This is a genomic window from Variovorax gracilis, assembly GCF_030317115.1.
GTDB lineage: Bacteria > Pseudomonadota > Gammaproteobacteria > Burkholderiales > Burkholderiaceae_C > Variovorax > Variovorax gracilis.
Map to the genome: position 1 here is coordinate 675683 of NZ_JASZYF010000001.1, position 449279 is coordinate 1124961.

Genomic DNA, 449279 nt, shown 5'->3' on the forward strand with positions numbered 1-449279 from the left:
AATGTCGTTATCTGTAGAGAAAAAGCGAAGGCGCCGGCATTTGCCGGCGCACCGCCCCATTTTCACCGACTTGCGGCTGCCTGGATCAGCGGGTGGCCAGTTTCAGTTCGGCACCTGGTTTCCAGTTGTCGCCTTCAGCCTTGGTTCGCACCGCGCCGAGGAAGAGCCGCTCGCTGGGCAGCTTCTGCTCCAGGAGGTAGTCGCGCACCGCAGCGCCACGATCCACCGCCAACTGCCGCATCGACTCCTCGTCGACGGGGATGCTGGCCAGCAACAAATCCTCCATCTCGTTCGTGGGCAAGTCCTTGGCCAAACCGACCATGTTGCGCGGCTTCTTGACCTCGGAACGCTTGTAGACGGCCGCCAGCAGCGCCGGGTATTCGGCATCGGTCAGGGGCTGCACCTCGGCAGCATCTTCGCCCGCACGGACTGAAGCCCGGCGCTTCTCCGCCTGGGCAAGCCGCCGCAGTTGCTGGCGCTGGTAGGCCTCGCGCTCCTTGTCGAGACTGGACATGCCGATCACCGTCATCCGGAGGCTGGGCCGGTCGGTGAGCGCCTTCGCGACCTTGTCGAGGTTTTCCTTGGCTTCGGACGAGAGTTCCGAGCTGCCCGGCGCGAAGCCGACCACGCTCGACTCCCCGCCACCGCCGAATCCGCCGGTCAGGAGCGCGAACGGCGCGGTGGCTGCCTTGGCAATCAGGTTGAGGATCGCCTTGAGGATCAGCGGACCGATGCTGAACTGCGGATCGTTGATCGATCCCCTGAGCGGCAGGTCGATGTCGATCACGCCGTTCCGATCCGCCAGCAGCGCCACGGCCAGGCGCACCGGCAGGCTCGCTGGAGCGCCCTCGACCTGCTCGCCGAACTGGAGCTGGTTGAGGATCACCCGGTTGGACGCCGTCAGCGTGCCGTCCGGCGCGATCTTGTAGTTGACGTCCATGCTCAGCTTGCCGCGCTCGATGCCGTGGCCGGCGAAGCGCACCGAATAGGGCGAGAGCGGCGGGAGATCCAGCTCGCGCATCTTGGCTGTGATGTCCAGTTCGAGCGGCTTGACCAGCGGGTTGAGCTTGCCGGTGATCTCGAGCGAAGCGGTCTGTTGCGCCTTGCCGCGCAGTTCAAGATCCGCCAACGCGGGCTTGTCGCCCTGCGGCTTCGACGAAAACGCGCTGAGCTTGCCGGTCAGTTCGGTCAGGTCGGCCGAATAGTTGGGCTTGATGAACAGGTCGGAGAAGTCGATCTTCCCGTTCACCAGGCTCATCGGGCCGAAATTGATGATCGGAGCCGGACCCGAGGGCTCGGTCGCTGGCGCCGCCGCGACAGGAACAGGCTTCGCAGGCTCGGCCGCGCCGCCGACCATCAGTTCGGCCGGCGGTGGCGGCGGTGCAGTTCGCGCCCCGGCAGCCGGACGCCGGCTGGCGGTCGTCGTGGTCGTGCCGCCGAGGCTGCGCTTCGTCGTGACCTCGGGCGTCGTCGCGTCGACCGCCGCGGGGGCTGCCGGCTCCCCGGGCTTCTTGACCAGATAGAGAAGATTCAATTTGCCGGTCGGATCGATGATGATGCGCGCATAGAAGTCGGTCAGCGCGGTCTCGCGCACATCCACCGCCAAGGGGGCGCCCGGTTCCAGTTTCACTTGAACACCCCGCAAGCCCAGGGTCTTCCAACTCAGCAATTGATTGTTCCGCGACAGGCCAGGCGCCTGGGTCAGCACGACGCTGTTGGCACGGAAGTCGTCCACGGCGGTGTCGCCGGCCAGCCGCACGCTCATGCCCGCGGGCAAGGTCGCGAACTTGACCGTGCCGCGATAGCTCGCAAAAGCGCGGCGAATGTCGATGTTGAGCGCATCCGCGTAATAGGCCTTGAAGGCGTGAGCCGGAATGGATGCGACCGTCAGCTTGCCTTCGGCCGAAACGGGCTTGAGCACGACGTTGCCGTCGTATTCGAATCGCCCCGGCTCGGCGCGGCCGGCGGCGATGCGCCCCGACAGCTTGAGCGGCGACACGGTGGCGGTGTTCGGGGTGATTTTCTGCGCCTTGACGTTCAGGGCGCTGAGTTCGAAGGCCACCGGCGTGGCGCTCGCGTTGTCCTCATAGGAGAGCGCGCCGTTGTCGACGGCCACCGTCCCGATGGAAAGCTCCCAGGGCTTGGTGTTTGCACCTGCGGGCGCCTGGGCGGCGTCGGGGTCCTTGGGCGCCGCGACCTTGGCGTCTGCCGTGCCGCTCTGGCTGCCGCCCGGAGGCGCCTTCAGCCAGCGCTCGAACATCCAGCGCTTTTCGTTGTCACGCTCGATCCGCACCTTCGGGTTCGTTGCCGTGAACGAGGCGATGGCGAGAGTGTGCTTCGTCATGTCCGCTTCAGCGTCGGCGATTTCGAAGCGACCGACGCTCGCCAGGGCGGTCTTGGCCTGCGTGAGCGCCAGCCCCTCCGCCACGACGCTGCGCGCCTTGAGCTTGAGGTCGGGCTTCGCCCACGCGACCTCTATCTGGCCGCTCAGCTTGCCGTCCAGCGTGGGTTCAAGGCTCTGGGCCAGGTACGGCGCAGCGAGCGACAGGGGCAGCGAAGCCACTTCGGTCTGCACCTGGGCGGCCTTGTCGGTCCCCTCCCCGCTGAACTTGACTGCCGCTCCGCCGACGGAGGTCGAGCCGTTGAACTGTGCCGGCTTGTCCATCGGCCAGGTCAGGGCGCGGACTTCGACGGCGAGGTCCTTCACGTCGATTGCCGCGGCCGGCTGGGTGGTCTGGTCTCGCCAACCGACTGCGCCACCTGTCAGCGCCACCTTGTCGACCTGGATGCGCCAAGGCTGAGGCTCCGCGGGCTTGGGCGCCGCGTCGCCATCGGGACTGGAGGCGGGAAGGGTTGCCGCCTTTTCCTGAGCACCGGTGGCCTTGTCCGTCGCCAGCAGATTGAGTCGGCCTCCCGCGTCGCGCGCAACAACCAGGTCCGGCCCGGCCAACGCCACCTCGCTGAGGTGCACGACGCGTTCCAGAGGCCTGATATCCGCCAGGACGACCTTGAGCGAATCGAAGCCAAGCAGGTCGCGCGCCTTGGAATCGACCACCTGGATGCCATGCGCGCCAATCGTGCCGGTGATCTTGAGCCCCGTCGTGGCCGCCTGCTCGAAATCGACCTTGATTTCGGCATCCAGCTTGCCCGCCTTCAACGCGACCGGCAAGCCGCCCGGGATGTAGCCCAAATAGGGCACGAGGTCGAGGTCCTGAAAGCTCAATTGGGCATCGGTCTTGCGGTTGTCAGCGAACGGCGTGGTGGACGCGGCCGAATCGAACTTGCTGCCGTTCAGGACAAAAGCCAGCCTGGGCTCGGTCTTGACCTCTCGCTGGGATGCCAGGTTGCTGAGGAAGGGGACGTTGAGGACGAAGTCGCGAAGCTCGTGCGTCCGTTTGACCGTCTGGTCCTCGAAGTTGACCGAGCCGCCCGAAATGCCGATGTTGTAGATGGCAAAGCGCGGCGGCTCGCTCTTCGGCGCGTCCGGCTTGGGCGCCAGCTTGGCGAGGATGTCGTCGATGTCGTACTTGCCGTCGGCCAGGTGCGTCAGCTGAATCGCCGGCGAATCGATGGTGACCGCATCGATCACGGGTGCCAGGCGCAGGATCGATTGCAGTTCGGCATCGACATAGATTCGACGGATCGCCACTTGCGGCTGGCTGCCGTCCGCCGTGGCGATGCGCAGGTCGTTCACCGCCAGTTCGAGCGTCCATGGCTTGAAGTCGATCTTGCCGACCGTCACTTGGCGACCGAGCTTCTCGCTGGCGATTTTCTGGATCTGGCTCTTGGCGATCGGCGGGACGGCCAGCCAGGCGATGACCCAGACGACCAGCAGGACGAGCAGCGTCACGACCCCGCGCCGCACCCATCTATTCTTTTTCAGCGAAGCAGCATTCATCGACGGGGAGTGTGCCCCAAACGCCAATGGCTTCCCAGAAGCAAGAAAGCCCGGAGACCCGACGGAAAGTCCGGTCTCCGGGCTCGATGGCGGACGCAACGCCCATGCCATCTTTTCGCTCGACCGGAAGTTCAATCGTTCCGGTCATGCTGGCAGCAAGAGATTGCCACCGTTGGGCCTCAGCCGCTGAACCGTTGGATTGCTCCTCCGGCCACTGGACCTTGGTGAAACACCTGAAATGCTCAGGCCCCCTCAGCCTAGGCGCGTGGCAAAGGGATTGCAAATGAGGTTTTCAATGGACCCTTGCGCGCCGATTCGTGAACTAATTCGAACATTTATTACATCAAAATTAGAATAACAAACCAAATTCTTATTCTTGACCGGATATTAGGGCACTTCTAGAATGCCAGCAACCCTGAGCCGCCCGACGCGGTCAGGCTCACAGATCCGCTGCCGAGTTCCACCGGCTTAGATCAGGCTGCCGCGCCCTCTCCCTCCATTGCGCGGACCTGATTCGTACCAATCCAAGCGCCGTTGCCTTCTAGCCTCGCCTCGCGGCGCTGCGATCAGGTGCCGCACAGAAAGGAAGAGCGATGAAACAGGCGTTTGATGCCACAGCCCGAGGGCTACGGACTTTCGTGTCCGACGTGGTAGACGGCTTTTTTGAAATCACCCATAACGGGTTTGCCCTGGTAGGGCTCGCGATCGTGTTCGCCGCCCTGGCCCTGGCCGCCCGCCCGGACCTCCGTCAGTCCGGAGAAGAGCAACTGTGGGGCTGGCTCCAATCGCGCAAGCCTCCTCCGGAGGTCAGTGACCTGGAGCCCACGGCCATCGAGCGCACCACGGCCGCCAGCCCGCACGTGCTGCCGAAGCCACAGGCTGCGGTTGCGTACTGGCTAAGCAAGAAATACCGCGTGGCGGTCGAGCCCTTGAGCGTGCTGGTGGCCGAAGCCTTCGATCTGGGCAAGCGCACCAAGCTCGATCCGACGTTGATCCTCGCCATCATGGCCGTCGAGTCCAGCTTCAACCCCTTCGCCCAGAGCCAGGTCGGCGCGCAGGGCCTGATGCAGGTCATGACCCGCGTCCATGGCGAAAAGTATGAACCCGCCGGCGGCGCCCTCACCGCCTTCGACCCGGTGACCAACATGCGCGTCGGCGTCAAGGTGCTGCAGGAATGCATCGCCCGAGCCGGCTCGCTTGAAGGCGGGCTTCGCTACTACGTCGGGGCGGCCAATCTCAGCGATGACGGCGGCTACGCAGTCAAGGTGCTGGCCGAGCACGAACGCCTGCGCCAGGTGGTCGGCGGCCGCTCCCCTTCGGTCAATTCGCCTTCCGTGGTCACTTCCCCCGCGCCCGCCGCGCGCACGAACCCGGGCCCGGTCGCGGCTCCCGCCAAGCCGCCGAAGTCTGACCTGCAGGAGGCGCAAGATGTGCCGCAGGAACGGCAGGCTCCCGAAGCCGCGCAGGATTCGCAGCACCTGGCGCTGCTGTCCCACTCCTAGGCTTTTCAGGACGGCGGCAATCGCCGTCGGCTACACTCGGCCAGCACGCGACTGGCGATAGGCGCAACCCTTTTCAGGTGCATTGCGCTGACGTGGACTACCACTGGGAAGCGTGCTGCCTGCGCTTGAGCAGGTGTTCAGCCGTTCGCCTGGGCAGCCCTTGTTTGGTTGAAGAACAAGGACCATCGTCTTGAAGGACTGCCATGTACCACCGCAACATCCTGGTCGAACAGACCGATCCTGAAATCTTCGCCGCCATTCAGGCCGAGAACGCGCGTCAGGAACACCACATCGAGCTTATCGCGAGCGAAAACTACGCGTCGCCAGCCGTCATGGCTGCGCAAGGCTCGCAACTGACCAACAAGTACGCCGAAGGCTATCCCGGCAAGCGCTACTACGGCGGCTGCGAACACGTCGACGTGGCCGAGCAACTGGCCATCGATCGCGTCAAGCAACTCTTCGGCGCCGATGCCGCCAACGTGCAGGCCCATTGCGGCGCTTCGGCCAACGAAGCCGTGATGCTGGCTTTCCTGAAGCCCGGCGACACCATCATGGGCATGAGCCTGGCCGAAGGCGGCCACTTGACCCACGGCATGCCGCTCAACATGAGCGGCAAGTGGTTCAACGTCGTGAGCTACGGCCTGAACGACAAGGAAGAGATCGACTACGACGCCATGGAGCGCAAGGCGCATGAATCCATGCCCAAGCTGATCATCGCTGGCGCCTCGGCCTACTCCCTGCGCATCGACTTCGAGCGCTTCGCCAAGGTTGCCAAGGACGTCGGCGCCATCTTCATGGTTGACATCGCGCACTACGCGGGTCTCGTGGCCGCGGGCGTGTATCCCAACCCGGTGCCCCATGCCGACGTGGTCACTTCCACCACCCACAAGAGCCTGCGCGGCCCACGGGGCGGCATCATCCTGATGAAGTCGCAGCACGAGAAGGCGATCAACAGCGCCATCTTCCCCGGCCTGCAGGGCGGTCCTCTGATGCACGTCATTGCCGCCAAGGCGGTCGCCTTCAAGGAAGCGCTCTCGCCGGAATTCAGGGCCTACCAGCAGCAGGTGGTCAAGAACGCCCAGATCGTGGCCGAGACGCTGACCGCGCGCGGCCTGCGCATCGTGAGCGGCCGTACCGAAAGCCACGTCATGCTGGTCGACCTGCGCGCCAAGGGCATCACGGGCAAGGAAGCCGAGGCCGTGTTGGGCGATGCCCACATGACCATCAACAAGAACGCGATCCCGAACGACCCCGAAAAGCCGATGGTGACCAGCGGTGTGCGCATCGGCACTCCGGCCATGACGACCCGCGGCTTCAAGGACGAGGAAGCCCGCGCCACGGCCAACCTGATCGCGGACGTGCTCGAGAACCCGCGCGACGCAGCCAACATCGAGGCGGTGCGCGCCAAGGTGCATGCGCTGACGAGCCGTTTCCCTGTCTACCGCTAAGCCGATGGCACGCACGCCCGCCATCGCGCATCCTCACGGCTTGGCGCCGGGCGGAGCGGCCGCATGAAGTGCCCCTTCTGCGGCCACCTCGAAACGCAGGTCGTCGAGACCCGCATTTCGGAAGACGGCGACTTCGTGCGGCGCCGGCGGCAATGCGGCGGCTGCGACAAGCGCTTCACCACCTACGAACGGCCGGACGTGAACTTTCCGGTCGTGGTCAAGAAGGATGGCAGCCGGGCTGACTTCGACGCGGGCAAGGTGCGCGCGTCGATGATGCTGGCGCTGCGCAAGCGGCCGGTCAGCATCGAGCAGATCGACAACGCCCTCTTGCGCATCGAGCAGAAGCTGTTGTCCAGCGGCTTGCGCGAGATCGACTCGACCAAGGTCGGCGAACTGGTGATGCGGGAGCTCAAGCGGCTCGACAAGGTCGCCTACGTGCGATTTGCGTCGGTCTACCGGAGCTTCGAGGATGTGGACGAGTTCAGGCAGTTGCTGCGAGACATATAGTCTGTCGCAACAGGCGTCTGACATTCTTTAATGCCAAGACACAATCGTCCAGAAGCTTCGCTGATGCCCTCGTTTCGTCCACTCATCGGGAAGCTGGCACCACAGATCGATTGAGATGTCGCCGAAGGCGGGCCGGTGCCTAGCATCCGGCCGCCATGTCAAGCCGTTCTCTCCCCTCCCCCTGGCGACCTTCGCCCCTGCCCGCCGGCTTCAGTGCCATCGAACTGATGGCCGCGATCGCCATCGCCGCGATCCTCATGGCGATGGCGATGCCGAGCTTCGGAACCCTCATCGGCCGTTATCGGCTGCGGCACGCTGCCGATGACCTGAGCGCGGCGATCTACCTCGCACGGTCCGAAGGCCTGCGGCGCGGCGGCAACGTCACGCTGGGCAGGTCCGCCGCGCAAGGGTGCTCCAGTACCGGCGGTGACAAGGACTGGAGTTGCGGATGGCTCGTGTTCGCGGACGCCGACAACGACGGCGCCTTCGACCCAGGCGAAGAGCGCATCCAGGTCTGGACGACGCCCCAAGGCGTCACTGCGACGGCCATCCTTCCCAACCAGTCGGCCCACCTGAGCGTGAATCGCTGGGGTCGCTTCCAGAACCTGAGCGCATTCCGCTTCGAGTTTGGCCTGGCGAGCGACCAGGACAAGGCCGCGGCACGCGTCTTGTGCATATCGAGCGGTGGTCGACTCCGCAACGTGGACGGCGATCGATGCTGAAGCGCAGACGCCATCGACAGCGAGGCGTGACGGTGCTGGAATCGCTCGTTTCCATCGCCATCCTGGCGGTGGCGGTGCTCGGCATGCTCGGCGCGCAGCTGCGGACATTGGCGGAAACACGAACCACCGTCCGCCGCGCGCAGGCCGTGAGACTCATCGAGGATTTCTCCGAACGCATCAAGGCCAATCCGGACGGTTTCCGCCAGCTCGCGAACTACGTGACGGACTGGAACGGCCATCCGGTAACGCCGGACTGTCGGTCATCGGCCTGCGACGCGTCCACGCTTGCCCGATGGGACATCGCGGCCTGGAAGCAGTCCGTGGCTGACGCGCTGCCATCCGGCCAGGCGAAAGTCTTCGCGTCGACTGACCTGAAGGCCCCGGCCACCGCGAGGCAACTCGCCATCGCGATCGCTTGGCGAACCACCAAGCAAAGTCCCGACGAAGGGGCCGAAGACAGCCCCTTCACCCCCTGGCCATGGGGCGCCAAAGCGCCCTGCCCGACCGGCCTGACCTGTCACTTCGCCTATGCCCAGCCCTGAATTCCGCGCGTCGGGGCGAAATCGCCAACGAGGCCTGAGCCTGGTCGAACTGCTGGTAGCCATGACGGTGGGACTGATGGTGGTCGTTGCGGCCGTCGGCGCGCTGGCGCTGTCGCGCGCGGCCTCGAGCGACGTGAGCGACCTGAGCCAGTTGCAGCAGCAGGGCTCCTACGCGCTGCATGTGATCGGAACGCAGATTCGCCACGCCGGATCGGTGGATCCGGTGCGCGACGACGCCACCGGGCTTTATGCGTTCGTCAAGTCGCCTGTGGGAGTGGGCAGCGCCAACGCCATGGTGTTCGGCGCCGATGGGAAGGGAACACAGCCCGACAGCGTTTCCGTCGCCTTCGCGCCAGCCTCGATCGGCACTTCCGACCTGGGGCCTTCAGCGCAATACGACTGCGCAGGGACTCGCGTGGATGAAGCCGATCGCGTCGTCGCGACATTCGAGGTGGCCGCTCAAGGGCAGCTGAGGTGCGCAGGCGAATCGCAGAAGCAACCGGTGATCGCGAACGTTGCAGACCTCCAGATCGACTACCGGGTCGAAACCGAGGGCGGCATCCAGACGATGGACGCCGATGAGGTCGAGGGCCGGAAGCTCTGGGGCGCAGTCACTGCCATCGAGGTCTGCCTCGATCTGCAGGGAGACGAGATAGGCGCCGATCTCGACGACCTCTACAAGGCCTGTGGCAACGCGGACAAGCCCCGGGATGGCCGCGTGCACCTGGTCTTTCGCAACGTCTTCAGCTTGCGCACGCATTGAGGCCCCCATGAACTCCCACCGTCCTGAATTGCGCCAACGGGGCATCTCACTGTTCATCGTCCTCGTGATGGTGCTTCTGAGCACGCTGCTCGTGCTGGGATCGTCGCGCACCGCCCTGATCAGCGAGATGGCAACCGGCCACGACAGCGATCATCAGCGCGCGCTCGAAGCAGCCCATGCCATGCTGCGCGACGCCGAATTCGACATCACAGGCGAGCAGCCGGACGGGTCGCGCTGCGAGGCCTCCACTTGTCGCCAGCGAGGCGTCCTGGATGCATCGGGAGGCAAGGTGTTCTTCCCGACGGACACCAGCGAGTTTCGGAATCTGCAGGCGGCCCTCGCTCCGATGAGTCCGTCGTGTTCGGCCGGCATCTGCGTGCCCGACAAGTTACAGGCGCAATTCTGGACCGACAGGAAGGCGCTGGACCTCATGAAAAAGGTAGCGGCCTCCTATGGCGCCCACACCGGCGCAGATGCAATCGACACGGGAAATCCGCTGCTGGCTTCGGGTGCCGGGCAACACGCCTGGTACTGGGTCGAACTACTGCCTTACGACACCACTGTCGCGACCGAAGGAGGCCTCGCAGAGGACCTGGCACCCGACAGCACGGCCCCCTTCGTCTATCGAATCACGGCTGTCGCGCACGGGCTGAGGGCAACGACGCAAACGGTGCTCCAGACAACCCTGGTCCGGAAAAAGCATAAATCCTGAGGGAAGGGAGATCGAAGCGATGAACTTGAAAATCGTGCTCGCAGGAGCGGCACTCCATGCAACCGTCGCAAGCAGCGCGCAGACCACGCTCCCACCGGAGATATCGCCTCAGCCGACAGCGCTCGTGACCTCGGCGGTCGCGAGTTCATCTTCGACCAACGTCGATTCCGCGCTCTACGTCGCGGCGTACAACCCCGGCGACCGGAGCGGCATGGTGACCGCGTATCGAATCCGCCGAGAGACAGCTACCGCGGACGGCGCCGGCATGTGGGGCCAGCCCACCGACTCCGCACCGAAGCGGCCGCATTCCACAGCCACGCTCATGGATGCGCACGACGGTCGATGGCCTGCAACCCGGCTCGTGCTTTCCGCCAAGTCGATGAACGACGGTTCACCTGGCACGGGCATCTCCTGGGAATGGTCCGAGTTGTCGGGGGCGCAGCAGATCGCGCTCAAGACCGTCGATGGTGTTCTGGACACGAGCCCAACGGCTGAGGCCACGGCCCAGGATCGCATGGCGTACATCCGCGGCGACCGCACCAAGGAGGATTCGGCGTCCCCTCAGGGGCCCTTCCGCGCGCGCGCCTCTCGGCATGGCGATGTCGTGAATTCGAAGATCTGGTACTTGGACGGCAGGCCATCGAGCACATCCAAACCGGAGGACCACGCCGGCTTCCGCGCCCGCGAGACATCACGCGCTCCGATGCTCTACGTCGGCGCGAACGACGGGCTGCTCCACGGCTTCGACGCCCTCTCCGGCGAAGAGAAGATCGCCTACCTGCCGGAAGGCTTGCACGACAAGCTCGACGCGCTCACGAGTCCCGCGTCCGGCCACGCGTACTTCGTCGACGGCTCTCCGCTGAGCGGCGACTTGTACCTTGGCACGCCCGGCAGCCACGACTCCGCCCGCTGGCGAACGTTTCTCGCGGGCTTTCCCGGCAAAGGTGGCAAGGGCTATTTCGTGCTCGACGTGACCGATCCGCGCAAGTTCGCGTCCGCCCATGCGGCCAGCCTGGTCGTCCTGGATCGCACCAACCCGGCACGCGTGGATCAGGACGTCGGCCACATCCTCGGAGAACCGGTGATGGAACCCGGCGATCCGCCGACCAGCCGTCAGATCACGCGAATGAACGATGGCCGCTGGGCCCTGGTCATCGGCAATGGCTACGAAAGCACGGGCGGGAAAGCCGTGCTGTTGATCCAGTACCTCGACAGGGCCAAGGAACTGGTCAAAGTCGTGGCCGACCCAACGCCAGGACAAGGCAACGGCCTGTCGGCCGCTCGTCTGATCGACCTCGACGCCAACGGCACGACCGACGTGGCATACGCAGGCGACCTTCGCGGCAACCTCTGGAAGTTCGACCTGAGCGCGGCTTCGCCAAGCGACTGGAAGGTCGCCTTCTCCGGCGCTCCGCTTTTCAGCGCACGCCTCGGAACAGGTACGCCGCAGCCGCAGCCCATCACGTCGGCGCCGGTCTGGAAAGCACACCCGGAGGGCGGCCTGATGCTCGCCTTCGGCACCGGCCGCCACCCGACGACGGCCGATCGCGCCGACGGTGCGGCGCAGACGATCTACGGCATCCACGACGACACGCCGATCATCCGTCGCAAGGGAACTCAACTCCGACTGGGCGAAGGCCGGGGGCCGGTCGCGGACGGACGGTCCCGACTGGCACGTCGGACTGCCAGCCTCGATCCACTTAATGGCCTGGGGACCTTCTCGTCCCAACCGTCTTCGCTCCCCGGAAACGAGGCGCCCAGAGGTTGGTTCCTCGACCTTCCCGTCGCGCGTGAACGTGTGGTGCAAATCGGCTGGTTCGAAGGTGACCTGATCGACGTCTGGAGCAGCGTCCCGGCTCTCGGGCAGAACGACCCGCCGGTTTCCGCTGCGCGGACGTACCGCAACACCTTGAACATCTTCAGCGGCGCAGCGCCGAAAACGCAACTCTATGCGCAAGCGCCTGCGTTGGCCGCCGAGCAACCATCCCGCGTGGAAGTGGGGCCCGGCGCGCGGATCAGAAGCAGCAGCCAGGAATTCAGCGTGTCCCCACCCGGCACGCCGACCTCACCGGCGATCAAGCGCCTCGGCACGATCACGAAGCGCGCCAGTTGGCGCCAACTGCAGTGACGCCCGCAAGCCAACGCGAGACGGGCTTCTCGCTGATGGAAATCATCATCGTGGTCGCCATCATCGCGGTTCTCGCCGCCTTGGCCCTGCCTAGCTACCATGAGCACCTCCGACGCGGAAAGCGTGCGGACGCCCGCCTCGGCCTTCTGAGGGCCGCGCATTGGCTGGAGCGTGCCGCGACCGCGGCCGGACGCTACCCGGTCGACTCAGCAGACTTTCCCGACATGCTGACGTCGGTGCCCTCCGGCCTCTACACCATTCAGTTCGCCCCCTCCGATGCGCTGGGCAGCGGCTACACTTTGACCGCAACCCCCCGAGGCGACCAGGCCGCCGACCGATGCGGCGGCTTCACGCTCGACCAGACGGGTCTTCGGGGTCTTGAATCCCCCAGCGCTTCGGACGATCTCAAGGCGGAGTGCTGGAGCCGCTGAAAGCCTGATCCTGAGTACGACCGCAACCGTGTCCCCCAGTTCGCCCATCTCTGCCGATGAGGCCATGATCCTCGCTCTGTCGCTGGCGCGCGCTGCGGGCTCCACGGCACCCCCGAACCCGGCCGTCGGCTGCGTGATCCTCGCCGCAGATGGCCGCGTCCTCGGCAGCGGCCAGACGCAACGCGCAGGCAGTCCGCATGCCGAAGTCATGGCCTTGCGCGACGCAGCGGCCCGCGGAGCGTCAGTGACGGGCGCGACAGCCTTCGTCACCCTGGAGCCCTGCTCTCACCACGGCCGGACCGGCCCCTGTTGCGACGCGCTGGTCGCGGCCGGCATCCGGAAAGTCGTGGCGTCGATCGCGGACCCCAATCCGCTGGTCGCCGGCCGGGGATTCGAGCGCCTGCGCGCGGCAGGCGTCGAAGTGGATATCGGGCCTGGCTCCGAAGAAGCCCGCCAACTCAACATCGGCTTCTTCAGCCGCATGATCCGCAAGTCGCCCTGGGTACGCCTCAAAGCAGCAGCGTCGCTGGACGGCAAGACTGCTCTGGAGAACGGTACCAGCCAATGGATCACGTCCGAGGCTGCGCGCACCGACGGACACGCCTGGCGCGCGCGCGCCGGCGCGATCCTGACCGGCGTCGGCACGGTCATCGAGGACAACCCGCGCCTCGATGTGCGGCTGGTCGAGACACTGCGTCAGCCGCCGCTGGTCATCGTCGACAGCCACCTCCAAACGCCGCCTGACGCGCGACTGTTCGAGATCGACCGAAAAGTCTGGATCTATGCCGCCGTGCGCGACGAAACAAAGGCAACTGCGCTGGAGGCACGCGGCGCCACGGTGACCTGCCTGCCCAACCCCGACCGCAAGGTCGACCTGTCCGCGCTGTTGCGGGACCTTGCCGTGCGCGAAGTGAACGATCTCCACGTCGAGGCCGGCCACAAGCTCAATGGGTCGCTGATGCGCGAGGGCCTGGTCGACGAACTTCTCCTGTATCTGGCGCCAAAGGTCATCGGCGACGGCCTCGGCATCGCGAGCCAGCCCCACGCGGGCGGCACGCTCACCGAACTGAGCGCGGCCCTGGCGCTCGAATTCCAGTCTTGCGATCCCGTCGGACCCGACCTGCGGATCGTCGCGCGGGTCTCCGGGCGCGACCGCTTCTTTTAGGGTTCGCCCGGAGGCATCGTCCCATCTCTGCGAAAATGCGGGGATGTTCACCGGAATCATCACCGGCGTGGGGCGCATCGCCGCCGTCCACGACCTCGGAAGCTCTTCATCCCACGGCAAGCGGCTCAGCATCGCAGTGCCTGACGGCTATCTCGACGACGTGGGTCTCGGTGACAGCATCGCCCTCAATGGCGCGTGCATGACCGTCACCACGCTGGATCCCGCGCAGCAGCGCTTCACCATCGACATCTCGGCCGAATCGCTCGACAAGACGGCCGGGCTGTCGGAGGAAGCGACGCGCGTCAATCTCGAGAAGGCCCTGCGCGCCAGCGACCGGTTGGGCGGGCACATCGTGTCTGGCCACGTCGATGGAATCGGCACCGTGAGCCGGTTCGAACCTGTCGGCGAAAGCTGGGAGCTGCGCGTGCTCGCGCCGCCCGCGCTCGCGCGCTTCCTGGCCTACAAGGGCTCGATCACCGTCAACGGCGTGAGCCTGACGGTCAACAGCGTGACCGACGGCCCGCAGGGCAGCGAAGTCAGCATCAACCTGATTCCCCACACCGTCGAGAACACCGCGCTCGGCAGCCTGAAGCAAGGCAGCCGGGTGAACCTCGAGATCGACACCGTTGCGCGCTACGTGGAGCGCATGCTCCAGGCCGGCGCGATTCCATTGCCACAGAAAGACAGTTCCCCATGAACGCATCCGTCACGCCGATCGGCGCCTCGCGCAACGGCCGTGCGCCGGCGCCGATTTCCCCGGTCGAAGAGATCGTGGCCGAATTGCGCGCCGGCCGCATGGTCATCCTGGTAGACGAGGAGGACCGCGAGAACGAAGGCGACATCGTCCTTGCCGCCGACCACGTCACGCCCGAAGCCATCAACTTCATGGCGCGCCACGCCCGCGGCCTGATCTGCCTCACGCTGTCGCGCGAGATGTGCGAGCGGCTGCAACTGCCGCCGATGGTGGCCCGCAACGGCGCCAAGCATTCGACCGCGTTCACTGTATCGATCGAGGCGGCCGAGGGCGTGACGACCGGCATCTCCGCCGCGGACCGCTCGCGCACCGTCCAGGCAGCGGTGGCGCCCAACGCGGTCGCAGCCGACCTGGTCCAGCCCGGCCATATCTTCCCCTTGCAGGCGGTCGACGGCGGCGTGCTCATGCGCGCCGGCCATACCGAAGCCGGCTGCGACCTGGCGGCCATGGCCGGCTGCTCGCCTTCCGCCGTGATCTGCGAGGTCATGAACGAAGACGGGACGATGGCGCGCCTTCCCGACCTGCAGGTCTTCGCTGCCGAGCACGGCATCAAGATCGGCACCATCGCCGCATTGATCGAGCACCGCAGCCGCACCGAATCGCTGATCGAGAAAGTCGGCTGCCGCGAGATCCAGACCGCGTGGGGCCCGTTCACGGCACATGCCTTCAAGGACAAGCCCAGCAACGGCGTGCACCTGGCCCTGGTGCGCGGCAAATGGAATGCGGGCGACACGGTGGACGTGCGCGTGCACGAGCCGCTGTCGGTGCTGGACGCGCTGGAACTCAACCGCTCCCTGCACTCCTGGAGCCTCGATGCCAGCCTGGCCCACCTCGCGGCCGAGGGCAAAGGCGTCGCCGTACTGCTGAACTGCGGCGAAACGGGCGCCGAGCTGCTGTCGCAGTTCGATGGCACCGCGCGCCCGGCCCAGGCCCCGGAACGCGGCCGCATGGACCTGCGCAGCTACGGCATCGGCGCGCAGATCCTGCGCGAATGCGGCGTACACAAGATGAATCTGCTGGGCACGCCGCGCCGCATGCCCAGCATGGCGGCAGGCTACGGCCTGGAAATCGCCGGCTACATCACGAAAGACGGGAACTGATGCAACACGCAAACAAGGGCAGCGACGTCGCGCTCAACGGCAAGGGCCTGCGCATCGGCATCGTCCAGGCGCGGTTCAATGAAGACATCACGGACGCGCTCGCCAAGGCCTGCCTCACCGAACTCGCAGCGCTGGGCGTGGCCGAGTCCGACATCGACCACTTGAGCGTTCCCGGCGCGCTCGAGGTGCCGGTCGCGCTGCAGGCGCTGGCCGAACGCAATCGCTATCACGCACTGGTCGCGCTGGGCTGCATCATCCGCGGCGAGACCTATCACTTCGAACTCGTGGCCAACGAATCGGGCGCGAGCGTGAGCCGCTTGGCACTGGACTACCGCATTCCGATCGCCAACGCGATCCTTACCACCGAAAACCTCGAACAGGCCATCGCGCGACAGACCGACAAGGGCCGCGATGCAGCACGTGTCGCGGTCGAGATGGCGCAACTGCTCGCCACCCTTTCATGACCGAAAACACCAAAGCACCCAACGGGAAGCCGCGCCAGTCCCGCAGCGGACTCACCAGCACGGGCGTGCGCAAGGCATCCGCCAAGTCGACGCGCAGCCGTGCGCGCGAGTTTGCCGTGCAGGCGCTCTACCAGCATCTCGTGGGCCGCAACGACGCCGAGTCGATCGACCAGTTCACACGCGATCTCGCCGGGTTCCACAAGGCCGATGCGGCGCACTACGACGCGCTGCTGCACGGCTCGATCGAGGCGGCGGACCAGCTCGACGCCTTGATCGTCCCCCTGCTCGACCGCAAGCTCGAGGAGATATCCCCGATCGAACACGCGGTGATGTGGATCGGCGTCTACGAATTCCAGAACTGCCTCGACGTGCCCTGGCGCGTGGTGCTCAACGAGTGCATCGAGCTTGCCAAGGAATTTGGCGGCACCGATGGCCACAAGTATGTGAATGCCGTGCTCAACGGTCTCGCTCCTCAGTTGCGGACGGCGGAGGTTGAAGCGGATCGCGCCAGCGGGAAGGCGAAACCATGAGGATTTCGCAGCGCGCGGAACGCATCGAGCCGTTCTATGTCATGGAGGTCGCCAAGGCGGCTTCGAAGCTCGCACGCGAGGTCGCGCACACCGATCGGCCGATGATCTTCCTCAACATCGGCGAACCCGACTTCACCGCGCCACCGCTGGTCCAGGAAGCCGCGGCACGCGCCGTGCGCTCGGGCGCGACGCAATACACGCAGGCCACGGGCCTGGACCACCTGCGCGAACGCATCAGCGGCTGGTATGCCCAGCGCTTCGGCGTCGACGTGCCGGCACGCCGCATCGTCATCACGGCCGGCGCTTCGGCCGCATTGCAGCTCGCCTGCCTGGCGCTGATCGAGGCGGGCGACGAGATGCTGCTGCCAGACCCCAGCTATCCGTGCAATCGCCATTTCGTGACCGCAGCCGACGGCCGCGCCGTGCTGGTCCCGACCACGGCCGCCGAGCGTTTCCAGCTCAGCGCCGCCAAGGTCGAAGCCGCATGGACCGACCGCACGCGCGGCGTGCTCCTGGCCTCGCCGTCCAACCCGACCGGCACTTCGATCGCACCCGGTGAACTGCGGCGCATCCACGAGGTCGTGTCACGGCGCGGCGGCATCACGATGATCGACGAGATCTACCTCGGCCTGTCCTACGACGATGCCTTCGGCCAGACCGCTCTCGCCATCGACGACCAGGTCATCAGCATCAACAGCTTCAGCAAGTACTTCAACATGACCGGCTGGCGCCTGGGCTGGCTGGTGGTGCCCGACGCGCTGGTGCCGGCGGTCGAGCGGCTGGCGCAGAACCTGTTCATCTGCGCGAGCACGGTGTCGCAATACGCCGCACTCGCCTGCTTCGAAGCCGACAGCATCACCGAGTACGAACGCCGCCGCGCCGAGTTCAAGGCGCGTCGCGACTGGTTCATTCCGCAGCTCGACGCGCTCGGCCTCCGGGTCCCGGTGATGCCCGACGGCGCTTTCTACGCCTGGGCCGACTGCAGTTCCTTCGCGGAAAAGCTCGGCATCGCCGGCAGCTGGGATTTCGCCTTCGAGGCGATGAAACAGGCGCACGTCGCCGTCACGCCGGGTCGCGACTTCGGCTCGGCCGAGACCGGGCGCTTCATCCGCTTCTCGACGGCGAGTTCGATGGCGCACCTCGAAGAATCGGTCGCACGGCTGCGTGCCTGGGCAGAAGCAGCAGTTCCCGCATGAGTTTTGCGCTGCCCATACGCGTCTACTGGGAAGACACCGATGCCGGAGGCATCGTGTTCTACGCCAACTATCTCAAGTTCATGGAGCGCGCCCGGACCGAGTGGCTGCGCTCGCTGGGGATTGCGCAAGGCAAGCTGCGCGAAGAGACGGGCGGCATCTTCGTGGTCAGCGAGACGCAGCTCAAGTACCACCGCCCCGCCCGGCTCGACGACGAACTGCTCGTTACAGCCGAGCTGCGCCAGATCGGCTCCGCGTCATTGATAATCGCGCAGCGCGTGCTATCAAAATCAGAGCAAATAACCGATAAAGGTGTTGCTGCCCCCGAAGGCAGCCTGTTGTGCGAAGGCACGATCCGCATCGGCTGGGTCAACGCCGACACACTGCGGCCTGCGCGCATTCCTGGCCAAGTTTCGGGAACCCTCGAGCGCTACGCCGGCTCCATGTCTCAACCTCTCAAGCCATGAATCAAGACCTGTCGATCATTTCCCTGCTGCTGCACGCCAGCCTCCCGGTTCAACTCGTGGTGCTGCTGCTCATCATCGTGTCCGTTGCGAGCTGGGCAGCAATTTTCCGCAAGTATTTTTCCCTCAAGCGCACGCGCTCGCTCAACGAGGACTTCGAGCGTGATTTCTGGTCAGGCACCAGCCTGAACGAGCTGTTTTCCTCCGCGGCGCAGAATGCCAAGTTCGCGGGCCCGATGGAACGCATCTTCGCCTCCGGCATGCGCGAGTACCAGAAGCTGCGCGAGCGCCATGTGTCGGACACCGGCACGCTGCTCGACGGCGCACGCCGCGCGATGCGTGCGAGCTTCCAGCGCGAGCTCGACGCGGTCGAACAGAATCTCTCGTTCCTCGCCACCGTTGGCTCTGTCTCGCCCTACGTCGGGCTCTTCGGCACGGTCTGGGGGATCATGCATGCCTTCACCGGCCTGGCGGCGCTGGCACAGGTCACGTTGTCGACCGTGGCGCCCGGCATCGCGGAAGCGCTGGTCGCTACAGCGATCGGCCTCTTCGCAGCCATTCCGGCCGTCGTCGCCTACAACCGCTTTGCCCGCGAGATCGACAAGATCGCCATTGCGCTCGAGACCTTCATCGAGGAGTTCTCGAACATCCTGCAGCGCAACCTGACGGCCCACGTCAACCCGACGTCCGTCACCCCGGCCACGGGCCGCTGAAGCGGAGCACCTCACCATGCCAGCCATGTCCTCCCGCGGCCGAGGCCGCCGAACGATCAACGAGATCAACATGGTCCCGTTCATCGACGTGATGCTGGTGCTGCTGATCATCTTCATGGTCACGGCGCCGCTGATCACGCCGAGCGTGATCAACCTGCCGAGCGTCGATCGCGCCAACAAGCAGCCCGACAAGCCGATCGAGATCGTCATCAAGAGCGACGACGAAGTGCAGATCAAGAAGGATCCGTCCTCCGGCAGCGGCGGCAGTTCGATCCCGATGACGCAGATCGGCTCTGCCGCCAAGACCGCGCAGGGCGGCGACGCGGAGCGCCCTGTGGTCATCAGCGCCGACAAATCGGTCAAGTACGAAACCGTGGTCAAGGCGATGAACCAACTCAAGCGCAGCGGCATCGAGCGCGTCGGCCTCTCGGTGCAGACGACGGGCGCAAAGTAAGGCATGTCGCTCGCCGCAGACCGTCCCGAATTCGCGCCGCCGCCGCAGCGCGGTACGCCGCGCGCCGTGCTGCTGGCGCTGATCGCCCATGCGCTGCTCATTGCCGCGCTGACCTGGGGCGTGAGCTGGCGGCGAGAAGCGGAGAACGACGCGGCCGAGGCCGAGTTGTGGTCCTCGACCGTCCAGCAAGCCGCGCCGCGCGCTGTCGCTCCGCCCGTGCCGACGCCGCCGCCCCCGGTGCCGACCCCGGCGCCGCCCCCGCCTCCTCCGCCCCCGCCGCCCCAGGCAGTGAAGCCGCCCGAGCCCACGCCGGTGCCCAAGACACCCGACATCGCACTCGAACGCGAGAAGAAGCTCAAGGAGCAGAAGGAGCGCGAGCGCGAGCTGGAGCAGCAGGCGCAGCAACAGAAGAAGCTCGAAGCGGCGAAGAAGGCCGCTCAGGAAAAGAAGGAAGCCGAGGCCAAGCAGCGCGCCGAGGACGAGGCCGAGCGCAAGAAGGCGGAGCAGCAGAAGCAGGCCGAGTTGAAGAAGCGTCAGGAGGCCGAGGCAGCCAAGCAGCAGGCGGAAGCCGCCAAGAAGAAGGAAGCCGAAGCCAAGCAGGCGGCACAAGCGGCGGCGGATCGCGCAGCCACGCTCAAACGCATGCAGGCCATGGCGGGTTCCGGTGGCGAAGGCGCGGCAGCGAAGTCATCGGGTCCCTCCGGCAGCTATGGCGGGAAGGTCGCCGCAGCCGTGCGGCCCAACGTCGTGTTCCCGGATGCGGACCTTGTCAGCGGCAATCCAGGCGCAGAGTTCGATGTTCGCCTTGCTCCCGACGGCACCATCGTCGGCACACCCGCACTTTCGAAGTCCAGCGGCCTGCCGAATTGGGACGAAGCCGCGTTGCGCGCACTTCAAAAGACCGAGAAGCTCCCGCGCGATGTCGACGGTACCGTGCCACCCCGGCTGATCGTTACGCTTCGGCCAAAGCGCTGAGAATCGCAGGCGGCCTCTCGAGTCTGCTCGACGATTCCGGCAAGTCAGGCCGAGCGCTTCCAGAACCTGGCGACCAGCGCATGCGCAGCAACCGCCGCCAGTCCTCCAAGCGCCATGCCGGCCGCGATGTCCAATGGAAAGTGCACGCCGACCACCACCCGGGCGACCCCCACGAGGACGGCAAGCACGAGCAGCGCGAACCCGACGGCCCTGCAACTCGCTGCCAGCAGGAATGAAAACGCCAGCGCCGCGTACACAGTGGCGTGGCTGCTCGGGAAAGACGGTCCAAAACTGGGATCGAGATGCTGGTAGCCCAGACCGTGTTCGACGGGTCTTGGGCGATCCCAGATCTCCCCGATGAGTTCGCAGGCCAGGCTGCCCAGCGCGATAGCCAACAGGGCAGCCAGCGTCGGCCTGAGTAGCTGCTGCCTCCAGCGATGAAGTGCCAGCCCGGCGAGAAGCAGCAGCAACAGCCAGTGCGCATGGACCGCCATGAAATGGCCCGCGTCCACCACCCAGGCGTGCGCGCCCGCATCCGCGTTCAACAGCAGGAACAGTTTCTGGTCCGCTGCAATCATGGCCAGGGCGCCTTAGTCGTAGACGATCGCGGCCTTCCCCGCATCGGCTTGTGCCATCCAGCTCGCCAGCGCCGCATCGGTCGGGAAGAATCTCGCGCGTTCGCCCAGTTGCAGTTCGACCTGCGCGCCGCTGCGGGCGATCGAAAGACGCACGCCCAGCCCCTGCTGCAGTTCACCGTGCTCGCTCTGCTCGGTGCGCGGCGGAAAGTCCTTCACCATCCTCGCAATGTCCGGCGCCTTGCCGTTGACCGCCACGCGCAGGAACTTGCCGAAGCGACAGCGCGCCGCAGCCAGGTCCCACACCTGCTGGACCTGGAAGCGCGCCTCGAAACCGCCGCGGCCGGGCTGCAGGCGCCCGCTCACGATCACCAGTTCATCGTCCTTCAATACGTTGCGATTGGCGTTGAAGAGCGCCTCGTCGGCGGTCGCATCGATCGCGCCGGATTTGTCGTCGAGCTTGAAGATGGCGAGCCGGCCACGCTGGCCGTTGATCACGCGGAAGTCGCTCACGATGCCCGCGATCACCTGCTGTTCACGCGTGTCCATCAGGTCGTCGATCTCTCGCTTGCAGAAGCGCCGCACCTCGTGCGCGACCTCGTCGAACAGGTGGCCCGACAGGTAGAAGCCGACCGCTGTCTTCTCGTAAGTCAGGCGCTCCTTCACGCCCCAGGGCGTGGCGTCGACCAGTTCGGGTTCCTGCGTGGCGGAACCGTGCTCGCAGTCGCCGAAGATGTCGACCTGCGCGGCATTGGCCTCGGTCGCGACGGCGAACTCGTAGGCGCGATCGACCGAGGCGATCAGCGACGCGCGGTTCTGCTGAAGCGAATCGAAGGCGCCGGCCTTGATCAGCGCCTCGACGGTGCGCTTGTTGATGCGCTGCCGGTCCACGCGCACGCAGAAGTCGAACAGGCTCTTGAACGGACCGTCCGCCTCGCGCGCCCGGACGACCGCCTCGACGGCGAGTTGCCCCGTGCCCTTGACCGCACCGAGCCCGTAGCGGATGACCTTGTCGGTGACCGGCTCGAAACGATAGTTGCCGCGGTTCACGTCCGGCGGCTCGAAGGTGATGCCGAAGTTCTTCTGCGCATCTTCGAACAGCACCTTGAGCTTGTCGGTGTCGTCCATTTCCACGGTCATGTTCGCGCAGAAGAACTCGGCCGTGTAGTGCACCTTGAGCCAGCCGGTGTGATAGGCCAGCAGCGAGTACGCGGCCGCGTGCGACTTGTTGAAGCCGTAGCCCGCGAACTTCTCCATCAAGTCGAAGATCTCGTCGGCCTTCTTCTGGTCGATGTCGTTCTTGGCGGCACCCTTGCGGAAGATCTCGCGGTGCTCGGCCATCTCCTCGGCCTTCTTCTTGCCCATCGCGCGACGCAGCAGGTCGGCGCCGCCGAGCGAGTAGCCGCCCAGGATCTGCGCCGTCTGCATCACCTGCTCCTGGTAGACCATGATCCCGTAGGTCTCGGAGAGCATGTCGGCCACCAACGGGTGCGGATACTCCACCGTCTCCCGTCCGTGCTTGCGCGCGACGAAACTGGGGATCAGGTCCATCGGACCCGGGCGATACAGCGCGTTCAGCGCAATCAGGTCTTCCAGCCGCGTCGGCCGCGCGTCCTTCAACATGCCCTGCATGCCGCGCGATTCGAACTGGAACACGGCCTCGGTCTTGCCCTCGGAGAACAGCTTGTAGGTCGGCACGTCGTCGAGCCGGATGTTCTCGTAGGCGAAGTTCTCCTGCCCCTTGTGGCGCTGGACGATGAACTCCTTCGCGATCTCCAGGATCGTGAGCGTCGCCAGGCCCAGAAAGTCGAACTTCACCAGGCCGACGGCTTCGACGTCGTCCTTGTCGTACTGGCTCACGGCCGAGTCGCTGCCCGGCTGCTGGTAGAGCGGGCAGAAGTCGGTGAGCTTGCCCGGCGCGATCAGCACGCCGCCGGCGTGCATGCCGATGTTGCGGGTCATGCCTTCGAGCTTCTGCGCGAGCTCGACCAGCATGCGGACTTCTTCTTCCTTCTCGATACGGCCCGCAAGCTGCGGCTCCATCTCGATGGCGTAGTTGTTCTTGTCGTTGTCGGGCTTGGGTGACGGCGGATACTGGATCGTCACCGGCTGGCCCGGCTTGTTCGGTATGAGCTTGCTGATGCCGTCGCAGAACATGTAGCTCATGTCCAGCACCCGGCCCACGTCGCGGATGGCGGCACGCGCGGCCATCGTTCCGAAAGTGGCGATCTGGCTTACGGCGTCGCGGCCGTACTTGTCCTTGACATAGTCGATCACCCGGTCCCGGTTGCCCTGGCAGAAGTCGATGTCGAAGTCGGGCATCGAGACACGCTCGGGGTTCAGGAACCGTTCGAACAGCAGCTTGTATTCGAGCGGATCGAGGTCGGTGATCTTGAGCGCGTACGCCACCAGCGAGCCCGCCCCCGAGCCCCGGCCCGGCCCCACCGGGCAGCCGTTCTTCTTGGCCCAGTTGATGAAGTCGCCCACGATCAGGAAGTAGCCCGGGAACCCCATCTTGAGGATGGTGTTGATCTCGAACTCCAGGCGCTCCACGTAGCGCGGGCGCTCGGCGTCGCGCTTCGCGACGTCGGGGTACAGGTGCGCGAGACGCTCTTCCAGCCCCTCGAACGAGGCGAGGCGGAAATAGTCCGCGATCGGCATGTTGTTGGGCGTCGGGAAGTTCGGCAGCTGCGGCTTGCCGAGCACGAGCGTGAGATTGCAGCGCTTGGCGATCTCGACCGTGTTGGCGATCGCGCTCGGCACGTCGGCGAAGAGCTTCGTCATCTCGGCGGATGACTTGAAATACTGCTCGCGCGTGAACTTGCGGACGCGGCGCGGATTGCCGAGGATTTCGCCTTCGGAGATGCAGACGCGCGCCTCGTGCGCCTCGTAGTCGTCGGCAGTGGCGAACTGCACCGGATGCGTCGCGACCACCGGCAGCTTGAGACGGGCGGCCAGTTGCACCGCGGCCACGACGTGGGGCTCGTCTTCGGGACGCCCGGCGCGCTGCAATTCGATGTAGAAGCGGTGCGGGAAGAGCCCCGCCAGTTGCAGCGCGATCTCGGCAGCGCGCTCGGCCTGGCCTTGCAGCAACGGCGCCCCGAGCGGCCCGGCCTGCGCGCCCGACAGCGCGATCAGCCCGCCCTGGAGTTCTTCCAGCCAGGCCAGCTTGCAGGCTGCTTGCGCCTGCCCGCGGCCCACGTTCTGCGTCCAGGCACGCGCGAGCAGCTCCGAAAGGTGAAGGTAGCCTTCCTTGTTCTGCACCAGCAGGACAATGCGCGTCAGCGCCCCCGGCTCCGCCCCCAGCCCCTCGACGAAGACCTCCGCGCCCAGCACCGGCTTGACGCCCTTGCCGCGCGCTTCCTTGTAGAACTTGACGGCGCCGAAGAGGTTGTTGAGATCGGTGATCGCCAGCGAAGGCTGGCCGTCGGCCGCGGCGGCCTTGACGACTTCATCGATGCGATTGGTGCCGTCGACGACGGAAAACTCGGTGTGCAGGCGCAGGTGAACGAACATCCTTGCATTGTAGGAAGCGGTGCCTCCACGATGTGATGTGGCTCTCCCTAGCTTGCGCGCCCCACCTACAATCCCGCCCCGTGCAAGAGATTCTGAATATCGCGGCTTACAAGTTCGTCCCGATCGACGACGCCGCCGAACTGCGTGAAGCGCTGCGCGCGCAAACCCATGCGCTCGCGCTCAAGGGCACGATCCTGATCGCGCCGGAAGGCATCAATCTGTTCCTGGCTGGCACGGTGGATTCCGTGCGCGCGTTCCTGGCATCGCTGCGCGCGGACGCGCGTTTCAGCGACCTGGAGGCCAAGGAAAGCTGGTCCGCCACGCAGCCCTTTCGCCGCATGCTCGTGAAGCTCAAGCGCGAGATCATCCGCATGGATCATCCCGCCATCCAGCCGGCCGCCGGCCGCGCGCCGGGCGTGGATGCGACGACGCTCAAACGGTGGCTCGACCAGGGCCACGACGATGCCGGCAAGCCGGTCGCGCTGCTCGACACGCGCAACGCCTTCGAGGTCGACTACGGCACGTTCGAAGGCGCCATCGACTGGCGCATCCACAAGTTCACCGAGTTTCCCAAAGCCCTGCAGAAACACCGTGACGACCTCGCAGGCAAGACCGTGGTCAGCTTCTGCACCGGTGGCATCCGCTGCGAAAAGGCAGCGATCCTGATGCGGGAAGTCGGCGTGGACGATGTGCTGCAGCTCGAAGGCGGCATCCTCAAGTATTTCGAGGACGTGGGCGGTGCGCACTATCAGGGCGAGTGCTTCGTGTTCGATGGCCGCGAATCGCTGTCGCCGGACCTGAAGGCGCGTGCCAGCGGCGTGAGCGCCCGGGCCGCCGAGGACCCGGACATCCTGATCAAGCGTTGAATCTCAAACCGGTGTGGTGCCCGAGTCTGCCGCCGACTGGACCTGGAAGGGATGACCCGGCAGCGGGATGAATTCCGTCTCGCCCGGCACGTGGCCCATGCGTTGAGCGGACCAGTCGGCGCCGGCTTCCAGGATGCGCTCGCGCCGGCTCGAAACGAAATTCCAGGTGATGAAGCGTGGACCGTCGAGCGGCTCGCCGCCGATCACCACGACGCGGACCGCCGCCCCTTGCGCCGTCAGCACGCCGCCCTCGCCGTCCGGCAACATCGCCATGGTGTACTGCGCCACGGGCTCACCGTCGAGCGACACACCGCCATCGACGGGGTAGATCGCCAGCTCCGGTGCCAACGCGGGAAGCTCGAAGCGAGCGCCTGCCGGCAAGGCGAGGTCGAGATAGACCGTCTTCGAGAAAGTCGTTACCGGGGAGCGCGCGCCGAAAGCCTCGCCCACCAACACGCGAACTTGCACGCCCTGCACCTCCAGCGACGGGATGTCCGCGGCAGCCGTGTGCGCAAAGCTGGGCTCGGTCTCCTCGTGAGCCTGCGGCAAGGCGGCCCAGAGTTGCAGGCCATGGTTCACGTAAGTCGCGTCGAGCAGGCGCTCGGGCTTGCGCTCAGAATGCACGATGCCCCGCCCTGCAGTCATCCAGTTGATCGCGCCGGGACGGATTTCCTGCACGCTGCCGAGGCTGTCGCGATGCATCATCGCGCCCTCGAAAAGGTAGGTCACGGTCGCGAGGCCGATATGCGGATGGGGCCGCACGTCGTGCTCCGAGCCGGGCTGCTCGGTCGCCGGCCCGAAGTGGTCGAAGAACACGAAGGGCCCCACCGAACGCCGCTTCGCTGCCGGCAGCAGGCGCCGGACCTTGAAGCCTCCGCCCAGGTCCTTGTCATGCGGTTGCAGCAGCAGTGATGCGGTCATCGTGGTTCCCAACAGAAAGTTGCGTCCAGTACTTTAGCCGCGCCGCATCGACCGTCACGGCCTGCCCCGGAAATCCCACGGAACCGGCCAGGCCGGGTCGCAGGGGTTGCGCCCCGAAAGGGGGCGTCAGAGCGACACGAAGAGGGCGAGGCTGGGAGAGAACTCACCTCTTTGCCACCTCGGCCACGCGCTCGCCGAACGCACGCGCGGTGTCGAGGTCGCCCCGCGCCATCTCTGCCGGGCTCGCGTCGGTGGGCGAAGTGGTCAGCAGGCCGTTGTAGCCGCCGACGTAGTTGATCGAATCGCGCTTCGCCGCCTTGTCGTTGCTCGGCATGATGCCGAGGCTGACCCACAGGCCGCCGTGCTGCATGGCGAGATGCCAGAGGTAAGTCAGCGTCGCGTCCTTGTCGCCGTTCATGGCCGCGCTGTTGCTGAAGCCGGCGAACAGCTTGTCCTTCCAGCCCTGCTTGAACCAGACCTTGGACGAAGCGTCCGCGAATTTCTTGAACTGCCAGCTCGCGCCGCCCATGTAGGTGGGCGAGCCAAAAATGATGGCATCCGCCGCGGCGAGCATCTCCCAGCCCTGGGCCGGCAGATTGCCATCCGCATCGATCGCCAGCAGATGCGCGCCAGCGCCTTCAGCCACCGCCTGGGCAACGCGCTGTGTGTGACCGTAGCCCGAATGAAAAACCACAACGATCTCAGTCATCGATTTTCCCTAGTGAATGAGTCGCCGCCGATCGTACGGCGTCTCAAGCCAGAAACACCACGGGCCGGCTCGGCCGGTCCGCGGGTGTTGAGAGCCCGGGGGTTACTTCTTGTCGATGCTGAACCGGCCGGCGCCGAGCGCGGCGATAGCGAGCAGACCGCCAGCGATCGCGATGTTCTTGAAGAACATCAACTGGTTGATGTACGCCTTGTCGGCCGGCATGGCCCAGTAGTTGTGGAAGAACACCGCTGTCGCGACCGTGAAGACGGCAAGGATGATCGACACGATGCGCGTCTTGTAGCCGACGAGCAGCAACAGGCCGAGGCCGAGTTCCACGACGATCGCGATGACCGCGCCGAGCTGCGGCAACGGCAGGCCGACGGCGCCGATGTAGCCGACCACGCCGGCAAAGCCGGCGATCTTGCCGAAGCCGGCGGGCACGAAGAGCAAGGCGATCAGTACGCGACCGATCAGTGCCAGCGTGTCTTGCGCGGCGCCGGCGGGTGCCGGAGCGGCAAAGGTGTTTGCAGTGGTGGACATGGGATGGACTCCTGGGTTGAAAAAATGGGTTGCGCAGCTCAGGCCGCGAGATCGAACACCAGCACCTCGGCGTTCTTGCCGGCAGCGAGCGTCAGTTGCGATTCGCCTTCGAGCAAGGCTGCATCGCCGGTAGCGAGCTTCGTGCCATTGGCCTCGAGTTCGCCGCGCACAAGATGCACGTAGCTCTTGCGCTTCGGGTCGAGCGTCAGGCTGGCTTTTTCGTCGCCGTCGAGCAGACCTGCGAACAGGCGCGCATCGGCATGCACCAGCACCGAACCGTCGACGCCGTCCGGCGAGGCGACCAGCCGCAGCTTGCCGCGCTTGTCGGCCTCGGGAAAGGTCTTTTGCTCGTAGCCCGGTGCGATGCCCCGCACGTTGGGCTCGATCCAGATCTGCAGGAAGTGCGTGTCTTCGTCGGCCTTGTGGTTGAACTCGCTGTGCATCACGCCGCGGCCGGCGCTCATGCGCTGAACGTCGCCCGGAGGAATGGATTCGACATTGCCCATGCTGTCCTTGTGAGCGAGCTCGCCGGACAGCACGTAGCTGATGATTTCCATGTCCTTGTGGCCATGGGTGCCGAAGCCGGCGCCCGCGGCGACGCGGTCTTCGTTGATCACCCGCAGGTTGCCGAACCCCATGTGGGCCGGGTCGTAGTACCCCGCAAAGGAGAAGCTGTGGAAGGAACGCAGCCAGCCGTGATCGGCATAACCGCGTTCCTGGGATTTACGGACTTGCAACATCGTTGAACTCCTGCCCTCGTCTCGAGGACTCTTCGAATGCCGCGCCCTGTGCGCAGCGGATGTGTGGAACTTTAGGGCCGGGACCCCGAGCCAAAAGCAATGGCGTTTGATGGCATCATTCAAATTTTTTGATCGATCGGACTGCCATGCCTACCGCCCGCGATGTCCTGACGCCCGATGCGCTGTCGATGCTGCAGACCGTGGCGAGCACCGGCAGCTTTGCCGCCGCGGCCCGCACCCTGAACGTGGTGCCGAGCGCCCTGAGCTACCGCGTTCGGCTGATCGAGGATGCACTGGACGTCCTGCTGTTCGACCGCAGCGGACGGCAGGCCCGGGTGACCGAAGCCGGAATGGAACTGTTGCGCGAGGCCTCGCGGTTGCTGGGCGAAATCGACGCAGTGGCCAACCGTGTCAAACGCGTGGCCACGGGTTGGGAACCGATGCTCACCATCGCGGTCGACAGCGTCATCGCGCGCGATCCGCTTCTCGACCTCGTCAACGCCTTCTACGCGCTCGAACCGCCGACACGCCTCAAGCTGCGCGACGAGACCCTGCTGGGCACCATCGAGGCGCTGACCAGCGGCGAAGCCGATCTTGCCGTCGGTGCGGTCCTCGACGCAGCCAGCCTGGCCTTCACGGCGACGGGCATCCGCAGCCGGCCGCTCGGGGAATTCGCCTTCGTCTATGCGGTCGCGCCACACCATCCGCTGGCGCGGGTCGAGGAACCGCTGAGCGACGAAGTGCTGCGCCAGCATCGCGCCGTCGCCGCCGCCGATTCGTCTCGCTCGGGCCCGAGCATGACGGTCAATCTGGTCGGCGGCCAGGACGTCCTCACGGTGCCGACCATGCAGGCCAAGCTGGCCGCGCAACTGCACGGTCTGGGCGGCGGATTTCTTCCCGAGCCTCTGGCGCGTCCGTACATCGAGGCCGGTCATCTGGTCGAACGGCGCACCGAGCGTGTCCCGCCCGTCGCCACCATGCATTGCGCCTGGCGCGTTCGCACGGCGGGGCAGCCCGGGCGAGGAATGCAGTGGTGGCTGGAACAGTTCGAACACGAAGGTACGCGTCGCGCGCTTCTCGAGCGCCACCGCGGTCGATGAGGCCGACAACCCGGTTAGAGTGCTCCGACTGCCACACCAACACGAGACTGCCATGACCCTCCGACCCATCGCCGACCGCCACCGATCCAATGCATCGCGCCACTTCGCCGTCGTCGGCGCGGGCATCGCGGGCGTCGCATGCGCCCGCACGCTGCTCCAGGCAGGGCACCGCGTCACCGTGTTCGAGCGTGAAGCCGGCGCCGGCGGCCGCATGGCGAGCGAATCGACGACCTTCGGCCGGTTCGACAGCGGTGCCCAGTACTTCACCGTGCGCGACCCCCGCTTTGCGCGCGCTCTCGAAACCGCGCCCCAGGTCTGCAAGCCCTGGAGCGCAAACCTCGTGCGCGTGCTCGACGCGCACGGCCGCGTTGCCGAAGCCGCCCTTCCCGCGCTCGAGCGACATTGGGTGGCGCAGCCCGGCATGGACGCGCTGGTCGCGCATTGGGCCGTGCCGCTGGGCGATTCGCTCGTGACGCAAACGCAAGTGACCCACATCGAACGCGACGCGCTCGACGCCAAGCGCTGGCAGTTGCGCACCGCGGGCCTCGATGATTCGACGCACGTCTATTCCGGTTTCGACACGGTGCTTCTGGCAGTGCCACCTTCCCGCACACGGGCCCTGCTCGACAACGGCAAGCTGTCGCAGGAGCTCAGCCAGAAGATCGAAACGGTCCGAATCGCACCGTGCTGGACCTTGATGATCGCCTTCCCGCAGGCCAACCAGCCGACCATGTCGCACCTCGGTCCGCAGTGGAATGCCGCGCGCAGCACGCACCATCGCGTCGCATGGCTCGCGCGCGAATCGTCCAAGCCCGGCCGCGATCGCATCGAGCGCTGGACCTTGCAGGCCAGCGCAGCGTGGTCCCAGGAGCACCTGCGCGATGACGCGCCGAGAGTGGAAGCCAAGCTGCTGCGCGCCTTCGCCGAGATCACCGGCATCCGCGCCGAGCCTTCGCACGCACAGGCGCGCTGCTGGGCGGAGGCACAGACGCAGGTTCCCGTCGGAAAGCCGCATCTGTGGGACGCCAAGACGCGCATCGGCGTCGCGGGCGACTGGTGCACGGGGCATCGGGTCGAGGACGCTTTCCTGTCCGGCCTCACGCTGGCGCTCAAAGTCGCTTGACCCGCCTCTCTCGGTGATGCTTCGGATCGGCCGGTTCGCGCCTTCGCCCACGGGGCCGCTGCACGCGGGGTCGCTGGTGGCGGCACTCGCCAGTTGGCTGGATGTGCGAGCGAGAGGTCCGCAGGCCCGCTGGCTCGTGCGCATCGAGGATGCCGACACCGAGCGTTGCCTCCCTGGCCTGGGAGAAGAAATCCTCCAACAGCTTGCCGCATGCGGATTGACGCCGGACGAAGCGCCCGTCTGGCAAACCCGGCGCACTGGCCTCTACCAACGGGCGCTCGACAAGCTCAAGGCCGCGCAGCAGGCCTACCCCTGTGGTTGTTCGCGCAAGGACATCGACGAGGCATTGGCACGCAGCGGCATCGTGCATGCGCGCCACGGCGAGCGCGTCTACCCGGGCACCTGCCGCGACGGACTGCACGGCAAGCCGGCGCGTGCATGGCGCTTTGCCGCCACCAGGTTCGAAGCCGATCGGGGGTCCTCGTCACTTCAGTGGACGGACCGCCGCCTCGGAAGCCAGGCGCAGGACGTGACTCGCGAGGTCGGCGACTTCGTGCTCAAGCGGGCCGACGGCCCCTGGGCCTATCAGCTCGCCGTCGTGGTCGACGACGCCGATCAGGGTGTGACCGATGTCGTGCGCGGCGAAGACCTGGCGGACAACACGGCGCGCCAGATCCTGCTTCAGCAAGCGCTTGGCGTGCCCACGCCGAGCTACCTGCACACCCCACTGGTGTGGGGAGCCGATGGCGACAAGCTCTCCAAGCAGAACGGGGCAACGCCGCTGAATACCGCCACACCGGCGGACGCGCTGGCGGCCCTGAACTCGGCTGCGCAGGTGCTGGGTCTGACCGCAACGAGCGCATCATCGGCAGCCGCAGCGCTCGCGGCCTGGGTGCCTCAATGGCGCGAACTCTACAATCCGCGGCCGTGATGACCAGCCCCACTACCGACCTCCCCCGCGATCCGCCGGACGACATTCCGGCCGGCGAAGAACCCACTGGCGAGGCGCATCCGCTGCATCGCCGCCTGAAAAGCTTCGTCAAGCGCGGCGGGCGCACGACCGAAGGCCAGGCTCGGGCCTACGAGCAATTCGGACCGCAGTTCCTGCTGCCCTACAGCGCCGCGCCGCTCGACTTCGACGCCGCCTTCGGCCGCAACGCGCCGACCATCCTCGAGATCGGCTTCGGCATGGGCGAGGCCACCGCGCACATCGCCGCACTGATGCCGGAGAAGAACTTCCTCTGCTGCGAAGTGCATGAGCCCGGTGTCGGTGCGCTGCTCAAGCGCATCGGCGAGCAAAACCTGCAGAACATCCGCATCTGCGCACATGACGCTGTCGATGTACTGGACCACATGCTGCTGCCGGCGACCCTGGCCGGCGTGCATGTGTTCTTTCCGGACCCGTGGCACAAGACGCGACACAACAAGCGGCGGCTGATCCAGCCACCCTTCGTTCGCAAGCTGGCGGAACACCTGGCGCCCGCCGGCTACCTGCATTGCGCCACCGACTGGCAACCCTACGCCGAGCAGATGCTCGAGGTGCTGTCGCAGGAGCCGCTTCTGCGCAACACGGCCGAAGGCTATGCGCCCAAGCCGGCCTACCGCCCGCTCACCAAGTTCGAGAACCGCGGCCTCAAGCTCGGCCACGGCGTGTGGGACGTGGTGTTCGAACGCGTCTGAGCAGCACGCTCAGTTCGCCAGGATCGGACTGCGCTTTTCGGTTTCGAGCCGCTGTTGCCCGCGCACGGCCTCGCACTGCGCGTGAGGCTTGAATGCGGGCTTCAGGCATTGAGCGGCCATGCATCGCGCAGCGGCGAAGAAGTTCAGGCCCGAGCAGGCTGCGCCCGGGTCGGCGGAATCACGCGGCGTGGGTCGGGTCGCTGCAACAGGCCTGGTGACCCTTTCCTTCTGGATGGCCGCTGCGCGAGACGGAAGGGATGGCGATGAAGCCGCCGCCGGCTCGGCCTTGTAGACCGCGCCCGGGCCCGAGAGCATCCACCCCGCCGCCGAACCCACGGTCAGCGCAACCGCCAGTGCCCTGATGGTGAACCATGCGCCCTTGTCCAGCTCATGTGCCGGTACCAACGCAGGTCTTGGCATCGTCTTCCGGGACGTCTCCGGCGGTGGTGTAAACCCCGTCCGTTCGAATCCCGGCGATGAGAGAGCTGCTGGCTGCGGGCGCGCGCACTCGATGCAGAACTTGGCAATACCGCGGTTCTCGGCGTCGCAAATCGGGCATCTCGCCTTCATCTTGGCTGGAGGTCAGTGCGTGAGGACGGGAAGGTTGTCGGCCTCGCCGGCCACAAGGCCTTGCGCCGCCAGCAGGTTTCTTTGCGCCGCCATGATGAGCGCGGCCCGGTAGGCCGAGCGGCTCGCGATCTTGGTGTGGGTGATGAGCGCCTGCCACTCGCGCTCGAGATCCTGCCGAGACCGCGCGGCAGGCTTGCTCATCAGCGCTTGGCTGACATCGACCAGTGCGGCCGCCGAACTGAGGCAGATGTTGATGGCCGACTGCGCGGCGCTGGCCCGAAAGCGCTGTTCTTCGTTCTGCGGATCGCCGCGCAGGGCTTCGAGAGGGACGTTGGCGGTGGGCCCGTGGTACGGGGCGCCTTGCAGTTCGCTGTCAGCGTGGGCGAGCACCTTTTCGATGGTGGCCAGCGCGTTTTCCAGCAGTGCGATATCGAGTGACTTTGGCTTCATTTCATCCAGCCGGATGGATTCCGGTCCGACGGGAATGGTGACAGCGGATGGCACTTTCGCACTGTGCAAAATGCCACACTGGACATACAAAAGTTTACAAATCCAGAGCCTCCTGCACCCTGTCGAAGCACCCCCTGGCCGTCAAGAGGCGACTTGCCGTGACTTACTGCCTTCTTCTAAGGCATCGAAGTTGCTACATTTTTTTGTCAATTACAACGAAAGGTGTCTGATGGATTTGTCACGCAGGACCTGGCTCGGCAAGGCTGGCGCCGCACTGTTGCTCGGCGGCGGGCTGCATGCGGACCGGACGAGCCACGCCCAGACGGCGGCACGCGCCAGTGCCTCCGCTGCGCGGACCGTGGTCCTGGGTCAATCGGTTCCCTTGACTGGCGCCGCCAGCGAAATCGGCCTGGCATTCGCCGCGGGTTGCCGGCTCTATGCGACCGAATTCAACGAAGGCAGTGCCAACAGCGGCATCCAGCTCAAGCTGGTGCAACTCGACGATGGCTACGACGCCTCGCGTGCGGCAGCGAACGCCCGCACTCTCCTAGGCACCGACAAGGCGGACATGCTCTTCGGCTTCGTCGGGACGGCCAGCAGCGAAGCCGGCGCAACCGCCGCTGCGCAACAGGGCTCGGTGCTGTTCGCGCCCTTCGCGGCTGCCGACAGCCTGCGCGCGGCGAGTCATCCCAACGTGTTCCACGTGCGCCCCAGCATGGCCGACGAAGCCTTCAAGATCGTCCGCCAGTGCACCACCGTCGGACAAACGCGCATCGCATTGGTCGGCGACGACGACGCGATGGGCCGCGCGGGTCTCGCGGCGGTGCAGCAGGCGGTGACCGAACTGAAGCTCGCACCCTTGGTCGCGTCCGCCCTGGTGCCTGCGGCGGGCGACAAGCTGGATGCTGCGCTCGCGGATGTGCAGAAGCAATCGCCCCAGGCAGTCATCCTGGTGTCTCTCTCGGGCACCACGTCCAACGTCATCCGCAAGCTGCGCAAGAGCGGCTATTCCGGAACCTTCATGGCGTTCTCGATCGTGGGCATCGATCCGCTCTACACCGCGCTCGGCAAGGACATCGGCGGCATCGTGATCTCCCAGGTGGTGCCCTCGCCGCGCCCCTCGGCGATCCCGATCGTCAAGGAATATCTCGCCGCCGTCGACAACTCCGACCAGACGCCGTCGTATGAAGGTCTCGAAGGCTTCATCGCCACCAAGGCGGCCGGTGAAGCGGTGCGCCGCGCGGGCCGCGGCTTCACGCCGGCGGCACTCCAGCGCGCCATGGCCGGCATGACGGACTACGACGTGGGCGGCTTCCGCATCAACCTGCGGCCGGGCCTGCGCGATCCGGCGCGCACCATCGACCTCATCAGCATCACCAAGGACGGGCGCGTGCTTCGTTGACGCGACGCCCTACCCGGCGCTGCCCAACTGTTGCAGTGCGTCGAGGGAAAGCAGTTCGATCCGTCCGTAGCCCAACGCGATCACGCCCTCGTGCGCCAGCGCGTTGAGCTCCTTCGACAAGGTCTGACGCGTCACGCCGAGCATCATCGCCAGCGCCTCCTGAGGCAGCGCCACGCTGCGGCGCGGCTCGGGCGATTGCGTTGCATCGCCGCGCGCCAATGCAAGCAGCCGGCGTGCCACCCGCGCGCGCAATCCGCGCAGCGTGGCATCCTCCATCAGCCCGTACAGGCCGCGCACGCGCGCTGCCAGCAATGCGGCGATCGCACGCGCAAAGGCCGCGCCCTGCATGTGCTGCGCGAAGGCCTCGAAGGGAACGGCCAGCAGGTCCAGGGCGGACAGAGCCGTCGCATCATGCGTGCGCGGGGAGCCGTCGATCAGGCTGATCTCGCCGAACCAGTTGCCGGGCTCCAGCACGGCGAGGATCGCTTCGCGGCCGTCGTGCCGCAGCGTCGAGATCTTGATCGTCCCCGCGGCCAGCCCGAAGAAGGCCGCGCCCGCCACGTGGACCGGATCGCCCTGCCTGAACACCATCGCACCGCGCCGAACGTGGATCAGTTCGGCCGAACCGAGAAGCCCTTCGCGTTGCGGGCGGGGCATGGAGGCGAACCACGGGTTGTCTTCCACCGCGGCACGATGCGCGGCGGACAGGCGTGGTCTGGGCATGAGGGCACTTCCGGGGGTTAACGAGGGCGCCCGATTGTCAAATTCCTGACAGTTCAGAGTCAAGCTCGGGTCTACAGTGGGCCGCATACCAAGGAGACACCACGATGAACGCAAGAGCGAAATTCGTCCGCATGCAGGACAGCACCCGCGAAGACTGGCAAGTGATCGGCGGCGAGTTCATGCAGTTCGCCACCGGGCTGCCCGAACGCGTGATCAAGCATCTGCAGATCCTCGAAGGCGACTACGGCGGCTTTCCGGTCGACCGCTACACGCATTCGCTGCAAACCGCCACGCGCGCGCTGCGCGACGGCCGCGACGAGGAGTACGTGGTGTGCGCGCTGCTGCACGACATCGGCGATACGCTCGGCACCTTCAATCATCCGGATATCGCCGCCGCGATCCTCAAGCCCTTCGTGAGCGAGGAGAACCACTGGATGGTGCAGCACCACGGCATCTTCCAGGGGCACTACTTCTTCCATCACATCGGCCTCGACCGCGACCTGCGCGAGAACTTTCGCAGCCACCCGAACTTCGAGCGAACCGCCGAGTTCTGCGAGCTCTACGACAACCCGGCCTTCGACGCGAAGGCCGAGACCTTGCCGATCAGCGAATTCGAGCCGATGCTTCGGCGTGTGATGGCACAGCCCCGCCAGAGCATCTACAAGTCCGCGCTCAAATCCGAACCGGCCGCGGCCTGACAACCCCATCCCACCCCAGGAGACCTCGATGAACGCCACCTCTCAAAGCGAAGTCCAGAAGCTCGTCAGCGCCGAAGAATGGCAGTTGCGCGTGGACCTCGCGGCCTGCTACCGGCTGGTCGCGCTCTACGGCTGGAGCGATCTCGTCTTCACGCACATCAGCGCACGCGTGCCGGGACCGGAGCATCACTTCCTGATCAATCCCTATGGCCTCATGTTCGACGAGATCACCGCGTCGAGCCTGATCAAGGTCGACCAGGACTGCAACAAGGTGATCGACTCGCCTTACCCGGTCAATCCGGCAGGCTTCGTGATCCACAGCGCCGTACACGCGGCCCGCGAGGACATCCAGTGCGTGCTGCACACCCACACCCGCGCCGGCATCGCTGTGAGCGCGCAGAAGAACGGCGTGCTGCCGATCAGCCAGCAATCGACCTTCGTGCTGGCGTCGCTGGCCTATCATGACTACGAGGGCGTGGCCTTCCGGGACGACGAGAAGCCTCGTCTGCAGGCCGACATGGGCAATGCCAACTTCCTCATGCTGCGCAACCACGGCCTGCTCACCGTCGGCAAGACCATCGCGGATGCGTTCCTGAGCATGTACACCTTCGAGAACACCTGCCAGATCCAGATCGCCGCGCAAGCCGGCGGCGGCGAACTGACGCAGGTCGACCCGCGCATCGTCGAAGGCGTCGGCCATGCAATGAAAGTGCAGACCGGCGGACTCGGGGGCGCCTTCGTCTGGCCGTCGCTGATTCGAAAGCTCGACCGGCTCGATCCGAACTACAAGAACTGATTCTTCAGATATCCAGGGCCGACGCGTCGGGGGCATCGTCCCCGCGCGCCTCTTCCGCCGCCCTGCAGTACTCGCGCAGCTTGAGCAGCGCGCGGTACATGGCGTCCCTCTCGTCGGGCGTCAGCACACGGATCGCAGCCGCCTGGCGACGGCGCGCGATCGGGATCGCCTCGGTGTGCAAGGCCTTGCCGGCCGGCGTCACGGTGCAATAGACCTTCTTGCGCGGCGTGTTGCCTTCGGCTTGCAACTCGACCAGGCCGCGCCCTTCCAGCAGCTTGAGCGTGCGACTGACCAGCGCCTTGTCGGAGGTCGACTGCCTCACGAGTTCGCTGAACGCAATGCGCCCGGCGTGCGCCACCAGCGACAGCACGCGCCACTCCGACACCGACAGGCCGAACTGCTCCGCGTACGGCAGCGTGATGGTGCGCCGCAGCGCGTTGCCCACCTGACTCATCATGGTCGTGATGAAGGCATCGACCGTCAGGGTCGTGCCTGCCTCGTCGAGTTCAGTCCACGGCGTGGGGAACTGCTCGCCTTCCGGCGGGGAGGAAATGCTTTTGTCTGTCATGGGGGTCGCATTGTTCCATGCGGGTGCGCGCACCCAAGACGATTCGCTTGGCCCAGGATATTTTCTCTTGTCAATAAGTGTTTTCGGCAAGTTGATGCATCAATAAGAGATTCACAATGAGCGTTCGCTAGTGAATCATTGTTTCACTAATGAATCGCTCAAGTCACTTCCCGTTGCCAGCCACCATGCATCGCCTCGCGTCCCGCATGGTCCCTTTCAGGAGCCAGAAATGTTCTCGACCCGTCGCCAAGTTCTTCTTGCGGCAACGATGGCGGCTTGCGCCATGACCGCCGGACATGCCATCGCCCAGTCGGACTACCCGTCCAAGACCATCAGCGTGATCGTTTCGTATCCGCCGGGCGGCGACACGGACGCCATCGCACGGCTCTTCGCCGACAAGCTCTCCCAGCGGCTGAAGCAGACGGTGATCGTCGACAACAAGCCCGGCGCTGGCGGGGCACTGGGCAACAACTTCGTGAGCCGGGCGCCGGCGGACGGGTACACGCTGCTGTTCACGCCCAACCCCTTCACCACCGCGCCGCTGGTGATGAAGCTGTCGCCCAGCGCCAGCTACGACGTGCTGCACGGCTTCGAGCCCGTCATCAACACGGCCACGCAGCCGCTGGTACTGGTCGCCAATCCGGGTCTCGGCGTCAAGACGCTGCCGGAGCTGATCGCGGCCGCCAAGTCCGGCAAGCCGGTGACCTATGCCAGCCCCGGCGCAGGCTCGCCGATGCACATCGTCGGCGAGTGGCTCAACCGCACGGCCGGCGTGAAGATCACGCATGTGCCCTATCGCGGGGTAGGTCCGTCGGTGACTGACGTGGTGGCCGGCCACGTCGACACGGCGTGGGTCACCTTCGGCGCGGTTCGGCAATACCTGCAGAACGGCCGGCTCATCCCGCTGGCGATCGGCGATGCACAGCGCTCCAAGCTGGCGCCCCACGTCCCGACCCTCGTCGAGTTGGGCTACAAGGACGTGGTGGTGGGCTCCTGGAACGGCTTCTTCGCGCCCAAGGGAACGCCGGCACCCGTGGTCAAACTCCTGAACGAGAACCTCAACGAGATCCTGAAGTCGCCCGAAGTGGCGGAGAAACTGGCGGTCTTTGGCGCCTTGCCCGCAGGCGGCGCACCGGATGCGCTCGGCAAGATCAACTCGAGCGACTACGCGGTCATGGGCAAGGTCATCAAGGACCTCGGGATCAGCGCTGAATGAAGCTCGTCCCCAGGTTGCGGCGCACTTCGTGTCGCCTCGCCGACCCTTTCACCAACGGGCCTCGCTGCGCCTTGCCATTGGCGCAGACAAGCTGAGACCAGTTTCAGGTTTGAACCATGAGTCATTCTTCGACTACCCAGACTTCCGGCGCATCGACGCTGGGCGCTGATATTCCCCAGGTCACTGCGCGGTCCAAGGTGCTGGGGCGTGCGATGTACGCGGGCGACATCAAGGTCGCAGGCATGCTGCATGGCAAGGTGCTGCGAAGTCCCTATCCGCATGCTCGCATCGTGTCGATCGACACTTCCGAAGCGCTGTCGCTGCCGGGGGTGAAGGCGGTGCTGACAGGTGCGGAGGCGCCGCGCGCGATGTGGGGGGTGCATCACAAGGAGCGGCGCATTCTCGCCGAGGGCGTGGTGCGCTTTGCCGGCGAGGAAGTGGCGGCCGTCGCAGCAACGACCGAAGAGATTGCGCGAGATGCGCTGGATCTGATCCGCGTCGAGTACGAGGAGCTGCCTTCGATCCTCTCGCCCGAGGAGGCGATGGACGAGGAAGCGCCGGGTGTGCATCCGGAGCGCAACAACGTCGCGCACGAGATCCGCTTCGAGCGCGGTGACGTCGACAGCGGCTTTGCCTCGGCACATGTGGTGCACGAGGCAACCTACTACGCGCACGCGCAGTACCCGGGCTATCTGGAGCCGATGGGCACCGTGGCAAGCATCGATCCGGACGGGCGGCTCGTGGTCTGGACATCGACGCAGTCGGTCACGCAGGCGCGCCTGCGACTGGCGGCGGCGCTGGAGCGTCCGATCTCCAGCATCCGCGTGATCCAGGCGACGACCGGCGGAGGCTTCGGCGGGAAGATGGTGGAAGACGCCAACAACCTCATCGCCGGGCTGCTGGCGGTGAAGACCGGGAAGCCGGTGCGGCTCGTCAACACCCGGCTCGAAGACTTTCTGGCCGCCTGCTCGAGCGTGCCCGAGCGCATCACGCTCAAGCTGGGCATGGACCGCGACGGACTGATCGTGGCCAAGGACGTTCGCATCGTCGCCGAATGCGGCGCGTACTGCGGGCTCTCGGGCGAAGTGATGCACGTCACCGCCATGCGCAGCGACAACATGCACCGCAATCCCAACGTCCGCTCGCATGCCACGCTGGTCTACACCAACAATCCGCCGCACGGCGCCTTCCGTGGGTTCGGCGGCACGCAGATGCAGTTCGCGCTGAACAGCCACATCCACACGATGGGCGAGATGCTGGGACTGGACCCGGTGCTCATCCACAAGCGCAACGCAATCCGTGTCGGGGAAGTCTCCATCCACGGATGGAAGATCGGCAGTACAGGCCTGGTGGAATGCATCGATCAGGCCATCGACGCCATCGGCTGGGAGAGCAAGCGCGCATCGCCGAAGACGCACGGCGTGAAGCGGCGCGGCGTCGGCATGGCGGCCGCGATGCACGTGAGCGGCAACCGCACCATCGGCAACTGGGACGGCTCCACGGTGATCGTGAAGATCAACGAGGACGGCCGCGTTTTCATCATGAGCGGCGAATGCGACATGGGCCAGGGCGCGATGACCATGCTCAGCCAGGTGGTTGCGCACGAGTTGGACCTGCCGCTGGCCCACATGCACGTCGTACCGCCCGACACAGACACCTCTCCCATCGCCATCGGCTCCCTCGCGTCGCGCGTGACGATGGCCGCCGGCAATGCGGCCATCGTCGCCGCGCGCATGGCACGCGACAAGCTCTTCGCGCTCGCATCGAAGCAATGGGGCGTGCCGGCCGAGCAACTGAAGATCGGCGGCGGCGGCGGCGTGTTCGTGGCCGATGCGCCCGAGCGCCGCGCCAGCATCGCCGAACTCGCCAAGCTGCACATCTGGACGCACGGCGGCGAAGGCATCCAGGTCAGCGGCACCTGGGACGCCCAGACCGTCATGCACGACGACAATGTGTACGGCAACATCGCGCCGGCCTACTCCTTCGCGGCACAGGCGGTCGAAGTCGAAGTCGACACCGAGACCGGCCAGGTCTGCGTGCTCGACAGCTACGTGGCCGACGACTGCGGCAAGGCGTTGAACCCGATCGCGATCCACGGCCAGACCAACGGTGCCACGGTGCAGGCCTTCGGCTGGACGCTGTATGAGCAGATGCAGGTCGAAGGCGGCCGGCTCATGAACGGCAACTTCGCCGACTACACGATGGCCACGGCCGACGCCGTACCCCTGCTGCGCGGCGGCTTCGTCGAATCGGACGACCCCAACGGCCCCTATGGCGCGAAGGGTGCGAGCGAAACGGCCATCCTCCCCGGCGCGCCGGCCATTGCCAACGCGGTGTACGACGCCATCGGCGTGCGCATCACGGAACTGCCGATCACGCCCGAAAAGATCCTCGCCGCACTGCGCGAGCGCAAGGAAGAGGAGACACGCCATGCGTGATTTCGACTATCTCGAACCCACGAGCATCGACGAGGCCAGCCGCATGCTGGCGGACCTGGGCGATGAATGCCGCGCCATCGCCGGTGGTACTGCACTCATGCTCGGCATGCGCCAGCGCATGCTGACGCCGACGCATCTCGTGTCGCTCGCGCGGCTGGCGCCACTGCGCGGCATCGACTTCGACGAGCGCCGCGGCCTGCGCATCGGCGCCCTCTCGCGCCACGCCGACGTGGCGAACTCGCCCATCGTGCGCGCGCACTACCCCGTACTCGCCAGCATGGCTTCGCGCGTGGCGAACCCGCAGGTGCGCAACCAGGGCACCATGGGCGGCAACCTCTGCTATGCCGATCCGTCCACCGACCCACCGGGCTGCCTGATGGCGCTCGACGCGCAGGTCGTGTTGGGCAGCCGCCGCGGCGAGCGCGTGCTGAGCATCGAGGAATTTCTCGTCGACTACTACGTCACGGCGCTGGAGCCGGACGAGATGGTCGTCGAGATCCGCGTACCGCCGCTCCTGGCCGGAACCTCGGGCGTCTACACGCGCTTTCTGCGTACCGCCGCCGAGCACCGGCCGCTTGCGAGCGTGGCGTTGATCGCGCGGCGCGATGGCGCGCTGTGCCGCGAGGCCAGGATCGCCGTCGGTGCCTCGACGCCGATCCCCACCCGGCTGCGGCGCGCAGAGGCGTTCCTTGAAGGCCGCACCGTCACGGCCGACATCGCGGCGGAAGTGGCCGACATCGTCGCCGCGGACATCGCACCGGTGTCGGACACCCGTGGTTCGGCGGATTTCCGCCGCGACATGGTGCGCATCGTCGCGCGCCGCACCATGGCCGAGTTGTTCGGCCTCGACATGAACGAAGGGGCTACGCAATGACCCAACACCGTATCGAATGCTCAGTCAACGGCGAGGCGCAGAGTGTGGACGTGCCGGCGCGCAGACTGCTCTCCGATTTCCTGCGTGATGACCTGCACCTGACAGGCACCAAGCGCGGCTGCGAAACCGGCATCTGCGGCGCTTGCTCGGTGTTGGTCGATGGCGAGGTCGTCAAGTCCTGCCTGATGCTGGCCGTGCAGGTGCAGGGCCGCGAGATCACCACCGTGGAAGGCCTCGGCCAAGGCGACGAACTGCATCCGCTGCAAGAGAGCTTCATGCAGTGCGGCGGCCTCCAGTGCGGCTACTGCACACCGGGCTTCCTCATGACCTCGTGCGCCATGCTCAAGAACAACCCCGACCCGACGGTCGATGAAGTGCGCCACGGCCTCAACGGCAATCTCTGCCGCTGCACCGGCTACACCCAGATCGTCGAATCCATCCTGACCGCCGCGGAGAAGATGCGTGGAAATTGAAAAGACATTGACAGTCGCGGCCCCGCCGCAACGCGTGTGGGCCATGCTGCTCGACCCGCAGGTGATGGGCGGCTGCGTGCCCGGCATGCAGTCCATCGAGGTCGTGAGCGACGTCGAGTACGTCGCACTCATGCACGTGAAGATCGCCTTCGTGAGCGCCAAGTTCAAGCTGCGCACCACGATCGTGGAGCAGCGCGAACCGAGCTATCTGCGTGCCGAAGGCACGGGCGAGGACGCTTCGGTGGCCAGTTCGCTGAAGCAGCAGAGCGAGATCTTCCTTGAGCCGACCGCCGAAGGCGGCACGGAGTTGCGCATCAAGGTCAAGGTCGACGTGCTTGGGCGCCTCGGCACCTTTGGCCTGAGCGTGATGAAGACCAAGGCGGATCGGATGTGGGAAGAGTTCGGCACGAACCTCGCAGGGCGAATCGATGGCGGGTTGGCATCCTCTCCTGCCAAGGCTCCCACCGCCGCAACGGCGCCGACCGCATCCAAGCCGGCGGCTGCGCCCACCAGATCCGTCGCTCCGGCTGCTCCTGCCCGACAAACGGCAGAGGCAGCGACCGCCTACGCGCCGGTTCTCTCGGACAGCGGAAAGCGCATGCCCGCAGCGAGCGCACCCGTCGCGCCCGCACCATCCATCCAGGCCAGCGGGCCGGAAACCGAACCAGGCTGGTGGTCACGCCTGCTGGGCGCCAGGAACGGCCGATCCGCGAACGTCTCGGCGTCGGGGCGATTCATCCGCATCGAAGTGCGACAGCTCGACAAGACCGTCAGCATCGACTGGCCCCTCGAAGGTGCCGATCAATGCAAGGACTGGCTGCGGGATCTGATGAAGTAGCGTTGGACAGGGATGTCAGGCCGGCGTCGCGCTGACGCCTGGCACCTGCTGCTGGCGCTCGCGCAGCCAGAGGAGGAAGCCGCAGGCAAACACCACCATCTGCGTTCCGATGAGCAACGCGAAACCGGCGAAGAAGCCCGAGGCCGCACCGCCGGATGCGCCGTGGCCGCCCGACATGAGGGTGATCACGCCACCCATCAAGGCCGGCATGAAGCCGGCGACCAGGCTTCCGGTCCCGTTGACGACGCCAAATGCGCTCGCGACGTGCTCGGGACGCGAGCAGTACTGGACCGTGCTCGGAATCGCGGGGCTCTGCAGGCCCCAGCAGAAGTTCGCCGCGATCAGCGCGTAGGCGGCCAGATAGCGGTCCTCCGTGCAGATCGCGAGCAGCACCGAGAGCGCCACGCCGGCGCTGGCCACCATGAAGATGAAGGGCACGCGCTGCCGCTCGATCCTGTCGATGATCACGCCCCCCAGCAGCACGGCGACGACCGTCGCGTACTGCGGCAAGGAGGCCAGCCAGCCCATTTCCTTGAGCGAGAAGCCGCGGGCTTCCTTCAGGTAGGTCGGCAACCAGTTGCTCCCGCCCCAGAGATAGGCCAGCGTGGCCGAAGTCAGCACCGTGATCAGCACCAGGTAGCGCGTTTGCAGCGCGCCCTTGACGATGTCACCCACGTGCGTGATCGCTTCGCCGAAGGACCTCGGCTTGCGAATGTTGGCGTACGAGGTCGGCATCCGCACGAAGGCCAGCACCAGCGGAATGCCGAGCGCAATGTTGATCAGGCCCAGTGCGTAGAACGAGATCTCCCAGTGGAAGCTGGCGAGCATGTAGCCGATGAGCGGATAGCCGAGTGCCAGGCCCAGGCCCGTGCCCATGTTGACGAAGGAATTGGGCTTGCCGTTCTCGTCGCTCTCGAAGTGCGCCTTGATATAGGAGGAAGCCAGCGAGAACAGCGGACCTTCGGAAACACCCAGCAGAACGCGGGAAGCCAGCAGCATTCCGTAGCCGTCGAACCACGGCGTGATGAACGTGACGACGCCCCACAGGCTCAACCCCACGATCAGGCTTTTTCGTACGCCGAACAGCGCAGCGCAGAACGGAGTCAGCACGAAGGCCGACACGCCGTAGCCAACCATGAACGCGGTCGCCAGGAGACCCTGGCTCACGCGGTCGTCCCGGGTGATCCCGATGTGCTGCAGGAACGCTGGATCGGTGATCAACACGGCGATGTTGATCCGGTCGACATAGGAGATGGCAACGATCACGAACAACGTGATGACGCCATACCAACGAAATGCTCTGGCTTGCATTGCATCAATCCCCTGGAGAATGCGCCGCGCTAGAAAGCGGTGCGGAACCCGAACTCGGTTCCCGTGGAAGCGCTGTTCGGCGAAGTGAGAACACCGCCCAGCGATTGCGCCGCGCCGTTGCTGTTCGAGATGCGCGCGACCGTGACATACGCGGCGCTTCGCTTCGACAGGTTGTGGACGTAGCCCAGGGCCACTTTCGCGGAAGTCGGCTTCGGCAGTCCGATGAGGGCATCGCGCTCATAGCGTGCGTACGAGAGCTTGATCTCGCCAGGACCGACCGGAAGGTTCAGGCCCACCAGCGCACCCTCGCCATCGATCGAGCCCAGCGACTCGTCGTAGTACTCGGCCATGAGCTTCAGGTTCATCAGCGACTCGACGACGTACGAGATGCCGAAGTTCGTCATGCGGAGGTCACCGGTGGCATAAGTGGTCTTGCCGGTGGCGATCGCCACGTTGAAGGGCCCGTTGAGATAGCCCACGCGGCCACCCGCGTAATTGCCATCGTCCTTGGTCGAAAGGGGAATGGGGCCCGGGAGGACGGCTCTCGAGTCGTTCTCACCCGTCGCAATCATCAGCTGCCCGTAGAAGCCGCCCAGCGAAGGAGGCAGGAAGTAACCGACACTGTTCGACGCGCGCGTCCCCGTCGGTGCAGCGAGGCCGCTCTGGCTGGCGAAGTAGACATGGTTTGCGCCGATCCCACCGCCGGTGCCGAAGGGATCGAACAGCGCCGTGTTCCAGAACGTGGGCGTGTAGTCGCGACCCAGGCGCACTTCGCCGAACGGCCCCGACAGGCTGACCGTCGAGCGGCGCGACCACGTCAAGCCACCGGAGCCTGTGGTGCCGCTGATCTGGTTGTTGGTGTTTGTGAGGTAACCGGTGCCGGCGTCGTTCTGCAGGCCGGCTTCGAGCCAGAAGCCCGCGGCGTAGCCTCCGCCCAGGTCCTCGGTCCCCCGGAAACCGAGGCGGCTGAAGGTGTTGGAGCTGTTGGTCAGTTGCCATTTGCTCGACGAGATCGGCCCGGACCCGGTGGTGTAGGCAACCGCGGCGTCCAGCACGCCGAACAAGGTCACGCTCGATTGCGCGCAGGCCATCGACGCGGCCGCGCATGCGGCCGCGGCCACAAAGGTCTTCTTCATTGGTTTTTTCTTTCGGGGAGGATTAAATGTCGAGCACGAGCGGGCCGCGTTTGCAACCCGATACGCAAATCATCATGGTCTTGTTCGACGCCCGTTCCAGCTTCGTCAGGATGCCGTCGTGGTGGTCGATCTCACCATCGAGCACCTTCGTTTCGCAGGCGCCGCAGACGCCTTCCTTGCAACTGTGGTCGGGGTTGAGGCCGGCGTCGATCAGGCTGTCGAGGATCGATTTGCCTGGCGGAACTTCGACGGTCTTGCCGCTCTTCGCGCACTCGACCATGTAGCTCTGCGTAGCACTCGGCGCCTCGACGTGAACGGCTGCGAAACGCTCGATGTGCGCATGTGGATAGGCAAGCTGCTCGCAGGTCTTCTCGAAGCCGTCGAGCATCGGCGTGGGGCCGCAGCAGTAGTAGTGGCTGTCGGCGCCCTTGCCGGCCAGCAGCTCTGCCAGATTGGGCGGTCCGCCCTTCTCTTCGTCGAAGTGCCAGGTGAGTTGCACCGACTTCTCGGCCGCCAGCGCGGTGATGGCTTCGACGAAGGCAGCTTCCTTGCGGGCACGCGCGCAGTAGAGCAGTTCGACCGGCTTGCCGATCGCCACCAGGCGCTGAAGCATGCACCAGATGGGCGTCACGCCGATGCCGCCGGCCACCAGCACCGAGCGCTCGGCGCCCTCTTCGAGCTTGAAGTTGTTGCGCGGCACCGAAATCGGGAGCGTCATGCCCACGCGCAACTGCTGGTGCACATAGCGCGATCCGCCGCGGCTCTTGCGATCGTTCAGAACGCCGACCACGTAGCGCTGGCGATCGGTCGACGGGTTGCACAGCGAGTAGCTGCGCACCAGCCCGTTGGGCAGGTGCAGGTCGATGTGGGAGCCGGCTTCGAAGGCGGGGAAATCCACTTCCGGCGTGGCCGGTCGGAACTCGACGCTGACGATGCCGTCGGCCTCGTAGCGCATCGTGTGCACCAGGGCGTTCAGCGTGGGGGATGACATGGCGGGAACCTCGAAGAAACGATTCAGTTCAATGGGCCGTGCGCAGGTCGACATCGAGCCGCGCGAAGGCGTCGATCTCGACGCGCAATTCCGGAAACACGAGCGCGCTGACCGCGACCAGCGTCGACGCCGGATACGGTGCCTGCGCAAAGAAGTCGTGCCGCGCGCGACCGACTTCGTCCTTGTCCGCGATGTCGGTCACGTACACGACGAGCTTGACGATGTTGTGAACGCCGCCGCCGGCAGCCTCCAGCAGCGCTCGAACCTTGCGCAGCACCACGAGCGTCTGCTCGTAGGCGCCGAGCGGGGCACCGGACTGCGCGGCATCGCGTGAAGCCGGATGAGCGGTCTGGCCCGAAAACACCACCTCCTGCCCGACGACCAACGCGTTGGACCAGGTGGCGCGCGCCAGATCGGGCACGGCCTCGCAGGCGACACGACGCACCGGGAGGGTCATGACGCGTTCGCGCCTTCCAGTTGCTGCTGCGCCAGGCCACGCAGGTGGCGACGCAGGCGCACGATGCCGAGGTCGTGCTGGTAGAGCTGCTCGTGCTGGTTGGCATCCGGCTCCATGTTCTCGATCAGCACGCGATCCTGTTCGAGCACGTGCCAGTGGCGCGCCTCGAGGCGATTCTTGTAAAGGAAGCGCCAGGTGTCGCGCTCCCAGCCCACCGGCAGCCTGCGCACGCGCCAGTGGAAGGCGCACGACAACGTCGGCGAGATCGGCGTGTAGCTGCCGACGATGATGAAGTTGCCGCCGGGGCCACCGGTCTTCGGGTACGGGATCTCCAGGCGCATCCAGTGCAGTCCGGTGTCGGACCATTCGGTCCAGTCGAAGTTGACGTTGCGCTGGCCTTCCTTCTCGAACACGAAGCCTGTGTCCGTCGCGCGGATGCCGAACTTGGCGGTGGAGTCGCCTTCGGCCATCGAGTGCGACTGCTTGTGCAGGAAGGTGCCGTGCATGGGGTCCATCACGTTGTCCAGCACGTAGCGGTAGTCACCCTTCCATTCCGCATAGCAGAGGAAGCTGGAGTACTGCGCGTCGTCGGTCAGTTGCTCGGGCAGCACCAGCGGCGGCGGGGTCTCGACCGACTCCTTGGAGTTGTAGAGCCACACGGCGCCGGCGCGCTCTTCGACGTGATAGAAGCGCGTGGCCTGTGAGCCTTCGAGCTTGCAACCGGGGCTGCCCGGCACGCGGGTGACGACGCCGTCACAGCGGACTTCGACACCGTGGTACGGGCAGGACAGGCGATCGCCGAGGATCACGCCCTGCGACAACGGCGCGCCACGATGCGGGCAACGGTCTTCGAGCGCATGCAGCTTGCCGGCATGGTCGCGCCAGAAGGCGAACTTGCGGCCGAGGCGGCGCAGCGAGACGGGCGATTCCTTGATGAAGCTCGTCGGGCAGATCGGATACCAGAGATCCTTCAGGCCGATTTCGAGCAGTTGGTCGACCGGGTCATCGTGGGGAGTGGTCATGATGGTTCCTCTTGAATGGGGGTAGGCGGCGTCCGAAGACTCAGGCGCCGAGAGCGGCCATCTCTTCGCGGTAGATGGCCTCGGTCCAGAGCTTTCCGCTCGGGCTGGCGAGGCCGCTCTGGTTGAGCTGCTCGACCAGGCCCGCCAGATCGTGGATGCCTGCCGCGTAGGCGCGCTCGATGGCGTCGCCGAGCAGGTCCTCGTAGGTGGTGGGAGTGCGCTGGCGCGCTTGGTGGGGATCGAGATAACGGTCGGTCATGGTTCGCTCCATCGAAAAAAAGTGGGTCATGCGGAATTGCAGCTGTCGCTCCGGAGGGCCGGTCTCACTGGCCGCCGTTGCGTACACGTTCGCGGATGTGCTCACGCACCGGAACGAAGTCGTAGGTGGGATAGCACTCGGTACTGAATACGCCCCAGGCGCGGCGCTCGAGTTCGAGATTCACGAGCGGCAGCTTCTCGGGTGCAAGCTCCAGCGTGAGGATCTGCCCGAGCCCCATGGCCACCGTCCACGACACAACGCGCGTGCCTTCCGGTGGGAACGACTCCCACCAGTCGCTGGCCTTCATGCGCGACTGCACGTCGTCCAGCGTCAGGCCGGGGTGGTGCTTCATCACGATGGTGAGCAGCATCGTCTGGGAAGCGGCGGGCGAGGAGCTCATCTGGCTCTCGCTCAGGCGGCCTCGGCCGCGACGGGCACCGCCCACGCGTCGTAGCCGTAGACCCAGTCGGCGTTGCCGCCTTCGCGCAGCCAGTTGTTGCCGCGCGAACCGAGTTGCACCTGGCTCGCGCGCTCGATGCGAGCCTGCTCGTAGCGCTGCAGCGCCGCGGCAGCATCGCTCATCGCGACGCCTTCGAGGTGGCGGGCCAGCACGACGGCGTCTTCGATCGCCATGCCAGCGCCTTGCGCCATGAAAGGCAACATCGGGTGCGCCGCATCGCCCAGCAGCGCCATGCGGCCCTTCGCCCAGGCCGGCATCGGGTCGCGCTCGTACAGCGCCGTCTTGAGCACGGTGTCGCAGGCGTCGAGCAAGGCACGTGCCTCGGGGTGGTAGGCCACGTACTGCTCGCGCAGTTCGTCGACGCTGCCAGGTGCGGTCCACGATTCGAGATGCCAGGTGTCTTGCGGCGTGGTCGCGAAGATGAAGATGTCCTTGCCCCGGTTCAGCGGGAACGTCACGATCTGGCTTTGCGGATTGGGGCCCCACCACTTGGTGAAGGCGCCGAGATTGGACACACCGGCCACGCGCTCGGCCGGCACCACGGCGCGGTACGCGACGATCCCGGTGAAGCGCGGGCTTTCGGCGCCGAACATGGCGGTGCGCACGGCCGAGTGGATGCCGTCCGCGCCGAGCAGCATGCCGACGCGGACGCTGCTGCCGTCTTCGAAATCCACGCTCACGCCGTCCTTGTCCGCGGCGATGGACTTGGCCCGCTTGCCCAGGGCGACGCACTCGGCGGGGAACATGTCTGCCAGCGCGGCCAGCAGGTCGGCTCGGTGGATCGTGAGCTGGGGCGCGCCATAGCGCTCCTCGGCCGAATCGGCCATTTCGAGCCGCGACGTTTCCTCGCCGGTGTCGTAGGTCCGGCTGATGCGGTGCGTGGGGCGCGCAGCCGTCACGCGGGCTGCTTCGCCCACACCCAGTCCGTCGAGCGCACGCACGGCATTGGGCGTCAGGTTGATGTCGGCGCCGACGCGCGCAAACTGCTTCGCCTGCTCGAACACGACCACGTCGTGCCCCGCGCGCTGCAGTGCGATGCCGGCGACCAGGCCGCCGATGCCGGCACCGACGATGCCGATGGTGGATTCGTTTGTCTTCAAGTCTGTCTCCTTCACGTCTTGCTTATTCGGCAACGATGTTGCGGGCCTTGATGATCTTGGCCCACACAGCCGTTTCGTCCCGCATCGCGGTGGCGAATTCGGCCGGCTTCATGGCAGCGCTGGTCATGCCTTGCGCCTGCAGGCGCTCGCTCACATCGGGCTGGGCCAGGATCTCTGCGGCATCTTTCGCAAGCTGCTGTGCGATGGCCGGCGGCGTGCCGGCGGGCGCGAGCAGGCCGTACCACGACGTCACATTCACGCCCTGGATACCCTGCTCCGACAGCGTCGGGATCTCGGGCGCGACGGGGCTGCGCTTGGCTTCAGTCACGCCGAGCGCGACCAGCTTTCCACTCTTGATGAAAGGCAACGTCGCCGGCAGATTGCTGAACATCAGCGGCACCACGCCGCCGAGTACATCATTGAGCGCGGGGCCCGTGCCCTTGTAGGGGACGTGCAGCAGGTCCACACCGGCCTGTTGCTTGAACAGTTCGCCCGCTAGGTGCAAGCCGCTGCCCACGCCGGGCGACGCATAGGACAAGGTGTTCGGCTTGGCCTTGGCCTGCGCCACCAGGTCCTTGGCGGTCTTGATGCCGGCGCCCGGCGACGCGACCAGCACGTTCGGTGCCTTGGCCAGCATGGTGACCGGCACGAAGTCCTTCTCGATGTTGAACGGGAAGTTCGGCATCAAGGTCGGGTTGATCGTGAGGTTGCCGGCCGGAACCACCAGCAGCGTGTGGCCATCGCCCTTGGCGCGCTTGACCTTGTCCATGCCGATGTTGCCGGCCGCACCCGCCATGTTCTCCACCACGGCCGCCTGGCCGTAGCGCTTGGCCAGGCCGTCGGACAGAACACGTGCCAGCGTATCGACCGGCCCGCCGGGCGGAAACGGCGAAATGATGGTGAAGCGCTCGCTCGACAGCTGCTTGTGCGCTTCGGTCTGTGCAAGTGCAGGTGCGCAACAAAGCGCCATCGCAAGCGTAGCGATGCCCGTTCGAAGGACACCGCAGAACCGGCTTTGCCGGGCTGCAGGTGTTGGCGTGGCGACACGAAGTGCGCGAAGACGGGGGGTGTATTTCATTTCTTTTCAGTCAGGAACTTGCCTTGCGGGCCTTCGACGTTCTTCTGGCGGCGCGTGTTGCCGTCCAGCCCGCCATCGACCGCCCATTCCGCAAACACGGTCGGACCGGGTTCGAATTCACGCGGCTGCCACTCGGCCGTGAGTTGGTCTTCGTCGGCGTAGTACTCGATCAGGCCGCCGGCCGGATTCTTGAAGTACCAGAAGTACGCAGACGACACGGGATGCCGGCCCGGCCCGAGCTGCGTTTCCCAGCCCTTGCGCGAGAAATGCAGGCCGCCGCCGAACACTTCATGGATGTCGCGCACCGTGAAAGCCACGTGGTTGAGTCCGCGCTTGCCCGAAGGGATCTGCAGCAGGAACAGGTCATGGTGGCCGCCATCCGGTGCACAGCGCATGAAGGCGCCGCGATTGGGATAGCTGTCGGACGACACGAAGCCGAAGCGATCGCGGTAGAACGCGCTGGTCGACTGAACGTCACTGACGAAGAACACCACGTGGCCCACTTCGATGGGCGTGGCACGCTCGTAGATCGGGGCCGGCTGGTTGACGCGGGGCTTGGCGACCCAGGTGTTCATCGCACCGCAGTCGATCTCCACGGCGTGCTTGCGGCTGACCTGGAGGCGCACGGCCATGCCATTCGGATCGATGCAGCCGATGCGGCGCGCGCCGTCGACGATGCTGTCGACGAAGCCGGGGTCCTTGGCGATCGCGGCGGCATAGCGGTCGAGGTCAGCATCGCTTTCGACACCCCACACCACTTCGCGCAGCGTGGGCCCCTCCTCCATCGCCGGCGGAAGGCCTGGCTTGTCCAACGCCGCGACGACGACCCGGCAGCCATTCAGGCACTCGAAGACGAGTTCGTCAGCGGCCTCGGACTTCAGGGTCAGACCCCAGTCCTGGAAAAAGCCGCGGCAGGTGGGGAGGTCGTCCGCCCCGTAGGTGATCTGGTCGATGCCCAAAACGCTCATATCAATCTCTCCATTCAAGAAATACCGCGGAACCGGCTTTGCCGGGCCGCTGGTATTGCCCCCTGAAAGGGGGTTGGCGGCCACACGAAGTGGGCAAGCCCGGGGTGTTCACGCGCTCGCCCAAGGCAGGGGCTGCTCATTGGTGCCCCAATACATGCTCTTCTGCTCCATGTACTGGAAGATGCCTTCGCGGCCCTTCTCGCGGCCAAGGCCACTGTCGCGCCAGCCTCCGAACGGGGTGGAGACCGAGAACTGCTTGTAGGTATTGACCCAGACGGTGCCGGCCTGAACCGCACGGCCCAGGCGCCAGGCGCGCTTGAAGTCGCGGCTCCACACCCCCGCGGCAAGTGCGTAGACGCTGTCGTTGGCCTGCGCGATCAACTCGTCCTCATTGTCGAAAGGCATCGCGACCAGCACCGGGCCGAAGATCTCCTCCTGGCTGATGCGCGCGCTGTTAGTCAGGCCCTCGAGGATGGTCGGCATGTAGAAGTAGCCGTTGTCGAATCCATCGCCATGCGGACGCACGCCGCCCGTGCGGATCCGGCCGCCTTCGTGCACGCCGAGTTCCACATAGCGCTCGATACCTTCGCGATGCCGCGCCGTGATCAGCGGGCCCATCTGCGTGCTTTCCGACGCCGGGTCGCCCACGCGCAGGGCGTTCGCACCCTCGGCAAGCCGGGTCAGGAACTCGTCGTAGATCGAGCGCGCGACGAACAGGCGCGAGCCTGCGATGCACGATTCGCCCGACGAACTGAAGATGCCGTAGAGCACGCCATTGACCGCATGGTCGAGGTCCGCGTCTTCGAGCACCATGGTCGGCGACTTGCCGCCCAGTTCCAGCGACACCGGCATCATCTTGTCGGCCGCGATGTGGGCGATGTGCTTGCCGGTGGTCGTGCCGCCGGTGAAGGACACGCGCTTCACCAGGGGATGCTTGGTGATCGCATCGCCGATGACCGAGCCCTTGCCCGGCAGCACGCTGACGATGCCCCTGGGTACGCCGGCTTCTTCGCAGATGCGTGCAAGCTCGAGCGCCATCAACGGCGTGACTTCGGCGGGCTTGACGACCACCGCATTGCCTGCGGCGAGCGCGGGCGCGAGCTTCTGCGCTTCGCTTGCGATCGGCGAGTTCCACGGCGTGATGGCGGCGACGACACCCATGGGCTCATGCACGCTCATCGTGACGAATGGCCCGCGCGACGGGGTGATGGTTTCTTCCAGCGTCTCCAGGGCAGCAGCAAAGAACTGGAACGTTCCGGCAGCGCTCGCCACCAGGTTGCGCGTCTCGTTGATCGGCTTGCCGTTGTCCAGCCGCTGCTTCTGGGCCAGCGTTTCACTCTGCTCGCGAATCAGGTGCGCCACGCGGTGCAGCACGGCCGCGCGCTCGTGCGGCAGCTTCTGGGCCCAGCCGCTGGTCAGGAAGGCGTGGTGCGCGCGCGTGATGGCTTCATCCACATCGGCCAGGGTCGCGGCCCGCAGGCGCGCGATCGGCTCGCCGGTCGCCGGGTAAAGGCTTTCGTAGACGTCGCCGCCGCCCAGGCGCCATTCGCCGGCGATGTTGAGAGGGAGCAGTTCGGAGGAAATCATGGTGTGTCTCGTTTCAGATCGCGAGGGCTGCCACGCGGTTGCGCAGCGCGCGCACGGCGCTGTAGACCGTGAGCGCGGACGTCTTGGGATTGGCCGCCAGCGGCTTGTTGCGCATGGTCAACTCGAAGTCGCCAAAGGCGCCTTCGGCTTCGACGGTGTGGATGTTCTCGGTGACGCCCGGATCGGCGATCAGGCGGACGAAGGTGCGGTCCAGACCCAGCCCGGCCAGCGACACGGTGGCCGCCACGTTGGCGTTCTTTGGATAGAGGGTGGCAGCCTCGCGGGCACTGCCTTCGAAGATCACGGTCTCGCGCGTCAACGCACCCAGGTCGCGGCCCTCTTCCGCCGGCGTGCCGATCCACGCGTGCGGCGGCTTGCGGCCGGTGTAGCGAACGGTTTCCAGTCCGCCGACGCGGGCAGCGGCCAGCGCATCGATGGCGCCGATGGCGCCGGCGATCAGTTGCACTTGCGTGCCACCCGTGACGGCGGCGGCTTCGAGCCGTTCAGCGAAGCCCGGGGCCGACAGCGCTCCCACGGAGGCCACGATGCAAGGCGTGCCGCGTTCCAGAGCCGGCAGCACGTGCGCCTCGATCGCAGCATGGCCTGCGGCTTCGACGACGAGGTCGATGCCTTCGGCCGGAACCGACGACACGACCTCGGCGCGCGGTGCGAGCCGCTGCGCCGTGGCCTGCGCAGAACCCAGCGCATCGGCCGGCACGACGATCGCCCTGATCTCCAGGGCGGCATCGCCCTGCAGCAGTTCCAGCACCGAGGCGCCGATGGCTCCGCAGCCGATGAGTGCAATGCGCGTGATGGAGGACATGCGTGGCGCTCCGCTCACTTGGCCGCGCCAAGCGCGGGAATCTGCGTGATCGTGTTGGTCGGCGGACCCGCGAAGGTGCTCTTGAAGCCGCCGATGGAAAGCATGTCGATTTCGAGCAGAAAGGGACCTTCGGTGGACAGCGCCTGGTCCAGACGTGCCGGCAGGTCGTCCAGGCTCTGCACGCGGGCGTGCGGCAGTGCGATCGACTTGCACAGCAGGTCGTAGTCGGGCGTGTGCAGCTCGGCGTAGCAGCGGCGGCCGCCGTACTGGACGTCCTGGATGTTCTTGATGACGCCGTAGCTCTTGTCGTTCATCAGCACGATCACCATGGGCGCCTTTTCCTGCACCATGCAGGCCAGCTCACCCAGGTTGAGGATGAAGCCGCCATCGCCGGCCAGGCAGAAGGTCTTGCGGCCCGAGCCGGTCACTGCGGCGCCGATGGCCGCGCCGATGGCCATCGGCATGCCCTGGCCGATGCCGCCACCCGTGGCGTGCACGCCGGCACTGGGTTCGAAGATGCGCAGCTCGCGGTTGCCCCAGGTGCTGTTGGAGACGGTCACGTCGCGCACCCAGTTGAAGTTGCGGCCCGCCACCGACTGGATCTGGCGAACGAGTTCGGCGTAAGGGCCCAGCCCGTCGCGCAAGGTCGCGACGGCCTGGTCGTGCGCGGCGCGCAGGTCGACCAGCAGCTTGGGATCAGCCTTGTACTTGGCGGCTTCGAGGCGATCGGCCAGGCCTTCCAGGGCAAGGGCGGAGTCGCCGCAGACGAAGGCCTCGGTGGCGTAGCAGCGGCCTTCGGCAGCGGCGTCGGCGTCGATGCGGTACAGCGGGCGCGGGAGCTTCAGTTCGTACTTGAGCGTCTCGTTGCCGCGCAGGCGCGAGCCGACCACGAGCATGGCATCGCAGGTCTGATAGAAGTTCTCGACAGGCTTCTGGATGTTGTAGGCACCGAGCGAGCCGGCGTCGTCCTCGGGCACCGTGCCACGGCCTTGCGTCGTCGTGACCACGCCGAAGCCGAGCTTCTGGAGGCGTTGGATGGCTGCGCCGGCATGGCGGGCACCGCCGCCCACCCACAGCAGCGGGCGCTTGGCCTTGGCCAGGCTCGCGGCCAAGGCATCGAGGCCGGCCTGCGAAGGCACGGCGCGTTCGATGGGCAGGGGCGAGAGGTCGTCCGGCATCGTGGTGAGCGCGGACTGGATATCGATCGGGATCTCGACGCTGACCGGGCCGGTCGGCGCGGTCATCGCCACCTGTACTGCGCGCTTGAGCGTGCCCAGCACGTTCTCGACGCTGCGCACACGGAAGGCGGCCTTGGAGATGGCCTTGAGCATCGTGAGCTGGTCCGGTGCCTCATGGATGTACGACATGCCCTTGTCGATGTAGGGCGTCTCGATCTGGCCCGTGATGTGCAGCAGCGGTGCGCCGGCGGTCAGCGCTTCGACCATGCTGCCGGCGATGTTGCCCGCGGCCGGGCCGGTGCTGGTCACGCACACGCCCAGGCTGGCGGTGGAGCGTGCGTAGGCGTCGGCCATGTTGCCCGCACCCGCCTCGCCCCGCGCCGAGATGAAGCGAATGGCGCCGCGCTGCGCGAACGCATCGAGGATCGGCATGTTGTGGATCGAGATGACGCCGAACGCAGCCTTGACGCCGCACTGTTCGAGGAAGGCCGCGACGACTGCGCCGACGGTCACGGGGGTGGTGGGGTTATGCATGGCGGGAATGGCCTCCGGAGATATCGATGTGGGCACCCGTCGTGTAGGAAGCGAGGGGCGAAGCGAGGAAGAGAATGGCGCGCGCGGCTTCGATCGGAAGTCCCAGGCGACCCAGCGGAATGTGTTTGCTTTGCGCGAGCTGGCTGCTCCATGCGGCCCAGTCGAGCTCGGTCTGCTCACGGGCTTCGAAGCGGCGACGCCATTGGCCCGACTCGACCAGGCCGATCAGGATGCCGTTGACCCGCACGCCCTGCGGGGCGAACTCGGTGGCCATCGAGCGCACCAGGTTGAGCAGGCCGGCGCGTGCCGCCGAGGTCGCGACCATGTGCGGTTCCGGTTGGCGCGCGAGCAGCGAATTGGCGCAGACGATGGCCGCATCGCCGAGCACCGCGCGCTGCGCCGCGAGCTGCGGCAGGAAGGCGCGCGTCGGGTTGATGACCGAGAAGAACTTCAGGTGCAGTTCTTCGGTCCAGGCCTTGTCTTCGGTGTTGGCGAAGGTGGAGACGCGCCCCTGGCCAGCGTTGTTGATCAGCATCGAGGCCGGACCCAGCGCCGCCTCGCTCTCCGCAGCGAAGCTTTTCACCGAGGCCGCATCGAGCACGTCGCAGGTGCGCGCGAAGAGCCGGGCCTTCGGGTGGTCTGCGCGCAGACCGGCGACGGCGCGATCGAGTCGCTCCGCGTCGCGGCCGCACAGTGCCACGGCGGCGCCGCAGTCCAGCAGCAGTTCGACCGTCGCGAGACCGATGCCGGAGGAGCCACCAGTCACGACGGCCACGCGGCCGGCCAGCGCATCGGCGGCGAAGAAGGAGGGAGAAAGGGTCGGCGTCGTCATGTTCGTGATGCTCGTGGGCTCAAGCGCGTTGGCCGCTTCGCAGCGGAACAACCTTCGCCGAGGGCGAATAGTTCAGAAGGCCCGAGATCGCATCGGCGGTGTCGCGCACGCGCTGCACCATCTCCTCCATGCGGGCTTCGTCGATATGGCCGGAGGTGATGGTGGCGCCCAGCGCGGCCACGATGTGGCCGCTGTGGTCGCGCACCGGCGCGGCGATGGTGGAGATGTTCGATTCGAAGAAGCCTTCGCCCAGTACATAGCCGCGTGTGCGGTCGGCCTGGACCATGTCGAACAGTTCGTTGACCGTCTTGGGCGTGCTCGGCGAGAAGGTTTCGAGCCTGTCTTCGGGGTAGAGCGCACGCAGTTGCGTCAGCGTCAGGTCTTCGAGCAGGATGCGGCCGAGGACCGTGGCATGCGCGGGCAGGCGCGTGCCCACGGTGACTGAACTGGCAAAGGGCGTCGGCGGTGCGACCTTTGCGACGTAGACGATCGAGCGGCCGTCGCGCACCACCAGATTGCAGGGCGTGCGCAGCTCTTCGCACAGGCGCTGCAGCAGCGGCGTGCCGAGTTGGGTGAGTTCCAGCGAGGCCAGGTATTCGAAGCCCAGGCGCAGCACCGCCAGGCCCAGGCGATAGTCCCGTCCGCCTTCGGCCTTCTCGAGGAAGCCCATGCTTTCGAGCGTCGTCAGCAGACGGAACACCGTCGAGCGCGGCAGATCGAATCGGCGCGCGAGTTCGGGCGCGGAGAGCGAGCGGTTCTCGCGGCTGAATTCGCAGAGGACACGCAGCCCGCGTTCGAGTGCGGGGACGTTGTAGCGGTCGGCACCCTCTTCCATCGCGTCATTGCCAGTGGTGTTCATGAGTCTCCGTTCGAGTGGTTCTGGATGGATGTTCAGGCGGACAGCGCGTCGCGCAGGATCGCGGCGACGGCGACGGGTTGCTCCACATAGCTCGCGTGGCCCGCGCCTTCGATCAGTTCGAGCGAAACGCCGCACTTCTGCGCGACTTCGGCACAACCGGCCGGGGGCGTGACCACGTCGAGCGCGCCGCAGGCCACGCGCACCGGCGTCGCGGGCGGCAGGTCGGCCAGCAGGTCGCCGCCGCAAAGCAGTTCGACGGCCTGGCGATAGCCGGCATCATTCAAGCGGGACATGTTCCAGCGCACCCATTGGCGTGCCAACTCGCTCGCGTTGTCGGACAGCAGCCGGCCCGAGCGCTTCGCGGCCATGCCGACGATGCCGAACTGCGCCAGCGTGTCCATCCGTTCCGTATGGACGCGCTTGCGGTCGTCGCCTCTGCCGGGTGCGCCGTAGCCGGCCGCGGGGCTGATCAGCACCAGCCGCCGAATGCGCGGGGCGAGCGGCGAGTCTGCACGAGCGGCCGAAGCAGCCGTGAGCGCACCGAGCGAATGACCGACCAGCACGCAGGATTCGATCTCCAGCGCATCGAGCAGGCCGAGCAGGCGCGCGGCGTAGTCCGCGGCGCTCGGCACCGCGGATTCGACGGGCGTGGACTCGCCGTAGCCCGGCGCGTCCCACGCGATCAGCCGCGCACGCGGTGCGAGCAGAGATGCCGTGTCGAGCCACGATGCCGCACCGGAGCCAATACCGTGCAGGCACACCAGCGCCGGTCCCTTGCCGCATTCGCGCACGGAAACCACCGCGTCCCCGCCCACCGCCACGCGACGCGCCGGAAAGCGCGCATCGAGGCGATCCAGTTCGGAAAGCGGCGGAGACAGGGCGTCGATCACGGCGGTGTCGCTCATTTCAGGGCTCAGCGCTTGATCTTGGCGAGGGGGTGATCAGCCGGGTACGTCGGCGTCACAGGCTTCTTCGCGCCGAGCATCACGCACATCAGCGCGTCTTCGTCGCCGATGTTGATTTCCTCGCGGTACACGCCGGGCGGCACCGAGATCAGGTCGCGGTCGGTCATGATGGTTTCGAAGCGCTCGCCGTCCTTCTCGAGGACGACCTTGAGCTTGCCGCGGATCAGAAAGAAAACTTCCTCCACGTCCGTGTGCAGGTGCGGCGGGCCTTCGTGGCCGGCGGGGATCACCATGGTGGAGAAGGTGAAGTTCTCTGCCGGCACGGTGTTGACGTCCTTCGCGACGCCGGTGCCGCCCGTGCCCACATAGCGCATCTGGGCGCGGCGGAACTTGGGATCGAAGTCGGCCTGGAACTTCAGGGCGTCCCAGTCGTACTTTCGGGTCGAATAGCGCGCGATGCGGGTGTTCATCCACGCTTCGAGGCTGGCGCCTTCCGGCCGCTCCCAGGAGGGGGCAGTGCTGTCGATGTTTTGTTGTTCGGACAAATCGCTCATCGGGAAACTCCTTGGTCGAGAAAATTCAGTGCATCACAAAGCCGCCGTTGACGGCGAGCAACTGGCCGGTCATGAAGCGCGACAGACCGGACAGGGCGAACAGGACCGCGCCGCAGACGTCGACCGCCTGCTGTTCGCGCGGAATGGAGCGGCCTTCCAGGTACTTCTGGTGCCGCGCCAGGGGCACGTATTCGGTGGCCTCCACCAGCGTGAGGCCGGGCGCCACGGCGTTGACCGTGATGCCGTCGCCACCCCACTCGCGCGACAGCGAACGCGTCATGGAGATGACGGCGCCCTTGCTCGATGCATAGGCCAGCAGGTTAGGCGCGCCCCACAGTGCGGTGTCGGACGCCAGATTGACGATGGCGCCGCGGCCGCTCTTCGCGAGTGCGGGCTGGCAGGCGCGGCTCATGAGCCAGGTGCCGCGCACGTTGACGTCCATCACGCGGTCCCACATGTCGATCTCGAGCGCATGCGCATCGCGACCGCCCGAGTTGGTGATGGCCGCGTTGTTGACCAGGCCGTCGAGTCCGCCGAGCAGTTCGACTGCATCGACGGCGCCCTCCGCGATCGAGGCGGGGTCGCACAGGTCGACGGTGAGGGCGTGCGCGGTGAAGCCGTCCTCGCGCAGTGCCTGCGCCTCGACCTGCGCCAGGTCGGCGAGGATGTCGGCGAGCACCACGCTGGCGCCAGCCTTTGCGATGCATTTGGCAAAGGCGAGCCCGAGCCCGCGCGCGGCGCCGGTCACGAGGACGCGGCGACCTGCCAGCAGGTTCGACGGCAACTCGGCCAGGAGGGCCTGCAGGCTGGCGGGATCGGCAGTGGTATTGACTTCGGTCATGAGATCAGTCCGCCTGAATGCCCAGGTCCTTAATGATCCGGCCGAAGCGCTCGAAGTCGGCGGCATTGGTCTTGGCGAGCGTCTCGGGGGTGCCGCCCAACGGCAGCGCGCCCAGCACGGCCATCTTCGACGCGACGTCCGGCATCTTGAGGATCTCGTTGAAGTGGCCGTTCAACGTCTTCACGACGTCGGCAGGCATGCCTTTGGGCCCGAACAGGCCGTGCCAGGCGGTGACTTCGACGTCCTTGTAGCCAAGTTCCTGGAAGGTCGGCACGTTGGGCGCGAGCAGCGAGCGCTGGTGGTCCGCCACGGCCAGCACCACCATCTTGCCGTTGGGCAGGTATGGCGAGACCGGACCCAGAGTGATGTAGGTCAGGGGCACATGGCCGCCGAGTACGTCGTTGACGGCAGGCGCCACGCCGCGATACGGCACATGGCGAATGTTCAGGCCAGCCGTCTTGTTGACCATCTCCCCGAGGATGTGCATCGGCGAGCCGCTGCCGGGGCTGGCATAGGAAAGCGGCTGTGCCTTGGCGGCAGCCGGCAGGTCCTTGAAGCTTTTGATGCCGGAGGCGGTGCTGGCGACCAGGGCCAGCGGCAGGGTGCCCGTCTGGATGATGGGCGTGAAGCCGTTCAGCACGTCGTAGCTTGCGGAGCCGTTGGTCTTCAGCACGAGCTGTGCAATGGAGAAGGTGCTGGGTGCCAGGAGCAGCGTATAGCCGTCTGCCGGCGCCTTCGCGACATAGCTGCTGCCGATCACACCGCTGGCGCCCGGCCGGTTGTCGACCACCACGGGCTGGCCGATGCGGATGGAGAGCTTTTCGGCAAAGAGGCGCGCGAGCGCATCGGTGTCGCCGCCGGCCGGATAGGCCACTACCAATGTGACGGGCTTGCTCGGAAAGCCCTGGGCCCAGACCGGAGCGGCTGCGCTTGCGGCTGCGATCGAGAGAGCGAGAGCCAGGGCCTGGCGACGTGTCTGCTTCATCATGGTCATTGCGATCCGTGGAGGTGTAATTGAAAGCCGGGTCTGCCACCTTCCGACGCCGACAGGCCGACTTGAGCCCGGGTCCGTCTGCTTCGGATGTTTCACTAATAAAACACTGGTTTATCAATGGAACGGTTGACGAAGAATAATCTGGAAAACTTCGTCATAGATAGGTAATAACCCTATCTTTTACGTTCACTTACTTGGACACGATGGCGACATGAACCGACTCGCGCCCGTCCTGGCCCTCCTCGGGTCGATCGCCTTCCCTGCTCTGCAAGCCGCCACGCTCGAGACGCGCACGTACACAGTGGAGATCACGCCCCTATGCGGCGAGCGCGTGACCGATTGCGAGCAGTTCGCCTATGCCGACACACACAAGCGAACCGGCAGCCACCTCAACATGGTTGGCAAGCCCGGACAGCGCGCGTGTCCGCCCGGCAACGCGCCCTGCAATCCGATGGGCTGGCAGTTCCATGACGGCAATGCCACCTACTTCGTCGGACAGGACGGCTGGTTGATCGTCACGCAAGGCAGCAAGACGATCCTTCGCGAACTGGGTGCGTGGCGCGAACGCTGAGCACACCTGGGCTGAGCAGCGCCTGACTTTCGGGGGCAGGACATACCCCGACCGCAATGACGGCTGTTCGACAGCTTGTCTTCCTACGATGAAGGACTGCGCCCCACGCGGCGATTCGATCCTTCAAGGAGACATCCATGAGTACCGCCACACTGGCCCCCGGCCACGCCGCGCCCCCTCGCAGCACCTCCAAGCTCGGCGCCGTGCTGCGCGTGACCAGCGGCAACTTCCTCGAGCAGTTCGACTTCTTCCTGTTCGGCTTCTACGCCACGTACATCTCCAAGGCCTTCTTTCCCGCGAGCAGCGACTTCGCTTCGCTGATGCTGACCTTCGCCGTCTTCGGCGCGGGCTTCCTGATGCGGCCTCTCGGCGCGATCATCCTCGGCGCCTACATCGACGAGGTGGGACGACGCAAGGGCTTGATCGTGACGCTGGGCATCATGGCCAGCGGTACTGTGCTCATTGCCTTCGTGCCCGGCTACGCGACGATCGGCGCGATCGCGCCGGTGCTGGTGCTTCTGGGCCGACTGCTGCAGGGCTTCTCGGCCGGCGCCGAACTGGGCGGCGTCTCCGTCTATCTGTCGGAGATGGCGACGCCCGGCCACAAGGGCTTCTACACCGCCTGGCAATCGGCCAGCCAGCAGGTCGCGATCGTGCTGGCCGCGGCGCTGGGCTTCGCGCTCAACGAGTTGATGGCGCCGGCCACGCTGGCCGACTGGGGCTGGCGGATTCCGTTCTTCGTGGGCTGCATGATCATCCCGTGCATCTTCGTCCTGCGCCGTTCGCTGCAGGAGACCGAGGCCTTTCAGGCGCGCAAGCACCATCCGAGCACGCGCGAGGTGTTCCAGTCGATGGTGCGCAACTGGCGAGTCGTGCTGGCCGGGATGCTGCTGGTCGCGATGACCACGACCACCTTCTACCTGATCACCGTCTACACGCCGACCTTCGGCAAAACTGTGCTGCACCTGAGCGCGAAGGACAGCCTGATCGTCACGCTGCTGGTCGCCGTCACTAACTTCATCTGGCTGCCGATCGGCGGCGCGCTGTCGGACCGCATTGGACGCAAGCCTCTGCTGCTGGCGGTCACGGTCTTGGCCATCTTCACTGCCTACCCCGCAATGCACTGGCTCGCCGCGGCGCCGAGTTTCGGCCGCATGCTCGACGTGCTGCTGTGGTTCTCGTTCCTTTTCGGCATGTACAACGGCGCAATGGTTGTCGCCCTCACGGAGGTGATGCGGGTGGAAGTCCGCGTCGTGGGTTTTTCGCTGGCCTACAGCCTGGCGACGGCGGTGTTCGGCGGCTTCACGCCCGCAATCTCGACCTGGCTGATCGAGTCGACCGGCGACAAGGCGGCACCCGCCTACTGGCTCAGCTTCGCCGCGATCTGCGGGCTGGGCGCAACGCTGGCGCTCTATCGCAAGGGGCGGCGCGCGGCGGTCGCGTAGCGCGGCAGAATCGAGGGATGAGCATCACCCTCCCCGCGGCCGTGGTTTCGGCCTTCACGCCTACCGGCGCGCTTCGCGCTTCCATCAATCTCGGCAACCCGATCCTCGCGAACCGGGATGCCGCCAGCGGGGAGCCAGCAGGCGTGTCGATCGATCTCGCCCGGGAGTTTGCCCGGCGGCTCGGCGTTGCCATCGAACTCGTGGTGTTCGAGAAGGCCGCCGCGTCAGTCGACGCCGTCCGCAACGATCAGGCCGACATCGGTTTCTTCGCGATCGATCCGCTGCGCAGCGAAGGCATTCAGTTCACCGCGCCCTATGTGCTGATCGAGGGCAGCTATCTCGTGCCCTCCGGCTCTCCCCTCCAGCGCAACGAAGAAGTCGACAGCGATGGGCAGCGGATCGCCGTCGGTGCCGGCAGCGCCTACGACCTCTTTCTGACTCGCGAAATCAAGCAGGCGCAGATCGTGCGCGTACAGGGTGCCAAGGGGGTGATGGAGAGCCTCCGCGCGGGCCAGGTCAACGTGGCGGCCGGCATCCGCCAGGTGCTCGAAGCCGAGGCCGGAAAGGCGTCGGGGTCGCGCCTGCTTCCGGGTCGCTTCATGGTGATCCAGCAGGCGATGGGCACGCCCTCCTCCCGCGGCAGTGAAGCGGGCACGGCGCTCGGCGCGTTCGTCGAGGAGATGAAGGCGAGCGGCTTCGTGAGCGATGCGCTCGCCCGCCATCGCGTCCAGGGTGCCAGCGTGGCGCCGGCGGGCTGAAACCCGCGTAGCGCCTGCGCGCAATCTACAAACGCGTTTCCGCCAGCAACTGCTGCGGCGTCCAACGCGTCTTGCGCTCGGGCCAGGCCTCCAGCAGTTCGACCATCTTCGCGCTGAGCGGCGCGCGCATGCCGTTCGCTTCGGCAAGCCGCACCACTTCACCGCACAGTGCATCGATCTCGGTACGCCGGCCGAGTGCCAGATCATCGGCCATGCTCGACCGCGCCTTGGCATCGATGCGCAGCATCCGCGCCGCGACCAGCCGGAACAGCGGCGTGGGCAACCGCAGGATCGCCGGCAAGCGACGTGCCGGCACGGCTGCGAGTTGGGCCGGCGCAATGCCGGCCTTGTCGAGCGCCGCCAGCGCCTCGTCCATCAGCGCCGCGAGGCAGCGGCGATAGCCACGCTGCAGCAATTCGTCGCGCAAGGGCAGCCCGGACAGCGCGTTGATCGGATTGTTGAGATTCAGCAGCAGCTTGCCCCACTGGATCGGCAAGAGATCGGGATAGAGATCGATGGGCACGCCCGCGCGCTCGAACACCGCGACCCATCGCCGCAGGGCAGGGTCGTCCTTCGCCGCCAACCGGCCGACCGTGCCGCGGTGGAAGGCTCCGGCACCGATCTCCGCGACGTTGTACGGGACCATCGCAGGAAGAATGTTCAGCTTGGGTGCGGCTTGCGATGCGACCGAGGCATTCGAGATGCCGTTCTGCAGCGAGAGCACCGGCGTGCCCGAAGGCAGCACCGCCCCCAGCTCAGCCGCCGCTTCTTCCGTCGCGCCGCTCTTGACGGTCAGCAGCACCAGCGCAGGCCGCACGCCGGCCGGCACTGCATTCGACAGCCGCAGGACACCCGGCGAAACCTGGTGGCGCGTGCCATCGAGATCGGTGAGCGTCAGGCCGTGCAGCGCAACGTCACCCAGCACACGCGGACGACCCACGAGTGCCACCCGAACACCCGCCGCCGCCAGACTTCCGCCAATGAAGCACCCGATGGTGCCAGCCCCCATCACGAGGACATCGGCGGCCAGTTCGTCGCTCATCCGTTCGATTGAAGGCGTTCCGCGACCCAGCCCTGCACCGACTTCAGCGCGGCCGGCACGCCGGCTGCATCAGTGCCGCCGGCCATCGCCATGTCGGCCTTGCCGCCGCCCTTGCCGCCGACCTGCTGGGCGACGAAGTTGACGAGGTCGCCGGCTTTCACCTTGCCCATGGTGTCGGAAGTGACGCCGGCCGCGATCTGCACCTTGGCACCGTCGATGGCCGCGAGCACTATGGCCGCGGTCTTGAGCTTGTCCTTGAGCTTGTCCATGGTCTCTCGCAGTGTCTTGGCGTCTGCGCCGTCGAGCTTGGCCGCGAGCACCTTGATGCCGCCGACGTCGACCGCCTGCGCCAACAGTTCGTCGCCCTTGGAGGACGCGAGCTTGCCCTTGAGCGAACCGACTTCGCGCTCCAGCGTGCGCACCTGGTCGAGCACCTGCGTGAGACGCGCTTGCAGTTCGGATGCCGGCGTCTTCAGCGTGGCGGCGACGCTGTGGACCGTCGCTTCGAGTTGCTGCAGATAGGCCAGCGCATTCGCGCCGGTCACCGCCTCGATGCGGCGAACGCCGGCGGCCACGCCACCTTCGCTCACGATCTTGAAGAGCCCGATGTCGCCGGTGCGGGACACGTGCGTGCCACCACACAGCTCGCGGCTGCTGCCGATGTCGAGCACGCGCACCGTATCGCCGTACTTCTCGCCGAAGAGCATCACCGCCCCGGTCTCCTGTGCCGATTCCATGTCCATCAGCCGCGCCTGCGTGGCTTCGTTGGCGAGGATTTCAGCGTTGACCCTGCGCTCGATCTCCAGGACCTGCTCGGCCGTGACGGATGCGTTGTGCGCGAAGTCGAAACGGGTCTTGTCGGCGTCGACCAGCGAGCCCTTCTGCTGCACATGCTCGCCCAGCACTTCGCGCAAGGCCTTGTGCATCAGGTGGGTGACGCTGTGGTTGCGCATGGTGGCGGCGCGGCGCGCAGTGTCGACGCGGGCCGTGATCGTATCGCCGACCTTGAGCGTGCCCTGCGTCTGAGCGCCGTGGTGGCCGAACACATCGGCCTTGATCTTCTGCGTGTCCTCGACGCCGAACTGCACGCCTTCGGCGACGAGCACGCCCTGGTCGCCGACCTGGCCGCCGCTCTCGGCATAGAAGGGCGTGGTGTCGAGTACGACGATGCCGGGCTGGCCCTCGGCCAGTTGCTGCACCGGCGAGCCCTCGAAATACAGCGCGACGACCTTGGCCTTCTCTTCGAGGTGCTCATAGCCGGTAAAGGCATTGCCGGCACCGGTGTATTCGACGGCGCGTTCCATCTTGAACTTGCCGGCCGCACGGCCCGCTGCCTTCTGCTTTTCCATGGCGGCGCCGAAACCGGCTTCATCGACCGCGACGCCGCGCTCGCGGCACACGTCCGCCGACAGGTCGAGCGGGAATCCGTAGGTGTCGTGCAACTTGAAAGCCACTTCGCCTGGCAGCACCTTGGCGCCATCGGCAAGCGCCGCGTCGAGGATTTCCATGCCATTGGCAAGGGTCTCGAAGAAGCGCTCCTCCTCGGCCTTCAGCGTGTCGGAGATGCGCTTCTCGTCCGCCCTGAGCTTGGGATAGGCGTCGCCCATCAGCGCGACCAGGTCGGGCACCAGCTTGTGGAAGAAGGGCTTCTTCTGGCCGAGCTTGTAGCCGTGGCGGATGGCGCGTCGCACGATGCGGCGCTGCACGTAGCCGCGGCCTTCGTTCGAGGGGATCACGCCGTCGGCCACCAGGAAGGCGGTGGCGCGGATGTGGTCGGCGATCACACGCAGGCTCTTGTTGCCGAGGTCCTTCTCGCCGGTCTCGCGCGAGGCGGCCTTGACGAGCGCGTCGAACAGGTCGATCTCGTAGTTGCTGTGCACGTGCTGCAGGATCGCGGCCAGGCGCTCGAGGCCCATGCCGGTGTCGACGCAGGGCGCAGGGAGCGGCTTCACGCTGCCGTCGGGCTGCATGTCGAACTGCATGAACACGTTGTTCCAGATCTCGATGTAGCGGTCGCCGTCTTCGTCCGGGCTGCCGGGCGGGCCGCCCGCGATCTCGGGGCCGTGGTCGTAGAAGATCTCGCTGCAGGGGCCGCAGGGGCCGGTGTCGGCCATCATCCAGAAGTTGTCGGACATGTAGCGACCGCCCTTGTTGTCGCCGATGCGCACGACGCGCTCGGGGGGCAGCCCGATTTCCTTCGTCCAGATGTCGTAGGCCTCGTCGTCCTCGATGTAGACGGTGGCCCAGAGCTTCTCGGCCGGCAGCTTGTAGACCTGGGTCAGCAGTTCGAAGGCCCACTTGAGCGACTCGCGCTTGAAGTAGTCGCCGAAGCTCCAGTTGCCAAGCATCTCGAAGAAGGTGTGGTGGCGCGCGGTATAGCCGACGTTCTCGAGGTCGTTGTGCTTGCCGCCGGCCCGCAGGCAGGCCTGGACGGAGGCGGCGCGCACGTAGGGGCGCTTGTCGGTGCCGAGGAACACGTCCTTGAACTGCACCATGCCGGAGTTGGTGAACATCAAGGTCGGATCGTTCGCCGGCACCAGCGAACTCGAGGGCACGACGGTGTGGCCCTTGGTCGCGAAGAAATCGAGGAACGACTTGCGGATGTCGGCGACGCTGAAGGTGGGCTGGCTCATCTTGGTTTTTGGCTTGTGGCGAAGGCGGCCGGTTGCGGGCAGCCCCTGCATCGAACCCACCTAACTGCTTGATCTGCTGAACATTCCATTATAGGTTTGGGGAAGAATCCCAGGAATGAGCAACCGTGTCCTGGCCGATGCCGTCCTGGTGCTGCACGGCCTCTTCATCCTCTTTGTCCTGACCGGCGGCGTGCTGGTCTGGCGTTGGCCGCGGCTGGCCTGGCTGCACCTGCCGGCGGTGGCATGGGCCGCCTGGGTGGCGTGGTTCGGATGGGAATGCCCGCTGACGCCGCTGGAGAACGAATTGCGGCGCGCTGCCGGCCAGGCCGGCTACGGCGGCGGATTCATCGATCACTACCTGCTCGGCGTGATCTATCCGGAGGGCCTCACCCGGGGCGCGCAGATCGCAGCGGGCACCTTCGTGGCGGTCCTCAACCTGGGTGCGTATGTGCTGCTGATTCGCGGACGGCGCCGGAAACGGGACTGATGCCGCCCGGCCCAACCGTCCGGCGGGGCGAGGCGCGGATGCGCGATGTGGTGACGCGGGGCCGCTTCAACCGATTCCGGCGTGCGACGCAGGCGCCGTTCAACCCGATCTTCGAGGCGCGCCCCGCTCGACTTGCAGGATCTCGACGGCCTGCTTGAATTGAAGCGACTGCATGGCGCGCTCCAGCGCTGCGAAGCGCTCCCCGCCGAGGGCGGTGCGAAGCGACGGACCAAGCTCGTCGAACAGCGGCATTGCTGCCATGCTTTGCTTGCGCAGCAGATCGACAAGCGAAGCCAGCGCGTCGGGGTCGACCGGCGCTGCATCTTCAGCCACAGGCCTGACGTCCGCCGCATCGAAAAAGGGCTGGGCCGCAGCTTGAAGATTGCGCAGCGCCAGGCTCAGCGCACGCAACGCACGATCGGCGCGGTGGGTGTCGCCTTCCTTCAGCGCAGCCTCACCCTCGGCCGCCCGTTGCCGCACGCCGTCGATCCCGATCACGCCGGCGCTGCCCTGCAGCTTGTGCAGTCGGGCCGCCAGGGCAATGGACGACTCGCCAGAGGGCGCATCGCCCTCGCGCGCCAGGTCACCGAACTCCTCGAGCAGACTGCGCAGGACACTCAACAGCAAATCGCTGTCGCCCATCAGTCGCTTCGATGCGCCCGGTGCGTCGATGCCCTGGATCATCGGCCAGTCGGGCGGAAGCCCAGCCACGGCCGGAGCTTCCTCGTGTGCGGTCGGCACCAGCCGGCCCCGCGCGCGCTCCACGCAACGGCGCACTGTGCGGACCATCGACTCGGCGTCGAAAGGCTTGCTGATGAAGTCGTTCATGCCGGCTTCGAACGCGCGGTCGCGCTCGGCCACCAGCGCGCTGGCCGTCAGCGCAACCACCGGCAATGCCGTGAGGCCCAATTCGCCGCGAATCAGGCGTGTGGCCTCGTTGCCGTCGAGCACCGGCATGTGGACGTCCATCAGCACCAGGTCGAAAGCCTGCGGCCTCTTGCGCAGCGCCTCGACCGCTTCGCGGCCATCCGAAGCGAGGCTGACCTGCGCTCCTTCGCGCTCGAGGATGTGCTGGCAGACCTCCAGGTTGACCTCGCTGTCGTCCACCACCAGCACGCGCATCTTCGACAGGCGCCGGTCCGCCGACACTTCGCGTGCAGGCACCGAAGGCTGCGCGGCGTCTTCGACGGCAATGTCCAGGGGCAGGATGACCCAGAACTCGCTGCCGCTGCCCGGTGTGCTGGCGACACCGAACTCGCCGCCCATCAACCCGGTGAGTTGCTTCACGATCGACAGCCCCAGTCCCGTGCCGCCGAAGCGGCGCGTGGTCGACGTGTCGGCTTGCGTGAAAGGCGTGAACAACCGGTCGAGCACATCGGCCTCGATGCCGATTCCCGTATCGACCACGGCGAAGCGCAGACGCACGCGATCCTCCAGCCTCTCCTTCACCTGCACGTTCAGGCGCACCGACCCTTGCGCGGTGAACTTGACGGCATTGCTCAGCAGGTTGACGAGGATCTGCCGGATGCGGGTGACGTCGCCGAGCAAGCGCGCCGGAAGTTCGGCATCGGCTTCCAGCACCAGCGCGATGCCCTTCTCGCCGGCGTTGACGTTCATCATGGCGACGACGCTGTCGAGCAGATCGCGCAGTCCGAACTCGGATTCGTCGAGCGCCATCTCGCCCGCCTCGATCTTGGAGATGTCGAGGATGTCGTTGATGACGCCCAGCAGCGCGTTGCTGGCGTCGTCGATCTTGCGCAGGAACTCGCGCTGCCGGTCATCCAATGAGGTTTGCCGCAACAGGTAGGCCAGCCCGATGACCGCGTTGAGCGGCGATCGGATCTCGTGGCTCATGTTGGCCAGGAACTCGCTCTTGGCCTTGCTCGCCGACTCCGCCTGCGCGCTGCGTTCGTTCAGGGCGAGGTTGAGGTCTTCGAGCTGGTCCTGCGCGCGGCGCATGTCGGTGACGTCCACCGCCACCGAGATGAAGCCCTGCACCACGCCGTAGTCGTCGAAGTCGGGGATGTAGTGCAGCCAGTAGTGCAGGGTCGATCCATCGGCCAGTGTGCGGGTGCGCATCACGCGCTGGTCGTTGCCGGCCAGCGCGGCGCGGATGTAGGGCTCGTTCTCACGGAACAGTTCAGGGCCGAGCAACTCGACCTGCGAGATCCCGATCATCTCCTCGGGCGCGCGCCCCAGCCAGCGCCGGTAAGCGCTGTTCGCGAAGGTGCAGCGCATGTCGGTCGTCCAGTAGGCAACGATGCCGGGGATGTTGTCGGTCACGATGCGCATGAAGCGTTCGTTCTTGTGCAGCCGTTCCTCGGTGGCCTTGCGCTCGGACAGGTCGGTCGCAATCGCAATGAAGCCGACGACGCTGCCGGCCGCATCGCGCAGCGGGCTCACGTTCAGGTGGACGGGGACCCGGCTGCCGTCCTTGCGCACGTAGGTCCACTCCCGGGGCCGCGCGCGGCCGGTGCCCGGCGCGGGCGCGAAGACTTCGCACACTTCGAGCGGACGTCCCAGTTCGGTGGTCAGCGCCATCGCGCGGCTGTGGACTTCGAACACGTCGTGGAAGCGGTTCATCTCCATCTGGTTCACCACCTCGGCGGCGGAGTACCCCAGCAAGGCCTCCGCGGCGGGATTGAACAGCGTCACCACGCCGTCGACTTCGGTGGCGATGATGGCGCTCGCCGCGCCGTCGAGGATGGCGCGCTCGCGCGCCGACAGTGCCACGAGTTCGGCGGTGCGTTCGGCCACCTGCTGCTCGAGGGTCGCGTTCAGTTCGAGGATCCGCGCCTTGGTTGCCCTCTCGTGCGTGATGTCGCGCAGGGTCTCGGCGGCGCCGACCACCCGCCCATCCGCCGAGCGGATGGGCGCTGCCGCCACCGAAACCGCCACTGCCGTGCCGTCGCGGTGCCGCCGGAAGGTCTCGAATGCGGCGACCGACTTGCCTTCGGCGATGTGGCGCAGCAATGTCTCTTCTTCCTGCGCATGGTCGGGCGGCAACAGCAATGCCTGCATGGTCTGACCGAGCGCCTCCTGGGCGGTGTAGCCGAAGATCTTGGCCGCAGCGTCGTTCCAGTCGGTGATCTTGCCGTCGAGCCGGCAGCCGATGATGGCGTCGTTCGAGCTGGTCACGATCGCAGCGAGCCGGGAGCGTTGCTCGCCCGCCTGTTGCTTGCGGCGCTGCGTGGTCTGCTCGATGAAAGACAGCAGGGCCAGGAGCAGCGCCAGCGTCGAGCCGATCAGCACCACGGCCCATGGGCTGCGCAGGTTCAAGCGCTTCACGAACAACGGCTGCGCGCTGACATCCACCCGCCAGATGCGGCCGTAGAGATGCAGCGGCTGCACGCTCCGGAGCGCATCGGCCTGTACGGATGCACGGCCGGGCGAGGTAAAGAACGGCTCCGGCTTGTCGGGCCGCGTCACGTCGGCCAGAGCGAGTGCGAACTCGCCATCCTGAAAATCAAAGCCCTTCAGCACCTCGTCGATGAGCAGGGGTGTGTAGATCCATCCGATTCCCTCGTCCGGCGTACCCCGCGCAGCAGCGGATCGGTGCTGGCGCTGCTGCAGGCGGCCGAGCTGCGTTTCGGGCTTGTAGACAGGCAGGAGCATCAGCACGGAGCGCTGGCTCGGCGGTGCCCTCTGCGCCTGCACCAGCGCGATCGGCGCGGTCATCGCGGCTTCGCCGGTCTGCATGGCGCGCTCGGCAGCGGCGCGCCGGTTGGGCTCCGATGCGATGTCCAGCCCGATGGCGGGGCTCGTGGAATCGGACGGCTCGAAGTACTGGATGACGAAACGATCACCCTCGTTCACGCCGATCTGGTGAATCCTGAAATCGGGCTTGCCGTCGAGTCGCGCCGCGGCGACGAAGGCGGCCTCTTGCGCGACCGGTACGCGGCGCACGAATCCGAATCCCCGCGAGCCGGGAAACTCGCGCTCCAGATCGCGTGAGGCGCTGAACTGCGCGAATCGCAGCCGCGTGATGCCCCCTTCTCCACCCGCCGCGATCACGGCACCGCGCGCTCCGCGCAAGCCGAATTCGAAAGCGTGCATGCGCGACGCCAGTTGCTCGACCGCGCGCCGGGCCAATGCGTCGAAGCGCGTTTGCGCCAGCGAGTCGTTGTAGCGCGCCTGCCACAAGCCCGCGCCCGCCGCCATGCACAGGCCGATGCCCAGCCAGATCAGCGAGCGAGCGGACTGCCGAAGCCCCACGGGGGTGGTCAATTGGCCTCGGTGTCAGGCTCCGGCGGCCGCGCCTTGGGAACCATCCTGCACGCCTGGGCTCGCCCCGCCTTGGCCGCCTCCGCGAGCGCATCACGGGCAGCGCGTTCGAGAGCCTCCACAGCATCGGCGCCCGCTTGGCTCAGCTCTTCACGCCCGGCGGCCTCGAGGCAGGCGACGCCGGCGCTGCACGTCACATGACGCGAGACAGCGGAACCCTGATGGCTGATGTCCAGCGCCTCGACGGCCCGCAGGGCGCGATTGGCCACATGCAACGCGTCGTCCGGGGAGGTGTCCGCCAGGACCAGCGCAAAGCGATCGCGATCCAGCCGGGCGACGAAATCGCCGGGCCGGCGTGCGCTGCCCCGCAGGGCCTCGGCGATGGCGGCGAGACAGACATCCGCAGCCTTCCGGTCATAGAGTGCCTCGAAGGACTGGAAGAAATCGACCTCGAGCATCACCAGCGCTACCGCCTGGCCCGACTCGGCAGCCCGAAGCGTTTCGCGCACGAGGATCTCGGCATAGGCGTGTTCGTTCGCGAGACCCGTGGGGCCATCGATCCTGGACAGGCGCCGCAGGTCGTCCGAAAGCCGCTTCAGCTTGAGCTGGGTGTTGACCCGCGCCGTCACCTGCGAGGCATTGAACGGCTTGCGGATGAAATCGACTGCGCCGAGTTCCAGTACCGCCACTTCGAGTTCGGACTCCTGGTGGCTGCTCACGAAGATGACTGGCACATCGGCCAAGGCCGGGTCGGCCTTCAGTGCTTCGCATACCTGCAGGCCGCTCATGTCTCCCATCTGGGCGTCGAGCAGGATGAGGTCGGGCGTCGCTTCCCTGCTGAGTTGCAACGCATCGGCGCCGCTGGTCGCAAAACGAACCGTCGTGTAGTCCGAAAGTATCCGACTCAATACCTGAATGATGGCGGGGTCGTCATCGACGAGAAGCAGGCTTGCTTCGACCGGAAATTTCTTCATCGGAGGGATTCTGCCGCAACCGATTGCCCTCGCTAACGACGCACGGAATGCCGCGCCAGGACCTCATAGCGGGCAGGCGGCGTCATGTGCGAACAGATCAACACGAACTCGCTGACCTGCCAGGGAATCGGCGGTGGATTGTCAGGCGGCACCGCGCCCAGGCATCTGCGCGCGATCGTGAGATGGGGGATCCAATGACCTTTCTCGGGCGTCAGCCCAGCATCGACGAGCGGCCACTTCAGGCGTTCGTGCAATGCGCGCAGCTCTTCGTGCTCGTCCGGCCGCAACACCGCGACTGGATTGCGCCAGACTTCCGGAGTTCGCAGGATCAATGTCAACGCCTGCATCGGAACTTCCGCAATCCCTTCCTGCAACGCGGCTTGCTGGGCCGCGTCAACCTCGCCGAGAAAGTGCAGCGTCATGTGGATGCGCGCAAGCGAAGTCATTCGCGCGCCGCGCGTCCACGACCAATTTCTGCGGTGCGCATCAATGGCCGCTTGTACTTCCGCATCAGGGAACAGGCCGATGAAGAGGCGCCGAGTCGGCGAAGGAGCGGGCGTCATCGAAAACTGGCGAAGATGCCTCCGAATTCACATTCGGAGCCATGACTCAGGAACGCGGTCACGAGAATCGTCCCCCGCCGCGTCTGCGAGCCAATGTGTCGGCGCAATCACCACCTTGTCGCGACGAGGATTCAACCAGGCCCCCCACCAGCTGAAGGAGGAGTTGGCCGTAATGTGATGACGGCACATCGACTGAAGCTGGATGTCCCTGAAACCTCGATCCGAGTTGTTTGTCTTGACGAATGTCATCGGTGCAGAGAAATGAAGATTTTCTTGAACCCATTCGTGATCGTCAGAAAACACGAAGATGTGAGGATTTGCCAATCTGGCTTCAAGAAGCGAAACCGCGCGCCGATAGTAGTCCAGCGGTACTATTCCATGCACACGATTGACTACTTCATTGCTCGCATAGTCGCCGCGTCGGACGTGCAGTGAAATAGAATCGGTTGATGAAATTTTGTTCGCTATTGCTGCATTTTCTGGTTCGAGAGGCAACTTTGGCGAGAGCTCCGCAAGCAATATTCTTCTGCAGTCCAAGAAATACTTTTCGCTCTGCCAGTATCCTTCAATGTGCAAAGGCAACGGCAGCTTATTGAGGCCAGGATCGAAGTACGGGCTGGATTCAACGTGAAAATGAACCGATTGCTGGTGCCGACGCAGCTTCGCCCATTGAAATCGACCGATATGACGATGCGGCGGCGTCTCCCGGAGTCGGGCTAAATCTTGCCGGCTCGCTATCTTTGCAGTGAGCGGATAGACACCCAGTTCGAAATGACGAAGTTCGTATGTATCAAAAAAACTGAGATCGAGTTGCAAACGCGCTCTGTGATGCAAGGCGAGAGCACGTCCTGTGGCGTATTGAAACAACTGATTGCCTAGACCGCCCATCAGCTTGACTGTTATCGTAGACACGTTTGGCAAACCCTCCATCTAAGTTTTGCGGAACCAGAAACATCCACAGCCGTAGGCCTGTTCCCGGAACTGGGCGTCGGAAGGATTCTCAATGATGCCGCGATCACCGGACTCTTCGATTAGCGCACGCTCGATGAGAGACACTCCGTTGAAGTAATTCGAAAAATCGATCGCATCATAGACACGGTGCGCATTGAACTGTACTTTGGGCTTGCCGACCGGGACCGCAATCAGCAGATCGCCGCGAGGCGCCAGAACGCGAAGCAACTCTCCAATGGCTTTAAGGTCTCCGTCTGGATCGAGTTTGTCGCCGTAGCGGCCAAGCCCAATGTGTTCGAGGACATGCATGCACGACAGCGACTTGATGCTCCCGTCAGCAAATGGGAGACTCAAAAGATCGGCCTCTCCGCATTCGAGGCCAGGCAGCGCTATAGGGGCTGGCCGGTAGTCGTAAAACTCGACCGGGATGAATGCCGACACCAGCGTCGCAAAGTTGATTGTGGAAGATATGTCGATGTGTTTGGCAGGTCGCGTTTGTGCGAGTACTCGGGCGGCCCATGCAGGATGGTACGTGTAGTGTCTGTCAAACGGCGTAGTTGATGCCCGATCGTCCAAACACGGGAAACGGTCTTGCCACTCGCAGGGAAGCCGAATTTTCGCATTCCGCTGCATTTCGGAATATTCATTGAACTCCTCGCGGAATTCGTTGAGTTGCTCCTGGGTTCGAGCATGTTTCGCCGTGAAGGCTTCGATGGCCTGACGAAATGGGCGTGTGCTATCGGCGAAGGCAAATTCGTTCGCGTCATTTTCAAACGGAGCAAGCCTCGCGCGGTGTTGGAGTGCCCAGGCAACGAACTTTCTCTCGCTGAGCACTGATCGAACATAAGCAGTTCGTTCTAGGAGGCGCGATGGATTCGACAGCACATCCCAAAAAGTACGTACGGATGTCATAAATTCTCTATGGTTGAGGCGCACTACGGAAAGAAACTGCCGCCTGAAAATCACCGCGATCCATTGGGCAGTGGTTCCCCGAGACTGTTTCGCTTGGCCAGGACGAATTCGACGGCGTCGTATGGCTGAGAAGCTTCGAGGGATGGCTGGCGTGCGCAAGGGCGATGGCGCGAAAACAGCGCGGCCTCCTGCGCGTGAGCTGACATGGCCTCACTTTACTGCCGCGGAGCGTCGGCGGAAGCGCGCTACGCGAAATGCCGTGCCAGATCGCCAGTCCTGAACTGGAGGACCACCATGGGTGGGTCTTCGGACAGTCGTTAGAATCCGTGCCAGTTGCGGGTGTAGTTCAATGGTAGAACGGCAGCTTCCCAAGCTTCATACGAGGGTTCGATTCCCTTCACCCGCTCCATCCCCTCGACCTCGATGCAGCCTCCTACAATCGAGCGCATGCGTCTCCCAGCCCCCACCCTCGTCCACAGCCGCGCGCGCACGCGTTCGCTCGGCAATGGCGTCGGCATGCTGGGACTGAGCCAGCCGGCCGCACACTCCTCGGCCCGGCGATCCCCTTCTTCTTTCATTTAGCGCAACCATCGATCGCCGGGCCCCAGTTCTCGCGCCTTGGCGACCGCTGAAGATGGCGGCAGGTCGCACATTTCGACAGGAGTGCTTTTTCATGCATGCAAAGAATTACGGCGATCGCACGCTCACCGAACTGGATCACGTTCGCCTCACCAAACTGGTCGACGCAAAATCCCACCCGGACCTCGAAGAGTTGCTGGACATGGTCGAAGTGTTGCCCTCGCGCGAGATCGCGCCCGACTTCGTCACGATGAACTCGCAAGTCACGATCGTCGATGCGCGTACGGGGCACCGCCAAAAGCTGACCTTGTGCTATCCCACCGCCGCCGAGCCGGCCACGGGCTTTGTCTCGGTGCTTTCGCCGGTGGGCATGAGCCTGCTCGGATTGCGCATTGGCGCGACGGCCCAGTGGCAAACGCCCGGCGGTGAGGAATTCAATGCCCAAGTGGCGGAAGTCCACTACCAGCCAGAGGCCAGCGGCCACTACACCACCTGAACGGCCCTGCCGGCGCGGCGCTACAAGACGACCGAAGCGTGTACGGCAGCCGCCGGGAGGGGCACGGGCTTGGACGCCGGCGGCATTTCGATCTGGCTCGCGTAGTCCGCCAGCAATTCGCCCGCCACCGTGTCGGGCTGGTTTTCAAGCCGCACCACCGTCTGCACGCCGACGCACAAACCTTCATAGCGGATGTAGACGCGTGAAAAGTAAGTCAGCGCCTCCGCAGCGTCTCGCAGGCAATCGGCGAACGAGGTGAGTCCCAGATCGACATAACACGCCTTGGGCGGCGCTTCGCCCGCTGAACGAGGCGCGCGGACGGTGTAGGTGTAGGAGCGCTCGCCGAGCTTGCGGATCTCCAGGACTGGTTGCATTGCGTACTCCTCTTCCATGCGCAAACGGACTTGACGCCGTTTCGATTCGGCACCCTAGTTTACGTTCTGTCGCACGTGCGACAAGGCCCCTACGACTTTTGTCCGGGGCCACGCAACATCGGCGCTGCCGTCAGCTCCCGGAAACGTCCACCTTTCGCCAGCTCGCATCCGGGTTGAACCGCGTCATGGCCCGCGCGGCGGCATCGCTACCCGAGCCGAGGTCCTTCTCGTAGACAGTGCCGTCATGGCTGACGATGAAGGTCATCACGCCCGTCTCCCCATACCGGATCGGCCATGCGACCAAGGCGAATCCGCCTCGCATTCGATTGCCGATCACGTAGTCGTAGGCCCCTCCCGGAGCGTCCTTGCCTTGGGCCTTGAGGATCTTGAAGTGATAGCCGTGGTAGCCCTCGCCACCTTTTTGCCCGGCGTACAGCGGCCCGAGCGGGCTTTGATCCTGGCCGGTCGCGTCGGGCCAGTACAACCCATCGTGCTTCCCGGGGGAACTCACGAACTTCTGTGCGTACTCCAGCACGCCGTTGCCGTCACGGTCCTTTTGCGCGTACTCCTTCTGCGCGTCGAAGTACGCCAGCGCAGCCTGCATCGCACTGAGTTCGTTGCGCCCGATACGACGGCTGCGCATGGCGTCGGCTCCCGCCCTCGGGTCGAAGCGCCAGCCGGCCGTCGTCTTCACGATGGGCACGGGCAGTGTCCAGTCCCCGGGGCCGGCGGCGAGCACGGCCCAGTCCGGCTTCTCGAGCACGACCTTGTGCTGCTTTGCCCATGCAGCGAGGAATTCGTAGACGTCTTCCTGGTCGACGGTGCCTTCCGGCACGAAGCGCCGCCATTCGGGTCCGAGCACGTTGCGCAATGCCTCGACATCGCTGCGCGACAGGGCATCGACGAACGCTTGCGCCGCGGCATCGGGTGTGGGGTAGGCCTTTTGCGCGAACGAAGCGCCCGAGGCGAGCGACAGCGCCAGGGCCACGGAAGCCGCAAGCGTATTGAAGGATATGGCGGCGAAGGACATTGTCCGGACTCCTGAGCAGGTGAATTGCGTCATGTGGGCCTCCCATTCAGCGACGACCACCCCCGCCGCGGCCTCCACCGTGCCCGCCGCCTCCGCCCATCCGGGCGCCGCCACCTCCGCCGCCCATGCGAGCCCCACCGCCGCCGCCACCCATGTGTGCTCCGGCGCCTCCACCGGAGCTCATGCGGGCGCCGCCTCCGCCACCGCCCGCGTGCGCACCCCCGCCTCCACCGCGGTTCTGCGCCATGGACTGGCGACTCGCATCGCCACGACTTGCCTGTTGACGGGTCTGCCCGCCGGCATCGCCCGCACCTCGCAGCGCGTTATCGCCGCCGCCGTGCTGCGTCCGCGCCAGTCCCTGGTCGGCCCCGCCGCGTCCGCCCGGTCCGCCACGGTCGCCCGCTCCCCCGCGGTCTCCCGCTCCCGGGCGGGCACCGGCTCGGTCACCGGCTCGGTCACCCACGCGGTCGCCGGCACGGTCACCGGCGCCAGCGCCCGCACGATCGCGGCCAGTGTCTCGCGCGGCCGCCTGCGCACGATCGCGTGTTCCGGGATCGTTTCGCAGCTGGTCGCGGCCTTGGCCCGGGTCCATGCCGCGCTGCTGCAACTGTGATTGGGCCTGCTGCCGCTGTGCGTCGCGGGTTCCCGCCTGGGCCCCATCGCGCCCGCGGAACTCGTTGCGCTGGTTCGCACCTGCAACGTCCTTGCCGAACTGCTGCCGGCTCGCTGAATCGCGGTACGGTACCCCGCGTCGGTTGGCCGCGTTGTGCTGGAAATTCGTCTGGTTCGCGGAGAGTTGCCGGTTGACGTTCACGCTGTTGTAGCGGTTCACGTTTACGTTGACGTTGCCGCCGCCCCAGTTGGTATTGCCCCAGAGCGCCGCCGTGGCGGCCACACCGACACCGAAGGCGATGCCTGTCGCCAGTGCGGCGCCGGGGTAGTAGTACGGTGCCGGCGGGTAGTAGTAAGGCGGATAGGCCGGATACGGCCACGCGCCGTACACCACGGTCGGGTTGTAGGCCGGAACATAGACCACTTGCGGATTCGCGGGCTCGATCTTGATGATCGTCTGCTGCGTCTGCGGCTCCTGCTCGACGATCACCTTCTGCTGCTCGGAGCTCTTGAGGCTGCCGGTCTTCTGCGCCTGGCTCCTGAGCCGCTGCGCCGAGTCGAGAACGTCCTTGGATGATGCGAGGAAGGCATCGCCCAGGTTCTGCACCCAATCGGGCTGTTCGCCCATCATCTGCAGAACCTGCGGGAACGCCACGAGCGACTGCACGCTCGGGTCCCAGGGCTGGTTCGCGACCATCTTCAGGGCCGCGTCGCCCTTCTGGTTCGGGTTGGCCTTCGACCATTTCGCCGCGTCCGCGACATCCGCCGGATAGGTCGCGGCCATCAGGACCTGCGAGAGCAGCGAGTCGGGATACAGCGCGATCGGGGCCATCATCTGATCGAGTTGCTCCCTGGAAAACGTTGCCTGCTGCGCGCCCGCCAGCGCCGAGAACAGCGCGGCAGCGAGCATCAGGGCTCGCGCAAATCCGATGGCTAGAGCACGCATATCGCCTCCTGTTCGGGGTAGAAGCCGACCCCGCAGCTCGACCAGCATAAGTGGCCCGCCAGCGCGCGGCTATTGCACCTAAGTGCAGCGACGGGCGCCCCCGGCAAGGAGGATCAGCCCTGGACCTCTCCGAGCAGGTCCTGGCTCTCCTCGTCGAAACCCGCCACCGGCCGGGCCTTCGCCAGGGCCATCCACACCGCAAACGGCAGGCGCGGCAGCGCGCGGTGCATGGCCGCCCGCGCCACGACGAGCCGGCCTTCCCGCGCGATCAGCACGCCGCATCCCGACGGGATCTCGTCCGGCTCCCCGATGGGCCGCCCCTTCGCATCGCAGCCCAGCACGTACCAGCATTCGCCGCCCAGATCGAGGTAGGCGGCCCGCTTGTCGGGCTTGCGCAGGTCGCTCAGCAGATCGGCGCGGTTGACCTTGACCTCGTGGACGATCGGCTGCGCGTACGCCTCGACGCTGGTGTTCCGGATGGAGAACACGTCAGGCCGTGCAATGCACCAGCGAGCCTTTCCTCCCTCTTCCACTTCAGGCAGACGCGCACGCAGACTCAGCCCGCGCCAGGCCACGCGGCCGGCGCGCGTCATCTCGCGGGCGACCTGCTCGACGAGCGCTTCATGCCTCGACATCACGGCGCGGTTGACGACCAGGCTGGTCGCGATATGCGCGATGCCGGCATCGGTCACGCGCAGCGTCTCCTGGCCGTGCACGGATCGCACGCGCTCCAGCAGCCCAGCGGCCAGCAGGTCGACCTCGATGGCATCGCAGCACGGCCAGCCGGCCGATCGATAGACCTCGCGCAGGCGTCGCGCATGCACACGGCCGAGCGCCACTGCGCCGGGAGGCGGATCGGCGACGGGCGGCGGCACGCCCGGTTCGACCAGCGGTGGGTCCGCAGGCGGCGGGTCCACTGCCGGCGCAGGTGGCGGGTTGGCGGGAGGCGGTGGGGTCGGCAGGTCGGGCGCAGGTGGCGGCGGGCCGATCGGCGCATCCGCGCCGGCGCGCAGCGAAGCAAGTGCAGTCATCGCGTCAGGTTAGCGAAAAGCGAGGCGGCGCGAAGCCCCGCGCCGTGTATCCACACGTTTTCTCACTACACTGCGCCGCATTCGAATCCAGCGATCCCATGACTTCTTCTCCCTCTGCGGTTCAAGCCGACTTTCTCATCATCGGCGGCGGCATTGCCGGCGCTTCCGTCGCGTACTGGCTGGCGCCGCATGGCCGCGTGGTCATGCTGGAGCGCGAGGCCCAACCCGGCTACCACTCCACCGGCCGCTCGGCGGCGCTCTTCATGGAGGGTTACGGCACGCCGCAGGTGCGCGCGCTCACGATGGCGAGCCGCGCGTTTCTGCAGCATCCGCCGGCGGGCTTCGCCGAACACGCCTTGCTCACGCCGCGCGGCGCGATGATGGTCGCCGGCCCGGGGCAGTCCGACCAGCTCGAAGAGCATTGGCGGATGCTGAGCGCCATGGCCCCCGACGCACGGCGGCTGAGCAGCGAAGAGGCTTGCGCCATCGTGCCCGCGCTGCGCCCCGAACGGCTACTCGGCGCCGTCTACGAACCCGATGCCGCCGACATGGACGTGCATGCCATCCACCAGGGCTATCTGCGCGGCATGCGGCAAGCGGGCGGCAAGCTGGTGTGCGACGCCGAGGTGACCACCATGGAACATGTGCAGGACCGATGGCGCGTGCATGCGGGCGACGCGGTGTATGAAGCACCCATCGTCCTCAATGCCGCCGGCGCATGGGTCGACGCCATCGCGCGGCTTGCCGGCGTGCGGCCGTTGGGCATCGAGCCGCGCCGCCGCTCCGCCTTCATCTTCGCGCCGCCCCCGAACATGGACATTGCCGGCTGGCCGCTCGTGCATGGCGCCGACGAGGACTGGTACATCAAGCCCGACGCCGGCATGCTTCTCGGTTCGCCAGCCAACGCGGATCCGGTCGAACCGCAAGACGTGCAGCCCGAGGAAATGGACATCGCGATGGCGATCCACCGCATCGAAGAGGCCACCACGCTGACGATCCGCAGGCCGACGCGGACCTGGGCGGGGCTGCGGTCCTTCGTGACCGACGGTGATCTGGTCGGCGGCTTCGACGACGGGGCGCCGGGCTTCTTCTGGATCGCCGCCCAAGGCGGCTACGGCATCCAGACATCGGCGGCAATGGGCGAAATCTGCGCCGCCCTGGCGCGCGGCCTGCCCGTACCTGCGCACCCGGCGTCCTTCGGGATCACCGCGGAGATGCTGGGGCCGGCTCGCCTCCGGTAGAGCTTGCTCAGGCCCAGGCCTCCAGCACCGCGCCGCGCACGGCATCCACCGCTGCCGCACGCCTTCCGTCGGCAGGCGCCACCCAGCACAGCCAGGTGTGGGAGCGCCACCCTTGCCAGATCGCCAGTTCCCCGTTGCGTTCGGCCTGCTCGGCCTGGTCGAGCCGCAGCAGGCCCGCGCCCAAACCACTGGCGACCATCGCGCGCATGGCACTCTCGCTGTCGGCTGTCATCGCGGGGCGATATTCGCGGCCGATGCTGTTGAACAAGCCGTCGAGATGCGAGCGCAGAACGCACGAGGGCGGCGTGCCCACCCAGGGAAGGCTGGTCAGCGTCTCGAGGCTCGGTGTGGGCTGCGACCGCGCGAGCGAGATCGGCAGCGTCACCACCAGATCGACGACACCGAGGCGCTGCACCGCGAGACCGTCGATCTCATCGCCGTCGCTCAGCGCGTAGGCGCAATCCAGATCGCCTCGTCGCACGCCCTCGAGCGTCTGGTGCGACAAGCCCTGCTGCAATTGCAGCGTCACGTGCGGATGACGCTCGGCCAGCTTGACCAGCACATCCCCGAGGCGCAACGCGACCGGATCGACCACGGTGCCGAAACGCACCACGCCCTGCGCCGTACCGCGGAACTGCTCGGCGGCTGATCGCATGCGCATCGCAGAGGCCAGCGTGCGCTCCGCTTCTTCGAGCAGGCTGAGGCCTGCTTCCGTCGGCGTCATGCCCCGAGGCGTACGTTCGAACAGCTTGACACCGAGTTCGTCTTCCAGCGCCTTGAGTTGCGCGCTCACGGCTGGCGCGCTGGTGAAGACGCGCTCGGCCGCGCGGGTGAGGCTGCCCTCGCGGGCGATCGCGACGAAGGTCTTGAGTTGGTAGAGCTCCATGCCGCGAATTGTGAGCGCGACGGTCGCATCGGGCCATTCGCAAAAGCCGAAAGCCCAGTCCAAAGAAACGAATGGTCAGCGAGCGACCCGGCGCCCATGCTTCGGACATCGATTCCACGACGCAGGTACCCCATGATCACGCACCATCCACGCTCGCTCGGCATCGCCGCGCTGCTGCTCGCCACCTCCGCATGGGGCGGCATGTTCCTGGTCAGCAAGGGAGTCCTTCACCAGATCGATCCCTTCTGGTTCACGCTGATCCGCTACAGCTTCTCGGCCGTGCTGTTCGTCGCGTTGATCGCGCCGCGCGGCATGGGACCATGGCAAAAGCTGCGCACCCACGCACTGCCCCTGGCTGTGCGAGGCGCAGCGGGATTCGGTGTCTTCAGCGTGATGCTGCTGACAGGGCTCTCGCATTCCGTGCCGTCGCACGGCGCCATCATCATGGCCACCACGCCGATGACCACGCAGTTGCTGCGCTGGGTACTCGATGGCGAGCGGCCCTCGAGGTCGACGCTGCTCACCAGCCTGTTGGCGATGACGGGCGTGGTCATCGTCTCCGGTGCACTGTCGCCGCACGCAAGTCACGACGAGGCGTCGACCGTGTTCGGCGATGCCGTGGCCTTCGCAGGCACGCTGGGTTGGGTCTGGTACACGCGCGGTGCCGCGCAGTTTGCAGACAGGCTCGACGTCATCGAATACAGCGCCTTGACTGTCATTGCATCGTGGCCCGTGCTCGCGGTCGGCGCCGCATTGGCGACCACCCTGGGAGCCGCCGCGATCCCGAGCGCTGACGGCCTGCTGCTGTCATGGCATGCGCTGCTGTATGTCGGCCTGGTCTCCTCCGCCGTCGCGGTGCTGGCTTTCAACTACGGCGTTCGTGCACTGGGCGCCATCACCGGGACTGCCTTTCTCAACTTCGTTCCAGTCTCGGCGCTCTTGATGAGCGTCGCTCTGGGCAAGCTCCCGTCCGGCAACGAGTTGCTCGGGATGTCCATGGTGGTCGGCGCGTTGCTGATTCACACATTGAGCAGCCGGACTCGGACCGCGCCACTCGTGCGTCCTGCCCCGTCGGATCGTCAACCGCAGGGCGGCGTTTGCGGCGCGACGTCCTGACTCCAGCTAGAAAAAGCCCAGGCCGGCCGCCATCATCAACGCGACGCCGGCCGAAACGCTGGCCCAGTGCGCCATGTTCGCGAAGAGATCCCAGTCGCTGTAGCGGTCCTCCGCGCCTTGCACGAAGAACTCGGCGATGGGGTCGACGCCCTCGCAGCCACCATCGATGTTCGGACCTTGAAAATTCGGAGTCATGGATGCCACCTCGTGCATCGATGCTAGGGCGAAGCCCCCGTTGATTCGATGAAAACGGCGACGGGCATTGATGCTGAGCGCACATCAATGCCCCGGATGAAATGCGCTCCATGGCCGCCGGCCGCAGTCGGTCACACGACGACGAGCACATACGGCAAGCTCAAGGCTGACGGGGAGACTTGCCCCCTTTTCCCGACAGCGGGTATTGTCTTCGCCAGGGAGCGCATCTTCGAAGCCGATCTGACGAGCTTCGTGCCGGGTTCATCCAATGCTCTCCTACATCGTCGCCAGTCTCGTTTTCGTTCTGACCCTGGGCGGGTTCTGGCTGGGCGTTCGCCTGTCGACGCTGCTTCCGGAGCACCACCTGGTGAGCGATGCACGCGATTCCGCAAAGGTCGGCATCGGAATGCTGGCCACCCTGCTGGCGTTGGTGCTGGGCCTCATGATCACGTCCGCGAAGCGATCGTTCGATGAGCGCGAGGCAGAGCTGATCCAGCTCTCCACGTCGATCGTGCTGCTGGATCGCGCGCTCGTGGGGTTCGGGGAGGAGACCCGAGCCGCTCGATACCAGTTGCATGGCATCCTGAATCGGATCGTCCAGCTTACCGAGCGACAGCGCCACAAGGATCCACGGTTGGAGGGTGTGAGGTACTCCGAAGACCTGCGCGCGATCACACGGCTTCAGCAGACGGTTCTGTCCATGTTGCCGCGCAATGAATCCCAGAAGTGGTACCAGTCACGCGCGATGCAGTTGTCCTCCGATATCGCGCAGAGCCGCGTGCTGACCGCAGAGCGCGAGGACAGTTCGGTCCCTACCGCCTTGCTGGTGATCGTATGCGGATGGGTGGTGGTCATCTACGTAGGACTGGGAGCGTTCATGGTCATCAACAGAAGCGTGAACGTTGCCCTGGCCATCTGTGCACTGGCCTTTGCGTGTTCGATCTTCATCATCCTTGAGCTGGATACGCCCTTTTCCGGAGTCGTGGGGGTATCGAACAAGTCCGTGCTTCGCGCCCAGGCGGAGCTGGCGACCAACTAGCCGGGTTCGTGCCGATCCGAAACGCCGCCGTCCATTTGGACGATGCTACAGTCCGCGCGCTTCCCTCCGCCATGGCTGTCTTCCGACAGCTCAGGCGGCATCCGAGCGTGTCGATCAGCCGGTATTCACTTCGAGCCATCAACATGTCAACTATCCCCGCCAGGGACTCGGCAAGTCCCTATGGCACGTTGCCACCCGCCTCGCCGCCGTCCCTACGCAAGCCACTGAGCCTTCCGCGCCTCGCAGACATGCACGCGCGCGGCGAGAAGATCACGATGCTGACCGCCTACGACGCGACCTTTGCCGCGATGGCGGACGCCGCAGGTGTGGAATGCCTGCTCGTGGGCGACTCGCTCGGCATGGTCTGCCAGGGACTCCACAGTACCGTCGGCGTCACGCTGGAAACCATGCGCTATCACACCGAAAGCGTGTCGCGCGGACTGCGCCGCGTACAAGGCACCGCATGGCTCATCGCCGACCTTCCCTTCGGAAGCTACCAGGAGTCGCGTGAACAGGCTTTGCGCAGCGCCACGGTGTTGATGCAGGCCGGCGCCCACATGGTGAAGCTGGAAGGGGGTGGCTGGACCGCCGACATCGTGCGCTTCCTGGTCGAGCGCGGACTTCCGGTGTGCGCGCACCTCGGCCTCACGCCCCAGACGGTGCACGCCCTGGGCGGCTACCGCGTGCAGGGCAAGGAGACCGAGGCAGCCGAATTGCTGCGCCGGCACGCGCTCGAACTGCAGGACGCAGGCGCGGCGATGCTGGTGTTGGAAATGGTGCCCGCCTCGCTCGCCGCCACGCTCACGCAAGAACTCAAGCGATGCGCAACCATCGGCATTGGCGCCGGACGCGCAACGGCGGGCCAGGTGCTCGTCTTGCACGACATGCTGGGCATCAACCTCGGCAAGATGCCGAAGTTCGTGCGCAACTTCATGGCCGAGAGCGGCGGCATCGCCCAGGCAATCCAAGCGTATGTGCGTGCCGTGAAGGACGGAAGTTTTCCGGACGACGCACTGCACGCCTGGTAGCGCGCCCTCTCCCGCTTTCCTTCGTTCCCATTCAACGATCACGGTCCATCCCATGTACATCGCACGCACCATCGCCGAGTTGCGCGAACACCTTGGCGCCTATCGCCGTCCCGCCTTCGTTCCCACCATGGGCAATCTGCACGACGGCCACCTCGACCTCGTGCGCCGCGCAAAGCCGCTGGGGGACGCCACGGTGGTCAGCATCTTCGTCAATCGGCTCCAGTTCCTGCCCCACGAGGATTTTGATACCTACCCCCGCACCTGGGACAGCGATTGCGAAAAGCTGCGCGCGACAGGCTGCGACGTGCTGTTCGCGCCCGACGAAAAGGCCCTGTACCCCGAGCCGCAAACCTGCAAGGTGCATCCCGACCCTGTGCTGGCCAACATTCTCGAAGGCCACTTCCGCCCCGGTTTTTTCATCGGGGTCTGCACGGTGGTGATGAAGCTCTTCTCGTGCGTGCAACCGGCCACGGCCCTGTTCGGCAAGAAGGACTACCAGCAACTCATGATCATCCGGCACATGGTGCGCCAGTTCGCTCTGCCGATCGAGATCGTGGGCGTCGAGACGCTGCGCGCCACAGACGGCCTCGCGCTGTCTTCGCGCAACGGCTATCTGAGCGAGACGGAGCGCGCGGAGTCGGTGCAACTCTCGAAGGCGCTGCAAGCCATGGCCGAGGCGGTTCGCTCAGGCGAGCGCGATCTCCAGGCCGTCGAGACGCGCGCGATGGAGGCCCTCGGGAAGCGCGGCTGGCAACCCGATTACCTGGTGCTTCGGCGACGTTCCGACTTGCAGGCACCTTCGCCCGGCGATCCGCTGGTCGCGCTCGCCGCAGCTCGCCTGGGCGCGACGCGGCTGATCGACAACCTCGAGATCGACACGCAGAGCTGATCGGCGTCCGGCGCGGCCTGGGTCTTCAGGCTGCGCCGATGCCCGCGACCATGGCGCCGGCCGCCCGCACGCTCTTGAGCCTCGCGGTGAAGTCGAGCATGCGATCGATCGGCACGCGTGCGCGCAGGCCCAGCGCCGGATCGACGTGGACTTCGCCGGCGCCTGTTTCCAGCACGCGCGCCACGTCCGCGAGCCCGTTCATGGCCATCCACGGACAGTGTGCGCAACTCTTGCATGTGGCACCGTTGCCCGAAGTAGGTGCGGCGATGAAGGTCTTGCCCGGATTGAGCGTGCGCAGCTTGTGCAGCATGCCGGTGTCGGTCGCGACGATGAATTCCGTCGCATCCATCCCTTGCGCAGCACTCAGGATGGCCGAGGTGGACCCCACCGCATCGGCCAGCGCGATCACGTCGGCCGGTGATTCGGGGTGCACGAGCACGCGGGCCCCGGGGTGCTCCTTCTTCAGCAATTCGAGCTCCAACGCCTTGAACTCGTCATGCACGATGCAAGCGCCCTGCCAGCTCACCATGTCGGCCCCGGTTTCGCGGCGGATGTAGTCGCCCAGGTGCTGGTCCGGCGCCCACAGGATCTTCTGTCCTTGGGCCGTCAGGGCTCGCACCACGTCGAGCGCGCAGCCCGATGTCACCAGCCAGTCGGCTCGCGCTTTCACCGCGGCGCTGGTGTTGGCGTAGACGACCACCGTGCGATCCGGATGTTGGTCGCAAAAGGCGCTGAAGGCATCGACAGGGCAGCCGAGGTCCAGCGAGCAGGTCGCGTCCAGGTCAGGCATCAGCACGCGCTTTTCGGGCGAGAGGATCTTGGCGGTCTCGCCCATGAAGCGCACGCCCGAAACGACCAGCGTCTGTGCGGCGTGGTCCCGGCCGAAGCGCGCCATTTCGAGCGAGTCGCTCACCAGGCCGCCGGTCTCTTCGGCCAGGTCCTGCAGATCGGGGTGCACGTAGTAGTGCGACACCATCACCGCATTGCGCTCGCGCAGCAGCCTGCGGATGCGATCCTTCAAGGCGCCACGTTCAGCCGCCGTGGGCTCGGCCGGCACGCGCGCCCAGGCCTGCCGGGTATCGCATGAGGAACCGCTCCCGGCGGTCGCAATGGGTTGGGCGTAATCAACGCCGATCAGTGAGTGCGCCATCGCTCAGTCCTCCAGGAAGCGCATCGAGAAATCGATGGCCTTGACGTCCTTGGTGAGGGCTCCGACCGAGATGCGGTCCACACCGGTTTCGGCCAGCGCGCGAATACTGTCCAACGTGACCCCGCCCGAGATCTCGAGCACGGCGCGCGCATCGCCCGCCGCATCGTTGCGGCGCACGGCTTCACGCAACGTGGGCAGATCCATGTTGTCCAGCAGGACCATGCGGGCGCCGTTGGCCAGCGCCTCGTCCAGTTGGGCGAGGGTTTCGACCTCGATCTCGACGAACTTCGCCTGCGCGGCGACCTCAGCTGCCGCACGCAGCGCCGCGCTCACGCCGCCGGCGGCCGCAATGTGGTTCTCCTTGATCAGGATCGCGTCATAGAGGCCGATTCGATGGTTCGTGCCACCACCAGTGCGCACGGCGTACTTCTGCGCCAGCCGCAGGCCTGGCAAAGTCTTGCGTGTGTCGACGATCCGGGCGCGCGTACCGCGCACCGCATCGACGTACGCGGCGGTGCGTGTCGCCACGGCACTGAGCAGTTGCAGGAAATTGAGCGCGGTCCGTTCGGCGCTCAGCAGGCTGCGCGCGTCACCGGCGAGTTCGAGCACGGGCTGGTCGGCGGTGCAGTGCTCGCCCTCCGCGCAGTGCCATGTCAAACGCGCTTGCGGGTCCAGTTGCCGCACAACGGCTTCGACCCAAGGGGCGCCGCACAGCACGGCCGCCTCGCGCGTGCGCACGTGCGCCGTGGCCCGCCGCTGCGGCGCCACCAATCCGGCAGTGAGATCCTGATCGCCCACATCCTCCTGCAAGGCCCGGCGCGCATCCGTGCTCGCCAGTTCGGCCACGCTGGCCCTGGAAAAATCGAAAAAGCTGGTCATGTGTCGTGAGTCGCGAAAGCCGCTCCCTTGTCTTGGTGGGCACCATTTTGACGGCACTCGAAAGTGGCGGAGCCGTGCGTTTCTGCGGCGCCGCCTCTCGCAGCGGTTCGGACAACGATCGCAAACGTGCTCTGCGCGAATGAGTTCGGCGAAGGCGTCCGGGGAAACGATGCCAGCACGGAAACGGTTTCGATTGGCGCTCAGATGGCCCGCCACGAATCCAGGCAGTGAGCCGCGAGCGCTGTGACCCAGAAGGCCTCGGCCGGATCAAAGGCCAACCCGAACAGGGGACTGACGAGAAAACCCGCCCTCTCGAACGCTGACGGATCATTCGCGCGCACGAAGGAAGAAAGTGCGGAGAACGGCACCGATACGTTGCCGATATGCACGACTGGCGCGGGCATCGTGATCTCTTCAAGCCTCCCGCAGTCCTGAAAGCGGAAGACCACCGATTCATAGTCCAGCTCGTTGAGTCCGATGCCGTTCCGGCAGGTTCTTGCGGGCACGCCTCGCATGCTCACGACCTCGTCCCTGGAGGCCGAGAACGGCGTTTCGTCGACGCGGACAAAAGGTTCGAGCTTCATGGGAGCAGCCAGTATGCCCACCCTGCCCATCCGGGCAGTAGCGCCAGCCCCTTGTGCCTCCACACAATGAAGCCATCTAAGGAGCTCCCATGGCCGACACGATGTCCTCACCTCTGGAACAACTGTCCACGGCAATGGCCGACGCGGTGGCGACCGCAGCCGGCAGCGTCGTGGCGGTGCACACCGGGCGCTCGCGCTCCAGCGGATTCGCCTGGCGCGAGGGGCTGGTCGTCACCTGCGACGAGGCGCTGCCTGACGACGCGGACGTGTCGCTCTGCCTGCCGAGCGGGGCGAGCGCCAGCGCGAAGCTCGTCGGTCGGGATGCCGGCACTGACATCGCCCTCCTGCGCATCGAAGGCCACGCGCTCTCCCCGATCGCGTTCGAAGCAGCGCCGGTGCGTGCGGGCTCCGTCGCGCTCGCGATCGGGTCGCTCGCGGGCACGCCTGTCGCGGCGGCGGGCGTGGTCTCGCTGTCGGGCCCCGCCTGGCGCAGCCTGCGCGGTGGCGAGATCGACGCGCGGATCGAACTCGGACTGACCCTGCGGCGCATCGCCGAAGGCGGACTGGCGGTGGACGCGCAGGGCCGGGCCATCGGCATGAGCGTGTTCGGGCCGCGCCGGCGTGTGCTTGTCATTCCGGGCGCGACGATCGACCGCGTCGCGGCGCACCTCGCCGCGCACGGGCGGGTACCGCGAGGCTATCTGGGCGTCGGGCTCCAGCCGGTGAAGCTCGAGCCCGAGGGCATCGGAGCGATGATCATGGCCATCGACCGCGACGGACCCGCCGCGAACGCAGGCCTGCACCAGGGTGACGTGATCGTGGCCTGGAACGGCGAGCCCGTGCGCAGCGTGCAGGCGCTGCTGCGAGCGCTGGGCCCGGCGAGCGTCGGCACCGTCGTGACGCTGTCGCTGCGGCGCGCCGGCGAGCCCGTCGAGGCGAAGATCACGATGGGTGAAAGGCCGGCCGATTGAAGAAGACGGACGCCACGGAGCCGATCGTGATCGCGGTCGATATCGCCGACGCGGAGTTGTCGGAACGCCTGCTCGCGTCGCTGTCGGACGTGCCCGGACTGCGTGTCGCGCAACGCGGCGAGCCGGCCGATGTGGTGGTGGTTCCGGCGGATGCCTTGTCCGCCGCAGACGCCGATACGGCACTGACCCGGCGCGAGCTCGAAGTCCTGGTGTTGATGGCCGAAGGCGCATCCAACAAGGCCATCGCGCGGCGGCTGGGCATTTCGGTGCACACCGCAAAGTTCCATGTCGGCTCCCTGCTCGACAAGCTGGATGCCACCGGCCGCACGGATGCGGTGGCGCAGGCGGTGCGGCAGGGTGTCATCCATCTTTGAGAAAACCATGTTCGACGATCCCGCCCCCTCTCCCTTCATCGAAGGCAGTGCGTCCGAGCAGAACCAGGACTCACTCGTCGACGCCTATTCGCACGCGGTCGCGACGGTGGCCGACAGCGTCGGACCGGCCGTGGTGCGTGTGCAGAGCGGCACGCCCGGCCGGCGCGGCGGCCTGGGCTCGGGCGTGGTCATCGCCGGCGACGGGCTGGTGCTCACCAACAGCCACGTCGTTGGCGGCGCGCGCCGCGTGCGCATCGGGCTCGCGGAGGCCGGCGACAGGGAAGCCGAGTTGCTCGGCGATGACCCCGCCACCGATCTCGCGCTGCTGCGTGTGGAGCTTCCGCGCGGCGCGGCCACCGCCACGCTCGGCGATTCGAAGATGCTCAAGCGCGGCCACCTGGTCGTGGGCATCGGCAATCCGCTCGGCTTCGAGTCGACCATCACGGCGGGCATCGTGTCGGCGCTGGGCCGATCGTTGCGATCGCAAAGCGGGCACCTGATCGACGATGTGATCCAGACCGATGCGGCACTCAACCCGGGCAACTCGGGCGGCGCGCTCGTGGCTGCGTCCGGGCAGGTGGTGGGCATCAACACGGCCATGATCGCTGGCGCGCAAGGGCTTGCGTTCGCGGTGTCGAGCAACACGGCGCGCTTCGTGATCGGCGAGTTCATCGCGCATGGCCGGGTGCGGCGCGCGCACCTGGGCATCGCGGCGCAGACGGTGCCGCTGCCACGGCGCGTGGCGCTGGCCGTTCATTCGGGCGCCAACGCCGTGCGTGTCGGCGAAGTGCAAGCGGGCGGCGCGGCGGACCTGGCGGGCCTGCGCGTGGGCGACATCCTCATTGCGCTGGACGACGTGGTCGTGGCGGGCGCGGACGACCTGCTGCGCCTGCTTGGCGCGGAGCGCATCGGTCGGCCTGTCGAGGTATCGCTGCTGCGCGATGGCCGTCTCGTCACGCGGACGGTGACGGCGCAGGAACGGCCCGCCTAGTGAAAATCCCGGCTCTTGGTGGCCTGCGCCAAGCGCCCCAGCAGCGGTGTGAGGTCCTTGAACCCGGTCGCCACCAAGTGCCGCACCTCGCCCCCGCTGTCCACATCGCGTTGCCACGTGCCCTGCACCGCCAGCAGGGTCGACTTGAGCAGCGGTTCGCGCCAGGCCTCGATCACGTGGCTCCAGACGATCACGTTGACGTTGCCGGTCTCGTCCTCGAGCGTGACGAAGATGGTGCCCTTGGCCGTCTGCGGGCGCTGGCGCCCCCTGACCATCCCGCAGGCGCGCACCGTCTGGCCGCTGGGCAGCGAGCGCAGTTGTTCCGCGCTCATCAGATTCATGCGGGCCAGCCGCGGACGCAGCAATGCGAGGGGATGGCGGCGCAACGTGAGGCCCAGCGAGACGTAGTCGCCGAGGATCTCCTCGCCCTCGGGCGCGGCGGGCAGTTGCAACGCGGGCTCGTCGATGGGCACGCCCTTGAGCAAGGCGGGCGCTCGGCGTTGGGCGGTGGCGTCCCACACCTGCTGGCGGCGATGGCCCGAGAGCGACATCAGCGCATCGGCGGCGGCCAGCGCGGCCATGTCCTTGGCGTCGAGTTCGGCGCGCAGTGCGAGGTCTTCGGTGCTGGTGAAGGGCGCCTGCGTGCGTGCCGCAAGAAGACGGTTGGCGCCGGCCTCGCTGAGGCTTGACACCAGCCTCAGGCCGAGCCGCACGGCGGGCGGGTCCGGATTGCCCAGACGCCCGGCATGGCGCGCATCGGTGCCAGGCGGCATGCGCATCGCATCGGGCGCACGGGCTTCGAGGCTGCTGTCGAATTCGCTCGCAGTGACGTCGACCGGCCGCACCTCGACGCCATGGCGCCGCGCGTCCTGCACGAGTTGCGAAGGGCTGTAGAAACCCATCGGCTGCGAATCGAGCAGCGCCGCCAGGAAGCAGGCAGGCTCGTGGCGCTTGAGCCAACTGCTGACGCAAACCAGCAGCGCGAAGCTCGCGGCATGGCTCTCGGGGAAGCCGTAGTCGCCGAAGCCCATCACCTGCTTGAAGATCGCTTCGGCAAAGGCGGGCTTGTACCCTTTGCGAACCATGCCGTTCACAAGCTTGTCATGGAACTTCCCGAGACCACCCTTGCGTTTCCATGCGGCCATCGCGCGGCGCAATTGATCGGCTTCGTCGGCGGTGAAATCGGCCGCGACCATGGCAATCTGCATCACCTGCTCCTGGAAGATCGGCACACCCAGGGTGCGCTCCAGCGCGGGTCGCAGTTCGTCCTTCTCGTAGTGGATGGAGAGCCCCTTGCGCACCCGCTCGCGCTGCTTGAGGTAGGGGTGCACCATGCCGCCCTGGATCGGCCCTGGACGCACGATCGCCACCTCGATCACCAGGTCTTCGTAAGTGCGCGGCTTCAGGCGCGGCAGCATCGACATCTGCGCCCTGCTCTCGATCTGGAACACGCCAACGGTGTCGGCGTCGCAGATCATGTCGAACACTTCCCCGTCGTCGTTGGGAATCTGATGCATCTGCAGGGTGGTTCCCCGCCAGCGGTTCATGAGTTCGAGCCCTCGGCGGATGGCACTGAGCATGCCGAGCGCGAGCACGTCGACCTTGAGCATGCCCATGGCTTCGAGGTCGTCTTTTTCCCATTGGATGACGGAGCGGTCCTTCATCGACGCCTTTTCCACCGGCACCAGGCGCGTGAGCCGCGTATGGGTGAGCACGAAGCCGCCGACGTGCTGGCTCAGGTGGCGCGGAAACCCCTTGAGCTCGCATGTGAGGTCGATCCACTGCTGCAGCTTGAGCGGGTCCTCGTTCACCTCCGCGCGCGCGGCCGCTGCGTTCAGTTGCTCGCCGAGCACGGTCTCGTCGAACCAGTAGTGGTCCTTGGCGAATTCGTCGATCAGCCGCGCGTCGATGCCGAGCGCCTTGCCCACGTCGCGCAGTGCGCTGCGCGATCGGTAGCAGATCACGACCGCTGCGATGGCGGCCCGCTCGCGGCCGTATTTCTCGTAGATGTACTGGATGACCTCTTCGCGCCGCTGGTGCTCGAAGTCGACGTCGATGTCGGGTGGCTCTTGGCGGTGGCGACTCAGGAAACGCTCGAACAGCAGGTGGCCCTTGTCGGGCGCGATCGCGGTGATGCCCAGGCAATAGCAGACCGCCGAGTTGGCCGAGGAGCCGCGGCCCTGGCAAAGGATCTTTTGCTTGCGGGCGAAGCGCACGATGTCCTCGACCGTGAGGAAGAACATCTCGTACTCGAGTTCGAGGATCAACTGAAGCTCGCGCTGCACCTGGCGGCAGACCTTCTCGGGGATGCCCGACGCATACCGTTCGAGCGGGTAGCGCTGGAGTGCACCCTCCCAGGTCTTGCGCACCAGCGTCTGCGCAGGCGTCTCCCCGTTTCCCACGCTTTCGAGCGGGTATTTGTAGTTGTCCCGGATCACCTCGGGATCGAAGCGGCAGCGCTCCGCCACGCGGAGCGTGTTCGCGAGCATCTCGTCGGTGTAGAGCCCGGCCAGCCGAACGCGCTGCCGCAGGTGCCGCTCGGCGTTGGACTGCAGCGCGAAGCCGCACTCGGCCACTGTCCTGCCTTCACGCACGGCGGTGAGCACGTCCTGCAACGGCTTGCGCGCGCGTGCATGCATGTGCACATCGCCGGCTGCCACGAGCGGCACGCAGGCCCGTTCGCCCGCCTCGACCAGCGTGACGAACCAGAGGTCGTCGTCGAGTTCGTTGAGCATCTCGACAGCCAGCCAGAGGTTGCCGCCGAACAGCGTCCTGGCCGCGACCAGGTCTTCGTGCAGCGTGGCTGCATCGACCGCACTGCCGATCGATCGGTCAGGCACGAACAGGATCTGGCAATGCTGCAGCGAGGCCACGTCGCTGTCTTCCCAGCTCACGCGGTATTCGCCCTTGGGCAGTTCGGTATTGCGCGCGGCGGTGATGAACTCGCACAGGTTGCCCCAGCCTTCGGTGTCGTCAGCGATGACGACGAGCCTGAAGCGCTCGAAGCGGAACTCGCTGCCGAACAGCAGGCGGAAGTCCGGATGGCGCGGGATCGGCGGCTCGTCAGGGTGCTCGCGCTCGTGGACATCGAGCTTCGCGGGCAGTTCACGCAGGCCGACATGCGCGCGCACCACGCCGGCCACGGAGCATTCGTCGGTGATCGCGAGGGCCGCATAACCGAGGTGGTAGGCGCGCTCCACCAGTTCCTCGGGCGCGGACGCGCCGCGCTGGAAACTGAAGTTCGTGAGGCAATGGAGTTCCGCATAACCGGGGAGGCCGGGCACGGGCGTCGCTTGCCGCTTCGGCAACGCGTGCATCGCGGCGAGCGTGAGCGCTCGGATCTTCTTGTCGCTGAGTTCAGGCATAGAGACCTTGCAGGTACCAGCGCACTTCATCCGAAGCAAAGGAGGTCGCCGGGCGCTCGCGGAAGATCCACACCAGGCCGGCTTCGGGACTCTCCGCGACGTAGTAGTCGCGCACGGCGGGCCGGCCGCCGTCTACCACCCCACCCCACCAGCCGGCCTCGATCCGCTGCGGACCGATCAATCGGCGCAGCGGCCCTCGGTAGCAGGGACGCTCCCCATCCATATCGAGCCGCAAAGGCTCGGGCAGGAGCCACGCAGGGTAGATGGCATCAGGCTGCGACGGCGATGCGGCAACCGGCTTGTCTGTCTTCACCCGGCCTTTGCTCTGCAAGGCGGGTTGCCACGCCTGCGTGCGCTCCGGCCGGTGATCGGCTTGCGCCACGGGCACGAGCACTTGCTGCGGACCGAGCCGCGCGCTGAGCCGCTCGACCATTTCATGGAGCCTGTCGCCCTTGCGGTTGTCCTCGGGCAGGAAGCTCGCACTGGCACCAGTCCAGGGATCGGTTTCGAGCGAACGCAGCCGCAACCAGCTTGCGGGTGCGGCGAGCGTGGTGAGCGCCAGTTTCTCGGATATCAGGCGGCGCAGGTGCGCCATGTCCTGCGTGGCCTCGGCAGTGCGCACGGTGATGTGCTGGTGCGGCGGCAGGTTCACACCGTTGAGGCGCTTCAAATCGAGCGTCCATTGCAGTTCGAGCGCGCGCGCTCCGCGCTGCCGGACGCGCAGCCAGATCTGCAGCGCCGACAGCAGGCGATTGGCCGACCACATGAGCTCGGGTGCGCCTTCGGCCAGTGCTGGCAGTTCGAGCTTCTGCTCGAACACGTCGGGCAACGTGAGCCAGCGATGGCTTTCAGGCCTGAGGCCGTAGGCTGCATCGAGCGCCGTGCGCAGTTCCTTTCCGAAGCGCCGCGTGAGACCGCCGCGCGGCAGGGCAGCCACATCGCCCCAGGTACGACAGCCGAGATGCGCCAGCACGTCGAGGTGATCGCGCGCGGCACTCAGCGTGTCGAGCGGCAGGTTGGACGGCACATCGGGCGGGGGCTGTTCGCCACGCGCGAACATCCGCAGCCGCGCAAGCGCGATCAGGCACGTTGCGCCCTGCGCCTGCTGCACGCGCACAGGTGCGGGATTGAGGCTCGCGATCTGCCGCATCAGGCCCAGCCGCCCGCCCCACAGCCGCTCGCAGGCCGACACCTCGAGCAGCAGGGCCTCATCGACCCAGGCGACGCGCGGAGTGAACTGGAGGGCCCACCACCCCAGCGCCTCGTCGGAAGGCATCGGCGGCATGGGCATATCCGTCGCCTCAGGCGGCAGCCAGCGCAACGCGATCCAGTGCATGTCGTTTTCCTTGGTGGAGATCGAGGCGCACTACCGTGGCTGTGTGGTTGCTGGCCTGCGGCACGCCTTCCTGCCGATGGCGCAACTTGCGCCGGAGCCGGCTTGCCGCCAACAGCGCGGCCATGCGTTCGCTGCATGCCGGCAGTTGGATGGGCGAGGCCAAGGGCGGGCCACGGCGCTTGAGGATGTGGACGTCGAGCTGTGACCTGTCTTCCTCGCAGAGCGCCACCTGCAGGCGCAAGCGGGCCGGCGATGTGGAAGACGCCGACGCCGCGGGCCGGAGCACGAACAGCAGGGAGTCGTGCTGCGCCGCCGCGAGTTGCAGCCGCCGCAGATCGCCCACGCGCGCCTGCGGCAGCCATGCCAGCACGGCGGCCACGTCGGCACAACGCAGCGCCTGTTCGCACGCCCAGAGCCGTGCGGCGGCAGCCTCGCTGCGAATCCACAGCAAGGACTCGACCGGCAGCCCGTGCGCCGCCAGCGAGGGGCCGAAGGGTTCGTGGGGCGCACCGATCAGCGCCACCGGCCCCGTACCGCCCCGCACCGCTTGCGCCAGGGCCGGCAACAGCAGTTGCCACGAATGCGCGTCGGGTTCGGACTGCAGCAGCTCGGTCATCGCCCCGACCGGCCAGCCGCCACCGGGCAGTTGCGCGTCGAGCGCGGCGTGGCCGCTCCCGATGATCTGCGCATCGGCCATGCCCAGCGCATCCCCGCGCCAGACCTTGTGCCGCGCGGAGGGTGAAAAGGAGTCGAAGGAAGGGAGGCCCATAGTGATCGGATAACTGTATTTTTATACAGTATTTTGGGCCGGCGGCAGCGAATTTTCTTACCCCTTCGTTGCGTGTGCCTTGCAGGCAGCTTGCTCTTGTCCGAGCGAACTCCCTCAGAATTCATCAAGGACCACTCATGACCCTCGCCGCGCCCCCTTACGCCAACGCCTGGGATGCGATCTCCGAGACTGATCTGCTGCGAGGCCGCGTGTCGCGCTTCTCGCTTGACGCGCTGGTCAATATCGCGACCGCCATCGGCCAACGCGTCCAGGTCGAACTCACCACCGCCTGATCATGCGGAGCGACCGCGCATCGCATGAAGGCCCGACCCGCAGCCAATTGCTGCGCCTGAGCGCAGCGCTTTCGCTCTCCGCCGCCTGGCCTTTCCGCGCATCCGCCCAGAATCCGGGAGCCGTCCGCATGAACACCCGCCCCATCCCCTCCACCCGCGAAGCCCTGCCTGTGGTCGGTTGCGGCACCTGGATCGGCTTCGACGTCGCGGCTGGCAGCGCGGAGTACCAGCGACTGCCGGGCGTGCTCGACGCGCTGTTCGCCTCCGGCGGCACGGTGATCGACAGCTCGCCGATGTACGGCCGCGCCGAAGCCGTGACCGGAGATCTCCTGGCGGCATCGAACCAGCGGGCCAAGGCCTTCCTCGCCACCAAGGTGTGGACCAGCGGCCGCGATGCCGGCATCGCGCAGATGGAACAGTCCTTCGCGCGCCTGCGAACCGACAGGATCGAGCTGATGCAGGTGCACAACCTCGTCGACTGGCGTACGCACCTCAAGACCTTGCGCGGCTGGAAGGACAAGGGCCGCGTGCGCTACGTCGGCATCACGCACTACACCGCCTCCGCATATGCCGAGGTCGAGGCGGCGCTGCGCGCGGAGAAGCTCGACTTCCTGCAGATCAACTACTCGTTCGACGAGCGCGAAGCGGCGCAGCGCCTGCTGCCGCTGGCGGCCGAACGCGGTGTCGCGGTCATCGTCAACATGCCCTTCGGCGGCGGCGGGCTGCTGCGCCGGCTGCGCGACAAGCCCCTGCCCGCCTGGGCCGGCGAGATCGGCTGCACGAGTTGGGCGCAGGTGCTGATCAAGTTCGTGCTCAGCCATCCCGCCGTGACTTGCACGATTCCCGGCACGAGCCGGCCCGAGCACATGGCGGACAACGCCGCGGCCGGCGCCGGCCCCGTGCCGGAGGCCGCCTTCTGGCGCCGCAAGGACGTTTCGCTGCCGCTCTAGCGTCGAGTCAGGAGAGAAAGCGCAGCAGGTGCGCGTTGACTTCATCCGCGCGCTCGAACTGCACCCAGTGCCCGGCACCGTCGATCACCACGCCCTGGCGCCGCGGATGGCCGGCGGCGAGTTGCGCGACCAGCGGGCGCGAATCGGCCGTGACGTCGTGCTCGCCCCAGAGCAGGAGCTGCGGCCCACCGATGGCATCCAGCGCCACTTGCAGGCCGCCCGCAAGCGAGATCTCCTTGCTGCGAAAGCGCGTGCCATGGCAGGAGATGTCGTGGATCGCAAAGGCCAGCGCGTCGATGGCCGCCCTGTCATGCAACATCAGCGCAGCGAGGTTGTGCAGCAGTGCCGCGCGCTCCTGGTCGCGGTCCTCGGCGGCACGCCAGTTGATCATCTCCACCGTCATGCGGCGCAAGGTCCCGTGGCCGCCGCTGCCCATCAAGGCCAGCCGGCGGATACTGCCGCGTCGCGCGCCGAACTTGGCAGCCACCAGGCCGCCGAACGAGAAGCCGCCGAGATCGATCTCGGTCCGGGCGCCGATCAGGCCGTCCAGCGTTCCGGCCAGCGCGTCGAGCAAAGGGTCCACCGCCGCCCGGTCGGACGCCGGCTTCGGCGGCGTATCGGAATCGTGGAAGCCCGGCATGTCGGGCAGCCACAGCGTGTGCGTGGCCGACAGCGCCTCGACGTTGCGCAACCAGTGCATCCAACTGCCGTGACCGCCGTGCAGCAACACCAGTGGCGGGTGCGAATCGTCGTTGCCGAAGCGGCGCCAACGGATGCGTACGCCGCCATGCTCGGCGTCGTGATGGGTGGACAGCGCATCGATGCGCGCGATCAGGCGGAGCGCGTCGGCTTCCGCCTGGGGATCGAAGGTCGAGAAATAGGGCACCGGCACATTGTGCCGCGCACCGACGCTTCAGGCCCCCGCCGCGGCGCCGAAGCGGAAGCTCGACACGGCGATGCCGCCCATGAAGGCCTGCTCGTGGTAAATGCGCTTCCCGGCCTCGCCTTCGGCCGCACCCACCGCGACCATCAGCGGAATCAGGTGCTCTTCGCGCGGATGCGCGATGCGGGCCGCCGGCGCCGTCGACCACTCCAGCAATCGTTCGACCCGCTGTGCCGGGGTGGCGCCGACCACCGCGTCGTCGAGCCAGTCGTCGAACGCCTTCGATACGTCGCGCGCCTGCGGGCCGAATGCGCGCAGATTGTGATAGCTCAGGCCGCTGCCGACGATCAGCACGTTCTCGTCGCGCAAGGGCGCGATGGCCCGACCCAGCGCGATGTGTTCGGCAGGATCGAGTCCGCGCCGCAGCGAGAGTTGCACGACCGGCACGTCGGCCTTCGGATAGATCGCGGCCATCGGCGAGAAGGTGCCGTGGTCGAATCCACGCTCGGCATCCAACTGCGCGGGCAGGCCCGCGGCCTCGATCAGCATCTGCACCCGTCGCGCGAGTTCGGGCGAACCGGGCGCGTCGTAGCGCACGCGGTAGGTGTGCTCGGGAAAGCCGCCGTAGTCATAGATCATCGGCGGGCGCGGGTTGCCCATCACCGTGAAGGCGGACTCCTCCCAGTGCGCCGAGATCATCAGGATCGCAGCCGGTGTACGGCCGATCTGGCGCGGCATGTCGGCCAGCGAGGCTTCGAGCTGGTCGTAGGCGTGGCCCATCTCCTTTTTCATCCAGGGCCAGGGGCCGCCGCCATGGGAAATGAAATAGGTCGGAAGGGTCGCAAGTTGTGTGCTCATGGAATGCTCTTTGGCCTTCAGTCTAGAGATTTCCACTGAAGAAATCGATACGCTAGGATTCATCGATTCATTTCTCCACAGGAAACCATGCATGGACCGCCTGACCAGTCTTCGCGTGTTCAGGGAAGTGGTGGAAGCCGGCAGCTTCGTCGCGGCATCCGAGCGCCTCGGAATCTCGGCGCCCATGGCCAGCAAGCATGTGGCGCAACTCGAGAAATCGCTGGGTGCTCGTCTGCTGCATCGCTCGAGCCGGCATCTGAGCCTCACGGAAGCCGGCCAGGCCTGGTACGAACAAAGCCGCCGCGCGCTCGATCTGCTCGATGCGGCCGAGGCCGCCATCGGCCAGAGGAACGAGACGCCGCGCGGCCAACTCAAGATCAGCGCGCCCGTGTGGTGTGCCACGCCGCGCTTCGCCCGCGTGCTGGCCGGCTACCGAGAGCGTTGCCCCGAAGTGCTGGTCGACATGCACCTGGAGAACCGGAAGGTCGACCTTGCCGCCGATGGCTACGACCTGGCGCTGCGCGCGACGCAGGAGCCCTCTCCCGCGCTGATCGCGCGGCCGCTTTGCCGGCTCCAGTTTCATCTCGTGGCGGCGGCGGACTACGTCGCGCAGGCCGGCGTGCCCGCATTGCCCGCGGACCTCACCAAGCTCGGCGCCATCGTGCCGAGCTACGTGACGCTTGAAGGCCTTGCGCTGAAAGGACCCGACGGGCGCCAGGCGCCGCTGCGTCTGCAGCCCGTGATGAAGTCCGACGACACCACCCTCACCTTGCATGCAGTGCGGGCGGGCATCGGCATGTCCTTCCTTCCCGAATGGCTGGTCGACGATGATCTGGCGCAGGGGCGGCTGGTGCGCCTGGTGCCCGAGTACGCAGCGCCGCCGGTGACGCTGTTCGCGGTCTACACCAGCCGGCAATACATGGCGCCGAAGTTGCGCAGCTTCATCGACTTTCTCGGCGAGCAATTGGGTGGAAGCAGGCCGGCCCGTCCATAACCTTTTCTGCGCGGATCGCCCCGCCCGCCGGTACAGTGGCGCCTCACTGGAGACAGCCCGCCTTGTTCCGTTTCTTCGAAAAACTGCTTCACCCGTATCCGCCCGTCGAGCCCACGCCGCCGCCGCACGGGCTCTTCGCATTTCTCTGGGCCTGCACCCGCGGGCTGCGGGCCACGATCGCGGCGATGGCCTTGCTCACGGCCGCGATGTCGGCCTTCGAGGCGCTGCTGTTCGCCATGCTGGGACGCATCGTCGACTGGCTCGGCGGCCAGGAGCCGTCGCACTTGTGGGAGGACCGCGGAACCACGCTGATGTGGCTCGGGTTCGCCCTGCTCGCGAGCATCGGCGTGGTGGCATTGCAGACGATCGTCAAGCACCAGACGCTGGCCGCGAACCTGCCGATGCGGCTGCGCTGGAACTTCCACCGGCTCATGCTGGGCCAGAGCATGGCCTTCTACCAGGACGAGTTCGCGGGTCGCATCACCGCCAAGGTCATGCAGACCGCCCTGGCGGTGCGCGACACGATTTTCGTGCTGGCCGATGTGCTGGTGGCGATGGGCGTCTACGTCGCCACCATGATCGTGCTCGCCGGCGTCCTCGACAAGCAACTCATGCTGCCTTTCCTCGTCTGGATGGCGCTCTACATCGCCTCGCTGATCTTCTTCGTGCCGCGTCTCGGCAAGGTCGGCAAGGCCCAGGCCGACGCCCGCGCGCTGATGACCGGCCGCGTGACCGACGCCTACACCAACATCGCGACCGTCAAGCTCTTCTCGCACACGCAGCGCGAGGCAGGCTTCGCGCGCGCGGCGATGAAGGAATTCATGCAGACCGGCTACGGCCAGATGCGGCTGGTGAGCGCCTTCGAGATCGTGAACCACACGCTGAGCATGGGCCTGACCGCCGGCATGGCGGGCATGGCGCTATGGCTCTGGTCGCAGGGCTCGGTCGGCGTCGGCGCGGTGGCCGCGGCCACCGCCATGGCACTCCGACTGCAAGGCATGTCGCACTGGATCATGTGGGAGATGACCAGCCTGTTCGAGAACATCGGCACGGTGCAGGACGGCATGAAGACACTGTCGCGCCCACGCACGGTGCTCGACGCGCCGGACGCGGCCACGCTCTCGGTGCCGCGCGGCGAGGTGCGCTTCGAGCGCGCGAGCTTCCGCTACGGCGACGGGGCACGGCGCGTGATCGACGACCTGACGCTCACCGTCGCGCCCGGCGAGAAGATCGGCCTGGTGGGCCGCTCCGGCGCAGGCAAGTCGACGCTGGTGAACCTGCTGCTGCGCTTTCATGACCTGGACAGCGGCCGCATCCTCGTCGACGGCCAGGACATCGCTCACGTCACGCAGGACAGCCTGCGCGCCCACATCGGCATGGTCACGCAGGACACCTCGCTCATGCACCGCTCGGTCGCCGACAACATCGCCTACGGCAAGCCCGACGCGAGCGACGTGGCCATCCGCGCCGCGGCCGCGCGCGCCGAAGCACACGATTTCATCGAGACACTCGGCGACCCGAACGGACGCCGCGGCTACCAGGCGCACGTGGGCGAGCGCGGCGTCAAGCTCTCCGGCGGGCAACGCCAGCGCGTGGCCATCGCGCGGGTGATGCTGAAGGACGCGCCGATCCTGCTGCTCGACGAGGCGACGAGCGCGCTCGACTCCGAGGTCGAGGCCGCGATCCAGGCCAGCCTCTACCGCCTGATGGAAGGCAAGACGGTGATCGCGATTGCGCACCGTCTGTCGACGATCGCGGCCATGGACCGGCTGATCGTGCTTGACGAAGGCCGCGTGGTCGAGGAAGGCGATCACAAGACGTTGTTGGCGAAGGGCGGGCTGTACGCACGGCTGTGGGCCCACCAGAGCGGCGGCTTCCTGGGGGACGGCAGCGACGCGGAAGACGACGCGGTGGCGGAGGCGTCTACTGTCTGACTTGCGAGTCCTACAGTGCGCGGTGACACCCGCCGACATCGTAGGCCCTGCCGGACGGGCATTCTGGATTCGTCTTCAACAAAGAGGAGTTTCCACCGTGAATTCCATCATTTATATCGTCGGTCTGGTCGTGGTCGTTGTCGCCGTCCTCTCGTTCTTCGGTCTTCGCTGAGAACACCCCTTCCTCTTTCCTATCCCCGGCCACGGGGTTGACGGGGCCGCTGAGCGGCCCCGTTTTTCATGGGTGATCGGCCAACTTGGCACGGGCATAATTTCGCGCTCCCCTCCGGTGCGCCGGCATGTCTCCGTGTTGTAAAGGAAGCCGTTGAACCCCGTGGCGCACCCCTCTCCGTTCCAGGACGCGACGATCACCGAGGCGGTGCAACTGGTCGAGGAAACCGGCCCGCTCGACGACACGCAAGCCATGCGAGAGGCGATGAGCCTTCAGCAGGACCCGGTCCGGCGCATCGTCGAACGTGCGCGGGTTCTCGGGCAGCGCATCGGCCTGGAGAGCGAATGGGCACGGGCACGCTCATGGTCTCCGTGGGTCTTGCTTGGCCTGGTGGCAGTCATCGTCATCGCGGGCCTCACACTCGCCGGCAATGTCCTTGGCGGAAGCGACCGCCAGATCAATGTCGTGGTCGCGCTGGCGAGCCTCCTGGGTCTGCACCTGATCACGCTGGCCTTGTGGCTGGGCGGGCTGTTCGTTTCGCCGGGATCGGTCAATGCCTCCTTCGGCTGGCTCTGGTTGACGCTCACGGCGCGCGTGGCGGGCGGGCGGCGTGGACAGGCGCCGGTGCTGCTTCGCGCCGTGACCCGGTTGCTGAACCGCGCGCGATTGCTGCCCTGGGCGCTGGGCTTCGTGAGCCATGCGATCTGGACGCTGTCGTTTGCGGTGGTACTCGCGGCCATGCTCTTCGCACTCGCCTTCCGCAACTACACGTTGAGCTGGGAGACCACGATCCTCGAGCCCGACTTCTTCGTGCGCAGCGTGCAGCTTCTCGGGCGCGCGCCCGCGTGCCTGGGTTTCCCGGTTCCCGATGCGCAGGCGGTGCTATCGCCATTGGCCGCCGCGCCGAGCCAGCGTGCCTGGGCGTTGTGGCTCACGGGCTGCATCGTGGTCTATGGCTTGCTGCCGCGCGTGGCCTTCGTCCTGCTCTGCGCGGCGGTCTGGCAAATGCGCAAGAAGGCCTTGCGGCCCGACCTGTCGCAGCCCTACTTCCGCAAGTTGCTCGCGCGCTTCGATGCGCTCGCGCCACCGCACATCGTCGACGCGGATCCCGGCCACCTGCCGCACCTTGCGCCTCACCGACTGGCAGCAGGCGACACCACCGACTCGCTGATGGCCGTCGGATTCGAGCTGCCCGATGAACTCCCCTGGCCGCCGGCTGCGCTCGACATGCTCGGCGCGCAGGCGGTGCGCATAGACGGCTCCGCCAGCGCCCGGCGCGGACTGCTCGACACGCTGGCCCGCGTGCGCCCCCGCCGCGTGCTGGTCGGCTGCCACGCGGCATCCAGCCCGGACCGCGGTACCGAACGCTTTCTGCGCGAGGTCATGGCCCTGAGCGGCGAGTGCCGACTGTGGCTGTTCGGCACGGCCGCCGACGACACCGCGCGCCAGCGCTGGCACGCCTGGCTTGGCGAAGCCGGACTCGACGGGCTGCAAGCCGGCGATGCGCTGGAACCCATGCTGCACGGCTGGACCTGAGCATGAGCAAGCCCGCCAACCCCATCCGCATCGCCGTGGTCGGCCACACCAACGCCGGCAAGACCTCGCTGCTTCGCACGCTCACGCGGCGCGTGAATTTCGGCGAGGTGTCGGAACGCCCCGGCACCACGCGCCATGTCGAGTCGGTCGACCTCCTGGTTGATGGTGCGACGGCCGTGCGCTTCTTCGACACACCCGGCCTGGAAGATGCCGTCGCGCTGCGCGAGCATCTCGAAGCCTTCGACAGGAATCTGACGCCGCCCGACCGCATCCGCAAGTTCCTGCAAGGCCCCGAAGCGCACGGCGCTTTCGAGCAGGAAGCCAAGGTGCTCCGCGCCCTGCTCGATGTCGATGCCGCGTTTCTCGTCATCGATGCGCGCGAACCGGTGCTGCCCAAGTTCCGCGCGGAGATCGAACTGCTGAGCGCCTGTGCGCGCCCGGTGCTGCCGGTGCTGAATTTCGTTGGCCGTCCCGCGAGTCGCGAGGCCGCGTGGAAGGAACTTCTCTCGGCCTATGGGTTGCACGTCGTGGTGCGCTTCGATGCCGCGGCGCCTTTTGTCGGCGCCGAGCGCGATCTCTACCGCGATCTTTCCACGCTGCTGCGCGACCGGCGTGCGGCGCTGGATGGCGTGGCGGCCTTCCTGGACGCCGAGTTCAGGCAGCGTCGGCAGGCTGCAAGCACGCGCATCGCGGAACTGCTGGTCGATGCGACATCGATGCGGCGCACGGCCTCGTCTACGGAATTTGCCGACGACGAAGGGCGCCGGCGCCTGGTCGGCGCATTGCAGAAATCCCTGTTCGACAGGGCGCAGCGTTGCGCCGATGACCTGCTCGCGCTCTACGGTTTTCGCGAAGGCGATGCGGATGAAGCCGCGCTGCCGTTGGTGGAAGGTCGATGGACCATGGACTTTTTCCATCCGGAGGCCTTGAAGGACGCGGGAATCCTGCTCGGCAAGGGCGTCGCGGTCGGCGCGGCAGTTGGCGTCGTCGCCGACCTCGCGCTCGCCGGGCTTTCGCTCGGCGCCGGTGCGGCACTGGGCGGCGCCATTGGCGGCGCAGTCTCTCAAGGCTGGGGGCCGCTCGGTCGCAAGCTCGCCAACAAGCTGCGCGACGTGCATGAGCTCACCGTGGAAGACCGCGTGCTGTTCGTGCTCCTGAGCTGGCAACTCCGCCTGCTGCGGGCGCTGGAGCAGCGCGGCCATGCGGCGGTCGACCGCATCGACGCCGGGGCCGGCGCCACGAGCTCGACGGACGCGGCGCACCGGACGATCGCCGATGTGATTCGAGCCGCGCAGCCTGCGCGCAGCCACGCTGACTGGGAGTCCGGCACCCGCTTGCGCTGGCGCGAGACGCCTCAACGGCAGGATCTCGTGGCGCACGTGACGCAGCGTATCGCAGGCGCGATCGAGATCGTGGAGCAGCATGACCCCGCATGAGTGCGGCATGATCACGCGCATGGAAGATATCTCCCCTCGTCCCCTCGCCATCATCAAGCTCGGCGAGACCTTCGACACGCTGCGCGAGCGCCGCGGCGACTTCGAGCACTGGATGGCGGCTGGTCTCGGCAACACCCGCCTGCCGGTCGTGGTGCTCGACCCGCGACGCGGCGATACCCTGCCTCGGCCTGCGGAAATTTCCGGCGCCATCGTGAGCGGCTCCCACGCGATGGTTTCGCACCGCGAGCCCTGGAGCGAGGCCACCGGCGCGTGGCTCGCGCAACTCGTTGCCAGCCGCACGCCCGTACTCGGCATCTGTTTCGGTCATCAGTTGCTGGCGCATGCGCTCGGCGGGGAAGCCGGGGACCATCCGGGGGGTATGGAAATCGGCACCGTCGAGGTCGAGCTCACGCCCGAGGCGGCGGCCGATCCGCTGATGCACGACCTGCCGCCGCGCTTCGATGCGCACGTGGTCCACCGACAAAGCGCGCTGCGGCTTCCCGCGGGTGCCGTGCGCCTCGCGGGCAACGACTTCGAGCGCACGCAAGCCTTCCGCATCGGCGAGAACGCATGGGGCGTGCAATTCCACCCCGAGTTCGACGCCGACATCATGCGCGGCTACGTAGACCACCTCGCGGAACCCCTGCGCGCCGAAGGCGTGGACCCCGCCGCGCTGCGCGACCGGGTGGCAGGCACGGCGACCGCGGCCCGGCTGCTGGGACGCTTCGCGCACATCGCCGAAGAACACGACGCCGCGGCGCACCCCGGCAGGTCCTGAGCCACGCGCGGCGCGCGCGACATCAGAATGCGACTACACCGCACACGACGCGCTTGCGCTAATGTGTTTCGCAACTTTCCCAACGAAAGCACCCATGCCCCCTTCATCCCCCGCATCGGCCCCTGTCCGAAAGCACTTCTCGATGATCCGCGGCTTCCACCTGGCCGACGTGTTCACCCTGGGCAACGCGGCATGCGGCGTCGGCGCTGTCTTCCTTGCAATGGCGTACGTGGCCAGCCAGTCTCTCAGCCACTTCCTCTGGGCCGCCGCGCTGGCGCCTGCGGCATTCATCTTCGACGTGTTCGATGGCCGCATTGCCCGCTGGCGTCAGACTCATTCGGCTCTGGGGCGCGAGCTCGACTCGCTCGCCGACGTCATCTCCTTCGGCGTCATGCCGGCGTCCCTCGCTTTTGCCGCCGGCCTCGACGGGGGATGGGACTGCGTGCTGCTCATCTATTTCGTGTGCTGCGGCGTGAGCCGGCTCGCACGCTACAACGTCACGGCCGAAGCGCTTTCCGAAGGCGCCGACAAGGTCAAGTACTTCGAGGGCACGCCCATCCCGACCAGTGTCGTGCTCGTGGGCGTGCTCGCACTCGCCGCATGGCAGGGCCGCATCGGCGATGCCATCTGGGGCGGCGAATGGCTGCTCGGGCCGTGGGTGCTTCATCCGCTGTCCCTGCTCTTTGCGCTGTCTGGCACGCTGATGATCAGCAAGACCTTGCGCATTCCCAAGCTGTAGCAAAGGACCTCTCCCATGGCCATGAAGCTCTACTACAACCCGCACAGTCGCGCGGTCGTCGCCAAGTGGATGCTGGACGAGGCCGGCGCCGACTACGAGATCGTGCCGATCAGCCTCGAGAAGCGCGAGCACAAGTCGCCTGAATTCCTGCAGGTCAACCCAGCCGGCAAGCTTCCGGCACTTGTCGATGGACGTGCACGGCTCTTCGAGAACCCGGCAATCTGCATGTACGTCGCGGAGAAGTACCCGCAGGCCAGGCTGGCCCCGGCGGTCGGATCGCCCGAGCGCGGCCGCTACCTCTCGCTGATGGTGTATTCGACGGCGCAGATCGAGCCCTCCATGGGCGACGACATCTTCAAGGTGCCCACGCCCCCCGGACGCGGTTGGAACAATGTCGAGACGGTGAAGGACGTGATCGAGCAGGAACTCGGCTTCGGCCCCTACCTCTTCGGCGCGGACTTCACCGCGGCCGACGTGATGGTCGGCTCGATGTTCGTGTGGCAACGGCTGATCGGCGGGCGCTCGGGCCGGGCCAAGATCGACAGCTACATCGATCGACTCCTCGAGCGCCCCATGGCTCCCAAGTTGTCCTGAAACCAGAGGGCATGCCTAGAATGGGCACGTAGTCATCGCCGAGTCAGGCCCGATCCATGATTCCATCGCGTGCACTGGTTGCCTTCCTTCTTGGGCTGTTGATCTCGGGCTGTGCCAGCTTGCCCGGGCACGTCGAGCGCATCGAGTCCACCGCGCTCTCGAACACCGACGAGACCCGGCTGGCCAAGGCGGTCCGACCCGGCACATCGGCCCATCCGGGAAAGTCCGGCATCCATCCGCTCCCCGTCGCCGAAGACGCCTTCGCGGCCCGGATCGTCCTCACGCAACTCGCCGACCGGAGCCTCGACCTCCAGTACTACATCTGGCACGGCGACACGACCGGGCAGTTGTTGTGGGAAGCCATCTGGAAGGCAGCAGAGCGCGGCGTGCGCGTGCGCCTGCTGCTCGACGATGCGAACACCGGCGGGCTCGACCCGACCCTTGCGGCACTGGACGCACATCCCAACATCGAGATTCGCCTGTTCAATCCCTTCGCGAACCGCGGCTTCAGGGCGGGCGACTTCGCGACGGATTTCGCGCGAGTCAACCGGCGCATGCACAACAAGTCCTTCACCGCGGACAACCAGGTATCCATCGTGGGCGGACGCAATGTCGGCGACGAGTACTACGGCGCGAACATGGAGGTCGGCTTCCAGGATCTCGACGTGATGGCGATCGGGCCCGTCGTGCGCGAAGTGTCCAGGGAATTCGACCTGTTCTGGAACAGCGCCTCCGCCTATCCCGCCGCGAGCATGTTGCCCCCAGCTGATTCCGACAGCGCGGCGCGCCTTCGCGAGAAATGGGACCAGGTCCACAAGAGCCCGGAGGCCCAGCGCTACATCGAGGCGGTGCGGCAGACCCCGCTCTTGCGTCAGCTGGCCGGCAACCAGGTCGACTTCGAATGGACGACGGCGCGCGTGATCCACGACAACCCGGCCAAGGTGCTCGACAGGACCGACCGCAAGGATCTGCAGATGCTGCCCTTGCTGACAGAAGCCCTCGGCAAGCCGCAGAACGAACTCGACCTGGTGTCACCCTACTTCGTACCCGGGCAGGGCGGCACGAAGACCTTGACCACGCTGGCGCGGAACGGCATCAAGGTGCGCGTGCTGACCAACTCGATGTCGGCGACCGATGTCAGCCCGGTCCACGCCGGCTACTCGAAGTACCGCAAGGAACTGCTGCAGTCGGGTGTCACCCTCTACGAACTGAAGCCCGGCATTGCCGTGCCGCCGCCCGACAGGGACGATGACAAGTCCCGAGGTCTTCCCGGCAGCGGAAGCCGCGCCAGCTCGGCTGCGAGCCTGCATGCCAAGACCTTCGCGGTGGACCGCAACCGGATCTTCGTCGGTTCGTTCAACCTGGACCCGCGCTCGGCGCACCTCAATACGGAAATGGGCGTGATCATCGACAGCCCTGCGCTCGCGGGCCGTCTTGCGCAGCAGCTCGACATGGCCATCCCCAAGGCGGCCTACCAGGTCCGGCTCAAGCCGGATGGCGGCATGGAATGGATCGACCGCACGCCGCAAGGCGAGACGATCCACACGACCGAACCCGGCTCGGGCGCGCTCAAGCGCGGCTGGATCAATTTCCTGGAGATCCTGCCGATCGAATGGATGCTGTAGGGTGGATGCCCCACACGCCTCACTTGCTGATTGATCCGATGAACGACGGCCTCCGACAACTCGTCAAGCTGGCAGCCGCACAGCCGCTGACACCCACTTGCGATCACTTCTACTTCCTGCGCCACGGACAGACCGAGTGCAATGCACGCCGGATCTTCCAGGCCATCGACGAGCCCTTGAGCGCGCTGGGCCTTGAGCAAGCGGCTCGCGCGGCCGAACTGCTGGCTGGCGAGCCGATCCGCAGCATCGTGAGCAGCAGCGTAAATCGTGCGCTGACCACGGCACATACGGTGTCGGCTCCGCATCGCATGGCGCCTGTGGTGTTCGAAGGCCTGCGCGAGCGCAACTTCGGCGCGCTGATCGGCACCTCGTCCGCCCACATCGATTGGGCCTGCGAGCCCGCAGGTGGCGAAACGCTTCCCGAGTTCGTCTCACGCAAGCGCGTCGCGCTCGGACAGGCCCTGGCGCACCCGGCGCCGGTGCTGATCGTGGCGCACGGCGGATCGCTCTACGTGCTTGCGGCGCTCCTCGGCGTGCCGATCGACATGAGCGTGCTCGGCAACGCACAGCCCTTGCGCTTCGAGCGAAGCGGCCCTGCATGGCGCGTGATGTCGCTTTTGCAGGCCGTGGACGGCGGAGCCGCCGTGGCATAGCCAGCCCTCCACACGGATTCAACAGCATGGACTTCAAGGACTACTACAAGATCCTCGGACTCGAACGCGGCGCGACCGAAGACGAGGTGCGCAAGGCATACCGCAAGCTGGCGCGCAAGTACCACCCGGACGTCAGCAAGGAGCACGACGCGGAATCGCGCATGCGTGACGTCAACGAAGCGAACGACGTGTTGCGCGACAAGGAAAAGCGCGCTGCTTATGACCAACTCGCCGATCACGTCGCGCGCGGCGGCAGCCCGGACGGCGGCTTCCAGCCGCCGCCGGGATGGGACGAGGGCTTCGAGTTCCATCGCGGCCCGCACGCCGGGCCGGCCGACCATGCGGAGTTCAGCGAGTTCTTCTCTTCGCTGTTCGGCGCCGCCGAGCGACGCGGTGCCGAGCGCCGGAACTACCGCGCCCGCGGCGAGGACCACCATGCCGCGATCGAGATCGCGCTGGAAGACGCGCTCAAGGGCGCCGAGCGCGAGATCACGCTGCGATCACAGGAGATCGACGCACAGGGCCAGCCCGAGTGGAAGACCCGCACGCTGAGCGTGAAGATTCCGCCCGGAGTGCATCCAGGCCAATACATCCGCCTCGCCGGGCAAGGCATGCCGGGCCACGGCGGCGAGCCCGCTGGCGACCTCTACCTCGAAGTGCGCATCGCGCCGCACAAGCTGTACCGCGTCGAGGATCGCGACCTCTACATGACGCTGCCGATCACGCCGACCGAAGGCGCGCTGGGCGCCCAGGTGCAAGTGCCGACGCCTGGCGGCGGTGTGGTCGAGGTCACGGTGCCGCCCAATGCGCGCAATGGGCTCAAGCTGCGACTCAAGGAGCGTGGATTGCCGGGCAAGCCGCCGGGCCACCTCTATCTGCTGCTGGAAATCGCACTGCCACCCGCCGACACCGAGGCCGTGCGCAAGGCGTACGAACAACTCGCCCAGGCGGCGCCCTTCAATCCACGCCGCCACCTTGGAGTGTGATGACCATGGCTACTGTTTCCGTCACGAGCACCACCTTGAGCGCCTCGCACCCGCTCGCCGCCCGCGAACTCGCCCATGCCTGCGGGGCGGAGATCGAATGGGTGGTGCAGTTGGTCGAGATCGGCATCATCGAGTCGCGTACGCAGGCCGAGCGGCCCGACGACTGGCGCTTTCACAGCAGCGACCTGCAATGCGCGCTCGATGCGCGGCGGCTGGAGCGCGACTTCGGCGTCGGCCTCGAGGCCGCCGCGCTGATCCTCGATCTGGAGCATGAAGTGCGACGCCTGAAGGCCGTCCTGCGCGCACAGGGGCTGGACAGGGAAATCTGAGCGAAGCCGGTGCCTCGCCGTGCGCTACCGCACCAGGTAGTAGGCCGAGAACTCGCCTGTCCCGTAGCTGCAGCGCTGGAATCCCATCCGCAGGAGCCTGCTCTCGAACCGGGGGCTCGCGATGTTCTCCAGATACAGCACTCGCGCCTGCAAGCCATCACCTCCATGGGTGAAGCGCTCGACGAACCTCGCGAAGTAGCCTTGGCCCCTGGCGCTGTCGGCCACTGTGACGTTGGCCAGGCACAGGGCGGGCTCTCCCGGCGTGGAGGGCTTGAACCACGAGTAGCGCGTGTAGGCCTGGAGCACCGTGCTCGTGTACCAGTTCGAGACGATGTTGTGCGCGCGGGGAATACTGGCTTCGAACTGGGCGAGCCAAGCGAAATAGAGGTCCAGTTCGGCCTCGAGACGGGTCGTGCAGTCCATGAGCCATGGTAGCCCGCGAGCACGATGTACTTTTGCATCCTCGCAACACTTGCGTCGCGAGAAGGACGGATTTTTGCAGGGAATTTCCCGAAGAAAAAATAGCCGAAAAGGTAAGTTTGGCCAAGGCTCGGGCGGATGGCCGATTGACGCCACACAGGTCCGGAATGAGACTGGCATTCTCCGCAGCGAGCGTCAACCTGTTCCGAGTCATGGAGAACCTGGCCGATCAGCACTCGTCTTCCCCGGTGTCCTGCAGGCATTGTGCTGCGCAGTTGCAGGAAGGGGACCGTTATTGCCGGTTCTGCGGCACCGATCAAACCGTCACGACCTCAACTGCTGGAGCCAAATCGGCCAGGGGCAAGGCTCTGGCGCCCATCGAGGTGGACTTCGCGGACACCGTGCAGCCAGAGGAAGAAAGCGTGGGCAGCCTCATCGTGACCCGCGCAACCAATGACGAGATGAACCCCGAGATCGGGATGGTCCGGCCCGGCGTCGTCTGGCAGCAGGACGTGGTGGGAGGGCGCGGGCCCAGGCAGTGGGCCAGCAACTCCGTCGTGTCGATCCGCCTCGTGATCGCGATCGCGGCGACCTTGGCGGTTCTCGTGCTCGCGCTGATGTTCGATCACTTCTATCTCGACAAGGAAAGCGACGCCGGCAGGCAGCGTGAGTTCAAGGCGAACATCGCACGGGTGCAGAGCGCCTTGAGCCGCGGCGACCTGGCTGCAGCGGAGCGCGTGCTCGATGCCTTGGACGTGGACCATGCGGATGACCCCGGCGTGCTGGAGCTTCGGGAGACCTTCGATCAGCGGGTGCAGACACAAGCCGACCGCCGCGACCAGCTTCGAAACGCCGCAGTCAAGGCGTCCAATGCGATCGGACTGGCGGAATCGAGTTCTCCTGCTGCCCCTGCGGCCGCGGAAGCGCCGAAGCCCGCCGTCACTGCACCCGCAATTGGCGTAGCGGAGCCGAAGGAAAAGGAGTGCAATGAAGCGCTTGCGGCGCTGGCCTTGTGCCAGAAGTGATCAGAACCAGAAGCGATATTCGGAAGCGGGAGACAGCGAGCAGCAATCACGGAAGCCGGGCGTCGTCCGGCGTGCTTACCAACCTTCGATGGAGCCAGCATGCGAATCACAACCATACTGACCGGGCTGATGTGGATGGTCTTCCTGTCCTCTGCGGCCGCTGCGCCGAGGGCGGAGTACAAGATCGTCACCGCGTCGAAAACCGGCACCTATATCCAGATCGGAAACGACCTCGCCAAGTGGGTCGCCGACCCTGCGGGCATTGACCTGGAAGTCCTGGAGTCGAAAGGCTCGGCAGAGAACGTCCAGCGCATGCGCTTCGAACCGGGGGTGAAACTGGCCCTGGTGCAGTCCGACGTGTACCAGGCATTCCTGGACGAAGCGAAGGCGGGCAACGCCGATGCCGGCAACATCATTCGACCCTTGCGCCTCATCATGCCGCTCTATGACGAGGAGATCTACTTTGTCGCCCGCGCCGACTCGCCACTGAACTCGATCCACGAGATCAAGAACAAGAAGATCAGCGTCGGCCCGTTGGGCAGCGGCACGGCGCTCACGGCGAGAACGCTCTACCAGTTGATGTTCGAGGAGCCCATATCGGCAGCGAACGCCCAGTACCTGAGCAACGAGGATGCACTGGTCAAGCTCACCGTCGACAAGACGATCGACGTCGCCATCATCGTGGCCGGGCAGCCGGCGAAGCTGTTCTCGGACATGAAGCCCGAGGCGCGCAAGTTCATCAAGATCCTGAAGCTGGACGAATCGGTGCCCGAGACCGCGCGTGCGAAGAAGACCTACTTTCCCGCGGCGATCCGTGTCTCGAGCTACCCCTCGTGGCTTACGGCCGACACCCCCACTCTCACCGTCAAGGCCTACCTGGTCACCTATGACTATGGCCTGCAGTCGACCGTCGGGAATCTTGCCCGCTTTGCCGAGTCGCTTTGCACCAACTTCGACAAGCTCCAGGCCAACGGACATCCCAAGTGGAAGCAGGTGCGCCTCGAACTGCCCGCCCTCAGCCAGGGCTGGCGCTACTACGGCCCCATGGAAAAGCGCCTGCGCGCCTGCATTGCCGGCCAGAGCGGCTACGGCACGCCGACCCCGACCAAGGCGCAGGCACCCGCGCGCGCCTGCACTGAGCAGGAGCTGGTGCTCGGCATCTGCAGACGGTAACAAGTCGGGCGGCGGGCCGGGCAGTGTAGACTGCCGGGTTTCTCCAATTTGGCAGCATGGTGCAAGTGTCACGGCGCACAGGTTTCACCGGCTCGGCGCTCATTCGCTTGCTCGCTCGGCTGACCGACATCGGCGTCCCCGAATCCAAACAGGCTTTCGCGGATCGATTGAGTCAGTGGGTCAGCTGGACCGACGCCATCTCCCTGGCCGGGGCGTTGGATGGCAGTCCCGCGACGGCGACTTCCGGCGCACGAGTTCCCCTTGGCGCCGAAGAAGGCGAATGCGCCCGCGCGCGGGCCACGCTGGTGCACGCCATCGGCGCTCCGATGGACGCGGCGGCGGAGTTCTCGCCGTACCGCCAGCGCTACATCTCCCGGCAACAGGCGATGGAGGCGAGCGTTGGTCCCCTGCGCGAGCGGCTGCGGGCCAGGCTGGCGGCCGGATCGCCCGCCATGGCCCGTCTGGCTGCCGTGGATGCCGTCATGGAGCAGGCGCTGGGTGTGCACGAGCACCGCTTGCTATCGACCTTGCCTTCGCTGCTCGAAAAGCACTTCAAGCGCTTGCGCAAGGCCGACGAGACGGCGCAGGCCGCGGCAGAGGCGACCGCCGGGATCGTCGGCGGCGTCCAGCAGGAAGCGTGGCTGGACGTGTTCCGCAAGGACATGCAAGGCGTATTGCTCGCCGAATTGGATATTCGATTTCAACCGGTCGAAGGGCTGCTCGAAGCCCTTCGCGTGAGTTAACCAGGCCTTCATGACAAGACTTCTTCACTTCACCGCCTTCTTCGTCGGCCTGGCCGCCGTCTGCTGGGTCGGCGTCGGGTACATCGGCACGAACCCGCTGGCTTTGGCGATCACGGTGTTGATCGGCGCGTTCTACCTGATGGGCGCGCTGGAGTTGCATCGCTTCCACCAGGCCACCTCCGGCCTGACGAATGCCGTCGCGGACTTGACTGTTTCCCCAACGAGCCTGGGCCCATGGCTCGACAGTTTGCATCCCTCCTTGCGAAACGCCGTGCGGCTTCGCGTCGAAGGCGAGCGCGTCGGACTTCCCGGTCCGGCCCTCACACCTTATCTCGCGGGGCTGCTGGTGCTGCTCGGGATGCTGGGCACCTTCCTCGGCATGGTCGTCACGCTGAACGGCACCGGGACGGCACTCGAAAACGCATCGGATCTGCAAGGCATGCGCGCCTCCCTGGCGGCTCCCGTCAAGGGCTTGGGCGTGGCATTCGGCACCTCGTTGGCCGGCGTGGCCGCGTCGGCGATGCTGGGCCTGGTCTCGGCCCTGTGCCGGCGCGACCGGATCCAGACCGCGCAATTGCTCGATACGCGTATCGCGACCACCTTGCGTGTCTTCTCGCAGGCCTACCAGCGCGAGGAGTCCTTCAAGCTGCTGCAGCAACAGGGCCAGTTGATGCCTGCACTCGTCGACCGGCTACAGGCCATGATGGCGACGATGGAGCGCCAGAGCCAGGCGTTGAACGAACGCCTGATCGCCAACCAGGACACTTTCCACGGCAAGGCCGAGGCTGCTTATGCCACCCTCGCCTCCTCCGTCGACCGCTCGCTGAAGGAAAGCCTCACCGAAAGCGCCCGTGCCGCGAGCGCGACGATCCAGCCGGTCGTCGAAGCCACGATGGCCAGCATCGCGCGCGAGGCCAGCTCCCTGCACCATACTGTCGAGCACAGCGTGCAACGGCAACTCGATGGGCTTACGGGCCGCTTCGAGGCCAGCACGTCCGGGATCGCGGATCTCTGGAAGACGGCGCTCGCCGGGCACCAGAGCGCGAGCGAAGCGCTCTCCAGGGACCTGCGCACCTCGCTCGACCAGTTCGCCCAGACTTTCGAGCAGCGCTCGGCATCGCTGGTGGACGGCGTCTCCGCCCGACTGGAAACCGCGGTAGGCAAGGTATCGGACACCTGGGGCCATGCACTGGCGCAGCAGGAGCGCGTGAGCGAAAACCTGTCGAAGGGCACCCAGGTCGCCTTGGCAGCGGCTGCGGCAACCTTCGAGCAGCATTCGAGTTCGCTTCTGCGCACGGTCGACGAAGCGCACGCAAGCCTGCAGACAGAGATGGCGTCGCGCGACGAGCAACGGCTCGGCGCCTGGACCCGGGCGCTCGAAACCATGGCCGCATCGCTCCAGCAAGAATGGCAGCAGGCGGGCGCGCGCACCGAAGGCCAGCAGCAGGATATCTGCAGGACGCTGGCCGAGACCGCCCGCGATATTTCCACGCAATCCGAAGCGCATGCGAAAAACACGATCGCCGAGATCGCGCAGCTCATGCAAGCCGCCTCGGAAGCGCCTCGCGCCGCGGCCGAAGTCATCTCCGAGTTGCGCCAGAAGCTGTCCGACAGCATGGCGCGCGACAACGCGATGCTGGAGGAGCGCAGCCGAATTCTCGAAACGCTGGAGACCCTGCTCAGCGCCGTGAACCATGCCTCCACCGAGCAACGCTCGGCCATCGATGCGCTCGTCGCCGCGTCGGCCGACTTGATGGATCGCGTCGGGACGCGCTTCAACGACAAGGTCGAGGCGGAAACCGAGAAGATGGCCGAGGTCGCCGCACAGATCACCGGCAGCGCCGTCGAGGTGGCGAGCCTGGGCGAGGCCTTTGGATTCGGCGTGCAGTTGTTCAGCGATTCGAACGACAAGCTGGTGGCGCACCTGCAGCGCATCGAAGGGGCGCTCAGCAAGTCCATCACACGCAGCGACGAGCAACTGGATTACTACGTGGCCCAGGCACGGGAAGTCATCGACCTGAGCATCATGTCGCAGAAGCAGATCGTCGACGACCTTCAGCAGCTCGCCAACAACCGTGCAACGGCGGGCAGCGAAGCGTGATGACGGAGGAACTCGACGCCGGCGTGGAGCCGACGGTTCCCGTATGGGCCGTGTTTGGCGACCTGATGTCGGGGCTGCTGGGGGCCTTCGTACTGATCCTGGTGTGCGTGGTCGGCATGCAGCTCGATCTCTCGACCCAACTGGAGGCGGAGGTCAAGCAGCGGCGAGAGGCGGCGCTGCGCCTGCAGACGCTTGAGAAGGCACTGGCCGGTCCTTTGGCGGCGGGCCGTGTGACGCTGAACAACGGGCGCATCGGCATCAGCGGCAGCGTGCTGTTCGCGGTCAACTCCGCAGAACTGCAGCCCGAAGGGCGTCAACTGCTGAAGACCCTGACCGCCCCGCTGGGCGCGTATCTCCAGGCCCGCGACGAGATCCTGATGGTGAGCGGGTTTACCGACGACCGGCAAGTGCGCGGAGGCAACCGCCAGTTCGCCGACAACTGGGAGCTGTCCGCTCAGCGTGCCTTGACGGTAACGCGGTCGCTGATCGAGGAAGGCATCCCATCATCATCGGTCTTTGCCGCGGCCTTCGGTTCGGAGCAGGCGGTGGCGTCGAATGCCGATGCCGAAGGTCGGTCGAAGAATCGGCGAGTCGAAATGGCACCCACGCCGAGGCCTTCCAACACCAACCTGAAGTCCCGTGAGTAGCGAGGAAGCCATCGACACCGTCGCGATGATCGAGTCGCGGCGCCGCCGTGGCGACCATCGCCTCGACCCTGTCCGCTTTCGCTTCATCGAGGCATTGGCCAAGCGGTCGGCCACTTACGGTGGTGACGCGCGGCGCATCCTCGACGACAGGGTCGCCCAGTTGCTCGCAGCGTATGCCGAGGATCTGGAGAAGACCCCGTGTGCCGACGGCAGCATCATGAAGCACAGCGGAAAGGTGCCGCGCCATCGCGGCGCGCTCGGAGCGCTCGTCGATCAAATGGGCCAGCATGCGTCACCCTTGGGCGACGCGCCGGGCGCCAGGGATGAACTGAAGACGCTCACGCAGTTCAGAAGCACCTGGTCGCGGCTCAGCGCCGATCGAAGGCTGACGCAGTCGGAGGCGACGGTGCCGCAGAATGCCGGCCCCCTCAACTCGCACCATCTCGTGCATCGATCGCTCCGGCTGATGCGCGACGTTTCGCCTGAATACCTCAGCCGGTTCATGTCGTATGTCGATGCCTTGCTGGGGCTCAACCAGTTGCACAGCGGCGGTGGCTCGGGCGGCGCGAACGCACCGCGCGTCGAGAAAAAAGCCGCCCGCGGCAAATCGGCCTGACCCCGTCTATTGCATCTTCTTCAGATTGCCGATGCGCACCAGCATCTCGGTGAACATCTGCATGTCCGCGTCGAGGTCGGCGATCTCCTTGAATTCCTTGGCGTTGTGCGCCGTGTACTTCTTGCCGGGCATGGCCGGCCCGAAGTTGATGGCGTTCGGCATCAGCTTGGCGGTGGTGCTGCCGGCGGTCGGTACGGGCTGGGCCTCGAGGCCGGTGGTGTCGCCGAAGATGTTGAGCAGGGTCGACAGCCAAGCGCCTTTGGGATCGCGCGCCATCCAGTCGCCCTGCTGGTAGTCGATCTCGACCTTGGCCTGGTTCGCAGCGGCCCAGGCATTGATCTTCTCGTTGATGGCCTGCGTCAGCTTCTCCGGCGTGTTGCCACGGGGCATGCGCACATTCGCGGTGACCTCGAGCCTGCCATCCTTCTCGCGAATGAGGTTGGGCGACATCGTCAGCGGTCCCATGAAAGCGTCGCCGTAGCCCACGCCCATCTTTTCGCCGAGGTAGCCGGTGCCGTAGAGATCGTTCAGATACTTGATGGCCTTGGTGTACTGATTGCCGCCCGTCACCATGGCGGACTCCTGAAGGAAGAGCGCGAGACGCGGCAGGGGGTTGACGCCCTCCTCCGGCCGCGAACCATGCGCTGACACGCCTGTGACCTTCACTTCCACGCTGTCGGGTTGCTTGAGGATGTCGATGCCGAACTTGCCGCCTTGGCCTTCGTACTTCTGGACGAAAGGCATCTTTGCGAACTCCAGCCGAGCGGCGACCTGTGTCAGGTCACCGCCTCTCAGCGTGGCCGTGGCCGTCTGCGGGACGGCGTTGGCCGCGGCCGAGCCGGTCATGGCGGTAACGAAGGTGCGAGCGGCATTGCTGCCATCGGCTTCGTCGACCGGGAAGAAGACCTTCAACGCGCCCGAGCCCTTTTCCGCGACGACAGCCGGGTACTTGCTGTCGAGCACGATGTTGTAGTCGGGCAATGGCGTCTTTGCCCGGTAGTACTTCATGCCATCGCCGCCCGTTTCCTCGGTGGTCTCGATCATGAGGCGGATGGTGCGGTCGAGCGGCAGGCCGCTTTCCTTCACGGCCTTCATCGCGTACATCACTGCTGCGATGGAGCCCTTGTCGTCGATGGTGCCGCGGCCGTAGAGATAGTCGCCCACGCGGGTCATCTTGAAGGGGTCGAGCCGTGTGCCATCGTCGAGCACCCATTCGTCCGCAATGACGGGCACGACGTCGGCATGGGTCAGGATGCCGAACTCCTCCTGGCCGCGACCCGGCAGCTTGACCTCGAAGATCCGGTTGTCGACGTTGCGGTACTGCAGGCCGAAGTCCCCGGCCATCTTCTCGATGAGCTGGCCGAACTCGACGATGGGCTTGCTCTCGTGCGGCGGCACCTTCTCCTCGCGCACCGTCGGCAGCGCCACCATGGCCTCGATGGAAGAAATCACCGCCTTCTGGTCGTGCAGGCGGTTGTAGAGGCCGAGCAGCCGGCCGATGTTGGTCAGGTCGTCGCCTGCGAGCGGCGCCTTCTTCTGGTACGCGGCGATGCTGGCCTTGAGCCTCGGGTCCGCCTTTGCGGCTTGCGCGAGGAATGCCCTGAAGCTGGATGAAGGCGTGGCCTGCTGGATCGCGGCCAGCTTGTCGAGTTCAGGCTTCTTGAGCGTGTCGGCGAGCGATGGCTGGGCCAACGCAAGGGCGAGCACCGCCGACAGGACGGAGGGGAACGATCGATTCATGACGGGGTCCGGATTCGGAGAATGTGCGTAGGCGTGCGAGTCTACGCACCCGTCGAGCTGGCCCCCTCTGCTTTCCCATGACGCCGGAAGAGTTGCGTACACGGGCTGCGCTGCAGCCAGGTCCGGAGCTATCCGGGTCCAGAGCGATTGCGTCGCCCGCTTTGCCGTTCTCGTTGACGACGAATGCTGTCTTTTTTCTAGCCACAAAACTCCCCTGTTAATTCAAAAACAACGATGACACCGGACGGCTTCCAGGAAATGAATCCCGCAACCCGGCGAAAACTCAAGATGATTTGCCGGAATGCATCCGCATCCGCAGGCTGCAACGCTGAGGGCGTACACGGCATCGACCGAAGAAACTCGCCATGCCGGCCAACCGGCCCCGCTCTGATGGCATTGCAGTGACGTACCAGCCAGGACGCTTGGCGAACTCGGCACGCCTACCCACTACGGGCGCCGGCCACTTTATGGAGCGGCGCACAAGCTAAAAATAAGAAAAGTCCGATCTCCCGAAAACAAGAGAAGACTTCGATATTTGGAGAAATTTCTTGGGAACTTTCGGCGGGATATCGGTCAGCCGAGTTCAGCTCGGAAAAGGGTCCTGGCGACACTTCAGTTGTCGTCGGCATTGATTTTTTTCGGCCTCTGCAAAGTCGATCGCGCCTTGAAAATTCACTCGATCAAGGACGCTTCGAACCGATCCCGATGTGCAGGAACGTCCGACCGAAGACGCGGAGTCGGCAAGTTGACCGTCGCCACTGGCAAAAAGTAGGCGCCCGCTGGCAGACATCTCGCCGCCGCAATGCGCATATTCGAAAGATTGCGTTTTCACGCCTCTGGAGAGCAACGAATGCCGGTGATTTGCGCTGTCTGCAATACCGAGAACCGCGACGCCGCGATGTTCTGTCATGGCTGCGCGCGCAAGTTGCCCGCCTTCGCGGCGACCGGACCTTCGCTGCTGGATGCGATGAAGCCGATGTCGGGCGTCGCGTCGCCCTTCGCGTCCCGCGCAACGGACGAGCCGGGCCACGTGACGATCTCTGCTGAAATGCGCAGGTTCTGGATTCGCATTGGCCTGCTCGTCATCGCCGCTGCGCTGGGCTTCTTCGGCTGGTTTGCCTACGTGACGCGCAAGATTCCCCTGCGCCCCCCGGAAACGGCGAAGGTGCTCCCTGCAGCGCCTGCTGCCCCATCCAGCCCGCCAGTGGCGACCGTCACGGCGGCTCCGAAATCGAAACCGCCGGAATCCCCAAGGCCCGCGGAGCCGGTGCCGCTCGGCAACTCACTGGGCGCAGGAGAGGTCGAAGTTTCCTCGGGTCCGGCCACGGCGCCGGTGCAGCCGCCCGTCACCTTCGCACCCTCCCCTCCGCCCGAGCGCAGGCAGCCGCCGCGCGCAGCCCCCCCTCCTCGCGCGGTCGCGCTCGATCCCAGGAGCGGCTGCGAGACGCTCAATTTCATCTTCGCCGCCCGTTGCGAAGCCGCTCATTGCGACAAGCCGGAATACACCCGGCACCCGCGCTGCGACCTTGTGCGCGAGGAGCGCCGACGAGACGAGGCCCGGCGCAATCCGACACTGGGCTTCTGAACAGCCGCTGCAGGCGGCATCAACCACGGGCCGGCAACCAACTCCCATGAAAGCCGGATGGCACCCGGTGTGAAAGCTGAACGGCGGCGATCGGGCCACCGGCCAGGGACTGCGCATCGAACACCGCCAGATCGCTGCGGCATTCGGCTGCGCGGTAGACGGTCGCCAGCAGCCAGCCCTCGCCCTCCTGCGCATCCGGCGCACGCGGGACGAATACAGGCTCGGACACGCGATCGCCCGGCGGCAGGTAATGCAGCGTGCGATGGCCCGTCACGGCGTCGTAGTGCGCCAGGCCTTCGTTGCCCGCGCCGTGGCGAGCTTCGCGCTGGCAGGCATACCAGCCATGTCGGTACGGCAATCCAGCGCGGCGCTCGTCGATGCGCGGAAACTCGCCGGGGAGGTCGTCCAGCGGTTGCTGCTCGAAGCGGTTGCCGGGTGCCGCGAGATCGAAAGTCCAACGGCACAGGCGCGCCACGCTGCGCAGCGGATCGGTCGGCCGTCCATCGGGATACGGGAACAGCGGCGGCTCGTCATAGCGCATCACGTCGGCCACGATGCGCAGACCGCCGCACTCGTCCCGCTCCTCCCATGCATTCATCACATGGAAGACATAGCCTGCATCGCCTTCGAACCAGCGGATGTCCTCGACGCGGCCGTCGCGCGGCATCACGCCGACCCGGGCGCCGAGTTCCGGCTCCCACGCGAAGGGTGGCAGCCCTCGCTGCGCGCGGGGCATGCTGGCCGACAGCGGCAGCACGGGAAACAGCACATGCCTCTCGGTCACGGCGAAGTCGTGCACCATGCTCGCGTAGGGCGCCTCGAAGCGATCGAATCGCGTCACGCGGCCTGACTTGTCGATCGCGCCATAGGTCATGCCGCTGGACAACGGCCCAGTGGTGCCGTAGCCGAAAAAGAGCATCTCGCCGGTCAACGGATCGGTCTTGGGATGCGCGGTGAAGGGGCCGTTCAAGGCACCGCCGAAGTCGAAGGGCCCGCGCGTGGCAAGCGTGACTGGATCGATCTCGATCGGCAGATGCGCTTCCTCCAATGCGAGCAGCCGGCCTGCATGCCATGCGACGTGGGTGTTGGCGACCCCCTCATCCGCAACGTCGGCAGCGGCGCCATCGCCCTCCTTGGGCCGACCGAAGCCGTCGAACAGACGGCGACCGGCCTCGTGCTCGGCCTTCCAGTGGGCGGTCCGGACCCAGCGATTGCGGTAGCTCGCGCGGCCATTGGCCAGCTCGAATGCGTGCAACATGCCGTCGCCGCCAAACAGGTGCGCGTCGGCACTCGGGAACTGTGGATTCGGGCCGTTGCGATACAGCGTGCCGTTCAGGCCGGCAGGCAGTTCGCCCACGATCGGCAAGAAGGCGGCTTCAGCCTCGAAGGTGATCGGAGCGCCGTTCACGCGCCGAGGGGGTGCTTCCTGGGTCATGGCGAATTCCTCGAAGTTGATATTGACGCTGTCAATACCCAGATTGGAAAACGGTCGCGAAGCAAAGTCAAGTAAAATTGACGGCGTCAATATCAATGCGCGCCGCCACCCGCTTCCGCTCGCCATGCCAGTTCCGCCCAAGAAGATCCAGCGCGAAAGCACACCTGCCCCACGCACGCGGCGCAAAGCCCCCGCTGCGCCCTATCACCACGGGGCGCTGCATGCTGCCTTGCTTGCAGCGGCACAGGATCTCCTCGAGAGTCAGGGCCTCGAGGGCCTGACCTTGCGCGCCGCCGCACGAGCGGCGGGCGTCTCGCACGCGGCCCCGAAGAATCACTTCGGTGACCTGACCGGCCTGCTGAGCGAATTGGCGGCGGTGGGCTTCCGCCAGTTCGCCGATGCGCTGCGGGTTGCGGCCGCTGACCATGCTGCCTCTTCACCTGCGCGCTTCGAAGCCATCGGCCACGCCTATGTCGCCTTCGCGCGCGAGCACCCCGCGATGTTCCTGCTGATGTTTCGCGGCGAGCGGCTCGACATGGAACGGCCCGCCTTGCGGGAGGCGATCGAGTTGGCCCGTCAGGCGCTGGCCGGCGCCGCTGCGGAGCGCCTTGGGCTGGCGCAGGAAACAGGGGCACCCGTCACTCCCGATCAAAGCGCAACCATGGTCGCGGCGTGGTCGCTGGTGCACGGCTTCGCCATGCTGTTGATCGACGGTCGTTTGAATCCGGTGCTGTCTCGCTGGCCCGAAGGCACCGATTGGCAGACCTTGCTTGCCGCCGTGTTCAATTCGCGACGCGCGCGATGACGCCTCGCATCGTCGTCACGGGGCGCGAAGCCCGACCCTGATGTCTCTTCGCGCTTCAGGCGGGCTTGGACTGCACCAGCTTGATGACGCTCGAGAAATCGAGAGCGCCATGCCCGGCCAGGCTGTGCGCCGCATAGAGATTGCGCGCCAGTCCGCCTAGCGGCGTGGCGGCGCGCACTGCGGCAGCGTTCTCCTGCGCAAGGCCGAGATCCTTGAGCATCAGGTCGGTGCCGAAGCCGCCCGCATAGCCCTTGGAGGCTGGTGCGGTCTCCATCACGCCGGGGAGCGGGTTGTACTTTTCAAGGGCCCAGTTGCCGCCCGAGCTCCGTCGCATGATCTCGGACAGCACCTTCGGATCGAGCCCGTTGGCAACACCGAGCGCGATCGCTTCGGACGTGCCGATCATGAGGATGCCCAGCAGCATGTTGTTGCAGATCTTCGCGGTCTGGCCCGCGCCGGCGCCGCCGGCGTGGAAGATGTTGGCTCCCATCTTCTCGAGCACGGGCCGCGCCCGTTCGAGGTCGGCTTCCGAGCCGCCGACCATGAAGGTCAACGTGCCGGCGATGGCACCGCCCGTGCCACCCGACACGGGCGCATCGATCACGGCCACGCCGCGCTTCCCACCTGCCTCGGCCACCTTGCGCGAGGTCGCGGCGGCAATGGTGCTGCTGTCGATCACCAGCGTGCCCACGGGAATGTGTTCAAGCAGCCCGGGCTTGCCGTCGCTGCCGAGATAGAGCGCCTCGACGTGCTGGCTCGCCGGCAGCATGCTGATCACCACTTCGGCGCCGGCCAGCGTTTCAGCAGCGGACTTGGCGATGGACACGCCCTCGGCGCCAAGCTTCTTGCAAGCGTCAGTCGACAGGTCGAAGGCACTGACCGCATGTCCGGCCTTGTGCAGGTTCAATGCCATCGGGCCGCCCATGTTGCCCAGGCCGATGAATGCGATCTTCATGTGATGTGTCTCCGTTGGTTCTGTGAGGTCGGGCTCAGACGAGCGCGGCGAGCGGATGCGGGCCTTCGGTGCGCACACGCAAGTGGTCTTCGACGAATTCGGGCGTGATCTCTTCGAGCGTCGCCGGGCTCCAGCGCGGATTGCGGTCCTTGTCGATCAGCACCGCGCGAATGCCCTCCGCGAAGTCCTTGTGGGCGCAGAAACCGAGCGAAGCCCAGTATTCCAGCCGGAACACCTCCGCCAGCGACATGCGCGGCACGCGCTGCCAGAGTTCGAAGGACAAGGCGGCCGAACTGGGCGCCCCCTTGGCGAAAGTCTTGGCGGCCGACTGCAGCCAGGGGTCATCGGATGACAGCTCGCGCAGGCGCTTCGCGATATCGAGCAGGTCGTCGCCAGCCATGAGTTGATTGATGGCGTCGAAATGCTCGCGCACCTTGGATGGCTGCTTCTCCGCGCCTTCGCCGGCCTGCGCGAGAAGGCGCGACAGCGAGGCACGATCGGCCTTGGCCTCGCCCGTCCACGCGTGGGTCGAGATGGCTTCCAGCAACTGTGCCTTGCGCTCCTGCGGCACCACGATGTCGGCCAGGCCGCAGAAGATCGCATCCGCCGCATTGAGCGGCGCCGCAGTCAGCGCGAGGAACAGCCCGATCCGGCCTGGCGTGCGGCGAAGGAACCAGCTGCCGCCGACATCGGGGTAGAGGCCGATGCTGATCTCGGGCATCGCAATGCGGCTCTGCAAGGTGACGACGCGGTGCGACGCGCCCGCCATGAGACCCACGCCGCCGCCCATCACGATGCCGTGGCCCCAGCACAGGAATGGCTTCGCAAAGGTGTGGATCAGGTGGTCGAGTTCGTACTCCTCGCTGAAGAAGCTCTCGGCGTAGGTGTTGCGCGCAGGCCCGCATTCAAGCAGCGTCTGGTAGAGCTGACGCAGGTCGCCGCCTGCGCAGAAGGCTTTCTCGCCGCTGGCGTCCAGCAGCACGCCGACGATGCCGTCGTCCCGAGCCCATTCGCGCAGTTGGGGAATGAGCAGACGCACCATGTCCACCGACAGCGCATTGAGCGAAGCAGGTGCGTTGAGAGTGGCGACGCCGAAGCGCTTGCCGTTGGATGCCTTGATTTCCTTGAAGAGGACGACGGGTTCAGTCATGTTCGCTTAAGAGATTCATCGGATGTCGCTGTCGCCCTCGAGAAGCTTGCGAGCGACGATGACGCGCATGATTTCGTTGGTGCCTTCGAGGATCTGGTGCACGCGCGCGTCGCGCACCAGCCGCTCCAGCGGGAATTCGCTCAGGTAGCCATAGCCGCCGTGCAGTTGCAGCGCGTCGTTGCACACGTTGAAACCGGCGTCGGTGGCGAAGCGCTTGGCCATCGCGCAGTAGGTGCTGGCATCGGCATGGCCCGCGTCGAGCTTGCTCGCGGCGAGACGCACCATCTGGCGCGCAGCCACAAGTTCAGTCGCCATGTCGGCGAGCTTGAACTGCAGCGCCTGGAAGCTCGCAAGGGGCTTGCCGAATTGCTGGCGCTCGTGCAGATACCTGCGAGCCGCATCGAGCGCCCCCTGCGCGGCACCCACCGAACAAGTCGCAATGTTGATGCGTCCGCCGTCGAGCCCCTTCATCGCGATACGGAAGCCCTCGCCCTCGCTGCCGAGCAGGTTTTCGGCCGGCACGCGGACGTTGTCGAAATTGATGGTGCGCGTGGGCTGGCTGTTCCAGCCCATCTTGTGTTCCTTCTTGCCGTAGCTGATGCCCGGCGCATCGGCCGGCACCGCGAAGGCGGAGATGCCGTTCGCGCCGCCGCCACCGGTACGCGCCATGAGCACCAGCGCGTCGGTCGAGCCGGCGCCCGAGATGAAGGCCTTTCCACCGTTGATGACGTATTCGTTGCCTCGCAACTCGGCGCGCGTCTTGAGCGAGCCGGCATCCGACCCGGCACCGGGCTCGGTGAGGCAGTACGAGGCCAGCTTGCGGCCGCTGGTCAGTTCCGCCCCCCACCGCTCTCGCACCGCAGGACCGCCCCAGCTGCCGAGCATCCAGGTGGCCATGTTGTGGATCGTGATGAAGGCCGTCGTCGAAGGGTCGACCGCGGCCATTTCCTCGAAGACCAGCGTCGCATCGAGTCGAGGCAGAGCCAGGCCGTCAATGCTTTCGGGCGCGTAGAGCCCGCAGAAACCGAGCTCGCCGGCCTTGGCAATCGCTTCCTTCGGGAAGATCGCTTCCGCGTCCCACTGGGCGGCATGCGGCGCGAATTCGGCCTGTGCGAATTCGCGCGCCGTGTGTGCAAAGGCCCGCTGCTCCTCGGAGAGTTCGAAGTCCATGCGCCCGAGACTACTTCAGGCTGATGGTGGTGTTGACACCATGCGAAACGGTGCTGTCGTCGAACCAGCGCTCCGTCACCGTCTTCGTCTGCGTGTAGAACATGATGACCTGCTTGCCGTACGGCCCGAGGTCCCCGAGCTTCGAAGCGCGCGAACCCGTGAAGGAGAACATCGGCACCGGCACCGGGATCGGCACATTGATGCCGACCTGCCCCACGTCGATGTCTTCCTGGAAGCGCCGCGCCGCCGCACCCGACTGCGTGAAGATCGCGGTGCCGTTGCCGTTCGGATTGGCGTTGATGAGCTCGATGGCCTCGTCGATGTCCGCTGCGTTGGCCAGGCACAGCACGGGGCCGAAGATTTCCTGGTCGTAGATGCTCATGCCGGGCTTGACGTCGGCGAACACCGTCGGGCCGACGAAGTTGCCCTTCTCGTACCCGGGCACCGTGGGCTTGCGTCCGTCGAGCGCCAGCGTTGCGCCATCGGCCACGCCGCGTTCGATGAGGCCGGTGACGCGCTCGTACGCCGCGCAGGACACCAGCGGCCCGACGTCCACGCCTTTCTCGGTGCCGGCGCCGACCTTCAGCGTCTTGGCCTTCTCGACCAGATCGGGCACCCACTTCTGCGCATCGCCCACCAGCACCGCGACCGACACGGCCATGCAGCGCTGCCCCGCGGCACCGAAGCTCGCGCCGGCCAGCGCGTTGAGCGTCTGCTCCTTGTTGGCGTCGGGCATCACGATGGCGTGGTTCTTCGCGCCCATCATGCATTGCACGCGCTTGCCGGCGAGCGTGGCGCGGTTGTAGACGTGCGTCCCGACCTTGGTCGACCCGACGAAGGAGATCGCCTTGATGTCCTTGTGATCGCAGATTGCGTTGACCACTGCCTCGCCGCCGTGCACGACGTTGAGCACGCCAGCCGGGATGCCGGCATCAAGCGCGAGTTCGCACAGCCGCATGGTGACCATCGGATCCTGCTCGGAGGGCTTGAGCACGAAGGTGTTGCCCGTGACGATCGCCATCGGGAACATCCACAGCGGGATCATCGCGGGGAAGTTGAAGGGCGTGATGCCGGCGCAGACGCCCAGGGGTTGCAGCACCGTGTATGTGTCGACGCCGTTGGCGACGTTGTTGGCCAGTTCGCCGAGTTGCAGGTTGCCGATCGCCGCTGCGTGCTCGACGACTTCAAGGCCGCGGAACACGTCGCCTTCGGCATCGGGCAAGGTCTTGCCCTGTTCGGCGGTGAGGATCGCGGCCAGTTCGGCCATGTTCTCGCGGATGAGTTGCTGGTACTTCAGGAAGATGCGGGCGCGCGCGCCGATGGGGGTCTTGCGCCAGGTCTTGAAGGCTTCCTTGGCGGAGTCCACGGCCGCATCGACTTCGGCCTGCGTGGCGAAGGGCACCTTGGCAAGCACTTCCTGCGTGGCCGGATTGACGATGTCGCGCCACTCGGTGGTCTTCGATTCGACGAACTTGCCGCCGATGAGCAGCTTGACGGTGGCGATTTTCGTCGCGGGCGTGGTGGTGGCGTCCATGTACTTTGTCTCCTGATTGGGGGGTGCAGGAGGGGGATGCTAGCTTTGCACTTTTGCCGTGGCAATAGACAATTACGCACCAGTGATCTGCATAATTGCACATCATGGATTGGGACAACCTCCGCTTCTTCCTGGAGCTCGCCCGGTCAGGCACGCTGGTCGGTGCAGCGCGGCGCCTCGCGGTCGACCACACGACGGTGGCGCGGCGCATCCAGGCGCTGGAGAAGCAGGTGGGCACGGCCCTCTTCTCGCGCGAGGCCGACGGGCACCGGCTGACGGAGGCGGGGCGTCGGTTGCAGCCTCAGGTGGAGGCGATGGAGAGCGCCTTCCTCACCGTCGAAAGCGCGACGGCCGCCTCGCACGAAGGGCTTTCGGGGCTGGTGCGCATCGGCGCGACGGAGGGCTTCGGCACGATCGTGCTGGCGCCGCAGCTCGCGCTGTTCGCGCAGCAGCATCCCAAGCTGGTGATCGACCTGCTGGCGATGCCGCGGCTCGTGCATCTGTCGCGCCGGGAGGCCGACATCGTGATCTCGCTCGAACGGCCGGCACGCGGTCCGGTGGTGGTGACCAAGTTGACTGACTATGTCCTGCGCCTGTACGCGTCGAAGCCCTATCTGGCAAAGCACGGCGAAATCCGCACGCGGGAAGACTTGCGCGGCCACACCTTCATCAGCTACGTGGACGACCTGCTGTTCAGCAAGGAGCTGCAGTACCTGGACGAGTTGTACCGGCCGGATTCCTTTGCGCTGCGCAGCACCAGCATCCTGGCGCAGCACCAGGCCACGGTGGCGGGCGCGGGCATCGCGGTGCTGCCGGCGTTCATCGCGGAACGCGACAAGTCGTTGCGCCGGGTGTTGCCGGGCGAGGCCAACTTCACGCGGACGTTCTGGATGTCGGTGCCGGCAGAGACTCGGCACCTTGCGCGCATGAAGGCGACTTGGGATTTCTTGCGGGAGACGGTGGAGGGACAGCGATCGCTGTTGCTGCCTGAGGGGTAGCGGAGCGTTCTCGCCCCTATGCCCAAACCGGCAAATGCCTCCCAGGCGGCATCGATGCCCGCGACCACACGGCAGGCGTACGCAGAAGCTGCGCGCTATGGCGCACCCCACACAGCGCCCCAAACCCCGACGCCGACGTTTCCAGGTACGGCGACCTGTCAGGCCTTTCGATCCGAAGCCCATCGGCCACCCGCCCCAATCCGCGAAGCCAATGCCCCGTCTGGGCCAGCGAGACCTGCACATGCCAGCTGCCGCCCTCGCGCTGCTGACGCCACAGCGCTGCAGACGCGCCCATGGCGATGAGGTAGCCCGTCGCCTCGTCGAGGATCTGCATCGGCAGCGGCCTTGGCTTTCCATCCCCGGCAGCCTCACCCTCCGCATGGTTGAAACCCATCGCGGACTGGACCAGCGAATCGAAGCCGCGGCGCTCCGCCCAAGGGCCTTGCGTTCCGTAGGCCGAGAGTGAGACATAGACGATTCCCGGCCGCATCTCCGCCGCCTGATGGGCACCGAAGCCCAACGCCGCGATGCCGCCGGGCCGGTAACCCTGGATCATGACGTGTGCGTCTTGCAGCAAGGCCGTCAATGCGTTGCGCCCGGCTTCCGTTTGCAGATCGACATGGGCCGACAGCTTCCCGCGGCTGGTGTCCGCGATCGCTTCGATGTTGGGCAGGTTCGGTGAATTGATCAGCATCACGTCGGCGCCATATGCCGCGAGCGCGCGACCGCCCACAGGGCCGGCGAGGATGCGCGTCAGGTCCAGCACACGCACGCCCGACAAAGGCCTCGCCTCTGCAGAAAGCGGTGGCAGGTCGCGCGCCGGTGCATCGCCGATTCGCTCGAAGGTGAACAACGGCTGCAACGCCAAGGCGGCGCCCTGCGGCGTGACGTCCCACTCGTCGAAATGCCGCAACGCCGTCGCGACCAGCCCTTTGGCCGCCGCGACAGACTCGAACTCCACCGCCTTCCACGAGTGCATTGCTGCTTCGGCATCCGCGCGCTGCGCGGTCTGCGGATTCAGGCCCAGCAGCGGCAGCGCCCCGTCCCGGTGGTGCGCGAAATTCGCATGGACGCGCACCCAACCGTCAGACGCCCGGTACAACCCGGAAAACGCGTCCCACAACTCCGGCACCCTTCCATCCACGCTGAACCAGCCCGTGCATTCGAGCGCCGCGTGCACCATCTCGACATGGACCTCCTGCCGCGGCGTGCCCCGTGCGTGACCCAGTTCGCAGGCCGCGAGCGCGGCAGCGGCGATGGTGCTCTGCGCTGCAGTCCCTACGGCGAACGACGACGGCAACACCGGGTCTGTGCCATCAAGGCGCGCATAGGCCAACGCTTCAGGCGGCAAGCCCGCAAGCCGCCAGATCCGGCTCAGTTCCTCGGTCGCGTTCATGTCCTGCTCTCCAAACAAAAAAGGCAGGGCGCGTTCACACGGCCCTGCCCTTTGCGCCAAGCGCCGGATGCCTCACCGGATCAGCTTGGTTCCGGTCTTGGCCTGCAGCGTCTCGAAGCTCACGCCCGGCGCCAACTCGACGACCTTCAGGCCCTGCGGCACCACGTCCATCACGGCAAGGTCCGTGATGATGCGATCCACAACCCCCACGCCCGTCAGCGGCAGCGTGCACTTCTCGAGGATCTTGAGATCCTCGGTGCCATCCTTCTTCCTGGCCACGTGTTCCATCAGCACGATCACACGCTTCACGCCCGCCACGAGGTCCATCGCGCCACCCATGCCCTTGACCATCTTGCCGGGGATCATCCAGTTGGCGAGGTCGCCCTTCTCGCTCACCTGCATGGCGCCGAGGATTGACAGGTTGATCTTGCCGCCGCGGATCATCGCGAAGCTGTCGTGGCTGCCGAAGATGGCGCTGCCGGGCAAGGTCGTCACGGTCTGCTTGCCGGCGTTGATCAGGTCGGCGTCGACCTGGTCCTCCGTCGGGAACGGCCCGATCCCGAGCATGCCGTTCTCGCTCTGCAGCCAGACTTCCTTGTCACCGACGAAGTTGGCGACCAGCGTCGGGATGCCGATGCCCAGGTTGACGTAGAAGCCGTCTTCGAGTTCTTGCGCCGCACGTGCGGCCATCTGGTCTTGGGTCCAGGGCATCTCAGGCTCCTTTGCTGTTCTTGATGGGGGCCGGGACTTCGCTGCCGGCCGCGGCTTGCGCGATGGCGGCCTGCGCCTCGACCTTGGCGGCCACTGCGTCGACCGGTGCGGCGGCGCTCACCGTCCGCTTCTCGATGCGCTTCTCGGGGTTGCTGTTGAGCACGATGCGGTGCACATAGATGCCTGGCAGGTGGATGTCGTCCGGCGCCAGTTCGCCGACTTCGACGATCTTCTCGACCTCGACGATGCAGATCTTGCCGGCCATTGCCGCGGCGGGATTGAAGTTGCGCGCCGTCAGGCGGAAGCGCAGGTTGCCGGACTTGTCGGCCACGTCGGCCTTGACCAGCGCGACATCGGGAACGAGCGAGCGTTCCATGACGTAGGTCTCGCCGTCGAATTCGCGCAATTCCTTGCCTTCGGCGACCTGGGTGCCCACACCTGTCTTGGTGAAGAAGGCCGGGATGCCGGCGCCGCCGGCGCGCAGCTTCTCGGCCAAAGTGCCCTGCGGCGTGAATTCGAGCTGGAGTTCGCCCGCGAGGTACTGGCGCTCGAACTCCTTGTTCTCGCCCACGTAGCTCGCGATCATTTTCTTGATCTGGCGGGTTTCGAGCAGCTTGCCTAGGCCGAAGCCGTCGACACCCGCGTTGTTGGAGATGCAGGTCAGGTTCTTCACGCCCGAATCGTGCAGCGCGTCGATCAGCGCCTCGGGGATGCCGCACAGGCCGAAGCCGCCGACGGCGAGCGTCTGGCCATCGGCCACGACACCCTTGAGCGCCGCGTCGGCGGAGGGGTAGATCTTGTTCGCCATGATTCCTCGCTGGGTGATGGTTGATTCAGAGTCTCAGACGATACTACGTACAGACATACGTAGTATTTCGTAATGGAGACACCCGACACCGATCTGACCGCCATCGACTACCGGCTCGCCTTCGAGCAGTCGCCGGTGGGCATGGTGCTGTCGCGCCATCGCATCATCGTGGATTGCAACGCGCGGCTGTGCGAAATGTTCGGCGCCACGCGCAATGCGCTGGTCGGCCAGTCGTTCCAGGTGCTGTACCCGAGCGTCGCCGAATTCGAGCGTATCGGCAAGCGCATGGAGCCGATCCTGAACGCCAGCGGCCGCTATGCCGACAACCGCATGATGAAAAGGCTGGGCGATCTGCATGGCGCCTTCGCCGGCGACACCTTCTGGTGCCATGTAAGCGGCCAGGCGCTCAACCGCGCCGCGCCGCACGAGGCCGGCATCTGGACCTTCGAGGATCTGGGTTCGCGCCGCTCCGTCAAGGCCGAACTCACGCCGCGCGAGCGCGAGGTGGCGGCGCAGGTCATGCAGGGGCGCACCTCCAAGGAGATCGGCAAGGCCCTCGCCATCAGCCACCGCACCGTGGAAATCCATCGCGCACGGCTGATGCGCAAGTATGCCGCGGCGACCACCGCCGAACTGGTGCAAAAGCTGATCGCCGGATAGATTGCGGCGAAGCATGAACTCCTATCACGACCCCGAGAAGCCGCATCACCGCGTCCGCGGCTTCCAGAACAACTACGTGGAGTACCAGCCGAAGAGCCTCTCGGAGCTGCTGCGCTGGCGCAGGGACGCCTTCCGCGATCACCTGCCGCCGCCGCCGCTGGCACCTACGCCGAGGGTGGCGCCCGACTTGGCCTGGCTGCACGCCAACGCGCTTGCCGGCGTGCGGATGGCACCGGCCATCACCTACGTCGGCCATGCCACCGTCATGGTCCAGATGGGCGGGCTCACATTGCTGACCGATCCGATGTTCTCGCAGCGTGCCTCACCCCTGCGGCTCGTGGGCCCGAAGCGCCACACCGCGCCCGGCATCGCCTTGGCGGAACTGCCGCACGTCGACCTGGTGCTGGTGTCGCACAACCACTACGACCATCTGGATGCGGCGTCCGTGCTGGCACTCAACCGGCAGGCCGGCGGCCCGCCCTTGTTCATCGTGCCCCTGGGCCTGAAGCCGTGGCTGGCCGCGCGCGGCATCCGCAACGCAGCCGAGCTCGACTGGTGGGACAGCCACCGCGTGCCGTCGCCACGCGGCGATGTCGACGTGACCCTGGTTCCGGCGCAGCACTGGTCCTCACGCAGCCCCGGCGACGCGATGGCGACCCTCTGGGGCGGCTTCGCGGTCCTCGCGCCGGATTGCCATCTCCTGTTCACCGGCGACACGGGCTACTCGCGCGACTTCACCGACATCCGCCGCCACTTCCAGGATCGCCAGGCGCCCGGGCACGGCGGCGGATTCGACATTGCGCTTATTCCCATCGGGGCCTACGCACCGCGCTGGTTCATGAGCAAGCAGCACGTCGATGTCGAGGAAGCGCTGAAGATCCACAGTGACGTGGGCGCCAAGCGCTCGCTCGGCATCCACTGGGGTGTCTTCACGCTGACCGACGAGGCGCTGGACGAACCGCCCAGGAAGCTTGCGGAGCTTCGCAGCGCACTGGGCGTGCCGGACGACGAGTTCTTCGTGACCGCGGTCGGCGAGACGCGAAAGCTCGCACCTCGCATCGTGGTCACCGCGCGCGAAGTCTGAATGACCGCCATTGTTTCTCGCAAGCGAACACTGCAGTTCGTTTTGCCCTGATCCTGCGCGGACGAATGGCCTCAGACTCAGGTCTCACAGAGGCAGCAAATGAACACGACATGGAACTTCATCTTGGCCGGCGCGGTGACCCTGGCGTCCGCGGCGGGAATCGTAGGCGGTGAGGCCGCGAAGGGCGAGTTGCGCCTCGCCGAGGCGGCCACCTCGTTGAGCGCGAGTCCGGCAGCGCTCGCCTGGTTGACCGGGGACACGACGGCGGTGGCGACCGCCCAGTAAGAGACAGGCTGCGCGACGCGCCGATCTGCAGGAACCGGCGCTTTCAGAATTCGAGCCGGATGCCGCTCTGGCGGACGAACTCGGTCCAGAAGGGAAGCTCCGAATGGATCAGCGCTCCGAAGGCGTCCGACGGCAAGGGCATCGGCTCCAACTGCTGGCTCGCAAGTTGCGATCTCACCTCCGGCGATGCAAGCGCCTTCATCACGGCATCGGACAGCAGCGCGACGATGGCAGGCGACGTGGCCGCCGGTGCCGCCAACCCCCACCAGGCCGAGAGCGCCAATTGCGGCATGCCCGCTTCGGCCGCGGTAGGCACACTCGACAACGTGTCCAGGCGTTCCTGCGCGGTAACGAACAGCGCGCGCAGCCTGGCGGCGCGGATCAGCGGAAGCGCCGCGACCACGGTGTCGCAGCCGAAGAGCAGTTGCCCTCCGGCAACGTCGGTCAGCGCCGCGCCGCTGCCGCGATAAGGCACGTGGACCGCCCTGCGCCCGGACCGGCTCAGGAAGTATTCGGCCGCGAGGTGCCCGATGGTGCCGACGCCAGGCGAGCCAAAGGAACCGCCCATCCGGGCCAAGCGCTCATTCAGCTCTGCAAGGCTGCGCGGCGCCTCGGGGGTGTCGGCCACCACGAGCACGAAGGCAGTGCGCGAAAGACCCGCGACCGGCACGAAATCGCGCTCGGCGCGGTAGCGCGCCTTGGGATTCAGCGCGGGATGGGTCAGCAGCGTGCTGGTGGTCGCGAGCGTCAGGGTGTAACCATCGGCCGGCGCCCGGGCGCCCTGCTCGGTGCCGGTCGCGCCGCCGGCGCCCGCGCGGTTGTCGACGATCAGCGGCTGCCCGAGCAGCGGCGCCATCGCAGTCGCCACGATCCGCGCCAGCGCATCGCTGCCGGTGCCTGGCGCGAAGGCGACGATCAGCTTGATCGGACGGGACGGGAAGCGCTCGCCCGGCTGCGCCAGCGCTGCGGGCAGCCAAGCCCCCGGAATGGTCGAAGCCAGCGCGGCGCGCAACAGCAGGCGTCGCTGCGGTGCGACGTGCTCGTGCGGAGGCGGGTTGCAGGCGATGGCCGGGTCCTTGTCGAGCAGGCGTTCGAACAGATAGCCGGCATTGTTCAGCACGAAGACGATCGGCTCCAAGCCGAGACCCCGAGCAGCGACTCGGCGTGGATGGGAATGCGCAGGCCCTCGATCGCCGATTGCTGCTGCGCACCGAACACATCCCGTTCGTCAGGCGATGCGGAAATGTTCGGCCGGTCGATCGAGATCTTGATCGCATTGCAGGTATCGACGAAAAAACTGCCGACGACACGCTCCGGGGCCACCTGGAGAACTCCCGCGATGCTGTCCTTGTGGAACAAATTCGAGCGCAACGCCGTCTCGTAGTCGCCGACCGAATTGAAGACGATGTCGAAGGTCAGCCGGTTGATGCCGGCGTCCTTGCTGCGGATCACCACCGCCATGTCGAGAAGAGGCCGGCTCCCATGCGGCTGGCCGCGCGGCGGCGCATCCGCGATCAGCGACAGCGTGCGGTCGTCCAGGTTGCCTTCGTAGCCTGTGACGCCGATATCGAAGTAGCGCGGTCGCTCGCTGCCCTCCTTGACCCATGAAGCGCCCTCGGCACGGTAGTAGCTGATCGGGAACATCCGCTGCTTGATCACCTCTTCGTTCTGCAGCAAGTGGTAGAGCGACCATTCGTAGGCATCGGCGGCGTCGAGGTTCAGGCGCGAGCCCGACTTGGGCGGCGCAAGCCTCGCGATGGCCTCGACCTCGGCCGCATGGCGCTCGGCCAGCCGGGCGGGATCGTCGTCGATGGTTCGCAGCAGCACGGCGGGATGCTCGGCATCGGCATCGATCAGCCGGTATTGCGCCTGCGCCAGCGCATCCGGGAACTGTGCCTCGATCAGCCCAATCACCGCTGCCTTGACCTTGTCGTAGTTCGCGAAGAACACCGGATCGCGGGTGCCGCTCGGCACGATGGCGCCATAGAGCCCGTCCTCGCGGCGGAAGCTCACGAGGTTGGGCGACAGCGGATAGGCGATGTTGCCGGCGGTCGCCTTGCGGCCCGGGTAGCCGTAGTGGATCAGGTAGTGCGTCAGCAGGCTGGCCAGTGTCTCGGCCGCCTCCGGCGTCTTCGCGGTCGTCTCGACAATGATGCCGAGTTCGCGCTCCTCGCCTTCCACCGCGCGAGCCTGCACACCGTTGCGGCCGTACACCAGCACCTCGGGCGGGATGTTCGGCAGGTCCGCCGGGTCGATGTGGATCAGCGAAACCTTGCGTCCGCCGAGACGGCGCGAACCCTCCAGCTTGATGCTCCAAGGCCAGGGCCTGGACGCGCGTACGAACCGGCTGTTGCGGATGCCAGTGGTGCGCACGTCCGGCACGAAGAATTCCGTCTTTTCCATCACCAGGATGCCCTCGGGATAGAACTGCAGTTGAGGGTGGCTTTCCTCGTAAAGCGAGTGGGCGGCGATCGAGTACGGCGTGCAGCGGCGGTTCGCGTCCGGGGCCACGAAGACGGCCGAACCGTCGTCGTACAGCTCGGCCACCAGGCAGTCGGACGGCGTCCCCGGATCACAGGCCAGTGCGCCGCATTCGAGCACATGACCCACGTGATAGGCGATGCCGGGGTCGATGCCTCGGCGGATCATGTCGGAGGCGAACAGCGCGATGTCGCAGGAACGCCCCGCGAAGACGTATTGGGCGCCGCTTTCGAGCGCGGTGATCAACGGATGGATGCCCATCTGGCCAACGATGACGCTCTGGCGCAACGCCGCTTCGTCGAGTTCGGGCCCGACGCCGGTCGGGAGCAAGTTGCCCTGGCGCAGTTCGCCGATGACCACTTCAGGGTCCAGCTCGGCGTTGATGACCGCAACCTTGGCGTCCTTGACGCCGAGCTCGGCGAACACTTCCTTGGCCACATCGAGCATCCAGTCCAGGTTGCGATCTGCGCCGGCCATACCGCAGCTTCCGAGGATCACCGGGCTGCCGGTTTGCAGACCGGCCTCGACCATGTGGCGGTAGTCGGCCTTGACCGCCTCGCGCTCGAAATACTGCTTGCCGGTGCCCAGGTAGTAGGGACCGGCATCCATCGAGCCCGCATCCGAGACGATGGCGTCGATGCGCCCCCTGAGCGCCTCCTGCAACGATGCTCTCGGAAACCCATAACCCAGGGCCCCGCAAGCGGAAACCACACGATAGACAAGCCTGGCCATGACCGTACTCCTGGATGTCCGGAGGCAGCGGGACGCTGCGCTCTCGTTCGACATGGAGGCGGACTGTGCTTGGATCGACGACCGTTGGGAAATACGGTCTCGTTATGCAGCTATAGGTGGCGGATATGGGCTTCGAAGCTACCCCTCGATGCACTCCATCCCCAACGGCGACTGCTCGCCGAGGAAGCTGTGCACGAAGGGCCCCAGCATGTCGCGCACCGCCTCCCCCGCACGGGTCAGCGACACACCGTCGGAGGACACCACGTGTGCGGTCTGGTGGATGGCGGGCTCGATCGGTGTCGCGACGAGCCCCGCCTGGCCAGTGCCTGCCTTGAAGTCGCCCATCGGGATGACGGTCGCGCCGACGCCGGACTGCACCGCCGACAGCATGCCGTGCAGCATGTTGGCCTCGGCAACGACCGTGGGTGCGAGCCCTGCCGCCGCGAAATGTTCGTCGAGCAGGCTGCGCATGGCATTGGGGTGGCTCGGCAACACCAGCGGCCGGGCGGCCACCTGCGACAGCGAAATCGACTTGGCGCCGCCGCGCACCCCTTGCTTGCGGTCGACGAAGTACAACCGCTGGCGAAGCAGCGGATGCCGTACGAGCCCCGGGGTGGGCGCCTCCTCGAACACGATCGCGAGGTCCAGCGTCCGGGCCGCGATGCGCGACTTGAGAGACAGGCTGTCCTCGGTGACAAAACTCAGGTTCACCATCGGCAGCGCGGTCCTGCAGGCCTTCATGAAGCCCCCGGCGAAAAGGGACGCGAGGGTCGACGACATCCCGAGGCTCACGGAGCCCGCCACCTCGCCGCCGCTGAAGCGCACGATCTCCGGGAGCTTCTCGACCTGCCGCAGGATCGACACTGCCTCGCGATAGAGGGCATCGCCCGCCGCCGTGGGCCGGACGCCGCGTGCGCTGCGGTGGAGCAGCACCACGCCGAGTTCTTCCTCGAGTTCTGCCATCTGCTGGCTGAGGGCGGGCTGCGCAATGAAGATCATCGTGGCGGCGCGCGAAAAGCTGCCCGCCTCCACGATCTTCACGAAGTAGCGCAGATGGCGGAGCTGGATGTGGTTCTCCTGCCCGGAGGATGGTTGGATCGAATCGGAGCCTGCCGGGTCGCAGACGCCGGATTGCCGGGATTGTTCCGCAAGCACCGGGAAAAGTCATCCGCAGCGCGAAGGCGCGCTCAGGCGGCCTTGCGAAAGGTGAGGTTGATGCGGCAGTCGCCCATGAACGGATGTGAACCCTCCTTCAACGGCAGCACACCATGGTGATGCAGACGTGCCGGTCCACCCCAGACAACGACGTCGCCATGGGCGAGCGGTATGCGCCGGGCCTTGTCTGTCCTCTTCGCTCCACCCAATAGGAACACGGCCGGCAAGCCCAGCGACACGGAAACGATGGGCTGGGCATGGTCGCGCTCGTCGCGATCCTGATGCAAGGACAGCCGTGTGCCCGCTTCGTAGCGATTGACCAGGCAGGCATCCGGCACGAAGCGATCGAAGCCGGCCTGCGCGGCCGCCTCACCCGCAAGCCGCGAGAACACGGCAGGCATGCGCGGCCAAGGCCGGCTCGCCTCGGGATCGATCGCGTCGTAGCGGTAGCCCGTACGATCCGTGACCCAACCCAGCTCGCCGCAATTGGTCATCGCAACCGACATGCGAAAGCCGCCGGGCGTCACCATGTGGCGAAGTGGTGCATCGTCGATCACGTGCCGCACTGCATCCAGGAGTTCTTCCTCGTACGGCCGCGCGAACTGGCGCAGCACGACGGCGCCCGGTTCGAGTGGCTCCAGCCAGGGCGCCACAGGCTCCGAGACGGTTTCGAACAGATCTGGCGTCATGCCGCGTCGTGAAAGATGATGCCCGCCGTGTGCCGATTCCCCGACAAAACCCGGCTCACTCCGTGCCGCAGGTTGACCCGGTAGACGCCGCGCGTCCCCTGCACAGGCCGGTGATGCACCGCGATCACCGCCGCATCGCCCTGGCGCAGTGGCAGCACCATCGGCCGCGACTGCATGCGCGGGCGCTGCTCGGTCATCACGAACTCGCCGCCCGTGAAGTCGCGGCCCGGCTCGGACAACAGGATGACGACTTGCAGCGGAAAGACGTGCTCGCCGTACAGGTCCTGGTGCAGGCAGTTGTAGTCCTCGGCGCGGTACTGCAACAGCAGAGGCGTCGGCTTCGTCTGCCCTGCCGCGTGGCATCGGGCGATGAAGTCGGCATGCCGGGACGGGAAGCGCACGTCGATCCCCATGACCTCGTTCCAGCGGTTCGCGATCGGCGCGAGATGCGGATACGCCACCTCCCGCAAGCCCGCGACCAGATCGGGCAACGGATACGCGAAGTACTTGTACTCCCCGCGGCCGAAGCCATGCCGTTCCATCACGACGCGGCTGCGAAACGAAGCCTCCGACGCGTACATCGCGGCGAGCCTCTCGCACTCGGCCCGCGTGAGCAGGCCGGGAATCACCGCACTCCCCTGCTCATCGAGATCGCTGCTCGCCTGCGCCCAGTCAATCGCAGCAACCCGCGCAACCGGGGCATTCATGTCCCGTGCGTTCATGCCCGCTTCGCCTCCCGCCGCAGCAGCGCGCTCTTGCGCTCCACGCCCCAGCGATAGCCCGACAGGCTGCCGTCGCTGCGCACCACTCGATGGCACGGAATCGCCACCGCCAGCGTGTTGGCGCCGCAGGCCTGGGCCACCGCACGCATCGATTTCGGTGCGCCGATGCGCTTCGCGATGTCGCTGTAGCTCGCGGTCGCGCCGATCGGAATCTCGCGCAAGGCCTGCCACACACGCTGCTGGAAAGCCGTGCCGCGCACGTCGAGCGGCAAGTCGAGGCCCAGTCCCGGTGCCTCGACGAAGCCGACCACCTTCGCCACCAGTTCCTCGAAGCCGGCATCGCCGCCGATCAGCCGCGCCTGCGGAAACTGGTCCTGCAGGTCGCGCGCCAGTGCATCGGGGTCGTCACCCAGTGCGATCGCACAGACACCGCGTTCGCTCTGCGCGACCAGGATGGCACCCAGCGCGCATTCGCCGATCGCGAAGCGGATGTCGGTATTGGCACCACCGGCACGCCATGCAGTGGGCGTCATGCCCAGCATCTCGTTCGAGCGCTCGTAGAAGCGGCCGTTCGAGTTGTAGCCGGCGTCGTAGATGGCATCCGTCACCGTGTCGCTGCGAGCCAGTTCCTGCCGCACCCGACTTGCGCGATGTGCCGTTGCATAGGCCTTGGGCGTGACGCCGGTGACCTCCTTGAAGAGCCGGTGCAGGTGCCACGTGCTCCACCCGGCGCGCCCGGCAAGGTCGTCCAGCGTGGGCGCCTGCTCCGAACGCTCGATGAAGCGGCAGAGGTCGGCGATGGCAGCCGCGTGCTGCTCGGCCCGTGCGGGCTGGTCGGGCTTGCAGCGCTTGCAAGGGCGAAAGCCCGCGCGCTCGGCGTCCGCAGTCGTGGCGTGGAATTCCACGTTCTCCGGGCGCGCAGAGCGTGCCGCGCAGGAGGGCCTGCAATACACACCCGTGGTCCTGACCGAGTAGAAGAATCGCCCGTCCGCCGCCGCGTCGCGGGCGAGCACGGAAGCCCAGCGCGGATCGCTGACGGTCGCGAGGGCCCGCATTTCGTTGGGATTGCTCATGTTCATATGCATCCTTCGATCTGGTGGTTGTTCGATGGCTTCACTGTAGGGATCGACGGCCGGAGGCGCACTCCGGGTCTTGCTTTCGAATCCGATCGTAGGACAGCACCGTCAAGCCCGGATTTTTCTTCAGCCCTTGGCCTACGGGTGGGCGCGCCAGGCCTCGTTACCATTTGGTCCACATGATCGATCGCCGTTCCCTCCTCACCGCCGGCGGCGCCTCATTGGCGCTTGCCGCTCTCGGACTGCCTGCCGACGCCCTTGCGGCCGGTGGACTCACGCTCAGCCCGCCCCGGCCCTTCTCCTTCGAACGTCTTGTTGCATTGGCGAAATCGCTGGGTGCCAAGCCCTACGTCGCCGACACCTCCCTGCCGGCCAGCGTGCTCGAGCGCATCGACTACGACGCCCACGGCAAGATCAAGTTCAACACCGACAACGCCCTGTTCAAGGACGGGCCCGGCCAGTTTCCGGTGACCTTTTTCCACCTCGGGCGCTATTTCCAGACGCCGGTGCACATGTACGTCCTGGAAAGCGCGGGCGGCGACGGCTTCGCGCGCGAGATCGTCTACGACGCATCGTATTTCGCCATGCCCGAAGACAGTCCCGCGCGGCAACTCAAGGACGGCGCCGGGTTTGCCGGTTTCCGCCTTCAGGAGAGCCGGCTGGGCGACCAGAAGAAGCTGCCCTGGCAGACGAACGACTGGGCGGCCTTTCTCGGTGCTTCGTACTTTCGCGCCATCGGCGAGCTCTACCAATACGGGCTTTCCGCGCGCGGCATTGCGCTCGACGCGGCCCTGCCCGATCGCGCGGAGGAATTTCCCACCTTCACCCGCTTCTACTTCGAGCCGCCGGCATCGGACAGCTCGAACTCGATGACGATCTACGCGTTGCTCGAAGGGCCGAGCATCACGGGCGCCTACAAGTTCGTGCTGCAACGCGACAAGGCCGTGCTGATGGACATCGACGCACGCCTTTTCCTGCGCCGCGACGTGGGCCGCTTCGGCCTCACGCCGCTGACGTCGATGTACTGGTATTCCGAAACGGTGAAGCCCACCGGCATCGACTGGCGCCCCGAGGTGCACGACTCCGACGGTCTGGCAATGTGGAACGGCGCCGGCGAGCGCATCTGGCGACCGCTCAACAACCCGACGCAGACCCGCGCATCGGCCTTCACCGACACCAACCCGCGCGGCTTCGGCCTGTTGCAACGCGACCGTGGCTTCGACCACTACCAGGACGGCGTCTACTACGAGAAGCGCCCCAGCCTCTGGGTCGAGCCGCTGGGCAACTGGGGCGAAGGCTCGGTGCAGCTCATCGAGATCCCGACCGACGACGAGATCCACGACAACATCCTCGCCTGCTGGGTGCCCAAGGCACCGGCCACCGCCGGGTCGAGCTACAACCTCAAGTACCGTCTGCACTGGAGCGCCGAGGAGCCGTTCCCTTCGCCGCTGGCGCGCACCGTGGCCACGCGCATCGGCCGCGGCGGCCAGCCCGGACAGCCACGGCCGCAAGGCGTGCGCAAGTTCATGGTCGAATTCATCGGCAAGCCGCTGGAATCGCTGCCCTTCGGCGTCAAGCCCGAACTCGTGCTGACGGCTTCGCGCGGCAAGTTCTCGTACATCTTTGCCGAAGCGGTGCCGAACGGCGTGCCGGGGCACTGGCGTGCGCAGTTCGACTTCACCGCCGAAGGTACGGAGCCGGTCGATATGCGGCTGTACCTGAAGAACGGCGAGCAGACGCTGTCCGAAACCTGGCTCTATCAGTTCCAGCCGTTCTAGTCGCTGCTCAGGCGGTGCTGTAGGGGCTGAAGATTTCCACCCAATCGACGAAGGCGCGCAGCTTCGCGCTGAGATGTCGGTTGGGCGGATAGACGACGTAGACCGGATGCGGCGGTGGCTCCCAGTCTGCGAGCAGTGCGACCAGCGCGCCGCTGTCGACATGCGGCTTGGCCATGAAGGCGAATGTCTGCGCCACGCCGAGCCCCGTCAATATCGTCGTCAGGTGTGCGGTGCTTTCGTTCACCGCCACGGCGATGTGGCCATTGATCTCGAAGCTCTCCTCGCCGCGCACGTAGCGCAACGGAAAGGGCCGGCCCGTGCGCGACGAGAAATAGCTCACTACCCGATGCCCTTCCAGCAATTCGGCCGGCATCTTCGGGATGCCGTGACGCTGCAGATAGCCGGGGGTTGCGCAACTCAGGTAAGGGAGTTGGGCAACGCGGCGCGCGACCAGCGACTGGTCCAGCAACGGGCCGCCGCGAATCACGCAATCCACCGCGTCGCCCACCAGGTCCACCGGTCGATCGGTCACGCCGAGTTCGATCTGGATGTCCGGATAGCGCGCATGGAAGCCCGGGAGCGCGGGAATCAGGATGCGGTTGGCCAGCGATGAGCCGATGTCCACGCGCAGCCGCCCGCGCGGGCTGGCCTGTGCATGGGTGAGGTCGGCCTCGATGTCTTCCAGTTCGGCCAGTACGCGCGAAGTGCGTTCGTAGTAGGCCGCGCCTTCAGGCGTCACCGTCACGCGGCGCGTCGTGCGCTGCAGGAGCTTTACGCGCAGGTGGGCTTCGAGTTGCTGGACCAGCTTCGTGACGCTGGGCTTGGGCATCTGCAACGAGTCGGCAGCACGCGTGAAGGTGCCTGCCTCGACGACCCGGGCGAACACGCGCATGGCGGCGATCTGGTCCATCGCCGGATTATTAGCGAATCGTGAATAAACAAGTCCCTCCCACCGTCTTGGTCCGCAGCGGGTCCGATCCCAAACTCCATCCCATCGCAACACCAACCCCTCTGGAGAACACCATGACCCACCCCCTCTCGAAGCAAGTCGCCCTCGTCACCGGCGGATCGCGCGGCATCGGGGCCGCCATTGCCCGACGCCTCGCACGCGACGGCGCCGACGTCGCGATCGGATACTCAGCGTCTGCCGACCGTGCAGAGGCTCTGGTGAAGGAATTGCGGCAACTCGGCGTACGCGCGGCCGCATTCAGGGCCGATCAGGCCGATCCGCTGCAGGTCGAAGCACTCGTCAACCAGACCGCCGAGCACTTCGGCCGCCTCGACATCCTCGTGAACAACGCTGGCGTCTTCGTTGTCGGCCAGGTCGGCGCGCCGGACAGCGACATCGCCGCCTTCGACCGGCAGTTCGCCATCAATGTCGGCGGTGTGGCTGCCGCCGTGCGCGCCGCGGTGCCGCTGCTCAGCGACAACGGCCGCATCATCTCCATCGGCTCGGGGGCCGCCGATCATTCGCCATGGCCGGGCGTGGCCGACTACTCCGCCACCAAGGCGGCCGTGGCCGCCTACAGCCGCGGATGGGCGCGGGACCTGGCGACGCGCGGCATCACGGTCAATACCGTGCAGCCGGGGTCGATCAATACCGAGATGAATCCGGAGAACGGCGATTTCGCCGCCGTGCAGAAGGCAGGCATCCCGATGGGCCGCTACGGCCGGCCCGAAGAGATTGCCGCTGCGGTGGCCTTCCTCGCAAGCCCGGACGCCAGCTTCATCACGGGCATCTCGCTCAATGTCGATGGCGGCTTCGCCGCCTGATCACCCCCAGCGCGAGGCTCGGCGAAGATCCTCAACGCCCCTTGACCGAGATCAGTTCGATCTCGAAGTTGAGGGTGGCGTTGGGCGGAATCACTCCGCCCGCGCCGCTCTTGCCGTAAGCGATGGCGGGCGGGCAAGTCAGCTTGGCCTTGCCGCCGGCTTTCATCAACTGCACGCCTTCCGTCCAGCACGGAATCACGCCGCTGAGCGGGAATTCGGTGGGCTCGCCGCGCTTGTAGGAGCTGTCGAACTCCTTGCCGTCCTGGAAGGTGCCGCGATAGTGCACCTTGACCACATCGGTCGCTGCGGGCGACGCACCCTTGCCTTCAGTGATGGACTGGAAGACCAGGCCGCTGGGCTTGGTGACGGGCGCGGATTGGGCGAAAGCCGTCGGCAGGACGAACATCGAAACGAGGGCAGCGCAGAGAACTGATCGCACGGTAGATACCTTGGTTGAATGAATGAACGTTTCATTATTGCCGGGGCCTCAGGCAGACTGGCACCCCGCTTGCACGCCGTTGCGAATTCGCCTTGCCCCCACGGAACGCGAAGTTTCACGACAATCGTCCAGATCGACCGCCCCCAACACTGGTTGCACCGATGCGCTATCGCACCACGATCGAATCGCAAGTCTTCGAGTTCGACGACCTGAAGCAGGTCATGGCCTTCGCGAGCTCCGCCCGCTCGGGCGACTATCTGGCGGGGATCGGCGCCGCGACCGCGCAGCAGCGCATGGCGGCGCGCCACGTGCTGGCGGAGACGCCGCTGAAGCAGTTCCTCACCGAGGCGCTGGTTCCGTATGAAGACGACAACATCACACGGCTGATCGTCGATGGACATGACGCGCAGGCCTTCACGCCGGTGTCGCACCTGACCGTCGGCGACTTTCGCAACTGGCTGTTGTCCGACAAGGCAGACACCGGCGCACTCACGGCGCTGGCGCCAGGGCTCACGCCCGAGATGGCCGCCGCGGCTTCGAAGCTGATGCGCAACCAGGATCTCATTGCGGTCGCGCGCAAGTGCAGCGTGGTCACGCGCTTTCGCGACACCATCGGACTGCCGGGGCACCTGTCGGTGCGCCTGCAACCCAACCACCCCACCGACGACCTGCGCGGCGTGGCGGCGTCCACGCTCGACGGCCTCCTGATGGGCGCGGGCGATGCGGTGATCGGCATCAATCCTGCCTCGGACAGCATGCCCGTGCTGGCGAACCTGCTGCACATGCTCGACGAGGTGATCCAGCGCTTCGGGATCCCGACGCAAAGCTGTCTGCTGACCCATGTCACCAACACCCTGAAGCTGGCCGAGGCCGGTGCACCCATCGATCTGGTGTTCCAGTCGATCGGCGGCACCGAGAAGACCAACCGCTCGTTCGGCGTCACGCCCGAGCTGCTCGACGAGGCCTACGCGGCGGCACTCTCCCTCAAGCGCGGCACCGTCGGCGAGAACCTCATGTACTTCGAGACGGGACAGGGCAGCGCGCTCTCGGCCAACGCCAACTTCGGCGTCGACCAGCAGACCTGCGAGGCCCGCGCCTATGCGCTCGCGCGGCGCTACAAGCCGCTGCTCATCAATACGGTGGTCGGCTTCATCGGGCCCGAGTACCTGTACGACGGCAAGCAGATCATCCGCGCGGGTCTCGAAGACCACTTCTGCGGCAAGCTCCTCGGCCTGCCGCTGGGGTGTGACGTCTGCTACACCAACCATGCCGAAGCGGACCAGGACGACATGGATACGCTGCTCGTGCTGCTGGGCACGGCCGGCATCAACTTCATCATGGGCGTGCCGGGTGCGGACGACGTGATGCTCAACTACCAGAGCACATCCTTCCACGACGCCCTCTTCCTGCGCGAGACGATGGGACTGAAGCGGGCACCCGAGTTCGAGGCCTGGCTCCAGCGAATGCAGATCACCGATGTCGCGGGCCGGCTGCAGCCGCCCGCCTCCAACCGCCTTCTCGCGGACATGAAGGACCTGAAGGCACTGACCTCATGAACCACGACGACCCAGTCACACGCAGTCCCTGGTCCGATTGGCGAGGAGCGACGCCGGCCCGCGTGGCCCTCGGCCGCGCAGGCGCCGGCATGCCAACGGACGAGGTGCTGCGCTTCGGCTGGGCGCACGCGATGGCGCGCGATGCGATCCATGCGGCGCTGGACGTGAAGGAACTGGAGGCGTCGCTTCACGCGGACGGTTGGGAGATCGCGCAGGTGCATAGCCGCGCGCAAGACCGGGCTGCCTATCTGCGCCGTCCCGACCTGGGCCGCCAACTGGAGCCCGACGACGCGTCGCGCCTGGCTGCAACGGGCGGCCCGCCCCGGGATGTCTGCATCGTGGTCGGCGACGGGCTTTCCTCTCTGGCCGTGAGCCGCCATGCCGTCCCGCTGCTGGCCGCGCTGCGCGAGCACCTGCCGCCGGAGCTTTCGTTGACGCCGATCGTGATCGCGTCGCAGGCCCGCGTCGCCCTCGCGGACGAGATTGCGGAAGCCTTCGGTTCACGGCTGTCGATCGTGCTGATCGGCGAGCGGCCCGGCCTCAGTTCGCCGGACAGTCTCGGGATCTACATCACGCACACGCCGAAGCGCGGCCGGCATGACGCCGAGCGCAACTGCATCTCGAACGTGCGGCCCGAGGGCCTCCCCTATCCGATGGCAGCCTTCAAGCTTGCATGGCTGGTCCGCGAAGCCTTCCGCCGGGGCCTGACCGGCATCGATCTGAAGGACGAAAGCGACCTCGCGGTGCTCCCATCGAACAGCGGCACCGCGCTCCTATGATGTCCTCGTGCCCCGCACATCAGGAGACATTCATGACCGAACGCTACCCCTTGGCCGAACTCAAGGACCTGCCCGACGACATCCGCGCCGCAGTGCTCGAAGTCCAGGAAAAGGCGGGTTTCGTCCCCAACGTGTTCCTCGCGCTGGCGCGCCGGCCGGCCGAATGGCGCGCCTTCTTCGCGTACCACGACGCGCTGATGCTCAAGGAAGAAGGGTCGCTCACCAAGGGCGACCGCGAGATGATCGTCACCGCCACCAGCGCAGCCAACCAGTGCCTCTACTGCGTGGTGGCGCACGGTGCGCTGCTGCGCATCTACGAGAAGAAGCCGCTGGTGGCCGATCAGGTCGCCGTCAACTGGCGAAAGGCCGACATCACGCCGCGCCAGCAGGCCATGCTCGCGTTCGCCATGAAAGCCTGCGAGCGCTCGCACGAAATCGACGAGAGCGATTTCCCGCCGCTGCATGCACACGGATTCAGCGACGACGACATCTGGGACATCGCCGCCATCACGGCGTTCTTCGGTCTTTCCAACCGCATGGCCAGCTTCAGCGGCATGCAGCCGAATCCCGAGTTCTACCTGATGGGCAGGCTGCCGCGCGAGAAGAAGCAGGCGGATTGAACGCGCTGTCGCGTCAGTTGCTCGCGACGTTGCCTCCGCGGCAGGACGCCAGCGCGTCCAGCGCCGGCTTGTACGTGGGCGTGCTCACGTCCATCAGCCCCAGCACCGTGTGATAGAGGTTGTCGTGGCTGAGCGGTGCATCCACGCCTGATTCCATGCACGTGCTCGCGAGCTTGCGCCGCGCCTTCATGCCGTCGCTCAACCAGGTCACCATCGGCACGTGCTTCTGCACCTCGGGCGCGAAACCATAGGGCACGCCGTGCAGGAACAGACCGTACTCGCCCAATGACTCGCCGTGATCGCTCAGGTAGAGGAGCGCAGGGTCGAACTGCCGGCTCTGGCCCTTGAGCCAGTCGATCGTCTTGCCCAGAAAGCGGTCGGTGTAGGCGATGGAGTTGTCATAGCCATTGACCAGCTCGGTATGGCTGCATTCGGACAGCGCGTTCGTCTTGCACTCGGGCAGGAAGCGCTTCACGTCGGGCGAGGAGCGCTTGAAGTAGGACGGCCCATGGCTTCCCATCTGGTGCATGACCAGCACCACGCCCTTGCTGCGACGCTCGGCAGGCAATGCGGCCAGACGCTCGTCCAGGCCTCGAAGCATCACATCGTCGAGGCATTCGTCGCCGTCGCAGAGCGCGGCCTGCACGCTCGGATCGAGATCCTGGAATGCCGACGCGTGCGGAACGCGATCGCAGACGCCCTTGCAGCCGCCAGCCTGGTTGTCGAGCCAGAACACCGCAAGGCCGGAGGCCTGCAGCACGTCCATGAGGTTTTCATATTCGTTCTTGCGCCCCTCGAATTCCTGCTTGCCCAGCGGCGAGAACATGCAGGGCACGGAAGCCAGCGTGTTGGTGCCGCAGGAACGCACGTCGCGGTAGCTCAACACGTGCCGCGCCGCGAGCTCCGGCGTGGTGTTGCGTGCGTAGCCATTGAGCCCGAAGTGATCGGCACGCGCCGTCTCGCCCACCACCAGCACGAACAGCGGCGGCCTGGCCTGCCCGGCGTAGCTTGCGCCCAGCGCAGTGCCGCCCGCCACGAGCATGAGCTTTCGGCTTTGCTTGAACATCGGCCGGATCGCCACCGTCGCGGCGGAGTAGAGGCTCGCCATCGGATTCATCATGTAGCGCAGATGCACGTTGTTGCGCATCAGCGGTGCGAGCTGCCGGTTCATCGCGAGCGCTCCGCCTGCGGCGATCGCAGCGACACTCAGCAGCAGCACTCCGTTGCGCCAGGCCTGCGAACCAAGGCGCTGCGGCCGGATCCGCACGCGCCACAGCGCCCATGCGGGCAGCGCGCTGACCAGCAGCACGTTGAACGCCATGCGCCAGCTCATCAGGTCGCGCACTTCGTTGGGGTCGGTCTGCACCGCGTTGGCCAGCATGCTGGGATCCATCACCACGCGATAGCTCAGCATGTAGTGCTGCACCACCGCGGCCAGCACCACGACCCCGAACCAGAGCGGCTTCATCCAGCGCGTCCAGGCCGTGAACGACAGGATGGCCACGGTGCCGCACACGGTGAGCAAGGCCATGAGCGCGATCGTCGGCAGGTACACGCTGGGCGCTCCGCCGATGCGCGCGAGTTCGCTCCACAGCGGCACGTTGGCGGCGAGGGCGAGATAGAGCGTGAGCCAGACAACGACAGTGCGGGGCGAACGCGGGCGCGCGAACCAGTCGTCGATGGACTCCAGGAGTCCAAGCAACGGAACCGTCGAGGGGATTCGGACTGAGGCGCCTAGGGAGACGCGATCTTGGGGAAGGGGCGTGGATTGCACGCGAGAACCGGGCATCCCCCGAGACTAGAAACCGGGACTGAAAAGTCGCTGAACAAGTCGATCAGGTTTCGTTCATCTTTGCCGTGGCTCGGTCAAGGACGAGCCGTACCCCAGGCGCCACCACCCAGGGCTTCGGGCTGCGACATCGATGGCGAAGGCCGTGACCCAGCACACCCAGGCCGTCCACAAGGTGTGGCTCATGTAGTGGGCGCCGCGAAGCTGCTGCGACAGCCCCAGCACCAGCCCTGCCGCCAAGGCGCAGGCAAGCCATGCACGCGCAATGCCGGGCGACGAGCGGCGGAACGCGAAATAGCCACCGAGGTAGGCAAAACCGGCGGATGCATGGCCCGCGGGAAAGCAGTTGCCGCCGCCGCCGTCGCGCACGCCCCAGGCCCAATGCGAGACGTAGTGCGCCACGCCGCCGAAGGCCTGCAGGTCCCACGGGCAGCTGGTGGTGCTCGTGTACTTGACGAGGGAAACGACCATGACCGAAGCCAGCGTGGTCAGCGCAAGCTGCGCCCGTTCGCCGGCGCTCAATCGGCGAAGAATCCAGACCGGCCACCGGATGGAGATGAAGAGCGCAGTGACCAGCACCCAGCTCAAGTTCCGCGCGCCCTCATGCATCACCTTGACCAGGAACCAGTGCTCGCGCCACGGAAATCCCACCGGCGTGCCCGCCCAGGTAGCCAGCGCGACGTCCAAGCCCGCTGCGTCCCACGCGAGCAGCAGGGCCAGGGCCAGGAGTGTGAGAGCGAGAGGGCCGGTGTTGGAGACGGCAGAACGGGTCATCAGGGCCGCCAGCTTAGTTTCGGCGGCTGAACCGAGCCTGAAGCGGCACTAGACTCCTGACTTTCGAAAGGACGGCGCCGTGCGCATATTGCTGGTCGAAGACGACACCGCTCTGGCGAGCGCAGTCTGCAGCTATCTGGAGGCCAAGGCCTTCGTGGTCGATGTGGCCCCGGGTCTCGCGGAAGCGCGCGCGGCGCTTTCCGCCGTGCAATACGCTGCCGTGCTGCTCGACCTGCACCTGGGCGATGGCGATGGCCTCTCCCTGCTCCCCACGGTGCGCGCCCTGCGCGACCGCCCCATCGTGATCGTGCTGACCGCGCGCGACCAGGTCACCGACCGTATTCGAGGGCTGGACGCCGGCGCCGACGACTACCTGATCAAGCCCTACGACCCCGCAGAACTGTTGGCCCGGCTGCGCGCGGTAGAGCGCCGGCGCAGCGCCAGCAGCTCGCCGGTGGTTCATCTCGGCACGCTGGAGATCGACCTGGGTCGCGACATGGTGCGCAAGGACGGAATGCCCGTCACGCTCACGCAAAAGGAATGGGCGCTGCTTCGCGTGATGGCGACACGCCCCGACCGCATCCACACGCGCGAGAACCTCGCCGACGCGCTCTACGGCTTCGGCGACGAGGCCGACAGCAACACGCTCGAAGTCTTCATCAGCCGCCTGCGCCGCAAGCTCGGCCGCAACCACATCCAGACCCTGCGCGGGCTGGGCTACCGGCTGTCGTTCGCACCGGAAGAAGAAGACGAATGAACTTCAGCTTCCTGCAGCAGGCTCGCCTCGAACCGCTGGGCCGGCACGATTCGCTCGCGGGCCGACTCACGCGCACGCTCATCGTCTGGGTGGGCGGGGTCTGGCTCCTGTGCGTGCTCGGCGTGGTCTGGTACGTGGACCGCGAAATCAACCACAACTTCGACAACGAACTGGTGGAAGTCTCGCACCGCATGTTCGACATGGCCGTTCAGGAACTCGAAAAGCTCCGGCATGAGAACCCCGACGCGCGCTCCCCGCTGATCGCACCGCCGCAGCTCTTCTCGACCGACGCGGTGGTCTACCAGGTTGTCGACACACACGAGCGCGTGCTGCTGCGTTCGGCCGAGGCGCCGGTCAACGCCTTCGACGTGCCGCTCGCTCCCGGCTTCGCCAACACCGAACCCTGGCGGATCTACACCGTGCGGCATCCTTCGCGCGACCTGTTCTTCCAGGTCGCCGACCCGCTGGACGAGCGGCGCACCGCTCTCAACCGCACGCTGCTTGGCCTGATCATTCCACTCGGTGCAGTGCTTCCCTTGCTCGCGCTGGTGCTGCGCAACGTGGCGCGCACCGAACTGCGCGTGCTGCAGCAACTGGCCGGCGAGATCGAGCAGCGCAGCGGCACAGACCTGCGCCCGATCCAACTCCCCGGGCTGCCCAAGGAGCTGCGCTCGGTCGGCGACCACGTCAACCAGTTGCTCGAACGCCTCTCGCAATCGCTGGACGTCGAGCGGGCACTGGCGGCGAATGCGGCGCACGAACTCCGCACGCCGCTCGCGGCCGCACGGCTGCGACTGCAGACCGCGCTCGAGCATGATCTGAAGCGCGATGAAGTCCTGGCTGCGCTCGAGGCCTTGCAGGTGCTCGGCCATCGGACCGAAAAGCTGCTGCAACTCTCGAGGGCCGAATCCGGCGCCTCCCTGACGCGCGCGCGGATCGACCTGGTCCAGCTCGCCGGCACGGTCGCACAGGAGTTCTGGCAGGACCCGCGAGCGAACGAGCGCCTGAAGCTGAAGGTGCCCGAGGACGAACCGCCGATGGCGCTGGGCGATGTCGATGCACTGGCGATAGCGCTGCGCAACCTGATCGAAAACGCGCTGCGCTACGGCAGCGGCCGGGTCGTGATCGAGGTGATGGCGCCCTGCACGCTGTCGGTGCGCGACTTCGGCCCCGGAGTCAGCCCCGACCAGTTGCGCACGCTGCAGCAGCGCCACGTGCGCCACGGCTCCGATCGCGCCGGCTACGGGCTCGGGCTATCGATCGTCGGCACCATCGTCGAGAAGCTGGGCGCGCGGCTCGAACTGGCATCGCCGCCCCATGGCGCTGCAACCGGCTTCGAAGCGCGCATCGTGCTGCGCCCTGCATAGCTTCCGAAACTGCAGCAGGTCAGGCGTCAGTCAGGCGTCACAAGGTAAGAAAAAAGGTTTGCTATTTCACATAACCTTCCATACATTTGATACCGCTGGTTGCGTAAAGCAACGCGGCACTCGACCACCGCTGATCGTCTGCGAAGGCAGGCGACCCCCGGCGAGCCGACATCGGTCCAGAGAAGATCTATGTCCGGAGGAGACAAAAATGCATTCGTCGAAAGTCATCTTTCGATCAGGGTTCGGCCGACGCCCCACCGGCGCGGACCCCAGCGCCCGACCCTCGCGCGCCACGGCCCTGCGCTATCTGCGCGGGCGACGACACAAGCTTCGTCCTTAGCGCCATCAGGCGACTGGGCCTTTTCGCAAAGGCTGTCCAGTCCCTTTCATCACAAGACAGCAAGTATTCGTAACTCATCTCGGCCCGAGTGAGCACTCGCGCTCGTGCCGGGGCTGGACGGTCGCAGCCGCTTCGAGGGGGGCCGTCGTATGCGTGGTCGATCGGTTTCGCGCAGTCAGGAGATTCCATGCGCCTGCTCTTGGTCGAGGACAGCGAACTGTTGGGAACTGCCGTTCACAAGGGCCTGGTGCGGTCCGGCTACGCCGTGGACTGGACTCGTTCAGGCAAGGAGGTGCTTTCTTCGCTCGCATCGTGCAGCTATGACTGCGTCCTCCTCGACCTCGGCTTGCCCGATGTCTCCGGCGACCTGCTGCTCAAGAGCATCCGCTCCCGGGGCATTCCTGTTTCGGTGATCGTCATCACCGCGCGGTGCGGCATCCAGGATCGGGTGCGCCTGCTCGACATGGGTGCCGACGACTACATGGTCAAGCCCCTGGACCTGGACGAAGTGGCCTCGCGGGTCAGGGCTGTGCTGCGCCGGGTCCACGGCAAGGCGCCGGGCTCGACGGAACCGGAGCACGGCCCGTTGAAGCTGTACCCCTCCCACCGCATGGCGACCTGGCATGGCGAGGTCGTACCGTTGACCAACAAGGAGTTCTGGCTGCTGGAGATTCTGGTGCGCCGCAAGAATCAGGTGCTTTCGCGCGCCCAGATCGAGGAGGCGCTCTACACCTTCGATGCCGAGGTCGAAAGCAACGCGGTCGAGGTCCACGTTCACTACCTGCGGCGCAAGTTTTCGGCAGACCTGATCCAGACGGTGCGAGGCGTCGGCTATCAACTCGGGCCCGAGCCCCGAGCCCGGAATGAACAAGCGTAGGTTCATTGCATCGTGGTCCTTGCGCCGTCGCGTCGTGGCGATTGCGCTCTTCGTGTGCACTGCGACCCTGCTCGCGGGCGGCGCGGCCATGCACCGGGCCGACCAGATCTCCGACAGGAATGTGCTGGACGCGCGGCTCGTCACGCTGGCGCACACGGTGCTCGCATTCGCCGAGCACGAGATCGAGGAAGAAGGCTTTACCCAGGGCCTCGGCGACGCGGTCAGGGAGACCGAGAGCTCGCTCGGCACCCGCTACCACTACCAGATCTGGTCACTCGACGGACGACTGCTGCATCAAAGCCACAAGGCACCTGCGAGCGGCCCGATGCGGCCCATTGCCGAGCGTGGTTTTGGCGAGGCCAAGGTGGATGGCGAAGATGTCCGGACCTACGCCGAGTCCGCCAAGAAGGCCGGCATGGTCATCCAGATCGCAGAGCGCATGCGCGACCGGGAGGCCGCGGTCGGCATCACCACCGGCTACTTCCTCGCCTTCCTGGCGATTCCGCTCCTGCTGATCTTCGTGAGCACCTGGTGGTTTCTCAATCGTGCCCTTCACTCCGTCGACGGCTACGCCTCCGAGTTGCGGGAACGCCATGCGCTCGACCTCACGGAGTTGAATGCCGCGAACCCGCCGGCGGAACTCAAGCCGATGATCGATTCGATCAACGCCCTGTTCGGCCGCTTCAGGCAGGCCTTGTCTGTCGAGCGGGAGTTCACCGCCATCGCTGCGCACGAGATGCGCACGCCGCTGGCCGGCCTGCGCGCGCAGGCCCAACTGGCCGCCACGCTGGCCGGATCGCCGCAGGAGCTGTCGGCTTCCCTGCGCGGCCTGATGTCGGGCATCGACCAGGCCAGCTATCTCCTGGATCGTCTGCTCGATCTCGCTCGCATCGACAGCCTTGCGGTGGCCGGCGGACATGTCCTGGGCACCGTGAAGCTAGAGAAGGTCTTCTGGAACGTGATGGCCGAACTCGGACCCGCCGCGGCCGAGCGCGAGGTCACGCTGAAGGCTCGATTCGAGGTGGATGAACTGCTGGCGGTCGAACTCGGCCTGCACATGCTGATGCACAACCTGCTCGTCAACGCTATCCGCTTCACGCCCGCAGGCGGCCGCATCGAGGTCGGAAGCGCGCTGAACACTCAGGCCGTCCTGCTCACCGTCGACGATTCCGGCCCGGGCATCCCTGCCAGCCGGCACGCCGAAGCGTTCCAGCGCTTCAACCGCCTGGGCCGTGTCGACACCCATGGCGTCGGGCTCGGGCTGTCGATCGTCCAGGCCGTGGCGCAGGCTCACCACGCCGTGGTGCGTCTGCTGGAATCGCCACTGGGGGGCTTGCGTGCCGAGGTGCGGTTTCCGGCAGCGCCTCACATCTGCCGGGCTGCCCTGCGCAATGTGGAGGTGACCGGGTCCAGCAGGTACTGAAGGGCGGTCTGGAATCCACCTTCGATGTAGACCTCGGCCGGCATTCCGGCCTGCATCTTCAGGTCGCCCACCGCCTTCACCGACTCGGGATCGGCGAGGATGGAGACGCTGTAGTAAGGCATCTGCGTTGCCTTGTCGGTGAACCGGTCACCCGATACATAGGTCACCTTGCCCGTCACCATGGTGGCGTTGCGGTACTTGAAGGCAGTGAACTTGATGCGGGCGCTCTGCCCCACCAGCACATTGTTGACCTCTTCCGGTCGGATCTGCGCCTCGATCATCAGCGCGGTATTGCTCGGCACGATCTCCGCGATGGCTTCGCCGGGCCGCACGACCGCGCCCGGCGAGGTGAACTTCAGGTCGATGATCTCGCCGGCCGCCGGTGCGAGGACGACCTGACGCGTCGTGGCGTCGTCGGACTTGCGCAGCTCCTGCTCGATCTCGCTGACCCGGGCCACCGTCGTCTTGAGCTGGTCGCTTGCCGTGCGGAGGTATTCATTGACGATCGAGTTGCTCTTGATGTCGGCGTCGATCAGCCGGCCATGGCCGCGTGCGAGCTCTGAGCGGCGCTCTTCCAGCTTGGCCGTGTAGTCGGCCACCGATGCTTCCATCTGGTTGATGCGCGCGGTCGAGACGAAGCCTTCGCGTACCAGGTCGCGGTTGGCCTCGAGGTCGCGGTGCTGGAGTGCAAGGGATTCCTGCGCCTTGACGCCCTGCGCCTCCAGCGCGCCGATCTCCTGCTGCACTTTCTGGCGCAGCAACTTGATCAGCGCAAGCTCGCTGTGCAGCGAATGCTGCCTTGCGGAGAACAGGGCGGCCTCCTTCGCCATCGCGTCCTGGAGCCGCGGATCGCGGCGGGCCTCGGCCTGCAGGCCTTCGGAGAACACCAGACGGGACGCGCGACGCTGCTCCGCATCGAGCCGCTCCAAGGTCGTGCGCTCCACCGCCAGGCGATAGGTCAGCCGGTTGCGATCGGCATCGACGCCCACGTCGCCGATGACGACCAGCGCTTCGCCTTCCTTGACCAGTTGCCCGTCGCGAACGAGGACCTGCCGCACGATGCCGCCTTCCAGGTGCTGCACCGGTCGTCGGTTCAGATCCACCTTGACATGCGCCGGAGCCACCACCGCCATCGCCAGCGGTGCGAGCCCGACCCACGCGGCGAGCGGCACGACGATGCCAAGCACCGTCCACAGGCCCGCGCGCACGAGGCGCCGGATCTGCTGTTCGCTGGTCCGCGGCCGGGGCGCCGTGCCGCCGAGAGCCAAAGCCTGTGCGTGTGCCATCTGTTCTTGCCTCCGGACTTCATGCAGCGCGCTCGTTGAGCGCCGCCTGCGATTGCCTCTGCATCGACTTCATCACCTCGCCCGCCGGACCGAACTGTTTCACCTGCCCGGCCTCGAGGATGAGGATCTTGTCCACGTGCGCGACCAGCGAGGGACGGTGGGTCACCACGATCGAGGTCACGCCTTCGGCGCGCAGGCTGCTGAGCGCGTGCGCGAGCGCAATCTCGCCCTCGGCGTCCAGGCTCGCATTCGGCTCGTCGAGCACCAGCAGGCGTACGTCGCCGTACATCGCGCGGGCCAGTGCGATGCGCTGACGCTGCCCGGGCGAGAGGCGCGCCCCGCCATCACCGATGGGCGTGTCGTAGCCCATCGGCAACTGCACGATCATGTCGTGGGCATTGGCGCGCCTGGCGGCGGCAATGACCGCATCGGAGTCCGGCTCCGCGAGGCGGCCGATGTTGTCGGCCACCGTGCCGTCGAACAACTCCACGTCCTGCGGTACGTATCCGATCCACGGCCCGAGCTCGCGCCGTGACCAGTTCGACAGGTCGGCGCCGTCCAGCCGGATCGTTCCGATGGTCGGCTGCCAGATGCCTGTGAGGAGCCGCGCCAGCGTGGACTTTCCCGCTGCGCTCGGCCCGATGATGGCCAGTGCTTCACCGGCAGCGAGGTGCAGCGACACGCCGGAAAGCGCCAGCTTCTCCGTGCCCGGCGGGCGGAACGAGACGCCGTTGACCCGCACATGGCCCGACGGCCTTGGCAGCGACATGCGCGGCTCCTCCTTGAAGTGGCCGCACAACTCGCGCAGCCGGCGATAGGCCGAGCGAGCCTCGTTCAGCACTCGCCAGCTGCCGACGATCTGCTCCACCGGCTGCAAGGCGCGGCCGAGCAGCACGGTGGTGGCGATCATCACGCCCGCCGAGGCAGCCTGCGTGAGCACCAGGTAGGCGCCGATCGACATCATCATGACCTGCACGGCCTGGCGCAGGAAGCGGGATGCGGCGCTGAAGCTGACGCTCGCGTGGCTGGTGCTGCCCTGAAGGGCAAGGGCTTCGTCCTGCTGCTTGCGCCAGCGGCCGAGCAGGCGCTCGGTCATGCCCATGGCCTGCAGCACCTCGGCGTTGCGCAGCGATCCTTCCACGTAGCGCGATGCCTGGCGCGTCTCCTTCTGCACCGCGTCCAGCGCCTTGCGGTTCATGCGGTCGTTGAGCCAGGCCAGCCCGATCATCAGGGCGGCGGCCCCGGCGCCCCCCCAGCCCAGCGCCGGGTGGAACACGGCGATCACGGCCACGTAGACGACGATCCACGGCGCATCCATCAGCGCGGTCAATCCGTTGGCCGAGAACAGGCTTCGCAGCGTGGCGATGTCGCGCATCGCATCGGGCCGTGCATGCAGCGGCGAGCGCGCGGCGGCGGTGACGACCGCGTGCACCACCGGCGGCGACAGGCGCTCATCGATGACGGTGCCGATGAGGTGCTGCAGACGCAGGCGCACGTAGTCGAGCACGAACAGGATGGCGAGCGCAGCCCCGACGCCTGCCAGCAAGACCCACAGCGTCTCCCTGCTGTTGGTGGGAAGCACGCGATCGAACACCTGCAGCATGAACAGCGCAGGCACCAGGTACAGCAGGTTGATGACGAACGAGAACAACGCCAGGTGCAACAACAACGGCTTCAGCTCGGCCCAGATCGGCTTCATTTTCTTGTCTCCTCCAGTGCGAGGGGCAAGGCGGTCGCACGCCCTGCCCCGCCCCTTGCGTTGCCGGTCAGGCGAAGTCGAAGTTGGCTGCCACCACAGAGGCGTTCGCAGTGAAGACGCCGATCAGAGTCAACTCTCCCGCCGCCGTCTCCCCGCCTCCGGCCTGGACCCACTGCCAGAGGGAGAAGCTGTTGCCGTTGGTGTCGTTGACGACCAGCAACGCGTCCTCGCCGTTGGCGGCGGTGATGGCGAACTCGGCGTTGAATGCCGCCGACACCAGCGCAGCGTTGCCGAGGTTCGCCGTGGTCACACCTTCGTTGTTGGCCCCGGTCAGCAGCAGGGCCTCGGCATCGCCGTTGCCCTGCCCGACCGTGATGGTGACCGTGCCGGCGGCACCGTTGCCCGTGGCAAACAGGAAGTTGTCGTTGTTGTTGCCGTCATCCCAGGCCGTGTTGAGCGCGCCGGCGAACTCGATCCGGTCGTCGCCCGCCGCGGTCGGCCCATTGGCATCGAAGTTGGTGACGACATCGCCGAACTCGTTGGCCGCGCTGAACCTGAAGATGTCCTGCACGTTGTCGTTCGCCGCGCCCGAGTTGAGATTGTCGGCACCCACGCCCCCAATGATGATGTCGCCTCCGGCCCCGCCGTTGATGGTGTCGTTGCCGTCCCCGCCGATGAGCGTGTTGGCGCCGGCGTTGCCCGTCAGCGTGTCGCCGGCTGCGCCGCCGGTCACGTTCAGGATGCTCGCGATCGACGTGAAGCCCGATGCGGTGCCTGCCAGCAGGTTGACATTCACGGCCGTCGCGGACGTCCCGTACGACAGCGTGTCGGCATTGCCGCCGAGATTGACGGTGATGGACTCGACGCCGGTGACGGTTCCGCCTTCGAAGGACGTGATGGCGCCGTTGTAGATGACATCCAGGACATCGTTGTTTGCCGCGCCCGTGATGTTCAGCGTGTCGTTTCCGGCCCCGCCGATGATCGTGTCGGCACCACCACCGATCGTGTAGTTGAAGGTGTCCGCACCGCCGCCGCCGTTCAGGACATTCGCCGCGGCGCTGCCGGTGATCGTGTCCCCGCCGGCGCCGCCGGTGAAGTTCTCGATGGCGACCACAACGTCGGAGTTGGCCGCGTTGTTGCCCGAGCCGCCGACGATGATCGGCGCCGCCCCTCCCAGGTTGACCGTGAGCGCCGCGGTGTAGGCCGAGTAGTTGGCAGTGTCCGAGCCGCCGCCGCCATCGAGCGTGTCGCGCACGTTGTCGATCGTGGCGATCAGCGTGTCGTTGCCCGCTCCGCCGCTCAGGAGATTGACGACTCCGGCGGCTGCTGTCCCGCTGGCCGTGAGCGTGTCGCCGAAGGCGCTGCCCAGAAGGTTCTCGATGCTCGCGAGCGTGTCGCTGCCCGCGCCGACGGTCGCTTGCGCCCCGGCGATGGCCAGGGATACCGTCACGCCTGCCGTCGCCGTCGCATAGCTCGCCGTGTCGCTGCCGCCGCCGCCCGTGAGGACGTTGTTGCCGGCATTGCCGGTGATGACGTTGGCCGCCCCGTTGCCTGTGCCGTTGATGTTGCCGGTGCCCAGCAGCGTCAGGTTCTCGACGTCCGCGTCGGTGATGACGTACGTCACGGTCGATTGCACGGTATCGATGCCGCCGCCCACGCCCTCGGCGACGGTGTCTGTCGCACTGTCGACGAGGAAGGTGTCGTCGCCCGCGCCGCCGTTCATCGCGTCGTTGCCGAGGCCGCCGTCCAGCGTGTCGTTGCCGTCGCCGCCGTTCAGCGCATCGTTGCCGATGCCGCCGACGAGCGTGTCGTTGTCGTCGCCGCCGTTGAGCTGGTCGTTGCCGTCGCCGCCATCCAGCGCGTCCGCACCCAGGCCGCCGTTGAGCGTGTCGTTGCCGCCCAGCCCGCTCAGCGTGTCGGCCAGGTCGCCGCCGCTGATGACGTTGTTGAGCGTGTTGCCGGTGCCGATGAACTGGTCCGCGTCGATGCCGGTGTAGGTCAGGTCCTCCACGTTGGCGATGAGTTCGAGCGAGTAGGCGGCCAGCTCGGTCTGGATCTCGTCCGTACCCGCGGCCGCCGCTTCGACGACCACGTCGGCCACATCGTCGACGATGTACGTATCGTTGCCGGCGAGGCCGACCATCGTGTCGGCATCGAGTCCGCCGTCGAGCACATCGTTGTCGCCGGCACCGGAGCCGCCCACCAGCAGGTCGTCGCCGGCCCCGCCGTTGAGCGTGTTGTCGCCCGTGGCGCCGAAGATCAGGTCATTGCCGCTGCCGCCGGTGATCACGTCGTTCACGCCCTGCTCGCCGGCGATGAAGTTGTTGACCGTCGAAGCGGAGAGGTCCCTGCCGCCCGCCGCGTCCACCCTGCTGACCAGGTAGTCGTCCACGCCGAGCAGATAGCCCGCGTAGCTGCCGTCGTTGAAGTTGATGCGCTCCACGCCGGTCTGCGGGTTCGCGCCGGTGTAGTGGCCGTTGACGGTGACCGTCTGCCCGTTGAAGCTGACAATCAGGCTGCCGTTGGCCGTGCCGGTGTTGTTGTCCTGCGCATTGAGGCTCGTGAACGCCGTGCCGGCCGCCTGGATCACGATGCGGTCGGCCGTGCCGCCACTCGTCGCGTTGACCGGTTCGTTGATCGTGTCGTTGCCATCCGCCAGGCCGAACACATAGGTGTCGTTCCCCAGCCCGCCGTTGAGCGTGTCGTTGCCGGCGCCGCCGACCAGCACATCATCCCCGGCGAGCCCGTTCAGGACATCGTTGCCGCCCAGTCCGAGCAGCAGGTCGTTGCCGGCGGAGCCGGTGAGCGTGTCGTTGCCATTGGTGCCGGTGACGATACCGAGCGTGGCGTCGGCGAACTGCAGTCGCTCGACGTTGCTCAGCGTGTCGCGGCCTTCGATCGGGTCCACGCCAATGTCCGTCACCGTGAGCCTTCCGTTGCTGTCGGTGCCGAATGCGTAGTTGGCCAGCGGGCCCAGGTAGGCGACCGTATCGATGTCGCCCGCCGTCTCATCCGTCCGGATCGTGCGGACGATGGCAAGTTGACCGGGATTGATCTGCCCCGCGAACATGCTGTTGACCAGCGTCTTCATGCTGTTGTGAAGCGCGATCGGGGTGCCTGTATGTCCGGGGTCGTTGGCCGCGAAGACGCCGATCTGCACGTCGAGCCACTTGTCGCCGTCGATGATGTCGTCCCCGCCGCGGCCCATGATCAGGTCGCTGCCGTCGCCGCCGAGGATGATGTCGCCCGCGATGTAGCTCGTGACGCCGGCGCCCAGCACGGCCTGCAGGCCAGCGATCCGGGCGATGCCGGCCGAGTCCAACGCGCTGCCCGCGTAGCCCTCCGTGCCGCCCTGGGCAAACGGAAGGCGCTCTTCGGCGATCGTGTCGGCCCCGGTCAGGATGTCGTTGAATCGCGTGCCGGACAGGCCTTCGACCGATTCATAGCCGTCGAGCGTGCCGTTCTGCGGCGGATTCGGGTTCTCGTCGAACACGATGGCGCGGGTCAGGTCGGCATCCACGCCGAAGGTGTTGTCCTTGTAGGTCACCCAGTCCCAGCCGGACATGCCGGCCAGCTTGCCGCGGCCGGGGCTGCCCACCATGATGTCGTCGCCGCCCTCGGCGATGAACTCGTCGAAGCCGCCGTCGCCGAGGAACACGTCGTGGCCCACGATGCCGTCGCGCGCAAAGATCTCGTCGAAGCTGTCGCCGGGCGCGCCATCGAAGGTGCCGGTCTCGATCCAGTCGTCGCCTTCGTTGCCGAGAATGCGTTCGGCGTTCTTGCTGCCGAGGATGAAGTCATTGCCTTCGCCGGCGAAGACTTCAGAGCCCGCGTCGGTGCCCAGGACGATGAAGTCCTGGCCCTTGCCGCCCATGATCAGGTCCAGCCCCGGGCCGCCGTGGACCACGTCGTTGCCGTCGCCCGCCTTGATGTTGTCATCGCCACCGAGGTCCCGGACGATGTCGTCGCCGGCTCCGGCATTGATGATGTCGTTGCCCGCGCCGCCTTCGAGCGTGTCGTTGCCGCCGTCGCCGTGGATCGCGTCGTCGCCTTCGCTCGCGATGATGATGTCGTTGCCCTCGGTGCCGCCGAGGACGACGTGCTGGTCGCCCGTGTACCGCAGGTAGTTCGCGTCCGGTCCGACCGTCGAAGGATTGTTGCGGACCACCAGAGGCGTCAGGATGCCGCCGCCGGTCGGGTCGGCCTGCTCGAGCGTGCCATTGCCGTCGAGATCGTTGTACTGCCTCGTCTGATCCACTTCGAGCGCCAGGCCCGGCGTCGAGAACACGTCCGACGGCAGGTGCGTCGCGTTCGTGTTGGTCATGATCATTTCAGCGAAGGAGTTGTTCTCCATCTCGCCGAACAGGTGCAGGCCGTCGAGCCGCTGCAGATAGTAGAAGCGGTCGCCGTTCTGCAGGCTCTCCATCTGGTTCTCGAACACGAAATTGAACGTCGAGCCGAGCATGCCGCCAAACGGAAGGATCTTCTCGGCGAGGCCGCCGATCCACAGGTCGACGTTGTCGAGGCCGCCGAGCGCGTTCCCGGCACCGTATGCGCCCGCGCCATTGAGGAAGTCCTCGGCGTCCGCCGGAACCGCCAGGCCGCCGACCGATGCCCCGGTGATGATGGTCAGGGCCGCGTCGCGCTTGCCCTGGATCGTGGACTGGCCGGTGATGAGTGCGTGGTTGCCGTAGGCCGCGATGAAGTTGATGATCGACGCTTCGTGCTTGAGGTTGCCGGCGAAGTCGACCCAACTGTCGTAGGGTCTCAGCTCGGCGGCGTTGTTGGTCGCGTCGTAGAACTCGCGCCGGGCAGCGTTGAGCGACGGCACGCCCGTGTCGCGGCCCCGTGCCAGGTTGATGGTTGCGAGGTCGAGCGGCAGCCCGAGCAGGTTGTTGCGCAGCGCGCTGGTCACGAACTCGTCGATCTCGTTGCCGACCTGCCGCGTCATGCCGCGGATGATCGCGCCGGCCGCGACGTCGTCGGTGATCGCGTGCTCCGAGTCGAACGCGACCGGATTGAGGAAGCCCTGGATCAGGCCGATGTCCTGCGGGTTGAAGTTCGGATCGAAGCGATCGATCGACTCGGTCAGCATCGAGTGGCCGAAGCGATACACCACGTGCGCGAACTCGGCGACGATCGACGGATCGATCGTGACGTCGAAGCCGTCAGGCACGACGAAGGGATTGATCTGCGGCTGGATCTTGCGCGCGAACTCCTCGAACACCAGATGCTGGTACTGCATCTCGGTCGTGAACTTGGCGGACTGGAACAGGCGCTCGCCGTCCCAGACCAGCGAGCCGAGGTCCGCCGGCAGGGCCGCGACGTCTTCGAGCAGCCATTCGTTGAGGAAGGCCAGGTCCCCGCCGGCCGCGGTGGAGAGGATGACTTCCTTGTTGTGATCGACCATGCGGTTGTGCTCGGCATGGAAGACATGGTGGACGGCAGTCAGGCCGATGTTCTCGTTCACGCGGCCATCGCCGGCGATGAAGTGGGCGTCGAGCAGCTCGTTGTCGTACTCGGTGTCGCCATTGCCCGGGTTGCCCAGGCCGATCGTGATGTCGCCGTCGGCGATCTTGCCGATCGGGACGGCCTCGTGCGCGATGTCCGCCAGGAAGGCATGGCCGGTGCGCAGCGCGAGCACCGTCGTCGGATTGACCGGAGCGTCCGGTGTGCCGGAGACGACGATGTCATCCGCCGTGTTCGGAATGCCATCTGCGCCGATGCCCGTGATGACCTGCGCGAACCCGGTCAGCGGGTCGGGAATGAAGTTGCCGTACTGGTCCGTCCTGAGCAAGGGCACGCTGCCCACGTCGAAGTCGGTCAACTGGATGCCCAGTAGCAGGGCTTGCGCCTTCACCTCGCCCCAGGTCGCCATGCCGCCGTTGCCGCCTTCGATCAGCTTGCCGGTGGCGACCGGCTGGCCGTCGGCGTTGTTCACGTACTGGCGCAGGAACACCTGATGCGAGGAATGCGAGGTGTAGGTCTGGTTCTGGTCGACGAAGGACGTGGTGGTGTTCACCGGGCCCACGTCGTCCGCTGTGCCCATGACGCCGTCCGCTCCGGCGGAAACGGTGGCGCGCGTCAGCACCATGAAATTGGTCGCGCTGCCGGGAACATAGAGCGGATCGTCCGGCTGCAGGGGAATGAACACGGTGCCGCTGCCCCCCTTGTTGACGAGGTCGAGGCCATGGTCGAAGAACTGGCCGAACAGAGTGAACCATGAGTTGAACGACGCCGAGAGGCCGACGTCCGGCGACACGTTGGGCAGGCTGACGTTGTCGCCTTCCATCACGATGCCGAAGGGTTCGACGGCGGCGTCGCGTACCGCGCGGGCCTCTTCCAGTGCGGCGACCGTCAGAGCGTGAGCGGCATTCGCCGCAGCCAAGGCGTCGAGGGCTGCCTGCTCCTCCAGCCCCGGCGGCGTGTTGGGGTCGCCGTCACCGAGTTCCTCCGCAGCGGCGCGGGCGTTCTGCGCGACCACGCGGGCCTGGTACTCGGTATCGGAAGCCGGCTTGAAGGCCTGGTAGATGGCGGTGACGGCCGCGAGATCCGCCATGGCATTGGCCGAGCCCGCGCGGTCCAGCGCGGTCAGGATCGCGGCCGGGTTGCCCAAGGTCTGGTCGACGAGCAGGTTGGAGATGGTGCGTACGCTGGAGTCGACGACGAAGGAGCCCGGATTGTTGGTCGGGTTGTAGTTCGGTGCCGTCGGTATGGCGGGGGCCGGGCCGGGTCCGTCGAAATCCAGCGGCGTGCCCGCGGCGGGCCGGTACACCGGATCCATCAGCGACGGGAACTGCTGATCCGCCGCGCCCCACGTCTCATGAAGGAGGTTGTTGTACGTCCCGTCCACCGTCCGCAAACCCCAGCTGATGTTGTACGCCGGCACCAGACCGCCGGGTCCGAACAGCGGCTGCCCCGCGGCGTGCGCCTCCGAGATCTTGATCTGCGCGAGGATGAACTCGAGGTCTGCTTGATTGACGGTCACTGACATGTTGCGTCTCCTCTGGGGTGGTTGTTTCCGATAGTTCGAAAGCGTTACTTCCGCCACAGACAGTCTCAGTGCCGACTCTTAAGAACTCCTTAAGTGATGCGTGGTAACTCGCCAAATATGCTAAGAAAAAAGGTTTGCTATTTCGCATAACCTTCCCATACATTCGATACCGCTGGTTGCGTAAAGCAACGCGGCATTCGACCGGCGGCGGTCACTGCGCAAGCGAGGACCGTCGACGAGCCGACATCGGTCCAGAGAAGATCAATGTCCGGAGGAGACGAAAAATGCAGACGTCGAAAGACCTTTCTCGAATCGCGTGTGGCTGGCGTTCCCCTGTGCGGACCCCCCGCTCACGCCAGGTTTTCCCGCAACCGCCCAACTCCTTGCACGCCGCGGCCCTGCGTTACCTGCACGGGCAACGGCACAAGTTGCGTCAATAGCGCCACCGGGCGGCTACGCCTTTTCGTAAAGGCTGTCCAGTCGCTTGCACCACAAGCCGGCAAGCATTCGTAACTCGGTTTCGACCGGGTGACGGGGGTGGATTCTTGCGCGCGGCGCTTCTTCATCCATTCAAGGAGAACGTATCCATGCGTCACGACCTGTCACGCCGCCACGCCACACAGGCGACAACGTCGATCGCGCTGCTCCTGGCGCTCGCCGCAGCGCCCGCCGAAGCGCAGAGCCTCGTCGACCTCTACCGGTCGGCGCAGGGCTATGACGCCGTCTATCAAGGCGCGCGTGCCCAGTACGCGGCGAGCGTGGCCAGGGCGGCGCAGGCGCGCGCCGGCATCCTGCCCGCTGTGGGCGTCACGGCAGGCGCCTCATTCACCGAACAGGACCTGACGACCGACAACAACTCGCTCTCGCGCGGTTTCAATGCGCAGAACGCGGGCATCAACGCGACCCAGCCCTTGTATCGACCCGCCAATTGGGCCGCCTACCAGCAGAGCAAGCGACAGGAAGAGATTGCCCGCGCGCAACTGACGCTGGCCGAGCAGGACCTCGTGGTGCGCGTCAGCCAGGCCTACTTCGATGTGCTCGCGAGCCAGGACAGCCTCGCGCTGGTGCGGGCCCAGAAGATCGGCGTTGCCGAGCAGCTCGCCTCGGCCAAGCGCAACTTCGAAGTCGGCACCTCGACCATCACCGACACCCGCGAGGCGCAGGCGCGTTTCGATCTCGTCGTGGCACAGGAGATCGCGGCCGAGAACGACCTGCAAGTCAAGAAGATCGTCCTCGACCAACTGGTCGGGCAGGCCGGCAGCGTGCCGACGCCGCTCGCAGCCCCGGTCGTGCTTCCCGTGGTGACACCGAGCGATGTGAATGCGTGGCTCACGCAGGCCGAGGCCGGGCACCCGGCGATCGTGCAGGCGACGCTCGGAGTGGAGGTCGCGGAGCTCGAGGTCCGCAAGGCCGAGGCCGGCCACAAGCCCACGCTCGATGCCCAGCTCGGCTACAACGTCACCAACAATCCGCAAGGCACCACCACCAGCATCTCGACCGGCAAGGTGCGGGTGCATGCGGCCAGCATCGGCGTAGTCTTCAACCTGCCCTTGTTCGCGGGTTTCGCGACCGAGAACCGGGTGCGGGAAACACTGGCGCTCGAAGACCAGTCGCGCTCCGCGCTCGACAACACGCGACGCAACGTCTCGGTGTCGACCCGCGCCGCCTTCCTGGGGCTGATGTCGGGCGCCAGCCAGGTGAAGGCGCTCGAGGCCGCGGAAGCATCGAGCCAGGTTGCGCTGGACGCCAACCGCCTGGGCTATCAGGTCGGCGTGCGCATCAACATCGACGTCCTCAATTCGCAGAGCCAGCTGTTCCAGACCAAGCGCGACCTGGCGCTGGCGCGCTACAACGTGCTGCTGGGCGACCTGCGACTGCGCCAGGCGAACGGCACGCTGACGCCCGACGCCCTGGTGGCCCTCAACGCCACCCTGGCGCTCGACGGCAGGCCGGCCGTCGACAGCACGGCCCCTGTCGCGCGTCCGCGCTGACCGTGTACTGCCTTGGGCGCGCCCAAGAACGTCATCGAAGTTCCGCTTCCAACCTGAAGACGCTCATCACCTGCGACAGGTCGCCGGCCTCGTGCTGCAGCGATTGCGAAGCAGCGGCGGCTTGCTCCACCAATGCCGCGTTCTGCTGCGTCACCTGATCCATCTGAGTGATCGCCTGGTTGATCTGCTCGATACCCGAGGTCTGCTCCTGGCTCGCCGCCGTGATCTCGCCCATGATGTCCGTCACGCGCCGGACGCTGGCGACGATCCGGTCCATGGTCTGGCCGGCCTCGGCCACCAGCGCGCTGCCCGCGCCGACCTTGTCCACCGAGTTGTCGATGAGGCCCTTGATCTCCTTGGCCGCCGCCGCCGAGCGCTGCGCCAGGTTGCGCACCTCGGCCGCCACCACCGCGAAGCCCCGGCCCTGCTCCCCGGCGCGCGCGGCTTCGACGGCCGCGTTCAGTGCCAGGATGTTGGTCTGGAAGGCGATGCCGTCGATGACGCCGATGATGTCGACGATCTTGCGCGAGGACTCGTTGATCGAGCCCATCGTTTCGACGACCTGGCCCACGACCTTGCCGCCCTCGATGGCCACTTCCGAGGCCGATGCCGCCAGCTGGTTGGCCTGGCGCGCGTTGTCCGCGTTCTGCTTCACCGTGCTGGTGAGCTCTTCCATCGACGCTGCCGTCTGCTCCAGCGAACTGGCCTGCTCCTCGGTGCGCGAGGACAGGTCCTGGTTGCCCGTCGCGATCTGGCTCGAAGCGGCGGCGATCCGGTCGGTGCCCGTGCGCACCTCGTCGACCACCTTTGCCAGGCTGCTGCGCATGTGTTCGATCGCATGCATCAGGCTCGACTCGTCGCCGCCCTTCAGAACCACGCGGGCAGCCAGCTCACCGTTCGCGATGCGGTGTGCGACCTCGGTCGCGGCGGCGGGTTCGCCGCCAAGTTGCCTGAGCAGGTCGCGCGAGATGACCCATCCGAGCAAGGACAGAATGCCAGCCAGCGCCAGCGCCCAGGCCGAAAACTCGATCAGGCGCTGGACGATCGCGGCTTGCACGGTGTCCACATACACGCCGGAGCCAACGATCCAGCCCCACGGCTTGAAGCCCTTGACGTAGGACACCTTGGGAACCGGCTTCTCACTCCCCGGCTTGGCCCATTCGTAGGCCACGAATCCCGCCTCGCTCGCCTTCACCGTCTTCACGAACTCCACGAAGAGCGCCTTGCCCGAACTGTCCTTGTTGCCCGACAGGTCCTGGTTGTCGAGCTTGGGGCTGATCGGATGCATGACCATCCGGGGCTCCATGTCGTTGATCCAGAAATACTCGTTGCCGCTGTAGCGCAGCCCGCGCAGGGTCTGCATCGCCTGGGCCTTGGCCTGGGCCTCGCTGAGCGCGCCGGACTGCGCCAGGCCGTGGTAGTAGGTCAGCAAGCCATGTGCAGTCTCGACCGCCTGCCGCACGCCCGCCTGGCGCTCTTCCATGATGAGCTTCTGCTCGGAATGAAGGAACAGCGCGGTGAGTGCGGCAACGCCGATGATGGCGCCGCAGACGAGAACACCAAGCTTTCTCGCGATGCTCATCGCGCGGAGATTCAGGAAAAGGAACATGCTGGCTCGAACGGTGGAGTGGTTCACTCCGCTATCGGCAGCGGGCGCCGGTCCTGAAGGGGGTGCCGCGGACTGTTACGTTTCAGCCTCGTCCCGGACAGCTCCAGGCCGGTCTACGCCGCCCGGGCATGCCGCTTCAGCTTCAGAGTGCGAAGCCGTCATCGGCCGCGATGACCGCGCCGTTGACGAAATGGCTCTGGCCGCTCGCGAGCAGCACGATCAGCCCATCGAGGTCCTCGGGCTTTCCGACCCGCTTGCGCGGCAGCATGCCCACCAGCTTCTGGCCGCCGTCGGTGACCCAGTGCTCTTCGTTGAGCTCGGTCGTGATGTAGCCAGGGCACAGGGCGTTGACGTTGATGCCGAAGCGCCCCCATTCCAATGCCATCGCCTTGGTCATCTGCACCACCGCCGCCTTGCTCATGCAATAGACGCCGATCTTCGGCAACACCTTGAGTGCCGCCACCGACGCGATGTTGATGATGCGCCCGCCGATGTAGGTGCCCGGCGCCGCTCCCTTGGCGCGCGCCAGCATGCGCTTGCCCACCGCCTGCGCCACGAAGAATGTGCCCTTGACGTTGGTGTCGAAGATGAAGTCGTAGTCGTCGCCGGACACCTCCTGCAACCGCTGCGTGGTGCTCACACCCGAGTTGTTGACAAGGATGTCGATCGGACCGACCTCGGTTTCGGCGCGCGCCACGGCGGCGTTGATGCTGTCGATGTCGGTCACGTCGAGATCGACCACGTGCGCGTCGCCGCCTTCGCCTTCGATCCGTGCGCGCAGTTCCTTGAGCTTGTCGGTGCTCCGGCTGGCCAGCACCACCGCGGCGCCGGCACGGGCCAGGGTCTTGGCGAACTGGGCGCCGAGGCCGCTCGATGCACCGGTGACAAAGGCCACCCGGCCTGAAAGATCGATGCTGTAAGCCATGGGGATGATCCTGTTGGAGTCGCCAATGCGACGGCCCGGAACGCATGCAACCGACGCATAAAATGACCCGGCCCACCGCGGTGCCTCGCACCCTCAAATCATTATCGACGAGACCCACATGACGCACGACGAAATACTCGCCCAGTTCGGACCCCGCGAAGCCATGGAATACGACGTGGTCGTGGTCGGCGCCGGCCCCGCCGGCCTTGCGACCGCGATCCGGCTGAAGCAGCTGGCCGCCTCGCATGGCAAGGACATCTCTGTCGTCGTGCTCGAAAAAGGCTCGGAGCCGGGCGCGCACATCCTCTCGGGCGCGATCATGGACCCGCGCGCGCTGTACGAACTGCTGCCCGACTGGGAAGAACTGGGCGCGCCGCTCAACCAGCCCGTCACGCAGGACACCTTCCTGCTGATGACCGAAACCGGCGCCACACGCGTGCCGAACTTCATGTTGCCCCCGAACTTCCACAACGAAGGCAACTACATCGTGAGCCTCGGCAACGTGGTGCGCTGGCTGGCCACGCAGGCGGAAAACCTCGGCGTCGAGATCTTCCCCGGTTTCCCCGCGGCGGAGGTGCTCTACACCGAGGACGGCAAGGTGCGCGGCGTCGCCACCGGCAACCTCGGCATCGGAAAGGACGGCGAACCCACCGAGAACTTCCAGCTCGGCATGGAGCTGCTCGGCAAGTACACGGTGTTCGCCGAAGGCGCGCGCGGCCACCTGGGCCGCCAGTTGATTGCCAAGTACAAGCTCGACGAGGGCAAGGATCCGCAAAGCTATGGCATCGGCATCAAGGAACTGTGGGAGATCGACCCCGCACGCCACGAGCCCGGCCTGGCCGTGCACACCGCGGGCTGGCCGCTGCCTTCGGACACCTATGGCGGATCGTTCCTGTACCACGCGGAGAACAACCAGGTCATCATCGGCTACGTGGTCGGCCTCGACTACCAGAATCCCTACCTGAGCCCCTTCGAGGAGTTCCAGCGCTTCAAGACGCACCCGAACATCCGCTGGTACTTCGAAGGCCAGGACAAGGGCCTGAAGGCACCCAAGCGCCTGAGCTATGGCGCGCGCGCGATCACCGCGGGCGGCCTTCTCTCCTTGCCCAAGACCGTGTTCCCGGGCGGCATGCTGGTGGGCTGCGAGGCCGGCTACCTGAACGCGAGCCGCATCAAGGGAAGCCATGCCGCGATCAAGACCGGCATGCTCGCCGCCGAGGCCGCGTACGACGCCGTGACGATGGGCCGCCAGCACGACGAACTCAACGCCTACCCCGCCGCCTTCGAGCGGAGCTGGCTGCACGCCGAACTCAAGAAGGCGCGCAACTTCAAGCAGTGGTTCAAGAAGGGCCTGACGGTCGGCACGATCATGACCGGCATCGAACAGTTCGTCCTGCGCGGGCACATTCCATGGACGCACCATCGGCACCAGTCCGACAACGAGCGGCTCAAGCGCGCGTCGGCATCCAAGAAGATCAACTACCCCAAGCCCGATGGCAAGCTGACCTTCGACCGGCTCTCCTCGGTGTTCATCAGCAACACCAACCATGAGGAGAACCAGCCGGCGCACCTGACGTTGAAGAACGCCGCGGTGCCGACCGAGATCAACCTGCCCGAGTACGCCGGCCCCGAGAGCCGCTACTGCCCTGCCGGCGTCTACGAGTTCGTGCCCGACACGAACACCGGCAAGGAGCGCCTGCAGATCAACGCGCAGAACTGCGTGCACTGCAAGACCTGCGACATCAAGGACCCGACGCAGAACATCGTGTGGGTCACGCCCGAAGGCGGCGGCGGACCCAACTACGTGGGGATGTGACCGGACGATCGGCCGGGCTTACTTGCCGATCAACTGGGTGAGCCGGTCCGCCTCGAAGGACTCGTCCTTCGCCGCGTCGCACGGCACGCAGTCCTTCTTGCCGGGCTGCGCCGACAGGCTCTCGATCGCCTGCCACAGCAGCGCGATCTGGTGATCCTGGCCCGATGCGATGTTGATCAGGCCCTTCATCGCCTGGCTCACGGGGTCGTCCTCCAGCGTGACGCCATAGGCTGAGAATTTGGCGCCCGGCTGGGCCAGGTCGGCGCTCTCGCCGGTCTTGGAGGGGATGATCCGCGCCGGTATGCCCACCGCCGTCGCGCCGGCGGGCACCGGCTTGATGACCACCGCGTTGCTGCCGATCTTGGCGCCGTCGCCGACCTCGAACCCGCCCAGCACCTTGGCGCCGGCACTGACCACCACGTTGCGGCCCAGCGTGGGATGGCGCTTGGCGCCCTTGTAGAGCGAGGTGCCACCCAGCGTCACCCCCTGGTAGATGGTGCAGCCATCGCCGATCTCCGCGGTTTCGCCCACCACGACGCCCATGGCGTGATCGAAGAACACGCGGTCGCCGACGATCGCGCCGGGGTGGATCTCGATGCCGGTCAACCAGCGCGAAATGTGCGAGATGAAGCGGCCGAACCACTTGAGGCCGTGGGTCCAGCACCAGTGCGCCAGCCGATGCAGCACGATGGCATGCAGGCCCGGATAGAGGGTCAGGACTTCCCAGCGCGTGCGGGCCGCCGGATCGCGGTCGAGGATGCACTGGATATCGGAACGCAGCCGCGAGAACATGCTTGCTTGTTGTTATATGGATATGGGGCGGGCAGTCTATAACCCCGGGTCTTCGCGTACAGGGGATGGGGTTTTCGGGCCGCCTCGCGCTGCGTCGGTCATGGCCTTGGCGATGCCGCGCAGGATGTGGATCTCTTCCTGCGTCGGCTGGGCCCGGTTGAACAGCTGCTGCAATCGCGGCATCAGCTTCTTGGGAGCTTCCGGGTCCAGGAAACCGATGTCCACGAGCGAGCGCTCCCAGTGGTCGAGCATGCCCGCCACCGCTTTCGCATCGGCCGCGCGCACCGGCGCGGTCGCATCGCGCACCTCGTAGCCGCCGAGGGCCAGCCGCCATTCGTAGGCCACCACCTGGATCGCGGCGCCGAGATTCAGCGAGCCGAATTGCGGGTCGGTCGGGATGCTGAGCGCCACATTGCAGCGGTACACGTCCTCGTTGCGCATGCCGAAGCGCTCCGAGCCGAACAGGAAGGCCACGTGCTGCTCCTCGCCTTCGGCGAGCGGCTCCAAGTGCTCGCGCGGCGTGCGGGTCGGCGGGCCGAAGTCGCGCGGCACCATCGCGGTGGCGCACAGGTGCGTGACGCCGTCCAGCGCTTCATCCAGGGTCTCGACGATGCGGGCGTTGGCCAGGACATCGAGCGCACCGCTCGCGCGCTGGATGGTTTCCTCGCGCCGCAGCACGTTGGCCCAGCGCGGCGCGACCAGCACCAGGTCGCCGAAGCCCATGGTCTTCATGGCGCGGGCGGCAGCGCCGACGTTGCCGGCGTGACTGGTCTGGATCAGGATGAATCGGGTACGCATGGAAGATCGAAAAAAGGGGCCGCAAGTGCCGATGCAGCGGAGCCGGTAAAATCCCCCGATTCTCGCTGCCCGCATCGCCGGGCCGCTTTCCAGGGGGCCGCATCCACATACCGCCCTTTATCGTTCTTCACACAATTCATGTCGTCCCCCAACCTGCACCCCATGCTCAACGTGGCCATCAAGGCCGCACGCGCCGCCGGCGCCATCATCAATCGCGCCGCGCTCGACGTCGAAGCCGTGCGCATCTCGCAGAAGCAGGTCAACGACTTCGTGACCGAAGTCGACCACGCGAGCGAGCACGCGATCATCGAGACGCTGCTCACCGCCTACCCGGGGCACGGCATCCTGGCCGAGGAATCGGGCACCCAGCACGGGGCCAAGGACTCGGACTACGTGTGGATCATCGATCCGCTGGACGGCACCACCAACTTCATCCACGGCTTCCCGGTCTACTGCGTGTCGATCGCGCTGGCGGTGCGCGGGAAGATCGAGCAGGCCGTCATCTACGACCCGAGCCGCAACGATCTGTTCACGGCCACCAAGGGCCGCGGCGCCTACATGAACGATCGCCGGCTGCGCGTCAGCAAGCGCACGCGCCTGCATGAATGCCTGATCTCGACGGGCTTTCCGTTCCGCACGGGCGACAACTTCAAGCAGTACCTGGCCATCATGGCCGACCTGATGCCCCGCGCGGCGGGCCTGCGGCGCCCCGGCGCGGCAGCGCTCGACCTGGCCTACGTCGCTGCTGGCTTCACCGACGCCTTCTTCGAGACCGGCCTCAACATCTGGGACGTGGCAGCCGGCTCGCTGATCGTGACCGAGGCGGGCGGCCTGATCGGCAACTTCACCGGCGAGCCCGACTTCCTCGAACAGCGCGAATGCCTCGCGGGCGCCCCACGCATCTACGGCCAACTGGTGCCGCTGCTGGCCAAGTACTCGAAGTTCGCCAGCGTGGATGACAAGCTGCGCGCCAGCGACCGCGTGCGCGCCGTCGACCCGTCGGTTTCGGCGGCCGACACTTACGCGCGCAGCACGGTCGACATGGTCTCCGATACCGAAGAGACGACCGAAGCCCCCGCGGACAAGGCACCCGTGCAGCGCAAGCTCACGCGCATCCGCCGCGAGGCACCCGCCACGCCCGCCGAGGGCGACGCCCCCGCCAAGTGATGCACGCGCATCGCGCGGCCGCAGACCGTAGCCGCGCCGCGATGCGCGTGGCGTTGAGCCAATACATCGCGAATGGCGTGTCGGTCGCCTTCGGGCTGATGCTGATCTCGGGGGGCGTGCACCTGTTCCTGGGCACGCTCGCGGCGTCCGCCGCCTCGGTCGGCGTGATCGTCACGGCACCGCCCGATCTCGCCGCCCCGCGCCGCGGCAAGTTCTTCCAGATGCTCCCGGCGCCGCTGATCGGGCTGCCGCTGTTCTTCTGCGTCCAGTTGCTGCATGCGGCACCGTTGCGCCTGGGCCTGTTGCTGGTGCCCGCGACCTTCATCGCCTTCCTGGCGATGGCCTGGGGCAAGCGGGGCATCCCGATCGCCATCGCGGTCATGTTCTCGATGATTTTCTCGATGGCGACGCCCACGCCCACAGGCATGGCGGAAGCCGTGGAGCGCACGCTGTACTTCGGCCTCGGCGCCGGTCTGTACGTCATCTACGCGACGCTCGCGAACCTCGCGCTCAACGCCCGCTACCGCGTGCAGACGATGGCTGACCTGTTGCTGTCGCTGGGCGCGCTGATGCGCACCGAGGCCTGCCAATTCACGCCCGTGGACGAATCCGACGACGTGCGCGAAGTGCCCGCCTCGCTGCTCGGCCGTCTGCTGCGCGAACAGGCCGCGCTGGCCGACCAGTTGCAGGCAGCGCGCGACATCGTGCTCGAATCCCCGCGCACGCCGCGGCGGCAGCAGCTTGCGGGCATGCTGATGACGGTGCTCGAACTGCGCGACCTGCTGCTGGCGAGTGAGCTGGATCTGGACGCACTCAAGGCGCATCCCGGCCATGCCGCTGCACTGGTCGAGATGCGGCGCATCCTCGAAGAGCTGGCCGACGACACCATGGCGCTCGCAGACGCGCTGCTGCTCGGCCGCCAACCGGCCGTGGTGGTCGACCGCCGCCCCCAGCTCGCGGCCATCCACCTCACCGAAGACGCAGCGCCGAAAGGTGGCTACACCGGCCCCACGCCCGCCGTGCTCGCCCGCGGGCTGGCGAGCCGCATCGGCCACATCAACGACGAGGTGCTGCGCCTGTCGGCACTGGCGCGCGGCGACATCGAACCGGACCTGGCCGTCGTACGCGCCAGTTGGCAGATGTTCGTGAGCCCCACCGACTGGTCATGGCGGCCCTTCCTCGCGCTGTGGAACTGGGACGCGCCTCCGCTGCGCCATGCCATCCGGGCCGCGCTCTCGATCGCGGCCGGCTACGGCATCGCGCTGGCGATGCCCTGGGGCTCGCATGACTACTGGATCCTGCTGACCATCGTGGTCGTGCTGCGCGGCAGCCTGTCGCAGACGCTGGAACGCCGCAACAGCCGCGTGGCCGGCACCTTGCTGGGCTGCGTGTTCGCGGTCGCGCTGCTTTCCGCACACCCGACGCCGCTGGCGTTGCTGTTTGCCATGACGCTGGCGCAGGCGATCGCGCATGGATTCGCGGTGCGCCGCTATCTCATCACCTCTGTCGCGGCCACGGTGCTCGGGCTGGTCCAGGCGCACATGCTGAACACCGGCATGAGCACCACTTTCGCGCTCTTCGAGCGCGTGGCGGACACGCTCATCGGCGCCGCGGTGGCATGGGCCTTCTGCTACGTGCTGCCCTCGTGGGAGCGCAGCCAGCTCCCCGCGCTTGTCGCACGCACACTCACCGCGCAGGCACGCCACGCACGCCTCGCGCTGGGACTCGGCCAGCTCCGGTCGGTGGACACCAGCCCCGAACTCGAATGGCGGCTCGCGCGCCGGGAAGCCTACGACAGCCTCTCGGCGCTGGTGCAGGCCACTCAGCGCTCGCTGTCGGAGCCGCGCGCCGTACAGCCGCCGCTCGAACCACTGGAGCACCTGCAGGCCCACAGCTACCAGTTGCTGGCGCAGTTGAGCGCGGTCAAGTCGATGCTCGTGCTTCGGCGCGACCGCCTGACCCCGGCCGAGATCGAGGGACCGCTGGCCCGCACGGCGCAGCGCATCGAGGCCATGATCGGCGCCCCGCCCACCGGCGGCCCCGCGATGCCCGAAAGCGCACCCGCCAACACCCTCGCCGGCCCGATCCCGCTGCCCGACCCCTTCGACAACGACGTCACGCCGTGGCTCCTGCGCCGGCTCGACCTGGCGACCGGCATTGCGGCACAGTTGCGCGACGATGCGGCGCGCATCCTGCAATCGCTCTCGGAGAACGATCCCAAGGCAGCCTGATGGTCAAAGAATTGCTCGCCAACCCGTGGTTCGGCCCCTTCGTAGCGGCCCTGATCGCCGTGCCGCTGGCACTGCTGATCCATCGCGTCGGCGGCATGGTGCTCGAGCGCATCACGCGTTCCGTGCCGGCGCTGTACACGACGCTTCTGCACATCAAGCTGCCGGCCAAGGTGGTGCTGCCGCTGGTCGCCCTGCAACTGATCTGGCAGGCGGCGCCCGAGGATCTGCGCTTCATCGGCAACGTCCGGCACCTGAACGGCCTGCTGCTGATCGCGGCCGGCACGTGGCTGGCGATCCGCGCGGTCAGCGGATTCGCCGAGGGCATGGTCAAGCAGCATCCGTCGGACGTGAGGGACAACCTGGAGGCCCGCCGCATCCTGACGCAGGCGCGCGTGCTGGCCCGCACTGCGAACTCCGTGCTTCTGGTGGCGGGCGGCGCGCTGATGCTCATGACCTTCCCCGGCGCGCGCCAGGTCGGCGCCAGCCTGCTGGCGTCGGCGGGGGTGATCGGTATCGTCGCCGGCCTGGCCGCGAAGCCGGTCTTCAGCAATCTCATCGCCGGCCTGCAGATCGCGCTGGCGCAGCCGATCCGGCTCGACGACGTGCTGGTGGTCGAAGGCGAGTGGGGGCGTGTGGAGGAAATCACCGGCACCTTCGTCGTGCTGCGGATCTGGGACGACCGCAGGCTCATCCTGCCGCTCACCTATTTCATCGAGCACCCGTTCCAGAACTGGACGCGCCACGATTCACAACTGCTCGGGTCGGTCTTCGTGTTCGCGGACTACGGCATGCCGCTCGCGCCGCTGCGGGCCGAGGTGGAGCGCATCGTCAAGGCGGCGCCCGAATGGGACGGCCGCTTCTTCAACCTGCGCGTGACCGACGCGACCGAGCGGACCATGCAGATCCGGGTGCTGTGCACGGCCGCCTCTTCGGCGCTGGCATTCGACCTGCGCTGCACGGTGCGCGAAGGCCTCATCGATTTCATGCAGCGGGAGTATCCGCAGTTCCTGCCGAAGATGCGCTTCGACGGCGAGGCGGCGCTGCAATCCGCCAGGATGAAGGCGGACTGAGGCCGTCGCGCATTCGATCAGCCGGGGCCCGCGCTTCGTCGCCCGCGGTCGGCCTTGGGCAGCACGGCCTCCCCCGCCATGCGCTCCGCGCGCATCTGAAGCACGCGAAGCGATTCGTCCAGCCGTTCGGCAGCGGTGGCGTCCAATGCGCCCATCAATTCGGCGTTGATCCGCGTCACCAAGGGGAACAACTCGTCGTAGAGCCCGCGGCCGCGTTCGGTCAGGGTGAGCTGCACCAGCCTTCGGTCGCCAGCCGGGTGTTCGCGCGACACCAATCCCTTGGCGACCAGGGAACCCAAGGCCTTCGAGGTCCGGGCTCGATCGAGTTGGGCATGCTCGGCCAACTGCGACGAGCTCAGCTCGCCGCGGCTGGCGAGCGTGGCGAGCAGGCGCCACTCGCGCCGCGTGATGCCGAAGCGGCCCTCGCAGAGCTTGATCACCATGCTGCCCGCGACGGCAAGCAGCCGGGAGAGCCGGTACAGGAGCAGGTCGTCAAGCGGTCGAGGTGCGGTCATCTCGGGTTAGTCCGGGGAATGATTGATTAGATCAATTGAATGCCGGGACTCTAAAGTCCCTGGGAGCGTGGGTGCCTCGCCGCCCGCCCGAGATCGAGATCGAGATTGAGATTCAAGGAGACGTTGCCCATGCCGCCACACACATTCGACCGCCGTCACGTCCTCGCCGCCCTGGGCGGCATCGCCCTGGCCCCGCTTGCGCAGGCCTTCACGCCGGGACAGCCGATCAAGGTACTCATCGGCGTTCCCGCCGGCGGCACGCAGGACGTGCTGACACGCGCCATCGCCCAGGAAGTCCGGGACTCGCTCGGCCCCTTGATCATCGACAACCGCTCCGGCGCCGCGGGCCGCATCGCCGTCGAGGCGGTGAAGACCGCCGCGCCGGATGGCCACACCTTGCTCCTGGGCACGGCCGGCATGATGACGATGTTCCCGAACGCATACCGCAACCTCTCTTACGACCCGATCAGGGACTTCGTGCCGATCGTCAACGCGGCCCGGTTCGAGCTGGCGCTGGTGGTAGGCAAGGATGTGCCGGCCAACACGCTGCCCGAATTCCTGGCCTGGGCGAAGTCGCAGGGCGACAAGGTCAGCTTCGCCTCCTACGGCGCTGGCACGCCTTCGCATTTTCTCGGCGAAATGCTCAACCGGTCGGCCGGGCTGAAGATGGTCCACGTGCCCTACCGCGGCTCGACACCCGCCCGGCAGGACGTCATGGGCGGCACCGTGCCCGTCTACTTCGACACCGTGGGCGGCGCCTTGCAGATGTTGCCCACCGGCCGCGTGAAGGTGCTCGCGACCAGCGGCGACAAGCGCTCGCCGCTGATGCCCAGCCTGCCCACTTTTGTCGAGGGGGGGCTCAAGGACGTGGTCGCGACCGCGTGGTTTGCCTACTACGCGCCGCTGAAGACGCCGCAGCCCGTCGTCGACAAGCTGCGCGCGGAGTTCACCCGAGCGGTCAATTCGCGCGAAGTGCGGCAGCAGTTGCTGCAGAACGGCATGTATCCGGTCGGCGACGACGCCAGCGCCTTGCTGAAGACAATGCGTGAGGACACCGCCCGCTGGGGCGGCATCATGAAGGCCGTCAACTTCCAGGCCAGCGACTGAGCGAGTCCTCAACCGGAGAATCCATGTTTCGTCATTTCATCCCGCGCATCGCCGCGACCCTGACCCTTGCTGCCACGGCGCTCGGCGCGCAGGCACAGGCGCTCGAAGGCGGCCCGTTGCGCATCGTGGTCGGCTATGCGGCCGGCGGCGCGACCGATCGCGTGGCACGCATCGTCGGCGACAAGCTGCAGCCCAAGCTGGGCGTGCCCGTCATCGTGGACAACAAGCCCGGCGCCGGGGGCAGGCTCGCCGCGCAACAGGTCAAGGCCACGCCGGCCGGGCAGAACGTGCTGATGCTCGCCAATCCGGCCGTGATGGTCGTCGCGCCGCTCGTGTTCAAGGACAACGGCTACGACGCCGAGCGCGATTTCGTGCCCGTTTCGCATGTCAACGACTACGAATTCGCGCTGGCCGTGTCGACGGCCGTGCCCGTGCGCGAGTTGTCGCATCTGCTCGCCTGGATGCGCGCCAATCCCGAGAAGGCCAACTTCGGCGTCCCCGCGACCGGCAGCCTGCCGCACTTCTTCGGACTCATGATGGGCGAGAAGGCCAAGGTGCAGGCGCAGGTGATCGGCTATCGCGGCTCCGGCCCGCTGCTGACCGATCTCATGGGCGGACAGGTTCCGATCGCGTTCGACACCTTCGACGTCGACCTCCCGCAGCACCAGGCCGGCAAGATCCGCGTGCTCGCAGTCTCGGGCGCCAGGCGGTCGTCCTTCGCGCCGGACATCCCGACCTTCAAGGAAGCGGGGCTCGACCTGGTCGCAACGGGATGGAACACCTTCTTCGCGCCGGCGACGATGCCGCGCGACAAGGCCGCCCGGCTGTCCAAGGCCATCCACGAAGTCATGCAGGACCCGGACACCCAGCGCCGCTTCAAGGATGCGCTGATGACTCCGGTCGTGAGCACGCAGGACCAGACGGCGGCGATGCTCAAGTCGTACCGCGCGCAGTGGGCGCCCGTGGTCCAGAAATCCGGCTACCAGCCCTGACAGCCATGCAGAAACCCAACATCATCTTCATCGTGGCCGACGATCTCGGCTATGCCGACCTTGGCTGCTATGGCGGCCGGGATGCCGCCTTCGGACCCGTGTCGCCGGTGCTCGACCGGCTGGCGGCCCAGGGCATCAAGTTCACGCAGGGCTATGCGAACTCGCCCGTGTGCTCGCCCACCCGCTTCGCCATGATCACCGGGCGCTATCAATACAGGCTGCGCGGCGCGGCCGAGGAGCCGATCAACAGCAAGAGCCGCGGCAGCACATCGCTGGGATTGCCGCCAGAGCATCCGACCCTGCCCTCGCTCTTGCGCGGTGCCGGTTACCGCACGGCCCTCGTCGGCAAGTGGCATTTGGGGTACCCGCCGGCCTTTGGACCGTTGCGGTCGGGCTACGAGGAATTCTTCGGGCCGATGTCGGGCGGCGTCGACTATTTCACGCACTGCGATTCCAGCGGCAGGCATGACCTGTGGTTCGGCGAGGAAGACTGCCAGCAGGAAGGCTACCTGACCGATCTGCTCTCGCGGCGCGCGGTCGACTACGTGGAGCGCATGGCGCAACAGGAAGCCCCCTTTTTCCTGAGCCTGCACTACACCGCGCCCCATTGGCCGTGGGAAACGCGCGAGGACGAGGCCAAGGCGCCGACGGTGAAGAACAACCTCTTCGACCTCGCGGGCGGCAATGTCCAGACCTATCGCCGCATGATCCATCACATGGACGAAGGCATCGGCTGGATCATGGCGGCGCTGGAGAAGCACGGCATGGCCGACAACACCCTCGTCGTCTTCACCAGCGACAACGGCGGGGAACGCTTCTCCGACAACTGGCCGCTGGTCGGCGGCAAGATGGACCTGACCGAGGGCGGCATCCGCGTGCCATGGATCGCGCACTGGCCGAAGGTCATCGGCGCGGGCGGCGAGAGTACGCAGCCGTGCATGACGATGGATTGGTCGGCGACCATGCTCGAGGCGGCGGGCGTGCCTACGCATTCGCAGTACCCGCTCGACGGCGTATCCCTGCTTCCGGTGCTGCGCGATGCTTCGCGGACCTTTGCGCGCGCCCTGCACTGGCGCATGAACCACCGCGGACAGCGCGCGATGCGTGACGGCGACTGGAAATACCTCCAGGTCGACGGCAACGAATACCTCTTCAACATCCCGGCCGACGAGCGCGAGCGTGCCAACCAGGCGCACAGGGAGCCCGGGCGCCTGGCCGCGATGCGCGACGCCTGGCTCGCGTGGAACGCGACGATGCCGCCGATTCCAGAGGATGCGACGGTGAGCCTTGGCTACTCCGTCAAGGACATGCCGCAGCGATGAGCCGGACAGCAAAAAGCCCCTCGCGAGGGGCTTTTTTGCGACGGCGCTGCGGGATCAACTTGCCTTGAGTGCCAGTGCAGGCTGCTGGGCCGAAGCGCGCAGGAAATGCACGGAGCGAACCACGGCATCGAAGCCGTTGGCGAGGACCTTCAGCGCAGGGCGGGCCAAGGACGGTTCGTCGCGGCCGATGTGGCAAGCGTCGTTGCTGGCCAGTTCACGCTCGAACGAGTCGGTGAACTTGGGGTTGCGAGGGAAGTACCAGTTGGAAGAGGTCATGGGCTGTATTCTAAGGGTTTACCCTAGACTTTTCAAGCCCGCCCCGCAACGAGTGGCGGCGAACCGGGCAGTTCATCACGGCCGGCGCTGCTACAGCGCCCGTACCGGCATGCACAGTTCACAAGCGAAAGCCCCCGTCTTTTCGTCGATGGCGAAGTCCTTGCCATAGACCTCCATCGGCGGCGCATCGTCGGCCTGATAGCCGCTGTCGGGCAGCCAGTCGCAGAGTCGTACCCACGCCGCGTGGATTTCCGACGCCGTGCCCGCGTAGGCAACGCATGCAAAGCGCCCACCGCCAAGGGTCTGCACGCCGATCTCGCCTTCGGGGCGGAAACCCTCGTCGACCTCGATGCACGCGTCGTAGCGGCATTTCTCGGGTGGCGTCACGTCTGCGTTGTCATGGCTGATGCCGTACATCACCCGGCGTGGCTGCATCAGCCCCTTCTGCCCGCACCAGGCCGCAAAGCGTTGCCACGTGCGCGTGATTTCGGGGCTGCCGTAGGGCCCCACCTGCCGCATGTAGGCCACGCGCACCGGCGCAAACGTCTTGAGTTCGACTTTCATCTGTCGGTTTTCTGAATCCGGAGTGAGAGGAACCTGTCCCTTGGGCCAGGAACGCTCATCGTGCAGGAAGGCCTCCGCGACCGCTTGATGCCGGTTGCGGTCCGCTTGATGAATCTTGCCAAGCTGAATCCGGCGGCTCTCCGCCCATGCGCGGAACGCGCCGCGCCGCCAGGCCGTGGGCGTGACCCCGAAATGCGCACTGAACGAGCGCGTGAACACCGCCGCCGATCCGAAGCCGACATCGAGCGCGATAGCCAGCACGGGCTCGGGCGGAACGAACAGCAAGCGGCCCGCCGCCACCTCTAGCCGGCGCCGCCGAACCCGATCGGCCAGCGTTTCGCCGGTCATGGCCTGGAACACGCGGTGGAAATGCCAGGCCGAGAAGTTCGCCACCTCCGCCAGCCTCGCGAGGTCCAGTGGCTCGGCGAGGTGGCTGTCGATGTGGTCGGTCACGCGGTTGATGCGTGCGACGTATGCATGCCGCGAACTGCTCACGCACGGCTCCGTGCGCGCCAAGGTCCCGGGTCGAGCTTGACTCCGACATTATTTCGATATATCTTTATCAAATCAGATAACGACACAGAAAGACCTTCCATGCGAGACTTCAAACGCTTTTTACACGGCACCCGGCGCGGTGAACACGGCGATGGCCTGGGTGGCGGACGTGAACACCACGCCGGCCCGCGCGGCGGGCGCGGCGCCGGTGGCCGGGTGTTCGGCCACGGCGGCCTGCGCTTCGTGCTGCTGCAGCTGATCGCGGACAAGCCCAGTCACGGCTACGAGCTCATCAAGGCCATCGAAGAACGCCTCGGCGGCCGCTACAGCCCCAGCCCGGGCATCGTCTACCCCACGCTCACGCTGCTCGAGGAGCTCGGCTACGTCAGCGTCGATACCGCCGACGGTGGCGGGCGCAAGCGCTACACCGTCACCGACGGCGGCAAGGATTTCCTCACGGCCAACCGCGAGACCACCGACGAGATGATGGCCCGCATGGACGGCGGCGTCGACGGCGCCGGCCCGCGCGCCGGCCGGCCGCCGCAGGTGGTTCGCGCCATCGAGAACCTCAAGCTCGCGATGCGCATGCGTCTTTCGCGGGAACCGCTCACCGAACAACAGGCCCATGAATTCGCCGCGGTGCTCGACAGCGCCGCCCAACAACTGGAACGCATCTAGCCAACATCCGCATGACCGAAACCTCGACACCTTCCACCTCCGCCCCTGACCGCCTGCCGCGCCGCGTGCGCCACGAGCTGCGCTTTCGCAAGCTGCAGGTGCAGCAGGTGCAGCGCGTCACGCCGCACCTGATCCGCGTCACGCTCTCCGGCGACGATCTCGCGGGCTTCACCAGCCCGGGCTTCGACGATCACGCCAAGATCTTCTTCCCCGACGCGAAGACCGGTGCGCTGATCGTGCCGACCGCCGGCCCGGACGGCCCCGTGTGGCCCGGCGGCCGGAAGCCCGCCATGCGTGACTACACGCCGCGCCGCCACGACGCCGAGGCGGGCACGCTCGAGATCGACTTCGCGCTGCACGACGCGGGCCCCGCCACGCAATGGGCCGAGACCGCCCAACCGGGCGACACGCTCGGCGTGGGCGGTCCGCGCGGCTCCTTCATCATTCCGACCGCGTTCGACTGGCACCTGCTGATCGGCGACGACACCGCGCTGCCCGCGATCTCGCGCCGCCTGGCCGAATTGCCGGCCGGGACGCGCGTCGTGGTGCTGGCGGAAGTCGACGGAGAAGCCGATCAGATCGCCTTCGACACACCGGCCGCCCTCGACCTTCAATGGGTGCACCGCCGCGGTGCCGAGCCGGGCGTGGGCTCGCCCCTGCTCGATGCGCTGCGCAAGCTGAACCTCCCGGAAGGCGACTTCCACGCCTGGGTGGCGTGCGAATCGACCGCCGCCAAGGCGCTCCGTGCGCATCTGGTCGGCGAACGCGGCGCCAATCCCAAATGGGTCAAGGCAGCGGGGTACTGGCGCCTGGGCGCGGTCGCCACGCACGACACCCACGAGGATTGAAGCCAGCCCATCCTCCAAACGCGCTATGCCAGGTGATAGTTTGACTATCCCGAATGAGGGGTCGAAAATTCCGCCGCTGAGTACTTAGGCATTAGGAATCGAAGGGGGCTGACAGATGGGCATCGGGCTGATGCAGTGGCAATTTTTCGTGGCATTGCTGACGGGCGTCCTGCTGCTGTGGGGTGTGGCGTGGGCTTGGCGCCGCGCCGCGATGCGCCGCGACGCCGAGCGCCGCATCGAAGCGGCAAGGGTGCGATCAGGCCACGTGCCGCTGGAGATTCCCACCGTGCGCAGCAGCCTGACGTCTTCTGGCGACTCGGTCCCCGACACCCTCCCCGAATGGTTCATCCAGGGCAAGGGCGAACATGCGGTGGTCGACGAGACGCCTCGCATCCGGGTCCGATACATCGACGCGCATGACAAGAAGATCGAATGCACGCTGCAGGTCGATCACCTCGATATTCAGAAGAAGATGATCGCCGGCCATGGCGAGCTGCCGGGCGACATCCGGCGCGTGCCGCTGCACCGGATCACGTCCGCGCGCATCGCGGATTCGGGCCAGCGATTCAACGTCGATACCTGGGTGGACGCCGTGCGCGTCGCGCGCAGGCGCCGCGGGCAGGTCTGAGGACTTCGGCCAGGGCCTTCTTTCTCCCTCCCTCCGCAGTCATCGCCGAGGAATCGGCCCCGTTCCTTATGATGCGGGCCTGCCGGCCGTCGGCCGCGCACCGATCCATTTCCGATGACTCTCCCCGCCACCGCACCCCACACGCCCATGATGGCCCAGTACCTGGGACTCAAGGCCAACCATCCGGACACCCTGCTCTTCTACCGGATGGGCGATTTCTACGAACTTTTCTACGCCGACGCTGAAAAGGCCGCGCGCCTGCTCGACATCACCCTGACCCAGCGCGGCCAGTCGGCCGGCCAGCCGGTGACGATGTGCGGCGTGCCGTTCCATGCGGTCGACACCTACCTGGCACGCCTGATCAAGCTCGGCGAATCCGTCGCGATCTGCGAGCAGGTCGGCGAAGTCGGCGCGAGCAAGGGGCCGGTGGAGCGCAAGGTGGTGCGCGTGGTCACGCCAGGCACGCTGACCGATGCGGAACTGCTCAACGACAAAAGCGAATCGCTGCTGCTCGCCGTGCACGCCGGCGCGCGCAACTTCTGCGGACTCGCGTGGCTCAGCGTCACGGGCGCCGAGCTCCGGCTGGCGGAATGCCCGGCCGATGCGCTCGAAGCCTGGATCGCCCGCATCGCGCCCAGCGAGTTGCTCTACAGCGCCGAAGTGACGCCCGCCTTCGAGCAGCGGCTGAAGGCCGCGCGCAGCGCCGCGCCCTTCACTCTGTCGCTGCGTCCGGCCTGGCAGTTCGACGGCGGCCTGGGGGAGCGCAAGCTCTGCGAGCAGATGGGCAGCAACAACCTCGCCGCCTGGAGCGCCGAGTCGCTGACCAATGCGCATGCCGCCGCCGCCGCGCTGCTGGGCTATGCCGAACACACGCAAGGCCGTGCGCTTTCGCACGTGCAACGCCTGTCGGTCGAACGCGACGGCGACCTGATCGAGCTGCCCCCGACCACGCGGCGCAACCTCGAACTGGTGCAGACCCTGCGCGGCGAGGAATCGCCGACGCTCTTCTCCCTGCTCGACACCTGCATGACGGGCATGGGCAGCCGGCTGCTCAGGCGCTGGCTGCTGGCGCCGCGCCGCGAGCGCGGCGATGCGCAGGCGCGGCTCGAAGCCATCGACGCGCTCCAGGCCACGGCGCCTGGCGGCACCTCCGCGCCTTGGCGCACCTTGCGCGAGCAACTCAAGAACACCAGCGACGTCGAGCGCATCGCGGCGCGCATCGCACTGCGGCAAGTGCGCCCGCGCGAACTGGTGGCGCTCCGGCTTGCACTTGCCAAGGCGGAACAACTGTCACCCGCCTTGCCCGCCTCGGTGTCGCTGCTGTCCCAGATCGCCACCCAACTCGCGCCGCCCGCCGGCTGCGTCGAACTGCTGCTGGCCGCGATCAGCCCCGAGCCGGCCGCGTTGGTGCGCGACGGCGGTGTCATCGCCACCGGCCACGACGCCGAACTCGACGAGCTGCGCGCCATCAGCGAGAACTGCGACGACTTCCTGCTGCAGCTCGAAGCCAGCGAGCGCGAACGCACCGGCATCACCAACCTGCGCGTGCAGTTCAACCGCGTGCATGGCTTCTACATCGAAGTCACTCAAAGCGCGCTCACCAAGGTGCCCGACAACTACCGACGGCGCCAGACGCTGAAGAACGCCGAGCGCTTCATCACGCCCGAGCTCAAGGCCTTCGAGGACAAGGCGTTGTCGGCGCAGGACCGCGCCCTGGCGCGCGAGAAATGGCTGTACGGGCAGTTGCTTGACGCCCTCCAGCCCTTTGTCGCCTCGCTGACCCGGCTGGCCGGCGCGCTGGCGACGCTCGACGCCCTGTGCGCGCTGGCGGAACGCTCGCACACCCTGCACTGGCGCGCGCCCAGCTTTGTCGCGCATCCCTGCATCGAGATCGACAAGGGCCGCCATCCGGTGGTCGAGGCCCGCCTTGCCGAGAAATCATCGGGCGCCTTCATTGCGAACGACACCCGCCTCGGTCCACAGCAGAGGATGCAGGTCATCACCGGGCCCAACATGGGCGGCAAGTCGACCTACATGCGGCAGGTGGCGATCATCGTGCTGCTGGCCTCGATCGGCTCGCACGTCCCGGCCGATGGCTGCCGGCTCGGGCCCATCGACGCGATCCACACGCGCATCGGCGCGGCGGACGACCTGGCCAATGCGCAATCGACCTTCATGCTGGAGATGACCGAGGCCGCCCAGATCCTGCACGGCGCCACCGCCCACTCGCTGGTGTTGATGGACGAGATCGGCCGCGGCACCAGCACCTTCGACGGCCTCGCACTGGCCGCCGGCATTGCCGCGCAGCTGCACGACCGCACGCGTGCCTTCACGCTCTTCGCGACGCACTATTTCGAACTCACCGAGTTCCCCGCCACGCACCATGGCGCGGTCAACATGCACGTGAGCGCCACCGAAGCGGGCCGCGACATCGTGTTCCTGCACGAAATGCAGCCCGGCCCCGCAAGCAAGAGCTACGGCATCCAGGTCGCGCGGCTCGCCGGCATGCCGGCCGCGGTGGTCAACCATGCGCGCCAGGCGCTCGAGGCGCTGGAAGCCCAGCAGACGCAGACGCGCGCTCAAGTCGACCTCTTTGCACCGCCGCCCGTTGCCGAGGCGCCGATGGCGAGCGCCGTAGAATCCGCGCTGACCGCGCTCGACCCCGACGCGATGAGCCCGCGCGAGGCGCTGGAAGCGCTCTACTCGCTGAAGAAACTGCAACTGCGCGACCAGGGCTGATGGTCCGATTCGTGCGAGAAGAACTCATGACTTACTGCGTCGGCATCAAACTCAACGCCGGACTGGTGTTTCTTTCCGATTCACGCACCAATGCGGGCGTGGATCACATCAGCACCTTCCGCAAGATGATCGTCTACGAGCAGCCGGGCGACCGCGTCATGGTGCTGCTGTCGGCAGGCAATCTCAGCATTTCGCAGTCGGTGCGCGAAATTCTCCAGATCGAGGAGTTGCGCGAGGTGCGGGAAGACGGCGAGGATGGCCCGCCGATCACGATCTGGAACGCCAAGAGCATGTTCGACGCCGCCCGCGTACTCGGCTCGGCCGTGCGCCACGTGTACGACCGCGACGCCGAGGCGCTCAAGCACGCCGGACTGGACTTCAACGTCTCCTTCGTCTTCGGCGGCCAGGTCAAGGGCGAAGGCATGCGCCTTTTCCTGGTGTACGCCGCCGGTAATTTCATCGAGGCGACCAGCGAGACGCCTTACTTCCAGGTCGGCGAATCGAAGTACGGCAAGCCCGTGCTGGACCGCGTGCTCACGCCGGACACCCCACTGGACGAGGCCGCCAAATGCGCACTGGTCTCGATGGATTCGACGATGAAGTCGAACCTCTCGGTCGGCCTGCCGCTGGACCTGGTGGTCTACGAAGCCAACCGCCTGCAGACGGACAAGGTGGTCTGCATCGACGCCGACAACCCCTACTACCGCATGATGCACAACAGCTGGGGCCAGAAGCTGCGCGAAGTGTTCGACAGCATCGAGGACCCGGTCTGGGACGACGCATACACCGAGCATCCACTCAAGATGCCTGCCACGCGGCACAGCCCGCTGCGCAAGATTTCCACGCCCGACGAAAAGTTGATCTAGATAGAACTCGCCCCCAGGCTCGCCCACCTCGTGTGGCCGCCCACCCCCTGCCGGGGGCAACCCCGGCGGCCCGGCCAAGCCGGTTCCGCGGGGTTTTGCGAACGGGCATCGCTTCGCTGGCCAGCTTGTTCCAATCGCGCATTCCCATGCTCCCTCCCGTCATCTTCTCCCACGGCAACAGCTTTCCCGCGAGCACCTACCGCGTGATGCTCGACAGCCTGCGCAATCGCGGCTTCGACATCGATGCGATCGAGAAATTCGGCCACGACCCGAAGTACCCGGTCACCGACAACTGGCCGCATCTCGTGGAGCAGCTCGCGGACTTCGCGAACGAGCGCGCCAAACTGGCAGGCGCGCCGGTGTTCCTCATCGGCCATTCGCTCGGCGGATTCCTGAGCCTGATGTGCGCTGCCCGCCATCCGGCGCTCGCCAAGGGCGTCGTGCTGATCGATTCGCCGATCATCGGCGGCTGGCGCGCCGGCACCATCAACCTCATGAAGCGCACGCCGCTGATGAAGAGCGTGTCGCCCGGCATGATCAGCCGGAAGCGCAAGAACATCTGGGAGCACCGCGAAGCGGTCTTCGAGCACTTCCGCAGCAAGAAGGCTTTTGCGAAGTGGGACGAGCGCGTGCTGCGTGACTACATCGAGCACGGCACCTTCGATGTCGATGACACGCGGGCGCTGAGCTTCGACCGCGATGTGGAAACGGCGATCTACGACACCATCCCGCACAACCTGAGCTCGCTGCTGCGCGCGCACCCGCTCAAGTGCCCCGTCGCCTTCATCGGCGGGCGCCAGTCGATCGAGATGCGGCGGGTCGGCATGACGATGACGCAGCAGGTCAGCAAGGGTCGCATCATGATGCTCGACGGCACGCACCTCTTCCCGATGGAAAAGCCGATTGCGACAGCCGCCGCCGTCGAGGCATCGCTGCGCAACCTGCTCGTCTAGACCCAAGACGAACCCTTCCAGAAGTACCGTGCCCCCGGCAGGGGATCGGCGGCCACACGAAGTGAGTCGACCTGGGGGCGAGCGTCAGTTCTTCCAGGCCACCACGCCACTCCAGGCCGTCGCCAGGACCACGATGCCGAAGGCGATGCGGTACCACGCAAAGGGAATGAAGTCGTGCGTGCTGATATAGCGCAGCAGCCAGCGCACACAGAACCACGCACTGACGAACGAGAACACCAGCCCGACCGCGAACAGCGGAATGTCGGCCACCGAGAGCAGAGCGCGTTCCTTGTAGAGGCTGTAGACCCCCGCGCCGATCAGCGTCGGGATCGCGAGGAAGAACGAGAAGTCGGTCGCGGCCTTGCGCGACAGTCCCAGCAGCATCCCGCCGATGATGGTGGCGCCACTGCGGCTGGTGCCTGGGATCATCGCGAAGCACTGCACGATGCCGACCTTGAGCGCGTCCCACGGCGTCATGTCGTCGACGTGCTCGATGCGCACCGAGCCGGGCGGCCGCTTCTCGGCCCAGAGGATGATGAAGCCGCCGATGATGAAGGTGCTGGCCACCACCACCGGCGTGAACAGGTGCTCCTTGATCATCTTGCCGAACAGCAGCCCCAGAACCACGGCGGGCAGGAAACCGATCAGCACGTTGAGCGCGAAACGCCGCGCCTTGGGCTGCCGGGGCAGCGCGACGATGGTGGAATGGATCTTCTGCCAGTAGACCAGGATGACCGCGAAGATCGCGCCGGTCTGGATCGCGATGTCGAACACCTTGGCCTTGTCGTCGTCGAATCCGAGCAGCGAGCCCGCGAGGATCAGATGGCCGGTTGACGAGATCGGAAGGAATTCGGTCAGACCTTCGACGATGCCCATGACGGCAGCCTTGACCAGCAAAACGATATCCACACACGCTCCTTGAAAGAGCGTCGATTATCGCGATGGCGGAAGTCAGGAACCGTTCAGGCGCCCTACCGGGCCAGCCACGGCTCAGCGCTGAGAGATCACGCGCACGATCGCCTCGCAGTGGTCACGAAAACCCATCCGGCCATAGAGCCGGTGGGCGCCCTCGTTGTCCCGCATGACGTGGAGGAACGGCGTTTCGCCGCGCAGCAACTGGCGGCGGATCAGCTTCGCGACCAGGCGGCGCGCAAGCCCTTGGCCCTGGAAGTCGGGATGCGTGCACACGCCGCTGATCTCGCGCAGCGAACCGGCACACATGCGTTCACCGGCCATGGCGATCAGGCGGTCGCCCTCGAAGCAGCCGAAATACTCGCCCAACTCGGGCGTCCGCGGGCCGAACGGACCGGGCCGGGTCAGCGCGGCGAGTTCGACGGCCTGCGCGGCGTGCTCCGGCCGCAGCGAAATGGCATCGACCCACTCTTCTGCCTCTGCCTCTCCCTCTGCCTCTGCCTCGGGCATGGAACCATCCCATACCATCCTGAACATCGTCGAATCCAGTTCGATCTGCCAGCCGTCCGGTGCGGCCCCCGACCAGTCCATGCAATAGAAGCGATCGCCGGCGTCGCAACAACGCGCAAGCGCATCGAAATCAGGACTCCGGACATTCGCGAACCCGACGATCGGCGAGAAGCCCGGTGCATACCTGCGGGCATGCCCGTCGCCGATGGCGAACTTCGAATGCGAGCCCGCCAACGTGTGCCAGGCGATGTTGTCGAGGAGATCCTTCATGGGAGCGCGCTCCAGGACGCCCAGGCCTGAGAGGTCAGACGCGCTCGCGCAGCGCACGCACGGCGCTGTCGACCGTGGTCAGTATCGGCAATCCTGTGGCAACTTCACAAGCCGATCGTGCGCGCGCCATGCTGAATTGCGCCAGGGCGATACGCGTGCAGCCACGATCGCGCAAGCGCCGGGCGTGCGCGACGATCAGATCGTCGTGACGCTGCGTGTCGCCGGCGTTCAATGCTTCGAGCGCGCCTTCGGCCAGGGCCAGTTCGAGTTCCACGTCCGGCGGGAATTCCGGCGGCATCGACTTCAGCGTCGGCCCGAAGGTCGCGAGAAGGCCCAGCTTGCCTGCACCAGACGCGGCCTCGGCCACCATCGCCTCGTTCGGCTTCAGCACCGGAATGCCCGCATGCCGACGCGCCACCGCCTCGATGCACGGCCCGAAGGCCGAGCAGGTGAAGAGAAGGCCCCGCGCACCGGTGTCGACAGCGTACTGCGCCAGTTGCTGGAAGCGCTCGTGCATCGCGTCATCCAGCCCACGCCCGCCACGCGCGAGATCGGCGCTGAGGCTGTCGTCGATCAGGTTCATGCGCGTGGCTGCGGGCCAGTCGCGCTCGAGCGCTTCATTGATGGGAGCGACCGAATGGGTCAGCGCATGGATCAGGGCGATGCGGGTCATGGGAAAGGCTCAGATCCCCTTCGACGACGGATTCGCGAATGCGTCCTTCGTCTCGGCATTGAGCGGGTAGTTGATGTTGATGCTTTTCGGCGGAATCGGCGACATGAACCAGCGGTTGTACAGCTTTTCCATTTCGCCCGATTTCATCATCCCGCCGACCACCCGGTCCACCAACGCCTTGAACTCCGGATCGTCCTTGCGGATCATCAGCGACTGGTTCTCGGTGCGCAGGCTCTCGCCGGTGATGACGAAGTCCTTCGGATTGCGGGCGTTCGCGATCTGGCCTGCGAGCAGGATGTCGTCCAGCACGAAAGCCTGGGCACGGCCGCTTTCCACCAGCAGGAAGGAATCCGTGTGGTCCTTGCCTGCCAGGTTGGTCACCTCCAGGTTCTTGCCCTTGTCGGCCTCGCGCAGCAGGCGGAACGAGGTCGTGCCCGTGGTCGTGACCACCGTCTTGCCTTGCAGGTCGGCAATGCTCCGGATGCCCGAATCGGCCTTCACCAGCATGCGCACGTTGTAGCGGAAGATGTCCGGCGAGAACGCCACCTGCTTCTGCCGCTCGACGAGGTTGGTGGTGGAGCCGCACTCGATATCGACCGTGCCGTTGGCCACCAGCGGGATGCGGTTGGCCGAGGTCACCGCCTGGTAGCGGACCTCCACGCTGGGCATCTTCAGTTCGGTCTTCACCGCTTCCACGATGCGATTGCAGATGTCGATGCTGTAGCCCACCGGCTTGAGGTTGGCGTCCAGGTACGAGAAACCGAAGGACGACTCCCGGTAGCCGAAGGTGATCGAGCCGCTGGACTTGATCTTGGCCAGCGTGCCACCGCCGTCCTGCGCATGGGCGACCGCGAGCGGCATCAAGAGACAGGCGGCCATGCCGGCCGCGCCGGCAAGGATGGATGACAGACGAGCAAATGCCACGGGGAGACTCCTCGGTACGGGTTGAAGAACGGGAACGCGAAATCCGGGCGGCGCTTCAGCGCGAGAGCGGTGCAGCGACCGCGCGCGCGACGGCATCGATGGCCGAGGCCAGCCGACCCGCGATGTCCCGCAGGTTCTGGCGCGAAGCGATGAATGGCGGCGCGAGCAGCACGTGATCGCCCTGCTTGCCGTCGACGGTGCCGCCGAAGGGGTAGCACAACAGGCCCTGCGCCATCGCTTCCTTCTTGATGAGGGCATGCAGCCTCAGCTCCGGTGCAAAGGACGCCTTGCTGTCGCGATCGGCCACGAGTTCGATGCCCCAGAAGAAGCCGCGACCGCGAATGTCCCCCACGTTCGCATGACCCCCCAGCGTCTCGCGCAGCATGCTGCCGAAAGCCTCGCCGTCGTCGCGCACCTTGGCTAGCAGGCCGTCGCGATGGATCACTCGCTGCACCGCCAGCGCCGCGGCGCACGCCACCGGGTGGCCGAGATAGGTATGTCCGTGCTGGAAGAAGCCGCTTCCTTGCGACATCGCATCGACGATCTTCTTCTGCGCGAGCACCGCGCCGACCGGCTGATAGCCGCCGCCCAGGCCCTTGGCGATGGTGACCAGGTCGGGCACGACACCTTCCTGCTCGCTCGCGTACAGCGTGCCGGTGCGGCCCATCCCGCACATCACCTCGTCGAGGATCAGAAGCACGCCGTAGCGGTCGCAAACCTCGCGCACTGCCTTGAAGTAGCCCGGCACCGGCGTCAGCACGCCGGCAGTCGCGCCACCCACCGTTTCAGCGACGAAGGCGATCACGCTGTCGGCGCCCTGCGCGAGGATCGCGGCTTCCAGTTCGGCCGCGAGGCGCAAGCCGTATTGCTCGGCCGTCTCGCCCTCTCGCTGCTCGCGGTAGGAATAGCAAGGCGACACATGCGTGGCCGGCACGAGGATGGGCGCGAATGGCTCGCGGCGCCACGCGTTGCCGCCCACCGCCAGCGCGCCCAGCGTGTTGCCGTGGTAGCTCTGCCGCCGCGCGATGAAGTGGGTGCGCTGCGGCTGGCCGATTTCCACGAAATACTGCCGCGCCATCTTGAGCGCGGACTCGACCGCCTCCGAACCGCCGCTCACGAGGTAGACGTGGCTCATGCCTTCGGGCGCGGTGCGAATCAGCTCGTCGGCTAGTTCCTCAGCCACTTCGGTGGTGAAGAAACTGGTGTGGGCATACGCGATCTTGTCGATCTGCGCGTGCATCGCGGCGATCACGTCGGGATGTCCATGGCCCAGCGAGGACACCGCCGCCCCGCCCGAAGCGTCGAGGTATTCCCGCCCTTCCGCGTCGCAAATGATCATGCCACCGGCGGATGCCGCGACCGGCGGCGTGTGGCGGAGATGGCGGTGAAAGACATGCGTCATGAGAGCTTTCCGTTCTGGAACCAATGTACTGAATGAATTATTGTTTGGAACATTTGTTCCGTCAACGCCTTTCTGGAACAGAACTGTTTCATCCGGTACATTTGTTCCGACCCGGAAAGGAAGCCGCCATGGGCGTCAAGGAAGACCTGCGCCAGCGCTACGAGAGCCTGAGCCCCGCCCTCCAGCAGATCGCGAAATACGTGCTCGACCACCCCAACGACGTGGTGACGAGCTCGATGCGCGCCGTTGGCACGCGCGCCGGCGGCACGCCCGCCACGCTGGTGCGCTTTGCTCAGCACCTGGGCTTTGTCGGCTGGCCGCAGTTCAAGGAAGCCATGACGGCGGAGATGGGGCTCGGTCCGGAGGCCTACGGGGAACGCGCCCGCACACTGGTCGGCCGCGCGAGCGACCAGTCACTGGTCGGCGAGATGTTCAAGGTGCACCGGCTCAACCTCGAAGGCACCGAGCGCCAGAGCGCGGCTTCGCTGCAGAAGGCCTGCGCGCTGCTGGAGAAGGCGAACACGGTGCATGCCGCGGGTTTCCGCGCCAGCTTTCCGATTGCCTTCTCCTTCGTCTACGTCTACCGGATGTTCCGCACCAGCGTCCAGCTGATCGACGGCCAGGGCGGTTCCCTCGAAATGCAGCAGCGCGCGATGCAGAAGGGCGATGCCCTGGTCATCGCAAGCTTTGCGCCCTACTCTCGCGAGGCGCTGCAGGTGGCGCAGGCCGCAAAGGCCGCAGGCTGCAAGGTTCTGGCGCTGACCGACAGCGAGGCTTCGCCGTTGTCGCTGCTGGCGGACGAGACGCTGCTGTTTGCCATCCACAGCCCGTCGTTCTTCCCGTCCATCGCGGCAGGTACGGCGCTGACGGAAGCCTTGCTGGAATTGTTGGCGAGCCGCTCGGGCAAGGCGGTCGTCAAGCGCATCGACCTGGCCGAGGCGCAGTTGTTCGAATCGGGCGCCTACCTCCAGGCGCCCCGGCTTCGCGGCGGCTGACGGTTCAGGAGCCGGCGCGCGCCACGGGCGCCTGCGCTCCGGGCTCCATCCACTCGGCCTGCCAGCCACCACCCAGCGACTGGATCAGCCCCACTGCCGCGTTCTGGCGGTTGACCTGCAACTGCAGCAGATTGCGTCGCGCATTGAGCGCCGAGACCTGCGCCACCACGACGCTCGTGTAGTCGATGGTGCCCGCGCGGTAGCGGTTGACGAACTGCTGCTCCGTGCGGTCTGCCGCGGCCGACGCTTGCCGGCGCAGGCCTTCCTGCTTGGCGAGGCTGGCGCCCGCCGTGAGCTGGTCTTCGACGTTCTGGAAGGCGGTCAGCACCGTCTGGCGGTAGCGCGCCACGGACGCCTCATGGCCCGCCTTGGCCGCGTCCACGCTGGCACCGATGGCGCCCGCGTCGAACACCACCTGCGCGACGGACAACCCCAGCGACCAGAGCGTGTTCGACGCATTGAACAGGTCGCCGACGCGGCTCGACGCGCTGCTGATGCCGCCGCTCAGCGTGAAGTCGGGGTAGTAGGCTGCACGCGCGATGCCGATCTGCGCGTTGGCCGCAGCGACCTCGCGCTCTGCCGCGGCGATATCGGGCCGGCGCTGCAGCAGGGTCGTCGGCACACCAGCCGGAATGCCGGGCACGACAGGATTCCACTCGGCCACCGGCAAGGAGAAGTCAGCGGGCGCCGCGCCGACCAGCACCGCGACCGCATGTTCCAGCGTATCGCGGGTCCGCTTGATCTCCAGGGCATCGGCCTGCGTGTTGACGTAGAGGGTTTCCGCCTGCTGCACGTCGCTCTGCGCCGCGATGCTCGCGGCGTAGCGATTGCGTGTGATCTGGAGGCTGCGCTCGTAGCCTTCGAGCGTTTCCTTGAGGATGCGCAGCTCGGCATCCGCCTCGCGCAGCGAAAAGTAGCTGCTCGCGAGGCTGCCCACGGCGGACAGGCGAGCCAGGGCGAGATCGGCTTCGCTCGCCTGGGCGCCGGCCTGCGCGCTGTCCACGGCCTTGCGCAGCCGGCCCCACACGTCCGGCGCCCAGTCGGCATTGAGCGAGGCGGTCATGGCGTTGGTTGGCGAGGTGTTGCGGGCGCCCGCCCGGCGCGCGCCGCCGTCGGCCGAGACCGTGGGGAACAAGGCCGCGCGCTGCCCGCGCACAAGGGCCTGCGCTTGCGAGTAGTTGGCGACGGCGGCCGCGATGTTCTGGTTGGACACCTGCACGCGCGCCGCGAGTTCGTCGAGCACCGGATCGCCGAAGAGCTTCCACCACTCGCCACGGTCCAGCGCGTCGGCGGGCGCCGCAGGCAGCCAGCCTTCGGCCGCGGGCGCGGATTTCCATGCGGCCGGCGCAGTGGTCTCGGGCTGCACATACGCAGGGCCTATCGCACAGCCTGCCAGCGCCGCGGCCAATGCCAGCGCCAGGGCTGTGCGTTCAAAGCGGCCTGCGCGGCAGCGGGAGAGGAATCGGTTCGATGCGGTCATGGTGTCGGATGCCCTGTCGCGGCCTTCATGTGGAGGCGTCGGCCGCGCGGCTCAGGAATTTTTCGTTGGCGGGACGCCGGCGCAGCTTGTCGAGCAGCACATAGACGACCGGCGTGGTCAGCAGCGTCAGCAGCTGGCTTGCGATCAGCCCGCCGATGATCGCCACGCCCAGCGGCTGGCGCAGCTCTGCGCCGAGGCCGAAGCCGATTGCGAGCGGCAATGCGCCGAGCGCGGCGGCCAGCGTGGTCATCAGGATCGGGCGGAAGCGCAGCAGGCAGGCTTCGCGCACCGCCTCGACGGCGGTGAGTCCGCGCGATCGTTCGGCCTCCAGGGCGAAGTCGATGATCAGGATGGCGTTCTTCTTGACGATGCCGATGAGCAGGAACACCCCGATCAACGCGATGATCGAGAACTCCATGCGGAACAGCAGCAGCGCCAGCACCGCGCCCACGCCGGCCGAAGGCAGCGTCGTCAGCACGGTGATCGGATGGATGAGGCTCTCGTAGAGCACACCCAGCACGATGTAGATCACGACCAGCGCCGAAATGATCAGGAACCACTGCTGCCCCTGCGACTGCTGCGCCGCCAGCGCCGTGCCCTGGAAGCTGCCGCGCACGTTGACCGGCATCGCGATGTCGGCCTCGGCCTGCGCGACGATGCGCTTGGCGTCCGACAGGCTCACGCCATCGGCCAGGCTGAAGGAGACGGTGCTCGCGAGTTCGGTGTCCTGGTGGTCGATGGACGTCGGCACCGCACGCTCGCTGAATTTCGCGAAGGCCGAGAGCGGGACCATGAGCGTGGTGTCGGTGGCGATCTGCTGGCCGGCCGAAGACGTGCGCGACCCCGGGTTGGCGGAGGTCGTGGTCGATGTGCCTGTGGTCGCGTCCTTGGTGACTTCGAGCGAGGAGGTGATCGACTCGCCGGTCGCGGTCGTCGTCGTGCTCAGGGTCGAGGGCACGTACAGGTCCCTGAGCACGTTCGGCGAGCGCTGGAAGCGCGGCGACCACTCCATGATCACCGAGTACTGGTTGAGCTCGTCGTAGATGGTCGCCACCGAGCGCTGGCCGTAGGCGTTGTAGAGCGCGTTGTCCACCGCGGCCGATGTCACGCCGAGCCGTGCGGCGGCGTTGCGATCGACCTCGACGAAGGTCTCGACGCCGTTGTCGGCATCGTCGCTGTCCACGTCGGTCAGCGCGGCTTCCTGGCGCAGGCGGTCGGCCAGCTTGGTCGACCACGCGCGCAGGTCGGAGAGGTTGTCGCTCTTGAGCGTGTACTGGTAGCTGGAGTTGCTGGAGCGCCCGCCCATGCGCAGGTCCTGCACCGGGCTCAGGAAGACGCGCAGCCCCGTGAGCTGGTTGAGCTGCGGGCGCAGGCGGTCGATGACGGCCTGCGTCTTCACCGTGCGTTCGGACACCGGCTTGAGGTTGACGAACATGAAGCCGCCGCCCGCGCGCCCGCCGCCGGAGAAACCCACCACCGTATCCACGGCCGGGTCCTTGCGGATGATGTCGACAGCCTGGCGCAGCTTCTCCGCGACGGCCGCCGAGGAGATGCTCTGGTCGGCGCGCAGGCCGGCGTTCAGCTGTCCGTTGTCCTGCTGGGGAAAGTAGCCCTTGGGAATCGCGTTGAAGAGATAGACGTTGAGCGCGATCACCGCCAGCAGCACGACCACCACCACGCCCTTGCTCGCCAGTGCCCAGTCGAGGCTGTGCGCATATGCCCGCAGGGTGCCGTCCCATGCGCGTTCCGCCTGCCGGATGAACCAGCCGCGCACGCGCCCGGGCTTCTTGCCGCCCTCTTCCGCTTCGCTGCGCAGCAGCATCGCGCACAGCATCGGCGTGGTGGTCAGCGAGATCACGAGCGAAATCAGCACCGAGGCCGACAGCGTGACCGCGAATTCCCGGAACAGCCGCCCCACTTGCCCGCCCATGAACAGCAGCGGGATGAACACCGCCACCAGCGACAGGCTGATCGACAGCACCGTGAAGCCGACTTCCTTCGCGCCGCGCAATGCGGCTTCGACGCGGTTCATGCCCGCTTCGACGTGACGCGTGGTGTTCTCGAGCACGACGATCGCGTCGTCGACCACGAAGCCGGTGGCCACCGTGAGGGCCATCAGGCTCAGGTTGTTGAGGCTGTAGCCCAGCAGGTGCATCACGCCGAAAGTGCCGAGCAGCGAGACGATCGTCGCCACGGCCGGCACGATGGTGGCGCGCGCCTTGCGCAGGAACAGGCCGACCACCAGCACCACGAGCACGACCGAGATCATCAAGGTGAATTCGATCTCGCGCAGGGAGGCGCGGATCGAATTGGTACGGTCGGACGCGACCTGGATCTCGATGTCCTGCGGCAGTTGCTCGCGCAGTTCCGGCAGCAGCTTGCGCACGCCGTCCACGGTTTCGATGATGTTGGCGCCCGGCGATTGGGTAACGAGCACCACGACCGAGGGTTCGCCGTTGAACAGGCCCAGCGTGCGGGTGTTCTCCACGCTGTCGATGACGCGCGCGACATCGCCCAGCCGCACGGCCGCATCGTTGCGCCAGGCGATGACGAGGTCGCGGTAGTCGGCCGCACGGCGGCCCGGCGCCGGCGTATAGATCTGCAGCTTGCGATCCGCGCTTTCGATGGCGCCCTTGGGCCGGTTGGCGTTGTTGGCCTGGATGGCCGCGCGCACGTCTTCGGTGCTGATGCCCAGCTTGTTGAGCGCGAAGGGCTCCAGCTCGACCCGCACCGCGGGCAGCGATCCGCCGCCGATTTCGACTTCGCCCACCCCTTCGACCTGCGACAGGCGCTGGCTCACGATGTTCGACACCGCCTCGTAGATCTGCCCCGGCGTGCGTGTCTTGGAAGTCAGCGCCAGGATGATGACCGGCGCCGCCGTGGGATTGCGCTTGCGGTAGGTCGGATTGCTGCGGAGCGTGGCCGGCAGATCGACGCGCGCGGCATTGATGGCGGCCTGCACCTCGCGCGCGGCGCTGTCGATGTTGCGGCTCAGGTCGAACTGGAGCGTGACGCGTGCCGAGCCGTTGGAACTGGTCGAAGTCAGTTCATTGACGCCCGGAATGATGCCCAGCCTGCGCTCCAGGGGCGTCGCAACGCTCGAAGCCATCGTGCTCGGGCTTGCGCCGGCGAGGCTGGCCTGCACGGAGATGGTCGGGAAATCGACTTGCGGGAGCGGGGACACCGGCAGGACGAAGAACGCGACGATGCCGGCCAAGGCGATGCCTATGGTCAGCAATACCGTGGCAATGGGGCGCTCCACGAAGGGCTTGGAGAGGTTCACCGGGTGACCTCCTTGCGTGCGCCTGCCGGGCGCCCGTCACCAGAGAGCAGGCAGCCCATCACGCAGCCACCCCCCGCCGCCCAAACCTCTGCCCCATCCGATCAAACGCCAGATAGATCACAGGCGTGGTGAACAAGGTCAGCACCTGACTGACAACGAGCCCGCCGAAGATCGCCAGGCCGAGAGGCCGCCGAAGCTCAGCCCCCTCGCCCCATCCAAACATCAGAGGCAGCGCGGCAAACAAAGCCGCCAGCGTCGTCATCAGGATGGGCCGGAACCGCAACAGCGCAGCCTGGTGAATCGCCTCCACCGGCCCCTTCCCCTGATTCCGCTCCGCGTCGATCGCAAAGTCGATCATCATGATCGCGTTCTTCTTGACGATGCCGATCAGCAGGATGATCCCGATGATCCCGATCACCCCCAGGTCATTGCCCGTCACCATCAATGCCAGCAAGGCACCGACCCCCGCCGATGGCAGTGTGGAGAGAATGGTCAGCGGGTGGATGTAGCTCTCGTACAGCACCCCCAGCACGATGTACACGCACACCACCGCCGCCAGGATCAGCCATAGCTGGTTGGTCAGCGACTTCTCGTAAGCCCCCGCCGCGCCCAGGAAGGTCATGCTCACGCTGGCCGGCATGGCGATGTCCTTCGCCGCCGCACGGATCGCCGCGACCGACTTGCCCAGCGCCACATCCGGCGCCGTATCGAAGCCCACCGTCGCCGCCGGGTACTGCGCCACGCGCGTCACCTGCAAGGGCGCGAACTGCTCCCGCACGGTCGCCAGCGAAGACAGCGGCGTCGGCGTGCCTGCACCCGTGCGCAACTGGAGATTGCCCAGTCCCTCCGGCGATGCCAGCGCCTCGCGCTGCGCCTCCAGAATCACGCGGTATTGATTGGTCTCGGTGAAGATCGTCGAGACGATCCGCTGTCCGAACGCACTGTAGAGTGCATCGTCCACCGAACTGGCCGTCACCGACAGGCGCGACGCCGTGTTCCGGTCGATGTCTACATAGGCAGCCAGCCCCTGAGCACCCGCATCCGTGGTCGGATTGCGCACCTGCGGCACGCTGCGCAGACGCTCGACCAGCTTGCGCGCCCACTCGTTCACCGTCGCCGTGTCCACCCCTTCGAGCGACACCCGGAACTCCGTCGGGCCGGTCTCGGCATCGATCGTCAAGTCCTGCGTCGGCTGCAGGTACAGCGTCACTCCCGCCACACTGCTGCGCACCCGCTCGCGCAGCCGCTGCATCACCGCGGCCTGGGCATCATGGTCGCGGCGCAGGTTGATCAGCATGCTGCCGGTGTTCAGCGCCGTGTTGTTGGCCGCATCCACACCCACGACCGAACTCAGGCTCTGCACATCCGGGTCGGCGAGGATGGCGTTGGCGGCCGACTGCTGCAGCTCGGCCATGCGCGCATACGAGACTTCCTGCGCCGCCTCGATCCGCGCCTTGAGCTGCCCCGTGTCCTGCGTCGGAAACAGCCCCTTCGGAATGACAACGTACAGCAGCACCGTCAAGGCCAGCGTCAGCAGCGCCACCACCATCGTCAGCGACTGGTGGCGGAACACCCATTGCAGCCAGATGTCGTAGCGCGCGATCACCCGATCGAAGAAGCGTTGAACGCTCGCCCCGAAGCGGCCGCCCTCCTCTGCCTCCGGCTTGAGCCAGCGCGCCGACATCATGGGCACCAGCGTGAGCGAGACCACGGCGGAAATCAGGATGGTGATTGCCAGCGTCACCGCGAATTCGCGGAACAGGCGCCCCACCACGTCGCCCATGAACAGCAGCGGAATCAGCACCGCGATCAGCGAGACCGTCAGGGAAATGATGGTGAAGCCGATCTGCGTCGCGCCCTTGAGAGCGGCCTGGAACGGCGGCTCTCCCTTCTCCAGATAGCGGGCGATGTTCTCGATCATCACGATCGCGTCATCCACTACGAAGCCGGTCGCGATGGTCAGCGCCATCAGGCTCAGGTTGTTGAGGCTGTAGCCCAGCAGGTACATCAGCCCGAAGGTGCCGATCAGCGAAATGGGGACGGCGATGCTGGCGATGACGGTCGCGCGCAGGCTGTGCAGGAAGAAGAAGATGACCAGCACCACCAGCACGACGGCGAGCGCCAGTTCGAGCTGGACGTGGCTGACGGATGCGCGAATGCCGGTCGTGCGGTCGCTCAGCACCTCGACCTTCAGCGAGCCGGGCAGCGAAGCCTCCAGATCGGGCAACTGCTTCTTGATGGCGTCGACCGTGCCGATGACGTTGGCACCCGGCTGACGCTGCACGTTCAGGATGATGGCCGGGTACAGCCGGCCGTCCTGCTCGCCCGTCTTCGCGCTCGAATGCACGGCCGCCCAGGCGCCGAGCTGGGTGTTCTCCGCGCCGTCGATGACGCGCGCCACGTCGGTCATGCGCACGGGCGCGCCGTTCTTCCACGCGACGATCAGGTTCTTGTAGTCGGCGGCCGTGACGAGCTGGTCGTTGGCATTGATGGTGTACGCGCGCTTCGGGCCGTCGAAGCTGCCCTTGGCGCTGTTGGCGTTGGCCGCGGCGATCGCGGTGCGCAAGGTGTCGAGGCCGATGCCGACCGACGCCAGCGCGTTCGTGTTCGCCTGGATGCGCACCGCCGGGCGCTGCCCGCCCGAAAGCGACACCAGGCCCACGCCGCCGACCTGGCTGATCTTCTGCGCGAGCCGGGTGTTCACGAGGTTCTGCACCTCGGTCAGCGGCATGGTCTCGGAACTCACGGCCAGCGTGAGAATGGGCGCATCCGCGGGGTTGACCTTGGCGTAGACGGGGGGCGCCGGCAGGTCGGCCGGCAGCAGCGAGCCGCCGGCGTTGATGGCCGCCTGCACCTGCTGCTCGGCGACGTCGAGCGTCTGGTCGAGCGCGAACTGCAGCGTGACGATCGACACGCCGGTGGCGCTGGTCGAGCTCATGCGGTCGAGGCCGGCCATCTGGCCGAACTGACGCTCCAGCGGCGCGGTCACGGTGCGGCTCATCACCTCCGGGCTGGCGCCGGGATAGAGCGTCTGCACCTGGATGGTCGGATAGTCGACCTGCGGCAGCGCCGCCAGAGGCAGGAAGCGAAATCCGACCAGGCCCGCGAGCACGATCGCGAGCATGAGCAGCGCCGTCGCGACGGGCCGCTCGATGAATGGCTTCGACGGGCTCATTCGTTCACCCTCACTGCGGGGGACGCTGGCGTCTGTTGCCTTCGCCGCGCGCCGTGCGCGGGCCGTTCGCCGGGCGCTGCGCCGCGGGGTTGTCACCTTGCAGGAGCACGCGGGCGCCGTCCTTCAGTCGGTCGCCGCCTTCGGTCACCACGTCCTCGCCGACTTTCAGCCCATCGATGATCGCGACCACGTCCACCGTGGACTCGCCGCGCTTCACCGTGCGCATCGACACCGTGCGGTCCTCATTGACGACGTACACGAAGTTGCCGTTGGGGCCGGTACGCACCGCCGTCACCGGCACCACGATCGCGTTGACCGTGCGCAGGGTCATCTGCACGTTGACGAACTGGTTCGGGAACAGCGGCGTGCCGGCGTTGGCGAAGCGGGCCTTGGCCCGCACGGTGCCGGTGCTGGTGTCGACCACGTTGTCCAGCGTGGAGAAGACGCCGGTGTCCAGCGTCGCGGTGCGCACCCGGTCGAGCGCCTTGACCGTCAGCGGCTCGCCCTTGGCAAGCTGCGCCTGGATGTCGGGCACGCGGTCCTGGGGCACGGCGAACTGCACGTCGATGGGGTTCATCTGGGTGATGACGGCAATGCCGGTGGTCGCGTTGGCGGTGACGATGTTGCCGGGATCGACCGTGCGCAAGCCGATGCGGCCGGTCACGGGCGCGGTGATGCGCGTGTAGTCGAGGTTGAGCTTGGCGGCGGCCTCGGCGGCGCGGTCGGTGATCACGGTGCCCTCGAGCTGCTTGACGAGCGCCGCCTGCGTGTCGACGTCCTGCCGGGCGATCGAGTCCTGGCTCAACAGGGTACGGTAGCGCGCCAGAGTGACTTTCGCCGCCTCGAGCGAGGCCTCGTCGCGCACGCGGGTACCCTGGGCCTGCATCAGCGCCTGCTCGTAGGGGCGCGGGTCGATGCGGGCCAGCAACTGGCCCTTGGTCACCGACTGGCCTTCCGTGTAGAGCACCTCGGTCAGCACGCCGCCCACCTGCGGCCGGAGCGTGATGGTTGCCAGCGGCGTCACCGTGCCCAACGCGTCGATGACGATCGGCAACTCGGCCCGGCGCGCAGCGGCATGGCCGACCGTGGAGCTCGCACCCCCGAAGGCGCCGCGGCCGCCGGTCGGCTCGCCGGAGCGCTTGATCAGGTACCAGGCACCCCACGCCAACCCCACGACCACCAGCAGCGCCAGCAGGCTGCCCAGCCAACGGCGCCGGCGTGAGGGAGCCCGAGGGGCGGGATGGGCGGTCGGGGTGGGCTCGGGGATGGGAGACGACATCGGTGAGTTGGGCAGAGATGGGCAGCAGGCCCGTAGTGGAGCGCCGAATCGTAGCGCCCAGCACCTCCCAACCGTAAAGCCTCGGTAAAGCCGGCGTTGCGTACTGCGTCTGGCGACAGCGGAATGCAACTGGCGCCGCCCCGAAGCAGTTCGTCGCATGGGCGTGGCGGGCTTCGGTAGCGATCGGCACAGTCCGCCCATCGATCCAGGAGCCCGCCATGCAAATGTCCCCGATCATCGCCGTCCACCTGACCGCCGCCGCAAGCGCCCTCGTCCTCGGGCCCTTCGTTCTGTGGGCACGCCGCGGCCGCACGCAGCGCCCCAGGCTTCACCGGGCGCTCGGCTACGCGTGGGTCACGCTGATGGTCATGACCGCGGTGTCGGCCCTTTTCATCCGCGATTTCAGGCTGCCGAACATCGCGGGCTACACACCGGTGCACCTGCTGGTGCCTCTGGTCTTCTTCGGGCTGACGCGCGCCTTCTGGAAGCTCGCCAAGGGCGACGTCCGCAGCCATCGAATCTCGATGCAGGTGACCTATGTCAGCGCCTGCATCGTGGCCGGCGGCTTCACGCTGCTGCCCAGCCGCTATCTCGGCCAGATCCTGTGGGGCCAGTGGCTGGGCCTCGCCTGAATCCTTTTGTCCCCCATCTGAACCCCCGCACGGAGAACCACCATGCTCATGCTGACCCAGATCCTCTTCCACACGCCGAAGTGGGTGTTCGCGCTCTTCGCCACCCTGGTCTGGCTCGGCGCCAAGCAATTGCTGGCCGGCAGCGTGAGCCTCGTGCGCGTGACGCTGTTGCCCGTCGTGATGACGGGCCTGTCGGTCTACGGTGTCGCCTCCGTCTTCGGCGACTCGCCGATGGCCTTGCTGGCCTGGGCTGCAACGGCCTTTGCGCTCCTCGGCCTGGTAACTCAACGCGCGTTGCCCGCCAGCACGCGCTACGACACGGCGACGCGCCGGTTCCACGTTGCCGGCAGCGCCGTCCCGATGGTGCTGATGATGGGCATCTTCTTCACCAAGTACGTCGTGGGCGTGCTCCTCGCGATGCACCCGGAACTCGCGCACCAGGTGTCGTTCGCGGTCGGAATCAGTGCGCTCTATGGCGTATTCACCGGTATCTTCGTGGGCCGTGCGATCCGGCTGTGGCGCCTGGCGTTCCAGTCCGATCGCGCCACGCTCGCCGTCTGACATCCGAAGGAGCCTCACCATGCCTACCAACGACATCGACCGCTTGGCGCGCCGCCGCGCCAAGGCCAAGATCGGCTGGTTCATCCACGCCGCGGCGTACATCACGGTCAACCTGCTGCTGGTCGCCATTTCACTGGGCAGCGGCCATGGATGGGCGATCTACCCGGCCTTGGGCTGGGGACTTGGCCTCGCGCTGCACGGGGCGGCCGTGTGGCTCTTCGCGCCCGGCGGCCGTCTCCTGGAGCGAATGGTGGAGCGCGAACGCGCCCGGCTCGCCGGCGCCAAGGGAGAGCCGTGGTGAAGGCCTCGACCTGGTGCCGGCTGGCAATGGCCGCGGCCTGTGCGCTGGTTTCAGCCGCGCAGGCAGCCACCGGGCTCACCGTGCTGGCCGCGCCCGCGGACTCCGGACCCGTCACGGTCTTCTACCCAACCACCGAGCCGGCCACGCCGGTGCGACGCGGACCTTTCACCGTGAACGTCGCCGTCGATGCGGCGCCTGCCGCCGGCATCCGCCGGCTGATCGTCATCTCGCACGGCTCGGGCGGCTCGCCCTGGGTGCACACGGACTTGACGCAACTGCTGGTGGCGGCTGGCTTCACGGTGGCCATGCCCGAGCACGCCGGAGACAACTGGCACGACCACAGCGCGGTCGGCCCGGCGTCGTGGAGACACCGGCCGCACGAGGTGACCCAGGCCATCGATGCGATGGCGGCCGATCCGCGCTTTGCGCCGCTGCTCGACCTGAAGCGCGTCGGCATCTACGGCATGTCCGCCGGCGGGCTCACCGCCCTCACGCTGGCCGGCGCACGCTGGTCCCCAGCACTCCTCGCACGGCACTGCGAAGCCCACCTCGCGGAGGACTTCCCGACCTGCGTCGGGCTGAGCACCGAACTCACGGGCGGGCCGCTCGATGCGCTCCGCATGAGCGTGGCCCGCCGGGTGATCCATTCGAAGTTCGACAGCGAGACCACGCTCGAAGGATGGACCGATCCGCGCATCGCCGTCGCGGTGGCCGCGGTGCCGATGGCGGCGCCGATCGACATGTCGACGCTGGCGTCTCCGCGCATCCCGCTCGGCCTGGTGCGCGCCGGCCAGGACGCCTGGCTCGCGCCGCGTTGGCACATCGACGCCGTGCGCGCAGTCTGCGCCGGTTGCGTGCTGGTCGCGGACCTGGCCGATGGCGGCCACGGCTCGATCCTCTCGCCCCCACCACCCGACCTTCCGCCGCGAGCCGCACGGCTGCTGAACGACCCGCCCGGCTTCGACCGGCGCGCGCTCGACGGCGTCCACGCCGCCATGCGGGACTTCTTCATCCAGAATCTGCTGCCATGACAGAGCTGTGGCCCCACCTGCGCGGCGCGCCAGGCGCCGGAGACATCTCGTGATCGTTACCCTCCGACGCAACATGACGCGCGAGAACGGCGTGGACCTGCTGCGGCACGCACTGACCACCGCGCTCTTTTCCTCCCTCATCGCCACTGCGCTCGCCATCTCGGGGCGAGGGGCCTGGGGAGCGCAGTTCGTCTACTCGCTCTCGATCGGCATGATCAGTTGGCTCGTCATCGACGTCGGGCGGCTGATGCTGAGCCCCGACCCAAGGAAACTCTGGCCGAACGGCATCAAGGGAGTGTTGCTGGTGCTGGTCGGGATCACCGCCGGATTTCTCGGCGGCAACGCCATCGGCGACGCCTGGACCGGTGCGCCGCTGCTCGAGTTCTGGACTTTCGCACCGCACAAGTTCGCCTCGACCCTGGTCATCACCGGCGTCGCAGGGATCGCGATCTGCTATTTCTATTACAGCCGTGGCAAGAGCAAGTACCTCGAAGGCGAGATCGCCCTCGCCCAGCGCGATGCGGCCGATGCGCGCCTCAAGCTGCTCGAAACGCAACTCGAGCCGCACATGCTCTTCAATACGCTGGCCAATCTTCGCGTGCTGATTACGACCGACCCGCAACGCGCCGTGGCGATGCTCGACCGCCTTAACAGCTACCTGCGCGTCACCCTCGGCGGCTCGCGCGCGCTGGCCCATCCGCTCGCCGCCGAGTTCGACCGCCTTGGCGACTACCTCGAACTGATGTCGGTGCGCATGGGCGACCGGCTGCGTTACACGCTGGACCTGCCCGAGAACCTGCGCGATGTGCTCGTGCCACCGCTGATGCTGCAGCCGCTGGTCGAGAACAGCATCCGCCACGGCCTGGAGCCGCAAGTGGAAGGCGGCGAGATCACCGTGCGCGCTCGGCGCGATGGCGGCCTGCTCGTCATCGAAGTGAGCGACACCGGCGTGGGCATCGGCAACGCGCCTGCGCCAGCCGAGGCCGATCCCGGTGGATTCGGCGTCGCCCAGGTGCGCGAGCGGCTGACCACGGTGTACGGCGCGCAGAGCTCGATGACCATGAGCCCGCTCGCCACGGGCGGGACATGCGCCAAGATCACTTTTCCGTTGCCGACATGACACCCACCGCCCTCATTGCCGAAGACGAACCGTTGCTGGCCCAGGCACTGCGCGCCGAGTTGGCCGCCGCCTGGCCCGAGCTTCAGATCGTCGCCACCGTGGGCGATGGCCGCAGCGCCGTGCGAGAGGCGCTGGAACGGCTGCCGCAGGTGCTTTTCCTCGACATCCGCATGCCGGCCCTCGACGGACTGGGCGTTGCCGCCGAACTCGCCGACGCCTGGCCGGTGGACGAGGCGCCGATGCCGCAACTGGTCTTCGTGACCGCCTACGACGAATACGCCGCCCGCGCCTTCGATGCCCAGGCCATCGACTACGTGCTGAAGCCCGTGCAGCCCGATCGGCTGCGACGCACCGTGGGCCGGCTGCGGCAGGCGCTGGAATCGCGATCGCCCTCGCTGCCGGCCGACGATGTACTCGCCAGCACGCTCGTCCAGTGGCGCCAGATGCTCGCCGCCGCCGCCCAGGGCACGCCATCGGCGGGCGCCGGCGGGCCGCTCAAGCTCATTGCCGCCAGCGAGGCCGGATCATCCGGAAACAGCGTGCGCATGGTGCCCATCGACGAGGTGCAGTACTTCGAAGCCGCCGACAAGTACGTCCGCGTGCTGACCGCCACGCACGAATACCTGATCCGCACGCCGCTGAAACAACTGCTGCCGCAACTCGATCCCAATGTCTTCTGGCAGGTTCATCGCGCCGTGGTGGTGCGCAGCGAGGCGATCGAGTCCGTCCATCGCGACGATGCCGGAAAGCAACACTTGAACTTGCGCGGCCGTACCGAGAAGATTCCCGTCAGCCGGCTTTACGCGCATCTTTTCCGCGCCATGTAAGTACAAAGTAGGCACAAAGCGGACGCGCAAAGAAAAAACCGGCCCCCTTGCGAGGGGCCGGTTTCGTCATGTGACAGCAAGCGACGGATTCGGCTCAGCGCCAGTCGCGACGGTAGCCGTGCGAGCGGTAATAGCCCGGGGCCGGACGGTAGTAGCCGCGCGGAGGACCGTAGTACCCCCGCGGCGGGCCGTAGTAGACGGGGGCCGGGCGGTAGTAGACCGGGGGCGGCGGCGCGTAATACACCGGTGCCGGCGGGTAGTAGACGGGTGCCGGCGCATAGTACGGCGCACCCACGCCGACCGCGACGCCAGGCACATTGACGCCGACCGACCAGGCCACGTTGCCGGCACTCGCCGAAGCCGTGGCAAACAGTGCGCCCACTGCGACCGCCCCGGCGGCAGCCCATTTGAAAAGAGTGGAACGAGTGACGCTCATGATTTGAACTCCTGTAGGGGCGGGTGTTGGCCGCCCATGTCTGTATTGAACGCGCCAAGTGTCAAGACGGTGTACGCCGCTCTGTGAAGAAGGTTGCCAAAAGTAACCCCGCTGGAGCGCCACCTAGAATGAGTGGATGACTTCCCCTGCAGACAACGACACCGCCAAGCCAAGCAATTTCCTGCGCCATGTGATCGAAAACGACCTCGAGCAAGGCAATTATTCCAGCCGCAAGTGGGGCGGCTCCCCGGGCGACGCCGCCCACCACGCACAGGGCATGCAGGACCCGGCCAAGGTGCGGATGCGTTTTCCGCCCGAGCCCAACGGCTATCTGCACATCGGCCACGCCAAGAGCATCTGGCTCAACTTCGAGTTGGCCAAGGAATACGGCGGCGTTTGCCACCTGCGCTTCGACGACACCAATCCGGAGAAGGAAGAGCAGGAATACGTCGACGCCATTCGCGATGCGGTGAAGTGGCTGGGTTACGACACCGTGCTGGCGGACAACCCGTCCCAGCCGGGCGAACCCGACGAGCACGTCTACTTCGCGAGCAACTACTTCGACTTCATGTACCGCGCGGCCGAGTACCTGATCGGCGCCGGCCTCGCCTATGTCGATGAACAAAGCGCCGAGGAGATCCGCGCCACCCGCGGCGACTTCAACACGCCCGGCACCGACAGCCCCTTCCGCAGCCGCACGCCGGCAGAGAACCTGGAGCGCTTCCGCGCCATGCGCGACGGCCAGCTCGAAGATGGCGCCGCCGTGCTGCGCGCCAGGATCGACATGGCCAGCCCCAACATCAACATGCGCGACCCGGCGCTCTACCGCATCCGCCGTGCGACGCACCACAACACGGGCGACAAGTGGTGCATCTACCCGATGTACACCTTCGCGCACCCGATCGAGGACGCGCTGGAGCAGATCACCCACAGCTTCTGTACGCTGGAGTTCGAAGACCAGCGCCCCTTCTACGACTGGCTGCTCGACCGCCTCGCCGAAGGCGGCCTGATCGCCACGCCGCATCCGCGCCAGTACGAGTTCGCGCGCCTCAACGTCACACATGTGATCACCAGCAAGCGCAAGCTGCGCCAGCTGGTCGAGGAAGGCCACGTCGACGGCTGGGACGACCCCCGCATGCCCACGCTCGCCGGGCTGCGCCGCCGCGGCTACACGCCCGATGCGCTCAAGCTGTTCTGTGAACGCTCGGGCGTGACCAAGTCGGGCGGCTGGATCGACTATGCGAGCCTCGAAGCCGCCCTGCGCGACACGCTGGACCCCATCGCCCCGCGCGCCATGGCGGTGCTGGACCCGGTGAAGCTGGTCATCACGAACTGGGGCGAACTCATGGGCGGCGACGGCGTGCTGGACGATTGCGCTGCGCCCGTCCACCCGCATCACCCCGAGATGGGCCGCCGCAGCTTCAAGTTGGGCCGCGAGGTCTGGATCGAGCGCACCGACTACGAGGAAGTGCAGCCCAAGGGCTTCTTTCGCCTGTTTCCTGGCAACAAGGTGCGGCTCAAGTACGGGCACGTCATCGAGTGCACGGGCGGTACCAAGGACGCGGACGGCAGGCTCGTCGAAGTACAGGCCAGGCTGGTGCCCGACACCAAGAGCGGCACGCCGGGCGCCGACGCCATCAAGGTCAAGGGCAACATCACCTGGGTGGCCGCGGCGGATGCGCTGCAGGCCGAGGTGCGGCTCTACGAGCGGCTGTTCGCGGCACCACAGCCCGGCAGCGGCGAATTGCTCGAAGAGCTGAATCGCGAGAGCCTGCTTACCACGGTGGCCTACGTGGAGCCTTCATTGGCCGAGGCCACGGAAGGCGCCCCCTTCCAGTTCGAGCGGCATGGCTACTTCGTGCTTGACGCCCGCGCCGGCAATTCGGGTCAGCGTGTGTTCAATCGAGCGGCGGGGATGAGGGACAGCTGGGGAAAGTGATCCCCGGCAATCCCGGGTCGGGCGCTTACAGCGGCTTCGTCAGGTAGACCGCCTCTCGCCCCACGATCGCCCGCTGCGCCGGCATGAAGATCGTGCAGTCGTCACACGGCGCACGAATCTCGTCCGGCCCGTTGTTGGCGATCAGCTCCCCCTTCGCAAAGGTTTCGAAGCCGACCAGCGGGCGCACGAAGCGGAAGTCCTCGGACTGGATCACGTGCGTCTGCAGCAGCTCGAAGCGGCGTTGCGCTTCGGGCGCGAGCGTCGCAGGATCCTTGTCGATCAGGCCGAAGTGCGCCAGGAAGCGCAAGGTCACCTCGGTGGCGAGATCGGCAGCAGCCTGCTTGAAGTGCTGGCCGCACTCCACCACCATCGCGGCACCGGGCGCATCGGGACCGGCATGCAGGCCATGCTGGATCAGCGGCGTTCCTGACCCGAGGCCGCTGGGCATCACCAGATGGACGGGAGGCAGCCCGATCGCCATCGCCACCCTGGCATTGCGATCGAAGGCGGGATAGACCCAGAACGGCACCACGTCCTGGCTCGTCGAGTGGATGTCGAGGATGTGGTCCGCCGCCGCCACCACCGGGCGCAGTTGGCGCGCGCGGCGCAATTCGGGGCTCTCGTCCGGCCCGTCCAGCCATTCGTCGGACCACACGCGGTTGAGGTTGTGCACGATCTGGCGGTTCTCGTGCGGCCGCTCGGGATCGAAGGCGTTGTAGGCCTCCACGTGGGCAAAGCTCACTGTCAGCGTCCCGATCTTCGGGCGCGCGCCGGTGTCCAGCAAATGGGTCGCCGCGACCATGCCGCAGATCTCGTTGCCATGGGTCAAGGCGTTGATCAGCACGTGCGGCCCAGGCTTGCCGGATTCGAAGCGGTGCACGTAGTCGATGCCGACATTGCCTTCGCGGTAGGCGGAGATGTCGCGTGGGAGGACTTCCAGATCGGGCGGGTTCTGCGTCACGGGCGGATTTTTCTCTGTGAAGGACGGCCAGGCCGAATCCTCGGAGTTTGCCGCAGCTCTCGACCGGGCGTCGGCCGGCCATTTGCCTCGTAGACTCGTGGGCTCACCCATGCGCACTCGCCCACCCCGTTCCCATGCCCCTGACCGCTGAAATGCGACGGTCGATCGACCAGATTCGCGACTACCTGTTCGGCGGCGGCTACCCAGACCCCGTCAGCAACGCGGAGCAACTGTCGTTCCTTTTCTTCTTCTGTCTCCACGAAAGCATCGACGACGAAAACCGGATGCGCGCCGAGGCTCTCGACGAGCCGTACGCAAGTGTCTTCAGCGGCGATTGGACGCTGCGGAATTCGACGAACGCCCACCTTCACTCCGCCCGCGACGGCAATATGTTCGCGACACCCGGCGTCCAGACCGGCACGTCGACCATTCCGCGCAACCGCTTCCGCTGGTCGGCCTGGGCCCGGGAGCTGTCCAGTAGCGCACTGGTGAACTTCGTGCGCGACGAGGTGTTTCCCTTTTTTGCAGAGATCGGTGCCGCCGGCGCGCATGACTTCATGCGTGGCGCCCGCCTCAGCATCGACGAACCGACGGTGCTCTCCCAGGTCGTCCAACTGGTGGACGGACTCGGGCTGGCCGAGGCTGATTCCGATACCAAGGGCGACCTGTTCGAACACGTACTGCGACAGATCCGGCAGGCGGGCGAGCTGGGCCAGTTCCGCACGCCGCGCCACATCATCCGCGCGATCGTGGAGATGGTGGACCCGACCATTGGCGAGACCATCTACGACCCGGCCGCCGGCACCGCGGGCTTCCTGGTGGCCGCCTACAACCACATCCGCCTCGCTCACTCTTCGCCCGACGCCATCGTGGACGCCGAAGTCGAGGGCAAGAACCAGCGGCGCGGCCTGGGCGACCAGCTCACGCCGGACGACCTTGCCGTCCTGCGGGACCAGACCTTCTTCGGCAACGACGTCGATCCGAAGATGGTCCGGCTCGCGACCATGAACCTCACGCTGCGCGGGCTTGCCAACGTTCGAATCCTGCAGCGCAACGTGCTGACCAGCGTGCTCGACGACGACCAGAAGGCCGAGCTGGGCCTGCCCCCCGATGGCTTCCACGCGGTGCTGGCCAATCCGCCCTTCTCCGGCCGTATCGACAAGGATCGCATTGCCGAGGAGGTGCGGGTCGGCGGCACCAGCAGCACCGAACTGCTCTTTCTCAAGTGCGTGCTCGACAGCCTGCGTGCCGAAGGCCGCGCAGCCGTCGTGGTGCCGGAGGGCGTGCTGTTCGGCTCTTCGGCAGCACACCAGGCGCTGCGCCGCCAGCTGGTTGAAGACAACCGGGTCGATGCAGTGATGAGCCTGCCGGGCGGCGTGTTCCATCCCTACTCCGGCGTGAAGACCTCGGTGCTGTTCTTTCGCAAGAGCGGGCAGACGGAGCACGTGCTGTTCTTGCATGTCGAGCAGGACGGCTACGCACTCGACGCCAATCACGACAGGCCCACCGACAAGGATGACCTGCCCCCGCTGGCGAATGCCTACGCACGGCGCGACGAATCGCTGGCTCGGTGGGAGGCGCGCGAGCCCGCGGCCGAGTGGGACGAGAAATGGTGGTTCGCCGACGCGCCCACGTTGCGCGCCAATGACTACAACTTGTCGGCGAGCCGCTACCGGCCCTTGAGCGAAGCGCAGGCCGAACATCGGAAACCGCTGGAAGTGATCGACGACATGATCGCCAAGCAACTGGAGGCAGCCAAGGACATGGAAGCGTTTCGGACAATGGTTGCGGAGCTGGATGGATGACTGCGCCATGGGTGGCGCTGCGGGAGGTGGTCGAGGCGAAAACGGGCACGATGAACCCGTCCGCCTGGCCGAATGACCCATTCACCTACGTCGACGTTGCCGCCGTCGACAACAAGAAGAAGATCATCACCGGCGCCCGCACCCTGCTGGGCGCCGAGGCTCCGAGCCGCGCACGAAAGCTGATGCGCACCGGAGACGTGCTGGTCTCCACCGTGCGCCCCAACCTCAACGCGGTCGCTCTGGTGCCCGAGTCACTCGACGGCGAGGTCGCCAGCACGGCCTTCTGCGTGCTGCGCGCGACGCCGCGCGTGCTGCCCGAGTACCTGTACTTCTTCGTGCGCTCCGACCGCTTCGTTCGCGGCGTGAGCAAGCTCGCGACGGGGGCGTTGTACCCGGCGGTGTCCGATTCGAGCATCCTGGACCAGACGTTGCCGCTGCCCGACCTGAAGAGGCAGCGACAGCTCGTCGACGTGCTGCTCTGCGCGCAAGGCATCATCCGGCTGCGGCGCGAGATCCGCGAGATGACGACGCAGGTCGTTCCAGCGCTGTTCTTCGACATCTTCGGCGACGCCACGACCAACCCGAAGGGCTGGCCCGTCGTGGCGCTCGAAAGCCTGTTGAAGCTCAATCCACAGAACGGCCTGTACAAGCACAAGTCGGCTTACGGCACAGGCACACCCATCGTGCGCATCGACGCCTTTCGCGACGGCGAACTCGGCGACCCGTCCTTGCTCAAGCGACTGCAACTCGACGACGACGAAGTGAGCCGCTATGGGCTGGACGAAGGCGACATCCTGGTCAATCGCGTCAACAGCCCCGAGCACCTGGGCAAGAGCGTGCTCATCCCGGCGCTCGCGGAGCCGACGGTGTTCGAGTCGAACATGATGCGGCTCGTGATAGACCGCGAACGCGCGTTGCCCCGCTACGTCTTTGCCGCGCTTCAGACCAACCGGACGCGACGCCATTTCCAACTCAACGCCAAGCGGGCCATCAACCAGTCGAGCCTCAATCAACAGGATCTGAAGGCGCTGACGGTGATGCTCCCGCCGATGGAGAAGCAGGAGCGTTTCGCGCGCCATGTGGAGGCCGCAATGGCGAACTTCGCCAACGAGGCGCAGGCGTTGAAAGGGATCGAGACGACGATGCACTCCCTGCTGGCGCGGACCTTCGGCTGAGCCGCGACGGGTGCTGAAGCGCCTGGCTCAGTCTGGCTTCCTCGCCGCGTCCACCAGCGCCCGGATCGCCCAGCGCCTGACCTTCAGCGCCTCGGCGTCATCGAGCTGCAGCACATCCTTGAAGACCACCATCGCCTCGGTGCCGATGACCAAGGCGAGCGCATGGCTCAGGTTCTTGAGCGCCGCGGGCTCGAACTGGCTGCGGGCCGGGGCCAGCGCAGCCTCGATGAGCGGCGTGCGACGGTTCTGGCGCGCGGGGAGTTCGCTGTCGTGGTCGCCGCGCACGACTCTCTCGATGGAATGCGCCAGCATCATCCGCAAGGGCGCTTCGTTGGCCGCGATCATGTCGTGCAGGGCGCCGTCGACGCGCTCCAGGCGCGCCACAGGGTCCGTCGTCTGCACATCGTTGAGCACGTCCTGCGGTTCGGGCACCGCCATGTCGAGCGAGGCCTCGCGATGCAGCGCGTCCACGTTCGGGAAATAGCGGTAGGCCGTCGCGCGCGAAACCGCGGCCTCCTCGGCGATGTCCTCCAGGCTCGGCTTGAGCCCCTGCTTCAGCAGACGCGACGCGGCTTGCAGAAGGTCCTTGCGCGTGCGTCGGCGCTGGTTCGGACGGCCAATCTGGGGGTCGGCCCCCGCCGGCCCGGTCTGCATGCGCATCGTGCCCGGCCTCAGTCCTGGGGCAGTTGCCGGATGATGGCCGCGAGATCGAGCCACACGTTTTCGCGCTGGATGTGGCCGCTCTCGGCAAATTCGACCACGTGCAGCAGGCGGAATTCAAGGGGACGTCCCTTGCCTTCGAGCCCGAAAGGCCTGCCCGGCGCCCTGCCCCGCCACATCGATTCGTCGACCAGGAAGCCATCGCCGTAGAGACGGCGCAGGCATTCGACCTTGCTGTCCGACAGGTCGTTGAACAGGCTTTCATAGAACGGCCTTGCGCCGCCGTGGCCGCGCGTCGGCCCCGAGGGCGAACCGACGATGTCGTGCTCCACGTCGGGCGAGAGCGTTGCCAGGACGCCTGCAACGTCGTCGTTGGCTTCGAAGTGGAAGTGCTCGTCGATCTTTCGGTCCATCTCCGTGCGGGTCAGTGCCATGGTGGGGTCCTCCAGCAAGTGGTTGGGGCGCCCGCCAACTCTAACGAGACAAAAATCTCATTGCAAGAATTCAATCTCAATTTAAGACCAAACTCTCATTGCGAGCAACTATGGCCGCGCTCGACGCGTGGCGTCCGCGAGCTGCCCGCGGCGGTATTCCCCCTGCCGCACGAACATCCAGCCCGGGTACTCGGCGGGCAGCCGGCTCACCGCGTCGAGTTGCTCGAGCTCGGCCGCGCTCAATTCGACCTGTGTGGCGGCCATGTTGTCGGCGAGCTGCTCGGGCCGCTTCGCGCCGACGATGACGCTGGTCACCTGCGGCTGGTGCAGCAGCCAGGCGAGCGCGATCTGCGCCACCGAGACGCCGTGTGCCGCTGCGATGGGGCGCATTGCGTCGATGCAGTCGTAGGCGCGGTCCTTGTCGACGGGGGGGAAGTCGAAGCTGGTGCGGCGGCTGCCCTCTTCGCCCTGCTGGTCGCGCCCGTACTTGCCGCTGAGCAGTCCGCCCGCGAGCGGACTCCAGACCATCAGCCCGACGCCTTCGCTGCGCATCATCGGAACCAGTTCGCGCTCGAGATCGCGGCCAGCGATGGTGTAGTAGGCCTGCAGCGATTCAAAGCGCGAGAGCCCCCAGCGCTCGGCGATGCCGAGGGCCTTTGCAATCTGCCATGCCGCCCAGTTGGAGACGCCGACGTAGCGCACAAGCCCCTGCCGCACGAGCTGGTCGAGTGCGCGGACGGTTTCCTCGATCGGCGTGGCCGGATCGAAGCCGTGGATCTGGTACAGGTCGATGTGGTCCAGCTGCAGCCGCTTCAGGCTGGCCTTGACCCCGTCCATTATGTGCCCGCGCGAGGCGCCTCGCGCGTTCGGGCCGGCGCCGGTCTCGCTGAAGACCTTGGTCGCGACGATCACGTTCTCTCGTGGGACCTTGAGGTTCTTCAGCGCCTGGCCTGTGATCTGCTCCGACAGGCCGCCCGAGTACATGTCGGCAGTGTCGATGAAGTTGATGCCTGCATCGAGCGCGGCGCCGACCAATCGCTCGGCATCGGCCTGCTGCACGTCGCCGATCTGCGACCAGATGCCTTGGCCGCCGCCGAAGGTCATGGTGCCCAGGCAAAGTTCGGACACGAAGAGGCCCGTACGGCCGAGCGGGTGGTGACGCATGACAGAAGACTCCTTGAGCGAAACGTGAGGTCCGGGGGGTCAACCTGAAGGCAGGACGGCCCGGCCCGGGCAAGCCCGCGAGCATAGGCTTCCACGGAAATTCGTGCAGGCGGCCCGGACCGCATCCGCATCCGCATCCATTCGGGCCGCTCGATCGTCTATGTCACACAAGCATTCCGGCGGCGCCTTCCGGAGAAAGGCCCGATCATGAAACGCATGGTTCGATACAAGCCCGAGCGCTGAGCGCTGAGCGAAGTCAATCCGGCGACGGCTCCTCGTGCGACTCAACCGGCGGCCCTTCCTCGCGCCGGCCCGAGCCCTTCCTGCGCGTACGCGCTTCCTTCTTCGCCTTGCGCTCCGCATCCACGCGCTGTCCGACCGCGAGCCATTCCGCGAACTCCTCCGGCGTCTCCAGCGTGATGCGGCCCATGTTCCCGCTGCGGAACTCGTGCATCACGATCTCTGCCGCCTTCTGCAGATTCACCCTGCCCTTGCCCAGGAGCGCGCCGCGCTTGCGGCCGATGGCTTCCAGCACCTGCTCGTCGCTCAGGCCCTCGATCGGGTCGATCTTGAAGCGCACCTCCACCAGCCCGGCGTAGTGCCGCTTCAGGTAGTCGAGCAGTTCGAGCGCAACCTCTTCCTCGTCGAAGGCGTTGCGGCCGATGGCGCCGCTGGCGGCCAGGTTGTAGCCGCTCTTGGCGACGATGATGCGCGGCCACAGCATGCCGGGCGTGTCCCACAGGTAGAAGTCATCGGCCAGCGTGATGCGCTGCTCCAGCTTGGTGATGCCCGCCTCGTCGCCGGTCTTGGCCTTGCGGCTGCCGGTGAGCGTGTTGATCAGCGTGGATTTGCCCACGTTGGGAATGCCGCAGATCAGCACGCGCATCGGCTTGGCCATGCCGCCGCGCAGCGGCGAGAGTTCGTGACAGGCGTCGATGAGTTGCCGTGCCGGCGTGGTCTGGCTCGCGTCGAGGCCGATGGCGCGCGTGGCCGGCTGGGCGTTGTAGTGCGCAAGCCACAGCGCCGTGCGTTCGGGATCGGCCAGGTCCTGCTTGTTGAGCACCTTCAGCCCCGGCTTGTGGCCGGTGAGGTCGGCCAGCATGGGATTGGCGCTGGAGCCGGGCAGGCGCGCATCGAGCAGTTCAATGACGACATCGATGTCCTTGATGCGCTCGGCGATGGCCTTCTGGGTCAGATGCATGTGACCGGGGAACCACTGGATGGCCATCGGGATGTCTTTCTCTTTCTGCGGGGAACGACCGCGGATTGTCGCCGGGCCGGCGCGGCGCCTCAGGACCGCAATGCCGTCCGGTAGCGGCGGCTGCACGGGATGTGCGTGCCGTCGCGCATGTGCAGGCGCGCGTCGCCGCCGTCAAGCGGCTCGATTTCGGCGATGCGGTCCAGGTTGGCTGCGTAGCTGCGGTGCACGCGGGCGTAACGTGCCGGGTCGAGCTGCGTCAGGAAGTCCGTCAGCGTGGCGCGCAGCAGGTAGTCGTGCCCGTTGACGCGCAGGCCGACGTAGTTGCCCTGGGCTTGCAGCCAGTCGATGTCGCTGGCCGAGATCAGGAATTCGCGGCGCAGCTTGCGAACGAGGAAGCGATCGGGCCTCGGCGGGGATTCGGGCGGGTTGTCGGCGGTTTCGGCGGCGCCCGGCAACGCCGGCTCCGCGACCCCTTCGGGCGGATCGAGCACACGCGCCTCACCCTGCAGCCGCAGCATGAAAAGCCGGTAGCTCATGATCGCCAGCAGGAACAGCGCGTAAGTCCGCGCATCCTTCAGATATTCGTATGGCCACTTGGCCAGCCAGTCGCCGAAGTCGTAGCGGGTGCCGGCCCACGCGTAGACGATCTGCCGCATGCCGACCATGAGGCCCACGTGGGCCAGGCTGAAGATGACGCTGCCCAGCACGTGCCACGCCCAATTGCGCCGCCAGGTCGACCGGTTCAGGGGAAAGCGCCGCTCGAAGACGATCAGTACCGGCACCAGCGCCAGCAGGGCCAGGTGGCTGGAAATCTCCCAGGTCACGGGCTGCCAGGTCGCCGCGCCGTGCCCGGCTTCGCGCGTGTCGATCACTGCCACGACCGTGGCGAAGGCGGCCTGCACCGCGAGGATCAGGATCCACAAGCCGGCTTCCACCCATCGCCGAAAGGGCCGATAGCGCTCGAACAGGTTCATCCGGGGCTCGCTCATGCGCGGATTCTCACGAAATCCACCGGGATGGCGGATTTTTCGTCCCTCGGTGTCGCCGTTCGTCACAAAGCGGCCACGCATCGTCACTTGTCAGCCCTCCTGCCGGGCGGGGCGCCGCAGCATGGCACCCGGCGTTCACAAGGAGCACGGCATGACGACGAATCGACGACACGACATCGACGCGCTGCGGGCACTGGCTTTCCTGCTGCTCATCCTCTACCACGTGGGGATGTACTACGTGGCCGGCTGGCCCTGGCACATCAAGAGCCCGCATGCGGCGGAATGGCTGCGATGGCCGATGGTGGTCGTCAATGTCTGGCGGATGGACCTCGTGTTCCTGGTCTCTGGCGTGGCATTCGGCTTCCTCGGCCGGGGAATGGCGCCGCTGGGCCTGATCCGGCAGCGGGCGCTGCGGTTGCTGCTGCCGCTGGCCTTCGGAATGGCCGTGGTCGTGCCCTATCAAGCCTACGCCCAGGGCGTCGCCAACGGGCTGGTCGAACCGGGCTTCGCGGCCTTCATGACGCGCTACCTGGTCGGCGGGCCGTGGCCCAAGGGGGCGTTCGACGGGTCGGACTTTCCCATGACGTGGAATCACCTCTGGTACCTGCCCTATCTCTTTACGTACACCGCCGTCACGGTGCTGCTGATGCCGCTGATGCGAACTGCGCCCATCCAGCGACTTCGTTCCGCCTTCACGGGGCTGCGGCGATGGCGTCTGCTGGTGCTCCCTGCCTTGCCGCTCGTGCTGTTCACGCTGGTCCTGGCGCCGCGCTTTCCAGTCACGCACGACCTGATTCACGATGGGTACTTGCACGCGCTGTACTTCACCGTGTTTCTCTATGGCTACTGGATGGGCGTCGACGAGGGAATCTGGCACGAACTGGAGCGGCTGCGCAATTGGGCACTCGTCCTGGCAGTGGCCTGCATTGCCGCCTTCATCGTGCTGAAAGTCACCGGTGCCGATGCCGAGATCAGCGCCCGGGCGACACGGGTCCTGCGCGCCGCCTACCTGTGGACGGCGGTCGTGGCCATCCTCGGCTTTGCCCATCGCCACCTGAACCGCCCCTGGCCCTGGCTCGGCTGGGCCAACGAGTCTGTCTACCCCTGGTACACGCTGCACCAGACGCTGATCATCGCCGGCGCCGTCGCCCTGGCCCCGGTGCGGCTCGGCCCGGTGCTGGAACCCGTGCTGCTCATCGCGATCACCCTGCTGGGATGCTGGGCTCTGACGGACGGCCTGGTCCGCCGGTTCCGCTGGCTGCGGCCGTTGTTCGGCCTCAAGCCGATCGGCCATGTGGGCATTCGAACCTCGGCGCCGTTGCCCAAATGCTTACGCACACCCGGCGGTTATGGGCGCAAAGTAGAGCCTCGGTCACCAGGCAAATGAAAGGGACACAGCATGCAGATTCAGGTCAACACGGGCAACGGCATCGAGAACAAGGACACGCTGGAGCGCTGGGCCGACGGCGAATTGAGGCAATGCCTCAGCCGCTTCGTGGACGAAGTCACCCGGGTGGAGGTTCATCTCAGCGACGAGAACCACGGCGCCAGCGGCGCAGCCGACAAGCGCTGCGTGATGGAGGCGCGGCTTGCCCACCATCAGCCGCTGGCCGTGACACAGCACGCGCCCAACATGGACGAGGCCTTCCGCGGCGCCTCCGACAAGCTCAAGCGCGCGATCGACAGCACGCTGGGGCGGCTTTACGGCCACCGCAACCGCGAATCGATTCGCAAGGATGGCGACGCGATCGTCGAATAGCGCCTTTCCTCCACTGATCGGTGTATTGACGGCCTCGGCGCCGGTGAACTACTCTTTTTGCACCAAGCCGATGCTGTCGCACATGAAGGGAGTTTCGATTGAATGGAGCCCGGTTCCCGCGAGTCCTGGCCCTGTTGACCTTGTCGTGCGGTCTGCTGGGCCCCAGCCTGGCGGGCAGCGTGCGGGGCAAGGTCGTCTTTGGCGGCACCGCACCGGCGCAGACCAAGGTGCCGGTCACGATCGACCAGTACCTGTGCGGCAATGAAAAGCTTTCCGACGACCTGCAGGTCTCCCCCGCCCGCGAGATCCGCAACGCCGTCGTCTGGATCGAGAACCCGCCGCGCGGGGTGCCATCGCCACCACAGACCGAGAAGGTCGAGATGGATCAGAAGGGATGCTCGTTCATCCCCCGCATCGTCGTGGTGCCGGCAGGCGGGACGGTGGACTTCCTCAACAGCGATCGACTGCTGCACAACATCCACGCCACCCCCAAGCGCAACGTGTCGTTCAACCGCACGCAGCCGATGGGCCGCACGATCCCGGTCACGTTTGCCGAGCCGGAGATCGTGCGCATCAACTGCGACCTGCACTCGTGGATGACGGCGTGGGTGGTCGTGACGGCGCACCCGTTCTACGCGGTCACCGGTGCCGATGGGCGCTTTGCCTTCGACAACCTGCCGCCGGGCCAGTACCAGTTGCAGATCTGGCAGGAACGCCTCGGCACGATGCAAGCCACGGTCGCGGTCAACGACCAGCAGCCGGCGCAGGTCACGGTCGAGATGAAGGGCCGTTGATCGCCGGTCAGGGAACGACGGTGATCTTCCTGGACGATTCCCACGCGGACGAATGCGTGGGCTCGGCCACTGCCCGCAAGGCCCCGCCTTCATCGAGCGCCACGGTGAAGGTCACCGTCGGTGACGAATACACCGGGTGCAGGTACGCGCGCGCGATTTCCACCGAGTCCTTGTAGAGCGCGATGTAGCGCACGAAATGCTCCTGCAGCGACGGATGCAGCGACTCGGCACCCACGCTCACGGTGACGTTGAACCACGCGCCGCGCTTGACGCTGTCGGGCGCGACGATCTTGGGCGTGTGCTTGGGGTCGAAGCCCTTGTGGACTTCCCTGAATTCCGGCGTGAACTGCTGGGCCTGGTCGTCCTGGGCCTGCGCCGTGAAGGCGCTGAAGCCTGTGGCCAGGCCCAGTATCACGGCGGCATGGCGGGCAGCGTGTCGAATGGACATCCTCATGCGACCTCCTCGCTGTGCGGTCAGAGACCAGGGAGAAACTGCTTGACCATCGCCAGCAGCTCGCTCGGGCTGTAGGGCTTGGCGAGATAGCTGGAGGCGCCCGCCTGCATCGCCTTCTCGCGGTCGCCGCTCAGCGCATACGAGGTGATCACGATGATCGGGATATGCCGCGTCGCCTCTTCCGTGGTCAGCAGCTTCGTCGCATCCAGGCCGGACATCCTGGGCAGCTGCACATCCATCAGGATGAGGTCGGGAAGATTCTGCTGCGCGAGTGCGACGCCGGTCTCGCCATCGCCCGCCTCGAGCAGCTTGCAAGCCGATCGGCTGAGCAGTTGCCGCACGATCTTCCGGTTGTACTCGTTGTCCTCGACGTAAAGAATCGTGTGCTTGCTCATTCGCTCCCCTCGCCCGCGCGCAATGGCACGGAAAACATGAAAGTGGAGCCCTGGCCCAGTTCGCTCTCGACCCAGATGCGGCCGCCAAGCCTCTCCACGAACTTCTTCGAGATGCTGAGCCCCAGACCCGTTCCGCCGAACTCCCGCGTGATCGTCGTGTCGACCTGGCGGAACTCGGTAAAGATGTTGTCCAGCTCCTGCTGAGCGATACCGATGCCAGTGTCGGCCACGCGATAGATGAGCTCACTGCCGCACAGCTCGACGGCGATGTCGACCCGGCCCTGCCGCGTGAACTTCAAGGCGTTGCCGGCGAGGTTGGTCAGGCACTGCGTGAGGCGGCCGCTGTCGCCGTAGGCCACCGGCAGGTCGTCGGGCACATGGGCCGTGAACTCCAGGCCCTTCTCGGCCGCGATGGAGCGCAGCGAGGTCCGCACCGTGTTGACGACGTCGCTGACGGAATACTCGCCGAGCGCCAGCTCCATCCGCCCGGCCTCGATCTTGGACAAGTCGAGCACGTCGTTGATCAGCCGCAGCAGGTTGCGGCCGTTGACCTGGATGTCCGTGAGCGGCTCCTTCAGCTCTTCGGGTACCGTGCCGTAGATCCCGTCGATCATCATTTCGCTGAACCCCAGGATCGCGTTCATCGGAGTGCGCAACTCATGGCTCATGTTGGCGAGGAACTCCGACTTGGCCTTGCTCGCGCGCGAGAGCTGCTCATTCAGGTCCACGAGCTTCGCGGCCGCTTGCCGCTGTGATTCGTCGAAACGGTGGAGTTGCAGGCTCATGTGGTTGATCCGGTCGGCCAGCGCCCCGAATTCATCACGATTGGGAACAGAGATTTTGCGCCCGAAGTTTCCCGCAGCGACATCGCCGAGGTAAACCTGCGCCTCGCGCACCGGCAGGATGAAGGACCACGAGATCACGAAACCGCACAGCCATGCGAGCAGCACCGCGCTGACGGCGAAGACGGAGGTCAGGATCAGCGAGCGCCGGTTGGCGGCGCCGACGCTCTCCCGCAGCCGGCCCATGCGGTTCTGCTCGACATCGACGAGCTGGCCCATGCGCAGCGCGATCTGCTCGTCGAGCTTTTCCTCGCGCCGGAGCAACTCGGTCGTGATGTTGTCGAGCTTGCCGTCGCGGATGGCGTTGGCGATGTCGGCCACCACGCCCATGGCGTCGTCCTGCGAGGCGCGCACCTGGTCGATCAGGCCTTTCTGCCCGGCCGCGGCCGCCGTTTCCAGCTTGGCCAGCGTTTCGTTGAAGCGGTTGTTTTCGCGCAGGATGCGTTCGATGGCTGCCTCGTCCTTCGACAGCAGCGCCAGCGCGGTGAAATGCATCTGCCTGTCCAGCGCATGCTGGCTCTGCTGCGCCCAGCTCACCCGTTCGTGCGCCTCATCGAGCAGACGGCTCTGCGCCGTCGTGTTCACGAGGATCAGCAGGCTGGCGACCGCCATTGCGATGAACAGCAGCGTGATGATGAGAAAGGCGAACAGCAGCTTGGTGTGCACGGATGCGCGAACACGCGCCACTCCGTGCACGAGCCCCGCGAAAGGTGATCGCTTCAACACCTGCGTTACTAGCTGTTCGAGTTTGATGGCCAGGCTCCCCAAGGGGCCAGGGAGAGTGCTCCCGCACCACTCGCCATTGGCATTGCTGCCTTGTGGAACCCCCACGAAGCCGCTACATTTTTTGTCCCGCGAGAACGACGATGAGAACCCCACCACGCATCCTCATCGTCGACGACAACGCGACCAACGTCAAGATTCTGCAGGCCCGCCTGGCCAGCGAGGGGTACGAGGTGGTCTCCGCGGCCGACGGCGAGGAAGGCCTTGCCGCTGCCCGGCAGCTCTCGCCGGACCTGATCCTGCTCGACGTGATGATGCCAAAGGTCGGCGGCGTCGAGGTGTGCCGGCGGCTGCGCGCCGACCCCGACTTCCCTTTCACGCCCATCATCATGGTGACTGCGATGGCCGACCTGAAGGACGTCGTCGCGGGCCTCGAGGCAGGTGCCGACGAGTACCTGACCAAGCCGGTGGACCATGCCGCGCTCGCGGCGCGCGTGCGCTCGATGCTGCGCATCAAGGGCCTGCACGACCGTGTCGAGTCGCTGGTCGACGAGATGAAGCAGTGGAACGCATCGCTCGAACGCCGCGTCGCGACACAGGTCTCCGAACTCGAACGGGTCGGCCGGCTGCGGCGCTTCTTCTCTCCGCAGCTCGCCGACCTGATCGTCAGGGGCGGCGCCGAAGATCCGCTGCAGAGCCATCGGCGGGAGATCACCGTGGTGTTCCTCGACTTGCGCGGCTTCACCGCCTTTGCCGAGCGCTCCGAACCCGAGGAGGTGATGGGCGTGCTGCGGCAGTATCACGCCGCGACCGGCGAGCTGATCCTCGCGCATGAGGGAACACTGGAGCACTTCAGCGGGGACGGGATGATGATCTTCTTCAACGACCCGATCCCCATCCCCGATGCTGCCGAGCGTGCCGTGCGGATGTCGCTCGCGATCCGCGAACGCATCGGGTCCATCGCCGAAGCATGGGCAAGGCGCGGCTATTCGCTGGGGCTCGGCATCGGCATCGCGCAGGGCTTCGCCACCATCGGCGCCATCGGCTTCGATGGGCGCTGGGACTACGGGGCCATCGGCACGGTCACCAACCTGGCGGCCAGGCTGTGCGGCGAGGCGGCGGGCAATCAGATCCTTGTTTCACGCCCTGTCTATGCGCAGTTGGAGTCCATGCTCGACGTGGAGCCACCGCAAGCGCTCAACCTGAAAGGGTTTCAGCGCCCTGTCGACTGCTTCAGCGTGCGGGGAATGAAGACTCAGGCCGTGTAGAGGCGCCATGTCGGAGCGCCCCTTGCATCACGCAATGGCCTCCAGCGCCTTCCAGACGCCTTGCAGTCCCTGCGTCTGCAGGATGTCCCGGATCTTGTCGGATGGACTTGGCGCGCACCGGGCCCACTGGAAATGGGGCGGGTCCGGGTGGGTCCAGTTTCCTCCCCAGTTGCAGTCGTGCCCGGCGAAGACGGCGGCCACCTGCGCGAACCACGCGTTCCCTCCTGGCGGCTTCCAGAAAAGATCGCGATGCACGACGTCGACCGCCAGCCCATAGCCGTGCCAACTGAAGAGATTGGTCGGCGCATTCGTGACCGGCGCCATGGGTGGCTTCACGGTACGGCCACGCTTGTAGTAGAGCGCCTGCAATTCGAGCGACCGATACCCCTCGTAGACCATCGCAGGCAGCCCGAGCCTGTTGCAGGCGTCGATGGCGGCCTTCACGCTGTCGGCAAAGCGAGGTGCCAACTTCGACAGATCGCGGTTCACCATGAGCGCCGTGTCATTGGATTGGGCGCTCATGGCTGAATCTCTCCCTTGTTGACGAATGCCGGCTTCCATGCCCGCGGCTCGAACACCGATTCGTCGACCGCACCGGTTGCGGGCTCTGGGGACGGCAACGGCAACTCCCTGTTCTCCGTCCCGTCGGTGGGAGCGGGTGGCGCAGCCGGCGATGGCGGAGCGGACGGACCAGGCGGGACCGGGGCGGGCCCGCCGCCGTTGTCCTGCGACCCTTCTTCCGGACTCTTTTCATGCGGCTTGACGGTCGAGCGGATCACCATGATCCGGTTCAGCACGTCGAACCAGAACGGCGCTCCCAGCATGACGCCGAGCGCCGTGATCAACCAGCCCAGCAACACACGAAGGATGGCATCGTGCCTGGCGCGGAAATCGCAGGGCTCGTCGACGCTGCGTGTCGCGCAGAGCTGCGTCGGGGCCCAAGCCAGCGTTGAATCGCCAATGGGCTTCCATCCCATCGGCAGGCCCAGCCGGTCCACCTCCTTGCGCAGCGCAACGACGTTGTCGGTCAGCTCTTTCGAAGACGTGGAAGGCGGCTTGGCCGATTCCGCTTCCTTGACGACGACCTCCCGGAATGTCTTGTCGGTCGTCAGCCGGTGAAGGACATTCAGGGCGTCGACATTCAGCACTACCGCCGCGGCCAGGCCGATCATGAACAGGACCGCCTGGGTGCGGCGCTTGTACCACCCTGCGGCGCGGTCCATCGTTCCGTCGAACCACTGCTCGACGTTGAGCTTGACCTTGTTGAGATCGCCCCCGCCGTAATCGATCGCATTGAGGACCACGCGGCGCACATGCGCCGAGTCGAGCAGCATGGCGCGCTGCCGAAGCTCGGCCACCGTCAGCGGCCTGGCGATGTTTCCCTGCTCGTCGTCCTGCGTGCCGACTGTCGGCCCTCGGCCGATCAGGTCGAGGAAGGCGATCGAGAAGTGGGACGACGGAATGTACGAAGGCAGGTTCCTTCGGTGGCGCAATGGCATGTGCATCGCACCTGCCCCCGGCGTCAGCATGCTGCTGGTGAGCGTGGAAGGGTCGTACTTCCCCTGGAACAGCGAGAAGATCTGCGGATGTCGAAACAGGAAGGCCGTCGTCGAACCATCCGGGTCGTCCAGCAAGGTCCGAAGGGCACGCTCGAGGTCCATGGCGCGCCACTTGAGCACGCCCTCGATCCATTCCTTGATCGCAGTGCAGGTGAGCGCCATCAGCAGGAACAGGAACGACATCCCGATGGCTATTTCGAGTGTTTCGGAATTGAACATGCGCTAACCCCTCTGGAGTTCGCTGCCGGAGGCACCGTGCGGAACACAGGCTACCCAGGCTCTCGAAAGGCCGCCTACCCTCGATGAGGGAGACAGCAGGGGAAGTGCCGTCAGCGCTGCACGAATTGGAGAAGGAGCCGGCTCACTTCCTCCGGCTGCTCCTGCTGCACCCAGTGCCCGGCGCCGCCGACGATGTGGACGCCCGTCATCTGCGTGCAGGCACTGCCCTGCATCGCCTCGAAGTCGCCAGGTTTCTGGAAGATGCCCCAGTCGCTCCGGCCGGCGATGAAGCACGAAGGCACGTCGATCGTGCGGCCCGCCCATGTCTGGAGTTCCGCCGTGTATTGGCCGCCGGTTGCGCAGCGATACCACTGCAGGCCGCCCTGGAAGCCGGTGCGGGCGTACTCGGCGGCGTACACCGCCAGCTCGTCCTCCGGCAGCCAGCGGCATGCGGCGATCTGCTCCGGAGCCGGCATTTCCGCGGCCACGGTTTCGGCCATGGTCTTGTCGGCCTCCATCACGTAATAGGTGGGCAGCTTCCCCAGTTCATCGGCTGTGAGCGACTGCAGGCGAAACGGCTTGTTGGCGGGCCAGTCGGCGCTCTTGCAGTGGTAGTAGGCGCGCAGGAAGGCTTGCAAGCCCTGCGGCGCCTGGCGCATGTGGCCGTCGGCCTCGGCCGTCGAGTAGTACCACTGGTAGTGCTTGCGCGGCGGCGACAGCTCGGCCAGTTCCTTCAACAGCGTGCCAATGACGCTGGAGCCGGGAGCAGCGGGCGCCGATGCGGCCGTGTTGAAAGGTATGGGAGGCACGCCGCCGAAAGGCGCGCTCATCAGGACCACCGAGCGAAACACGTCGGGCCGCACCAACGCGCACCACGCGGCCACGGGCGAACCGAAGTCATGGCCGATGACCGCGGCCACGGTGCGATGGCCCAGCGCGGCGACCAGCCCGAGCGCGTCGCGCACGAGGTTCAGCATGCGGAACGGGTCGAGATCGGCGTCGAAGCCTTCCTGCCAACCGGTGGTCCGCCCGTAGCCGCGCTGGTCGGGCGCGACCACGTGATAGCCAGCCGCCGCGAGCGGCAGCATCACCTTTCGCCAGCTGTAGGCCAACTCCGGAAAGCCATGCAGCAACAGCAGGCAAGGCCTGTCGGGTGTCTCGAAGCCGGCTTCCAGGACGTGCATCGACAAGCCGTTGCTGTTGTCGACGAATCGCGACCGGATGCCCGCAGGCAGAGGCAAGGAATCGAGTGCTGAACCCGTGGTCATGACGTCCTCCTGGAGAGCCGGCCAATGCGGCAGTGTGCCAGCGTGTCAGTGCGGACGGGCGTTCGCCATGGCCTTGCCCACTTCGTTGCTACCTTGGGCCGCGCCGCTCTGGGGAACGATCTCGCCGCTGCGATCGGTCACTTCGGCAAGCCGCTGCGCGAGCTGTTCCGGCGCGTCGGCGCCAAGGCCAATCCACGTGCCCTGGGTCAGCGTGATGTGCGCCGCCTCGAAGGTGCCGGCGCCCGCGCAGAGGATGGTGCGGCTCGGCGCGTCCTGCGCGGCCAGCACCAGCATCGCCGGCACCACGGCCTCGGGCTTGAGGGCGTTGAGCACTTCCTCGGGCATCAGGTCCTCGGTCATGCGGGTGGCGGCGGTAGGCGCCAGGCAGTTGACGCGGATGTCGTTCTTCGCTCCCTCGATGCTCAGCGTCTGCATGAGGCCCACCAGCGCGAGCTTGGCGGCGCCGTAGTTGCTCTGGCCGAAATTGCCGTAGAGGCCGGACGACGAGGTCGTCATCACGATGCGGCCGTATTTCTGCTCGTTCATGATCGGCCAGACGGCCTTGGTGCAATGCACGGCGCCCATCAGATGGACATCCATCACGAGGCGGAAATCGGCAATGTCCATCTTCCCGAAGCTCTTGTCACGAAGGATGCCCGCGTTGTTGATGAGGATGTCGATGCGGCCCCAGGCGTCCACTGCCTGCCGCACCATGGCTTGTACGGCCTCGAAATCGGTGACCGATGCGCCATTGGCAATCGCCTCGCCGCCCGCCGCCTTGATCTCGTCGACCACCGCCTGCGCAGCGCTCACGGACCCGCCGGAACCGTCACGCGCACCGCCGAGATCGTTGACCAAAACCTTGGCGCCACGCGCCGCAAGGGCAAGGGCGTGCTGGCGGCCCAGCCCGTTGCCCGCGCCGGTGACGATGGCCACGCGGCCCTTGAAATCGAGATTGCTCATGCCGGAATGCTTTCGTTTGGAGTCGTTGACGCGACGCGTTTTACCCCAAACCCCCGCATAGGCCCGTCGCAGCCGTGACCTAGTTCCGCTGGCTCAGCTTTTCGCAGTAGTCGAGCAGGAGGTCGATTTCGGCTGATTTGTCGAAGAAAGCGTCGGCCCCCATGGCCTTGGAGCGCGCGCGCATGTCCGGCGTGGCGTAGTTGCTGAGCACCACCACTTTCTGGTGGGCCGACCTTTTCCGGCAAGCATCCACGACGCCGAGTCCGTTGCCTTGGTCCAGGAACAAGTCGACGATCGCGACGTCCCAGCTATCCCGGTGCTTTCGAAGCCACGAGACCGCTTCGGCTTCGCCGCTCGCATGCGCGATCACCGTCGCGTCCGCGATGTCTTCGAGAAAGCCGACGAGGTTGTCCCGGATCACCGGGTTGTCTTCGACCAGATAGGTCTTGAAAGTCATGTGAGGACAGGGCAAATCAGAGTTGACAGGTGGATTTCGTCTCTGATGCCCATCATCCCCGGCGTGCGTGACATTCCGGTGGGTCTTGGCGGCCAATGTGGGTAGGCATGCACCTACCGAGTGCATACCGGTCAGAGGGCGGCGCGCTGACTCACGGGGGCCTGCGGCGTCTCGGCCCAATGGTTCTTGAAGCCGAGCCGACCCGGGGAAACGTACTGTTCGCGGTAAATCTCGAAGGGCATGGTGTCGTTGGCCTCGATGCGCTCCTGGGCCTCGATCGAGGTCTGGGTCATGTGCTCGAACTGCGCCTGCAGTTCGGCCGGGAACGGCATCGCCAGCAGCGTCTCGCGGGTCTTCTCGGACTCGGCGCGAACGAAACCGACGAAGGAATTGCCGTGCGCGTTCATGCCCTCCAGCACGCGCGCCGACGGCAGCACGGCCGGGTCGCCGAGCGCTGCACGGGCAGCGTGCAGCGCCTCGGCGTGCTTCGTCCCGCCGTGGGCCGCGTCCAGCGCCTCGGCGATGGGCACGAATTCCTCGAGCAGCTCGGCGCCCCATTCGGCAAGCGCCACCTGCCGGCCGTCGCGCTGCAGCTGCAGGCCGGGCTCGCGTCCGCGCGCAGCCGTGAGATTCTGGTTGTGCGCCAGGTTGGCGATCTCCTCGCGCGTGTCGGGCGGGCTGTCCGTCAGGAGGCAGTGCAGCAGGAAGACATCGAGGAAGCGCATGGTCTGTGCGTTGATGCCGACAGGCTCGAAGGGGTCGAGGTCCATGAGGCGCACCTCGACGTATTCGACACCGCGCTCGCGCAGGGCGTGCAACGGTCGCTCGCCGGGATAGATCACGCGCTTGGGGCGGATCGTTCCGTAGAACTCGTTCTCGATCTGCAGCAGGCTGGTGGCAAGCTGGTTGTAGTCGCCGCCGAGACTGCGGATGCCGATCGCCTCGTAGGCGGGCCACGGCCGCGTGAGCGCATCCTGCAGCGACGCGCCATAGCCGTCGAGGCTGTTGTAGCTGACGGCCAGCGATGCCTGCGCCTCGCTCTGGTAGCCCAGCCGGCCCATGCGCAAGGACGTGCCATGGGGCATGTGCATGCTGCCCTCGCCCAGCGGCTGCAACTCGTGCGGCCGGCCGTCGACAAAGGTCGAGCACAGCGCAGGCGAAGCGCCGAAGAGGTAGAGCAGCAGGAAGGCATGCCGGCGGAAGTTGCGGATCAGCCCGAAATACTGTTCGCTCGACACCTCCGGCAGCGACCAGTTGTAGTGAATGCCCGAGATGGTCTGCATGCGCCGCCCGTAGCGGTGGCTCAGGCCCATGCGGTAGACGCTCTTGGCGCGCCCGACATTGGATGAACCGTACCGCCCGATCGGGATGGTTTCATCCGTCGGCAGGCCGCACGGCATGCTGGATACCCAAAGGCGCTCGTCGCCGGCCTCGTTCAGCACGCGGTACGTGAACTGGTGCACGCGCACCAGTTCTTCGAGCGCGGCCTCCACGTCGGCATGGGCGCCGGTGATGAGTTCGAGCTGCGACTCGCTGAAATCGGTCGTGATGTGCGGATGCGTGAGCGCTGAGCCCAGGGCCACCGGATGCGGCGTCAGCGCCAGCTTGCCATCCGGTTGCGCACGGAGGCTCTCCTTTTCGATCCCGCGCCGGACTCCCCTCAGCCGTGCGGGCGAGAACGCGTCGAGGCGCTCCTTCAATTGGGTCATGTTGATATGGCCAGTCATTCTTCGTGGGGCTGGAAGGTAGCACGATGAAAATAATGCTGCTCGAAGGACCTTGCACGCCCCCAAGCCGCACGCACTTCGTGTCGTTTCGCTACCTCCCCGACCGGCGGCAACACCGGCGGTCCGGCGGAGCCGGTTCCGCGGTGTTCTGCCAGCGGGCCGGACTGCGCCGGCATTCGCGGGAAAAAACGTCAGGACAGGACGCGCAGGAGGAAGGCGTTGAGATCGGCAATTTCCTCCATGCAGACGGAATGTTCCATGGGGTATTCATGCCACTCGATGCCGTAACCGAGGGCCTTGAGGGCGTCGCGGCCGTAGGTGGCGCGTGCGAGAGGGACCACGCCGTCGCGCTGGCCGTGGGCCTGGAAGATGGGGGTCGACTGGTTGGCGGAGCTTCGCTCCGTGGCGATGGTGTCGGCCAGCGGGAGGTAGCCCGAGAGGCCGACGATGCCCGCCAGCCGCTCAGGGTGGCGCAGGCCGGTCATGAACGACATGGCGCAGCCCTGGGAGAAGCCGGCGATGACGATGCGGCTGGCCGGGATGCCGCGTGCCTTTTCCTTCGTGAGAAGCGCCTCGATCGCCGCCTGCGAACTGCGCAGGCCGGTTTCGTCCTCCGGATGGCCGGGGCCCAGGATGTCGTACCAGGCGGGCATCCGGTAGCCGCCATTGATGGTGACCGGCATCACCGGCGCATTGGGGAACACGAAGCGGACCGGGCCGACGGCCGAGAGGTCGAGTTCGTTGGCAATGGGCACGAAGTCATTGCCGTCGGCCCCCAGGCCGTGCATGAGGAGGACGGTCGCCGTGGGATTCGGACCGGTTTCGATTTCGATGGGAGGAAGTGACATGGCTCCGAAGTTACCGCAGAACGGAGGGCAATTCCCGTCAGGACGGCAGCTTGGCTGACTTGGATGGCAACCGGTGGGCCTTAGGATCTGCGCCCACGCCAAGGAAAACCACTTTGAGCTCCTCCCCCGACACCGAAATCGCCGGCGCCCTCCTCGTCAGACCCAAGTTCGGCGGCGTGGCCCTGGTGTGCGGCGAATGCCAGAAACGCAGCAACGGACCGTCAAAGCTCAAGGCCAAGGATGTCCGCAAGCTGTTCAAGAAGGAAATGCACAACCTTCCGGTGCGCCTGCGCATCGTGCAGTGCAGTTGCCTGGGCTTGTGCCCCAAGAAAGCGTTGGCCGTCTCGGCCGTGGCTGGCGCAAAGGTGCTGGCGGCGGCGCTTCAGTCGGAAGACGAGGCACGAGCGGCCGCCGCCGCTTTCGCACGCGCGTTCTCCTAGCCGCATCACTTCATCGGCGCGTCGCTGCCTGCTGGATGCATTCGACCAGATGGCGCGCGGCCGGCGTGAGCTGGAGGCCCCTGCGCCGGATCACGCACACCTGCAGCGTCGGCAGCGTGTCCTTCACTTCGACGCGCACGATGCCGTGATGCCCGAAGGCCAGTTCGGCCAGAGGCTCGACGAACATGCCGACGAGATCCATGTGTCCGACCAGGCCCAGCGCGACCGTGACGGACTCGCCGAGGATCATGCGGGCCGGCGGCGTCAACCCGATGGGAGAGAAGATGGGTGCCACGAATTCGCGGCCCAGTTCGCCATCGCCGGGAAGCAGCCATTCCGCGTCGTGCAGTTCGCGCAACGAGCGGCAGTGGCGCAAGGGGTGGCCCGCACGCACGCCGACGGCCAGTTGCACGGGGAACAGATCCACGCTTTCGAATTCGGCAGGCAGCGCGCCCGGCCCGACGTGCGCGACGGCAAAGTCGAGATGACCGTCGCGCAGCCGCGCCAGCATCCACGGCAGCACCGCTTCGCTGAAATGCACGTCGACGGCCGGAAGGCGCGTGTGGAACTCGCGGAAGGCCTCTGGCAGCAGGGTCAGCGCGACCGACGTGCTCACGGCCACCGCCACCTTGCCGGTCGCGCCGTCCCGGATCTGGGCGATCTCGTCGCGTGCGCGGCGCATGTCGGCCAGCAGCAAGCGCGCGCGCGGCGCAAAGGCCTCGCCGTAGGGGGTGAGCCGCACGCCCTTGACGCTGCGCTCGACCAGCGGCGCGCCGACTTCGCGCTCCAGCTCGCGCACGATCTTGGTCACCGCCGGCTGCGAAATCCCGACCGCCCGGGCTGCACCCCGGATGCTTTTCTGCTCGACCACGGCCACGAACGCAAGGAGCTGGTTCGGCTTCATTGAAAACCAAAAGTTATCGTTAGGTCTCAATTATTGTCTTTTCACGATCAAGACCTTTCTCTAGCATCCCGGCGCGACAACCCAACGACATCACCCAACCCGAACCGATGACCCACCCGACCAGCCGCACGCCGATCAGCCGGCGCCAGACGATCGTTGCGACCACCATTGGCAACGCGCTCGAATTCTTCGACTTCACCGTGTACGGATTCCTCGCGCTGGTGATCGGAAAGCTCTTCTTCCCAACCTTCAATTCCTACGGCCAGTTGCTACTGACGGTGGCAAGCTTCGGCGTCGGCTTTGTCATGCGGCCGCTGGGAGGCATCGTGATCGGCGCCTATGCCGACCGCGCCGGCCGCAAGAAGGCCATGACGCTCACGATCTTCCTGATGGCGCTGGGCTGCGCACTGATCGCCTTCGCCCCCACTTACGCGCAGATCGGCGTCGCGGCGCCACTCCTGATCGTGCTGGCGCGGCTCATCCAGGGCTTTTCGGCGGGTGGCGAGGTGGGCGCGTCCACCACGCTGCTGGTGGAGCATGCAACGCCGGCGAACCGCGGCTACATGGCGAGTTGGCAGTTCGCGAGCCAGGGCCTCGGCATCCTGCTCGGCGCCGTGGTCGTGGGCGGGCTGTCGACGGCGCTCACGCCGCAAGCCATGGAGAGTTGGGGCTGGCGCGTGCCCTTCTTCCTCGGGATGCTGATCGCGCCCGTGGGCATGTACATCCGCCGCCACCTCGAGGAATCTCTGGAGATCCGGCCCGAGCCGGCCAACGCGGCGCCGCGCCGCAGCAGCCTGTCGGAGGTGTGCGGCGAACATGGCAAGACCGTGCTCGCGGCCATCCTGAGCATCATCGGCGGCACCGCGGCCGCCTACGTCGTGACTTTCTACATGCCGACCTACGCCATCCGCGAGCTGGGCATGCCGCCGCCGGTGGCGCTCTTCGGCGCGGCACTCACGGGACTGCTGTCCTTCGGCTTGGCGCCCTTCGTCGGCCGCTGGTCCGACCGCATCGGCCGCAAGCCGCTGATCGTCTGGAGTCGCATCGCGCTGGTGCTGCTGATCTACCCGGGTTTCCTGTGGCTCAACATGTCGCCCACGCCTGCCGTGCTCTTCACCGTGGTCGGCGTGCTGAGCCTCACGTTGGTGGTGCAGACGGTGCCCGGCATCACGATGCTGCCGGAGATGTTTCCCAAGCACGTGCGCGCGAGCGGCATGTCGCTGGTCTACAGCGTCGGCGTGGCGCTGTTCGGCGGCTTCTCGCCCTTCATCAGCACTTGGCTGCTAAACGCCACCGGCAACAAGCTTGCGCCGGCCTGGTACCTGCTGGCGATGACGACGGTCTCGCTGCTGGGCCTGCTCTGGCTCAAGGACTTCACAGGCAAGGACATCGACGCGGCAGGCGCGCACCAGCCGGCCTGATCGCGATTCCGAGGACACAAGACATGCACAGCACCGCAGCCACCCGCCACTTCTCGGGCACCTACGCCGAGGCACGGCGCAAATTCCTCGAGGCAGCCGCCCAGCGCGGCGCGGCCGTCGAATCCTTCGTGCTCGAAGCGCATCGCGGCGCCCTGGGCGAAACGCTGGCCACCGACGTGGCCCTGCTCGGCAAGCCGGACGCTGCCAGGCTGATGATCGTGAGTTCGGGCACGCACGGCCCCGAGGGCTTCTGCGGCTCGGGCTGCCAGGTCGCGACGTTGAACGATGCAGACCTGATATCGCGACTCGAACAGGCCGGTGTCGCGCTGCTGCTCGTGCATGCCGTCAACCCGCATGGCTTCTCGCACCTGCACCGCACCAACGAAGACAACATCGACCTGAACCGCAACCACATCGACTTCGATGCGCCGCTGCCGGTGAACACCGCCTATGCCGACGTCGAGCCCTTCGTGCTGCCGGCCACCTGGCCGCCCACCGGCGCGGACGAGTCGGCGATGGCTGCGTACATCGAGAAGCACGGCATGCGGGCCTATCGCGCCGCGGTCACGGCCGGGCAGTACGACTCGCCTGAAGGCGTGTTCTACGGTGGCAAGGCGCCATCGTGGAGCAACCGCACCATGCGCGGCATCTTGCGCAAGTACGGCACGGCCGCCACGCACATCGGGTGGATCGACATCCACACCGGCCTCGGCCCCTACGGACACGGCGAGAAGATCTACCCGGGCCGCAACGCGCCGGCCGACCTGGCACAGGCACGCGCCTGGTGGGGCGCCGACGTGTTCGCGCCCTTCGACGGCCAGTCGGCCTCGGCGGACGTCTCGGGCCCGGTGGTCTCGGCGATCTACGACGAGTGTCCGCAGGCCAGTGCGGCCCTGATGGGGCTGGAGTTCGGCACCCTGCCCGACATGGAAGTCATGACGCGCCTGCGCGCCGACACGTGGCTGCGCCGCCACCCGGAAGCACTGGCCGAGCAGCAGCGCGCGATCCGGCAAGACCTGCGCGACGCCTTCTACTGCGACAACGACGAGTGGAAGGGCATGGTGCTCGGCCAGGCCCGCGTGGTGCTCCTGCAGACCCTGCAGGGACTCAAGGGCGCCTAGACGGTCGGCCCCTTCAGAGCCGCGCCGCCAGCTCGCGGCACTTCTGGAGGTTCGTGTTGAAGCGGGTCGCCATGCCCGGTTCGCAGGCGGAGCTGGTGGTCATGATGCGGCACATGCCGACCACCAGGAAGTCCGACACCGCTTCGGTGCACATCGGGAAGCGCGCCAGTGCGGGATTGTCATGCGACTTGAAGCCCCACGTGTCGGAGAAGTCGAGCATGCGGCCCATTGCGTCCTCGAAGTAGTCCCTGTCGCGCGCCGCGATGGCAGCCTCCATCGCCGGCAGTTCGCCGCCGAGGAAGCCCACCGCCGCCGAGGGAAAGCGGTTTGCATCCTGCGAGGTGGCCTGCTGGGCCGTCACGCCCGAGACGGCAGCCGCGAGCAGCAAGGGCGCGACGACGCGCGCGGAAATGGCGAGGATTCGGGGGCGGAAGAATTCCATGGTGTTCGGTCGGGCGATGGCTTCGAAGGCCGCCCCGCTGCAGGGCGGCCGCTGAAGCCCCTATTTGAACCGAAAGCCGCGGAGCGCCCGCTCGCCTACCAGCTCACCCGCATGCCCAGCGATCCCTGCACCGACGACTTCACCTTCACGTCGCCGCCCGCGTTGAAGAGGCGACCCGCCTCGCCATAGAGCGTGACGACGGGCGTCAGCGCCAGCGTCATGCCGGCCGCGACTTCGGTCGAGGTGTATCCGGTGCTGCTGGCAATGCGCGTGCTGGCCGCCGGACCGACGAAGGTCGCGACATCGGTGCCCGAGCCGGCGTAGTACACATTGAAGCGGCCGTAGGGCTGCAGGCGTCCGGCGCGGGTGGCGATGTCGCCCTTGATGCGCGCGCCGAGGCGGCCGATCCAGCCACCGTCGGCGTCCTGCTGCACGCGGGCGCCGCCGATCAGCACGTCGTCGAAGCTGCTGCGCTGGTAGGCGAGCTGGGCCTGCGGTTCGACGGCCCAGCCGTCGGCCAGCGCGAAGGCTTTGCCGGCCTCGATCGACGCGGTGGTGCTGTTCGGCTTGCCGGAGGCGCTTGGGTTGCCATCAGGGCGCACGGTGTAGCGGTGGCTGCCGCTCTGGAGAACGGCGTCTGCGTACACGCCGCTCGCATCCATCCAGGTCGCATAGCCGGCGAGGTAGCGCGATTGCAGATCGTTGTAGCCCACCCTGCCGAGCGTGCCGCGCGCGTTGCCGCTGACGTCCGCGCTGCCGTCCAGGTAGCCCACGTAGACGCCAGCGCGCCAGTTGCCAGTGGCCAGCAGATCGGTGCCGGCCTGCAGGCCGCTCACATGGCCCTTGCTCTGCGCCGACGCTGTGCCGTCCTGGCGGATGTCGAGATCGCCGTAGATGGCCCGGGCCCATGCCTGTCGGCTCGCATGGGCGCTCTCTTCGTCGCCGACACGGCGATGCAGGTTGCCGAGCATCGCGAGATCGGTCTGGCGCAGTTGTGCGGGCAGCGCGGCGAAAAGAGGCACTTCGGCGCGGTAGGTCGGGACCTTCACTGCGGTGCGCGATGCTTCGCTGCCCGCGTCAGGCGGCTTCGTCGATGCGGCCGAATCTTCAGGACCGGCTGAAGGCGACTCCGGCTTGACCGAGGAATCCGGCGGCACGAGCGTGGTTTCCGAGCGCAGGTACCAGTTCTCGCCCGCGCCCTGGGCATCGGCCGCATACAGGCGGTATTCGAACGCGCCCGCATCGACGTGTCCGTTGGCGAGCGCGAAGGCATCGCGGGTCGACTGTGCCGTCGTGGTGGCGCCGTTGCGCGCGCTCACCACTTCGATACCGTTGCCCGTCGTCTGAGCACCGAGCCCGCCGAGGTTGGTGATGCGCACGGTGGTGTTGCCGCTCGCGCTGGCGCCGGGGCCGCTGAGCATCAGGCGATCGCTCAGGCTGGCGCTACCTCCCAGAACCGTGCCCAGGCTCAGCACGCCGTTGTTCCCGACATAGGCGCCGTTCACGGTGAGCGTGCTGCCGGCCGCGGTACTCAGAAGGCTGACGGTGCCAGCGTTGCGGAGCGTGGCAACCGTCTGGTCGAAGCCCGCCGCATCGAGCGTCGCACCCGTCGCCACGGTGTGTGCGGACACGGCGCTGAAGCTGTTGGCGGCACCCGCCTTGAGCGTGCCCGCTGCGACGGTCGTCGCTCCGCTGTAGTTGTTGGCACCCGAGAGCACGGTCGTGCCGCGTCCCACTTGCCGGAGCGCTCCGCTGCCGCTGATGGCCCCCGCAAGCGTCAGGGTGTTCGAGCGGTTCACGGCGAGCGTGGCGTTGTTGAGGATGTTGCCCACCACGCTGCCCGTCGTACCGCCATCGCCGAGCTGCAAGGTGCCTGCCGTGATCGTCGTGCCGCCGCTGTAGGTGTTGTCGGCAGTGAACAGCGTAGTGCCGGCGCCGAGCTGGGTCACGTGGCCGGTTCCGCTGATGGGGTTCGCGAAGCCGATGGCGTCCTGGCGATGGATGACGAGCGCGGCGTTGTTGACGATGGGCCCCTCGACCTTGCCGGCGGTGCCGCCATTGCCGAGCTGCAGGACGCCACCCGTGATGGTGGTGGTACCGGTGATTTCCTGGTTGGTCGTGAACGTCAGCTTGCCGGCGCCGGTCTTCTCGATGCCGCCCGTGCCCTTGAGCAGTCCCGCGTAGGTCGCGTCGGCAGATTGTTCGAAGCGCACCAGGCCGTGGTCGGTGATCGACTTCGGCATGAAGCCGGCGCTCGTCTGCAGCGTACCGGCCGCATCGACCGTCATGCTGCCGGTATAGCCGCTGGCATCCGCACCGAGGATCAGCGTGCCACCGGCCACCCGCGTGCTCGTGATGCCCGCGCCGGCCAGCGAGTTGTTGAAGGTCCAGCTGCCGCTGTCGTTCTTCACCAGGGTCTGGAAGTTGGAGAGCGTCTGGTTGAAGACCCCCGTGGCCGTGCCGTTCAAGGTCAGCAGGTTGCGGCCCCCGCCGCCGTTGATCGTGCCGGAGATCGACGAGCCGCTGTAGATCCTGAGCGTGTCGTCGGCATCGGCAAAGTTCAGCGATCCGACCAATCGGCCCTTGTTGCTGAAGTCCAGCGCCATGCTGCCGGCCACGCCCACGATGTTCCCCGCGCCGTTCTTGTATTCGATGATGCCGGTCGCTTCGTTCTCGATGGTGTTCGTGCCGGTGGAGGACTGCTGGAACCAGATCGCCGCGCCGCCCGCCTGCGAGCGGATCTCCCCGCCGTTGACGATGCGGTTGCCGGAGCCGATCGGATTGACGGCCTCTGCGTCGCCCGCCGATCCGGTGGACAGCACCTTGGCTCCCTGCTCGATCGTCAGCGTGTTGCCAGAGCGGAATTCGATGGTGTTCGCGCCTGTACCGTATTTGCCGTCGGTGCCGCCCGGCGCCTTGTTCTCGACCTTGGCGCCGGCCTGGATCAGGATCGTCGAATTGTCGCCAACGCTGATGGCCGTGAGGCCCGCCGAACTGATAATCGCAGCCGGCCGCACGATCACCGAAGTGCCGGAAAGCGTGGCGGCGCCTTGACCCGCCGTGCCCGTTGCCACGCCAGTCGCATCGCAGGTGATGGCATTCGCGGCGGTCGTGCAGGTGGCCGAGGCAGTGCCGGCCAGGCCGAACAGCGCCGCCGCGACGGTCCAGCGATGCTGCGATGAGTTCCAGACGATGCTGAAAACGCAGTTCATGAAGCTTTTTCCCGAGTTGAAATTCACGCGGCACGTGAAACGAATACTTACGAATGTAATTCTTCGGTACTCTTTTGAACGGAGAAAATTTCACGATCCTGGTGCAAATCGACGGTTGCGTTCGATTTCGCTACGCTTTCGATAGCAGGAAGGCATTGCTGGGAACGGCCGGGCGCCGTTGTCACAAAAAAGCGGGGCAGCGACCCGCGGCGCTCACCTCGATCGGGCCGCGACGGCAAGTCGGCGGCAGGGAGCAGGCCCGTAAACTCCCCGGATGGCATCCAGACCTTCCAGAGCGCCGCGAATGCTCGAGCGCGGCATCCTTTGCATCCTCATCGGCGCGGCCGTGCTGATCGCGCCGAACTTCCTGCAGTCGCCGACTTGGCGGGAAATGATCGGGGGGGCCTACATCGTGGGATGGTTTGCGCTGGTGCTCGGCATCGCGCTCGTGGTGGTCGACCTGGTCCAGCGGGCCAAGGCCAAGGGGCGATGAAGCGCGCGGCGGCGCGTTGTCGCCGCCGGGTTCAGCGCTTGGCGCGAAGCTTCTTCACGACTTCGACGACGGCCAGGACGATGGCGCCCGCGATGATGCCGACGCCGGCATTGGCCCCCATGGATGCCAGCCCGCCGAAGAAGCCGCCGACGCCCGAGGTCCAGGCCTCGATCGCATGGCCGACGGCCGGCACGCCATGCACCAGGATTCCGCCGCCCACGAGGAACATCGCTGCCGTGCCGGCAATCGACAGCCCTTTCATGAGCCAGGGCGCCGCCGCCAGAATCCCGCGGCCCAGGGCGCGCGAACCGGCGCCTTCGCGCTGGCTCAGGTAGAGGCCCGCATCGTCGAGCTTCACGATGCCGGCCACGAGGCCGTACACACCGACAGTCATCACCAGCGCGATGCCCACCAGCACTGAAAGCTGCGTGACGAAGGGCTGGCCCTGCACCGTGCCCAGCGTGATCGCGATGATTTCGGCGGAAAGGATGAAGTCGGTGCGCACCGCGCCCTTGATCTTTGCCTTCTCGGTCGCGACCACGTCGACCTCCTCGCTCGCCACCGCCTGCTCATGGGCCGTGGTGCTGGCGGCGTGCTCCTCCCTGTGCAGGAACTTGTGCGCCAGCTTCTCGAAGCCTTCGAAGCAAAGGAAGGCGCCACCGATCATCAGCAGCGGCGTCACCAGCCAGGGCAGCCAGGTCCCGATCACCAGCGCGGCCGGCACCAGGATCGCCTTGTTCACGAAGGAACCCTTGCACACCGCCCACACGACCGGCAGCTCGCGATTGGCCTTGACCCCCGACACCTGCTGCGCGTTCAGCGCCAGGTCATCGCCGAGCACGCCAGCCGTCTTCTTGGCCGCGACCTTGGTGAGAACCGAGACATCGTCGAGCACCGTCGCGATGTCATCGAGCAGCAGCAGGAGACTGGTGGCCATCGACCGCGCGCCCGATCAAACGGCTCGCTTGAGGCGGATTTCCTCGATCTTCACCGCGCCAAGGGCGGTCGTCTTGGCGGTCTTCATCTCGCGCTTGAAACCGGCGAGCTCATGGAAGCGCATGGCGCGGTCGTTGCGCAGCGGCACCCAGACGGTGACCACGGTGCAGCCCTCTTCCTCGAGGCCGTCGCGCGCGGCGTCCCACAAGGCGACGCCGACGCCCTTGCCCCAATGCTCGGGCTTCACGTAGATGGCCCAGATCTCGCCCGTGGTGGACGGCGTCTTGGGATCGCGCGACCGGTCGAAGCCGACGAAACCCACCACCTCGCCGTCGATCTCCGCGACCTGCACCTGGGGTTCGCTGAACTCGATCGCCTCGCGCCACTTGGCCTCGCGCGTGGAGGGGGCCAGCGCGCGCAGCTGGTCCTCGGGGAGGATGTCTGCGTAGGCGGCCTGGGCGGCTGCGGCATGGACTTCGGCGACGGCTTTGGCATCGCGCAGGGTGGCGGGGCGGACTTCGTAATCGGACATGAATGCGGGAGGAACGAACGTAAAGGGGCGTATTGTCGCCGCGTCGCCAAAGTCCGGAACGCCGAGGCTAAACTGACCGTCGCATTCGCATCTATCCGGAGATTCACATGGCCAAAGGTCAACAGCGCACGAACAAGGAAGCCAAGAAACCGAAGAAGGACACTTCGCCGCCCAAGCCGCCGGGCGCCGGCATCGAACCGGTCCGTACGATCACCACGGCGGTCATTCCGCGCGGCAAGCTCAAGAACAAGTAACCGTGAACACGCCCGTACAGCCCACGCCAGCACAGAAGCAGCCGCGCAATCCGTTGCACGGCCTCACGCTGGAAGCCATCGTGACCGCCCTCGAGGCGAATTACGGCTGGCAGGGGCTGGGCGAGCGGATTCCGCTGCGTTGCTTCACCAGCGACCCGAGCGTCGCGTCCAGCCTCAAGTTTCTCCGCAAGACGCCCTGGGCGCGCGAGAAGGTCGAGAGCCTCTACCTCTTCATGCTCCGCGACCAGCGTCGCCAGCAATCGCCGTCGCATCGGCCGTGATGAAGGCGCACGTCGAACCGGGCGGATTCACCTTCGACATCGAGTCCGACCGCACCCTGCTCCAGTCCGCCGACGCCGGCGGCATCGAACTGCCGAGTTCCTGCCGCAACGGCACCTGCCGCACCTGCCTCTGCAAGCTCGTGGCCGGCGAGATTCGCTACCGCATCGAATGGCCGGGCGTGAGCGCCGACGAGAAAGCCGAAGGCTGGATCCTGCCGTGCGTGGCCGAGCCGCTCGGGGACGTGACGCTCGACGTGCCTTACGCGTTTTCAGTGTTCTAGCTTGACGAGCCGATCCCTCTGCGCGAGCGAGGGAAACAGCCGGAACCAGGCCGCCGCGACCAGCACGGTGCCGACACCGCCCGCCACCACGGACCCCACAGGCCCCAGCAGCGCCGCCGTGGCGCCCGATTCGAATTCGCCGAGCTGGTTGCTCGCCCCGATGAAGATCGAGTTGACCGCACTCACGCGGCCGCGCATCGCGTCGGGCGTTTCGAGCTGCACCAGCGTCTGCCGGATCACCACGTTGACCATGTCCGCGCCGCCCGAGACCGCCAGCGCGATGAGCGACACGACGAAGCTGCGCGAAATGCCGAAGACGACCATGCACACGCCGAACATCGCCACAGCGATCAGCAGCGCGCGGCCCACGTGGCGCTCGATCGGCCGGCGCGTGAGCATGATCGACATGAACAACGCCCCGATCGCGGGCGCGCCACGCAGCAGACCCAGGCCCCACGGACCGGTGTGAAGGATGTCCTTGGCGTAGATCGGCAGCAGCGCGACGGCGCCGCCCAGCAGGACCGCGAAAAGATCGAGCGATACCGCCCCCAGCACGGGCTTGCGCTTCCAGATGAAGTCGACGCCGGCCAGCACGGTCTTGAGCGTCACCGGCTCCCGCGCAGCCGGCGTGAAGACGTAGTGCAGGCGCATCACCAGCACGGCCGCCGCCACGAAGAAGACGAAGGCGGCGCCATACACCACCCCCATGCCCGCCACGAACAGCAGGCCGCCCAATGCCGGGCCGCCGATGATGGCGCCCTGCATGCCTGCAGAGCTGAAAGCCATCGCGCGCGGCAGCAGGATCGGCGGTACCAGCAAGGGCGTGAGCGCCTGCTGCGCCGGCATCTGGAACGCGCGAACCGCGCCGAGCACCAGCGACAGGCCGAGCAGCAGCCCACGCGAGTCGTGCGCGACGTGCACCGCGAGCAGCAGCACCAGCGCCACCGCGCCCTGCACCGCGAAGCAGGCCGCGACGATGCGCCCCCGGTGATGCCGGTCGACCACATGCCCTGCGAGCAAGGCCAGGAGCAGCGCCGGCACGAACTGGTAGAGGCCGACGAGGCCCAGGTCCCACGCGCTCTGGGTCAGCTCATACATGTGCCAGCCGATCGCGACCAGCAGCATCTGGCTCGCGGCGGTGCCAAACAACCGCGCAACCCACAGTTGCATGAAGGGCCGCTCGCGCGTGAGATCGGAAAATCGAGACGAATTCGGGGGAACGGCAGCGGCAGACATCGCGACGAGGATAGCCGAGCCCGCAGCTCCTAGACTTCTCCTGCGATGACCGACCTGCACCTGATCCATGAAGACCCGCACCTGCTGGTGCTCGACAAGCCCGCCGGCCTGCTCTGCGTGCCCGGCCGCGGGGAGGACAAGCAGGACTGCCTCAGTGCGCGCGCACTACGGCGCTGGCCCGATGCGCTGGTCGTGCACCGGCTCGACATGGCGACCAGCGGCCTGGTGCTGATGGCGCGCGACCCGGCGACACAGCGCGCGCTCGGCGATGCCTTCGCCAGCCGGCAGGTGAGCAAGCGCTACGAAGCCATCGTCGACGGCCTGCTGCCGACCTCCGACGACTGGTCATTGATCGATGCACCGCTGATCGCGGATTGGCCGAGAAGGCCCCTGCAGAAGATCGATGCCGCCGGCAAGCCCAGCCAGACGCGATGGCGCGTGAAGGAGCCGTTGCCCGAACGCCGTGCCAGTCACCTCTGGCTGGAACCGCTGACGGGACGCAGCCATCAATTGCGCGTGCACCTGCTGTCGATCGGCCACCCGATCCTCGGAGATGCGCTCTACGGGAACGAAGACATCCAACGCCGCGCGCCAAGATTGCTGTTGCACGCGACGATGCTCGAATTCGAGCACCCTGCCGATGGAAGGCTCTGCCGCTTCGAGAGCGCGCCGCCATTCGCCTGAGCTGCGAGATTCGACCTTTCCTAGCTGAGGTCGCCCTTCACCACCAGAACCGGCACCTTGGCGTCCTGCAGCACCCGCTGCGTCACGCTGCCGAGAAGCAACTTCTCGATGCCGGTCCGACCGTGCGAGCCCATCACGATCAGGTCCGCGCCGATGGCGATGGCGGTGTCGACGATGCCCTCATGCACCACGTGCCCATCGATGACGCGCTGATCGCTATGCAGCCCTTCGGCCGCCAGCGCCGCGACGCCACGCGCCAGCGCGGCATTCGCGCTGCTGGTGGCAGCGGCGAGGTATTCGTTCTGGCCGAGCGCGTAGTCAGCACCCACGCCGATGAAGGGATAGTTGTCCACCACGTGGATGAGCGTGATGCGACTGCCGAAGGCCAAGGCCAGCCCGCTGGCCTTGCTGACCGCCAGCATCGACGTTTCGGACCCGTCGATCGGGACCAGGATGTGATTGAACATGGCTGACCTCTTTCATGCACAGGATTCGCGGGCGAATCGGGCCTCGAATTTACATCCAAGCCCATGCCTGCGGATGTAGGACGTCTACGGTCGGCGCCTCGGCCTCAATCGCCCTGGAAAGCTCCGGCGCGGCAAGTCACGACCAGCGTGTCGCGCCAGCCCGGCTCGCCTTCCACCAGTGGCTGGATCGGGGTCGATTCATGGATCACGCGGGCGTCGTCCAGCAGCAGCAGGGACCATGGCTCGGTCATCGTGAAGCGTTCGCCGCGCCGTCCACTGGCCTCGAATACACGCGTTTCGCCGCCCTTGACGTTGTGCCGGCCGACCAGCGCGACAGCAACCAGGTCGACACCATCGCGGTGCGCGCCTTCCGGTGTCGGCCGGCCGATGCCGTCGGTGGTGTCGATGCGGAACTGGTGCGCCTCGACGTACCAGCGCTGCGTGCCGCGCAGGCCGCTCGTCACTTTGCCGAGTTCGCTCATGAGCCGTTGCCAGATCGGTTGCGCGACGGTGGCGGCCTCCATCGGCGCGAACCAGCGCTGCATGCCGCCATGCAGCGCGTTGTACTCCACGGGCTGCCAGTGCGCGCGATGCGGTACCTGCTCGACCCCGGCCTCATCCACCGTGAAGCACGCATGGCGTCGCGTGCGATAACGCCCGCCGTCCTTCAAGTATTCGTCGGCCGGCAGGTGCGCCCAATCGACATGCAAGGCCTCGAGTTGCGCCAGGGGCGCACCGAGCCAGTCGGCCACACCCTGCGGGCTCAGCACGGCGTAGCCGTCCTGCCGCAAGGTGGGAACAAGTCGATCGGGTGGTGTGAAGGGTGGACTGAACGCAGTGCTCACTCCGCCACCTTCACGCCCTTCCAGAACGCGACACGGTCCTTGACCATCTCCGCTTCGGGCTTGGGGTCTGCGTAGTACCACGCGGCATCGGTGTTGAGTTCGCCGTTGACCAGCAACGAGAAATAGCTCGCGGTGCCCTTCCACGCGCAGGTCGTCTTGTGGTTGCTGAAGGTCACGTGGTCGCGGTTGAGCGAATCCATCGGGAAATAGTGATTGCCTTCGACGAGCACGGTGTCGTCGCTCTCGGCGATGGTGACGCCGTTCCAGGTTGCTTTCATTCAATGGCTCCATGGCGCGATGCGCCGCTCAATCCACGAAAGTAGCACATTCCCTTTGCGGGTCGAGTCAGGCAGCCTGAAGCCAATGCACGCTGAACAGGTGATCGGGGTCCGTCCACACCGCAGCGGGACGGAAGCCCGCCTTGACGGCGAGCGCGCGCAACCCCTCCACCGTGAACTTGTGCGAGTTCTCGGTGTGGATCGTCTCGCCTTCCTCGAACTCGAAGCGCTGGCCGTCGAGGGTCACGGTCTGCGCGCGGCGGCTCACCAGGTGCATCTCGATGCGCCGCATCGGCGAGTTGTAGAAGGCCGCATGCGTGAAGCCGTCGAGATCGAAGTCGGTATCCAGTTCGGCGTTGGCGCGCCGCAGCAGATTCAGGTTGAAGGCCGCTGTCACGCCCTGCGCGTCGTTGTAGGCCGCGTGCAGCAGCGCCGGGTCTTTCACGAGATCCACTCCCAGCAGCAGGCCGCCGCCGCGCAGCAAGCGATGCGCCAGTTGCAGGAAAGCCAACGCCTCGTCGGGATTGAAATTGCCCAGGGTCGAGCCTGGGAAGAAGCCCACGCGCTGGCCGGCGCCCTTGTCGCGGGCGGGTAGCACCAGGGGCATCGTGTAGTCGGCGACCACGGGCTGCACCATGAGCCTGGGGTAATCCGCACGCAAGCGCTCCACCGCCGCTTCGAGATGTTCGCCAGAGATGTCGATGGGCACATAGCGCTTCGGCGCTTCGAGCGCATCGAGCAGCAGCCGCACCTTGGTGAGCGAGCCCGCGCCGAACTCGACGATCTCGGCGTCGGGGCCGATCTGCGCCGCGATCTCGTCCGCGCAGTCGGTGAGGATGCGCACTTCGGTGCGGGTCGGGTAGTACTCCGGCAATTCGCAGATGCGATCGAACAGCGCCGAGCCCGCCACGTCGTAGAAGAACTTGGGCGAGACGCTGCGCGCGCCGAGGCTCAGCCCCGCGAACAGTTCGCGAGCAAAGTCGGAAAGCGGCGCCGCTCGCTGTGCGGCCCGGAACGCATGGAGATTGAAAGCGGGAGTGCCCATCAGAGGTCCTTCGCGAGCCGCAGCCCCGAGAACTGCCAGCGCGCCGCCGGCGGGAAGAAGTTGCGATAGCTGGGCCGCGTGTGCCCGTCCGGCGTAGCGACACTGCCGCCGCGCAGCACGAGTTGGCCGACCATGAATTTGCCGTTGTATTCCGCCGCGATGCCCGCGAGCGGGCGAAAGCCAGGGTACGGGTCATAGGACGAACGCGTCCACTGCCACACGTGGCCGCTCATTTGCGAGATGCCCGGCGCATCGTGCGCAGCCTCCCATTCGAACTCCGTCGGCAGGCGCGCACAGGCCCATTCGGCGTATGCGGCGGCCTCATAGAAACTGAGTTGCGACACCGGTGCACTCGCCTCCAGCGGCCGCACGCCGTGCAGGCCGAAAACCTGCCATCCAGCCGTCGAACCCTGGTGCGCCAGGCGCGGATCGTCCGGCGCGAGCCAGTAGGCCGGGCAACGCCACCCTTGCGACTGCACCGCAGCCCAACCGTCGGACAACCACAACTCTGGCCGCTGATAGCCTCCGTCGGCGATGAACTGCGCAAAGTCGCTGCAATTCACCAGCCGGTCCGCAATGGCGTACGGCTGCAGGAGCACGGCATGGCGCGGCGTCTCGTTGTCGAACGCGAACCCCGCGCCGCCATGGCCGACCTCCGCCACACCGCCGGTCTGCGACAGCCAGCGCATCGCGGGCGCCACGGAAGCCAGCCGCAAGGTCGGCGCGGTCGCCGCGCGGTAGGCCGGAAGCAAGGGATTGCACGACAACGCGTGCAGGATGTCGGTGACGATCAGTTCCTGGTGCTGCTGCTCGTGATGCAGGCCCAGAGTGACGATGCCTTCGATCGCTACCCAGTCGTTCTCGCGTGCGCTGCACAGCAATGCATCCACGGCCTCGTCCACGTGGCGGCGGTATTCGTGCACCTCGTCGAGCGACGGCCGCGTCAGCAGTCCGCGCTGCGGCCGTGGATGACGCGGCCCCAGCGCCTCGTAGTAGGAGTTGAAGAGATAGTGAAAGCGCGGGTCGAACACCCGATACCCGTCAGCGTGCAACTGCAAGAGCACCGTTTCGAAGAACCACGTGGTATGCGCCAGATGCCACTTCGTGGGGCTGGCATCGGGCATGGACTGGATGCACTGGTCCTCGGCCGACAGCGGTGCTGCCAGCGCCAGGCTGTGTGCACGAACCGTCCGAAAACGGTCGCGCAAGTCGTCCGCCGCAGGCAGAGCCGGCCGGATGAGGTTCATGGGAACTCCAGTTTTGACTTGAACGGTTTTTTAGCCCATGCACACAGGCAAACGCCGTAGGACAAGATCGCGCAGCGGAGGGGGCCCGCGACGCCGGCGCAGCGGAACGCGACACTTTGGCACAAGTCGCCGGCGCCTGCCAAGGTCTGCGTATCATCCGGCGAATGAGCAAAACAGGCCGTCCCCACATCGTCATCGTCGGCTGCGGGTTCGGCGGGCTGGAGGCGGCGCGCAAGCTTCAGCGCTCGGAAGTCGACATCACGGTGGTCGACAAGACCAATCACCACCTTTTCCAGCCCCTCCTCTACCAGGTCGCCACGGCGGGCCTTGCGGCGCCCTCGATCGCGGCGCCGGTGCGGCTCTTGTTCCGGCGGCAACCCAATGTCACAACCTTGTTGGGCGAAGTCACGCAGATCGACCCGGCGGCACGCGAAGTCCACTTGGCGAACGGCTCCCGCCTCGCCTGGGACCACCTGATCCTCGCCGCCGGCGCGACGCACAGTTACTTCGGCCACGATGACTGGGCACGGACGGCGCCCGGGCTCAAGACGCTGGCCGACGCCTTCGAGATCCGCCGCCGCATCCTGATGAGCTTCGAGGCGGCCGAGATCGAGGCCGACCCGGCGCGCCGACGCGCATTGCTGACATTCGCCGTGATCGGCGCCGGCCCGACCGGCGTGGAAATGGCCGGCACGCTCGCGGAGATCGCGCGCCATACGCTCGAGGGCGAGTTCCGCCATATCGACCCGGGCAGTGCCGAAGTGCTGCTGATCGAGGGCGGCCCGCGCGTGCTGCAAGCCATGCCCGAGTCGCTCAGCCAGCGCGCCCAGGACCAATTGCAGAAGCTCGGCGTACAGGTGCGCCTCAACGCCAAAGTGACGTCCGTCGATGCCACGGGCTTGCAAGTCGAGTCGCCCTTCAGCGACGGCGGTGCGGGCGTGGGCAGCCATCGCATCGAGTGCAATTGCGTGATCTGGGCCGCAGGCGTCGCCGCTTCGCCGCTGGGACGCTTGCTTGCCAGTGCAACTGGCGTGGAGACGGACCGTGCCGGCCGCGTCAAGGTGCTGCCGGACCTGAGCGTGCCGGGCCATCCCGACATCAGCGTCGTCGGCGACCTCGCGGCCGCGCTCAGCCATCGGCCCGGCAGGGAGCCCAAGCCGGTGCCCGGCGTGTCGCCCGGCGCCAAGCAGATGGGACGAGCCGCTGCAGCGAACATCCTGCGCCGCATCGCGGCCCAGCCGACCGAGCCGTTCCGCTACCGCGACTACGGCAACCTGGCGACGATCGGCCGCAACTCGGCCGTGGTCGACCTGGGCACACCCTTTGGCCCCCTGCGCTTCTCGGGGCGCATGGCATGGCTCTTCTGGCTGTTCGCGCATGCCTACTTCCTGATCGGCTTCCGCAACCGCACCGTGGTGCTGATGGACTGGGCGAGCGCTTACTGGAGTTTTCAGCGGCACGCGCGCGTCGTCGCGGATGTCAGGGGACGAGGTGAATCATGAACACGAACTCCGCACGACGGACACCCACCGCCGATGAACTGAATCAGCGCGGCGCCGAGAACCTGCCCGGCTACCTGGGTATCGTGATCAAGCACGTCGACACGTCCGAGGTGCGCTCCGAGTTGCCCGTGCGCAAGGCGCTCATGGCGCCCAACGGGTTCCTGCACGCAGGGAGCGTGGTCACGCTGGCCGACACCTCGGCCGGCTACGGCTGCGTCGCCAACCTTCCCGAAGGCGCGACGGGCTTCACCACCATCGAACTCAAGTCCAACCATCTCGGCACGGCGCGCGACGGCACGATCGAATGCACGGCGACGGCCGTTCACCTCGGCAAGACGACGCAGGTGTGGGACTCGGTGGTCAGGCATCGTGAAACAGGCAAGACCATCGCGCTCTTCCGTTGCACGCAGATGGTGCTCTACGCCAAGGGGTGACGCATGGCTCGCATCGAAAGCAAACTCCAATCGCTGGGCCTGGCGCTGCCGCCGGCCCTCGCGGTGCCGCCCGGTGTTTCGCTGCCCTTTCCGTGGGTGCGGCTTTCGGGCCAGCGCGCATTCATCTCGGGCCATGGCCCGCAGAACAGCGACGGAACCTTGACGGCAGCGCTGGGCAGGGTCGGGCGCGAACTCACGATCGAGCAGGGCTACCAGGCAGCGAGGCTCACCGCGCTCGGCATGCTCGCGAGCCTGCAGCGAGCCATCGGCGACCTGGACCGTGTCACCGCGTGGGTTCGGGTGTTCGGCATGGTCAACGCGGCGCCGGGCTTCAATCGGATGCCGGCTGTGATCAACGGCTTCTCAGACCTGATCATCCAGTTGTACGGCCCCGAAATCGGCGCCCATGCACGAAGCGCGGTGGGTCTGGCGGAACTGCCCTTCGACATTCCGGTCGAGATCGAGGCCGAGGTCGAGTTCAGCGGATAGGCGCCGCCTACCAGGCGCTCGTGAAATCGCTCGCGAGCGACGACAAGACAGATGCCACCGACCACGCGGGCACGAAGAAGCTGCTCCAGCAGGCGCAGCGCGCGTGGGTTCAGTTCCGCGAGGCGACTGCAGTGCCAACCAAATACACGCTCAATGCCGGGGGCACCATCCGCGACATCGCGGCGCTGAGCTGCAAGATCGAGCACACCGAGCAGCGCACGAAACAGCTCAAGGACTGGAACAAGGGCTGAATCAAGGCGCCGGTCAGAGTTCGAGGACCAGCCTGCCGCTTCCGCTGCAGGCCCGCGAGCAGCAGGTCATCATCTTCGTGCCGGCCTCGCGTTCGGCTCGCGTGAGCACGACGTCGCGATGGTCGACCTTGCCGGCCAGCACGCGCACCTCACACGAACCGCAGAGCCCCTCCTCGCAATCGCTCTGGACATCGATGTTGGCCGCGCGCAGGGCGCTCAGCACGGTCTGGTCGGCAGGCACGTGCACGACGATGCCGGAGTCCTTCAACTCGACGTCGAAGGCGTGTTCGCGAGAAGGGTCGAGGGTTCGCAGGGTCGACTCGAAGTGCTCGACATGGAGCGCGTCCTCGGGCCACGTGGCGCAATGCGCCTCCAGCGCCGACAGCATGCGCAGCGGCCCGCACGCATAGATCTGGGTGCCGGGTTCGGGCGAGGCGAGCAGCGCCGCAAGGTCGTTGCGCCGGCCTTCGTCGCCGGCGTAGACGATCAGTCGCTTGCCGTGCAGTCCGGTCAACTCGTCGACCATGGCCATGCTGGCGCGCGAGCGGCCGCTGTAGTGCAGCGCGTAGTCGATGCCCAATGCCTTCGCGCGTCGCGCCATCGCACTCACCGGCGTGATTCCGATGCCTCCGGCGACGAAGATCACTTTCTTCACCGTCTCGTCGAGGTGGAAGTGATTGCGCGGGCCGCGGATCTTGAGCTTGTCTCCGGCCTTCACGTTCGCATGCACCCAGGCCGAACCACCGCGGCCGTCCGCTTCGCGCAGCACCGCGATCTCGAGCGCGTTCACGTCGTCGGGGTCGCCGCACAGCGAGTACTGCCGCGAGAGTTCCGGATGGCCGCACTCGATGTCGATATGCGAACCCGGTGTCCAGCGCGGCATAGGGCGACCGTCCGGAGCGACGAGGCGGAGTTTCACGATGCCGTCCGCCACCCGCGTGACGCTCTCCACCACGACCGGCCGCGTGATCGCGCCCTTCGAGGGTTCGCCGAGCCGCACGGGCACGGAGACTTCGGGATGGCGCAGCGCGGCTTGCGTGCGCTCGGGGTTGCGGGCCGGATCCCATTCGACCCACAGGTGCTCCGGACCCCGGAACGAGGTGTTGGGCACGTACGAGAACGCCTGCGCCGAAAGGCGCATGTGGGGCAGCCGGCGCGTGAACTCCTCCAGGAAGATCTGCATCTCCATGCGCGCCAGGTTCTTGCCCATGCACTGGTGCGAGCCATAGCCGAAGGTGAGATGGTCGCTCGCGTTGTCACGCCGGATGTCGAACAGGTCGGCGTCCGCGAATCGGGCCTGGTCGTGGTTGGCCGACGAGGTGACGATCAGCAGCTTCGAGCCGGCGGGCAGGTCGACGCCACCCACCTGCGCATCGGACGTGACGATGCGGCGCCATGCCGCGACCGAGCCGTTGTGGCGCAGGCATTCCTCCACCGCGTTGGGGATCAGGCTCGGGTCTTCGCAGATGTCTCGCCACGCGTCGGGGTGCTGCAGCAGCAGCTTCATCGCGTTGGCGGTGGCGTTGGCCGTGGTCTCGTGTGCCGCGACGATGCCGGCCATCATCATCGAGTGGAGGTATGAGTCGGTGACGACCTCAGGCAACTGGCGCTGCTTGCGCAGCCCGTATTGCATCCAGCCGCCGCCTTCCGGGTCCTGGCGCATCTTGTCCAGCACCTTGCCGGCGAACTGCCAGAAGTTGCCGACCGCATGCGCCACCGCCACCTGCTCTTCCGGCTTCGGCCGGCCCCAGGTGTTGACGGTGTGCGCGATCGAATACTTGCGCAGCGTGTCCATGTCTTCCTCTGGCACGCCGAGGAAATGCAGGGCCACGGTCAGCGGCACTTCCCAGAGCATCTGGTCCACCAAGTCGGCGCGGCCGTCATCGATGAAGCGGTCGACGTACTCGCGCGCGAGCTGCCGCACCATCGGCTCGTGGTGCTTGAGTTCCTCGGGCGTGAACGGGTCCATCAAGGCGCGGCGGCGCGGCATGTGCGCCGGCTCGTCCTCGTTGACCAGCGTGCGGTTCAGCGCGAAGCCGTAGGACGCGAGCACCGCGTTCGCCTCATCGCCGGTCGGCGTGATCTTCTCGAGCGCGATGGAGGGGCTGAAGGTGATGTTGTCGCGAAAGATGGCCTTGATGTCGTCATAGCGCGTGACCACCCAGTAGCCGAGCTTCGGGCTCCAGAAGATCGGCTCCTGCTCGCGCGCCCAGCGTACGTACTCGGGTGGATCCTGCTGGTAGCCGTCCTCGAAGGGATCGAAGTCGGCGGCGCGCTGGCTGACCGGGCAGCCGGTCGGCGTTCGCTCGCCGGACAGCGCACCATGCGCCACTGGGCAACCGGCGGTTCCACGCGGGACTTCAACACTGCTCATGGCGCGCGCCTCCTCAGTCCAGGGAAATCTTCAGGTCACGGATCAGCTTCTGCCACTTGGTGGTTTCGGCCTTCAGCAACTCCGCGAACTGCGCGGGCGTGTTGCCGACGGGCTCCACACCGAAGTCGACCAGCCGCTTGCTGACGGCCGGATCATGGATGGCCGCAACGACCTGCTTGTTGATCGCGGCGATCGTCGCCGGGGGCGTGCCCGCTGGCACGACCATGCCGACGAGCGCGGCGGCTTCGACGTTCTTGAATCCCAATTCGGCAAAGGTCGGCACGTCCGGCAATTGCGGCAGCCGGGTCGCGTTGGCCACGGCGAGCGCCTTGACCTTTCCGCCCTTGATGAAGCCGGCACCCGCGGCCAGGTCGACCATCATGGCCGGGATCTGCCCGCCGGCGACGTCGGCCAGGGCCGGCGCGGCGCCGCGATACGGCGCATGGACCATCTCGAGGCCGGCTTCCGACTTCAGCAGTTCCATCGCCAGGTGATGCGGGCTTCCGGCCCCGGCCGAGCCGTAGTTGATGCCGCCGGGCTTGGCCTTGGCCTGGGCGATGAAATCCTTGGCGTCCTTGACCTCGATGCCGGGGCCCGCGACCAGGATCATCGGGAAGCGCCCCATCAGCGTGACGGGTGCGAGGTCCTTGGTCGGGCTGTAGCTGAGCGACTTGTAAAGCACCGGGTTGAAGACCAGCGTGCCGTTGTCAGCCGAAAGCACCGTGTAGCCATCCGCCGCGGCACGCGCCACCTCGGCGGCACCGAGCGCCGTGTTGCCGCCCGGCTTGTTGTCGACGACGACAGGCTGGCCCGCCTGTGTCGACCAGGTCTGGCCGATGGTGCGCGCGAGGAAGTCGGAGCCGCCACCCGCCGCGTAGGGAACGACCCATCGGACCGGCTTGCTCGGATAGGTCGACTGGGCCTGGGCGATCGCGGGCAGATGCAGGACGGGCAACGCCAGCAGCGTCGCGACAAGAAGTTTCTTCATCGGGTCGATCCTCATGGGTGAATTGCGTAATTGTTATACGCTATGCGTAACTAAAACATGGGGTTTGTACTGCCCCCCAACCCCTGAGTAGGATCAAGCGCCATGAGCAAGACCATGAATCCCGACGCAGCCGTGGACGCCGCCGCCCCGCGAGTGCTGGAGCGCCGGCAGCGTGTGCAGTCCGCCGAAACAGGCATGGCCGTGCTGAAAACCCTGTCGGGGATGGGCGGCAGCGCGGGCCTGTCCGCGCTCGCCGCGCAGGTGGGCGAAAGCCCGGCCAAGGTACATCGCTACCTGGCCAGCCTGATCCAGGAGGGCATGGTCGAGCAGGACGCCAGCTCCCAGCGCTATTTCCTCGGACCCGAACTGATCCAGATCGGACTGACGGCGATGCGGCAGGCCGAGCCGATCCGTCTCGCCGAACCCGCGCTGGTGCGGCTGCGGGAGAGCCTGGAGATCACCTGCTTCGTGGCCCTGATGGGCAACAAGGGGCCCACCATCATGCGATTCGAGGAGCCCGGCTTGCCGGTGACGGTCAATGTGCGCGCCGGGTCCGTGATGTCGCTGGTGTGGTCAGCGACCGGCCGGGTCTTCCTGGGATTGCTGGACGAGGCCCGCGTGCGCACCCTGGCGGCAGAAGAACTGGCGGCAGCGACGCCGGACATGCTCGCCCTGCTGCCCATGCCGGATCCGATCGACAGCCTGCAACGCGAAGTCCGGGCAGCCGGGTGCGCTGTCGTCAGGGACGTCTACCTGCGTGGCATCAGCGCCGTGGCCGCTCCCGTATTCGACTTCACGGGTCGGGTGTGCGCCGTGATCACCGCCCTGGGCGCGAGCGGCGGCTTCGATCCGTCGACGCATGGCCCGATCGCGACGGCCGTTCGACGTGAAGCGCAGGCCACCAGCGCCAAACTCGGCTACGCGGGCCCGCGGTCGGGAAACTGACGGCGCAAACTCTCGCGCCGGCGCCTCAGGACTTGCTCTCCGCCTCCTGCAGGAGCCGCCACATCACCTTGCCGCTGCCGCTCTTGGGCAGCGCATCGACGAACTGCACGGCGCGCGGGATCTTGTAGACCGCCATGTTCTCGCGGCACCAGTCGATGATCTGCTGCTCGGTCGTGTCCTTGTGCGTCGCACGCAGCACGACCACCGCCTTGACCGACTCGCCGCGGTAGGCATCCTTCATCGCGATCACGCAGGCTTCCTGGATCGCCGGGTGGCGGAACATCAGCAGTTCGACTTCGGCCGGCCAGACCTTGAAGCCGCTCGCGTTGATCATGCGCTTGAGGCGGTCGGTCATGAAGAAATAGCCGTCCTCGTCCATGCGGCCCATATCGCCCGAGCGGAAGAAGCGCTTGCCTTCGAACTCGATGAAGGCAGCGGCCGTCGCGTCGGGGCGCTTCCAGTAGCCCTGGAAGACTTCGGGGCCGTGGATGATGATCTCGCCCGATTCGCCGATGGGCATCTCCTGCAGCGTGTCAGGATCGACCACGCGCGCGTCGGTGCTCATGTAGGGAATGCCCAGGCACTGCTGCTTGGGGTTCTCGAACGGGTTGGCATGCGAGGGCGCGGCCGTTTCGGTCAGGCCATAGCCCTCCTGGTACTTCAGGCCGAACTGCTCCAGCAGACGCTGCGCGACGGCCTGCGGCATCGCCGCGCCGCCGCCGCCGATGTAGACCAGGCTGCTGAGGTCGTAGTTCGCGAAGTTCGGGCTGGCCATCAGATCGATGACCATGGTGGGGATGTTGGTCCAGCTCGTGACCTTGCGGCGCGAGATCAGGCGACCGGCGACGTCGCGGTCCCAGCGCGGCATGATGACCAGCGTGCCGGCCATCAGGATCGTGGTGTGCATCATGCTCACCACGCCGGTGATGTGGAACATCGGCACCACCGCCAGCACCACCGCTTCCGACGACCCCAGGCCCCACAACTGGCCGGCGAAGGCGTTGTGCATCAGGCTCGAATGGTGGTGGATGCAGCCCTTGGGCAGCCCGGTGGTGCCGCTGGTGTAGGGCAACAGTGCCATGTCGTTGGCGCCGGCCACGTGCTCGGGTGCCGCATGCCCGGCATTCATCGCGTCGGTCCAGGCCGTGACGGCGCCGCCTTCGAGCGCCGGCAAGGGGTGTCGTGTCAGCAGCCAGTCACGCCAGGCCGCAGCGGGCGCCTCGTCGCCGGCCACTTCGGCATCGAAGGTGTCGGTGAACTGCGTGACGATCATGTGCGAGAGCCGGTCCTTGGGCTCCAGCGCGTTGCTGGCCTTGGCGAGCTCGGGCGCCAGATCGCCGGTGGTGATCGCGACCTTCGCGTCCGGGTCGGTGACGTAGTGCTTCAGCTCCTCGGCGCGGTTCATCGGATTGACCGGCACCACGACGGCGTTGGCGCGCAGGATCGCGAAATGCGCGATCACGAGTTGCGGGCAGTTCTGCATGTCGAGCAGCACCCGGTCGCCGCGCTTCACGCCCAGCGCATGCAGCGTGCCGGCGAGGCGCTCGGCCTGCGCCGCAAATTCGCGATACGTGATCTCGCTGCCGAAGAAGACGAGCGCGGCCTTGTCGGGGAAGCGGGCGGCGGCGGTGGCGAGGTTGTGCCACAGGGAGGTGGCGGGAACGGTGATCGAACGGGGCAGGCGCTGGGGCCAGAATTTGTAGTGCGGGCGATCCATACAGTCTCCAAACAGCGTGAGAGCCTACGACGCCCGGCGGAGCGCCTGCATCGGGGAAGCCCCGAAGCCGTCACATGGGCGACTCGCCAGGGTCGGTTGCTCTTGTTGCACCAAAGGCCGACAGACGCCGCCACCGATATGCCGTACAACGGCAGGCTCCGTTCAACCCACCCACCAAGGAGTACACATGGCTGCAGACAAGCACGCAAGCGTTCACTGGGAAGGCGCCGGCAAGACCGGCAAGGGCCAGATCAGCACCGAGACCGGCGCGCTGAAGGACTACCCCTACGGCTTCGCGAGCCGCTTCGAGGACGACAAGCGCGGCACCAACCCGGAAGAGATCCTGGGCGCGGCGCACGCCGGCTGCCTCACCATGGCCTTCGCCTTCGCGCTCGAAGGTGCGGGCTTCACCGCCAGCGCGATCGACACCAAGGCGGCGGTGCGGCTCGCCAAGGACGGCCCGGGCTTCAAGATCGACCGGATCCAGCTCGAACTCGAAGCCAGCATCCCGGGCATCGACGAAGCCAAGTTCCAGGAACTGGCCGCCGGCGCGAAAGCAGGCTGCCCGCTGTCGAAGGCGCTCGCCAGCGTGCCGGAGATCACGCTGAAGGCCACGCTCAAGAGTTGATGCCTTGGGCCGAATGGCGCTGTTTATGATCCCTCGCTCAACGAGGAGACAGACATGAACATCGCCCGCAAAGGCATCGCGGCGGTCCTGTGCATGGCGGCGTGCGCCACGGCCATGGCCGCCTTTCCCGAGAAGCCGATCAAGATCGTGATCGGCTTTCCTGCCGGAGGGCCGCTCGACCAGCACGCACGCCTGCTCACCGACAAGCTGCAGGCCGTGCTGGGCCAGCCCGTCATCGTCGACTACAAGCCGGGCGCGGGCGGCTCGGTCGGCGCCGAAGCCGTCGCCAGGAGCCCGGCGGACGGCTACACGCTGATGCTCGCCAACACCGGCGTGGCGGTGATCAACGGCGCGCTTTACACCAAGCTGCCCTACAACACGCTCAAGGACTTCACGCCGATCGCCCGCACGGCCATGCAGCCGCTCGCGCTGCTGGTGACGCCGAAGCTGCCCGTGTCCAATCTCAAGCAGTTCGTCGACTACGCCCGCGCCCGGCCTGGCCAGATCAACTATGGCTCGGCAGGCAACGGCGGCATCAGCCATCTGGTGCCTGAGATGTTCAAGAGCGCCACCGGCATCTTCATGGTCCATATCCCCTACCGCGGCAGCGCTCCGGCCTTCACCGACCTGATGGGCGGGCAGGTGCAATTCATGGCCGAATCGATTCCGCAGGCAGCCAACTATCACAAGCAGGGCAAGGTCCGGGCGCTGGCCGTCACGAGCGCCACGCGCAACCCGGCCCTCCCCGACGTGCCGACGGTGATCGAGGCCGGCATCAAGGGGTTCGAGGTGGTCGGGTTCTACGGCTTCCTCGCGCCCGCCGGCACGCCGAAGGACGTGGTCGCCAAGCTCAGCGACGCTTTCAGGCAAGTGCTGACCAGCCCCGAGGTGCGCGACCGCATGGTGAGCCAGGGGGCCGATCCGGCCTTCCTCGGCTCAGAGGATTTCGCGAAGTTCCTGGTGGCTGAAACGCCCCGATGGGAAAAGGCGGTCAAGGCTTCCGGCGCACGGATGGACTGAACCGGCACAGCTCTTGCGTACAGCCGATGGATTCCCCATCGACTTACCCAGGAGCCCTGCCATGAAGTATTCCAAGCGCCAGTTCGCGTCGATCCTCGCCGCGGCCGCGCTGTTCAGCGTCGGTGCCGCGCACGCCCAGAATGCGCTCGACAACGTCCTGAAGGCCAAGACCATCAAGATCGCCGTGCCGACGGACTACCCGCCCTACGGCTCGGTCGACAAGAACATGGCACCGCAAGGCCTCGACGTCGAGATGGCCCAGCTCATCGCGAGCAAGCTGGGCGTCAAGGTAGAGCTGGTGCCTGTGACCAGCGCCAACCGCATCCCCTACCTGCAGACGCGCAAGGCGGACCTCGTGATCTCCACGCTCGGCAAGAACGCCGAGCGCGAGAAGGTCATCGACTTCTCCGCCGCCTACGCGCCCTTCTTCCAGGCGGTGTACGCCTCGAAGAACCTCAACATCAAGAGCTTTGCCGACATGGGCGGCAAGAGCGTGGCCGTGACGCGCGGCGCAATGGAAGACCAGGAGCTCGCCAAGGTGGCGCCGTCCAACGTCGACTACAAGCGCTTCGAGGACAACAACGCCACCATCGCCGCCTTCGTCGCGGGCCAGACGCAGACCATCGCAACCAGCGCGGCCGTGGCCGGCGACATGATGCAGAAGAACCCACAGCTCGGCGCCGAATACAAGCTGCTGCTGAAGGACAGCCCTTGCTTCATCGGCATCGCCAAGGGCGAGGATGCGCTGAAGACCAAGGTCAACAACATCATTGCCGGCGCGAAGAAGGACGGCACGCTCGACGCCATGGCGAAGAAGTGGCTCGGCCGGCCCGCTGGCGACCTGCCGGTCTGACCGGCCCGGCCAGCCATGGGCATCGAATTCGACTTCGGCGCCGTCCTCGGCCAGTGGCCCCTGCTCGTCAGGGGCGTGCTCTGGACGCTGGGCCTGACAGCCATCGCGACCGCGATCGGCATGGTGGTCGGCGTGGCCTGCGCCTGGGCCCGCGCGAACGGCCCCGCGTGGCTGCGCTGGATCGTGGGCAGCTATGTGGAGCTGATTCGCAACACGCCCTTCATCGTGCAGCTCTTCTTCATCTTCTTCGGGCTGCCGGCGGCGGGCTTCAAGCTCTCGCCGGAGGTGGCTTCGATCATCGCGATGGTGATGAACCTCGGCGCCTATGCGACCGAGATCATCCGCGCCGGCATCGAGGCCACGCCGCGCGGCCAGATCGAGGCCGCCGTGAGCCTGGCACTCAACAAGGTGCAGGTGTTCATGCGCGTGGTGCTGCCGCCCGCGATGAAGAAGGTCTGGCCCGCGATGGTGAGCCAGATCATCATCGTGATGCTGGGCTCCGCCGTGTGCAGCCAGATCTCGACCGAGGAACTGAGCTACGCCGCGAACCTGATCCAGAGCCGCAACTTCCGCGCGTTCGAGGCCTTCATCGTCGCGACGGTGATCTACCTGGCGCTGTCGATGGGCGCACGCCGGCTGCTCAACTGGGCCGGCCCCAGGTACTTCGGACGCTGAGGCACTCATGACCGACTTCTCGCTCTGGGACATCCTGCGCAATCTGCTGATGGCGTTGCGCTGGACGGTCGTGCTGTCGCTGATCGCCTTTGTCGGCGGCGGCGTGGTGGGCGGCCTGCTGCTTTTCCTGCGCCTGTCCGGTGGCCGGGCGGCCGATCGGCTGGTCAGCCTCTACGTGCAAGTCTTCCAGGGGACGCCGCTGCTGATGCAGTTGTTCCTGGCGTACTTCGGCATTGCATTGTTCGGCATCGACGTCTCCGCGTGGACTGCCGCCTCGGTCGCGCTCACGCTCTACACCAGCGCCTTCCTCACCGAGATCTGGCGCGGCTGCGTGGCTTCCATTCCCAAGGGGCAATGGGAGGCATCCGGCAGCCTCGCGCTGAGCTTCGCAGAGCAGATGCGCCACGTGATCCTGCCGCAGGCCCTGCGCATCGCGGTGGCGCCGACGGTGGGCTTTCTGGTGCAGGTCATCAAGGGCACGGCGCTGGCCTCGGTGATCGGCTTCGTCGAACTCACCAAGGCGGGCAGCATGATCTCGAACGCGACCTTCAAGCCTTTCGTCGTGTTCAGCTGCGTCGCCCTGCTCTATTTCGTGCTGTGCTTTCCCGTGAGCCTGTACGCCAAGAACCTCGAGAGGAAGATCCATGGCGCTCGTCGCTGAAGCCCCCGTTCCCGCCGCCGCCCAACTGGCCGCAGCGCCAATCGTGCGCATCACGGCGCTGCGCAAGTCCTACGGCAGCAACGAGGTGCTCAAGGGCATCGACCTCGAAGTCAAGCGCGGCGAAGTGATCGCGATCATCGGCAAGAGCGGTTCGGGCAAGAGCACCCTGCTGCGCTGCATCAACGGGCTTGAAGTCTTCCAGGAAGGTTCCCTCACGGTGGATGGCAAGCCGCTGCTGCACGAGAGCGCGATGGCGATGCGCGAGTTGCGCCAGCGCGTGGGCATGATCTTCCAGAGCTTCAACCTGTTTCCGCACTTGACGGTCGGACGCAACGTGATGCTCGCGCCGACCCTGGTGAAGAAGCGCAGCAGCATCGAGGCGGCATCGCAGGCGCGCAAGCTGCTCACGCGCGTCGGGCTGGCCGAGAAGTTCGACGCCATGCCCGACCAGCTGTCCGGCGGCCAGCAGCAGCGCGTGGCGATCGCCCGCGCGCTGGCGATGGAGCCCGCGGTGCTGCTGTGCGACGAGATCACTTCCGCGCTCGACCCCGAGCTCGTGGGCGAGGTGTTGCGTGTGGTGGAATCGCTCGCCGACGAGGGCATGACGCTGCTGATGGTGACGCACGAGATGAGCTTCGCGCGCAAGGTGAGCGACCGCGTGATCTTCATGCATCAGGGCCGCGTGCACGAGATGGGTCCACCGGCCGAGCTGTTCGGGAACCCGCAGACGGCCGAACTGAAACAGTTCCTTTCGTCCTTGCACGACTGAGCGGACGGCGTCCGGGGAACCCCCCGGCCTGTGGCAAGCTCGGAGCGGTATGCGAAACCGCCCGTCTCTCCGATCCCGCCGTTCCCTCCTGCGCGCGCTGCTCGGCGCCTGCGCGACGCCGATGCCGTTCGCGGCGCTGGCCGGATTCAACTTCTTCACCAGCGAATACACCGCGAGCCGCGAGGAGTTGCAGGCGCAGATCGCCAAGCGCTTTCCGGTGCAAAGGCGCTATGCGGACCTCTTCACCGTCGGGCTGCGCGATCCCCGGTTGGGCCTGGACCCTCGCAGCAACCGCGCGGCGATCACGGCGGTGCTGTCGATCTCGAGCCCGTTGCTGCAGCCGCAGACGGTGGAAGGCATCGTGTCGGTCAGCAGCGCACTCAGGTACGACGCACCCGCGCGTGCCTTGCGACTGGATCGTCCGCAGGCGGAGCGACTCGAACTGCAGGGCGTGACGGGCCGAGACGCGGAGCGCCTCCAGAACATCGGCGCCGTGGTGGCGCAGGAGCTTCTGCGCGACCAGGCGCTGCGTACCTTCACCGCGGAAGAGCTGACCGTAGGCCGCAAGACCTACGAGATCGGCGCGATCACGGTGCAAGATGACGGGATCACCGTGGAACTCAAATGAGGATGAAACAAAGCAGGGTCACACCATGGTTGCTGTGCCTGTCGATGGCCGCAGGCTGTGCGACGTCCAGCCGCGACGCCAAGCCGACCATCGACCTGCAGGCGCACCGGGGCGGCCGCGCGCTCGCCCCTGAAAACACGCTGGCGGCCTTCTCCAAGGCGGTCGGCCTCGGCGTGACCACGCTCGAACTCGACATCGGGCTCACGGCCGATGACGTCGTGGTCATTTCCCACGACACGGTGCTGAACCCCGATCACACGCGCGACGCACGCGGCGCCTTCCTCGCTTCCAAGGGGCCGGCGATCCGATCACTGCAGCTCGCGCAACTGCAGGCCTACGACGTCGGCCGCATCGATCCCGCGAGCAACTACGCCAAGGCTTTCCGGAAGCAGTTGATCAACGACGGCGAGCGCATCCCGACCTTGGCCGCTCTGTTCGATCGCGTGCGCGAAATGGGCGCGGACCAGGTCCGCTTCAACATCGAGACCAAGCTGGAGCCGGCGCGGCCGGACGAAACAGCCTCGCCCGAACAGATGGTCCGCGCGTTGCTGGTGGAGATCGACAAGGCCGGCATGTCCCAGCGCGTGACCATCCAGAGCTTCGACTGGCGCTCGCTCGCACTCGTCGCTCAGCAGGCGCCCCAACTGCCCCGCGCCTACCTCACGAGCCCCCGAACGCTCAAGGACAGCCGCTGGACCTCGGGCCTGCGCATCGAGGACTTCGGCTCCGCGCCGCGGCTCGTGAAGGCGGCCGTCGGCGACAGCCAGGCGCCGGTGATCTGGTCGCCTGCATTCAACGATCTCACCCTCGCCCAGGTGAAGGAGGCTCAGGCACTCGGCCTCCGCGTGCTGCCCTGGACGGTGAACGAACGCGCCGACATGGCGCGGCTCATGGACTGGGGCGTGGACGGACTCATCACCGACGATCCGGCCATCCTGCGCGACGTGATGTCCGAACGCGGCGTCCCGCTGCCTGCGCGCGGCCGTTGAGCCGGTTCGCGTCGATTCAGACGTGACGCGCGGCTCTCGTGGGCCGCGCGCTCGCGAGAGGCTGGCGGTCGGCTCGGGCGTGCAGCGTCTCGATGATGTGGCATTGCGCATCCGTGCCGTCGCAGCAGTCGCGCAGCGCGATCAGGTCCTTCTCCAGCGAGCGCAATTCGCGAAGCCGCTCGCGCACGTGGCCGAGGTGCGAATCGAGCGCCACGCAGGCCGCATCGCAATCGGCCTTGCTGCGCAGGTCGAGCGCCAGCAGGGTGCGCACCTCGTCGAGCGACATGTCCATCGCGCGGCACAGGCGAATGAAGCGCAGGCGGTGCACGTCCGCGTCGCTGTAGATGCGGTAGCTGTTGTCGCTGCGCGCCTGCGGTGCGACGAGGCCTTCCTTCTCGTAGTAGCGGATGTTGGCGGCGCTGACGCCGCTGCGGTCGGCGGCGTCGCCGATGCGGTAGCCCTGATCGTTGGCCATGGATGGATGTTCAAGTGACTTCAAGGTTGGACGATGGTGGCACCTCGACGGCCGAAGCGCAACGGATCGAAGGGCGCGAGGTCGATGTCCGGCCGCGTGCCCGACAGCAATTGCGCCACGACACGTCCGGTGCGCGCCGAAGCGCCGAGCCCCACGTGCCCGTGCCCGAAGGCCAGCACCACGTCGGCTGTCGCGCGAGAACGGCCGATGCAGGGCAAGCCATCCGGCAGGCTGGGACGATGCCCCATCCATCGGTGCAGGCGGGCCGCGGGCAACGGCGATGGCAACGCAGGGAACATCGAGCGCATGTGGTCCCGCAGGATGTCGGCGCGGCGCCAGTCGGGCGCGGCGTCGAGGCCCGCGATCTCGACCTGCCCAGCGACACGCAGGCCACCCTCCATCCAGTGGGCGATCAGCTTGCCATCCGCCGCCATCATCGGCGTGCGCGGGCCGCCTTCGGGCGCGTCGAGCATCACGTGGTAGCCGCGCTCCGATTCGAGCGGCACCGCGCAGCCGGCCGCGGCCGCCAGCGCTTTCGAACGCGCACCGGCGCATATGACCGCGGCGTCGCAGGGAATCTCGCCAGACTCGGTGTGCACGGCGCGTAGACGGCCATCTTCGATGCGGAAGCCTGTGGCGCGGCCTTGCACAGTCGCCGCGCCCCGATCCACGGCATGCCTTGCCAGCGCTGCGACATAGGCGCCCGGGTCGCGGCAATGCCCGGCCTCGGGCACGAAGATACCGAGCGTGTAGCGCGCATCCAGATCGGGCTCGCGCCCTCGAAGCGTTTCGGCGTCCCACTCCGTCCATTGCACGCCAGCGCGCTGTCGTACGCGCCATGCCAAGGCGTCGCCTTCGAACTCGGCGCGCGAGCGGTAGACGTGCAGCAGGCCGCGCCGCTCGATCGATTGCGGCACGCCGGCTTCGTGCGCGAGCCGCGCGTGGAGTGCGGGTGCATCGGCCAGCAGCGTGCGCAATGCATCCGCGATGCGCTGCACGCGCTTCTCGGTCCAGCCGGAGGCGAGATAGCGCATGAGCCATGTCGCCACACGAGGCAGATAGCGGCAGCGCACCGCCAAAGGCCCGAGGGGATCGAGAAGGTAGCCCGGCACTTTTCTCCATGCGCCCGGCAGCGCGGGAGGCACGACCGAATGAGACGAGAGCCACCCTGCGTTGCCATAGCTGGTCGCATGCTCGGCTCCGGGTTCCGAGGGGTCCACCAGCGTCACCTTGTGGCCGGCACGCAGTGCTTCGATGGCACTGACGCAGCCGACCGCGCCGGCACCGATCACGACCACGTGTCGCGAGGCGGCCGACGCCCTGTCATTTACAACTGTCATCCGGCCGATCCTAAAGGCAGGGGCCGCCATAATCGTTCGATGTCCGATCAGCCTCATCCCGGCAACCTTGGCACCGCGCGGGCGGGCGCCATCACCGATGTCGCCGGCATCGAAGTCGGCCACTACAGCGATCCTCGCCGCCCCACCGGCTGCACGGTGATCCTCGCGCGCAACGGCGCGGTGGCAGGCGTCGACGTGCGCGGCGCCGCACCCGGAACGCGCGAGACCGACCTGCTCGCGCCGGGCAACTTCGTCCAGCATGTGCACGCGGTGATGCTCGCGGGCGGGAGCGCCTGGGGCCTGGCGGCGGCCGATGGCGCAACGCGCTGGCTGGAAGAACGGGGCGTCGGTCTGGACGTTCGCTACGGCACGCTCCCGATCGTGCCGGCCGCCGTGCTGTTCGACCTTCCTGTCGGCGATGCCCGCATCCGGCCCGACGCCGCCGCGGGCTACGCGGCCTGCGGGGCGGCCTCTTCTTCAGCGCCGGCGGAGGGCAACGTGGGCGCAGGCAGCGGCGCGCTGGTCGGCAAGCTGTTCGGCGTACATCGTGCGATGAAGGGTGGCATCGGCACCGCATCGATCGCTGTCAACGGCGTCACGGTCGGCGCACTGGTCGCCTGCAACGCGCTCGGCGATGTGATCGACCCCGACACCGCGCAAGTCATTGCCGGCGCCCGCACCGAGGACGGCAGGGCCCTTCTCGACACGCGCCGCGCATTGCTTCGCGGCGAGGTGCCCAGGCCCCTTCTGGCCGGAACCAACACCACGCTGGGCGTGATCGCGACCGATGCCGTGCTCACCAAAGTGCAGGCCACCCGACTGGCCAACGTTGCGCATGATGGCCTCGCACGCGCCATAAACCCGGTTCACACGATGAGCGACGGCGATACGCTCTTCACGCTCGCGACCGGGCGCGTGCCGCTCGAAGGCGATGCGCCGGGCATGACGGTCCTGGGCACGATGGCTGCCGAAGTCGTGGCGATCGCCACGCTGCGCGCCGTGCGCGCGGCAACTTCAGTCCGCATCGGCGAAAGCTACTTTCCCTGCGCCGCGGACCTGGGCTGAAAGCCCCCGCCGGGAGGCATAGTCCGTTGGTCCCAGCGGGCGCCCAGCATGGCCGAAACGGCAACGACCGCAAGCAGGAGCAAGGTGCCGAAGCCTGCATACAGAAGCAGCTTCAGCGGTGAGATGACCGAGAAAAGATGATGACCAGCAATGAGCAGCAGCACCGCCAGGGCGAGCAGTGCCATGAAGAGCTTTCCCAGGAAGGCCAGTCGGGTCTTGAGGTTCGTCATGGTCGGGCAAGGGTCGAGCGGGAGTCGGGCGATGAATGAACTGGGCCGTGTGTCGCTATTGGGCGCGCCCCAACGACCATCATCAATAACCGGGGGGGTGTATTGACGGCTGCGCAAAGCCTTGCTAGGCCACTCGCGCAAGCCTCGTTCGCACGCGCTTTGTAACGAGGGCCGGCCCAAAGCAAATGAAAATGCCGCTGCCGCGCCACCCGCCAACAAGACAAAGAGCCCGTTCCACGTCACCGCATGCCTCAAGCCATACGCCTTTTCCTTCTCTCTATCCGTGACTTGATCGCTTCCGCCGGACCGGTGATCTTCCTCGTCATCGGACTGCTGGTCGCAGCCTACTGGTGGCTCCAGCCCCAACCGCCCAAGCAGGTGACGCTCGCCACAGGGCCTGCGGGCAGCGCCAATGCGGAGTTCGGCAAGCGGTACGCGGCCGCATTGAAGACCGACGGCATCGAGGTCGTGCTCAAGCCGACCGACGGCTCCCTGGACAACCTGCAGTTGCTGCGCAATGGCGGAGCCGACGTGGCCTTCGTGCGCGGCGGCAGCGCCGATCCGGTGAAGGATGAGCAAGCCGGCCTCACCTCGCTCGGCAGCCTGTTCTTCGAGCCGCTCTGGTTCTTCTATCGCACGGATGCGGCTCGCAAGGTCGACCGCAAGACCGCCACGCTCACATCGCTCACGCAGTTCAAGGGGCTGCGCATCAACGTCGACAAGCCCGGCAGCGGCGTGCCCGACATCATGGACAGGATGTTCCGCGCCAATCACATGGACCCGGCGACCCTGGAGTTGTCCAACCTTGAGCAGACGCCCGCCACCGAGGCACTGCAGGCGGGCTTGCTCGACGTGATCGTGCTGGCCTCGGCCCCGCAATCGCCGCTGGTGCAGCGCCTGCTGCGCGCGCCGGACATCCAGTTGATGGATTTCCCGCAGAGCGATGCCTATTCGCGGCGCTTCGCCTTCCTGCAGCCGGTGACCTTGCCCCGCGGCGTGGTCGACCTGGCGGCGGACCTGCCGTCGCAAGACGTGTCGCTGCTTGCTGCGACGACGTCGTTGCTGGCGCGCGAGGAGACGCATCCTGCCCTGCGGCAATTGTTCGCGCAGAGCGCGCAGACGCTGCACGGCGGGGCTGGCTGGTTCAACCGCGCACGCGATTTCCCCAATACCCGCACCAGCGAGTTGCCGGTGAGCCCCGAGGGCGATCGCGCGATCAATGGCACGCCGCCGTTCTGGCAGCGCTACCTTCCCTTCTGGGCGAGCAACCTGGTCGAGCGGATGTGGCTGGTGCTGGGCGGCTTGCTGGTGCTGATGCTGCCCTTGAGCCGCGTGGTGCCGCCCCTCTATCAGTTCCGGGTGCGCCGTCGCGTGTTCCGCTGGTATGCGCGCTTGCGCGATGTCGAGGCCCGGCTCGAATCCGGCAAGGGCACGACGGACACGCTGCTCAAGGAACTGGACGACCTGGACCGGGTGGTCAACAAGGTGGCGGTGCCGCTGTCCTATGCGGACGAGCTCTATGCGCTGCGCAACAACATCTACGCAGTCCGCAAGCGCATCCTGGCGCGATCGCCGAGCGGCGACGCAACCGCATCACCCGCCATCGAGCCCCGCTCCGCCTGACCCCAAGTCCAGAAACACCGTGGAACCGGCCTTGCCGGGCCGCCGGTGTTGCCCCTGGCAGGGGATAGGCGGCTACGCGAAGCGAGCAAGCCTGGGGGCGAGCTTCACCTCTCCAGGCGAAGCAGCTTGCCGTTGCTGCTGTCCGTCAGCAGGTAGAGCCAACCATCCGGACCCTGCCGCACGTCGCGAATGCGCTCCGCGCGATCGGCAAGGAGCCGCTCACGCGACGTCACCGTGTTGCCGTCGAGGGTGAGCCGCCACAACGCCGTACCGGCCAGCGCTCCGATAAACAGATTGCCTTTCCAGGCCGGCAGCATGTCGCCGGTATAGAACGCCATTCCGCTCGGCGCGATCGACGATTTGGTCGTGCCGGGCGTCCAGGCGGAGCCATCGATCTTTTCCCAGTACGTCAACGGCTGCTCCATGCCCGCCTTGGCCGTGCCTTCGCCGACCTGGGTGAGCGTGCCGTATTCCTGCCCGTAGCTGATGACCGGCCAGCCGTAGTTCCTGCCCGCCAGCACCAGATTGACCTCGTCGCCGCCTTGCGGACCGTGCTCGCTGATCCAGAGCTCGCCCGTCACCGGATGCAGCGCCGCACCCTGCGGATTGCGATGGCCGTAGCTCCAGATATGCGGCTGCGCCCCCGCGGTGCCCGTGAACGGATTTCCCGCCGCCGGCGCCCCGTCGGTACTGATGCGCACGACCTTGCCGTGGCCGCGCGTAAGGTCCTGCGCAAAGCCGCGCTGCGTGTCCAGCAACCGCTCGCCCAGCGTGACGAAGAGAAAGCCGCTGCGGTCGAACACCAGGCGCGAGCCGAAATGCGCCGTGCTGTCCACCTTGGGCGATTGCCGGTAGATGACGACGACATTGGAGAGACTGCGATTGATCGTGTCGAGCTCGGCACGTGCGACGGCGGTGCCGTTGATGTTCGAGTTCGACGCGTCCCGCTCGGCATAGCTGAAGTAGATCCGGCGGTTGTTTGCGAAGGCAGGGTCGACGACGACGTCGAGCAGGCCGCCCTGCCCGATCACGGCGACTGCCGGAACGCCGCTGACCTGATCGGCACCGCCGTTGACCGGGGAGCCATCTGCATTACGCATCCTCAACTGGCCGCCGCGCTGCGTGATCAGCATCCGGCCATCGGGGAGGAAAGCGAGGCCCCAGGGGGCATCCAGTCCGGTCGCCACCTCCGTGACCTTGAAGGTCATCGGGGCCGTGGAACCAGGCGGGGCCCCGGAGGGCTGCACCGCCACGCTCATGATCGGCTGCGCCGGGGCGACCGCGGGCGTCGGGGTCGCAGTGGCGCCGACGCCAAACGCTGCGACCGACACGTTGGCGCCACCACCACCGCCTCCGCAACCCGCGAGAAGCGACAGCGCCACCACAAAGCACCGAGTCGTCACTTTCATGCCCGCTCCTTCTGGCGCCCGCGGCGCCGAACTGGAATGGGACAGAGTTTGCCCCGCGCGGGCGCCTTGCGGCGCCCGGATTAGCCCTTGCTACTTCAGGGCCTTGAAGCGCATCCGGTGCGGCTTGGCGCCTTCTTCGCCCAGACGCTTCTTCTTGTCGGCTTCGTACTCCTGGTAGTTGCCGTTGAAGAAGGTCCACTGGCTATCGCCTTCGGCCGCCAGGATGTGGGTCGCGATACGGTCGAGGAACCAGCGGTCATGGCTGATGACCAGCACAGAGCCTGCGAACTCGAGCAGCGCGTCCTCCAGCGCACGCAGCGTCTCGACGTCCAGGTCGTTCGACGGTTCGTCGAGCATCAGCACGTTCCCGCCCGCGATCAGCGTCTTGGCCAGGTGCAGCCGGCCGCGTTCACCGCCGGACAGGGTGCCGACCTTCTTCTGCTGGTCCGCACCGTTGAAGTTGAAGCGGCCGGCATAGGCGCGGCTCGCCATCTGGAACTTGCCGACATTGATGATGTCGAGGCCGTTCGAGATGTCTTCCCACACCGTCTTCTCGTTGCCGAGCGCGTCGCGGCTCTGATCGACGAAGGCCATCTTGACCGTCTGGCCGATCACCACTTCGCCGGTATCGGGCGTTTCCTTGCCAGCGATGAGCTTGAACAGTGTCGACTTGCCGGCGCCGTTCGGGCCGATGATGCCGACGATCGCGCCGGCAGGAATCTCGAAGCTCAGGTTGTCGATCAGCACGCGATCGCCGAATGACTTCGTGACGTTCTTGAACTCGATTACCTGGTTGCCCAGCCGCTCCGCCACAGGAATGAAGATTTCCTGGGTTTCGTTGCGCTTCTGGTATTCGAAATCGCTCAATTCCTCGAAGCGGGCCAGACGCGACTTGCTCTTGGCCTGGCGCGCCTTCGGGTTCTGGCGCGACCATTCGAGTTCCTTCTTCAGGGCCTTGGCGTGGGCTTCCTCGCTCTTCTGCTCTTGCGCCAGGCGTTCGCCCTTCTGCTCGAGCCAGGTGCTGTAGTTGCCCTTCCATGGAATGCCGCGGCCGCGGTCCAGTTCGAGAATCCACTCGGCGGCGTTGTCGAGGAAGTAGCGATCATGGGTGATCGCCACCACGGTACCCGGAAAGCGCTGCAGGAACACTTCGAGCCATTCCACCGATTCGGCGTCCAGGTGGTTGGTCGGCTCGTCGAGCAGCAGCATGTCGGGCTTGCTCAGCAGCAGTCGGCACAGCGCGACACGGCGCTTCTCGCCACCGGACAGCACGCCGATGTTGGCCTCCCACGGCGGCAGGCGCAGCGCGTCGGCGGCGATCTCGAGCTGGTGCTCGGAGTCCGTACCGGCGGTGGCGATGATGGCTTCGAGTTCGGCCTGTTCGGCAGCGAGCGCGTCGAAGTCCGCGTCCTCGGCGCCATACGCCACATACACCTCTTCAAGGCGCGCCTTGGCAGCGTAGACCGCGCCCATCGCTTCCTCGACCGATTCGCGCACCGTGTGCGCGGCATTGAGCTTGGGCTCCTGCTCCAGGTAGCCGATCGTGAGGCCGGGCATCGGCAGCGCCTCTCCTTCGATTTCCTTGTCGATGCCGGCCATGATCTTGAGCAGCGACGACTTGCCGGACCCGTTCAGGCCGAGCACGCCGATCTTGGCGCCCGGGAAAAAGGAAAGCGAAATGTCCTTCAAGATCTGCCGCTTGGGCGGCACGGTCTTGCTGACCTTGTTCATGGTGTAGACGTACTGGGCCATGTTTATCTTTGCTTCGGTGAAATGAGTTTGAGCTTGGGAAAATAGGTCTTGTAGCGCGCGCTGTCGCGCGACACGAGGGTGCAGCCCATCAGTTGGGCATGCGCGCCGATATAGAAATCAGGCAGCAACGTGGGCCGCGTTCCACCCGCCTTGCGATACTTGTGGAATGCGGTTGCGGCACTGCGTGCCGCTGCGAAAGGCAGTTCAAGCCGCTCGTAGAGCCGCGGCGGCATCGCGGCATCGGCATCCCGGTCGGAATTGAAATACGCCGACACCTCGGCGTAGATCAGTGGGTTGATCGCCAGTTTGCCACGGTTCAGGCAATCGCCGATGGTCGCGGCCGACCAGTCCATCCATTGGGGGTCCTGATGGATGACGTCGATGAGAACGTTGCTGTCGATCAGGAACAGTTCGGCCGCCTCAGCGTTCGCCACGCGTCATCTCCAGCCATTCGTCGGCCGAGAGTTCCAGGTTCGAGGTCGCACTGCCCCGCAGCAGGGCAATGGCCTCTTCGGCCGGCGAGGTCTTGCGCTTGACCGGCCGCACCACGATCTGCTTGTTGCGGTACTCGAATTCGACCTCGTCGTAGGGCTTGAGCCCCGCGAGTTCACGAATGTTCTGTGGGATGGTGACCTGACCTTTGGACGTGAGCCGCATGCTTTCCTTCGGGTCCCTGAGTAATACCGACGAGGTAAGAGTTTACCGCATCGACGCCCCGCCCGGGGTTCGACTCGGGGTTCGGGCCGACTCATGCGACAATACGGTCTGTTGCCGGGTCCAGTTGCCCGCAGCGCCGGCTCTCTGCCGGGGACAAAGAAGGCCTATCCCTCCGTATGGGCAGGTTTTCCGGCTCCCACCCCTGACCTTCATTCACCCTTACTGGCTCGACGTCCGACTTGACGCCCGAGCGGGTGAATACCACTGCGCCGTGTAGGGCGCTTGTTGAACTCAATGAACTTTGATGAACTGAAGCTGGCCCCGGCCATCTTGAAAGCCGTGCATGAGCAGGGCTACGAAACTCCCACCCCGATCCAGGCCCAGGCCATTCCGGCGGTGCTCGAGGGGCACGATCTTCTGGGCGGCGCCCAGACCGGCACCGGCAAGACCGCTGCCTTCACCCTTCCCCTGCTGCACAGGCTCACGATGAGCCGCAGCGCCACCAACAAGTTCGGCGGCACCGGCGTTCGCGCCCTGGTGCTGACCCCCACGCGTGAACTCGCGGCCCAGGTCGAGGAATCGGTTCGCACCTACGGCAAGTACCTCCAGCTGAGCTCGACCGTGATCTTCGGCGGCGTCGGCATGAACCCGCAGATCAGCAAGCTCAAGAGCGGCGTCGACATCCTGGTGGCGACGCCCGGCCGCCTGCTCGACCTGCAGCAGCAAGGCATGCTTGACCTGTCCACCGTGCAGATGCTGGTGCTCGACGAGGCCGACCGCATGCTCGACATGGGCTTCATCCATGACGTGAAGAAGATCCTCGCGCTGGTCCCCAAGGAAAAGCAGAGCCTGCTGTTCTCGGCCACCTTCAGCGACGAGATCCGCGACCTCGCCGCCACGCTGCTGAAGAACCCTCAGAGCATCCAGGTCACGCCGCGCAACACCACCGTGCAGCGCATCACCCAGGTGATCCACCCGGTCGGCCGCGGCAAGAAGAAGGCCCTGCTCGCACACATCATCAACGAGCACAACTGGAGCCAGGTGCTGGTGTTCACCCGCACCAAGTTCGGCGCCAACAGCGTGGCCGAATTCCTGACCAAGAACGGCATCGAAGCGATGGCGCTTCACGGCAACAAGAGCCAGAGCGCGCGCACGCAGGCGCTGGCCGGCTTCAAGAGCGGTGACATCCGCGCGCTGGTCGCAACTGACATCGCCGCACGCGGCATCGACATCGACGAGCTGCCGCACGTCGTGAACTACGAGATCCCCAACGTCAGCGAGGACTACGTGCACCGCATCGGCCGCACGGGCCGCGCGGGCGCGAGCGGCGAAGCCGTGAGCCTGGTCTGCCTGGATGAAGAAGGCTTCATGCAGGAGATCGAGCGCTTCACCAAGCAGCAGATCCCGGTCAAGACCATCGACGGCTTCGGCCCCGAGGAAGGCGAACGCGCCGAGCCGATCGCCATGGGCCGCCAGACCATCTGGGGCGGCGCAGGCCGTCCGCCGAGCCGCGACGTGATGCAGGCCGCGGCCAAGGCCGCGCGTCAGGAGATGATGCAGCGCATCCGCGAGAACAAGGCCGGCCAGGGCGAGCGCAGCGGTGGCAATGGCGGCGGCAATGGCGGTGGCCAGCGTCGCGGCGGCGGCAACGGCCAGGGCCAGGGCGCACCTGGCGGCCGCAACGCCAATGGCGGCGGTCAGGGTCAGCGTGGCCAAGGTGGGCGTGGCCAAGGCCCGGCGCGTGGTCCGCAAGGCCCGGCGCGCGCGCCGCACCATGCACCCGTGCACCATCACCACGGTCACGACCATCTGCCGCACGAGGAGCGCCAGCCGCGCCATCACGGCAACAGCCACAGCCCGACACAAGCCGATGCGGTCGCGCACCTGCGCGCTGAAGCGGTCGCAGGCGGTGCAGGCCAGCCCGATCCGTTGCGCACCAGCGTGGACAGCCTCGGCGCTGGCCGTGGTCGTCGTGGCGGCGGTGGCGGCTACGGCGGCAACCGTTCCGGTGGCGGCGGCGGCGGCGGCCGCTCGGGTGGCGGTCGCTCCGGCGGCGGATACGGCGGCGGCGGCGGATACGGCGGCGGTGGCCGCTCGTTCGGCCGCTGAGACCCGGCCATCCTGCAAACCAAGGGCGCTTCGGCGCCCTTTTGCGTTTCAGCTCAATCGCTGGCTGCTTTGCCGGTCGAACAAATGCACGCTCTCACTGGCGATCACCAGGCCGACCATCTGGTCGGGCTGCGCGTCGACCCGTCCGTGCACCGCCAGCGTGATCTGCGCCTCCCCGACCTCGACCAGCAATTCGGTCTCCGCTCCCGTGGGTTCGACCACGATGACCTTGGCCGGCACGCCATTGGCGGGGTCGGACAGCGTGATGTCGCCCGGTCGAACGCCGTAGTGCACGGCCTTCCCCTCTTCCGCTGACATACCGGCAGGTACCGGCCACATCGCACCATGCGCCTCGACCGTGCAGCGTCCGTTGCTTCGCCTCACGTTCCCTTCGATGACATTCATCGCCGGCGAGCCGATGAACTGCGCCACAAAGAGGTTGTCGGGTCGGTCATAGAGTTCGAGTGGCGTTCCGATCTGCTCGACCGCGCCGTCGTGCATGACCACGATACGGTCGGCCATGGTCATGGCCTCGATCTGGTCGTGCGTGACATACACGGTGGTGGTCTTCAGGCGCTGGTGCAAGGCCTTGATCTCGGCGCGCATCGCGACGCGCAGCTTCGCATCGAGGTTGGACAAGGGCTCGTCGAAGAGGAACACCTTGGGATCACGCACGATCGCCCGCCCCATCGCGACACGCTGGCGCTGCCCGCCCGACAATTCGCGCGGATAGCGGCCGAGCAGCTTGTCCAGGTTGAGGATCTTCGCCGCATCGGCCACGCGCTTCTCGGTCACGCCCTTGTCGGCGTTGCGCAGCCGCAGGCTGAAGCCCATGTTCTCGCCAACCGTCATGTGCGGGTATAGCGCGTAGCTCTGGAACACCATCGCGATGTCGCGGTCCTTCGATTCGAGTTCGTTGACCACCCGGCCGTCGATCATGATCTCGCCGCCGGTGATGTCCTCCAGGCCCGCCAGCATGCGCAGCAAGGTGGATTTGCCGCACCCCGACGGCCCGACGAGCACGACGAACTCGCCATCCTCGATCTCGAAGCCAAGCCGCTCGATGATCTGAGTCTTGCCGTAGGACTTCTGGACGTTCTGAAATGTGACGGAAGCCATATCTTTGTCTTTCCCTTAGCTCTTGACCGCTCCGGCCGTGATGCCACCGACCATGTAGCGCTTGAAGGTGTAGTAGATCGCTGCGGGCGGCAGCGCATAGATCAGTCCGGTTGCCATCAGCAGTTCCCACGGCGAATCGTCGGCCGCAAGGAAGTTGCCGAGCGCCACCGCCAGCGTCACGCTGCGATCGTTCGACAGCAGCAGGAAGGCGTAGAGGTATTCGTTCCACGCCAGCAGCAGCGCATAGGTGCCGACCGCGACCAGCGAGGGCACCATCAGCGGCAGGTACACCAGCCGGAAAAGCTGCAGCGGCGATGCACCGTCCATGCGCGCGGCTTCGTCCAATTCATACGGCAGCTTGTCGGAAGCCTGCTTGAGCACCCAGATGCAGTACGGGGACGCGATGGTCACCATCGCGAGGATCAGCGACCACTGGCTGTTGAGCAGGCCGTAGTTGCCCATGGTCTTGTACATCGGCACCGCCAGGAAGGCCGCGGGAATGAAGTAGGTGAAGAGCGCCATGTTCATCACCGTGCGCCCTCCCCGCAGCCGCAGGCGGCTGATCGCGAAGGCCGCGGTGGTCGCCACGAACAGCGTGATCGCTCCCACGGCGACGGCAATCAGCACCGAGTTGCCGAGTTGCACCCAGAAGTGATCCAGATAGAAGTGCCTCTGATGGAAGACGGTGCTGAAGTTGTCCAGCGTCGGTGACTTGGGCCACAGCCGGCCGCTCGTGGCCTCGCCCCGAGGCGAGATCGCAAACAGCACCATGTGATAGACGGGAATGATCGTCCACAGCAGGACAGGGATGCCGATCAGCAGGAGCTTGGCCTCGGTGCCGACGGACTTCAAGGTCCAGCGCTTCATGTCGCCCTCCCGCGGGACAGCGAGCACGCACAGTGAAGAGCTTGGGGGTTCATTTCGAGAGCCTCTTCATCATGAAGTACACGAGGGGCAGGATCAATGGCAATGCCACCACGATCGAAGCCATCGACAGGTCGACCTGGTCGAGCCGCAAGTACCGGATGCCCAGCGTGGCGAGCACGTGCGTCAGGTCAGCCGGACCGCCGCCGGTCAGCAGGTAGACGCTGTTGAAGTCGCCGAGCGTCCAGATCATCGACAGGATCAACGACGTGACGTACAGGGTGCGCAGTGCCGGCCAACTGATGAACTTGAACTTCTGCCACGAACTCGCGCCATCGACCGAAGCGGCCTCGTACTGCTCGGTCGGGATGGAAAGCCGGCCGGCCACCAGGATCAGCGTCCAGAACGGCAGTGACTTCCAGATGTGCATCAGCATCGCGAAACACAGCGCCAGCGTGGGGTCGTTGAGCCAGTTCGGACCGTCGAGCCCCGTCAAGTGAAAGATGGTGCTGTTGATCACGCCCCACTCCGGGTTGAGCATGAAGCGCACCGACAGAATCGTCGGAATCGAGGGCACCGCCCACGGCAGGATGAAAATCCCCGCGAGGACCTTGATCCACCAGCGCGACTGCACGAAGAATCCCGACAGCACCAGCGCCACCAGCATCTTGAGGTTGATGGCGACGACCAGGAAGATGATGGTGTTGATGACCGACCGGAAGAAGATCGGATCGGCGACCAGGTGCTCGTAGCTCTGCGGGTGGCGTGCCAGCCACAGGCCGTAGCACACCGGGTAGAGCACGAAGATCACGAACACCAGCAGGTAGGGAACGACCATCAGTCGCCCCCAGAACTGCCAGCGTCCGAGTTTGATGGCAGGTGTCGCGGCGGTGCCGGCCGCGGTCACGGCGCTTGCGGTGGAACTCATGGTCGGCTGCCGCGTCAGGTCAACGTGCGACCGTCTTGATGCGCTCGATCATCTCGTCGACCGCCTTGTCCACCGGCACCTTGTCGCTCACGACCCGGTTCATTGCCTTGGCCCACACGTTCTCGTTGTTGAGGATGGTGAACTTGTAGTTCTTCGTGAATTCGAAGGTCACCGTGCCGGCCGCGTACTGGTTGAACACCGACTTGCGATGCGAATCGGCCTGCCAGAACGGACTCGCCTGCCCTGCCTTTGTCACCGGGAACCAGCGGCCCAGCGAGCCTTCGACATATGGCGTGAGGTTTTCTTCCTGCATCAGGAAGGTCACGAACTCCTTGGCGCGTTGCTTGTTCTTGCCGTCCTTGAACACCACGCCGGTCTTCACGGCCGTGCGGTAGACCATCTTGCTGCCGTCAGGCTTGGACGGAAAGCCCGCCGTGCGGATGCGCTCGAAGTAGTTCTTCTTGGCTTCCTCGCGCTGCTCAGGGGTGAGCGATTGGTTGTTCGAATCGTCGAGCCACTTGGCCGGCAGCGAGATGGTCGCGTTGTGCGTCATCAGGGTCGTCTTGTTGTGGAAGGCGACGTTGTTGTCCGGATCCTTCCAGCTTGTGGAAGACGGCGGCGTGCAGCCCTTCTGGTAAGGCGTCACGTAGTCGGTCATGGCGCTGATCAGCCCTGCGCGCACCGAGGGATCGTCGACCAGCAGCTTGCCGCTGTCGTTGACCATCTTCACGTTGTACGCATCCGCGAAGGTGAGGAAGGAGTAGAACGAATCGCTCGAATCCACGCCCATTGGCATGCCCATGCCGAAGGTGCGCTTGCCGCTCTTCTGCCGGCTGGCGGGCTGCGCCTTCTCGCACCAGAACGACCAGTAGTCCTTCCAGGTGGTCGGAATGTCCGACTCCTTGAAGCCCGCCTCGGCCAGCATATCGAGCCAGTAGTTGATGTGCATCGTCTGCTGCTTGATCGGGAAGGCGTAGTAGGCCTTCGACTTCGTCTGGTCGTTGTAGAGGAAAGTGGTCTCGACCGTGTTCGGCGCGAAGCGCGCCTGCATCGGCCCGATCACGCTGCTGATGTCTTCCAGCTTGCCGTCGAAGGCCCACTTGCCCGTGACCTGGAAGTCGTAGACGTCGGCATAGGCGACGTCGGGAGGGCTGCCCGAATCGAGCGCGGAGACCGTCTTCGGAATCATGTCCTGCACCGGGTATTGCGACAGTTCGACCTTGACACCCTTGTGCTTCTCCTCGAACTTCTTGATGGCGGCGAACAAGGCCTCGTCCTCCGCCTTGTAGAAGCCCTTGACCCACCAGACGGTGAGCTTCTCCTGTGCCGATGCCTGGCCGGCGACGGCGAGGCCCAGGGCCATCAACGTCGGTATCACGAGTGCTTTGAGTTTCATGCTTCTGTCTCCTTTTTTTTGCAACGGGATGGCTCGATGAACGAGCAGAGGGTTGGGAATGTGAATGCGTGGACCGCCTCGGGCGAATTCAGGCGGCCTTGAGCGGCGGTGGCGGACGGCTCAGGCGCGGCAGGCGGCGGCGCGAACCGATCACCTCCTCGATGTCCTCGCGCGCGCCGTCGATGAGCTTGATGATGGCCCGCTCCGCTCGCGCCGGGTTGTGCGCGATCACAGCATCGAGCACGGCCCGATGCATGGGCAGCGACTGCGCAGGGCCGTCTTTCTTGACGGTGGAAATCTCGAAGCTCGTTCGCAGCAAGGCGTGCAGTGCCTTGCTCATCTGCGCCAGCATGCGATTGCGCGCGGCGCGCAGCAGGCCGTGATGAAAGCGCAGGTCGAAAGTGACATAGTCGCCGCCGAACTCCACGGCGTGCTTCATGCCGGCATAGGCCGCTTCGATCTCCTCGATGTCTTCCACCGTCGCCCGTTCGGCGGCCAGTCGCACGGCTGCCGGCTCGACCGCGCGACGCAAATCCTGCAGGTCGCGCAGGAACTCGGGCGTCAGGCCGGCTCGCGCCTGCCAGGTGATGACATCAGGGTCGAACCAGTTCCACTGGTCATCCGGCAGCACGCGGGTGCCGACCTTGGGGCCGGTGACGATCAACCCCTTGGCCACCAGCGACTTCACGGCCTCGCGCACCACGGTCCGGCTGACACCGAACTCCTCGCAAAGCAGAGGCTCGGCCGGCATCGGCGCACCGATTGCATAGCGGTGCGACACGATCGCTTCGCCCAGCAGGTCGAGCGTTCGGCCGTGGATGTTTTTCGTCATCGGCGCCTTCAGGCGTCCACTGGCGTGAGCAGGGGCTTGCCCGCAAAGTGCGCTCTCAGATTGTCGAAGGTCAACTGCCCCATCGCTTCGCGCGTCTGCTTCGTGCCGCTGCCGATATGCGGCGTCAGAACCACGTTGGGCATGGCGCGCAACTCCTCGGGCACGTTGGGCTCGTTGACGAACACGTCGAGTCCGGCACCTGCGATGACGCCGTCGCGCAGCGCATCGATCAGCGCCGGTTGATCCACGACGCTGCCTCGCGCCACGTTGATGAGATAGCCATCGGGGCCGAGGGCCTTGAGCACGCGGGCGTCGATCATCCCGCGCGTGCCCGCGCCGCCGGGGGTGATCACGATCAGGAAGTCGACCGCAGCCGCCAGCGACGCCGCATCGGGGTAGTACGTGTAGTTGAGATTCGCGCGCGGGGAGCGTGCCGTGTAGGCAATTTCCATCTTGAATGCAGCAGCGCGATCGGCGATCGCCTGGCCGATGCGGCCTATGCCCACCACACCGAGTCGGCCACCCGTGACCTTGCGGCTCAGCGCAATCGGTCCGTTCGGCCACTCGTTCGAACGCACGAAGCGATCTGCCTGCGGAATGCGACGCGCCACGGCGAGCATCAGTCCGATCGCGAGATCCGCCACGTCGTCGTTGAGCACTTCGGGCGTATTGGTCACGGGCACGCCACGTTCGTGCGCAGCGGCGACGTCGACACCGTCGTAGCCCACGCCGAACACCGAGATCACCTCGAGCGCCGGCAACTGCGCGATCAGCTCGCGCGGCACCTTGGCTTCACCATTGGCAACCACGCCGCGGATGCGCGGTGCGACGCCGGCGAACGCGGCGGGGTCGCTCGCGTGGATGCGGTCATGGATGGTGTATTCGCGGCGCAGCGCTTCCATGAGAAAGGGCATCAGCGGGGCGACGACCAGCAGCTCCGGCCGTGCGGAGGTATTGGCTTCGGTCATGCCTTGATCCCCAGCTTCTGCACGAGCTGCTTGAAGTATTCGTGATCGCGCTGCATTGCCTGCCCGAAGGCTTCGGCATCGAGGTACGCGAAGCCGAGGTTGAGCTTTTCGAGCTGTTCGCGAAGCATGGGCTCCTCGGCCGCCTTGCGCGCTGCCGTGCGCAGCGTGGTCACGATCTCGGGCGGCGTGGCCTTGTGCACGGCCAGGCCGCGCCAGGTGCCGATCGACAGGTCGATGTTGCGCTCCTTCAAGGTCGGAACCTTGTCGAAGGCCTTCAGACGCTGGTCGGCCATGACCGCGAGCATCTTGAGCTTGCCGCCCTGTACGTGCGCCGCCACTTCGCCAGGGCTCACCGCGACCGCATCGATGTGGCCGCCGAGGAGCGCCACCACGCCGGGCGCCGCGCCTTGGTAAGGCACATGATTGAACTTGACGCCGGTCTTGTCTTCGAGGCCCGCAGCAGCGAGATGCCAGATCGAACCGTTGCCGGAATTGCCGACCTTCATTTCACCGGGCTTCGCCTTGGCCGCGGCCAGGAACTCCTCGATGGTGTTCCAAGGCGCCTCGGTGCGCACCGTGATGGCGGATGGGTCGGCATTGAGCCGCGCAACGGGTTGGAAGTCCGCGTAGGTGAACTTCGAAAGACCGAGGTGCGGAAGAATCACGAGCTCCGCGATCACGACGCTCACCTTGTAGCCGTCGGGCTTGCCGTTGAGCACATCGCTCATGCCCACCACGCCGCTGGCGCCCGGCTTGTCGTTCACGACCATGGGCTGCGGGAAGTGCTTCTTGACGGCTTCCGAGAAGGCGCGTGCAAGCGCATCGGTGCCACCACCGGCGGACGCCGGCACCACGAGTTCCACGGGCTTGGTCGGGAAGTCGTTGGCTCTCACCGAGAAAGCCACGGGCAGCATCGCCGCGGCACCCAGGCCCTGCAGCATGCGCCGGCGCCTTGCGTTCATCGAATGGGGCATGGAAATGTCTCCTGCTAAACCGGCTTCGAGGTCGAATCGTCTCTCGACAACGCCAGTCTGCAGCGCCGTCGATTCAAATCATATGATGATTGAATTCGATGCCCGGCAGGACAAACCCTGATGGTCAGGTCATGGCGATAGGGGTGCGCTTTCGCGCGCCGCGCAATCAGCCTTGCGGCGCCCGCGCCCTCGCGCGCTCCACGAAGCGACCCGCGCGCGCACCTGTTGCGCGGTCCCTGGCGGTGTAGCTCAACACACCGTTGACCCACACGCGCTCGATGCCTACGCTCAACTCGCGCGGCTGTTCGAAGGTCGCACCGTCCTTCACGCGCAGCGGATCGAACAGCACCACGTCGGCCATGTAGCCGGCCTTGATCAGTCCTCGCTCTCCGATGCGGAAGCGCGCCGCAGACATGCCCGTCATCTTGTGGATCGCTTGTTCCAGCCGCAGCAAGCCCTTCTCGCGCCAGTAGCTGGCAAGCACGCGCGGAAAGGCGCCCCACAGGCGCGGGTGCGGCCGCTCATCGTGCGGCAGGCCATCGGAGCCGATCATCGAGAGCGGGTGCGTCATCACGCGCTGCACGTCGTCCTCGCGCATCTGGAAGTAACAGGCGTTCCCGGGTTTCAGGCGCACAGCGGCTTCCTTCTGTGACACACCCCACTCCGCCGCGATGTCCGCGAGGTAGCGCCCGCCAACCTCGGGATGCGGCTGGCTGCCGGTGATGAGGATGTCGATGATGCCGTCCACAAGATCCTCGCGCAGCACCGTGGAGCCGGCGGTGTAGGGGTACACGTCCATGCCGATCTCCTGGCCGCGCGCCAGCTCTTCGATCAGGGGCAGAGTCTCGCGTGTGCGGCCCCAGTTGTCCGGGCCTGCGCACTTGTGGTGCGAGATGACGAGCGGCAGGCCGGACTGCCGAGCGGTCAGCGCGGCTTCCTGAAGGGCCGGAAGGATGCCGGCCAGTTCGTCTCGAATGTGAGTCGCATACACACCGCCATTGCGCGCGGCAACGCTGGCCACCGCGACAAGTTCGTCGACGTCGGCCGCATAGGCTTCCTCGTAGAACACACCTGAAGACAGGCCAAGCGCGCCCGCATCCATGGCTTCCTGCATGTCGGCTGCCATCGCAGTGCGCTCGGCTTCGTTGGCGGCGCGATCCAGCGCGGGCATGTGGCGCATGCGCAGCGCGGTGTGCCCTAGCAGCGCCGCGACATTGACGCCAGGCCGGGCCGCATTCACCGCGTCGGCATAGGCGCGCATCGTGGCATGGCGAAACTGCCCGCGGCCCAGCAGCGAGAGCGGCGCCGCGGGCGAATCGGTCACGACGGGTGCGAGCGAGATGCCGCAGTTGCCGACGATCACCGTGGTGACGCCCTGCGACAGCTTGGGCAGCATGTCGGCCTTCTCGATGGCCGCAGCGTCGTCGTGCGTGTGCACGTCGATGAAACCGGGTGCAATCACCAGGCCAGTGCAATCGACTTCCAGCGCGGGGCCGCGATCGCGAAGGGACGCCAGCAATTCGGGCGGCGTCGCACCGGGTGCGGCCACGGACGCAATGCGCTCGCCGACCAGCAGCACGTCACCGAGCCACCCCGGGCTGTCGCTGCCGTCGACGATCTGGCCGCCCTTGAGCAGCGTGGGCTGGGTGTCTTGCATCGTCATGGCCTCTCGTCGTTGGTCTCCGTGGCGCCTGAGTACTCGGCGCTGTCGAAGCCGTGCTTGTGCAGCAGTTGCTTGAACTGCTGCAGACCGCGCGTGGCGACCGGGCCGAGCTTCTGGGCGAGCCGCACCATCAGGATCTCGATCACCACGAGGTGCGCAAGATACGCCTCGGTGCCGACGCGCATCACCGCGTCTTGCGGCACCGACACCGCAAGCACGAGATCCGCCATCTCGGCCAGTTGCGTATCGGGCTGCGTCAGCGCCACCACGGTGGCACCTTGCGATCGGGCAAAGCGCGCCGCCTCCAGCGTGTAGGGCATGCGCCCCACGTGCGAGATGACGAAAGCCACCCCGTCGGGCCCCAGCGTGCTGGCCGAGACCAGTTGCTGGTGGGCGTCGAAGATGGCATTGGACGTGCACCCGAGCCTGAACAAGCGGCTTTGCAGTTCGCTCGCCATGAAGGTGGATGCCGCACCCACCGAATAGCAATCGATGCGCCTGGCAGCGGCCAGCCGGTTCGCGACTTCATCGAGCACGGCGACGTCGATACGCCGGCCCAGTTCGGTCAGCGACGATACCGCCGCATGGATGATCTTGCTGGCGACGTCGCCCGCGCTGTCTTCCGCCAGCACGCTGCGGTGCAGGTACGAGCCCGTGACCGCGAGATCCTGCGCCAGCGCCAGCATGAATTCGCGCACCGACTCGAAGCCGAAGCTGCGACAGGTCCGCACGATGGTCGGCATCGAGACGCCGGCTTGCTGCGCCAGTTGCTCCACCGTGGCGGCGACGGCGGCGCGAGGGTCTTCGAGCACGCATTGCACGACGCTGCGCTGCGCGGCTGGCAGTTCGGGCATGCGCTCACGCAGGCGCTGCAGGAGATGGGCTGCGGAGTCGTTCATCGAAAGCCCTAGAAGCGCGTGCTGATGGCGCCGGTCACGGCCCCGTCATCCTCGACGAGCGCGAGCCAGCGCCACTTGTCGAAGGTGGTGCAAGGGTGCGAGATGCCCAGCGCGACGCGGTCGCCGACCTGCGGCACCGGGCCGTTCGGGTCGAACCGCAGATACGCATGCTGGTCGTTGAGCGCGCTGATCGTCCAGTCGGCAGGCACCTCGACGGCCGTGCGCCCTCCGCGCGGCGCGTGGCGCATCGGAATCGGCATTTCGAGATCATAGGAAATGTCGCGGCGACCGCAGGTCAACAGCGCCAGGCCTGGCTCAGGGACCGACTGCACCATCGCCCAGACTTCAAGCGCGGCGCGCAGGGATTCATCCAGCCCCTCCCGCTGCTCGACCTGCTTCAGGAAGCGCGCGTAGTTGCCGTTGTCGTGCGTGATGTAGCAGCCCGAACGCAGCACGCCCTGCACGGGCCGCGAGAGACCCTGCGCGCGAAGCAGCGGCACGACGAGGTCGAACACCGCCGAGCCGCCGGCCGTCAACATCACGGTGTCGTCACAGAAGAGGTTCTCCGCATCGCAGGCACGCGCAGTCTCGAGCACGCGGTTGACAAGCGCAGTGACCTCGCGCGCGTCATGCTCACTGTCGCAGCGAGCGAGACCGCCTTCGTAGCATTCGATGCCGCCGAGTTGCACCACGTTCGAGCGCGAGATGGAAGCGGCCAGCGTGAGCGCCTCTTCCAGCGTGCGGCAGCCGGTGCGTTGGCCGGGAATGCCGATCTCGATCAGCACGTCGAAGCAGCGCCTGCACTGACGGCGCTGCGCCCAGTCCTCGATCAGCGCCAGTTGCTCAAGCGAGTCGACCAGGAACCAGACGCGCAGGTCGTTGTGCCCGGCGAGCAGCATGTCCAGTCCGTCGAGGTCAGCGTCGCACACGACCTGGTTGGCGATGATCGCGCGCCTTGCGCCCGCCTCCACGCCGACAGCAAGTTGATAGATGGTCGCGAAGGTCAGGCCCCATGCACCGCCGGCCAACTGCTGCGCGAAGAGTTCAGGTGACATGGTGGTCTTGCCGTGCGGCGCCAGCGTCACGCCCTTGCGGCGCGCGTAGGCCTGCATCCACGCAATGTTGTGAGCGAGCGCCGAGCGGCGGATGACGGCGAGCGGATACGACAGGTCGTCGGCCAGCACGTTCCATCCCTTCTGGCCGATGTCGGCAGCGCGGCATGGTGCGGCCTCGAGCGGATAGCTCTTGCTGCGATGGTCCAGGATGAACTCTTCTGTCATGTGTATCCCTCTGTTGGATGTTCTTGATGATGGGCCACGGCCGCGCAAAGATCAAAGGTCGTTACGCCAGCAGGCATGCCAGTGTCCAGGCCGAACTTCGCGAAGTTGCATGTCGGCACTGGCGCAGCGGTCCTCCGCGAGCGGGCAGCGCGTCCGAAAGACGCAACCCGAAGGCGGGTTTGCAGGACTGGGCACGTCGCCCTGCAGCAGCGGCACGACGCGCCGCTGCGCCGGGTCGGGAATGGGCGCCGCCGCCAGCAGCGCGCGGGTGTACGGATGCTGCGGATGGGCGTAGAGCGAATGGGTCGGCGCGACCTCCATCACGCGGCCGAGGTACAGCACCACGACGCGGTCACACAGGTACTCCACGACGTCGAGGTCGTGCGAGATGAACAGCAGCGTGAGGCCCAGTTGTTCCTTCAGTTCTCCCAGCAGGTTGACGACCTGCGCCTGGATCGACACGTCCAGCGCCGACAACGGCTCATCGGCCACGATGAACTGCGGCTCCACCGCCAGCGCACGCGCGATGCCGATGCGCTGGCGCTGTCCACCCGAGAACTCGTGCGGAAACCGATCCGCATGTTCGGGGCGCAGGCCGACCTGCTGCAGCAACTGCTCGATGCGCGGTTTGCGGGCCGCGCCCTTGGCCAGACCATGGGTGTCGAGCGCTTCGGCCAGCACGTCGCGAATCCGCATGCGCGGATTCAGGCTGGCGTACGGGTCCTGGAAAATGATCTGGACCTTGGAGCGCAGCGGCCGGAACTGCGATTGCGACAGCCCCGCCAGATCCTGCGGTGCTGCATCCGTGCCGTGCGGCCGATACAGCATCTGACCATCGGTGGGGTCGACCAGCCGCGTGAGCAGACGGCCGATGGTGCTCTTGCCCGAGCCCGATTCGCCGACCAGGCCCAACGTCTCGCCCTTGCGGATGGTGAAGCTCACGTCGTCCACCGCGCGCACGGGATGCTTGCCCTTGCCGAAGTGCTTGCGCAGGTTGCGAATCTCGAGCAGGTTGTCGCTCGCCAGCGTCGAAGTCGTCATGCCGCCTGCTCCTCGATGTATCCGATGCAGCGCACCATGCGCTGGCCGCCTGCCGATTCGAGCAACGGCATCCGCGAATCGCAAACCTCCCGGCGAAACGAACAACGTGGCGCGAAGGCGCAGCCCGGAGGCGGCGCGAGCGGGCTCGAAACCTGGCCTGGAATCGCCACCAGTTGCGGCCGCTTGCCGGCCATGGCGGCGGGCGCACCACGACGTCGCGCCACGCCCGGCAGGCAGGCCAGCAGGCCGCGCGTGTACGGATGGTCCGGCCGCGCAAAAAGATCGTGCACGCGCGCCGACTCCACGATGCGCCCCGCATACATCACGGCGACGGCATCCGCATACTGCGCCACCACGCCGAGGTTGTGCGTGACGAACAGCATGCTCATGCCGGTTTCCTTCTGCAGCCGGCCCATCAGCGCGAGAATCTGCGCCTGGATCGTGACGTCGAGCGCGGTGGTCGGCTCGTCGGCGATCAGCAGCGTCGGGTTGCATGCCATCGCCAGCGCAATCATCACGCGCTGCCGCATGCCGCCGGAAAGCTGATGCGGATATTCATGGACCCGCTGGGCGGCGGCCGGGATTTCCACCAGTTCCAGCATGCGCTGCGCATGTGCGAATGCCGCCTTGCGATCCATCTTGAGATGCAGGCGCACCGACTCCGCAATCTGCTCGCCGATGGTGAGCACCGGGTTGAGGCTGGTCATGGGCTCCTGGAAGATCATGCCCAACTCGTTGCCGCGCAGTGCGCGCTTCTCGGCCTCGGGCATTTCGAGCAGGTTCACCCGGCGGCCGTCGCGACGCACGAACCACGCCTCTCCCTGCACCTGCGCGTGCGAAGTCTTCGCGTGCAGGCCCATCAGCGTCAGGCTGGTGACGGATTTGCCCGACCCCGATTCGCCCACCAGCGCCAGCGTTTCGCCGGGCCGGATCGCGAAGGACACGTCGGCCACGCTCTGGATGCGGCCTGCCTCGGTGGCGAAGGACGTGGACAGCCCTTGCACCTCCAGGCGCGGGATCGTAAGGGTGTGGGTGTTCATGCGGCCTTCCTCAGCTTGGGATCGAGCAGGTCACGCACGCCATCGCCGAGCATCTGCAGAGAGAGCGCGGTCAGCACGATGGCGAGGCCTGGGCAGAAGATCGTCCAGAAAGCCTTGTCGGCGTACTCGAGGCTGCCGGCGATCATGGTTCCCCAGGTCGGAATGTCGGGCGGCACGCCGACACCCAGGAACGACAACCCGGCCTCGGCCAGGATCGCGTACGCGAAGATGAAGGTCACTTGCACGAGGATCGGCGACATCAGGTTCGGCAGGATGTGCTTGCGCAGGATGCTCGGCGTTCGCACACCGAGCGCGCGCGCCGCATCGACGAAGAGCAACTCGCGCAGGACGAGCGTGGTGGCGCGCACCACGCGTGCGACGCGCGGCGTGTAGACGATGACCAGCGCGAGCATGACGTTCCACAGCGACACGCCGAGGATCGACACCAGCGCGATGCCGAGCAGAATGTCGGGGAAGGACATCATCGCGTCGACCACGCGCATCATCGGCGCGTCGAGCCGGCGGAAGAAGCCGGCCAGCATGCCCATCAGCGTGCCCAGGAGCACGGCGCCCGCGGCGGTGACAAAGCCGATCAGCAACGAGTAGCGCGCGCCGTGCACGATGCGCAGCATGACATCGCGGCCGAGCTCGTCGGTGCCGGCCCAATGGACCCAGGATGGCGCGTGCAGACGGTTGCCGATCTCGATGGCGCCCGGGTCGGCATCCGAGATCCACGGATAGATCACCGCCACGCCCACCACGAGCAGCAACACCAGCGCCGCGGCCAGCACGACCTTGCGCGAGAAAAGGCGACGCGCGATCGGCATTGCACCACCGAAAAGGGAGAAGATGGCCGCTTTCATTTGGACTCCAGCCGGATGCGCGGATCGACCAGCGTGTAGATGAAGTCGACGCCGAGATTGATGAACACGTAGATCGCGGCGATCACCAGGAGCGTGCCCTGGATCACCGGGTAGTCGCGCCTCAGCACTGCACGCACCACGAGATTGCCGACGCCAGGCAGGTTGAAGACGGTTTCCGTCACCACCGTGCCGCCGATCATCAGCGCGAGCGTGAGGCCCAGCACGGTGACGATGGGCACCAGCGCATTGCGCAGCACGTGCTTGACCATGATCACGCGCTCCGGCAAGCCCTTGGCGCGCGCGGTGCGCACGTAGTCCTCGCCGAGGATGTCGAGCATCGAGGCGCGCGTGAAGCGGATGATGAGCGCCGAGTTCAGCAGGCCCAGCACCAGCGCGGGCAGCAGCAAGTGGTGCAGCCGCTCATGCAGCGAAGCGCTGGGGTCCCCATAGCCCGAGGTCGGAAACCACCCCAGCTTGACCGCGAAGAACTGGATCAGGATCAGGCCGAGCCAGAAGCTCGGAATGCTGGCGCCGAGCATCGCCACGCCACTCACGGCCTGGTCGGCCGCGCTGCCTCGCCAGATGGCAGCCGCCATGCCGGCGGGAATGCCGATCAGCGCAGCGATGCTGACAGCGAACAGCGCGAGGAACATCGTCGGCTCCGCGCGTTCCATCAACGCCTGAGCCACCGGGCGCTGGAGAAACAGCGACTGGCCCAGGTTGCCCTGAAGCAGTTCGCCCACCCACAGCACGAACTGCGTCGGCAAGGGCTTGTCGAGTCCGTACTGGATACGGGCCTGGGCGATGTCCTCGGTGGTCGCCTGGTCGCCGAGCAGCAGGGCGACCGGGTCGCCCGAAGCCAGGCGCGTCAGCGCGAAGACCAGCACCGCGACGATGGCGAGCACCACCACCGCCCCCGCCAGGCGGGTGAGCAAGAAACGCAGCATGGGAAGAGTTCGCAGGGTTTACTTGGCGAGGCCGGTGTTCCAGAAGAACGGCCAGATCGCGGGCGTGTAGCCCTCCAGCTTGGCCGATCGGGCGGACAGGCTGTTGAACTTGCCGACTTCGATGAAGGGCACTTCGTCATACACGGTCTGCTGCACCTGGCCCCACAGTGCGCCGCGCTTGGCGCCATCGGTCTCCTGGTTGAAAGCGGTGAGCGTCGCCTTCTTGGCCGGCGTTTCCCACCAGCCCGGCGCGCCGTCGCCCAGTTGCGGCGGCGAGAGCATCGGCTCGGGGAAGAGGCCCGAATGCGTGAAGTAGACATCCCACAGCTTGGCGTCGTTGCGGCGCTGCACCAGCGTGGCCCAGTCGACCACCTGCAAATCGGTCTTGAAGCCGGCCTTCTTGAGTTGCTCCGACATCACGAGCGCCATGTTGTAGTGGAACTCGTACTGGCGGCTCGCCATGATGCGCACCGGCTGGCCGTTGTAGCCGGCCTTGGCCGCGAGATCCTTGGCCGTCTGCGGATTGCGGGTGTTGTAGGCGTTCGTGCCGGCAGCCGAATAGTAGGGCGTGCCCTTCGGGAAGAAGTTGGGCTCGACCACGAAGAAGCGGTTGTCGCCGAAGCCGGCGGCCATCAGTTCGCCCTGCCCCACGGCGGTCTGCACCGCGCGGCGCAGCGGCTGCGATGCCAGGACGCCCTCCTTGGTGTTGAACACGATGTAGGGGAAGCCGAAATTCTTGGTCACGATCGGCACCACGGCCGGCGCGCCCTTCTCGATGCGGCCCACCGCCTCGACCGGGAGCAGGTCCGCGTACTGGAACTGCCCCGACAGCGAACCTTCGACGCGCGTGTTCGCATTGGGCACGGGCACGAAGCGCAGCTCGTCGAGCAAGGCTTCGCGGCGGCCGGCATAGCCGCTCGGCGCCTCCTTGCGCGCGGTGTAGCCGTCATGGCGCACGAGCACGGTGAACTGGTCCGGGCGGCGTTCCTTGAACTTGTAGGGGCCGGTGCCGATGAATTCCTTCAGTTGCGGCGCGATGCTCTCCTTGGCCATGATCGCGGCCATGCCACTGGGCAGCGCCAGTTGGGCGAGCAGCGGCGCATAGGGGTTCTTGAGCTTGAGCTCGACGCTCTGCGGGCCCTTGGCCGTGAGCGACGCGACTTCCTTGCCCACGGACTTGCCGCGCGGCGAGAGTTCCATCCAGCGCTGCAGCGAAGCCACGACGTCATCGGCATTCAGGTCCCGGCCGTTGTGGAGCTTGACGCCCTTGCGGATCGCGATGGCGTAGGTCAGGCCGTCCTTGGAGACCACCGGCATGGCCTCCGCCAGCATCGGTGCCACGTTCCAGTTGGCATCGAAGGTGTAAAGCGGTTCGTAGACGTGCTGCATGATCGTGCCGACCAGGTCCGCGGTGCTGATCATCGGGTCCAGGCCCTGCGGCTCGCCGACCATCGCCAGATTGGCGGCGCCGCCCTTGGCAGGTTCGGCGACTGCGGCCGAAGGCAACAGGCCGAACGCGACGGTTGTAGCGAGCGCACCGGCGACGATTCGCCATCGCGATGCGCGCACCGGGTTCAGTTGAGAAAAACCAGATGTCGGTAAAGTGATGGCGGTTGTTTGCATCGCGGCTCCATGAGTAATAAAATTACATCGCCGATCGTATTTCTCGCGATTTACCATGTCAAACAGGGGTTTACCCTGCCATTTCATGTAATTTCATTACACATTCATCACCATGTCCAAAGTTGAAATGCTCGGCCAGTCGCCGATTGCCTCCGATCGGCAGGCACGCCCCCTCTCGCCCGCCACCCGCGCGGGCGATTTCGTTTTTGTTTCCGGGCAGGTCCCGACTGACGATCAGGGCCAGGTCATCGTCGGCGGCATCGAGGCGCAGACGCGCCAGGTGTTCAAGCGCATCGAGCAGGCGCTGGCCCTGGCCGACTGCACGCTGGCGGACATCGCCAAGGTCAGCGTGTGGCTCAACGACGCACGCGACTTCGGCAGCTTCAACCGGGTCTACATGGAATGCCTGGGCGACCACCGTCCTGCACGCTCGACCGTCGAGTCGCGCCTCATGATCGACGCGAAGGTCGAGATCGACGTGACCGCATACAAGCCGAGAGCCAGCTGACATGAGCCACGCCCGCCTGGTTGCCGTCGATTGGGGCACGAGTTCGCTGCGCGGCGCGCTGCTCGACGCCGATGGGCGGGTGCAGGAAGAACAGAGCCATTCGCGCGGCATCCTCACCGTGAAGCACGGCGGCTTCACCGAGGTGTTCGAAACGCTCTTCGGCGAATGGATGCGTCCTCAGGGCACACGCTGCCTGATCTCGGGCATGGCCGGCAGCAAGCAGGGCTGGGTCGAGGCGCCCTACTGCGCGTGCCCTGCCGGTCTGGTCGAAGTGCGAAACAAGATCCTCGAGATCGAACCCGGCCGCATCTCGATCGTGCCGGGCTTGAGCGACTCGCACGACGGCGTGCCCGACGTGATGCGCGGCGAGGAGGTCCAGATCTTCGGCGCGATGGCGCTGACCGGCATCCACGACGGCCTGTTCGTGTTGCCCGGCACGCACAACAAGTGGGCCCGCGTGAAGAAGGGCATGGTGACGGGCTTCCGCACCTTCATGACCGGCGAGTTCTATGCGGTGCTGAGCCAGCACTCGATCCTCTCGCGCACCATCGACACCTCGGCGCCGCTGGACGAAGCCGCCTTCCTGCAAGGCGTGACGCAGTCCGACAACGGCCAGGGCCTTCTTCACAACGCCTTCGGTGCACGCACGCTCTCGCTGTTCGACCGCATGCCTGCGCGCGAGTTGTCGAGCTATCTCTCCGGCATCCTGATCGGTGAGGAACTGAGGACGCAATCGGTCCACGCTGCTGCCGAGGTCGTGCTGATCGGCACACCCTCGCTCACCCAGCGCTACACGCTGGCCTTGCAGGCATCCGGCACCCAGGCGAAGACGCTGGGCGCCGAAGCCACCTGGGCTGGCCTGCACGCCCTCCACTCACCGAGCCACAGAAAACAATGACCACGCCCGTCGACAAATTCTCCGGCGCGATGCGCCAGTTGCCGCTCGTCGCGATCCTGCGCGGGCTGACACCGGCCGAGGCACCGGCAGTCGGCGACGCGATCGTCGAAGCCGGCTTCCTGCTGCTTGAAGTGCCGCTCAATTCGCCGCAACCGCTCGACAGCATTGCGCTGATGCGCCAGCGCTTTCCGGATGCACTGGTTGGCGCGGGGACGGTCCTCAGCGCGCAGCAGGTGCGCGAGGTGCATGCCGCGGGTGGCGAACTCATCGTCGCGCCGAACTTCAATGCCGAGGTGATCGCGGAAGCAGCGCGGCTCGGCCTCGTGAGCCTGCCGGGCGTCATGACGCCGACCGAGGCCTTCGGTGCACTGGCCGCGGGCGCCACGGGGCTCAAGCTGTTCCCGGCGGAACTGGCTTCACCCGCCGTCGTGAAGGCGCTGTTGGCCGTGCTGCCCAAGGGAACGCCGCTGATGCCGGTCGGCGGTATCACGCCCGACAACATGGACGAATGGCGCGCAGCCGGTTCCGCTGGATTCGGCATCGGATCGGCGCTGTACAAGCCCGGCAAGACCGCAGATGACGTGCGTGAGGACGCACTGCGTTTTGTCTCCGCTTTCGCCGGCACGCTGCGCGCCTGACCACGGCTTTCGTCCACGCAACCTTTGATCGATTCGCCATGCCCGCAGACTCCGATTACGCCAGCCCCGCCGTCCGCACCCTGCGCGAGGACCTTGCGCTCGCGCTGCGCGCGGCCGCGCACCACGGGTTGTCAGAAGGCGTGTGCAACCATTTCAGCGTGGCATTGCCGGGCGCGCAAGACCGCTACCTGATCAACCCGCGCGGCCTGCACTGGAGCGAGATCGGCCCCGACGACATCGTGCTGATCGACGTGCATGGAGAAGTGCTCGCGGGCCGGCACCGGGTCGAGCCGACTGCCCTTTTCATCCATGGCGCGGTGCATCGCATCACGGGCCATGCGGTCGTGCTGCATTGCCACATGCCCTATGCCACGGCGCTCACGCTGACGGCAGACCGCGCGCTCGACCCCACCCTGAGCCAGAACGCGATGCGCTTCATGAACCGGATCGCGATCGACGCCAACTACAACGGCCTGGCGCTCGATGACCGGGAAGGCGAGCGCATCGCGAACGCCATGACGGGCAAGGATGTGGCCTTCCTGGCGAACCATGGCGTGATCGTGGCCGGCGGGCGCATCGCGCACGCGTATGACGATCTTTACTACCTCGAGCGTGCTTGCCTTCACCAGGTGATCGCGCAATCGACCGGCCGACCGCTGGTGCCGGTCGATGCCGCGCTTGCCGCACACGTGGCAGCGCAGATACAGGGAGAGCGCGAGCAGTCCGACCTGTTCTTCGCAGCGCTGCGGCGCTTGTTGCCTGCGCCGGCGAGACGGTAGGCCTCAGCGCTTGAACTTGCCGTCGCTGATGATCGAGAGATCGGCGAAGTCGATGCCCGAGTGGTCCGTGGGCGAATAGCTGACCTCGAGCCCGCCGAGGTCGTAGTTGCGGATGGTGTCCAGTGCCGCCACGACCCTTGCGCGTGTCGGCTTCGGTCCCGCGCGGCGCAAGGCCTCGACCAGCACCTTGGCCGAGGCGAATCCTTCCAGCGCAGCGGGCGAGAGTTCGTTCTGGCCCTTGGCACGCGCCAGGCTCAATGCCTCCTTGACCATCGGCTGCCCGATCGAGCGTTCGTTGGGGAACACCTGCGTCACGATCACGCTGCTGCTGGCTTCGCCCAGTTGCTTGATGAAGCCCGACGAAGCGTTGTTCGACAAAGTGACGACCTGCGCCGCGGAACCGGCCGCGCGCAACGCCTTCACGCCGTCGACCACCGCGAGTCCCGAACCGATCCACACCACGGCCTGCGCGTTGGCGGCGGTGAGCTTCGGCACGATCGATGCATAGTCGGGCTTTTCGCGGTCGGCCGGCGCCAGCGCCGCCGGCGTGGCGCCCGCCTTCTTGAAGCCGGCCATCGCGCCTTCCAGGGCATCCTGGCCGAAGGAATCGGTGACGTAGACCACGCCGATCCGCGTCATGCCGATGGTGAGCAGGTGCTGCACCGCCTTCTCGGCCTCGCGCTGGTAGGTGGACCGCACGTTGAACACGTTCTTCTGTACCGGCTTGTGCAGCACCATCGCGCCGGTGGAGGGCCCGATGAGCGCCACGTCGTACTTGTCGAGCCAGGGGATGATGGCCTGCGAATGCGGCGTGCCGCGGCTCATGAAGAGCGCGACCACCTTCTTCTCCTCGATCAGCACCCGTGCATTCTCGCTCGCACGCTTCACGTCGAAGGCGTCATCCATGCGCAGGATTTCGATCTTCTCGCCGTGAATGCCGCCCTGGGCGTTGACCGCATCGATGACCAGCTTGGCGCCGCCAATGGTCTCGTTCACGCTTGCAGCCACCGAGCCGGTCATTCCGGCGGTCTGGCCGATCAGGATCTGTGCTGCAGCATTGGCCGCGCCGAGCGCCAGCAGACCCGCAGCGCAGAGCACGCGCACGTTTTTCATCAGGAACCTTTCGAGGAAGGGCGTTCAGAACGCCCGGGAAAAAGTGTTCCGATTTGTAAACAGGCTCCGCCCAAACCCTATGCGTGGAAACCCCCGAAAAGTCCCGCAACACGCGCATTAGCTCGCCGCGTACGGCGGCGTGTCAGTCGAAAGTCCCTGTTTCACCTGCCGCGTCAACGCATCGGCCAGCACTTCGAACTGCCCCGCTTCCAACGCGGCCAGCGTCTGCGCAACCACGTCGTCCGGCGACGCCTTCGGACCCGGCACCTTGCTCGTCATGTCGGTGTCCATGAACGCAACGTGCAGGCTGAGCACCTGCGTGCCCTGTTCACGCAATGCATTGCGCAATCCATTGCTCAACGACCACGCTGCCGATTTCGACGCGCTGTACGTGGCCGCGCCCGGCAGGCTGAGCCAGCTCAGGATCGACAGCACATTCACGATCGCGCCGCCGCCGTTCGATTTCAGCGCCGGCGCGAAGGCCCGGCTCACCGCCCACGGGCCGAAGAAATTGGTTTCGAACTCGGCTCGCGCCAGTTCGAAGGCATCCGCCGTGTCGAGCAGGTTCACGCCGCGCGAGATGCCCGCGTTGTTGATCAACAGCGTGACGTCACCGCACTCGCGGGCTGCCGCTTCCACCTGTTCGGGCCGCGTGACGTCCAGCGCGATGGGATGCACCCCGGCCAGCGTGATGCTCTTCGGATCGCGCGCGGCCGCGTACACCTTCCTCGCACCGGCCGCGACCGCGGCCTTCGCAAAGGCAAGGCCCAACCCACGGTTGGCGCCGGTGATGAAAACGACGGAGTCTTTGACTTTCATGGTGACCTTTCGGATGTCTGGAACTGGATCAGGAGGGTTGAAAACGGCGCAGCAAGCTGGATGTCGTGCGCGGCCAGCCGACGCGTCCGAACCAGGCGCCGCCCGCGATGGCCGAAGCGATGACGACGCCATACACCACCAGCGCCACGCCTTGCATGACAAACACATGCACCAGCGCGCCGCCCCAGCGCAATGCGAGCCAGCCGCCGAGCCCGGCGACGATCAGGCGGGCGATGTTGCCCATGACCGGCCACAGCAATCGGCCCGCACCCTGCGACGCGAAGTACAGCACCAAACCGAGCCCGAAGAAACCGTAGAACGGCCCCACCGCGCGCAGGTACTGCGAACCCGCTTCGAGCATTGCGGGATCGCTGCCGAACAACATCAGCCATGGCCGCGGGAACAGCGCGGCAACAAGGCCGATCGAGCCCGAGAGCGCGAAAGCAATGGCGGCACCGGCCCATGTGGCACGCAAGGCGCGCTCTCTCTGGCCCGCGCCGATGCAGGTGCCGACCATCGCGACCAGCGGCGCGCCCAATCCGAACACCAGTGGGACGAGCAGGTACTCGAGCCGCGAAGCAGTGCCGTAGCCCGCAATCGCGCCGGGACCGAAATGACCCGACAGCGCCGTCGCGATGCCGATCGACAGATTGGTCGCGACCGTGGACACGGAGCCCACGAGGCCGATGCGCAGGATGTCGCTGAACAGCGGCCAGCGAAAACGCGCCTTGGCCCACGACGGCTTCAGCAGGCTGCGCTCGGACCGAAGGTAGGTCCACAGCGCAATCGATCCGCCCAGGTAGTAGACCAGCAACGCCACTGCTCCGCCCGCGATCCCGAGACCCGGGATCGGACCCCAGCCGAAGATCAGGAGCGGAGACAGCGGAACGAGAACGACCACCCCTGCCACGGTCACGTTGGCCGGCACTGCCATGTTGCCCGTGCCCCGAATGACCGCTGCCAGCGAGTTGAAGATCCACACCAGCACGGCGCCGGCGAAGACCACATGCGAGTACGTCAATGCCGCATCCAGCGACGCTCCGGTCCCGCCCATGAGCGCATAGAGCCAGCGCCCGCCGATGAGCAGCGCGAACATGAAAAGCAGCCCGAACCCGATGGCGATCGCGATCGCGTGAAACACCAGCGAGTCCGCGTCGTCGCGGCGGCGTGCGCCGAGCGCGCGGGCTATGGAGGACGCAATGCCCCCACCCATGGCGCCCGCCGAGGTCATCTGCATCAGCATGACGATCGGGAAGACCAGCGCCATGCCGGCCAATGCATCGGTGCCCAGCTTGCCGACGAAGTAGGTTTCGATCAGGCCGACCGAAGCCTGGGCAACCATCACCAGCACATTGGGGGCGGCGAGGCGCAGCAGCGTCGGAACGATCGGCGCTTCGAGCAGGCGCTGCGTGCGCGGGTCCACGGCGCGGTTCATGCCGCGGCCTTTGCCATCAGCGCCGGCCGCGATTCGCGAATCGGCAGATTGATCAGTGCGGCACCAGCAGCCAGCGCGATGTCGATGTACCAGACGATGTCATAGCTGCCCGTCGCCTGGAACACATAGCCGCCGAGGAAGGCGCCAAGGAACCCGCCGATCTGGTGAGCCAGCATCACGATGCCGAACAGCATCGCCATGTTGGCGGGGCCGAACATCTTGGCGACGAGTCCCGCGGTCGGCGGTACGGTCGAAAGGAAGGTCACGCCCATCACTGCGGCGAAGACCAGCATGACGGTCGGCGTCTTCGGTGCGAGCAGGAAGATCAGGACCGCGATGCCGCGCGTCGCGTACACCAGCGCCAGCAGCGACTTCATGCGCCAGCGGCCGACGGCCCAACCCATCAGGAGGCTGCCCACGATGTTGAAGAGGCCGATCATCCCGAGCGCCCAGCCGCCCACCTCGGGGGGCAATCCGCAGGCTGCGACCACGCCGGGAAGGTGCGTTGCGAGGAAGGCGACGTGAAAGCCGCACACGAGAAATCCGAGGCTCAGGTAGCGATAGCTCGGCGTGCCGACGGCCTGGCTGATAGCTTGGCGCGCCGTGAGCGGCTTCGCGCCGCTGGCCGCCGCGGACTGGGCTGCCAACTGGTTCGAATTGCCCTTGAGAACGAACACCGCCGGCAGCGCCAGCAGGATCAACACGGCCAGCCATTGCATCGCGCTCGCCCAGCCGACGGCGGCCATCAGGCCGATCGCGATGGGCGCCATGGCGAACTGGCCGAAAGAGCCGCCTGCGTTCACCACGCCGGTGGCCAGGCCCCGCTTGTTTGCGGGCACGAGGCGCGTGGTGGCCGCCATCAGCACGGAGGGGCCCGCCATGCCTGCGCCACCTGCAGCCAGCACGCCGATCGCGAAGATCAGCCCGGCCGTCGAACTCATCAGCGGCGTGATGAAAGTGCCGAGCGCCACCAGCAGCACGCCCAGGAAGATCACACGCCCCGTGCCGATGCGGTCGGCGACCGCACCTGCGAAAGGCTGCGTCAGCCCCCACCACAACTGCCCGAACGCGAACGCGAGGCTGATGCTGCCAATGCCGAGTCCCGTGGATGTATTGAGCGACGAAAGGAAAAGCCCCATCGTCTGCCGCACGCCCATGGTCAGCGCGAAGGTGCCGGCCGCAGCCAGCAGCACCAGCCACACGGCGTACCGCGCAACGGGCGTAGTGCCCGCGGTGGTCTTGTCATTCATCGAAGTCTCCAGGTTCGGCATCGCCGGTGGCGTGCAGCAGTTCCATGCTCTCGTCGATCAGCGCGTGCAGCGCGATGACGCGTTCGACGCCCAGCACTTCATTCAGCTTTTGCTGAGCGGTGCGCCAGTGGCGCTGCGCCTCCGCGCGCTTCTCGCGGCCCTCGTCCGTGATGGAGATCAGCCGGCTTCGCGCATCCGGACCTTCGCTTTGCGTGATCCAGCCCGCCGCGATCACGGGCTTGAGGTTGCGCGTCAGCGTCGAGGCCTCGATTCCCATGGCCTCCGCCAGATCCACCGGCCGCAGCGGCCCCAGGTGAAGGACGTGCGACAGCAGCGAGTACTGCGTCGTCTTGAGCCCGCTCTTGGCGACCTCCGCGTCGTAGTGGCGGGCGAGCTGGCGCATCAGGCGCCGCAGCCGGAAGTTGGTACAGCCTTGCGGCTTTGCGATAGCATCCATGTCGATTATTGTAGCTACAATCATTGCATATGCAACTCTTAAAGGGAATTGAATGACATCGACGGATCAACTGGCCGCGTGGATCGCTGAAGAAGACGCCATCAACGAACGTCTGAACGCGGGGCCCGGCCCTGGCGTCGCCCGGCCCGAGCAGATCGCCGGCAAGACCGGGCTGGAAATGATGCAGGCGATGCTGCGAGCGGAGATTCCCTATGCAGCCATCGCCAAGACCTTGCACTTCCAACTGGTCGAAGTCGATCTTGGCAAGGCGGTGTTCCAGGGCACGCCGCGCGCGGAGCACCTGAATCCGATGGGCGGGATCCACGGCGGCTGGTTTGCCACCCTGCTCGATTCCGCGCTCGGCTGCGCCGTCCACACCATGATGCCGGTGGGACGCGGCTACACGACGGCCGAACTGAGTGTGAATCTGGTGAAGGGCCTCTCTCCCAAGGTGCAACGCGTGCGCGCCGAAGGCAAGGTGATCCATTGCGGACGGCAACTGGCCACCGCCGAGGCACGGCTGGTGGGCGCCGACGGCACTTTGTATGCACATGCCACGACGACCTGTCTGGTGTTCGAGATGCCGAACCGCTGAGGCGGGTTTGCGACCAATGGCCCCTGCCTTGTACGTGGATAAGGCGGGGGCAGCTTCTGCGACAGTGATAATTATTCTCATCGGCGCGCGCAATCCGCACCGATGCCTTCCATTTGACTGTCCCGGGAGAATCCTCATGATCCAACGCCTTCGCGCGCCTGCCCGTGCGGCCAGTGCGCTGAGCTGCATCGCCGGCGCCTTGCTGGCTACAGCCACGCCCGCTCACGCGGCCGAAGAACTCACCCTCTACACGACGCGAGAGCCCGGCTTGATCCAGCCGCTGATCTCGGCGTTCAGCGCGCAGAGCGGCGTCAAGGTCAACACCGTGTTCGTGAAAGACGGGTTGCTGGAGCGCGTCAAGGCCGAGGGCGCCCGTTCGCCGGCCGACGTGCTGATGACGGTCGACATCGGCAATCTGATGGACCTCGTCGACGGCGGCGTCACTCAGCCGGTGAAATCAGCGGCGCTGGACGCGGCCGTCCCGTCCAACCTGCGCGGCGCCGACGGCCAGTGGTACGCACTGTCGATGCGCGCGCGCGTGCTTTACGCCGACAAGAGCATGCCGCTCAGCTCGTTCCGCTACGAAGACCTCGCGAACCCCAAGTACAAGGGCAAGGTCTGCATCCGCGCAGGCCAGCACCCCTACAACACCGCGCTGGTCTCCGCGATGATCGCGCACGACGGCGAAGCCAAGACCGAGCAATGGCTGCGAGGCGTCAAGGCCAATCTGGCGCGCAAGGCCACGGGCGGCGACCGAGACGTGGCGCGCGACATCCTGGGCGGCATCTGCGACGTCGGCCTGGCGAACTCCTACTACGTAGGCCAGATGAAGAGTTCCAAGGAAGGCTCCGACGCGCGCAAATGGGGCGACGCGATCAAGGTGATCAAGCCGACCTTCGCCAATGCAAAGAGCGGCGGTACGCACGTCAACATCAGCGGCGCCGCGGTCGCGAAGAACGCGCCGCAACGGGCCAACGCGGTCAAGCTGCTCGAATTCCTGGTGTCGGAGCCGGCGCAGGCGCTTTACGCCGAAGCCAACTACGAATACCCCGTTCGCAAGGGCGTGGCGCTCGATTCGATCATCTCGTCCAGCATCGGAGAACTGAAGGTCGACCCGTTGCCGGTGGCCGAGATCGCGAAATACCGCAAGCAGGCCAGCGCGCTGGTGGACAAGGTCGCATTCGACCAGTGACGCATTTGCGATCTGTCGGCGCCGCATGGCGGATCGCGTCGGTTGCCATTGCGCTGGGCGTGCTTGCGCCCGTCCTGAGCCTGGCGTGGCTCGCCGTCGGCTCCGGCCTGGCGCATTGGGCGCATCTCGCGCGGCACGTGCTTCCGCAGGCGGCGCTCAATACGGCGCTGTTGCTGGCCGGCGTCGGCGTGCTGGTCCTCGTCATCGGCACAGGCTGCGCCTGGCTGGTCACGGCCTGTGACTTTCCGGGGCGCAAGGTGCTGCACTGGGCCCTGCTGCTTCCGCTGGCGATGCCGACGTATATCGTCGCCTTCGCCTACCTCGATCTGCTGCACCCGATCGGCCCGGTCCAGGGCGCGATCCGTTGGGCGCTGGGCTTCGACAGCCCGCGCCAGTTCCGGCTGCCCGACTTGCGCTCGATGCCCGGCGCGATCTGCGTTCTGGGTCTCGTTCTCTATCCGTACGTCTACATGACGGCGCGTGCCATGTTCATGACCCAGCCCGCCCACCTGATGGAAGCGGCCCGCACGCTGGGCGCAACCCGCTCCGGCGCCTTCTTCCGTGTTGCGTTGCCGTTGGCACGGCCCGCGCTGGCCGTGGGCCTGAGCCTTGCGCTGCTCGAGACGCTCAACGACATCGGCGCCTCCGAATTTCTCGGCATCCAGACGCTCACCGTCGCGGTCTACACAACCTGGATCACGCGATCCGATCTGGCCGGCGCGGCGCAGATCGCCTGCGCGATGCTGTTCGTGGTGGTGGCGCTGGTGCTGCTCGAACGCAATGGCCGGCGGCACCAGCGCTTCGGCTCGACGCAACGCATGCGTGCGGTCCAGCCGCGCCGGCTGCACGGCGCGGCGGCCTGGCTGGCGACTGCCGCGGCCACGCTGCCCGTGTTGCTGGGATTCGTCGCGCCCGCGCTCTATCTGGTCTGGGAAACGACCAAGCGGCTGCGCCTGGGTAGTGGCATCTCTTCAGGGCTGGTCGCGAGCCTGGGCAACACGATCGGGCTGGCCGCCGGCGTCACGGCGGTCACGGTCGCGGCCGGGCTCGTGGTGGCCTGGGCGGTCCGCAACCAGGGCTCGACAAGCAACGGCGCTCGCTGGCAGGCGCGGGCCGCTGTGCTGGGCTACGCGCTGCCGGGCACCGTGCTCGCGATCGGCCTGCTGACGCCGGCACTCGCCTTCGACGGCGCGCTCGGTTCGTTGATCGGCCACCCAGGCCTGCCCTTGATGGGTGCGGGCATCGTGCTCGTCGTGGCCTGTGCGATCCGTTTCCTGGCGATGCCCGTCGGCGGCATCGAGGCCGGACTGGCACGCATTCCTCCGGCGCTCGAACAAGCCTCGCGCCTGCTGGGCGAGACCGCGAGCGGCACCCTGCGCCGCGTGCACTTGCCGCTGCTGCGGCCGGCCATCGCCGCGGCAGCGTTGCTCGTCTTCGTCGACGCAATGAAGGAACTCCCCGCCACCCTGCTCCTGCGACCGGCGAACTTCGACACGCTCGCGACCCTGCTCTACGCCGAAGCCGCGCGCGGCACGTATGAAGAAGGCGCTATCGCGGCGCTTGCGATCGTCGTCGTCGGACTGCTGCCGGTCATGCTGCTCGCACGCAATGGCCTGAGCGTGCAAGCGGAGGCGGCCCGATGAGCGCAGCCCTTCAACTCGATGAGGTGCGCCTGGCCTACGAAGGCGCGCGAGGCCTGCACACGGTCGTCGACGGCTTTTCGCTGTCGCTCGCTGCCGGCGCCATCGGCTGCCTGCTCGGCCCTTCCGGTTGCGGCAAGACCACCGTGCTGCGCGCCATCGCCGGGTTCGAGCCGGTTCGCGCCGGCACGATCCGGCTGGGCGACAGCGTGCTGTCTTCGGTCGCGACGCACCTGCAGCCCGAACGGCGGCGCGTCGGGATGATGTTCCAGGAGTACGCGCTGTTCCCTCATCTCACCGCCGCGCAGAACGTGTCCTTCGGGCTGCAGCGATGGGGCCGCGCGGCGCAACGGGAGCGCGTCGCCGCCATGCTCGCGCTCGTCGGACTGGCCGATGCCGGAGAACGCCATCCGCATGAACTCTCGGGCGGCCAGCAGCAGCGCATTGCGCTGGCCCGCGCACTCGCGCCCGAGCCCGCGCTGCTGTTGCTCGACGAACCCTTTTCGAATCTCGACGCGGCCACTCGCGAACGGCTCACGGCCGAAGTGCGCGACATTCTCAAGACCGCCGGCCAGACTGCCGTGCTGGTGACGCACAACGAGGCGGAGGCGCACACCATGGCCGACCACATCGGCGTCATGCACAACGGACACCTCACGCGCTGGACTGCAAGCGCGCGCGCCTAGCGCGCCTCGGCGGCGGAGAGGGCTTTTTTGGATAAGGTTTTCCAGGTTCGCAAGAATTCCGACTTCCCCGATTCCATCCCGGAGAAAAGGAAACGCGATGTCCAGACTCACCCTCGTCAGCCACCTCTTGTGCCCCTACGTGCAACGCGCCGCGATCGCGTTGCTCGAGAAAAACGTGCCCTTCGAACGCGTGGTGATCGATCTCTCGCAAAAGCCTGATTGGTTCGTCGCCATCTCGCCGCTGGGCAAGGTTCCCCTTCTCAGGGTGCCGCTGCCGGGCGGCAAGGAGACGATCCTGTTCGAGAGCAACGTGATCTGCGAATACCTCGAAGAGACGCAGGCGGGAGTCCGGCTGCATCCCGAAGACCCACTTGCGCGCGCCGAACATCGCGCCTGGATGGAGTTTGGCTCTGCGATCCTCGCCGACCTGTGGGGCTATGAAACCACTCGCGACCCGGACGTGTTCGAGCAGAAGCGGCAGGCGCTGATCGCGAAGTTCGAACGCGTCGAATCCGCGCTGGGCGAAGGTCCCTATTTCGCCGGAGACCGCTTCAGCCTGGTCGATGCGGTCTTCGCGCCGGTCTTTCGCTACTTCGACGTGTTCGACGAAATCGCCGATTCGCACATCTTCGACGCCATGCCCAAGGCGCGCGCATGGCGGCAGGCCCTGGCCGAGAGACCCAGCGTGCGCAATGCAGTGGTTCCGGAGTACCCGAAGCACCTGCGGGAATTCCTCCAGAAGCATGATGCGCACTTGCTGACACTCGCCGCCAGGGCGTGAGCCGACAATCGGCAGCGGCAACAAACTTTCAAGACCCCACGACATGCGACTTCTTCACACCATGCTGCGCGTTGGCAATCTCCAGCGCTCGATAGCCTTCTACACCCAGGTTCTGGGCATGCAACTGCTTCGCACCTCCGAAAACCCCGAATACAAGTACAGCCTCGCCTTCGTCGGCTACGAAGGCAATCCGGCGCAAGCCGAGATCGAGCTGACCTACAACTGGGGCACCGAAAGCTACGAGATGGGTACGGCCTACGGCCACATCGCGCTGGGCGTGCCTGATGCCTACGCGGCCTGCGACAAGATCAAGGCGGCGGGCGGCAACGTCACGCGCGAGGCAGGGCCGGTGAAGGGCGGCACCACCGTGATTGCTTTCGTGACGGATCCGGATGGGTACAAGATCGAGTTGATTCAGCGTGCGGAAGGGGCAGCTGGAGGCGGCCTGCGCTAGACGCGCCCCGATTCAGCAACCCAGCAAATCGGCCAGCGCGCCGATGTCGCGCGCATGCAGCGTGTTGTCCGGATGCGGCGACACATCCTTCGGCCGCGCTGGCCCGAATTCGCTCGGGCGCTCGATGTAGCCGGTGCGCAAACCACACGTGCGCGCCGCTGCGAGATCGTCATGATGGGCCGCCGCCAGCATCACTTGACCTGGCGTCACGTCGAACACCGCCGCCACTCCGAGATAAGTGCGCGGATCGGGCTTGTAGGCCTTGAATACTTCTGCCGAGAGAACGCAATCCCACGGCAGACCGGCCCGCTTCGCCATCTCGGTCAGCAATCCGATGTTGCCGTTCGACAACGTGCAGATGACGTACTTGGTCTTGAGCCGCGCCAGTCCCGCGACCGCATCGGGCCAGGCCGGCAGGCGGTGCCATGCCTTGTTGAGCTCGCGCTTGCGCGCCGAATCCAGGTCGCTCACCCCGAAGTCGCGCAGCACATCTTGAAGGATGCCCATGTGCAGTTCGTCGAGCAGCGTGAAGCCACCCTCGCCCGCCGCCAGGCGCTCCATGACGCCCTTCATCGCGGGTTGGTAGCCTGCGCGCCAGGCCAGCGCGAATGCGCCACCGTCGACGCCGGGCAGGATGCGTTCTGCCTCGGCGGCGATGCCGGAGTACCAGTCGACCACCGTGCCGAAGACGTCGAAGGCAATGACCTTCAGGTCGCTGCCGTCGGGCAACTCGCTCATCGTGCGAGCTGGCTCGCCTCTCGCGCGAGCGCCTCGATGCGTGCCCAATCGCCAGCGGCGATGGCGTCGGTCGGCACGATCCACGAACCGCCCACGCAGGCGACGTTGGACAGCGCCAGGAACTCGTGCGCGTTGCCGGCATGGATGCCGCCCGTCGGGCAGAACTTCACATCGCCGAACGGCCCTTGCCAGGCCTTGAGCATCGCGAGGCCACCCGCCTGCACCGCCGGAAAGAACTTGAGTTCGGTCAGGCCGTCTTCCTGGGCCATCATGATTTCGCTGCCCGTCGCGACGCCCGGCAACAGCGGCAAGCCGAGGTCATGGCATGCCTTGCCGACGGCGCGCGTATAGCCCGGACTGACGCCGAACTTCGCGCCCGCCAAGGCCGAGGCCTGTGCATCGGCGGCGCTACGGATCGTGCCGGCGCCCGCCACGGCCTCTGGCACTTCCTTGGCGATGGCCTCGATGCATTCGAGTGCCTCGCGCGTGCGCAGGGTGACCTCGAGCATGCGAATGCCGCCGGCGACCAGTGCGCGCGCCAGCGGCACCGCGTCCTTCACGTCGTGCAGCACGATGACCGGGATGACCGGAGCGTCGCGCATCACGTCGAGCGCGGAGATTGAATCTTTCACAGCCATGTGCAGGCTCCTTCTTCGGCAGTCAATGCGTTGCGGCGCATGCCGGCAAACAGGTCTCGGCCGAGGCCGTGACCGTTGGCGGTGCGCAGTTCTTCGGGTAGCGTCGCGGTCTCGCGCGCAGCCCATTCGTCAGCCGGCAGCAGCACGGTGAGCGTGCCGGCGATGGAGTCGAGACGGATCAGGTCGCCGTCGCGCACCTTGGCGAGTGGCCCGCCAGCGGCAGCTTCGGGCGACACGTGGATAGCGGCGGGCACCTTGCCCGACGCGCCGCTCATGCGTCCGTCGGTGACCAGCGCCACGCGAAAGCCCTTGCCCTGCAGCACCGACAGCGGCGGTGTGAGCTTGTGCAGTTCGGGCATGCCATTGGCCTGCGGGCCCTGCCAGCGCACCACGCAGACCACATCGCGTTCCAGCTCGCCGGCGTTGAATGCCAGTTGCAGCGCAGCCTGCGACTCGAACACGCGGGCCGGCGCTTCGATCACGTGCCGATCGTCCGGCACCGAGGAGACCTTGATCACGCTGCGGCCGAGATTGCCGCTCAACAGCTTCAGCCCGCCGGTGGCGCTGAAGGGCGCCGACACCGGACGAGCGACGGAGTCGTTCTTCGATGGCGCGGCGGCGTGCCACTTGAGTACGTGTTCGTCGGAGGGCGCACCCATCAAGCTCGGAATGTTCGCGAACTCGCGAATACCGCCCGCGCGCACCGTGAGCACGTCCTCATGCATCAGCCCGGCGTCGAGCAGTTCGCCAATCACGAAGCCCGGACCGCCCGCGACCTGGAATTCGTTGACATCGGCGCTGCCGTTGGGATAGACCCGCGTCAACAACGGCACCACTTCCGACAGCTCGGAAAAGTCGTTCCAGTCGATGAGGATGCCCGCGGCGCGTGCGACGGCGACCCAGTGGATCAGGTGATTCGTCGAGCCGCCCGTCGCCAGGAGCGCGGCCATGGCGTTCACGATGACGCGCTCGTCGACCATTTCGCCGATGGGCGGCACGGCAAAGGCCGCGTCGGCGGCGCGACCCAGCACGGTGCGCACCGCCTCGCGCGTGAGCGCCTCGCGCATGGAATCGCCCGGCTGGATGAAGGCCGTGCCGGGCACATGCAGGCCCATGGCTTCGAGCAGCATCTGATTGCTGTTCGCCGTGCCATAGAAGGTGCAGGTGCCCTGGCCGTGATAGGCCTGCATTTCGGCATCCAGCAGGCCCTGCCGTCCCACCAATCCCTGGGCCGCCTGCTCACGCACCTTGGACTTGGCGCTGTTCGACAGGCCCGAAGGCATCGGCCCGGCGGGGATGAAGACGGTCGGCAAGTGCCCGAAGTGCAGCGCGCCGATGAGCAGCCCCGGCACGATCTTGTCGCACACGCCGAGCAGCAAGGCAGCGTCGAACATGTCGTGCGTGAGAGATACCGCGGTGCTCATGGCAATGACGTCGCGGCTGAAAAGACTCAGCTCCATCCCGGGCGTCCCCTGCGTGACGCCGTCGCACATGGCCGGCACGCCGCCGGCCACTTGCGCGGTGGCACCGAGGCGCCGCGCCTCGTGCTTGACGATGTCCGGATAGCCCTGGTACGGCGCGTGGGCCGAGAGCATGTCGTTGTAGGCCGTGACGACGCCGATATTGGGCGCGCGCTCGCTCACCACCCTGAATTTGTCGTTGGCCGGAATACCGGCCACCGCGTGCGCCACATTGGCGCAGCCCATGCGGTCGGAGCCTCGATCGCGGTTGCGGGTTTCGGTCAGACGTTGGAGGTAGGCGCTGCGCAGCGAACGGCTGCGCTCGCGAATGCGTTCGGTGACATCGCGGACTGTGGGGTGTGTAGTCATGGGATGGGTCGCTCAACCGGAAAGCCACCATGTGCAGGCGGCTTGGAAGTGCATGGTAGCAAGTCGAAATGAAAAAGCCCGGTCAGCCCGGGCTTTTTCACTCTTGCAAGCAGTGTGGAATCAGTCCACCAGCTTGACTTCGACCCGGCGCGCTTCGGCGTTGGTGCCCGATCCGGTGGGCACAGCAGGCTTCTGCAGATCGACCTTGTCGGTCGGAACGCCGAGTCCGACCAGCACATCGCGCACCGTTTCGGCGCGCTTCTTGGCGAGTTGCTCGTTGACGGCGGCATCACCGGTGGTGTCATGGAAGCCCGACACCACCGCCTTGCGGCCGCTCTCGACGCCCTTGATCACCGCAGCCAGCGCCTCGGCGGCCCCCGGTGCCAGGTCGGCGCTCGCGGTGGCGAAGTAGAAATTGACGATACCGCCCACGACACGGATGCTCGCGCCGTCGGGGATCACGACCGTGACGGTCTCCGTCACGACGGCAATGGTGGTTGGCGCCGCTGCCGCTACCACCGGCTGGACTGGCGCGCCCGCCGCGTGGTTCTTGTGATACAGCACGATGCCGATCACGAAGAAGATCACGAGAGCGATCAAGCCGAGGAGGAAGGCAAGGATGAAGTTTTGTTGGCTCTCGTCATCGACAGTGGCGGACATGGGGGGATCTCCGTAGTCAAGGGGTCGGTAAATAATGGTGCGGTGAACCATGACCGCCAAATTGTAGGCGCCGGCCTCCCGCCCTCCGGTGACCCCGGCCCGCCTGGACTGGACCCTCTGCCCAGGCCCCTGCGCGACCCCAAACCGATGCTCGATCGCGTGATCGAGGAATGGGGCGGACACGAGGATCTCTGGCTTTTCGGCTACGGCTCGCTGATCTGGCGGCCAGACTTCGGCTTTGTCGAGCGGCATCCCGCACGCGTCCATGGCTGGCATCGCGCGCTCAAGATGTGGAGCCGGGTCAACCGCGGCACGGTCGAGAACCCCGGGCTGGTGTTCGGCCTGCTGTCGGGCGGCAGCTGCCGCGGCATGGTCTTCCGCGTGCCCGCGGCGGACGGACTCGAAACCCTCGGCCGGCTCTGGCTTCGCGAAATGCCCACCGGCGTGTACGACCCCAAGTGGCTCGAATGCATGACCCCGCATTCCACCGTGCGTGCGCTCGCCTTCACGCTGTCGCGGCGAAGCCCGAACTTCACCGGCGAACTGAGCGACGAACGCTACCGCCAGATCTTCGAGAGCGCGGTCGGCCGCTATGGCAGTTCACTGGATTACGCGCAGCAGACCTTGCTGGAACTCAGGCGCCACGCCATTCACGACGCGGCGCTGTCGCGGCTCGTGAAGCTCGCGGAAGCGCGGGTGTCGGCGCAGGCCGACAGCGTAGCGCTCCATGCTTCGGTATACCCTTCCTCATCCGTGTCCCAACCCGAATCAACATCCAAGGAGTAGCCATGTCCCGTCGCTTCCTCGCCACTGCGGCAGTCCTTTTCGCGGCCAGTGTTCTCGCCGCCTGCGGCACCATGGGAACCGGCGCTGGCGCCACAGCCAACCTGGCACCAACCGGTGCGATCTCGCCGAATCCGACCATGGGCAAGGTGACTTTCAAGCCACTGGACCATGGCGTGCGCGTCGAAGGCGAGGTGCGCGGCTTCGCGCCCGGGACGGAACACGGTTTCCACATCCACGAAAAGGGTGATTGCGGCGACAACGGCAATGCCTCGGGCGGTCACTTCAATCCTGGCGGCGGCACGCACGGCAAGTTCGCCGCACCGGGCAGCCATGCGGGCGAACTGCCCAGCCTGGTCGCGGACTCGAGCGGCGTAGCGCGCTTCAGCGTCGATGTGCACTCCATTTCACTGACCGAGGGCGCCAACAACAACGTCGTCGGCCGGGCACTGGTGGTGCACCGTGACCGCGACGACTTCACCTCCCAGCCTGCCGGCAACTCCGGCCCGCGCATCGCTTGCGCGGTGATCACGCGCGGCTGAGGCGCTCCAGCATCAGCGCCTCGGCGCGCGCGAGTTCCTCGGGAGTGTCGATGTCGGTCACGATACCGACGTCGTCGACCTCGACCTCGACCACCTGCTGCGCATCCCTCAGCGCCCGCAGGATCGGCGCCGCGCCCTGGTTGCCGGACAGCGCGGCGAGCTGCAGCCCGCAATTCGCGGCAAAGGCGACCGGATGGCCGCGCGCGCCGCGGTAGTGCGGCTGGGCTGCCTGAGACGTGCCCGCCAACGCGCGCGCAACGGTTTGCAAGGTCGCTGGCTGCACCAGAGGCAGGTCGGCCGGAAGAATGAGCCAGCCACCAGCGCCGGCCGTGGCGCGAACCGCGGCGGCGATGGAGTCGCCCATTCCCGGATGGCCCGCATCCTCCAGATGCCATGGCAGGCCGCTTGCGCGGACGGCGGCCAACGTGTGCTCCAGCACCGTGGAGCCCGCCATCGGCGCATGCAGCTTGTAGCCAATGCCCCCTGCGGCAGTGAAACGCTCGCCCCGACCGGAGGCAAGCACGACGATGACGGGCGACGAAGGCATGGACGCGGTGCTCATGGCGCGCAGTATCCCCGCATCGCATGCGCAACAATGTCGCCATGATGAGTTCTCCCAACGAATCGCTGGCCGCCCTCCGCAAGAGCTACGAGCGTGCCGAGCTCGACGAAACCAGCAGCGCGGGCGACCCGCTGCAGCAATTCGAGCGCTGGCTCGCCGAGGCCATCGACGCACAAGTACCCGAGCCCAACGCGATGACGTTGGCTACCGTGAGCGGTGACCTGCGGCCTTCCACCCGCATCGTGCTGATCAAGGGCTACGACGCGCGCGGCATCGTCTGGTACACCAACTACCAGAGCCGCAAGGGCCAGGACCTGGCGGGCAATCCGTGGGCTGCTCTCCAGTTCCACTGGGTCGAGCTGGAACGCGTCGTGCGCATCGAAGGCCGCGTCGAGAAAGTCAGCGACGCCGAAAGCGATGTGTATTTCGCCAGCCGACCGCTCGATTCGCGCATCGGCGCCTGGGCCAGTCCCCAGAGCGAAGTGATCAGTGGCCGAGATGTGCTGGTGAAGAACGCCGCCGTGCAGGCCGCGCGGCATCTGCTCTCGCCGCCGCGTCCGCCGCATTGGGGCGGTTTCCGCCTGGTCCCCGATCGATGGGAGTTCTGGCAGGGGCGCAAGAGCCGGTTGCACGACCGCCTCCGCTATCGCCAGGAAGACGGCGCATGGGTCCGAGAGCGCCTTGCGCCCTGACTAAAGGAATCGATTGGTGAGCGCCATCACGGCCGACAGAGTGACGAGCGCCAGCCCGGTCGACACCACGACGCTCGCCGTCACCAGTTCTTCCGCCGTGCGATAGCGCTGCGAGAACAGGAAGACGTTGGCGCCGATCGGCAGCGCCGCGGCCACGACCATCACCGTCAGCGGCAGGCCGCGCAGGCCCAAAGCCAGGCCGATGCCGACCACCAGCAGCGGATGCACCACGTTCTTGACCAGCGCCTGCACCATCGCCCCCCGCCAATGCGCGCCGACCGGCGTCAGCGCCAGCGTGATGCCGACCATGACCAGCGCCACGGGGCTGAAGGCGCCGCCGAGCAGGGCGATCGGCTTGTCGATGGCCTCGGGCATCTGCATGCCCGTCTGCGCGAACAGCAGGCCCGCGATGATCGGGAGCGGCACCGGATGAATGATCGCGTTGTAGAGCGCCCGACCGACCGTGCGCATCATCGAACGGCGCTCCTCACCGCTCGTCGACGCATGCTCGTGCGCCACCGCCAGCTCGAGGACCACCGTCGCGCTGGTCAGGAGCACCAGCGAATGCAACGAGATCAGCGTGAGCAGCACGATCATGCCTTCGGGCCCGTAGGCCAGGCCGATCAGCGCAATGCCGATCATCACGGTGTTGCTGTAGGTGTTGGCCAGTGCGAGCACCGCCGCCGTCCGGTTGAAGCCGCGCCACAGCAGGGTCGCCGCGAAGATCAGCCCCGCCGCAATGAAATACGCGGCGACCGGCCGCAAGCTCAGTTGCTCGACGTGCACCGTGCTCATCGAGCGAAACAGGAGCGCAGGCGCAAGCAGCAGGAAGATCAGGTTCGACAGGTCCCTCACCGCCTTTCCGCCGACCCATCCTCGTCGCCCGGCAAGGTAGCCCGCGGCGATGAGCAGGACGACGGGCAGGAGCGAGGAAAGTACGGACGCATTCACCGCGGCGAGGATACATGGCGCGCACCGGCCGAGCGCGCACCAGCCTCACACGGTGGGCAGGCGATCGAACTGGCCGACGCGTTCGACCGGCGACCGCAGCGAATTCACTTCGAGGCTGTCCACCACTGCCGACGGCACGCCGTTGCGCAGCCAGGCGCACATTTCCGCAAGCTGCTCCGGCGATCCCTGCACCATCACCTCGACCGAGCCGTCCGTCCGGTTGCGAACCCAGCCGGTGATGCCGAGTGCGCGCGCCTGGCAAACGCAGGCTTCCCTAAAGCCGACGCCTTGCACGATGCCCCGCACCCGAGCCAGCCGGCTTTCCACCGATTCAACATGCTGCTCAGTACGCATGTGCCGTCTCCATGAGTTCCACGCCTTCCGATTCGCCGGATCGAAGTTGCATCGCCTTCATCGTCGCGCCCTGACTCACCTGCGGGAACAGTACTTTCCCTCTGGAGACGGAATACTTAACGCTCGCGGCTAGAAAGTTGCGCGCAGCCCCAGCTTGAGCGACCTCCCCGGCAACGGGGCGTTGGGATACACGGTCGTCGTCAGGATCGATGTCGCGCTGTAGGCGAGCTGGTTGGTGATGTTGTCGATGCGCGCATACCAGGTGAGGTTGGCGCGCTGCACGCGCATCTTGTAGGTGAGCGCGGCATTCCACAGCGTATAGGCATCGGTCGGAATGTCGCCGAAGGGTGGCACGCGGTCCTGCGCCGCGTAGTGGTCGAAGCCCACGCGCGCCGTCCACGGGCCATTGCCGTAGGCCAAGGTGGAACCCACGCGTGCCGGCGCGATGCGCGGCAGCGGCAGGTTGGTGTCGGTGTTCGTGGCCCGCACCAGATCGGCTCGCCATTCGAGGTCCAGCGTGGCCGCGTCGTCCAGGCGGGAGAACCCGCCCGTACCCAGCAGCCGGAGGTTGCCGTTGGCCTCGATGCCGGTGAAGCGCGCGGGCACGCCCCGATAGACGTATTCGGCAAAGGTCTCGGGGAACAGAAGCCCTTCGGGCGTGTCGACCGGAGGCGGATTGACTTCGCCATCCGCACCGCGCTCGCGGCCCGTTGCCGTGAGCCCGATGTAGTTGCTGAAACGCGTGACGTAGGCATTGACGCTGGCGGTGTTGGGCCCGTCCTTCCATTGGGCGCCCATTTCGAAGCCGGTCGATTTCTCCTTCTTCAGGTCCGGATCGCCGATTTCCCACGCGGCCGTCGCGACGTGCGGGCCATTGGCGAACAGTTCATAGTCCTTGGGTGCCCGCTCGGTGTAGGCGAGGTTCGACGTGAGCTGCCATTGCGGCGTCAGGTTGACGAGCGCGCCGAAGGCCGCGCTGCTCGGCGTGAAGTTGCGCTCGCCGACGAAGAATCGCGTGACCTCCGGGTTCTGGGGATCGCCCAGCGACTGCACCTTGACCTGTTCGGTCCGCGCGCCGAAGTTCAGGCGGCCCCATGAGGTGCCCAGGTCCTCGTTCAGGAACAGCGCATTCGACCGCGTCCGGCTGTTCGGCGCGAATGCCTCCTCCCCCGATGCCGAGAAGCGGCCGCTGTCGCTTGTGAAGCCGATGAGGCCCTCGAGATTGCCGATGCGCTGGTGGCGCGCCTCGAGGCGGAAGTCGTTGCTGTCGTTGGTGAATACCGTTTCGGGCAACGGCCCTTCGAACTCGGTGTGGCGGTATTCGGTCCGGCTCAGCTTGGCGTGGACGTTGGTGAAGAAGCCACCCGGCTGCCATTCGCCCTCCAGCGCGTAGCGGTCGGAATTCATGCGGATGGTGACGTCGTCCTCGGCCACGGTGCCGTAGTCGCTGCGGTAGGTGCTCACCGATGCACCGAGCCAGCCCTTGTCGAAGAACATCGTGCCGCCCAACGCTCCGCCGTCCGCCTGGTTGGCCGAGTTGCACAGCTTGTAGGCGATGCCGGGCCGTTGCGGATTGGCGCAAGGGATGGCGAGCGGCACCTTGACGTCGTCCGAATTGCGGCTGAAAGCATCCACGTGCAGGGCATAGCGGTTGTTGCCGCCTTCGAGCACCACGCCGCCGGCCTTTTCCCGATTGCCGGTTGCGAAGCCTGCGTCGGCTCGCCCGCCGAAGCCTTCGATCGGCTCTGTCGGAATGCGGTTGTCGATCACGTTGACCACGCCGCCCACCGCGCTGCCGCCGTACTGGAGAGCCGACGGCCCCCGAAGCACTTCGAGGCGATCGGTGACGAGGACATCGACGGGCACTGAATGGTCGTAGCTCAGCGCCGAAGCGTCGGGTGCGGAACCGCCGTTCTGCAGGATGCGGATGCGGTCGCCGTCCTGGCCTCGGATGGTGGGCCGGCTGGCATTGGGGCCGAAGTAGGTGCTGCTCACACCCGGCACGCCGTTCAGCGTCTCGCCGAGCGTGGATTGGGACTTGAGAAGCAGCGCGTCCCTGGCCAGCGAGGTGGTCGGCGAAATCGTGTCGCTGGCGCCGAGCGGATTGCCGGTGACGGTGACTTCACGCAGGGTGTCGGCGGAAGCGTCCGCATCGGATTGAGCCCAGGCGACGCAGGAGGCAAGGGAAAGCACGGCAACGCCCACGGCATTGCGACGGAAAAAAGATGGCATCTGGGAACACTCGTTGAATCGATGGAAAGCCGGCAGCCACCCGCAGGGCGGGTGCAGCTCGGCAAGCAAGGGGATTCAGCGAGTGGAAGGCGGGCCGCGCGCGTCGAAGAGCGCGACCCATCGGGCGAGCGCCTCGCCCTCGAGCCACGCGAAAGTGGCGGCCGGCAGCATGACCGGAAGGAAGACAGGCGGCACGCAGAGTGCGGCCGAGCCGTGGGACAACTGGTCGTACAGGCGGCAATCGGCGTCGGTGTGAGCGCCGAACAGTTCGAGAAGGCCGCCTTGCGAGTGGCCTGCGCTCGCAGCCTTCGCCGTGTCGGCAACTTGTGCGGACACAGCGGGCGCGTGCGGGCTCAGAGGGCCATGCACCATGCGATGCATGAACCCGAGCGTCGTCGCGAGCCACAACGCGAACGCCACCACGCACACGAGGGCGCGCGTTCGGATATGGCTTGTGGCAATTCGCATGGGGTGGGAAGGATACCGGGCTTCGGACTGCTCAGGACTTGACGCGTGCCGCAAAGGTCTTCTGGAACTTCTCGACCTTGGGGCCCACCACGAACGCGCAATAGCCCTGGTTCGGGTTGTTCAGGAAGTAGTCCTGGTGGTAGGCCTCGGCCGTCGAGTAGTTGTCGAGCGGCTTGACCTCCGTGACGATGGGCGCGCGGTAGGTCTTGCTGTCGCCGATCTCGCGGATCACGTCTTCGGCGACCTTTTTCTGCTCGTCGTTCGTGTAGTAGATGCCGCTGCGGTACTGCGTGCCGACGTCGTTGCCCTGCCGGTTGAGCGTGGTCGGGTCATGCACGACGAAGAAGATCTCCAGGATTTCGCGCAGCGCGATCTGCGCCGGATCAAACGCCACCTTGACGACCTCGGCGTGCCCGGTGCGCCCGGTGCAGACCTGCTCGTAGCTCGGATTCACCGCCTGGCCGTTGCTGTAGCCGGATTCGACATCCACCACGCCCTGCACACGGTCGAACACTGCTTCCGTGCACCAGAAGCAGCCGCCGCCCAGCACGATGGTTTCGGTTTGCGGTGATGGCGTCGACATGTGAACTCCGTCATTGAATTGGGCGAAGCCCGCATTGTCGCGGCTTGACGTCAACGAGGCGGCTCACTACATTACTAACCCGTCAGTCATTAACTATCATGCCCGCCCCCCGATTCCTCAGCGACAAGCTTTGCCCCGTGCGAAGCAAGCGGGAGCGCCGCAAGGAGGCCCGTCCCGGGGAGTTGCTGGAAGCCGCGCTGGATCTGTTCGTCGACAAGGGCTTCGCAGCCACCCGCTCGGAGGAAGTGGCGGCCCGGGCCGGCGTCTCCAAGGGCACCCTCTTCCTCTATTTTCCAAGCAAGGAAGAGCTGTTCAAGGCCGTGGTCATCGAGAACCTCGCCGGCCGCTTCACCGAGTGGAACAAGGAATTCGACGAATACGAGGGCACCACCGCCGACATGCTGCGCTACTGCATGCATGTGTGGTGGGAGCGAGTCGGCTCCACCAAGGCCTCCGGCCTGACCAAACTGATGATGAGCGAGGGGCGGAACTTCCCCGAACTCGCCGAGTTCTATCGGCGCGAGGTGGTGCGGCCGGGGCACGAACTGCTGCGGCGCATCCTGCAACGCGGTATCGACCGTGGCGAATTCGCGCCGATCGACGTCGACCTCGCGATCTACACCGTCATCGCGCCGATGATCTTCCTCATGCTCACCAAGCATGCGGCGGCCATCTGCGTCGACGGCGAAACGGACATCGACCCCGAGAAATACCTGGCGATCCAGACGGAGACCGTGCTGCACGGGCTCTGCGTGCCGCCGAGAGCGCCTGAATGAAAAGAACATTGAAGTGGGTCGTCGCGGCCCTGGTCCTGATCCTCGTCATCGGCGGGGTGCTCCGCGCCGTGGGTGCTCGCAAGGCGCAGCAGGCTGCGGTCGCCGCCGGCGGCACCGTGGCGGAAACGACGGTCGAGTTGTCGCCCAACGACGTGGTGCGCGTCAAGCGACGCGAGTTGGCCGAGACGTTGTCGGTGTCGGGCACGCTCAAGGCGGTGGACTCGGCGCAGGTCAAGGCCCGAGTCGCCGGCGAGCTGATCGGCCTCACCGTGCGCGAGGGCGACAACGTGACCGCCGGGCAGGTCATCGCGCGCATCGACCCGGTCGAGTACCAGTCGCGCGTGCGCCAGGCGCAGGAGCAGGCAGATTCCGCACGCGCGCAAGCCGAGGTGGCCCAGCGCACCTTTGACAACAACAAGGCGCTGGTCGACCAGGGCTTCATCTCCAGGACCGCGCTGGAGACTTCGCAATCGAATCTCAACTCGGCCCTCTCGACCCACCGCGCCGCACTCGCCGCGGTGGAGATGGCGCGCAAGTCGCTCGACGACACGGTGCTCAAGAGCCCCATCACCGGGCAGGTGTCCCAGCGGCTCGCGCAGTCGGGCGAACGCGTCGGCATCGACACCAAGGTGATCGAGGTGGTCGACCTGAGCCGCATCGAGGTCGAGGCCACCGTCGCTGCCGCCGATTCGGTCGCGGTGCGCGTGGGCCAGCGCGCGACCTTGCAGATCGAAGGCAGCAGCGCCGTCGATCCGAAGAGCGGCGAGCGCAGCGTCGGCGCCACCGTAGTGCGCGTGAATCCGAGCGCACAGGCAGGCAGCCGCAGCGTGCTGGTCTATCTGAAACTGGATCGCAGCACGGGCTTCCGCCAGGGCCTGTTCGCGCAGGGCACGATCGACGTGGGCCGCACCGAGACTCTCGCGCTGCCCTTGTCCGCAGTGCGTACCGACAAGCCCGTCCCCTATGTCCAGTTGGTGATCGAGGGCCGCATCGCCCACCGCCAGGTCGAGACCGGCCTGCGCGGGCAAGCCGATGGCCAGACGATGATCGCGGTGCGCGGCCTCGACGAGGGCGCGGTCGCCGTGGCCGGCGCGGTCGGCCCGCTGCGCGACGGCACGGCCGTGCGCCTGGCGCCGGTCTCGGCCACTGCCGCTCGCACCGCGCCCTGAGCGACGCACCGCCATGTGGTTCACCCGCGTCAGTCTCAAGAATCCCGTCTTCGCGACGATGCTGATGCTCGCGCTGGTCGTGCTCGGCATGTTCTCGTACCAGCGGCTGCAGGTCGACCAGTTCCCGAACATCGACTTCCCGGTCGTGGTGGTCATCACCGAATACCCCGGCGCGTCGCCCGAGATCGTCGAAAGCGAGGTGACCAAGAAGATCGAGGAAGGCGTCAACTCGATCGCCGGCATCAACGCCCTCACCTCGCGAAGCTACGAGGGGCAATCGGTTGTCATCATCGAATTCCAGCTCTACGTGGACGGGCGAAAGGCCGCTGATGACGTGCGCGAAAAGGTCGCGGCCGTCCGGCCGCTGTTCCGCGACGAGGTGAAGGAACCACGCGTGCTGCGCTTCGATCCGGCCTCTCGTGCGGTCTGGTCGGTCGCGGTGCTGCCGGAGGGCGCCAAGGACAAGCAGCCCAGCGCTGTCGAGCTCACCAACTGGGCCGACCAGGTGCTGAAGAAGCGGCTCGAGAACGTGCGCGGCGTCGGCTCCGTCACGCTGGTCGGCGGCACCAAGCGCGAGATCAACATCTACCTGAATCCGCAGGCCATGGAGGCCTTCGGCGTGAGCGCGAGCCAGGTCGTCGAGGCGGTGCGCAGCGAGAACCAGGCCCTGCCGGTCGGCTCGGTGCGCTCGCTCGAACAGGACCGCGTGGTGCAGATCGACGCGCGCATGGAGCGCCCCGAGGACTTCGGCCGCATCATCGTCACGCGCAAGGGCGGCGCGCCGATCCGCGTCGACCAGATCGCGACCGTGAGCGACGGCGCGCAGGAACTCGACAGTCTCGCGCTCTACAACGGGCAGCGCACGTTGCTGCTGTCGGTGCAGAAGGCGCAGGACGAGAACACCATCCAGGTGGTCGACGGCCTGACGAAGGCCATCGCCGAGATCAAGCCGCAACTCCCGCCCGGCGTGCGGCTCGAACCCATCGCCGACGCCTCGCGGCCCATCCGCGTCGCGGTCGAGAACGTCCGCCGCACGCTGATCGAGGGCGCACTGCTCACGGTGCTGATCGTGTTCCTGTTCCTGAACTCGTGGCGCTCCACCGTCATCACCGGCCTCACCTTGCCGATCGCGCTGATCGGCACCTTCTGGTTCATGGCGATGTTCGGCTTCACGATCAACATGATCACGCTGATGGCGCTGTCGCTGTGCGTGGGCCTGCTGATCGACGATGCGATCGTGGTGCGCGAAAACATCGTGCGCCACGTGCAGATGGGCAAGGGCCCCTACCAGGCGTCACTCGACGGAACCCAGGAAATCGGGCTGGCGGTGCTGGCGACCACGCTGTCGATCGTGGCGGTGTTCCTGCCGATCGGCTTCATGGAAGGCATCATCGGCAAGTTCTTCCACGAGTTCGGCATCACGATCGTCGCGGCCGTGCTGATCTCGATGTTCGTGAGCTTCACGCTCGACCCGATGCTCTCCAGCATCTGGCACGACCCGGCCATTGACAAGCACGGCAAGCGCGAGGCGCCCGTCACCTTCTACGACAAGACCATCGGCCGCGTGACCGGCTGGTTCGATGACGCGACGGAGCGTCTGGCCGAGGGCTACCAGTCCATCCTCCGCTGGGCGCTGGTGCACAAGCTGGCGACGCTGGCCGCGGCATTGGGCATCTTCATCGCGAGCATCTTCATGGTGCCGCTGCTCGGCACGGAGTTCGTGCCCAAGGCGGACTATTCCGAAACGGCCATCAGCTTCTACACGCCGGTGGGCTCCTCGCTCGAAGTCACCGAAGCCAAGGCGCGCCAGGTCGAAGCGGTGCTGCGCGAAATGCCGGAGGTGCGCTACACGCTCACCACCATCAACACCGGCGATGCGCAGGGCAAGATCTATGCGAGCATCTACGTGCGACTGGTCGACCGCAAGGCGCGCAGCCGAAGCGTCGACCAGATGTCGACGGTGCTGCGCGAGCGCCTGCGCTCGGTGCCCGGCATCACGGTCACGCATGTAGGCCTGCGGGACTCCGTGGGCGGCAACAAACCCATCGAGTTCTCGCTGCAGGGCCCCGACCTGAAGGAACTCGAACGACTCACCGCGAAAGTGATGGAGGCGATCCGCCCGATCCCCGGCCTCGTCGATCTCGATTCGAGCCAGAAGCCGAACAAGCCCACGGTCAGCATCGTCGTGCGACGCGACGCGGCTTCGGACCTCGGCCTGGGCGTCACGCCGATCGCGACGGCCCTGCGCACGCTGGTGGCCGGCACGACGGTCGGCAACTGGCGCGCGCCCGACGACCAGACCTATGACGTCAACGTGCGACTCGCGCCGGAGGTGCGCAACTCGCCGGCCGACCTGGCTCGCCTGCCCTTCGTCAGCACCGCGGTGGGTGCCAATGCCGACGGATCGAGCCGCATCGTGCGCCTGTCGCAGGTGGCCGAGGTGCGTGAATCCACCGGACCGAACCAGATCAATCGCCGCGCCCTCGCACGAGAAGTCAGCATCAACGCCAACGTCGACGCCCGCTCGGCCGGCGAGGTCTCGGCCGACATCCGCAAGGCGCTGGCCGGGATCGCGTTTCCGCCCGGCTATGGCTGGCAGTTCAGCGGCTCGACCAAGAACATGCAGGAATCCTTCGGGTATGCCGTGTCCGCATTGGCACTGGCGATCATCTTCATCTACATGATCCTGGCCAGCCAGTTCAAGAGCTTCCTGCAGCCGCTGGCGCTGATGACGGCGCTTCCGCTCACGCTGATCGGCGTGGTGCTGGCACTGCTCATCTTCGGCTCCACGCTGTCGATGTTCTCGATCATCGGCGTGGTCATGCTGATGGGGCTGGTCACCAAGAACGCCATCCTGCTGGTGGATTTCGCGATCCGATCGCGCGAGCCCGGCGTGGCGGCCGACGGCAGCGTGGTGCCGGGCCTGCCGCGCGCCGAGGCACTGCTGCTCGCCGCACGCGTGCGGTTGCGGCCCATTCTCATGACGACGCTGGCGATGATCTTCGGCATGGTGCCGCTGGCCTTCGCGATCACCGAAGGATCGGAGCAGCGCGCGCCCATGGGCCAGGCCGTGATCGGCGGCGTGATCACCTCGTCGCTGCTGACGCTGGTGGTCGTGCCGGTCGTCTACTGCTACATGGACGACCTGGCCAACTGGGCCCGCCGCCGCTGGAACCGCAAGGCGGCGTCGGCGCCAGCCGCAGCGCCCGCGGAGCCCATGCCTAAAATTGAAGGTTTGTCCTGAGTCCCACTAGGAAGGATCACATGAACCCCACCCCTACCCTGGAGCGCCTGCGCTTCAACATGATCGAACAGCAGATCCGCCCCTGGGATGTGCTCGACCTCGAGATCCTCGATCTGCTGTCCAATATCCGGCGCGAGGACTATGTGCCCCCGGCGCATCGCGCGCTGGCCTTCTTCGACATGGAGATTCCGCTGGAAGGCGCGGCGTCTGCGAAGGAGCCCGGGCAATGCATGCTTTCGCCCAAGGTGGAAGCGCGCATGCTGCAGGACCTGCACATCCAGAAGCACGAATCGGTGCTCGAGATCGGCACCGGCTCCGGCTTCATGGCGGCGCTGCTCGCGCAACGCGCCGCGCAGGTGCTGACGCTGGAAATCGATACCGCGCTGGCCGCGAGCGCCGCCGAAACCCTGCGCCGCAATGGCGTGATGAACGTCGAGGTGCGCCAGGCCGATGGGTCGCAGCCGCTGCCCAGCGGCCCGACCTTCGACGTCATCGTGCTGAGCGGCTCGGTCGCACGCATTCCCCAAGGCCTGCTCGGCTCGCTCAAGCTGGGCGGCCGGCTGGCTGCCATCGTCGGCGACGAACCGATGATGCGGGCCCACTTCGTCACCCGCGTCAGCGAAGGCAAGTGGGACACCGTGCAGCCCTGGGACATCGTGGCACCGCGCTTGCTCAATTTCCCGGCGCCTTCGCGCTTCAACTTCTGATCCGCCCCTTCATGATCGATCAAATCCGCCCGGCCGAGCTTGCCGAATGGTTCGCCCGGAACCCGGGCGCCACGCCGGTGGTCCTGGACGTACGCGAGCCCTGGGAACTCCAGACCGCATGCGTCGTACCCCAGGGCTTCACGCTGGCAACCATCCCGATGAACGAGATTCCGGCCCGCATTGCCGAACTCGACGCCAACCAGCGCATCGCCTGCCTGTGCCACCACGGTGCACGCAGCCAGCGCGTGGCCGCATTTCTCGCCCAGAACGGGTTCGACGAGGTGGCGAACATCGCCGGCGGCATCGATGCCTGGTCCGTCCAGCACGACGCTTCCGTGCCCCGGTATTGATGACACCCCCAGGCTTCGCGAACCTCGTGTCGCTGCGCCACCCCCCCTGCAGGGGGCAACAGCTGCGGCCCGGCGGAGCCGGTCCCGCGGTGTTCCACGCCTCGCGTGATCTGCGACCAACGCTTGCAACCAGCTACTGATTTCTTCAAGGACGTTTCATGCCCGTTCCCAGGCCTCTTCCTCTTTCGGCAGCGCTCGCGACCGTGTTCGCAGCGGCGATCGCACTGCCGGCTCATGGCCAGAGCCTGATCGAACTCTATGACTCGGCGCGCAGCTACGACGCCACCTACCAGGGCGCACGCGCGCAATACGACGCGAGCCTGGCACGGGCGGCGCAGGCGAAGGCGGGCATCCTGCCATCGGTGGGGCTGTCGGCCAATGCATCGGCCACGCAGCAGGAACTGTCGACCGACAACCTCACCGTCAATCGCGGCTTTCCGAATCAGTCCGCCGGCATCAACGCCACGCAGCCCTTGTACCGCCCGGCCAACTGGGCCGTCTACGAGCAGAGCAAGCGGCAGGTCAACATCGCCCAGGCGACGCTCACCATTGCCGAGCAGGACCTGGTCGTGCGCGTGAGCCAGGCCTACTTCGACGTGCTCTCCGCGCAGGACAGCCTGGCGCTGGTCCGGGCCCAGAAGATCGCGGTGGCCGAACAGCTGGCCTCGGCCAAGCGCAATTTCGAGGTCGGCACGTCGACCATCACCGATTCGCGCGAGGCGCAGGCCCGCTACGACCTCGTGGTCGCGCAGGAAATCACCGCCGAGAACGACCTGCAGGTCAAGAAGATCGCGCTCGACCAGTTGGTGGGCCGCCCGGGCACCAACCCGACGCCGCTGGCGGCACCGGTCGTGTTGCCGCCCGTCGTTCCCGCCGACATGAACGCCTGGGTGACGCAGGCCGAGGCCGTGCACCCCGCCATTCAGCAAGCGGAACTCGGACTTGAAGTGGCCAAGCTCGAAGTGGACAAGGCCCAGGCCGGCCACAAGCCCACCCTCGATGCGCAACTGGGTTACAACGCCACGAACAACCCGCAGGGCACCAGCACCAGCACCAGCACCGGCCGCGTGCGCGTGAACGCCGCCAGCATCGGCGTGGTGTTCAACCTGCCGCTGTTCGCCGGCTTCGCGACCGAGAACCGCGTCAAGGAAACGCTGGCGCTCGAAGAGCAGCAACGCCAGATCCTCGAATCGACGCGCCGGAGCGTCTCGCAAGCCACGCGCGCCGCCTACCTGGGCCTGATCTCGGGTGCAGGCCAAGTCAAGGCGCTCGAAGCCGCAGAGGCCTCCAGCCAGAGCGCGCTCGACGCCAATCGACTCGGCTACCAGGTGGGCGTGCGCATCAACATCGACGTGCTCAACTCCCAAAGCCAGCTCTTCCAGACCAAGCGCGACCTCGCGGTGGCGCGCTACAACGTGCTGGTGGGCAACCTCAAGCTACGCCAGGCCAACGGCACGCTGACGTCTGACGACCTCACGACCATCAACAACACGCTGGCCACCAATGGCCGAGCCAGTGTCGCCAGTGAGGCCTCGCCTTACCAGCCTTCGGCCGCGACTCAAAGCCCGGTGCCGGTTCCGCAGAACACGATTCCGGTGGTGCCGCCCGTCGTGACGCCGCCTTTCAATCCCCAGCCACCGACGATGCCGGTGCCGCCTCCGCCGCCGGTGATCGTCGTTCCGCCTTCGCGCTAGCCGGATCCATCATTTCGTGGACAAGGCCTGAAAAGGCCAACGCGGCCGGCGACATGGTCCGGTTCGCGAGCATCACGATGCTGTAGTGCGTCTGCATGCGCATCAGCCGTTTGATCGGCAGGCGCAGCAGCGATTCAGTCCCGTGGTTCAGGCCCACGGTGTCGGGCGCGAGGATCACCGCATTGGCCGTCAGCGCCAGGTGCCTCAGTGTTCCCAGGTCGTCGCAGACGACGTTGAAGACGGGGCGGTCCGTGCGCTTCACCTGCTTGTCGAAGTGCGCGGCGACGCCGAGCGGCAGGTTCGGGCTGGCGACCGGGTAGTCCATGGCCTGATCCAGCGTCACCTCCTTCCGTTGCAGCAGCGGGTGATCCGCACTCACGAAGAACGACACCGACACGTTGGGCAGGCGCTTGACCTGCAGCCCCGGCTGCTTCTTGAGGTCCCGCGTGTCCGCCACGAACAGATCGAGCTGCCGCCGATGCAACCGTTCGCTCAGCGTATTGGGGTCGGCCACCTCGATGCGAACCGCAAGCTGCGGATAGCGCTGCGTCAGCAACGACAGGGCCGGCCGACCCAGCATGCCCGCAGCGAAAGGACCAAGCCCGACCTGGAGGCTGCCGGTGGACAGCCCCTGGAGCAGCAGCACATCGCGCTGCACCTGCGCCGCGTCGGCGATGAGTTCGCGCGCCCGCGCCAGCACCAGCTCGCCGGCTGCAGTGAAGCGAACCTGGCCGTAGGCCCGGTCGACCAGGCGCGCCTTCAGATCGTCCTCAAGGTTCTCGATGCTGCGCGACAAGGCCGGTTGCGAGAGGTGTGCGGCCTCTGCGGCTCGCCCGAAGCTGCCCTGCTCGGACAGCGCGATCAAATGCCGAAGCTGGCGAAGTTGAATTTTGCGCTCCAATTAAAAATCAACGCTCTATTTTGCATTGGCTATCAGTTTGGGTGTTGTCCAGAATCGGAGCATTCAACAACGAAGGAGACGGCCGATGAAGACGGCAATCCAGTGGCAGGTGGCCGGCGTTCTGCTGGCGGGCCTTGCCTTGCAGGCGCCTGCCCAGGCGGACGACTATCCGCGCAAGGCCGTGACGGTGGTCGTGCCCTACGCGGCCGGCGGCGGCACCGACGTGGTCGCACGGTCGCTGGCGGAGCAGATGACGCGCCAGCTCGGCCAGCCGGTCATCATCGACAACAAGCCGGGCGCCGGCGGCATCCTCGGCACGAATGCGGTCGCCAAGGCGGCCCCGGACGGCTACACGGTCATGATCGGCCTCACGCAATCGCTGCTGACCAACCAGTTCCTCTACGAGAAGCTCCCCTACGACCCGCGCAAGGAACTGGGACTGGTCACGCAGATCGCCACCGCGCCGCTGATGCTGCTCGTGCCCGCCACGTCGCGCATCCAGAGCGTGGCCGACCTGCAGCGCGAGATGCGCACCTCGAGCGCCGGCGGCAACTGCGGTTCGTGGGGCGCGGGCTCGTATCCGCACCTGGCGTGCGCGTACATGGCGCAGTCGTGGAAAGCCAACATCACACACGTTGCCTACAAGGGCGAGGCGCCGATGCTGCAGGACCTCGTCGGTGGACAGTTGAGCTTCACCTTCGGCAGCGTCGTTTCCGCCAAGGCCTACCTCGATGGCGGCAAGCTGCGCGCCATCGCGATCACGGGCGAACAGCGCATGCCGCTCCTGCCCAATGTGCCTACCTTCGCCGAGGCCGGCTTTGCCGACCCCGAATACAGGATGTCGGGCTGGCTCGCGCTGGCTGTGCCGCAGGGCACGCCGAAGGCTGTCGTCGCGCGTCTGCAGCAAGCGGCGCAACAGGCGGTCGCTTCGCCGGAAGTCGCCAAGCGATTCGAGGTGCTGGGCATGGTGCCGATGGGCACGACCGCCGATCAATTCCGCCAGAACTACAACGCGGACTGGCCCGTCTGGGAAAAGCTCGTCAAGGTATCCGGAGCCAAGCTGGACTGAGTCATGACGATGCGCAACACACTGATGGCTTCCGACTTCGAAGCCGGGAACGACGACCCCACGACCCGCGGCTTCATCGCCACCTGGCCGAACGCCGAGATCCGTGACGAGACCGGCCGCGTGGTCTGGACCATGGCCGGCTACGAGTTTCTCGAAGACGAACAACCCGCACCGACCGTCCACCCCGGCCTGTGGGCACAGGCGCGACGCAACATGACGCACGGCCTGTTCGAGGTGACGCAGCGCATCTATCAGGTGCGCGGCTTCGACCTCGCCAACATGACGCTGGTCGAAGGCGATCGCGGCGTGATCATCATCGACCCGCTGACCTGTGCGGAAACTGCGGCGGCAGCGCTCAAGCTGTACCGCGAGCAACGCGGCGACAGGCCCGTCACGGCGGTCATCTACAGCCACAGCCATGTCGACCACTTCGGCGGTGTGCGCGGCGTGATCGACGAGCAGGACGCGATTCGCCAGGGCGTGCCGATCATCGCGCCGGCGGGCTTTCTCTGGCACACGGTGGCGGAGAACATGATCGCGGGCAACGCGATGTCGCGCCGCTCGCAATTCCAGTTCGGCCAGACACTCAAGCGAGGCGTGTGCGCGCAGGTCGATTGCGGGCTGGGCAAGAACCTCCCCCACGGCACCGTGACCCTCATCCCGCCGACGCGCACCATCGAGAAGGAGCGCGAGAGCCACGTGATCGACGGCATCGAGATCGTCTTCGCGCTGGCACCGGAAAGCGAAGCGCCGTCGGAGATGTTTTTCTTCTTCCCGCAGTTGCGCGCGCTGAACCTGGCGGAACTCGGCCAGCACACGATGCACAACCTGTGTCCACTGCGCGGGGCGCAGGTGCGCGATGCCCGGCTGTGGTCGCGCTACCTTGACGAGGCCCTGCACGAGTTCGCGCCGCATTCGGACGTGGTGTTCGCGCAGCACAACTGGCCCACCTGGGGCCAGGAGACGCTCACGCGCTTCATCGCGCAACAGCGCGATCTCTACAAGTATGTGCATGACCAGACCGTGCGCCTCATGAACAAGGGCCAGACGGCCGTGGAGATCGCGGAGGAACTGCGCCTGCCGCCAGAGTTGGTCGACGTCACGCATGCCCAGGGCTATTACGGGACGCTGGTGCACAACGTGAAGGCCGTGGTGCAGCACTACCTGGGCTGGTACGACGGCAATCCCTCGCGGCTGCATGCGCTGCCACCGGTGGAGGCCGGGACCCGCTACGTGGCCTACATGGGCGGCGCCACGGCCATGCTCGAACGGGCGCAGGCGGATCTCGAGCGCGGCGAACACCGCTGGGTGGCGGAAGTCACGAGCCACCTCGTGTTCGCCGAGCCTGGCAACCTGGCCGCGCGTGCGCTGTGCGCCACGGCGCTGGAACAGCTTGGTTTCGCTGCCGAATCGGCCACCTGGCGCAATGCCTATCTGCTGGCAGCGCGGGAGTTGCGTTTGGGCGTCCCGGCCGCCAAGCGCCGCAGCATGAGCTACGACCTCCTCAAGGCGGTGCCGATGGAGATGTTCCTCGACTGCCTGGCGATCCGGCTGGTGGCCGAGCGCGCCAGCGGACACGCGCTGAGCCTCGCCTGGCACATCGTCGACGCCGGCGAGCACTGGACCCTCACGCTCGGCAATGCCGCCCTGACCTATCGCCGGTCGAGCCTGGCCTCGAAGGCAGACGCCACCATCGCGGTGAGCCGCGACCGGCTGGCGAGCCTGCTGGCGCACGAGGACGGCATTGCCGCGGCCATCGCGAGCGGCATCGAGGCGGGTGACGTGGCCGTTGGTGGCGACGTTTCACGGGTGCGTGCCTTGCTCTCGATGCTGGACGAGTTCGAACCCATGTTCAACATCGTGGAACCATGAAGCAATTCACGGATTGCCGCAATCCGCCTTTCGGTAAGTGACGACGGCCGCAGACCCGCGCACAATGGGCTCGGGATGTCCGGCGTCTCAGGGCGCCGGGCTTGTCCGAAGGAGAGTTCGGCCATGCGATGTGCGTCTCGTCAAGCGCCCGGCGTATCACTCCACCGGCTTGCCAGGAAGCCGGGCGGCCCCGTTTTGCAAGCCCATGCGCGTCTGGCGGCAGTAGCCGCCGTCTGCGCGAGCAGCCTTGCCGCCTTTGCGCAATGCACGCCGGCGGCAGTCGGCGCAACGAGCCTCTGCGCTCCGGAAAGCGGCCTCAGCGCCCTCGCCAGGCCGCAGACCGGTGCCTACATGGGCAACCAGCGCCTGTCGAGCTTTGCCTTCGTGCAGAGCCTCCAGGATCGAGGGGACTACCTGCAAGAAGGCTCCCACAACGTGTGGCTCCGCGGCGGCGGACAGGGCATGAGTTCGACCAACGCCAGCGGCCGATTGGACACGGACAGCAAGGCCTGGATGCTCCAGGGCGGAGGCGATGTGGCGAAATGGTCACTCTTCGGCGGCGCCGACCGATTGCATCTGGGCGCCATGGCAGGTTATGCGAGCGGAAGGACGGATTCCAATGCCTTCGGCAATCCGATCCAGGCACGCGGGGAAACGTCCGGTGGCGGCTTCGGCATCTACGGCACCTGGTATCAGAACGACCGGACCCGGCTTGGCTGGTACACGGACGTGTGGGGGCAGTACGCACGGTTCAACAACACCGTCGATACCCCCCTTGTCTTCGATCGCTCGAGCTACAACTCGCACGTCGGCATGTTCTCGGTCGAAGGCGGGTACGCCCTGCGGCTGGGTGAAGCGAGCAACTGGGTGCTCGAGCCCCAGGGCCAGGTGATCTATCTGCACAATCATTCCTATGTCGCCATCGAGCCCAGCGGCGTCATCGTCGAGGGTTCGCATCGCGGCGCGTACACGTCGCGGCTGGGATTGCGCCTGCGCAGCGCCAGCACGCTGGATTCCGGCTGGCGCATTCGCCCCTATGCCGCGGTCAATTGGTGGTACGACAACACGGGTGAGGAACTCACGATCAACCAGTTCTCGGTGCGCGACATGTACCCGAGCAACCGCTACGAGCTGAAGGCCGGCGTCAACGTGGACTTCAGGTCCGGCTGGGCCGGTTGGGGCGACCTGGGATGGCAATGGGGCAATCAGTCCTACCAGGCGTGGACGGTGCGGGGGGGCATGAAATACGCGTGGTGACTGTTGCCCGCACCCAGGCTTCGCCCACCCCCATGCCGGAATGACACCGGCTTTCCGCGGCGTTTCTCGGGCGGGCCTGGCTTCGCCGGACGCGGTCGTCGGCGCTATTCCAGGCGTGGTTCGGGGCGTTCCTCGGGGGCTGGGGAGGCTTGTTCGGCGATCGCCAGCAGAGCCGCAGCGGTGCGCTCGGCGGCGCCTCGGTTCATGGATGCGAAGGCCAGTGCGGCCTGGGCCATGGCTTCGCGGCGCTCGGTTTTCTCGACGAGCTTGAGCGCAGCCGTGACTGCGTGCTCCATGTCGGGGACGCGGAGCGAGGCGCCGGCGGCCAGGGAGAGTTCCGCGGCTTCGGCGAAGTTGTAGGTGGACGGGCCCATGATCACGGGACAGCCGCAGGCCGCCGCTTCGATCAGGTTTTGGCCGCCCAGGGGCTCGAAGCTGCCGCCCAGGAGCGCTGCGTCGGCGAGACCATAGTAGAGGGCCATCTCGCCCAGTGAATCACCAAGCCAGATCTCGGCTTCGGTCGGCGCGCCGGCGGCGCTGCGGCGTGCAACGGCGAACCCGTTTGACTCGACCAGCGCAGCGACCTCGTCGAAGCGCTGCGGATGACGAGGGACGATCATCCACTGCACATCGTGCACGCGCTTGGCAATCGACTGGATCGCCTCCTGCGCGGGCGGCACCGGCGCCAGCGCGCCGAAGCGCTTGAGCACATCGAGCAGTTGCTGCTCCTCGCCATCGCGCGAGCTGGCGAAGACGACGACCGGGCGCGGCAACTGGGCGCGCAGTTTTGCGGCGGTCGCGAGCTGTCGCGCATCCGGCGTGGCATCGAACTTGAGATTGCCGAAGACGCCGGCGACCTTGGCACCCAGCGAGACCAGCCGGTGGGAATCGGCTTCGGTCTGCGCCCACACTGCCGCGAGCGACGAGTAGGCCGGCCGCGCGAGCCAGCCGAGGCGCTCGGCGTTGGCCAGCGAGTTCTCGTTCAGCCGCGCGTTGGCAAGCACCAGCGGAATGCCGCGCTCGGCGCAGGCGGCCGTCATCTCGGGCCAGACCTCGGTTTCCATCAGCACGCCGATGCGCGGACGGAAGCGATCGAGAAAGCGCGCCACAGGTTCAGGTGCGTCCCATGGCTGCCACACCTGCAGGTCGCCGGGCTGGAGCAGCTTGGCGCCCTCTTCGCGGCCCGTGGCCGTTCCGTTGGTGAGCAGGATCGGGATCTCGGGGTATTGGCGTCGCAACTCTTCGATCAGGATGCCGGCAGCACGCGCCTCGCCGAGCGAAACGGCGTGGATCCAGCACCAGCCGGTGCCGTTGGCCGCTTCGTCGTAGTGGCCGAAGCGTTCCTCGACCGCGTGGGCATAGCCCGGCTCGGCCACGGCGCGACGCCGGAGCTTGCGCCGGACCAGCGGCTGGGCCAGGGTGGTGAAAGCGCCGTAGAGGCGCAGCAGCATCGAACGCACGCTCAGGGAATCAGTGGGCGGCTTCGGCCAGGGTGGCGTCCGGCTTGGCGCTCTTGAGCAGCGCAAGCATCTCGCCTTCGATGCGATGAAGCGCGGCCTCGGTCTGGCCCTCGAAGCGCAGCACCAGCACGGGCGTGGTGTTCGACGCGCGAATGAGGCCAAAGCCGTCGGGCCAGTCGACGCGCACGCCGTCGATGGTCGACACCTGGGCCGGCGCATCGAACCTGGCGGTCTTGACGAGCTGGTCGACAACGGTATGCGGCTCGCCCTCGGCGCACTTCACGTTGAGTTCGGGCGTCGAGAAGCTGGTCGGCAAGGCGTTGAGCACGTCGCTCGCATTCGGGCTCTTGCTCAGGATCTCGAGCAGGCGGCACCCGGCATAGGTACCGTCGTCGAAACCGAACCAGCGCTCCTTGAAGAAGATGTGGCCGCTCATCTCGCCGCCCAGCGGCGAATCGATCTCCTTCATCTTGGCCTTGATCAGCGAGTGACCGGTCTTGAAGATCAGCGGCTTGCCGCCGGCCGCCTCGATGGCCGGGCCCAGGCGCTGCGAGCATTTCACGTCGTACACGATCGTGCCGCCCGGCGCGCGCGACAGAACGTCCTGCGCGAACAGCATCATCTGGCGGTCCGGATAGATGTTGTTGCCGTTCTTGGTGACGATGCCCAGCCGGTCGCCGTCGCCATCGAAGGCCAGGCCGAGTTCAGCGTCGCCCGCCTGCAGTGCGGCGATGAGGTCCTTGAGGTTCTCGGGTTTGCTCGGATCGGGATGGTGATTGGGAAAGTTGCCGTCCACCTCGCTGAAGAGCTCGGTCACATCGCAACCGATGGCCCGCAGGATCGCCGGGGCCGATGCGCCCGCGATGCCGTTGCCGGAATCGACCACGATCTTGAGCGGCCGTGCGAGCCGGATGTCGCCCACGATGCGTTGCGTGTAGGCCTCGGTCACGTCGACCTTGCGCACGCTGCCTCCAGGGGCCAGCCTGGCGCTGTCGGCTTCCATCACCTTGCGCAGGCCCTGGATCTCGTCGCCGTAGATCGCACGGCCGGCCAGCACCATCTTGAAGCCGTTGTAGTCCTTCGGGTTGTGGCTGCCGGTGACCTGGATGCCGCTCGTGGCCAGCGTATGTGCCGCGAAATAGAGCATCGGCGTCGTGACGGCACCGACGTCGATCACCTCGATGCCGGTGGCGACCAGCCCCCTGATCAGCGCTTCGACGAGCGCCGGGCCCGAAAGGCGCCCGTCGCGTCCCACTGCCACCGACTTCTCCCCGGCTGTGCGCGCGGCGCTGCCGAAGGCCTTGCCGAGCGCCTCGGCGACTTCCGCGTCCAGCGTGGTGGGCACCACGCCGCGAATGTCGTAGGCCTTGAAGATCGATGCGCTGAGTTGCATGAAAGCTACCCCTGGAAGTTCAAAAAATGAGGACCATTGTAGGCACGGCCTTCATGGGCCAGATGTCCGGAAATGGCTACTCCTGCTCGTGGGCGAGCCGTATCATCATTCCATGTCTCCCGCCCCCGCATCCACCGCTGCACTCGAGAGCGACGCCTGCTACCTGGCCATGAAGGCCCACGACGCACGCTTCGACGGCTCGTTCTTCACCGGCGTGACCTCGACCGGCATCTATTGCCGGCCGGTCTGCCGCGTCAAGCTGCCACGGCGCGAGAACTGCTGCTTTTTCCGTCACGCAGCGCAGGCCGAGGCGGCCGGATTCCGCCCTTGCCTGCGATGCCGCCCCGAATTGGCCCCTCGCGCCGCCAGTTGGTCGACCGAAGACGCATCACGCATACTGGCCTTGCAAGCTGCGCGCCTGATCGACGAACCCGACGCCTGGGCCGAGGACGGCCCCGGCGCGGCCCGCATCGCCGCGCGGCTCGGCGTCAGCGACCGGCACCTGCGCCGCATCTTCGAGACGCAGTTCGGCGTGTCGCCCCTGCAATACCTGCAAACGCGCCGCCTGCTCGCCGCCAAGCAACTGATCGCCGATACGCGCCTGCCGATGACGCAGGTGGCGATGGCCAGCGGGTTCGCCAGCGTCCGGCGCTTCAATGCCGCCTTCCTCACGCACTACGGCCTCAACCCCAGCGCGCTGCGGCGTGCGGGCACCGTGGCCGGCGATCGCGAAGATGCGTCGGTGACCGTGCGGCTCGGTTTCCGCCCGCCCTACGACAGCGATGCCATGCTGGACTTCTTTGCCCGACGAGCGTTGCGCGGCGTCGAGGCGCTGAATGACAGCGGCCCGGGTGGTACGAGGCAGTTCGCCCGTACGTTGCGCGTGACGCAAGGCGGGCGCACGCTCGAAGGCTGGCTGCAGCTTCGCTTCGATCCGCAGCGCGAGCAAGTTCTGCTGCGGGTCGGCGATTCGCTCGCCGCCGTGCTGCCGACCGTGATAAGCCGGGTGCGCGCCATGCTCGATCTCGATGCCGAGCCCATGGCGATCAACAGCGCGCTGCATGACAGCTTCCCGCTTGGCGATGGCTTGCGCGTGCCGGGCACCGTCGACGGTTTCGAGCTTGCGGTGCGCGCGGTGCTCGGCCAGCAGATCACCGTAGCGGCGGCACGCACGCTGGGCACCCGGCTGGTGCAGGTCTTCGGCGAGCCCGTCGCCACGCCGATCGAAGGGCTCGACCGGCTGTTCCCCACGCCCGCCGCCATCGCCGGTGCGAGCGGCGATGCGCTCGGCCAGCTCGGCATCGTGCGCCAGCGGCAGGCCGCCCTGCTCGCGGTGGCGCGCGAAGTGATTGACGGCCGTCTCACGCTGCATGCCGGCGCGGACGTACCCGCCACCCTTGCCGCGCTGCAGGCGCTGCCCGGCATCGGCGACTGGACTGCTCAATACATCGCAATGCGCGCACTTCGATGGCCCGATGCCTTTCCCGCCGGCGACGTCGCGCTACAAAAGGCGCTCGGCGTGACGACGGCCCGGGCGGCGGCAGAAGCCTCGCAAGCGTGGCGGCCGTGGCGCGGCTATGCGGTTCTGCGCGCCTGGCACAGCCCCGCACCCGCCACCACCCGGCCGGTCGACGCAACGACCGCCGCCCCTCCAACACCTTCCAGCGTCACAGCCTGACTGCCATGAAATTCAAGAACACGACCATCTACAGCACCCACATCGACAGTTCGCTCGGCGGCGTCACATTGGCCGCGACCGACAAGGGCCTGGCCGGCGTCTGGTTCGACCAGCAACGCCACTGGCCCGACACGGCCGGATGGCAGGCCGATGCCAACCATCCTGTGCTGATGGAAGCGGCCGCGCAACTCATGGACTACTTCGCCGGTCGTCGGAAGCACTTCGACCTGACCCTGGATCTCTCCCACGGCACGGCCTTCCAGCAATCGGTGTGGCAGGCGCTGCTCGCCATCCCTGCAGGCCAGACGACCAGCTACGGCGCACTCAGCGCGGGCGTCGGCAATCCGGCGGCCGTGCGCGCCGTCGGTGCGGCCGTGGGGCGCAACCCGATCAGCGTGATCGTGCCTTGCCACCGCGTGCTGGGCTCCGACGGTTCGCTCACCGGCTATGCGGGAGGACTCGATCGCAAGACCGCGCTGCTCGAACTGGAAGGCGCACTGTGAGCGAGGGCGAATGCACCGTGGGCGTTGGCGCGCCCAAGCCGGCAGCGCCGATCCCGAAGGCAACGACCGCCCAGCCCGCCAGCCGACGCTGGCTGGTCGACCTCGTGCTGCTCGGCGCACTCTGGGGCGCGTCCTTCCTGTTCATGCGCATCGGCGCCGCGGAGTTCGGCGCGCTGCCGACGGCGGCGGTTCGTGTGGGCATCGCAATGCTGTTCCTGTTCCCCTTGCTCTTGCTGCGGGGGCAATGGTCCAGCTTCAAGCAACACTGGAAGCCTGCGCTGGGTATCGGCGTCCTCAACTCCGGTCTGCCCTTTGCGTTCTTCGCCTTCGCGCTGCTGACCATCAACAGCGGTCTCGCGGCGGTGATGAACGCCACGGTGCCGATGTTCGGCGCGTTGGTTGCATGGGGGTGGTTCGGCGACCGTCCCGACCGCTCGCGAATCCTCGGCCTGGTGATCGGCTTTGCCGGTGTTGCGATGCTTGCCGGGCGCAGCGCGGGCTTTCACTCGGGTGCCGACGAAGGCGCTGCGCGCTGGGCCATCGCCTCCTGTCTCGCCGCATGCATCTGTTATGCGTTCGCGGCGAGCCTGACGCGCAAGCACCTGGTGGGCGTCCCCGCATTGGCGACGGCGACAGGCAGCCAGATCGGCGCCACGCTCGCCCTCGCAGTGCCGGCCTTCTGGCTCTGGCCGGCGCAGATGCCCAGCCTGCACGCATGGCTTGCGCTCATCGCCGTGGGCACAGCCTGCACGGGCCTGGCCTACATCCTGTTCTTCCGGCTGATCGAGGCCGCGGGGCCGGCCCGCGCGCTGACGGTCACCTTCCTGGTGCCGGTGTTCGCGCTCTTCTACGGCGCCGTGTTCCTCGGCGAAGAGATCACGCAATGGATGCTGATCTGCGCGGCGGTGATCGTCTGCGGCGTCGCGTTATCGACCGGGCTTGTCAAGCTGGGTGGCCGCGGCAGTTGAGGCGACGGAGCCGTCGTTCGCCGAATCCTGGATCAACGTGGCCACCACGTTGATCGACAGCGCCAGCACCAGCATGTTGAAGGTGAACGAGACCACGCCGTGCAAGAGCGTGATGCGCCGCATGTCGCGCGAGGTGACCTGCACGTCCGACACCTGCGAGGTCATGCCGACCACGAAGGAGTAGTAGAGGAAGTCGAAATAGTCCGGGTCCAGCTTGCCCGGGAAGTCCAGACCCGGGCCCTGCTCCGCCGGATCGAGCTCTGCCTGGTAGTAGCGGTGCGCGTAGTGAAAGGCGTAGATCGTGTGGATCAGAAGCCAAGAACTCGCCAGCGCAGCCAACCCGAGCGTGATGAGGCCGATGCGCTCCATGCCGTGCAATGTCGGCACCTTTCTCAGCAGCGTCAGGATCACCGCCATGCTCACGAAGACCGCCACCAGCATGATGACGAGAAGCCACGCCCTGGGCGGGTCCATCGACTGGGCGCGCGAGCGTGTGCGATCGGCGTCCGAGGTCTCGGCAAGCCACCATGCGGGCAGCAGGTAGACCGCGGCGCCGGTGCACCAGCCGAGCAGCCCGCACGGACCGGGATCGAGCCTCGTCAGGCCCAGGCCGAAGCCCACCGACAGACCGACGATGGCGGCGCAAAGGAGCCGCTGCCAGCCGGACATCATGACGATTTGCTTGCGCATGCGGCCACTGTAGCCTCTCTGCCGTGTACAACTGATCCGATCGATTGGCGCGACACTGAGACTGTTCTTTTGCCGGGCAATGGAGGACAGTCACGCATCCGTGCCGGCGCACCGCGCAGCCGGGACACCGTCGATTGCCCTCCATAAGAACCACTGAGCCACGCATGAACATCACACGCCACTGGCAGAGCCTGCTGCGAAGCGTCACGGGCGCCGCGCTCGCCGCCTCGACCCTGGCGTCAAGCCACGCCGCGCCACCGACGCGTGTCCCCGACACCATCGAGCAGCGCGCGGCGGCCTGCATCGCGTGCCACGGCCGCGAAGGCTCGAGCACAGAGGCGGCCTACTTTCCGCGGTTGTCCGGCAAGCCCTCGGCCTATCTCTTCAACCAGTTGCTGAGCTACCGAGATGGCCGCCGCTTCAATTCCGACATGACGCACATGGTGCAGCACCTGTCGGACGCCTACCTGCGCGAGATCGCGGACTACTTCGCCGGAATCGACCTGCCCTATCCGCCCGCGCCCACCACCACCGACGCCACGCCCCAGATGCTCGCGCACGGCAAGGCGCTGGTGTTCGAGGGCGACGCGGCGCGTGGCATTCCCGCCTGCGCGCAATGCCATGGCCAGGCGCTCACCGGCGTGTTGCCCGGCATACCAGGGCTGGTCGGCCTGCCGCGGCTCTATCTCTCGTCGCAGCTCGGCGCCTGGGTGACCAACGACCGACACGCGCTCGAACCCGACTGCATGGCGCAAGTGGGCCGCAAGCTCACGACGGCCGACATCAACGCCGTGACGAGTTGGCTGGTGCTGCAACCCGTGCCCGCCAATCCGAAGCCAGTAGCCCACGCGCCCAGCCCGGTGCCGATGGCATGCAGCGCCCTGAACACTCCCTGATCCCGCCATGCGCCGCCTGCTCTACCTGCTGATTCTTCTCGCCACCCTCGCGGTGCTGGCGGGCCTGGCCATCCTTGCGCTCAACCTGCGCGGCGAAGACAAGCTGCCGGACCCGCCTGTTGCCTTCAACCCCACACCGGCCCAGGTCGAACGCGGCCGCTACCTCGCGCTCGCCGGCAATTGCGCGGGCTGCCACACGGCGCGCGGCGGCGCGCCCTATGCGGGCGGCGTGGGCATCGAGACACCCTTCGGCACGATCTTCGCCAGCAACCTCACGCCCGATCCGAACGCCGGCATCGGCGGATGGACGTCGGCGCATTTCTGGCGCGCCATGCACAACGGGCGATCCAAGGACGGCCGCCTGCTCTACCCCGCCTTTCCGTACCCGAACTTCACCCGTGTCACGCGCGAGGATTCGGATGCGATCTTTGCCTACCTGCAAAGCATTCCCCCCTCGCCCACGCCGAATCTTGCGCACAAGCTTCGCTTCCCCTACGACACCCAGCCCGCGCTGGCCGTCTGGCGGGCGCTCTCGTTCAAGCCGGGCACCTACGTCGCCGATCCGGCGAAGCCCGCCGAATGGAACCGCGGCGCCTACCTCATCGACGGCCTCGGGCACTGCATCGCCTGCCACGGCACACGCAACGTGCTTGGTGCCACGCAAGAGAAGCTGGGCCTGTCCGGCGGGCTCATCGCGGTCGAGAACTGGTATGCGCCTTCGTTGACCTCGAAGCGCGAGGCCGGCGTCGCCGACTGGGACCCGAAGGACGTGGCCGAGCTGCTCAAGAACGGCCGGTCGGCACGCGGCTCGGTCATGGGCCCGATGGCGGATGTGGTGTTCGGCAGCACGCAGCATCTGGACGAAGCCGATTTGCGCGCGATGGGCGTGTACCTGAAGAGCTTGCCGAATATCGCATCTGCTGCACCGGCTCCGACGTCGACGACCTCACGTCGCGATGCGCGCGTCATGGAGCGCGGCGCGAAAATCTTCGACCAGCGCTGCGCCTATTGCCACGGTGACAAGGGCCAGGGTGCCGAGGGCGCCTACCCGCCGCTCGCCGGCAATCGCGCCGTGCTCATGGACTCGGTGGTCAATCTGATCCAGATCGTGCGGCACGGCGGATTCCTGCCTTCCACCGGAGGCAACCCCCGCCCCTACGGCATGCCGCCCTTCCGCTACGTGCTGGACGACAGCGATGTCGCTGCGGTACTGACCTACGTGCGCGGCTCCTGGGGCAACGACGCGCCGCCGGTCACGCCGCGCGACATGCTGCGCCGCTGAACAGGGCCGGCGAACTCAATAAGACCCCGGAGGCGCCGTCCCCGTGCGCTGCATGCGTCGCAAGGTCCTGACCATCCGGGCCAGCGACGAGCGCGCCGCCCCGACGAATTCGCCGATCGGCGCCTTGAAGGCGTCTGCCGAGACCGATTCGCCCGGCGCCGCAGGCGACAGGCCGCAGCGGCGCAGCACCCGGTTGAGCTGGTGCACGCGCGCCACCCTGCGCGTGACCGAGGTGTAGAAGTTCACGCCGATCGAGATCGCCACGCGATCGCCGGGCGCCGTCCAGTCGGGATCGGAGCGCGTCATGTGCGGCGAGGTGCTCGGGAAATACACGCCGTCGCCTGCCTGCGTCTCGAACTCATGGCTGCGCGCCTTGAACTCTTCCTTCAGGCGAACCTTGCGCAGCGAGTGCGCGACGATGAAGTCCTCCACCGCGTCGGCGGGCACCACCACCCGGTCCGTGTGGTCCCAGACGTTCATGACCTTGCGGCCGCGCAGCTGGAGCCAGAAATTGTTCTCGCGGTCGATGTGAAACGGCGTCACCGACGGTGGCGCGGAAATGAAGATGAAGCCCGTCACCATGAAGATGTCCGGCTGCTCGCGCTCGATGGTCTCGCGCACGTTGTCCAGGATGTTGTCGAGCAGGGCCCGGTAGCGCGGAATGGCTTCGACGTTGTAGAGCGCAATCCAGGAGCCGGGCTCTTCGATGCGCCGGAAGACCTCTTCGATGCTTCGCCCGTCCGGATGCTCGCTGTCGTGCGCGAAGCCCGAGGCCTGCGTGATGCCGGGCCGGACGAAGCGGCATTGCTTCATGGGCGCGAGGTCCTTGGCCAGGGCCTCGAGTTCGGGCAACTGGAACAGCGGATGCTCGTGGTAGTTGTGGTGCAGCCGGCCCACCTTGTGCGTCGTGAATCCCGCCGGATCGTCCACCCACAGGCGGCAATCCGGCGTCAAGGTCGCCATTCTCTCGATCTCGCTTGCGCCCATGGTCTCTCCTACGGTTGGGCAAAAAGCATACCAGATGTAACACCAAATTACTATTTGCAATGGAGATAGGTCGAAAGTCAGAGATTCACGGCGCCTTGACCCTCCCATGATGTCAAGGTTGATACTTCCTGCATCTGCCGCAGACGCGGCTCGAAGGACAGGAGATACCGAATGAACAACAGCCTGGCGATCTCGCCCGGTGCGAGCGACCTGAAGGAGTGGTCGCTTCCGATCGAAGGCATGACTTGCGCGTCATGCGTGGCGCGCGTCGAACGGTCATTGGCCGGCGTCCCTGGCGTCACGGAGGCCAGCGTCAACCTCGCCACCGAGGCGGCCAGCGTGCAGACCGATGGCTCGGTCTCGCTCGGCACCTTGCGCGCGGCCATCGAGAAGGCGGGCTACAGCGTTGGAGAAGAGGCGCCTGTGGAAGAAGCCTCGCCAGCGGCCGGATCGCCGGTCGCGCGACCGCGCAGTCGCAACGATGCCTGGCCCGTCATCGCCGCGGCGATCCTCTCCGCACCGCTGGTGCTGCCCATGCTGGGTTTGCTCATCGGCCAGGAATGGATGCTCGACGGCTGGCTGCAACTCGCACTGGCCGCGCCCGTGCAGTTCTGGCTGGGCGCGCGTTTCTACCGCTCGGGCTGGAAGGCCCTGAAGGCCCGCGCCGGCAACATGGACCTGCTCGTCGCCCTCGGCACGACCGCTGCCTTCGGCCTCAGCGCCTACCTGCTCCTCACGGCGAGCGGCCACGGCGGCATGCCGCACCTGTATTTCGAAGCCTCGGCGGTGGTCATCACGCTGGTGCTGCTGGGCAAGTGGCTCGAAACGAGGGCCAAGCGGCAGACCACCGAAGCCATCCGCGCCTTGAACGCGCTGCGGCCCGAGCGCGCGCGTGTTCGCCGCCACGGCATCGACCAGGACGTGGCGCTGGCGCAGGTCGGGATCGACGACCTGGTCGTCATCCGGCCCGGCGAACGCCTGCCCGTCGATGGCACCGTGGTCGAGGGTGCCAGCGAAGTCGACGAATCGCTCATCACCGGCGAAAGCCTTCCCGTCGCCAAGCAGGTGGCCGATACAGTCACCGGCGGGTCGATGAACGGCCAGGGCCTGCTGGTGGTTCGCACGACCGCCGTGGGCGCGGAGTCGACACTCGCGCGCATCGTGCGGCTCGTGGAATCAGCGCAGGCGAAAAAGGCGCCCATCCAGCGGCTCGTCGACCGCGTGAGCAACGTCTTCGTGCCGGTGGTCATCGGCATTGCACTTCTGACTTTCCTCGCTTGGGGCTTCGTCACGGGCAACTGGGAGACGGCGATCCTGAACGCCGTCGCCGTGCTCGTGATCGCCTGCCCCTGCGCCCTGGGCCTGGCGACGCCGACCGCGATCATGGCCGGCACGGGCGTCGCCGCGCGCCATGGCGTGTTGATCAAGGACGCGGAGGCGCTCGAGGTGGCGCACAGCGTGAGGATCGTTGCCTTCGACAAGACGGGCACGCTGACCGAAGGTCGGCCGGAATTGGTGGCTTTCGAGGCGGTGGACGGCAATGCCGATGCGCTGCTGCGCGCCAGCGCCGCGATCCAGGCGGGCAGCGAGCATCCGCTGGCCCGCGCCGTCCTCGACAGGGCGAAGAAGGCGGGCATCGAGATCCCTCGCGCGAACGCCGTGCGCGCCGTGGCCGGACGCGGCATGTCGGCCCTCGTCGACGGCCGCGCACTGCGCCTGGGCAGCACGCGCTTCATGCGCGAGATCCTCGTGCCGCTCGGCAGGCTCGATGCGCGCGCCACCCAGTTGCAGTCGGAAGGCCGCACCGTCTCATGGCTGGCGGACGTGACCGATCGCCCCACCCTCATCGGTCTGCTGGCGTTCGGCGACACGCCCAAGGCCAGCGCGGCGGCGGCTATCCGCCAGTTGCACGCGCAGGGCATCCGGACGGCCCTTGTCTCCGGAGACAACCGCGGCAGCGCGGAAGCGGTGGCGCGGGCCTTGAAGATCGACACGGTACGCGCCGAAGTGCTGCCAGAGGACAAGGCGTCCATCATCACGCAGCTCAAGTCTGGCGGAGAGCGCGTCGCGATGGTGGGCGACGGCATCAACGACGCGCCGGCGCTGGCAGCGGCCGATGTCGGCATCGCGATGTCCACCGGCACCGACGTCGCGATGCATGCAGCCGGCATCACGCTCATGCGCGGCGACCCAGCGCTGGTGAGCGACGCGATCGACATCTCGCGCCGCACCTACGCGAAAATCCGCCAGAACCTGTTCTGGGCCTTTGCCTACAACGTGGTCGGCATTCCGCTCGCGGCACTCGGCATGTTGAGCCCGGTGATCGCCGGTGCGGCGATGGCCTTCAGCAGCGTGAGCGTGGTGGGCAATGCGCTGCTGCTGCGGCGCTGGAAGGGAAATGCGCAATGAGCGAGGCAAGAGCAGCCATGGAACCTTTCAACATCGGCGAGGCGGCTGCGCGGTCGGGAGTCTCCGCCAAGATGGTGCGGCACTACGAGTCCCTTGGCCTGCTGCCGGACGTGGCCCGCACCGATGCGGGCTATCGGCAGTACACCGACAGCAATGTGCACACGCTGCGCTTCATCCGCCGAGCGCGCGACCTGGGATTCAGCATGGCGGAGATCGCGGAACTGCTGAAGCTTTGGCAGAACAAGCGGCGAGCGAGTTCGGACGTGAAGCGCATTGCGCTTGCACATGCCGATGACCTTCACCGCCGTATCGAAGAGATGACTGCGATGAAGCGCACGCTGGAGCAGCTTGCGCATTGCTGCCACGGCGACCACCGCCCGGACTGTCCCATCCTCGACGAACTGGGAGGATAGGCTTGCCCTCCCAGGCTGCTCGCTGCGTGCAGCCGCCCACCCGTTGCAAGGGGGCACGTTCTCGACTATCGGTTCTCGAAACGGTTGTAGTCGAGGATGCCGGCTTCGAGGGACTGATCTCTTTGGTAGCGGTCGATCAGGGCGTCACTGAAGGCCCAGAAGTCCGGGTTGGTGCGGCGCACGGCCCAGCGCCTGGCAAACGCAGCGTAGTCGGCTTCGGAGCGAAGCTGGCGAATCGCGGCAGTCATCGCTGGCAGCTCGTTGGCGGTCGCTCGATAGAAGGCATTGGGGTAGCTGCCGATGACGCCGGGCACGACCGTCAGCGTGTCCTCGTCAGGCCGCAACTCCCGTCGTTCGCCGAGCAAGTGCGACACGCTGGCGTGCGCCGTGTTGCGCAGCAGGCTGAAGGTGAGCGGGTCGCCGTTCGGTGTTTCGATCGCCAGCAACGCGCTTTCGGGCATCCACTGCAGGGCGGCGCCGTGCAGGTCTTCCAGTTCATGCAGCGGCGCCCTGAGTGCCGGTGCGACGTGCCGATCGATGTCGAAGCGCGTGTCCAGGACCGGTGCGAGCTTGGTCTTCATCATCGCGAGCAGCTCACGCTTCGGGTCGGCCGTCGCATAGCGTATGCCGCTTTCCACGGCCAGCGTCGTGGCCGGGCCGCCATAGACCTGCTCGCGCGTCTCGAGGCTGTCGCTGCGATACCACTGGTCCCGCGTGGCGAGGCGCTGCGACTGCGGCAGCAGCGTGATGAAATTGAACTCGCCCTCCATGCGCAGGAAGTCCATGTAGAGCCGCGAGTTGAGCTGGTGCCCGACGTTGCCGTAGACGTCGTAGTTCGCGACCAGCAAGTAGTGGATGCGCTCCAGCAGCGGGTAGCCGATGACCCACGCCGACTTGGGCGACGCGCCCACCATGCCCTTCACGACGCTGGCGCTGTCGAAGTGCCTGAAGACCGTGAGCGCCGCGTTGGGGTTGCGGCCGTCGCCGTCCCAGATCAGGCGCAGGTCCAGCTTGCCCGTCCCTTGCAGCGACTGCGCGAGGAAATCGGACTTGGCCTTAAGGTACTCGTTCTCGAGCTTTGCGTAGTGCAGCCAGGGGATCAGCACTTCGGTGTTGCTGCTGCCCGTCGGCAGGCGCAGCAGGTTGGCATCGCTCGCCAGCAGCTTCGACTGCATCGCGTCGAACTCGTTGGTCGGCGCGAGAAAGACGACCCAGAACCGGTCCTCGATGACATCCAGCGCCATCTGCCCGCGGCATACCGGCCCCTTGATGAAGCCCATGATCGTGAACTCGGCCTCGTCGAGCATGAAGCGGTATCGCGCGCTCACCGGCAAGGCCGCGAAAGTCGAGAAGGGGTTGGCGGCCGTGTCCGCGCTGTACCCCGGCAGGCGCTCCACCGCATAGGGCGCATCGATGAACAGCGCTCGCCAGCGCGCCATCCGCTGTGCGCCTAGTGCGTAAGGCATGTGTGTCTTGGCGACGATGGTCTCGCGCTCCGGCACGAGCCGGTAATACACGCGGTCCACACCAGGGTCATCGACGGGTCGGCGGCTCGCAATCAGGCGCAACGGCTTTCCGGGCGGCGTGGACGAGCGCACCAGCTTGAAGAACTGGCGCTGCGGATCATCGTCGAAGTACAGGTGCGCGAGAAACAGATGCTCGTAGGCGTAGCGGCTGAAGAGCCGCTCCTTCAGCGAGTCTCCGTTGAAGAATTGCTCCCACTGGGCGATGCGCTGTGTCGCCAGAGGCGTCGGCACGGCCGATCCTTCGTAGGGCGCGCCCTGCTCCAGCCATCGCGTGAGCACTCCATGCTCGGCTGCACTCAGCCCCGGCAGTCCGAAGGGCATGCCGCCCTGCGGTGTCGCGCGCTCGTAATGATCGATCTCCGCGCCGGCCGGACACATCGCCGCCCGGCCGATCGAGAAATCCAGCCCGCCGGACACAACGCCCTCAGCCGGAAGTGGATGCTGCTGCTTCAGCACCAGCAAGCGGTGCATCAGCCCGGCGGTCCGGTTCGCCTCCGGCGTGGGTGCATGCTCGTTGAGCACCGGGAAGAAGCCCCGCGCCCGCCATTCCGATGGTTCGTCGGCATCGATGTACAGGCGCGACGGCGTGGCGGCCAGGAGCCGGCTCGCGTCGTACACGGGCGTCTTGCTCGCGCCGCGCGCCAGCCCTTCCCAACTCGTGGTCTTGAGTTGGCAAGGTCCGTCATAGCAGGCGTGGCACACCACGCAGCGGCGGTCGAGGATGGGTTGGATCGTCTGCGCATACGACTGCCCGGGAGGCGGTGCGAGAGGGTGGTCGAAGCGCTGCGGGTCGGCCGGGCCGAACAGTTCATCGAAGCGGTGGGTCGCGATCGTGGTGCAGGCGGCGATCAGGACGAGGATGGTGATCAATGGCGCGACACGACGCATGCGAACGACCTTCGATTGCGGGGGTGGATCGCGCACTGTACCCGGATGGCCGCAAGGTCAACGGCTGCTACCGGGGGAGGAAGGCGGCCGTCTCAGGTCTTCTTGGCATCCGTTGGCGAAGCCGGTGCTTCGATCGACTTGCAGGAGCCTGGCAGGTACTTTGCCGGCAGGGCGTTCGAGGCCGCCGGGCCGCACCGCCACTCTGTAATGACCTTGCCGCCATCCTCCGACGGTTTGAGCGCATTCGCGCCAACGAATGGCACGATCGACACGGCGTTCCTGGAGTCGGTCGCATCGCCACCCAGGTTGGCGTGGTTCGCGATCACGGTGATGACCCCGTCTGCATCCGTGTCGACGGATTCGACATACTTGGTCGCGCTCGCCTCGCATGAATGCTCGAGCCGTGTCCCCATGTTCCGGTCGGGAGACGTCGACACGGTCTCCGAAACGGCGGTGCGACACGCCGATGCGGCGAGCAGGACTTCGGAGACCTTGGCGCGAATCGCGTAGTCCTGATAGGCCGGCAAGGCGACCGCAGCCAGAATGCCGATGATCGCGATGACGATCATTACCTCGATCAGCGTGAAGCCCCTTTGGGCCCTGCGAAGTGCACTTTTCATTTGCAATACCTCAGTTGATTCAAGAAGCTCAGGTACCTCCCTGAGTACTTGCTCAACTGCAGCAAATGTGCCGCGCCCTCGCGATCGCGAATGGGCGGGCCTTCATGCCTTGTGACACACGACATGCGTGCCACGGCACAGGGTCACCCTTGCCAGCCGGCGCTAGGCCGATCGACGAGACAGGAAGCCATTGCGCAACGCACGCATCTGCTCCTGTGCAATGACGTGGCCGTGTGCCGCAGCCTCGGCCAACCACTTGATCGCCATGTTCTCGTCCCTGGCAACGCCTTCCCCGGAGAGATGGCAGCAAGCGAGGCGCTGCATGGCATTGGGATGGTTCTGTTCCGCGGCCAGCTGCAGCCAGTAACGGCCGATGTCGTGCCTTCCGAGGGCAAGGAACATCTGGCCGATGTCGTCCTGCGCATCGGGGTCGCCAGCGTCTGCGAGTTCGAGAAGCGCCTTGTCTTCGGCCGTCAGGGAGACACCGATCAGGTCCACGACGTCGTCCAGGGACACCCTCGCTCGTCCGCGCGTGTCGGGGTCCAACTTGCGCACCACGCCTTCCTCGATGCGGCGCCACCAGGTGCGCTGGCTGCGTCCGGTCATCGCGATGGCCGACTGGATGCTGATTGCGGCGCCAGCCGTGTGCGTACGGTCGGCAATGGATCCGGATGCCATGAGTATTCCTTCCCTTCGGTCACAACGCAGGATCGCCTGCGGCCGCGAACACTCTAGGAGCGAGAGACCGATGAAACCATCAGAAACGTCTTATTCCGCGCTCATCGCACCGCCTCCAACTTCGTCACCACGAACTTCCCGTCCACCACCTCGGCCCTGAACCGGACCTTGTCCCCCGTCTGCAGCACATCGAGCAACGCGTTGTCGCTGACCTTGAAGACCATCGTCATGCCGGGCATGTCGAGGTTGTTCAAAGGGCCGTGCCTGAGCGTGACCAAGGCGTTCTCCCTGTCGATCTTGCGCACCTCGCCGTTGCTGAGTTCGTCGTTGGGGGATTGCGCATGCGCCAGCCCGGCGAGCGCGAAAACGCCAACGAGACATGCATTTCGAAAACTGAACATCTGGATTGCCTTTGTGATTGATTAATGACCCGAATGTCCGCGCGGCTTGCGGACCTGCACTTCGACGTTGGCGGCCGGCACGTTCTGCGCCGGCATGGCCGATGGCCCCGCACCCTGCGAACGCGGCGCCTTGCCGACGGGTTCGGCCAGTTCGTGTGCGACCGTGCCAGGTGGATGCCTGAACCAGCCCGGGTTCGAGTAGTCGCCCGCCTTCTGCCCCTTGCGCACCTTGACGACGCTGAACATTCCGCCCATCTCGACGGAGCCGAACGGGCCTTCGCCGCTCATCATCGGTGCAGTGTTGTCGGGCAAGGGCATGGACATCTCGCTCATGTCGCCCATGCCGCGCTCGCCCATCACCATGTAGTCGGGGATGAGCCTGGTGATCTTGCCGACCACGTCGCGGTGGTCCACGCCGATCATGGTCGGCACGTCGTGGCCCATCGCGTTCATCGTGTGATGGCTCTTGTGGCAATGGAAGGCCCAGTCGCCCTCCTCGTCCGCGACGAACTCGATCTGCCGCATCTGGCCGACGCCGACGTCGGTCGTCACCTCGGGCCAGCGCGCGCCTATCGGCTTCGGACCGCCGTCGGTCCCGGTGACCACGAACTCATGACCGTGCAGATGCATCGGATGGTTCGTCATCGTGAGGTTGCCGAAGCGGATGCGGACCTTGTCGTTCTGCCGCACGTTGAGCGAATCGATGCCCGGGAAGATGCGGCTGTTCCACGACCAGAGGTTGAAGTCGAGCATGGTCATGATCTTCGGCGTCGCGCTGCCGGGCTCGATGTCGTAGGCATTGAGCAGAAAGACGAAGTCGCGATCGACTTCCTGGATCAGGGGGTGCGACACCTTCGGATGCGTGACCCAGAAGCCCATCATGCCCATCGCCATCTGCGCCATCTCATCCGCGTGCGGGTGGTACATGAAGGTGCCGGGCCGCCGCGCCGTGAATTCATAGACGAAGGTCTTGCCCGGCGCGATGGCCGGCTGTGTGAGGCCCGAGACGCCATCCATGCCATTGGGCAGCCGCTGGCCGTGCCAGTGGATGCTGGTGTGCTCGGGCAGCTTGTTGGTGACGAAGACGCGCACGCGATCGCCCTCGACCACCTCGATGGTCGGCCCGGGCGACTGGCCGTTGTAGCCCCACAGGTGCGCCTTGAAGCCCGGCGCCATCTCGCGAACCACCGGCTCGGCGACGAGATGGAATTCCTTGACGCCGGTGTTCATGCGCCAGGGCAGCGTCCAGCCGTTCAGCGTGACGACGGGGTTGTACGGCCGGCCACTGGGGGGCGCCAGCGGCGGCATGGTGTCAGGCCGGGCCTGCAGCACGGGTTCGGGCAAGGCGGCCATCGCCACCTTGGAGACGGCTGCGGCGGCCATGGCGCCAGCGATCGCACCGGCAGCGCCCATGAAATTGCGTCTGTGAGTCATGGTCTTCAATGGGAAGTGGGCTTGCCGATGACCGATGCGGCGAGCGCGGCGTCGGCTAGCCAGAACTGTTGCTGTGCGTTGATGGCGGCCATGACGCTCGTGATCTGGTCGCGCGTCTCGGCGAGGAGTTCGAAGACGCCGATCAGCATGCCGTTGTAGCGAAGCATGTTTTCCTCGGCCATGGTCTGGCGCAGCGGCACGATCTCGTCGCGGTAGTGCCGCGCGATGTCGTAGGCCGTGCGGTAGGCGGAGTAGCCTTCGCGCAATTGCGAGGCGGCGCCGCGCACGGTTGCGTCGTAGCGGTGGACAGCCGCGAGCGCCTTCGCATTCATCGCATCGCGCTGCGCCGTTCCCCAGTCGAAAAGCGGCAGGCGAATGTCGAGCTCGTAGCCGTTGCGATTGGCTCTGCCGCCGTTCGCGAAGAGCGTGTCGTGCCGCGCGCCGGCTTCGATGTCGATGAAGGTTGGCAGCAGGTTCAGGCCCTGGGACTTGCCGGCGACGTCGAGTTGCGCGCGCGCGAGTTGGACGTCGAGCCGCTGGTCGTTCGCCGCGCCAGCCACTTCGCTGGCTTCGCGCGGCGCCCTGGGCAAATCGGGCAGGCGCGCCGGCAGCGTCAGCTTCGCGGCCTGCGCATCGTCCAGCCCAAGCATGCGAACGAGATCCTCGCGCGCGGCCGCCGTGACGTGCTGCGCGGACGCCAACTGCGTCGTCGCGTCCGCATAGAACACCTGCTGCCGCGCGCGCTGAAGCTTGCTGAAGTTGCCGACCTGCTGCATGCGCCGGGCCAGTTCGGCACTGGCTTGTGCCGCGTCGTTCACCTGCACGGCGTACTGGAGCGACTGTTGCGCCGCCACCGCGCGCACCCATGCCAGGCGCACCTGCGTCACCTGGTCGACGACCGTGGAGGCCAACTGCACCTTGACCTGCCCCACCTGGCTCCTGGACAGCGCCATCCGCTGCGGCAAGAGGATCAGGTCCACCAGGCCGAATGACAGCAGACGTCCCAGCTCGAGTTCATCACCCAGTCGCAGGTGCTCGAACTTGAAGATCGGGTTCGGCAGCCTTCCGCTTTGATCGGCAGCGGCAAGATCGGCCCAGCTTTGCGCCAGCAGCGCCTGGACGGCCGGGCTGTTGGCGAGCGCGACCCGGACCGCATCCCCTTGGGAAAGCGGGCGCGACAGCAGGTCGTCGGTGAGCGCTTCACGGGCCGCCCGCTGCTGGTCGGTGCGGCCGAGTTCCAGCCCGCCGTCGGTGAACTGCGATGTGCTGGCGTTCGCCTCCTTGAGCACCTCGTCCATGCCGACCGAGGCACAGCCGGTGAGCAAAAGCGCTGCGGCAGACACCGCGCCCAGGGTCAGGAAGCGCATCACCGGAGCTCCTTGTGCGCCGGCATGGTGTGCCCCGCGCGCGGATCGGCAGCGTTCGACGGCGCCACCGCGTCGCCGGGGTCCTGCGCCTCCTTGGCATAGGCGCGCCAACCGCCCCGGCCGTAGACGGTGTCGTTTGCCTCTCTCCAGGGGATGGGCTTGTCGTCATTGCCGAACGGCCGATAGCCATCCAGCGCGGAGCGATATGTCAGCGCAGGCGGCGGCCTATCCGCCCCTGTCGAAACGGGCGTCGAAGGTGTCTGCGCCACGGCGGCGCACGCCGCAAGTGCGGGCAACGCGGCCAGCCAGCCGGCCGGCAATGAAGAAAGCATGGAATCCTCGCGATGTTCATGAACGGGGCGACGTCGGCAATCCCGCAAGGGAGCCGGACGGCGAGCGATACATGGCGCGTCATGCCGCACCGGCAGCCCAAGGCGGCCGGTGGTGTGACGCGACTAGGCGCGAGGAGGTTTGTCGGGAACGCGGGACGCGACGTCCGCCATTGCGCTGGCCGGCTGAGTTGGATCGGCTTGCGGCAGGACGTGGGCGGGCGCGACGACCGTGTCGCTCGTCAGGGCGACGGCGTGGCACGCGACACAGGTGGAGCACTTGTGCGAAGCGTCGGAATGCGCGTGGGAGGTTTTCGCGCCGCTGCTTCCGTGCTCGGCATGCGAAGCGGCATCGTGGTGGCGCGCGGCAGGGTCATCCGACGCCGCATGCGCGGAATGAGCCGCATGCGACTCCGCCATCGCCACCTTCGACGCGGGCTCCGGTGTTCCGCAAAGCGCCATCGACGCCGCCGCATACCCCTGGAAGGGTACGGCGAACATCACCAGCCACAGCAGGAACACGCGAACGCGGGACATCCAGCGATTCTATGGGGTCGCTGCGCGGACTTCATCCGGTCACTGAATCACCTTGTCCGCCCGGTTCATCACCGAGCGCGGGATCGTGAAGCCGAGCCGCTTGGCAGTGTTGAGATTGATCAGAAGCTCGAATTTGGTCGGCTGCTCGATCGGAAGGTCGGCGGGCTTGGCGCCCTTCAGGATCCGGTCGACGTAGCGGGCGCCGTCCTTGCCCTCGTTGCCATAGCCCGGCCCATAGGCCATCAGGCACCCGTTCTCGGCGTAGTCGCCCCGTGCACAGATGGTCGGCAATCCGTTTTCGATGGCCAGTTCCGCAATCAGCTTCTGGTTGGAATTCGCGACCGGATTCAGCGTGACCCATACCGCCGTGGCGCGCGCCTTGACGGCGTCCTTGAACGCTTGCGCATACCTGTCGGCGCTGCTGGCTTCCATCGAATAGAGCTGGAGCCCGAGTTTCTCGGCCGGCACCTGGCTGGCTTCCCATTGCGGGATGGAGCCGGGCGCATGCGGGTCCCAAAGCACCGCCACACGGATGGCCTTGGGGTCCGTTTCCTTGAGGAGCTCCAGCCGCTTGCCGGTGAGGATGGCCGCGACGTTGGTGACGCCCGTGCTGTTCCCGCCGGGCCGCGCCAGACTCTCGGCCAACCCGGTGGTGATCGGATCGGTCACGCCCATGAAGACGATGGGCACCGTCGAGGTCGTCTTCTTGGCGGCCTGCGCCGCATTGGTCGTCACCGCGATCAGCACGTCGATGTCCATGCGCACCAGTTCTTCCGCCAGCATGGGGAGACGCTGCAGGTCCTGGCTTTCGTGGCGGTAGTCGATCAGGATGCTCTGCCCTTCGACATAGCCAAGATCGCGGAGGCCCTTCTTGAACGCTTCCAGCCGCGGCGCGTCGGCGCTGGCGGAGACGGCTGCCAGGTAGCCCAGGCGCGGAATCTTCTTCGGCTGCTGGGCAAGCGCCGGGGAGCCGGCCACCAGCAAGGTGCCCAGAAGAAGTCCCAGGATCTTGCTGCGCATCGAAGTCCTCCTTGTCGCCAGCAGCCGCTGGAACGGATTTTGCGCCGCTTCAGGTCCCGCGCCCGTGTGCATGCGCGGTAGGAGGTCGGCCAATAGGCCTAAGCGGCCAGTCTTCCCATCATGCGAAAGGCGATGTCCAATGGTGGGTTCATGACGCTCCCGGATTCGTCCCCCGCTTCGCTTTCGGGCGATCTCGCGCCGCCGGCCGGTGGCCGACGCTTCGCGATGCTGTCGCAGGCGACGCGGGAAGTTCACCGCGGACGCCTGTTTCGCAAGTACCTGCTGCTCATCCTCTCGCTGGTGACCTCCGTCCTGCTGGCCTCCAGCGCAATCGGCCTCTACTTCTCCTACCAGGAGAACAAGACTTCGCTCGCCAGCTTCCAGCATGAAAAGGCAGTCGGGGCGGCCTTGCGCATCGAGCAGTACGTCCAGCAGGTCTCCCAGCAACTGACCTACGCATCCCTCGCCCAACTGGACGCCTCCGACCTGGAATCGCGGCGCACCGAGTTCTGGCGCCTGCTGCGCCAGGCCCCCGAGGTGACCGACATCGCCCAGCTCGATCGCGCGGGCCGCGAACAGATCGCTGTGTCGCGGCTGGGCATGGATGTCATGGGCTCCGGCAAGGACCGGTCGGCTGAAGAAGCCTTCCGCAACGCCTTGCCCGACGCGGCGTGGTTCGGCCCCGTCTACTTCAACCGCGACACCGAGCCCTACATGACGGTCGCGATCCGCTCCGGCGGCGACAAGGGCCCGGTCACCATCGCCGAGCTGAACCTCAAGTTCATCTGGGAGGTGGTGTCGCGCATCCAGATCGGCCAGAAAGGCAAGGCCTACGTCGTCGACAGCAACGGGCTGCTGGTGGCGGATCCGGACATCGGTCTGGTCCTGCGCAAGACCAGCGTGGCGAACCTCCCGCATGTGCAGGCCGCGGCGGCCGATGGCGCCGTCGAGGACCAGGCGATGGTGTCGCGCGATCTCCATGGCGCCACCGTGCTGACATCGATGGCGCCGATCAAGTCGCTGGGCTGGAAGGTCTTCGTCGAACAGCCGATCGCCGAGGTGTACGCGAAGCTCAACGCATCCTTCCTGCGCGCTGCGGTTCTGCTGCTGGCCGGCCTGCTGATCTCGGCGCTGGCGGCGTCGGTGCTGGCACGCAGCATGGTGCAGCCGATCCGCACGCTCGCCCGGGGTGCGCGGCGCATCGGCGAAGGCGACCTGAAGCAGCAGATCGTCGTCAACACGGGCGACGAGCTGGAAGGGCTGGCCCATCAGTTCAACCGCATGTCGGCGCAGCTTCGCGAGTTGTACGGCGGGCTCGAGCGCAAGGTGGAGCTGCGCACCGCCGAACTGACGGCGGCGCTCGAATTCCAGACCGCGACGGCGGAGATCCTTCGCGTGCTGAGCCGATCGCCGACCGATCTGCAGCCGGTGCTGCAGGCGGTGGCCGAGCGTTCGGTGCGGCTGTGCCGCGCGCACGGCAGCCGCGTCTGGCTGCCGGAAGGCGATCACCTGCGCGCCATGACGGGCTATCAGGTCGAGACCGGCGCCGAACTGGGCCGCGACGAACTTCCGCTGAGCAGCGCGACGGTGATCGGCCGAGCCTTCGTGGAACGCCGGACCGTGCACGTCGAGGACATCGCGAAGCTGATCGATTCGAAGTACCCCGATTCGCGCGAGGCGCAGACACGCCTCGGATTCCGCACCGTGCTGGCGGTGCCCATGGTTCGCGAAGGCGCGTCGGTCGGCATCATCGCGGTGCTTCGCAAGGAGGTGCAGCCTTTCTCGAACGCCGAGGTCCGCCTCGTCGAGACCTTTGCGGACCAGGCCGTGATCGCGATCCAGAACGCCCGCCTCTTCCAGGAGATCGAGGACAAGAGCCGGCAGCTGGAAGTGGCCAACCACCACAAGTCGGAGTTCCTGGCGAACATGTCGCACGAGTTGCGCACGCCGCTGAACGCCATCATCGGCTTCTCCGAAGTGCTGACCGAGCGGATGTTCGGCGAGGTCAACGACAAGCAGATGGAATACCTGCAGGACATCCATTCCTCCGGCCAGCATCTGCTGACGCTCATCAACGACGTGCTGGACCTGTCGAAGATCGAGGCCGGCCGCATGGAGCTGGATCTGAGCTGCTTCGACCTCGGCCTGCTGCTGGACAACGCCCTCACCCTCGTGCGCGAGCGCGCGCAGCGCAACGGCCTGTCCATGTCGCTGGAGGTCGGCGAAGGGTTGAACGAGTGGGTCGCGGATGCCCGCAAGGTCAAGCAGGTGGTGGTGAACCTTCTCTCCAACGCGGTGAAGTTCACGCCGGCCGGCGGCAGTGTGCGCCTGAGCGCGCGGCGCATCGAGAAGGCGGGCAAACCGATGGCCGAGGTGAGCGTGGCCGACACCGGCGTGGGCATCGCGCCCGAGGACCAGGCGCTCGTCTTCGACGAATTTCGCCAGGCCGGCGGCGACTACCTGCGCAAGGCCGAAGGCACCGGGCTGGGCCTGTCGCTGGCCAAGCGCTTCGTCGAGCTGCATGGCGGTACGCTCGGCGTCGACAGCCGCCTCGGCGAAGGCGCGACCTTCACCTTCCTGCTGCCGCTTCTGACCCTGGAGGCCGTCGTATGAGCACCATCCTGATCGTCGAGGACAACGAGAAGAACATGAAGCTGGCGCGCGACATCCTCCAGCACAAGGGCCACGTCACGCTGGAGGCCAAGACCGGGGAACAGGGCGTGCGGCTCGCGATCCTGCATCAGCCGGACCTGATCCTGATGGACATCCTGTTGCCCGGCATCGACGGCATCGCCGCCCTCGGCCAGATCCGCGAGCAGCCCGCGCTGGATGCAACGCCCGTCATCGCGATCTCGGCCTCGGTCATGCCGGACGCGCAGCACCACATCGTCAACTCGGGCTTCGACGCCTTCCTGACCAAGCCCGTTTCGCTCAAGCCCTTTCTCGAAGTCGTGAATCGCCTGCTGAGCGAGGGGCGTTCGAAATGAGCGCGCACATCCTGGTCGTCGACGACGTCGCGCAGAACCTCCGCCTGCTGTCGGACCTGTTGAGCGCGCGCGGCTACCGCACGAGCACCGCCGCGTCCGGCGAAGACGCCCTGGCAAGCATTGCCGCCGACCCGCCCGACCTGGTGCTGCTCGACGTGATGATGCCGGGCATGAACGGTTACGACGTATGCCGTGCCATCCGCGCCGACCCGGCCTGCGCCGTGCTGCCGGTGGTGCTGGTCACAGCGCTCGACCCCGAGCAGGAGCGCGTGAAGGGCCTGAACGCCGGCGCGGACGACTTCCTGAGCAAGCCCATCAACCAGGCCGAGTTGATGGCGCGCGTGCGTTCGCTGCTACGGGTGAAGACGCTGTACGACGAAGTACAGCGCCAGCGCGCCGAACTGCAGGCATGGAACGCCACGCTCGAGCAGCGCGTGCAGGAGAGCGTGCAGCAGCTCGAACGCATCGGCCAGCTCAAGCGCTTCTTCTCGCCCCAACTGGCCGAGGCCATTCTTGCCGGCGGTGCCGACGACCCGCTGCGCAGCCATCGGAGAGAGATCACCGTCGTCTTCCTCGACCTGCGCGGCTTCACCGCCTTCACGGAAACCGCGGAACCCGAAGAGGTGATGGCCGTGCTGGCGCAGTACCACGCCGCCATGGGGCGGCTGGTGGTGGCCCACGAAGGCACGCTGGAGCGTTTCTCCGGCGACGGCATGATGATCTTCTTCAACGACCCGCAACCCGTGCCCGACGCTCCGGCGCGAGCGCTGCGCATGGCCGTCCAGATGCAGGGTGAGATGGCGGCGCTCAGCGGGCAGTGGCGCCGGCGCGGCTACGACCTGCACATGGGCATCGGCATCGCGCAGGGCTTCGCGACGCTCGGCGGCATCGGCTTCGACGCCCGCATCGACTACGGCGCCATCGGCACGGTGACCAACCTGGCCGCCCGGCTGTGCGGCGAGGCGGCGGGTGGCGAGATCCTGATCTCGCAGCGAGTCCGGGGCGCATTGCAGGACGGGACGCCGGATGCCGGGTGGTCGATCCAGGAGGCCGGCGAACTGGAACTCAAGGGATTCCAGCGCAAGGTGCCGGCATGGCGGGTAGTGTGTGTGTCTTGAGGAGAAATGCCATGCGAGTGATGGTGATGGTCAAGGCGACCCGGGAATCGGAAGCCGGCGAAATGCCCGACACGGAGCTGCTGGCGGCCATGGGCAAGTTCAACGAGGAACTTGTCAGGGCTGGCGTGCTGTTGGCCGGCGAAGGCCTGCATCCAAGCGTGCGGGGCAAGAGGGTCCGTTTCTCCGGCAACGAGCGGACCGTGATGGACGGTCCCTTCGCGGAGACCAAGGAACTCATCGCCGGGTTCTGGCTCTGGCAGGTCAAGTCCGTGGAGGAAGCAGTCGAATGGGTCAGGCGCTGCCCCAACCCCATGCACGGCGAGTCCGAGATCGAGATCCGGCCCCTGTTCGAGATCGATGATTTCGGCGCCGCGCTCACGCCCGAGTTGAGGGCGCAGGAGGAGCGGCTGCGCGCGGAGTCCGAAGACGCGGCGAGAAGGTCGCCCTGAACTGGCGCGAGGCGTCCTGGTAGCGCGACGCGAAATGCCGGCAAGGCTGTGGCAGCATGCGGCCCATTCAAGAGACGAAAGGCAAGACGTGGCCGCAGTTCAAGACGCATTGGTCGTCAGCGAGACCATCGACGTACCGGCGAAGTCGGTCTATGACTTCGCCCGACAGATGGAGAACCTGCCACTGTGGGCGTCCGGTCTGGCCGCAGGCATCGAGCAGCGCGATGGCGCATGGTTCGCCGACTCCCCGATGGGAAAGGTCAGGGTGGAGATGGCGCCCGCCAATTCGTTCGGCGTGCTCGACCACGACGTCACGCTGCCGGACGGGGTCAGCGTGCACAACGCGTTCCGGGTCACACCCTGTGGCGATGGAAGCCTGCTGACCTTCGTCGTGCTTCGTCTGGCGGGCGTCAGCCTGGAGAGCTTCGACGCCGACGTGGCGCATGTGCGCCGCGACCTCGCTGCGTTGAAGCGCCTGCTCGAACTGCCGTGAACCTCCATCGGCTCGACCTGTTTTCCCTGTCGCTGTTCAGCCTGGTGGCGCGCAGCGGCAGCATCAGCAAGGGCGCCGAACTGGCCCACCTGGCCGTCGGCGCCGCCAGCAAGCGAATCACCGATCTCGAGGCCGCGGTCGGCGCCACCCTGCTGGAGCGCCACTCGCGCGGCATCACCCTGACCGTGGCCGGCCAGGCGCTGCAGATGCACGCGCAACGCATCCTCAGCGACGTCGATCAACTGGCCGCGGACTTGTCGGACTACGCGACCGGCCTCGTGGGCGTCGTGCGCCTGTGGGCCAACACGTCGGCAGTGACGCAGTTCCTGCCGGCGGACATCTCCTCCTTCGTCCGCGCGAACGCCGGCATCCGCATCGAACTCGAGGAAGAGGACAGCGGCGAAGTGGTGCTGGCGGTACTCGATGGCCGCGCCGACATCGGCATCTTCGCCGACCGCACCCCGGCCCTTGGCCTCCATCAGATGAACTACCGCGAAGACCGCCTGGTCCTCGTGGTGCCGCAGGGCCATCCGCTGGCACGCCGCCGCACCGTGCGCTTCGAGGAAGCCGTCGACTACGACTTCGTCAGCCTGCCCAAGAGCACCTCACTGGCCAAGCGCCTGCAGGCCGAGACCAAGGCGCTCGGCCGCAGCCTGAAGATGCGCCTGCAGGTTCGCAGCTTCGACGCGATGTGCCAGATGGTGGCGGCCGGCCTAGGCGTCGCGGTGCTGCCGCGCGAAGCGGTCCAGCCGCATCTGCGCTCGATGAACCTGAAGCAGATCGCCCTCCAGGATTCGTGGGCGTCGCGCCGCCTCCTGATCGGACTGAGGGACGCGAGCGCCGTGCCGCGGCACGTGCGCCTGCTGATCGACCACCTTTGCGGCCCCAGCGGCCGCTGACTGCGCCACGCAGGTCCTTTGGGGGAAACCCCCGCCCGCTTTCGCGATCCACGAAAGCTGGCTCTGCGCCTTTGTCGTTCCCTCGGCGGGGCTGCGATTCCAGAATTCATGCACCCCTGGAGACAAGCATGAACGACGAACTCGCATCCAACCTACCCCTGACGCCCGCGGCCCTGAAGGGCTTGCGCGTCATCGAGATGGGCCAACTGATCGCCGGCCCCTTCGCCGGCAAGACGCTCGGCGAATTCGGCGCCGACGTGATCAAGATCGAGGCGCCGGGCACCGGCGATCCGCTGCGCAACTGGCGCCTCATCAAGGAAGGCACCTCGGTCTGGTGGCAGGTGCAGTCGCGCAACAAGCGCTCGATCGCGCTCGACCTGCGCAGCCCCGAAGGCCAGGAGATCGCCCGCAAGCTGATCGCCGAGGCCGACGTGCTGATCGAGAACTTCCGCCCCGGCACGCTGGAAGGCTGGGGCATGGGCTACGACGTGCTCTCGAAGCTGAACCCGGGCCTGGTGATGCTGCGCATCTCGGGCTACGGCCAGACAGGCCCCTACCGCGACTTGCCGGGCTTCGGCGCCATCGGCGAGGCGATGGGCGGCCTGCGCCACCTGACCGGCGAGCCGGGCCGCGTGCCGGTGCGCTGCGGCATCTCGATCGGCGACACGCTGGCCGCGCTGCACGGCACCATCGGCATCCTCACCGCGCTGTACCACCGCAAGGTCAACGGCGGGCAGGGACAGGTCATCGACGTGGCGCTGCACGAGGCGGTGTTCAACGTCATGGAGAGCCTGCTGCCCGAATACAGCGCCTTCAATGCGGTGCGCGAGGCGGCCGGCAGCGCCCTGCCGGGCATCGCACCTTCGAACGCCTACCGCTGCACCGACGGCTACGTGCTCATCGCGGGCAATGGCGACAGCATCTTCAAGCGGCTGATGCAGGTGATCGGCCGGGACGACCTGGGCGCCGACGCCGAGCTCGCCAACAACGCCGGCCGGGTGACCCGCGTCGCCCAACTCGACGAAGCGATCGAGGCCTGGACGCAGACGCGTCCGGTCGCCGAGGTGCTCGCCGTGCTCGGCGAGGCCCGGGTGCCGGCCGGCAAGGTCTACACCGCCAAGGACATCGACGAGGACCCGCACTACCGTGCGCGCGACATGATCCTGCGGCAGACCACGCGAGACGGCTACGTCGTCGACGTGCCTGGCGTGGTGCCGAAGCTGCTCGGCACGCCCGGCACGGTGCGCTCTTCGGCGCCCCGCCTCGGCGACGACACCGACGCGGTGCTCGACGAACTCGGATTCTCAACCCAGGACATCGCCGCCCTGCGCGGCAGAAAGGTGGTCGCATGAACGCCAACGACACGCTCTGGAACGGCGCCGGCCGGCGCATCTACATGCAGGAAGTCGGCACGCGCGACGGCCTGCAGGTCGAAGAGGCCTTTGTTCCCACGGAAGACAAGATCGCGCTCGTCAACGCGCTGTCGCAAGCCGGCATGGCGAAGGTCGAGGTGACGGCCTTCGTGTCGCCGAAGGCCATCCCGGCATTGCGCGATGCAGAGATCGTGCTGCGCGAGATCGAGCGCCGGCCCGGCGTGGTCTACAGCGCGCTGGTGCCCAACGTCCGCGGCGCCGAGCGCGCCATCGACGCGAACGCCGACGAACTCAACCTCGTGATGTCGGCGAGCGAGAGCCACAACCTTGCCAACCTGCGGATGACCCGCGAGCAGTCTTTCGCCGCGCTGTCGGACGTCAACGCCCTGGCGCGGCAGGCGAAGGTGCCGGTCAACGTCTCGCTTTCGTGCGTCTTCGGTTGCCCGATGGAAGGCGACGTGCCCGTGGCCACCGTGCTCGACTGGTGCACCCGCTTCGTCGAAGGCCTGGGCGCCCGCGGCGTCACGCTGTGCGACACGACGGGCATGGCCTATCCCGGCCAGGTCGCGGCGCTTACCGCGGCCTTCCGCGAGCGTTGGCCGGCCACGGAGCTCACGCTCCACTTCCACAACACACGCGGCATGGGCCTGGCGAATGTGCTGGCGGCCATCGGCGCCGGAGCCGACCGCTTCGACGCATCGCTCGGCGGCATCGGTGGCTGTCCTTACGCGCCCGGTGCGACCGGCAATGTATGCAGCGAGGAAATCGTTCATGCGCTCGAACTGATGGGTTACCGCACCGGTGTCGATCTCGCATTGCTGATCGAAGCCTCGCGGCACCTGCCGGCACTGATCGGCCACGACATTCCGAGCCAGATCGTCAAGGCAGGCCGCCGTCTCGACCTGCATCCGGTACCTGCCGATTTCGCCGCCATCCGTGAACGCGCCCTGGCGCGTGCCATCTGAAGTTTCAAACACGAGAGACAACCATGACATTGCACCAGACCCTCTTCGCATCACCGTTCACTCGCCGCGCGGCAGCTGTGCTCATCTCGGCCTCCGGCATCGCCGGGATGGGACTGGCCATGGCCGAGGACGGCCCGTACCCCAGCCGCCCCATCACGATGATCGTCCCTACCGCGCCCGGAGGCACGACCGACATTTCGGCCCGCATGCTGGCCGATCCACTCGGCAAGGCGCTCGGCCAATCGGTCATCGTCGACAACAAGGGCGGGGGCAACGGCGCGATCGCCGCCATCGCGGTGAAACGCGCCGACCCGAGCGGCTACACGCTCCTGATGCAGTACTCGGGCTACCACGTCATCACCCCGCATGTGAGTCAGCAGAAGCCGCAATGGTCCGCCGAGGACTTTCGTCCCGTCGCCAACGTGCTGAGCGCGCCCCAGGTCATCGTGGTGCGCGAGGGCGTGCCCGCGAAAAACCTCGCCGAGCTGATCGCCTATGCCAAGGCCAACCCGGGCAAACTGACCTACGCCTCGTCCGGCAACGGCTCGCTCCAGCATGTGACGGGCGCCATGCTCGAGCAGCAGGCCGGCATCCAGCTCACGCACGTGCCTTACAAAGGGACGGGCCCGGCACTGCAAGACCTGCTCGGCGGCCAGGTCGACATGACCTTCGGTACGCCGCCGCCCTTCATGCAGCACATCCAGGCAGGCAAGCTGCGTGCGCTGGCAGTCACCGGCAAGACGCGCCTGTCGTCACTGCCCAACGTGCCGACCGCCGCCGAGGCCGGCATGCCCAAGCTCGACGCCACCTCGTGGTTCGCACTGTTCGCGCCGGCCAAGACGCCGCAGGCCGTGGTCGATCGCCTGAGCAGCGAGATCGCCAAGATCACTGCGACGCAGGCCTTCCAGCAGAAGGCCGCTGAACAGGGCGCCACGGCCGACTACATGGACCCCAAGAAGCTCGGCGACTACAGCAAGGCCGAACTGGCGCGCTGGGGCGATGTGGTCAAGGCGGCTCGAATCCAGGCGGAGTAAGCGACGACTGAAGGAGAGAACGGGGAACCCATGGCTTCCCGTTCTTGCCGCGTCAGCCCTGAGCCCGACACCTTGTAGGCCAACGCCGCGGCAACTCACTCGAGCCACGGCGGACGGCACCCGGCCCATAGAATTGCCCGCGCCTTGCGCCTGCCCGGATTTCCCGAGGCAGGCGTCGTTGCCCCTCAAGCCCGGGAAGTCAACAACATGAAGAGTGAACTCCAAGCCATCCTGTCTGCCTTGCAGGACAACGAAGGCAGAGTCGTCGAGGTCTGGCTCGACGAACTCGGGGCCATCGAGCCGGCCGCACGCCGGGCCATCCAGCCGGACGCGGAGGAACTGCTCCGGCTGCTGCGCGAGGCCTTGGCGGCGGATGCCGACCCGAGCGCCATGGAAGCCCCGGCATGGGCCGGCACCCGTCAGGTCCTGGAGGCCCTGTCGCGCTCGCGCGCCGCACGGGGCCAGTCGGCGGGCGACACCAGCCTCTTCGTCCTCGCCCTCAAGAAGCCGCTGTTCGATGGGCTGCAACGCAAGCTGGCCTCCGAACCCGCTGCCCTGATGCCGGCCCTGTGGGCAGCAACGACGCTGGTCGACAAGCTCGCCCAACGCACGGTGGCCACCTTCCAGCAGGCGCGCGAGAACATCATCAAGCGCCAGCAGGAGGAGTTGCTCGAACTTTCCACGCCGGTCATCAAGCTCTGGGAAGGCGTTCTGGCCGTGCCCATGATCGGCATCCTGGACAGCAACCGGACGCAGATCGTCATGGAAACCCTGCTCCAGAAGATCGTGGAGACCGAGTCCGAGCTCGCGATCATCGACATCACCGGCGTGCCCACCGTCGACACGCTGGTCGCGCAACACCTGCTCAAGACAGTCAGCGCGATCCGCCTGATGGGTGCCGACTGCATCATCAGCGGCATCCGCCCCCAGATTGCACAGACCATCGTCCATCTGGGGATCGATCTTCAGGGCATCAGCACCAAGGCCACGCTCGCCGATGCACTGGGGCTCGCGTTCCAGAAGACCGGCTGGCGCATCACGCACAACGACTGAAGCCGCCATGGAACGCATTCCAATCCTGCGCATGGGCGATACCCTGCTGGTCACCATCCAGGTGGACATGCAGGACCAGACGGCCCTCGCGTTGCAGGACGACCTGGCCGACAAGATCGCCAAGACCGGCGCGAGCGGCGTCTTGATCGACATCACCGCGCTGGAGATCGTCGACTCCTTCGTCGGGCGCATGCTCACCGGCATATCGAGCATCGCACGCATCCTTTCGGCAACGACAGTCGTCGTCGGCATGCAGCCGGCCGTTGCCATCACCCTGATCGAACTCGGCTTGTCTCTCGAAGGCGTCAGGACCGCGCTCAATGTCGAGCGCGGCATGGAGCTCCTGCGCAAGACGCGCCAGGAGAGCCATCTTGGAAACTGAACGCTCTGGCGAACTGCCGGTGCTGTCCGAACAGAACATCGTGGCCAGCCGCCAGCTGGTGCGTGCCCTTTGCCAGCGGCTGAAGTTTTCCCTGGTCGACCAGACCAAGATGATCACCGCCGCCAGCGAGCTGTCGCGCAACACCTTGATCCACGGCGGCGGTGGACGCATGCGCTGGGAACTGGTCGACCGCGAAGGCAAGCAGGGCCTGCAGTTGCATTTCGAGGACGAGGGACCGGGCATCGCGGACGTGAAGCTGGCCATGACGGATGGCTGGACGAGCGGAAGCGGCATGGGCCTGGGCTTGCCCGGAAGCAAGCGCCTGGTGAGCGATTTCGAGATCGACTCCGCGCCCGGCCGGGGCACTCGTGTGAGCATCACCAAGTGGAAGTGATTCGGGGCTGGACCCACTTCTCCTTTCCCATGGGCGACGCCAGCTGCGTCGGGGAGGCGCGACGGCACGCCGCCCAGGAGGCCGCGCAGCTGGGCTTTGGCGACACAGAGGCTGGACGCCTGGCGCTGGTGGTCACAGAACTCGGTACCAACCTGCTGCGCCATGCGCGCCAGGGCCAACTGCTGATCGCAGCCCGGCCCGATCACGCGGACATCGAGGTGCTGGCGATCGACGAGGGCCCGGGCATCCAGGACGTGACACGGGCCATGGAGGACGGCTTCACGACGGGCAACTCCCCCGGCACCGGCCTGGGCGCAATCAAGCGGCTGGCCAGCCACTTCGACATCCACAGCGCGGTGCCGCACGGCACGGTGTGCCTCGCGCGGGTGCGCAAGCACGCCGCGACAGGCACCGAGCAAGCCGCCGACCAGCGTGCCTTCGAGGTTGGCGCCGTCTGCGTGCCGCTGCAAGGCGAGACGGCATGCGGCGACGCCTGGGGCGCAGCCTTCGACGCCGCCGGTCTGACGGCGCTGGTCGCGGACGGCCTGGGGCACGGCCCGGAGGCCGCCAAGCCTTCGCAACTCGCGGTCGCCACCTTCCTGGAAGCGCCGCGGCGCGACCTTCGAGGCATCGTCGAGCAGGTCCACCTCGACCTCAAGACGACCCGGGGCGCGGCAGTGTGCCTGGTCCGGCTTTCCGGCGACGATGAGACGCTGCGATGCGCGGGCGCCGGCAATGTGGCGGTGCGGGTGGTGTCCGGCGTCTACGACCGCTCGATGGTGACCCAGCATGGCACCGCCGGCGTGCAGATACGAAAGCCCGACGAAACCTCCATGGTGCTGCCGCTCCACGCGCTCGTCGTCGTGCACAGCGACGGCATCGCGTCGCGGTGGGATACTCAACACATCCTGCCGGTCCTCGGGCGAGACCCGGCCCTGGTGGCGGCCATCCTGATGCGCCACCATTCCAGAAAGCGCGACGACGCCACCATCGTGGTGGTCCGTCGGAGGAACTAGGGATGTCGACCACAGATTCAGAGCAGTCCAGCATCGAGGCGGCCGCCCTGGCGGCAAGCCAGCAAGAGGTCGAAGCCCTGCGAGCCGAGCTCGAGGAAACCAACCGGGGTGTGGTGGCGCTCTACGCCGAACTCGACGCGCAGGCCGAACAGCTCAAGCGGGCGACCGAGCTCAAGAGCCGCTTCCTCGCCTACATGAGCCACGAGTTCCGAACGCCCATCAGTGCCATCCGGAGCATTGCACGCCTTCTCGTGGACCGGATCGATGGCCCCCTTACACCGGAGCAGGAAAAGCAGGTTTCCTTCATCCAGTCGACGGCCACCGAGTTCTCCGAGATGGTCGACGACCTGCTGGACCTCGCCAAGATCGAGGCCGGCCGGGTCGAGATCTCGCCGGCCTGGTTCGAGATGGTCGATCTCTTTTCGGCGCTGCGCGGCATGTTCAAGCCGGTGCTGACGAACCCCGACATGTCGCTGGTGTTCGAAGAGCCGGAGGGCTTGCCCAAGCTCTACACCGACGATCGGAAGCTGTCCCAGATCCTGCGCAACTTCATCTCCAACGCCCTCAAGTTCACGACCCATGGGGAAGTCCGGGTCTCGGCAACGCACGAGGGCGAGAACTTCATCAGGTTCTCCGTGAGCGACACCGGCATCGGCATCGATTCGAAGTACCACGGTGCCGTGTTCAATGACTTCTCCCAGATCGATTCGCCGGTGCAGAAGCGCCTGCGGGGCACCGGCCTGGGCCTGTCCCTGAGCAAGCAACTGGCCATCCTGCTGGGCGGACGGGTGGAATTGGACAGCGAGTTGGGCAAGGGGTCGACGTTCTCGGTGATCGTTCCGGTCCAGCTGGAGATGTCTGCTCGGCCGCAGGGTGTTGGCGTCGCGGGGTGATTCGTGCCTGAAAGCGTCATCCAGACCACCATCGATCGCAGCCAGCATGTGGTGCTGGTGGTGGACGACAACCCGACGACACGCTACTCCACCGCGCGCTTCGTTCGTGCCGCCGGCTTCCTGACCGAAGAAGCCGCCACCGGCGCCGAGGCGGTGGCCAAATCCGTCCGAAGCGTCTCGGCGGTGGTTCTTGACGTCCACCTGCCCGACATGAACGGCTTCGAAGTCTGCCGGCTCATCCGTTCGGACGAACGCACATCGCTGCTGCCCATCATCCACCTGTCGGCCACGTACGTGGAAAACGAGGACAAGGTCGCGGGCCTGAACGCCGGCGCCGACGCGTACCTGGTCCACCCCGTGGAACCGGCGGTGCTCACCGCCACGCTGCAGGCGCTGATCCGCGCGCGCCTGGCGGAAGACAGCTTCCGGCGCAGCGACATCCGCTTCCGCGCGGTCTTCAGCCAGGCACTCAGCGGCATGGCGCTGTTCCAGGCCAACGGCGCGTTTGCGGACGTGAACCCCGCCATGGCGCGGATGCTGGGCCGGCCGCCGGAAGAACTCCTGGGCCGGCCCATCAGCGACTTCGCTCCTTCCGAATGGACCGACTTCGTGAGCCATCGGACGATCACTGCGCTGGAGGAAGGCGCGTCCTGGCACGGCGAGTTCCCGCTCATGCGGCCGGACGGCGCCTGGGTCTACCTGCAATGGAGCATCTCCGCCCACCTGGAGCCGGGGCTTCGCATCGGCATTGCGGTCGATGTGTCCGAACGGCAGGAGCTGGATCGCCGGCGGCAGGAGGTGCTGGAGCGCGAGCAGGCGGCCCGCACCACGGCCGAGCGGCACAGCCGTACCAAGGACGATTTCGTCGCTGTCCTGTCGCACGAGTTGCGCACGCCCCTGAATTCCATCTCCGGCTGGGTTCATATCCTCAAGAAGCGCGGCACCACACCGGAGATGCTGAAGGGCCTGGACGCCATCGACCGCAACGTCCACGCGCAGGCGCGCATCATTTCGGACATCCTGGACGTTTCGCGCATCAACTCCGGCAAGTTGCGCCTGGACCGGCAATGGACCGACCCGGCGGAAGTCGTGAACACCGCGATCGACGCGCTCCGCGATTCGACAACGACCAAGCAGCTCACGCTCGATATCCAATGCCCGGGCGATTCGCGCAAGGCATGGCTCGACCCGACACGCTTCCAGCAGATCGTCTGGAACCTGATGACCAATGCCATCAAGTTCTCGCGGGAAGGCGGCACCATCCAGGTCCTGCTCGCACGTGAAGGCGACGTGCTGAAGCTTTCGGTGCGCGACTTCGGCAGAGGCATCCGGGCCGATTTCATCGAACACCTGTTCGATCGGTTCACGCAAAGCGACTCGCCGGACAGCCGCTTCCACGGCGGCCTCGGCCTCGGTCTGTCGATCGTCAAGCACCTGGCTGAACTGCACGGCGGCGGCGTGGTCGCGGCGAGCGAAGGAGAGGACAGGGGAGCTCTTTTCGTGGTCGAGCTGCATGTAGCCCAGACCGACACCGAGACCGCGCCGCGCGCGTCGAATGACACCGTCGAGATCCCCTCGATCCACGAAAGCTCGCCGCTCAAGGACGTCGAGGTCCTGGTCGTCGAGGACAGCACCGATGCAAGCGAAATGCTGCACGTCGTGCTGGCGGACGCAGGTGCTCGCGTGCGACTGGCGATCGACTACGACAGCGCGCTGCAGGCCGCCGCACAAAGCTGGCCGGATGTGCTGGTCAGTGACATCGGACTGCCAGGGCGAGACGGCTACGAACTGATTCGCGAACTTCGCAGCACCGCCCGCGCCACGACGGGACGGCACCTGCTCGCCGTGGCCCTGACGGCCTTCTCGCGCAACCAGGACAGGGAGCGCGCCTTGGCCGCGGGCTTCGACGTGCACCTGGGAAAGCCGCTGCAGCCGCACCGGCTGATCGCCGCCATCGTCGAACTCGCTGGACGCACGCCCGGCGACGCGGGAGACGGCAGCCCCGCGTGACCCCTCACCACGGAGCCACACTTGTCATCCAAAGCCGCGCGCATCGCACTGTCAGCTTCGGCAGCCGCTCTGGGAAGCATCGCGACCTACTGGGCCCTCCTGGCCGCGCGCCAGGGGCATATCCTCTTCGATGCCCGCAAGCAGCACCCGGTCGTTCATTTGTCCGACGACTTCTCCACCTACTCCCATACCGTGCCGGGGGGCATGGTCCGCGGCTATGTCTATCACCCGCACGGCGAAGAGGCACTGCGGGACCTGTTCATCTATTTCGCGGGCCGTGGCGAGGACGTCCGCGCCACGGCGCAGGCACTGCACTGGCTGCCGGAAGGCTTCGGGTTCGCCGCGATCAACTATCGGGGTGTGGCCGATTCCCAAGGTCACCCTTCCGAAATCGCCTCGGTCCAGGACGCGTGCCAGTTTGCCAATCACCTGCGCCGCGCCCTGCCGAACGCGCGCCTGCATGTGGTCGGCCGAAGCCTGGGAACCGGTGTGGCCATCCAGCTCGTGGCGCGACAGGATTTCTCCAGCCTCCAGTTGGTCACGCCCTACGACTCGATGCTGGAGGTGGCGAAGCGCCGCTTTCCGCTGGTTCCGCTCTCGCTCCTGCTGCGGCACCAGTTCAACTCGCTCGCGCACTGCCGGGAAGTCGCCGCGAAAACCCAGGTCCTGCTGGCCGAGTCGGACGACGTCGTTCTGCCGGAGCGCTCGGAGAAACTCATCGCTGCCTGGCCGACGCCCATCAGCGTGCAGACGATCCCGGGCTCCAACCACCACAGCATCATGGGACTCGAAGCGACCTGGCTTCATCTCATCGACTTCGCGTTGACGACCATCCTGCCTGAGCCGAAGGCCGCCTGAGCCGCGATGATCTGCTCCACGATCGGACATGAAGCTTCGAACTCGGCGGAGTGCTTGGCGCAGTCTTGAAATTTCCGCACGGACCCCGAGATTCCGTCCCAGGCCAAAATGCAGACGGAGACCCCATGACCGAGACCGAAACGCTGCACATCGTGTGCCCGCACTGCCACACCACCAACCGCGTGCGCAAGGCGCAGCTCGGCAGCTCGCCCGATTGCGGCAACTGCCATCAGCCGCTGTTCACGGGCCATTCAACCGCGCTCGACGAAGCCTCCTTCGACCGCCACGTCGCACGCAACGAGCTTCCCGTGCTGGTCGATTTCTGGGCGCCATGGTGCGGGCCGTGCCGGCAGATGGCGCCGGGCTACGAGCAGGCGGCGGCGCAACTGGAGCCCAAGGTCCGTGTGGCGAAGGTCGATACCGAGGCCGTGCCGGCCCTCGGCGCGCGCTTCAATATCAGGAGCATCCCGACATTGGCGCTTTTCAAGGGCGGACGGGAAGTGGCGCGCCAAGCCGGCGCGATGGGCGCGGCGGACATCGTTCGCTGGGTGCAGGCCCATTCGGCATAGAACGAGACCGTTGGGGCCAGCCCGCGCCTTCGACTACGGGGCGGGCAACACGTCGGGCTCGACGCGCGAATCGATCTTGAGTTGAAGAAAGGCCAGGTCGAGCCATCCGCCGAACTTGGTGCCGACCTCCTTCAGAAGGCCGACCTCCTCGAACCCGAGCTTCTTGTGCATCTCGATGGAGCCGGCGTTCTTCGCATCGATGCCCGCGACCAGCACATGCTTGCCGATGCGGCGTGCGCGATCGATCAAGGCGACCATGAGCGTCTTGCCGATGCCTGCACCTCGGCAGTCCTTGCGAACGTACACGGAATGCTCGACCGTATGACGGTAGCCGTCGAATGCGCGCCAGTCGCCGAATGACGCGTAGCCGGCAACGGTGCCGCTGTCGTCGACCGCCACGAGCACCGGGTAGCCCGCGCGCTGGCGGTCGGCCAGCCAGGCCGCTCGGTTGGCCGCGTCGACGGTCTTCTCGTTCCAGATCGCGGTGGTGTGGAGCACCGCGTCGTTGTAGATGGCGACGATGCCCTCGATGTCGCCTGCTTCCGCGTCACGTACCTGCATGCTTGCCTCCGGATGGGAACTGCCGCGCCCCGATGCGCAAGTCTTCGGTCGAGATGGCGCGCACCCGCGGGCCGAAGCTGCTGATGTTCGTGAGCGTCTCGTTGTGATGCCGGATCACCTGGATGGGGGACAGGTGCCGGTTGCCTTCGGTGGTGTGCGCATCCTCGACCAGGACCACAGGGAAGCCGAGTGCCAGCGCCCTGCGCGTCGTGGTGTCCACACAGAATTCCGTGTGCATCCCGCAGATCACGAGATCCGTGACCCCATGGTCCTGGAGCACCTGCTCCAGTTCCGTTCGATGAAACGAGTCCGGGGTCGTCTTGCGGATGCGAAGATCCGTCGGCTCGACGCGGAGACCGCGGGCGAGTTGCCATGCGACCGTACCGAACTCGAGGTAGCCGGCGTTGGATTCATGCTGGATGAACACGACCAGCGCACCTGCCGCACGCGCCTTGTCCGACACGCGATTGATCCGGCCGATGACCTGCTGCGACTCGTAGGCGTCATGCTCGCCTTCGCACAGGCCCTGCTGGACATCGATCACGAGAAGCGCTGTATTCATGGACTCCGGATTCTGACCGAGATGCAGCATCGTGCGAAGGATGGTGCGAGCCGCGCGCGCTTCCATTCCGGCGTGGCCGAACCCAAGGCCATCTGCCATGATGGCGCTGCGACGATGGACGTCGTCGCATCAAGGAGCGATGGATGCACATCACCTGGCGCCATGGACACAGACCCGCCTCGACCGCGAAATGGATGGCAGGCATGCTCGTAGCCGCTCTGGCGGCATGCCTTCACGCGCAACCCGTGCGCTGGCGCGGCGAGTTCGTCTACTTCGCCGATTCCGCGGCCTTCACCGATTGCGCGAGCGGCAAGCGCTGGCCCGTGGCGATGACAGGCGACTACCTCGCGCTCGAACGCGCCTATCTGCACTGGCACAGCGCACCGACCGCTCCCCTGCTGGTGAACTTCGACGGGCGGCTCGAAATCCGGGAGCCGATGGAAGGGCCGGCGCGCGAGCACATGATCGTCGAGCGGTTCGCATCGGTCGAGCCCGGGAACACGTGCGAGATGGTTTCGACCGGCAAGCAGAAGCAGAAGGCGACGGCCGCGCTGAAGGACACCTACTGGAAGCTGGCGGAGATCGGCGGCGCCCCGGTGGCCATGCTGCCCGGCCAGCAGCGCGAAGTGCGCATCACCCTCGCGAGCGAGGGCTCCCGCCTGTCGGGATTCAGCGGATGCAATCAGTTGATCGGCAGCTACGAAGCCAAGGACCAGACGCTGCGCTTCCAGGCGGCCGGCACGATGATGGCCTGCGAGCCGCCGCTGATGGAACTCGAGCGCAAGGTGCACGTGGCGCTGGGCGCCACGTCGGCGTATCGCATCGAGGGCGAGCGCCTGATCATCCTGGGTGCGGACGGCAAGACCCTGGCGGGCTTCGACGCCGTCTACCTGCGCTAGCCCATCCCCTCAGGCCTGCACGCGCATCGTCTGGCTCCTGCGCCAGGCAGCGGGCGGTGCCCCGTACTCGCGCCGGAACGCCCTGCTGAAGGCCGTGTCGGTCTGGTAGCCCACATCTTCCGCAATGCTCGCCAGCGGCGCGTTGCTGCGGCTCAGCAGATTGGCGGCCAGCAGCATGCGCCATTGCGTCAGGTATTGCATCGGCGAACTGCCGACCAGTTGCTGGAATCGTTCGGCCAGCACCGACCTCGAACTGCTGGCCGTGCGCGCCAGCTCATCCAGCGACCATGCGTGTGCGGGATTCTTGTGCATCGCATTCAAGGCGGCGCCGACGACGCGGTCGCCCACGCCTGCGAGCCACCCGGTCCGGCCTTCGCTCTGCTCGTTCATGTAGAGGCGCAGGACTTCGATGAAGAGCACTTCGGCCAGCTTGGACAGCACACCGGCGCCGCCCGGCCGGGGCGAGCGCGCTTCGGCCAGCGCATAGCGGACGGACGCTTCGAGCCAGGCGCCCGCATTCGATCCGCGCACGTTCACCCTGACCAGGGGCGGCAGGCCCGTCAACAGCATGCCCGCGAGCCGCGCATCGCAGGCCAAGTAGCCGCACACCAGCCGTGTGGCGGGGCCGCCGCCGCCGTAGTCCAACTGGCGCGGGCGACGCGCGAGCACCCGGTCCAGCCGTCCCCCCGTGGCAGGCGGAAGGCCGGGCTGTGACGTCATGCGATGCGCGTCGCCCTGGGGAAAAACGATGGCGTCGCCCGCGACGAGGCGCACCGGCAGCTCGTTGGCCATCTCGACATAGCACTCGCCGTCGGTGATCAGGTGAAAGATCACCACCCGTTCGGCACCGGGCTCCAGCACCGGCGCCACCGTGTCCGCCCGCGGCGACTGGTAGCACCACGGCGCGGTGAACCGGGCGTTGATGAAGATGGCGCCGACCAGCCGCACGACGCGAAGGGTTTCCGACAAGGCATCCACGGCGTGGTCCTCAGTCTGCGTTGGCGTCGACGTGCAAGCTCACCGGCAAGGCGTCCTGCACGGCGCAGGCCATCGGCGAACTGCGGTAGCTTTCCTCGACCAGCGCTCGCAGCAGGTCGGCCGCAACGCCGCGGGCCGAGATCCGTACGTGCATCTGCATGTCGCAGGGTCCGGCATACACCGGCTCGTCATCCGGGCCGGCCATGCCGAGGAGGCCGCGCAGGTCCGAGCGGCTGCTGGCGCGAACCTCGAGCGATGTGAGTTCGATCCCCTTCGCGGCGGCGGCCATGGCAACGCAGGTGGCCGTGCACGACGCCCAGCCCGCTCGCAGCATCCAGCCCGGCGAAACCCGGTCGCCGCTGCCGCCGACTTCCGCGGGCATGTCGGTCTCGACCTGCGTGCCGTTTGCGTGGCTGGAGACGACCCGCAGGCCATCGCTCCACCGTGCCGTGGCCGGCGCGTCGTCGTGGAGGCCGGCCTCGGGACGCCGCTGCAACACCGATTCCACGCGCTGGCATGCCGCCGCGATGTCTGCTGCTGCCATGAGTTGCTCTCCATACGGGCTGGATGCCTGCCATTCTGGGCTCGCCGCGCCTTCGCGCCAACGTGCGATACGACCTATGCCGGTTGGCCGGGAGGCTCTCGCGCGGCACCCGCGGACGATCGGACAGGCATCGCCGACGCACAGGCAGGACAGGGACCCGCCCTGCGCGCGACAGTGGGGCCTCATTCACAAGGAGCCTCGAGAGATGAACGCACCCATTGATTTCAGCGCCGTGAAGACCCGCCAGATGGCAGCCTGGGCGAGCGGCGACTACGCCGTGATCGGCACCACGCTTCAACTCGTCGGCGAGCAATTGGCGGAAGCCTGTGACATCCGCTGGGATGAAAGCGTGCTCGATGTCGCCGCCGGCAACGGCAATGCCACGCTGGCCGCGGCACGGCGCGGCGCCCGCGTGACCTCGACGGACTACGTGGGCAGCCTGCTCGAACGCGGCGCCGAGCGGGCGAAGGCGGAACACCTGCAAGTGACATTCCTGGAAGCCGACGCCGAAGCGCTGCCCTTCGAGAAGGCGAGCTTCGACGTCGTGTTGTCGACATTCGGCGTGATGTTTTCGCCAGATCAGGCCAAGGCCGCCGCCGAGATGGCGCGGGTGTGCCGCTCCGGCGGCCGGATCGGCCTGGCCAACTGGACGCCGGAAGGCTTCATCGGACAGATGTTCAAGACGCTCGGTCGCCATCTGCCGCCGCCAGCGGGGGTCCAGCCACCCTCGCTGTGGGGCGTGGAATCCCACCTGCACAAGCTCTTCGGCGACGAAGCGGCCGCCATCGCGGTGACACCGCGACAGTTCAACTTCCGCTACCGCTCGGCTGCCCATTTCATCGAAGTCTTCCGCGACTGGTACGGGCCGGTGCACAAGGCCTTCGCGGCCCTGCCTGCCGACGGCGCGGCCGCGCTGGAAAAGGACCTGACCGAGTTGCTGAACCGCTTGAACCGCGCCGGCGCCGAATCGCTGGTCGTGCCCAGCGACTACCTGGAAATAGTGGTCACGCGGCGCTGAACCCGCCGCTGCGGGCCGAGCCCGTCAACGACCGCGATCGCGGAAGTAGGCGGGCGTCTGGCCGGTCCACTTCTTGAAGGCCTTGCGGAAGTTCGACACATCGGAGAAGCCGCTGCGATCGGCGATCTCGTCGACAGACAGGTCCGTGCGCTCGAGGAACTCGATGGCAAGCCGCTCGCGGATGCCGTCGATGATGGCCTGGTAACTGGTGCCCGCGTCGACCAGGCGGCGGTGCAGCGTACGCGTCGACAGATGCAGCTGCTCGGCCATCTGCTCGGCACGCGGCAGGTCGTCCATCCGGTTCAGGCACGCCTCCTTGATCGTCTTCACCAGCGCATGCTCCTGGCCGATGTCTTCGAGCATGCGGGCACAGAAACTCGCGCACACATCCGCGGTGATCGGGTTGGCGTTGGGCAGCGGCAAGCTCAGCATCGCCGCATCGAATTCCCATTGCATGACGCCCGCGTCGAACTCCACGGGACACAGCATCACCTCTTCGTAACGCGCCGCGTACGACGGCGCCGGATAGGGCAGCAGGAGCCGGCGGCTCTCGTAGGGCCGCTCCAGAACGCGGCAGACCAGGGCATGGATCGAGCTGAACCAGAACTCCGTCGCCAGCGGAAGCAGCGGCCCCAGCGCCATGACGTCGTGCCCCTCGAAAATGGCCACGTCGCCCTCGACCCGAAAGCGCTTTTCAAGTACGGGCCCGGCCAGCCGCACGTGCTGGATGCCGAAGGTGACCGCATCGGCCATGGTCGCGCTGGTCAGCACCGCGTAGCCGAAGACGCCGAAATCCGAGATGCGCTGGCGCTGCCCCGCGATCAGGCCGATCGCCGGTTCGGGGCTCATGCGCATCACGTTGCCGAACAGCGCGATCTTCTGCCGGTGCGAGATGCGCGCCTCCGGATCGGCGATGGCTTCCGGGGCGATGCCCGTTCCCGCGAACAGGACGTCGGCACCGACGCCGAGGTCCGCCAGCGCATCGACCAGCGCCGCCAGCCCCAGCATGCTGTGCGTCGGCGCATCCAGGTCGCTTCCGTAGCGGCTCACGATGCGCGGCGCAGCCGGTCTGCTGGCGGGGGCTTCTCTTGGCACGGTGATCGGAACAGTCTTGGGGGCGGATGTCTTGGCAGATTTTCACCCGAATGTGTCGAACTTGAACCTAGGCGTTCCCCCGGGGAAGCCCTAAATTCGAAGGCGCGGCGCGGCGCTCCCTCGATCGGACCGCGAAGACCCAGGAGACACGTTTGAACGACACCACAGACATGCGGCATGCAGCCGCAGCCGCGGCGAACGAGCGCGTGCTGCGCATCTTTGCCGCGCAACAAGCGGCTTTCGGCCAGCAGCCCTACCCCGGCGTCGATGAGCGACGGGCGCGCCTCAAGACCCTGAAGAACCAGGTCCAGCGTTACCAGGACGTGCTGGCCGAGGCCATGAGCAAGGACTTCAGCTTCCGCTCCGAAGCCGAATCGAAGATGCTCGACATGCTGGGTTCGATGCTTGAACTCAACCACGCGATCTCGCATGTGCGCCGCTGGATGAAGCGCAGCCGCCGCTCGACGGAGTTGCTCTTCCTCAGCAACCGCGTCGAGGTGCGCTACCAGCCCAAGGGCGTGGTCGGCGTGATCGTGCCGTGGAACTTCCCGATCTACCTGGCGCTGGGTCCGCTCACGGCGGCGCTCACGGCGGGCAACCGGGTGATGATCAAGATGCCGGAGGTCACGCCAGCGACCAATGCGGCGCTCAAGGCCCTGCTGGGCGAAGTGTTCCCCGAGGACCTTGTCGCCGTGGTGGGGGAGGAGCTTCCCGACCCCAACGTCTTCACCTCGCTGCCCTTCAATCACATCGTGTTCACCGGCTCGCCAGCCGTGGGCCGCATCGTGATGCGCACCGCGGCGGACAACCTGACGCCGGTCACGCTCGAACTCGGCGGAAAGTCCCCGGCGCTGGTCACGCGCAACTACCCGGTGGGCGATGCGGCCACCCGCATCACCCACGGCAAGTCGGCCAACTGCGGGCAGATCTGCGTATCGCCCGATTACGCGCTGGTGCCGCGCGAAAGAGTCGACGATTTCATCGCGGGCGTGCGGCGCACCTTCGGCCGCTTCTACGACAACCGCACCGACGGCAACGCGAACTACACCGCCGTGGTGAACGACCGGCAATTCCAGCGCGTGCAGTCGTTGCTGGACGACGCCCGCGCCAAGGGCGCCAGGGTCGAAGCGTGCGCTCCCCTGCCTGCCGGCAAAGGACGCCAGATGCCCCTGCACATCGTGACGGGCATGACGCCCGACATGCGGGTGATGCAGGAGGAGCTGTTCGGCCCCATCCTGCCCGTTGTGCCCTACGACACGATGGAAGACGCCATTGCCTTCATCAACGAACGCCCTCGCCCGCTGGCCCTGTACTGCTTCAGCCACGACGGCGGCGAGCGCGACGAGTTGCTGCGCCGCACGCACTCGGGCGGCGTTGCCGTCAACGACTGGGGCTGGCAGGTGGTGAACCACGATGCGCCCTTCGGCGGCATCGGCAATTCAGGCATGGGCACCTACCACGGCGAGGAAGGCTTCCGCGAGCTGTCGCATGCGAAGACCGTGTTTCAGCGCCAGCGCTTCTTTCCGATCGACCTCTTCTACCCGCCCTACGGATCATTCGTCCAGCGACTGGCGCTGAAGTTCTTCCTCGGCCATGGCGACCCCAGGCTGACGGCATCGCGCACCACACCGGCAACCAGAAAAGATTGAGCATGAGCATCGAGGAATTCGACTACGTCGTCGTAGGGGGCGGCTCGGCCGGCTGCGTCGTGGCGTCGCGCCTGAGCGAGGACCGCGACGTGACGGTCTGCCTGCTGGAAGCCGGCCCCACGGACAGCAGCGTGTTCATCCACGCGCCCGCCGGCGTCGTGACCATGCTGCCGCTCCCTAACAAGAACTGGGCCTTCAAGACCGTGCCGCAGAAGGGACTCAACGGGCGCCGGGGCTACCAGCCGCGCGGCAAGGTGCTGGGTGGCTCGAGTTCGACCAACGCGATGCTCTACGTGCGGGGCCATCGCTGGGACTACGACCACTGGTCCTCGCTCGGCAATCCGGGCTGGTCGTACGAGGAGGTGCTGCCTTATTTCAAGCGCGCCGAGCACAACGAGACCCATGGCCCATGCAGCTACCACGGCACGGGCGGCCCGCTCAACGTCGCGGAGCTTCGCAGCCCCAGCGCGTTGAACAAGGCCTTCCTGGCGGCGGCGGCGATGAAGGGCGTGCCCAACGTGGCCGACTACAACGGCGCCGAGCAGTTCGGCTCCTTCATGTACCAGGTCACGCAGAAGAACGGCGAACGCTGCAGCGCGGCCAAGGGCTACATCACGCCCAACCTGTCGCGCCCGAACCTGGTGGTGAAGACGAACGCGCCGAGCTTGCGCATCGACTTCGATGGCCGGCGCGCGCAAGGCGTCACCTACTCGGCGAACGGCGCCGAGAAGCAGGTGCGCGCACGGCGCGAGGTGATCCTTTCGTCCGGCGCCTTCGGCTCGCCCCAATTGCTGATGCTCTCGGGTATCGGGCCCGGTGCGGCCTTGCAGCGGATGGGCATACGGCTGGTGCAAGACCTGCAAGGCGTCGGCGAGAACCTGCAGGATCACATCGACCATGTACAGACCTATCGCGCCCGCAGCGATTCACCGACCTTCGGGCTCTCCCTGCGCGGCGGCCTGAAGGTGGCCCGCGCGATACCGGAGTGGAAGAAGCACCGCACCGGGCTCGTCACCACCAACTTTGCCGAGTCCGGCGCATTCGTGCGCTCATCGCCCGACGTGTCCGTTCCGGACCTGCAGATGGTCTTCGTGGTGGCCATCGTCGACGACCACAGCCGCAAGCTGCACATGGGCCACGGCTACTCTTGCCACATCGAAGTGCTGCGCCCGCACAGCCGCGGCAGCGTGAAGCTGGCGAGCCGCGATCCGCATGCCGCACCGCTGATCGACCCGAAGTTCCTGGACGACGAGCGCGACCTCGACCTGCTGGTCAAGGGCGTGCAGATGCAGATGGACATCCTGCAAGCGAGCCCCTTCGACGCCTATCGCGGAAAGATGCTCTACCCCGTCGATCGCAACGACACAGCCGCCATCGCGGACGACATCCGCAACCGCGCCGACACGCAATACCACCCTGTGGGCACCTGCAAGATGGGCGTGGCGAGCGATGCAACGTCGGTGGTCGACGAGCGGCTTCGCGTGCACGGCGTCGAGCGCCTGCGTGTGGTCGACGCATCGATCATGCCGACCCTTTGCGGCGGCAACACCAACGCACCGACCATCATGATCGGCGAGAAGGCCGCGGACATGATCCGCGCCGACAGGCGGGCCTGATCGCACCGCGGTCGGCAATCCATTCAAGAACGCAGAGAAAACACCCGTGAAAACCAGCACCCGCGGCGTCGTCGCCGCCCTCATCGCATCCGCCTTCGCATCGGGCCCCGGGGCCTTCGCACAAGTGCACGACGGCCCGGTCTCCGCGCCGAAGCCCGCGACTGCGGCAACCGAGCGCGCCAACCAGGCCGTCGCCCGAAGCATGGCGTTCAATGACCGGCGCGACTTCGAGGACGCCACGCGCGGCCTGATCGCGACCCTGCCCGACCCCCTGGTGAAGACAGCCGAGGGCAAGCTGGTGTGGGACGCGAACCGGTTCGACTTCGTCAAGGGCGACGCGCCCGCCACGGTGAACCCCAGTCTCTGGCGGCAGGAAAAGCTCAACAACGCCCGCGGACTCTTCAAGGTCACGGACGGCATCTACCAGATTCGCGGCTACGACATCGCCAACATCACGCTGGTAGAGGGCAAGACCGGCTGGATCGTGATCGACACGATGCTCACCGCCGAGATCGCACGCGCCACCATGGCCTTTGCCATGGAGAAGCTCGGCAGCAAGAAGCCCGTGGTCGCGGTGATCTACACGCACAGCCACGCCGACCATTACGGCGGCGTGCGCGGCGTGATCAACGAGGCCGACGTGCAGGCCGGCAAGGTCAAGGTCATCGCGCCAGAAGGCTTCATGGACAGCGCCGTGGCGGAGAACGTGCTCGCCGGAAACGCCATGACCCGCCGCGCGACCTACCAGTTCGGCGCAGGGCTGGACGCCAACGAACGCCAAGGCGTGGGCAGCGGCCTGGGCAAGGCGCTCAGCAGCGGCACCATCGGCCTGATTCCGCCGACCGACCTCGTCAGCAAGACCGGCCAGGAGATGACCGTCGACGGCGTGCGCATCGTGTTCCAGATGGCACAGGGTTCCGAGGCGCCTTCGGAGATGATGTTCTATTTCCCGGACAAGAAGGCGCTCTGCCTCTCCGAGGTGCTGACCAAGCACATGCACAACGTGTACACCATCCGCGGCGCGAAGATGCGCGACGCGCTCGCGTGGAGCAAGTACGCCAACGAGACCATGGACCTGTACCCGGACGTGGAGGTCGCCTTCGCGAGCCACCACTGGCCGACCTGGGGCGGAGACAACATCCGCCAGTACATGGCGAACCAGCGCGACACCTACCGCTTCATCCACGACCAGGCCATCAACATGGCCAACAAGGGCCAGACGATGGACGAGATCGGCGACGCCGGGTTCTTCCCCAAGGGCCTGGCAACGGACGCGAGTTCGCGCGGCTACTACGGCACTCTCAGCCACAACCTGCGCGCGGTCTACAACTTCTACCTCGGCTACTACGACGCCAATCCGGCCAGCCTGAACAAGCTGCCGCCGACCGAGACGGCCAAACGCTATGTCGCGGCAATGGGCGGCGAGGCCGCCGTTCTGGCCACCGCGCGCAAGGCCTTCGACGCGGGCGACTACCGCTGGGTGGCCGAGCTGGTGAACCACGTCGTCTTCGCCAACCCGGACAGCGCCGTGGCGCGCGCGCTGCAGGCCGACACGCTCGAGCAGCTCGGCTACCAGGCGGAGGCAGGCACATGGCGCAATGCGTACCTCGTGGCCGCGAAGGAGCTGCGTGACGGCAACCTCAAGCCGCCGACCTCGACCCAGGGCCCCGACGTCGTGCGCGGCATGGACCAGGAACTGCTGTTCGACTACATCGCGCTTCGCCTCAACCACGAGAAGACGGACGGCATGAAGGCGGCGATCAGCATGGAGTTCACGGACCTCAACCAGACCTGGGCGCTCGAACTCTCGAACTCGGTGCTCAACAACACCAAGGGCCGCATCCTCAAGAATCCTGACGTCAAGCTCACGCTGACTCGCCCGGCGTTCCTGGCCATGCTGTTGCAGGGCAAGAAGCTGCCCGATCTGGTCCAGGCCGGCATGGTGAAGGTCGAAGGCGACCCCAAGGTGCTCGCCGCCGTCTTCGCGAACGTCGAGACCTTCGACCCCTACTTCAACATCGTCACGCCCTGAGCCTTCATTTGGCCGGTGGCGCACGCCACCGGTCCTTCGGCACCAGGACCGGCGCGTCGGGCTGCGTCACGAAGTTCGGCGACATGATCTGCACGCCGTATTCGTTGAAGACGTCCTGGATGTTGGCGTGCAACGCGGAGAGCACATCGAACTTGAACGCGCCGACCCGCATGAAGACGTTGAGCTCGTACTCCACGTAGAAGTCCTGCAGCCGGATCTGCCGCACGGTCGGCTCGGGCACTTCGAGAAGGTCCGGCGTGCGCTTCGCGGCCATCTCGAGCATGGCATGGACCTGGCGCCATGGAGAGTCGTAGCCGATGGTCACCGAGGTCGACAGCGACACGCCGGGCGCCTTCCGGGTATCGCTCTGGTTGACGATGCGCGTGCCGATGACCACCGAGTTCGGCAATGTGATCTCCTGGTCCAGGCGCGTGCGCAGCTTGGTCGAGAGCGCGCCGAGGTCCACGACGTAGCCTTCCGAATCGCCGATCTGCACCCAGTCGCCCGCGCGGAGGGCGCGCGAATAGATCAGCACGAAGCCTGCCATCACCTGCGACACCAGGCCCGAGGAGCCCAGCGTCACCAGCACGCCGAAGAAGACGCTGACACCCTTGAACGCATCCGTTTCGGACCCCGGCAGGTACGGATAGGCGACCACCAGCGCGAAGACCCACACGAGCCCGGCGGTGACCCGTCGCGTGGCGCCGATGGTGTCCGCCTGGAACGCCACTGACGTGACGCCGCGAGACCTCGCCGCGTCGAACATCGCATGCAGGCCCCTCACGCTGAGGTGCGCGATCAGGAAGATGACGGCGACCGTGGCCAGATCGGGAAGCGCGTGCAGCACGGCCAGCAAGACGCGGCCCGCGAGCCGGATCAGCGAACTTCCCAGCGTATCGCCCCAGGGCTGCGTATAGGGAAATCGGGTCAGCGTGAAAGCCAGCCAGATGTAGACCGCCACGAGGCCGAAGGCGATCTTGATCCAATGGATCACGTGGGCCACAACGGATACCAGGATGCGCCGCCAGTCGAGCAAGGGGCGATTCGACGCACGTTCGCGCACCGCCAGCGTCCGCTTGGCGATCAGGCGCGCAATGCGTTGCAGCGCGACGATCACGAGTACGAGGATCAGCGTCGCAAGCGCAGTCCACGCGACGGCGATGCCGAACTGTCGCGCGCTTCCCTGCTCCCAGCGCGCCAGCAAGGCTTCGTGCAACCGCCGGGCGGCGTTCGCCGAGACCTGCGCGAGCGGCGGATCGCCAGGCTCCAGATCACCGGGAAACAGGGAGAACAGCGCCTCGCCCTCGATCATCACGGCGTACCCCGGCGTGCCTTCGTGCGTGAAGCTCGACACCTCGATGGGCGACCTGAGGAGCGACGTCGGCAGATTCCCGATGCGCTCGACCGCGCGGGCCGCCCGTTGCTGCGGAGAAAGCCCGAAGGCCGGCACGCGAAACACGAACACCGGGCGATTCGCCACCGTCAGCGTTGCGCCCGGCGGATGGGCTTCATCGGAATGCGCGACGCCGCCGATCAGCATCAGCGCAGTGGCGACGGTCCACAGGATGAGGAACCGCCCCAGGGCTTCGGCGAGTCGAGGAACGCTCAAGTGTTGCTTCCTGAAACGCCTGATGATGCACATCCGCCACGGTCGCGCAAGTGCACTTTGGTGATGGAAAGCCGCTAGTTGATGACGACCGAGAGCGTCGTGCCAGGCGGCACGCGAACCGTCTCGCTATAGGTGCCCGCCACGTTCGAGCGAACCGCCGGGAAGCTCGCCAGCTTCTCCAGCTTGGCCGGCACCGCCTGCGGCAGGGCCCGGTTGCCTCGGCCGAGGGTCAGCGGGTCGATCGCCGGCAGGCTGAAGCCGCCCTCGCTGCGGGCCGGCATGCTGTATTCGACGATGCCGGCGTTCAGGGGAACGACGCCCGCCGATGCCGCGGTGAAGCGGCGCATTTCCTGCCCGATGCCGGAATCCGGCCGCTGCGACTTGATCGCGCTGTCGAGGATGCCGGCCGAGTCCTTGATGCCCGCGCTCGTCAGCAGCGCCTTGTAGAAGGCCAGTCCGAGCTGGCGATTCAGGAAGCCGCCGAAGGAGCCGGTCAGCGCATAGCTCTCGCACGGCTTCCACGCGGTCAGGGTGCAGCTGTAGCTGTCGGCGTCGCGCAGGTAGTTGGGATAGCGCGAGTCGCGAATGGCGTTGTGGCTCGGGTCGATCGACAGGCTTGCCCAGTCCTCCATCATCATCGCGGACATCTCCTCCAGCCATGGTTCGAAGCTGTAGGCCGAGCCCATCTTCACGCCGCGGCGGTAGAAGTTCTGCATGTGCATGCCCTCATGCACCATGACCGTCGCCATCTGTTTCACGCCGCCCGCGCCGTCGAGGTAGAGGGACTCGGAGTCCAGGTACAGGCCCAGTGACTCGTTGCTGTAGGCCAGGTCGCCGCTGCCCTTGACGAAGTTGTTCAAGGCCCAGAAGTAGCCCACGAGGCCATAGGGCCGGCTGTTGCGGTCGAAGTTCACGAAGAAGATGTCGACGGGCTGGTTGCCGCCCGGCAGCAGGCCACCCACGTCGTGATCGCCCCAGAGCGGGCCGCCGGTCCGCACGAGCATGTCGTAGACGCCGCCAGCTCCGGCAAACTTGTCCACCATGCGGTTGGCCATGTCGGCTGTGACGCGCGACGAACCGAGTTCTTCGGACTCGACCCACAGGTTCACGGCCGTGCCGTCGCTCGTGCTGCGCTGCGCAACGAGCCTCACGGTGCGCTTCGAATAGTCATACAGGTAGATGTCGCGCTGGTCGCTGGGCACGTACGCCGCCAGCGGCACGGTCGACTTGGCGACCGCGGCAGGTGGCTTGGACGCAGGGTCCAGCAGTCTGGCGAAACCCGAGCGGTTGAACTCGCTGATCGCGTCCCTGGCCAGCGCGACCTCGTCCTTCGCCAGGACCGTCGCCTTGTTCGCCATGAGGCCTTGCTCGGTCGTGGAACGCAGCACGAGTCCGGGGAGCGGCACTTCCGCATCACTTTCGTTCGTCAGCACGAGCGTCACCGTCTGGCCGTTGAGGCCGGAGATGGACAACGGAATGTCCACCGGCACCTTCGATGCATTGGCGCCTTGCCAGATCCCGGTGCCCGACCCCGAGTAGGTGTTGTCGTCGAGTGCGCTGCACGATGCGCACGATGCCTTGACGGCGTTGTCCCCCGCCGGCGCAGAAGCCTTGGGGGACGGGGCCGGCGCGGCCGAACCTCCGCCTCCGCCGCCCCCGCCGCACGCGGACAGGGCCAGTGCCACCGCCACCAGTGCGCTCAGGCCGGACACCGATTCGAATCGCGTTTTGCCGCGCATCTTCTTCTCCTGATTCCATGTGTTCAGCGACACGTGAAATCGGAAGCCGGTCGCGCGTCGCACAGCCCGGACGAACGCAGGAAAAGTCGGCGTTCGGGAATCCGGGTTGCATGCGGATATCGGCAGATGCGGCGAAAAATTAAGAGCGGCGTCACGCGGCAAAGGCCGGCCACGCGCCGCTCGCGCGGCGGTCGGGAGCCGTCAGTACACGCCGAGCGCAAGCCCCGCTGCCAGCGCAGCGCCGAGTTCGCGGCACTGCGCGAGATCGTCGACACCGATCGTCTTGGGCTGCGCGATCGCCTCCGGTGTCTGCGCATGGGTGCACACGATCAATGCGGGTGCGACGCTGCGCAGCCGCCAGCCGGTCGCAATGCGGTCGATCTGCCGGACGGCGTTCTGGCCGTCACTGCCGGCACACACCAGCGTGGCGTAGGGCCGGCCGTTCACGCGGTCGAGCGCGGCGTAGTAGCAGCGGTCGAAGAAGTCCTTCATCAGGCCCGCTATCGCGGCGAGGTTCTCGGGCGTGGCGAACACATAGCCGTCGGCGCCGAGCACGTCGTCGGGCTGCGCCTCCGGCGCACGCAGCAAACGCACACGCACGCCGGGCTCGTCACGCGCGCCTTCGGCGGCAGCCTGCGCCATCTGTGCAGTGCCGCCGGTCATCGTGTGATAGACCACGAGCAGCGTCTTGGGAGTCATGCCGCCCAGCATAGCGGCCCGGCCCGTGATCGACGCATTGATCGAGCGAGCCGGGAAATGAAGACAGCCGCCGGCATCGGGGAACCGCCCGTGATGGGCGGGCGCCAAGGCGACCCCTACCAGCGCCGGCGGACTGACCTCGGAAATGTATGCCTGGAACCTGAGTCCAGACTGAACTGGCGCTGCGCAAACGTGCGAAATTGCCGCGCGAGGTCGATCAATTGAGTCGCAATGGAAAAAGCCGTTGCAGGTCAGTGACATGCAACGGCTTTTCGCTTTTCTGGCGGAGTGGACGGGACTCGAACCCGCGACCCCCGGCGTGACAGGCCGGTATTCTAACCAACTGAACTACCACTCCTGGTAGACAACGTTCGCTCCATATGGAGCCAAGTGCTGCGACTTGTGCCCGCTTCACCAAGCGGTGAAAACTGGCGACCCTACGGGGATTCGAACCCCGGTAGCCACCGTGAAAGGGTGGTGTCCTAGGCCTCTAGACGATAGGGTCAAAACCTTAGGAACCGCGCTGCGATCAGCGCTTGTTACTTCTACTCGACAACCTTGGTGGAGGTAAGCGGGATCGAACCGCTGACCTCTTGCATGCCATGCAAGCGCTCTCCCAGCTGAGCTATACCCCCGTGTGGGTGTCGAGCCTCAAATTATAGCCTGAAAATCAGGCCTCCTTCAATCTCTTCAAAATAGTTTCGCGAGAAAAAAGCGCGAGCACTGCATCGAGCGACGGCGTCTGTGATGTCCCCATCACCAACACGCGCACAGGCATCGCGAGAGCCGGCATTTTAAGCGCATGCGCGGCCAGTACTTCCTTGATGGCGGATGCAATCGCGACTTTTTCCCAGGGGGCGGTCGAAAGCTTGTCGGCCAGCGTCGCGATGGCGGGGCGCACCGCATCAGTGACGTGCTGCGCGCGATCGGCCTCGCTCGCCGTCACGTCTGCATAGAAGGCCGCAGCCCAATCCGCAAGGGCGACGAGCGTGTCGCAGCGATCCTTGAAGAGACCGCAGATTGCGGGAAGGCGTTCATCGGCACCGATGCCGCGCTTCTGCAATTGCGCAGCGACCAGCGGCGCCAACGCATCGTCAGCCATCGCCTTCAGGTGTTGCGCATTGACCCAGCGCAGCTTCGCCTCGTCGAACTGCGCGGCACTACGACCCAGGTGATCGAGGTTGAACCACTCGATGAACTGCGCTCGCGAGAAGATCTCGTCGTCGCCATGGCTCCAGCCGAGGCGCGCGAGGTAGTTGACCATCGCATCCGGCAGGAAGCCTTCGTCGCGGAACTGGGTGACGGGCTTCGCACCATTGCGCTTGCTCATCTTCTCGCCTTGCTCGTTGAGCACGGTCGGCAGGTGCGCGTACACCGGCGGCTCCTTGCCGAGCGCGCGGAAGATGTTGATCTGGCGCGGTGTGTTGTTCACGTGGTCGTCGCCACGAATGACGTGCGTGATGGCCATGTCGATGTCATCGACCACGACGCAGAAGTTGTAGGTCGGCGTTCCGTCGGGGCGCGCAATCACGAGGTCGTCGAGTTCGTCATTACCGATCTCGATGCGTCCCTTGACCTTGTCGTCCCACGCGACCACGCCGCCTTGCGGATTGCGAAAGCGCAGCACGGGCTGGACGCCTTCGGGCACCGGCGGCAGTGTCTTGCCGGGCTCCGGGCGCCAAGTGCCGTCGTAGCGCGGCTTCTCCTTGGCGGCCATCTGTTTCTCGCGCAGCGCGTCGAGCTCGGCCACGCTCATGTAGCAGGGGTAGACCTCGCCCGCAGCCTGCAGTTCCGCCAGGACCGCCTTGTAGCGATCCATGCGCTGCATCTGGTAGTACGGGCCTTCGTCATGGTCGAGGCCCAGCCACTGCATGCCTTCGAGGATCACGTCGACCGCAGCTTGCGTCGAACGCTCGAGGTCGGTGTCTTCGATGCGCAGGATGAAGTCGCCGCCGGTGGAGCGCGCGAAGGCCCAGGGATAGAGCGCGGAGCGGATGTTGCCGAGATGGATGAAGCCGGTCGGCGAAGGAGCGAATCGGGTGCGGGTCTTCTGTGTCATGCCAGTGTGCTCAGGCCACGCAAAAGGTCGGCCTTGATGTCTTCGATGTGGTCGAGCCCGACCGCGACGCGGATCAGGCCCTGACCGATGCCGGCGGCCTGGCGCTGCGCTTCGGTGAGGCGCCCGTGCGAGGTCGTGGCCGGGTGGGTGATGGTGGTCTTGGTGTCGCCGAGGTTGGCGGTGATGCTGAGAACGCGCGTGCTGTCGATCACCTGGAAGGCATTGGCACGGGCCATTTCCGGCCCATCGCCCGCCACGTCGAAGGACACGACGGCACCGCCCTGCCCCGACTGCTGGCGCATCGCCAACTCGTGCTGCGGATGCGAAGCCAGCCCGGGGTAGTAGACACGCTCAATGCCCGGCTGCGTTTCGAGCCACTGCCCCAGCGCGAGCGCGCCAGCGCAATGCGCCTGCATGCGGATGCCCAGCGTTTCGAGTCCCTTGAGAACGACCCACGCGTTGAACGGCGACAGTGCCATGCCCGCGGTGCGCACCACAGGGCCGAAGACTTCGTTGATCAGCTTCGACGAGCCGCAGATCGCACCGGCGAGAACGCGGCCCTGTCCTTCGAGGTACTTGGTGCCCGAGTGGATGACCAGGTCGGCACCCCATTCGGTCGGACGCTGAAGCGCTGGCGAACAGAAGCAGTTGTCGACCACCAGCAGCGCGCCCGCGTCGTGCGCGAGATCGGCCAGGGCGCGGATGTCGCAGACGTCGGTCAGCGGATTGGTCGGCGTCTCGGCGAAGAGCAGTTTGGTGGCCGGGCGAATCGCCGCCTTCCATTCCGCCACATCGGTCTGCGAGACGAAAGTGGTCTCGACACCGAACTTGCCGAATTCGCGGCCGATCAGATTGAGCGTCGACCCGAACACCGAACGCGAGCAGACCACGTGGTCGCCGGCCTTCAGCAGCCCCATGCACATCATGAGGATCGCGCCCATGCCGCTCGATGCGCCAATGGCCGCCTCGGTGCCTTCGAGCGCGGCGAGCCGACGCTCGAAGCTTGCGACTGTCGGATTCGAAGTGCGCGTGTAGGTGAAGCCTTCCTCGGTGCCGGCGAAGCGGCGAGCCGAAGTCTCGGCGTCGGGCTGCACGAAGCTGCTCGTCAGAAAGAGCGCCTCGGAGTTCTCGCCGTACTGGCTGCGGTCGAGCGCGGTGCGCACCGCGAGCGTATCGCGGTGCAACCCGGGCGGGAGGGATCGTTCGGTCACGTTGTCCCCTTCAGCTCAGATTGGGCAGCGCGAGGCGCGACGAGTCTTCCTCGGTTTCCTCGACGCGCGGACGGTTGCCGTTCATGCGCGTGATGGCTTCGGTGTCGATGTCGCCGGTCACGTAGACGCCATCGAAGCAGGATGCATCGAAGCCATCGAGCTTGGGATTGAGCGAACCGATGGCGCGCTTCATCGCATCGACATCCTGGTAGATGAGCGCGTCGCAGCCGATGAGTTCGCGGATCTCTTCGACCGTGCGGTCGTGCGCCACGAGTTCGTCCTTGGTCGGCATATCGATGCCGTAGACGTTCGGGTAGCGCACCGGCGGCGCGGCGCTGGCGAGGTACACCTTGCGCGCACCGGCATCGCGTGCCATCTGCACGATCTCGCGGCTGGTGGTGCCGCGCACGATCGAGTCGTCGACCAGCAGCACGTTGCGGCCCTTGAATTCGCTGCCGATCACATTGAGCTTCTGGCGCACCGACTTCTTGCGAACGCCCTGCCCCGGCATGATGAAAGTGCGACCCACGTAGCGGTTCTTCACGAAGCCCTCGCGGTATGGAACACCCAGCAGATGGGCGAGTTGCGTCGCGCTCGGCCGGCTCGATTCGGGAATCGGGATGATCACGTCGATCTCGCTCGGCGGCACGGTCGAGACCACGCGCTTGGCCAGCGTCTCGCCCAGGTTCAGGCGCGCCTGGTAGACCGAGATGCCGTCGAGCACCGAGTCGGGACGGGCCAGATACACGAATTCGAAGATGCAGGGGTTGAGCGTGGGCGTATCGGCGCACTGTTCCGCATGCACCTGGCCCTGCAGGTCGACGAACACCGCTTCGCCCGGCGCGATGTTGCGCTCGAACACATGGCCGGAGCCTTCGAGCGCTACGGATTCGCTCGCGACCATCACGGTACCGTCGGCGTTGCGGCCCATCGCGAGCGGACGGATGCCGTAGGGGTCGCGGAACGCCAGCAGGCCGTGGCCCGCGATCAGCGCCACGACGGCATAGGAGCCGCGCAGGCGCCGGTGCACGTTGCGCACCGCCTCGAACAGGGTCGCGGAATTGAGTGCGCCACCGCGTGTCGCACGGTCGATTTCATGCGCGAGCACGTTGAGCAGCACCTCGGAATCGCTCTCCGTGTTGGTGTGGCGGTGATCGGTGGAGAACAGCTCGGCCCGCAGCGCATGCGCGTTGGTAAGGTTGCCGTTGTGAACCAGCACGATGCCGAAGGGTGCATTCACGTAGAAAGGCTGCGCCTCTTCCTCGCTGTAGGCATTCCCTGCCGTGGGATAGCGCACCTGGCCCAGCCCGACGTCACCGGGCAAGGCCCTCATGTTGCGCGTGCGAAACACGTCGCGCACCATGCCCTTGGCCTTGTGCATGAAGAACTTGCGTTCCAGGAGCGTGACGATGCCTGCCGCATCCTGGCCGCGATGCTGCAGGAGCAGCAAGGCGTCGTAGAGCAGTTGATTGACGGGAGCGTTGCTGACAACGCCGACGATTCCACACATGAAGCGATCCTCTCAGGGCAGGTAGCTTGCCAACTTATCTGGCAAAGCGGGTTTCAGGCCCTGCAATGCCGCATCGAGAACAATGGCGCTTCGCGATTCGTGCCACCAGGCACTGTCGCTCAACGCCAGCAAATGAACAACAACCGCCGCGGCGAGCAGCGCGACCGCGCCGCGAATCACGCCGAAGGCCCCGCCGAGCACACGGTCCACCGGGCGCAATCCGATCGCGGCAACGAGCTTGCGCGTGAGCGATGCCACGATCCCCACGCCGAACGCCACGGCCACGAACACCAGGACGAAGCCGGCCGCATAGCGCCACGTCGCCGCCGGATCGCCGAAGGGCAACCACCGTCCCACATCCTCCGCCAGCCATTGCGCGCACAGGAAGGCGGCTACCCAGCCCGCCAGCAGCATCACCTCGAACACCAGGCCCCGCACCAGCCCCAGCAGCATCGAAACCACCAGCAGCGCGACAGCGATCCAGTCGAGCAGGGCCACGTCGGTCAGCGCTGCCTACAAGCTGAGGACGGCTGCCGGCAATGACAAGCCCTTGACCTTGCTCGCGGCACGGTCGGCCTCGGCGCGTGTGCCGAAGGGGCCGACACGCACACGCGTGCGCTCACCATCGGTCGTCTTGGCGACGTGCATATAGGTCTTGAGTCCGGCCTTTTCGAGTTTCTGGCGCACTTCCTTGGCCTTGTCGGCATCCGCGAAGGCACCGACCTGGACCACGAAGCGGCCGCTTTCGTCGGCTGCGGCGGGCGGCTTGGCAGACGTGGCGGACGCGCCCTTGCCTTCCAGGAGCGCGCGGGCACGGTCACCGTCGTCGCCGGGCGCCGGCTTGGGCGCTGCGGGCTTTGGCTCGGGTTTGGCGTCGGCCTTGGATTCGGGCTTGGGCTTGACCTCGGCCTTGGCTTCGGGCTTGGGCTTGGATTCGGGCTTGACCTCTGCCTTCGGCGGCGGCTTCACTTCGGGCGCCGGCTCCGATCTGGCTTCAACGGCGGGAGCGGCCGGTGGCAGCTTGCCGGGCGGAATCTCGGAGCCGTCCGCCGACTCGGTGATCATGCCTCCGCTGCCGGAGGCAGGCGCGGCGCCTGCACCGGTGTTGGCGCTGCTGGCAGCCGCGGGAGCGGGTGTCGAAGGCAGTGCGAGGGGCTTGGCCTTCGTGCGGTCGGGGATCTCGATCGGGATATCGACCGAAATGGGACGCGGCTGGGTGTCGAACAGCAGGGGGAAGCCGATCACGCCGACCAGCACGAGCACGGCGGCGCCGACGAGGCGATGACGCGCGCGCCGGCGCATCGCTTCGATGCTCTCCGCAGGTGGTGCGGCGAGCGTGCTGTTTCGCCCTTCGTTGCCCTGAGGACCGCGTGTGCGGAACTTGAAGAACGCCATGAAATTCGTTTTCCTGATGGAGTGCAGCGTGAGGTGGAGAGGCGCCGGAAAAATCAGGGCTTTTTCAGGAGCCGGGAGACAAGTGCCTGGCTCGCAGACGGGGTGTTCCGTGCTCGAGCACACCACCCACGGTGAAGAACGATCCGAAGACCACGATTCTATCAGTGGGGTCGGCGCGATCGATGGCCGCCTGCAGCGCCTCCATGGGCGCGCCGTGCACGCTGCCGGCGACGTCGGAGCGCGTGTTCTGCGCCTGCCAGCGGGCGAGCAGATCGCCGGCCTTCGCGGCGCGTTCGGTCGGCAGATCGGTGAAGTACCAGCGGTCGATCATCGGCCCGATGCGCGCGAACATGGGCGCCACGTCCTTGTCCGCCATCACGCCAAAGACGGCATGCGTGGTCGGAAAGAAACCCATCGCGTCGAGGTTCTCTGCCAGCGCCGCGACCGCGTGCGGGTTGTGCGCGACGTCGAGCACCAGCGTGGGTTCGCCCGGCACGATCTGGAAGCGCCCGGGCAGTTCGACCATCGCCAGTCCGTTGCGCACTGCCTGGGCGGTGATGGGCAAGCGCTGCCGCAGCGATTCCAGCGCCGCCAGCACGCCCGCCGCATTGACCAGTTGGTTGGCGCCGCGCAACGCCGGGTAGGCCAGCCCGCTGTAGCGCCGGCCGCGGCCGCTCCAGCCCCATTGCTGCTTGTCGCCCGACACGTTGAAGTCGCGCCCCACCAGCCAGAGATCGGCGCCAATCGCGTTCGCGTGGTCGATCACGCTTTGCGGGGGCACCGGGTCGCTGACGACCGCCGGCCGGCCGGCGCGCATGATGCCGGCCTTCTCGAATCCGATGCTCTCGCGATCGGGGCCGAGGTAATCCATGTGATCGAGGTCGATGCTGGTGATCACGGCGCAGTCGGCGTCGACGATGTTGACGGCATCCAGCCGTCCGCCGAGGCCGACTTCGAGAATGGCGACATCCGGCTTGTTCGCCGCGATGCACAACAGGATGGCGAGCGTGGTGAACTCGAAATAGGTCAGTGCGACTTCGCCGCGGCCTTGCTCCACTGTTTCGAAATGCCGGGCCAGTTCCGTGCCGTCGACGGCTTCGCCTGACAGGCGCAGGCGCTCCTCGAAGCGCACGAGGTGGGGCGAGGTGAACACGGCGGCGCGGTAGCCGGCATGCGTGAGGATCGACTCGAGCATGGCGCAGGTCGAACCCTTGCCGTTGGTGCCCGCCACCGTGATCACGGGGCAGTCGAAGGAAAGGCCCAGCCGCTGGGCGACTGCGCGGACCCGGTCGAGGCCGAGTTCGATGTTCTTGGGATGCAGGCGCTCGGCGTGCGAGAGCCAGTCTGCGAGGGTTTTCATGGAGCCCGGAATTGTCGCCGACCCGCGCCGCGGGCATCATCGACGGAATGACAACCCTCTATGGCATTACGAACTGCGACACCGTCAAACGCGCCCGCGCCTGGCTCGACGAACACGGCGTCGCCTACCGATTCCACGACTTCAAGAAGGAAGGCGTGCCCGAAAAAGAACTCGACCAGTGGCTGAAAGCCCCGGGTTGGGAGGCGCTGGTAAACCGCCGCGGCACCACCTGGCGCCGCCTCGACGACGAGACCCGTGCGGCGGTCGTCGACAGCGCTTCGGCGCGCTCGGTGCTGCTTTCCAACCCGAGCCTGATCAAGCGCCCGGTAGTCAACTGGGGCTCCGCTGCCGGCGTTACAACGGGGTTCGATGCAGCCCAATGGAAAAGCCGCGTTGTGTAAACGGTTGAACCGATTCCGCCTGCACGCATCCAACGAGGTTAAGTGGGGCTCGGCGCCCCGTTCCAGGAGTTTCAGATGAATACAAAGATGGTTCGCAGGATCGCCGCCCTTTCGGTGCTGGCAACGTTGGCAGGAGGAGCCACGCTCGCCCAGGCGGAACAGGTGCTGGCGCGGGTCATCTCGACCTCGCCGGTGACCGAATCCAACGGCAGCACCACCTACAACGTCACCTACGAATACGCCGGTCGCCAATACACGACCCGCACCGCCACGCCGCCCGGCGCGAGCATTTCCGTCGACGTCGGCGCCTACGGCGTCGCGACCACGTCTCCCGTGGCTCCGCAGCCGCAGTTCGCGCAGGGCTCCGACTACAACAACGCCCCGCAAAGCTGGGACAACGTGGTTCCTGAACAGGGCATCGTCGTGTCCGGCCGCGGCGCGCCACCGCCGGTGTATGCCCAACCCGCGCCGGTCTACGTACAGCCGGCGGCCCCGGTCTACTACCCGGCGCCCGCGTACTACCCTGCACCCGCCTACGCCTATCCGCAGCCCTATGTCTACCCGCCGATCGGCATTTCGCTGGGCTTCGGGTACTCGCGCGGCTGGGGCGGCCGCTGGCGCTGATCGGCCGTCGGGGCCGGGGGGCCGGCCGGCAAGCCTAAAATCACGGGCTTTTCCAACCATTGCTGCACGGGCGCGTCCTGCAACGACGCGCGGCTGATTGCCGACCGCAACCAGCGCCAGGCCCTCCTATCCAATGAGCACAACCGAATTCCTCCAGAGCGCCGCGGTATCGACCAAGGCCAACGTGTACTTCGACGGCAAATGCGTGAGCCACAGCCTCACGCTCGCTGACGGCACCAAGAAGTCGGTCGGCGTGATCCTGCCGTCCACCCTCACCTTCAATACCGGCGCGCCGGAGATCATGGAAGGCACTGCCGGCGGTTGCGAATACAAGTTGTCCGGCAGCGACGAATGGGTGGCCTCGGGCGCGGGCGAAAAATTCAGCGTGCCGGGCAACTCCAGCTTCCAGATCCGCGTGAGCGGCGAGCCCTACAGCTACATCTGCCACTTCGGCTGAACCGGGATTCCGAGCATGTCCACCATCCTCCAGAACGTTCCCGCCGGCCAGAAGGTCGGCATCGCCTTTTCGGGCGGCCTCGACACCAGCGCCGCGCTGCACTGGATGCGCAACAAGGGCGCCGTCCCCTACGCGTACACCGCCAATCTCGGCCAGCCCGACGAGCCCGACTACGACGAGATCCCGCGCAAGGCGATGCTCTACGGCGCAGAAAAGGCGCGCCTGATCGACTGCCGCACGCAGCTCGCCGCCGAAGGCATCGCCGCCCTGCAGGCTGGCGCCTTCCACGTCACCACGGCCGGCGTGACCTACTTCAACACCACCCCGCTGGGGCGCGCTGTCACCGGCACCATGCTGGTCTCGGCCATGAAGGAAGACGACGTCCACATCTGGGGCGACGGCAGCACCTACAAGGGCAACGACATCGAGCGCTTCTACCGCTACGGACTGCTCACCAACCCTGCGCTGAAGATCTACAAGCCCTGGCTGGACCAGACCTTCATCGACGAGCTGGGCGGCCGCGCGGAGATGTCGGAATTCATGCAGAAGGCCGGTTTCGCCTACAAGATGTCGGCCGAGAAGGCCTATTCCACCGACTCCAACATGCTCGGCGCGACGCACGAGGCCAAGGATCTCGAGCACCTGGACAGCGGCATGAAGATCGTCCAGCCCATCATGGGCGTGGCCTTCTGGAAGGATGAAGTCGAGGTCAAGCGCGAGGAAGTCACCGTGCGCTTCGTCGAAGGCCGTCCGGTCGCGATCAACGGTGTCGAATACACGAGCCTGGTGGACCTGATCCTCGAAGCCAACCGCATCGGCGGCCGTCACGGCCTGGGCATGAGCGACCAGATCGAGAACCGAATCATCGAGGCCAAGAGCCGCGGCATCTACGAGGCGCCCGGCCTCGCGCTGCTGTTCATCGCCTACGAACGCCTCGTGACGGGCATCCACAACGAGGACACGATCGAGCAGTATCGCGACCATGGTCGACGCCTTGGCCGCCTGCTCTACCAGGGCCGCTGGTTCGACCCGCAGGCGATCATGCTGCGCGAGACCGCCCAGCGCTGGGTGGCGCGCGCGATCACCGGCGAAGTCACGGTCGAGCTGCGCCGCGGCAACGACTATTCGATCCTGAACACCGTGTCGCCCAACCTGACGTACAAGCCCGAGCGCCTGACCATGGAAAAGGGCGAATCGAGCTTCTCGCCGGCCGACCGCATCGGACAGCTCACGATGCGCAACCTCGACATCGTCGATACGCGCGACAAGCTGACGATCTATACGCAAGCGGGGTTGCTGGTGTCGGGACAAGGCGCATCGCTACCCAAGCTCACGAACGACGACGGCAAGGGTCAGTAGGCCTTTTCGCGACAGCAACAAAAAAGCAGGCCGCCGGCCTGCTTTTTTTGCCCGCGCCCAGGAGGTCAGTCCCCCCCGCCCCCACCACAGCCGCCTCCGTCGCCGCCGGAATCGCCGCCGCCACCGTCTCCACTCGATTCGCTGCCGCCGAATCCGTGCGCATCACCCGCGCCACCGCCGTCCGAGGACGACTCGCCGAAACTCGTGCCGCAATGGACGCCGGAGCCGGCTTGCCGGTCAATGGCGTGGCAGTCGGGCACGTAGTGGAAGCCATTGTCGATGCCGAACTTGGCGTCGAGCGCAAACAACAGCGGCAACCGCGACGGCTTGCGGGGATCGATGCTTTCCTCCTTGCAGGCCCAGAACCAGCTGCGGCGCAAGCCATCGTTGCGGCGTGCGTCGCGGCCCAGCACCTCGGCCGGGCTGTGGTGCAGCATCCCGCCGAAAGCCGCCTCGCACCAGCGCTGGTATCCCTGCGTGTGCAGGATGAACTCGTGCCACGCGGTATCGACCACCTTGCAAGGCATCGCGACGAACCGGCGCCCGCTGCGCAGATGCGCCATGAAGAACTGCCTTAGGCCGCGCAAGACCAGTTCGGCATCGCGCTGGCTCAGCTGCGGATGTGCCGCTCGCAACTTGCCGGTCAGGAAGCTCGGCAGCCGGGCCTCGCGCACGAACTGGCGCCGCAGGCTGGCTTCGAGCCAGTTCAATGTAGCGGTGAATGCAAAGGCAGCCGCCAACAGCAAGCCCGCAGTCCACCAGCGACGCGCCAGGAAAAAGGCCGACGCGACCGCTGCCACGACGACGATTCGCCTTGCCCAGATCAGGGCCGCAATGCGCCGCCGGAAATTCAGGTGCAGGAAGTCGAGGTCCATCCGCTCACACGACGACCGGTTCGGGCTCGAGCCGGATGCCGAAGCGCTCGTAGACGCTGGTCTGGATCGCCTTGGCCAGCGTCATCACCTCCCCGCCGGTCACGGGGTTGGCCTTGCCGCCCCGGTTGACCAGCACCAGCGCCTGCCGTTCGTACACGCCAGCGTTGCCCACCGACTTGCCCTTCCAGCCGCAGGCATCGATCAGCCAGCCGGCAGCCAGCTTGATGCTGCCGTCCGCCATCGGATAGTGAACGATCTTGGGGTCGCGGGCGATGATGTCGGCGCACTGTTCGGGCGTCACGGTCGGGTTCTTGAAGAAGCTGCCGGCGTTGCCGAGCACGCGCCAGTCGGGCAGCTTGGCGCGGCGGATCGCGCACACCCAGTCGAAGATGTCCATCGCGCTCGGCGCGAAGTTGCCGGTTTCGGCCATCTTGCGTTCCAGGTCGAGGTAGCCGAGCACGGGCTTCCACGGCTTGGGCAGCCGGAAACGCACGCGCGTGATCAGGGCGCGCCCGGCCAGGCCGAAATCGTTGCCGCCGCGGGCCACGTGCTTGAAGACCGAATCCCGGTAGCCGAAGGCGCACTGGGCCGCATCCAACGTGAAGGCGCGGCCGGTTTCGAGGTCGATCGCATCGAGCGAATCGAAGCGGTCCTGCAGTTCGACGCCGTACGCTCCGATGTTCTGGACCGGCGATCCGCCCACCGTGCCGGGGATCAGCGCCAGGTTTTCAAGACCCGGATGGCCCTGTTCGAGCGTCCACAGGACCGTGTCGTGCCAGGCCTCGCCGGCCCCCGCCTCCACGATCCATGCACGCGACGTCTCGTCGACGAGCCTCAGCCCCTTGATTTCGACCTTGAGCACCAGCGGCTTGACGTCGCCTGTGAGCACGATATTGCTGCCGCCACCCAGCACGAACTTGGGCGCGTCGCGCCATTGCGCGTCTGCCAGCAGCGCCGCAACGTCCGCCTCGCCGGTGATGCGCGCCAGATGCTGGGCGCGCGCGACGATGCCAAAGCTGTTGTGCTGCTGCAGCGGTACGTTGTGCTCCACGATCATGGGAGAATTGTCGCATTCACACGTCGCGCGGCACTGCGCGCGGCCCCACTATTCAATCCTGTTGCTGCCGGAGCCTTCATGCCGTCTTTCGACACTGTTTGTGAACCCAACTTGCCCGAGGTCAAGAACGCAGTGGAGAACACCGCCAAGGAAATCGCCACGCGTTTCGACTTCAAGGGCACCGCGGCGTCCGTCGAACTCAAGGACAAGGAAATCACCTTGATCGGCGACGCCGAGTTCCAGCTCGTGCAGGTCGAGGACATCCTGCGCGCCAAGCTGACCAAGCGCAGCGTCGACGTGCGCTTTCTCGACAAGGGCGACGTCCAGAAGATCGGCGGCGACAAGGTCAAGCAGGTGATCAAGGTCAAGAACGGCATCGAATCCGAGACCGCCAAGAAGATCCAGCGCCTGATCAAGGACAGCAAGCTCAAGGTGCAGGCCGCGATCCAGGGCGATGCGGTGCGCGTCACCGGCGCCAAGCGCGACGACCTGCAGGCCGCGATGGCACTGATCAAGAAGGACGTGCCGGACATGCCGCTGTCCTTCAACAATTTCAGAGACTGATGGCTCGTCCCCAGGCTTTCCCACTTCGCGTGGACGCCACCCCGCTTACCGCGGGCAATACCTGCGGCCCGGCAAAGGCAGTTCCGCGGTCTTCCTGGCAATCGATGCGCTCGTTCGTCGTCGCATTCCTTGCGACGGCCTGCACCTTCGCGCACGCCCAATCGGTAATGCTCACCGGCACCATCGGCAGCCGCGCGATCCTGATCGTGAACGGCGGCGCACCCAAGACCGTGGCGATCGGCGAGACCTTCCAGGGAGTCAAGCTTGTGTCGCTTCAGGGCGAACAGGCCACGGTCGAGTCCGGCGGCAAGCGTGTGGCGTTGCGCATGGACACGCCGGTCAGCATCGGCGGCGGCGGCCCGGGCGGCGGCGGGGGCAGCCGCATCGTGCTGCCGGTATCGAGCGGCGGGCATTTCATGGCCCAGGGCGCAATCAATGGGCGCGCCGTCAGCTTCATGCTCGACACCGGCGCTACCACGGTGGCAATGTCGGCGGCCGATGCGCAGCGTATCGGCCTGGACTTCTCCAAGGGGCAGCCCGTGCGGATGAGCACCGCGAACGGCGTCGCGCAGGGTTATCGCGTGCGGCTGAATTCCGTGCGTGTGGGCGACGTGGAGGTCTACGACGTCGAAGCAGTCGTGTCCGAGCAGCCCATGCCCTTCGTCCTCTTGGGCAACAGCTTCATCAATCGCTTCTCCATGCGTCGCGACGCGGACCAGATGGTCCTGGAAAAACGCTTCTAGCGCCTCAGGCCGCCGCAGCGGTCACCACGATTTCGATCTTGTAGGCGGGGTTGGCCATGGCGGCCTGCACGGTCGCGCGCGGCGGCGTGTTGCCGGCGGGAATCCACGCATCCCACACCTCGTTCATCGCGACGATCTCGCGGATGTCGGCCAGGAAGATCTGCGTCATCAGGATGCGCGACTTGTCGCTGCCCACCTCCGCGAGAAGGCGATCGATCATTGCGAGCACTTGCGCAGTCTGGCCGCGGATGTCCTGCGAGGTGTCGTCGGGCACTTGCCCCGCGAGGTAGATCGTGCCGTTGTGCACTGCCGTCTCGCTCAGGCGCGGACCGACGTGGAAGCGCTGTATGGATGCCATGACTGTTCCTATTTCCTGGAGCCGAGTTTCGACTCCGTGCCTGCCGCGAGCCGGCGGATGTTTTCGCGGTGCCGCCAGATCAGCAGCAGGCTGATCGACACCAGTGCCAGCAGCACGGTGAGGTCCAGCGGCCACGCGATCTCGCCGCCGATGAGATAGTAGGCCGGTGCAAAGAAGGCCGCCACGATGGAAGCCAGCGACGAATAGCGGAAGAAGACGGCAATGATCAGCCAGGTGCTGCCGGTCGCCAGGCCCAGCAGCCAATCGATGCCCATGAGCGCGCCAGCCGCGGTCGCTACGCCCTTGCCGCCCTGGAAGCCGAAGAACACCGGGTAGAGGTGTCCGAGAAACGCCGCCAGACCGGCCACAGCCGCGGTGCCCTGCCCCATGCCGAACCCCTGGCCGAAATGCTGGATCGCGAACACCGGCACCCAGCCCTTGAGCGCGTCGAGCAGCAGCGTCGCCAGCGCCGCACCCTTGTTGCCGGAACGCAGCACATTGGTGGCGCCCGGATTCTTGCTGCCGTAGCTGCGGGGGTCGGCCATGCCGAGCGTTTTGCTGACGATCACTGCAAAGGACAGGGAGCCCAACAGGTAGGAAAGAACGATCGCGATCAGCGAGGGAAAGTAGGAACTCACAGTGTCTCCGGGCCGGCAATCCCGGCGGCACGCCTCAGACCGAGGCAGCCGGCTATTCTGCCAGCGCGCACTGCACCGTCTTGGCGCCGAGCAGCCTGACGCAGACCTGCGGGTCGATGCCGACGAGGTAGCCGCGCCGTCCACCGTTGATCGCGATCCTGGGCAGTTCGAGGATGGTCGACTCGATGTACACCGGCATCTCGCGCCGCGTCCCGAAGGGCGATGTGCCGCCGACAAGATAGCCGCTGTGCCGGTTCGCGACCTCGGGCTTGCAAGGCTCGACCGACTTGGCGCCGATCTGCCGCGCCAGGTTCTTGGTCGAGACCGTGCGGTTGCCGTGCATCAGGACGATCAGCGGCTTGGCATCCTGGTCCTGCATCACCAGCGTCTTGACCACCATGAAAGGGTCGAAGCCGAGCACTTCGGCGCTGTGCTGAGCGCCGCCGTGCTCGAGGTATTCGTAGGGATGCTCGGTGAAAGCGATCCCGTGGGCCCGCAACAACTGGGTGGCGGGCGTTTCGGAGACGTGCGTCTTCTTGCTCACGGCTCGGCGGTCAAGCGGCCGGATCGCGCAGCTCCCAACGGATCTTGTCGATTTCCGCCAGGAGGTCAGGCGACAGCCTGGTGCCCCAGGCGTCCAGGTCTTCGTCGAGCTGCGCCACGGATGTCACGCCGATGATGGTGCTCGCCACCTGCCACTTGGTGTAGCAGAACGCCAGCGCCAGCTTGGCCGGAGTGAGGCCATGGTCCTTCGCCAGGGCGTTGTAGCGGCGCGCGGCCGCGAGGGCGTCCGGCCGGCCCCAGCGCTGCTTGCGCACCGATTCGTAGCTGGAGATGCGTGCGCCCTTGGGCGCATCGGGGCCTTCGGTGCCGCTCTCGTCGTACTTGCCGGTCAGCAGGCCGAAAGCCAGCGGCGAATATGCCAGCAGCGAGACGCCGAGACGGTGCATGGTCTCGTCCAGGCCGTTCTCCAGCGCGCGGCTGACCAGGCAGTAGACGTTCTGCACGGTCGCCACGCGCGGCAGGCCATGCTGCTCGGCGAGCCTCACGAACTCGTGCACGCCATACGGCGTCTCGTTCGACAGGCCGATCGCGCGCACCTTGCCGGCCTTGACCAGCTTGCCCAGCGCCTCGAGCTGCTCATGGATGGACGTCTCGGACCGCTCCTTGGCCGGGTCGTAGTAGATCGCGCCAAAAGCCGGCACATTGCGTTCCGGCCAATGGATCTGGTAGAGGTCGATCACGTCAGTCTTCAGGCGCTTCAGGCTGGCCTCGCACGAGGCCGCGATGTCGGCGGCCGTCATGCCCCCGCCTTCACGCACCCACGGCATGCCGCGCGACGGGCCCGCCACCTTGGTCGCCAGCACGATCTTCTGGCGCATGCCCGGGTTCTTTGCGAACCAGTTGCCGATGATCGTCTCGGTGGCGCCGAAGGTTTCCTTGCGGGCCGGCACCGCGTACATCTCTGCCGTGTCGATGAAGTCGACGCCGCGCTCGAACGACCGATCGAGGATGGCGTGGGCCGTGGGTTCGTTGACCTGCTCGCCGAAGGTCATGGTGCCGAGACAGATCGGCGTGACGTGAAGGTCGCTCTGACCGAGTTGGATTTTTTGCATGGGCGAAATGCTACCTGCTGGCGCGCCGGCGCGTTGTCGTGTGTCATGCACCTGACTGTGCGACCGTCGCCCCGTCCTTATCATCGGCGCCGATGTACCAAGCCCTCCGCATTTCGCGCAGCGAATTCGTTCCCGTCCGCAACCTGAGCTACCACGTGCGCGCGTGGGGCGAGCCCACCCCCGCCCGGCCGCCCCTGGTGCTGCTGCATGGCTGGATGGATGTCGCTGCCTCCTGGCAGTTCGTGGTCGACGCGCTGGCCGAATCGCGATGGGTGCTGGCGCCGGACTGGCGCGGCTTCGGCCTCACGGCTGGCGGCCATGTCGACAACTACTGGATGCCGGACTACCTGGCCGATCTCGACTGGTTGCTGGACCGCTACGCGGGTGACACCCCCGTCGATCTCGTCGGGCACAGCATGGGGGGCAATGTCGCCATGCAATACGGTGGCGTCCGGCCGCAGCGGATTCGACGGCTGATCAACCTCGAAGGGTTCGGCATGCCGGCCTTCGAGCCCGAACAGGCTCCCGCGCGCTACGCGAAGTGGATCGACGAGCAAAAACGCCTGCATCGCGGCGAGATGGCGCTGGCGAGCTATTCCGCGGTCGACGGCGTCGCGCGGCGCCTCATGAAGACCAATCCCCGCCTTTCCCAGGACAAGGCCGACTGGCTTGCCGCCCATTGGTCCGCCCCGCGGCCGCACGCGGACGGCGGCGAACGCTGGGAGATCCTGGGCGATCCGGCGCACAAGATCATCAACGCCCACATCTTCCGTTGCGACGAGATGCTCGCGCTGTACGCCTCCATCGCCGCGCCGGTGCTGGCGGTGGAGGCATCGGACGACAGCCTCAGCCGATGGTGGAAAGGCCGCTACACCCTGGCCGAATACCACGAGCGCCTGAAGAAAGTGCCCGACGCCCGCGTCGCCCGCGTCGAGGACGCCGGCCACATGCTGCATCACGACCAGCCTGCACGAGTCGCGTCCCTCATCGAGGATTTCCTGGCCGGCTGAAAGGCCCTTCCGCCCACTCCGCCCCCGTCGGACCGGGCTCTGCCCAACGTGAGAAAATGCCGGGTTTCCCCCGAACACCGTCAGGACACCCCATGGATGCAGAGCAAATCAACCAAATCGGCGCAACCCTCGCGGACCTGAGCGCCCGGACCTCCGATTTACGGAGGTATCTTTGACTACGATGCCAAAGCCGAACGCCTGAGGACGGTCAACGCATCGCTCGAAGATCCCAACGTCTGGAACGATCCCAAGAAGGCCCAGGAACTGGGCAGGGAAAAGAAGTCGCTCGATGACGTGGTCGTCACGCTCGACCGGCTTACCAGTGGGCTTTCGGACAATACCGAGCTCTTCGAGATGTCGAAGGAAGATGGCGACATGGACGGCCTGCAATCCATCGCAGATGACGCCGCCAAGCTCGAAGCCGACATCAAGCAACTCGAATTCCGCCGGATGTTCAACAACCCGGCCGACCCGCTGAACGCCTTCGTCGACATCCAGGCCGGCGCCGGTGGCACCGAAGCCTGCGACTGGGCCAGCATGCTGCTGCGACAGTACCTGAAGTACGCCGAGCGCAAGGGCTTCAAGACGCAGATCGAGGACGAGACGCCGGGCGACACCGCAGGCATCAAGGGCGCGACCATCAAGGTCGAGGGGGACTACGCCTTCGGCCTGCTCCGCACCGAGACCGGCGTGCACCGGCTCGTGCGCAAGTCGCCCTTCGACTCTTCCGGCGGGCGCCACACCAGCTTCGCGAGCATCTTCGTCTACCCGGAAATCGACGACTCGATCGAGATCGAGATCAATCCGGCCGACGTGCGCACCGACACCTTCCGCGCCAGCGGCGCCGGCGGCCAGCACATCAACAAGACCGACTCGGCCGTGCGGCTCACGCACATCCCGACGGGAATCGTGGTGCAGTGCCAGGACGGCCGCAGCCAGCACAGCAACCGCGACGTTGCCTGGAAGCGCCTGCGCTCGCGCCTGTACGACCACGAGATGCGCAAGCGCCAGGAAGAACAGCAGAAGCTCGAGGACAGCAAGACCGACGTGGGCTGGGGCCACCAGATCCGCAGCTACGTGCTGGACAACAGCCGCATCAAGGACCTGCGCACCAACGTCGAGATCTCGGCGACCCAGAAGGTGCTGGACGGCGATCTCGACGCCTTCATCGAGGCCTCTCTGAAGCAGGGCGTCTGATGCAGGGCCCGAAGCACAAGGTGGAAGCGCTGATCTTCGACATGGACGGCACCATGGTCGATTCCATGCCCTGGCATGCCCGGGCATGGGTCGAGTACGGGCGCCGCAACGGCCTGACGATCGACATCCCGCATTTCATGCGGCGCACCACCGGGCGCACGGGCTTCGAATGCGCCTGCGAGCTCATGGGGCGCGAGGTCAGCCAGGCCGAGGGCGCTGCCATCATGGAGCACAAGGAATCGATCTACCGCGAGCTGTTCGGCGCGGAGTTCCGCGAGGTCGCAGGATTCCGGTCCTTCGCCAGCAGCGCCACCGCGCGCGGACTCAAGATCGCGGTCGGCACGGCGGGCGACAGGCACAACATCGCCTTCACCATGTCGAACCTGCGCATGGACACCGCGCCGCTCGCCATCGTCGGTGGCGACGAAGGTCTCCCCGGCAAGCCGCAGCCGGCCATCTTCCTCGAAGCCGCACGCCGCATCGGAACGGCGCCCTCGCGCTGCATCGTCTTCGAAGACGCGCCCTTCGGCATCGAGGCCGCACGCCGCGGCGGGATGCTTGCGGTCGCGGTCTGCACCAGCCACAGCGCCTCCGAACTCGCGGGGCCGCACGTGATTGCGGCCGTGCGTGACTACAACGAACTAGCCAACTCAAACTTTCTGGAGACACTCGATGCTGTTGCGTGATGCCCAAGGCCAACCGATCGCGATCCGTCGCGAGGACTACAGCGCGCCTGCCTACTGGATCGACACCGTCGACCTCACCTTCGACCTCGACCCCGCCAAGACCCGCGTGCTGAACCGCATGCGCCTGCGTCGCAATCCCGACGTGGCACCCGAGCCCCTTCGCCTCGACGGCGACGAGCTGAACCTGGCCCGCGTGCTGGTCGACGGCCAGGGCGCGTCGTTCCGCATGGACGTCGACCAGCTCGTGATCGACAACCTGCCCGATGCCTTCGAGCTGGAGATCTTCACCACCTGCTGCCCGGTGAAGAACACCAAGCTCATGGGCCTGTTCGTGAGCGAGGACACCTTCTTCACGCAGTGCGAGGCCGAGGGCTTCCGCCGCATCACCTATTTCCTCGACCGCCCGGACGTGATGGCGAGCTACACGGTCACGCTGCGTGCCGCCAAGGCCGCCTACCCCGTGCTGCTGTCCAACGGCAACCTCGTCGAGCAGGGCGACCTCCCCGAAGGTCGCCACTTCGCGAAGTGGGTCGATCCCTTCCGCAAGCCCAGCTACCTGTTCGCGCTCGTCGCCGGCAAGCTGGTGGCGCGCGAGCAGCGCATCAAGGCGCGCAACGGCAAGGAACACCTGCTGCAGGTCTACGTGCGCGCCGGCGACCTCGACAAGACCGAGCATGCGATGAATTCGCTGATCAACTCGGTGATGTGGGACGAAGCCCGCTTCGGCCTGCCACTCGACCTCGACCGCTTCATGATCGTCGCGACCAGCGACTTCAACATGGGCGCGATGGAAAACAAGGGCCTGAACATCTTCAACACGAAGTACGTTCTCGCCAACCAGGCCACGGCCACCGACGCCGACTACAGCAACATCGAAAGCGTGGTCGGCCACGAGTACTTCCACAACTGGAGCGGCGACCGCGTGACCTGCCGCGACTGGTTCCAGCTCTCGCTCAAGGAAGGCCTCACCGTCTTCCGCGACCAGGAGTTCAGCCAGGACCTGTGCGCCGATGCATCGGCACGCGCCGTCAAGCGCATCGAGGACGTGCGCGTCCTGCGCACCGCGCAGTTCCCGGAAGACGCCGGCCCCATGGCCCACCCGGTGCGGCCCGACAGCTACATCGAGATCAGCAACTTCTACACCGTCACCATCTACGAGAAGGGCGCGGAAGTCGTCCGCATGATGCAGACGCTGGTCGGCCGCAAGGGCTTCGAGCGCGGCATCACGCTGTACTTCGAGCGCCACGACGGCCAGGCGGTGACCTGCGACGACTTCGCGCAGGCGATTGCCGATGCCAATCCCGATTCCGACCTCGCGCGGCTGCTGCCCCAGTTCAAGCGCTGGTACAGCCAGGCCGGCACGCCGCGTCTCGCGGCGCACGGCGTGTACGACGCCTCGGCGCGCAGCTACACGCTGAGCTTCGTGCAGAGCTGCCAGCCCACGCCGGGCCAGCCGTCGAAGGACCCGTTCGTGATCCCGGTCAACATCGGCCTGCTGGGTACGGACGGCCGCGAGCTGCCGCTGCAACTCGAAGGCGAATCGAACGGCGTCGCAGGCACGCGGACCCTCGTGCTGACGCGCGCGGGCGAACAGGTCACCTTCGTCAATATCGACGCCGAGCCCGTGCCCTCGATCCTGCGCGGCTTCAGCGCGCCCGTGATCCTCGACTACGAATACACCGACGCCCAGTTGCTCACGCTGCTGGCCAACGACCCCGATCCGTTCAACCGCTGGGAAGCGGGCCAGCGCCTCGCGTTGCGCGCGGCGGTGCGCGCCATCGCGACCCCGCCGGCCGGCACCCACGAGCTGCCGCTGAACGACGCCTTCGTCGATGCAATGCGCGGCGTGCTGCGCCATTCGACGCTCGATGCCGCGTTCAAGGAACTCGTGCTCACGCTGCCTTCGGAAACGTACATCGCCGAGCAGTTGGAAGTCGTCGACCCGCAGCGCGTGCACGTCGTGCGCGAAGCCATGCGCGCGCAGCTCGCCACCGCCCTCCTCGCCGACTGGGAGCTTGTGTACGAGCAGAACCGCGACACCGGCGCCTACACGCCCGACCCGGTCTCCTCGGGCCGCCGCGCCCTGGCCGGCATCGCCTTGACCCATCTGTGCCTTGCCGCGCGCGCCACGGGCGACGCTGTCTGGCCGGGCAAGACGCTGCAGCGCTTCAAGGACGCGGGCAACATGACCGATCGCTTCAACGCCCTCAACGCGCTGGTCTCGTCCGGCCACGCATTGGCGGCACAGGCGCTCGCGCGCTTCCACGAGATCTTCAAGGATGAAGCGCTCGTGATCGACAAGTGGTTCTCGCTGCAGGCCGGCGCACCGGACCGCGGCGGCGACATCCTGCCGCTGGTGAAGCAGCTCATGAAGCACCCGGATTTCTCCATCAAGAACCCGAACCGCGCACGCAGCGTGATCTTCAGCTACTGCAGCGCCAACCCCGGCGCCCTGCACCGCCCCGATGCGGCCGGCTACGTGTTCTGGAGCGACCGCGTGATCGAGCTCGACGCTATCAATCCGCAGGTTGCAGCCCGCCTCGCGCGTGCGCTCGACCGCTGGAGCAAGCTGGCCGAACCCTATCGCAGCGCCGCACGCGAGGCCATCGCCCGCGTCGCCGCCCGCCCGGACCTCAGCAAGGACACGCACGAGGTCGTCACGCGTGCGCTGACGGCCTGACTCACAAGGAATCCCGACTACATGGCTCAACACAAGATTTCACTGACCCGCTACCTCGTCGAACAGCAACGCGCCGACGGGCTCATCCCCGGGCAGTTGCGGCTGCTGCTCGAAGTGGTTGCGCGCGCCTGCAAGAGCATCAGCCAGGCCGTCAACAAGGGCGCTCTCGGCGGCGTCCTGGGCACGGCCGAGAGCGAGAACGTTCAGGGTGAAGTCCAGAAGAAGCTCGACATCATCGCCAACGAGGTGCTCATCGAGGCCAACGAATGGGGCGGCCACCTCGCCGCGATGGCGAGCGAGGAGATGGACAGCATCTACGTCGTTCCCAACCGCTATCCGCAAGGCGAATACCTGCTGCTGTTCGATCCCCTCGACGGATCGAGCAACATCGACGTGAACGTCAGCATCGGCACCATCTTCAGTGTCCTCAAGAAGCCCGACGACACACCCGGCGTGCAGGAAGCCGACTTCCTCCAGGGCGGCAGCAAGCAGGTCGCGGCGGGTTACTGCATCTACGGCCCGCAGACCACGCTGGTGCTGACCGTCGGCAATGGCGTGGCGATGTTCACGCTCGACCGCGAGCAGGGTTCCTTCATGCTGACGCAGGAAGACATCCAGATCCCGGCCGACACCAAGGAATTCGCGGTCAACATGAGCAACATGCGCCACTGGGACGCCCCGGTGAAGCGCTACATCGACGAATGCCTGGCCGGCAGGGAAGGTCCGCGGGGCAAGGACTTCAACATGCGCTGGATTGCCAGCATGGTGGCCGACGTGCACCGCATCCTGATGCGCGGCGGCGTCTTCATGTACCCCTGGGACAAGCGCGAGCCCGAAAAGGCCGGCAAGCTGCGCCTGATGTATGAGGCCAACCCCATGAGCTGGATCGTCGAACAGGCTGGCGGCGCCTCGACCAATGGCAGGAAGCGCATCCTTGACCTGGAGCCGTCGAAGCTCCATGAACGCGTGGCTGTTGTGTTGGGATCAAAAAATGAGGTCGAGCGGCTGACCCGCTATCACGACCCGCTATAATCGAAGGCTTAGCCGGTGTAGCTCAGTCGGTAGAGCAGCTCATTCGTAATGAGAAGGTCGGGTGTTCGATTCATCTCTCCGGCACCAATCGAAGCAAGAAGGTCTGCTACCTCACCGGTAGCAGGCCTTTTTTGTTGGTCTCGCGCACCACGTCGTGGTCGGAACTCGTCGCTTGGCATGGCGCCAGGTCCTACGCGTCACATGCCATTCCATTCCCATTCTTTCCCCTTGTCTTGCGCAAAATTCCGCTCCTGCGCCGAGGCCGCACGAGCAAGCGTCCCCGAAGTACCATGAAATCCGTTCCTGCCACCCTTCTCGCCGTCTCGATGGCGCTCATGAGCGCCTGCGGCGGCAAGAGCGCGGGGACGACCGATGCGGCCGGTCCCGTCCCGACGATGCCCGCCGCGATCGCCGCCACCCAGCCCGTGCCTGACAACGCCACCGCCGACTGCTCTGTCGTGCTGTACGGCGACTCGATCCTCAACGGCTCCTACGTCAAGGAAGAGCTCTCGACGCGGCACGCACGCCATCCCGCGGCTGAACTCAAGGCTCGGCGGCCGGCCTGGCGCATCGACGACCGCACGGTACCCGGCCAGTCCCTGGCCAAAGTGGCCAAGGGATTTCGCAAGGATCCGCGGGATGCCCGAGTGGTGGTGATCGAGAGCGGCATTGCCGAAGGCTGGTCCGGCGGAACCGTGCTGACCCACCTGCCCTGGATGATCGAAGCTGTGCGCTTCGAAGGCAAGATCCCGGTGCTGACCGGCTACTCCCGCCAGACACCGAACGCCTTCATGACCCCGGACAGGCTGGCAGGGCGCGACCGCATCGACGACGAGGCGAAGACGCTGGCCCGCGACATGGACGTCGAGTTCGCCGATTTCGGGTCGGCCGGCCCGGTCGAACTCATCGATGAGGTCCACCCGACCGAGGACTACAGCCTGCGCCTTACGGCCAAGCTGATCGAGGCGCTGGACCGCGTGGCGCCCGAGTGCAGCCACTGATGCCGCCGACTCCCTGAGCTTCGGGGCGGCGCGACGCGCTGACCCCTACACTGCGCCCTCATGGAGTTGCGACAGCTACGTTATTTCGTCAAGGTCTGCGAGCTGCGCAGCATGGGCCGCGCCGCGGTCGAGCTGGGCGTGGTCACCTCGGCCCTGAGCCAGCAGATCAGCCGGCTGGAGAGCGAACTCAGTACCCGCCTGCTGCAACGCGCATCGACGGGCGTTACGCCGACCGATGCGGGCGTCGCCTTCCTGCACCAGGCCCAGCTCACGCTGCGACACGCCGACGACGCGATCCGCGCCGCGCAGCAAGCGCGTCTCTCGGGCCACGTGAGCGTCGGCCTTGCGCCAACCACGGCTTCGGTACTCGGCGTGCCGCTGATGCAGGCGATGCGCGAACGCTATCCGGACGTGCGGCTGCACCTCGTGGAGTCGCTCTCCGGCCACCTCGGGAAGATGCTCGAAGCGCGGCAACTCGATCTCGCCGTGCTGTTCCAGACCGACACGCCACGCCGCTGGAGCGTCTCCCCGCTGCTTGACGAGAAGCTGTACGTGATTGCCTCGCGCACGCTGCCGAAGCGGCCGGCCGGCGCCAAGGTCCGCCTGTCCCAGTTGGCCGGCGTGCCGCTCATCCTGCCCAGCGCCGGCCACGGATTGCGCGCGACGCTGACTGCCGCTTTTGCGCGGGCACGCATCGAGCCGACCATCGTCGCGGAAATCGACGGCCTCGCCCTTCTCATGGACGCAGTGCTCGCCGGCCAGGGCGCGACCATCCAGCCCGGCGCCGCGACGGCGCGCCATCCCACGCAAGACGTGCATCTCAGCCAGATCACCGATGCGCACGTCGGCCGCCGCAACCTGCTGGTGAGCCTGTCGGACGACGAGCTTTCCCCGGCTGCGCTGGCCGCCCGCGTAGTGATGACCGACACGGCGCGCACGCTGGTGCGCGAGGGACGCTGGGCCGGCGCCAGTCTTCTCGAAAACTGAACACCCGTTGCCCGATCCGCCCTTTCGCGTGAAGGGGCGGACCCCTACAGTCTCCCCACCCCACAAGGAGAGACAACGTGATCGATGTACTGGTCGTCGGCGGCGGCAATGCTGCGCTGTGCGCCGCGCTCATGGCGCGCGAGGCCGGCGCCAGCGTCCTGCTGCTCGAAGCCTCGCCGCGCGAATGGCGAGGCGGCAATTCGCAGCACACGCGCAACCTGCGCTGCATGCACGACGCGCCGCAGGACGTGCTGGTCGACGCCTACCCCGAGGAAGAGTACTGGCAGGACCTGCTGAAAGTCACTGGCGGCCAGACCGACGAGCACCTCGCGCGCATGGCGATCCGCGCGTCCTCGAACTGCCGCGACTGGATGCGAAGCCACGGCGTGCATTTCCAGCCGCCGCTGTCGGGGGCGCTGCACGTGGCGCGCACCAATGCCTTCTTCATGGGCGGCGGCAAGGCGCTGGTCAATGCCTACTTTCGCAGCGCCGAGGCACTGGGCGTGCAGGTGCGCTACGACACGCCGGTGGTGTCGGTGGAAATGCGGGACGGCCGTTTCCTTGCCGCCCGCACCGCCGCCGGCGAACGCATCGCGGCCCGCGCATGCGTGCTGGCCGCGGGCGGCTTCGAGTCGAACATCGCATGGCTGCGCGAGGCCTGGGGCCAGAACGAGCGCGGCAAATGGCCGGCCGACAACTTCCTGATCCGCGGTACCCGCTTCAACACGGGCGTGCTGCTCAAGCACATGATCGATGCCGGCGCCGACGCCATCGGAGATCCGACGCAGGCGCACATGGTGGCCATCGACGCGCGCGCACCGTTGTACGACGGCGGCATCTGCACCCGCATCGACTGCGTGTCCCTGGGCGTGGTGGTCAACCGACATGCCGAGCGCTTCTACGACGAGGGGGAGGATTTCTGGCCCAAGCGCTACGCGATCTGGGGCCGGCTCGTCGCGCAGCAGCCGGACCAGATTGCATGGTCGATCATCGATGCCAAGGCCGTCGGCCGCTTCATGCCACCGGTGTTCCCCGGCACCCGGGCCGACTCGCTGCCCGAACTCGCCCGCCAGCTCGGCCTGGATGAAGCCCGCTTCACCGCCACGGTCGAGGCCTACAACGCCGCCTGCCGCGCGGGCACCTTCGACCACACGCAACTGGACGATTGCCACACGGAAGGCCTCTCGCCCGCCAAGACGCACTGGGCGCGCCCCATCGACACCGCGCCGTTCTACGGCTATGCGCTGCGGCCCGGCATTACCTTCACCTACCTGGGCCTGAGGGTCAACGAGGACTCCGCGGTGCACTTCGACGGGGTACCGAGCGACAACCTCTTCGTCGCCGGCGAGATGATGGCCGGCAACGTGCTCGGCAAGGGCTACACGGCCGGCGTCGGCATGGCCATCGGCACCGCATTCGGGCGCATCGCCGGCACCCGCGCGGCCCAAGCGGCCGCCAACGCCAAGACGGCGAGAACGGACCACCATGCAACAACTTGAAGCCCTCACACGCGAAGCCGCATCGCTCGCCGCGGGCGGGCGCACCGTGATCCCCATCCTCTCCGCGAACGAAACCGAAGTCGGGCGCCAGATGCAGATCTGCAATGCCTGCCGCTACTGCGAAGGCTTCTGCGCAGTGTTCCCCGCGATGACGCGCCGGCTCGAATTCGGCAAGGCCGACATCCACTTCCTCGCGAACCTCTGCCACAACTGCGGCGCCTGCCTGCATGCCTGCCAGTACGCGCCGCCGCACGAGTTCGCCGTCAACGTGCCGAAGGCGATGGCCGAAGTGCGTGGGCAGACCTACGTTGACTATGCGTGGCCGCAGCCGCTGGGCAAGCTGTACCAGCGCAACGGGCTCACCCTGTCGCTCGCAGTGGCAGCCGGGCTGGCACTGTTCCTGATCATGGCCGTTGCGATGAACGGCACGCTGTGGGGAGGCAAGCTACAGGGCAACTTCTACAACCTCTTCCCGCACAACCTGCTGGTCAGCCTGTTCGCACCGGTCTTCCTGTTCGCGGCTCTGGCGCTGGCGATGGGCGTGCGTCGCTTCTGGCGCGACGTGACGCCCGCCACCAGCGGTGCGCCACTCAGCGCTCCGGCCGCTGCCGAGGCCACCGATGCGGTGCTGCGGCTGAAGTACCTCGACGGCGGTCACGGCCAGGGCTGCAACAACGAGGACGACGCGTACACGCTCTCGCGCCGGCTCTTCCACCACTTCACCTTCTACGGCTTCATGCTGTGCTTTGCGGCCACCGCACTGGCGACTGTCTATCACTACGTGTTCGGCTGGGTCGCACCGTACGAATTCCCCAGCCTCCCGAAGCTGCTGGGCGTCGCAGGCGGGCTGAGCCTGTTGGTGGGCACCGCAGGGCTGTGGCGCCTGAATCGCCGTCGCCATCCCTTGCACGGCGACGTGGCCCAGAAGCCGATGGACCTCGGCTTCATTGCGCTGCTCTTCCTGACCAGCGCCACCGGCCTCGCACTCTGGCTGGGCCGGGGCACGCCCGCCCTGGCCGTGCTGCTCTGCCTGCACCTCGGCGCAGTCATGGCCCTGTTCGCCACGCTCCCCTACGGCAAGTTCGCGCACGGCATCTTCCGCACCGCCTCGCTGCTGCGCCACGCGATCGAGAAACGCCAACCCAACCCGATCGGGCTGGGCGCGGACTGACCACACAAGACAACAACCACCCGGAGACCACGTTGAACAAACGCCGACTGCTGAGCGCCATGACGCTCGCCATCGCTGCATTGCCGCTCGCAGGCATCGCCCATGCCCAGGACTTCCCGCCCTCCAAGCCCGTCACGCTGGTCGTCGGTTTCGCGCCCGGCGGTGCGGCCGACGCGGCGGCGCGCCTGATCGCCAAGAAGCTGGCCGAGAACATCGGGCAAAGCGTGGTGGTCGACAACAAGGCCGGCGCGGGCGGCAACATCGCGCACCAGCAAGTGGCCGGCGCTCCCGCCGATGGCTCTGTGCTGCTGTTCGGATCGATCGGCCCGCTGACCATCGCGCCGCACGTGATGAAGGTCGGCTACGACCCGTTCAAGGACCTCGCTCCGGTATCTGGCGGCGTCAATTTCCCGAACGTGCTCGTGGTGCATCAGGGCGTGGGTGCGAAGAACCTCGCGGAGTTCGTCGCGCTCGCCAAGAAGAAGCAAGGCGGCGTGGACTTCGCTTCCACGGGCGCCGGCTCCGCCTCGCATCTCGCGGGCGAGTTGTTCAACCAGCGCGCCGGCGTCGACATGGTGCATGTCCCCTACAAAGGCGGCGCGCCCGCTCTCACCGATCTGCTGGGCCAGCGCATCGCCTCCTACTTCTCGGCGCCGCCCACTGCAATGCCCTACGTGGAGGCCGGCAAGCTGATCCCGCTCGCTACCACGGGGCTGAAACGCCCGGCCTACCTCCCCAACATCCCCACAGTGGCCGAGTCGGGCTATCCCGGCTTCGAGGCGCTGAACTGGTATGCCTTCGTCGCGCCCGGCAAGACTCCGGCGCCGATCCTCGACCGTTGGAACGCGGAGATCGTCAAGGTGCTCAACGATCCCGGCGTCAAGGACGCGTTGAACAAGCACGGCCTGACGCCGCAGCCGACCTCGCGCGCCGAGCTCACGGCGTTCATGAAGAGCGAGGACGCCAAATGGAGCGCCATCGTCCGCGAGCGGAAGATCACCGCCAACTGAGGCCGCGGCGCCTTCGTCGATGGCGCCGCGCGTTCAGTGCTTGCGCTGCGTCTGCTCGTAGACCCGCGGCTGAGTCAACACCTCATGGCGCAACGCCTGCTCCAGCTCGTCCTCGGTCATCAGCTTGCGCCGGAGCACGACCTCGCGCACATTGGTGCCGTTGGCGTAGGCCTCGGCCGCGACCTCGGTCGCTTCCTTGTAGCCGATGATGGGGTTGAGCGCCGTCACGAGCGCGATGGAGCGCTCGATGCTTTCCTTCAGGCGATCGGGGTTGGCGGTGATGCCACGCACGCACCGTTCGCCCAAGGTGTTGCAGGCATTCGTCAGGTGCTTGAAGCTGCGGAACAGCGCGGTCGCGATGATCGGCTCGAAGGCATTGAGCTGAAGTTGCCCGGCCTCTGCGGCGAAAGTCACGGTGAGGTCGTTTCCGAACACTTCGAACGCCACCTGGTTGACGACTTCCGGGATCACTGGATTCACCTTGCCAGGCATGATGGACGAGCCCGCCTGCATCGCCGGCAGGTTGATTTCGCCCAGCCCCGAGCGCGGCCCGCTCGACAGCAGCCGCAAGTCGTTGCAGGTCTTCGACAGCTTCACCGCGATGCGCTTGAGCACGCCCGACAGTTGCACGAAGGCACCGCAATCCTGCGTCGCCTCGATCAGGTTCGGCGCCGTGCTGAGTTCGATGCCCGTGATGCGCACCAGTGACTTCAGCGCCTTGGCCGCGTACTCGGGGTGGGCGGTGATGCCGGTGCCGATGGCCGTCGCGCCGAGGTTGATCTCGCGGATCAGCAGGGAGGCTTCACGAAGGCGCGCCATGTCCTCTTCCAGCATGACGGCATAGGTGGAGAACTCCTGGCCCAGCGTCATGGGCACGGCATCCTGCAGTTGGGTGCGGCCGATCTTCAGCAGCGGCGCGAACTCCACCGCCTTCTCGGCGAAGTCGCCGCGCAGCCGGTCCATCGCGACCAGCAGCCGGTCGATCGCAAAGCAGGTCGCGATGCGCAGCGAGGTCGGATAGACGTCGTTGGTGCTCTGCGCCATGTTGACGTCTTCGTTCGGGTGCAGGTGCTGATACTCGCCGCGCTGATGCCCGAGGATCTCCAGCGCCCGGTTGCAGATCACCTCGTTGGCATTCATGTTGGTCGAGGTGCCGGCGCCACCCTGGATCATGTCGACGACGAACTGGTCGCGCAGCGCGCCCTTGCGGATCTCCTCGCAGGCCGCGACGATGGCATTGAGCTTCGCTTCGGGCAGCAGGCCCAGCTCGGCGTTGGCTTCGGCGGCCGCCTGCTTCACCGACGCCAGCGCGGTCACGAGTTCCGGATAGGCGGAGATGGTCGTGCCCGAGATCTGGAAGTTCTCCTGCGCGCGCAGCGTGTGCACGCCGTAGTACACCTCGGCGGGCACCTCGCGGTCGCCAAGCAGGTCGTGCTCGATGCGGAATTGGCTCATGGTGTTCCTTCGTTGTTGCCCGGCGTGCGAGCGATGTCTCCGAAGCGGGTTATCCATGAATGCCGCCCCGCGGTCAAATGCGCGGCCGGCGGTGCCTGCCTGCCTCAGTCGTGCATCAACTCCTGGATCAGCTCCCGCACGATCGACAAGCCCGGAGCCTCCGTGCGCCGGCGCAACGTCACGAGGCCGAAGCGTGCGACTCTTTCGATCGGCGGCGCCATCTTCAGTTCGACAAGATCGGGCGCGGCCGCGCGAATCGCCAGCAGCACGGCATCGCTCTGGCGGGCCACATCGACGAGGCTCGCGACCTCTTCGCATTGCAGCGTCACGCATTGCTCCGGGTGCGCCTCGGGGCCGTAGGTCTCGATCAGGCTGCGCGCCACCTCCTCGCTCAACGGCGTGGAAGCGATGGGGTAGCGCTGCACGTCCTTGAAAGTCACGCCCTTGCGCAGGCGCGTCAGCGGATGGCCGCGCCGGCACATGAAGACGCCTCGCATTTCGCGCAGCTCGCTCACCTGAAGGTCGGCGGCAGGGTCCAGCGAGCGGGCATCGACCACCAGCGCGTCGAGCGTTCGCGCGCGCAGTGCCTGTGCCAGCAGGTCGGTGCCGCCGCGCGCCACCACCACGCGCACCTTCGGATGCCGCGTCGCCATGCGCATCAGCAGCGGCGTCATCAGCATCGCACCGGGGCCCGATCCCATGCCGACGCGAAGCACGCCGCCCTGCCCTTCGCGCATCTGGCGGCCGCTGTCGCGCAGTTCGCCGGCCTCGAACACCAGTTGCCGTGCGCGCGCCACGACCTCGTGCCCGAAGGAGGTGAGTTCGCTGCGCCGCCCGACCCGATCGAACAGCGGCATGCCCAGTTCGTCCTCCAGCGCGCGAATGCTGCGGCTGAGCGCAGGCTGCGTGATGTAGAGCGCCTGCGCGGACTTGCTGAACGAGCCACTCTCGGCGAGGGCGATCAGATGGCGGAGTTGGACGAGCGTCATGCGGAGCCTTTTCGCTTGGTATGCATTGAAGTAATGCTAAATCGAACAACAATGCATTGGATGTTCTTTTGCAGCGCTCCTACGATGCGTTTCGCGTCAGGACACAAGACGCCGTCGCCGAGCCAGTCATTTCCACAGGCGCCCACGCAGGCGCCACCAGGAGTCCTATGAAGCCGTTTCTCCAGCGTTCGATCGCCACCGGCCTGTTGCTGCTGGCCGCGGGCGCAGCCCTCGCCCAGGGCTACCCGACCAAGCCCGTCAACCTGATGGTTCCATACCCCGCCGGCGGGCCGTCCGACGCGGCGGCGCGCATCTTCACCGTGCCGCTCGGGAAGGAACTCGGCCAGCAGGTGGTGGTGGAAAACCTCGGCGGCGTCGCCGGCGCGCTGGCGGCCCAGAAGGTTCTCGCGGCACCCGCCGACGGCTACTACCTCTTCCAGGGTTCGCCCAACGAGGTGATCCTGTCGCCGCTCGCAAATGCCGCCGTCAAGCTCAAGGCCGAGGACTTCCGCCTCGTCCATCCGGTCACGGACGCGGTGATGGTCTTCGTCGCCCGCAAGGACCTGCCCGCCAACAACGTCGACGAACTCATCGCGCTCGCCCGCAAGTCCAAGGACAAGCCGCTGACCTACGGGAGCGTGGGCATCGGCTCGCTCTACCACCTGATCCTCGAGGACGTTCAGCACCGCACCGGCACCCAGATGATCCACGCGCCCTACAAGGGCAACGCCCCGCTGCTGCAGGACATCGGCGGCGGGCAGGTGGACTTCGCCGTGCTGGTCTACAGCGCCGGCATGGGCGCCCTGGCAGAGCAAGGGCGGCTCAAGGTGATCGGCCAACTCGGAGCGCAACGCTCCGAACTGCTCAAAAACGTGCCGGCCGTCAGCGAAGGCAAGGAGTTGAAGGACTTCTCGTACAAGATCTGGAGCGGCTTCATGGTGCCGAAGAACACGCCGGAAGATGTGGTCCAGCGCCTGCACAAGGCCATCGGCGCCACGCTGCAGGAGTCGGGCGTGCGATCGCAACTGGCGGCCCAGACGCAATTGGCGTCGCCGCCGATGACGCTGGCCGAATCCGCGAAGTTCTACGACGCCGAGATCGCGCGCTACCGCGCCATCGCCAAGTCCATCAACCTGCAGCCCCAGTAAGGAACACCATGACGACTGCGAACCTGCTCGACGCGCTGCACCAGCAGGCGGACGAATTCATCAGCCTGCGCCGCGACATCCACCACCACCCAGAACTGGCCTTCGACGAGCACCGCACCTCCGAGCTGGTGGCCTCGAAGCTCAAGGAATGGGGCTACGAAGTCGAGCGCGGCCTCGGCGGCACCGGTGTCGTGGGACGGCTGCGGCGTGGCAACGGCACGCGCCAGCTCGGCCTGCGGGCCGACATGGATGCCCTGCCGATCGACGAAGCCACCGGCCTGGCCTATGCCAGCAGCCACCAGGGCGTGATGCATGCCTGCGGCCACGACGGCCATACGGCCATGCTGCTCGCGGCGGCGCACCATCTGGCCCATCGCGGCCGTTTCACCGGCACGCTGAACCTGATTTTCCAGCCCGCCGAGGAAGGCGGCGGCGGTGCGCTGCGGATGATGCAGGACGGCCTCTTCGACAAGTACCCCTGCGATGCGATCTTCGCCATGCACAACATGCCCGGCACGCCGCAAGGCCGGCTGGTACTGCGCGAAGGCGCGGCCATGGCCTCGTCCGACTACGTCACGGTCACCCTCACCGGCATCGGCGGCCACGGCGCATTGCCGCATCGCACCGCCGACCCGATCGTGGCGGCGGCGAGCATCGTGATGGCACTGCAAACCATCGTCTCGCGCAACATCGATCCGCTGCAGATGGCGGTGGTCACGGTGGGCGCGCTGCACGCAGGCAAGGCCAACAACGTGATCCCGCAGACCGCGACGATGGAGCTGAGCGTTCGCGCGCTCGATCGCGAAGTCCGCGCCCTGCTGGAGCAACGCATCAAGTCGGTGATTACGGCGCAGGCCGAGAGCTTCGACGTCACTGCCACGATCGACTGGAAGCCCGGCTATGCGGTGCTGGTCAACACCCCCGAGGAGACCGCCTTCGCGCGCGAGGTGGCGCTCGAACTGGTCGGCGCCGATCGCGTCACGCTGCAAGGCCCGGCGCTGTCCGGCAGCGAGGACTTCGCCTTCATGCTCGAGAAGGTGCCGGGCAGCTACCTGCTGATCGGCAACGGCGCCGGCGAGGGCGACGGCCACGGCGCGTGCATGGTGCACAACCCGGGCTACGACTTCAACGACGCCAACGTCGCCATCGGCTCGGCCTATTGGGTGCTGCTGGCCGAGCGCTTCCTGGCCGCCTGAAGAAGGACGCGCCAAGGCGACTTCGCAGGGCTCGACGTCCGGGTCGGGCGCGGTCGCCCGGGTCGCTCATACTGCGGCCCCATGGTCCATCAGCCTTGTCGGCCCCATCGGCCCCGTCATCTCCCTCGCGCCCTGATCGCCAGCTCGGCCGCCCTGGTCGCGCTGCTCGCCCTCTCGGCCCTGCACCCCTACGACCGCGCCACCTGGTGGATGGAGGTGGCGCCGGTGCTCATCGCATTGCCGCTGATGTGGGCGACCGGCCGGCAGTATCCCCTTACGCCGCTGCTCTACGCGTTGATCTTCCTGCACTGCTGCGTTCTGATGCTCGGCGGCGCCTACACGTATGCGCGCGTGCCTCTCGGCTTCTGGCTGCAGGATCTGATGCAACTGGGCCGCAATCCCTACGACAAGATCGGCCACTTCGTGCAGGGCTTCGTGCCCGCGCTGATCGCGCGCGAGATCCTGCTGCGCGGCCAGTACGTGCGGGGCCGGAAGATGCTCGCCTTCATCGTCGTCTGCATCGTGATGGCAATCAGCGCCGGCTACGAGCTCATCGAATGGGCGGCTGCCCTGGCGATGGGCCAGGGCGCGGAAGAGTTCCTCGGCACGCAGGGCGATCCGTGGGACACGCAGTCGGACATGTTCATGGCCCTCGTCGGATCGACGTGCGCACTGCTCCTGCTCTCACGAGTGCACGACCGGCAACTCGCTACAACATTTCCTTCAGGCTGGCCCGCAAGCGGCTGATGGCCTGACTGTGCAACTGGCACACGCGGCTCTGGCTCACTTCGAGGATCGCGCCGATCTCGCGCAGGTTCAGTTCTTCCTCGTAGTACAGGTTCAACAGGAGCTGGTCGCGCTCGGGCAGCGCCGAGATGGCGTCCACCAGCTGGTGGCGAAAACCGCTTTCCAGCAATTGCGCCAGCGGGTCGTCGCTCACGCGCTGGCCCTTGCGCGCTTCCTGCGCATGCATGTCGATGAAGGGGTTGTCCGATTCGCCCTTGGCGAAGTCCTCGACATACAGGAGCTGGCAGCCCTGGATTTCCTGCAACAGCGACTGATAGGCCTCCAGGTCCATCTTCAGCTCCCTGGCGATCTCCCCTTCGGTCGGCGGACGGCCGAGCCGGTGTTCGAGCGCCTGGATGGCCTTCTCGACGCTGCGCGCCGACTGGCGCAGCCCGCGCGAGCCCCAGTCGCTGGCACGCAGCTCGTCGAGCATCGCGCCGCGGATGCGCTGGCTGACGAAGGTCTCGAACTGCGCGCCCTTGTTGTCCTGGTAGCGGCTCGACGCATCGAGCAGGCCGATCATCCCGGCCTGGATCAGGTCGTCGAGTTCCACGCTGGCGGGCAGCTTGGCGATCATCTGGAGCGCGATACGGCGCACCATCGGCTGGTGCTGCTCTAGCAGATGGGACTTTTCAATGGTTCCCTGCGCGGTGTACACGTTCTGTCCTTTTTTCCGTTGTTCGGTTCTGCGGGTCAGGCGGCGACAGCGCCTTGCACATGCGCGGAGAGCGCAGGCGCCATGACGGCGCGAAGCGCATGCTCCGCGCTCTCGATGGCCTTGGAGCGACGCGGCGCGGTCGTGCGCCAGGGCCAGCGGCCCATGTCGCCACCGATGCGCCTGAAGTCCACCGCGGCCGGGCTGGCCGGGAAGGCTTCGACCACGGTCTCGCCCAGCCGCCGTGCGTCCGCCAGATGCGGATCGGCGCGAACCCAACCGGCCGGCTCCAGCGACACCGCGAGATAGCGGCTGCCTGTGCTGGTGAGGTTGGTCGTGATCTTCTGCGCCTCTTCATCGCTGGAAACGCCGTTGACCAGGAAACGCAACTGCTTCAGGCCGTGCGCGTAGTGCAGCCGCTTGATGCCCGCATAGGCCGATGTGATCGACGCGGCATTCGGCCGCAGCACGAGCACCAGTTCGTCCGCGGCCTGCGCCAGCGGCGAGAGGCGGCCTTCGCTGTCGAGCACGGCGTCGACGAGGATCACGCCGCCATCGCACAGCAGGCGCGGATCGGTGTCCGCATGCGGCACGCCGGGCAGCGCCGGCAGTACGCCGACACCGCAACCAGCGCGCGCCACCGCGCCTTCGCGGGGCAGCCGTCCGTTGGCCACATCCGCCAGGCTGCCCAGCGGATCGATGTCCCAGATGGCGCACACCGAGTCCGCCGCCGGGCCATGCTCGTCGAGGAGCAGCACATCCTTGCCTTGATGCACCAGCGCCGCGCCGAGGTTCATCGCCGTGGTCGTCGCGCCGTCACCGCGGCCTACGCCGGCAACGGCGACGATGCGCGTCGACGTGTGCGACAGCAGCCGCCGCAATCCGTCCGCCTGATCTGCAACCAGCTTGGTCATACGCGCCTCCTCAATCCTGCTGCTCCAGGGCCTTGCGTGGCTGCTGCGTAGGCGCCGTCGATTCGGTGCCGAGCGCCTCCAGCAACAGGAAGAGCTTGCTCACGCCCACGTACAAGACGTTGCCGGTGAGAGGCCGGCTGGAACGCACGGGCCGCCCGGTCAACTGGTTCAGCAGCATGCGCGTGCGGTCGGCCCACTCGCCGTTGGACTGCAGCAGCCGCCACACGGTGGTAGTGACCTGGCCCGCGATCAGCAGGCGCTTCATCATGTTCGGATCGCCCAGCTCGCCCATCCCGCCCACGAGTTGCACGCCCTGCCGGATCAGGCGGAAGCATGGATCGGCCTCGGCGGCCCAACCCTGCCATTGCGCCAGCTGCCGCGCCGTGACCTGCATGCCGACGTTGGTCAGCAGATAGCCTTGCGCAAGAATCTTCTGGCTGCGCTCGTCCATCACGCGCGTGACCACACAGCGCAGTGCGGGCAGCGCGGCGTTCTCGGCGCCGGCCCGCAGGATGACCTCCGTATGCGCCTCGCATTGCACCGCCGGCTTGCCGCGGAACAGGACGGGATGCGTCTCGCCGAACTCGAAGTCCCTGCGCGCGAGCGCGCTCGATGCGCCGGTGTGCGGATCGATGACGCCGGTCGAGCCCGGCGCGCGTGCCAGCCACTTCTGGCCTTGCGCCTGCCACTCGGACATGAACTCGATGGCGGGCAGCCGCGGCAGCACGTGCACCAGCGACTTGCCGAAATCCTGCTGGCGCAGCCACTGCACTTGCCGCATGCCGGGCTTGCGCCGGGCATCGCCACCGCCGCGTGTCGCCGCCGTGGAAAGCCACTGGTTCGGCGCCGACAGCGGCGCGCCGCTGCGATCGGACAGCAGCAGGCTGCTCTGGCATTCGTAGGCATCGCCGCCTTCGTTGGAGCGCAAGCCGACCTGGCCGCACAGCGCGAGCACGTGCTGTTCGCAGCCGGCCGCGATCTCGCTGCGGGCATGGACCATCAGGTCTTGCAACACGGCCTTGTGGCCAATGTCCTCGTCGCCCGCGTGGCGCCACAGCCGGCGTGCGCTTTCGAAGCCGATCTGCGCACCGGCGAGCGCACCGGCCGCGGTCGCCAGCTCCTGCGCATCGTGCGCCATGGCACGAATGAGGTTCTGGTACTGCGTGCGAAGCCGGTCGGCCTCGGCTTTCGCGTGGACGACCTGGGCCGACGGCGCGGCGCCCGCGGGCTCATCCTGCATGTCGACCTCTGCCGGCACGAACAGCGGGTTGTGGCGGCGCGGCTGGAACACACTGTCCACCAGTTGTGCGCGATCGGCCAGCATCAGGTTCTCCGGCACCTTCTGTCCGCTGGAGATGTAGTGCACCGGCAGGCGATGGCGGATCACCGTGTCGATCAACGCGCCAGGATGGGTGGCCTCGTCGACCTTGGTGAAGATGCAGCCGGCGAGTTCGTTGCCTCCCCCGCCGTGGCGGTAGGCATGCACGACTTCGTTGAGCGTGTCGCCATGGCTGGTTGCGTTCAGCAGCAGCAGGCGCTTGACCGGGCGATGGCTGGTGCACAGCATCGCGATCTGGTCGGAGACCGCGCGGTCGCGCTGGCTCATGCCCACGGTGTCGATCAACACCATGTGCTTGTCGCGCAGGTCCTGCAGCACCAGGTGCAGATCGGCGGCATCCTTTACGGCGTAGACGGGCACGTTGAGGATCTGCCCGTAGATGCGCAGTTGCTCGTACGCGCCGATCCGGTAGCTGTCGGTGGTCACCAGCGCAAGCTTGTCGGCACCGAAGCGCATGACGCAGCGAGCAGCGAGCTTGGCGGTGGTGGTGGTCTTGCCGACGCCGGTCGGGCCCATCAGAGCGTAGACGCCGCCTTGCGCGAGCAGCGCGTCTTCATCCTCGTGCACCGGCACCGCGCGGATCAGCTCCGAGCGCGCGAAAGCCATGCCCTGCGCATAGGTCTGTCCGGTGGGCAGCTTCTCCAGCAGCGCCTTGGACAGCTTGGCGCTGAAGCCGGCGCCGAGCAGTGTGCGCAGCAGGCGCCCGCGCACGGGGTCCTGGCGCTGCTTGTCGTTCCACACGACGCTGGCAAGCTGCTCTTCGATCATGCCGCGCATCGAATGCAGTTCGTTCAGCACGGTGTCGGTGTGGGCTGCAGGTTCTGGCGCCGAAGATGCCGCGACGGGCTTCGCGGGGACGACCTGGGCGACCGGTGCGGCATGCGCCAGAGGTGCGACGGCGGTCACCGGTGCAAGGTGAGCCGCAGGCGCGGAGGGCGCCACGGGTACGACCGGCGCAGTCGGCACAACTGCGGCAACAGGCATCGCCGGTGCAAGCGGTGCAACCGGCCGTGCCGGCACGACCGGCGTCATCGGCTCGGCGCTCTTGAGCGTCTGCGCCACGTCGCCTTCGGCCATCGCCACGATCTCCACGCCATCCGCGAGTGCCCGGTTGGTCAGCACGATGGCTTCGGCACCCAGGGCCTCGCGGACGAGGCGCAGGGCTTCGCGGCTGGTGGCCGCGACGAATTTGCGGGCCGTGGTCCGCACGTCTGTAGAAATGCTCAAACTCTTCCTCCGATGGTGGCGGTGATCTTGATGTTGCGAGAGTCAGGGATCTCCGCGTGGGAGAGCACCTTGAGTTGCGGCAGGCTGCGCCGCAGGAAGCGCGACAGCAGCACGCGCAGCGCGTGCTGGACGACCAGCACGGGCGCGAGCCCCATCTGCTCCTGCCGCGCAATGGCGGCCTGCGTCTGGCGCAGCAGGCTGTCGGCCAGGCCGGGCTCGATGCCGCTGCTGTTGGTCATGGCCTGCTGCAGCACGCTGTCGAGCGAGCCATCGAGCCCGATGACCTGCAGTTCGGAAGCGCCCGGGAAGAGCTGCTGCGTGATCGCGCGGCCGAGGGCCAGGCGCGCCAGCGTGGTCAGCTCCGTGGCGTCCTTGATGGTCGGCGCGTGCTCGGCCATCACGTCGAGAATGGTCCGCATGTCGCGGATCGAGACCTCTTCGTCCAGCAGGTTCTGCAGCACCTTGTGCAGTGTGCTGAGCGACACGACCTTCGGCACCAGGTCCTCGGTGAGCTTCGGCGCGGTCTTGGCTATCTGGTCGAGCAGTTGCTGGACTTCCTGGCGCCCGAGCAGTTCGGCGGCGTGGGTCTGGATCAGGTGGTTCAGGTGCGTCGCCATCACCGTGCAGGCATCGACCACCGTGTAGCCGTAGATCTGTGCCTGCTGGCGCATGCTGCCGTCGATCCAGACGGCGGGCAGCCCGAAGGCCGGGTCCTGCGTCGGCGTGCCGGGCAAGGTGCCTGAAACCTGGCCGGGGTTGATCGCCATCCACTGGTTCGGGAAGGCTTCGCCGCGTCCGATCTCCACGCCCTTCAGGCTGACGATATAGGCGTTGGGCTTGATTTCCAGGTTGTCGCGGATGTGGACCACCGGGACCAGGAAGCCGATGTCCTGCGCGATCTTCTTGCGAATGCTCTTGATGCGGCCCAGCAGTTCGCCCTGCTGCGACTGGTCCACCAGCGGAATGAGCCGGTAGCCGACTTCCATGCCCAGCGGATCGACCAGCGCGATGTCGTCCCAGGTGGCTTCCGCCGTCTCGGGGGCCGGCACCGCGGCGGCTTTCGCGGCGGCTTCCTGCGCCGCTGCGGCCTCTTGCGGCTTGCGCTTGAGCAGGCCGCGGCCCAGCCAGACCAGGCCGCCCGCGATCAGCAGGAAAGCCAGGTTCGGCATGCCCGGGATCATGCCCATCAGGCCGATGATGCCGGCCGTCAGGAACATCACTTGCGGGTTGGAGAAGAGCTGGCCCGTGAGTTGGCGACCCACGTCTTCGTCGGTCGCCACGCGCGAGACGATGACGCCGGCCGCCGTAGAGATCACTAGCGCTGGGATCTGCGCGACCAGGCCGTCGCCGATGGCGAGCAGCGTGTAGGTCTTGCCCGCCGTCGAGAAATCCAGCCCGTGCTGGACCACGCCGACCACAAGGCCGCCGATGATGTTGATGACCATGATCAGCAGGCCCGCCACCGCGTCTCCGCGCACGAACTTGCTGGCGCCGTCCATGGAACCGTAGAAGTCGGCTTCCTGCGCGACCTCGGTGCGGCGCTTGCGCGCGACGTCCTCGCCGATCAGTCCGGCATTCAGGTCGGCGTCGATCGCCATCTGCTTGCCGGGCATCGCATCGAGCATGAAGCGCGCGCCGACCTCGGCGATGCGCCCCGCGCCCTTGGTGATCACCATGAAGTTGATGAGCACGAGGATGATGAACACCATCACGCCCACTGCGAAGTTGCCGCCGACGAGGAAGTGACCGAAGGCCTCGATCACCTTGCCCGCCGCGTCGGGCCCGGTGTGGCCGTGCATCAGCACCACGCGCGTGGAAGCCACGTTGAGCGACAGGCGCAGCAAGGTCGAGAACAGCAGCACCGCCGGGAAGGCGGCGAAGTCCAGCGCCTTCATGGTGTACATGCTCACCAGCAGCACCATCACCGACATCGCGATGTTGAAGGTGAACAGCAGGTCCAGCAGGAAGGGCGGCAGCGGCAGCACCATCATGCTCAGGATCATGATGATGAGGATCGGCCCCGCCAGTCCCTTGAACTGGGAGCCGGAGAAGAATTGCGTCGGTGAACGCATCAGGCTTGCAAGGGAGTTCATGCGGACTTCAGGGAATATTCGAGCGCCTCGGGGATGGGCAGGTCCTTGGGCATGCGCGGCTCATCGCCGCCTTCGTCCTTCCAGCGCTTGAGCTGGTAGACCCACGCGAGCACCTCGGCCACCGCGGTGTAGAGGCCCGACGGGATTTCCTCGCCAAGCTTCGTGTGCTTGTAGAGCGCACGCGTAAGCGGCGGCGCCTCGAGGATCGCGACCTTGTTGGCCACGGCGATCTCGCGGATGCGCTGCGCCACCAGGTCAGTGCCCTTGGCCACCACGCGCGGAGCGCGCATGTCGCTGTCCACGTACTTCAGCGCCACCGCGAAGTGGGTGGGGTTCGTCACCACGATGTCGGCCTTGGGGATCTCGGCCATCATCCGGCGCTTGGCCATCGCCTGCTGCTGGCGGCGGATCTGCGCCTTGATGTGCGGATCGCCTTCGCTTTCCTTGTGCTCCTGGCGCACGTCCTCGCGCGACATGCGCAGCTTCTTGTAGTAGCTCCACAGTTGCCAGGGCACATCGATCAAGGCCACCAGCAGCAGAGCCGCCGCGATCAGCGCGCAGTCGCGGCCGACGAGCATGATGGTCTGTGGCAGCGCGGCGCTCACCGGCAGCGCCATGAGCTGCATGATGCCTTCGAGGTTGTTCGAAATGACGAGGTAGGCCACGCCGCCGATCAGCGCGGACTTCGCCAGTGCCTTGATCAGCTCAGCCAGCGACTGAGTCGAGAACATGCGGGCGATGCCCGCGAAGGGTTCGAGCTTGCCGAAGTTGGGCGAAACGGCCTTTCCCGAGAACAGCCAGCCGCCGAGCATCAGCGGCGCAACCACCGCGGCCACCACCATCATCGCGAAGAAGGGTGCGATGGCCATGAGCGTATGGAGCGCCATGGCGCCGGTCTGGGCCATCATCTGCGACGGCTCGAAGACCGCGGAACGCTCGAAGTGCAGGCCGCGCCGCATGGCGGCGCTCATCGTGCTGCCGAGGGACTGGGCCGTGAACCACAAGCCGCCGATGGCGGTGCCCAGCATCACCAGTGTGGTCAGCTCGCGCGAGCGGGCCACGTTGCCTTCTTCGCGCGCCTTTTCAAGGCGTCGCTCAGAGGCGGGTTCCGTTTTTTCGAGATCGCTTTCCTCAGCCATTCATGCTCCAGGAGCATCGGCGAAGGACGCCTGCTCATGACTGATTATTGGTTTCGGGGGGCTGGAACAATCGGCCGATCAAGACCGATATCGCCCTCCTTCTCACCCAATAGGAGCGACTCGAAAGTCCTAGAAACCCAGGCTGGCGAGCAGGTCGTCGACCTGTGACTGATCCGTCACGGCCTCGGGATTGCCGGGGACGATCTGCGGACCGTTCATGAGGTTGCTGCTGCTGATTTCCTGCCGCTTCTCGGCCGGCGAGTTGTCGATCAGCACCTGAAGGAGCTGCGTCTCGACCTCGTTGACCACTTCCATCATCTTCTTGATGACCTGGCCGGTCAGGTCCTGGAAATCCTGCGCCATGAGGATCTCCATCAACTGGGAGTTGATGGCGCCCGCCTTCTCCGGAACGTCCTTCAGGTATCCGCGGGTGTCCATCACCAGTTCGCGCGCATGGTTCAGCTCGATCGGGTTCGCGAACCATTCGTCCCACCGCCGGCTCAGCCCCTTGGCATCGGTCGCGAGCCCTTCCTGCAGCGGCTGTGCGACATCGATGGCGTTGAGTGCGCGATGCGCCGCGCGCTCGGTGGTCTCGGCGACGTAGTTCAGCCGGTCGCGCGCTCCCGGGATGGCCTGGGCGGCCTTCTCGACCTGCTTGTCCAGGCCCAGCTCGCGCATGCCTTCGCGCAATTGACGCGTCAACTGCCCGATGCGGCCCAGCAACTGTTCAGCGGTGTCCCCCTGTTCGGCGTCGATCGCGTCCTTCATGTCAGGCCACCTCTTTGGCTAGTTTCTCGAAGATCTTGGTGATCTTCTCCTCGAGCGTCGCGGCGGTGAACGGCTTGACCACATAGCCGTTTGCGCCTGCTTGCGCTGCGGCAACGATGTTCTCCTTCTTGGCCTCGGCCGTCACCATCAGCACCGGCAGCTTGCGCAGCTCCGGGTCGGCGCGGATGGTCTGCAGCATGGTCAGTCCGTCCATGTTGGGCATGTTCCAGTCCGAGACCACGAAGCCGAAGTTGCCGCCTCGCAGCTTCTCGATGCCGGCCGCGCCGTCCTCGGCCTCGTCGACATTGAGGAACTCGAGTTCCTTCAGAAGGTTGCGCACGATGCGGCGCATGGTCGGGAAGTCGTCCACAACCAAAATCTTGATGCTCTTGTCGATCACGATATCTCTCACTCCAAACAGTTCGTTCAAACCCGGTTCGTCCGCGCACCGAATGTGCGGAGATGGGCCAGCACGCGCCGGCTCATCTCTCCCAACGGCGCCACCTCGTCGGCAGCGCCCAATGCGATCGCTTCCTTCGGCATGCCGAAGACCACGCAACTCGCCTCGTCCTGCGCCAGCGTGAAGGCGCCGGCCTTCCTCATCCTCAGCAGGCCTTCGGCGCCGTCCTTGCCCATGCCCGTAAGAATCATTCCGATGGCGTTCTTGCCGGCATGTCGCGCCGCCGAATCGAACAGCACGTCGATCGACGGGCGATGCCGGTTCACAGGCGGCTCCTGGTCCAGTTGCGCCACGTAGTTGGCCCCGCTGCGGGCGAGCGAGAGGTGGAAGGCGCCCGGCGCGATGTAGGCGTAGCCTGGCAGCACGCGCTCGCCGTGCTCGGCCTCCTTGACGGTGATGCGGCAGAGACCGTCGAGCCGCTGCGCAAAGGACTTCGTGAAACCCGCCGGCATGTGCTGTGCGATCAGGACGGCCGGGCAGTCCGGCGGCAAGGGCTGCAGCACCTCGCGGATGGCTTCGGTGCCGCCCGTGGAGGCGCCGATGATGATGAGCTTCTCGGTACTCAGCAGCGGGCTGCGCAACAGCGCTTCCGGCGGCGCATCCACCGGCACCTTTGCGGCGGCGGTGGCGCGCGAAGGCAACAGCCGGGCAGCGGACGCCGTGCGGATCTTTCCGGTGATCAGCTCCGTGTAGTTGAGCAGGCCGTCGCGCACGCCGAGCCGCGGCTTGGTCACGAAGTCGATGGCGCCCAGCTCCAGCGCGCGCAGGGCGATCTCGGAGCCGCGTTCGGTCAGCGAGGACACCATGACCACGGGCATGGGCCGCAGGCGCATGAGCTTCTCGAGGAATTCAAGCCCGTCCATGCGCGGCATCTCGACATCGAGGGTCAGCACGTCGGGGTTCGTGACCTTGATCAGGTCGCGCGCCACCAGCGGGTCCGCCGCAGTGCCGACCACCGTCATGTCGGGCTGGCTGTTGATGATTTCGGTCATCACGCTGCGTATCAGCGCCGAATCGTCGACACACAGCACCTTGATCTTGTTCGCGCTCACCAGCTTCCTTTGTTTTTGGCTGCGGGCGTTGCGTCGCCGACAGCGCTGTAGCCGGCGTAGGTGCCGGGGGTCGGGCGCCGGGTGGTGAGCTTGCGCAGAAGTTCGCCCTCCTCGCGCTGGATCAGTTGGACGTCGGTCTGGCCGCGCAGCTTGCGCACGACCGCCTTGCCGCTCGCCGGAATGAAGCACACGCGGCGCGCATGCTGGCCGCGCAGGTCCTGCGCCGCGACGCTGATGCGCTCGGCGTTCAGGTAGCGCAGCACGAAGTCGGCATTGCGGTCGCCGATGTTGAGCGTGGTCATGTTCGCCAGCACCGCAGCACCGCCGAAGACCTTGGCCTGCAGCCGCTCGCGGCGCGCGCCGGATCGGATCATCTCGCGCACCAGCACGTCCATCGCGTAGGCGCCGTAGCGCATCGATTCGGTCTGGTCGCGCGCGACGGCATCGCCGTCCTCGGGCAGCATGAAGTGGTTCATGCCCGCGACGCCGTTGTCGATGTCGACGATGCAGGCGGCGACGCACGAGCCCAGCACAGTGGTCAGCACCGTGTCCGTCGTCGTCACGAAATACTCCGACGGCAGCAGCTTGACCGCCATGCTGCCCACGTCGCGGTCGAAGTAGTGATGGCTCGCTACCGACCCCGGCACCGCTGCGTTCATGTCGAAACCTTCCCCGGGCTTCGAGACAGCTCGTACACCGTGTGGCCAAGCGGCTTGAAGGTCTGGTTGACGAGGGACGCGTTCTCGGAGTGGCCTGCAAACAGCAGCCCGTTGGGCTTGAGCAGCGGGGCGAAGCGGTCCAGCACCTTCTTCTGCGTCGGCTTGTCGAAATAGATCATGACGTTGCGGCAGAAGATGGCATCCACGGGCTCCTTGACCGACCACGAGGGGTCGAGCAGGTTGAGCCGCGAGAACTTCACCATGGCCGCGACCTCGGGCCGGATGCGCACCTTGCCGGCATTGCAGCCCGTGCCCTTGTTGAAGAAGCGCCGCAGGCGATCGGCGGAAAGACGTCCGACCTGCTCCGCGGTGAACACGCCGGCCGATGCCTTGGCGAGCACCGCCGTATCGATGTCGGTCGCGATGATCCTGGCGGAACTCGCGCGATCGCCGAGCGCCTCGATCAGGGTGATCGCGATCGAATAGGGCTCCTCGCCCGTCGACGCCGCCGCGCACCAGATGGTGACCGGCTGCTGCGCCTTGCGCACGTGCTCGGCCAGCACCGGAAAATGATGCGCTTCGCGGAAGAACGAGGTCAGGTTGGTCGTGAGCGAATTGATGAACGACTGCCATTCATCTCCGTCCTGCCGCGATTCCAGGAGTTCGAGGTAGGTCGAGAACTCCGGCAGCCGCAACTCGCGCAGGCGGCGCGACAGCCGGCTGTACACCATCTGGCGCTTCTGCTCGCCGAGGGCGATGCCGGCACGGCGATGGATGAGCGTACGGATCTTCGAGAAATCGCTGTCGGTGAAGAGGAATTCGGTGTTCACGGCCAAGGTCGGTGCATGGCTTTCAATGTACATAGGGAGCCTCTTTTCCAAAGCTTCGATCAAGGGGATAAAAGGCTTGCATCTCGCGGTGCTTGCTCAGTCGCCGGCATCGACCGCGCTGACTTCATGCGACCAGACCATGGCCGAGAGATGCGCGGCATTCACCTGCTCGGCGCTGACGAACAGCGCTTCGGCGAGACGTGCCGCCTGGTCGGTCCCCGTCTCGCAGGCTTCCACCAGCGCGAGGAAGGGTGCATAGACACCCTGGCGATGCAGGATCGCCTGCTGCACCGATTCGGCGAGCTGCACCTTGGCAAGCACCTCCTGCATGGAGATGCCGAGCAGTTGATCGACGAGCGAGAACATGCCGACCACGAAGAGGTTGTCGGCCTCGCTGGAGGGCAGCATGCCGTGCCCCATCAGCTCGACGAAGCGGCCGCGCATGATGGCCTTCTTCATCATGAAGGGCGAGCTGGCCTTGTTGCTCGTGGCCAGCAGCAGAGACAGCCAGCGGAACAACGGCGAATAGCCCAGCATGGCCACCGCGTGGCGCAGCGAGGTGATCTCCACGCCCGCGCCGATGGCCGGCGAATTGATGTGGCGCAGCAGGCGGTAGGTCAGCGCGGCGTCGCGCTTGAGCGCCGATTCGATGGAGCGCACGTCCTCGTTGCGCTGGATCATCTGCATGAGCCGCACGATCAGCATGGACTCGGGCTGCAGGATGTCGACGCCCTGCTCCACGGGTGGCGGCGCATGGCCGCCATCGACGAACACGTCCACGTAGCGCGCGGCGCAGGCATCGAAGCCTTCCCAGCTGTCCATGCGGGTCGCGATCATCTGCACGGGCGGCTGCTCCGGCCGCCGGCCATCGCGAACGCTGGCGATGAGATCCCTGCTGCCGCTGCCGACGTCGAAATGCGTGATGACCTCCAGCAACGCCGGGTCCTGCGGCAGCGCCTGCGCATTGCACAGCATGAAGCCGAAGCCCTGCTCGCGCAGGAACAGCAGCATCGAGCGCGTGTCCGCGTCCATCAGGTCGTCGAGACCCATGCAAAGCACCACGTTCTCCGGCGGCAGGGCCTGCAGCTCGCTCTGGAACAGCGCATCGACCGTGACGTCGAGAAACAGCACGAGCCGCCCGAGCCGCCATCCCTTGCTGGAATTGAGATGCTTGGACACGCACGAGAGCAGTTCCCTGAACTGCGCCGACGCATCGGGCGCCCCATGGGCGCCAGCCTCGCGCCACGCCATCCTGTAGCCCCTGACGCGCTTCTGCGCGTCGAGTTGCAGGGCATAGGTCACGAAGCCGCTGGCGCCGCGTGGCTCCAGCGTCTCGCCCGCCGGAGCCCGCGTCTCCATCACCGGCTCGGTGCGTTCGCCGCGCTCCGTCGGCAAGGGCTCGCCGGCCGGTCCCTGGCGCCTGAAAAAGTCAAACCGCATTGCAAATGTCTCCGTCTGAAGCTGGTATCCATCACCCCGTCTCTGCAGGATGTACGGGGCATTGCCTAATGGGAGCCTGTCAGGCCGCGATCCGGTCCATCCGCGATGCGCCGGCCAGGGCCGCGCTGCTCGCCGCCTGCGCGCGCTGGATGCGGGGCATGGCGCCGACGTCGATGATGAAAGCCACGCTGCCATCGCCGAGGATCGTTGCGGCCGAGATGCCCGGCACCTTGCGGTAGTTGGTCTCCAGGTTCTTCACGACGACCTGGTGCTGGCCGAGCAGCTCGTCGACCAGCAGTGCGAAGCGCGTGTCGTCGGCCTGCACGATCACGAGGATGCCTTGCGTCGGGTTGACCTGCGCGCCCGCCACGTCGAACACGCGATGCAGCTCGATCAGCGGCAGGTACTCGCCGCGCACCTTGATGACGTGGCCGTCGCTGGTGATCGAATGCAGGTGCTCCGGCAGCGGCTGCAGCGACTCGATCACGTAGCTCAGCGGCAGGATGTAGGCCTCACTGCCGACCTTGACGGACATGCCGTTGAGGATCGCCAGCGTCAGGGGCAGCACGATGCGGGTCGTGGTGCCATGGCCGCCGCGCGACTGGATCTCCACGTGGCCGCCCATCTCCTGGATGTTGCGCTTGACCACGTCCATGCCGACGCCGCGGCCGGAGATGTCGGTGATCTGCTCCGCCGTCGAGAAGCCCGGCGCGAAGATGAGCTGCCACACCTCGTCGTCCGGCATCGACTCGCTCACGTTGAGGCCCTGCTGCATGGCCTTGGCGAGGATCTTCTCGCGGTTCAGGCCCGCGCCGTCGTCGCTCACCTCGATCACGATGTTGCCGCCGTGGTGCTGCGCGGACAGCAGAAGCTGGCCGGTTGCCTCCTTGCCCTTCGCAAGGCGGATGTCCGGTGTTTCGATGCCGTGGTCGAGGCTGTTGCGCACCAGGTGCGTCAGCGGGTCGACGATGCGTTCGATCAAGCCCTTGTCGAGCTCGGTTTCCTTGCCGAAGGTGTCCAGGCGCACCTGCTTTCCGAGCTTGGCGCTGACATCGCGGATCACGCGCGGGAAGCGGCTGAACACATAGTCCATTGGCATCATGCGGATGGACATGACCGACTCCTGCAGGTCGCGCGCATTGCGCTCCAAATGACCCAGGCCGCTGAGGAAGCGCTCGTACGCCACCGGGTCGAGCATCGTTGCCGCCTGCGTGAGCATGGACTGGGTGATGACCAGTTCGCCCACCAGGTTGATGAGCTGGTCGACCTTTTCGACGTCGACGCGGATCGAGCTCGATTCCTTCGCGCCCGGCGCCGCGGCTGCGGCAGGCGATGCGACGGAAGCTTGCGGCCTGCTGGCCGCATCCGCAGGCGCGGCCACCGCGGGCGCGGGCGCCGGCGCGGCGGGCCCGGCCGCGGCTTCGGCAGGCGTTGCTTGCGCGGATTCGCGCGTGATGTCGATCTGCGACTCGTCGATGACGAAGCAGCACACCGCGATGATCGCGTCCGGGTCGCAGGTCGTCTCGAGCACCACCGTCAACTGATCGCCGTTGCGCGTGCGCGAGAGGATCTTGCCGAGGTTGCCGAGTTCGTCCGCGAGCAGGTCGCACTCGCTGTCCGACAGGCGCGAGAAGCGAATCCGCAATGCGCCCTGCCCGCTGGCCGCTGCGGCCACGGGCGCGGGTGCAGCCACCGCCACAGGGGCTGGCGCAGGTGCGGGTGCGGATGCGCCGTCGCCGTTCTCGAGCGCGAGTTGTTGAAGCACGGCGCAGATGTGCGCGACTCTTTCAGGCTCGGGCTCTTTGCCAGCCTGGTAAGCAGTGAGTTGTTCTTGCAAGGCGTCCTTCGTTTCCAAAAAGGCATCGATCATCGGACCGCTCAGGCTCAACTGGCCATGGCGCGCCCGGTCCAAAAGGGTCTCCAGCAGGTGGGTCGTTTCCGTCAATGCGGTGAAGCCGAAAGTGGCCGCGCCGCCCTTGATCGAATGGGCCGCACGAAAGATGGCATTGAGCTGTTCGCTGTCCGGCGACTCCACGTCGAGTTCGAGGAGCAATTGCTCCATCTGCGCCAGAAGCTCGATGGCTTCGACAAAGAATGCTTGGGAAAACTGACTGAGGTCCATCTTCTTGTAGGTCTCGCTGTTACTGCGTCGGCGCTGATGACTTGATTGACGTCAGCTTCACGTTGTTGCCGCTGGGTGTTGCGGGTTGCGACGCCCCGATCCGCGTGGTGGGCGTGGCAGCCGCGCCGCTGTTCTCGCGCTCGATGCGTTCCTGCGTCTGTCGGTTGAGCAGGATGATGCTGATGCGGCGATTGATCGGATTGCGCGGATCGGCGTTGTCCAGATGCATGCTGTCGGCCAGGCCGACGACGCGCAGCACCTTGGTCTCGGTCATGCCACCCACGATCAGTTCGCGCCGCGATGCATTCGCACGGTCGGCGGAGAGTTCCCAGTTGCCATACGCCTTGTCACCGTTGGTGTAGACGTGCGCGTCGGTGTGACCCGACAGGGTGATCCTGTTCGGCAGGTCGTTGAGCGTGGGGCCGAGCTCGCGCAGGATCGCGCGCATGTGCGGCACGACCTTCGCGCTCGCAAGGTCGAACATCGGGCGCTTGTCGCTGTCGACGATCTGGAGGCGCAAGCCTTCGGTGGTGATGTCGATCAGGATCTGGGAGCGGAACTGCTTGAAGACCGGGCTGTTCTCGATGAGCGCGTCGAGGCGCTTCTTCATGTCGGCGAGGCGCGCGGCATCGGCCATCTCTTCGCGTTCGGCCTCGCTCAGCTTCTCTTCGCCTTCGACCTGGATCGGGTCGGGCCCGCCACCGGGGATCACGCTCGAACTCAGGCTGTTCTTGTCGCCGCCGTGCAGGGCGACCTTCAAGGGCATGCGGAAGTGCTCGGCTATGCCCTCGCGCTGCTTCGGCGTCGAGATGGACAGGAGCCACATCACGAGGAAGAACGCCATCATGGCCGTCATGAAGTCGGCGTAGGCGATCTTCCAGCCACCGCCATGGTGCCCGCCGCCCTCTCCGGCGACGCGCTTGACGATGACGCGATGCTTCTCTGCGCTCATGCTGTCAACCCCGGCGCTCAGCGCGCCTTGACTTCCCGAACGTGGTCATCCAGTTCGGTGAAGGTGGGACGTTCGGTCGAGAAGAGCACCTTGCGGCCGAACTCCACGGCCAGTTGGGGCGCATAGCCATTCAGGCTCGCGAGCAGCGTGACCTTGGCGCACTGGTAGACCTTCATGCCCTCTTCCACCTTCTGCTCGATCACGGTGGACAGCGGCGTCACGAAGCCGTAGGCCAGCAGCACGCCCAGGAAGGTACCGACCATCGCGTGCGCGATCAGCGCGCCCATCTCGGAGGGCGGCAGGTTCGCGGAGCCCAGGGCATGGACCACGCCCATCACCGCCGCCACGATGCCCAGCGCGGGCAGCGCATCTGCCACGCGCGCGAGGCTGTGCGACGGAATCTCCGCCTCGTGGCGGATGGTCTCGATCTCGTGGTCCATCAGCGCCTCGATCTCGAAGGCGTCGGTGTTGCCGCTGATGACGAGGCGCAGGTAGTCGCAGAGGAACTCCATCACGCCGGCGTCCGCCATGATGGTCGGATAGCGGCCGAAGATCTCGCTCTCGGCCGGGTTCTCGACATCGGACTCCAGCCGCATCATCCCTTCCTTGCGCGCCTTGGCCAGGAGTTCATAGAGAAGTGCGAGCAGGTCCATGTAGAGCTGCCGGTTGTGCTTGGACGAGCGCAGCAGGAGCGGCAACTCCTTGATCGTCGCCTTGATGGTCTTGCCGTTGTTCCCCGCGATGAAGGCGCCCAGCGCAGAGCCTCCGATCATCAGCAACTCGACCGGCTGGAACAGGACGCCGAAATGACCGCCCATGAGGCCATAGCCCCCGAACACGGCACCCACCACTACGAGATATCCAACCAGCACGAGCACGCGAGTCCCCTTTTGCCCTCAGGCGTCAAACAAAAAATTAGCGGATCGAGACAAACTGCCGCCTTCAACGAATTCCGCTGGCGCCCAGCGCGGAATGCGCGGGAATGGCCGACGGCTGTGCGGGCACCGGGGCCTCGGCTGCTTCGTCGACACGTTTCGGGGCGCGCACCTTGCCTGCGCGGGAAGGCGGCCGGCACAACACGCACACATAACCGTGCTGGTGGTCGTGGGCGTGAGCGACGAAATGCCCTCCGCAGCGACTGCAAGTGCTCAGTTGCAGCATGTCGCTGTCGAAAAACCGCACCATCGTGTAGGCGCGCGTGAAATCCAGCACGATTTCGCCGCCATGGGCGGTGATTTGTTCCGAATAGAGCCGGTAGGCCTTGATCAACGCCTGCAATTCGGGCTCATTGGCCTCGCGCCGCATGAACCGGTACAGGTTGTAGAACATCGACGAATGGATGTTGGCCAGCCAGGTCATGTACCAGTCGGTCGAGAACGGCAGCAAGCCCTTGGGCGGCGAAACGCCTTTCAATTCCTTGTAGAGGCGGATCAGCCGTTCGCGGCTCAATCCGACTTCCGCCTCCAGGAATTGCAACCGGGCGCCGAGTTCGATCAATTCCACCGCGAGTTGAACCTGGCGAACCTCTCCCAGAACGCTCTTGACAGTCATGCCACGGCATCCGCTTCACGGGTCTGGCGCGCCGCCATCAGGATCGACATGTGCGCCTGCTGCAGCGAGGTGTCCTTGCCTTCGCCAAAGACCGCAAACATCGGATGGTCCTCCAGGCGGAAGCTGCACAGCAGGAAGTTGGACGTCGCGAGCTTGACGATCTGCGTCAGGGACATGTTGGCCAGGAGATCCGCCAGTTCGCGGCCGACCCCGAGTCGGTACATCGCCGCGGCGCGGTCCTGCTTGGCCAACTTCTGCGCGAGGAGCATGTAGGCCAGGTTGACGTCGCCGATCTCCTTGGAGACGTCGCCACTTGCGCCCGCATCACCATTGTTTTCGATTTCCACTCTGAACCTCAATCTAAAAAATGTGCAGTTCCCGCACAAATAAACACTTGAAACCGTCTTATGGAATTTATCAGGCCGACTGGCCGAGAATCCACGAAATATGAATTGGCAATTTTAAAAAAGAGCCCCAGCTTTCAATTCAATTACGCTGGCACAAGCAATTAATTATTTCATTTGCAATCCGTCTGGACAACCACCCGAATGTGGGGTCGCCGGACAGCAACGAAAGCATTACGCTGTACTCCATCCAATCAGGTTTGAAGTCTATACACAATTTTTAACAATTGATGCGAGGCCATTTGAGCAGTACCGAAAAGTGAGACTTATCTGACACCGCCCAGCGGACAGTGTGCAAAGCAATCCAAAATAGTTACATCAAAACAAGCGGCGTCGTTCAATTGCGATGATTTAAAAAGTATTCATCAAGGACTGAGCTAGAAAGCATTCATCTCGACGCATTACTCAATGAATAATCATTGATGATGAAACCAAATAGTTCATTCCAATGTCGTCGCGTGAAATATTTCATGGGTAGGGCCTTCTGTCCCGGTGCGGTTTTCCAGCCCGTGGATCCAGGCCAGGACCTCCGCCACCGCGCGGTAGAGCTGGGGCGGGATCTGCTGGTCGAGGTCGACCTGCATCAGCAGCCTGACCAGGTCGACGGAGGCATGGACGTAAAGCCCGTTCTGCCTCGCCTCGCGCATGATCGACTCCGCCACGACGCCATAGCCCTTGGCCACCACGACCGGCGCCCGGTCCTTGTCGGCATGCGACAGCGCGACGGCGCTCTGTCGTTCGTCCATGGGCGTGCTCACGATGCGTTCTCCCCCGGGGTCTTCGGCGCCACTTGCAAGTCCTGCATCCGGAAGCCCGCGGCCTCCAGACGCTTCGCCAGCGCGTGGCCATCGGCGCGCAATGCCGCCACCGTGCCGGGCTCGCTGGCCGACAGCCTGGCCTGCAGGCCGGGGCCCGCGAGACTCAGGCGCAGATCCACGGCGCCCAGCCGGGGCAGGCTCATCGACACCGTGGTCGACCAGCGCCGCTGGTTGTCCTCGCCGGCACCTTCGTCCGGCGGCTCGGCGGCTTCTTTCTCCACCGTCCAATTCATCGCTGCGCCGGGCCAGGCCTCGCCGCTCCAGCGGAAGACCCCCGTTGCCAGCAGGTCGAGTTGCTGGTGAACGAGCGTCATGGCTTGCGGATGAATCACTTCGGCAGGTTGCGCAGGCGTCGCTGCATTCGATGCGAGCGCGGCAACCGCATGGCGTGCGGCGATGGCTTCGTCCGCCCGCTGCGTCGACGGGTGCGCTGCGGCCGGCGACGGCGCTTCGCCCCAGCGGTACGCGGCCTGCACGCGGGCAGCATCGGGTGCCAGGTCCGAATCAGCGGCCGATGGCGCGGCGCCGGGTGATGACGCGGTTTCATTCGGGCCCGGTGCACCCTGCGCACCGCGCGAGCCGGCGGATGCGTCCGCTGCGGGTCGCGCGTCGGCTGGCTGTCCCCCGACGATCGCTTCCGCGGCGGCGCCTTGCACGGCCATCAGTGGCAACGCTTCCTTCGTTGCCATTGGCGGCGGGGCTTCGGTCGATGCGACAGCAAGCGCCATCGCCTGCTGCGCAGCCGGCGTCGCCCAGCGCGCCTGTGGCTCTTGCGCCAGTTGCGCCAGCGCACGCACGCCGTTGGCGAATTCGGCCAGGTGCGACTCATAGAAGAGGCCGCTGCCGGACACCGTCTGCGCCAGCGTGCCCGCCAGCGTTGCCGCCGAGGCAGGCTGGGATGACGGCCAGGCAGGCGCAGCGCCACGCACCGGACCCGCATCGCCATGAAGATCCGACAGCACCACGCTGATGACGCGCGCCGCCACCGACAGGTCGGCTTCGGAGGGTTGACGCATGCCGGGCGCCGCCGGGGCGTCCGACGACCCGACGGGAATCAGCCGATCGAGTGCGGCGTTGGACAGCAGGCGGACATCGTTCTCGACCTTCTGCACCTGCGACACCGGTCCGGGCGCATTGATCTCCGTCTCGCCCTTGATGGCGAGCACGTCCAGCCGCGGCGAGGCCTTCGCGGCCAGCAGGTTGTCGATCAATCCGGACAGTCCGATCATGGCGGCTTCGTGTGCCTCAGTGCTGCGGACCGTAGGCGCGGCCGAGGCTGCGCTGCTGGCTCAGGAGCGACATGCGCGCGATCAATTGCTCGATCTGCGGCTTGACCAGGCCACACACCTCGTCCTGGTCGGCACGGATGCGCTCGATCAGGCGACGTGTCTCTTCGAACTGCGCCGGGTCCAGCGCTTCGATCGGATGAAGCACCTTCAGCCGGTCGACCAATGACGCGCATTGGGCTTCCAGTTCCGGAAGCTGCCCCCATTCCTTCGATCGCGCGAGCTCGGCCATGAGCGCGACGCGCGAGGCGAGTTGACCGTAGCAGTGAACGACTTCGCTTCGGGTTGCCATGTTGTCTTTTCTGGTTGTCGTGTTCATCGCGCGTGTCTCAGGCGCGCGCTGGGCCGGCGTCGATCTCGCGCCAGGCTGAAGCGATGTTGTCAAGAAGGCCATCGGCTTCGTCGAGCGCCCGCGCGTCGTTGCGCAGGTTGGCGAACAGGAGCCTTTGGATGATGTAGTCGTAGAGCGCGGTCAGGTTGCCGGCGAGTTCTTCGCCGGCAGGGCCTGCCGCCTTGGCATCGAGCGCAGCCTTGAGGCCGTTCTCGACGATGTTGACCGCCCTCGAGATCGAGTTGCCCTTGGCCTCGATATCACGCTGCGCCATGTGATGCCGCGCCATGCCGATGGCCATCTTCGCGCCGTCGAACAGCATGCAGATGAGCTGGTGCGGCGTGGCGCTCATCACGCCGGTTTCCACGCCGACGCGTGCATAGGCGCCAGCGCCGGTCCTGAAGGTGTGGGGGGTGTACATCGACGGCTCCTGTCCTGTGTTGCGGGCTACTTGCCGCTGCTGGCGTTCATCGCATCGAACTGCTGCGTGAGGTAGGTCATCGTGTTGCTCATGCTGTTGATCAGCACGTCGAGCTGATTGAACTGCTTGCGGTAGCGGTCCACCGTGGCATCGACCCGCGCCTGCATGGCGTCGTACTGTTCGTCGAGTTCCTTGATGGTGGAGGTCACGCCGTCGGTGGCGACCTTCAGGCTGCCGCCGGTCTTTGTGAGGTCATCCACCAGCGCGTCGATTTGCTTGCCATAGCCCGACGTGCTTCCCGTCGCGCTCGCGAAGAGCTTCGAAACGCCTTCCAGATTGGTCTCGAGGGCCTTGGAAAGCTTGGTCGAATCCACGGCCAGCGTCCCATCCTTCTGGAAAGACACGCCGATCTCCGTCAGCACCTTCATGTCGTTGGTGCCGCCGCTCTGCGGCGTCGTGAGCGCCTGCCGGATGCGGGTCTGGAGGTTGCGCAGGGTCGAGTCGCCGACCAGCGCTGCGCCGGTCTTTGTATCCGCGTCATAGGAGGTCAGGCTCGTCGCCGTGCTCTGCAGGCTGTTGTAGGCCTTGACGAAATCGTTGATCGCGCTCGTCACCGAAGTCGTGTTGGCCTTCATCGACAGACCGGTCGTGCCGGTCTGCACGAGGGTCAACGTCGTGCCCTGGATCGCTTCCTTGACTGTATTGCTGCCGCTTGTGATCGCGATGCCGTTGACGTTGAGCTTGGCGTTCTGTGCCGCGATGGTCTGCTGCAGGTTCTGTGTGCCAGCCGGGTCATTGTTCAGCAGGTTCTGCAGCGCCGCGTCGCCGTCGACGGAGATGCGCATGCTCGAAGCCTCGCCGGTCTGCGTGGAGTTGAGCACCAGGCGATAGGGGGTGCCGCTGCCGTCGTTGACGATGCTCGCGGTGACGCCGGCGCCCGCCGCATTGATCGCATCGCGAATGCCGCCCAGGGTGTTGTTGGTGGGATCGATGGTGATCGATTTCGCGGCACGCGTTCCGTCCGCCGTGAAACCTGCGCCGCTGTACTTGCCCGTTGCGGCGTCCAGCGTGCCGCCGGTGATCGTGCCGAAATCGATCGTGACCTTGCCGCTGCCGATCGCAGTGGTGGTGTTCGCCTGACCTGCCGCGATGGCCGACTGCGCCTGGGCCAACTGAGAGACGACGATGCTGTAGTTGCCGGACGAGGTCGGATCGGCGGAAGAAGCCGACAGGATGCCGCTCACGGTAGGCGTCCCCGTCACGGACTGGAACAACGCCGGGTCGGAAAGTTTCTTTGCGGCGCTTTGCAGCGTACCAAGCGCGCTCTGCAGCGTACCGTAGGCTGACAGCTTGCTGGTATAGCTCTTCGCCTTGGCCTCCAGGGCCACCAGCGGCTGGCTTTCCGCCGTCTGGAGTTGCGTGAGCAAGGAGCTCAGATCGAGGTTCGAGCCGACGCCGAGACTGCTGATGGTTGCCATGTTCTTGATTTCCTGGATTGCGTATGAAGAGGCGGGGCCGGCTTCAGGCCTGGTGGCTGACCAGCAGCCCCGGCGCCTTCCCCATGACCTTCGCGATGCGAATCACCTCCTCGGTCGGAATCTGGCGAATCACCACGCCATTGGCCTGGTCGACCACCTTCACGATGACCTTGTCGGTGTCCTTGTCGATCTCGAACTGCAGGCTGATCGAATGGCTGGCAAGCGAGGCGTTGGCCTCGTGCACCGCCGTCTCGATCTGCTCGGGCGTGGCCTCCTCGACCGCACCCGAAAGCGCGTCGGCGCCGGCCGGCGCGCTCGGGCCCGCGGCGCGACTGGCGAGCAGTTGCGTCCAGGGGCTGTCCTTCGCGAGGATTGCTGGCATGGGGTTCGACATGGGTTGCACCTTGATCTGGGGATTCGCTGTCCTCTGCGGCCTCGACGCGGGCCGTGGCCGCAGAGGACAGCGCAGGCCGTGAGGCCTGCGGCCGCCAGGGCCTTCCCTTGCGGGGGGGACCCGGCGCTCCTGTTCCTTTCTGATTAACGCAGGAGGGACAGCACGCCTTGCGTGGTCTGGTTGGCCTGGGCCAGCACCGAGGTGCCAGCTTGTTGCAGGATCTGGGCGCGCGTCATGTTCGACACTTCCACCGCGTAGTCGGCGTCTTCGATGCGCGAGCGCGACGAGGACAGGTTGGTCACCGTGGTGCCGAGGTTGGCGATCGTCGAGTCAAAACGGTTCTGGACCGCACCGAGCGAGCTGCGCAGCTTGTCGACCTTCGACAGGGCCGCATCCAGAGCCTTGAGCGGATCGGCGGTGGACGTAGCGCCGCTCTTCGCCTCCAGCGTGAACTTGCCCGCTTTGGCGCTGTCTTCGTAGACGAGGTTGGACGAAGCGTCGGTGACGCTGCCGTTCGCGTGCACGAAGAGGGTCTCAGCCGTGTTCTTCGTCAGGGCACCGTTCATATCGACGTTCACCGCAACACCGCCGTCAGTCACCGCACCGCCAGCAGCGACTGCATATGCCGTGCCACCCAGAGTCACGGTGCTCGCCACGCCGGTGGCGGCGGTGGCCAGTGCGGAGTTGGAGATGTGGAGGTTCGTTGCGTTGGCCGTTGCGGTACCAGCGGTGTAGGTGTACGTCGGCGCGGATGCGCCTGAGCCGACGGTGATCGTGCCGCCTGCGCCGCCGGCATTGCCCATGCTGAACAGGACGTCGCCGCTCGCGACGGTGCCGCCGCCGTTGACGTTGGCTTGAACCGCTGCGCCCGAGTTGTTGTTCTCGGTCAGGTTGCCCGCGGCGTCCAGGAAGAGCTTGTTGCCGCTGTCTGCCGAAGTCAGATTGCCGGCGCTGTCGATCTTTGCATCAACGGTCTGGTTGCCGCCGATCTTGATCGAGACCGACGTCGAACCGCCGGCGGCGGGCTTCAGGTCCGCCGCAACGTTCACGGCGGTGCGCGCGGCTTGGTTGAACTTGTAGTCGGTGCCCGTGGACGTGTAAGTGACGCCGCCGAATACGGCGGTGTCGCCCTTTACTGCCTTGCCGAGCACGGAGCTCAGCGTTGCCGCGTCAGATGCGCCGTAGTTCTTCGCGTAGGCAGTCGTGCCATTCGTCGTCGCGCCGGCGGAGTAACCCGACGCGAGCAGGGTCGTCTTGGTGGCCGCCGCATTGGGGGTGCCGCTGCCGTTGATATTGAAGCCTTCCAAGCCGAGGGTCTTGGCACTGATCTCTTGCAGGTCGATATCGATGGTTTCGCCGTCGTTCGCGCCGACCTGCACGGTCAGCTTGCCAGCATCGGCCGACAGAACCTTGACGCCGTTGAACTGGGTCTGTTCCGAAACACGGTTGATTTCGTCGAGACGCTGCGAGATTTCAGCCTGGATCGAGTCAAGGTCGCTTTGCGAGTTCGTACCGTTGGCAGCCTGCACCGACAGTTCGCGAACGCGCTGCAGGTTGTTGTTGACTTCGGTCAGCGCGCCTTCGGTCGTTTGAGCGATCGAGATGCCGTCGTTGGCGTTGCGGGTCGCTTGCGTCAGGCCCTTGATGTTGGCCGTGAAGCGGTTCGCGATGGCCTGACCGGCGGCGTCGTCCTTGGCGCTGTTGATGCGCATGCCGGAAGACAGACGCTCGATCGCGGTGTTCAGCGACGATTGCGACTTGTTGAGGTTGTTCTGCGTAAGCAGCGAGAGACTGTTGGTGTTGATGACTTGCGCCATGCTCGACTCCTGGTTGACAAAGGTTGTGGACTTCCGGCCTCTGGCCGTAACGCTGGACCCGGACTCTCCGTGAGACTCAAGCCATCGTTGGACTAGTTATCGGCAGGCCTTGTCAAACCTTTAGGGCGGAACCTGAAAAACCCCGGGCTTGCCCTGGAACACCCCGGAACCGGCTTAGGCGGGGAGATTCATGACTTCTTGATATGCCGAGACCAGGCGGTTTCGGACTTGCAACCCGGTCTGGAACGCCACGTTGGCCTTCTGCAGATCGACCATCACGTCATTGAGCGCGATTCCCGGCTTGCCGAGTTCGAAGTCCTCGGCCTGCGCGTAGGACTTGGTCTGCGCGGTGCTGATGTTGTCCAGCGAGCGCTTGAGCTCGGCCGCGAAGCCGCCGGTCTCGGCGGGGGCGGCTTGCGTCGGAGCGAATCCGGTCTGGAGCGCGGTGACCCGCATCTGCTGCAGGACGGACTCGATGGCGGCAATCGACATGAGGGACTCTCTTCTTTGTGTGAACTTAAGGGTTGCTATAGAAGCGCGCAGGCGCTCCGTCGTCTTTTCAGCGTACCAAGGGAAGACCCCGATTCAAGCCGCCAACAGACGGCAAAACCCCCCGCTATTCGGCCCATCGAATTCGGGACGGCTGTTGACAATCAACCGCGAAACGACAAGCCCGCTGACGACTTCAACGGCCTCCGGCATGACCCCTGAACAACGAATTCCCTCCTTTCACATGACAACGGGCCGCACCCGCGCACCGGCCATGGCGAGGGCTCGCGCATGAGTTCTGCTGCGCCCGCGAACGGCGCGCCGCCGGCTGCGCCTTCGCTCCCCCCGCTCCTCGACAGGCTGCGTGCGCAGCCAAAGCTGCCGCTGATCATCGGCGCGGCGACCCTCGTGGCCGCCGCTGCGGCCTTCTCGCTGTGGAACCGCGGCCCCGACTACAAGGTGCTCTACACCAATGTGTCGGACCGCGACGGCGGCGCGATCATCGCTTCGCTCCAGCAGATGAACGTGCCCTACAAGTTCGCCGACGGCGGCGGCGCGATCCTGATCGCGGGCGACAAGGTGCCCGAAGTGCGACTCAAGCTCGCGGCGCAGGGCTTGCCCAAGGCCGGCGGCGTGGGCTTCGAGCTGATGGACAACCAGAAGTTCGGCACCAGCCAATTCGCCGAGCAGGTCAACTACCAGCGCGCGCTCGAAGGCGAACTCGCGCGCTCGATCGAATCCATCGGCACGGTCGAAGCGGCGCGGGTGCACCTGGCGCTGCCCAAGCCGTCGCTGTTCGTGCGCGAGCAAAAGAAGCCGTCCGCATCGGTGGTGCTGACGCTGGCGCGCGGCCGCAGCATCGACGAAGGCCAGGTCAGCGCCATCGTCCACATGATCTCCAGCAGCGTGCCGGAGCTGGACCCCAAGAGCGTGACGGTGGTCGACCAGCGCGGCAACCTGCTCTCGGCCGCCAACAGCGGCGCGCGCGGGCTGGACGTGAGCCAGCTCAAGTATGTGCAGGAGATCGAGCAGGGCTACATCCGCCGCATCGAGACCATCCTGCAGCCCATCCTGGGCGCGAACAACGTGCGGGCACAGGTCGCGGCGGACATCGACTTCTCGGTGGTCGAGCACACCGACGAGAAGTACCGCCCCAACCAGACGCCCGGGCAGGCCGCGATGCGCAGCCAGCAATCGAGCGAATCGAGCCAGCACGGCGGCCTGCCGCCCGGCGGCGTGCCGGGCGCGCTGACGAACCAGCCGCCGGTCAACCCGACCGCACCGATCACCGCGCCCAAGCCCCCGGCCGCGCCGGGCACCCCGGGAGCGGCCACCAACGGCGCCGCCAACGCGAGCACCGCCGGCTCGACCGTCAGCACCTCCGCCCCGACCGGCCCCGGCAGCTCGCGCAAGGACGTGACGACCAACTACGAGCTCGACCGCTCGATCCGCCACGTGCAGCAAGGCGCAGGCGCGATCAAGCGGCTTTCGGTCGCGGTCGTCGTGAACTACAAGGACGCCGCCGACGGCGCCGGCAAGACCGCCACGCGCGCGCTGACGCCGGTCGAGATCGAACAGATCCGGAACCTGGCCAAGGAAGCCATGGGCTACAGCCAGGACCGCGGCGACTCGCTCAACGTCGTGAACAGCGCCTTCGCCGCAGACCGCGAAGCTCCGGCAGCCGAAGTCCCGTTCTGGCGCGACCGCGAGAACATCGAGCTCGGCAAGACGATCGGCCAGTACCTGCTGATCGCCTTCCTCGCCCTCTTCGCCTGGTTCGCGGTGCTGCGGCCCCTGCTGCGCAAGCACCTGGCACCGCCGCCCGCACCGGTCGTGGAAGCCGCGCCGCAGGAAGCCACCGGCGAGCCCGCGAAGGAAGAGGAGCCCAAGATCTCGCCGGAGGAAGCCCTGCGCCAGCGCGAAGCCCTCCGCCAGAAGGCCGACATGGAATACGCCCATCACCTCGCGGACCAGGATCCCAAGCTGGTCGCCATGCTGATTCAACACTGGATGAACGCCAATGATCAGTGAACTCGGAACCCGCAAGAGCGCCATCCTGCTGATGGCACTGGGCGAGGACCGTGCAGCCGCCGCGCTGCACCTCCTGCCGACCGCCGAAGTGCAGACCCTCGGCCTCGCGATGGCGAAACTGTCCTCGGTCTCCAAGGATGAACTCGCCTCGGTGCTCGCCGAGTTCCGACAGGAAACCGAGCAGTTCTCCGCGCTGCACCTCGGCTCCAGCAGCTACATCCGTGCGGTGCTGAAGAAGGCGCTCGGCGACGACCGCGCCAGCAATCTGCTGGAGGACATCCTGCAGGCCGACGAGCCGCACAGCGGCATCGAGCGCCTCAACCAGCTCGAGGCCGGCGAGGTGGCGGAACTCATCCGCGACGAGCATCCGCAGATCCTCGCGACGGTGCTCATCCACCTGGATCGCCTGAAGGCTTCGGAAGTGCTCGAGAAGCTGCCGACGCGCCTGCGCCACGACGTGATCATGCGCGTCGCCACCTTCGGCGGCGTGCAACCGTCGGCGCTGAACGAGTTGACCGACGTGCTCACCGAGATGCTCTCGGGCCAGGGCCTGAAGCGCAGCCGCCTCGGCGGCGTGAGGACGGCGGCGGAAATCGTCAACCTGATGAGCAGCACGCAGGAAGAAGAAGCCATCGCCCATGTGCGGGCGGTGGACGAGGCCCTGGCGCAGCGCATCGTCGACGAGATGTTCGTGTTCGAGAACCTGCTGAGCCTGGAGGACCGGAGCATCCAGCGCCTGCTCAAGGACATCGAGTCCGATTCGCTCATCATCGCGCTCAAGGGCGCGCCGCAGGAGCTGCGCGACAAGTTCCTCAACAACATGTCGCAACGCGCTGCCGAAACGCTGCGCGAGGACATGGAGCTCAGCGGGCCGGTGCGCGTGTCTCAGGTCGAGACCGAGCAGAAGGCCATCCTGCAGGTCGCACGCCGCCTGGCCGAGGCCGGCGAAATCGTGATTGCGGCGCCGGGCACCGATGACTTTGTCTAAGTACCCCTCCCCCTCCGGCGCGCGCTCGCGCCTGGCTTCGGCCTACGCCCCTGCAGCGGTGCCGGTCGCGTCCGCCAAACCGGCCAAGCCGGTGCTGTCCGCCTGGCAACGCTGGGAGATGGACACACTGAACGAGCCCCAGGCGCCCGCACAGCGCAAGCTCGCGGTGCCCACCGAGGCGCCGCCCTCGCCCGCCCTGGCGCATGCCGCCGAGCTTGCGCGGCTGCGCCGCGAAGCACGCACTGCCGGCGAAGCCGAAGGCCGCGCCGAGGGTCGCGCCATGGGCCATGAGGAAGGTGTCGCGGCAGGCCGCGCCGAGGGCCTGGCCGCGGGCCTCGCTGCCGCGAGCGCGCACGCCGAACAGCTCAAGGCGCTGTCCGCGAGCCTGCCGGCCGCACTGCGCCGTGCCGAAGCCGAACTGGCCGACGCCATCCTCACGCTCGCGCTGGATGTCGCAAGGCAGGTCGTCCACCGCACCTTGCGCGCCGAGCCCGAATGGGTGCTGCCGCTCGTGCAGGACTTGCTCCACACCGAGCCCGCGCTTCAGGGCGAACCCCGCCTGCTGCTTCATCCGGACGACGTGGCGCTGGTCAGGAGCAGCCTCGGCAACGAGCTGCAGACGGCCGGCTGGCAGGTGCGCGCCGACGAGGCCATCGCCCGGGGTGGCTGCCGCGTTCAATCAGCCAGCGGCGAAATGGACGCCAGCCTGGAGACGCGCTGGAAAAGCGTGACCGCGGCGCTGCACCGCGACGCCGACACGCAGGGGGTCTGAGCCAATGCCCGTCGACACGCCCACCGCCACCCCGAATCCCCACCTGCAATCGTGGCTCACCACGCTGGCACAGGCCCGCAGCGACGTGAGCCGCTGCGTGATGACCACCCAGTCGGGCCGCCTGACGCGCGCCGTCGGCCTCGTGCTCGAAGCCGTCGGCCTGCAGATGCCGGTCGGCAGCGACTGCCTGATCGAGCTGCCCGCCGGCCATCCGCAACGCTACGCCGAAGCCGAAGTCGTGGGCTTCGCCGGCGACCGCCTTTTCCTGATGCCTCAAAGCGAAGTCGCCGGCCTGCTGCCCGGCGCGCGCGTCATTCCACGGCCGGGCACCACGGGCTCAACCCTGGCTGGCGACGGCCACACCAAGCGGCTGCCGGTCGGTGAAGGGATGCTCGGGCGCGTGGTCGATGCGGCCGGCCGACCGCTCGACGGGCTCGGCCCGCTCGACATCAGCCGCAAGGTGCCGCTGTCCTCACCGCCGATGAATCCGCTCTCGCGTGCGCCGATCGATTCGGTCCTCGACGTGGGCGTGCGGGCCGTCAACGCGATGCTCACGGTCGGGCGCGGGCAGCGCATGGGCCTTTTCGCGGGCTCCGGCGTGGGCAAGAGCGTGCTGCTGGGGATGATGGCGCGCTACACCAGCGCCGAGGTGATCGTGGTGGGCCTGATCGGCGAGCGCGGTCGCGAGGTGAAGGACTTCATCGAGAACACGCTGGGCGAGGAAGGGCTGGCGCGCTCGGTCGTCGTCGCCGCGCCGGCCGACAACTCGCCGCTGCTGCGGCTGCAGGGTGCGGCCTATGCGACCTGCCTGGCCGAATACTTCCGCGACCAGGGCAGGGACGTCCTGCTCATCATGGATTCGCTGACGCGCTATGCCATGGCCCAGCGCGAGATCGCGCTGGCCGTGGGCGAGCCGCCGGCCACCAAGGGCTATCCACCGTCGGTGTTCGCGAAACTGCCTGCATTGGTGGAACGCGCCGGCAACGGCGCGCGCGATGCCGAGGGCCGGGGCGGCTCCATCACCGCCTTCTACACCGTGCTCTCCGAAGGCGACGACCAGCAGGACCCCATTGCCGACTCGGCACGCGCCATCCTGGACGGCCACGTCGTGCTGTCGCGCACCCTGGCGGAAGCGGGGCACTACCCGGCGATCGACATCGAGGCGTCCATCAGCCGCGCAATGACCGCGCTGATCCCGCCCACGCAGTTCGACACCGTGCGCCGCTTCAAGCAGATGCTGTCGCGCTACCAGCGCAACCGCGACCTGATCAGCGTCGGCGCCTATGCGCCCGGGCACGACCTGCAGCTCGACCAGGCGATCGCGATGTATCCGCGGATCGAGGCTTTCCTGCAGCAGTCGATGGAAGAGCGCACCGACTACGCCGCATCGATCTCCCGCATGAGCAAGCTCTTCGAACCTCACTGACCGCCATGGCACAGAAACTCCCTCTCGACACGCTGACCGATCTCGCACGCACGCAGACCGACGATGCCGCACGGCGGCTGGGCGCGCTGCAAAGCGCGCAGCTCAGTTCGAGCCAGAAGCTGGACCTGCTGCTGCAGTACCGCCAGGACTACTACGACCAGCTGCACGCGCTGATGAATACCGGCCTGCCGACCGCCAAGTGGCGAAACTACCAGGCCTTCCTCGGCACGCTCGATGGCGCCATCGAGCAGCAACGCGCCATCGTCGCCCAGGCCGCTTCCCGGCTGGACCACGGGCGCGCCGACTGGCAGCACCACAAGCGCCGCCTCAATTCCTTCGACACGCTCGCCGAACGGGTGCGCCGCCAGGAAATGCTGGCGCAGGCCAAGCGCGACCAGCGCGACAGCGACGAACGAGCGGCCCGGAAATTCTTCGACCGCGCCGCCAACCCGACCCTTTGAAGCACTGGATCGCCCATGCCTACCCTGATCTCGACTTCGGTCAACGTTCCCGGCACCTCGGTGTCTTCCACCGGCCCGCGCGGCCGCGGCGCCGAGCAGGCCGAGGGCCGCAGCTTCGGCGCGGTGCTCGACCGCTCGCGGGCCGCAAGCAACGCGGGTGCTCAAGAAGCCTCTGCCGACACCGACCCCTCCGCCTCCGTCGCGAGCCGCAAGCTGGCGCGCGCCGCCGAGAAGAAGAGCCAGTTGACGGCCGAGGACGTGATGGCGCTGCTGGCACCGTTGCCGGCGCACATCGCACCGATTGCCGTCGATGCCAAGGCCGGCGCCGCCCTCGCCTCGCGAGGCGCGAAGGCCGTCGGGACCGTGGCGGACGGCACGGCGCCGGAAGCCACGCCCGCCGCGTTGGACGGCGATGGCGCAGCCCTTGCGGCGACCTCGACCGAAGCCGCCGCGGAGCAGGCGACCGGCGCGGTTGCCGCTGCCCAGGGCGATGCCAAAGACGGGAAGCCGGCAGCCACGCCGGAGTCGGCCGCCGACCCGTCGTTCAAGGATGCGCTCGCGCAATCCGCGCCGGCAGACGCCGCCACTGGCAGCGCTGCGGCCTCAACGGCCGCACGCCCTGGTGTCGGCACGGCCACGACGCCCGCCGCACCCGCCGACCCGGCCATCGTCGCGACGGCAACCGCCGACAAGGCCAAGGTATCGGCAGCGGCGGACAAGGCGCAGCCGGCACCACCATTGCAAGCGGCCGACAGCATCAAGGTGGCCGCAGCCGCGGATGCGGCCGGCAGTTCCTTCGACACATCCTCCGAATCCAGCCCTCAGCCCTTGCCCCAGCTTCAATCGGCGGCTCCCCTGGCCGAACGTGCCGGCACGCCGTCGGGCAGCACGCCTGTCCTGTCCGTCGCCCCGCCCGTGGGCAGTGACGAATGGGGACCCGCGATCGGCCAACAGATGATCCGCATGAGCGCCAGCGGCCATCAGGTCGCCGAGCTGAACCTCAACCCCGCCGGCCTCGGCCCGCTCAAGGTGACGCTGACGATGGGCGATAGCCAGGCGCAGGCGATGTTCGTGTCGGCCCATGAAGGCGTGCGCAAGGCAGTCGAGGCCGCATTGCCGCAGTTGCGCACGACGCTCGCCGAACAGGGCATCAGCCTGGGCCAGACCTCGGTCGGCGCCGAGACGCGCCAGCCCTTCGGACAGGACGCTGCCTTCGCGCAGCAGAACCCATCGCGCTCGCCGAACCAGCCAGATTACCCGGGCGCCGGCCGCAGCGGCAACGCAACGGCGCCGGCGAGCACTTCCGCCCCCTCGGCGCCCCTGCGCCACTCGACGGCGGGCCTGGACACCTTCGCCTGAACGAAGCCGACGCGCAACCGCCCGCAGCGACCTCGATCACGCGGCAATGGCCGATCTGAAGCGCTTTTCCCCGCTTGATCAGCGCTTCGCTGGCGAGGCAGTTCGCAAAGAATAGACCGAACAAGAAATCCAGCTACACCATGGCTTCCTCACCTCCTGTCGCCAATGTCGCCAACGGCGCCACTGCTCCCGCCCCCCGCTCCTCGAAGCTGCTCATCGGCCTCCTGGTCGGCGTCAGCCTCATCGCTGCAGCCGCGGTGGGCTACGTCTTCGTGATCGGCCCCAAGGCCGCGCACACCACCACGGAGGCCGCCAAGCCCGTGGTGCCGGAGAAGCCGATCTTCGTCACGCTGGAGCCGCTGACCGTCAACCTCCAGGGCGAAGGCCGCGGCAAGTTCCTGCACATCGGCATGTCGCTGAAAGTGCGCGACGAACCGGCCAAGGCGCAGATCGTCGAATTCATGCCCGAGCTGCGCAGCCGGGTGCTGCTGTTGCTGTCGAACCGCCTGCCCGAGTCCCTGGTGTCCACCGAGGACAAGAGCAAGCTGGCCGAGGAGATCCGCACCGAGCTGAACCGCCCCCTGGCCGACAACCTGCCTTCGCAGGGCATCGCCAGCGTCTCCTTCAACACCTTCGTGGTGCAGTGACCGCAAGCAGGCAGGCAACCCATGGCCTATGAACAGGTCCTCTCGCAGGACGAGGTCGATGCGCTGCTGAACGGCGTGACGGGCGGCAGCGTCGACCAGACCGCCAAGCCCGCGGCGCCGGCCGACGGCCTCCCGGCCT

427 protein-coding genes, 5 tRNA genes and 1 riboswitch (1 of these 433 cut by a window edge) are annotated in these 449279 nt (G+C 66.5%); of the genes, 211 read left to right on the forward strand and 221 right to left on the reverse strand.

The annotated features are described in order from the left end of the window. Positions 1-85 precede the first annotated feature (85 nt). Positions 86-3898: a DUF748 domain-containing protein gene (locus QTH97_RS03245; RefSeq protein ID WP_286566596.1), complete on the reverse strand. Its 3813-nt coding sequence runs from the start codon at positions 3896-3898 to the stop codon at positions 86-88. A 593-nt stretch (positions 3899-4491) separates the two neighbouring features. Between QTH97_RS03245 and QTH97_RS03250 the strand changes: the two genes are divergently transcribed. The 19 genes from QTH97_RS03250 to tolA all read left to right on the forward strand — a co-directional run bounded on the left by QTH97_RS03250 (position 4492) and on the right by tolA (position 20465). Beyond that, a complete protein-coding gene (locus QTH97_RS03250) occupies positions 4492-5400 on the forward strand; it encodes a transglycosylase SLT domain-containing protein (protein ID WP_286566597.1) in 909 nt (302 codons plus the stop codon). Positions 5401-5437: 37 nt separating this feature from the next. Then, a riboswitch (ZMP/ZTP riboswitch) is annotated at positions 5438-5562 on the forward strand. Between the two features lie 41 nt (positions 5563-5603). Further along, positions 5604-6848, forward strand: coding sequence for a serine hydroxymethyltransferase (gene glyA / locus QTH97_RS03255; protein WP_286566598.1), 1245 nt, complete (start codon positions 5604-5606; stop codon positions 6846-6848). A 63-nt stretch (positions 6849-6911) separates the two neighbouring features. Next, positions 6912-7355: a transcriptional regulator NrdR gene (gene nrdR / locus QTH97_RS03260; RefSeq protein WP_286566600.1), complete on the forward strand. Its 444-nt coding sequence runs from the start codon at positions 6912-6914 to the stop codon at positions 7353-7355. 155 nt (positions 7356-7510) lie between these two features. Next, positions 7511-8077 carry a GspH/FimT family protein gene (locus QTH97_RS03265; protein ID WP_286566601.1) on the forward strand — a complete coding sequence of 189 codons (567 nt, stop codon included), beginning with the start codon at positions 7511-7513 and terminating at the stop codon, positions 8075-8077. After that, positions 8071-8619 (forward strand): type IV pilus modification protein PilV, encoded by a 549-nt coding sequence (gene pilV / locus QTH97_RS03270; protein ID WP_286566602.1) that lies wholly within the window; start codon positions 8071-8073, stop codon positions 8617-8619. The genes QTH97_RS03265 and pilV overlap by 7 nt, the downstream gene beginning before the upstream one ends. Further along, positions 8606-9382, forward strand: a complete 777-nt coding sequence (locus QTH97_RS03275; protein ID WP_286566603.1) for a PilW family protein — start codon at positions 8606-8608, stop codon at positions 9380-9382. The genes pilV and QTH97_RS03275 overlap by 14 nt, the downstream gene beginning before the upstream one ends. 67 nt (positions 9383-9449) lie before the next feature. Continuing rightward, positions 9450-10094 carry a pilus assembly PilX family protein gene (locus tag QTH97_RS03280; RefSeq protein WP_286567087.1) on the forward strand — a complete coding sequence of 215 codons (645 nt, stop codon included), beginning with the start codon at positions 9450-9452 and terminating at the stop codon, positions 10092-10094. Between the two features lie 19 nt (positions 10095-10113). Beyond that, positions 10114-12222 (forward strand): pilus assembly protein, encoded by a 2109-nt coding sequence (locus tag QTH97_RS03285; protein ID WP_286566604.1) that lies wholly within the window; start codon positions 10114-10116, stop codon positions 12220-12222. Beyond that, the gene (locus QTH97_RS03290; protein WP_286566606.1) at positions 12219-12653 is read left to right on the forward strand and encodes a type IV pilin protein; all 435 of its coding nucleotides are present in this window, start codon (positions 12219-12221) and stop codon (positions 12651-12653) included. The genes QTH97_RS03285 and QTH97_RS03290 overlap by 4 nt, the downstream gene beginning before the upstream one ends. 64 nt (positions 12654-12717) lie before the next feature. Further along, positions 12718-13818 carry a bifunctional diaminohydroxyphosphoribosylaminopyrimidine deaminase/5-amino-6-(5-phosphoribosylamino)uracil reductase RibD gene (ribD, locus tag QTH97_RS03295; protein ID WP_286566607.1) on the forward strand — a complete coding sequence of 367 codons (1101 nt, stop codon included), beginning with the start codon at positions 12718-12720 and terminating at the stop codon, positions 13816-13818. Positions 13819-13861: 43 nt separating this feature from the next. Continuing rightward, a complete protein-coding gene (locus QTH97_RS03300; RefSeq protein WP_286566608.1) occupies positions 13862-14515 on the forward strand; it encodes a riboflavin synthase in 654 nt (217 codons plus the stop codon). Then, the gene (gene ribBA, locus QTH97_RS03305; protein ID WP_286566609.1) at positions 14512-15672 is read left to right on the forward strand and encodes a bifunctional 3,4-dihydroxy-2-butanone-4-phosphate synthase/GTP cyclohydrolase II; all 1161 of its coding nucleotides are present in this window, start codon (positions 14512-14514) and stop codon (positions 15670-15672) included. Before QTH97_RS03300 ends, ribBA begins: the two co-directional genes overlap by 4 nt. Then, positions 15672-16136, forward strand: a complete 465-nt coding sequence (gene ribH / locus QTH97_RS03310) for a 6,7-dimethyl-8-ribityllumazine synthase (RefSeq protein WP_286566610.1) — start codon at positions 15672-15674, stop codon at positions 16134-16136. The genes ribBA and ribH overlap by 1 nt, the downstream gene beginning before the upstream one ends. Then, positions 16133-16666 carry a transcription antitermination factor NusB gene (nusB, locus tag QTH97_RS03315; protein ID WP_286566611.1) on the forward strand — a complete coding sequence of 178 codons (534 nt, stop codon included), beginning with the start codon at positions 16133-16135 and terminating at the stop codon, positions 16664-16666. Before ribH ends, nusB begins: the two co-directional genes overlap by 4 nt. After that, the gene (locus tag QTH97_RS03320; protein WP_286566612.1) at positions 16663-17862 is read left to right on the forward strand and encodes a pyridoxal phosphate-dependent aminotransferase; all 1200 of its coding nucleotides are present in this window, start codon (positions 16663-16665) and stop codon (positions 17860-17862) included. Before nusB ends, QTH97_RS03320 begins: the two co-directional genes overlap by 4 nt. Beyond that, on the forward strand, positions 17859-18326 hold the full coding sequence (ybgC, locus tag QTH97_RS03325) for a tol-pal system-associated acyl-CoA thioesterase (RefSeq protein WP_286566613.1): 468 nt from the start codon (positions 17859-17861) through the stop codon (positions 18324-18326). The genes QTH97_RS03320 and ybgC overlap by 4 nt, the downstream gene beginning before the upstream one ends. Then, positions 18323-19036: a protein TolQ gene (tolQ, locus tag QTH97_RS03330; RefSeq protein WP_286566614.1), complete on the forward strand. Its 714-nt coding sequence runs from the start codon at positions 18323-18325 to the stop codon at positions 19034-19036. Before ybgC ends, tolQ begins: the two co-directional genes overlap by 4 nt. 16 nt (positions 19037-19052) lie before the next feature. Beyond that, positions 19053-19490 (forward strand): biopolymer transporter ExbD, encoded by a 438-nt coding sequence (locus tag QTH97_RS03335; RefSeq protein ID WP_286566615.1) that lies wholly within the window; start codon positions 19053-19055, stop codon positions 19488-19490. Between the two features lie 3 nt (positions 19491-19493). After that, positions 19494-20465 (forward strand): cell envelope integrity protein TolA, encoded by a 972-nt coding sequence (tolA, locus tag QTH97_RS03340; protein ID WP_286566616.1) that lies wholly within the window; start codon positions 19494-19496, stop codon positions 20463-20465. A 44-nt stretch (positions 20466-20509) separates the two neighbouring features. On the opposite strand, the gene QTH97_RS03345 is transcribed toward tolA, so the two are convergent. Further along, positions 20510-21043, reverse strand: a complete 534-nt coding sequence (locus tag QTH97_RS03345; protein WP_286566617.1) for a phosphatase PAP2 family protein — start codon at positions 21041-21043, stop codon at positions 20510-20512. Positions 21044-21055: 12 nt separating this feature from the next. After that, positions 21056-24556: a DNA polymerase III subunit alpha gene (gene dnaE, locus QTH97_RS03350; protein ID WP_286566618.1), complete on the reverse strand. Its 3501-nt coding sequence runs from the start codon at positions 24554-24556 to the stop codon at positions 21056-21058. An 80-nt stretch (positions 24557-24636) separates the two neighbouring features. Between dnaE and QTH97_RS03355 the strand changes: the two genes are divergently transcribed. Next, positions 24637-25422: a sulfurtransferase gene (locus tag QTH97_RS03355; protein WP_286566619.1), complete on the forward strand. Its 786-nt coding sequence runs from the start codon at positions 24637-24639 to the stop codon at positions 25420-25422. A gap of 3 nt (positions 25423-25425) precedes the next feature. Here QTH97_RS03355 and QTH97_RS03360 read toward each other — a convergent pair whose 3' ends face one another. The 4 genes from QTH97_RS03360 to QTH97_RS03375 all read right to left on the reverse strand — a co-directional run bounded on the left by QTH97_RS03360 (position 25426) and on the right by QTH97_RS03375 (position 28332). Continuing rightward, positions 25426-26343: a pirin family protein gene (locus tag QTH97_RS03360; protein WP_286566621.1), complete on the reverse strand. Its 918-nt coding sequence runs from the start codon at positions 26341-26343 to the stop codon at positions 25426-25428. Between the two features lie 163 nt (positions 26344-26506). Next, positions 26507-27052, reverse strand: a complete 546-nt coding sequence (locus QTH97_RS03365; RefSeq protein ID WP_286566622.1) for a flavodoxin family protein — start codon at positions 27050-27052, stop codon at positions 26507-26509. A 102-nt stretch (positions 27053-27154) separates the two neighbouring features. Further along, positions 27155-27592: a DoxX family protein gene (locus QTH97_RS03370; RefSeq protein WP_286566623.1), complete on the reverse strand. Its 438-nt coding sequence runs from the start codon at positions 27590-27592 to the stop codon at positions 27155-27157. A 38-nt stretch (positions 27593-27630) separates the two neighbouring features. After that, the gene (locus QTH97_RS03375; RefSeq protein WP_286566624.1) at positions 27631-28332 is read right to left on the reverse strand and encodes a pirin family protein; all 702 of its coding nucleotides are present in this window, start codon (positions 28330-28332) and stop codon (positions 27631-27633) included. A gap of 146 nt (positions 28333-28478) precedes the next feature. On the opposite strand from QTH97_RS03375, the gene QTH97_RS03380 reads away from it, so the two are divergent. The 4 genes from QTH97_RS03380 to trmB are packed head-to-tail and all read left to right on the forward strand — an operon-like array spanning position 28479 to position 32235. After that, positions 28479-29432 carry a LysR family transcriptional regulator gene (locus QTH97_RS03380; protein ID WP_286566625.1) on the forward strand — a complete coding sequence of 318 codons (954 nt, stop codon included), beginning with the start codon at positions 28479-28481 and terminating at the stop codon, positions 29430-29432. A gap of 52 nt (positions 29433-29484) precedes the next feature. Then, positions 29485-30555: an NAD(P)/FAD-dependent oxidoreductase gene (locus QTH97_RS03385; protein WP_286566627.1), complete on the forward strand. Its 1071-nt coding sequence runs from the start codon at positions 29485-29487 to the stop codon at positions 30553-30555. A gap of 16 nt (positions 30556-30571) precedes the next feature. After that, positions 30572-31486, forward strand: coding sequence for a tRNA glutamyl-Q(34) synthetase GluQRS (gene gluQRS, locus QTH97_RS03390; protein WP_286566628.1), 915 nt, complete (start codon positions 30572-30574; stop codon positions 31484-31486). After that, positions 31486-32235 carry a tRNA (guanosine(46)-N7)-methyltransferase TrmB gene (trmB, locus tag QTH97_RS03395; protein ID WP_286566629.1) on the forward strand — a complete coding sequence of 250 codons (750 nt, stop codon included), beginning with the start codon at positions 31486-31488 and terminating at the stop codon, positions 32233-32235. Before gluQRS ends, trmB begins: the two co-directional genes overlap by 1 nt. Positions 32236-32244: 9 nt before the next feature. On the opposite strand, the gene QTH97_RS03400 is transcribed toward trmB, so the two are convergent. Next, positions 32245-32655: a hypothetical protein gene (locus QTH97_RS03400; RefSeq protein ID WP_286566630.1), complete on the reverse strand. Its 411-nt coding sequence runs from the start codon at positions 32653-32655 to the stop codon at positions 32245-32247. A 162-nt stretch (positions 32656-32817) separates the two neighbouring features. Next, on the reverse strand, positions 32818-33255 hold the full coding sequence (locus QTH97_RS03405; RefSeq protein ID WP_286566631.1) for a hypothetical protein: 438 nt from the start codon (positions 33253-33255) through the stop codon (positions 32818-32820). Positions 33256-33484: 229 nt separating this feature from the next. Between QTH97_RS03405 and QTH97_RS03410 the strand changes: the two genes are divergently transcribed. Then, on the forward strand, positions 33485-34657 hold the full coding sequence (locus tag QTH97_RS03410; protein ID WP_286566632.1) for an ABC transporter substrate-binding protein: 1173 nt from the start codon (positions 33485-33487) through the stop codon (positions 34655-34657). Between the two features lie 9 nt (positions 34658-34666). Here QTH97_RS03410 and QTH97_RS03415 read toward each other — a convergent pair whose 3' ends face one another. Further along, the gene (locus QTH97_RS03415) at positions 34667-35380 is read right to left on the reverse strand and encodes a Crp/Fnr family transcriptional regulator (protein ID WP_286566633.1); all 714 of its coding nucleotides are present in this window, start codon (positions 35378-35380) and stop codon (positions 34667-34669) included. Between the two features lie 104 nt (positions 35381-35484). On the opposite strand from QTH97_RS03415, the gene QTH97_RS03420 reads away from it, so the two are divergent. Next, positions 35485-36078 carry an HD domain-containing protein gene (locus tag QTH97_RS03420; protein ID WP_286566634.1) on the forward strand — a complete coding sequence of 198 codons (594 nt, stop codon included), beginning with the start codon at positions 35485-35487 and terminating at the stop codon, positions 36076-36078. Positions 36079-36106: 28 nt separating this feature from the next. Continuing rightward, on the forward strand, positions 36107-36874 hold the full coding sequence (locus tag QTH97_RS03425) for a class II aldolase/adducin family protein (RefSeq protein WP_286566636.1): 768 nt from the start codon (positions 36107-36109) through the stop codon (positions 36872-36874). A 4-nt stretch (positions 36875-36878) separates the two neighbouring features. Here the strand turns inward: QTH97_RS03425 and QTH97_RS03430 are convergent, their stop codons facing one another. Then, on the reverse strand, positions 36879-37442 hold the full coding sequence (locus QTH97_RS03430; protein WP_286566637.1) for a MarR family winged helix-turn-helix transcriptional regulator: 564 nt from the start codon (positions 37440-37442) through the stop codon (positions 36879-36881). A 229-nt stretch (positions 37443-37671) separates the two neighbouring features. Here QTH97_RS03430 and QTH97_RS03435 point away from each other — a divergent pair, with 229 nt between their 5' ends. From QTH97_RS03435 to QTH97_RS03455, 5 genes are all read left to right on the forward strand, one after another. Beyond that, positions 37672-38658 (forward strand): Bug family tripartite tricarboxylate transporter substrate binding protein, encoded by a 987-nt coding sequence (locus QTH97_RS03435; RefSeq protein ID WP_444813363.1) that lies wholly within the window; start codon positions 37672-37674, stop codon positions 38656-38658. A 116-nt stretch (positions 38659-38774) separates the two neighbouring features. Next, a complete protein-coding gene (locus QTH97_RS03440; protein WP_286566638.1) occupies positions 38775-41096 on the forward strand; it encodes a xanthine dehydrogenase family protein molybdopterin-binding subunit in 2322 nt (773 codons plus the stop codon). Further along, positions 41089-41970, forward strand: a complete 882-nt coding sequence (locus tag QTH97_RS03445; RefSeq protein ID WP_286566639.1) for an FAD binding domain-containing protein — start codon at positions 41089-41091, stop codon at positions 41968-41970. Before QTH97_RS03440 ends, QTH97_RS03445 begins: the two co-directional genes overlap by 8 nt. Continuing rightward, positions 41967-42443: a (2Fe-2S)-binding protein gene (locus QTH97_RS03450; RefSeq protein WP_286566640.1), complete on the forward strand. Its 477-nt coding sequence runs from the start codon at positions 41967-41969 to the stop codon at positions 42441-42443. The genes QTH97_RS03445 and QTH97_RS03450 overlap by 4 nt, the downstream gene beginning before the upstream one ends. Next, positions 42433-43281 (forward strand): SRPBCC family protein, encoded by an 849-nt coding sequence (locus QTH97_RS03455; protein ID WP_286566642.1) that lies wholly within the window; start codon positions 42433-42435, stop codon positions 43279-43281. Before QTH97_RS03450 ends, QTH97_RS03455 begins: the two co-directional genes overlap by 11 nt. A 15-nt stretch (positions 43282-43296) precedes the next feature. On the opposite strand, the gene QTH97_RS03460 is transcribed toward QTH97_RS03455, so the two are convergent. From QTH97_RS03460 to QTH97_RS03550, 19 genes are all read right to left on the reverse strand, one after another. Next, on the reverse strand, positions 43297-44592 hold the full coding sequence (locus QTH97_RS03460; protein WP_286566643.1) for an MFS transporter: 1296 nt from the start codon (positions 44590-44592) through the stop codon (positions 43297-43299). Positions 44593-44621: 29 nt separating this feature from the next. Continuing rightward, the gene (locus QTH97_RS03465) at positions 44622-45728 is read right to left on the reverse strand and encodes a porin (protein WP_286566644.1); all 1107 of its coding nucleotides are present in this window, start codon (positions 45726-45728) and stop codon (positions 44622-44624) included. A gap of 22 nt (positions 45729-45750) precedes the next feature. Beyond that, the gene (locus QTH97_RS03470; protein ID WP_286566646.1) at positions 45751-46719 is read right to left on the reverse strand and encodes a PDR/VanB family oxidoreductase; all 969 of its coding nucleotides are present in this window, start codon (positions 46717-46719) and stop codon (positions 45751-45753) included. A 28-nt stretch (positions 46720-46747) separates the two neighbouring features. Beyond that, positions 46748-47176 (reverse strand): RidA family protein, encoded by a 429-nt coding sequence (locus QTH97_RS03475; RefSeq protein WP_286566647.1) that lies wholly within the window; start codon positions 47174-47176, stop codon positions 46748-46750. Beyond that, positions 47173-48198 carry a Rieske 2Fe-2S domain-containing protein gene (locus QTH97_RS03480; protein ID WP_286566648.1) on the reverse strand — a complete coding sequence of 342 codons (1026 nt, stop codon included), beginning with the start codon at positions 48196-48198 and terminating at the stop codon, positions 47173-47175. Before QTH97_RS03480 ends, QTH97_RS03475 begins: the two co-directional genes overlap by 4 nt. Positions 48199-48238: 40 nt before the next feature. Then, the gene (locus QTH97_RS03485; RefSeq protein ID WP_286566649.1) at positions 48239-48457 is read right to left on the reverse strand and encodes a recombinase-like helix-turn-helix domain-containing protein; all 219 of its coding nucleotides are present in this window, start codon (positions 48455-48457) and stop codon (positions 48239-48241) included. Positions 48458-48521: 64 nt separating this feature from the next. Continuing rightward, positions 48522-48857 carry a hypothetical protein gene (locus tag QTH97_RS03490; RefSeq protein ID WP_286566650.1) on the reverse strand — a complete coding sequence of 112 codons (336 nt, stop codon included), beginning with the start codon at positions 48855-48857 and terminating at the stop codon, positions 48522-48524. 11 nt (positions 48858-48868) lie between these two features. Next, the gene (locus QTH97_RS03495) at positions 48869-50017 is read right to left on the reverse strand and encodes an FAD-dependent monooxygenase (RefSeq protein ID WP_286566651.1); all 1149 of its coding nucleotides are present in this window, start codon (positions 50015-50017) and stop codon (positions 48869-48871) included. 22 nt (positions 50018-50039) lie between these two features. Further along, a complete protein-coding gene (locus QTH97_RS03500; RefSeq protein WP_286567089.1) occupies positions 50040-50987 on the reverse strand; it encodes a Bug family tripartite tricarboxylate transporter substrate binding protein in 948 nt (315 codons plus the stop codon). A gap of 104 nt (positions 50988-51091) precedes the next feature. Continuing rightward, complete coding sequence (locus QTH97_RS03505) at positions 51092-52063, reverse strand: VOC family protein (protein ID WP_286566652.1); 972 nt, start codon at positions 52061-52063, stop codon at positions 51092-51094. A gap of 108 nt (positions 52064-52171) precedes the next feature. Further along, positions 52172-53650: an aldehyde dehydrogenase gene (locus tag QTH97_RS03510; RefSeq protein WP_286566653.1), complete on the reverse strand. Its 1479-nt coding sequence runs from the start codon at positions 53648-53650 to the stop codon at positions 52172-52174. A gap of 13 nt (positions 53651-53663) precedes the next feature. Further along, positions 53664-54473: an aspartate dehydrogenase gene (locus tag QTH97_RS03515; RefSeq protein ID WP_444813364.1), complete on the reverse strand. Its 810-nt coding sequence runs from the start codon at positions 54471-54473 to the stop codon at positions 53664-53666. A 14-nt stretch (positions 54474-54487) separates the two neighbouring features. Further along, positions 54488-56185: a thiamine pyrophosphate-binding protein gene (locus tag QTH97_RS03520; protein WP_286566654.1), complete on the reverse strand. Its 1698-nt coding sequence runs from the start codon at positions 56183-56185 to the stop codon at positions 54488-54490. Next, on the reverse strand, positions 56178-57017 hold the full coding sequence (locus QTH97_RS03525) for an SDR family oxidoreductase (protein WP_286566655.1): 840 nt from the start codon (positions 57015-57017) through the stop codon (positions 56178-56180). Before QTH97_RS03525 ends, QTH97_RS03520 begins: the two co-directional genes overlap by 8 nt. A gap of 19 nt (positions 57018-57036) precedes the next feature. Further along, positions 57037-57876 (reverse strand): IclR family transcriptional regulator, encoded by an 840-nt coding sequence (locus QTH97_RS03530; RefSeq protein ID WP_286566656.1) that lies wholly within the window; start codon positions 57874-57876, stop codon positions 57037-57039. 32 nt (positions 57877-57908) lie between these two features. Continuing rightward, positions 57909-58781, reverse strand: a complete 873-nt coding sequence (locus QTH97_RS03535) for an alpha/beta fold hydrolase (protein WP_286566657.1) — start codon at positions 58779-58781, stop codon at positions 57909-57911. Between the two features lie 8 nt (positions 58782-58789). After that, complete coding sequence (locus tag QTH97_RS03540; protein WP_286566658.1) at positions 58790-59335, reverse strand: cupin domain-containing protein; 546 nt, start codon at positions 59333-59335, stop codon at positions 58790-58792. Between the two features lie 25 nt (positions 59336-59360). Further along, on the reverse strand, positions 59361-60176 hold the full coding sequence (locus QTH97_RS03545) for an SDR family oxidoreductase (protein WP_286566659.1): 816 nt from the start codon (positions 60174-60176) through the stop codon (positions 59361-59363). Between the two features lie 4 nt (positions 60177-60180). Further along, positions 60181-61161, reverse strand: a complete 981-nt coding sequence (locus QTH97_RS03550; RefSeq protein ID WP_286567091.1) for a Bug family tripartite tricarboxylate transporter substrate binding protein — start codon at positions 61159-61161, stop codon at positions 60181-60183. 220 nt (positions 61162-61381) lie between these two features. Between QTH97_RS03550 and QTH97_RS03555 the strand changes: the two genes are divergently transcribed. From QTH97_RS03555 to QTH97_RS03565, 3 genes are all read left to right on the forward strand, one after another. Then, positions 61382-61741, forward strand: coding sequence for a hypothetical protein (locus tag QTH97_RS03555; RefSeq protein ID WP_286566660.1), 360 nt, complete (start codon positions 61382-61384; stop codon positions 61739-61741). A gap of 137 nt (positions 61742-61878) precedes the next feature. Beyond that, on the forward strand, positions 61879-63186 hold the full coding sequence (locus QTH97_RS03560; protein WP_286566661.1) for an MFS transporter: 1308 nt from the start codon (positions 61879-61881) through the stop codon (positions 63184-63186). A gap of 17 nt (positions 63187-63203) precedes the next feature. Continuing rightward, complete coding sequence (locus tag QTH97_RS03565; protein ID WP_286566662.1) at positions 63204-63944, forward strand: ABC transporter substrate-binding protein; 741 nt, start codon at positions 63204-63206, stop codon at positions 63942-63944. A 25-nt stretch (positions 63945-63969) separates the two neighbouring features. Here QTH97_RS03565 and QTH97_RS03570 read toward each other — a convergent pair whose 3' ends face one another. Beyond that, positions 63970-64986, reverse strand: a complete 1017-nt coding sequence (locus QTH97_RS03570) for a 2-dehydropantoate 2-reductase (RefSeq protein ID WP_286566663.1) — start codon at positions 64984-64986, stop codon at positions 63970-63972. Further along, positions 64983-67619, reverse strand: a complete 2637-nt coding sequence (gene alaS / locus QTH97_RS03575) for an alanine--tRNA ligase (protein ID WP_286566664.1) — start codon at positions 67617-67619, stop codon at positions 64983-64985. The genes QTH97_RS03570 and alaS overlap by 4 nt, the downstream gene beginning before the upstream one ends. Before the next feature lie 115 nt (positions 67620-67734). On the opposite strand from alaS, the gene QTH97_RS03580 reads away from it, so the two are divergent. Next, complete coding sequence (locus QTH97_RS03580; protein ID WP_286566665.1) at positions 67735-68106, forward strand: DUF2784 domain-containing protein; 372 nt, start codon at positions 67735-67737, stop codon at positions 68104-68106. A 99-nt stretch (positions 68107-68205) separates the two neighbouring features. Here the strand turns inward: QTH97_RS03580 and QTH97_RS03585 are convergent, their stop codons facing one another. The 5 genes from QTH97_RS03585 to QTH97_RS03605 form a co-directional block, all read right to left on the reverse strand. Then, the gene (locus tag QTH97_RS03585; RefSeq protein WP_286566666.1) at positions 68206-72333 is read right to left on the reverse strand and encodes a CHASE domain-containing hybrid sensor histidine kinase/response regulator; all 4128 of its coding nucleotides are present in this window, start codon (positions 72331-72333) and stop codon (positions 68206-68208) included. Then, positions 72330-73304, reverse strand: coding sequence for a response regulator (locus tag QTH97_RS03590; protein WP_286566668.1), 975 nt, complete (start codon positions 73302-73304; stop codon positions 72330-72332). Before QTH97_RS03590 ends, QTH97_RS03585 begins: the two co-directional genes overlap by 4 nt. 32 nt (positions 73305-73336) lie before the next feature. Then, positions 73337-73867, reverse strand: a complete 531-nt coding sequence (thpR, locus tag QTH97_RS03595) for an RNA 2',3'-cyclic phosphodiesterase (protein WP_286566669.1) — start codon at positions 73865-73867, stop codon at positions 73337-73339. A gap of 27 nt (positions 73868-73894) precedes the next feature. Then, positions 73895-74683, reverse strand: coding sequence for an alpha-1,2-fucosyltransferase (locus QTH97_RS03600; RefSeq protein WP_286566670.1), 789 nt, complete (start codon positions 74681-74683; stop codon positions 73895-73897). Positions 74684-74797: 114 nt separating this feature from the next. Next, positions 74798-75730, reverse strand: a complete 933-nt coding sequence (locus tag QTH97_RS03605; protein WP_286566672.1) for a DUF268 domain-containing protein — start codon at positions 75728-75730, stop codon at positions 74798-74800. Between the two features lie 335 nt (positions 75731-76065). Between QTH97_RS03605 and QTH97_RS03610 the strand changes: the two genes are divergently transcribed. Both QTH97_RS03610 and QTH97_RS03615 read left to right on the forward strand, forming a co-directional pair. Next, positions 76066-76139: transfer RNA gene (locus tag QTH97_RS03610), tRNA-Gly, on the forward strand. Between the two features lie 264 nt (positions 76140-76403). After that, the gene (locus QTH97_RS03615; RefSeq protein WP_286566673.1) at positions 76404-76805 is read left to right on the forward strand and encodes a GreA/GreB family elongation factor; all 402 of its coding nucleotides are present in this window, start codon (positions 76404-76406) and stop codon (positions 76803-76805) included. 20 nt (positions 76806-76825) lie between these two features. Here QTH97_RS03615 and QTH97_RS03620 read toward each other — a convergent pair whose 3' ends face one another. From QTH97_RS03620 to QTH97_RS03635, 4 genes are all read right to left on the reverse strand, one after another. Beyond that, the gene (locus QTH97_RS03620; protein ID WP_286566675.1) at positions 76826-77179 is read right to left on the reverse strand and encodes a hypothetical protein; all 354 of its coding nucleotides are present in this window, start codon (positions 77177-77179) and stop codon (positions 76826-76828) included. A 130-nt stretch (positions 77180-77309) separates the two neighbouring features. Beyond that, complete coding sequence (locus tag QTH97_RS03625) at positions 77310-78209, reverse strand: DUF2950 domain-containing protein (protein ID WP_286566676.1); 900 nt, start codon at positions 78207-78209, stop codon at positions 77310-77312. A gap of 46 nt (positions 78210-78255) precedes the next feature. Continuing rightward, positions 78256-79767, reverse strand: a complete 1512-nt coding sequence (locus QTH97_RS03630) for a DUF3300 domain-containing protein (protein WP_286566678.1) — start codon at positions 79765-79767, stop codon at positions 78256-78258. 113 nt (positions 79768-79880) lie between these two features. Next, positions 79881-80798 (reverse strand): hypothetical protein, encoded by a 918-nt coding sequence (locus QTH97_RS03635; protein WP_286566679.1) that lies wholly within the window; start codon positions 80796-80798, stop codon positions 79881-79883. Between the two features lie 98 nt (positions 80799-80896). On the opposite strand from QTH97_RS03635, the gene QTH97_RS03640 reads away from it, so the two are divergent. After that, entirely contained in the window at positions 80897-82039 is a 1143-nt protein-coding gene (locus tag QTH97_RS03640) for an NAD(P)/FAD-dependent oxidoreductase (RefSeq protein ID WP_286566680.1), read from the forward strand. Between the two features lie 7 nt (positions 82040-82046). On the opposite strand, the gene QTH97_RS03645 is transcribed toward QTH97_RS03640, so the two are convergent. Continuing rightward, the gene (locus QTH97_RS03645; protein ID WP_286566681.1) at positions 82047-82925 is read right to left on the reverse strand and encodes a LysR family transcriptional regulator; all 879 of its coding nucleotides are present in this window, start codon (positions 82923-82925) and stop codon (positions 82047-82049) included. Between the two features lie 132 nt (positions 82926-83057). On the opposite strand from QTH97_RS03645, the gene QTH97_RS03650 reads away from it, so the two are divergent. Then, entirely contained in the window at positions 83058-84041 is a 984-nt protein-coding gene (locus QTH97_RS03650) for a DMT family transporter (protein ID WP_286566683.1), read from the forward strand. A gap of 6 nt (positions 84042-84047) precedes the next feature. Here the strand turns inward: QTH97_RS03650 and QTH97_RS03655 are convergent, their stop codons facing one another. Then, positions 84048-84236, reverse strand: a complete 189-nt coding sequence (locus tag QTH97_RS03655; RefSeq protein ID WP_286566684.1) for a hypothetical protein — start codon at positions 84234-84236, stop codon at positions 84048-84050. Between the two features lie 268 nt (positions 84237-84504). On the opposite strand from QTH97_RS03655, the gene QTH97_RS03660 reads away from it, so the two are divergent. From QTH97_RS03660 to panC, 3 genes are all read left to right on the forward strand, one after another. Continuing rightward, positions 84505-85275 carry a bestrophin-like domain gene (locus QTH97_RS03660; RefSeq protein ID WP_286566686.1) on the forward strand — a complete coding sequence of 257 codons (771 nt, stop codon included), beginning with the start codon at positions 84505-84507 and terminating at the stop codon, positions 85273-85275. Positions 85276-85418: 143 nt separating this feature from the next. Then, positions 85419-86303, forward strand: coding sequence for a 3-methyl-2-oxobutanoate hydroxymethyltransferase (gene panB, locus QTH97_RS03665; protein ID WP_286566688.1), 885 nt, complete (start codon positions 85419-85421; stop codon positions 86301-86303). 52 nt (positions 86304-86355) lie between these two features. Next, a complete protein-coding gene (panC, locus tag QTH97_RS03670; protein ID WP_286566689.1) occupies positions 86356-87192 on the forward strand; it encodes a pantoate--beta-alanine ligase in 837 nt (278 codons plus the stop codon). A 25-nt stretch (positions 87193-87217) separates the two neighbouring features. On the opposite strand, the gene nadA is transcribed toward panC, so the two are convergent. The 3 genes from nadA to QTH97_RS03685 form a co-directional block, all read right to left on the reverse strand. Continuing rightward, positions 87218-88342, reverse strand: a complete 1125-nt coding sequence (gene nadA, locus QTH97_RS03675; protein WP_286566690.1) for a quinolinate synthase NadA — start codon at positions 88340-88342, stop codon at positions 87218-87220. Between the two features lie 3 nt (positions 88343-88345). After that, positions 88346-89221, reverse strand: coding sequence for a carboxylating nicotinate-nucleotide diphosphorylase (gene nadC, locus QTH97_RS03680; protein WP_286567092.1), 876 nt, complete (start codon positions 89219-89221; stop codon positions 88346-88348). A gap of 200 nt (positions 89222-89421) precedes the next feature. Continuing rightward, positions 89422-89805, reverse strand: a complete 384-nt coding sequence (locus tag QTH97_RS03685) for a hypothetical protein (RefSeq protein WP_286566691.1) — start codon at positions 89803-89805, stop codon at positions 89422-89424. A gap of 89 nt (positions 89806-89894) precedes the next feature. On the opposite strand from QTH97_RS03685, the gene QTH97_RS03690 reads away from it, so the two are divergent. The 3 genes from QTH97_RS03690 to QTH97_RS03700 are packed head-to-tail and all read left to right on the forward strand — an operon-like array spanning position 89895 to position 92141. Continuing rightward, positions 89895-90776 (forward strand): S1C family serine protease, encoded by an 882-nt coding sequence (locus tag QTH97_RS03690; protein ID WP_286566692.1) that lies wholly within the window; start codon positions 89895-89897, stop codon positions 90774-90776. Continuing rightward, positions 90773-91150: a response regulator transcription factor gene (locus QTH97_RS03695; RefSeq protein WP_286566693.1), complete on the forward strand. Its 378-nt coding sequence runs from the start codon at positions 90773-90775 to the stop codon at positions 91148-91150. Before QTH97_RS03690 ends, QTH97_RS03695 begins: the two co-directional genes overlap by 4 nt. Before the next feature lie 7 nt (positions 91151-91157). Further along, complete coding sequence (locus tag QTH97_RS03700; protein ID WP_286566694.1) at positions 91158-92141, forward strand: S1C family serine protease; 984 nt, start codon at positions 91158-91160, stop codon at positions 92139-92141. Here the strand turns inward: QTH97_RS03700 and QTH97_RS03705 are convergent. The 3 genes from QTH97_RS03705 to imuA are packed head-to-tail and all read right to left on the reverse strand — an operon-like array spanning position 92138 to position 97611. After that, a complete protein-coding gene (locus tag QTH97_RS03705) occupies positions 92138-95506 on the reverse strand; it encodes an error-prone DNA polymerase (RefSeq protein ID WP_286566695.1) in 3369 nt (1122 codons plus the stop codon). The two genes, QTH97_RS03700 and QTH97_RS03705, sit on opposite strands and share 4 nt — an antisense overlap. Beyond that, entirely contained in the window at positions 95499-96842 is a 1344-nt protein-coding gene (locus QTH97_RS03710; protein ID WP_286566696.1) for a Y-family DNA polymerase, read from the reverse strand. The genes QTH97_RS03705 and QTH97_RS03710 overlap by 8 nt, the downstream gene beginning before the upstream one ends. Beyond that, on the reverse strand, positions 96808-97611 hold the full coding sequence (imuA, locus tag QTH97_RS03715) for a translesion DNA synthesis-associated protein ImuA (protein ID WP_286566697.1): 804 nt from the start codon (positions 97609-97611) through the stop codon (positions 96808-96810). Before imuA ends, QTH97_RS03710 begins: the two co-directional genes overlap by 35 nt. A gap of 137 nt (positions 97612-97748) precedes the next feature. Here imuA and QTH97_RS03720 point away from each other — a divergent pair, with 137 nt between their 5' ends. Both QTH97_RS03720 and QTH97_RS03725 read left to right on the forward strand, forming a co-directional pair. Beyond that, the gene (locus QTH97_RS03720) at positions 97749-97904 is read left to right on the forward strand and encodes an XRE family transcriptional regulator (RefSeq protein ID WP_286566698.1); all 156 of its coding nucleotides are present in this window, start codon (positions 97749-97751) and stop codon (positions 97902-97904) included. A gap of 2 nt (positions 97905-97906) precedes the next feature. Further along, positions 97907-98854 carry an aldo/keto reductase gene (locus QTH97_RS03725; RefSeq protein ID WP_286566699.1) on the forward strand — a complete coding sequence of 316 codons (948 nt, stop codon included), beginning with the start codon at positions 97907-97909 and terminating at the stop codon, positions 98852-98854. Between the two features lie 7 nt (positions 98855-98861). Here QTH97_RS03725 and QTH97_RS03730 read toward each other — a convergent pair whose 3' ends face one another. Beyond that, the gene (locus QTH97_RS03730; protein ID WP_286566700.1) at positions 98862-99740 is read right to left on the reverse strand and encodes an alpha/beta fold hydrolase; all 879 of its coding nucleotides are present in this window, start codon (positions 99738-99740) and stop codon (positions 98862-98864) included. Between the two features lie 27 nt (positions 99741-99767). Beyond that, positions 99768-100595, reverse strand: a complete 828-nt coding sequence (locus QTH97_RS03735; RefSeq protein WP_286566701.1) for a DODA-type extradiol aromatic ring-opening family dioxygenase — start codon at positions 100593-100595, stop codon at positions 99768-99770. A 91-nt stretch (positions 100596-100686) separates the two neighbouring features. Here QTH97_RS03735 and QTH97_RS03740 point away from each other — a divergent pair, with 91 nt between their 5' ends. From QTH97_RS03740 to QTH97_RS03790, 11 genes are all read left to right on the forward strand, one after another. Then, positions 100687-101589, forward strand: a complete 903-nt coding sequence (locus QTH97_RS03740; RefSeq protein ID WP_286566703.1) for a LysR family transcriptional regulator — start codon at positions 100687-100689, stop codon at positions 101587-101589. A 62-nt stretch (positions 101590-101651) separates the two neighbouring features. Next, positions 101652-103523, forward strand: coding sequence for an ABC transporter ATP-binding protein (locus tag QTH97_RS03745; RefSeq protein ID WP_286566704.1), 1872 nt, complete (start codon positions 101652-101654; stop codon positions 103521-103523). A 334-nt stretch (positions 103524-103857) separates the two neighbouring features. Then, positions 103858-105231 carry a DUF2868 domain-containing protein gene (locus QTH97_RS03750; protein ID WP_286566705.1) on the forward strand — a complete coding sequence of 458 codons (1374 nt, stop codon included), beginning with the start codon at positions 103858-103860 and terminating at the stop codon, positions 105229-105231. A 2-nt stretch (positions 105232-105233) separates the two neighbouring features. Beyond that, positions 105234-106667: a GTPase/DUF3482 domain-containing protein gene (locus QTH97_RS03755; RefSeq protein ID WP_286566706.1), complete on the forward strand. Its 1434-nt coding sequence runs from the start codon at positions 105234-105236 to the stop codon at positions 106665-106667. Next, positions 106654-107445: a glutamine amidotransferase gene (locus QTH97_RS03760; RefSeq protein ID WP_286566707.1), complete on the forward strand. Its 792-nt coding sequence runs from the start codon at positions 106654-106656 to the stop codon at positions 107443-107445. The genes QTH97_RS03755 and QTH97_RS03760 overlap by 14 nt, the downstream gene beginning before the upstream one ends. 94 nt (positions 107446-107539) lie before the next feature. Beyond that, positions 107540-108184: a CDP-alcohol phosphatidyltransferase family protein gene (locus tag QTH97_RS03765; protein WP_286566708.1), complete on the forward strand. Its 645-nt coding sequence runs from the start codon at positions 107540-107542 to the stop codon at positions 108182-108184. Positions 108185-108199: 15 nt separating this feature from the next. Further along, positions 108200-108778, forward strand: a complete 579-nt coding sequence (locus tag QTH97_RS03770) for a glutathione S-transferase family protein (RefSeq protein ID WP_286566709.1) — start codon at positions 108200-108202, stop codon at positions 108776-108778. A 56-nt stretch (positions 108779-108834) separates the two neighbouring features. Beyond that, the gene (locus QTH97_RS03775; protein ID WP_286566710.1) at positions 108835-110403 is read left to right on the forward strand and encodes a phospholipase D family protein; all 1569 of its coding nucleotides are present in this window, start codon (positions 108835-108837) and stop codon (positions 110401-110403) included. Positions 110404-110441: 38 nt separating this feature from the next. Further along, entirely contained in the window at positions 110442-111056 is a 615-nt protein-coding gene (locus QTH97_RS03780) for a histidine phosphatase family protein (protein WP_286566711.1), read from the forward strand. A 26-nt stretch (positions 111057-111082) separates the two neighbouring features. Next, the gene (locus QTH97_RS03785) at positions 111083-112042 is read left to right on the forward strand and encodes a DnaJ C-terminal domain-containing protein (protein ID WP_286566712.1); all 960 of its coding nucleotides are present in this window, start codon (positions 111083-111085) and stop codon (positions 112040-112042) included. A gap of 5 nt (positions 112043-112047) precedes the next feature. Continuing rightward, on the forward strand, positions 112048-112371 hold the full coding sequence (locus QTH97_RS03790) for a chaperone modulator CbpM (protein ID WP_286566713.1): 324 nt from the start codon (positions 112048-112050) through the stop codon (positions 112369-112371). A 24-nt stretch (positions 112372-112395) separates the two neighbouring features. Here QTH97_RS03790 and QTH97_RS03795 read toward each other — a convergent pair whose 3' ends face one another. After that, positions 112396-112794: a hypothetical protein gene (locus QTH97_RS03795; RefSeq protein WP_286566714.1), complete on the reverse strand. Its 399-nt coding sequence runs from the start codon at positions 112792-112794 to the stop codon at positions 112396-112398. Positions 112795-112958: 164 nt separating this feature from the next. Between QTH97_RS03795 and QTH97_RS03800 the strand changes: the two genes are divergently transcribed. The 6 genes from QTH97_RS03800 to QTH97_RS03825 all read left to right on the forward strand — a co-directional run bounded on the left by QTH97_RS03800 (position 112959) and on the right by QTH97_RS03825 (position 119096). Then, positions 112959-113816 (forward strand): hypothetical protein, encoded by an 858-nt coding sequence (locus tag QTH97_RS03800; protein WP_286566715.1) that lies wholly within the window; start codon positions 112959-112961, stop codon positions 113814-113816. 99 nt (positions 113817-113915) lie between these two features. Further along, on the forward strand, positions 113916-114989 hold the full coding sequence (locus QTH97_RS03805) for a TAXI family TRAP transporter solute-binding subunit (RefSeq protein ID WP_286566716.1): 1074 nt from the start codon (positions 113916-113918) through the stop codon (positions 114987-114989). A 56-nt stretch (positions 114990-115045) separates the two neighbouring features. Next, a complete protein-coding gene (locus QTH97_RS03810) occupies positions 115046-115732 on the forward strand; it encodes a DUF3348 domain-containing protein (RefSeq protein WP_286566717.1) in 687 nt (228 codons plus the stop codon). 10 nt (positions 115733-115742) lie between these two features. Beyond that, complete coding sequence (locus QTH97_RS03815; protein WP_286566718.1) at positions 115743-117833, forward strand: DUF802 domain-containing protein; 2091 nt, start codon at positions 115743-115745, stop codon at positions 117831-117833. Further along, entirely contained in the window at positions 117833-118480 is a 648-nt protein-coding gene (locus QTH97_RS03820) for an OmpA family protein (RefSeq protein ID WP_286566719.1), read from the forward strand. The genes QTH97_RS03815 and QTH97_RS03820 overlap by 1 nt, the downstream gene beginning before the upstream one ends. Further along, complete coding sequence (locus QTH97_RS03825) at positions 118473-119096, forward strand: DUF2894 domain-containing protein (protein WP_286566720.1); 624 nt, start codon at positions 118473-118475, stop codon at positions 119094-119096. Before QTH97_RS03820 ends, QTH97_RS03825 begins: the two co-directional genes overlap by 8 nt. A 6-nt stretch (positions 119097-119102) precedes the next feature. On the opposite strand, the gene QTH97_RS03830 is transcribed toward QTH97_RS03825, so the two are convergent. Next, the gene (locus QTH97_RS03830; protein WP_286566721.1) at positions 119103-120836 is read right to left on the reverse strand and encodes a dipeptidase; all 1734 of its coding nucleotides are present in this window, start codon (positions 120834-120836) and stop codon (positions 119103-119105) included. An 850-nt stretch (positions 120837-121686) separates the two neighbouring features. Between QTH97_RS03830 and QTH97_RS03835 the strand changes: the two genes are divergently transcribed. Beyond that, positions 121687-122421: a hypothetical protein gene (locus tag QTH97_RS03835; RefSeq protein ID WP_286566722.1), complete on the forward strand. Its 735-nt coding sequence runs from the start codon at positions 121687-121689 to the stop codon at positions 122419-122421. A 19-nt stretch (positions 122422-122440) separates the two neighbouring features. On the opposite strand, the gene QTH97_RS03840 is transcribed toward QTH97_RS03835, so the two are convergent. Then, a complete protein-coding gene (locus QTH97_RS03840) occupies positions 122441-123856 on the reverse strand; it encodes a carotenoid oxygenase family protein (RefSeq protein WP_286566723.1) in 1416 nt (471 codons plus the stop codon). A gap of 124 nt (positions 123857-123980) precedes the next feature. On the opposite strand from QTH97_RS03840, the gene QTH97_RS03845 reads away from it, so the two are divergent. Beyond that, positions 123981-124661, forward strand: coding sequence for a TetR/AcrR family transcriptional regulator (locus tag QTH97_RS03845; RefSeq protein WP_286566724.1), 681 nt, complete (start codon positions 123981-123983; stop codon positions 124659-124661). Between the two features lie 55 nt (positions 124662-124716). Here the strand turns inward: QTH97_RS03845 and mmsB are convergent, their stop codons facing one another. From mmsB to QTH97_RS03865, 4 genes are read right to left on the reverse strand one after another with little or no spacing between them, the layout of a single operon-like run. Then, entirely contained in the window at positions 124717-125616 is a 900-nt protein-coding gene (gene mmsB, locus QTH97_RS03850; RefSeq protein WP_286566725.1) for a 3-hydroxyisobutyrate dehydrogenase, read from the reverse strand. 34 nt (positions 125617-125650) lie between these two features. Further along, positions 125651-126766, reverse strand: a complete 1116-nt coding sequence (locus QTH97_RS03855) for an enoyl-CoA hydratase/isomerase family protein (protein WP_286566726.1) — start codon at positions 126764-126766, stop codon at positions 125651-125653. Between the two features lie 15 nt (positions 126767-126781). Continuing rightward, positions 126782-127936 carry an acyl-CoA dehydrogenase family protein gene (locus tag QTH97_RS03860; protein WP_286566727.1) on the reverse strand — a complete coding sequence of 385 codons (1155 nt, stop codon included), beginning with the start codon at positions 127934-127936 and terminating at the stop codon, positions 126782-126784. A 10-nt stretch (positions 127937-127946) separates the two neighbouring features. After that, positions 127947-129470, reverse strand: a complete 1524-nt coding sequence (locus tag QTH97_RS03865) for a CoA-acylating methylmalonate-semialdehyde dehydrogenase (RefSeq protein ID WP_286566728.1) — start codon at positions 129468-129470, stop codon at positions 127947-127949. A 104-nt stretch (positions 129471-129574) separates the two neighbouring features. Between QTH97_RS03865 and QTH97_RS03870 the strand changes: the two genes are divergently transcribed. Next, complete coding sequence (locus QTH97_RS03870; RefSeq protein WP_286566729.1) at positions 129575-130468, forward strand: LysR family transcriptional regulator; 894 nt, start codon at positions 129575-129577, stop codon at positions 130466-130468. Between the two features lie 16 nt (positions 130469-130484). Here QTH97_RS03870 and QTH97_RS03875 read toward each other — a convergent pair whose 3' ends face one another. The 3 genes from QTH97_RS03875 to QTH97_RS03885 all read right to left on the reverse strand — a co-directional run bounded on the left by QTH97_RS03875 (position 130485) and on the right by QTH97_RS03885 (position 133383). Continuing rightward, positions 130485-131864: a CoA transferase gene (locus tag QTH97_RS03875; RefSeq protein WP_286566730.1), complete on the reverse strand. Its 1380-nt coding sequence runs from the start codon at positions 131862-131864 to the stop codon at positions 130485-130487. 72 nt (positions 131865-131936) lie between these two features. Then, complete coding sequence (locus tag QTH97_RS03880) at positions 131937-132575, reverse strand: 3-oxoacid CoA-transferase subunit B (protein ID WP_286566731.1); 639 nt, start codon at positions 132573-132575, stop codon at positions 131937-131939. Position 132576: 1 nt separating this feature from the next. Then, positions 132577-133383, reverse strand: a complete 807-nt coding sequence (locus QTH97_RS03885; protein ID WP_286566732.1) for a CoA transferase subunit A — start codon at positions 133381-133383, stop codon at positions 132577-132579. Positions 133384-133476: 93 nt separating this feature from the next. Between QTH97_RS03885 and QTH97_RS03890 the strand changes: the two genes are divergently transcribed. From QTH97_RS03890 to QTH97_RS03900, 3 genes are all read left to right on the forward strand, one after another. Beyond that, on the forward strand, positions 133477-134043 hold the full coding sequence (locus QTH97_RS03890; protein ID WP_286567093.1) for a LuxR C-terminal-related transcriptional regulator: 567 nt from the start codon (positions 133477-133479) through the stop codon (positions 134041-134043). Positions 134044-134056: 13 nt separating this feature from the next. Beyond that, the gene (locus QTH97_RS03895) at positions 134057-135127 is read left to right on the forward strand and encodes an MBL fold metallo-hydrolase (protein WP_286566733.1); all 1071 of its coding nucleotides are present in this window, start codon (positions 134057-134059) and stop codon (positions 135125-135127) included. Positions 135128-135226: 99 nt separating this feature from the next. Beyond that, complete coding sequence (locus QTH97_RS03900; RefSeq protein WP_286566734.1) at positions 135227-135412, forward strand: hypothetical protein; 186 nt, start codon at positions 135227-135229, stop codon at positions 135410-135412. Positions 135413-135455: 43 nt separating this feature from the next. Here the strand turns inward: QTH97_RS03900 and QTH97_RS03905 are convergent, their stop codons facing one another. The 6 genes from QTH97_RS03905 to ada all read right to left on the reverse strand — a co-directional run bounded on the left by QTH97_RS03905 (position 135456) and on the right by ada (position 142270). After that, on the reverse strand, positions 135456-136532 hold the full coding sequence (locus QTH97_RS03905) for a Bug family tripartite tricarboxylate transporter substrate binding protein (protein ID WP_286566735.1): 1077 nt from the start codon (positions 136530-136532) through the stop codon (positions 135456-135458). Continuing rightward, a complete protein-coding gene (locus QTH97_RS03910; protein WP_286566736.1) occupies positions 136526-138625 on the reverse strand; it encodes a DUF4387 family protein in 2100 nt (699 codons plus the stop codon). The genes QTH97_RS03905 and QTH97_RS03910 overlap by 7 nt, the downstream gene beginning before the upstream one ends. 138 nt (positions 138626-138763) lie before the next feature. Next, positions 138764-139780: a LysR substrate-binding domain-containing protein gene (locus QTH97_RS03915; RefSeq protein ID WP_286566737.1), complete on the reverse strand. Its 1017-nt coding sequence runs from the start codon at positions 139778-139780 to the stop codon at positions 138764-138766. 32 nt (positions 139781-139812) lie between these two features. Further along, entirely contained in the window at positions 139813-140469 is a 657-nt protein-coding gene (gene alkB / locus QTH97_RS03920; RefSeq protein ID WP_286566738.1) for a DNA oxidative demethylase AlkB, read from the reverse strand. Continuing rightward, entirely contained in the window at positions 140466-141191 is a 726-nt protein-coding gene (locus QTH97_RS03925; protein ID WP_444813365.1) for a 2OG-Fe(II) oxygenase, read from the reverse strand. The genes alkB and QTH97_RS03925 overlap by 4 nt, the downstream gene beginning before the upstream one ends. Continuing rightward, entirely contained in the window at positions 141188-142270 is a 1083-nt protein-coding gene (gene ada / locus QTH97_RS03930; RefSeq protein ID WP_286566739.1) for a bifunctional DNA-binding transcriptional regulator/O6-methylguanine-DNA methyltransferase Ada, read from the reverse strand. Before ada ends, QTH97_RS03925 begins: the two co-directional genes overlap by 4 nt. Positions 142271-142446: 176 nt before the next feature. On the opposite strand from ada, the gene QTH97_RS03935 reads away from it, so the two are divergent. Further along, positions 142447-144045, forward strand: coding sequence for an OpgD/OpgG family glucan biosynthesis protein (locus QTH97_RS03935; protein WP_286566740.1), 1599 nt, complete (start codon positions 142447-142449; stop codon positions 144043-144045). A 7-nt stretch (positions 144046-144052) separates the two neighbouring features. Here the strand turns inward: QTH97_RS03935 and QTH97_RS03940 are convergent, their stop codons facing one another. Beyond that, positions 144053-144955 carry a LysR family transcriptional regulator gene (locus QTH97_RS03940; RefSeq protein WP_286566741.1) on the reverse strand — a complete coding sequence of 301 codons (903 nt, stop codon included), beginning with the start codon at positions 144953-144955 and terminating at the stop codon, positions 144053-144055. 113 nt (positions 144956-145068) lie between these two features. On the opposite strand from QTH97_RS03940, the gene QTH97_RS03945 reads away from it, so the two are divergent. Then, positions 145069-145818 carry an SDR family NAD(P)-dependent oxidoreductase gene (locus QTH97_RS03945; RefSeq protein ID WP_286566742.1) on the forward strand — a complete coding sequence of 250 codons (750 nt, stop codon included), beginning with the start codon at positions 145069-145071 and terminating at the stop codon, positions 145816-145818. A 31-nt stretch (positions 145819-145849) separates the two neighbouring features. Here QTH97_RS03945 and QTH97_RS03950 read toward each other — a convergent pair whose 3' ends face one another. Further along, positions 145850-146224, reverse strand: a complete 375-nt coding sequence (locus QTH97_RS03950) for an FKBP-type peptidyl-prolyl cis-trans isomerase (RefSeq protein ID WP_286567095.1) — start codon at positions 146222-146224, stop codon at positions 145850-145852. 194 nt (positions 146225-146418) lie between these two features. On the opposite strand from QTH97_RS03950, the gene QTH97_RS03955 reads away from it, so the two are divergent. Genes QTH97_RS03955 through QTH97_RS03965 form a run of 3 tightly spaced genes read left to right on the forward strand, consistent with a single transcriptional unit; the run spans position 146419 to position 149212 of the window. Then, positions 146419-147813: an ethanolamine ammonia-lyase subunit EutB gene (locus QTH97_RS03955; protein WP_286566743.1), complete on the forward strand. Its 1395-nt coding sequence runs from the start codon at positions 146419-146421 to the stop codon at positions 147811-147813. Next, positions 147810-148592, forward strand: a complete 783-nt coding sequence (eutC, locus tag QTH97_RS03960) for an ethanolamine ammonia-lyase subunit EutC (protein WP_286566744.1) — start codon at positions 147810-147812, stop codon at positions 148590-148592. The genes QTH97_RS03955 and eutC overlap by 4 nt, the downstream gene beginning before the upstream one ends. A 32-nt stretch (positions 148593-148624) precedes the next feature. Then, positions 148625-149212: a peroxidase-related enzyme gene (locus tag QTH97_RS03965; protein ID WP_286566745.1), complete on the forward strand. Its 588-nt coding sequence runs from the start codon at positions 148625-148627 to the stop codon at positions 149210-149212. Between the two features lie 13 nt (positions 149213-149225). On the opposite strand, the gene QTH97_RS03970 is transcribed toward QTH97_RS03965, so the two are convergent. Both QTH97_RS03970 and QTH97_RS03975 read right to left on the reverse strand, forming a co-directional pair. Then, a complete protein-coding gene (locus QTH97_RS03970; RefSeq protein WP_286566746.1) occupies positions 149226-151001 on the reverse strand; it encodes a phosphoethanolamine transferase in 1776 nt (591 codons plus the stop codon). A gap of 57 nt (positions 151002-151058) precedes the next feature. Further along, complete coding sequence (locus QTH97_RS03975) at positions 151059-151775, reverse strand: phosphatase PAP2 family protein (RefSeq protein WP_286566747.1); 717 nt, start codon at positions 151773-151775, stop codon at positions 151059-151061. A 79-nt stretch (positions 151776-151854) separates the two neighbouring features. Between QTH97_RS03975 and QTH97_RS03980 the strand changes: the two genes are divergently transcribed. From QTH97_RS03980 to QTH97_RS03995, 4 genes are all read left to right on the forward strand, one after another. After that, positions 151855-152532 carry a response regulator gene (locus QTH97_RS03980; protein ID WP_286566748.1) on the forward strand — a complete coding sequence of 226 codons (678 nt, stop codon included), beginning with the start codon at positions 151855-151857 and terminating at the stop codon, positions 152530-152532. After that, complete coding sequence (locus tag QTH97_RS03985; protein WP_286566749.1) at positions 152529-153899, forward strand: sensor histidine kinase; 1371 nt, start codon at positions 152529-152531, stop codon at positions 153897-153899. Before QTH97_RS03980 ends, QTH97_RS03985 begins: the two co-directional genes overlap by 4 nt. A 527-nt stretch (positions 153900-154426) precedes the next feature. After that, the gene (locus QTH97_RS03990) at positions 154427-155116 is read left to right on the forward strand and encodes a response regulator transcription factor (protein WP_286566750.1); all 690 of its coding nucleotides are present in this window, start codon (positions 154427-154429) and stop codon (positions 155114-155116) included. Further along, positions 155103-156539 (forward strand): ATP-binding protein, encoded by a 1437-nt coding sequence (locus tag QTH97_RS03995; protein ID WP_286566751.1) that lies wholly within the window; start codon positions 155103-155105, stop codon positions 156537-156539. The genes QTH97_RS03990 and QTH97_RS03995 overlap by 14 nt, the downstream gene beginning before the upstream one ends. Here the strand turns inward: QTH97_RS03995 and QTH97_RS04000 are convergent. The 3 genes from QTH97_RS04000 to QTH97_RS04010 form a co-directional block, all read right to left on the reverse strand. Further along, positions 156482-157825 carry an HlyD family type I secretion periplasmic adaptor subunit gene (locus tag QTH97_RS04000; RefSeq protein ID WP_286566752.1) on the reverse strand — a complete coding sequence of 448 codons (1344 nt, stop codon included), beginning with the start codon at positions 157823-157825 and terminating at the stop codon, positions 156482-156484. The two genes, QTH97_RS03995 and QTH97_RS04000, sit on opposite strands and share 58 nt — an antisense overlap. A 19-nt stretch (positions 157826-157844) precedes the next feature. Then, positions 157845-159524, reverse strand: coding sequence for a type I secretion system permease/ATPase (locus QTH97_RS04005; protein WP_286566754.1), 1680 nt, complete (start codon positions 159522-159524; stop codon positions 157845-157847). Positions 159525-159591: 67 nt separating this feature from the next. After that, a complete protein-coding gene (locus QTH97_RS04010) occupies positions 159592-166518 on the reverse strand; it encodes a peroxidase family protein (protein ID WP_286566755.1) in 6927 nt (2308 codons plus the stop codon). Positions 166519-167105: 587 nt separating this feature from the next. On the opposite strand from QTH97_RS04010, the gene QTH97_RS04015 reads away from it, so the two are divergent. Further along, positions 167106-168509, forward strand: a complete 1404-nt coding sequence (locus tag QTH97_RS04015; protein WP_286566756.1) for a TolC family outer membrane protein — start codon at positions 167106-167108, stop codon at positions 168507-168509. 31 nt (positions 168510-168540) lie between these two features. On the opposite strand, the gene QTH97_RS04020 is transcribed toward QTH97_RS04015, so the two are convergent. Next, positions 168541-170145: a methyl-accepting chemotaxis protein gene (locus QTH97_RS04020; RefSeq protein ID WP_353655617.1), complete on the reverse strand. Its 1605-nt coding sequence runs from the start codon at positions 170143-170145 to the stop codon at positions 168541-168543. A gap of 115 nt (positions 170146-170260) precedes the next feature. Further along, positions 170261-171043, reverse strand: a complete 783-nt coding sequence (locus QTH97_RS04025; RefSeq protein ID WP_286566757.1) for an SDR family oxidoreductase — start codon at positions 171041-171043, stop codon at positions 170261-170263. A gap of 118 nt (positions 171044-171161) precedes the next feature. Here QTH97_RS04025 and QTH97_RS04030 point away from each other — a divergent pair, with 118 nt between their 5' ends. After that, positions 171162-172859, forward strand: a complete 1698-nt coding sequence (locus QTH97_RS04030) for an electron transfer flavoprotein-ubiquinone oxidoreductase (protein ID WP_286566758.1) — start codon at positions 171162-171164, stop codon at positions 172857-172859. Positions 172860-172877: 18 nt separating this feature from the next. Here the strand turns inward: QTH97_RS04030 and cysE are convergent, their stop codons facing one another. Together cysE and QTH97_RS04040 are read right to left on the reverse strand one after the other, a co-directional pair. Continuing rightward, a complete protein-coding gene (cysE, locus tag QTH97_RS04035) occupies positions 172878-173651 on the reverse strand; it encodes a serine O-acetyltransferase (protein ID WP_286566760.1) in 774 nt (257 codons plus the stop codon). Positions 173652-173687: 36 nt separating this feature from the next. After that, positions 173688-174449, reverse strand: coding sequence for an RNA methyltransferase (locus tag QTH97_RS04040; RefSeq protein WP_286566762.1), 762 nt, complete (start codon positions 174447-174449; stop codon positions 173688-173690). A gap of 138 nt (positions 174450-174587) precedes the next feature. On the opposite strand from QTH97_RS04040, the gene QTH97_RS04045 reads away from it, so the two are divergent. From QTH97_RS04045 to QTH97_RS04055, 3 genes are read left to right on the forward strand one after another with little or no spacing between them, the layout of a single operon-like run. Then, the gene (locus tag QTH97_RS04045; protein WP_286566764.1) at positions 174588-175616 is read left to right on the forward strand and encodes an inositol monophosphatase family protein; all 1029 of its coding nucleotides are present in this window, start codon (positions 174588-174590) and stop codon (positions 175614-175616) included. A gap of 41 nt (positions 175617-175657) precedes the next feature. Continuing rightward, positions 175658-177847 carry an FUSC family protein gene (locus tag QTH97_RS04050; protein ID WP_286567097.1) on the forward strand — a complete coding sequence of 730 codons (2190 nt, stop codon included), beginning with the start codon at positions 175658-175660 and terminating at the stop codon, positions 177845-177847. Next, a complete protein-coding gene (locus QTH97_RS04055; RefSeq protein ID WP_286566765.1) occupies positions 177847-178917 on the forward strand; it encodes a mechanosensitive ion channel family protein in 1071 nt (356 codons plus the stop codon). Before QTH97_RS04050 ends, QTH97_RS04055 begins: the two co-directional genes overlap by 1 nt. 17 nt (positions 178918-178934) lie before the next feature. Here QTH97_RS04055 and QTH97_RS04060 read toward each other — a convergent pair whose 3' ends face one another. Further along, entirely contained in the window at positions 178935-179432 is a 498-nt protein-coding gene (locus tag QTH97_RS04060; protein ID WP_286566767.1) for a MarR family winged helix-turn-helix transcriptional regulator, read from the reverse strand. Positions 179433-179561: 129 nt separating this feature from the next. Here QTH97_RS04060 and QTH97_RS04065 point away from each other — a divergent pair, with 129 nt between their 5' ends. From QTH97_RS04065 to QTH97_RS04075, 3 genes are read left to right on the forward strand one after another with little or no spacing between them, the layout of a single operon-like run. Further along, positions 179562-180539: a Bug family tripartite tricarboxylate transporter substrate binding protein gene (locus QTH97_RS04065; protein WP_286566768.1), complete on the forward strand. Its 978-nt coding sequence runs from the start codon at positions 179562-179564 to the stop codon at positions 180537-180539. Positions 180540-180562: 23 nt separating this feature from the next. Then, the gene (locus QTH97_RS04070; RefSeq protein ID WP_286566769.1) at positions 180563-181531 is read left to right on the forward strand and encodes a Bug family tripartite tricarboxylate transporter substrate binding protein; all 969 of its coding nucleotides are present in this window, start codon (positions 180563-180565) and stop codon (positions 181529-181531) included. 5 nt (positions 181532-181536) lie between these two features. Continuing rightward, positions 181537-182853: a sulfatase family protein gene (locus QTH97_RS04075; protein WP_286566770.1), complete on the forward strand. Its 1317-nt coding sequence runs from the start codon at positions 181537-181539 to the stop codon at positions 182851-182853. Positions 182854-182907: 54 nt separating this feature from the next. Here QTH97_RS04075 and QTH97_RS04080 read toward each other — a convergent pair whose 3' ends face one another. Continuing rightward, the gene (locus tag QTH97_RS04080) at positions 182908-183129 is read right to left on the reverse strand and encodes a hypothetical protein (RefSeq protein WP_286566771.1); all 222 of its coding nucleotides are present in this window, start codon (positions 183127-183129) and stop codon (positions 182908-182910) included. A 90-nt stretch (positions 183130-183219) separates the two neighbouring features. Beyond that, entirely contained in the window at positions 183220-184188 is a 969-nt protein-coding gene (locus tag QTH97_RS04085; protein WP_286566772.1) for an AraC family transcriptional regulator, read from the reverse strand. A 99-nt stretch (positions 184189-184287) separates the two neighbouring features. Here QTH97_RS04085 and QTH97_RS04090 point away from each other — a divergent pair, with 99 nt between their 5' ends. From QTH97_RS04090 to QTH97_RS04115, 6 genes are all read left to right on the forward strand, one after another. Further along, positions 184288-184866, forward strand: a complete 579-nt coding sequence (locus QTH97_RS04090) for a PadR family transcriptional regulator (RefSeq protein ID WP_286566773.1) — start codon at positions 184288-184290, stop codon at positions 184864-184866. 11 nt (positions 184867-184877) lie between these two features. Continuing rightward, the gene (locus QTH97_RS04095) at positions 184878-185714 is read left to right on the forward strand and encodes a siderophore-interacting protein (protein ID WP_286566774.1); all 837 of its coding nucleotides are present in this window, start codon (positions 184878-184880) and stop codon (positions 185712-185714) included. 130 nt (positions 185715-185844) lie between these two features. Next, entirely contained in the window at positions 185845-186342 is a 498-nt protein-coding gene (locus tag QTH97_RS04100) for a hypothetical protein (RefSeq protein WP_286566775.1), read from the forward strand. 114 nt (positions 186343-186456) lie between these two features. Then, entirely contained in the window at positions 186457-189081 is a 2625-nt protein-coding gene (gene mutS, locus QTH97_RS04105) for a DNA mismatch repair protein MutS (RefSeq protein ID WP_286566776.1), read from the forward strand. 26 nt (positions 189082-189107) lie between these two features. Continuing rightward, positions 189108-189947 (forward strand): proteasome-type protease, encoded by an 840-nt coding sequence (locus QTH97_RS04110; protein WP_286566777.1) that lies wholly within the window; start codon positions 189108-189110, stop codon positions 189945-189947. Between the two features lie 146 nt (positions 189948-190093). Further along, entirely contained in the window at positions 190094-190900 is an 807-nt protein-coding gene (locus QTH97_RS04115; protein WP_286566779.1) for an alpha/beta fold hydrolase, read from the forward strand. A gap of 84 nt (positions 190901-190984) precedes the next feature. Here QTH97_RS04115 and QTH97_RS04120 read toward each other — a convergent pair whose 3' ends face one another. The 5 genes from QTH97_RS04120 to QTH97_RS04140 form a co-directional block, all read right to left on the reverse strand. Then, the gene (locus QTH97_RS04120) at positions 190985-191809 is read right to left on the reverse strand and encodes an undecaprenyl-diphosphate phosphatase (RefSeq protein WP_286566780.1); all 825 of its coding nucleotides are present in this window, start codon (positions 191807-191809) and stop codon (positions 190985-190987) included. 81 nt (positions 191810-191890) lie between these two features. Further along, positions 191891-192592 (reverse strand): GNAT family N-acetyltransferase, encoded by a 702-nt coding sequence (locus QTH97_RS04125; RefSeq protein ID WP_286566781.1) that lies wholly within the window; start codon positions 192590-192592, stop codon positions 191891-191893. Positions 192593-192626: 34 nt separating this feature from the next. Continuing rightward, positions 192627-193265, reverse strand: coding sequence for an aspartate/glutamate racemase family protein (locus QTH97_RS04130; protein ID WP_286566782.1), 639 nt, complete (start codon positions 193263-193265; stop codon positions 192627-192629). Positions 193266-193274: 9 nt separating this feature from the next. After that, entirely contained in the window at positions 193275-194144 is an 870-nt protein-coding gene (locus QTH97_RS04135; protein WP_286567098.1) for a transporter substrate-binding domain-containing protein, read from the reverse strand. Positions 194145-194244: 100 nt separating this feature from the next. Then, a complete protein-coding gene (locus QTH97_RS04140; protein ID WP_286566783.1) occupies positions 194245-195591 on the reverse strand; it encodes an aspartate aminotransferase family protein in 1347 nt (448 codons plus the stop codon). Between the two features lie 128 nt (positions 195592-195719). Here QTH97_RS04140 and QTH97_RS04145 point away from each other — a divergent pair, with 128 nt between their 5' ends. Further along, complete coding sequence (locus QTH97_RS04145) at positions 195720-196586, forward strand: MurR/RpiR family transcriptional regulator (protein ID WP_286566784.1); 867 nt, start codon at positions 195720-195722, stop codon at positions 196584-196586. A 4-nt stretch (positions 196587-196590) separates the two neighbouring features. On the opposite strand, the gene QTH97_RS04150 is transcribed toward QTH97_RS04145, so the two are convergent. The 4 genes from QTH97_RS04150 to QTH97_RS04165 are packed head-to-tail and all read right to left on the reverse strand — an operon-like array spanning position 196591 to position 205803. Beyond that, positions 196591-198066: an efflux transporter outer membrane subunit gene (locus tag QTH97_RS04150; RefSeq protein ID WP_286566785.1), complete on the reverse strand. Its 1476-nt coding sequence runs from the start codon at positions 198064-198066 to the stop codon at positions 196591-196593. Positions 198067-198091: 25 nt separating this feature from the next. After that, entirely contained in the window at positions 198092-201349 is a 3258-nt protein-coding gene (locus tag QTH97_RS04155) for an efflux RND transporter permease subunit (RefSeq protein ID WP_286566786.1), read from the reverse strand. 58 nt (positions 201350-201407) lie between these two features. Continuing rightward, positions 201408-204524 carry an efflux RND transporter permease subunit gene (locus tag QTH97_RS04160; protein ID WP_286566787.1) on the reverse strand — a complete coding sequence of 1039 codons (3117 nt, stop codon included), beginning with the start codon at positions 204522-204524 and terminating at the stop codon, positions 201408-201410. Between the two features lie 10 nt (positions 204525-204534). Beyond that, on the reverse strand, positions 204535-205803 hold the full coding sequence (locus tag QTH97_RS04165; RefSeq protein ID WP_286566788.1) for an efflux RND transporter periplasmic adaptor subunit: 1269 nt from the start codon (positions 205801-205803) through the stop codon (positions 204535-204537). 218 nt (positions 205804-206021) lie between these two features. Between QTH97_RS04165 and QTH97_RS04170 the strand changes: the two genes are divergently transcribed. Genes QTH97_RS04170 through QTH97_RS04195 form a run of 6 tightly spaced genes read left to right on the forward strand, consistent with a single transcriptional unit; the run spans position 206022 to position 210275 of the window. After that, on the forward strand, positions 206022-206435 hold the full coding sequence (locus QTH97_RS04170) for a DUF2306 domain-containing protein (protein WP_286566789.1): 414 nt from the start codon (positions 206022-206024) through the stop codon (positions 206433-206435). Positions 206436-206477: 42 nt separating this feature from the next. After that, on the forward strand, positions 206478-206996 hold the full coding sequence (locus tag QTH97_RS04175; RefSeq protein ID WP_444813366.1) for a DUF6622 family protein: 519 nt from the start codon (positions 206478-206480) through the stop codon (positions 206994-206996). A gap of 19 nt (positions 206997-207015) precedes the next feature. Further along, positions 207016-207297, forward strand: coding sequence for a 2TM domain-containing protein (locus QTH97_RS04180; RefSeq protein WP_286566790.1), 282 nt, complete (start codon positions 207016-207018; stop codon positions 207295-207297). Beyond that, a complete protein-coding gene (locus QTH97_RS04185) occupies positions 207294-208328 on the forward strand; it encodes an alpha/beta hydrolase family protein (RefSeq protein WP_286566791.1) in 1035 nt (344 codons plus the stop codon). Before QTH97_RS04180 ends, QTH97_RS04185 begins: the two co-directional genes overlap by 4 nt. Before the next feature lie 49 nt (positions 208329-208377). Next, positions 208378-209448: a sensor histidine kinase gene (locus QTH97_RS04190; RefSeq protein WP_444813367.1), complete on the forward strand. Its 1071-nt coding sequence runs from the start codon at positions 208378-208380 to the stop codon at positions 209446-209448. Next, a complete protein-coding gene (locus tag QTH97_RS04195; RefSeq protein ID WP_286566792.1) occupies positions 209445-210275 on the forward strand; it encodes a LytR/AlgR family response regulator transcription factor in 831 nt (276 codons plus the stop codon). Before QTH97_RS04190 ends, QTH97_RS04195 begins: the two co-directional genes overlap by 4 nt. Positions 210276-210369: 94 nt before the next feature. On the opposite strand, the gene QTH97_RS04200 is transcribed toward QTH97_RS04195, so the two are convergent. After that, positions 210370-210711: a hypothetical protein gene (locus QTH97_RS04200; RefSeq protein ID WP_286566793.1), complete on the reverse strand. Its 342-nt coding sequence runs from the start codon at positions 210709-210711 to the stop codon at positions 210370-210372. Between the two features lie 136 nt (positions 210712-210847). On the opposite strand from QTH97_RS04200, the gene QTH97_RS04205 reads away from it, so the two are divergent. Next, on the forward strand, positions 210848-212650 hold the full coding sequence (locus QTH97_RS04205; RefSeq protein WP_286566794.1) for a glutamine--tRNA ligase/YqeY domain fusion protein: 1803 nt from the start codon (positions 210848-210850) through the stop codon (positions 212648-212650). A 25-nt stretch (positions 212651-212675) separates the two neighbouring features. Here QTH97_RS04205 and QTH97_RS04210 read toward each other — a convergent pair whose 3' ends face one another. After that, on the reverse strand, positions 212676-213611 hold the full coding sequence (locus QTH97_RS04210) for a M14 family metallopeptidase (protein WP_286566795.1): 936 nt from the start codon (positions 213609-213611) through the stop codon (positions 212676-212678). 152 nt (positions 213612-213763) lie between these two features. On the opposite strand from QTH97_RS04210, the gene QTH97_RS04215 reads away from it, so the two are divergent. Then, on the forward strand, positions 213764-215416 hold the full coding sequence (locus QTH97_RS04215) for an HsdM family class I SAM-dependent methyltransferase (protein WP_286566796.1): 1653 nt from the start codon (positions 213764-213766) through the stop codon (positions 215414-215416). Further along, entirely contained in the window at positions 215413-216591 is a 1179-nt protein-coding gene (locus tag QTH97_RS04220) for a restriction endonuclease subunit S (protein ID WP_286566797.1), read from the forward strand. Before QTH97_RS04215 ends, QTH97_RS04220 begins: the two co-directional genes overlap by 4 nt. 27 nt (positions 216592-216618) lie before the next feature. Here the strand turns inward: QTH97_RS04220 and QTH97_RS04225 are convergent, their stop codons facing one another. The 5 genes from QTH97_RS04225 to QTH97_RS04245 form a co-directional block, all read right to left on the reverse strand. Beyond that, on the reverse strand, positions 216619-217251 hold the full coding sequence (locus QTH97_RS04225) for a TetR/AcrR family transcriptional regulator (protein ID WP_286566798.1): 633 nt from the start codon (positions 217249-217251) through the stop codon (positions 216619-216621). Positions 217252-217262: 11 nt separating this feature from the next. Then, positions 217263-217685 carry an ester cyclase gene (locus QTH97_RS04230; protein ID WP_286566799.1) on the reverse strand — a complete coding sequence of 141 codons (423 nt, stop codon included), beginning with the start codon at positions 217683-217685 and terminating at the stop codon, positions 217263-217265. 108 nt (positions 217686-217793) lie between these two features. Continuing rightward, complete coding sequence (locus QTH97_RS04235) at positions 217794-218849, reverse strand: aldo/keto reductase (RefSeq protein WP_286566800.1); 1056 nt, start codon at positions 218847-218849, stop codon at positions 217794-217796. Positions 218850-219105: 256 nt separating this feature from the next. Beyond that, positions 219106-220077, reverse strand: a complete 972-nt coding sequence (ylqF, locus tag QTH97_RS04240; RefSeq protein WP_286566801.1) for a ribosome biogenesis GTPase YlqF — start codon at positions 220075-220077, stop codon at positions 219106-219108. Between the two features lie 62 nt (positions 220078-220139). After that, entirely contained in the window at positions 220140-221039 is a 900-nt protein-coding gene (locus QTH97_RS04245) for a LytTR family DNA-binding domain-containing protein (RefSeq protein WP_286566803.1), read from the reverse strand. A 151-nt stretch (positions 221040-221190) separates the two neighbouring features. Here QTH97_RS04245 and QTH97_RS04250 point away from each other — a divergent pair, with 151 nt between their 5' ends. The 3 genes from QTH97_RS04250 (at position 221191) to QTH97_RS04260 (ending at position 223592) form a co-directional block, all read left to right on the forward strand. Further along, positions 221191-222426, forward strand: coding sequence for an acyltransferase family protein (locus QTH97_RS04250; RefSeq protein WP_286566804.1), 1236 nt, complete (start codon positions 221191-221193; stop codon positions 222424-222426). A 12-nt stretch (positions 222427-222438) separates the two neighbouring features. Beyond that, positions 222439-222798, forward strand: coding sequence for an HPF/RaiA family ribosome-associated protein (locus QTH97_RS04255; RefSeq protein ID WP_286566805.1), 360 nt, complete (start codon positions 222439-222441; stop codon positions 222796-222798). 98 nt (positions 222799-222896) lie between these two features. Beyond that, positions 222897-223592 carry a carboxypeptidase regulatory-like domain-containing protein gene (locus QTH97_RS04260; RefSeq protein ID WP_286566807.1) on the forward strand — a complete coding sequence of 232 codons (696 nt, stop codon included), beginning with the start codon at positions 222897-222899 and terminating at the stop codon, positions 223590-223592. A gap of 7 nt (positions 223593-223599) precedes the next feature. Here the strand turns inward: QTH97_RS04260 and QTH97_RS04265 are convergent, their stop codons facing one another. From QTH97_RS04265 to QTH97_RS04275, 3 genes are read right to left on the reverse strand one after another with little or no spacing between them, the layout of a single operon-like run. Beyond that, complete coding sequence (locus QTH97_RS04265; RefSeq protein ID WP_286566808.1) at positions 223600-224040, reverse strand: desulfoferrodoxin family protein; 441 nt, start codon at positions 224038-224040, stop codon at positions 223600-223602. Between the two features lie 26 nt (positions 224041-224066). Further along, the gene (locus QTH97_RS04270; protein WP_286566809.1) at positions 224067-224441 is read right to left on the reverse strand and encodes a response regulator; all 375 of its coding nucleotides are present in this window, start codon (positions 224439-224441) and stop codon (positions 224067-224069) included. Continuing rightward, on the reverse strand, positions 224438-226006 hold the full coding sequence (locus tag QTH97_RS04275) for a sensor histidine kinase (protein WP_286566810.1): 1569 nt from the start codon (positions 226004-226006) through the stop codon (positions 224438-224440). Before QTH97_RS04275 ends, QTH97_RS04270 begins: the two co-directional genes overlap by 4 nt. 143 nt (positions 226007-226149) lie before the next feature. Here QTH97_RS04275 and QTH97_RS04280 point away from each other — a divergent pair, with 143 nt between their 5' ends. Next, a complete protein-coding gene (locus tag QTH97_RS04280) occupies positions 226150-227274 on the forward strand; it encodes an adenylate/guanylate cyclase domain-containing protein (protein ID WP_286566811.1) in 1125 nt (374 codons plus the stop codon). 27 nt (positions 227275-227301) lie between these two features. Here QTH97_RS04280 and QTH97_RS04285 read toward each other — a convergent pair whose 3' ends face one another. From QTH97_RS04285 to QTH97_RS04315, 7 genes are all read right to left on the reverse strand, one after another. After that, positions 227302-227796, reverse strand: coding sequence for a M15 family metallopeptidase (locus QTH97_RS04285; protein WP_286566812.1), 495 nt, complete (start codon positions 227794-227796; stop codon positions 227302-227304). After that, positions 227793-229052 (reverse strand): hypothetical protein, encoded by a 1260-nt coding sequence (locus tag QTH97_RS04290; RefSeq protein ID WP_286566813.1) that lies wholly within the window; start codon positions 229050-229052, stop codon positions 227793-227795. The genes QTH97_RS04285 and QTH97_RS04290 overlap by 4 nt, the downstream gene beginning before the upstream one ends. Positions 229053-229162: 110 nt before the next feature. Further along, entirely contained in the window at positions 229163-230320 is a 1158-nt protein-coding gene (locus QTH97_RS04295; RefSeq protein ID WP_286566814.1) for an alpha/beta hydrolase, read from the reverse strand. Positions 230321-230365: 45 nt separating this feature from the next. After that, complete coding sequence (locus tag QTH97_RS04300) at positions 230366-231283, reverse strand: SDR family oxidoreductase (protein ID WP_286566815.1); 918 nt, start codon at positions 231281-231283, stop codon at positions 230366-230368. Between the two features lie 79 nt (positions 231284-231362). Next, on the reverse strand, positions 231363-231740 hold the full coding sequence (locus tag QTH97_RS04305; protein ID WP_286566816.1) for a response regulator: 378 nt from the start codon (positions 231738-231740) through the stop codon (positions 231363-231365). A 131-nt stretch (positions 231741-231871) separates the two neighbouring features. Further along, on the reverse strand, positions 231872-233449 hold the full coding sequence (gene gshA, locus QTH97_RS04310) for a glutamate--cysteine ligase (RefSeq protein ID WP_286566817.1): 1578 nt from the start codon (positions 233447-233449) through the stop codon (positions 231872-231874). Between the two features lie 209 nt (positions 233450-233658). Continuing rightward, complete coding sequence (locus QTH97_RS04315; RefSeq protein ID WP_286566818.1) at positions 233659-234315, reverse strand: alpha/beta hydrolase; 657 nt, start codon at positions 234313-234315, stop codon at positions 233659-233661. A gap of 113 nt (positions 234316-234428) precedes the next feature. Here QTH97_RS04315 and QTH97_RS04320 point away from each other — a divergent pair, with 113 nt between their 5' ends. After that, a complete protein-coding gene (locus QTH97_RS04320) occupies positions 234429-234755 on the forward strand; it encodes a hypothetical protein (protein ID WP_286566819.1) in 327 nt (108 codons plus the stop codon). 10 nt (positions 234756-234765) lie between these two features. Here the strand turns inward: QTH97_RS04320 and QTH97_RS04325 are convergent, their stop codons facing one another. Beyond that, on the reverse strand, positions 234766-235659 hold the full coding sequence (locus QTH97_RS04325; RefSeq protein ID WP_286566821.1) for a LysR substrate-binding domain-containing protein: 894 nt from the start codon (positions 235657-235659) through the stop codon (positions 234766-234768). A 107-nt stretch (positions 235660-235766) separates the two neighbouring features. Here QTH97_RS04325 and QTH97_RS04330 point away from each other — a divergent pair, with 107 nt between their 5' ends. Next, positions 235767-237080 (forward strand): MFS transporter, encoded by a 1314-nt coding sequence (locus tag QTH97_RS04330; RefSeq protein WP_286566822.1) that lies wholly within the window; start codon positions 235767-235769, stop codon positions 237078-237080. Positions 237081-237103: 23 nt separating this feature from the next. Further along, positions 237104-238201: a M14 family metallopeptidase gene (locus tag QTH97_RS04335; RefSeq protein WP_286566823.1), complete on the forward strand. Its 1098-nt coding sequence runs from the start codon at positions 237104-237106 to the stop codon at positions 238199-238201. A gap of 13 nt (positions 238202-238214) precedes the next feature. On the opposite strand, the gene QTH97_RS04340 is transcribed toward QTH97_RS04335, so the two are convergent. Together QTH97_RS04340 and QTH97_RS04345 are read right to left on the reverse strand one after the other, a co-directional pair. Beyond that, positions 238215-238643, reverse strand: coding sequence for a hypothetical protein (locus tag QTH97_RS04340; protein WP_286566824.1), 429 nt, complete (start codon positions 238641-238643; stop codon positions 238215-238217). A gap of 95 nt (positions 238644-238738) precedes the next feature. Beyond that, complete coding sequence (locus QTH97_RS04345; protein WP_286566825.1) at positions 238739-241855, reverse strand: autotransporter family protein; 3117 nt, start codon at positions 241853-241855, stop codon at positions 238739-238741. Between the two features lie 304 nt (positions 241856-242159). On the opposite strand from QTH97_RS04345, the gene QTH97_RS04350 reads away from it, so the two are divergent. Then, complete coding sequence (locus QTH97_RS04350) at positions 242160-242348, forward strand: hypothetical protein (RefSeq protein ID WP_286566826.1); 189 nt, start codon at positions 242160-242162, stop codon at positions 242346-242348. Between the two features lie 31 nt (positions 242349-242379). Here QTH97_RS04350 and QTH97_RS04355 read toward each other — a convergent pair whose 3' ends face one another. Beyond that, complete coding sequence (locus tag QTH97_RS04355; protein WP_286566827.1) at positions 242380-243285, reverse strand: DUF808 domain-containing protein; 906 nt, start codon at positions 243283-243285, stop codon at positions 242380-242382. Positions 243286-243300: 15 nt separating this feature from the next. Continuing rightward, positions 243301-243816, reverse strand: a complete 516-nt coding sequence (locus QTH97_RS04360; RefSeq protein ID WP_286566828.1) for a GNAT family N-acetyltransferase — start codon at positions 243814-243816, stop codon at positions 243301-243303. A 107-nt stretch (positions 243817-243923) separates the two neighbouring features. Between QTH97_RS04360 and QTH97_RS04365 the strand changes: the two genes are divergently transcribed. The 3 genes from QTH97_RS04365 to QTH97_RS04375 are packed head-to-tail and all read left to right on the forward strand — an operon-like array spanning position 243924 to position 244632. Next, on the forward strand, positions 243924-244070 hold the full coding sequence (locus QTH97_RS04365; RefSeq protein ID WP_286566829.1) for a hypothetical protein: 147 nt from the start codon (positions 243924-243926) through the stop codon (positions 244068-244070). A gap of 2 nt (positions 244071-244072) precedes the next feature. Then, a complete protein-coding gene (locus tag QTH97_RS04370; protein WP_286566830.1) occupies positions 244073-244351 on the forward strand; it encodes a VF530 family protein in 279 nt (92 codons plus the stop codon). After that, the gene (locus QTH97_RS04375) at positions 244351-244632 is read left to right on the forward strand and encodes a 2Fe-2S iron-sulfur cluster-binding protein (protein WP_286566831.1); all 282 of its coding nucleotides are present in this window, start codon (positions 244351-244353) and stop codon (positions 244630-244632) included. The genes QTH97_RS04370 and QTH97_RS04375 overlap by 1 nt, the downstream gene beginning before the upstream one ends. On the opposite strand, the gene QTH97_RS04380 is transcribed toward QTH97_RS04375, so the two are convergent. Further along, the gene (locus QTH97_RS04380; protein ID WP_444813368.1) at positions 244621-245802 is read right to left on the reverse strand and encodes an MFS transporter; all 1182 of its coding nucleotides are present in this window, start codon (positions 245800-245802) and stop codon (positions 244621-244623) included. The genes QTH97_RS04375 and QTH97_RS04380 overlap by 12 nt on opposite strands. A gap of 111 nt (positions 245803-245913) precedes the next feature. Here QTH97_RS04380 and QTH97_RS04385 point away from each other — a divergent pair, with 111 nt between their 5' ends. Continuing rightward, a complete protein-coding gene (locus QTH97_RS04385; protein WP_286566833.1) occupies positions 245914-246552 on the forward strand; it encodes an RluA family pseudouridine synthase in 639 nt (212 codons plus the stop codon). Positions 246553-246572: 20 nt separating this feature from the next. Here QTH97_RS04385 and QTH97_RS04390 read toward each other — a convergent pair whose 3' ends face one another. The 5 genes from QTH97_RS04390 to egtB form a co-directional block, all read right to left on the reverse strand. Further along, positions 246573-247019 (reverse strand): universal stress protein, encoded by a 447-nt coding sequence (locus tag QTH97_RS04390; protein WP_286566834.1) that lies wholly within the window; start codon positions 247017-247019, stop codon positions 246573-246575. 104 nt (positions 247020-247123) lie between these two features. Next, positions 247124-247864, reverse strand: coding sequence for a 2OG-Fe dioxygenase family protein (locus QTH97_RS04395; protein ID WP_286566835.1), 741 nt, complete (start codon positions 247862-247864; stop codon positions 247124-247126). Continuing rightward, a complete protein-coding gene (locus QTH97_RS04400; RefSeq protein WP_286566836.1) occupies positions 247861-248142 on the reverse strand; it encodes a DUF427 domain-containing protein in 282 nt (93 codons plus the stop codon). The genes QTH97_RS04395 and QTH97_RS04400 overlap by 4 nt, the downstream gene beginning before the upstream one ends. 67 nt (positions 248143-248209) lie before the next feature. Beyond that, positions 248210-249187: an L-histidine N(alpha)-methyltransferase gene (gene egtD, locus QTH97_RS04405; protein WP_286566837.1), complete on the reverse strand. Its 978-nt coding sequence runs from the start codon at positions 249185-249187 to the stop codon at positions 248210-248212. Next, complete coding sequence (gene egtB, locus QTH97_RS04410; RefSeq protein ID WP_286566838.1) at positions 249187-250434, reverse strand: ergothioneine biosynthesis protein EgtB; 1248 nt, start codon at positions 250432-250434, stop codon at positions 249187-249189. The genes egtD and egtB overlap by 1 nt, the downstream gene beginning before the upstream one ends. Positions 250435-250598: 164 nt before the next feature. Between egtB and QTH97_RS04415 the strand changes: the two genes are divergently transcribed. From QTH97_RS04415 to QTH97_RS04430, 4 genes are read left to right on the forward strand one after another with little or no spacing between them, the layout of a single operon-like run. Further along, the gene (locus QTH97_RS04415) at positions 250599-251936 is read left to right on the forward strand and encodes an NAD(P)/FAD-dependent oxidoreductase (protein WP_444813369.1); all 1338 of its coding nucleotides are present in this window, start codon (positions 250599-250601) and stop codon (positions 251934-251936) included. Further along, a complete protein-coding gene (locus QTH97_RS04420) occupies positions 251933-252370 on the forward strand; it encodes a PaaI family thioesterase (RefSeq protein ID WP_286566839.1) in 438 nt (145 codons plus the stop codon). The genes QTH97_RS04415 and QTH97_RS04420 overlap by 4 nt, the downstream gene beginning before the upstream one ends. A gap of 3 nt (positions 252371-252373) precedes the next feature. Continuing rightward, positions 252374-252859 (forward strand): RidA family protein, encoded by a 486-nt coding sequence (locus QTH97_RS04425; protein ID WP_286566840.1) that lies wholly within the window; start codon positions 252374-252376, stop codon positions 252857-252859. 20 nt (positions 252860-252879) lie between these two features. Then, positions 252880-253110 (forward strand): lysozyme inhibitor LprI family protein, encoded by a 231-nt coding sequence (locus tag QTH97_RS04430; RefSeq protein WP_286566841.1) that lies wholly within the window; start codon positions 252880-252882, stop codon positions 253108-253110. 13 nt (positions 253111-253123) lie between these two features. Here QTH97_RS04430 and QTH97_RS04435 read toward each other — a convergent pair whose 3' ends face one another. Together QTH97_RS04435 and QTH97_RS04440 are read right to left on the reverse strand one after the other, a co-directional pair. After that, the gene (locus tag QTH97_RS04435; protein ID WP_286566842.1) at positions 253124-255484 is read right to left on the reverse strand and encodes a cytochrome P450/oxidoreductase; all 2361 of its coding nucleotides are present in this window, start codon (positions 255482-255484) and stop codon (positions 253124-253126) included. 13 nt (positions 255485-255497) lie between these two features. Next, complete coding sequence (locus QTH97_RS04440; protein WP_286566843.1) at positions 255498-256472, reverse strand: Bug family tripartite tricarboxylate transporter substrate binding protein; 975 nt, start codon at positions 256470-256472, stop codon at positions 255498-255500. Between the two features lie 102 nt (positions 256473-256574). Here QTH97_RS04440 and QTH97_RS04445 point away from each other — a divergent pair, with 102 nt between their 5' ends. Beyond that, positions 256575-257417 (forward strand): IclR family transcriptional regulator, encoded by an 843-nt coding sequence (locus QTH97_RS04445; RefSeq protein ID WP_286566844.1) that lies wholly within the window; start codon positions 256575-256577, stop codon positions 257415-257417. A 25-nt stretch (positions 257418-257442) separates the two neighbouring features. Here the strand turns inward: QTH97_RS04445 and QTH97_RS04450 are convergent, their stop codons facing one another. Then, on the reverse strand, positions 257443-259134 hold the full coding sequence (locus QTH97_RS04450) for a long-chain fatty acid--CoA ligase (protein ID WP_286566845.1): 1692 nt from the start codon (positions 259132-259134) through the stop codon (positions 257443-257445). Between the two features lie 187 nt (positions 259135-259321). On the opposite strand from QTH97_RS04450, the gene QTH97_RS04455 reads away from it, so the two are divergent. From QTH97_RS04455 to QTH97_RS04490, 8 genes are all read left to right on the forward strand, one after another. Further along, positions 259322-259762, forward strand: a complete 441-nt coding sequence (locus QTH97_RS04455) for an OsmC family protein (RefSeq protein ID WP_286566846.1) — start codon at positions 259322-259324, stop codon at positions 259760-259762. A gap of 54 nt (positions 259763-259816) precedes the next feature. After that, a complete protein-coding gene (locus QTH97_RS04460; protein ID WP_444813370.1) occupies positions 259817-260782 on the forward strand; it encodes a Bug family tripartite tricarboxylate transporter substrate binding protein in 966 nt (321 codons plus the stop codon). Between the two features lie 61 nt (positions 260783-260843). Beyond that, positions 260844-261635 carry a transporter substrate-binding domain-containing protein gene (locus QTH97_RS04465; protein WP_286566847.1) on the forward strand — a complete coding sequence of 264 codons (792 nt, stop codon included), beginning with the start codon at positions 260844-260846 and terminating at the stop codon, positions 261633-261635. A 15-nt stretch (positions 261636-261650) separates the two neighbouring features. Beyond that, positions 261651-262310 carry an amino acid ABC transporter permease gene (locus QTH97_RS04470; protein ID WP_286566848.1) on the forward strand — a complete coding sequence of 220 codons (660 nt, stop codon included), beginning with the start codon at positions 261651-261653 and terminating at the stop codon, positions 262308-262310. A gap of 7 nt (positions 262311-262317) precedes the next feature. Beyond that, complete coding sequence (locus QTH97_RS04475) at positions 262318-262971, forward strand: amino acid ABC transporter permease (RefSeq protein ID WP_286566849.1); 654 nt, start codon at positions 262318-262320, stop codon at positions 262969-262971. Continuing rightward, positions 262955-263740, forward strand: a complete 786-nt coding sequence (locus QTH97_RS04480; protein ID WP_286566850.1) for an amino acid ABC transporter ATP-binding protein — start codon at positions 262955-262957, stop codon at positions 263738-263740. Before QTH97_RS04475 ends, QTH97_RS04480 begins: the two co-directional genes overlap by 17 nt. A gap of 49 nt (positions 263741-263789) precedes the next feature. Then, on the forward strand, positions 263790-264368 hold the full coding sequence (locus tag QTH97_RS04485; protein ID WP_286566851.1) for a YceB family lipoprotein: 579 nt from the start codon (positions 263790-263792) through the stop codon (positions 264366-264368). Beyond that, positions 264365-265357 (forward strand): glycerophosphodiester phosphodiesterase, encoded by a 993-nt coding sequence (locus tag QTH97_RS04490; RefSeq protein ID WP_286566852.1) that lies wholly within the window; start codon positions 264365-264367, stop codon positions 265355-265357. The genes QTH97_RS04485 and QTH97_RS04490 overlap by 4 nt, the downstream gene beginning before the upstream one ends. Positions 265358-265373: 16 nt before the next feature. Here QTH97_RS04490 and QTH97_RS04495 read toward each other — a convergent pair whose 3' ends face one another. Continuing rightward, complete coding sequence (locus tag QTH97_RS04495) at positions 265374-265832, reverse strand: Cd(II)/Pb(II)-responsive transcriptional regulator (RefSeq protein ID WP_286566853.1); 459 nt, start codon at positions 265830-265832, stop codon at positions 265374-265376. Positions 265833-265852: 20 nt separating this feature from the next. Next, entirely contained in the window at positions 265853-267172 is a 1320-nt protein-coding gene (locus QTH97_RS04500; protein ID WP_353655618.1) for an NAD(P)/FAD-dependent oxidoreductase, read from the reverse strand. 39 nt (positions 267173-267211) lie between these two features. Between QTH97_RS04500 and QTH97_RS04505 the strand changes: the two genes are divergently transcribed. Further along, positions 267212-268237 carry a P1 family peptidase gene (locus QTH97_RS04505; protein WP_286566855.1) on the forward strand — a complete coding sequence of 342 codons (1026 nt, stop codon included), beginning with the start codon at positions 267212-267214 and terminating at the stop codon, positions 268235-268237. Here QTH97_RS04505 and QTH97_RS04510 read toward each other — a convergent pair. After that, positions 268207-268467 carry a hypothetical protein gene (locus QTH97_RS04510; protein WP_286566856.1) on the reverse strand — a complete coding sequence of 87 codons (261 nt, stop codon included), beginning with the start codon at positions 268465-268467 and terminating at the stop codon, positions 268207-268209. The two genes, QTH97_RS04505 and QTH97_RS04510, sit on opposite strands and share 31 nt — an antisense overlap. Before the next feature lie 246 nt (positions 268468-268713). Between QTH97_RS04510 and QTH97_RS04515 the strand changes: the two genes are divergently transcribed. Then, positions 268714-270090, forward strand: coding sequence for a TAXI family TRAP transporter solute-binding subunit (locus QTH97_RS04515; RefSeq protein ID WP_286566857.1), 1377 nt, complete (start codon positions 268714-268716; stop codon positions 270088-270090). Between the two features lie 104 nt (positions 270091-270194). Here the strand turns inward: QTH97_RS04515 and QTH97_RS04520 are convergent, their stop codons facing one another. The 4 genes from QTH97_RS04520 to QTH97_RS04535 form a co-directional block, all read right to left on the reverse strand. After that, on the reverse strand, positions 270195-271499 hold the full coding sequence (locus tag QTH97_RS04520) for a PQQ-dependent sugar dehydrogenase (protein WP_286566858.1): 1305 nt from the start codon (positions 271497-271499) through the stop codon (positions 270195-270197). 90 nt (positions 271500-271589) lie between these two features. Continuing rightward, positions 271590-273251: an energy-dependent translational throttle protein EttA gene (gene ettA / locus QTH97_RS04525; protein WP_286566859.1), complete on the reverse strand. Its 1662-nt coding sequence runs from the start codon at positions 273249-273251 to the stop codon at positions 271590-271592. Positions 273252-273253: 2 nt separating this feature from the next. Beyond that, positions 273254-273685, reverse strand: a complete 432-nt coding sequence (locus QTH97_RS04530) for a type II toxin-antitoxin system VapC family toxin (RefSeq protein WP_286566860.1) — start codon at positions 273683-273685, stop codon at positions 273254-273256. Next, the gene (locus QTH97_RS04535) at positions 273672-273908 is read right to left on the reverse strand and encodes an AbrB/MazE/SpoVT family DNA-binding domain-containing protein (RefSeq protein WP_286566861.1); all 237 of its coding nucleotides are present in this window, start codon (positions 273906-273908) and stop codon (positions 273672-273674) included. The genes QTH97_RS04530 and QTH97_RS04535 overlap by 14 nt, the downstream gene beginning before the upstream one ends. Before the next feature lie 294 nt (positions 273909-274202). On the opposite strand from QTH97_RS04535, the gene QTH97_RS04540 reads away from it, so the two are divergent. Continuing rightward, the gene (locus QTH97_RS04540; RefSeq protein ID WP_286566862.1) at positions 274203-276017 is read left to right on the forward strand and encodes a DEAD/DEAH box helicase; all 1815 of its coding nucleotides are present in this window, start codon (positions 274203-274205) and stop codon (positions 276015-276017) included. A gap of 48 nt (positions 276018-276065) precedes the next feature. On the opposite strand, the gene QTH97_RS04545 is transcribed toward QTH97_RS04540, so the two are convergent. From QTH97_RS04545 to QTH97_RS04615, 15 genes are all read right to left on the reverse strand, one after another. Continuing rightward, positions 276066-277136 carry an ABC transporter ATP-binding protein gene (locus tag QTH97_RS04545; protein ID WP_286566863.1) on the reverse strand — a complete coding sequence of 357 codons (1071 nt, stop codon included), beginning with the start codon at positions 277134-277136 and terminating at the stop codon, positions 276066-276068. Between the two features lie 15 nt (positions 277137-277151). Further along, positions 277152-278003, reverse strand: coding sequence for a carbohydrate ABC transporter permease (locus QTH97_RS04550; RefSeq protein ID WP_286566864.1), 852 nt, complete (start codon positions 278001-278003; stop codon positions 277152-277154). A 49-nt stretch (positions 278004-278052) separates the two neighbouring features. Next, positions 278053-278928 (reverse strand): carbohydrate ABC transporter permease, encoded by an 876-nt coding sequence (locus QTH97_RS04555; protein WP_286566865.1) that lies wholly within the window; start codon positions 278926-278928, stop codon positions 278053-278055. Positions 278929-278947: 19 nt separating this feature from the next. Further along, positions 278948-280324: an ABC transporter substrate-binding protein gene (locus QTH97_RS04560; RefSeq protein ID WP_286566866.1), complete on the reverse strand. Its 1377-nt coding sequence runs from the start codon at positions 280322-280324 to the stop codon at positions 278948-278950. An 88-nt stretch (positions 280325-280412) separates the two neighbouring features. Continuing rightward, entirely contained in the window at positions 280413-281156 is a 744-nt protein-coding gene (locus QTH97_RS04565; RefSeq protein WP_286566867.1) for a FadR/GntR family transcriptional regulator, read from the reverse strand. An 8-nt stretch (positions 281157-281164) separates the two neighbouring features. Beyond that, positions 281165-282124 (reverse strand): 2-hydroxyacid dehydrogenase, encoded by a 960-nt coding sequence (locus tag QTH97_RS04570; protein ID WP_286566868.1) that lies wholly within the window; start codon positions 282122-282124, stop codon positions 281165-281167. Beyond that, positions 282121-283098 (reverse strand): Bug family tripartite tricarboxylate transporter substrate binding protein, encoded by a 978-nt coding sequence (locus tag QTH97_RS04575; protein WP_444813371.1) that lies wholly within the window; start codon positions 283096-283098, stop codon positions 282121-282123. Before QTH97_RS04575 ends, QTH97_RS04570 begins: the two co-directional genes overlap by 4 nt. Before the next feature lie 166 nt (positions 283099-283264). Next, positions 283265-284755 (reverse strand): N-acyl-D-amino-acid deacylase family protein, encoded by a 1491-nt coding sequence (locus QTH97_RS04580; protein ID WP_286567104.1) that lies wholly within the window; start codon positions 284753-284755, stop codon positions 283265-283267. A gap of 2 nt (positions 284756-284757) precedes the next feature. Further along, a complete protein-coding gene (locus QTH97_RS04585; RefSeq protein ID WP_286566869.1) occupies positions 284758-285660 on the reverse strand; it encodes a MurR/RpiR family transcriptional regulator in 903 nt (300 codons plus the stop codon). Positions 285661-285668: 8 nt separating this feature from the next. After that, complete coding sequence (locus QTH97_RS04590) at positions 285669-286940, reverse strand: amino acid deaminase (protein WP_286566870.1); 1272 nt, start codon at positions 286938-286940, stop codon at positions 285669-285671. A 51-nt stretch (positions 286941-286991) separates the two neighbouring features. Continuing rightward, positions 286992-287981, reverse strand: coding sequence for an ABC transporter ATP-binding protein (locus QTH97_RS04595; protein ID WP_286566871.1), 990 nt, complete (start codon positions 287979-287981; stop codon positions 286992-286994). After that, positions 287978-289021 carry an ABC transporter ATP-binding protein gene (locus tag QTH97_RS04600; protein ID WP_286566872.1) on the reverse strand — a complete coding sequence of 348 codons (1044 nt, stop codon included), beginning with the start codon at positions 289019-289021 and terminating at the stop codon, positions 287978-287980. The genes QTH97_RS04595 and QTH97_RS04600 overlap by 4 nt, the downstream gene beginning before the upstream one ends. Beyond that, the gene (locus tag QTH97_RS04605; RefSeq protein WP_286566873.1) at positions 289018-289884 is read right to left on the reverse strand and encodes an ABC transporter permease; all 867 of its coding nucleotides are present in this window, start codon (positions 289882-289884) and stop codon (positions 289018-289020) included. Before QTH97_RS04605 ends, QTH97_RS04600 begins: the two co-directional genes overlap by 4 nt. Further along, on the reverse strand, positions 289881-290831 hold the full coding sequence (locus QTH97_RS04610) for an ABC transporter permease (RefSeq protein WP_286566874.1): 951 nt from the start codon (positions 290829-290831) through the stop codon (positions 289881-289883). Before QTH97_RS04610 ends, QTH97_RS04605 begins: the two co-directional genes overlap by 4 nt. Positions 290832-290849: 18 nt before the next feature. After that, positions 290850-292454: an ABC transporter substrate-binding protein gene (locus tag QTH97_RS04615; protein ID WP_286566875.1), complete on the reverse strand. Its 1605-nt coding sequence runs from the start codon at positions 292452-292454 to the stop codon at positions 290850-290852. A 112-nt stretch (positions 292455-292566) separates the two neighbouring features. Here QTH97_RS04615 and QTH97_RS04620 point away from each other — a divergent pair, with 112 nt between their 5' ends. Genes QTH97_RS04620 through QTH97_RS04635 form a run of 4 tightly spaced genes read left to right on the forward strand, consistent with a single transcriptional unit; the run spans position 292567 to position 295277 of the window. Next, entirely contained in the window at positions 292567-292962 is a 396-nt protein-coding gene (locus tag QTH97_RS04620) for a RidA family protein (protein WP_286566876.1), read from the forward strand. 1 nt (position 292963) lies between these two features. After that, positions 292964-293860 carry a 2-dehydro-3-deoxygalactonokinase gene (locus QTH97_RS04625; RefSeq protein WP_286566877.1) on the forward strand — a complete coding sequence of 299 codons (897 nt, stop codon included), beginning with the start codon at positions 292964-292966 and terminating at the stop codon, positions 293858-293860. Beyond that, a complete protein-coding gene (locus tag QTH97_RS04630; RefSeq protein ID WP_286566878.1) occupies positions 293857-294498 on the forward strand; it encodes a 2-dehydro-3-deoxy-6-phosphogalactonate aldolase in 642 nt (213 codons plus the stop codon). Before QTH97_RS04625 ends, QTH97_RS04630 begins: the two co-directional genes overlap by 4 nt. A gap of 38 nt (positions 294499-294536) precedes the next feature. After that, the gene (locus tag QTH97_RS04635) at positions 294537-295277 is read left to right on the forward strand and encodes an aldolase (RefSeq protein ID WP_286566879.1); all 741 of its coding nucleotides are present in this window, start codon (positions 294537-294539) and stop codon (positions 295275-295277) included. Positions 295278-295280: 3 nt separating this feature from the next. On the opposite strand, the gene QTH97_RS04640 is transcribed toward QTH97_RS04635, so the two are convergent. The 5 genes from QTH97_RS04640 to QTH97_RS04660 form a co-directional block, all read right to left on the reverse strand. Continuing rightward, positions 295281-296390 (reverse strand): ABC transporter substrate-binding protein, encoded by a 1110-nt coding sequence (locus QTH97_RS04640; protein WP_286566880.1) that lies wholly within the window; start codon positions 296388-296390, stop codon positions 295281-295283. 117 nt (positions 296391-296507) lie between these two features. Beyond that, positions 296508-297209 carry an SDR family oxidoreductase gene (locus tag QTH97_RS04645; RefSeq protein ID WP_286566881.1) on the reverse strand — a complete coding sequence of 234 codons (702 nt, stop codon included), beginning with the start codon at positions 297207-297209 and terminating at the stop codon, positions 296508-296510. A 28-nt stretch (positions 297210-297237) separates the two neighbouring features. Then, positions 297238-298644 carry an MATE family efflux transporter gene (locus QTH97_RS04650; protein WP_286566882.1) on the reverse strand — a complete coding sequence of 469 codons (1407 nt, stop codon included), beginning with the start codon at positions 298642-298644 and terminating at the stop codon, positions 297238-297240. Then, a complete protein-coding gene (locus tag QTH97_RS04655) occupies positions 298641-299894 on the reverse strand; it encodes an MFS transporter (RefSeq protein WP_286566883.1) in 1254 nt (417 codons plus the stop codon). The genes QTH97_RS04650 and QTH97_RS04655 overlap by 4 nt, the downstream gene beginning before the upstream one ends. Then, positions 299887-300351, reverse strand: a complete 465-nt coding sequence (locus QTH97_RS04660) for a MarR family winged helix-turn-helix transcriptional regulator (RefSeq protein ID WP_286566884.1) — start codon at positions 300349-300351, stop codon at positions 299887-299889. Before QTH97_RS04660 ends, QTH97_RS04655 begins: the two co-directional genes overlap by 8 nt. 52 nt (positions 300352-300403) lie before the next feature. Here QTH97_RS04660 and QTH97_RS04665 point away from each other — a divergent pair, with 52 nt between their 5' ends. From QTH97_RS04665 to gloA, 6 genes are all read left to right on the forward strand, one after another. Then, the gene (locus QTH97_RS04665; protein ID WP_286566885.1) at positions 300404-300946 is read left to right on the forward strand and encodes a PaaI family thioesterase; all 543 of its coding nucleotides are present in this window, start codon (positions 300404-300406) and stop codon (positions 300944-300946) included. 136 nt (positions 300947-301082) lie between these two features. Continuing rightward, positions 301083-302138 carry a Fe(3+) ABC transporter substrate-binding protein gene (locus QTH97_RS04670; RefSeq protein ID WP_286566886.1) on the forward strand — a complete coding sequence of 352 codons (1056 nt, stop codon included), beginning with the start codon at positions 301083-301085 and terminating at the stop codon, positions 302136-302138. After that, complete coding sequence (locus QTH97_RS04675) at positions 302126-303781, forward strand: ABC transporter permease (protein ID WP_444813382.1); 1656 nt, start codon at positions 302126-302128, stop codon at positions 303779-303781. Before QTH97_RS04670 ends, QTH97_RS04675 begins: the two co-directional genes overlap by 13 nt. Next, the gene (locus QTH97_RS04680; RefSeq protein WP_286566887.1) at positions 303778-304464 is read left to right on the forward strand and encodes an ABC transporter ATP-binding protein; all 687 of its coding nucleotides are present in this window, start codon (positions 303778-303780) and stop codon (positions 304462-304464) included. Before QTH97_RS04675 ends, QTH97_RS04680 begins: the two co-directional genes overlap by 4 nt. 97 nt (positions 304465-304561) lie before the next feature. Continuing rightward, positions 304562-305245 (forward strand): glutathione S-transferase family protein, encoded by a 684-nt coding sequence (locus tag QTH97_RS04685; RefSeq protein ID WP_286566888.1) that lies wholly within the window; start codon positions 304562-304564, stop codon positions 305243-305245. A 43-nt stretch (positions 305246-305288) separates the two neighbouring features. Beyond that, entirely contained in the window at positions 305289-305699 is a 411-nt protein-coding gene (gene gloA, locus QTH97_RS04690; protein WP_286566889.1) for a lactoylglutathione lyase, read from the forward strand. Between the two features lie 12 nt (positions 305700-305711). Here gloA and QTH97_RS04695 read toward each other — a convergent pair whose 3' ends face one another. The 4 genes from QTH97_RS04695 to QTH97_RS04710 all read right to left on the reverse strand — a co-directional run bounded on the left by QTH97_RS04695 (position 305712) and on the right by QTH97_RS04710 (position 309564). After that, positions 305712-306437 carry a haloacid dehalogenase type II gene (locus tag QTH97_RS04695; protein WP_286566890.1) on the reverse strand — a complete coding sequence of 242 codons (726 nt, stop codon included), beginning with the start codon at positions 306435-306437 and terminating at the stop codon, positions 305712-305714. Then, positions 306434-307075: a bifunctional 4-hydroxy-2-oxoglutarate aldolase/2-dehydro-3-deoxy-phosphogluconate aldolase gene (eda, locus tag QTH97_RS04700; RefSeq protein ID WP_286566891.1), complete on the reverse strand. Its 642-nt coding sequence runs from the start codon at positions 307073-307075 to the stop codon at positions 306434-306436. Before eda ends, QTH97_RS04695 begins: the two co-directional genes overlap by 4 nt. After that, positions 307066-308904: a phosphogluconate dehydratase gene (gene edd, locus QTH97_RS04705; protein WP_286566892.1), complete on the reverse strand. Its 1839-nt coding sequence runs from the start codon at positions 308902-308904 to the stop codon at positions 307066-307068. Before edd ends, eda begins: the two co-directional genes overlap by 10 nt. 120 nt (positions 308905-309024) lie before the next feature. Continuing rightward, entirely contained in the window at positions 309025-309564 is a 540-nt protein-coding gene (locus QTH97_RS04710) for an OmpA family protein (protein ID WP_286566893.1), read from the reverse strand. A 147-nt stretch (positions 309565-309711) separates the two neighbouring features. Between QTH97_RS04710 and QTH97_RS04715 the strand changes: the two genes are divergently transcribed. Then, positions 309712-310350 (forward strand): gamma-glutamylcyclotransferase, encoded by a 639-nt coding sequence (locus QTH97_RS04715; protein ID WP_286566894.1) that lies wholly within the window; start codon positions 309712-309714, stop codon positions 310348-310350. 2 nt (positions 310351-310352) lie between these two features. After that, on the forward strand, positions 310353-310889 hold the full coding sequence (locus QTH97_RS04720) for a superoxide dismutase family protein (protein ID WP_286566895.1): 537 nt from the start codon (positions 310353-310355) through the stop codon (positions 310887-310889). On the opposite strand, the gene QTH97_RS04725 is transcribed toward QTH97_RS04720, so the two are convergent. Beyond that, a complete protein-coding gene (locus QTH97_RS04725) occupies positions 310876-311451 on the reverse strand; it encodes a nucleotidyltransferase family protein (RefSeq protein ID WP_286566896.1) in 576 nt (191 codons plus the stop codon). The genes QTH97_RS04720 and QTH97_RS04725 overlap by 14 nt on opposite strands. Positions 311452-311495: 44 nt before the next feature. Between QTH97_RS04725 and pdxH the strand changes: the two genes are divergently transcribed. Continuing rightward, positions 311496-312143: a pyridoxamine 5'-phosphate oxidase gene (pdxH, locus tag QTH97_RS04730; RefSeq protein ID WP_444813383.1), complete on the forward strand. Its 648-nt coding sequence runs from the start codon at positions 311496-311498 to the stop codon at positions 312141-312143. On the opposite strand, the gene QTH97_RS04735 is transcribed toward pdxH, so the two are convergent. The 5 genes from QTH97_RS04735 to msrA all read right to left on the reverse strand — a co-directional run bounded on the left by QTH97_RS04735 (position 312144) and on the right by msrA (position 316731). Beyond that, complete coding sequence (locus QTH97_RS04735) at positions 312144-313094, reverse strand: AEC family transporter (protein WP_286566898.1); 951 nt, start codon at positions 313092-313094, stop codon at positions 312144-312146. A gap of 45 nt (positions 313095-313139) precedes the next feature. After that, positions 313140-313448, reverse strand: coding sequence for an acylphosphatase (locus tag QTH97_RS04740; RefSeq protein WP_286566899.1), 309 nt, complete (start codon positions 313446-313448; stop codon positions 313140-313142). A 129-nt stretch (positions 313449-313577) separates the two neighbouring features. Then, the gene (locus QTH97_RS04745; RefSeq protein WP_286566900.1) at positions 313578-315680 is read right to left on the reverse strand and encodes a TonB-dependent receptor; all 2103 of its coding nucleotides are present in this window, start codon (positions 315678-315680) and stop codon (positions 313578-313580) included. 75 nt (positions 315681-315755) lie between these two features. Then, the gene (locus tag QTH97_RS04750; RefSeq protein WP_286566901.1) at positions 315756-316148 is read right to left on the reverse strand and encodes a hypothetical protein; all 393 of its coding nucleotides are present in this window, start codon (positions 316146-316148) and stop codon (positions 315756-315758) included. Between the two features lie 31 nt (positions 316149-316179). Then, positions 316180-316731 (reverse strand): peptide-methionine (S)-S-oxide reductase MsrA, encoded by a 552-nt coding sequence (gene msrA, locus QTH97_RS04755; protein ID WP_286566902.1) that lies wholly within the window; start codon positions 316729-316731, stop codon positions 316180-316182. 98 nt (positions 316732-316829) lie between these two features. On the opposite strand from msrA, the gene QTH97_RS04760 reads away from it, so the two are divergent. The 6 genes from QTH97_RS04760 (at position 316830) to QTH97_RS04785 (ending at position 324671) form a co-directional block, all read left to right on the forward strand. Continuing rightward, positions 316830-317507 (forward strand): TetR/AcrR family transcriptional regulator, encoded by a 678-nt coding sequence (locus tag QTH97_RS04760; RefSeq protein ID WP_286566903.1) that lies wholly within the window; start codon positions 316830-316832, stop codon positions 317505-317507. After that, a complete protein-coding gene (locus tag QTH97_RS04765; protein ID WP_286566904.1) occupies positions 317504-318676 on the forward strand; it encodes an efflux RND transporter periplasmic adaptor subunit in 1173 nt (390 codons plus the stop codon). The genes QTH97_RS04760 and QTH97_RS04765 overlap by 4 nt, the downstream gene beginning before the upstream one ends. A gap of 13 nt (positions 318677-318689) precedes the next feature. Next, positions 318690-321920 carry an efflux RND transporter permease subunit gene (locus tag QTH97_RS04770; RefSeq protein ID WP_286566905.1) on the forward strand — a complete coding sequence of 1077 codons (3231 nt, stop codon included), beginning with the start codon at positions 318690-318692 and terminating at the stop codon, positions 321918-321920. 20 nt (positions 321921-321940) lie between these two features. Then, positions 321941-322627: a protein-L-isoaspartate O-methyltransferase family protein gene (locus QTH97_RS04775; RefSeq protein ID WP_286566906.1), complete on the forward strand. Its 687-nt coding sequence runs from the start codon at positions 321941-321943 to the stop codon at positions 322625-322627. An 11-nt stretch (positions 322628-322638) separates the two neighbouring features. Then, a complete protein-coding gene (locus QTH97_RS04780; RefSeq protein ID WP_286566907.1) occupies positions 322639-322977 on the forward strand; it encodes a rhodanese-like domain-containing protein in 339 nt (112 codons plus the stop codon). Positions 322978-323135: 158 nt separating this feature from the next. Beyond that, positions 323136-324671 carry a TolC family outer membrane protein gene (locus QTH97_RS04785; protein ID WP_286566908.1) on the forward strand — a complete coding sequence of 512 codons (1536 nt, stop codon included), beginning with the start codon at positions 323136-323138 and terminating at the stop codon, positions 324669-324671. Here QTH97_RS04785 and QTH97_RS04790 read toward each other — a convergent pair. Further along, positions 324601-325572, reverse strand: a complete 972-nt coding sequence (locus QTH97_RS04790; RefSeq protein WP_286566909.1) for a LysR family transcriptional regulator — start codon at positions 325570-325572, stop codon at positions 324601-324603. The genes QTH97_RS04785 and QTH97_RS04790 overlap by 71 nt on opposite strands. 85 nt (positions 325573-325657) lie before the next feature. Here QTH97_RS04790 and QTH97_RS04795 point away from each other — a divergent pair, with 85 nt between their 5' ends. The 3 genes from QTH97_RS04795 (at position 325658) to QTH97_RS04805 (ending at position 329770) form a co-directional block, all read left to right on the forward strand. Further along, positions 325658-326641, forward strand: coding sequence for a Bug family tripartite tricarboxylate transporter substrate binding protein (locus tag QTH97_RS04795; protein WP_286566910.1), 984 nt, complete (start codon positions 325658-325660; stop codon positions 326639-326641). A gap of 3 nt (positions 326642-326644) precedes the next feature. Further along, complete coding sequence (locus QTH97_RS04800; RefSeq protein ID WP_286566911.1) at positions 326645-328513, forward strand: alkyl/aryl-sulfatase; 1869 nt, start codon at positions 326645-326647, stop codon at positions 328511-328513. Between the two features lie 195 nt (positions 328514-328708). Then, positions 328709-329770 (forward strand): autotransporter family protein, encoded by a 1062-nt coding sequence (locus tag QTH97_RS04805; RefSeq protein WP_286566912.1) that lies wholly within the window; start codon positions 328709-328711, stop codon positions 329768-329770. A gap of 104 nt (positions 329771-329874) precedes the next feature. On the opposite strand, the gene QTH97_RS04810 is transcribed toward QTH97_RS04805, so the two are convergent. Together QTH97_RS04810 and QTH97_RS04815 are read right to left on the reverse strand one after the other, a co-directional pair. Next, entirely contained in the window at positions 329875-331230 is a 1356-nt protein-coding gene (locus QTH97_RS04810; RefSeq protein ID WP_286566913.1) for a 3-deoxy-D-manno-octulosonic acid transferase, read from the reverse strand. Between the two features lie 10 nt (positions 331231-331240). Next, on the reverse strand, positions 331241-332623 hold the full coding sequence (locus QTH97_RS04815) for a phosphomannomutase/phosphoglucomutase (protein WP_286566914.1): 1383 nt from the start codon (positions 332621-332623) through the stop codon (positions 331241-331243). A 112-nt stretch (positions 332624-332735) separates the two neighbouring features. On the opposite strand from QTH97_RS04815, the gene QTH97_RS04820 reads away from it, so the two are divergent. Genes QTH97_RS04820 through QTH97_RS04830 form a run of 3 tightly spaced genes read left to right on the forward strand, consistent with a single transcriptional unit; the run spans position 332736 to position 335772 of the window. Beyond that, the gene (locus QTH97_RS04820; RefSeq protein ID WP_286566915.1) at positions 332736-334301 is read left to right on the forward strand and encodes a DNA-3-methyladenine glycosylase 2 family protein; all 1566 of its coding nucleotides are present in this window, start codon (positions 332736-332738) and stop codon (positions 334299-334301) included. A gap of 5 nt (positions 334302-334306) precedes the next feature. After that, positions 334307-334804, forward strand: a complete 498-nt coding sequence (locus QTH97_RS04825) for a methylated-DNA--[protein]-cysteine S-methyltransferase (RefSeq protein WP_286566916.1) — start codon at positions 334307-334309, stop codon at positions 334802-334804. Continuing rightward, positions 334801-335772 (forward strand): DMT family transporter, encoded by a 972-nt coding sequence (locus QTH97_RS04830; RefSeq protein ID WP_444813372.1) that lies wholly within the window; start codon positions 334801-334803, stop codon positions 335770-335772. Before QTH97_RS04825 ends, QTH97_RS04830 begins: the two co-directional genes overlap by 4 nt. Here QTH97_RS04830 and QTH97_RS04835 read toward each other — a convergent pair. After that, a complete protein-coding gene (locus QTH97_RS04835; protein WP_286566917.1) occupies positions 335731-336462 on the reverse strand; it encodes a DUF1345 domain-containing protein in 732 nt (243 codons plus the stop codon). The two genes, QTH97_RS04830 and QTH97_RS04835, sit on opposite strands and share 42 nt — an antisense overlap. A 164-nt stretch (positions 336463-336626) precedes the next feature. Here QTH97_RS04835 and QTH97_RS04840 point away from each other — a divergent pair, with 164 nt between their 5' ends. Continuing rightward, positions 336627-337358 carry a c-type cytochrome gene (locus tag QTH97_RS04840; RefSeq protein WP_286566918.1) on the forward strand — a complete coding sequence of 244 codons (732 nt, stop codon included), beginning with the start codon at positions 336627-336629 and terminating at the stop codon, positions 337356-337358. A 7-nt stretch (positions 337359-337365) separates the two neighbouring features. Continuing rightward, positions 337366-338640, forward strand: a complete 1275-nt coding sequence (locus tag QTH97_RS04845) for a c-type cytochrome (protein WP_286566919.1) — start codon at positions 337366-337368, stop codon at positions 338638-338640. A gap of 15 nt (positions 338641-338655) precedes the next feature. Here the strand turns inward: QTH97_RS04845 and QTH97_RS04850 are convergent, their stop codons facing one another. Then, positions 338656-339627, reverse strand: a complete 972-nt coding sequence (locus QTH97_RS04850) for a JmjC domain-containing protein (RefSeq protein ID WP_286566920.1) — start codon at positions 339625-339627, stop codon at positions 338656-338658. A 171-nt stretch (positions 339628-339798) separates the two neighbouring features. Here QTH97_RS04850 and QTH97_RS04855 point away from each other — a divergent pair, with 171 nt between their 5' ends. After that, the gene (locus QTH97_RS04855) at positions 339799-342036 is read left to right on the forward strand and encodes a heavy metal translocating P-type ATPase (RefSeq protein WP_286566921.1); all 2238 of its coding nucleotides are present in this window, start codon (positions 339799-339801) and stop codon (positions 342034-342036) included. A 17-nt stretch (positions 342037-342053) separates the two neighbouring features. Then, positions 342054-342449, forward strand: a complete 396-nt coding sequence (gene cueR, locus QTH97_RS04860) for a Cu(I)-responsive transcriptional regulator (RefSeq protein ID WP_353655619.1) — start codon at positions 342054-342056, stop codon at positions 342447-342449. A 65-nt stretch (positions 342450-342514) separates the two neighbouring features. Here cueR and QTH97_RS04865 read toward each other — a convergent pair whose 3' ends face one another. From QTH97_RS04865 to QTH97_RS04905, 9 genes are all read right to left on the reverse strand, one after another. After that, positions 342515-344863 (reverse strand): fatty acid cis/trans isomerase, encoded by a 2349-nt coding sequence (locus QTH97_RS04865; protein WP_286566923.1) that lies wholly within the window; start codon positions 344861-344863, stop codon positions 342515-342517. A gap of 92 nt (positions 344864-344955) precedes the next feature. Beyond that, complete coding sequence (locus QTH97_RS04870) at positions 344956-345483, reverse strand: pilin (protein ID WP_286566924.1); 528 nt, start codon at positions 345481-345483, stop codon at positions 344956-344958. A gap of 162 nt (positions 345484-345645) precedes the next feature. Then, positions 345646-346161 carry a tetratricopeptide repeat protein gene (locus QTH97_RS04875; RefSeq protein ID WP_286566925.1) on the reverse strand — a complete coding sequence of 172 codons (516 nt, stop codon included), beginning with the start codon at positions 346159-346161 and terminating at the stop codon, positions 345646-345648. 101 nt (positions 346162-346262) lie between these two features. Then, positions 346263-346562, reverse strand: coding sequence for a copper-binding protein (locus QTH97_RS04880; RefSeq protein ID WP_286566926.1), 300 nt, complete (start codon positions 346560-346562; stop codon positions 346263-346265). A 21-nt stretch (positions 346563-346583) separates the two neighbouring features. Continuing rightward, positions 346584-347996: a multicopper oxidase family protein gene (locus QTH97_RS04885; RefSeq protein WP_286566927.1), complete on the reverse strand. Its 1413-nt coding sequence runs from the start codon at positions 347994-347996 to the stop codon at positions 346584-346586. A gap of 5 nt (positions 347997-348001) precedes the next feature. After that, the gene (locus QTH97_RS04890; protein ID WP_444813373.1) at positions 348002-349366 is read right to left on the reverse strand and encodes a TolC family protein; all 1365 of its coding nucleotides are present in this window, start codon (positions 349364-349366) and stop codon (positions 348002-348004) included. Next, the gene (locus QTH97_RS04895; protein ID WP_286566929.1) at positions 349363-349695 is read right to left on the reverse strand and encodes a hypothetical protein; all 333 of its coding nucleotides are present in this window, start codon (positions 349693-349695) and stop codon (positions 349363-349365) included. The genes QTH97_RS04890 and QTH97_RS04895 overlap by 4 nt, the downstream gene beginning before the upstream one ends. Before the next feature lie 123 nt (positions 349696-349818). Further along, positions 349819-350229: a hypothetical protein gene (locus tag QTH97_RS04900; protein ID WP_286566930.1), complete on the reverse strand. Its 411-nt coding sequence runs from the start codon at positions 350227-350229 to the stop codon at positions 349819-349821. 39 nt (positions 350230-350268) lie between these two features. Continuing rightward, positions 350269-351249, reverse strand: a complete 981-nt coding sequence (locus tag QTH97_RS04905; RefSeq protein WP_286566931.1) for an ABC transporter substrate-binding protein — start codon at positions 351247-351249, stop codon at positions 350269-350271. A 150-nt stretch (positions 351250-351399) separates the two neighbouring features. Here QTH97_RS04905 and QTH97_RS04910 point away from each other — a divergent pair, with 150 nt between their 5' ends. The 17 genes from QTH97_RS04910 (at position 351400) to trxC (ending at position 367742) form a co-directional block, all read left to right on the forward strand. Next, on the forward strand, positions 351400-353862 hold the full coding sequence (locus QTH97_RS04910; protein ID WP_286566932.1) for a sensor histidine kinase: 2463 nt from the start codon (positions 351400-351402) through the stop codon (positions 353860-353862). Then, complete coding sequence (locus QTH97_RS04915) at positions 353859-354236, forward strand: response regulator (protein WP_286566933.1); 378 nt, start codon at positions 353859-353861, stop codon at positions 354234-354236. Before QTH97_RS04910 ends, QTH97_RS04915 begins: the two co-directional genes overlap by 4 nt. Continuing rightward, positions 354233-355354 (forward strand): adenylate/guanylate cyclase domain-containing protein, encoded by a 1122-nt coding sequence (locus tag QTH97_RS04920; RefSeq protein ID WP_286566934.1) that lies wholly within the window; start codon positions 354233-354235, stop codon positions 355352-355354. The genes QTH97_RS04915 and QTH97_RS04920 overlap by 4 nt, the downstream gene beginning before the upstream one ends. An 11-nt stretch (positions 355355-355365) precedes the next feature. Further along, positions 355366-355803, forward strand: a complete 438-nt coding sequence (locus QTH97_RS04925; protein WP_286566935.1) for a YciI family protein — start codon at positions 355366-355368, stop codon at positions 355801-355803. 88 nt (positions 355804-355891) lie between these two features. Continuing rightward, positions 355892-356296, forward strand: a complete 405-nt coding sequence (locus tag QTH97_RS04930; protein WP_286566936.1) for an SRPBCC family protein — start codon at positions 355892-355894, stop codon at positions 356294-356296. Then, positions 356293-357195: a LysR family transcriptional regulator gene (locus QTH97_RS04935; RefSeq protein ID WP_286566937.1), complete on the forward strand. Its 903-nt coding sequence runs from the start codon at positions 356293-356295 to the stop codon at positions 357193-357195. The genes QTH97_RS04930 and QTH97_RS04935 overlap by 4 nt, the downstream gene beginning before the upstream one ends. Before the next feature lie 128 nt (positions 357196-357323). Further along, positions 357324-358547 (forward strand): CaiB/BaiF CoA transferase family protein, encoded by a 1224-nt coding sequence (locus QTH97_RS04940; RefSeq protein ID WP_286566938.1) that lies wholly within the window; start codon positions 357324-357326, stop codon positions 358545-358547. Then, positions 358544-359533, forward strand: a complete 990-nt coding sequence (locus QTH97_RS04945; RefSeq protein ID WP_286566939.1) for a hydroxymethylglutaryl-CoA lyase — start codon at positions 358544-358546, stop codon at positions 359531-359533. The genes QTH97_RS04940 and QTH97_RS04945 overlap by 4 nt, the downstream gene beginning before the upstream one ends. Positions 359534-359556: 23 nt before the next feature. After that, the gene (locus QTH97_RS04950) at positions 359557-360567 is read left to right on the forward strand and encodes a Bug family tripartite tricarboxylate transporter substrate binding protein (RefSeq protein WP_444813374.1); all 1011 of its coding nucleotides are present in this window, start codon (positions 359557-359559) and stop codon (positions 360565-360567) included. 207 nt (positions 360568-360774) lie between these two features. Beyond that, positions 360775-361620, forward strand: coding sequence for an STAS domain-containing protein (locus tag QTH97_RS04955; RefSeq protein ID WP_286566940.1), 846 nt, complete (start codon positions 360775-360777; stop codon positions 361618-361620). Positions 361621-361627: 7 nt separating this feature from the next. Next, on the forward strand, positions 361628-362002 hold the full coding sequence (locus QTH97_RS04960; RefSeq protein ID WP_286566941.1) for an STAS domain-containing protein: 375 nt from the start codon (positions 361628-361630) through the stop codon (positions 362000-362002). Continuing rightward, positions 361992-362396 (forward strand): anti-sigma regulatory factor, encoded by a 405-nt coding sequence (locus tag QTH97_RS04965; protein WP_286566942.1) that lies wholly within the window; start codon positions 361992-361994, stop codon positions 362394-362396. The genes QTH97_RS04960 and QTH97_RS04965 overlap by 11 nt, the downstream gene beginning before the upstream one ends. Next, on the forward strand, positions 362387-363412 hold the full coding sequence (locus QTH97_RS04970; RefSeq protein WP_286566943.1) for an ATP-binding SpoIIE family protein phosphatase: 1026 nt from the start codon (positions 362387-362389) through the stop codon (positions 363410-363412). The genes QTH97_RS04965 and QTH97_RS04970 overlap by 10 nt, the downstream gene beginning before the upstream one ends. A gap of 2 nt (positions 363413-363414) precedes the next feature. Beyond that, positions 363415-364305 (forward strand): ATP-binding protein, encoded by an 891-nt coding sequence (locus tag QTH97_RS04975; RefSeq protein WP_286566944.1) that lies wholly within the window; start codon positions 363415-363417, stop codon positions 364303-364305. 3 nt (positions 364306-364308) lie between these two features. After that, positions 364309-366315, forward strand: coding sequence for a hybrid sensor histidine kinase/response regulator (locus tag QTH97_RS04980; protein ID WP_286566945.1), 2007 nt, complete (start codon positions 364309-364311; stop codon positions 366313-366315). A gap of 21 nt (positions 366316-366336) precedes the next feature. Beyond that, positions 366337-367173, forward strand: a complete 837-nt coding sequence (locus QTH97_RS04985; RefSeq protein ID WP_286566946.1) for an alpha/beta hydrolase — start codon at positions 366337-366339, stop codon at positions 367171-367173. 125 nt (positions 367174-367298) lie between these two features. After that, the gene (trxC, locus tag QTH97_RS04990; protein ID WP_286566947.1) at positions 367299-367742 is read left to right on the forward strand and encodes a thioredoxin TrxC; all 444 of its coding nucleotides are present in this window, start codon (positions 367299-367301) and stop codon (positions 367740-367742) included. Positions 367743-367775: 33 nt separating this feature from the next. On the opposite strand, the gene QTH97_RS04995 is transcribed toward trxC, so the two are convergent. Both QTH97_RS04995 and QTH97_RS05000 read right to left on the reverse strand, forming a co-directional pair. Beyond that, positions 367776-368303 (reverse strand): GNAT family N-acetyltransferase, encoded by a 528-nt coding sequence (locus tag QTH97_RS04995; protein WP_286566948.1) that lies wholly within the window; start codon positions 368301-368303, stop codon positions 367776-367778. Continuing rightward, a complete protein-coding gene (locus QTH97_RS05000) occupies positions 368290-368865 on the reverse strand; it encodes a cysteine hydrolase family protein (RefSeq protein ID WP_286566949.1) in 576 nt (191 codons plus the stop codon). Before QTH97_RS05000 ends, QTH97_RS04995 begins: the two co-directional genes overlap by 14 nt. A gap of 203 nt (positions 368866-369068) precedes the next feature. Here QTH97_RS05000 and QTH97_RS05005 point away from each other — a divergent pair, with 203 nt between their 5' ends. Then, entirely contained in the window at positions 369069-369764 is a 696-nt protein-coding gene (locus tag QTH97_RS05005) for an META domain-containing protein (protein ID WP_286566950.1), read from the forward strand. 9 nt (positions 369765-369773) lie between these two features. Here the strand turns inward: QTH97_RS05005 and QTH97_RS05010 are convergent, their stop codons facing one another. Then, positions 369774-370742, reverse strand: a complete 969-nt coding sequence (locus QTH97_RS05010) for an AraC family transcriptional regulator (protein WP_286566951.1) — start codon at positions 370740-370742, stop codon at positions 369774-369776. A 10-nt stretch (positions 370743-370752) separates the two neighbouring features. Next, positions 370753-371286, reverse strand: coding sequence for an OsmC family protein (locus tag QTH97_RS05015; protein WP_286566952.1), 534 nt, complete (start codon positions 371284-371286; stop codon positions 370753-370755). 205 nt (positions 371287-371491) lie between these two features. Here QTH97_RS05015 and QTH97_RS05020 point away from each other — a divergent pair, with 205 nt between their 5' ends. Beyond that, positions 371492-372304, forward strand: a complete 813-nt coding sequence (locus tag QTH97_RS05020) for a class I SAM-dependent methyltransferase (RefSeq protein ID WP_286566953.1) — start codon at positions 371492-371494, stop codon at positions 372302-372304. 24 nt (positions 372305-372328) lie between these two features. On the opposite strand, the gene QTH97_RS05025 is transcribed toward QTH97_RS05020, so the two are convergent. Further along, positions 372329-373354 (reverse strand): AraC family transcriptional regulator, encoded by a 1026-nt coding sequence (locus QTH97_RS05025; RefSeq protein ID WP_286566954.1) that lies wholly within the window; start codon positions 373352-373354, stop codon positions 372329-372331. Between the two features lie 197 nt (positions 373355-373551). Here QTH97_RS05025 and QTH97_RS05030 point away from each other — a divergent pair, with 197 nt between their 5' ends. The 3 genes from QTH97_RS05030 to QTH97_RS05040 are packed head-to-tail and all read left to right on the forward strand — an operon-like array spanning position 373552 to position 378696. After that, positions 373552-375048, forward strand: a complete 1497-nt coding sequence (locus QTH97_RS05030) for a coniferyl aldehyde dehydrogenase (protein ID WP_286566955.1) — start codon at positions 373552-373554, stop codon at positions 375046-375048. 2 nt (positions 375049-375050) lie between these two features. Beyond that, positions 375051-376664 (forward strand): GMC family oxidoreductase, encoded by a 1614-nt coding sequence (locus QTH97_RS05035; RefSeq protein ID WP_286566956.1) that lies wholly within the window; start codon positions 375051-375053, stop codon positions 376662-376664. A 46-nt stretch (positions 376665-376710) separates the two neighbouring features. Then, entirely contained in the window at positions 376711-378696 is a 1986-nt protein-coding gene (locus QTH97_RS05040; protein WP_286566957.1) for an alkyl/aryl-sulfatase, read from the forward strand. A 4-nt stretch (positions 378697-378700) separates the two neighbouring features. Here the strand turns inward: QTH97_RS05040 and QTH97_RS05045 are convergent, their stop codons facing one another. From QTH97_RS05045 to folC, 12 genes are all read right to left on the reverse strand, one after another. Next, on the reverse strand, positions 378701-380305 hold the full coding sequence (locus QTH97_RS05045; RefSeq protein WP_286566958.1) for a mechanosensitive ion channel family protein: 1605 nt from the start codon (positions 380303-380305) through the stop codon (positions 378701-378703). A gap of 74 nt (positions 380306-380379) precedes the next feature. After that, positions 380380-382044 (reverse strand): M30 family zinc metallopeptidase, encoded by a 1665-nt coding sequence (locus QTH97_RS05050; protein ID WP_286566959.1) that lies wholly within the window; start codon positions 382042-382044, stop codon positions 380380-380382. Between the two features lie 201 nt (positions 382045-382245). Further along, on the reverse strand, positions 382246-382743 hold the full coding sequence (locus QTH97_RS05055; RefSeq protein WP_286566960.1) for a flavodoxin family protein: 498 nt from the start codon (positions 382741-382743) through the stop codon (positions 382246-382248). Between the two features lie 281 nt (positions 382744-383024). Beyond that, a tRNA-Asp gene (locus tag QTH97_RS05060) sits at positions 383025-383101 on the reverse strand. A gap of 71 nt (positions 383102-383172) precedes the next feature. Further along, positions 383173-383248, reverse strand: a tRNA-Glu gene (locus QTH97_RS05065). A gap of 54 nt (positions 383249-383302) precedes the next feature. Then, positions 383303-383378: transfer RNA gene (locus QTH97_RS05070), tRNA-Ala, on the reverse strand. Positions 383379-383413: 35 nt separating this feature from the next. Continuing rightward, positions 383414-384802, reverse strand: a complete 1389-nt coding sequence (gene gltX / locus QTH97_RS05075) for a glutamate--tRNA ligase (RefSeq protein WP_286566961.1) — start codon at positions 384800-384802, stop codon at positions 383414-383416. After that, the gene (locus QTH97_RS05080) at positions 384799-386013 is read right to left on the reverse strand and encodes an O-succinylhomoserine sulfhydrylase (RefSeq protein WP_286566962.1); all 1215 of its coding nucleotides are present in this window, start codon (positions 386011-386013) and stop codon (positions 384799-384801) included. Before QTH97_RS05080 ends, gltX begins: the two co-directional genes overlap by 4 nt. A 10-nt stretch (positions 386014-386023) precedes the next feature. Beyond that, positions 386024-387523 carry an amidophosphoribosyltransferase gene (purF, locus tag QTH97_RS05085; protein WP_286566963.1) on the reverse strand — a complete coding sequence of 500 codons (1500 nt, stop codon included), beginning with the start codon at positions 387521-387523 and terminating at the stop codon, positions 386024-386026. Between the two features lie 12 nt (positions 387524-387535). Beyond that, the gene (locus QTH97_RS05090) at positions 387536-388021 is read right to left on the reverse strand and encodes a CvpA family protein (protein WP_286566964.1); all 486 of its coding nucleotides are present in this window, start codon (positions 388019-388021) and stop codon (positions 387536-387538) included. Positions 388022-388036: 15 nt separating this feature from the next. Beyond that, a complete protein-coding gene (locus tag QTH97_RS05095; RefSeq protein WP_286566965.1) occupies positions 388037-388918 on the reverse strand; it encodes an SPOR domain-containing protein in 882 nt (293 codons plus the stop codon). 64 nt (positions 388919-388982) lie between these two features. Then, complete coding sequence (folC, locus tag QTH97_RS05100) at positions 388983-390278, reverse strand: bifunctional tetrahydrofolate synthase/dihydrofolate synthase (protein ID WP_353655620.1); 1296 nt, start codon at positions 390276-390278, stop codon at positions 388983-388985. Positions 390279-390325: 47 nt separating this feature from the next. Between folC and QTH97_RS05105 the strand changes: the two genes are divergently transcribed. The 4 genes from QTH97_RS05105 to argG all read left to right on the forward strand — a co-directional run bounded on the left by QTH97_RS05105 (position 390326) and on the right by argG (position 393119). Further along, positions 390326-390679, forward strand: coding sequence for an ArsC family reductase (locus tag QTH97_RS05105; protein ID WP_286567109.1), 354 nt, complete (start codon positions 390326-390328; stop codon positions 390677-390679). A 75-nt stretch (positions 390680-390754) separates the two neighbouring features. Continuing rightward, on the forward strand, positions 390755-391303 hold the full coding sequence (locus QTH97_RS05110; protein WP_286566966.1) for a hypothetical protein: 549 nt from the start codon (positions 390755-390757) through the stop codon (positions 391301-391303). 133 nt (positions 391304-391436) lie between these two features. Next, a complete protein-coding gene (gene ppnP, locus QTH97_RS05115) occupies positions 391437-391760 on the forward strand; it encodes a pyrimidine/purine nucleoside phosphorylase (RefSeq protein ID WP_286566967.1) in 324 nt (107 codons plus the stop codon). A gap of 15 nt (positions 391761-391775) precedes the next feature. Beyond that, positions 391776-393119 (forward strand): argininosuccinate synthase, encoded by a 1344-nt coding sequence (gene argG, locus QTH97_RS05120; protein WP_286566968.1) that lies wholly within the window; start codon positions 391776-391778, stop codon positions 393117-393119. A gap of 65 nt (positions 393120-393184) precedes the next feature. Here argG and QTH97_RS05125 read toward each other — a convergent pair whose 3' ends face one another. After that, a complete protein-coding gene (locus tag QTH97_RS05125) occupies positions 393185-393994 on the reverse strand; it encodes a glycine-rich domain-containing protein (protein ID WP_286566969.1) in 810 nt (269 codons plus the stop codon). A gap of 4 nt (positions 393995-393998) precedes the next feature. Then, positions 393999-395051, reverse strand: a complete 1053-nt coding sequence (gene murB / locus QTH97_RS05130; protein WP_286566970.1) for a UDP-N-acetylmuramate dehydrogenase — start codon at positions 395049-395051, stop codon at positions 393999-394001. A 78-nt stretch (positions 395052-395129) separates the two neighbouring features. Here murB and QTH97_RS05135 point away from each other — a divergent pair, with 78 nt between their 5' ends. Then, complete coding sequence (locus QTH97_RS05135; RefSeq protein ID WP_286566971.1) at positions 395130-395615, forward strand: YajQ family cyclic di-GMP-binding protein; 486 nt, start codon at positions 395130-395132, stop codon at positions 395613-395615. A gap of 104 nt (positions 395616-395719) precedes the next feature. Further along, positions 395720-396358 carry a retropepsin-like aspartic protease family protein gene (locus QTH97_RS05140; protein ID WP_286566972.1) on the forward strand — a complete coding sequence of 213 codons (639 nt, stop codon included), beginning with the start codon at positions 395720-395722 and terminating at the stop codon, positions 396356-396358. A gap of 4 nt (positions 396359-396362) precedes the next feature. Here QTH97_RS05140 and QTH97_RS05145 read toward each other — a convergent pair whose 3' ends face one another. From QTH97_RS05145 to QTH97_RS05160, 4 genes are read right to left on the reverse strand one after another with little or no spacing between them, the layout of a single operon-like run. Next, positions 396363-396716, reverse strand: a complete 354-nt coding sequence (locus QTH97_RS05145; protein WP_286566973.1) for a RidA family protein — start codon at positions 396714-396716, stop codon at positions 396363-396365. 8 nt (positions 396717-396724) lie between these two features. Next, on the reverse strand, positions 396725-397354 hold the full coding sequence (plsY, locus tag QTH97_RS05150; RefSeq protein WP_286566974.1) for a glycerol-3-phosphate 1-O-acyltransferase PlsY: 630 nt from the start codon (positions 397352-397354) through the stop codon (positions 396725-396727). 52 nt (positions 397355-397406) lie between these two features. Then, the gene (locus QTH97_RS05155; protein ID WP_286566975.1) at positions 397407-397898 is read right to left on the reverse strand and encodes an aminoacyl-tRNA deacylase; all 492 of its coding nucleotides are present in this window, start codon (positions 397896-397898) and stop codon (positions 397407-397409) included. A 10-nt stretch (positions 397899-397908) separates the two neighbouring features. Beyond that, on the reverse strand, positions 397909-398970 hold the full coding sequence (locus QTH97_RS05160) for an aldo/keto reductase (RefSeq protein ID WP_286566976.1): 1062 nt from the start codon (positions 398968-398970) through the stop codon (positions 397909-397911). Between the two features lie 92 nt (positions 398971-399062). Between QTH97_RS05160 and QTH97_RS05165 the strand changes: the two genes are divergently transcribed. From QTH97_RS05165 to QTH97_RS05215, 11 genes are all read left to right on the forward strand, one after another. After that, the gene (locus QTH97_RS05165) at positions 399063-399980 is read left to right on the forward strand and encodes an alpha/beta fold hydrolase (protein WP_286566977.1); all 918 of its coding nucleotides are present in this window, start codon (positions 399063-399065) and stop codon (positions 399978-399980) included. A gap of 92 nt (positions 399981-400072) precedes the next feature. Beyond that, positions 400073-401177 (forward strand): peptide chain release factor 2 gene (gene prfB / locus QTH97_RS05170; protein WP_286566978.1). Its coding sequence is split into 2 segments (ribosomal slippage): positions 400073-400153 and positions 400155-401177, totalling 1104 coding nucleotides; the frame shifts between segments, so codons are not numbered across the junction. Continuing rightward, positions 401177-401863 (forward strand): HAD family hydrolase, encoded by a 687-nt coding sequence (locus QTH97_RS05175; RefSeq protein WP_286566979.1) that lies wholly within the window; start codon positions 401177-401179, stop codon positions 401861-401863. Before prfB ends, QTH97_RS05175 begins: the two co-directional genes overlap by 1 nt. Then, entirely contained in the window at positions 401850-404543 is a 2694-nt protein-coding gene (gene pepN / locus QTH97_RS05180) for an aminopeptidase N (protein WP_286566980.1), read from the forward strand. Before QTH97_RS05175 ends, pepN begins: the two co-directional genes overlap by 14 nt. A gap of 21 nt (positions 404544-404564) precedes the next feature. Beyond that, entirely contained in the window at positions 404565-405575 is a 1011-nt protein-coding gene (locus QTH97_RS05185) for a class 1 fructose-bisphosphatase (protein ID WP_286566981.1), read from the forward strand. 11 nt (positions 405576-405586) lie between these two features. Continuing rightward, a tRNA-Thr gene (locus QTH97_RS05190) sits at positions 405587-405662 on the forward strand. Positions 405663-405865: 203 nt separating this feature from the next. Then, on the forward strand, positions 405866-406576 hold the full coding sequence (locus tag QTH97_RS05195; RefSeq protein WP_286566982.1) for an SGNH/GDSL hydrolase family protein: 711 nt from the start codon (positions 405866-405868) through the stop codon (positions 406574-406576). Between the two features lie 60 nt (positions 406577-406636). Further along, a complete protein-coding gene (locus QTH97_RS05200; RefSeq protein WP_286566983.1) occupies positions 406637-407563 on the forward strand; it encodes a LysR family transcriptional regulator in 927 nt (308 codons plus the stop codon). Between the two features lie 77 nt (positions 407564-407640). Further along, positions 407641-409062 carry an FAD-dependent tricarballylate dehydrogenase TcuA gene (tcuA, locus tag QTH97_RS05205; protein WP_286566984.1) on the forward strand — a complete coding sequence of 474 codons (1422 nt, stop codon included), beginning with the start codon at positions 407641-407643 and terminating at the stop codon, positions 409060-409062. Then, positions 409049-410233: a tricarballylate utilization 4Fe-4S protein TcuB gene (gene tcuB, locus QTH97_RS05210; RefSeq protein ID WP_286566985.1), complete on the forward strand. Its 1185-nt coding sequence runs from the start codon at positions 409049-409051 to the stop codon at positions 410231-410233. Before tcuA ends, tcuB begins: the two co-directional genes overlap by 14 nt. 32 nt (positions 410234-410265) lie before the next feature. Then, positions 410266-411243, forward strand: a complete 978-nt coding sequence (locus tag QTH97_RS05215; protein ID WP_444813375.1) for a Bug family tripartite tricarboxylate transporter substrate binding protein — start codon at positions 410266-410268, stop codon at positions 411241-411243. Between the two features lie 33 nt (positions 411244-411276). Here QTH97_RS05215 and aspA read toward each other — a convergent pair whose 3' ends face one another. Together aspA and QTH97_RS05225 are read right to left on the reverse strand one after the other, a co-directional pair. Then, positions 411277-412698, reverse strand: a complete 1422-nt coding sequence (aspA, locus tag QTH97_RS05220) for an aspartate ammonia-lyase (RefSeq protein WP_286566986.1) — start codon at positions 412696-412698, stop codon at positions 411277-411279. A 104-nt stretch (positions 412699-412802) separates the two neighbouring features. Continuing rightward, positions 412803-413687, reverse strand: a complete 885-nt coding sequence (locus QTH97_RS05225) for a LysR family transcriptional regulator (protein ID WP_286566987.1) — start codon at positions 413685-413687, stop codon at positions 412803-412805. Between the two features lie 167 nt (positions 413688-413854). Between QTH97_RS05225 and QTH97_RS05230 the strand changes: the two genes are divergently transcribed. The 3 genes from QTH97_RS05230 (at position 413855) to QTH97_RS05240 (ending at position 416778) form a co-directional block, all read left to right on the forward strand. Then, positions 413855-414835, forward strand: coding sequence for a tripartite tricarboxylate transporter substrate binding protein (locus QTH97_RS05230; RefSeq protein ID WP_286566988.1), 981 nt, complete (start codon positions 413855-413857; stop codon positions 414833-414835). An 8-nt stretch (positions 414836-414843) separates the two neighbouring features. Beyond that, positions 414844-416031, forward strand: coding sequence for a M20 aminoacylase family protein (locus QTH97_RS05235; protein ID WP_286566989.1), 1188 nt, complete (start codon positions 414844-414846; stop codon positions 416029-416031). 81 nt (positions 416032-416112) lie between these two features. After that, a complete protein-coding gene (locus tag QTH97_RS05240) occupies positions 416113-416778 on the forward strand; it encodes a DUF2238 domain-containing protein (RefSeq protein WP_286566990.1) in 666 nt (221 codons plus the stop codon). Here QTH97_RS05240 and QTH97_RS05245 read toward each other — a convergent pair. The 24 genes from QTH97_RS05245 to fliE all read right to left on the reverse strand — a co-directional run bounded on the left by QTH97_RS05245 (position 416741) and on the right by fliE (position 441459). Next, complete coding sequence (locus tag QTH97_RS05245; protein ID WP_286566991.1) at positions 416741-417475, reverse strand: RNA polymerase sigma factor FliA; 735 nt, start codon at positions 417473-417475, stop codon at positions 416741-416743. The genes QTH97_RS05240 and QTH97_RS05245 overlap by 38 nt on opposite strands. Positions 417476-417510: 35 nt before the next feature. Continuing rightward, positions 417511-418386 (reverse strand): MinD/ParA family ATP-binding protein, encoded by an 876-nt coding sequence (locus QTH97_RS05250; RefSeq protein WP_286566992.1) that lies wholly within the window; start codon positions 418384-418386, stop codon positions 417511-417513. 10 nt (positions 418387-418396) lie between these two features. Next, a complete protein-coding gene (gene flhF / locus QTH97_RS05255; RefSeq protein ID WP_286566993.1) occupies positions 418397-420952 on the reverse strand; it encodes a flagellar biosynthesis GTPase FlhF in 2556 nt (851 codons plus the stop codon). After that, a complete protein-coding gene (gene flhA, locus QTH97_RS05260; protein WP_286566994.1) occupies positions 420949-423045 on the reverse strand; it encodes a flagellar biosynthesis protein FlhA in 2097 nt (698 codons plus the stop codon). The genes flhF and flhA overlap by 4 nt, the downstream gene beginning before the upstream one ends. Then, positions 423042-424184, reverse strand: a complete 1143-nt coding sequence (gene flhB / locus QTH97_RS05265; RefSeq protein WP_286566995.1) for a flagellar biosynthesis protein FlhB — start codon at positions 424182-424184, stop codon at positions 423042-423044. Before flhB ends, flhA begins: the two co-directional genes overlap by 4 nt. A gap of 129 nt (positions 424185-424313) precedes the next feature. Next, positions 424314-424952, reverse strand: coding sequence for a protein phosphatase CheZ (gene cheZ, locus QTH97_RS05270; RefSeq protein ID WP_286566996.1), 639 nt, complete (start codon positions 424950-424952; stop codon positions 424314-424316). Position 424953: 1 nt separating this feature from the next. Continuing rightward, the gene (gene cheY / locus QTH97_RS05275) at positions 424954-425349 is read right to left on the reverse strand and encodes a chemotaxis response regulator CheY (RefSeq protein WP_286567111.1); all 396 of its coding nucleotides are present in this window, start codon (positions 425347-425349) and stop codon (positions 424954-424956) included. A gap of 29 nt (positions 425350-425378) precedes the next feature. Beyond that, positions 425379-426404 (reverse strand): protein-glutamate methylesterase/protein-glutamine glutaminase, encoded by a 1026-nt coding sequence (locus tag QTH97_RS05280; protein ID WP_444813384.1) that lies wholly within the window; start codon positions 426402-426404, stop codon positions 425379-425381. A gap of 56 nt (positions 426405-426460) precedes the next feature. Beyond that, the gene (cheD, locus tag QTH97_RS05285; protein WP_286566997.1) at positions 426461-427123 is read right to left on the reverse strand and encodes a chemoreceptor glutamine deamidase CheD; all 663 of its coding nucleotides are present in this window, start codon (positions 427121-427123) and stop codon (positions 426461-426463) included. Further along, entirely contained in the window at positions 427120-427986 is an 867-nt protein-coding gene (locus tag QTH97_RS05290; protein WP_286566998.1) for a CheR family methyltransferase, read from the reverse strand. The genes cheD and QTH97_RS05290 overlap by 4 nt, the downstream gene beginning before the upstream one ends. Before the next feature lie 63 nt (positions 427987-428049). Next, positions 428050-429393 (reverse strand): EAL and HDOD domain-containing protein, encoded by a 1344-nt coding sequence (locus tag QTH97_RS05295; protein ID WP_286566999.1) that lies wholly within the window; start codon positions 429391-429393, stop codon positions 428050-428052. A gap of 79 nt (positions 429394-429472) precedes the next feature. Then, positions 429473-431515: a chemotaxis protein CheA gene (gene cheA, locus QTH97_RS05300; protein WP_286567000.1), complete on the reverse strand. Its 2043-nt coding sequence runs from the start codon at positions 431513-431515 to the stop codon at positions 429473-429475. 19 nt (positions 431516-431534) lie between these two features. Then, positions 431535-432467: a flagellar motor protein MotB gene (gene motB / locus QTH97_RS05305; protein ID WP_286567001.1), complete on the reverse strand. Its 933-nt coding sequence runs from the start codon at positions 432465-432467 to the stop codon at positions 431535-431537. 17 nt (positions 432468-432484) lie between these two features. Next, entirely contained in the window at positions 432485-433345 is an 861-nt protein-coding gene (gene motA, locus QTH97_RS05310; RefSeq protein WP_286567002.1) for a flagellar motor stator protein MotA, read from the reverse strand. Between the two features lie 64 nt (positions 433346-433409). Beyond that, positions 433410-434018 (reverse strand): flagellar transcriptional regulator FlhC, encoded by a 609-nt coding sequence (flhC, locus tag QTH97_RS05315; protein ID WP_286567003.1) that lies wholly within the window; start codon positions 434016-434018, stop codon positions 433410-433412. Then, entirely contained in the window at positions 434015-434365 is a 351-nt protein-coding gene (gene flhD, locus QTH97_RS05320) for a flagellar transcriptional regulator FlhD (RefSeq protein WP_286567004.1), read from the reverse strand. The genes flhC and flhD overlap by 4 nt, the downstream gene beginning before the upstream one ends. 497 nt (positions 434366-434862) lie before the next feature. Next, a complete protein-coding gene (locus QTH97_RS05325; protein ID WP_444813385.1) occupies positions 434863-435168 on the reverse strand; it encodes an EscU/YscU/HrcU family type III secretion system export apparatus switch protein in 306 nt (101 codons plus the stop codon). Positions 435169-435176: 8 nt separating this feature from the next. Further along, the gene (fliK, locus tag QTH97_RS05330; protein ID WP_286567006.1) at positions 435177-436469 is read right to left on the reverse strand and encodes a flagellar hook-length control protein FliK; all 1293 of its coding nucleotides are present in this window, start codon (positions 436467-436469) and stop codon (positions 435177-435179) included. Positions 436470-436485: 16 nt separating this feature from the next. Beyond that, complete coding sequence (locus QTH97_RS05335) at positions 436486-436818, reverse strand: flagellar protein FliT (protein ID WP_286567007.1); 333 nt, start codon at positions 436816-436818, stop codon at positions 436486-436488. 37 nt (positions 436819-436855) lie between these two features. Next, a complete protein-coding gene (gene fliS, locus QTH97_RS05340; RefSeq protein ID WP_286567008.1) occupies positions 436856-437278 on the reverse strand; it encodes a flagellar export chaperone FliS in 423 nt (140 codons plus the stop codon). Between the two features lie 26 nt (positions 437279-437304). Further along, positions 437305-438756: a flagellar filament capping protein FliD gene (gene fliD / locus QTH97_RS05345; RefSeq protein ID WP_286567009.1), complete on the reverse strand. Its 1452-nt coding sequence runs from the start codon at positions 438754-438756 to the stop codon at positions 437305-437307. Positions 438757-438799: 43 nt separating this feature from the next. Beyond that, positions 438800-439150 carry a flagellar protein FlaG gene (locus QTH97_RS05350; protein ID WP_286567010.1) on the reverse strand — a complete coding sequence of 117 codons (351 nt, stop codon included), beginning with the start codon at positions 439148-439150 and terminating at the stop codon, positions 438800-438802. Between the two features lie 143 nt (positions 439151-439293). Further along, positions 439294-440967: a flagellin N-terminal helical domain-containing protein gene (locus QTH97_RS05355; protein WP_286567011.1), complete on the reverse strand. Its 1674-nt coding sequence runs from the start codon at positions 440965-440967 to the stop codon at positions 439294-439296. Between the two features lie 174 nt (positions 440968-441141). Further along, positions 441142-441459, reverse strand: coding sequence for a flagellar hook-basal body complex protein FliE (gene fliE / locus QTH97_RS05360; RefSeq protein ID WP_286567012.1), 318 nt, complete (start codon positions 441457-441459; stop codon positions 441142-441144). Positions 441460-441747: 288 nt separating this feature from the next. On the opposite strand from fliE, the gene fliF reads away from it, so the two are divergent. From fliF to fliM, 8 genes are all read left to right on the forward strand, one after another. Then, the gene (fliF, locus tag QTH97_RS05365; RefSeq protein ID WP_286567013.1) at positions 441748-443487 is read left to right on the forward strand and encodes a flagellar basal-body MS-ring/collar protein FliF; all 1740 of its coding nucleotides are present in this window, start codon (positions 441748-441750) and stop codon (positions 443485-443487) included. Next, positions 443477-444475 carry a flagellar motor switch protein FliG gene (gene fliG / locus QTH97_RS05370; RefSeq protein WP_286567014.1) on the forward strand — a complete coding sequence of 333 codons (999 nt, stop codon included), beginning with the start codon at positions 443477-443479 and terminating at the stop codon, positions 444473-444475. Before fliF ends, fliG begins: the two co-directional genes overlap by 11 nt. Then, on the forward strand, positions 444462-445247 hold the full coding sequence (fliH, locus tag QTH97_RS05375; protein WP_286567015.1) for a flagellar assembly protein FliH: 786 nt from the start codon (positions 444462-444464) through the stop codon (positions 445245-445247). Before fliG ends, fliH begins: the two co-directional genes overlap by 14 nt. 4 nt (positions 445248-445251) lie before the next feature. Next, positions 445252-446673 carry a flagellar protein export ATPase FliI gene (gene fliI / locus QTH97_RS05380; RefSeq protein WP_286567016.1) on the forward strand — a complete coding sequence of 474 codons (1422 nt, stop codon included), beginning with the start codon at positions 445252-445254 and terminating at the stop codon, positions 446671-446673. A 5-nt stretch (positions 446674-446678) separates the two neighbouring features. Next, positions 446679-447134 (forward strand): flagellar export protein FliJ, encoded by a 456-nt coding sequence (fliJ, locus tag QTH97_RS05385; protein WP_286567017.1) that lies wholly within the window; start codon positions 446679-446681, stop codon positions 447132-447134. A gap of 15 nt (positions 447135-447149) precedes the next feature. After that, entirely contained in the window at positions 447150-448493 is a 1344-nt protein-coding gene (locus tag QTH97_RS05390) for a flagellar hook-length control protein FliK (protein WP_286567018.1), read from the forward strand. Between the two features lie 140 nt (positions 448494-448633). Continuing rightward, positions 448634-449140, forward strand: a complete 507-nt coding sequence (fliL, locus tag QTH97_RS05395; protein ID WP_286567019.1) for a flagellar basal body-associated protein FliL — start codon at positions 448634-448636, stop codon at positions 449138-449140. A gap of 21 nt (positions 449141-449161) precedes the next feature. Continuing rightward, positions 449162-449279 carry the beginning of a flagellar motor switch protein FliM gene (fliM, locus tag QTH97_RS05400; RefSeq protein WP_286567020.1) on the forward strand. The gene runs 884 nt beyond the window's last position, so the window shows 118 of its 1002 coding nt (coding positions 1-118); the start codon lies at positions 449162-449164; the stop codon falls past the right edge of the window.

Bases quoted from the DNA above. Each gene is read 5' to 3' on its own strand.
- QTH97_RS04590 (WP_286566870.1), bottom strand. From the start codon at position 286,940: ATGACAGAAGAGTTCATCCTGGACCATCGCAGCAAGAGCTATCCGCTC.
- QTH97_RS03655 (WP_286566684.1), bottom strand. From the start codon at position 84,236: ATGACTCCGAATTTTCAAGGTCCGAACATCGATGGTGGCTGCGAGGGC.
- QTH97_RS04460 (WP_444813370.1), top strand. From the start codon at position 259,817: ATGAACATCGCCCGCAAAGGCATCGCGGCGGTCCTGTGCATGGCGGCG.
- QTH97_RS04080 (WP_286566771.1), bottom strand. From the start codon at position 183,129: ATGACCTCTTCCAACTGGTACTTCCCTCGCAACCCCAAGTTCACCGAC.
- QTH97_RS03555 (WP_286566660.1), top strand. From the start codon at position 61,382: ATGAACCGACTCGCGCCCGTCCTGGCCCTCCTCGGGTCGATCGCCTTC.
- cueR (WP_353655619.1), top strand. From the start codon at position 342,054: ATGGAACCTTTCAACATCGGCGAGGCGGCTGCGCGGTCGGGAGTCTCC.
- folC (WP_353655620.1), bottom strand. From the start codon at position 390,278: ATGAAAACCCTCGCAGACTGGCTCTCGCACGCCGAGCGCCTGCATCCC.
- QTH97_RS04855 (WP_286566921.1), top strand. From the start codon at position 339,799: ATGAACAACAGCCTGGCGATCTCGCCCGGTGCGAGCGACCTGAAGGAG.
- QTH97_RS03645 (WP_286566681.1), bottom strand. From the start codon at position 82,925: ATGGAGCTCTACCAACTCAAGACCTTCGTCGCGATCGCCCGCGAGGGC.
- ribBA (WP_286566609.1), top strand. From the start codon at position 14,512: ATGAACGCATCCGTCACGCCGATCGGCGCCTCGCGCAACGGCCGTGCG.
- QTH97_RS03265 (WP_286566601.1), top strand. From the start codon at position 7,511: ATGTCAAGCCGTTCTCTCCCCTCCCCCTGGCGACCTTCGCCCCTGCCC.
- QTH97_RS04480 (WP_286566850.1), top strand. From the start codon at position 262,955: ATGGCGCTCGTCGCTGAAGCCCCCGTTCCCGCCGCCGCCCAACTGGCC.
- QTH97_RS03360 (WP_286566621.1), bottom strand. From the start codon at position 26,343: ATGACCGCATCACTGCTGCTGCAACCGCATGACAAGGACCTGGGCGGA.
- QTH97_RS04800 (WP_286566911.1), top strand. From the start codon at position 326,645: ATGACGATGCGCAACACACTGATGGCTTCCGACTTCGAAGCCGGGAAC.
- QTH97_RS04285 (WP_286566812.1), bottom strand. From the start codon at position 227,796: ATGAGCGCCCAATCCAATGACACGGCGCTCATGGTGAACCGCGATCTG.
- QTH97_RS05110 (WP_286566966.1), top strand. From the start codon at position 390,755: ATGAATACAAAGATGGTTCGCAGGATCGCCGCCCTTTCGGTGCTGGCA.
- QTH97_RS05020 (WP_286566953.1), top strand. From the start codon at position 371,492: ATGAACGCACCCATTGATTTCAGCGCCGTGAAGACCCGCCAGATGGCA.
- QTH97_RS03370 (WP_286566623.1), bottom strand. From the start codon at position 27,592: ATGTCCACCACTGCAAACACCTTTGCCGCTCCGGCACCCGCCGGCGCC.
- QTH97_RS03900 (WP_286566734.1), top strand. From the start codon at position 135,227: ATGAACACGACATGGAACTTCATCTTGGCCGGCGCGGTGACCCTGGCG.
- QTH97_RS04205 (WP_286566794.1), top strand. From the start codon at position 210,848: ATGACTTCCCCTGCAGACAACGACACCGCCAAGCCAAGCAATTTCCTG.
- QTH97_RS04895 (WP_286566929.1), bottom strand. From the start codon at position 349,695: ATGCTTTCTTCATTGCCGGCCGGCTGGCTGGCCGCGTTGCCCGCACTT.
- QTH97_RS03635 (WP_286566679.1), bottom strand. From the start codon at position 80,798: ATGACTGCACTTGCTTCGCTGCGCGCCGGCGCGGATGCGCCGATCGGC.
- QTH97_RS04995 (WP_286566948.1), bottom strand. From the start codon at position 368,303: ATGCAGGTACGTGACGCGGAAGCAGGCGACATCGAGGGCATCGTCGCC.
- QTH97_RS05160 (WP_286566976.1), bottom strand. From the start codon at position 398,970: ATGCAAAAAATCCAACTCGGTCAGAGCGACCTTCACGTCACGCCGATC.
- QTH97_RS04170 (WP_286566789.1), top strand. From the start codon at position 206,022: ATGCAAATGTCCCCGATCATCGCCGTCCACCTGACCGCCGCCGCAAGC.
- QTH97_RS04770 (WP_286566905.1), top strand. From the start codon at position 318,690: ATGTGGTTCACCCGCGTCAGTCTCAAGAATCCCGTCTTCGCGACGATG.
- QTH97_RS03780 (WP_286566711.1), top strand. From the start codon at position 110,442: ATGAACGACGGCCTCCGACAACTCGTCAAGCTGGCAGCCGCACAGCCG.
- QTH97_RS03815 (WP_286566718.1), top strand. From the start codon at position 115,743: ATGACAAGACTTCTTCACTTCACCGCCTTCTTCGTCGGCCTGGCCGCC.
- QTH97_RS03710 (WP_286566696.1), bottom strand. From the start codon at position 96,842: ATGCACTGGATCGCGTTGCGCTGGCTGCCGCCTGAGGCGACGGATATG.
- QTH97_RS03280 (WP_286567087.1), top strand. From the start codon at position 9,450: ATGGTGCTTCTGAGCACGCTGCTCGTGCTGGGATCGTCGCGCACCGCC.
- QTH97_RS03835 (WP_286566722.1), top strand. From the start codon at position 121,687: ATGCCGGTGATTTGCGCTGTCTGCAATACCGAGAACCGCGACGCCGCG.
- QTH97_RS04835 (WP_286566917.1), bottom strand. From the start codon at position 336,462: ATGCGCAAGCAAATCGTCATGATGTCCGGCTGGCAGCGGCTCCTTTGC.
- QTH97_RS05335 (WP_286567007.1), bottom strand. From the start codon at position 436,818: ATGGCAACCCGAAGCGAAGTCGTTCACTGCTACGGTCAACTCGCCTCG.
- QTH97_RS04165 (WP_286566788.1), bottom strand. From the start codon at position 205,803: ATGTCGTCTCCCATCCCCGAGCCCACCCCGACCGCCCATCCCGCCCCT.
- QTH97_RS04955 (WP_286566940.1), top strand. From the start codon at position 360,775: ATGAAGAGTGAACTCCAAGCCATCCTGTCTGCCTTGCAGGACAACGAA.
- panB (WP_286566688.1), top strand. From the start codon at position 85,419: ATGTCAACTATCCCCGCCAGGGACTCGGCAAGTCCCTATGGCACGTTG.
- gltX (WP_286566961.1), bottom strand. From the start codon at position 384,802: ATGACACAGAAGACCCGCACCCGATTCGCTCCTTCGCCGACCGGCTTC.
- QTH97_RS04270 (WP_286566809.1), bottom strand. From the start codon at position 224,441: ATGAGCAAGCACACGATTCTTTACGTCGAGGACAACGAGTACAACCGG.
- QTH97_RS04010 (WP_286566755.1), bottom strand. From the start codon at position 166,518: ATGTCAGTGACCGTCAATCAAGCAGACCTCGAGTTCATCCTCGCGCAG.
- ettA (WP_286566859.1), bottom strand. From the start codon at position 273,251: ATGGCCCAGTACGTCTACACCATGAACAAGGTCAGCAAGACCGTGCCG.
- nrdR (WP_286566600.1), top strand. From the start codon at position 6,912: ATGAAGTGCCCCTTCTGCGGCCACCTCGAAACGCAGGTCGTCGAGACC.
- QTH97_RS03530 (WP_286566656.1), bottom strand. From the start codon at position 57,876: ATGAACACCACTGGCAATGACGCGATGGAAGAGGGTGCCGACCGCTAC.
- QTH97_RS03540 (WP_286566658.1), bottom strand. From the start codon at position 59,335: ATGAGCGATTTGTCCGAACAACAAAACATCGACAGCACTGCCCCCTCC.
- QTH97_RS05295 (WP_286566999.1), bottom strand. From the start codon at position 429,393: ATGCGGTTTGACTTTTTCAGGCGCCAGGGACCGGCCGGCGAGCCCTTG.
- QTH97_RS04355 (WP_286566827.1), bottom strand. From the start codon at position 243,285: ATGGCCACCAGTCTCCTGCTGCTGCTCGATGACATCGCGACGGTGCTC.
- QTH97_RS04740 (WP_286566899.1), bottom strand. From the start codon at position 313,448: ATGCGTACTGAGCAGCATGTTGAATCGGTGGAAAGCCGGCTGGCTCGG.
- QTH97_RS04905 (WP_286566931.1), bottom strand. From the start codon at position 351,249: ATGCGCAGCAAGATCCTGGGACTTCTTCTGGGCACCTTGCTGGTGGCC.
- tcuB (WP_286566985.1), top strand. From the start codon at position 409,049: ATGCAACAACTTGAAGCCCTCACACGCGAAGCCGCATCGCTCGCCGCG.
- QTH97_RS03525 (WP_286566655.1), bottom strand. From the start codon at position 57,017: ATGACGACGCCGACCCTTTCTCCCTCCTTCTTCGCCGCCGATGCGCTG.
- QTH97_RS03660 (WP_286566686.1), top strand. From the start codon at position 84,505: ATGCTCTCCTACATCGTCGCCAGTCTCGTTTTCGTTCTGACCCTGGGC.
- QTH97_RS04645 (WP_286566881.1), bottom strand. From the start codon at position 297,209: ATGAAAGTCAAAGACTCCGTCGTTTTCATCACCGGCGCCAACCGTGGG.
- mutS (WP_286566776.1), top strand. From the start codon at position 186,457: ATGACTCTCCCCGCCACCGCACCCCACACGCCCATGATGGCCCAGTAC.
- QTH97_RS03765 (WP_286566708.1), top strand. From the start codon at position 107,540: ATGCCCCCTTCATCCCCCGCATCGGCCCCTGTCCGAAAGCACTTCTCG.
- QTH97_RS04465 (WP_286566847.1), top strand. From the start codon at position 260,844: ATGAAGTATTCCAAGCGCCAGTTCGCGTCGATCCTCGCCGCGGCCGCG.
- msrA (WP_286566902.1), bottom strand. From the start codon at position 316,731: ATGTCGACGCCATCACCGCAAACCGAAACCATCGTGCTGGGCGGCGGC.
- QTH97_RS03245 (WP_286566596.1), bottom strand. From the start codon at position 3,898: ATGAATGCTGCTTCGCTGAAAAAGAATAGATGGGTGCGGCGCGGGGTC.
- QTH97_RS03550 (WP_286567091.1), bottom strand. From the start codon at position 61,161: ATGAAGCAGACACGTCGCCAGGCCCTGGCTCTCGCTCTCTCGATCGCA.
- QTH97_RS04040 (WP_286566762.1), bottom strand. From the start codon at position 174,449: ATGCGTACCCGATTCATCCTGATCCAGACCAGTCACGCCGGCAACGTC.
- argG (WP_286566968.1), top strand. From the start codon at position 391,776: ATGTCCACCATCCTCCAGAACGTTCCCGCCGGCCAGAAGGTCGGCATC.
- QTH97_RS04865 (WP_286566923.1), bottom strand. From the start codon at position 344,863: ATGCGTCGTGTCGCGCCATTGATCACCATCCTCGTCCTGATCGCCGCC.
- tolQ (WP_286566614.1), top strand. From the start codon at position 18,323: ATGAATCAAGACCTGTCGATCATTTCCCTGCTGCTGCACGCCAGCCTC.
- QTH97_RS04175 (WP_444813366.1), top strand. From the start codon at position 206,478: ATGCTCATGCTGACCCAGATCCTCTTCCACACGCCGAAGTGGGTGTTC.
- QTH97_RS03785 (WP_286566712.1), top strand. From the start codon at position 111,083: ATGGACTTCAAGGACTACTACAAGATCCTCGGACTCGAACGCGGCGCG.
- QTH97_RS05165 (WP_286566977.1), top strand. From the start codon at position 399,063: ATGTACCAAGCCCTCCGCATTTCGCGCAGCGAATTCGTTCCCGTCCGC.
- QTH97_RS04615 (WP_286566875.1), bottom strand. From the start codon at position 292,454: ATGCAAACAACCGCCATCACTTTACCGACATCTGGTTTTTCTCAACTG.
- QTH97_RS04445 (WP_286566844.1), top strand. From the start codon at position 256,575: ATGAGCAAGACCATGAATCCCGACGCAGCCGTGGACGCCGCCGCCCCG.
- QTH97_RS05000 (WP_286566949.1), bottom strand. From the start codon at position 368,865: ATGAATACAGCGCTTCTCGTGATCGATGTCCAGCAGGGCCTGTGCGAA.
- egtD (WP_286566837.1), bottom strand. From the start codon at position 249,187: ATGGGCACTCCCGCTTTCAATCTCCATGCGTTCCGGGCCGCACAGCGA.
- QTH97_RS03485 (WP_286566649.1), bottom strand. From the start codon at position 48,457: ATGACCGACCGTTATCTCGATCCCCACCAAGCGCGCCAGCGCACTCCC.
- QTH97_RS03445 (WP_286566639.1), top strand. From the start codon at position 41,089: ATGCGTGATTTCGACTATCTCGAACCCACGAGCATCGACGAGGCCAGC.
- QTH97_RS04160 (WP_286566787.1), bottom strand. From the start codon at position 204,524: ATGAGCCCGTCGAAGCCATTCATCGAGCGGCCCGTCGCGACGGCGCTG.
- ada (WP_286566739.1), bottom strand. From the start codon at position 142,270: ATGAACATGAGCAATCCCAACGAAATGCGGGCCCTCGCGACCGTCAGC.
- purF (WP_286566963.1), bottom strand. From the start codon at position 387,523: ATGTGTGGAATCGTCGGCGTTGTCAGCAACGCTCCCGTCAATCAACTG.
- QTH97_RS03855 (WP_286566726.1), bottom strand. From the start codon at position 126,766: ATGACTGAACCCGTCGTCCTCTTCAAGGAAATCAAGGCATCCAACGGC.
- QTH97_RS04090 (WP_286566773.1), top strand. From the start codon at position 184,288: ATGCGAGACTTCAAACGCTTTTTACACGGCACCCGGCGCGGTGAACAC.
- QTH97_RS04335 (WP_286566823.1), top strand. From the start codon at position 237,104: ATGCACAGCACCGCAGCCACCCGCCACTTCTCGGGCACCTACGCCGAG.
- QTH97_RS03335 (WP_286566615.1), top strand. From the start codon at position 19,053: ATGCCAGCCATGTCCTCCCGCGGCCGAGGCCGCCGAACGATCAACGAG.
- trmB (WP_286566629.1), top strand. From the start codon at position 31,486: ATGACCAGCCCCACTACCGACCTCCCCCGCGATCCGCCGGACGACATT.
- QTH97_RS03570 (WP_286566663.1), bottom strand. From the start codon at position 64,986: ATGAGCGACGAACTGGCCGCCGATGTCCTCGTGATGGGGGCTGGCACC.
- QTH97_RS03990 (WP_286566750.1), top strand. From the start codon at position 154,427: ATGCGCCTGCTCTTGGTCGAGGACAGCGAACTGTTGGGAACTGCCGTT.
- QTH97_RS03870 (WP_286566729.1), top strand. From the start codon at position 129,575: ATGGATTGGGACAACCTCCGCTTCTTCCTGGAGCTCGCCCGGTCAGGC.
- QTH97_RS05005 (WP_286566950.1), top strand. From the start codon at position 369,069: ATGCTCGTAGCCGCTCTGGCGGCATGCCTTCACGCGCAACCCGTGCGC.
- QTH97_RS04255 (WP_286566805.1), top strand. From the start codon at position 222,439: ATGCAGATTCAGGTCAACACGGGCAACGGCATCGAGAACAAGGACACG.
- QTH97_RS04075 (WP_286566770.1), top strand. From the start codon at position 181,537: ATGCAGAAACCCAACATCATCTTCATCGTGGCCGACGATCTCGGCTAT.
- QTH97_RS04025 (WP_286566757.1), bottom strand. From the start codon at position 171,043: ATGGCTTACAGCATCGATCTTTCAGGCCGGGTGGCCTTTGTCACCGGT.
- QTH97_RS03415 (WP_286566633.1), bottom strand. From the start codon at position 35,380: ATGCCCAGACCACGCCTGTCCGCCGCGCATCGTGCCGCGGTGGAAGAC.
- QTH97_RS04030 (WP_286566758.1), top strand. From the start codon at position 171,162: ATGACGCACGACGAAATACTCGCCCAGTTCGGACCCCGCGAAGCCATG.
- QTH97_RS03490 (WP_286566650.1), bottom strand. From the start codon at position 48,857: ATGAGCTCCTCGCCCGCCGCTTCCCAGACGATGCTGCTCACCATCGTG.
- QTH97_RS04110 (WP_286566777.1), top strand. From the start codon at position 189,108: ATGACTTACTGCGTCGGCATCAAACTCAACGCCGGACTGGTGTTTCTT.
- QTH97_RS04495 (WP_286566853.1), bottom strand. From the start codon at position 265,832: ATGGCCAACGATCAGGGCTACCGCATCGGCGACGCCGCCGACCGCAGC.
- QTH97_RS03420 (WP_286566634.1), top strand. From the start codon at position 35,485: ATGAACGCAAGAGCGAAATTCGTCCGCATGCAGGACAGCACCCGCGAA.
- nadC (WP_286567092.1), bottom strand. From the start codon at position 89,221: ATGACCAGCTTTTTCGATTTTTCCAGGGCCAGCGTGGCCGAACTGGCG.
- QTH97_RS03565 (WP_286566662.1), top strand. From the start codon at position 63,204: ATGAGCATCACCCTCCCCGCGGCCGTGGTTTCGGCCTTCACGCCTACC.
- nadA (WP_286566690.1), bottom strand. From the start codon at position 88,342: ATGGCGCACTCACTGATCGGCGTTGATTACGCCCAACCCATTGCGACC.
- QTH97_RS04415 (WP_444813369.1), top strand. From the start codon at position 250,599: ATGAGCAAAACAGGCCGTCCCCACATCGTCATCGTCGGCTGCGGGTTC.
- QTH97_RS04390 (WP_286566834.1), bottom strand. From the start codon at position 247,019: ATGTTCAATCACATCCTGGTCCCGATCGACGGGTCCGAAACGTCGATG.
- QTH97_RS04305 (WP_286566816.1), bottom strand. From the start codon at position 231,740: ATGACTTTCAAGACCTATCTGGTCGAAGACAACCCGGTGATCCGGGAC.
- QTH97_RS03985 (WP_286566749.1), top strand. From the start codon at position 152,529: ATGAACTTCAGCTTCCTGCAGCAGGCTCGCCTCGAACCGCTGGGCCGG.
- QTH97_RS03760 (WP_286566707.1), top strand. From the start codon at position 106,654: ATGACCCCGCATGAGTGCGGCATGATCACGCGCATGGAAGATATCTCC.
- pepN (WP_286566980.1), top strand. From the start codon at position 401,850: ATGCTGTTGCGTGATGCCCAAGGCCAACCGATCGCGATCCGTCGCGAG.
- QTH97_RS04595 (WP_286566871.1), bottom strand. From the start codon at position 287,981: ATGACGACTTCGACGCTGGCGAGCGACAACCTGCTCGAGATTCGCAAC.
- QTH97_RS04950 (WP_444813374.1), top strand. From the start codon at position 359,557: ATGACATTGCACCAGACCCTCTTCGCATCACCGTTCACTCGCCGCGCG.
- QTH97_RS04265 (WP_286566808.1), bottom strand. From the start codon at position 224,040: ATGTCCATTCGACACGCTGCCCGCCATGCCGCCGTGATACTGGGCCTG.
- QTH97_RS04510 (WP_286566856.1), bottom strand. From the start codon at position 268,467: ATGACGAACCTCAAGACCCGACTGGCCTTCCTGGGAAAGCTCTTCATG.
- QTH97_RS03510 (WP_286566653.1), bottom strand. From the start codon at position 53,650: ATGATTTCCTCCGAACTGCTCCCTCTCAACATCGCCGGCGAATGGCGC.
- dnaE (WP_286566618.1), bottom strand. From the start codon at position 24,556: ATGTTCGTTCACCTGCGCCTGCACACCGAGTTTTCCGTCGTCGACGGC.
- QTH97_RS05350 (WP_286567010.1), bottom strand. From the start codon at position 439,150: ATGTCGAACCCCATGCCAGCAATCCTCGCGAAGGACAGCCCCTGGACG.
- QTH97_RS04300 (WP_286566815.1), bottom strand. From the start codon at position 231,283: ATGAGCAATCTCGATTTCAAGGGCCGCGTGGCCATCGTCACCGGCGCG.
- QTH97_RS03515 (WP_444813364.1), bottom strand. From the start codon at position 54,473: ATGTCCTCCATCACGCGCATTGCACTCATCGGCTGCGGAGCCATCGGC.
- flhB (WP_286566995.1), bottom strand. From the start codon at position 424,184: ATGGCTGAGGAAAGCGATCTCGAAAAAACGGAACCCGCCTCTGAGCGA.
- QTH97_RS04225 (WP_286566798.1), bottom strand. From the start codon at position 217,251: ATGCGCATGCAGACCGGGCCGGCGGGGGCCGACCCCCAGATTGGCCGT.
- QTH97_RS04400 (WP_286566836.1), bottom strand. From the start codon at position 248,142: ATGAAAGCAACCTGGAACGGCGTCACCATCGCCGAGAGCGACGACACC.
- QTH97_RS03740 (WP_286566703.1), top strand. From the start codon at position 100,687: ATGGACCGCCTGACCAGTCTTCGCGTGTTCAGGGAAGTGGTGGAAGCC.
- fliH (WP_286567015.1), top strand. From the start codon at position 444,462: ATGACTTTGTCTAAGTACCCCTCCCCCTCCGGCGCGCGCTCGCGCCTG.
- QTH97_RS04540 (WP_286566862.1), top strand. From the start codon at position 274,203: ATGAACTTTGATGAACTGAAGCTGGCCCCGGCCATCTTGAAAGCCGTG.
- eutC (WP_286566744.1), top strand. From the start codon at position 147,810: ATGAACCACGACGACCCAGTCACACGCAGTCCCTGGTCCGATTGGCGA.
- QTH97_RS03435 (WP_444813363.1), top strand. From the start codon at position 37,672: ATGTTCTCGACCCGTCGCCAAGTTCTTCTTGCGGCAACGATGGCGGCT.
- QTH97_RS04600 (WP_286566872.1), bottom strand. From the start codon at position 289,021: ATGAACACCCACACCCTTACGATCCCGCGCCTGGAGGTGCAAGGGCTG.
- glyA (WP_286566598.1), top strand. From the start codon at position 5,604: ATGTACCACCGCAACATCCTGGTCGAACAGACCGATCCTGAAATCTTC.
- QTH97_RS04125 (WP_286566781.1), bottom strand. From the start codon at position 192,592: ATGAAGGATCTCCTCGACAACATCGCCTGGCACACGTTGGCGGGCTCG.
- fliD (WP_286567009.1), bottom strand. From the start codon at position 438,756: ATGGCAACCATCAGCAGTCTCGGCGTCGGCTCGAACCTCGATCTGAGC.
- QTH97_RS04565 (WP_286566867.1), bottom strand. From the start codon at position 281,156: ATGACGAAAAACATCCACGGCCGAACGCTCGACCTGCTGGGCGAAGCG.
- QTH97_RS03735 (WP_286566701.1), bottom strand. From the start codon at position 100,595: ATGAGCACACAACTTGCGACCCTTCCGACCTATTTCATTTCCCATGGC.
- QTH97_RS03505 (WP_286566652.1), bottom strand. From the start codon at position 52,063: ATGAGCGTTTTGGGCATCGACCAGATCACCTACGGGGCGGACGACCTC.
- QTH97_RS04915 (WP_286566933.1), top strand. From the start codon at position 353,859: ATGAGCACCATCCTGATCGTCGAGGACAACGAGAAGAACATGAAGCTG.
- QTH97_RS04685 (WP_286566888.1), top strand. From the start codon at position 304,562: ATGTCCAGACTCACCCTCGTCAGCCACCTCTTGTGCCCCTACGTGCAA.
- QTH97_RS04910 (WP_286566932.1), top strand. From the start codon at position 351,400: ATGACGCTCCCGGATTCGTCCCCCGCTTCGCTTTCGGGCGATCTCGCG.
- imuA (WP_286566697.1), bottom strand. From the start codon at position 97,611: ATGGGCCTCCCTTCCTTCGACTCCTTTTCACCCTCCGCGCGGCACAAG.
- QTH97_RS04585 (WP_286566869.1), bottom strand. From the start codon at position 285,660: ATGAACGACTCCGCAGCCCATCTCCTGCAGCGCCTGCGTGAGCGCATG.
- QTH97_RS04065 (WP_286566768.1), top strand. From the start codon at position 179,562: ATGCCGCCACACACATTCGACCGCCGTCACGTCCTCGCCGCCCTGGGC.
- ylqF (WP_286566801.1), bottom strand. From the start codon at position 220,077: ATGGCCATCCAGTGGTTCCCCGGTCACATGCATCTGACCCAGAAGGCC.
- QTH97_RS03430 (WP_286566637.1), bottom strand. From the start codon at position 37,442: ATGACAGACAAAAGCATTTCCTCCCCGCCGGAAGGCGAGCAGTTCCCC.
- QTH97_RS04100 (WP_286566775.1), top strand. From the start codon at position 185,845: ATGCAGTGGCAATTTTTCGTGGCATTGCTGACGGGCGTCCTGCTGCTG.
- QTH97_RS04015 (WP_286566756.1), top strand. From the start codon at position 167,106: ATGCGTCACGACCTGTCACGCCGCCACGCCACACAGGCGACAACGTCG.
- QTH97_RS04095 (WP_286566774.1), top strand. From the start codon at position 184,878: ATGACCGAAACCTCGACACCTTCCACCTCCGCCCCTGACCGCCTGCCG.
- QTH97_RS05050 (WP_286566959.1), bottom strand. From the start codon at position 382,044: ATGCGCGGCAAAACGCGATTCGAATCGGTGTCCGGCCTGAGCGCACTG.
- QTH97_RS04765 (WP_286566904.1), top strand. From the start codon at position 317,504: ATGAAAAGAACATTGAAGTGGGTCGTCGCGGCCCTGGTCCTGATCCTC.
- QTH97_RS03965 (WP_286566745.1), top strand. From the start codon at position 148,625: ATGACCGAACGCTACCCCTTGGCCGAACTCAAGGACCTGCCCGACGAC.
- QTH97_RS03400 (WP_286566630.1), bottom strand. From the start codon at position 32,655: ATGCCAAGACCTGCGTTGGTACCGGCACATGAGCTGGACAAGGGCGCA.
- eda (WP_286566891.1), bottom strand. From the start codon at position 307,075: ATGGCTGTGAAAGATTCAATCTCCGCGCTCGACGTGATGCGCGACGCT.
- tolA (WP_286566616.1), top strand. From the start codon at position 19,494: ATGTCGCTCGCCGCAGACCGTCCCGAATTCGCGCCGCCGCCGCAGCGC.
- QTH97_RS04070 (WP_286566769.1), top strand. From the start codon at position 180,563: ATGTTTCGTCATTTCATCCCGCGCATCGCCGCGACCCTGACCCTTGCT.
- QTH97_RS03910 (WP_286566736.1), bottom strand. From the start codon at position 138,625: ATGGCCAGGCTTGTCTATCGTGTGGTTTCCGCTTGCGGGGCCCTGGGT.
- QTH97_RS05240 (WP_286566990.1), top strand. From the start codon at position 416,113: ATGGTCCATCAGCCTTGTCGGCCCCATCGGCCCCGTCATCTCCCTCGC.
- QTH97_RS04875 (WP_286566925.1), bottom strand. From the start codon at position 346,161: ATGGCATCCGGATCCATTGCCGACCGTACGCACACGGCTGGCGCCGCA.
- ribD (WP_286566607.1), top strand. From the start codon at position 12,718: ATGATCCTCGCTCTGTCGCTGGCGCGCGCTGCGGGCTCCACGGCACCC.
- QTH97_RS03640 (WP_286566680.1), top strand. From the start codon at position 80,897: ATGACTTCTTCTCCCTCTGCGGTTCAAGCCGACTTTCTCATCATCGGC.
- edd (WP_286566892.1), bottom strand. From the start codon at position 308,904: ATGACTACACACCCCACAGTCCGCGATGTCACCGAACGCATTCGCGAG.
- alkB (WP_286566738.1), bottom strand. From the start codon at position 140,469: ATGACGCCAGATCTGTTCGAAACCGTCTCGGAGCCTGTGGCGCCCTGG.
- QTH97_RS05235 (WP_286566989.1), top strand. From the start codon at position 414,844: ATGACGACTGCGAACCTGCTCGACGCGCTGCACCAGCAGGCGGACGAA.
- QTH97_RS04665 (WP_286566885.1), top strand. From the start codon at position 300,404: ATGACATCGACGGATCAACTGGCCGCGTGGATCGCTGAAGAAGACGCC.
- QTH97_RS04440 (WP_286566843.1), bottom strand. From the start codon at position 256,472: ATGAAGAAACTTCTTGTCGCGACGCTGCTGGCGTTGCCCGTCCTGCAT.
- QTH97_RS05390 (WP_286567018.1), top strand. From the start codon at position 447,150: ATGCCTACCCTGATCTCGACTTCGGTCAACGTTCCCGGCACCTCGGTG.
- QTH97_RS04715 (WP_286566894.1), top strand. From the start codon at position 309,712: ATGCTCGATCGCGTGATCGAGGAATGGGGCGGACACGAGGATCTCTGG.
- QTH97_RS03860 (WP_286566727.1), bottom strand. From the start codon at position 127,936: ATGGACTTCGAACTCTCCGAGGAGCAGCGGGCCTTTGCACACACGGCG.
- QTH97_RS04475 (WP_286566849.1), top strand. From the start codon at position 262,318: ATGACCGACTTCTCGCTCTGGGACATCCTGCGCAATCTGCTGATGGCG.
- QTH97_RS03450 (WP_286566640.1), top strand. From the start codon at position 41,967: ATGACCCAACACCGTATCGAATGCTCAGTCAACGGCGAGGCGCAGAGT.
- QTH97_RS03845 (WP_286566724.1), top strand. From the start codon at position 123,981: ATGCCAGTTCCGCCCAAGAAGATCCAGCGCGAAAGCACACCTGCCCCA.
- QTH97_RS03995 (WP_286566751.1), top strand. From the start codon at position 155,103: ATGAACAAGCGTAGGTTCATTGCATCGTGGTCCTTGCGCCGTCGCGTC.
- QTH97_RS04150 (WP_286566785.1), bottom strand. From the start codon at position 198,066: ATGACCGCATCGAACCGATTCCTCTCCCGCTGCCGCGCAGGCCGCTTT.
- QTH97_RS03465 (WP_286566644.1), bottom strand. From the start codon at position 45,728: ATGAAGAAGACCTTTGTGGCCGCGGCCGCATGCGCGGCCGCGTCGATG.
- aspA (WP_286566986.1), bottom strand. From the start codon at position 412,698: ATGAGCCAATTCCGCATCGAGCACGACCTGCTTGGCGACCGCGAGGTG.
- cheZ (WP_286566996.1), bottom strand. From the start codon at position 424,952: ATGAAGGACGCGATCGACGCCGAACAGGGGGACACCGCTGAACAGTTG.
- QTH97_RS04050 (WP_286567097.1), top strand. From the start codon at position 175,658: ATGCGCGTGGCGTTGAGCCAATACATCGCGAATGGCGTGTCGGTCGCC.
- QTH97_RS03705 (WP_286566695.1), bottom strand. From the start codon at position 95,506: ATGCCTGAACTCAGCGACAAGAAGATCCGAGCGCTCACGCTCGCCGCG.
- QTH97_RS04115 (WP_286566779.1), top strand. From the start codon at position 190,094: ATGCTCCCTCCCGTCATCTTCTCCCACGGCAACAGCTTTCCCGCGAGC.
- fliG (WP_286567014.1), top strand. From the start codon at position 443,477: ATGATCAGTGAACTCGGAACCCGCAAGAGCGCCATCCTGCTGATGGCA.
- QTH97_RS03475 (WP_286566647.1), bottom strand. From the start codon at position 47,176: ATGACCCTCCCGGTGCGTCGTGTCGCCTGCGAGGCCGTGCCCGATCTG.
- QTH97_RS03385 (WP_286566627.1), top strand. From the start codon at position 29,485: ATGACCCTCCGACCCATCGCCGACCGCCACCGATCCAATGCATCGCGC.
- QTH97_RS04470 (WP_286566848.1), top strand. From the start codon at position 261,651: ATGGGCATCGAATTCGACTTCGGCGCCGTCCTCGGCCAGTGGCCCCTG.
- QTH97_RS05015 (WP_286566952.1), bottom strand. From the start codon at position 371,286: ATGGCAGCAGCAGACATCGCGGCGGCATGCCAGCGCGTGGAATCGGTG.
- QTH97_RS04315 (WP_286566818.1), bottom strand. From the start codon at position 234,315: ATGTCACTTCCTCCCATCGAAATCGAAACCGGTCCGAATCCCACGGCG.
- QTH97_RS03720 (WP_286566698.1), top strand. From the start codon at position 97,749: ATGACCCTCGCCGCGCCCCCTTACGCCAACGCCTGGGATGCGATCTCC.
- QTH97_RS03790 (WP_286566713.1), top strand. From the start codon at position 112,048: ATGGCTACTGTTTCCGTCACGAGCACCACCTTGAGCGCCTCGCACCCG.
- QTH97_RS04575 (WP_444813371.1), bottom strand. From the start codon at position 283,098: ATGCCCCATTCGATGAACGCAAGGCGCCGGCGCATGCTGCAGGGCCTG.
- QTH97_RS04135 (WP_286567098.1), bottom strand. From the start codon at position 194,144: ATGGCCGCCTGTCTCTTGATGCCGCTCGCGGTCGCCCATGCGCAGGAC.
- QTH97_RS03545 (WP_286566659.1), bottom strand. From the start codon at position 60,176: ATGACCGAAGTCAATACCACTGCCGATCCCGCCAGCCTGCAGGCCCTC.
- QTH97_RS03625 (WP_286566676.1), bottom strand. From the start codon at position 78,209: ATGTCCTTCGCCGCCATATCCTTCAATACGCTTGCGGCTTCCGTGGCC.
- QTH97_RS05355 (WP_286567011.1), bottom strand. From the start codon at position 440,967: ATGGCGCAAGTCATCAACACCAACAGTCTCTCGCTGCTTACGCAGAAC.
- QTH97_RS03410 (WP_286566632.1), top strand. From the start codon at position 33,485: ATGGATTTGTCACGCAGGACCTGGCTCGGCAAGGCTGGCGCCGCACTG.
- QTH97_RS03975 (WP_286566747.1), bottom strand. From the start codon at position 151,775: ATGACCCGTTCTGCCGTCTCCAACACCGGCCCTCTCGCTCTCACACTC.
- QTH97_RS03875 (WP_286566730.1), bottom strand. From the start codon at position 131,864: ATGAACGCGACCGAGGAACTGAGCCGGATCTGGCGGCTTGCGGGCTTG.
- QTH97_RS04880 (WP_286566926.1), bottom strand. From the start codon at position 346,562: ATGTTCAGTTTTCGAAATGCATGTCTCGTTGGCGTTTTCGCGCTCGCC.
- QTH97_RS03800 (WP_286566715.1), top strand. From the start codon at position 112,959: ATGAGACTGGCATTCTCCGCAGCGAGCGTCAACCTGTTCCGAGTCATG.
- QTH97_RS05225 (WP_286566987.1), bottom strand. From the start codon at position 413,687: ATGACGCTCGTCCAACTCCGCCATCTGATCGCCCTCGCCGAGAGTGGC.
- QTH97_RS03380 (WP_286566625.1), top strand. From the start codon at position 28,479: ATGCCTACCGCCCGCGATGTCCTGACGCCCGATGCGCTGTCGATGCTG.
- QTH97_RS04345 (WP_286566825.1), bottom strand. From the start codon at position 241,855: ATGAACTGCGTTTTCAGCATCGTCTGGAACTCATCGCAGCATCGCTGG.
- QTH97_RS04725 (WP_286566896.1), bottom strand. From the start codon at position 311,451: ATGAGCACCGCGTCCATGCCTTCGTCGCCCGTCATCGTCGTGCTTGCC.
- QTH97_RS04785 (WP_286566908.1), top strand. From the start codon at position 323,136: ATGCCCGTTCCCAGGCCTCTTCCTCTTTCGGCAGCGCTCGCGACCGTG.
- QTH97_RS03955 (WP_286566743.1), top strand. From the start codon at position 146,419: ATGCGCTATCGCACCACGATCGAATCGCAAGTCTTCGAGTTCGACGAC.
- QTH97_RS04605 (WP_286566873.1), bottom strand. From the start codon at position 289,884: ATGAAAGCGGCCATCTTCTCCCTTTTCGGTGGTGCAATGCCGATCGCG.
- QTH97_RS05035 (WP_286566956.1), top strand. From the start codon at position 375,051: ATGAGCATCGAGGAATTCGACTACGTCGTCGTAGGGGGCGGCTCGGCC.
- QTH97_RS03840 (WP_286566723.1), bottom strand. From the start codon at position 123,856: ATGACCCAGGAAGCACCCCCTCGGCGCGTGAACGGCGCTCCGATCACC.
- QTH97_RS04535 (WP_286566861.1), bottom strand. From the start codon at position 273,908: ATGCGGCTCACGTCCAAAGGTCAGGTCACCATCCCACAGAACATTCGT.
- QTH97_RS05145 (WP_286566973.1), bottom strand. From the start codon at position 396,716: ATGGCATCCATACAGCGCTTCCACGTCGGTCCGCGCCTGAGCGAGACG.
- fliK (WP_286567006.1), bottom strand. From the start codon at position 436,469: ATGATCGGACTGTCCGGATTGATCGACAACCTGCTGGCCGCGAAGGCC.
- QTH97_RS04485 (WP_286566851.1), top strand. From the start codon at position 263,790: ATGCGAAACCGCCCGTCTCTCCGATCCCGCCGTTCCCTCCTGCGCGCG.
- QTH97_RS04220 (WP_286566797.1), top strand. From the start codon at position 215,413: ATGACTGCGCCATGGGTGGCGCTGCGGGAGGTGGTCGAGGCGAAAACG.
- QTH97_RS04940 (WP_286566938.1), top strand. From the start codon at position 357,324: ATGAACGACGAACTCGCATCCAACCTACCCCTGACGCCCGCGGCCCTG.
- QTH97_RS05250 (WP_286566992.1), bottom strand. From the start codon at position 418,386: ATGACCAAGCTGGTTGCAGATCAGGCGGACGGATTGCGGCGGCTGCTG.
- QTH97_RS03770 (WP_286566709.1), top strand. From the start codon at position 108,200: ATGGCCATGAAGCTCTACTACAACCCGCACAGTCGCGCGGTCGTCGCC.
- QTH97_RS05200 (WP_286566983.1), top strand. From the start codon at position 406,637: ATGGAGTTGCGACAGCTACGTTATTTCGTCAAGGTCTGCGAGCTGCGC.
- QTH97_RS03320 (WP_286566612.1), top strand. From the start codon at position 16,663: ATGAGGATTTCGCAGCGCGCGGAACGCATCGAGCCGTTCTATGTCATG.
- QTH97_RS03500 (WP_286567089.1), bottom strand. From the start codon at position 50,987: ATGGCGCTTTGTTGCGCACCTGCACTTGCACAGACCGAAGCGCACAAG.
- QTH97_RS03620 (WP_286566675.1), bottom strand. From the start codon at position 77,179: ATGCAACCAGTCCTGGAGATCCGCAAGCTCGGCGAGCGCTCCTACACC.
- QTH97_RS04435 (WP_286566842.1), bottom strand. From the start codon at position 255,484: ATGAGCAGTGTTGAAGTCCCGCGTGGAACCGCCGGTTGCCCAGTGGCG.
- QTH97_RS03755 (WP_286566706.1), top strand. From the start codon at position 105,234: ATGAGCAAGCCCGCCAACCCCATCCGCATCGCCGTGGTCGGCCACACC.
- QTH97_RS03590 (WP_286566668.1), bottom strand. From the start codon at position 73,304: ATGAAGAAATTTCCGGTCGAAGCAAGCCTGCTTCTCGTCGATGACGAC.
- QTH97_RS04825 (WP_286566916.1), top strand. From the start codon at position 334,307: ATGAAATTCAAGAACACGACCATCTACAGCACCCACATCGACAGTTCG.
- murB (WP_286566970.1), bottom strand. From the start codon at position 395,051: ATGATCGTGGAGCACAACGTACCGCTGCAGCAGCACAACAGCTTTGGC.
- QTH97_RS04520 (WP_286566858.1), bottom strand. From the start codon at position 271,499: ATGAAAGTGACGACTCGGTGCTTTGTGGTGGCGCTGTCGCTTCTCGCG.
- QTH97_RS03560 (WP_286566661.1), top strand. From the start codon at position 61,879: ATGAGTACCGCCACACTGGCCCCCGGCCACGCCGCGCCCCCTCGCAGC.
- QTH97_RS04820 (WP_286566915.1), top strand. From the start codon at position 332,736: ATGTCTCCCGCCCCCGCATCCACCGCTGCACTCGAGAGCGACGCCTGC.
- QTH97_RS03885 (WP_286566732.1), bottom strand. From the start codon at position 133,383: ATGGCGAACAAGATCTACCCCTCCGCCGACGCGGCGCTCAAGGGTGTC.
- QTH97_RS03685 (WP_286566691.1), bottom strand. From the start codon at position 89,805: ATGAAGCTCGAACCTTTTGTCCGCGTCGACGAAACGCCGTTCTCGGCC.
- QTH97_RS04000 (WP_286566752.1), bottom strand. From the start codon at position 157,825: ATGGCACACGCACAGGCTTTGGCTCTCGGCGGCACGGCGCCCCGGCCG.
- ybgC (WP_286566613.1), top strand. From the start codon at position 17,859: ATGAGTTTTGCGCTGCCCATACGCGTCTACTGGGAAGACACCGATGCC.
- QTH97_RS04230 (WP_286566799.1), bottom strand. From the start codon at position 217,685: ATGGCACTGACCCGCACGGAGATGGACCGAAAGATCGACGAGCACTTC.
- QTH97_RS03250 (WP_286566597.1), top strand. From the start codon at position 4,492: ATGAAACAGGCGTTTGATGCCACAGCCCGAGGGCTACGGACTTTCGTG.
- QTH97_RS04560 (WP_286566866.1), bottom strand. From the start codon at position 280,324: ATGAAACTCAAAGCACTCGTGATACCGACGTTGATGGCCCTGGGCCTC.
- QTH97_RS03650 (WP_286566683.1), top strand. From the start codon at position 83,058: ATGATCACGCACCATCCACGCTCGCTCGGCATCGCCGCGCTGCTGCTC.
- QTH97_RS03795 (WP_286566714.1), bottom strand. From the start codon at position 112,794: ATGGACTGCACGACCCGTCTCGAGGCCGAACTGGACCTCTATTTCGCT.
- QTH97_RS03865 (WP_286566728.1), bottom strand. From the start codon at position 129,470: ATGGACGCCACCACCACGCCCGCGACGAAAATCGCCACCGTCAAGCTG.
- QTH97_RS04515 (WP_286566857.1), top strand. From the start codon at position 268,714: ATGCCTCAAGCCATACGCCTTTTCCTTCTCTCTATCCGTGACTTGATC.
- QTH97_RS04745 (WP_286566900.1), bottom strand. From the start codon at position 315,680: ATGCCATCTTTTTTCCGTCGCAATGCCGTGGGCGTTGCCGTGCTTTCC.
- QTH97_RS03275 (WP_286566603.1), top strand. From the start codon at position 8,606: ATGCCCAGCCCTGAATTCCGCGCGTCGGGGCGAAATCGCCAACGAGGC.
- QTH97_RS03810 (WP_286566717.1), top strand. From the start codon at position 115,046: ATGGTGCAAGTGTCACGGCGCACAGGTTTCACCGGCTCGGCGCTCATT.
- QTH97_RS03630 (WP_286566678.1), bottom strand. From the start codon at position 79,767: ATGCGTGCTCTAGCCATCGGATTTGCGCGAGCCCTGATGCTCGCTGCC.
- QTH97_RS05185 (WP_286566981.1), top strand. From the start codon at position 404,565: ATGGCTCAACACAAGATTTCACTGACCCGCTACCTCGTCGAACAGCAA.
- QTH97_RS04660 (WP_286566884.1), bottom strand. From the start codon at position 300,351: ATGGATGCTATCGCAAAGCCGCAAGGCTGTACCAACTTCCGGCTGCGG.
- QTH97_RS04815 (WP_286566914.1), bottom strand. From the start codon at position 332,623: ATGCAACTCAGCGCATCGATCTTCAAGGCCTACGACATTCGCGGCGTG.
- motB (WP_286567001.1), bottom strand. From the start codon at position 432,467: ATGAGCGCAGAGAAGCATCGCGTCATCGTCAAGCGCGTCGCCGGAGAG.
- QTH97_RS04450 (WP_286566845.1), bottom strand. From the start codon at position 259,134: ATGGATCGCCCGCACTACAAATTCTGGCCCCAGCGCCTGCCCCGTTCG.
- QTH97_RS03425 (WP_286566636.1), top strand. From the start codon at position 36,107: ATGAACGCCACCTCTCAAAGCGAAGTCCAGAAGCTCGTCAGCGCCGAA.
- QTH97_RS03830 (WP_286566721.1), bottom strand. From the start codon at position 120,836: ATGAATCGATCGTTCCCCTCCGTCCTGTCGGCGGTGCTCGCCCTTGCG.
- QTH97_RS04145 (WP_286566784.1), top strand. From the start codon at position 195,720: ATGGGCGTCAAGGAAGACCTGCGCCAGCGCTACGAGAGCCTGAGCCCC.
- QTH97_RS04780 (WP_286566907.1), top strand. From the start codon at position 322,639: ATGATCGATCAAATCCGCCCGGCCGAGCTTGCCGAATGGTTCGCCCGG.
- QTH97_RS04580 (WP_286567104.1), bottom strand. From the start codon at position 284,755: ATGCAAGACACCCAGCCCACGCTGCTCAAGGGCGGCCAGATCGTCGAC.
- QTH97_RS03615 (WP_286566673.1), top strand. From the start codon at position 76,404: ATGCATGCAAAGAATTACGGCGATCGCACGCTCACCGAACTGGATCAC.
- QTH97_RS03520 (WP_286566654.1), bottom strand. From the start codon at position 56,185: ATGCATAACCCCACCACCCCCGTGACCGTCGGCGCAGTCGTCGCGGCC.
- QTH97_RS04180 (WP_286566790.1), top strand. From the start codon at position 207,016: ATGCCTACCAACGACATCGACCGCTTGGCGCGCCGCCGCGCCAAGGCC.
- QTH97_RS05140 (WP_286566972.1), top strand. From the start codon at position 395,720: ATGCGCTCGTTCGTCGTCGCATTCCTTGCGACGGCCTGCACCTTCGCG.
- QTH97_RS04945 (WP_286566939.1), top strand. From the start codon at position 358,544: ATGAACGCCAACGACACGCTCTGGAACGGCGCCGGCCGGCGCATCTAC.
- QTH97_RS04425 (WP_286566840.1), top strand. From the start codon at position 252,374: ATGGCTCGCATCGAAAGCAAACTCCAATCGCTGGGCCTGGCGCTGCCG.
- fliI (WP_286567016.1), top strand. From the start codon at position 445,252: ATGCCCGTCGACACGCCCACCGCCACCCCGAATCCCCACCTGCAATCG.
- QTH97_RS04195 (WP_286566792.1), top strand. From the start codon at position 209,445: ATGACACCCACCGCCCTCATTGCCGAAGACGAACCGTTGCTGGCCCAG.
- fliS (WP_286567008.1), bottom strand. From the start codon at position 437,278: ATGTACACCCCCCACACCTTCAGGACCGGCGCTGGCGCCTATGCACGC.
- QTH97_RS04375 (WP_286566831.1), top strand. From the start codon at position 244,351: ATGAAGGCGCACGTCGAACCGGGCGGATTCACCTTCGACATCGAGTCC.
- QTH97_RS05280 (WP_444813384.1), bottom strand. From the start codon at position 426,404: ATGACCGAAATCATCAACAGCCAGCCCGACATGACGGTGGTCGGCACT.
- QTH97_RS03970 (WP_286566746.1), bottom strand. From the start codon at position 151,001: ATGCCCGGTTCTCGCGTGCAATCCACGCCCCTTCCCCAAGATCGCGTC.
- QTH97_RS04340 (WP_286566824.1), bottom strand. From the start codon at position 238,643: ATGGAATTCTTCCGCCCCCGAATCCTCGCCATTTCCGCGCGCGTCGTC.
- QTH97_RS04720 (WP_286566895.1), top strand. From the start codon at position 310,353: ATGTCCCGTCGCTTCCTCGCCACTGCGGCAGTCCTTTTCGCGGCCAGT.
- cysE (WP_286566760.1), bottom strand. From the start codon at position 173,651: ATGTTCTCGCGGCTGCGTTCCGATATCCAGTGCATCCTCGACCGCGAT.
- QTH97_RS04385 (WP_286566833.1), top strand. From the start codon at position 245,914: ATGACCGACCTGCACCTGATCCATGAAGACCCGCACCTGCTGGTGCTC.
- QTH97_RS04640 (WP_286566880.1), bottom strand. From the start codon at position 296,390: ATGAAAAACGTGCGCGTGCTCTGCGCTGCGGGTCTGCTGGCGCTCGGC.
- egtB (WP_286566838.1), bottom strand. From the start codon at position 250,434: ATGAACCTCATCCGGCCGGCTCTGCCTGCGGCGGACGACTTGCGCGAC.
- thpR (WP_286566669.1), bottom strand. From the start codon at position 73,867: ATGACGCCCGCTCCTTCGCCGACTCGGCGCCTCTTCATCGGCCTGTTC.
- QTH97_RS03940 (WP_286566741.1), bottom strand. From the start codon at position 144,955: ATGGACCAGATCGCCGCCATGCGCGTGTTCGCCCGGGTCGTCGAGGCA.
- flhA (WP_286566994.1), bottom strand. From the start codon at position 423,045: ATGAACTCCCTTGCAAGCCTGATGCGTTCACCGACGCAATTCTTCTCC.
- QTH97_RS03470 (WP_286566646.1), bottom strand. From the start codon at position 46,719: ATGTCATCCCCCACGCTGAACGCCCTGGTGCACACGATGCGCTACGAG.
- QTH97_RS04630 (WP_286566878.1), top strand. From the start codon at position 293,857: ATGACCACGCCCGTCGACAAATTCTCCGGCGCGATGCGCCAGTTGCCG.
- QTH97_RS04795 (WP_286566910.1), top strand. From the start codon at position 325,658: ATGAAGACGGCAATCCAGTGGCAGGTGGCCGGCGTTCTGCTGGCGGGC.
- QTH97_RS03880 (WP_286566731.1), bottom strand. From the start codon at position 132,575: ATGCCCTGGACCCAAGACCAGATGGCCGCACGTGCGGCGCAAGAACTC.
- trxC (WP_286566947.1), top strand. From the start codon at position 367,299: ATGACCGAGACCGAAACGCTGCACATCGTGTGCCCGCACTGCCACACC.
- QTH97_RS04490 (WP_286566852.1), top strand. From the start codon at position 264,365: ATGAGGATGAAACAAAGCAGGGTCACACCATGGTTGCTGTGCCTGTCG.
- QTH97_RS04555 (WP_286566865.1), bottom strand. From the start codon at position 278,928: ATGAGTTCCACCGCAAGCGCCGTGACCGCGGCCGGCACCGCCGCGACA.
- QTH97_RS04850 (WP_286566920.1), bottom strand. From the start codon at position 339,627: ATGGGCGCAAGCGAGATCGAGAGAATGGCGACCTTGACGCCGGATTGC.
- fliF (WP_286567013.1), top strand. From the start codon at position 441,748: ATGAGTTCTGCTGCGCCCGCGAACGGCGCGCCGCCGGCTGCGCCTTCG.
- QTH97_RS04870 (WP_286566924.1), bottom strand. From the start codon at position 345,483: ATGAAAAGTGCACTTCGCAGGGCCCAAAGGGGCTTCACGCTGATCGAG.
- QTH97_RS04350 (WP_286566826.1), top strand. From the start codon at position 242,160: ATGCTCGAGCGCGGCATCCTTTGCATCCTCATCGGCGCGGCCGTGCTG.
- QTH97_RS05290 (WP_286566998.1), bottom strand. From the start codon at position 427,986: ATGTACATTGAAAGCCATGCACCGACCTTGGCCGTGAACACCGAATTC.
- QTH97_RS04360 (WP_286566828.1), bottom strand. From the start codon at position 243,816: ATGTCCGATTACGAAGTCCGCCCCGCCACCCTGCGCGATGCCAAAGCC.
- QTH97_RS04235 (WP_286566800.1), bottom strand. From the start codon at position 218,849: ATGCGTCACCACCCGCTCGGCCGTACGGGCCTCTTCGTGTCCGAACTT.
- QTH97_RS04550 (WP_286566864.1), bottom strand. From the start codon at position 278,003: ATGAAGCGCTGGACCTTGAAGTCCGTCGGCACCGAGGCCAAGCTCCTG.
- QTH97_RS04505 (WP_286566855.1), top strand. From the start codon at position 267,212: ATGTCCGATCAGCCTCATCCCGGCAACCTTGGCACCGCGCGGGCGGGC.
- pilV (WP_286566602.1), top strand. From the start codon at position 8,071: ATGCTGAAGCGCAGACGCCATCGACAGCGAGGCGTGACGGTGCTGGAA.
- QTH97_RS04885 (WP_286566927.1), bottom strand. From the start codon at position 347,996: ATGACTCACAGACGCAATTTCATGGGCGCTGCCGGTGCGATCGCTGGC.
- QTH97_RS04140 (WP_286566783.1), bottom strand. From the start codon at position 195,591: ATGACGCATGTCTTTCACCGCCATCTCCGCCACACGCCGCCGGTCGCG.
- QTH97_RS03925 (WP_444813365.1), bottom strand. From the start codon at position 141,191: ATGAACGCACGGGACATGAATGCCCCGGTTGCGCGGGTTGCTGCGATT.
- QTH97_RS04925 (WP_286566935.1), top strand. From the start codon at position 355,366: ATGCGAGTGATGGTGATGGTCAAGGCGACCCGGGAATCGGAAGCCGGC.
- fliE (WP_286567012.1), bottom strand. From the start codon at position 441,459: ATGTCGATTGCCGCCATCGAGTCCGTCCTGCAGCAGATGCGGGTCACC.
- gluQRS (WP_286566628.1), top strand. From the start codon at position 30,572: ATGCTTCGGATCGGCCGGTTCGCGCCTTCGCCCACGGGGCCGCTGCAC.
- cheA (WP_286567000.1), bottom strand. From the start codon at position 431,515: ATGGACCTCAGTCAGTTTTCCCAAGCATTCTTTGTCGAAGCCATCGAG.
- QTH97_RS03725 (WP_286566699.1), top strand. From the start codon at position 97,907: ATGCGGAGCGACCGCGCATCGCATGAAGGCCCGACCCGCAGCCAATTG.
- QTH97_RS05125 (WP_286566969.1), bottom strand. From the start codon at position 393,994: ATGGACCTCGACTTCCTGCACCTGAATTTCCGGCGGCGCATTGCGGCC.
- QTH97_RS05230 (WP_286566988.1), top strand. From the start codon at position 413,855: ATGAAGCCGTTTCTCCAGCGTTCGATCGCCACCGGCCTGTTGCTGCTG.
- QTH97_RS04325 (WP_286566821.1), bottom strand. From the start codon at position 235,659: ATGAAGCCGAACCAGCTCCTTGCGTTCGTGGCCGTGGTCGAGCAGAAA.
- QTH97_RS04420 (WP_286566839.1), top strand. From the start codon at position 251,933: ATGAACACGAACTCCGCACGACGGACACCCACCGCCGATGAACTGAAT.
- QTH97_RS04975 (WP_286566944.1), top strand. From the start codon at position 363,415: ATGTCGACCACAGATTCAGAGCAGTCCAGCATCGAGGCGGCCGCCCTG.
- QTH97_RS03535 (WP_286566657.1), bottom strand. From the start codon at position 58,781: ATGAGCGACACCGCCGTGATCGACGCCCTGTCTCCGCCGCTTTCCGAA.
- cheD (WP_286566997.1), bottom strand. From the start codon at position 427,123: ATGAACGCAGCGGTGCCGGGGTCGGTAGCGAGCCATCACTACTTCGAC.
- QTH97_RS04365 (WP_286566829.1), top strand. From the start codon at position 243,924: ATGGCCAAAGGTCAACAGCGCACGAACAAGGAAGCCAAGAAACCGAAG.
- QTH97_RS04005 (WP_286566754.1), bottom strand. From the start codon at position 159,524: ATGAAGCCGATCTGGGCCGAGCTGAAGCCGTTGTTGTTGCACCTGGCG.
- QTH97_RS04760 (WP_286566903.1), top strand. From the start codon at position 316,830: ATGCCCGCCCCCCGATTCCTCAGCGACAAGCTTTGCCCCGTGCGAAGC.
- QTH97_RS04250 (WP_286566804.1), top strand. From the start codon at position 221,191: ATGACGACGAATCGACGACACGACATCGACGCGCTGCGGGCACTGGCT.
- QTH97_RS03300 (WP_286566608.1), top strand. From the start codon at position 13,862: ATGTTCACCGGAATCATCACCGGCGTGGGGCGCATCGCCGCCGTCCAC.
- pdxH (WP_444813383.1), top strand. From the start codon at position 311,496: ATGAGTTCTCCCAACGAATCGCTGGCCGCCCTCCGCAAGAGCTACGAG.
- QTH97_RS03365 (WP_286566622.1), bottom strand. From the start codon at position 27,052: ATGACTGAGATCGTTGTGGTTTTTCATTCGGGCTACGGTCACACACAG.
- QTH97_RS05195 (WP_286566982.1), top strand. From the start codon at position 405,866: ATGAAATCCGTTCCTGCCACCCTTCTCGCCGTCTCGATGGCGCTCATG.
- QTH97_RS05105 (WP_286567109.1), top strand. From the start codon at position 390,326: ATGACAACCCTCTATGGCATTACGAACTGCGACACCGTCAAACGCGCC.
- QTH97_RS03375 (WP_286566624.1), bottom strand. From the start codon at position 28,332: ATGTTGCAAGTCCGTAAATCCCAGGAACGCGGTTATGCCGATCACGGC.
- QTH97_RS04245 (WP_286566803.1), bottom strand. From the start codon at position 221,039: ATGAGCGAGCCCCGGATGAACCTGTTCGAGCGCTATCGGCCCTTTCGG.
- gloA (WP_286566889.1), top strand. From the start codon at position 305,289: ATGCGACTTCTTCACACCATGCTGCGCGTTGGCAATCTCCAGCGCTCG.
- mmsB (WP_286566725.1), bottom strand. From the start codon at position 125,616: ATGAAGATCGCATTCATCGGCCTGGGCAACATGGGCGGCCCGATGGCA.
- QTH97_RS04635 (WP_286566879.1), top strand. From the start codon at position 294,537: ATGCCCGCAGACTCCGATTACGCCAGCCCCGCCGTCCGCACCCTGCGC.
- QTH97_RS04060 (WP_286566767.1), bottom strand. From the start codon at position 179,432: ATGACCGCACCTCGACCGCTTGACGACCTGCTCCTGTACCGGCTCTCC.
- QTH97_RS03690 (WP_286566692.1), top strand. From the start codon at position 89,895: ATGGCCGACACGATGTCCTCACCTCTGGAACAACTGTCCACGGCAATG.
- QTH97_RS04845 (WP_286566919.1), top strand. From the start codon at position 337,366: ATGCGCCGCCTGCTCTACCTGCTGATTCTTCTCGCCACCCTCGCGGTG.
- QTH97_RS03805 (WP_286566716.1), top strand. From the start codon at position 113,916: ATGCGAATCACAACCATACTGACCGGGCTGATGTGGATGGTCTTCCTG.
- QTH97_RS04055 (WP_286566765.1), top strand. From the start codon at position 177,847: ATGGTCAAAGAATTGCTCGCCAACCCGTGGTTCGGCCCCTTCGTAGCG.
- QTH97_RS04215 (WP_286566796.1), top strand. From the start codon at position 213,764: ATGCGACGGTCGATCGACCAGATTCGCGACTACCTGTTCGGCGGCGGC.
- QTH97_RS04280 (WP_286566811.1), top strand. From the start codon at position 226,150: ATGAGAACCCCACCACGCATCCTCATCGTCGACGACAACGCGACCAAC.
- ppnP (WP_286566967.1), top strand. From the start codon at position 391,437: ATGAGCACAACCGAATTCCTCCAGAGCGCCGCGGTATCGACCAAGGCC.
- QTH97_RS03945 (WP_286566742.1), top strand. From the start codon at position 145,069: ATGACCCACCCCCTCTCGAAGCAAGTCGCCCTCGTCACCGGCGGATCG.
- QTH97_RS05135 (WP_286566971.1), top strand. From the start codon at position 395,130: ATGCCGTCTTTCGACACTGTTTGTGAACCCAACTTGCCCGAGGTCAAG.
- QTH97_RS04625 (WP_286566877.1), top strand. From the start codon at position 292,964: ATGAGCCACGCCCGCCTGGTTGCCGTCGATTGGGGCACGAGTTCGCTG.
- QTH97_RS05325 (WP_444813385.1), bottom strand. From the start codon at position 435,168: ATGGACGAACGACAGAGCGCCGTCGCGCTGTCGCATGCCGACAAGGAC.
- QTH97_RS03935 (WP_286566740.1), top strand. From the start codon at position 142,447: ATGATCGATCGCCGTTCCCTCCTCACCGCCGGCGGCGCCTCATTGGCG.
- flhC (WP_286567003.1), bottom strand. From the start codon at position 434,018: ATGACTGTCAAGAGCGTTCTGGGAGAGGTTCGCCAGGTTCAACTCGCG.
- QTH97_RS03345 (WP_286566617.1), bottom strand. From the start codon at position 21,043: ATGATTGCAGCGGACCAGAAACTGTTCCTGCTGTTGAACGCGGATGCG.
- QTH97_RS04200 (WP_286566793.1), bottom strand. From the start codon at position 210,711: ATGAGCGTCACTCGTTCCACTCTTTTCAAATGGGCTGCCGCCGGGGCG.
- QTH97_RS03605 (WP_286566672.1), bottom strand. From the start codon at position 75,730: ATGACATCCGTACGTACTTTTTGGGATGTGCTGTCGAATCCATCGCGC.
- QTH97_RS03820 (WP_286566719.1), top strand. From the start codon at position 117,833: ATGACGGAGGAACTCGACGCCGGCGTGGAGCCGACGGTTCCCGTATGG.
- gshA (WP_286566817.1), bottom strand. From the start codon at position 233,449: ATGACCCAATTGAAGGAGCGCCTCGACGCGTTCTCGCCCGCACGGCTG.
- QTH97_RS04655 (WP_286566883.1), bottom strand. From the start codon at position 299,894: ATGAATGACAAGACCACCGCGGGCACTACGCCCGTTGCGCGGTACGCC.
- QTH97_RS03775 (WP_286566710.1), top strand. From the start codon at position 108,835: ATGATTCCATCGCGTGCACTGGTTGCCTTCCTTCTTGGGCTGTTGATC.
- QTH97_RS04750 (WP_286566901.1), bottom strand. From the start codon at position 316,148: ATGCGAATTGCCACAAGCCATATCCGAACGCGCGCCCTCGTGTGCGTG.
- QTH97_RS04545 (WP_286566863.1), bottom strand. From the start codon at position 277,136: ATGGCTTCCGTCACATTTCAGAACGTCCAGAAGTCCTACGGCAAGACT.
- QTH97_RS04695 (WP_286566890.1), bottom strand. From the start codon at position 306,437: ATGAGCGAGTTGCCCGACGGCAGCGACCTGAAGGTCATTGCCTTCGAC.
- panC (WP_286566689.1), top strand. From the start codon at position 86,356: ATGTACATCGCACGCACCATCGCCGAGTTGCGCGAACACCTTGGCGCC.
- QTH97_RS03460 (WP_286566643.1), bottom strand. From the start codon at position 44,592: ATGCAAGCCAGAGCATTTCGTTGGTATGGCGTCATCACGTTGTTCGTG.
- nusB (WP_286566611.1), top strand. From the start codon at position 16,133: ATGACCGAAAACACCAAAGCACCCAACGGGAAGCCGCGCCAGTCCCGC.
- QTH97_RS04290 (WP_286566813.1), bottom strand. From the start codon at position 229,052: ATGTTCAATTCCGAAACACTCGAAATAGCCATCGGGATGTCGTTCCTG.
- QTH97_RS05095 (WP_286566965.1), bottom strand. From the start codon at position 388,918: ATGGCGTTCTTCAAGTTCCGCACACGCGGTCCTCAGGGCAACGAAGGG.
- QTH97_RS05175 (WP_286566979.1), top strand. From the start codon at position 401,177: ATGCAGGGCCCGAAGCACAAGGTGGAAGCGCTGATCTTCGACATGGAC.
- QTH97_RS04900 (WP_286566930.1), bottom strand. From the start codon at position 350,229: ATGTCCCGCGTTCGCGTGTTCCTGCTGTGGCTGGTGATGTTCGCCGTA.
- QTH97_RS04610 (WP_286566874.1), bottom strand. From the start codon at position 290,831: ATGCTGCGTTTCTTGCTCACCCGCCTGGCGGGGGCGGTGGTGGTGCTC.
- QTH97_RS05055 (WP_286566960.1), bottom strand. From the start codon at position 382,743: ATGACTCCCAAGACGCTGCTCGTGGTCTATCACACGATGACCGGCGGC.
- alaS (WP_286566664.1), bottom strand. From the start codon at position 67,619: ATGAGCCAGCCCACCTTCAGCGTCGCCGACATCCGCAAGTCGTTCCTC.
- QTH97_RS04960 (WP_286566941.1), top strand. From the start codon at position 361,628: ATGGAACGCATTCCAATCCTGCGCATGGGCGATACCCTGCTGGTCACC.
- QTH97_RS04570 (WP_286566868.1), bottom strand. From the start codon at position 282,124: ATGACCGAAGCCAATACCTCCGCACGGCCGGAGCTGCTGGTCGTCGCC.
- QTH97_RS04330 (WP_286566822.1), top strand. From the start codon at position 235,767: ATGACCCACCCGACCAGCCGCACGCCGATCAGCCGGCGCCAGACGATC.
- QTH97_RS04680 (WP_286566887.1), top strand. From the start codon at position 303,778: ATGAGCGCAGCCCTTCAACTCGATGAGGTGCGCCTGGCCTACGAAGGC.
- ribH (WP_286566610.1), top strand. From the start codon at position 15,672: ATGCAACACGCAAACAAGGGCAGCGACGTCGCGCTCAACGGCAAGGGC.
- QTH97_RS04500 (WP_353655618.1), bottom strand. From the start codon at position 267,172: ATGACAGTTGTAAATGACAGGGCGTCGGCCGCCTCGCGACACGTGGTC.
- QTH97_RS04650 (WP_286566882.1), bottom strand. From the start codon at position 298,644: ATGAACCGCGCCGTGGACCCGCGCACGCAGCGCCTGCTCGAAGCGCCG.
- QTH97_RS03700 (WP_286566694.1), top strand. From the start codon at position 91,158: ATGTTCGACGATCCCGCCCCCTCTCCCTTCATCGAAGGCAGTGCGTCC.
- QTH97_RS04710 (WP_286566893.1), bottom strand. From the start codon at position 309,564: ATGTCCGCCACTGTCGATGACGAGAGCCAACAAAACTTCATCCTTGCC.
- fliL (WP_286567019.1), top strand. From the start codon at position 448,634: ATGGCTTCCTCACCTCCTGTCGCCAATGTCGCCAACGGCGCCACTGCT.
- fliJ (WP_286567017.1), top strand. From the start codon at position 446,679: ATGGCACAGAAACTCCCTCTCGACACGCTGACCGATCTCGCACGCACG.
- QTH97_RS03895 (WP_286566733.1), top strand. From the start codon at position 134,057: ATGAACTCCTATCACGACCCCGAGAAGCCGCATCACCGCGTCCGCGGC.
- QTH97_RS04775 (WP_286566906.1), top strand. From the start codon at position 321,941: ATGAACCCCACCCCTACCCTGGAGCGCCTGCGCTTCAACATGATCGAA.
- QTH97_RS04455 (WP_286566846.1), top strand. From the start codon at position 259,322: ATGGCTGCAGACAAGCACGCAAGCGTTCACTGGGAAGGCGCCGGCAAG.
- QTH97_RS03480 (WP_286566648.1), bottom strand. From the start codon at position 48,198: ATGACCACTCCCCACGATGACCCGGTCGACCAACTGCTCGAAATCGGC.
- QTH97_RS03285 (WP_286566604.1), top strand. From the start codon at position 10,114: ATGAACTTGAAAATCGTGCTCGCAGGAGCGGCACTCCATGCAACCGTC.
- QTH97_RS04045 (WP_286566764.1), top strand. From the start codon at position 174,588: ATGTCGTCCCCCAACCTGCACCCCATGCTCAACGTGGCCATCAAGGCC.
- QTH97_RS03580 (WP_286566665.1), top strand. From the start codon at position 67,735: ATGAGCAACCGTGTCCTGGCCGATGCCGTCCTGGTGCTGCACGGCCTC.
- QTH97_RS04620 (WP_286566876.1), top strand. From the start codon at position 292,567: ATGTCCAAAGTTGAAATGCTCGGCCAGTCGCCGATTGCCTCCGATCGG.
- QTH97_RS04295 (WP_286566814.1), bottom strand. From the start codon at position 230,320: ATGACCACGGGTTCAGCACTCGATTCCTTGCCTCTGCCTGCGGGCATC.
- QTH97_RS04130 (WP_286566782.1), bottom strand. From the start codon at position 193,265: ATGACCCGCATCGCCCTGATCCATGCGCTGACCCATTCGGTCGCTCCC.
- QTH97_RS04380 (WP_444813368.1), bottom strand. From the start codon at position 245,802: ATGCAACTGTGGGTTGCGCGGTTGTTTGGCACCGCCGCGAGCCAGATG.
- QTH97_RS03440 (WP_286566638.1), top strand. From the start codon at position 38,775: ATGAGTCATTCTTCGACTACCCAGACTTCCGGCGCATCGACGCTGGGC.
- QTH97_RS04920 (WP_286566934.1), top strand. From the start codon at position 354,233: ATGAGCGCGCACATCCTGGTCGTCGACGACGTCGCGCAGAACCTCCGC.
- QTH97_RS04670 (WP_286566886.1), top strand. From the start codon at position 301,083: ATGATCCAACGCCTTCGCGCGCCTGCCCGTGCGGCCAGTGCGCTGAGC.
- QTH97_RS04840 (WP_286566918.1), top strand. From the start codon at position 336,627: ATGAACATCACACGCCACTGGCAGAGCCTGCTGCGAAGCGTCACGGGC.
- QTH97_RS03950 (WP_286567095.1), bottom strand. From the start codon at position 146,224: ATGTTCGTCCTGCCGACGGCTTTCGCCCAATCCGCGCCCGTCACCAAG.
- QTH97_RS03405 (WP_286566631.1), bottom strand. From the start codon at position 33,255: ATGAAGCCAAAGTCACTCGATATCGCACTGCTGGAAAACGCGCTGGCC.